Genomic DNA, 461,373 nt, shown 5'->3' with positions numbered 1-461,373 from the left:
TTGCTCATGGTATATCAGCTGAATCGGTTGAAAAAGCGTTAAAAACATATCCAGATGCAAAAGCTATGTTAGTGATTAATCCTACTTACTTTGGTTTTGCAGCTGATTTAAAACGAATTGTTGATATTGTCCATGCCCATAACATCCCTGTTATTGTGGATGAAGCGCATGGTGTGCATATTAAATTCCATGACGAATTACCGATATCTGCTATGCAGGCAGGGGCAGATATGGCTGCAACGAGCGTGCATAAATTAGGTGGTTCGATGACACAAAGTTCTGTATTGAACGTAAAAGAAGGATTAGTATCGGTAAACCGAGTACAATCCGTTCTTTCGATGTTAACAACTACTTCAACTTCATATCCAATACTCGCTTCGTTAGACTGTGCTAGACGTCAATTAGCAGTACATGGATATGATTTAATTGATGAAACAATTCGCCTTGCTAAAGATGCAAGAAAACGAATTAATAAAATTCCCCACTTAAAAGTGGCTGGTAGAGAAAAACTACATTCCTCTGCAACATTTGATATGGATATTACAAAGATTCTAATCAGTGTAAAAGATTTAGGAATTACAGGTCATCAAGCTGAAGAATGGTTACGTCTTAACGCCAATATAGAAGTTGAATTATCTGACCTTTATAATATCCTCTGCTTAGTAACATTAGGGGATACGAAAAAAGAAATTAATTTACTAGTGAATGCTCTACAAAGAATGTCATTAGCTTTTGAGTCAGATGCATCCGTAAAAGAAACGAACGTAAATATCCCTGATATTCCAGCTCTTGCGATGACACCTCGAGATGCCTTCTACTCTAGCACAGAAGTAATGCCGTTAGAAGAATCTGTTGGGTATATTTGTGCAGAATTCATCATGGTATATCCCCCTGGTATTCCTATTTTTATTCCTGGGGAAATAATTACTGAAGATAATATCCGATATATCCAAATGAATATCGAAGCTGGATTACCTGTTCAAGGGCCAGAGGATCTTTCGTTAAAAACGATTCGCGTTATTAAAGAACGAAAACCAATTTTTTAATTACAATTTCAACTAGTAAAAGAGGATGTCTTCTATTTAAGACATCCTCTTTTTTTACATCAAAAGAAGATAAATACAAAAATCGGACATAATATGGCACCAATTACTGCACTTAATCCCATCGATAATGAACCAATTGACAAATCTTCTTCCCCATATTCTTTTAACTTTGTAATTCCAACACCGTGACTGGCACTTCCCATGGAGATTCCTCTACTAATAGGAGAATGAACTTTCCCCACCTTATAAATTACCGAGCCAAATAAAGCTCCAGTAAATCCTGCAATCATGACGAAGACTGCAGTTAATGGTGGAATTCCACCAATCGTTTCACTCACTTGCATCGCAATAGGAGTCGTCAACGATTTTGGCAAGGCTGTTAAAATATATGAATCATCCAATTTAAATAATTTTAAAATGACATATACACTAATTAAACCACTAAACATAGCGATGAAAATACCCGATAGAATCGTATATTTGAATTTCATGATTAACTGTTTTTGATTATATAAAGGATACGCTAACCCAACGACTGCAGGTCCTAATAAATGTTGAATATACTTACCACCTTCCATATAGTCGGAAAAAGGGATATTCAATAATAACAGCGCTGCGATGATAACGATTGTTGTTGTTAAGATTGGCAATAAAAAAGGGTAAGGATATTTTTTATGTAATTGATTGAATAACAAAAATAAAACAACTGTACTAATGATGAAGATGATTGCTTTTAACAACCTCGTTGCCTCCTTCCCTTTTCTCCTTTAATTTTAATTCCTTTTGTTCGATTTTTTCACTTAATTTACTCGTAAATAATATAGTAAATACAGTACTAATAAATATCGTCGCCATTAATATAATTCCTTCTATTGACAACAACTCAGGATAATCAATAATTCCTACAATTGGCGGAATGAAAAATAGCGTCATAAAGGCAATGAGAAAGCCCGCTCCTTCTCGAATGTATTCAACCTTTACCCATTTCATTTGTAAACAAATAGCGAGCAATATTAAACCAACAATACTAGCTGGTAAAGGTAACTTAGTTATTTCTACAAAGAACACTCCTAAATAATAAAAAATATATAAGATAGCGATTTGAGCTATAATACGGATAATTCTCATCTTTTAGCAAAAGGGCTAACCTTTTGCCTCCCCCCTTTCTTAATACAGTTATTGTACGCCTATGAAAAATAGCTGTCTATAATGTTAGAAAATAAAAGAAAGACAAAGCAGAATTTCTACTTTGTCTCGAAAAATGATACCTTAATTCTATTCTTCTTCATTTACAATAACTTTTCTACCTGTAACTTTTAAAATTAAAGGCACAATGATCCACGCTGCAGCAATGATTAAAAATACAAGGGATAAAGGACTTGTGACAAAAATACTCCAATCCCCATTTGAAATTGTTAATGCTCGACGCATATTATTCTCAATCATCGGTCCAAGTACTAATGCTAAAACAATTGGTGCTACAGGATAATCATTTTTTGACAATAAATACCCTAATACACCACAAGCAAGCAATAAATATAAATCAAAGGTTGTATATTGGACTGCATAAACACCAAAGAAGGAGATGGCAATAATAATTGGTAGTAAATACTTTTTAGGCGTTTGAATAATCTTTGCAAACACTTTTACTAAAGGCATGTTTAATATTAATAAAACGAAGTTTCCAATAAACATACTTGCAATTAATCCCCAAGCAATTTCAGGGTGATCATCAAATAGTAAAGGACCTGGTTGCACATTATACATAATAAGTGCTCCCATTAAAATTGCTGTTGTTCCTGATCCTGGAATACCTAATGTTAATAGTGGAATCATTGCACCGCCTGAAGCTGCATTATTCGCTGATTCTGGTGCTGCAACGCCTGCAATATTTCCTTTCCCAAAGGAGTCGGGATTTTTACTTATCTTTTTTTCTGTCATATAAGAAAAGAAGGATGCTAACGTTGCACCAGCTCCTGGTAATACTCCAATGAAAAATCCAAGTAAAGAACCACGGGTAATTGGCTTCGCACTATCTTTCAAATCTTGTTTTGTTGGCAAAATGCGATTGATTTTTGCTATAGGCGCATCACCATTATCCCTTTCCAAAATCGTTTTAAATACTTCTCCTAATGCAAATAGCCCTACAGCAATCGTTAAAAATTCCAATCCTCCATAAAGTACTGGAAGATCATATGTAAAACGGGCAATCCCTGATACTGCATCAATTCCAATCGTACCAAGCATTAAACCAAATACGGTCATCATTAATGCTTTTGTCATCGATTTTCCAGCTAAACCACTCACAGCACATAACCCTAATAACATAAGGGAAAAATATTCTGCCGGTCCAAATTCTAATGCAAGATTCGATAATGGTTTCGCTAATAGCACTAGACCAAGAAGAGCTATAATACCCGCAACAAAGGAACCTATTGCTGCAATAGATAACGCAGCACCTGCTCGACCTTTTTGTGCCATTTGATAACCATCTAAAGCTGTCACAACCGATGAAGACTCACCAGGTGTATTTAATAAAATTGAAGTTGTAGAACCTCCATACATCGCACCATAATAAACTCCAGCTAATAAAATAATAGAGCTTGCGGCTGCAGCATCTGTAGGCATTCCTGATGTTAAAGTAGCAGTAACCGGAATGAGCAATGCGACTCCACTCATTGGACCTATCCCTGGTAGAACCCCAACAGCAGTTCCAATAACTACCCCAATAAAAGCAAATAATAAATTATGCCATTGAAGTGCTACAGCGAATCCATCAAATAAATATTGAATTGTACTCATTTCAACACCTCTTATTTAAAATAACGAAAATTTCGGTAATGCCCCACCGAGCAACTGAACATACATTGTATACACACCTATTGCGAAAATTGCTGAAATGATTATCGTTGATAGGATTTTTCCTTTCTCCATCACTTGGAATGCAACGACTAAAAAGATGAAAGTTGAGAACACATACCCGATGATTTCCAATAAAAAAATATAAAGAATAGCAGAAATAAAGATTATGCCAAATTTTTTAAACTCAAAGGTTGTTTTCCCTTTATTTTCTGATTTACTTTTAAATGTTTCATATAACAAACGTAAACTTAAAAGTCCTAATATAATTCCTAATATTAATGGATATGTCTTTGGTCCAATTGTGGAGCCATAAGCACTTCCGGAAATTTTCAAGCTTTCCGAAATAAATAAAATGCTTATTAATAAAAAAACTATTCCAGCGATTTTATCAAACGTCTTTGTCATCACTGCACCTCATTCATTAAAAAAATGGGCTGTCCTCTAAGAAATTCTTATCGGACAGCTATTACATTATTTATGCATATCTAATGCTTTTAATAAGTCACCAATTACTTTTTCCTGTTCCTCTAAAAATGCTGTAAACTCTTCGGCATTACGATATTCGCTTGCCCAACCGTTACGTTCTAATTCCGTTTTCCATTCTTCTGTTTCTACCATTTCTTCGAATTTTTTCGTCCAATAGTCAAATGCTTCATCCGACATATTTTTTGGTCCGAAAATTCCTCTCCAAATCGTGAACTCTGCATCGATACCTAGTTCTTGGAATGTTGGGACATCTTCTAAGACGCCTGTTAAACGTTCAGTTGAACTAACCGCTAACACTTTTACATCCCCCGATTTCACATATTCACCTATTGCAGATGCATCTGTAGCAATCATATCAGCATTTCCACCTAATAACGCTGCAACCGCTTCTCCACCACCGTCATAAGAAACATACTTTACGTTTTTCGGATCGATACCATACTTAAAGGCTGGTAATATACCAATTAGATGATCCATTGAGCCCGGTGCTGAACCACCAGCTAATGTAATAGAAGAAGGATCTTCTTTAATCGCATCTAATATTTCCGTTAAACTGTTATATGGTGAATCCGCTTTCACAACAATTGCTCCATAATCTCTCGTTAACTGAGCAAGTGGTTTTGTATCTTTATAACCGTAAGGACTATTTCCTTCTGCTTTTAAATTATTGACAATAATTGGTGGTGATTTTGCCATTAACATATAATCGTTATTAGCTTCTTTTGTAGCAAACTCTGCCATAAATACCGCTCCGCCACCACCGGCTCTATTTTCAACTGTAATTGCCTTTTCTACTAAACCTGTTTCAGACATAACCTTTGAAACAGCACGTGCTGTTAAATCCCAGCCACCACCAGCTCCAGATGGTGCAACCATTACGATATTACTTTCTGGATAACTAGAATTTGAATCTCCCTCACTTGAAGATTTTGAACTATTGCTACCACACGCTGCTAAAATAAAAGAAAGTGTAAGTACAATACTAAGCATTAATTGTTTTTTCATAATATCCCCCTTATGCATCCCCATTTTTTATAAATGTCTAACTGTACTTTAATGAAAGCGCATACTTATTACAATAAAAGTAAAATAAAATGATATTAATTCCATAAAGCCTATTTTGTTCATAATGTTCACGAGAATATGTAGAGATGAATAGAAAAATAAAAAAAGCACCAAAACTGGTGCAATTTAAATGGAATCGTTATTAAATTTAACTTCCCTTTTTATGGAATTTCTTATTATTCTTTTTTTAATATGTACCTTCTTTCCGGTCTACCAACTGTTCCATAAATTAAATCTGTATAGGCTTTATTGTCAGCTACTAAATGTTCTAAATAACGCCTTGCCGTCGAGCGACTAATTCCTAAATCTTTTCCTAATGTTTCAGCAGTTACCCCTTTTTCACATGTACCTAAATATTGATATACTTTCGATTTCGTAATCGCATCGATCCCTTTTGGTGTTAAATCATCCCATCTTTGTGCTTCTTTCGTAGAAGCCCAAATCTCTTTAATTTCATGTTCTTCCAGATGGGCATTTTTTTCAAGTAGCAATCTCTTAGAACGATATGATTCTAAACTTTCCTTAAATTTATCAAATGTAAGCGGTTTTAATAAATAGTCTACTACACCACCATGAAAGGCTTTTTTTAAGATTTCTGTTTCAGATGCTGCAGTTATAAAAATTGTGTCCGTCTCAGGACTATTTATTTTAATATATTCTAAAATGTCTGTCCCTAATTTATCAGGAAAATAGACATCTAATAAAACTAAATGTGGATGAAAGGAATCAATCCATTCAAAGGCCTCTTCCGCATTATAAGCAATTCCTACATTTTGAAACCCGTCAATTTTTTCAAGAAATTTTTGATGAATGCGTGCAATTCTTTTATCATCCTCAATGATTAAAACTTCTATTATGTCATGCATGATTAATCCCCCCTTTTTGAATCACGATGATAAATAGTGCTCCCCCTAAATCACCATTTTCAATATATATTTCACCTCCTAGTTCCGCAACATTTTCTTTTACTTTTATTAGACCAAACCCATGCTGATTTTCCTCATTTTTTGTTGTTATTCTTTTTTCAAATAAATGATCTTTTATGTCATCGTCAATTCCGTTGCCGCTATCTTCAATCTCAATTAAAATTTCCTTTCCATTATCTAGTATTAATATCCTTACTGAACGCTCCTTTTCTTCTAGATGTTCAACAGCTTCAAAGGCATTTGTTACTAGATTTCCTAAAATCGATACAAAAAGATGTTTTTGTATTGATTTAGGCAACTTTTCTAAAAGGCTATCTTCATCGATAATTAATTTTATTTTCAATTCTTTCGCTCGATTATAAAAACCGATTAAAATCCCACTAATTAATGGATCATTAAATCTTTGGGATATAAATTGAATTAAACTCCCTTGTTCCGCCCGTTCACTATGTATTAAATCCAGTGCCTCATGATAATTTTCTAGCTGGATTAAACCAGAAATCGTATATAAGAAATTATTATATTCATGGGTTTGGGCACGTAATGCTTCGGCATATTTTTTTACTTGGGAAAGTTCCAGTGCTAAACGATCAATTTCCGATTGTAAACGGAAGCTTGAAACAGCACCGACTACTTTACCACCATTTAAAATAGGGATTCGATTTACAACGGTTTTCTTTCCAGCTATAATCATCGGTCGATCCAACTGTCTTTCACCGGTAGATAGAACCTCAAATAAATGGGAGTTCGGAATTACTTCACGTATGTCTTTGCCGACTAATGGAACATCTTCGCTAATAGACAATGTTTTGTGAGCTGCCGAATTGACAACCGTAATCGTCCCTTTATGATCCACCATAATAATTCCTTCTCGTACGGATTCAATAAGGGCATTTTGTTGTTTTAACAGCTCGGCGATTTCGATTGGTTCGTAATCTAGTAGTTCCTTTTTTAAACGTTTTGATAGAAGGGACGAGAAAATAATTCCTATCATTATACCAAAAATTAAAATATAAACAATATTATCCAAGTATCTTAAAAACATTGTACTAAGGTCTGTTTTTAAATATCCAACTGATACAACTCCAATAATTTCGCCTTCATATCCAATGACCGGTGTTTTCCCCCTAATGGCTGGCCCAAGGGTTCCAGTTGCCTCTGAAATATAAGTTAGTCCCTTTTCTAGCGCATCTTCGTTATCATCTCCAACCATTTTTTGACCGATACGTTCCTCAACTGGATGGGCATAACGAATCCCTTCTTCATTCCCAATTACGACATATTCGGCATCGGTTTCCCGTCTTATTTCTTCAGCGATTGGTTGAAGTACTTCTGATGGATTATCGGCATAAAAACCTGCAATAATATCCGGACGATTAGCTGTTGTTTTAGCAATTTGTACTGCTTTTAAACCAATTTCATTTTTAATGACACTTGATAATGTAAAGTAAAATGAAATGCCAATGGCAACTATAATTAATAAAATAACGAAAATATTATATGTAAATATTTTCGACTGCAACGTATGAGATTTCATCGGTTCTCCCTAAAAATAAAATATAATGAACTATCATCATTATAATCAACTTAGCGAAAATTTTGTAGGTTTTGATTATTCAGCTAAAAAGCAGTATATGAAAATCGCACCCTATTTTTTATACCAAAGCAAACAAAAAAACGTATTCATCTACAAAATTGCAGAATGAATACGTTTTAAACATACTATTATTTTGAAATGATATGGATTGGGTTGCCAAGTAATACTTCAGCAGTTTCCATTGTAATTTCACCTAATGTTGGGTGTGGGTGAATTGTTAAAGATACATCTTCAGCAGTCATTCCACCTTCAATTGCTAAACATAATTCCGAAATCATATCAGAAGCGCCAGCACCAACAATTTGAGCACCTACAAGTAAACCGTCTTCTTTACGAGCTACTAATTTTACAAAACCTTCAGTTTGGTTTAAAGCAAGGGCACGACCATTCGCAGCGAATGGGAATTTAGCCACATTTACTTCTAAACCTTCAGCTTTTGCTTGTTCTTCACTGTAACCAACAGTTGCCATTTCTGGATCTGTGAAACATACAGCTGGAATAGCTAAGTAATCTACGATTGATTTTTCACCAGCGATTGCTTCTGCAGCTACTTTACCTTCGTAAGAAGCTTTATGAGCAAGTTGTGGTCCAGCAACGATATCACCAATTGCATAAATGTTAGGAATGTTTGTACGGCATTGTTTATCAACTTTTAATAAACCACGCTCTGCAAACTCAATACCAATTTGTTCTAAGCCAAGCTCATCCGTGTTTGGACGACGACCTACTGTTACTAATACATAGTCAGCTTCAACAGTTTTCTCTTCTCCACTAACTTCATAAGTAACAACTACGCCATTTTCGTTTTCAACAACACCTTTAGCAGATGCGTTTACTTCGATTGTTACACCTTTTTTCTTTAAGCCCTTTTTAACGATTTGAGTCATTTGTTTTTCGAAGCCAGCTAAAATATCTTTACCACCTTCGATAATTGTTACTTCAGTACCAAAGTTTGCAAATGCAGAACCTAATTCTGTACCGATATAACCGCCACCGATAACGACTAATTTTTGTGGTAATTCTTTTAAGTTAAGAGCGCCAGTTGAATTTAAAACGCGATCAGAAAATTTAAATGTTGGAATTTCAACAGGGCGAGAACCTGTAGCTAAAATTGCGTTTTTAAATGTATATGTTTGAGCAGAATCCCCGTCAATCACACGAACTGTGTTAGCATCAACGAAGTATGCTTCACCTTTAACGATATTTACTTTATTTCCTTTTAATAGGCCTTCTACACCGCCAGTTAATTTGTTAACAACGCTATTTTTGAAAGCTTGAACTTTTTCAAAATCAAGTTTCACTTCAGAAGCAATAACTCCCATATCTTCTGAATGTTTAGCATGTTCAAAACGGTGACCAACAGAAATTAAAGCTTTTGAAGGAATACATCCTACGTTTAAGCAAACGCCACCTAATACATCTTTTTCTACAATTGTTACTTTTTGTCCAGTTTGAGCTGCACGAATTGCGGCTACATAACCACCAGGGCCTGCTCCAACGACTAAAGTATCAATTTCAATTGCGAAATCTCCTACTACCATTTTTTACGCCTCCATTAATAAAAGTTCCGGGTCACTGAGCAAACGTTTTAAATGATTTAAAGCATTTTGCGCTGTGGCGCCGTCGATCATACGATGATCAAAGCTCAATGATAATGCTAACACAGGTGCCCCTACAATTTCACCATTTTTTATTACAGGTTTTTCTGAAATTCTTCCAATTCCTAAAATTGCTACTTCAGGATGGTTAATGACAGGAGTAAACCATTGACCTCCAGCAGAACCAATATTCGTGATCGAACATGTTCCACCTTTCATGTCATTTGGTGAAAGTTTTCCTTCACGAGCTTTTGTTGCAAGTTCATTAATTTCCGAAGAAATTTTGAAAATGGACTTCCGGTCAGCATGTTTTACAACTGGTACAAGTAATCCTTTTTCTGTATCGGCTGCAATACCAATATTATAATAGTGCTTTTGAATAATTTCATTTGTCGCGTCATCGAATGAACGATTTAAGTCTGGGAATTCACGTAAAGTGGAAACTAATGCTTTCACCACGTAAGGTAAGTAAGTTAGTTTAATTCCTTTTTCTAAAGCAATATTTTTAAATTTCTTACGATGGGCAACTAATTCAGTTACATCTACTTCGTCCATTAACGTAACGTGAGGCGCCGTTTGTTTAGAATGAACCATTGCTTTTGCAATCGCTTTTCGAATACCAGAAATTTTTTCACGTGTTTCAGGGAATTCTCCTTCAAAGCTAACGGGTGCTTCGACAGTAGTAGTTGTTGTTTCTGATTTCGTTTCTTCAACCGTTGAATCTGTTTCTGGTTTGCTTTTCGCACCACCATTTAAATAGTTATCGATATCAGATTTTAAAATGCGGCCATTTTTTCCTGTTCCGCTCACTAAATGAATATCTACATCGTTTGTTCGAGCATATTTACGTACGGATGGCATTGCGATTACACGCTCATTGTTTGCAGTTGCAGCAGCTGTAACTGGCGTTGTCGTTTGCTTTGATTCAGTTTCTTTCGAATCACCTTCGACTGGTGCTTTTTCTACAGGACCACCGTTTTCTGCTGTACCTTGAACTTGCGCACTCGTAGTAGCGGTAGATTGTTCTTCCTTGTGATGATCATCGCCTTTAAACTGAAGATTTTCATATCCAGGGGCATCGATACGGATAATAACATCTCCAACGACTGCTACTGAGCCTTCTTCCACGACGATTTCCTCAATTGTTCCTTCTACTGGTGAAGGCATTTCAACGACTGCTTTATCATTTTGAATCTCACATAGTACATCATCTTCTTGAATTTTGTCACCTGGTTTAACGAACCACTTTACAATTTCACCTTCATGAATACCTTCTCCAATGTCAGGCATGCGGAATTCAAACGCCATTTATTTCACCCTTTCTATCTACAAATCATTAGAATGTTAAAACTTTTTTCGCTGTTTCTAAAATATCTTTATAATTCGGTAACCAAATATTTTCAGCTTGTGGGAATGGATATACTGTATCAGGAGCTGCTACACGTAAAACCGGTGCTTCTAAACTTAAAATAGCACGCTCTGTAATTTCAGCTACGACATTCGCCGCAATACCAGCTTGTTTTTGAGCTTCTTGTACAACGATTGCACGGTTTGTTTTTTCAACAGACGCAATAATTGTATCAATATCAAGCGGTTGAATCGTGCGTAAGTCAATCACTTCTACTGAGTATCCTTCTTTTTCAAGCTCTTCAGCTGCTTTTAAACTTTCATGAACCATTAAGCCGTATGCGATAATCGTTAAATCTTTCCCTTCACGTTTCACATCAGCTTTACCAAGTGGTATTGTATAAGACTCTTCTGGTACCTCTTCACGTACTGAACGATATAGTTTTAAATGCTCTAAGAAAATAACTGGATCATTATCACGAATAGATGAAATAAGTAACCCTTTCGCATCGTAAGGAGTTGAAGGGATGACAACTTTTAATCCAGGTTGTTGAGCCATTAAACCTTCTAAACTATCAGAGTGCATTTCAGGTGTATGAACGCCACCACCGAAAGGCGAACGGATTGTCACTGGCATCGCATAAGTATTGCCTGTTCGATAACGGTAACGAGCTAACTGACCGTTAATTGAATCCATTACTTCATATACGAAACCGAAAAATTGAATTTCAGGAACTGGTCGAAAACCTGTTAATGATAACCCGACTGCTAACCCACCAATTCCAGATTCAGCTAGCGGTGTATCAAATACACGATCGGCGCCAAATTCATTTTGAAGGCCTTCCGTTGCACGGAATACCCCACCGTTTACACCTACGTCCTCACCGAACACTAAAACATTCTCATCGTCTTTTAGTTCGCAACGTAGTGCATCCGTAATTGCTTGAATCATTGTCATTTGTGCCATAGGTTATTTCGACTCCTTCGCTTTATAGATTTCATATTGCTCTTGTAAATTATAAGGTTTTTCTTCGAACATATTTTCAATTAAATCTGTTACTTTTTGTTTTGGTGTTTCATCAGCTTTTTTAATCGCTGCTTTTATTTCTTCTTTAGCACGTTCAATTACTTCTGTTTCTTTTTCTTCAGACCATAATCCTTTGCCTTCTAGGTAAATTCTGAAGCGAACGATTGGATCTTTAGCTGCCCATTCATTATCAATATCCGTTGTACGGTATCGAGTTGGGTCATCACCAGACATTGTATGTGGTCCATAACGGTAACACATTGTTTCAATTAAGGAAGGTCCATCACCATTGACTGCACGTTCACGAGCATAACGAGTCGCTACATAAACTGCTAATGGATCCATACCGTCAACTAAAATACTTGGAATTCCGGCTGCAATCCCTTTTTGAGCAATTGTTTTTGCGGCAGTTTGAACGTCACGTGGTGTTGAAATCGCATATTGGTTATTCTGTACGACGAAAATAGCTGGTGATTTAAAGGCTCCTGCAAAGTTAATTCCTTCATAGAAGTCACCTTGAGAAGAACCACCGTCACCTGTATAAGTAATCGCAACATTTTTTGTTCCACGTTTTTTAATACCTAACGCTACTCCAGCTGTTTGAACGTATTGTGCCCCGATAATAATTTGTGGAGGTACAACGTTAACCCCTTCTGGAATTTGGTTCCCTACAAAATGCCCACGGCTAAATAAAAACGCTTTCCATAACGGAAGGCCGTGCCATACGATTTGAGGAACATCACGATAACCAGGTAAAATCCAGTCTTCTTTTTCCAATGCAAAATGAGAAGCTAATTGAGATGCTTCTTGACCTGCAGTCGGTGCATAGAAACCTAATCTACCTTGACGATTTAAAGAAATCGAACGTTGATCTAAAATTCGTGTGTAAACCATACGAGTCATTAGTTCAACTAATTCTTCATCCGTTAAATCAGGAACAGCATCTTCATTAACGATTTTTCCCTCTTCATTTAAAATTTGGAACATCTCAAACTTACTTTCGATCTCTTGTAAAATAGCAGTTGGATCAAATTGTTTTGAAATTTTTTCTCCCATAAAGCACCTCTCCTTAGTTCTGTATTAAAATTTCTCTCAAAAAAAATAGTACAATATATTGTTAGATTGAGTATATAAAAATAATTTCATTCGGTCAATCATTGATTATTGTTTAATTTACACTTTTTTTCTCAAATTCTTATTTTCTCTCCAAAATCAATCTGTTATACCAAAAAAGAGAACTGTATTATAACAAAACGTTTTAACTTAACATTTCATTTGTTTTCATTACATAATTTTTCTAAAATTATCATTCCTTCATTTTTATATTTACATATACTGTTATAGTTAAACTTTTCTAAAGCAAAAAAGTAAAACATATGATATTTTTAAAATATAATCGTCAGTTTTGTATACTTTAATTACATAGTAGCTGTTGAAAGGAAGAATAAATTATGATTTTAATGAAAGATATTATTCGTGAAGGTCATCCATCATTACGAACAAGAGCAGAGGAAGTGACATTTCCTTTAACTGAAGATGATCGTAAACTTGCCTCTGACCTATTGGAATATTTAATCAATAGTCAAAATCCAGAGATTGCTGAAAAATATGGTCTTCGTCCTGGTATTGGTTTAGCTGCCAATCAGGTCAATCAACTAAAAAGAATGTTCGCCTTACATGTAGAAGATGATAAAGGGGAACTTTATAGTTTTGTTGCAATCAACCCAAAAATCGTCAGTCATTCTGTAGAAAAAACTTATATACCTTCAGGTGAAGGTTGTTTATCCGTCGATCGTGAAATACCTGGCTATGTTCCTCGTTATGCACGAATCACTGCTAAATTTTATACAGTTGATGGTGAAGAAAAGAAAATTCGTTTAAATGGTTTACCAGCCGTTGCATTCCAACATGAATTAGATCATTTAAATGGTGTGATGTTCTACGATCACATTAATGAAGAAAATCCTTTCGCTCAAGTACCGGATTCATTCCCACTTAACGGTGAATAATAGATAAAGGAGGTGTCTTATAAGACACCTCCTTCATTATTAACAAAATATTTTAATTATAGTCTAGGTAGGTATCAATGTCCTACATAAACTAATAATAAATAACAATGTTTCATTTGAATCTATATAATTCGAAGCTCTTTCATCGCTTTAGACAAACCATCATTATCAACATGATCCGCAATGTAAGTAGCTACCCTTTTTGTTTGCTCGTGGCCATTTCCCATCGCAACAGATGTCCCAACAGCTTGTAGCATTTCAATATCATTCAAACCATCTCCGAATGCGATGGAATTTTCAATCGGAATATTCATTTTCTCCAATAATTTTTTTATCCCTCTCGCCTTCGATCCGTCTTTCGGAATAATATCACAGGAATATCGATGCCATCTAATAAATTTCACTTCCGGAAAAGTCTCATGGTAAACTTTTTCGTCTTTTTCTTCAATAAAAATAAGCGTTTGGTATACCTCAGCATTTTCATAAAAGGAAGGGTTTGAGACAGGATAAGGGTATTGAAGTGTATTTATACTTTCTTCTATAAATGGGTTTCCTTCAACAGAAGCAATCATTTCTTTATCATCTAAGAAAACAACCGGATGATTTCTTTTGTGACCGAATTCAATAATTTTAGATAAATACTCTTTCGGAACGCTATCTGTATAGATGACCTTCCCTTTATAGACGACATATTGGCCATTAAACGTAACGTATGTATCAATATTTAACTCCTCTAAAATACTTTGAATCATAAAGGGCGCTCTACCTGTCGCAATAGCAATTTCATACCCATTTTGTCGGGCTCGCTCTATAGCTTCTTTGGCAGAATTCGGTATTTCCTTCCTCGTATTATAAAGTGTTCCATCAACGTCAAAAAATAGTATGTTTGTCATGTCAAAACCCTCTCAATGCATATTTATATGTAAATGAAAAATACTTTACATATAGAAAAATAACAGTATAATTAACTTAAGGAGTGATGTGCCATGTTAAAACGACTCAAAAAGAAAATTTTGAAACGATTAAATGGCATCCTCGGAAAAAAATCAATTGCTTAAGCCCTTCAAAATCGAAGGGCTTTTCTTTATTTTAAAGGAGACGCATGATAATATAAAGGAAATGCATCATTTAAAAGATTAGAGACATTTATCTTTCTTCAAAACAAGACTCTTCAACCAATTGATGGTAATATGGAGACAGGTGTTTTCAATGTTTAAATAGTCTATTTACTGAAGAAAGATAAAGCCTCTAGAAAATGTCGTAGATTTTAGTATATGATTGAGCCAATATTCTGCTATATTTTCTAAGGCACAATGGAATTTTTAAAATCTAGTCGATGCAAGAAAATGTACGTTAATTAAAGGAGAGAAAATATGATTTACAAAGTTTATTATCAAGAAAATGCTTTAGAGGTACCAGTTCGCGAAAATACAAAGAGTCTTTATTTAGAAGCATCTTCTGAAAGAGAAGTCCGCGAGTATTTAAAAGACCGTAACTACAACATTGAATATATTCAATTGCTAGAGGGCAACTATTTAGAGTATGAAAAAAATAGCCCGAACTTCCGCTTGGAGAACGCTTAATATTTATGAAATTTGTAAAAAATGATCAAGCGGCTGTTTTCGCTCTCGGCGGACTGGGCGAAATCGGTAAAAACACATATGCAGTACAATTCCAGGATGAAATTATTGTCATCGATGCTGGAATCAAATTTCCTGAAGACGATTTATTAGGAATCGACTATGTTATACCGGATTACACTTATTTAGTACGTAACGCTGATAAAATTAAAGGTCTATTTATTACCCATGGACACGAAGACCATATTGGCGGTATTCCTTATTTATTACGCCAAGTGAATATTCCTGTATACGGTGGGAAGCTTGCTTTAGGTTTATTGCGCAATAAACTGGATGAACACGGTTTACTTCGAACAACAAAATTAATCGAGATTAAAGAAGACGACGTCATTAAGTTTAGAAAAACATCTGTCAGCTTCTTCCGTACAACACATAGTATTCCAGATGCCTTTGGGATTGTCGTTAAAACACCTCCTGGAAACATCGTCCATACAGGAGACTTTAAGTTTGACTTTACTCCAGTAGGAGAACCTGCAAACTTAACGAAAATGGCGGAAATCGGCCGAGATGGTGTACTTTGTTTATTATCTGATAGTACGAATGCAGAAGTTCCAAACTTTACGATGTCTGAACGTAAAGTTGGCGAAAGTATTCATGATATTTTACGAAAAGTTGAAGGACGTATTATTTTTGCAACCTTTGCATCAAACATCCATCGTCTTCAACAAGTGACAGATGCGGCTGCCCAATATGGCCGTAAAATTGCTGTTTTCGGACGCTCGATGGATAATGCCATTTCCATCGGTCGCGAACTAGGTTATATAACTGCACCAAAGGAAACTTTTGTCGATGCACAAACGATCAACCGTTTACCAGCAAATGAAGTGATGATTTTATGTACAGGCTCTCAAGGGGAACCGATGGCAGCATTATCACGAATTGCAAATGGTACCCATCGACAAATCCAAATCCAACCTGGTGATACAGTAGTATTCTCTTCTTCACCAATACCAGGAAATACTATGAGTGTTAATAAAATTATTAATCTATTGTTCCGTGCAGGTGCTGAAGTAATCCATGGTTCATTAAACAATATCCATACTTCCGGCCACGGATCACAAGAAGAACAAAAATTAATGCTTCGACTAATTAAACCGAAGTTTTTCATGCCAATTCACGGTGAATATCGCATGTTAAAAATGCACACGAACCTTGCGGAAGATTGTGACGTACCTATTGAAAATACATTTGTTATGGAAAATGGGGACGTTTTAGCATTAAGTTCCAATGAAGCACACGTAGCTGGTCGAATTCCTTCTGGTGATGTATACATCGATGGTAGCGGTATTGGAGATATCGGCAATATTGTATTAAGAGATCGCCGTATTCTTTCAGAAGAAGGATTAGTCATCGTCGTTGTTAGTGTAGATATGAAGAAACAAAAAATTGTCGCTGGACCTGATATTATCTCCCGTGGTTTTGTTTACATGCGGGAATCTGGAACGCTTATTAGTGAAGCACAAAAAATGTTAAATAGTCATTTAAATGAAATGATTCAAGGAAAATCTACTCAGTGGACTGAATTGAAAAATGAAATTACCGACGTTTTAGGACCATATTTATTCGAAAAAACAAAACGTCGACCAATGATTTTACCTATTATTATGGAAGTATAAAAATAAGGGTTGTCCTATTTTGGACAACCCTTTCCTTTATTTTAAATGAGGAAATTTTTTTAGCTCATCGCCTTTTTTACAAAGCGATTAATATCTACATCGGCTCCTATCACTAACAAAATATCGCCTAATAATATTTTATCGTCAGCTGCTGGAGAAATCACAATCGTTTCCCCTCTTTTAATTCCAACAATATTAATTCCATATTTCGCACGGATATCTAGATCAATTAAAGAAAATCCAGCAATTCGATCGTTGGCTCGAATTTCCATTATTGAATGCTCATCGGACAACTCTAAGTAATCTAATACATTATTGGACATAATATTATTCGCAATACGAATCCCCATATCCCGTTCAGGATGAACGACATGATCTGCTCCAATTTTCTTTAATACTTTTGCATGGTAATCATTGTGGGCTTTTACCGTTATTTGTTCAACACCGAGCTCTTTTAAAATTAACGTCGTTAGTATACTCGCTTGAATGTTTTCTCCAATGGCTACTATAACATGCTCAAAGTTTCGAATACCCAAGGATTTAATAACTTCCTCATCCGTCGTATCTGCAATGACGCTCTGGGTAGCAATTTTCGCGTATTCATCTACTCTTTCAGCAGAATTATCAATTGCTAAAACATCCGCCCCTAATCGAACTAACTCCCGTACAATACTACCCCCAAAACGACCTAATCCTATTACTACAAATTCTTTTTTCATTATGCCCCTCCGTACAAAAACATCAATGATACTATTTTAACCTAGTATTATCGTTTTGTACAAACTACGATTGTAAAAAATCTAAACATAGTTACATTACTTTATATTCGTTGTAAAACGATATAAGGAAAATAAACCAAAGGGCTACTTCAATTTCTAATAAGAAGAAATTAAAGTAGCCCCTAAGAGAACTAGACAGTTTTTCGTATCATATTTATAATTGTTTCCTAAATTAGTGTTCGTTTCTCAAAAATTTAACGAGGTTTTTGAACTTTACTTGCTTGTTTATCGTAAACATACCAATAAAGCAATCCAACAAAAATCGCTCCACCTACTACATTACCAAGGAACGTTGGAATGATGTTTCCAATAAACTCAACCCAAGTCATCTGTCCTGCAAAAATTGCTGCAGGTATTACAAACATATTCGCAACAACGTGTTGGAAGCCAATTGCGACAAACGCCATAATTGGGAACCAAATGCCTGCAATTTTTCCAATAAAATCATCTGCTCCATAAGCTAACCAAATCGCTAAACATACAAGCCAGTTACAACCAATCGCCGAAACAAAAGTTTCTAAAAACGTATGATCTACTTTTGACTCTGCAATTGCCACCGTTTTATCCAAATATGGACCCATCTCAGTTAAACCAACTACATGTCCAAAGAAATAAGCTACAAAAAGTGCTCCCACTAGATTTGCTAACGTAACCCAAACCCAATTATGAACAAGACTACCTAAAGTAATTTTCTTTGCATAATATGCCATGGAGACCGACATCAGATTTCCCGTAATCAGTTCTGCCCCAGCTAGAACAATTAATATTAGACCAACAGGGAAAACTGCTCCCCCAATTAAATTAGATAGACTTCCCCATTCTTTAGGCAAATCACCAATGACACGAATATCTAGTAAATAGCCTAGTGAAATAAATGCTCCTCCTAAAAATCCAAGCAACAACAGATGTGAAAAAGGAAGCTTTGTCTTCGTCACTCCTGTTTCTATCGTAATTTCTGCAATTTTTTGCGGTTTATGAAATGCCATAAATATTCCTCCTATTTCTAATTAAAAAAGGCAGCACCTTAAAAACCTTTTTTTACAAAAAGGTTTTTGAGATGCTGCCTAACGCCTCTGCACTCGATACAAAGAAATCAAACCATCATAATTATACATATATAGAATTCATATAAAAGCAAATAAGCAGGTCTTACTTATTTACCATTCTATGTTTTCACTATATTTGTTTTGGAAACGTTTTTCATTTTAACGTATAATGGCATTTACTGCAACACTTTTTTATTTTCTTATAATAAATTGATTGTCACTATAAAGTAAGAGCCTATATTATTCCTTTCTATTTTCTGTAATATCCCTATCAAAAACGAAAACTGATATGGCAATATCTTCTTCTACCTTGATATCGTTGAAAAGATGAACCAACTTCGCTCCAATGAGTTCTTCCATTCCTTCGGGTGGACTTTTCGCATAAATTTCTTGAATCATTTTCGTCCTCGCTGCATGTACCATATCCTTTCCATCTTCCGAACCCGTGATAAACTTTTCCGTCGGTGTTAAATTTCCATATAACGTAGCGATGGCCATATTTTCAATAAAAACTGTATGAATTCGTTCAGGTCCCTTCCCAAATGACTCTTTCCGTAGTTTTCGTATCATGTCATTGAATTCATGAACTAATTTTGACAAGTTTTCCTCCCCCTCTATACGTAGAATTGGCTCTAAAAAAGGGAATCTCCAAAAGATCATCATGAACGCTAAAAGAAAGTCAATCCAAGAATTAAACAATATAATTACAGTGTGACTGTTACAGTTCTAAGTTATACATTATGTATTTATTCATAAACACCCTATTCAAATATTTTTTAACTCAATCAACAGTTCTACATCCAATATCTAAATTTCCCCATTCTAAGTTTTTGATTATAAAAATATGCATTCCAAATACTTTTATCCCTTTCACTAATTACTCCCCGACCAATTAATAATCGGATTAATAAAGTTAAATAAACTAAAAACATTATGAATTTTATTTATAAAGGGTAGTGATTTTTTAATAAACTGGAGCATCTTTGAATACTTTAAGATGAAGTGAAAAAAGGAGTGGGTATAACTTGTCCGATTATGTAAAGAGTGCCGTTTTTGAACATCGATTTTGGTTACAAGTTTTAGGGGATCACGCTCGATTTATCCATGATTCACTTTATCCATCAGAAAAAGATGATATTGCGAAAGCAACTTATTTTATTCAACAATTCGATCAACTTTTAGCCCAAGTAAAAATGTTGAATGAATCCAATATGCAACCGTTTACTATTAAAGTAGAAGAGGCTGCTAACCAACTAAGAGACTTTAAACTATCGATTATTAAACGCCATATCACAGGAAATATTAAAATCCACCTTACGCCTACTTTTATTAATCATATGGTTAATGAGTTAGAGGAATATTTACTAATATTAAGCTATTTAAAACAAGGGAAAGCCCCACCAATCTTCCATGAATTACATCATCATTTATTATGGTTAGTCGATGCTTCCGGACACGCGGGGGCTATTAACGATCGGCTGGACGGTGTAGAAAAAAGATTAAAAGAAAAAAGCCATACCTTTACAAAACATTTTGAACAATTTTATTTAAAAGCGATTGAGTTAACAGGCTACTTACGAACAAATATAAGTAAATTTCCCGCCCTATCAAAATTTAACCATGATGTTGAAGTAGAAATAGGATTATTCAAAACCTTTTTAAACGAATTGGAAGAAATGGAGTTAAATGCTGAAGTACTAGGTATTTTTTCAGTATCGATGGCAGATCATATGGCAAGAGAAGAACAATATTATTTAATGAAACTAGCACAATCAAAAGCAATTTAAATGAAAAAGTGTAGCAACTAAATGCTACACTTTTCTCTTTAATCTGCTTAATTTTCTGCTAGTATTTTATTTATTCTCTTTTCGAGCATTTTCATGCCGCTACCACCCGACTGAAAATGTCTAAGTAAACCAAACTTATCAAAAACATAATAGGCTGGAACATATTCGTTTTCGAAGGCATCACTTAACTTCAGGGCATTATCAATAAAAATAGGATGGGATATTTTATATTTTTTTGCCACCTTCTTAATTTTATCGACGTCGGTATCTTCATAGGATCGAGGCATATGCACTGCAATCATATTCAACTCATTTTTGTACCGCTCTTTTAATTGGATAACTTCAGGCATTATCTCTTTACATAAATGACAACTAACCGACCAAAAATGAATTAAAGTTGGTTTCTTTCCTACTAACTCTTGATTTGATACTGCACCGTTTAACCATTTCGTTTCTCCCATCAATTCAGGCATTGGTGAACGTAATTTCATAAACATCCTCCTTGAAAGAAATTGAGAAGAACTCCCCCCTTTCGAAATATCTACAAAGTTTCATCTCCAGGCCGCCAGTTTGCAGGACATAATCCACCTGTTTGAAGGGCTTGAAGTACCCTTAATACTTCGTCGACATCTCTACCAATATTATCATGATGAATTGATTGATATTGAAGCTGCCCTTCCGGACTTATAATAAATAACCCCCTCAATGCAACTCCTTCCTCCTCGACTAATACTCCATATTTTTTGGCAACTTGATGATTATGATCTGCTGCAAGGGGATATTTTAACTGGCCAAGTCCGTTTTTCGTTCGATCCGTATTAATCCAAGCTAAATGGGTATAAACCGTATCGGTTGAAACACCGATAACTTCAGTATCCAAATCTTCAAATAGCTCATATTGATCTGAAATAGCCGTAATTTCTGTTGGGCAGACAAAGGTAAAGTCCATAGGATAAAAAAATAAAACAGTCCATTTCTCCTGTTGTATATTTTCTTTTAACGACACTTTCCCAAAGCTTTTATCTGGCATTACCGCATCCATTTCAAACAGAGGAGCTTGTTTTCCTACTTGTAGTTCCGTCATTTCCTTCCCTCCACGTTTAAACCAATTTCAATAAGAAATTCTTCCATTCAACTAACAACATATTCATTTAGTTGGAGAAATTTCCACTTCCGAGAAATATTCTATTGATTTTTTACTCGAATTTTGTATAATTGTATCGTTAATAATAAACAAAAAGTTTTGTTATAGTAAACTTTTATATTTGAAGTTTATGTATACTAAACAATTCAAGGAGTTATAACATGCAAATTGGTGCGAAAATTAAAGCATTGCGACTAAAAAAAGGTCTTACACAAGAAGAGTTAGGTGAACGTACAGATTTAACAAAGGGATATATTTCACAGCTAGAACGGGATTTAAATTCCCCATCAATTGAGACATTATTTTCAATATTAGAAGTTTTAGGAACGACTCCAAAGGAATTCTTTGACGATTCGTTACAGGAGCAAAAGGTTGTTTATAACAAAGACGATCAAACTTCCTATATTGATGAAGAGAAAAACTATAAAATCCAATGGCTCATACCAACTTCGAATGAAAAAGAAATGGAACCTGTTATTTTAACTCTTCAAAAAGATGGTGAATACAAACAATTTGAACCTTCCTTAGCCGAAACCTTTATCTATGTACTAAAAGGTCGCATACGACTCGTAATAGGTGAAGAAGAATATATCGCTAGTGAAGGGAACGCTATTTATTATGAAGCATCATCTAATCATCAAATTTTCAACGCCAACAATGGCAAAACAGAATTGTTATTAGTAGCGACAGAATCTTATTTATAGGAGGTAAGAACATGAGTGATACAATTATCCGATTTGAAAATGTCTCAAAATCGTATGATGATGGCACCGTTGTATTAAAAAACATCGATTTTGAACTGGAAAGAGGCAAGTTTTATACACTGTTAGGTCCATCAGGTTGTGGTAAAACAACAATTTTGCGTATCATAGCCGGATTTACAGATCCTTCTGAAGGAAATATTTATTTTAACGATCAAAAAATTAATCATGTACCAGCGAACGAGCGGCAAGTGAATACGGTTTTTCAAGATTATGCCCTTTTTCCCCATTTAAATGTTTTTGAAAATGTTGCTTTCGGTTTACGTATTAAAAAATTAAAAGAAAAAGAAATTCAAGAACGAGTTCTGGAAGCTTTAAAGTTTGTTAATTTAAGTGGTTATGGGAATCGGGAAATTTCTGAAATGTCCGGTGGTCAACGGCAAAGGGTTGCGATTGCTAGAGCGATTGTTAACGACCCACAAGTCATTCTACTAGATGAACCATTATCTGCCCTCGATTTAAAATTGCGTTCAGAAATGCAATATGAATTGCGGGAATTACAGCAACGTTTAGGAAAAACCTTTGTCTTTGTAACCCATGATCAAGAAGAGGCATTGGCAATGTCCGATGAAATTTTTGTCCTTCATGATGGCGAGATTCAGCAATCTGGAACACCTGTTGACATATATGACGAACCAATTAATCGTTTTGTCGCAGACTTCATCGGTGAATCAAACATCGTTGACGGTGTAATGATTGAAGACTTTAAAGTCCAATTTACTGGCAAGACTTTCGATTGTGTTGACAAAGGAATGAAACCGAACGAAAAAGTAGATATTGTTATCCGCCCGGAAGATTTAGAAATGACGACAGTAGATAAAGGTAAGTTAGTTGTAACAGTCGATACCCAACTGTTCCGAGGTGTTCATTATGAGTTATCAACCTATGATCAAGATGGGAATGAATGGTTAGTACACTCTCTTAAAAAGGCCGAAGTAGGTGAACAAATAGGTCTGGACTTTTCTCCAGAGGCGATTCATGTTATGCGATTAAATGAAACAGAAGAAGAGTTTGATAAACGACTAGAGTCCTATGGAGAAGAAGAAAATGTTTGATAAAGCTTCGAAAGGGTCACTATTCCCTTATGCTTTTTGGATAGCTTTATTCGTCATCGCTCCTATCGCCTTAATCGTTTATTATTCCATGCTCGACTTAAATGGTCACTTTACTTTCGATAATTATAAAGCCTTTTTTACACCAGTTTATTTAAAAATGACGCTTACTAGCTTTTGGTATGCCTTTTTAATTACGTTCTTCACATTAATGATTGCATATCCGACTGCTTATTTGTTAACTAAAACAAAACATAAACATTTATGGTTAATGTTAATCATTATTCCTTCTTGGATTAACTTATTATTAAAAACTTATGCTTTTATTGGGATATTCGGACTTTACGGACCTATCAATGCTTTTATAAAAGTATTCGGTCTTGAACAACAACAAATTTTATTTACAGATTTTAGTTTTATCTTTGTGTCGGTTTATATTTTTATTCCATTTATGATTATTCCAATTTTTAACTCATTGAATAAATTAAACCCGACATTAGTTTATGCAGCTCGAGATTTAGGGGCTTCAAGTTTTACCACATTCCGTCGCGTCATTTTCCCATTAACAATTGATGGAGTGAAATCAGGTATACAAGTCACATTCATTCCAGCATTATCTTTATTTATGATTACTCGATTAATCGCTGGGAATCAAGTGATTACTTTAGGTACAGCAATTGAACAACAGTTCCTTGTATCTCAAAACTGGGGTATGGGCTCTACAATTGCCGTCTTCCTCATTATATTAATGGTCATTATTATGCTGTTTACAGGTCAAAAGAAGGGAGGCCGCGCATAGTGAAAAAACTATCTTCCGTTTCAAAAATTTACTTAATTGTAGTCTTTATCATTTTATACGCACCTATCTTTTACTTGATCTTTTATTCCTTTAATAGTGGTGGGACTATGAATCATTTTGAATCTTTCACCCTTGAGCATTATAAAGCTATTTTTGATGATTCAAGATTAATTGTCATTTTGATGAATACAGTCATTGTGGCTCTTTTATCAGGATTAATTGCTACGATAATCGGAACATTAGGAGCAATTGGAATTGTCTCCATTAAAGATCATAAAATGCGGAATACACTTCTCTCATTAAATAACGTCTTAATTGTAAGTCCGGACGTTGTCATTGGTGCAAGCTTTTTAATACTCTTTACAATCATCGGCATCAAATTAGGTTTTGCTTCTGTTTTAATATCCCATGTTGCCTTTAGTATACCTATTGTCGTTTTAATGGTTTTACCAAAGCTTTTAGAAATGAATACTTCTTTAATTGATGCGGCAAGGGATTTAGGTGCTACAAAACGGGATGTTTTAACTAGAATCATCCTTCCATATATTCAACCAGGAATATTTGCTGGATTCTTCTTAGCTTTAACCTATTCATTAGATGATTTTGCTGTTACATTTTTCGTTACTGGTAATGGATTTTCCACTTTATCCGTTGAAATTTATTCGATGGCAAGGGCAGGTATTTCCCTTACAATTAACGCAATATCCGGTCTTGTATTCTTCATAACAGTGTTAGTTGTGATTGGCTATTACTTTGTAACGAATAGAACTAAAAACAATACAACAGAGGGGGTACATCGATGAAATCATTAATACAAGCAACCGTTGCAATCATAGTCGTATGTGCCCTCCTTTTCTTTGCGATTCATAAAATAGAATCCACAAGTTCTTCTAAAACGACAGATACGATAACGGTCTACAATTGGGGAGAATATATTGATCCTGATTTAATTGATCAATTTACAGAAGAAACAGGTATCAATGTCATTTATGAGACATTTGATTCGAATGAAGCGATGATGACAAAGGTGCAACAAGGTGGCTCCGCTTATGATGTAGCAGTACCGTCGGAATATATGGTGGAAAAAATGATTGAAGAAGATTTACTTTTACCTATCGACCATTCTAAAATACCTAATCTGAAAAACATTGACCCATATTTTTTAGATTTAGCATTCGATCCGAAAAATCAATATTCCATCCCATACTTTTGGGGAACAGTCGGAATCGTATATAACCCCAATTTAGTAGCTGACCATTTAACGTTCACAACTTGGGAAGATTTATGGGACCCATCCTTAAAAGATAAAGTATTTTTAGTTGATGGTGCCCGGGAAGTAATTGGAATGGGTCTGAACTCTATCGGTGAGTCATTAAATGTGAAAGATGATGCCTTACTTCGTAAAGCGACAGACAAATTAATTACTTTATCACCAAATGTGAAGGCGATTATTGGGGATGAGATTACTCCTTTAATGATTAATAACGAAGCAGCAGTTGCTTTAACTTGGTCTGGCCAAGCTGCGGATATGATGTGGGAAAATGAAGAGCTTGATTTTGCCGTTCCTGAAGAAGGCTCTAATTTATGGTTCGATAATTTCGTTATACCTAAAACGGCGGCAAATATTGACGGTGCCCATGCATTTATCAACTTTATGTTAGATGCTGAAGTTTCTGCTCAAAATAATGATTATGTCGGTTATTCTACTCCTAATCAAGCCGCAATGGAATTAATGGATCCTGAAGTTATAGAGGATGAACGTTTCTATCCTAATGAAACATTAAGGAATAAATTAGAAGTTTACAAAAACTTAGGCTTGGAATGGTTAGGAAAATATAATGAGTATTTCCTAGAGTTTAAAATGAGTATACGGTAATAGATTCCTCACCACTTAATCAACGAACAATCCATGTTGAAAATTGTCGATAAATCTAATTTGTTTCAGCCTTTAGTCCACTACTTATTTGTAGTTAATAGATATACAATATGATAAGCTATGAAACATGAATTATATAAAGGGGATACAAGTAAGAAAGGGTGGACAGAAATGACACAGAAAAAGAAAAAAATTGTCTTACTCATTTTGATGGCTAATATGTTTATTACGATGGGAGGTATTGGGATATTAATTCCTGTATTGCCTTCCTACCTCGAAATTTTCGGCGTCGGCGGGCAAGTACTAGGATTTTTAATCGCTTCCTTTGCCTTCGCCCAATTTTTATTGTCTCCAGTAGCAGGTGATTTATCAGATCGCTACGGTAGAAAAATTTTCATTATCGGGGGACTGTTTGTTTACGGTGTTTCCCAAATATTATTTGGATTAGCTACTCATGTGTGGATACTATTTATCGCACGCTTTTTAAGTGGTGTTGGCGCTGCATTTATTATGCCACCAATTATGGCCTATGTCGCCGATATTACTACTGTTGAAGAAAGAGGAAAAGGGATGGGAATGATTGGTGCTGCCATTTCCCTTGGATTTATGATTGGACCAGGCTTAGGTGGATTTTTAGCAAATGTCGATTTACACTTTCCCTTCTTCTTAGCAGGTATTATTGCATTAATTGCTTCCATCTTCTCAATTATCGTATTACCGAATGTCCCACCACAAATGAAGGAAACAGAAGAAGTGAAACGGGAAAATATTATTAACCAATTAGTACGTTCGGTGAAAACACCTTATTTCATTTTACTAATTGTCGTATTTACCTTTAGCTTTGGTATTTCAAATTTCCAATCAACTTTATCGATGTTTTTAACACATAAATTTGATTATTCACCTACTGATATTGCCATAGTTATTACTGTTGGTGGATTTGCAGGTGTCATTCTTCAAATGTTTATCATTGATAATTTATTTAAACGTTTTGGCGAAATGAAAGTGATTTATGCAAACTTAATTGCTGCTGCTATTTCAATGGTCTTAATGATTTACATTAGTGGCTTCTTTGTCATTTTATTCGTTACGACGCTATTCCAAATTGCAACAGTATTTATACGACCAGCTGTTAATACGTTAATTTCTAAGTTTGCAGGTGCCGATCAAGGGTTTGCTGCTGGTATGAATAATGCTTATATGAGTTTAGGAAATATGGTTGGACCTGCCTTAGCAGGTGTATTACTTGAATGGAATATGGCTTCTCCATTTATATTAGGAACAGTAATATTACTAGGTTGTTTCGTATTAGCATATAGTTGGACGCTGAAAAAAGCGCCCCATTTATTGGGTAGCCCTACTCAATAATTTATAACGGGACAATCTCATAAAAAAAGAGTCATCCCTTTTCACGATGTAAATACATAGAAAAGAATGACTCTTTTTATTTTTATAACGATCTAATAAATTGTTCCACAAATTGGGCATTGAAGGATAATAATTGTTCATCTGGACTAATTTTTGCGTGATGCAATCCATATTCACAATTTGCACCTGCCCAAAACATAGCACCAGGAATGTCCTTTAAGAAATAACCGAAATCTTCACCAGTCATAGCCGCTGGGCAATGATAAGAAGTTGCCCCCTCAAATTGATCAGCAAAATCTAATAATCGTTTTGCGCTTTCAGGATGATTATTCACTTCATAATACATTGAACCATAGTCGATTGAAACTTCACAATCAAAGGAAGCTTCAATCCCTGCACAAATTGCCTCAATACGTCGCTTCACTTCTGCCATTGCCTGAGCGTTCAACGTTCGAATGGTGCCTTCTAACCTCGCATTTTCAGCGATAATATTTTGCACTGTTCCAGAAGTCATTTTACCAATCGTTACAACGGCACTATCCATCGGGTCCACATTACGACTAACAATCGTTTGCAATTGTACAATTAAATTGGCAGCAGCAACTGTCATATCTTTTGTTTTATGGGGATAAGCAGCATGTCCACCTTTCCCTTTTAAATCGATAAACAGTTCAGATGTATTTGCAAATAACAATCCTGGACGTGTTGCAACAGTTCCCACTGGATATTCAGGAGCAATATGTAATGCATAAATTTCATCGGGTAAAAGGTCTGGTCGTTCCGTCTTTAACCATTCGAGCATCGGTTTTGCACCACCAGGTCCTTCTTCAGCCGGTTGGAAATAAACGACTACATTTTGTTCCGGTTGATTGCTAGCAAGCGCTTGAACTAATCCAAGAGTAATTGTCATATGACAATCATGGCCGCACGCATGCATATTGCCTTCATGGATAGAGGAATAGGGTAAGCCCGTTTCTTCCACTATCGGAAGACCATCGATATCAGATCGCCAACCAATCGTTTTCGTTGGATTACTCCCTTCAATTTGCACTACAATTCCTGTCTTCCAAGTAGTAACTGATAAATAATTTTGGGGAAATTCGGATATCTTTTCGAGCAAATATTTTTGCGTTTTAAATTCTTTAAATCCGAGTTCTGGAATTTGATGCAATTCTCTACGGATTTGGACAAGTGTATCCATTATGACACCTTCTTAAATATTTCTTAGTGCATCAATAATTTCCGTTTTTGATTTTGTTTTTTCATCAAGTTGTTTTAATACACGTGCAGGTACTCCACCTACAACTGTATATGGCTCAACATCACTAATAACAATCGCACCTGCTGCTACAACAGCGCCTTTACCTACTCGTACACCTTCTAATACGACGGCGTTTGCACCGATTACAACATCGTCTTCAATAATAACTGGTGTCGCTGATGGTGGTTCGATAACACCTGCTAAAACTGTTCCTGCACCAATGTGGCAGTTTTTCCCTACAGTTGCACGTCCACCTAAAACCGCACCCATATCGATCATTGTTTTTTCACCGATTTCAGCTCCAATATTTATAATGGCACCCATCATAATAACGGCATTGTCACCAATAGTTACTTGATCACGGATAATTGCACCTGGCTCAATACGAGCATTTTGATATTTTAAATCTAGTAAAGGTACACCAGAATTGCGACGATCGTTTTCAACGACATAATCTGCAATTTTATCACTATGTTCTTTTAGTGCACTTTCAATCTCGCTCCATTCACCGAAAACTACAGCATTATTTTGTTCACCAAAAACTTTTGAATTTTCACCATATGATAAATTGGCAACACCTTCACCTTTAACATATACTTTTACCGGTGTTACTTTTTTAGAATCTGAAATAAATTGAATAATTTCTTGCGCGTTTAATTTTTTTGACATTCCTTTAAACTCCTATCTATGTAATTTCCAATAACATAAATTGATTGTACTAAATTTTCAATCAAATAGCACGTATAAAAATTCATTGTCCTTCATAAAGGAACGGGTATATACATTATTTCGTATAATCGTAAAGGCAGCTTGCATGTTCCTTTACAACATCTACAAATGCTTCTACCTGTCTTAATTTAAAGGAAGAGTCATAGCCTATTAACCACGTATCACGAGTTAATCCTGTATCTTTTTCATTATTCGTCAATGGAATTTTATTCACCTTTTCTTCACCATTTAACGTAATGGAAGGTAAAATCGCATATCCAATACCATTCATGGCCATTTGTTTACACGTTTCAATTTGATCCACAATAATTTGACGTTTCGGATTGGATGAAAAATGTCTTTGCCACCAAAGTTGGATTTCTTGGTAGTAATTGGAGTCACTTTTGAATTGGATAAATGGACGGTCCGTTGTTAAAATGTCTTCAATTTTTTCAATTTCCTTATCAACTAAGTACATCATATCTCGAAACAGATGGACCCTTTTCCCTTTCCATTCTGCTTGGCCACGCACAATACCGACATGGGCTTCCCCTTCATAAAGCGCCTTTACAATTTCTGAGCTCCAACCTGTAATAAGGGAAATTTTCGCATCAGGATATTGGGTTACAAAATCCTTTAATACTTTTGGAAGCCAATTTTGACCGACAATGGAAGCACAAGCAATTTTCAATGTACCATGGACTTTCGAATTAAGTCCTTGAATCGTATCGAATACTTCTTCCCTCCGATTAATCGATTCAATGGCATATTGGATAACTAATTCTCCCGCTGGTGTCGGAGTTAACCCTTTTTGTGATCGAATGAACAACTGGGCTCCCCAGTCTTTCTCAATAGATTGTAATCGTTGAGAGAGGGCAGGTTGCGTAAGAAAAAGTCTTTCTGCTGCTTTTCTCATATTTTTTTCTTCAGCTAATATTTTAATGATTTCTGCTTCAGTTGTTGTCAATGGAAACTCCCCCAATATTTGCGAATATAAAAAATGACAAAATCCATTTGAATGGATTTTGTCGATATCACTTGATTTCCTTTTACTTTATCAATCTACTTGATAAATATATTTTTTTAATTGCTTTAAAATGACACGACGAGTTAATATGCCTGCAAAGGTACCTTCCTCATCAACGACACATAAAAATGCATGATTAATGACTAAATCTAGCGCTTTTTGAAATGTATCTGTAATTTTTAAAAAAGTAACGTTTCTATCCATTACATCATCAACTTTAATATTTGTAAGCTTTTCATATTCGATTCGTTCTAATCCTAATATAGATTCTGTTATCATTTTCATGCTTAATAAACCTTGTAAACGATATTTAATATCTAATACAGGTACAGATGAATAACCTGTTTTCGTTAAGACGAGTAAAGCATGTTCAGCACTATTCCCAATTTGTACGTGTGCAACTTTCTCTGATGAAATAATAAAGTCGCTAATTGGTGTATCTAATAATGCTCTTGTGTTTGTTGAAATCATACCTTCTACTCCTTTTTCTGTAAGTCAACTTTCAGAACAGGGATACCACATTACTTATATAATATCACAATTTGTTCACAATTGACCATGATATGCAGCAAGTAATTTGGAGTAGAAGGATGTTATTCCTAAAACTTCACATACTAATAACCGTATATAGACCAGTAATAAAAGATCATAATTCCAGCAAACAAACCGAAAATAAGGTACATAATAATAATCGGGTTCATTGCTACTGGATGCTCTTTTACCATTTTATTAATTGGTGTATCTGTAGCTGATGCACGTTGTCTTGCCTTTTTCATTACGCCTGCCGTTAAGAAGTAGGATACAGCGATAATGAGTATAACTGTAATAATCATCGGAATAGTCCACATGCCCATACATTACACCTCCTAATGTTTAGTATTGAAAGTGTACTTAGTATGAGTCGACGGGGTGTTGTTTTATTCTTTTTGAAAAAGGAAGTTCTTTATTTCATTTTTTAACGTGCAGTCTTATTTACAACTTAAAAAGGATATTGATTTAACCATTGTCCACCGTCTAGAGTGACACATTCACCATTCATATAAGAAGCTTTATTCGACATAATAAATGTAGCCAGTTCAGCTATTTCTTCTGGCGTACCGAGTCTTTTTAATGGAACAGATTGAACCGTTCGTTTCGCTTGTTCTTCTGATTCCCAAAGCTTCCCTGCTCCTCCAGTTCTCTCAATAGGTCCTGGTGCTATCGCATTAACACGAATTCCATATTTATGTCCCCATTCTACAGCAAGGGACCTTGTTAACGATAATACCCCAGCTTTGGCAGCAGCAGAATGAATAACTCCTGCTCCTGCTCCCCAGGCATACGTAGCAACCATATTTAAAATTTTTCCTTTAACCCCATGTTCAATCCAATATTTTCCTACTTCTGATGAACAGTAAAACGTACCGTTTAGTACAATATCAATCACTGCTTTCCAACCATTCGGCGATAAACTTTCAGCAGCGACAATAAAATTTCCTGCTGCATTATTTACTAAACCGTCAATTTTTCCAAAGCGATTATTCGTAAATTGAACCATCCCTTTTACATGTTCTACTTCTCGAACATCCATTTGGAACGTTTCAACGGTTGAACCATAGGCTAAAATTTCTTTTTTTGCATTTTCCAAACGTTCTAAATCCCGTCCAGTAATGACAACATTAGCCCCTTCTTTTACAAATTGTTTTGCCATAGCTAGTCCCATCCCACTGGAACCACCTGTAATAATATAAGTCTCATTTTTTAACATACATACATCCCCCATTCCCAAAGTGAATAACCATTCACTTCCAATTTTACTATAAAGATAGAGGGATGTCATTCAATTATCAGAATATATAGAAAAACATTTTATTGAAAATAAAAAATCCAACAATTTGTTGGATTTCTAATATAGATTAATCTTCTACTACAACAGTACTCATTGCCTCTAATAAAAACTGTTCTTGGGAGTTAAGCTTTGTAGTCGTTTCACTAACTTCTTTATATCGATATTCACCATTGGAGTCTTGAATACGAGCCTTTTCCGTATCAGCCATTTGGGTTATAAAAATATCCATTACCCGTTGTTTAATCTCTTCGGAATAAATCGGAAATAAAATTTCTACACGTTTCACCATATTGCGTGTCATCATATCAGCCGATGATAAGAATACTTTATTCTCACCATTATGATAGAACCAAAAAATTCTAGAATGTTCTAAAAATCGTCCGACAATACTAGTTACACTTATATTTTCGCTAATACCTGGTATCCCTGGGCGTAAACAACATATTCCTCGAATAATAAGTTCAATTTTAACCCCTTGAATTGACGCTTCATACATTTTCATGATTAACTCTTTATCTGTTAATGAATTCATTTTTGCACGTATAAATCCATTTCCATGTTCTTGATGCATACGTATTTCTTCATCGATTAATCGAATAAACTCATCCCGTATATCAAAGGGTGCGACAACTAAATGATGATATTTTGGTTTTTCTGTATATCCACTTAAATAATTAAAAAAGTTTGTTGCATCTATACCGAATTCTTTGTCCGTCGTGATAATGCCCATATCTGTATATACTTTCGCTGTTGCATCATTATAATTGCCTGTTCCTAAGTGGACGAAGCGTTCTATTTTCCCATTTCTTCTTCTAACGACAAGGGTAATTTTAGAATGGGTTTTTAAATTATTCACTCCATAAATAACAAGACATCCTGCTTGCTCAAGTTCCTTAGCCCAATGAACATTGTTTTCCTCATCAAAACGAGCTTTTAACTCTACTAAAACAGTTACTTGCTTTCCGTTTTCCGCTGCTTGTTTTAAAGCCGTTATAATAGGGGAATTACCGCTTACACGATATAATGTTTGCTTTATTGCTAATACTGTCGGATCGACTGCCGCATCCGTTATAAACTCGACTATCGGTTCAAAGGATTCATACGGATGATGGAAAAAAATATCTTGAGTTAGAGCTTTTTCAAATATATTTTCATCGGAATTTAAATCTTTTGGTCTTTGCGGAATAAAGCTTTCATATTCTAAATGTTCTCGATAATTGGATATTTTTTTAACAAAACTAAATAAGCAAGTTAAATCTAAAGGTCCGTCAATTTTAAATACGTCGGACTCTTCAATTTCAAACTCTTCTAATAAGTAGTCGAGCACTTCATCGCTCATCTCGCCGTCCCTTACTTCTAGTCGGCTACCAACGCCCCATTTTCTTTTTTTCAACTCTTTTTCAATTTCGACGAGTAAGTCTTGTGCACCCTCTTCATGAATTGTTAAATCGGCATTTCTCGTTAGACGGAAAGCTTGCGTTGATTTTACATTATACCCATAAAACAATTGATTAATATGACTTGTTATGACGTCTTCCAATAAAACAAATACTTTCTCATTATTGTCGGTAGGTACTTCGATAAAGCGGTCTAAAACCGAGGGAACTTGAACAATTGCTACCTTTTCATTTTCTTCCCCTAAACCATTTTCTTCTAACAGAACAAGTAAATTTAATGTTTTTCCAAGTAAAGTAGGGAACGGTCTATAAGCGTCTACTGCAACGGGTGTTAATACTGGGAATATCGTTTCTTCAAATAACTCATGTACATACTCTTTCTGTTTTTCATTTAATAATTTGAAATCAGAAATATGTACTCCTTCTTGTGGTAATAAATCGTAAATTAAATGACGGAGTACTTCCATTTGCCGCTTTACAAGGGCTTGTGTCCTTTTAGCAATTTTAGTTAATTGTTCCTTCGGGGTAAGACCTGATTTATTTTCTGGTTTATGGAAACCAGCCCTAACTTGATCTTGTAAACCAGCTACACGAACCATAAAAAATTCATCTAAATTTGAGCTAAAAATAGCTAAAAATTTTAACCGTTCAAGCAATGGATTTTGTAAATCTTCCGCTTCTTCTAATACACGTTCATTAAACGCTAACCAGCTTAACTCACGGTTATTATAATAATGTGGTTTTGCAATTTCTTCTAACATCCGCTCATCAGAAATAGCCTTTTCCATTTCTTTTCCATGGGGAATTTCCAATTGGAAATCTTTCGTCATCACATTTCACCCTTTTTATAAAAATGAATTTTTACCGGTTTTTTGAACACACGTTCAATATGTTTTTTTTGTTTGTCAGATTGATATATTTCCGTCATCGGATAACGATTAGCTAATATCATTACATGAATCGTATCATCCATTTTTTTCAATTCAATTGATTGAACAATATTCCGTTTCGTTATATTTAATGAATAAATAAATTTTAAAATTGCTCCATAGTCTTTTAATATTTTCAATTCTTCTCTCGATAACCAAGAGGAAAATGGCGATGCAAATCTTCTAAAATAATCTTTGTTTTTATATGAAGCCATTAATGCAAGTTTTACTCGGTCTATATGATTTAAGCCTGCTATCGATTGATTAGCTAGTAAATAAAAGGTGTGCTGATTGGATGAATCTTGCTCAATATAATCGCCAATCGCATAAACTTGTGCAGCCTTTTTCAATAATTGTAAATGTTCATCATGATAAGTTAATAAACTTAATCGGCAACATTCTTTATAAAAAAGCTCCGTCATTCTTTGAAGAAATTGATACTCTTGTTCAGAACGTCCATACCTATGAATAAGCCTTTTCGCATTTTGTTCATACACTTGATGTTTATCATAGGCTGTCGGATCATTTTGAAGTACACGATTAATCATAATGCCTTCTCTTAAACCTTTTTTACTTATTTGAAAGGCAGGTGCATTCACTACGAACAATAAAACTTGGAAAACTTCTAATGCTATGCCAATAATGTCGGCCCGATCTGAGGATAGCCCGTCCAGTTGTTTCAATTGTTCAAAACTCATGTTTTCTATATAGCTACTAAGACTCGCTAATTCATCAAATTTCAATTCATATTGATGAACCCCTGATATCGGATAATTAATAAATTGCTGATGAATTTGAGCAACATTTCGGGCACTACCTCCAATTCCAATGACAGGTAATCCAATTTGTTGAATCCAGTTTAATTGTTCAAACTGCTCCTTGACAAATTGTCGCAATAATTTTCTTTCGTCTCCATTTATAATGTCTCCGGAAACAAACTTTTGTTTTAATGATACGGTTCCAAAGGGAAAACTAAAGGCTTTTTGTAATTTCTTATTTTTAAATAATGTAATTTCAGTGGAACCACCGCCAATATCGATTGTGACTGCTGAGGGGGTATCCATTGAATGGGCGACTGCTAAAAAGCCAAAATATGCCTCCTCCTCCTCTGTAATCAATTCGATTAAAAGGCCAGTCTCTTTTTCTATATGATGAATAATCATTCGATTGTTTTTTGCTTGGCGAATTGCTGCAGTGGCTGTTACTTTAATATCGACCACATTGAAATCATCAATGATTTTTTTAAACGATGTTAATGTATCAACTAATAATTGGATTCCTTGCTCAGACATATCACCGTTCGGTTGAATATATGTACGCAATCTAGCAACTGTTTTAAAATTTCCTAACTCCCGTAATCCTTCTAAATTATTGTATTCATAGACAACTAGACGTATCGTGTTGGATCCAATATCTATAATGGCAGTTTTTAATCTTTCCATAGGTATCACATCTCTTTCAACTTTAATCAAACTTACCTCTCTTTTCAGAATGGTTGAATTAGTCAGACTTTAAACGCTGTTAAACATCTTTAACCTATTTTTTTAAAGAATAAAATAATCCCCTATAAAAATGTTAGGTTAATAGATAATTTCATGATTTTTCACTAGTTTACCATATGTTAAATAGAGGCGATATAAAGTTAACGGTCGGAAACTATTTCAAGTATCCGACCGTAGAAAGGAAATATAAAATTTAATGATTAAGGATACCTATTCGAACTTTTATTATAAAATCAATTTATCCATTGTTAAGATAAGCTCTGCAATTTCCGGTTTACTAATTTGCTCGTCAGCTCCAACCGATTCACCTTTATGACGAAGATCATCTGTAATTAAACTTGAAAAGATAATAACAGGCAATTTGCCAAGCTCTGTATGGGATTTGATTTTCTTTGTAAAGTGGTGACCGTCCATTTGAGGCATTTCAATATCTGTAATAACTAATTGAACATGTTCTTCAATCGCACTATTTGTTTGCGTTAATGTCTCTAAATAATCATATGCATCTTGCCCATTTTCGAAAAACTCTAAATTCACATAGCCTGCTTCATGCATTGTATCATGTAGTAGTTTTCTTAATAACGGTGAATCTTCTGCAATAACAATTTTCTTCTCTGAACGATCACGTTCTCCAAGTTTTCTTACAGAATTCACATTAATGCCCGATTCTGGGTTAATATCGACCATAATCTTCTCAAAATCTAATAATAGAATCATCGAATCATTTTGTTTAATAACCCCAATGACTTGCGACGAACCGCCTTGATACATATCTGAAGGTTTTTCAATAGCATTCCAAGAAATACGGTGGATTTGCGTAACGTTATCGACATGGAAAACAACCTTTTGCTTATTAAATTCTGCAACAATATATTTTTGTTGAGCGCTGTAGGAACCATTGGAAATTCCTAAAACTTTTAACATATCTACAACAGGCAACACTTCGCCCCGTAGTTGTATAATTCCTTCTACATGTGGATGGGCATGTGGAATAAAAGTAACTGGTATAGGCTGAATAATTTCTTTTACTTTTATCACGTTTATACAAAATTTATTGTTTGCCACTTCAAATTCAACTATTTCTAGTTCATTAGTACCACTTTCTAATAAAATTCCTTTTTGTTCCAAAATGTTTTGCCCCTTTCCCTACTACGATATAACTATTTCATCGCAATGGTAAAAAACATAGATTTATAAATAGATTGTATCATAGGGAAGCCTTTTCTCCTACTCTTGATTTTCATTTTTAGGACTTACATACAAATGAATATAGAGACCAATAATTGTTAAGATTAGTAAAGAACCTAGGGCAACTCTACTAGCTAAAGTTCCATAATCCTTTAGAAGTAATGTCACTGTTCCATAAAGAGCTGGCCCAATGATTGAGGAAACCTTTCCTGAAAAGGCAAATAACCCGAAAAATTGCCCCCGTTTCTCTTCGGGTGACAACTCGATAATAAGCGTCCTTGAAGTAACCCACATAGAACCAAGGGAAACCCCAAACATACTTCCAGCAACCCAAAACATCCACTGTGCCGTTGCAAAGACTGCTAAAAGTAGTGCCAAGGACATAATAACGGCAACAATTGTAATCGCACGTTTTGCCCCAATTGATTTTGTTATATAACCAAAAACAAAGGAACCGATAATCGTTGAAACGGTACTTACTAAATAAAGAATAATAAATTGCCCGGAAGTAAACCCGACGATTGCCGTTGCATATATTGCCATCATCGCAATTGTTGTCGCAATAGCATCATTTAAGAAAAAGTATGTAATCATAAAGGTGAAAATTGCTTTATACTTTTTCATTTCTTTAAAGGTTTGATAAATTTCTTTATAACCTTCAATAAACTTAATTTTTTTTCTTTTCTCCTTTGGTATTGGTTGATCTTTTATAAAGATAAATAAAGGTAAAGAAAAAAGAAGATACATAATAGCCGTGGGGATAAAGGAACGGTGGAAGTCGCCATCGTTTACTATCAAATAAACTAACAACCCAAAAATCGTACCTAAATAGCCGACTGCTACACCAAAACCAGAAATAAGGGGCATCTCTTCTTTCGTTCCGAGATCTCCCATCATCGAATCATAAAATACTAAACTCGAATTAAAGAAAAACTTTGCTATAACGAAACTGACTACGACAAAAAATAAACTAAGTGGAATACCAGTAGAACTTACTCCAAAATCAATACTCGCCAATATTCCCATCATAAAAGTAAAGAAGATGGAAATGGAAGCAAACCATGCAATAAATCTTTTCTTATAACCCGTTTGATCAATCCACACACCAAAAAGGGGTGAAAACACTACTAAGAAAAAGCTAGCTACTGCATTGGCATAAGATATAAACGTGCTTGCCACCTGTTGTCTTACTTCGTCTGTCCCCAATACTTCATCCATGTAAAAAGGGAAAAAAATTGTATTAATATTCGATGAAAAGATTGTGTTAGCGAAATCATAAAAAGCCCAAGACAAAATAGGTAAAGATAAATATAAGGCAATCGGACTTCTTGGTTTAGCGTTGTTCTTACTATACGTTTTCCCCAAAGCACTCGCTCCTAAATGTAATTTGATATCCCCAAACTAACATTACGTTGTTAATCTTCCACATAATATTTGATTAATGCTTGAGTTCCCTTCTCACCATATCCTTTTTCTAGTAAAGTGTTATACAGCTGTTTTGAAAGTTTAACACCTGGCAAATCTAAATCCATACGCTCTGCTTCTTCAATAGCAATTTTCATATCTTTAATAAAGTGCTTTACATAAAATCCTGGTTCTAAATCGCCTTTAATCATCCGTGGTCCTAAGTTACTTAAAGACCAGGACCCCGCAGCACCGGTAGAAATCGATTGAAGAACCTTATCGATATCTAAACCAGCTTTTAAAGCATAGGCAATCGATTCGCAAACACCAATCATATTTGTAGCAATTAATAATTGGTTGCACATTTTCGTATGCTGCCCTGCCCCAGGTCCCCCTTGGTATACTATATTCGAACCAAATATTTGTAGAATCGGTAATAACTCATCAAAAATTTCTTTATCGCCGCCCACCATAATGGAAAGGGTTCCATTTTGTGCTCCAACGTCGCCGCCAGATACAGGGGCATCTATACTGAAAATCCCCTTTTCTTTCGCCTTCGCATATAAATTTTTGGCTAATGTCGGCTCAGATGTCGTCATATCTACAACAACAGCTCCTTTTTTAGCTGTTTGAAATATACCATCTTGACCGCTATATACTTCTTCCACATCAGAAGGGAAACCAACCATTGTAAAAATAATATCTTTTCCATCTGCCGCTTCTTTTGGTGTCGGTGCCCATTTTGCACCTAGTTCCACTAATTCGGCTGTTTTAGATTTCGTACGAGAGTATACCGTCACGTCAAAGTCCGCCTTTAATAAATGCTTTACAATACTCGCTCCCATTACGCCTGTTCCGATAAATGCAATTTTTTTACTATGTAACGTCATATCCATTACTCCTTTTTTAACTGAATTAAAGCAACAATATTTTCCACTTTAATGTAGTTTAGCAAATAATCAAACTTTTGTAGAGGTATCGGGAAAAGAATTAAGGGAATATTTACAAAGGGAAGGAAAATAAAAAAGAGAGCAGAAGACTTATCTTCTGCTCTTAAAGGGGGAAATGAGAATGTTGCTGTGTTCATTTATAATATCTCCACCTATTTCATTCTTTAAACAAATTTCTCCAAAAAAATTTTTGTTTTTTTATTATACGTAATAATAGTCATCATTACTTTTAAAATCTTCATCTTCATATTGATTCATTAATCGATCTAATTCTTTACTTAATTGAATCGTTTTTGGGTTCTGCAGACCATACTCAATCCCAGATTTAATCATCATTTGTCTCTTTTTTTCCAGTTCTTTTAAAAGGTCTTTTCCCAAGAAGACTCCTCCTAAAAAATAAAGATGATTATATTATAAAGTTTTACAATCAAATAAGGGAGGAAATCGGTTGACAAAGTTCGACACTTCCTTAACTTCTAGGCACTTCTAAAAAAGTGAAAATGACATTCCCACCTTGTAATGCTTCCCCACGAAAATGTTTAAACATTTCATCTTTCACTAATACTTCACGGAACTGTAAAAATTCCTCTTTGGAAATCTCAATACTATTTACTTCCCCAGCTTTTAATTGCTCAATCATTTGTTTATATTTTTCCATAAATACCCATACCACCTTTATAAAATTAAAATAAAATTGATTAATTATTCAAAAATGTATTTACTTTTTTTAGATTTTCATGCAAACTTTCTTAATATTAGTAATAAGGAGATGACTCTTATGAAAATAGCAGAAGTTGGAAATATCGTCGAGTTCAAAGAAGGATTACAAGGGGTAGTTGAGAAAGTAAACGAAAACTCAGTCATAGTCGACTTAACGATTATGGATAATTTCCATGACCTCGATATGGAAGAAAAGACAGTTGTTAATCACAAGCGATACAAAATATTAAACCATCCAGGTGGTAATTGATGCTAGATCAACATGTCCAATAATTTAATTTCCCTTTTCATTTATTAAAAGATGATAGGGAAATTTTTTTTTGTTAAAATAGGGAAAAGGAGGTCATTACCCAATGAACATATCAAAACAATTTGCTGGACTCCTTCTTTCCTTACTTTTCATTTATGTAATGCTATTTTTCACTTTTAAAGAATCAAATATTTTTTGGTATCTTTATACCTTTACTCTTCTAGTTGGAATGGCCATCGCTATTATTTATGGGAAATTTAAAGACGAGCTCCCAACGTGGAAATATTTATTATTTGGTATTGGATATAGTACTATTTTATACGGTATTATTCGCCTTGGCTATATTACGCTAACGACTTGGAATGGAAATATCGAACAAAATGTTCATACCTTTTTAGAAACTTATGGTCCAAATAATATCTGGCATTATTTATTACTAATTTTTGTTATTGTCGTAGGCGAAGAATTATTTTGGCGTGGGTATGTTCAACAACAAATAAAAAAATGGATCTCACCAAAAATAGCAGTAATTATTACGAGTTTTTTATTTGCGTTATCCTTTAGTTTTAGCGGATTTTCCCCTGGTATTTTAGTAGCTTTATTAAGTGGACTAGTATGGGGAACTCTTTATGAATGGAAAAAAAGTATGCCTCTTATTATTGTTTCCCATGAAGTATTTATTTTATTATTATTTATGATTTTACCTTTCTTCTAAAACCCCGATAGGAAATTTTATTATTTTAAAATAACTAAATGAATTATATATAACAAGTCAAAAGGAGTTGTCTCATACTTAAGATGAGACAACTCCTTTTAATATGACAAATCTTTAATTGATAGTCCTAATTTTTTCAACAGTTCAATTGCCGTATCCTTTTCCTCAGGTGTAAGCACACTTAACAACTCATGTAAATTTTGCTCATGTTCAGGGAAAAGTTGTTGCATAAATTCCGAACCCGCTTCAGTTATATCTGCAAAAGTGACACGACGATCGGAAGGACAAGAAACCCTTTGCAAGTAGCCTCTTTTCTCTAATTTATCAATTACATACGTAATGGAACCACTTGCTAACAAAATTTTATTACCAATTTGTTGAAGGGGTTGACGTCCTTTATGATAAAGTAGCTCTAGAACGGCAAATTCAGTCGGATTTAACCCGTGCTGTTGGAAAAATTGATTCGTCACTTCATTTATGGCTTTATTTGCTCGTGATAAAACTATATACAATTTAAGCGATTGCTTAATTTCATTAGTAGACATGACAAAACATCCTTTTTATCTAGATATAAATGAATTATAGCGATAAAAAGAAAGTTTTGCAAAGCAAGTAACGGGTATTGTTTCTTAAACAACCGGTAATCGATCTAATGATTCTTTCTTTATCCAAACATCGATTAGTTTTTCTTTTTCTGTACAAATGACCTTCTTATCGCAAATTGGTAAAGAAATTTTAAAGGTTGTCCCTACGCCAACGGAACTCTCAATATTAATGGAGCCATGATGCTCTTCAATGACCTTCTTAACTAAAGGTAGACCGAGACCAGTACCTGTTGGCTTTGTTGTATAAAATGGTGTAAACAATTGATCAATTTCTCTATCGGTTAAACCTGGACCTTCATCAATAACTAATACATCAATTTCATCATTATTCGTTTCAAGTTTAATAGTAATAGTACCGCCTTCTACCATTACTTCGATAGCATTTTTTACTAAGTTAATAAGCATCTGTTTTAGGCGTGTATGATTACCTTTGATATTCAAATGGTAATAATTATAGCTATCTATTTTTAGCATTATATTGTTTTGCAGTGCAAATGGAATCATTAATTCCACGACATCTTGGACAATTTGAAATACCGAAATTTCTTCGTAATGGACTTGTTTCGGTTTGGATAAATATAATATTTCATTTAAAATTTCATCCATTCTTTGTAATTCGGAATCCATTACATTTAAATAATTTAAATTATCACCGGAAGAGTTTATTTTAATTAATTCGAGAAATCCTTTTAATGAAGTTAGGGGATTACGAATTTCATGGGCAATACTAGCAGCCATTTGTCCAATACTGTCTAGAGTTTCCTGCTGTTCCACTTGTTGCTTCAGTAACATGATTTCTGTTTCATCTGTCATTGTCGTAACGATCATATTCATTTTGTAATTAAATTTACTATCAAGTTTTAAAAAAATTTCTTCTCCATGTTTATTCATTCCTGAAACATGGACGGATGCTCGTCCAGTATTAAGAAGATTAGCGAAGTATTGTAATTTACTATATTCATAGTCTTCTAATTTCTCAAAAATCATTTCATGCTGCTTATTAATAAGATGATTTTTTCCGCATTGGAAGTATTCAAGTGCCATATCATTTGCATCTAATATATATCCATTTTTATCAGATAAAATAATACCATGGGAAATATCATTAAACATTGAATAAATATCAAGGTTACTTTTTTGATTCAAAAGACTTCTTTTTTCTGTCATTAAAGCAATTCTGGCAAAGACAAGATTTTTTTCTTTATGAAAATATCCAATCAAGCGAATTTCTTTATAACGATTTTCGCCTATTTTTACATTTAAATTACAAAAGCCACCTAATTCGTTTTGAATTTTCGACACAAAATCATTCCAACGAGCCTTTGATAACTCGTCCAATTGTAATTCCTGTCTGCTTGCCGGATCTATATTTAACAGTTGCGCTGCAAAGTCATTAATTGATTCAATTTGACAAGAAGTATTTAAAATAAGCACAGGATCATTAACGGTTTTAAACAATTTCCTAAAGATAGGTCTAACAGTTTTCACCATTTTGCATACACCAATCCCTTCCATTTGGAAAAATACTCTCTAGCACGCAATTCATTCATATCTATTCTATTAATTGGAAGTTCTATTTATGACTTCCTTTTTTTAATTTTACAAAATATTCTTAATATATATTTATAACAAATTATTCCATACTTCATTTGGTAATAAAATGGGCAATAACTATCATTTTTATTTAATTGATATTTATAAAATATTAATTTTCATTTTTTATAAATAATTATTTGTTATTAATGTGTAAAAAGTTCTAAGCAAAAATTCCCTATCTTATCAAAATAAAATTAAGAATCCCCCGTTCTTTTTACCCAATTTAATACTGAGTTAAACATCCAAAAGTAAATTTTTTATTTAATAAATATGGAAGAATAATAAATTCACTATTTGTATAGTATTTCCCACAAAAATATTCCTTATTCTTCCTTATGAAAATCCCCTTCAATGTATACCAAAAAACAATAAAAAAAGTCTCATAAATCGTATATGAGACTCCCTTTCCAAAAACTTCATTTAGTTTTTCATCATTATGTTCCATAATTCTCCATTATTTTGATCATTTCTTTCGTATCGTTTATGAAATCCGTAAAGGCACCATCCACATTATATAATAAAATATCCATCATTAAATCTTGCTCGTTATCATGGAAAAACCATACATATACTTTTAATCCTTCCGAATGCATTCGTTCAACAAATTCTTTATTAATTTGATTTGCGTTAGGTGCGATAGCCATGGCGTATTGCTTAATACGACTAACGTCCAAATATGTTACATTATCATTTAATACCGTATACACAAGGGGAATATTTCGATTTAACTCTCTTATTTTTAAAAGGCTTTTTTCAGAAAAGGAACCAATCATCACTTGTTGTTGTAACCCATATTGATTTATTAAATGGATGAGTGGTTCTTCCATCTTCGGCTTGTAATTGACTAGTCTCGTCTCAATATAATAATTCGTACTATTTCCGAAGTTAGAGAAAATTTCTTCCAAAGTTAAAATTTTTTCCCCATTTTTTAAGCTTAATTTTTTTATCTCCTCTAATGTCTTTTCCGATACGTCTCCCGTCCCATTCGTCGTTCTATCAACAGAGTGATCATGTAATGCTATTAAATGGCCATCTTTTGTCATCCTTAAATCGATTTCAATATAATCAGCTTGCCTTTCTATAGCCACTTTATAAGCTGTTTCAGAATGTTCAGGAGCAACATCATTAGCCCCACGATGAGCAATTATCAAAATTTCATCTTGTGAGTTTGCCAACACAACTATTAAAGAACTGAATGTGATCATAAAAGTTAGGAAAACGATTAATTTCTTCATATGCTTATTTTATCTTAGTTCAATTTATTTCATGCTTACAGTTTGAAATAAGCTATAGAATTTCAAAACAAATTTTAATGGCATACAAATAAGGGGTGAAACAATGTTTCAACATTATTTCACCTCTTTTAAAATAATTTTATCCAATGATTACCCGTTCTTTTGGATAACGGTATGGAGCTTTTTCTGCTTTTCCACCTAACGTATATAAAAATGAAATTAAACCAACTCGACCAATAAACATTAAAATCATGATTACGAATTTCCCTTCCGTCGAAAGATGTTCCGTTATTCCGAGGGACATACCTGACGTACCGAAGGCGGAAGTAATTTCAAATATAATTTGGGTTGTTGATGCAGCTGGTTCTGTTATTAACAAAATCATCGTTGCAATCATCACCATAAAGAACGCTAAAATAATCACAGCATATGAACGGAATATATCTATTAAATAAATTTCACGTCCAAATAACTGTATCTCTGTACGTCCGTTTGCAAAATTAATTAAAAATAAAATCGCCAATGCAAAAGTTGTTGTTCGGATTCCTCCACCGACTGAACTAGGAGAAGATCCGATGAACATTAAAAAACTTAAGAAAATATCTGTCGCCTCACTAAACTGAGTAATATCAAATGTAGTTAATCCTCCAGATCTAGTTGAAATCGAATGAAACATAGCAGTAAATAATTTTTCATGCCATGGCATTCCTCTAAAGGATTGGAAAGATTCGATTATTAATATGATGATCGAGCCTGCAACAAATAAAATTCCATAAGTTAATGTTGTTATTTTTGTAAATAAACTAAATCGGAAAGTTGGATCTTTACGAAACAAAAAGTTTTTCAGTTCAATTAAAACTGGAAATCCAATGGCTCCAAGTACAATGAGAATCATCGTAATAAATTGAACAAAATAATCCGAATGGAACGGTCTTAAACTATCTCCCGTTATATCAAATCCACCGTTTGTTGTTGCAGAAATCGATGCAAACACTCCATGTTTAAACGCTTCACCCCACGTATCAAAATATTGGTGATAATGAATCGATAAAATAAGTGCACCAATAGCTTCAATGATGAAAAGAACTTTTACGATTTCTTTTAATAATTGAACAACACCCGATAAATTGTACTGATTGTAATCAATCATGATTAATTGTCTTTCGCGCATTCCAATTCTTTTACCTGTAATAATCCATAAAAAAGTACCTAGCGACATAATACCAATGGCCCCAAGTTGGAGAATGATTAATAATACGAACATTCCAAAATGAGTGAAAGTCGATGATATATCAAATACGGTTAAACCTGTTACACTTACTGCACTAACCGCTGTAAATAAAGTATCAACAAGGGATATTTCAACATTGTCTTGGTATACTGCAGGTATTCTTAATAATAAGAAAGAAGTTGCAATCGCAATAAAATAATAAGTTACAAGTAGTTGAAATGGTGTGATAATTCTAGTCTTTTTTGTATATCGGACCACCTGATTCGCCTCTTTATTCATTTAGTTCTAGTTACACCAGTATAATGAATATCTCCTTAAAAGGAAAGAGGGACAGTCATGACCGCCCCTCTCATTTCTTCTATTCACCTGTAGCATGTTTTTTCTTTTTCGCAACACTTGTAAACCAACCACCGAGAGCAATAGCGAGCAATACACCCCAGAATATAATTTCCCAAGTAGCTGAATGTGGGAAGTCATGTGGAAGAACACCAACTTTATCATGGGATAAAGTTAACACAACTAATTTCACACCTACCCAACCTACGATTAAAAAGGCTGCTGTTTCTAGATCTGGATAATCGTTTAAAATTTTAACGAACCATTGAGCTGCAAATCGCATTAAAATCATCCCGATAATACCACCGAAGAACATGACAGCGAACTGTCCAGCGTTGATTCCTCCAATATGGAAATCCCCAACCTCTGGTAATGTAACGGCAATGGCAACGGCAGCAAGCATTGAATCTACTGCAAAGGCGATGTCTGCAAATTCAACTTTAGCCACTGTAGCCCAAAAGCCTTTGCCTTTTTGAGATTTCTCTTCTGCTTCTTCCTCTTCTTCTTCCTTTTTAAATTTCTGCTCATATATATTTTTAATTGAAATGAATAATAAGTAAAGGGCACCTACTGCTTGAATTTGCCAATAATTTACCAATACTGTGATTAAGAATAAAGCAACGAAACGGAAAATAAATGCACCTAACAATCCATAAAATAATGCTTTCTTCTGTTGGTCTTTTGGTAAATGTTTAACCATTACAGCCATAACAACTGCATTATCTGCGGCTAATAAACCTTCTAATACAATTAAAACTACTAATACCCAAGCATACTCTAAAAATATTTCCACAAAACTTCCTCCTTATACCTTTTGTATACCCATAAAGTCGGTATTTTAAAAATAGAAAAACATAATACTCACTTTGTAGCTGAAAATCAATTACTGTTTATTTGATTTTACATTCCATTAGCAATTGTCATAATACTACTGATTTTCCGCACCTTTATTTGACAAAAGAAAAGACCTCTGCCTCATAAAGGCAAAGGTCTTGCTAAGCAATTTGAATGTCTTCAAAATAAATTATTTTGAAAACGAAAAAATCAATGCTATTACATCCGATGGTTATAAAACCATGTAATGACGAATGTAAAGTAAGTATTCGAAATACTTATAGCTACTCCCCTTTGACATAGTCAAATGGATATTCAGTTTTCTACTGAATTTATTATAGCACAGTACCTTTTAAATGCAATGAAATAATTGCCTCTTTTTCCTATTACAGTAAACTATACAGTTTAATATTTTCATTTTTATCGGAAAACCAACGCATCGCAAATTCATTTTCGAATAAAAAGACATAATTATCAAAGCGATCTTTTACAAGCATCGAACGGGACGATGACATTGATTCTTTGACATCTTCCTCATTTTCAATCCAACGAGCAATTTTTGAACCGATTGGTTGCATTTGTACTTCCACGTTATATTCATTTTTCATACGATGCTCGAATACTTCAAATTGTAGTTGACCTACTGCACCTAGAATAACTTCTTCCGTATGAAGAGTTTTATAATATTGTATTGCACCTTCTTGAACTAATTGTAAAATCCCTTTATGGAATTGTTTTGATTTCATCACATTTTTTGCAGTAACACGAACGAAAATTTCCGGTGTGAATTGAGGTAATTTTTCAAATTGGAAAGATTTCTTCCCACCTACTACCGTATCTCCTATTTGATACGTACCTGTATCATAAAGACCGATGATATCACCCGCAACCGCTTCATCAACCGTTTCTCGATCATCGGCTAAAAATTGCGTGGATTGGGATACTTTAAAAGTTTTATTTGTTCGAGATAAAGTAATATTCATTCCACGTTCAAATTTCCCTGACACTATCCGAACAAAGGCAATACGGTCACGGTGAGCTGGGTTCATATTCGCTTGAATTTTGAAAATGAAACCTGAGAATTCGTTATGTTCAACAGGATCAATAAATTGTTCATCTTCTGTTAGGCGAGGCTGTGGTGCAGGTGCAAATTTTAAATACGTTTCTAGGAACGTTTGAACACCAAAATTCGTTAAAGCAGAACCGAAAAATACAGGTGTTAATTCTCCTCGACGAATTTTTTCCTCTGAGAAGTCATTTCCTGCTTCGTTTAACAGTAAAATGTCATCCATTGCTTGCGTATAATAAGAAGTCACTTTCATTGGGTGATCGACTGCTAATTCACCATCTTCATTAATCGGTAAGAAACGATCGGATTCATCAGTACGAAATTGTTCGATACGCTGATTATAGCGATCGTAAATTCCTAGAAACTCTTTCCCCATACCAATTGGCCAATTCATTGGATAGGCATTGATTCCTAAAACTTCTTCTAATTCTTCAATTAGCTCAAGGGGTTCCTTCCCTTGACGATCCAATTTATTAATAAAAGTGAAAATAGGAATTCCGCGCATACGACAAACTTTAAAAAGTTTTAATGTTTGCGCTTCAATCCCTTTTGCAGCATCAATTACCATTACCGCACTGTCTACCGCCATTAATGTCCGATACGTATCCTCAGAGAAATCTTGGTGACCAGGAGTATCTAAAATATTGACACGAAAACCTTGATAATCGAATTGCATAACGGAAGATGTAACGGAAATTCCCCGTTGTTTTTCGATTTCCATCCAATCTGAAGTGGCAAATTTACCTGTTTTTTTCCCTTTTACAGTACCTGCATCTCGAATGGCACCACCGAATAATAACAATTTTTCTGTAATCGTCGTTTTACCAGCATCCGGGTGAGAGATAATGGCAAAGGTACGACGAGATAATATATCTTGTTCTATTTTTGAAGTCATTTTTTCCGTCTCCTTTTTTCATACCTCTCCTATAATAAAAGAATTTATGCTTGTTGCACAACATTTTTATTATTCCAATGTATGTACAAAATAAATTTATTTATAGTATGGCAATAAAATGGAATTGGCTGCCCTTTAGCATATTAGCCAATAGGACAGCCTCTTAAAAATCATATCATTAAAATAAATCGATTAAACAAATTTTAAGCGTCCTGCTTCAATGGCAATTTCTGCATCACTATGGGGATATTTCGTATTCCCTATTATTTGATAATCTTCATGCCCTTTACCGGCAAAAATAATGATATCTCCAGGTTCTGCAACTGATACTGCATGACGAACCGCTTCTGCCCGATCTCCGATACATGCATAATTTTCATGTTGCATACCTTTAGCTAAATCACTTGTAATGCTATCATACTCTTCATAGCGGGGATCATCTGTTGTCAAGACAACATAGTCAGCTATCGATGCCTTCTCCGCCATTGCGGGACGTTTCGATTTATCTCGATTCCCACCTGTTCCAACTAAAAAGATTAATTTATTTTCCGGTTTTTTATATGGTAATGCAGCTTTAATTGCCTTTTCAATTGCATCTGGAGTATGGGCATAATCGATAAAGATTTGTAATGGCAGATCCGTTTTGACTCTTTCCATTCTCCCTCTTACTGGAGCTAAATCTTCAATTTGTTCGATTATCGCTTCCATAGTGTAACCTCTTGCATAAAAAACAGCCGTAGCAGCTAATATATTATAAACATTAAATTCTCCGAGTAAGTGCATCGTAACCGGGAATTTACCTTCCGGCGTAATCATATCAAAGGTTGTAATTCCATCTTCGTAGTTACAGTTTTCTGCACGGAAAATCGCATCATTTTTCAAACCATACGTCCATACTGGATAGGATGTCATCTGTTCATATTTTTCAGACCATGGATCATCTGCATTTAAAACGACATGTTTGTTTTTAGTAAAATCTTGTCCTAATTGGGAGAATAATAACCCTTTCGCATGTCCATACTCTTCCATCGTTCCGTGGAAATCGAGATGGTCATGGGTCAAGTTTGTAAACACGGCTATATCATAATCAACACCTGCTAATCTTCCTAAAGCTAAACCATGGGATGAAACTTCCATGACCATTGCACGACAGCCTTCCATTTTTGCACGGAAAATCATTTGCTGTGTACTTAAAACGTCATTCGTTGTATTCGCCGTTTCATATAAAACACCATTTAGCTCAAATCCAATTGTTCCTGATAAGGCGGATTTTTCCCCCATTCCGACAAGCATATGATGGATAATGCCAGAAACACTCGTTTTCCCATTGGTCCCTGTAACACCAATCATTGTAATATCGTTAGAAGGATAATCAAAAAACTTAGCAGCAAGTAAACCAAGGGCACGATTTGTATTTTTTACGATGACTTGAGCCACTTCTCCTTCGATTGGTAATTCCCGTTCCGCTACAACAACGGTAGCGCCAGCATCCACCGCTTTTTGTGCAAAATGATGGCCATCTACTGTATCACCTTTTATACAAATAAACATACTTTTTGGTTGAACACTTCTTGAATCGATTGAAATATCTTTGATTCTGTTTGGTAACTGACCAATAATTTTCTTTAATGGAATCACATTTAATAGTTCTTCTGTATACATAATTAATCCTCCGAATCCATTGGTGAAGTTACATAGGTAAATAATAGTTCCGCTGTGGCTTTTAATGAATCCACATGAGTACGTTCATAAGCGTGGGAAGCTTCTATTCCTGGGCCAAACAGGGCGTGCTTCACATCGTAACCTGCTCGAATAGCAGCTGATGCATCTGAGCCATAATAAGGGTAAATATCTAGCTTATATGGAATTTCATTCGTTTTTGCTAAGTTCACTAGATAGTGAGTTAACTCATAATGATATGGTCCGCTCGAATCCTTTGCGCAAATGGATACCGTATATTCATCTGAACTTTGTCCATCTCCAATTGCCCCCATATCTACGGCAATATATTCAACCACTTGTTCTGGAACGTTCGAGTTCCCACCATAACCTATTTCTTCATTGTTGGAAATATAAAAATGAGTTGTATAAGGCAATACAATCTTCTCTTCTTTAATAAACTTCACTAATTGTAATAGCAGGGTTGTGCTTGCCTTGTCATCTAAATGACGGGATTTAATGAACCCTGACTCTGTTGTTTCAAAACGAGGATCAAAGGATACGAAATCTCCAACTTCAATCCCGATTTTCCGTACATCATCCGCATTAAAACATTTTTCATCAATGCGAACTTCAATATGGTTGTCATCCCGTTTTAAATCACCAGCTTCTTTATATACGTGGACCGTTGTTTCATGCATCAAAATCGTTCCCCGTATTTTTTTACCGTCTGCCGTATGAATTGTACAATATTCACCTTCTACAGCATTCCAACGAAAACCACCGATCATCGTCAGCTTTAAACGTCCATTAGCCTTTACTTCTTTTACCATCGCACCTAACGTGTCCGTATGGGCAGTTAAGAGTCTGTGGGAAGAATCATTTTGTCCTTTGATTGTAGCAATGATAGCTCCTTTATTTGTCTGTTTATATTCGATGCCTAGGTCATGTAAATAAGATCCTATAAATTGCATAATTGTTTTTGTATAGCCTGAAGGACTTGGAATATTTACTAATTGACCTAATAAATTAATTGTATTTTTTTCATTAAATACATTTTTCATCTAAAATCCCCCAATCTTTAGTCAGTATAATTTAATTGAATAAAGTTAATGATAACAAAATTCGTCAATAATCGACACCCAGTAATTTTATGTATTTTCATTCATAGCCTTTTGGAAAGGGAGTAATGAATCGTTGTATCCCTCATTATATCACTAGTACAGCAAAGCATTAATAGGAAATACATCGAGAAACCCATTCATTTTGAATTTCTCGATGATTTTTGTTATTTCAACATTGTTCGTACAAGTTTTACTTTTTGTTTATACGGTGGGAATAATAAATTATTGGAAAATCTTGAAGATCTCTTCATGATGGATTTTGGATGAGTAAAGTTTTCAAAACTAGCCTTTCCATGATAAGCATTCACACCCGATGGACCGACACCACCAAAAGGTAAATAAGGATTTCCTACATGGGTAACGGTATCATTAATACATCCTCCCCCAAAAGGTAATTCTTGTAGGAAATAACTAATCGCTTTTTCATGTTCTGAGAAGAAATAGGCTGCTAACGGTTTAGGTAATTTTTGTATTTCATAAATTGCCATTTTTAAACTATCATACTTCATAACGGGCAAGATAGGACCGAAAATTTCATCTTCCATAATTGGATTGGACCACGTAACATTTTCAAGTATCGTCGGTTCAATATAAAGATCGCTTTCATCGGTACTACCACCAAAAGTAATATATTCTTTTTCTGCTTCAATTAACCGTTTTAAACGCTTGAATTGGCGCTCGTTAATGACACGACCATAGTCCGGACTCAGTTGTGGATTTTTCCCATAAAATTGTTCAATTGTTTTTCTGATTGCTTTCATAAATTTTTCATAAACGGAGGAATGGACAAATAAATAATCAGGGGCTACACAAGTTTGTCCTGTATTATTAAATTTCCCCCAAACAATTCTTTTCGCTGCAACCTCAATATTTGCTGTTTGATCGACAATGGCTGGACTTTTCCCTCCGAGTTCCAATGTAATTGGAGTTAACTTTTCAGCCGCTGCTCGCATAACAACTTTCCCTACTGCCACACTACCGGTAAAGAAAATATAATCAAAGGAAGCATGAATCAATGCTGTTACTTCTTCCTTCTCGCCTTCCACTACTCGAACATAAGATGTATCGAAGGTTTCTTCAATTATTTTTTTAATTATTTTTGTCGTATGAACGGAAGATTCGGAAGGTTTTACAATCGCTGTATTACCACCAATAATAGCTCCAATCAACGGTTCCATAACAAGTTGGAATGGGTAATTAAATGGCCCGATAATTAATACAACTCCATAAGGTTCTCGCACTATAAAGCTTTTGGCAGGTTGAAAATGGACAGGCGTTTTTACTTGTACAGGTTTTGCCCATTCATCGATATTTTTCATTAAATAATTAATGCTATCAAGGACGATTCCAATTTCATTCGAATACGCTTCAAATTCACTTTTATGCAAATCCAAATTTAACGCTTTTAAAATTTCTTTTTCATATTGTTTTATTTTCTCTTTTAGTTTTAATAATTGTTTTTTTCGGAACTCAATATTTTTTGTATGCCCGGTTAAATAAAATTTTTTTTGCTCTTCAATCATGATTTCAACGTCTTTTTCAGTATATCGTGCCATTTGTAACCCTTCTTTCAATACATAATTTTCTTTATATCGTCAATAATAATTATGTACAATTTACTACAATTTGTCGTCTAAATCCTTCTAATAAGGGTAGAAAAGGATAAAACGATAAAACTGAAGGGGGCAATTTTATATGATTTCGACTGATACTTGGTGGGAGAAAATTTTTTCAGGACCATTATCTATTGGATTAAATGAAGAAAAAGTGCATCAGTTAGAGGACGAATCTTTTTTATTCTTGAAAGAAGAACAATTGCCACAAGAAAATGAACAACAGAATGATTTTTAGAAAAGGGAAAATGAAGTTTTCCTTTATCGAATCCGTTTTACGGATAAATTGAATATTGAATAGCTTATAAAAAGGGTGACTTTTCAATGAAAAGTCACCCTAAAAAATGTTTTTAACTTACTGTTCCACTACTTCTGGATGGAATCCATCTTGTTGTAAATAATTTTCTTCTTCCCAAATGTTGATTTTATTCGATTTAGCTATTTCTTCAATTTCTTTAAATTGTTCTTCCAACGTATTGTTAGGCTTATCGATATATCGAACAGCCGCATATCCTTCACGTAATAACAATTCTTGTAAAAGAACATCATCTATAAATACATAGGCTAACAATCGGCCATAATGATCTGTTTTATTTCCAACATCAGAAAGCACTTCAATTTCCGAAGCATTTTCTAGTAATTTTTGTGTATAATCCTTTGCACTCTCTGCAAAAGGCATCGGATTATTTTCTTCATAATTCATTTCCGGTGTATCGACCATTAATAAACGAACGCGCTTTTCTTTTCCATTTACCTTTAAACGGAAAGTATCGCCGTCATTCGTTGACACATATTCCGCTTTTACTAATTCATTACCCGTTGCTTTCTTTGCATATTGCGGAGTAATTAAATAGTCAGTATCTTTTTCAACTGTATTTTCTTTTGATGCTGTATTACTAAAAATGAAATAAAGGGCTACTGCAATAATAATTGTGCCACTTGTTATTAATGTTTTTACATCTACAATACTCATGTTGCTACCTCATCTATTTTTACATTTCTATTATTATACCAAAAAAACAACTCTGATTAGTAGGGGCATCTCGTGAGTTTGCATACATCATCCCAACTTTCTCTTTTTACTACAAAAAATTCCATTAAAAGATAATTTTTGATTATTAACCTCTATCATGGAACCTGTCTTATTAAAAAACCCCGTAAAAGTTAGTTTCTGTCTAACATTTACGGGGGTTCAGAGATATTTAGTAGCTTATTAAAAACTTATTTTTTTAAATATCTTTTTCTTTTAACAAAACCAAACAATGCTGCTCCAATCATGAGTAAGCCAATGAATGTTACAAGATAATTTGTTTGTTTTTCACCTGTTTGATTTTTTCAACTTTAATTTTTTACGTCAATTCATCGCCAACTTTTTCTCTCTGTCCTTCAATTGCATCGTCCTCGGCATTAAATACGGCTTTCGTACTCTTTAACTTTCCAGCACTTGAACATACTCTGTTTCAGTTAGATCCGTTTCAATTGGCTCTGTTGTTTAATCTGGGTCATAGCACGTTGCGGTATTTTAAAACGTTGAGTTTAACACGCTTTCAAGTACTTTCACTGTCACTGGTTCTTCGAATCTAAATTGATTATTAATAGAATAATTATTCTAATCCCTTTGAAACCTAATTTGAATATGATAATTATTCTCCTATGACTTCTTTAAGATTACTTCAAAATAGTATATATATTTCTTTATTAATAAAAATTCGACAAATAGTATTACTATATAACTATTTAAACTAATATTCCAATATATTCAATTACCTATAAATGGTATAAATAGGATGTAATTTACAATTATTGAAAGGAGATTTATAAATGAAATCAAGATTATCATTTTTTTTAGTAATGGTTGTTTTTATGTTAGCATTTTGGATAAAAACAGACATATCAAAAGCTTATGCTAGTGAAACTTCTAATTCTATTATCATCAAATCAGAAGATAGAACAGAAGAGTTGCTAACTAATAGGTTTGAAAATTTAATTACTCCAAACGCAGAATTATTAAAACACTGGGTAGTAAGAGTAAAATTTTTCGCACCCTACACTTCTCCTAATGGAGCTCCAAAGCTTGCATGGCATGAAGAAATTATCAATAGTACGCCAATGGCTGGATACTTGAGTTTAGTTGGTAAAACACCAGGTGGTCCAAATTATTATCAATACGAGGGATATTTATATAATAAAAAATACCCGATACCTCAACTAAGAATTGTAGAAGAAGATAAATAGAAATTAAAAGGAGGTTAATTATGAAAAAAATCATTTTGACAGTAGGAACCCTATTATTACTATCAAGTTCTTTTGGTATTAGTACTAATGCTTCTACGCTACTTACAGAAACAACTTTCACTCCAAAGTCAAAAGTTACAGCAGCAATTGAGCAGAAGTTTTACGAAATTGAAATTAGTAGAACCAACTATTTAGACTTCCCAAATGCTATATGGTATAGCTCCGGTGGATATTCAGGATATCTATATTTTAGATCTTATATGAAGCATAAAAATGGACTATGGTATGGAACTTACAATGGGTACTTATTAAAAGGCCCTTTTGAAAGTAATTCAATTAAACCAGAAGTGAAATAATTGTAATTTAATTTAAATTAATAAGAGTATTTTCTCAAAAGTCATATAACATAAACTGCGGGATAGCCCTCTTTCTATTAAATTATATGTATCAAAAAAATAGGTGTAGAGAGAGCATTTTTCTTCTCTCCACCTATTTTTATATTTCCTTTCAATTGTTTATTCGTTATTTATTAATTTATTAATTTATTCTTCTGGATATTTCCCAGTATAATATTCCATTCCTTCTTCATCAGTAACAGTTCGCTCCCCAGTTTTTTTGAAAGTTAATGATAACCCATCAGCAGTAATGAAATACATGTCCTGTTGAGTTTTAATTTCTACATTTTTATATCTTTTTTCATAAAATTCACCTGGGACAGCATCATCAGACTCTAATAATTTATCGATACTTGTTTTGTTTTTAGATTCCGGATTATTATATGCAGCGTAAATCACAAGCTCATCATCAATTACTACAATCCTTTGACTGTTCCTTTCAAACCCTTCCCCTTCAAAATCACTTGCTTTTGCCTCATACTTAACTTCATCACTTTCTGTACACGCTATTAGAGTCAAAATTAAACTAATACTTAAAAATAATAATCCCAAAGTTTTTCTCATCATCTCACCCTCCTTTATTTAAATATTTATACGATTCAAAATATTGGAAGTTTCATTTATAAAAACAAATAGAACTTTAGACCTTTATATAGTTGTATACCATTTTTAAAACCAGAAAATCTAATTAAATATCCCTATAAAACAGTCGCACAATTCGTAAATAATAAATTTAATTGCTTTCTTTCAAGATAATTTGTAATATTCAACGAAAATACAATCGATAATAAGCTAATCATTACCTGTCCCTTGTATTCTGATGTGGAAAATCCCTAAAAATGTATATCTTTATATTTTATAAATGAATTTACATTAATGTATTACTGTTCTATAAATAAACGCCCTACTAAGAATCAAATGTATAAATACGATTCTTAGTAGGGCGTTACTCTTTGTCTCATTTATCTAGTTCTTTCCAAACTAATTCAACGGAACAGCAGGGATTATTTTATCCGCCTTTGGAATTGGTGTAGGGTAAAAGCCACCGTTTTCAGCACGATCATAAGTGTTTACGATTATATGCGATTCTTTATATTGTTCCCTTAGTAGTATTTCAAATTGTTTCGGAGTCATATTTGAAATACGATAATAAAATTTTTCTTTATTTTTTTCTTGAATGTACATGTGTACCCATATTCTTTACTAAGCTTCGTCATGATTTTTTCATAAGGGATTAGAGATAAATCAATATTGCATCATTCGTGTTAACAGTTGAAGTAGCAGTTGAACAAAATATAGATACAAGCAAGAAAGTTACTGCTATATGCAATATTTTCTTCATCTTTTTTCTCCTTCTATTATTAAAATTTATTCACCAAATAAAAGACAAAAAAGATTGGCCTGAACTCTTTTATATCAAAAATTCTATACTTCTCCAGCGAGATTAAGGCTAATATTGCTAGTCCAAATTGGTATGACAATCATCTATTTAAACAGTAAATATAAAATGACCGCTATAATAATTACCCCACTCGAAATTAAAGTTTTTATATCAGATGGTTTCATACTATTCCTCACATTTTTGCTAATTTTCAAATGACCAAAAAAATCACTTGTTATAGTCATTATACATCTACATAAATATGTACAAAATAATGATGTATATATTTATGTAGTTTTTTATTTTTTGTCCAAATATCTCTTTACATCTCTGTATTGGATTTATCGGTTGAATCTAATATGACAGGAGGAACATCTGCAAAAGTTTCTCCCTCTTCCTCTAAATCCCGAGTACGGTGGGCGATTCTTGATGCGGCACATGCGGCAATACTAGCAACTAAATCATCTAAAAAGGTGTGTACACCTTCACCGCTTTTCGTATCAAGTTTTTTTATAATGCCAATTTTATTTTTATCTAGATGACCATAGGTTGTTAATGCAATACTACCATAGGTCATCACCGAACCTAATGCCAATGTTTCATCTACCCCAAATAGACCTTCATCAGAAGCGATAATGGATTGTAATGGCTCTGACAGCAATTTCTTTTCAGCTAATATATCTAATTCAATTCCTACTAAGACTGAATGTTGTACTTCTCGTTTACATAATACTCGCTCTACGGAATCGATACAATGTTCTATTAATAACCCTTCATTATAAGGAGACTGCATTTTAAAAACAATTTCAGCTATGTCTTCTACTTTTACGCCACGTTTTTCTAACGCTTCCTTCGTTGCTTTTGTTACTTCTTTTGAAGGTACTCGAATATTTTTATCATGCATGGTTTTCATCCTCATTCCCATTTTTGTTTTTGTAAATTATTCTACTAGAAACCCATTCGATGACTTACAAACATAGTACACGTTGTGATTGGTTTATGATACAATTTCGATACACTTACGATTGAAGAGGAGGGCCCCTTCGTGAACAAAGGAACTATTAAAGATATTCCATTTTTCAGTAACGCATTACAAGAAGAAATCGAATTACTAATTTATGTGCCTGCAAACTATACACCACTAAATAAATATAACATTTTAATCGCATCCGACGGGAAAGATTACTTCCAATTAGGAGGGATTACTCGTCTGGCAGATCAATTATTGGATGATTATGAAATCGAAAATATGATAATTGTCGGAATCCCTTATAAAAACGTCGAAGATAGGAAAAATAAATATATTCCAACAGGAAAATACCATGAGGCCTACTTACGATTTTTAGCCCATGAATTAGTTCCTTATTTGGATAAAGAATATTCCACTTATCAGTTAGGTTCTTCAAGAGGACTTATTGGAGATTCTATGGCTGCGACAGTTTCTTTAATGGCTGCAATAAAATATCCTAATATATTTAGTAAAGCGATATTACAATCACCATATGTGGATGAACACGTTTTAAACACTGTAGAACAATCGAAAAATAGTAACACCATTTCCATTTATCATATTATTGGTAAAGAAGAAGATAAGGTATTAACAACCGATAAACAAATAAAAGATTTTTTAACACCTAATCGAAAACTCCATCAATTATTATTATCAAAAGGGTTCAAAACTTTTTATGAAGAGTTCGAAGGCAACCATACATGGAAATATTGGAAGCCAGATTTAAAGCGGGCATTAATTGAAAATTTCAGTTAATAATTATGCCCAAAAAATGTCTAAATATTTGAAATCTGTTATAATTCTTTTATAAATTAGAATTTTAGGGGGCAATGAACTATGAAATACGGTATCGTCGCATTTCCGTCAAAAAGATTGCAAGATTTAGCTAATACGTATCGAAAACGATACGATTCCCATTATTCCAAAATCACACCGCACATTACGTTAAAAGAAGCTTTTGAAGCCGATGATCATGAAATTAACCGAATTTCTCAAACTGTTGCTTCAATTGCACAAAATTATGGACCTTTAGCGATCCATGCATCACGTATCAGTTCTTTCTTCCCAACGACAAATGTTATTTATTTCAAAATAGAACCAACAGAGCAATTAAAAAATTTACATGAAGATATCCAACAACAATTAAATATCGGCCAACCGAAACATGTTTTTATTCCACATATCACCATAGCACAAGATTTAACTGAAACAGAACATGGTGATATTTTTGGTCAATTACGAATGGTTGGTGTCGATGAACAAGAAACAATTGACCGAATTCACCTAGTTTACCAATTAGAAGATGGTTCTTGGACTACTTACGAAACATTCCGTCTAACAGGAGCGAAATAGTATTATGTTTGAAGTAAAAACAGTAGAAAATGAAAAAGAGTTGGAATTAGCATTCGCCGTTAGAAGAAAAGTTTTCGTTGAAGAACAAGGTGTTCCTGAACATTTAGAGCTAGATGAACATGATGCTACAGCTATCCACTTCATTGTCAATGATGAAGATAAAACGATTGCAGCAGCTCGACTTCGCGAAATTGAAAGTCAAGTTGGAAAGGTTGAACGTGTTTGTGTATTACAACCATATAGAGGAAAGAAGCTTGGCCTTCTTATTATGAAAAAGGTAGAGGATTATGCAATCGCTAAAGGGTGGAAAAAACTTAAGTTAAATGCCCAAAGCTACGCTATTCCATTCTACGAAAAATTAAATTATGAAGTTACTTCTCCAGAATTTTTAGATGCAGGAATTCCCCATCGTGCTATGGAGAAAATGATAAAATAAAAGCAGTCACCTTTTGTTTTGCCTCTCTTATTGTTAGTACTTCTAACAATTAGGGGGCGAAGTAGGTGACTGCTTTTACGTTAGCCTAACATTTTTTGAATTTTACTTAAATCTAAAGATTTACCTTCTTGCATAATCGATTTTACAATTCGATCTTCTAATTCTTTCGATACAGGTTTATTTGCTAACTTGCTTACTTTTTTAATGATTTTACGAACTTGCTTCTCATTGGAAAAGTCTGCATGTTGAATTGCATTCGCAAGTGCAAATATTTCTTCCATATCTACACCTGTTTTGCTTTCAATTTGTTTGAAAAAAGGGTTTTGCATTTAACTCCCCTCCTTACATATAACACTTACCTACGATAATTAATAAAATAAATAATACTACAATTAATACAAATGCAGATCCTTTATATCCTTTGCCATCCCCCATATCATATGCAGGACTTACTTGACTGGAACCACAATAATTAAAATCATAAGTTGGATTTACTTGCCCTCCACATTTATGACACATCAAAAAAAATCCCTCCTTTCTCCTTTGTATACTATGTCGGTATACAAAGAGAAGGAGGGTTATTTGTCTAATTTGCTTTACCTTTTGGTTTAAAAATTAACGCTGCAATAAAACCGAATACAATTGCAGCACTTATACCGGAACTTGTTACTTCAAACATTCCTGTTAATACACCAACCCAACCGTGCCGTTCTGCTTCAGCTAAAGCACCGTGGGTTAAGGAATTCCCGAAGGACGTAATCGGAATAGTTGCTCCTGCACCTGCAAAGTCGATTAACGGTTCATATAAACCGAGTCCATCTAAAACGGCACCTACTACAACTAATATTGATAATGTGTGGCCGGGTGTTAATTTGAAAACATCCATTAATAATTGGCCAATAACACAAATGAATCCACCAACAATAAATGCAATTAAAAAGTTAAAAAAAAGCATTTCTCTCGCCTCACTCCATCGTTATTTCGATTGCATGCGCAGTACAAGGTATTGTCTCCCCTTGTTGAAATGACATTGGAGAGAGTAGAGCGCCTGTCGCAACTAGTAATACTTTTTTATAACGTCCTATTTTAAGTTGCTGTTCAATATAGCTAAAAAATACGGATGCTGAACACCCAGCGCCACTAGCTCCAGCTTGAAACGTCTTATCATCACCGTAAAACTCTGCTCCAGCATCCCTTAATATATCTAAATCTTCCTGTTTGGCACCCGTTTGAGCAAACATCGCTTTTAAAATTTTTAATCCTATCTTCCCTAAATCTCCAGTCATGATCAGATCATAATCCGTTATTTTTTGATGACGTTTTTTCAAATGGGAAGTAATCGTGTCATAAGCTGCAGGCGCCATTGCTCCTCCCATATGAAACGGACTTACTTCACCATAGTCAACTACTTTCCCTACTGTCCCCGCTACAATCGAAGGATATTTAGGATTATGTTTTCCAACAAGGGCATAACCTGCTGCCGTTACTGTCCATTGAGAAGTGGCAGGTTTTTGAGCACCATAATCAATTGGATAACGAAATTGTCGTTCAATAGAATTATGTTGACTCGAAGCTCCTGCTATAGCCAGCTCCGAAGCTCCTAGCTCCGTAAGTAGACTGGCAATAATAACAGAAGAGATAGATGTAGCACATGCTGAAAACAATCCAATAAAGGAAATAGCCAGTTCTCGAGCTGCAAAATTGGTAGGTGTCATTTGATTGACTAAATCTCCACTTAAAAAGAAATCCACATCTAAATTGTTTATATTGGCTTTTTTCATTAGAATGTCACAAGCTTCTTGAATCATTTGAGAGTGACCTTGTTCATTCGTCTTTTGTCCCCATCTTTCATCTTCAATGACAGAGTCAAAAAATGAATAAAATACACTCTTTCTTTCAACTGGCCCTGCTACGGCTCCACAAGCAAGAATTGATGGTTTTGATGGGAATAAAATTACCATTCTAGCACGCCCACCGATACTAAAATAAGTTTAATAAGAGCTACAAAAAAAGCGGAAGCGACACCAAATAAAATAACAGAGCCAGCTAATTTAAACATATTGCTTCCTACACCAAGAACAAATCCTTCTGTTCGCCCTTCGATTGCAGCTGAAATAACCGCATTACCGAATCCTGTTACCGGTACTGCACTACCAGCCCCTGCAAATTGACCAAGTTTCCGATATAAACCTAATCCAGTTAATATCATAGCTATAAAAACCATCGTTGCTACTGTCGCATTACCAGCAGTTTGTTCTGTAAAATTAAAAAAGATTACATATAAATAAGTAATTGCTTGTCCAATCGTACAAATAATACCTCCAACAAAAAAGGCTTTTAGCACATTTTTAAAGTACGGAGTAGGAGGAGTCATTTGTTGCTCCAACTGTTGATATTCTTGCGGATCCATTTATGTTTCCTCCTTTGCTAAATCTTTCAACTTTTTAATTTCATCCGCCATTTTTTTCTCATTCTCTTCCTCTAAAAGCTTCTGGGATTCCCAATGCAATTTGTAATCTGAGGATACAAGAACTTTTAAATCGGGGTATTTTTCTTCAATTTCCTTTTGAAGTCTTTTTTCTACTTTTTGTTCTTTAAATCCGAGCCAAGGATTTACTTGAATGGAAACTAATAATTCATCTTTAACAAAAATAGCCGTTGCTGAATATATTTCTTCCTGATTACGTATCGATTCCTCAATTTCAACTCGTTTCTCCTCATCAGCAGCTAAATCTGTTACTTGAATAGTTTGTTCATTTGAACATCCGATTAAAAAAAATGGGACAAATAAAAGTGATGCCAATTTTTTCAAAATTCAACCCCCTTTTTAACCCATTATGCTCATGAAAAAGCGAATTTATTCAGTGCGTCCAATTAGGTAAAAGGGTAATTTTTTTCATAAAAATGGTGAGGAATTTTAAACGCCTATAAACTATCGCCCGGTTTTCCTTTTCAAAATGACATATTGTAGATTGAAGCTATGATAAAGTGAGGTGAAATGATAATGGGTTGTGGAAGAAATAATAATATCGGTGGCACATCACATCATCATGAAGGGTGTGTTTGTGAAGTTGTAAAAACAATATTAGATATACAAAATCAAGCAGTAAACGACGACTGTGACGGCTGTGGCACAAGCTGCTTCTTAGAACCACTAGGTGGTCTTGCTTTCCCATCAAGACAACAAGCAGATACTCGAGTATTCATGTTATTAAATACAAATGGCTTACCGTTCTTTGCATGGTATAAATCAAAATTAGGTGGAATGCATCCATCACCATTCTTCAGAGTGGAAGATGCCTTTGATTGCTGTGCTACATTACGTGTAGTTGCTCCAGTTGATATGTCTGAAGGTGACGAAGTAAGTTTATTAAATGAAGATGAAACAGGATTATCTTTATGTTTAATCCCAGACGTATGCGACTTCAAGAAAACAGAAACTTGTTTAACAGTAGATCTTTCAGCATTTGCAGGAGTTCAATGTATTAAAGATACAAACTTACACATTTGTGACTAACATGAAAAAAAGAAGTCGGCAAATCCAATAGGATTTGCCGACTTTTATTAATATTTTGTAGAAATCGATACAATATCTGTTCCATTAATGACTTCCACATTTTCATTAACTTTCATCTTCACTTGATAGCCATCAAATTCTTCAATCACACCAATTACTTTTTCGTTATTTCGTAAATTTAATACGAGAACACGTCCACTTTTCTTTCTAACTGGCTGACAAAAATAATAAAGCTGTTTTGCAATGACCGAATTTGTTTTCTCTGATCGAGAAATTTCATAGACAGAAGTACTCTCTTCAAAAAACTGTTGCGTTTCTTCCTTATCCAACTCGATATAATAAAACGGCGGAGTTGGAATAAACAATAAAGGTTCTTCCATTTTACACATCCTTTTTTACTTATAAATATGCAAAATGAAATTTTTCGTGAATCACGCCACCTCCATTGTTAAAGTTAACTCAACTGTCCTAAAAATGTTGTAGCTAATCCTAGGTAGATTAATATACTCGTTACGTCATTAAGGGTTGTGATAAAAGGACCTGAAGCGACAGCAGGGTCTACTCCAAGCTTATGAATTAATAATGGAATAAAGGAACCGGCAATCGTAGCAACTAATATTGAACAACTGATAGCCGCCCCTACTAATAACCCAACAACTAACGTATGTTTCCATACGAAAATAATCCCGACGACAATTAACCCACAAACAATTCCTGTTATTAATCCTGTTAGCACTTCCCGAAGCAACATCTTCATTTTACTTTTTTCATCAATTTCGCCTGTTGCTATACCGCGCACGGCTACAGCTAATGCTTGTGTCCCACTATTCCCTGAAGTACCGGAAATGAGCGGAATAAATAAAGCGAGTAAAGCAACTTTATCTAACGTTTCTTCAAACTGACCCATTAAAGTTGCCGTTATCATTCCTAAAAACAGTAGCATAATGAGCCAAGGCAATCGTTTTGTTGCCGCTTTAAAGGGACTTGCTTCAATATCGTCAATATCCGTTACACCAGCTAGCTTTGAATAATCGTCGGAAGCCTCTTCATCGATAACGTCGATAATATCATCGACTGTAATAATCCCTATTAATTTATTTGACTCATTTACAACCGGAATGGCAAGGAAGTTATAGTCTTTCATAATTTGCGCGATGTCTTCTTGGTCATCAGAAACTTTTACATAGACAACACGTTCGTTCATAATATCTTTAATTAACGTATCTTCGTCGGAAATAATTAAATCACGTAACGAAATAACGCCTGTTAAACAATGATTTTCATCCACAACAAATACATAATAAATCGTCTCCGCATTCGGTGCTTCATTACGAAGAACCGTCATGGCTGAACGTACAGTGGAATTTTCAAGTATCGAAACGTATTCCTTCGTCATAATGGCACCAGCAGTATATTCCTCATATGCTAGGAGCTCATTAATTTCTTCAACCGTTTCACTATCCATAATTTCTAAATAGCTTTCACGGTGTTCATCATCTAATTCATTTAAAACGTCCACCGCATCATCGGTATACATATAAGAAAGCATTTCTGCCCCATATACAGTGTCCATTTCTTTTAAAAATTGTTCATATTCTTCATCTTCTAATTCAATTGCTTCAAAGATTAAAGCCATTTCTTGAGGAGACAAGAATTGATAGATTGTTTTACGTATGTCAGGTCCAACCTTCTCATAAAATTGTGCCTGATCATATGGATGAAGTTCTAAAAAGCTTTCACGGAAACTTTCAATATTACCTTCCAGTAAATATTGACGTAACTCTTCTACATTATATAGTTCTTCATTTTTATTTTGTTGTTGCTCTACCATACATGTCCCCTCCTCTCAAGTTATTATAATAGGTGGATTTTGCTTCTACGTAAACCTATTTTTAAAACATCATAATATTTTTATAATTCCATCAGAAAAATAAAAGATGTTCGAGTACTCGAACATCTTCAACTTTCATGATTCAATAACCGTGCCATCGATTCAAGTATTTCACTGGAAAAATGTAAATTCTCTCCTGTTAATGGATGGTTCATTTCAAGTAAAACGCAATGAAGGGCTTGTCTATTATACAGCTCTCGACTTCCTCCATATAGCTCATCTCCAACTAAAGGATGACCAAGATAAGCCATATGGACACGTATTTGATGGGTTCTTCCGGTATGAAGCTTTAACCTTACATGGGTAATCGGCTCTCCATTTTTCATATACCCTCTTTTTAAGACTTTAACATCGGTTCGGGAATATTGACCATCATGTCGAACTTCCCTTTCTATAATACTTGTCTCTTTTCGTCCGATTGGGGCTTCAACAATTTGCTCATCTAATACGACATGACCGTGGACCATCGCTTCGTATTGTTTATTGATCATCTTATTCCTTTGTTGTAGCCCCATCAAATGATGAATATGGCGATGTTTTGCAATGCACAGTAACCCGGAAGTGTCTCGGTCAAGTCTTGTAACAATATGTACAGTAGAAGGAATACCTTGCCCTTCAAAGTAACCACTCACCATATTGGCAATACTACCTGTTGGTTGTTCCCGAGATGGGATTGTATTCATAAAGGGAGGCTTATTTAAAATAAGCAATGCCTCATCTTCATAGACAATATTCAATTTTCCGTATTCTACAATTAATCCACTACTTACTTTTTCTTCTGGAAAAATAATTGTAATTTGATCGCCCTTTTTTAAAACATAACGAACAGTTTGCTCCACACCGTTAACATGGATCGTACCACCATTAAATTTAATCGATGTTAAAGCTTTTCTAGAAATACCTTGGCGACTAATGGCATCCCGCAAAAGTTGGCCATCTACTTCCGCTTGGAATTGTAATTGAAATCTTTTTCCCATATGTTCTCCTCATTATTCATTCGACACGAATGAATCATGTACCCTCTCCCAAAATGGAAATGGACGGAATCGGGCAAATCGTACTTTTTCGTTTGCTACTTTGAAAGTAACGCATTTTAAATCATCCTGGATGAGATGGATATGATCAATTGTCATCGTAAATTGTTGGTCTTTTACCGGCTTTAACGTGCAACTATGATGGGCAGGTAACACAAGGGAAGATCCAACGGTACGGAAAACGCGATTATTAATCGAAGCCATTTCCGTTATTTGAAATGCTTGCAAAGTCGGGTGAATAATTGCTCCACCTAACGCTTTATTGTATGCCGTACTTCCTGAAGGAGTTGAAACACAAAGGCCATCTCCACGGAATCGCTCAAATTGATTCCCATTAAGTTCAATATCCATTACTAACGTAACATCCGGAGATTTGATTGTTGCCTCATTTAAAGCTAAATAATTTGCAGTTTCGGCGTGATGGGTATGGACTTGCACTTCCAACAAAGGATATTCCACAACATTGAACTCATTTTTCGCTATTGATAATACTAATTTCTCTAACTCTGACGGTTTCCAGTCAGCATAAAAACCAAGATGACCTGTATGAATCCCAACAAAGGCAACTTCATTTAGACGATGGGAATGGCGATGGAAGGCATGCAATAGCGTCCCATCTCCACCAATGGAAATAACAATTTCCGGCTCTTCATCATCTAAGACAAGTCCAAAATCTTGTAAATACGTTTTGGCAAGTTCCATTAATTCATTCGATTGAGAATCTCTGCGTGATTGAATAGAAAATTTCAATTTACTCACGCTCCTTTCCCTCATTAGTTGATCGTATTTTTGGATTGATTGCTTCTTTAATCTCACTGAAGTAAACTTGAGCTTCCTGAATTTCACTACGAATCGAAGACATTTCTTCATCTAATTTAAAAGCTGCTTCCGCCGCGTTTTGTAATCGATATTTAATTTCTTCTGGGAATATTCCCTTATATTTATAGTTTAATGAATGTTCAATGGAAGCCCAAAAATTCATAGCAAGGGTACGAATTTGAATTTCTGCTAATACTTCCACTTTGCCAGTTATCGTCTCTACCGGATACTCCACAATCATATGATAAGATCGATAGCCGCTCGGTTTACTATGTGTAATATAGTCTTTTTCTTCAATTACTTTCAAATCATCCCGTTGACGAATTAAATTTACTACCGTTGAAATATCATCAACAAACTGGCACATAATTCGTAGCCCTGCGATATCTTGTAATTCGGTAGCCAATTGTTGAGAAGGTTCAAAGGCTATTCCTTTTTCCAGGGTTTTATCGTATATACTAGCTAATGGCTTTACCCGACCTGTCACAAATTCAATTGGAGAAGTTGATCCCGTAATTCCAAATTGTGAACGCATCCCTTTTAATTTAATTTTCAATTCATCTACAGCCTGTTTGTACGGACTTAGAAATGTACCCCATGGTACCATAGAAGACTCCCCCCAACGCAAAGACAGCATTATTTCTGGCTTATGATTCATTTTTTAGGCTTTGCAAATGATTTTGTTTACCTACTATTCACCAATTAAAATTTCTTTAAAAATTTTTTCTACAGTACCAACAAACTCATTTCCGTAATTATCATTTCCTTCAATATTGAAAAGAAGGGAATGCAATTCTTCCGTAAAGTTGGTTAATTTAATTTTTTCATCTTTCACCATTAAATAAGGATCACGGTTTAGCTTCACTAATTGAACAAGTTCTGACCAAAATTTTTGAGGAATTTGTACGTAGCTATACCCATCCCCCTCTTCAACTAAATAAATAAAAGCGAGGTTATCCGAATCTGCAAGAACTTGTCCAGCAGGTTCAATTTGTATTCTATTTAGACTTTCGTTTAAACTAAAGTGTAAATCGTTATGTAAGTATTGACATTTCTCTATTTTATAAAGGTTTCGCATTATGTAACTTCCCTTCACCACTTATCTTTTCATATTTTAACATAGCCCCCTCCATTTCGAGAAAAAGAATGTGGAAAATTACATATTTAGAAAGGAAAAAATGATGAATCAACAATTTGAAATTGAATTTAAAAATGTACTAACAAAAGAACAATATGAAAACTTATTAAAAAAATTCCAAGTAGAAGAAAAAATGATTGTCCGTCAAACGAATCATTACTTTGATACTCCCCAATTTCATTTAAAAGCATTATCTTCTGGATTGCGGATTCGCCAAACAAAAAATAAAACTGTTGTCACATTAAAAGAAAAAACAGCAGAAAACATTCACCTAGAAACAACGGAAGAAATTACTGAGGAGCAAGCTCGTAATATGCTTCAAGGAAATGGATTTGTTGCCGACAAAGTAAAGGAACAATTAAATCGATTGAACATTCCCATTGAAGAATTAAAATTATTCGGTTCATTAACGACAGACCGTGTGGAAATTAATTACAAAGGTGGAACTCTTGTATTTGACCACTCTTTCTATTTGCAGTGTGATGATTATGAGGTAGAATATGAAACAGATAATGAAATCGAAGGAAAAGAAATTTTCCAGAACTTTTTAGAAGAAAATCAAATCGCTATTCAAGCGGCAGATAAAAAAATCGCCCGCTTTATGAAAGCTTTAAATGATAGGAAGGGTTGAAGCGGATTGGAAATATCATCAATGAAGAAGTTACTTGAACTTCAAGCAATTCAATCATTTGGTAACATATCAAACGTTCAATCGTTATCGGATGGCAATTCCATCTTTACACAATTATTGGAAGAAATGATGCTGACTTCATCCACTTCCATAAATAGCTCAGAAAATTTACTTGGCTATTATGCAAGCATACAAAATGAACCTACAACGAATTTAATAGATAATAATTACTTATCAAATTTTGCCTATAACAGTGATGCCCAATATTTATCTCCTTATTACAACGAATTAATTCAAGACGTTGATAACAATCTATTTACAAACCATATAAATAAAGATTATGTTAATTCGACAGGTTACAAAAATGTATTAGCTGGTGCTGAAGCATATGCTGATATTATTGCACAGGCATCTGAATTATATGGAGTGCCTGAAAAACTAATTGCATCAGTTATTAAGCAAGAATCAAACTTTAATGAAAAGGCGGTTAGTTCCGCTGGCGCTACAGGCTTAATGCAACTAATGCCAGGCACAGCTAGATACCTCGGTGTAGAAGATCCAACTGACCCTGTCCAAAATATTATGGGTGGAACAAAATATTTAAGTCAAATGTTAAATAAATTTGATCAGAACGTTGAACTTGCTTTAGCAGCATACAATGCGGGACCAGGGAATGTAACGAAATATGACGGCATTCCACCATTTAAAGAAACTATACATTATGTTAATAACGTATTAGGATATTACAAGGCGTAATAGGTTTACAGTCATTCTTTCAATCTATTTTCCCCTCATATATGCGATTTGTTTGTGAAAAAGGGATTACGTTGTTAGAATATAACTAACACCTTTTGATAAAGGTTACTAACGATAGCTATTTTGGCTTAATTACTTTTGTTGTCAATTGATTATACGGTATGCAATACGCAGATATTTCATTACGTATACTTATAAAAGAAGTAAAGGAGTACACCTATGAATCGAAAATATACGATTCCTTACGAGGAAATTGGTGCTGAAAAACTTTCTGACCTCCTTCACGCTTTTTATAAACGTGTTGCGAAGCATCCACAGTTAAAACCGATCTTCCCAGAAGATTTAACTGAAACTATTAGAAAACAAATTCAATTTCAGACCCAGTACTTAGGTGGGCCAAATCTATATACAGAAGAACACGGTCATCCGATGTTAAGAGCTCGTCATATACCTTTTAAAATTACACCAGATCGTGCACAAGCTTGGTTGGAATGTATGAAAGAGGCGATGGATGAAGTCGGATTGGAAGGCAAATTCCGTGAAGTCTATTATCAACGACTTGTCTTAACGGCTAATCATATGATTAATTCGCCAAATGAAGATGAGGAGGAGTTTGAATGAATAATGTCCAATTATTATCGAAACCTGCCGCACCTTCTATTACAAAACCAATAGAATTATATATTTTTCTCGATCCACTTTGTAAAAAGGCATTAACAATGCAAACGATGCTACGAAAGTTAACTGTAGAGTATGAACATTATTTTACTTGGCGTTATATTTTAAGTACAAAGCTAGCCTCTTTAAATACGCTAAGTCGTCGTACAAAGGGATGCATGACTGGTGCCGAATTGGACATTACCCATCCGGCACTCCCATCTATTGCGATTAAAGCAGCGGAACTTCAAGGTAAAAAAGCTGCGACTCGCTATTTATTAAAGCTACAAGAACATGCGTTATTAAAAACGAAAAATGTAACTTCCTATTCTGTGTTAATTGAAATTGCAAAAGAATCAAATATCGATTTTGATGAATTCATTTCCGATTTCGGTTCGAAGGAAGCAGCAAGAGCCTTTCAATGTGATTTGCATATAACCCATGAGATGGAAGTTGACGAAATTCCAACAATTGTTTTCTTTAATGAATGTATTGAAGATGAGGGATTAAAAGTTAGTGGAATGTATGCCTATGAAGTTTATGTTCAAATTTTACAAGAGATGATCAATGAAGAAATCACTTGTAATCCCCTTCCTACCTTTGATGAATTGTTTAATCGCTTCCATATACTAACGACTAGTGATGTGGCAGAAATTTATTCAATTTCTCATCAAGAAGCAGAACGAGAATTAAAAAAACGAATGCTTCAGCAAAAAATTGAACGCCTAGCAAACGATGATGTAACGTTATGGCGCAAAAAATGTATTCAATAGAGCACTTATTATTTCATCTATTATTCTATTAATAGACAGAGACTTTCATTGTCTTTGTCTTTTTTTATGGTTCTATGTCAAATGTTGGGGTGAAGTGATATTACACGGCACCCCGATTATCCTAAATGAATCCCAATTTTCTTAGATAAATTATTTAATAAAATTTTCGCTTTAAAGTGTTCATAGCTTCTAAAACCATAAGCATTACGCTTCAAAACTTTTGATTTATTATTAATTCCTTCTAAAAAACCATTTGAATATCCAAAACTTAAACTATTTAAAATTTCAACTTGCCAATTTTTTAGCGTTTGAATGGCCTTTAAAAATGCCGGAATATTTGCTTTTTCTACCTTTCGGTAAAAGGCTTCTAATCTTTTTTTTATTTCTATCAAATCATTTGAAGTTTTTGCCCAATCAAACCATTCGCAGTAAGCTTCTTTTAATTCATAGGCTTGCTTTAGTTCCTTCGACATTCCTATGTAACGATTTAAGTACCAACGATTCGTTTCTGTTAACTTATCAAATCGTTTATATAGTACATGACGCATTTTCTTACATTTCTTTCGATCATATGCATGCCATTCTTTTTGAACATTTCGACGTACTTCATCTAGTGCCCAGTAAATATAACGACAATAATGAAAGCGATCCGCAATAATAATCGGGCGATTTAACGCCTTCCTAACTGCTGCTTTAAAGCTTGGATTCATGTCCATAACCACAATTTCTACATCTGCACCGTATTTCATCAAGTAATCCTTAATGGTTTCTTTTCTACGATTTGGTAAAATATCAATTGGTTCATGTGTTTCCGCATTGGCAATAATTAATTGATAAGTTCCCGCATCGGTATCTGCTTTATATTCATCAATCGCGATACATTTTGGTAAATGAACCCCTTCATTTAATTGTTCCTTTACTACTTCTTTAAAGCGACGAATCACTGTTGAGCTTGATGTACCAAGTACTTCAGCTGCTTCTTTAAATGTTTTTGCCTTTATTGAACGGATTCGTACAACTTGATTCCATTCTTTCGAGAAACGTTGATATTTATCCACGAAAGGGGATTTTTCTGAAAAACGTTTCCCACATTGGCATACATAACGACGACGTTTATAAAAAAGGACGGTTAATCGTTCAAACCATTTTAAATGATTAATTTTTTGAATTCGATAATCATGGACTTTTGATGTTATATTCTTGCATGCTGGACATTGATGTTCTTTTTTTGGTATGGAAACGTGTAGAACAATACGTTCCCCCATCTCCTCCACCTTATGAACAGTTACACCTTTTAATCCTGGAATATTCATGTTAAAATTCATTTGCACGTATCACCTTTCATTGCTTGTTTCTCGACAATTCAAGTATATAGAAATCGGTGATTACGTGCTTTTTTATTTATGAAATTTTTTCAAACCCCAACAAATATTATAGAGCCTTTTTTATTGGAAATATATGAACAAAATAAAAGAGGCGTCATTATCCTTCTACAAGAATAATGACGCCTCTTTTCACAAAGGGGATGGGAGAAATGTTCACGTTCAAACAAAGGGGTGTATGTTTGTTATGTGATTTATTTCACGTATTTACTTTATCACGGAAAGATAAGGGATGCAACGAAACTACAGTTGTTTCACAAAATCGTCAAATAGTAAACGTTTTCAATGGTTTCCATCCTCTCCGAAGGCAGTTTTAAATGAAAAATATATTAATGGAAAAGGATATTTTCATAGATTTTTTACAAAAAAATGGTGCCACACTTTAATGTGTAGCACCAACAAGATTCGTTTTATTTACTTTTTTAATAAAAGGCTTTCTAATTCATTTAATTTTTCTTCAAATACTTTACATGCATCTTGAATAGGCTTTGGAGACTCCATATCCACACCTGCTGCTTTTAATACTTCTATTGGGAAGTTGGAACAACCAGCTTTTAAGAAATTGTTAATATAACGATCTACAGCAGGTTTCCCTTCTTCTAAAATTTGTTTGCTTAAGGCAGTGGCAGCACTTTGTCCAGTTGCATATTGGTAAACATAATAGTTCATGTAGAAATGAGGAATTCTTGCCCATTCCAATGCAATTTCTTCATCGACTGTCATGTCATCGCCGAAATATTGTTTATTTAAGTCATAATAAATTTCATTTAGTCGTTCAGCTGTAATGGCTTCCCCGTTACGATCCAATTCATGAACGATATGCTCAAATTCAGCAAACATCGTTTGACGGAAAACGGTACTGCGGAATCCATCTAACCAATGATTTAATAAATAAATTTTATGCTGCGGATCTTCTGTAGTTTTTAATAAATAATCAAATAATAATTCTTCATTACATGTTGATGCTACTTCCGCAACGAAAATAGAGTAAGAAGCATAAGGATATGGTTGATTTTGACGCGTATAGAAACTGTGCATACTATGACCAAATTCATGGGCTAACGTAAATAAATTATCTAAGTTATTTTGCCAATTCATTAAAATATATGGATTTGTTCCATAAGTACCAGAAGAGTATGCCCCGCTACGTTTCCCTTTATTTTCAAGTACATCTACCCAACGGCTTTCCAATCCTTTTTGAACATTCGATTGATATTCTTCACCTAGTGGTTCAAAGCTTTTCACCATAATGTCTTTTGCTTTTTCATAAGGCATTTCAATTTTCACTTCTTTTACAAGCGGTGTAAATAGATCATACATATGCAACTCTTCAACACCTAAAACTTGTTTACGTAATGACACGTAACGATGAAGAACAGGTAAAAATTCATGAATGGTCGAAATTAATTGATCGTACACTTTCTCAGGAATATAATTATTGCTCATTGCCGCATGTCTAGCAGAATTATATTGTCGTACTCTAGCACTAACGTTATGGGTTTTTACATTCCCAGCTAAAGTAGAAGCAAAAGTATTTTTAAACTTACCGTAAGTATCGTACATTGCTTTAAAAGCATTTTTTCGCACTTCTCGGTTATCACTTTCTAGAAACGTTATATAATTGCCGTGGGTTAATTGAATATCTTCCCCTTCATCATTTTTTACAGTAGGAAATTCTAAATCCGCATTATTTAATGCACTAAACGTATTTCTTGAGGAACCTGTCACCTCTCCAAGTTGGGCAAGGAGCTCTTCCTTATCTGCTGTAAGAATATGTGGACGTTGTAAATTGAGTTCCGTTAACATTTGATTATATAAAGTTAACGGCTCATACTCACGAATATATTGTTGAATCGTTTCTTCTTCCATCGATAATATTTCTGGTGTTACGAAGGACCATGCAGCAGATAGCTTCGCACCTAAAGAACGAACTCGACTATCCATCGCTTGATACTTTCCATTCGTCGTATCTTGGTCATGTTTTAAATGGCTATAAACATAAAGTCTTCCAAAGCGTTCGGATAATTTATCGCTAAATTGTAAAGTGTCATATAAATTTTTTGCACTTTCTGCTACTTTTCCTTTATATTGATCCGCCTCTGGTAGTATTTTTTCAATTTCCTTAAATTCCTGTTCCCATGCCTCGTCTGAAGGAAAAATCCCTTCTAAGTCCCATGTTAATTCAACAGGTACTTCTTCTCGTGTTAACACTTTTTTTGCCATGTAATGACCTCCCATACCATTTATTTCGTAAATCGAATTACAAATCCATTTTCTCAATATTTAGTTTTTATTGCAAGAAAATGACTGTATAACTGATAAAATAATTCTTCGTAATGAATTGATTGCCGATAATGCTCAATTGATAGAGACTCGAGTATTTTACAATAATCACGGACAACCGATATGGCAAAATTCGTTTCAGGTAACTTTGCCCATTTTATAAATTGTAGAATGACGGTTTGATTAATTTGGGCTAATGATTTTTTTGTGACGTGCAAAAAATAAAAAAGGGCTGCTTGCCATTCTAATGGAGATACTTTTAAATGTTCACTTCCATGAATCGGTATGCCGATGTAGTTAGGGAGAGTTTGTCCATTTAAACGAAGCTCATAAAGGCTTCTTAAAAGTAAATGATGTACCCCCTTTTTATTAACGAATAAAACTGATTGTAAATAATTATGCTTCACACGATTAAATAAAATGAAATATTGTTTAAACTCCTGTTCGGTTAATTGTTTAGGTATATAAAAGGGAAACTGCTGTTTCATTCGGGGAATCACTTGTACTTTGGAAATAAAACGATTGCCATATAGATGCATGAGATTAGTCATATAAAGAAATTGTCGCACTATTGGATTGTACTCCATAATATAAGAATGTCGGTCAACAGTCATCTTAAATAGTTGGAGTTGTTTATTTAAAGATATTATTTGTATTCCTTTTTGATAACTTTTATTAGGTGTTTTCGGAATCCAAAAAGGTACAATCCCGTTACTTTTATAGCCGAAATTTCGCTCCTTCAATCGTTGCAAAGTTATTGGACTGCATTGAAATTCAATGGCAAAGCGTCTATTTTCTTTTTCTATTAGTAAATCTGGTCGTTGTTTTAATTCGGATAGGTAAGGTTCTATTTCAACCTGTAATCCAAGATAATGGAATAATTGATATAACTGTTCTTTTCCTAACAAATGCTGTTCTGACTCTCTTTCAGAAAAGCGATGCTCACATTCTTTTTTGGAATAATGGGCAAAATGGGGAATTTTAAAAGTACCAATTTTCAATAGGAGGGGCTCTTTACATTGGGGACAATAAAATCTTTCCATTTGTCTGAGTTGCTTTAATGTTGTTTTCGGTATGCTTGAATTCAGTACAAATCGTTTATTTTGTTCAGTGTAAGCTACAAGCATTGTTTACCTCCCTTTTTTATTATTTTAAAAAAGGAGCAGAGATGTTTTCAACAATTCCACTAGTAAAGTCTTCAAAATAAAAATTTCCAATGCTACTTCTTTTGTAAGAAGCAAAAAAAGAGATGCCTTGAAAAAGACACCTCGTTTTATTTTATCCAAAATATTGAATTACAGTTTCAAAACAATCTTCTGGCATGATTGCTTCACCATATTCTTGTAATCGATAAATCGAAATTTTCGAGCTACCTAAATATTCATTAATAATGGAACGAATATTTTGGCGTTCAACTTTTTCAGTGATATTTGAAAAATCAATCGCTACATAATAGTATTTTTCAAATTTGAATAAAGAAGATTGTAATCCGAATGGAAGCAAACGATTTGCTACAGGAATAATTTCATCAATATCTTTAAATTTGTAAATAGAGATATGATTTGTTCCTTGATGATTTACTTCTTCTTCTTCAAAGGAATCAAAAATGGATTCATCTAAATTTTTGTTATGGGCAGCATCTCGATGTTCCTCAAAACTTGATAATAATGAATTGGATTCACCATCTGAATTTATATTAGCACGAGTTACAATCACTTCAAGACCATGTTCAGAAGCATTCACATGTATCCAAATTGGTCCATCAAGATCAAAGTAATCTTCTGTATTGATCTCTCCAATCATATCCCAGAAAAGTTCTTCCCCTTTTGCTCTGTTATACCAAATCTCCTCACGACTATAACCACGATCTTCAATATCACGATAAGTAATGAAGAGTTTAATTGTGTTTTCGTTTACGCGTTCGATGTCCATTAGACTCAACTCCCTTCACAGTCATTCGTTGAAAAACAAAGAAAGCGTTCTTAGTATGTTTTGTATTGTACAGTTTTAACCTGACAATTCAAAAACTTACGACCAGTAATACAATGCAATTTTTGCTACAGAACAAAACGGTTTTTATTTATATCTATGCTTTATTCTATAACTCTATTGTATGATTACCTATTTAAAATGAAAAGAAAAAAACACTGTTCAAATAAAATAATTTGAATATTGAAATTGTAGTTGACTATACAGATGAAATCAAGTATAACGATTTGAAAAATGAATTAAAATTTTCCTTTTTTTCTACTTTATAAAATAGAATTAGATATATAAATAAAAATCGATAAAATCCAAGATTAATGGATTTTATCGATTAACGAATCTAAATATTCCTAAAAATAATTAATTCACCATTTTTTGTGCTTCTAACAATTGAAAAGCACGAACTTTCCTTGGTAAAAATCGTCGGATTTCATCTTCATTATATCCAACTTGTAAACGTTTCTCATCTAAAATGATAGGTCGACGTAATAATCCAGGATATTCTTGAATTAATTCATATAATTGTTGTAATGGTAAACTTTCCACATCAACATTTAATTTTTGGAAAATTTTTGAACGTGTCGAAATAATTTCATCTGTTCCATCTTCAGTCATTCGTAAAATTTCTTTAATTTCACTGATTGTTAATGGCTCAGAAAATATGTTACGCTCTCTATATGGAATCTCATGTTCTTCTAACCATGCCTTTGCTTTTCGACAAGATGTACAACTTGGTGATGTAAATAATGTTACAATCATTATTACACTTCCTTCCTAAGTGGTATCGGTGTGTATATTCTCAAGCTTTTATTAGTTTAGAATTAATTTAATTTAAAAACATGTTTTCATTATACAACAATCTTTTTCATTTGGATATAGCTTACCATTAAAAAAGAATTAACATGTCACATTAATTATGTCATTTTTTTCTCTTTTAAAACGGAATTTCTTAATTTATTGTTAGTTACTCTATTTATTTCCCTTATAGATAAAAAATTAAACTATTTCCATTCATCAATTTCAATATTCTCAATTAGCCGACATTAATCGAGAAGATATCGCAACTTTCTGTTAAATAGTACGTTTTTTTCAAGAAAAGCGTAACTGGAAAACGATTTATTGCGTTCTTCGATACAATCCTACCCAAACTTTTTCATTTTCATTCCAACAATAGAAATAAATTAATATTTGCTTTTAGTTCTAATTTTTTATATAATTTTTAAACAAATTGAAAAAACGATGAAAAAGAGTAGTACTTTTGCCTACCGTGCATAGAGAATCTGTGGTTGGTGTAAACAGAAGACGGAGCAATAGGAATGGACTTTCGAGTTGGCTTTATGAACTTACACTTTTAGTAGTAAAGCCCGTTTACTTCTCGTTACGAAGTCAAAGTGGTCATTAATGACAAACTGGGTGGTACCGCGGATTCAACATCATTCGTCCCATTACGTGAAAACGTATGGACGTATGATGTTTTTTTATGCTTACTTTTAAAAAGATTAAATCTTTAAAGAACATTAGGAGGTTTTTACATGAAAACGATTTTTTCAGGTGTTCAACCAACAGGAGTTATTACATTAGGAAATTACATAGGAGCACTTATGCAGTTTCCAGCCCTTCAAGATGAAGGAAACGCCATTTATTGTATAGTAGACCAGCATGCAATTACCGTTCCACAAGATCCTAAAGAGTTACAATCAAACATTCGTACATTAGCTGCAACTTATTTAGCAGTTGGAATTGATCCAAACAAGGCAACATTATTTATCCAATCGGAAGTACCCGCCCATGCTCAAGCTGGCTGGATGTTACAATGTGTAGCAACGATTGGGGAACTTGAACGTATGACCCAATTTAAAGATAAATCCGATGGAAAAGAATCGGTGAATGCTGGTCTTTTAACTTACCCACCATTAATGGCTGGTGATATTCTTTTATACAATACAAACATCGTACCAGTTGGAGAAGACCAAAAACAACATATCGAGTTAACTCGCGATTTAGCAGAACGCTTTAATAAGCGATTCGGCGATGTCTTTGTCATTCCTGAAATTCAATTACCGAAGGCAGGGGCTCGTATTAAATCCCTTCAAGAACCAACGAAAAAAATGAGCAAATCTGACCCAAATACGAAGGCAACGATTCGTTTACTCGATACGCCAAAACAAATTGAAAAGAAAATTAAATCTGCCGTTACGGATTCAGATGGCTTTGTAGCATTTGATGAAACGAATAAGCCAGGTGTTTCAAATTTATTAACAATTGAATCAGCTGTTACAGGGCTAGATATTGCCACATTAGTGAAAAAATATGATGGCTTAGGCTACGGTGCTTTCAAAGAAGGGGTCGCAACAAGTTTAATTGAACATTTGACGCCTGTCCAAGAACGCTTTAACGAGTTAATTCATTCTGAAGAGTTAGATCGCATTTTAGATGAAGGGGCAGAGAAAGCCAATGCCATTGCATCTAAAACGATTAAGAAAATGGAAAACGCGATGGGATTAGGTCGAAAATCAAAATAAATAAAATAATCAGTGACACGATCGCTATGTATAATTCATGGGTTCCAACAATAAAAGACCAAACTGCTGACCATGAATAACCTAGTGTTCGATAATTTAAATAAAGTAGTAAGTTCCCTACTGACATGACACAAATTCCATAGCTAAATAAAAAGAGCATAAATCGAAACATGTCCACCATCCTTTAATAACTAAATATTCATTTTCATAAACAAAAATGCCTTTAGCTTTTCGCTAAAGGCATCTTTTATTTCGACATAATGTCAGAATTAAAATTAATCGACTTTTTTCAACAATAAACTTGCATTATGACCACCAAAGCCAAGGGAATTACTCATTGCATATTCTACAAATTCTCTACGGGCAGTGTTTGGTACATAATCTAAATCACATTCTGGATCAGGATTTTCTAAATTAATTGTAGGCGGTAAAACACCTTCTTTTAACGCTAAAGCAGTAAAGATTGTTTCTACCCCACCAGCAGCACCTAGTAAATGACCTGTCATCGATTTCGTTGAACTCATTGCCAATTTGTATGCATGATCGCCAAATACTGTTTTTACGGCTTTTGTTTCAAATAAATCGTTATATTGAGTACTTGTTCCGTGGGCATTAATATAACCTACTAATGATGGACTTACTTCACCATCATCTAATGCTTGTTGAATAGCACGGGCAGCTCCTTCACCTTCTGGAGCTGGAGCAGTAATATGATAAGCATCACCTGTTGCACCATATCCTACTATTTCTGCATAAATTTTTGCACCACGTTTTTTAGCAAGTTCATATTCTTCTAATACTAAAATACCAGCACCTTCTGCAATAACAAATCCATCACGATTCGCATCAAATGGACGGGAAGCAGTTTGGGCATCCGGATTTAATGACAATGCAGTACTTGAGCAAAATCCTGCTACTGCCATATTTACGATTGGCGCCTCAGCACCACCAGTAATCATCACATCTGCATCGCCACGTTGGATTACTTTAAAAGCATCCCCGATTGAGTTAGTCCCAGATGCACATGCCGTTACAGAACATGAATTGATACCTTTTGCTCCTAAGTGAATGGACACTTGACCAGAAGCCATGTTTGGAATCATCATCGGTACAAAGAATGGGCTTACCCGACGTACCCCACGTTGTTGGAACGTTTCGAATTGATTTTCAAAAGTTTCCATACCACCTATACCTGAACCGATCCAAACACCTACTCGTGGTGCTAATTCTTCCGTAATCTCAAGCTCAGCATCTTTTACTGCCATGATAGAAGAAGCTAACGCATAATGAGTAAAACGGTCCATTTTTCGTGCTTCTTTTCTATCTATATATTGTTCAATATCAAAATCCTTTACTTCAGCTGCTACTTTAACAGGAAACTTTTCAGCATCCACTCTCGTTAAAGGTCCAACACCTGATTTTCCAGCAATTAAATTTTCCCATGTCTCTTCAATTGTGTTACCAAGCGGTGTAACAGCTCCGACACCTGTAATCACGACTCTTCTTTTCATGGTTTCTCTTTATCCCCCTTAGGTTCTAAACTATTTATTAGGTTACTATAAAAACGCTATGATTTCTATTATTTTCCCCATTTGAGCACTACAGCGCCCCATGTAAGTCCTCCGCCAAATCCAACTAAAACGATAATATCATCATCTTTAATTTTTCCAGCTTCTAACTCATCTACTAACGCAAGTCCGATAGATGCTGAAGAAGTATTTCCATACTTATGAATACGTTTGGATAATTTTTCTTCTGGCAAATTCAATCGTTCTCTAGACGCTTCCATAATTCGAATATTTGCTTGGTGAGGGATTAAAAAGTCTACATCTTCTTTTGATAGACCTGCTTTTTCTAAAACTGAAATCGCTGATTCTCCCATCTGTCTCACAGCAAATTTAAATACTTCACGGCCATTCATAGCAATCGCTTTTTGATCATTTAAAAATAAATGTTTACCGCCAGTTCCATCTGCACCTAACTCGAAAGATAGAATACCTCTACCTTCACTCACTTGCCCAATCACTGCTGCACAAGCACCATCACCGAATAATACTGCCGTGTTTCTGTCTGTCCAATCCGTAATCTTGGATAATTTTTCAGCACCTACTACTAACACATATTGATAACTTCCGCTTTCAACAAATTGTTTTGCTGTAGAAAGTCCGTACATAAACCCTGCACATGCCGCGGAAACATCCATTGCTGCGGCATTGACAGCACCTAGTTTTTCCTGTAATTGACAAGCAACGCTCGGGAATCCACGGTCAGGTGTTACCGTTGCCACTAAAATTAAACCGATTTGATCCGCTGAAATTTCAGCATTTTTTATAGCAGATGCAGCTGCTGCATAGGCTAAATCTGATGTATCTTCGTTTTCACTCGCAATTCTTCTTTCTTGAATTCCAGTTCGAGTACGAATCCATTCATCATTTGTATCTAAAATTTTCTCTAAATCAAAATTTGTCACTACTTTTTCGGGAACATATTTGCCTACTCCAATTATCCCAGCATTCATTTTTTAACCCCCTGTTTTTACGACTAACAATTAGTACTTGGTCTTAATTATAGCTCATAAAGATTTTTTCCTCAACCTTTTAATTCACGAATTGTTCTAAAACTTTATTGTTCTTTTTTACAGACCTATGTTATGATAAATAAGATGAATATAGGTATACTAACTTAAAAAGTTTTTAGAGGTGAAATGAATGCGATATTTAATGACTTTAGTATGGTCTTTCCTTTTAGTTACGATGTTAAACTATGTTGTAAGTTCCATTTTAGCCGTAGAATTCAGCTTAACAACTAGTGCAATCCTTGCAGTTATTTTTACTGTTTTAATCTTTATTATTAGTGCAATCATTCCGAACGAGCCGACTCCTGAAGCGGATCATCACTAATAAAACAAGCACTTCCATATAGAAGTGCTTTTCTTATTTTATAGAGAATTTAATAGAGAACGGGTAACTCCAATGAAGAGTTACCCGCTTTTTTATGTCAGTTGAACTTTTCTATTCTTTCCACACAGTTAGTTGGTCATTTTCCATCGTTACATGTAATGTATCGCCTGGTAGTACTTCCCCTTTTAATAATTCTCTAGCCACAGCTGTTTCAACATGACGCTGGATAAAACGTTTTAGTGGTCTTGCCCCAAATTGGGGATCGCTTCCTTGCTCAACAATCCAATCCACTACGCGTTCATCCACTACTAGATTGATTTCTTGTTCTGCTATTCGTTTACATAATTGTTCAATATATTTCCAAGTAATATCACTAAAATGTTTTGAAGATAGTGCATGGAAAAGAATAATATCATCTATTCGGTTTAATAATTCTGGTTTAAAGTGTAACCGAAGTTCATTCATTACTAAATCTTCTACTGCTTCTTGTTGTTCTAGTTTTGATTCCAGTAAATAATGGGAACCTATATTAGATGTCATAATGACTACTGTATTTGTAAAGTTGACTAGTCGACCTTGACTATCTGTAATTCTACCATCGTCTAATATTTGTAATAATATATTTGCCACATCTGAATGGGCTTTTTCAATTTCATCCAATAGAACGACTGAATATGGGTTTCTACGGACCGCTTCTGTTAATTGGCCACCTTCTTCATATCCAACATATCCAGGAGGTGCTCCAACCAGTCGTGAAACACTATGTTTTTCCATATACTCACTCATATCGATTCGAATAAAATGCTCTTCTGAATCAAATAGTTGAGCTGCTAACGCTTTCGCAAGTTCCGTTTTCCCTACTCCGGTAGGGCCTAAGAAAATAAAGGAACCAATTGGTCTGTTCGGATCTTTAATTCCTGAACGGGCACGCCAAACGGCTTCTGTAACTAGATTAACAGCCGTATCTTGTCCAACTACTCGTTCATGTAACGTATCCTTTAAGCGTAATAACTTATCCCGTTCCCCCTCCACTAACTTTGTTACAGGAATTCCTGTCCATCTAGAAATGATGGATGCAATTTCTTCTGCCGTTACTTCTTCACGTAAAATTCTATTTTCAGAACCAACTTTCAATTGTTCTTCGAGACTCGCTAATTCTTTTTCCAAAGCTGGAATTTTACCATGGCGTAGTTCTGCTGCTTTATTTAAATCATATTTACTTTCCGCCTCTTCTAAATCGCGACGATATTGATCTAATTGTTCCCGTTTCTGTTGGATTTTTTGTAAACTTTCCTTTTCTTCTTCCCATTGTTTCCGCATCTTTTCAGATTTTTCTTTTAATGTGGCCAATTCGCTATTTAATGATTCGAGACGTTTTTTACTTCCTTCATCGTTTTCTTTCGTCAATGCTTGCTCCTCAATTTCCAATTGCATGACACGTCTTGTTACCGAATCTAGTTCTTGAGGCATCGAATCAATTTCCGTACGAATCATAGCACATGCTTCATCAATTAAATCAATTGCTTTATCCGGTAAAAAACGATCCGTAATATAGCGATTTGATAATTGGGCTGCCGCGATTATCGCTCTATCATGAATCCGTACCCCATGATGTAATTCGAAACGTTCTTTTAGTCCACGTAAAATGGAAACCGTATCTTCAATGGAAGGTTCCCGAACCATTACTTGTTGGAATCTACGTTCTAATGCCGGATCCTTTTCTATATACATCCGGTATTCATCTAATGTCGTTGCACCGATACAATGGAGTTCTCCACGGGCTAACATCGGCTTTAACATATTACCAGCATCCATTGCACCATCTGATTTGCCGGCTCCAACAATCGTATGAATTTCGTCGATAAATATAATAATTTTTCCGTCTGAATTTTTCACTTCCGTTAAAACGCCTTTTAATCGTTCCTCAAATTGTCCACGGTAACTTGCCCCCGCAATTAATGAACTCATATTAAGCTCGTATAAAATACAATCCTTTAAACCTTCTGGCACATCTTTTCTAACAATTCTTTGAGCTAATCCTTCTATTATCGCCGTTTTACCTACACCCGGCTCACCAATTAAGACAGGGTTATTTTTCGTTTTTCTTGATAGGATACGAATGACATTTCTAATCTCTTCATCTCGACCAATAACGGGATCCATTTTCCCACTTTTTACTTCTTCAATTAAATTGCGACCAAATTGTTCTAATGGACTGCGATTGTCTTGTTGTTGAAATTGCATTCAATTAACACCCTTTCAAAAGATGAAATTAATTTGACCTTTTTTGACTATTTCAATTATATGTTGTTTAAGGGAGCAATGCAAAAATTGACACTAAAAAGTTTTAGACATAACGTTTATTCCCATTCAAGTTTCAATAAAAAATAAAAAAGTGCAGTGTAAGTCAACGTGACTTATACTACACTTTTCTTTTTCACTCAGAACTTAACGAGCGATTTTATCGAATACCTAAAGCCATTTTTGCATAACGTGACATATTATCTTTTGACCATGCTGGTTGCCAAACGATGTTGACATCCACGTCTTTTACTTCAGGTAAATCACTTAATGCTGTTTTAATTTGGTCTACAATAACTGGACCTAATGGGCATCCCATAGATGTTAGGGTCATCGTAATTTTGGCTACCCCTTCTTCATTTAAATCAACTTCATATACTAAACCTAAGTTAACGATATCAATACCTAACTCAGGATCAATGACATTTTCTAAAGCACCTAAAATACTTTCTTTCATTTCTTCACTAATAGCCATTTTCCGTTTCTCCTTTCATTTCCTATTGACTTATATCATAGCAAACCAAATTCGTTATGCCAAATGATGTGAAAGAAACTCCGTTACAGCAAGTACACCAGATCGAGGAACTTTATGTCCATAATTAGGTGACTCTACAAATTTTAATCGTTCAGGTGTTTGTTCATAGTATGAACGCAATTGAGTATAAAAATGATATGTATTTTTAAATGGTACAGTCTCATCTTTATGACCATGCCAGAAAATAACTGGTCTTTGATTGAAACGAGTAGGATCCTTTGTTATATCATTTTCTGCTAAAAGCGCTTGTAACTGTTCCTTCTGATGATCATCCATTGGTAACTTAACACCTAATGATTCAAATTGGTCCAATTGATAATTAGAAAGTTCAACATATCCAGGAGCTCCCATACATATACCAGCCGCATAAACCCAGTCATAAGCATTTAGGCAACCGCAAGTGACAATTCCTCCCATAGATGTTCCAGCGATTCCTACTTTTCCGGAAGTTAAAAGTTCTCTTTTTTGTAGCTCATTATATAATATGTCCACTTCTTTAATGGACATTAATACAATCTCCCAAAAGTGAACATTCATTTTCATTTCAGAAAGATTTTCAGAACGATCACCATGTAAATGAGCATCCGGTAAGATGACACGAATACCCTTTTTTACGAATTGATAAGCATAGTGTAAGTTATGTTCTTTTGCGCTTCCAAAACCGTGTAAAAAGATTACGACCGGTGATTGTGGCGTCATCGAATTATTATAAACGTGTAATAAAGGAATCCCATTCCACATATCCTCTTGAACAAGCATCTCCTTGTCACTCCTTTAATATATTGAACAATACATCATTTCCTGAGTCGTTTTCTCTTATAGTTTTATTTGTAGTAGAAAAAACTACTCTAAGAACATCATATCACTGTTGGAAATTTTTTTCTGAATGAAAGGAATATAAAATACAAAATTTTGACTAAATATATCCATAAGGGATAAAATCAGTAAGATAGAGAAAGGAGAATTCCTTATGAAACAACATTTAATCGTATTAGATTTAGACGGAACGTTATTAACCGACAAACAACAAATTTCTGAAAAAACAAAAGCAACTTTAATGAAAGCAAAAGAAGCAGGTCATCAAGTGATGATTGCGACTGGACGTCCATTTAGAGCAAGCCAATTGTATTATAATGAGTTAATGTTAAATACACCGATTGTAAACTTTAATGGTGCTCTCATCCATCATCCGAAAAATAATGCATGGAAAACTGTTCACTCACCTATCGATCTGAATGTCGTATATGATGTCGTTGACTCCGTTGATAAGTATCAATATGAAAATTTAATAGCGGAAGTAATGGACGACGTGTTTATTCATGTAGAGGACAAAACGATGATGGATATTTTCAAAATGGGCGATCCTCGCGTCACAATTGGAAATTTAAGAGGAAACTTAAATGAAGACCCAACGAGTTTACTAATCCACGCAGAAGAAGTAAATGTACCAGGTATTCGAGATCATTTAGAAAGCGTCCATGCAGAACTTATTGAACATCGCCGATGGGGGGCACCTTTCCATATAGTTGAAATCGTCCGAAAAGGTTTAAATAAAGCGGTAGGCATATCCCTCGTCGCAAAGGATTTGAATATTCCCCGCGAAAGAATCATTGCCTTCGGTGACGAAGATAACGATCTAGAAATGATCGACTATGCAGGAATCGGTGTTGCAATGTCCAACGGAATAGATGATTTAAAAAATATCGCCAATGAAATTACATTAAGTAATAATGAAGATGGGATTGCCAAAGTCCTAATAGAAAGACTAAAATTGTAAGTATAGATATCGGTGGAAATCCTTTTTATTTCCTCTTTATCCTCAACATGAGAATGACTGAAAAATACCATTCATCATTCAAGGAGGTAGATTTATGAAAATTTTTGCAGATAGTGGCTGTGATTTACCAAAGCAATTTTTCACAGAGGAAGACGTCGAATTATTTGCATTACGAGTTGATTTAAATCATACAGAGTACAATGACATCATAGATATTGATCCTAAAACGGTATATGATGCGATGAGACAGGGAGTTACGCCAAAAACGTCTCAAGTGTCACCTGAAGTATTTTTAAATGAATTTGAAAAACTCGCGAAAAATGATGAAGAAGGGCTTTATATTGCCTTTTCATCCAACTTATCGGGTACATATAGCACCGCGGTCATGATTGCTGCACAGGTACGCGAAAATTATCCAAATTTCAAATTGAAAATTATCGATTCGAAATGTGCTTCTCTAGGCTGTGGCTTACTTGTAAAAGAAGCTGTTAAGTTGCGTAAGGAAGGTTTATCTTTAGATGAAATGACGTCTCGGATTGCCCATTTAGCTGAACATATGACCCACCTTTTCACAGTGGAAAATTTAGATTATTTAGCAGCTGGAGGAAGACTTTCCAAATCCAGCGCCTTTATCGGTGGCCTATTAAGTATAAAACCGATTTTACATGTAGAAGATGGGAAATTGATTCCCCTTGAGAAAATTCGGGGTCGTAAAAAGGCGATTAATCGTATGATCGATTTAATGGTTGAACGAGGTGGCGACTTCTCGAATAAAATCGTCGGAATAAGCCATGGCGATGATTTAGAGTTTGCTCAAGAAATACAAGCATTAATCGAAGAAAAGTTAAAACCAAAAGCATTTGAGATGACAATGGTTGGAGCTGTTATTGGCGCCCATTCTGGACCTGGCACAATTGCTATTTTCTTTACAGATAAAGACTATTCATAACGGAAAAGTTGTTCCTATGGGACAACTTTTTTCTATTTTCCAAATTAAAAGGATGAATCAAAGAGTGGAACTCTTCGATTCATCCTTTCATTTATCATTAGTTAGAAGCAACTGGTTCTTCAGCAGTTAATTCGATTTCATGTAAATGATCTTTGTATTCATTTCCATATTCGATACTGAAGTTTTTCACACGCTTATTAACTGGGAAAATTTCATATCGGAATTGCATTGGAATAGTTGTTGCTACTTCCTCGATATGTTGTTGGAATTTTTTAAATTCCTGTGCACGGTAGTTTGTATCGAACGCCTTTGGTGAGTCAATATTTTTAACTGCTGTTTCTAACTCTTCAGAAGTATAACGACTGTAGTTAAATTGGTCCGCTTTGCCGTATAATCCTGCTGGAGATGGGTTTGTACCTGTTCCCCAAGCACCCATGAACATATCAATTTCCGGATCATCTGCTTCAACTTTATCGTAGAATGAGTTGAACTCAATTAGACGACCAGTTGATAAAGTTACATTTAATCCAACATCTTTCCAGTTTTGAAGGTAGAATGCGATAATTTCTTCTTGTGTAGCATCCCCTGACATTGCAGCTAATTTAATTTCTAATTTTTCACCGTTTTTATCTTCACGGATTCCATCATTATCTACATCTTTATATCCAGCTTCATCTAATAGTGCTTTCGCTTTTTCTGGATCATAAGTGTATCCTTCTAAAGAATCGTCATAGAATGCTTTAAATACTGGTGGAATTAAAGAATTTGCACGTTCACGAAGGTTATTATAGAACACTTCCGAAACTTGTTCGATATCTAAAGCATAGCCCATTGCTTGGCGTAATTTGACATCACCCATTTTTGAACCTTCTAAATCTGTTACAACTGTATTGTTTTCAAAGTCGTATTTACCTACTTTAAATCCTAAATAAGAATAGTAAAGCTCTTGGCGACCTAACACTGTAATATTGTCGTAGTTTTCAATTTCTGGCATTTTTGTTGCGTTAAAGCTTTGAATAACATCATATTCTCCAGATTTGATTGCAACTGAAATAGAGCTGCTCGGAACTACTTCAACTACAACACCATCAAGTTTTGGTACACCTTTCCAGTAATGCTCGTTTCGAGAGTATTGCACCGATTCACCAGGTACAATTTTGTCAATTTTGAATGCACCTAACGTTACAGGATTTTTACGAACTGCATCAGACTCTACTAATTCTGCAACTGGAATATCTTTAATTTGGTGACTTGGTGCTGCATAGGACCATAAACCATCACCAGAATAATAAATGGCAGGCGATAATTGTTTAAAGCTAATTTCTAGAGTATGATCATCGATTTTCTTAAGACCTGAAATCGTATCAGCTTTTCCAGCATTATACTCTTCCGCACCAACAATATTTTGGAATTGAGTATCATAACGAACTCCAGTGTAATCTGGGTGTCCGATAATTAAATATGGTAAAATGACATCCTCAATCGTAAATGGTTCACCATCAGACCATTTCACACCTTCACGAATTTTCACTGTTACTTTATTATTATCTTGGTCTACATCTATTGTAGCAAGACCTGTATCTGTAATCATAAAGTTTTCATCTGTTTCAAAAATGACATTTGTAGCCCAGTCCATAAGATATGAATCATAAGCGTCTTCATAAAGTTCCCAGTTAAAAATCCCTTGGAAAGGCTCATCTTTCACCATGGCAACACGAAGCGTTCCACCTTCAATCGCTTCTTCCTCATTTTCTACTGCAAGTGTAAATAACTCATCAGGATTTTTTGCATCTTTCTCCGTACCTGTATCTTCCGTACCTTTTGTGTCTTCAGCTGGCTTATCATCTCCGCCATTACAAGCAGTTAAAACTAGTAAGACAGAAAATAATAGCGCCAATAACGACCACTTTGTTTTTTTCATTCCTTTTCCTCCCTTTTCTTTTTGTACCTGTTTAAAATTTATATATAGTCAAACATATTTACTTTTAAATTGTAAATATGGCGGTACCAAAATGATTTCTAAAAAGTTTTAATACAACTAATTTTCAGTTATTTTAAAACGCAATTTTTTTGCTTAACCTAAACGCTGACGAGCATCGGCTGATCTTCGAAGCGCCTGTCCGACGTAATTAATACCGAGCATCATGATTAAGATGAATAGTGATGCCGGTAACCAAACCCACCAATATTGTTGTAATACGAGCGGGTTGTTTGCATTACTAACGAGTGTTCCGAGGGATGGAGTTGACATTGGTAATCCGAATCCTAAATAAGATAAGCCAGTTTCAATTCCTACATTTCCTGCAAAGTTTAACGTAAGTTCTACGATAATAATCGAGCTTAAATTCGGTAACAACTCTCGTACAATGATGACAAAGTCATTTGTTCCAAGGGTTTTCGATGCTTGTATATAGTCCCGTTTACTTTCAGACAATGCTTTGGAGCGAATAAGCCGTGCCGTTCCTGTCCATAAAAATAAACTCATAATTAATACAAAAGCCATAACACTATACTTCGGAACAACTGTTACAAAAACGATAATTAACATTAAAGATGGAACAGTAATGAAGAAGTCAATAATACGCATGAACATATTATCAATCCATCCGCCAAAGTATCCACAAACTAATCCAACAACTACACCAAATATACCCGTAATAATCGTAATAGAAATTGCTATGAGAAGAGAATTTTTCGCACCGACAATAATTTGACCGATAATATCTTTACCGCCTTCATCGGCTCCTAATAAAAACTTATCGCCAGGTTCTGCAAATTTATCCCTTAAACTTACACGCATTAATTGCTCTTGGTCGATAAAGAAGAAAGCCCATATAAAGACTCCTACTATAACAACGATTAATCCAACTAATGAAAATAAAGCCAATTTATCTTTCATAAATTCTCTAAATACTACTTGAATGCCAGTAGGAGGAGAATTTACATAAGTTTTATTTTTTTTATATTTTTTCTTTGCCATTTTGGATCCTCCTTAACTTTTTAGTGTCACCTATTCAATCCTAATGCGAGGGTCAACAATACTCATAATAATATCGGATAAGAGACTACCTAAAAGGGCTAAGAAGCCAAATAACATAACGAGTGCTGTTATTACACTATAATCTCTAGATGAAATTGAACTTACAAACAATTGTCCCATTCCAGGATAACCAAAGATTGTTTCAATAAAAATTGAACCTCCAAGTAACCCTGTAATAGTAAATCCTAAAAATGCTGCAATAGGTAATAAAGAGTTACGGAAAATATGTTTAGAATACACTTTTCTCATCGGAATACCTTTACTCCGGGCAGTTCGAACGAAGTCCATTGCTTTTGCATCGATAATTTCTGAACGTAAATATTGAATAATCCCCGTCGTACCTAAAATCGCATAAGTAATTGATGGTAATATAATATGATAGAATTTGTCCCAATAATAACTTAACGTACCTGGCTCATGTTCAATATTTACACTGCCGTTCGTCGGGAACCAATGTAATTGGTAACCAAAAATAAATAGAAATACGAGAGATAAAACAAATGTCGGAATGGCATATGTAACAAAGCTATAAAATACAATTGATTTATCTAAAAACGAATTTTGATATCTACCCGCTAATATACCTAAAGGAATGGCAATTAAATAAAGTATAATCACACTTAATAATGACAGCCAAAACGTATTTAACGCACGCTCACCAATTAAAGCAGCAACGTCCCTTTTATACGTATAACTAAGTCCTAAATCGCCTTGGATTGCGTTGCCAACCCATCGAATATATTGTATATGCCAAGGATCGTTCAACCCTGCTTTTTCTTGTAGTTCCTCAATTCGGGCAGGATCTGTTTGTGGTGTAATCAGTCCTGTAAAAGGATCCCCAGGCATAAACTTCGCCAAAATAAATATAATAACACTCAGAACAAATAACTGTGGAATCATTATTAAAAATCGTCTGACAATCGTTTTCCACATAACTACATGTCCCCCTTCACCTGTGAAGTAGCTGCCACAAAGTGGGTGCTTGATACAGGTACTAAATCAAATACCCGTTCATTTTCATCAAAGTAATTTTTATGTTCTACTTGATAATGTTGTTCGACTTTTATTCTTTCTCGCTTCCGTTGTTCCCTTCCTACCGGAGTCACTTCTGGAATAGCAGAAAGTAATCGTTTTGTATATATATGTTGCGGGTTATTGTATATATCACTTTTTGTCCCCGATTCAACAAAGCGACCTTTATACATAATCGAAATATGATCACACATATGTTTTACAACGCCTAAATCGTGGGAAATAAATAAATAACTAATACCGAACTCATTTTGAATATCTTTCATGAAATTAAGCACTTGGGCTTGGACAGATAAGTCTAATGCAGATACAGGTTCATCTGCAATGATTAATTTTGGATTTGTTGCAATAGCCCGAGCAATTCCTAAACGTTGTTTTTGACCTCCAGAGAATTCATGGGGGTATTTAAACTTTGCATCTTCAGGCATCCCCACTATATCTAATAGTTCACTTATTTTTCTTTCCTCTTCTTGCGGAGATAGCTTTAAAAAATTGCGAATCGGTTCGGCAATAATGTCTTTTACCCGTTTTCGAGGGTTCAAACTAGAATGGGCATCTTGGAAAATCATTTGAACATCACGACTAAAGGCAGATTTTCGACTTCTGCGTTTATTTGTAACATTTTCACCTTCATAAATAATGGATCCGCCTGAAATTTTTTCTAGCCCAATAATTGCCTTACCTGTAGTCGATTTTCCACATCCTGATTCACCAACTAATCCATAGGCTTTTCCTCTTTCAAATTCCATCGTTATTCCATCAACTGCGTGAACTTGATCAATCACCCGGTTAAAAAATCCTCCGCGAATAGGATAGTGGACTTTTAAATCATTTATTTGCATGAAGCTCATATGTCCCGCCCCCTTTATCCGTTTTAAAGTGAAACTCTTTCCAACATGTACAACGTACAAAATGACCAGGTGAAATTTCATGAAGTGCTGGATTTTCCTCGTGAGCTTCTTCCGGAATCCAAGGAATTCGTTGAGAAAATCTACAACCAGTTCGAGGTAAGTTCATTAATGATGGAACAATACCTTCGATGACATTTAAACGTTCTGACTCAGAATTCATCTGAGGAATGGAATTAAATAGCGAACGAGTATAGGGATGTTTCGGATTTGTAAACAACTCATTTACTGGAGCCTCTTCAATAATTTCTCCCGCATACATGACGGCAACTCGATCTGCTACCTCTGCTACAACACCTAAGTCATGGGTAATTAGAATTATTCCCGCCTCAGTTTCAGCTTGTAAATCAATTAATAAATCTAAAATTTGAGCTTGAATTGTTACGTCCAACGCTGTTGTAGGTTCATCCGCAATAATAATTTGCGGTTTACACGAAATAGCAATGGCAATAATAACCCTTTGTCTCATCCCACCCGATAATTGGTGTGGGAATTGTCTAGCTACCCTTTCAGGATTTTTAATTCCAACTTGACTCAATAATTCTAGTACTCTCGCTTGTCTTTGTTCAGCTGTTAAATTAGTATGATAAATTAAGCCCTCTTCAATTTGTTCCCCAATGCGCATTAACGGATTTAATGCTGAAAGAGGATCTTGGAAAATCATACTAATTTGAAGACCTCTAATGTCATTCATCTCTTCCTCAGAAAGAGCAGCCAGATTTTTTTGTTCAAATAAAATTTCTCCTTGAACACGTGTTTTGTTTTGATCATAAAGTCCAATAATGGAAGTTGCAAGGGTACTTTTCCCACACCCTGATTCACCAACGATTGCAAGAATTTCGTTTTTCTTTAATGTAAGGGAAACTCCATCTACTGCATCATAAAATGTATCTTTAATTCGAAAACCGGTATGTAAGTCTTTAATTGTTAATAATTCATCTGTTTTCAAATTAACGCTCCTTTCTAGCAATCATGTTCGCTTTTATTAATTTGAAGATTACAAATATTCTTGTTACACAATCTTTTCCGAAAACTATTAATCTTTTAACAATTTATGTATTGTTGCAATAAATTATATATTTGTGTAATAAATGAAGTCAACAAATTTCGAATTTATTTTTCAGAAATAACTAAATATTTAAAATGTACCTTACATTTTATGAATAAAATACTTCTCTTAGACATCCCAATATTATGCTGTCCATAAGAAAAAGACGTCCCATCGGTACAAACTACCGTTGAGACGTCAATTTTTTTAATTTTGATTTGCTCTTCTACGTTTACCTCGTTTAATTAAAGCGATAATAAAGCCAATAAATAGTAGATAAACTAATCCTAACGCTATTAAGTAAGAAACGTTAATACCTTTTTCCTCTGTAACTTGATAAATTTCTACAATTTCACGATCTAATACGATAGGGAAATTTCCTTCGTCATTTACACGTATTGTATCACTATCTAACATAGCACGAAGTTCCTTATTCTCACCGATTTCATCAGCAGAAATATCAACCTTTGTTGTTTTTCCCGTGTTATTAATGACTATAATCCATCTTTCTTCATCAGAATAACGTTCAAATACTAAGAAACCATTTTCATTTTTAATTAGTTTAAATTCCCCATTACGTAACGTTTCAGACTGATTACGTAATGTTTGAACGTCTCCTATAAATTCCACCATATCCTCATCTGTCCGGAAATTATATAGCTGATGCGCATTCGGACCTGCCTCCCCGTTCATAATAATTTCTGTCCCATATTGCATTACTGGTACGCCTGGTAGTAAAAGCGTTGCAGCAATGGCAAGTCTTACTCTTGTTGGAGGATAGGCTTCGGCAGATAACGTAAAACGATCTGTTAATAAGGAATCAATCATCAATTGGGCAGGAGCTTGTTTTCCTTCAACAAATGGAGTTACATTAGTTAACAATGCCGCTGAATTCTGATCCACGTTTTTGTATGCATTGCGAAATGCGTCGTTTGTTTCTTCAAAGTATTTCGCATCAAAATTAGCGTCGCTATCTTCATTTGAAATGACATAAATATCGTTATTTACTGATTTAATGGCTTCAATCATTTCATTTAAAAATGGAGTGCTAGCCGTATCTAAATTCGTTAATCGTACGCCATCTACGTTATATGTAGTAATAAATTCAACTACTGAATTAATAAGCGCTTGCTGAACTTCTTCGTTATTTAAATCCCAACGAACTTTCCCGTTGGCAGTATCGACAATCCAATCTGCTTTTTCAGGATCTTGTGCCCATTCATGATTTTCACTAACATTCGATAAAGGGAAATCAATCATGATTTTTACATGATCATCATGAAAAGTGTCAATTAAGTTTGTCAGTTCTTCTGGCGTTCCAAACTGCGGCTCAATTTGACTATAGCTTGTGACCATTGAACCGTCATACGTTTCAGTTGTAAACACAGAACCGATTGAAGCGATTGTGAAACCCATTTTGGTGATCAAGGATCGTTTTTCAAGTAAACCTTTAAAGTCACCACCAGCAAATTGGGACGGATCTTCCGCATTGGCATTGTAATCGTTCTCTAATGTTCCATTTAATATTCGATCAACTAACAAATCATATATACTTTCATCTTCTATTGATTTTGTCTCTTCTGCTTTCGCTACAGAAGAAGTTGTCAATGAAGCAATTAATAAAAGTGACGCCGCTACGCCACTAATCCACTTTTTAAATTTCAACATAATCCCTCTCCTTCAAACCATACCAACGCCATTTTACCAAAAAAAAAAGATGAACTGCCATCTTTTAAAAGGAAAATAACAAATCCTACTATGAAATAAGACAAAACAGTGAACAACTGTAATTCTGAAAGATTTCTCTTTTAATCTGTCCAAAAGGAAATGATTTTATTGTTATTTTCTATTATATTATTCAGATTTAATTGGCGGATGAAATAAAAAAATCGTAAAGCACACATGCACTTTACGATTTTTCTATTATGCTAAGAAATTTTCACCCATTGGTAATTTGAAGCCCATAAATAATACTGCAAATAAGAAAATAGCGAATAAAACCCAAAATAGAGTAGTTGGTTTATTTTTAGCTTGACGTACTAATACCATTTCCATCATACCAATGACTAAAATACCTAAAAGGAATTTAATGCCATATTGCATTCCCATATTGTAATCCATTCCTTCGATAAATAAAGCTCCACCTGTAATAATGACTAAAATATAGAATAGACGTAATGCCATGTGAATTCCTTTAGACTTAGATGCTAAAGCTGCTACAAAAAATAATACTAATGCTATTACCCAAGTTGCAATGTGTAAATGCGTTGAGCTTGTTAAAAAGTCCATTTTATTCCCACCTTAATTTTCATTGTCAGCATTATCCTACCATAGTTAAGTTTGGAGATTCAAATATAATAGTTCTGTAGAGCTTTACAATACAAAAATAGTTTAGGTTTCATAGAGAATACTTTCAAACAAGTCATTGTTTACATCATTTGTTAAGCAAAACGATTGGAAAGAGTGCCTATTCCTTCAATCGAAATTTTCACTTCATCTCCTGCTTTTAAAAATGTTGGTGGGTTCATTCCCTTGCCGACACCTGCAGGAGTACCTGTTAAAATAATATCTCCAGGCTCCAATGTAATATGTTGAGATAAAATAGATACTAACTCCTCTACTGTAAACATCATATCTTTTGTTGAACCATTTTGGCGTACTTCACCATTTACTTTTGTTACGATTGTCAATTTTTGAGGATCTACAATTTCATCCTTCGATACAATATAAGGACCTAGTGGACAAGAAGCCTCTAAACTTTTCCCTAAAAAATATTGTTTATGTTTATCTTGTAAATCACGAGCTGTTATATCATTTGCAATCGTATAGCCAAAAATATAATCAAAGGCAAGATTTTTCGGAATATCCTTTCCTTTTTTGCCTATAACTACTGCTAACTCACCTTCGTAATCTAAGGAATTCGTTTTACCTTCATGAATCGGTAATACTTGTTCATCAGCTGCTATGGAAGTTGGTGATTTTGTAAATACGACTAAATCTTCCGGTGCTTGCTGTAAGCCCATTTCCTTTGCATGATCATTATAGTTTTTACCAATACAAATAATATTTTTTGGCGTTCTAGGTATTGGAGAAAGCCATTCTATTTCAGTAAATGGACGCTTAAATTGTTCCACTTGTTCAGATTTACTTGCAGCGTCAACTAATTTGCGAATTTGTTCAACAAAGTCAAAGCCTAATGCAATCCCATCAATAATTTCTGTTGGAAAAGAAGGGAGGATATTCAGCTCTTTTTGAATGGCTAGTACATCCCATACCGCTTCCTCTTTTTTTACTTTTGGACCGAATTTTACTTCTCCATTTAAATTAAACGATAAAATCTTCATAAATAAAGGCGCTCCTTCTTTTATCCTTTGTTGATATACATTCAACTTGAGTAATTCTCAAAATCTATTAATTGAATGTATATTTTATTCCATCATACATCAAATTTTTCGAAATTGCTCATTTTTCCGACAATGTTGTTTTATAAATTAATTTTTTTACGAGCCATTCTAATGGTCCTTGTTTAAATTTAATAAACCAAAGCTCAGCAAATATAACTTGAACAATAAAAATACCAATCGCAATTAATGTACCCGTCTGGACATCAATTTCACCATACAAACTAAAACCAAAATGATAGAACAATAATGTGCAAATAATAGATTGCATAATATATAAAGAAAGGGACATTCGCCCAGCCCTCGCTAATGGTGCGAGTATTTTAACGATAAACGGAATCATACATAAACAAATCATAATTCCAATATAACCAACGGAAAGGATAGGTCCCCCTACGTACACTTTTAAATAATCAAGTAAATAAGTGCGAGTAAAGGTATATGGAGCACTTTTTATCAATATACCGAGTACGAGAAATACGATGGCTAAAGTAATCCAAAGACCCTTTAGCTCTTTTGCCCTTTCAATTAAACGCCATTTGGCAGCTGCAGCTCCTATAAGCATATATGGCAGGATAGTCGTTAAAGCTGATATCCACATACTCACCCCCATCTGAAGGGATAAATCTTTTAAACGTTGGAAAAAGGCATCCAGCCAATTCCCCACTCCATAAGCGGTAATGGCATCGTTAATCATTACAATATCGACTGCCGGTGCTTCTACTTCCATATTGCTCATTCCTGTTAGCGCAAAAATAGCAATGAAAAATAAATGCATGAACCCATTAATAATTAACCCAAACGTTAATAACCATCCACCGCTAAAGCGTAAAAATAGCAATAGGAAAAATCCGCAAAAGGCATACATCGTTAATATGTCGCCCCACCAAATGAAAAAGGCGTGGAGTAATCCAATAATAAGTAATATAATTAGCCTCTTTGGTCCAAATTGATAAAAGTTACTTCCAATGGTTTCTGCTTTCATAAATTGCATCGCTAACCCATATCCGAAAAGCATAGAGAAAAGGGGATAAAAACTACTTTGCACATAAATATCCAAAGTTTGATGCCAAATAATATCGGGCGCCTCTGTAAACCAACTGCCTAAATCAATATGGGGCATAGGTAAATAAAAGGCAAACATATTTACCAGTAAAATACCAAGTAAACTAAATCCGCGTAAAATATCAATCGAATGAACTCTTTCATTCAAAGTAGTCGGTTGAAAATTCACAATAGGTTCTCCTTTTCTTGTAACGTCAAAACGTAAAGTTTATCTTTCATTTTACTATATTAAGAAAAAACCTTCGAAAAAACAGTCTATTAATTTGAATCAAATTAATAGACTGTTATCTTTAAAGCTAATTGAAATGAATCTCCTTTTGAGCATTATATAAATATAAGACTTTTTCATCCACTTTTACTTGTAAAATCGATTCAATCGCTTCACTATAAATTCGAAGCTGTACTTCATATCGTTTTTTCATTTCATTTGTTAAAAAAGGTTCCTCTTTAAAAGACGGCAATATTTTATCAGTTTTATAATCAAGGAGCACCCAACGGCCTTGTTCATCTTGAAATAAACAGTCTAAAATCCCTTGTACAATTTGTGAATCCCCTTCCTCGTCTTCAATGCTTAAAGTAAAAGGAATTTCTCTATACAATTGTACTGCTCGACTAAAACGTTGGCCGATATCGGAAGCAAAAAACTGTAAAACCTTTTCAAGTTCAACTACTGCCAATTCTTCCGAAGTTAAGAGCTTACGATCTACTAATGATTGTAGGTAAGCTTGCACTTCTTCCACACGGTCGAAACCTCTTTGTGGAATATGTTGCATAACCGTATGAATAACGGTACCTATCTCTGTCGCAGATAATCCTTTTTCTTGTAAAAACATCGGTCTTTTCATAGCAGAAGAGGATGTCGATTGAATAGGGTATGTCTCCTCTTCTTCTTCCCGTTGTAAATTTTCAATCCTTTTAATCTCTGAAACACTCGTCTTTGATTTTTTCAAAATGGCATTTTTAAACGAATAACCTGTTGTAAAACGGTTTCTTAACTCGTTATAAACCTTCTCATCTAGATGGGTATCTGCCTGTTCTCCTGCTTCTTCTTGCTGTTCTGAAGTAATGCTATTCATAAAGAAGGTGTTGGAAATTGGTGTAATTCTCCACTTTGATGGGTGATCAATTGGACGATACTCTTCATCGCTAAAAGGCTCAAAGGAAGCATGTCTAGCAACAACTGGTCCAATCCAATCTAAATAGCTTTTTGCTCTAGCACGTAAATATTCAGGTAACATCACATCGGTAGGTAGTTGTTGTACTTCACACCATTTTGAACGAACCTTTTCCCAATCCTTTACTGAACCAACTAAAATCAATCTTTCCTTTGCGCGGGTCATAGCTACATATAAAATTCGCATCTCTTCCGCTTTCATTTCGAGAATTTTTTTCTCTTTCATGGCTAAAAACGGCAGTGACGTATACATAATGCGGTCATCTGGATCAATAGCTTTCACCGCTAGTCCAAACTGTTGGTCAAATAAATAAGCATTACTAAAATCCATTTGGTTAAAACTCCGACCTAATCCTGCAACAAATACGACTGGGTATTCTAATCCCTTTGAAGAGTGAATCGTTACAAGTCTAACAACGTCGTCCTTTTCTCCGATTGATTTGGCGACACCTAAATCATCGCCCCTTGAACGCATTCGATCAATAAATCGTAAAAATCGGAACAGTCCTCTAAAGGATGTCTTTTCATACATCAATGCCCGATCATGGAGAGTTCTTAAATTCGCTTGACGTTGTTTGCCATTCGCCATAGCACCGACCATTTCATAATAATTTGTATCTAAATAAATGCGCCAAATTAAATCGGATAGGGAACCACGGCGAGCTAAATTTCTCCATGTGTCAAGCTGTTGTAAAAACCTTTGAAGCTTTTCGCTAGTCTCAGAATGAATACCAGATTGTTCTTCTTCTACAAATTGTTTTACTGCTTCATAGAAAGGTGCTTTTCGATTAGCAAGACGAATTTTAGCTAATTCATTTTCTGTACAGCCAATAAATGGAGCTCTTAGGACGGAAGCTAACGGGATATCTTGATATGGATTATCAACGACTTTCAATACGTTCAACATCACCATCACTTCCAGTGCTTCAAAATACCCTTTTGAAGATTCCGCAAATAACGGAATACCAGCTGCTTTAAATTCTTCAACTAAATCATTCGACCAAGTCATGGAACGCATTAAAATCACGATATCGCTATATTTCATTGGTCGAATACGTTTAGCAGGATCTTTCTGCTTCGTATCATAGACCGTTGTCCCACCGTCCATTAATTCACGAATTCGTTTAATAATAAAACGGGCCTCTTGTTGAGATTTTTTTATCTCTTCTTCGATGATGAAATCCATTTCAGCGTCTTCATCGATTTCTTCTCCATCATCTTCCTGCTCTTCATATATGATGGCAAGTTCAATTGGCATTTCAACAGAATCATAAGGGGCTCCAGGCTTTAGGCCAGCCTTTTCATCATATATGATTTCACCGACCGTCTCTCCCATAATTTGTTCAAAGACAAAATTCGTTCCATGTAATACTTCTTGCCTGCTTCGGAAGTTCGCATTTAAGTCGATTTTTAATCCATTGGAAACAGGTTCTTCTTCAAAGTGTAAATATTTATTTAAAAAGAGCATTGGTTCTGCTAAACGGAAACGGTAAATGGATTGTTTAACGTCTCCTACCATAAATAAATTCCCGTCCATTTCACTACCACTTTTAACGAGCTGCAAAATCGTTTCCTGTAACATATTCGTATCTTGATATTCATCTACTAATACTTCTTTAAATTTTTGTTTAAAATCTAATGCAACAGGTGATGGTTGCAGTTTACCATCTTCCTTTACCGTTAAAATATCTAGAGCGTAATGCTCTAAATCGGAAAAATCGACTAATCCTCGTTGTAGTTTAGCTTCTTTGAACTTATAACTATAAGCTTCTGTTAATTCCACCAATGTTTTAATGATTGGTGCCATTAAACGAATTTCTTGTAAAAGGCGTTCCGGCTTTCGTAGAAAGAAAGATTCCTTTATTTGAGATAGGATTTTTTTTGCTTGATCCCGCTTTTTCTTTGCCCTTTCCTGAAGAACTGGATCACAACTATCCTTTTTCATTCTTGCTAATGTCGACCATTTTAAACGATTGAAAAATTCATAGGCTACTTGCCAAGTACTGTGTTCCATAATACGAATAGCTTCTTCTATTAAAGCAAAATCTAGTTCTGCCGTTTCTCCATAGGCATAAGGTCCATCTGGCTTTAAGGCAAGTTGTCGAACTTCTTCAATATGCTCCCGCGCTTCTTCTAAACTAAATTTAATCGATTTTTTTAATGGCTCTATAAAATCAAGTTCATCGATTGTTACATGCTCAGGTAAATCATATTGTTTCGGTAAAGAGCGTAACCATTTTGTCGGTTCAGGATGTACACGGGATGTTTCATATAATTTATCGATTAACGTTTCGATTGCTTGATCATCACGGTCCGATGTAAAACTATCAACTAATCGATAGACTGCATTTACTTTTTCTTCGTCTTCACTATCGTAAGCCTCTTCCAACACTTCCGCTAAAACATCATCACGAAGTAAGGCTGACTCCCCTTCATTTGCTATACGAAAACCAGGGTCAATGTCTATTAAGTACGCATATTGGCGTACAATCGCTAAACAAAAGGAGTGAAGCGTAGAAATTTGTGCTTTATTCACTAAGCTTAATTGACGTCGTAAATGCTGATTACGAGGATCTTTCGCAATTTCCTTTTCAAGGGCTTCTGCCATTCGGTGGCGCATTTCAGCAGCGGAGGCATTAGTAAAAGTAACGACTAATAGTTCATCCACATCAATTGGATTTTCTTTCGAAATTACTTTTTCTATCATTCGATTAATTAGTACAGCTGTTTTACCTGAACCGGCAGCTGCTGAAACTAATGTATCTTGACCTGTGGCCCAAATTGCCTTCCATTGTTCATCTGTCCAAGTTACATCTGGTTGTTTTTCAGGAATCGATAGACCCATTATTGTTCAACTCCTCCCGTATTTTATTGACAACATTGTTCGGTTTATCTGCTTGAAGGGAATGATATAATTGCTCATGATCAGTTGGATCAAATTGACAGACCGATTTAAAACTACAAAAATCACAGGCTGTTTTTCCCTTTAATCGGTATGGATAAATGCCTGTTTCACCGCTCAATATTCCATCACCAGCAGCTTTATGTTTTTTTCTAACATATTGTTTAATTTGATTCATATCAGCAGGATGTACGACCCGTGATAATGATGGGGACGCTGTTCCATCCTTCTTTAAATAAACTGGTACAATTTTCGAACTACCACCAAGTTCCAAATCTTCATCCATCGCAATTAATGATTCCGCATTTTCAGTAAGAAGGCCTTTCATTTTGTATTTCTTCATTCTTTCCATTTCTAATGTAGAGTCATCTAGCTCTTCTTCTACTTTTAAAATTGGATTATGAACGTGAACATATAAAACTCCAGCTGCCTCTACATCATCATCTAACCAAATATTCGCATTTTCAACTGCAACGTCTAAATACGTTAATAACTGTAAAGAAATTCCATGATACACTTCATTCAAATCTAAGTCGCGACTTGAAGATTTATAGTCGATTACTCGTAAATAAGATTTGCCTCCAACTTTAGCACTGTCAATACGATCGATTCGACCGCGAATATGCATTTTGCGTCCACCCTTTAAATCAATTTCTAAAGGTGGAAGTTGTTCATTTGGTCCAAAGGCTGCTTCTATCGCAACGGGTTTAAAGAAAGATACCTTCGCATGTTGGGAAAGGGCCATCATCGTTCTTTCTACAATTCGTATTAATTTACGTTGTATATATCGATATCGGGCACTACTCAATAATATTTGATGAGAAAACACAGGAACGATTTGCTCCACAGCTTGTCGCGCTAATTGACTACATTGAGCCCGTGTTAATCGATTCCACTGCAGGTTTTGACGCTCTGTTTCTAATGTAATCCATTTTAATGCTTCATGGAACAGGTCACCCATTGCAAAATTTTCCAATCGATAAACGGCTCGCTCTTCTAAACGCAATCCATAAGTTGTAAAGTGGGAAAATGGACAGCGGTAATATTTTTCAATACGGGAAACACTTGATGTTAATTCTGTTCCGTATAGAGCTTCCGTTATTTCAGGTGTTAATCTTTCCGCTACATTTTTCTTTTCAATAGGACGCATTACTCCATGTAATACACCTTTCCAATATGGGTCTTGTTCATAAAACGTTTTTAATGCTTGCCATTCAGTTGCAAGTTGTGCAGTATGTTCTACTTGGCGTAATTGCATCATTAAAAAGGCAAGAGACGTTCTAGGATGACGTAAATATCGAAGAACATTACTGTTTTCCAATTCTTCGCTTGGATCAATGAATACGCGATGATGGGGTAAAGTTTTTACACCATTTACTTCAAACAATTTATGTAAACGATTCACATAAAGGGATGGGAGTAATGCTTTGCTTTCTTCATCGCTACTTGCGAACGTTACATAAAGTCGATCAGTAGGTGAAGAAAAAGCACGATATATTAAAAACGCTTCTTGTAGTAATCTGTGTTTTGATGTAGGTGAAAGTTCCGTATCTATTTCAGCAAACCATCCACGTTCCACATCCGTTATTAGTCCTTCGTAATCCATCCGCATCGGATATACACCATCATTAACCCCAATAACAAATACAACTTTTTTATTGTCAAAACGGGAGAATTCAACGGTCGCAACCGTTACCTCATCAACGGAAGGAGGAATTTTAGAAAATTGGAGAGTATCGTACCCTTCATCCAAAATTTGTGCTGCTTCTTCAATAGATAGTGGTTGATCGCCGAACATATTCACAAATTGGTCTAATACATTAATCCATCTATTCCATGCTTGGTCATGTTCACTTGCTCCATCAAGTTGATGTTCCTCTAATTCAGCATCTTTTAACGCTTGAAGTTTATCGTATATTTGCAGTTCATCAATGCAACGATAAAGGGCCATTGCAATTTCTCGCCCCGTCCTTGCCGTTTTCAAGTCATCTTGTAATTTTTTTAGGGGCGTCCGAATGATTTCCTTCATTTCATCAATCAAGGATTGCATTTCCAACTCTTCATCCGTTTGTCTTTTCGAGTAAAATTCTAGTCCACGGTACTTTTTATAAAACCAGCGGGAATCTTCAAACCAACGGTGACCGTAAATCCCTTGTGCAATAATAAAGTTTTCAAATAGATCTCCTTTTTCCCTCATTTCTTTTAAATTGCTTTTCAACGGGAAAAACAAATCCGTTTTCACACTTCTAAATATCGGTTCATATTGCCAGTTGGATACGATGACTTCAAGAATAGAACGACTAAATTCAATTAAAGGATGGTGAAGCATTGATTTCTTTTCATTTGTAAAAACAGGTATATCATATTGGGCAAATATCGTTTCAATTAATGGATCATATATATCTGCTTGCCGATACATAATCCCAATATCTTTATAACGCATGCCTTCTTCTTGGACAATTCGACATATTTCCCGGGCAATTCCGTGAACTTCCGCTCTGCGATTTGCCCCTTCTAAAATTTGAACATAACCGTCGGATTGGATTGGTTCCACTACTGGTTCGTGAAATTGTTCTTCTACGTGTTGTAAATCATGATTATGGAAACGATAGCAATTATCCAAATGAATTCTTGGTTCAATTTCCAATTGAATTTTATAAGCTTCTTGAAGTAATTTATCGTACATCACTGCTGGTCGATAAAAAACAGCTTGGTCATTATATTTATCCTTTTCATCTTCAAAAGGTAATACGATCGTGACTCTTTTAGCTAATGTGAGCAATTGTTTTACAATTTCAAACTCACGAACAGTAAAGGCTGTAAAACCATCAATGTATATATGGGCGTCTTTTATTTTTTCAGAGTTTTGCAGTTGTTCTAATAAAACGGGATAATAACTGTCACCGTCTACATAACTATCCCCTAATACTTCTTCCAATTTCGTTAAAATTAACTGTAAATCCTTTGATTTTGCTATTAATGTATTAGGAGCACCTGTATCCTCTAATTTTTCAATGACCCCTTTTAAAGCCAAACTGTCGATATTATATTGGTTAAACTCCTTAATTAACATTTCTACTTCCTGGGTAAAACCACGTTTATCTGCAGCTTGGCGGAATAATGAAAATTGATCTTTGTTTTCTGTAAGCAATCGACGGATTAACATTCGATAACCAATTTTATCGATTTGTTCTTTTGCAATCCCACCGGTTTCTTGTAAGATATACCATGCTAAACGTTTAAACGTTACAACTTGAGCTCGTATAATTCCTTTAATATCATATAAATTGGTAAGCATATGCTCCGCTTGATAGGACATTTGGTCTGGTACAATTAAATAAATAGGTGAACCGAGTGGTTTTTCTTTCAATTCTTGTACGATTTCTTCATGAATGAAAGTAGTCTTCCCTGTACCGGCTCGTCCACTAATAACTCTTAACGACATAATGCTCCCCCTCTTTGATTACTAACTTCTATTATATAAGAATATATGTTCGATTCTTTAAATTTTTTATATTTTAATACATATTAACTAGATAACTTTCATTGATATTTCTCTATTATAATATTTTTTTATCATGATAGAAAAAATATCGAATTAAAAAGAGCAGTTTATAACAACCGCTCTTTTTTTACAGACATTTTCACTTTTTTTTTCTTATCGGATTGTTCACTTAAATCTCGATCAACTTTTTTATTCAAATGTTTTTCTATTGCTTTCCCAATGAACCAAAGCAAGAAAATCGCAACCCCTGCGATAATTAATTTTATCGGATCTGTTAATAGTGCTTTTAAGTCATAGCCGAGAACACTCATACTTGCAATCATAATAAATTTCCCCGCCATAATGACAAATAAATAATATTTTTTCTTTATGTTTGAAAGCCCGGCAACAATATTAACTAATACAGATGGGGTAAACGGAAAACAAAGTAAAATTAAAAGTGGACTTATTCCCCTCATATCCACCCATCTTATAAGTTTTTGCACCTTTTCTTTCCCTATAAAAACTTGTAATCGAGGATGTTTTCCAAACTTTCGAACGATTAGAAATACAACATACGATCCAAGTACCGTTCCAACCCAAGATAATAAGAAGCCAATCCATAAGCCATAAGAACTTGCATTTGCAACTACGATTACAACTAGTGGGAGGAAAGGTAAAAAGGCTTCAATAAACGGAAGTAAAATTCCGATTAGCGGTCCAAGTGTCCGATAATGTCCTGCTAAATTTTCAATATTTTCTACTGTAAACCAATCGTTCACATGTTCCACCCCAATATAAATCAAATATAAAATAGAGATAAGATCTCCTTCTAATAACCTTAATAAATTTAACCTTTGTCTAAATTAGAAACTAAGCTGTCTATGTAGATGTAATTGTTACTGCCACCTAATTGTATGCATTTTTCATAATGATAGCATTTGCAACATCGACAATATTTAACCACTTATAAAAATAATTTTTTAAGGAATTTTCTAATTTTTTCTTGATATCATTATAGTAGAAATTATTATTCATTAGACATCTTTTGTATGACAAATCTATGAAATACTATTGCCCGATATCCATACTTTTTATAACCTTATACATAATTTCCTTTTAGTAATTAACGAAAAATAAGGTTATTTTGTTTCATATTATTTTTATAATTGAACATTGCTTTACTAGAATCTATCCATTAAAGTTATATATTACTAGAATTATAGCAATCAATACTTTTTGATGAAACGAAAGGATTGTAAAAAATTGAATACACAAATGAATGTAAATGAAGCACTTCCCCTTGATACATTTTCACAAGGTGTTAAAGACTGTATCCCGACTCTACTCGGGTATATTAGTATTGGAATAGCATTTGGTGTTATTGGGATTACATCCAATTTATCAGTTCTAGAAATATTTCTATTATCGGTGCTTGTATACGCCGGGTCTGCCCAGTTTATTTTCTGTGGATTGTATTTAGCTGGTGCTCCCTTTTCAGTCATAATTATTACTACATTTATTGTAAACCTCCGACATTTTTTAATGTCTTTAACCGTTGCCCCCCATCTAACCCAATACTCTGCATTGCGAAATATAGGGTTTGGGACATTATTAACAGATGAAACCTTTGGAGTAGCTGTTACAAAACTTGCGAAGGAGAAAACCATTGGTGGTAATTGGATGGACGGGCTAAATCTAACTGCTTATTTCACATGGATTGCCTCCTGTACCCTTGGTGGTGTAGTAGGCAAATGGCTTCCTAATGCTGAAAGTTGGGGATTAGATTTTGCCTTAGTAGCAATGTTTGCTGCTTTGCTTATTATCAACTTAGTCGATGTAGGAAAAACGAAGTTAATGCATTACTTAAAATTAATTGCCCTAATGGCCCTTATTATGTATGTTCTTTTATATTTTCTTCCTGGACATATTGCGGTGCTGATTACGACAATTATCGTTGCTACAATTGGGGTGGTGACGGAAAAATGACGACTTCCTTATCCATGATATTATTAATGATTGGTTGTGCCATTGTCACTTGGCTCCCAAGGGTAATCCCCTTTATGTTAGTACGTAATGTAAAATTACCAGATATTATTCTTAGATGGTTATCCTATATCCCTATCTGCATTTTAAGTGCCCTAGTGTTAGAGTCATTATTTAACTCCGAAGGAACTATTGTTACTTTAAATTGGTTAAATGTTATAGCATTTATACCTACATTAATTGTTGCTATTTTTACAAAAAGTCTATTTAAAACGGTAATTGTAGGAGTTTTAACGATGGCTATTTTAAAATTTTTCCTATAAAAAAGTGCGAAAGTCTTTTTGAGACTCTCGCACTTTTTTCAATTCATACTTTATAAAATATTATTTTACCGAATCGTTATATTGATTATTCGGCAATTAAAAGTCCAATACGATGGTGATCATCACTATATACAACGTGTTGCGTTAAGCGCACTTCCTTTTGATGATTCAACACTTCTAAGCGGCAATGGGCAGCATTAATTTGTAACGCTTCATATAATTGACGCTCTGTATGAACTTCAACCCCATTTACCTTTCGAATCACTTCACCTACATCTAACCCCATTTTGTCGGCCGGTGAATTGGGTAATACTCCCGCAATCATTACACCCGTTGATTGTGGAGATACCGCGTAAATATCCCTTTTTTCGCTGATTGTGTGAATAATTGAGAGGACGATTCGAGCGACTGTACCTGCTATTAAACAAATGATTCCAACGATTGGCTCAAAGTAAGCAACAAGCCCTCCCATTACAACTAGCACTCCTAGTAAAACAATTTTACGTCCCATTTTAGGATACAACTGTACCGGTAAGGAACGGCGGGCCATTTGCTGAAATCCTAAAACAATTGGAAATAAGACTAATGAAAATTGGGTCGCACCTAACGAGAATTGTGGCCACCAAGGCATATAGGCATCAATTGCATTGCCAGGAATAACAAAAAATATTGGTAGTATCCAAATTTTTTTACTTAAAAAGGCTACTGATTTCAATCCCCGTTTTGTATTTTCAACAATGGGCGATGCATAAGATGCACCATTTTTTCGTATTAACAGCCCTTCTGCAACAAGTAACAATCCGACAAGTAATGTTGTCGTAACGGCTGTACCTTCTGTTAAGTTCACACTATTAAACTTAAATCCTAATAATGAGAAGGTCCAGTCGAAATAATCCATGACCATTAATGCTACTAAACTTAAAGTAAAGATTAAGATAGGAGAAAGGAAATGGAAAACATAAAGGATAAGTGCTATCATACTAGCAATTGTCACAAAATATAAAAGCTCAGCTGATACAGTTAACCCAAAAGCGATTGAAAGTATGGAGATGCATAATGAAACTAGTAGACCTTCACTTAACAAGCCTTTTGTTTCAGACCATCCCCATAAAATACGGGTATGGAAAAACTTCCTTTCCCTTTTTACACGACGATAGCCTAAATAAACTGCCATTAAAATTGCTAAATAAAATAGTGGGTTGATAAACATACGTCCAATTGCTATAGCAATTTCTAATAATATTTCTGTAACCATTTTTCCACCGCCTAATTACTAACTATTGTCATTGTATCAAAGGAATTACCAAATGCGTAGATATAAACTAACTATTTCGCGGTGAAAAAATCGTGTATGAAGTCTATTATATAAGATTTAACTTCTTTTTTTTGATTAAATATCTCCTTTTAATCGATTCATCATAACACTAATCCCCATATTTAACTGTACATCATTTTCCATATTTTGTTTATATGATGTAACTTGCTCTCTAATACTAGCAAAAAATTCATCATCCATTTGACGACCGTTTTTTAATTTATTTTTCTTTCGATATTGTACGACTGACTCTGCTGTATCTTCATCGAAGAAACCATCCGTCCTAGTAATACTATAACCAAGACCACTTAATACTTTTTGAGTGTAGGCAATTTCTTCACTAAAGTCACCTTCACCAAACTCTCCACTTAAAGGAATTAGTTCTAATAAAAATAGTGGATGCTGCTCTACTTCTACATCGGCCTGAATACCTTTCCCATGAATCCACTCTCTTTCTGGTGTTAGCCATTTATTCGTGGAAAGTTTCAATTCGCCACCATTTTCGAGTCCCCAAGTTTCTTGCACGGTTCCTTTACCGAAACTTTTTGATCCTACAATAATTGCCCGTTCCCAACTTTGAACGGCTCCTGCCATTACTTCACTTGCAGAAGCACTTCCTTCATTTTGAAGAACGACAATTGGGAGTTTTTTCATTGTATTCAAATAAAATTCTTCCGCTTCAATGTTTGATGTTTTTAATGGTTCCATCTCACCGGCACCGTTTTGCATGTAGGCAAATGTTGTATTTGCCTTTTCAATACTACTTACGACAGCAGCTACGCTATGTAAATATCCACCTGGATTATCACGTAAATCAACTATCAATCCTTCCACATCTTCACTCACTAGTTTTTGAGTCGCATTCACCCACTCTTCGGCTGTTCGTTCACCAAACATTGAAATCGAGATGTATCCAATATTCGCTTCATCTAATTCTAGTACTTTTGATGTGACGGTTTCATTATTCATCTCTGCCCTTTCGACGCTCACTTTAATATGACGTTCCGTACTAGGACGATATAAAACGAGAGTAACTTTTTCCCCAGCTTTTCCTTGTATCATTTGCATTAGTTCGCCAATTGTTTTCCCTTCCAAACGTTGATCATCCACTTGGACGATTTCATCGAATGGTCGGATACCGGCTTTTTCAGCAGGAGAAGATTTTACAGGTGCTACAACAATAAATTTCCCATTTTTTTCTGTTATTTCAATTCCAATTCCTACCCTTTGTCCAGCCAATGATTGTTTGTGTAAAGCAGCCTCCTTTTCTGTATAGTACGTACTATAAGGGTCTTGTATGGCATTTGCCATCCCCCTTATTGCTCCTTCTATCAGCTCTTCTTCCTTTGTACCGTATACAGATTTTTGAGTAATAAGGGAGTAGGCTTGGTCAATAACAGATACATCGCTGACCTTCGATTTATCATTCCCACTATTTAAATTGTTCCAAGTTACACCCCCAGTGACAATGATACAAAGTAAAGCAAGTATTAAAAAAATTCGACTTTTCCGCATTATTTACCTCCTCTCGTTCAATCTATGAAAAAACAAAAGGAGATAACACATCGGAAAAGCCGAATTTTCTATTTTAATATTTATATCGTTGTTCCAACATCGTTTTAATTTAAATTTGTGACATATTCCTCTAATTTTTTTTGATCAAGGGGACCAACAATATGGTGCTGAATTCGCCCTTCTGTATCAATCATAAAGGTGGAAGGGATTGTTAAAATTTGATATAGGTCATCTACCCCCTTCTCTTCCATTAATAGAATGGGAAATGTTAGTTCATAACTGTTAACGAATTGTTGGACTCTTTTTACAGAATCCTTATTATACGTTATATTGATGCCGACGATTTCAACGTTTTCTTGTTTTGCATATTGGTCATAATACTCTTGTAAATGGGGCATTTCAATTTTACAAGGTGGACACCATGTCGCCCAAAAATTTAAGACAACCTTTTTCCCTTTTAAATCAGACAATTTAAACGTATCACCAGATAAAGTCTTTAATGTGAAATCAGGTGCCAATTGTCCCTTTTCTAACCCTTCTTCTTCTAAGTCTATTTCATAACCGATGGCATTTTCATCAATTGCTTTACTTTTATCAACTTGATTTTTTATATACGTACTAAGCATGATAACAACGAGTGCCATAATGATGATTAGACCAATTATTTTCTTCATAATCTACTCTCCAAAATATTATTAACGATATGTTTGTAAATGATGTAGAAGTTTACGATTCATTCTTCATTTATCCTTCATTAGAATAACACAGAACTGAAAAAGACCAAAAATTTGAAGTATCGACCGAAAAGAAAAGCAGACTTGTTGTGAACACACAACATCGTCTGCTTGTTTAACTTTTTATAAAGGAATGTAGTTTAATGGGTTTACACTGCCAACACTTTGTCTTACCCAAGTTCCAATATGAATTTCAAAGTGTAAGTGTGGACCTGTTGATGCCCCAGTACTACCCATGGCAGCGATATGTTGACCTTTTGATACTTGAGTACCAACACTTACATGAATTGAACTTAAATGTGCATAAAGAGAAGTGAAAATTTGTCCATCAATGGAATGCGTAATCATAACAACATTACCATAAGTGGATAAAGGTGCTGCATAACTTACAACACCATCTGCTGCTGCTACGATTGGAGTCCCTGTACTATTGGATAAATCGATTCCGTAATGCATTTTACGTTCCCCTGTAATTGGGTGAATTCGAACTCCATATGGGCTACTGTATCGACCATTTGCAGGTTTTGTCCAATTTCCGGATGATACAGCTGGTGCTGAACCACTGTTACTACTTCCACTGTTGCTACTTCCGCTATTACTGCTTCCGCTGTTGCTACTATTATTCTTTTTAGCATTTTCAGCTTCTTTTTTCTTTTGTAGCTCTTGTTGACGAGCAATCTCTAGTAGTCTTTTTTGTTCAGCAGCGATTTGAGCATTGATCTCATCACTAATTTCAACCGCTTCTTCATAATGCTCTTCTAATTGTTGCTTCTCACTGGAAATTTGCGTTTGTTCTTGCTCAAGTTCTTTTACTAGTCTATCTTTCTCAGCTTTTTGAGAATCAAGGGAAGACTTTAAACTTTCTAGCCTTGATTTATTTGATTCTAATTCATCTTTCGTTTTTTCAACGGTTACCTTTTGTTGATCTAGCTTTTCCTGATCTTCTTTTTGCTCTTTAATAATTTGACGGTCTGCATCCATTAACGTATTAACTGCTGAGAAACGGTCAATGAAATCTACGAAACTATTAGCACCTAATAAAACATCGATGTAACTAACAGAACCATTTGCTTGAAGTGCGCGTGCACGTTCTTCAAGTAGCTTGTCCCGTTGTTCGATTTTTTCTTCAAGGGCTTTTATTTCCTTTTTTAACGTTTCAATTTTCTCTGTTGCTTCTGTAATTTCAGTTTCAACAGCAGCAATTTCATTATCCGTTTTTGAGATTTCATTGTTTAAATTGGAAATTTGGGCAATCAATTGATTTTGCTTGTCCTCTAAAACATTAATTTCAGAAGATTTTTCATTAATTTGGCTTTTTAACTCATTTTTTTGGCTTTCAATTTCTGATTTTTCATTTTTTAACTCTGATAAACTTTCAGCATATGTAGCTGGCATTTGAATAGCAAATACTAATGCCACTGCTGAAGCAAATACTGGAAAAGTCTTTTTTCTCATTTTCACAAAAGATGACTCCTTTCAACTTAAATGCACATTATTCAACTTTTTTCGCCTATGTAATTGACCGTTAGATCTTTAAGAACTTTCTAACGGACATGAAACTTCCCCAAATTCCTATGAAAATACCAAGCACTAAAATTAATGCATTTACTTGATATAGTAACGGTGTTACATCTAACAGTTGTACTAACTCACCGTGCAATCTAGGTTGTAATACGTTAAATACGTTATAATAAACAATTGATACAACAGCGATTGGAAGTATTGAACCTAATACTCCAAGCCACATTCCTTCTAAAACAAATGGAATTCTTACAAATGAATTTGTCGCACCTACTAGTTTCATAATTTCAATTTCGTCCTTGCGGGCAATAATCGTAATACGAATTGTATTTGAAATTAAGAAAATAGCTGTAAATAGTAAGCCTACAATTAATACTAGGCCAACATTTCTACTTGTATTTAAGAAGCTAAATAGTTTCTCTACTTTGCCCTCACCATACACAACTTCATATGTATTTTCCAAATCATCAATTTTCTTTGCAACTTTGGCAGTTTGTTGTGGATCTGTAGCTTTTACATATAGAACGTTTCGTAATGGATTACTTTGTTCGAATAAGCTTAAATCATCACCGAAGTCCTCTATTAATAGATTCAATTCATTTTCTTTTGAGGAATACTGCACTTCTTTCACATCTGGTAAATTTTTTATTTCACTAATTAATTTATCTTCAGCTTGTTTTGCTTGATTTGGATCATCAATTATGTCAATTAATACTTTTATTTCTACATCGTTTTCAATATCATCCGCCACTTTGTTTAAGTTCATCATGATGATTGTAAAAACACCAACTAAAAGTAATGTTACGGTTACAGCACTAATGGAAGCAAATGTCATCCAACCATTACGACTAAGTGTTTTAAAACTTTCTCGGAAGTGCCGTTTAATCGTTCTACCCTTCATAACCGTAATCACCTCCGTCTACGTCACGGACGATTAAGCCGCCTTCTATTGCAATTACTCGTTTACGAATTGCATTTACAATTTCTCTGTTGTGAGTAGCCATCACAACTGTTGTTCCACGGGCATTAATTTCTTCAAAAATGTTCATAATTTCCCATGAAGTTTCAGGGTCTAAGTTTCCTGTAGGCTCGTCCGCAATAACAACTTTCGGCATGTTTACAATAGATCGTGCAATTGAGACACGTTGTTGTTCACCGCCGGAAAGTTCGTTTGGGAACATGCGAACTTTATGTTTTAGACCAACTAAATCTAATACATCCATTACTTGTTTACGAATGGTCTTTGGATGTTCTTCGATTACTTCAAGGGCAAACGCCACATTCTCATAAACATTTAATCTTGGTAACAATTTAAAGTCTTGGAATACAACACCAAGCTGCCGTCTTAAATATGGTACTTGTCGATTTTTTAAAGTTGTTAAATTTGTACCAGCGATAATTACTTCACCGGATGTTGGTTTTTCTTCACGATACATCAATTTAATGAAAGTAGATTTTCCCGCACCGCTTGGTCCAACCACATAGACAAATTCACCTTGTTTTATATCAACTGAAATTCCGTTAGCTGCGACAACACCATTCGGATATTTCTTCACGACGTTATTCATCTGTATCATTAATTAAACCACCTATATTCATATTAAATTCATTATCTATTCATTCACACATTATCTATTATAGCATTCCTTTTCTTTATTTTTATTACATTTTCGTTTCATATTTAGAGTCCATCTACCTATTTTAGTCAATATATTACATTTTTTTAGTATTTCCGAATTACTTTTTTCTATCTTTTACAATTTCTTCATATTATTTTCTAACCTATCATCTTAAAAATTGACAAAATTTTTATAGTTCTTTAGTAGAGTAAAAAAACCTAAAAATGTTAGATTATTGTCTAACACTTTTAGGTTGAAATGGAAATTTTTATTAATATAGATTTACTCAGCAATATATCGAACGATTATGCTTCCTGTACGAGATTCGCCAGATAGTTTTAAAATATTGGCATCTTCGATTAATTTCTCAAAATACAATGTTTTAAGTAAAAATTGATCTTCTTCTGATCGAATGACTACATCAGAAAGGCCAACATCTGCTTTTCCAAAGTTAGTTGTTACTTGCCCATCAACAGATATTGTTTTTGGTACATATAGCTCAACAGCTCCAGCTACTGTTTGTGCTTTTACTTTACGTGCATCTTTTGCATTTGTCGTTATAACTAGTGTACCGTTAACCGACTCTGCTTCAACTTCTTTAAGTTCTCCATCGATATAAATACGTCCGTTTACTGTTTCCGTTTCTAAATCTTCTCCTATGACATCACGGAGTTCAATGGATCCATTCCCTGTCTCAATTGACGCATGTTCAAAGGATGTATGATTTACTTTAATTGTCCCATTATACGTTTTTAACTTTATTAATTTTGCATCGAGGCTTTGAACTGTAACAAAACCATTTAATAAACGTACTAAAACTACGTCATATAGTTTCTCAGGTACAACTAAACGTAGAGAAACTTGAGACATTTTTGTCGAAACTGAGATCGTTAATTTCCCGTTTACTAGTTGAACTAATTGTTGTTCAAATTGTTCTTTTGTTTTTTCTTCATTATGATCATTCACAGATGTTTTTACTTGGGCTTCTACTAAAAATTGATTATCTTCCGATTTGATGATATCGACTTTCCCATTCGGTATGTCTATTTCAACACCTTTTATTTCATCGGATTCATAAGCATAGGTTTTCATGAATTGTACCTTTTCTCCAAAAGGAAATTCGAAATCAAAGTCTTTTATTTTCGAAAACGTAGAATTCATCAGCCCAACTACCCGATTACTAAATTGGGATAAATCTTGTTTTAAATCATTCATAAATTCATCCATTTTCTTATTTGTTTCTTTATTGTGAAATGCTTTGCCAAATATATCTTCAAATCCTGTTTTTTTCGATTCTTCTTCTGTATGTTGGGAAGTTTCCTTTTGCTCTGAATCATTTGTCTTTTCCGTATTTGTCGTTAGAGGTACATTCGTTACTTGTGTGGAATCCTTTTCTTTTGTTAACGCCTCAAGTAAAACAATCGCTTCTTCAGCGGAGATTGTTCCATTTTCAACTAATTTTAAAATGCGTTTACGTTCATTTTCCATAAAAAAAGCCTCCCTCTACTTTGTATACTTAATATACGAAGAGGGTGGCTAAAAAGTTTCATTTCTCTTTTATGATAGACAATTGTCGACGATTATTTGTTAGAAGCTTCGGCTAAAAGAGTTTCCATCCGTTTTCTGTCTCTCTCTAATATAGGTTTTAAATATTGACCAGTATAGGATTTTTCATGATTCGCTATTTCCTCTGGAGTGCCTGTAGCGATAATCGTACCGCCATTTTCTCCCCCTTCTGGTCCAAGGTCGATAATATAATCTGCTGTTTTAATAACATCTAAATTATGTTCAATGACAAGAACGGTATCACCATTATCTACAAGCCTTTGTAATACTTTTAAAAGACGGGCTATATCATGAGCATGTAAACCCGTTGTTGGTTCATCTAAAATATAAAACGATTTTCCAGTGGATCGTCGATGTAATTCTGATGCCAATTTAACCCGTTGTGCCTCCCCGCCTGATAATGTAGTGGCAGGTTGTCCGAGTTTCATATAACCTAATCCTACATCAACGATCGTTTGTAGTTTTCTTTGAATTTTAGGGACATTTTCGAAAAATACAACCGCATCTTCAATTGTCATATCTAGTAGTTCAGCAATATTTTTTTCTTTATAACGAACTTCTAAAGTTTCACGATTATATCGTTTCCCATGACAAACTTCACATGGAACATAGACGTCAGGTAAAAAATGCATTTCAATTTTAATAATGCCATCACCACGACATGCTTCACAGCGGCCACCTTTTACATTAAAACTAAAACGGCCCTTTTTATAACCACGAACTTTCGCTTCATTTGTTGAAGCAAATAAATCACGAATATCATCAAATACACCTGTATACGTTGCAGGATTTGAACGCGGTGTACGACCAATTGGTGATTGATCAATATCTATTACTTTGTCTAAATGTTCGATTCCTGATATGTCTTTATGGGCACCTGGTTTTGAGCGGGCACGATTCAATTTTTGAGCAAGGGCTTTATATAAAATTTCATTAATTAATGTAGATTTTCCAGAACCTGATACACCCGTAACGGCAATAAATTGTCCTAAAGGAATATCAACACTTACATTTTTTAAATTATTTTCTGTTGCCCCTTTAATCGTTAGTTTACGTCCATCCAATTTTCTTCGTTCAATCGGAAGTGGAATAAATTTGCTTCCGCTTAAATATTGTCCTGTAATCGATGAAGCGTTTTTCATCACTTCCAAAGGTGTTCCAGAAGCTACAATTTCTCCGCCGTGAACACCAGCACCAGGACCAACATCGATTAGGTAATCAGCGGCTAACATCGTATCCTCATCATGTTCAACGACAATTAATGTATTACCTAAATCCCTCATTTCTTTCATTGTTGCGATAAGTCGGTCATTATCTCGTTGATGGAGTCCGATTGAAGGTTCGTCCAAAATGTATAATACCCCTGTTAAACGGGAACCGATTTGTGTAGCAAGTCGAATTCGTTGCGCTTCTCCACCAGATAGTGTGCCAGCTGCCCTTGATAGCGTTAAATAATCTAGCCCAACATTTATAAGGAAGCTCAATCGCTCAGTAATTTCACGGATGATTAATCGGGCAATTTGCATTTCCTTTTCTGAAAGGTTTAATGTAGAGAAAAATTCATACATATCCCCAATCGAATGCTCGGTTGCTTCAGCAATGTGTAACCCTTCTACTTTTACAGCTAATGTTTCCGGCTTTAATCGATACCCTTTACACGTTGGACAAGGTTGTTGGGTCATATATTTTTCCATTTGTTCCTTTACGTAATCGGAAGTAGAATCACGGTAACGTCGTTCAATATTACGAATAACTCCTTCAAATTCTATTTCCTTATCATGGACACTGCCGTATTCACTTTCATAATGGAAATGGATTTTTTCCTTCCCAGAACCATATAAAATTTTATCCATTTGGCTTTTCGGTATTTGTGACACCGGTACATCCATTGGGATACCATAGTGATCACAAACGGCTTTTAAAAGTTGTGGGTAATATTGGGAACTTGTTGGCTCCCAAGCAGCAATCGCATGTTCTTCCAAAGTCTTTTCCCAATCAGGAATTAATAAATCAAGATCTACCTCTTGTTTTGTTCCTAATCCGTCACAAGATGGGCAAGCGCCAAAGGGACTGTTAAATGAAAACATACGAGGCTCTAGTTCATCGATGGAAAAACCACACAACGGACAAGCATGATGTTCACTAAATAATAACTCTTCATGTTCCATCACATCCACTATCACTTTTCCATCAGCTAGTTTACATGCTGTTTCTAAAGAGTCACTTAAACGGGACGAAATCCCTTCTTTAATAACGATTCGATCGACTACTACTTCAATATTATGTTTTTTATTTTTATCTAGTTCAATCGAGTCGTCTAAATCCCGCATTTCTCCATCTATTCGAACACGAACAAACCCTTGCTTTTTAAGATCATCGATTAGTTTAACATGAGTCCCTTTACGACCTGACACAATCGGCGCAAATAACTGCATTTTCGTACGTTCTGGATATTCCAATAAGCGATCTACCATTTGTTCGATTGTTTGGGAAGCAATTTCAGTTCCGTGATTTGGACAAATTGGTTTTCCAATTCGAGCAAATAGTAATCGTAAATAATCGTAAATTTCCGTAACCGTCCCTACTGTTGAACGTGGATTTCGACTAGTTGTCTTTTGGTCGATGGAAATAGCAGGTGATAACCCTTCAATTAAGTCAACGTCCGGCTTGTCCATTTGACCTAAAAATTGACGGGCATAGGCCGAAAGGGATTCTACGTACCGGCGTTGCCCTTCAGCATAAATCGTATCGAATGCAAGGGACGATTTACCAGAACCAGATAACCCAGTTATTACAACTAGCTTATCTCGTGGTATCGTTACATTAACATTTTTCAAATTATTTGAACGTGCACCTTGTACAACAATTTCAGTATTTTTCACTATTGATCACCCTTCCACCTTCAACTCAAATATCGTATCTCTCAATTCTGCTGCACGTTCAAAATCAAGGGCTTTCGCAGCTTCCTTCATTTCTAATTCTAAAGATGCAATCAGTTTTTCGATTTCAGATTTCGTCATTTTCTTACCTCTCGTTACTTTAGTAACGTAAGTTTCTTCCTCTTCTGCCGCTTGTGTAGCTCGAATTAATTCTGGTATTTTCTTCTGAATTGTTTTTGGTGTAATGCCATGCTCTTTGTTATATGCTTCTTGAATAGTTCGACGGCGTTTTGTTTCATCAATCGCTTTTTTCATCGAATCTGTTATATGATCTGCATACATAATGACATGACCGTTAGCATTTCGAGCTGCACGACCAATTGTTTGAATTAATGATCGTTCAGAACGTAAAAAACCTTCCTTATCTGCATCCAATATAGCTACAAGGGATACTTCAGGAATATCTAGTCCTTCCCGCAATAGGTTGATTCCAACTAATACGTCATATGTTCCTTTTCGAAGTTCTCTTATTATTTCGATTCGGTCTAGCGTTTTTACTTCTGAATGAAGATATTCTACTTTAATCCCCATTTCTTTAAAGTAATCTGTCAAATCTTCGGCCATTTTCTTTGTTAATGTCGTAACAAGTACTCGTTCTTGTCTTTTTGTTCGTTCGTTAATTTCATCGATTAAGTCATCGATTTGTCCTTCTATTGGACGTACATCGATTGTTGGATCTAATAATCCAGTTGGTCGTATAATTTGTTCTACCATTTCTGGTGTATGCTCTATCTCATATGGTCCAGGTGTGGCGGATACATAGATTGCTTGATGAATATGTTGTTCAAATTCTTCAAATTTTAACGGTCTATTATCCAATGCAGAAGGTAAACGGAATCCATGCTCTACTAATACGTTTTTACGAGCTTGGTCTCCATTATACATTCCTCGTATTTGTGGCAATGTAACATGACTTTCATCAACTACTAATAAAAAATCTTTTGGGAAGTAATCAAGCAACGTATATGGTGTTGCCCCTGCTTCTCTCAACGTTAAGTGACGGGAGTAATTTTCAACTCCCGAACAAAAACCCATTTCCCGCATCATTTCTAAATCGTAATTTGTTCGTTGTTCAAGACGTTGCGCTTCAAGCAATTTATCTTCTGCTCGGAATTTGGCTAACTGTTGTTCAAGTTCCTTTTCAATATTTTCAATCGCCTTCCGCATCTTTTCTTCCCGGGTAACGAAGTGGGAAGCTGGGAAAATCGCTACATGTTCCCGGTCGCCTATAATTTCTCCTGTTAAAGCATCCACTTCTCGGATTCGCTCAATCTCATCACCGAACAATTCAACTCGAATACATTTCTCATCCCGTGATGCTGGGAATATTTCGACCACGTCCCCACGAACACGGAACGTCCCACGGGTAAAGTTCACATCGTTTCTTTCATATTGAATATCTACTAATTTTCGTAGTAATTGATTACGTTCTATTTCCATTCCAGTTCGCAGTGAAACAACCATTTCACGATATTCCTCTGGATTCCCTAAACCATAAATACAGGAAACAGAAGCAATAATGATAACATCCTCTCTCTCAAATAATGAGGATGTTGCCGAGTGTCTTAATTTGTCAATTTCATCATTAATGCTTGAATCTTTTTCAATGTATGTATCGGTTTGTGGTACATACGCTTCTGGTTGATAATAATCGTAGTAACTAACAAAATATTCTACCGCATTATTTGGGAAAAATTGTTTAAATTCACTATAAAGCTGACCTGCCAATGTTTTATTATGGGCAATGACGAGGGTTGGCTTCTTCACTTCTTTAATAACGTTAGAAATTGTAAATGTTTTCCCTGTACCAGTAGCCCCGAGTAATGTCTGATGTCTTTTGCCCTCTTTTATTCCTTTAACAAGTTCTACAATAGCATTAGGCTGATCCCCACTCGGTTTATAGGCAGAATGCAATTCAAAAGTTTCGGTCATTTATCGTTCGTCCTTTCCACCCAAATGTTCTATGAATAAATTTTAGCATAACCAATCGAAAAATACGATTAATAAGCGAACGTACATTCTTAAAAAGATTATTGATCATATATCTAATACTAATTTTTACCATAGATTGGATTATTAAAACTTATAAAAGAAAAACGACGATCCATGTAAACATTTACTGCAAGGATCGACGCTATAATCTGCTTATAAATTTTTCTACTATTTCATCAACGAAGACTGCTTTTTATATAAAAATATATAGGAAAACAAATAAACCACCTTTAAGTTAATTGTCTACCCAAATGTTACATTCGGATTTAGACAACAACTCTTTAGGTGGCTTATAAAACTTGGCATTATGTTACATTAATGTCTCTTGCGATTCGTCCAACTCTTGAGATTCTTGTAACTCATTAAGCTCTTTTGTATAAGTATAAAACGCGTCTTCATTTCTTTCATCTAATGCACTATCGATGAGATCTTTCAACTGTTCAATTCTTTGCAATCTTTGCATGCGGTTTAAAAACAAGTCCAAATAAATGTCATTCAATAATTTTTCAGATTCGTTTGCATGTTGATAGTGTCCAACTGCCTTAAGAAAATCTGTGTATGAATAATATTTATCCATCGATAATCACCCCGATTCCCTTTTTTCTATTATAAAAAATCGGTTATCAATTTGCAATATATTCTGAAAAATATGTGATTTTTTCTTAAATTGGTGTTAGTAACAATTTATATGATTTCCTTACATATTAGCCAACAGAATTAATAGATTGAGGACTTTTGAATAAATTATTCCTTCCATTTATTATTTAAAATTTTATTTTTATTTAATTAAAAACGGGGAAATTTAAATTTAAGAATTTTTCAAAATTTCCCATTGAAATAGTTCTAATATCATATTATGATTTTCTTAAATCGGTTATATAGCATTAATTAGATATTGAAAAGGAGGATGTTTATGTTGGAAGATGTAAATGTTGTTAATTCTTATCATATCTCATTTAATACTTATTTAATCGAACCTATGGAACATGGAGAAAAACTATACTCTCGCGTTTACGATAAAAACGGAGAAATTATTGTCGAAAGAAAACCTCTTTACATAGTAAGAAAATCCTGTTATGCAATGGGCAGTAATTATAATGCAGCACGTATGGTTGCGAAACGTTTCTTTGGTAAAGAGAAACATAAATTGCCTATCATTATTTCTCATGATTATGGGATACCTTGTGTCTTCTTCCCGCTTCTATCTCCTGCGTCGCCTAGTAATGTTTGGATTGGACTTCATGCGATTATTAATATACGCCGTTTAAAAGACTTTACCGAAATTACTTTAAAAAATGGAAAAGAACTCGTTCTACAAATTAATTACTCATCCTTCTGTTCCCAATACGTATGCGCAACAATGCTGCAAAAATATGCTGCTAACCAGCGACTGATCATTCAAAATGAATTACCCTTTTGAGTAATTGTTGAAGCTTTATTTAAATATAATTTAAGCAAATCTTCAACTTGATTTCGAAGTCGTATATTTGAATATCTTCTAACTTCCATTATTTTCATATAATGGAATTGGTACTCAGTAAATAATTCATCGCGGTTTCCTTGAACAACTCTAAGCTGATGATTTTTCAAATAATCCTTTGTTTTTTTTAAATCATCTTCTGCGTATCTTCTTGCTTCATCAATTAAATAAATATAGGGACGCTTTAACTTAAACTGTCCATTTTCTATTTGTGCATGGTCTTTTTCTAAAACGATTAATAACATTGGTAAATAGATGGCCGCTTCTAGATATGGGACAGTTTCAATGGGAATATGTGCCATTAAAAAACCCTCCTAAACAGTAGAACACTTGTTCTTATTATTATATTACAACAAATTTTAAAAAATGCAATTACAGAATACAGGAAAATAATAGTATGTCTAAAGAGGATGATCTTTCGAGAGAAAAGCAATACTTTATAGTTAAAAATATGAATTAACTCTATTTGCTAATAACCGATGAATAAAATACATCTAAGAGTCATTCAGAAAATACGATCTATCTCTTATTATTAGACAAATAAATATAAAATAATAAAAACCTTTTCGATCAAGGAATTTCATCCTTATCGAAAAGGTTTTGAAGTAATTATTACTGTCCAATACGTGAACGTAAGAAGGCGTTGATGAAATCATCTAAATCTCCGTCCATTACCCCTTGAACATTACCTGTTTCAAAATTTGTACGGTGGTCTTTTACCATTGAATAAGGGTGGAATACATAAGAACGAATTTGAGAACCCCAACCAATTTCTTTCTGTTCTCCACGAATAGCAGCCAATTCAGCTTGTTGTTTCTCAATTTCAAGTTGGTATAACTTTGCTTTTAACATACTCATCGCTTTTTCACGGTTTTTAATTTGAGACCGCTCTGCTTGGCAAGAAACAACTACGCCTGTAGGAATGTGCGTAATACGAACAGCTGAGTCCGTCGTATTAATGTGCTGACCACCAGCACCAGTTGCACGATACGTATCAATTTTTAAATCTTCCGTTCGAACTTCGATTTCAATTTCATTATTAAACTCTGGCATTACATCACAGGAAACAAAGGAAGTATGACGACGTCCAGCTGAGTCAAAGGGTGAAATACGTACTAAACGATGTACGCCCTTTTCCGCCTTTAAATAGCCATATGCGTTATGTCCCTGAATTAATAAAGTAACAGATTTTATACCGGCTTCATCACCTGGCAAGTAATCCATTGTTTCTACTTTAAAGCCACGTTTTTCAGCCCAACGAGTGTACATACGTAATAACATCGAACCCCAATCTTGAGATTCGGTTCCACCAGCACCTGGGTGAAGTTCTAAAATTGCATTATTTTTATCGTATGGTTCACTTAAAAGCATTTGAAGCTCAAACTGATCCATTTTCCGTTGAAACTCTTCTAATTCATTACCTAGTTCGGATTGTAAATCTTCATCCGGCTCTTCTTTTAAAAGTTCTAACGTCATTTCTAAATTTTCATGGGTCATAATCAAGTCATTAAATTCATTAACGATTGCTTTTAAACCGTTTGCTTCATTGATGACTGTTTGTGCCGCGTTTTGGTCATTCCAAAAATCCGGCATCAGCATCATTTCATCCAATTCTTGAATACGCGCCTCTTTGTTTTCTAAGTCAAAGAGACCCCCTGAAGTCCGCCAATTTTGAGGCTGTAGTTTCCAACGTGTTTCTTACATCTGATAATTCAATCATTAAAAATCCTCCGTACTATATAATTAAATTGAGAGAACCGTACCATCATAAGATGACTACGGTTCAAGTTCATAAATAAAGGGTCTTCGATTTACTCTACACCATGGCAGTTTTTGTATTTTTTGCCGCTACCGCATGGGCATGGATCGTTACGGCCAATTGTATCGGATTTACGAATCGGTTGTTTTTTCTTCGGTGCAGCTTCTTCTTTCGGATTAACTGCCTGTCCTTTTGCAACCTCTTCCCGTTCTAAATTGTTGCGAATTTGGGCTTTCAGTGCATATTTCGTTACATCTTCACGAATAGAAGCAATCATATCTTCAAACATTGCAAATCCTTCTTGTTCATATTCGCGTAACGGATCATTTTGACCATAAGCACGTAAATGGATACCTTGACGTAATTGATCCATCGCATCAATATGATCAATCCATTTCGTATCAATTGAACGAAGTAAAATAACCTTTTCAAATTCACGCATACGTTCAGGAGATAACTGTTGTTCTTTTTCATCATAACGTTTTTGAACTTCTGCATAAATATATTGAATCATCTCTTCAGGTGATTTTCCTTCAAGATCGCTCGCTTTAATAGCTCCCTCTTCTAATAAATTTGCTTGAATGTAATCTTCGAGGGCTTTTAAATTCCAATCTTTTTGTTCGCCTTGTGTATGAACAGCGACGATATTTTCAATAGACTCTTGAATCATCGCCTCAACTAAAGAACGCATATTTTCCGTTTCAAGAACATCACGGCGCTCTTTGTAAATAACTTCCCGTTGTTGACGAAGTACATCATCATATTGTAATAAACGTTTACGAGCATCGAAGTTATTACCTTCAACTCGTTTTTGTGCAGATTCAACCGCTTTTGATACCATTCCTGATTGGATAGGTTGAGTATCATCCATACCAAGTCTCGTCATCATCGCTTTCATTTTATCTGAGCCGAAGCGACGCATTAAATCATCTTCTAAAGATAAGTAGAATTGGGTAACACCAGGATCCCCTTGACGTCCAGAACGACCGCGCAGCTGATTATCAATACGACGGGATTCGTGACGTTCCGTACCAATGACAGCCAAGCCTCCAAGCTCTAAAACGCCATCTCCTAATTTAATGTCAGTACCACGACCAGCCATGTTCGTTGCAATCGTTACAGCACCTTTATTCCCCGCATTAGCAATAATTTCAGCTTCCCGCTCATGATTTTTCGCGTTCAAAACATTGTGAGGAATTTTATGTTTATCTAGTAATTTCGAAATGATTTCAGACGTTTCAATCGCCACTGTCCCAACTAAAACTGGTTGCCCTTTTTTATGACGTTCCGCAATTTCAGCGGCAACCGCATTAAATTTCCCATTCATCGTAGCAAAAATTAAATCCGGTCTATCTTCACGGGCAATTGGTTTGTTTGTAGGAATGACAACTACTTGCATATTGTAAATATTACGGAACTCTTCTTCTTCCGTTTTTGCTGTTCCGGTCATACCAGCCAGTTTCTCATACATACGGAAGTAGTTTTGGAACGTGATCGTTGCCATCGTCATTGATTCATTTTGAATATCTACACCTTCTTTTGCTTCAATTGCTTGGTGTAGACCGTCAGAATAACGGCGTCCTTTCATTAAACGTCCTGTAAATCCATCGACAATGACAATTTCTCCATCTTGAACGACATAATCAACATCGCGATGCATAGAAACATGGGCTTTTAATGATTGGTTGATAGCATGGAGTAATCTTACATGGGATAAATCAAATAGGTTATCAATATTAAAAGCCTTTTCTGCTTTAGCAATACCAGTTTCCGTTAATGTAACCCCTTTTGTCGTTTCGTCGTAAGTATAATCTTCTTCTGCTTTTAACAAACGAACAAACATATTCGATTGAACATAAAGTTGAGCCGTTTTTCCTGCTTGACCTGAAATAATCAAAGGAGTACGTGCTTCATCAATTAAAATAGAGTCGACCTCGTCAATGACAGCATAATAAAGTGGACGTTGTACTCGCTCTTCTTTATAAAGCACCATGTTATCACGTAAATAGTCAAAACCAAGTTCATTGTTCGTACTATATGTAATATCAGCAGCATATGCTTCCCGTTTTTCTTCTTTCGACAAGCTATTTAAATTTAGCCCTACCGTTAAACCTAGGAAATTATATAATTGACCCATTTCAGTAGCGTCACGACTAGCAAGATATTCGTTGACTGTCACAACATGTACACCTTTACCAGTTATAGCGTTTAAGTAGACCGCCATCGTGGAAGTTAATGTTTTCCCTTCCCCCGTTTTCATTTCAGCAATATTACCTTCATTTAAAGTAGCTGCCCCCATAATTTGAACGCGGAATGGATACATTCCTAGTACACGGCGAGATGCTTCCCGACATACGGCGAAGGCTTCTGGAAGTAACTGCTCCAATGTCTCCCCATTTTGATAACGCTCTTTGAATTCAGTCGTTTTTTCTTTTAAGTCTTCGTCACTTAACTGTTCCATCTGAGAAGCTAGAGCTTCGACTTGATCAGCAATTTTGTTTAATTTTTTAATTTCTTTTTTGTTAAGATCAAATATTTTATTTAAAATGTTAGCCATGAAATTTTTCACTTCCCATATAGTCTTAATACATATTTTATCACTACCTATATAGTAGGTGCAAATACCCTTCCTATTTTCGACGAATGTAACTAACCTCCAGAAAGTTTTCTTTGAAAGAAGTATAAAAATTAAACATTTCGTGAAGAAGGATAAAAGATGAATCTTATAGAAATACAATTAGAACCATAATTATATTGTAAGGAGAGATGGAAGTGGCAATTCAATTATATTTCGTTTTCAATGGAAATTGTCGAGAAGCAGTAGAATTTTATGCAAAAGTTTTTAAAACAGAGGAACAGAACATTATGTCTTTCGGTGATGCTCCACCGGATCCAAATCATACGATTCCAGAGGAAGCGAAACATTTAGTCATGCATGCAAACTTGGAAATTGCTGGCAGCAAAGTGATGTTTTCAGATACATGGCCTGGCTCTCCTTTTACTGTAGGAAACAATATTACAATAGCCGTTGTAAGTGAAGATGAAGAGTTGATTCGTTCTGCCTTTGATGGTTTAAAAGAAGGTGGGAAAGTGAACATGGAACTACAAGAAACTTTCTGGAGCAAATGTTATGGCCAAGTAGTGGACAAATTTGGCATCGAATGGCAACTAAGTCTAGAAAGTAAAGAACAATAAATCAAAAAACGGCCTTTATTCCCGCATATCATTGGAATAAAGGCTTTTATTTTTCCTAACTACATATTCGTACGACTGTTTGCTCCCATTGTTTCTTCCATTCTACCCAATTCAAATTCTTAACATATATTAGAGAGAAGTTACTACCGAATGAACAAACTAGAAAGAGGGGTTAAGGGTGGGGAAGGAGAGTTCCAAGCTTACTTCGTATGTATTGTTAATTTTATTAATCGTTATTTGGGGAGTTAGTTGGCCAATTTATAAAAATGGGGTAAGTTTTATGCCACCCCTTCTTTTTGCAGGAATAAGAGCTTTTATTGGAGGCATTCTTTTATTTTTCATTGCATGGAAAAGTCGTTATATCCTCCAATTTCGGAAGAACTGGCATTACTATGCTATTTCTGCCACATTGAACATTGTCCTTTATTTAGGAATCCAAACAGTTGGGCTTATTTATTTACCGGGTGGATTGTTCTCCGTTCTTGTCTATTTTCAACCTGTACTGTTAGGCATCCTCGCATGGTTGTTTTTAGGAGAGGGGATGACGATTACGAAAATAATCGGCTTAATCATTGGATTTATTGGGATATTACTTGTGAGCATTGAAGGACTGACCATCCACCTTTCCATTATAGGAGTATCCCTAGCCCTTGCAACCGCTCTAGTATGGGCAAGTGGCGTTGTTTATGTAAAGAAAAATAAAGAGAAGGTAGATCCTTACTGGATGGTCGTTATGCAACTAGTTATCGGTGGGGCCTTTTTATTAACGGCTGGATTTATTGTAGAAGATGTGCAACTCATTAGTTGGAACGGTGAGCTTATTTCAAGCATTATTTGGGGATCAACAGCAGGAATGGCCATTGCCCAATTTCTTTATTACAAGTTGATTAATGAAGGAGAAGCTAGCAAAATAGGGGCTTTTACCTTCATTGTCCCAATTATATCGGTTATCATTAGCTCAATTTTTTTAGACGAAAATATTACCGTCAATTTGTTTTTCGGCATGCTCCTCGTAGGAACAAGTATTTATTTAGTCAATTATCAACGAAAACGAATCACCACTTAAAACATCAAAGTTCGTTAAATATAAAACAAAAAGAACCCTTTTAACAAAGGGTTCTAAGTCTAGACAATAAACTCTTGTCCTTTTATATTTATTTAATTTGTTTCGATTAATCCATATTTTCCATCACGGCGTTTATAAACGATGTTCGTATGGTTCGATTCTGCGTCTGTATATACGAAGAAATCATGACCAAGTAAATTCATTTGAAGAATAGCTTCTTCCTGATCCATCGGTTTTAAGTCAAATTGCTTTGTTCGAACTACTGTAAATTCCTCATCATCTGTCGTTGTTGCTGCGATGCCGTTCCCTACTTCATGGGCAAAGTAAACACCTGCCCCTTCACGTTCACGGAATTTACGGTTAACCTTTGTTTTATGTTTACGAATTTGGCGCTCAAGTTTGTCAACGATTAAATCGATTGCTGCATACATATCATCATGACGTTCTTCTGCACGAAGTGTGACATTTTTCATAGGAATTGTTACTTCGACCTTTGTTTGCTTGTCATTGTACACTTTTAAATTGACATTAGCGTTTGCATTAACACCTTCGCTGAAATAACGTTCGATTTTCTCGATTTTATTTTCAACGTAGTCGCGAATCGCTGGAGTTACCTCAATGTTTTCACCACGAATGTTAAAGTTAATCATGTAAACTCCTCCTTTGTTACACCTATGTAAATATATATTCGCCATCGGTTCAAAAAATCCTACCAGTTTAAAAGAATATTTTTCATCTTTCGACATTTTTATTCACAAAAAATTAACATACCGAGAAAATACTTATATAACATGTAAATGTAACGTTAAAATTTCGGTTCTATGTCAAATGTTGGGGTGAAGTGATATTACACGGCACCCCGATTATCCTAAATGAATCCCAATTTTCTTAGATAAATTATTTAATAAAATTTTCGCTTTAAAGTGTTCATAGCTTCTAAAACCATAAGCATTACGCTTCAAAACTTTTGATTTATTATTAATTCCTTCTAAAAAACCATTTGAATATCCAAAACTTAAACTATTTAAAATTTCAACTTGCCAATTTTTTAGCGTTTGAATGGCCTTTAAAAATGCCGGAATATTTGCTTTTTCTACCTTTCGGTAAAAGGCTTCTAATCTTTTTTTTATTTCTATCAAATCATTTGAAGTTTTTGCCCAATCAAACCATTCGCAGTAAGCTTCTTTTAATTCATAGGCTTGCTTTAGTTCCTTCGACATTCCTATGTAACGATTTAAGTACCAACGATTCGTTTCTGTTAACTTATCAAATCGTTTATATAGTACATGACGCATTTTCTTACATTTCTTTCGATCATATGCATGCCATTCTTTTTGAACATTTCGACGTACTTCATCTAGTGCCCAGTAAATATAACGACAATAATGAAAGCGATCCGCAATAATAATCGGGCGATTTAACGCCTTCCTAACTGCTGCTTTAAAGCTTGGATTCATGTCCATAACCACAATTTCTACATCTGCACCGTATTTCATCAAGTAATCCTTAATGGTTTCTTTTCTACGATTTGGTAAAATATCAATTGGTTCATGTGTTTCCGCATTGGCAATAATTAATTGATAAGTTCCCGCATCGGTATCTGCTTTATATTCATCAATCGCGATACATTTTGGTAAATGAACCCCTTCATTTAATTGTTCCTTTACTACTTCTTTAAAGCGACGAATCACTGTTGAGCTTGATGTACCAAGTACTTCAGCTGCTTCTTTAAATGTTTTTGCCTTTATTGAACGGATTCGTACAACTTGATTCCATTCTTTCGAGAAACGTTGATATTTATCCACGAAAGGGGATTTTTCTGAAAAACGTTTCCCACATTGGCATACATAACGACGACGTTTATAAAAAAGGACGGTTAATCGTTCAAACCATTTTAAATGATTAATTTTTTGAATTCGATAATCATGGACTTTTGATGTTATATTCTTGCATGCTGGACATTGATGTTCTTTTTTTGGTATGGAAACGTGTAGAACAATACGTTCCCCCATCTCCTCCACCTTATGAACAGTTACACCTTTTAATCCTGGAATATTCATGTTAAAATTCATTTGCACGTATCACCTTTCATTGCTTGTTTCTCGACAATTCAAGTATATAGAAATCGGTGATTACGTGCTTTTTTATTTATGAAATTTTTTTAAACCCCAACAAATATTATAGAGCCAAAATTTCTAAGTAACAAAACTAAAGTAAAAGAAAAAGCCTTACAAATGTAAGACTTGTTTCCTGCACAACGATTAAACTTGTTGTGTATTACTATATTGTTGTTGACGAGTAATTTGAATTACTTGTTTCCAAGTATCACGAAACTCAGTTGTTAACCCAATGACTTCATCGATAATCACAGTATCATTTTTCACATTTGCCTCCATTAGACGGCGATTCATATATTCATATAACGGAAGCATTTGTTTCGAAATGTCATAGTCCATATTTAAAGTGGACATCAACTCTTGAATAATAGCTTGAGCCTTTTGAAGGTTTGTATTTTTTTCTTGGATGTTTTGTTCTTCTATTGCTTTTTTTGCCTTCGTTAAAAACTTCAAACAGCCGTTATATAACATTAACGTCAGTTCTCCAGGCGAAGCAGTTGTCACACTGTTTTGTTTGTAAGCATTAAGTGCGGAATTTTGTACTGCCAATATGGGACACTCCTTTAGAGAGATACATTATAGTTTTCATACCAAGTAATTATCTACCTATTCATTTTTATTGAATTGGCTAACAAATACTTTATTTTTTCTTATCGTAATACATGCCGTCCATTACTTGAACGGATGCATACGGATTCATATATTGTTTTTCATGTTTCTTTGATTGTTGCAAATCTTTCATATCTTGCTTCACAAGTTTCATCGTATCGTCTAGGCGTGCTCGAATCCCACTATCCAACTCTACTAAAGTGGTATGAAGTTTATTTGTTGGATCCATTTGAAAGCCTTCTTGTCGAAGCTTTTCAACAATCGTACCGCGCTCATCCAACATGTCGTTGATTTCATCAATAAATTCGGAACGCTCTTCCCCTTTAGGAATGTTCGTTAAATGTTTCAATAGTTTCGCGGATATTTGTAAAAGTTGCTGTGTATTATCCATTGGTCTACTCCAATCAAAAGGAATTAATTTATGCTGTTTGGAAAAGACTTGCTTGGCTATTTGCTTTGTTAATGGCCGATTCCATTGCCGTGAACTGTCTCCAGTAACGCTCTTCAATGTTTTCTAACTTATCTAACCATCTCTTGATACTGCTATCTACTTCATTCAAACGTTTTCCTAAAGTAAACGTATCATTTGTTGAAGTTGATTTCCCTGCTTTTTTCTCAATGTCTGTTGTAAACTCTTTTAGTTCGTCACGTAATCGTTGGGCTATTCCGCGCGAGTCAACAGTTTTTCCATTTTCATCCTTTGTAACAGAACCTGTTTGTGTAAACATAGATGCCACTTGGTCTGGATTTTTTTCGATAGCACTACGCAATTTATCTTCATCAATAACTAGTTTACCACCATCCGAGTAAGTGGAAGATGTCGTAATTCCTATTTCTGCTAAAGAATCCATTGTAGCATCACCTAAACCTGCTACAGAATTCATAAATGAGCTACGCATACCATATAAACCGTTCGTTAAAATGGAATCATTTCTTAGCAAACCTGATTTAGCTTTTGCTTCCCATTTTTCAATTTCGTCTTCAGACATTTCTTCTTTTTGCTCGTCTGTTAACGGTGGATAATTACGATCATAGCTCTCTTTTAATTTGCTATTAATTGTCGTTACAAGCCCATTATAAGTTTCAACAAACTTTTTAATTTTGTCCACCATATCATCAACGTCTGTTGATGAAGTAAGTGTAACAGGGTTAATAGTTGTTGCATTACTTATTTCATTATTTAAGAACGAATTTAAATCAACTTCATTATTAGAAGAATCGTAAGCTTTATTCGTATTAAAATCGTATGTAATTCCATAGTTTTTCGTTAAAGCATCACTTAAAGTAGACTTTGCTGAATTCAAATTATTTGTAGCTGTTTCAGCATTAACGATACTTGTTTCTAATTGTTTGTTTGCATCGAAATAAGCTTTAACATCTGTAAAAGTTTGATCTGTTTCACCATTTAAATTATCTGCCAAACCTTTGAAAATCGAAGCTGATGAAGTGAATGAAATAGAAGCTTCTGCATCTCCTGTTGCTTCTGTCTCAGAAATGAACATCTTTTTTAACTGTTCCACTTCAGATTCAGTAAATAAATTTGTTTCACTATCGGCAGAATATAAGCCTTCCAGTTCTGTTTTTAACACAGCCGGATCCTCAAAATTCAAAGAAGAAAGTTTCTTTAATTTTTCTGCTCCGTTTTCTCCTAAATTCATTAAATAAGCATTTAATGCATCATCTGTTTCAACTGAGTCAATCGCTGAACGAATGTTCGAACTTAAAGCTGATTTTTTTGCCGATACATCATTTTGAGCAGCATCCAAATTATTCATTGCATCATTATACTCAGAAGAAGCAATAATGTAATTATTGTACATATTTTTTGTGTAATCTGCTGTTATAGACTGATTATTAAAAGTCGAGCTAAGGGTTACTGTATAACCATTTATAGTAAATGTATTGGAACTTCTTTCAGTCGCAATTCCATTTATAGAAAAGATCGCATTTTGACCACCAGAAGCTAAATCAAGAGAAGTACTACTATCAAAGTTGCCAGTTTGATCACCAAAACCAAGCTTATTAAATAAAGTAGCACCCGTTCCAGCCGATACAGTTACCTCGGCTCCATTTTCGATATCCCCCATATTTTTTGCAGTAATGGAAAGTTTGCCGTTCTCGAAAAGGGCAGTAACGCCAATATCGCTACTATTAATTTTTTTAACTAATGAATCAACTGTTTCATTTGCATCAATTGTAAATTCTTTTGAACTTAATGTACCACTACTATTAATCGCACTTAAAGTAAATTTGGAACCACTTGCTAAACCGGTTAAATCGGTAATTTTACTTGAACCTGTAGCTACAATCGTTGACCCTACTCCTTGTGCTGATTTCGCTAATTGACTTACACCATCAATCGAAATAGTACCTGTAGCAGAGGAACTAGCCGTTGCAGTTACATAGGATGAATTGGAAGATGTTACTGTTTTTTTATAAAAGTTACTTGATAGACGATAATTATCGAATAAAAAATCATCAAAAGAACTTAAAGCTGTATTAATTTCTCGATAGGCATCCCGTTGCCATTCGTATTTTTGTTGTTGTTGATAAAGCTTGTTTAAAGGCGCTTTTTCAGCAGACATTAACTTTTCAACAATCGAGTCAATGTCCATACCAGATGCTAACCCACCTACACGTGTTACCATTTATATACCCTCCAATGAATTATATTTTTTCGTCTACGATCATTCCGACTAGCTTTTGCATTTCATAAAATGCATCTAGCAGTTTTTTGGGTGGAATTTCTTTTACTACTTCTTCTGTATCTTTATTTACAACTTGAACGAAGTAACGTTCTAAACCTTCATGGTAAACAAACTTTGCCGAATTATGGTTAATTTCTAGAAATTCATTTAATGAATCAACCGCTTGTTTTAATTTTCCTTCCGTTACTTCACTATTTTCCAAAGTGGCATTTTGTTGATTTGTCATAGTTGTCGTATTTGAGCTTCCTTGCTTCTCTACTTGTTCTATCGATGCACTTTGAACCGTCTTCATTACCGTTGCACTTTCTACAGCATGTTGTGACGAAATACGCATACTATCATCCTCCTTGATTAATTGAGTGCACGTATATGGTTCAATCTATATTGTTTCGTATAGTTAATATCGGCTTTCAAAGTTATATTTCCATAAAAAATTCGAGAAAATTTGAAATTAAGAATACGTTTCTACTGTTTGTACTGTATGAAACAATAAGAAAAAGCTTGGAGAACAGTTTAAACTACAAAGTTCCCAAGCTTTCCTATTTATATTAAATTTTTAAGCGTATCGATAATATAAGCAATTTGATCATTTGTTAAAGATGGATGAATTGGTAATGTTAGAGCCCTCTCATACCATTCTTCAGCAACTGGACATATTCCTCTTTTATAACCTAAATTTTGATAATATGGGTGCCAATAAACAGGAATATAATGTACATGTACACCAATATTCGCATCACGCATCTTTTCAAACACTAGTTTACGGTTTGCATCCTTTAGTTGAATCATATATAAATGCCAACCCGACTCAGTATCTGGAAGCTGTTCAGGTATTATAATACCCGGTATTTTTTTTAATGCTTCTGTATAAATAGATGCAATTTCCCGACGTCTATCTAAAAGTGAATTTAATTTTTTTATTTGTGACAGTCCTAATGCTGCCTGTATATCCGTCATACGGTAATTATAACCTAAATCAGTCATCTCATAATACCAGCCGCCTTGTGAATCGCCATAAGTTGTACGCTCAATCCCATGACTTCTGAACTTTATCAATTTTTTATAATAGGTTTCATTGCTTGTAACAATGATGCCACCTTCACCTGTAGTAATAGGCTTTACTGGATGAAAGCTAAACATTGTCATATCTGCTCTCGCTCCAACTTTACTACCTTTATAGTTTGCCCCTAAAGAATGGGCACCATCTTCTATTACAATTAAATTATGTTTTTTAGCAATGTGATTGATAGCATCAATATCTGCAGGTTGCCCTGTAAAATCAACAGGGATAATTGCTTTTGTTTTTGCCGTAATTTTCTTTTCAATATCTATTGGATCGATGTTATATGTTTTTGAATCGATATCGGCAAATACAACGGTTCCTCCAACATAGCGAACACAATTTGCACTTGCCGCAAACGTAATGGGTGTTGTAATTACTTCATCTCCCTCTCCAATACCTGCTGCGTAACAAGCTCCATGTAATGCAGCAGTACCATTGCTAAAGGAAACCGCATATTTAACACCAACATATTCAGCTACAGCCCTTTCAAATTCTTCTATTTTAGGACCTTGTGTTAAAAATGATGAACGTAACGTGTCAATCACAGCATTAATATCGTCTTCATCTATGGATTGTCGGCCATATGAAATAAATTCGGATACTTTCATTGCCAAATTCCCCTCTAATTGAGTTAACATTTAATGAAAATTTAAGAAAACTTTAAATCTATTAATTCTTTTAATCAATTTTCAAAAATGTATATTGTTTATTTTTAGTCTTCTACAAAATAAATTTATAGCAATAAATCCCAACTTAATGGTGTACCTTTTTGTGCATCTTTTTTTATTGCTTTTCCAATAACTAAATCGTAATATTTCGTCGGTAATCCTAAACCTGGGCGAACATCTCGAACATTTTCTTTTGTTAAAATATCTCCCTCTTTTAAATCTTGAGCGATATATAACGAACGACGATGTTCTAAAGATGCTATTTCCGCTTCGGTCGGTCCATATTTTATCCTTCCGATACTTTGCCATGCTCGTTCTGTCTCTTCGACTAACATTTTTAACTCATGGGGTTCCATGGAAAACGCTGAGTCAACCCCACCTTCTTCACGGGATGTTGTAAAGTGCTTTTCAATTACTGTAGCACCTAATGTAACAGCTGCAACTGCTACGCCAACACCCATTGTATGATCTGATAATCCCATTTCGGTTCCGAATAACTCACGCATATGGGGTATTGTTGCTAAGTTTGAATTAGCAGGAGTCGCTGGGTAAGTACTTGTACATTTTAGTAAAATAATTTGCTCATTTCCTTCATCACGTGCAGCACGAACTGCTTCATCTAATTCTGCAGCTGTTGCCATCCCAGTTGAAATAATGAGTGGTTTACCAGTTCGAGCTACTTTTCGAATAAGTGGTATTGATACGTTTTCGAATGACGCAATTTTATAAGCAGGTACGTTCAACGTCTCTAAAAAATCAACCGCCGTTTCATCAAATGGTGAGCTAAATGCAAGGAGGCCGTGTTCCTTTGCACGATTAAAAATCGCTTCATGCCACTCCCACGGCGTATATGCTTCTTTATATAAGTTATAAAGAGATTGACCTTTCCAAAGGTTCGAGTCATGAGAAATAAAAAATTCTCCAGTATGTACATCCAGCGTTATCGTGTCAGGTGTATAAGTCTGGAGTTTTAATGCATCTACACCTGCCTCTGCAGCTAAATCAACTAGATGTAATGCTCGTTCTAAAGAATGATTATGATTACCAGACATTTCTGCAATGATAAACGGCTTTGTATGACGGCCAATTTCTTTGTTCCCTATTTTAATCATGCTAACAACTCCATTATTTCATTTATCCAAGGATTTGGAACTTCATTTTCTGTTAAAGATAAGCCCATTTTTCTTATTTTATCCAATGGTTGCTTTTCAATTTTTAAAGTATTTAGTAGATTGCTATACATCTCTACAGTTACTTCGTTATGCCATCCTAAATTTAATACCGCCCCTAATTCAGCAGCATATTTCGTTGCTTCCCTTTGATTCTCTGCAACAATTGTACTTGATGAAGGAAGCCCTACATAACAACGTTCCCAAGTTGTCGAGCCACCAGCACCAATTGAAAAATCCGCTTGTTGCATAAGACTCGCAATATATGGGATTTGACAGTGATAATAATAACCTCTTTCTTGGCAAATCTTTTTAATTTTATCTTTTTGGATATTACCGTTTCCAACGACAACATCTACATGGTGAAAAATAGGAGATGTTTCAGTTAATGCTTGTAACACTTTCATCGTTTCGTTGGTCGGATCTGTTCCTCCCATAAAGATGAGTAAACGTTCCACATTTCTTTTTTCACCATTGAAAAGTTGACGAGCTTTAATAAATTCATCTCTTAAGATTAAATATTTTGGTCCAAGTAAAGTTTTACAATTTTGAGGAATCAATGTTTTATAACGTTTTTCAAAGTTTGGTACAACATTTTGATCTAGTAATAGGTCACAATCGTGGCTGCGATTAGCTAAGTCATCGATGACCATTATTTTATTTGTATATTTCCTATGGATGTTTTCCCATTTCTCATCAATACCATAGTGGTCTACTATGTATAAGTCAGCATGTTCAGCTTCAAGAATATGCTCAAATCCTTGTTCTTTTACATAATCGATTAAATTTCCTTGTAGTGGTTCCATCCAAAAACTAACTAAGCAACCTTGCCTTTTTAAATTTTCTGCAATAGTAAGGCATCTCATGACATGACCACTGCCTATTTGTATGGAAGCATCGGTACGAATAATCACTTTTTTCAAATCAAATCACCGGCTTTTGCTCAATATGGGCATTTAATTTTGCCACTTCAGGATTTGCATTTAAATATTGGATGACATCTGCGCTCGATACTAATGGATGTTGAAAATGTTCAGCAACAGCTTTTATAAGTTCATAATCTTCCTCCGTATCAAGGGTAATGCGTAGTTCAGGTGCGGTACGATTAGAAGGAGCTTGATAACGAACTGCCTCAAATTGCTCTGGGAACTCATATGCGTAGTACGTCACATGTTCACGATGGCGTCCTTCATTTCCAACTTTGTGGATATGAAGTAATGCATCGTAAGAAATTAATTCGACAACTAATCCACGAGGTAGCTCGCCTTCAACAATCACGATGTCTTTTCGTTCTTTTTCCATTAGTGCAACAATATCACTTGCCATTTCATAGTCTACAAACGGACAATCGGATGTTACACGCATGATATAATCAGGTTCATATGCCCTTGCACATTGAACATAGCGATCCAACACATCGTCTTCAGAACCTCGGAAGTATGGAACACGATGCTCTTCACACCATTTAGCGATTGCATCATCTTGCTGTAAATGTGACGTAGCAATTATCACTTCATCAACACCTTGTATTGCTCGACATCGTTCAATATCATAAGTTAGAACATCTACATTTCCAAGAGGCTTTAACACCTTTCCTGGCAAACGTGACGATCCCATTCGAGCTTGAATTATTACGATTGTTTTCATAGTTTAAACCTCTACTTCTGGCCATATTTTTTTCAGAGCAATAGGGAGTTCTGTAATATTTTGAATTTGTAACTCTGCCTCATATTCAGAAGTCAATTGTTTATGTGCGTGTTGCCCTGTCATTATTCTTATCGTTCGAAATCCTAAATTTTTGATACCTACAAAGTCTTTAGACGGGTTATCACCAATATAAACAATATTTTCCGGTTCAACTTTCTCCCGTTTCGCAATTAATTGAAAACAATAAGGAGACGGCTTACTATGTTTCCTCCCATATCTGTATGTGATGTAACATTTCTCCATGTAATTTTCTAATTTAAGCGCTAAAACCTTATTATATTGAACTAATTTATGCCCATCGGTAACTAGATACAGAGGGAAACTTCTTAAATTTTCTAATGTATTTATAGTGTTTTGGGGTAATTGTATATTTGGTTTATGTAATCGATAAATAGATACACATTTTTGAGCTAGTTTTTTCTTATAAAAACCATATTCTTTAAGTACGTCGTCGAAAATAGCGCCACGCCCTTGTTGTTGCAGTCGGTTCCACATCCAATCATAAACCTCATTTTTTTTGACATGAAACTCTTCTTCTAAAAACTCACTAACTGCCCGAAATCCACTTTTCACAAAATCATACTCATCATACAATGTATCATCCATATCAAAAACAATTATTTTCTTCATATTATTAAATCCTTTTTATATCGAATTTGCTTCAATTTTTTAAGTTGAACTGACCAATCATCAATAGTTTCTCCGTTACATTCTGCAATCCACCAGTTAAATGTATCAAGACCTGCATAAATGCTTAATGTCGATGCACCACCGATTCTAGCATTACATTCGATAATCCATAGTTCACCATTTTTATCTTCAATTGCTTGGAACATCACATGTCCTTCTAAATTTAAAGCTATTGCAGCTCTACAGATTAATTTTTCTAGTTTAGGATGATCTATAATTTCTGTAATTTGTGACTCACCGTCTATTACTAATGTCCGCTTTCTAACAATAACTGCCTTCACTTTCTTCGTTTTCGTTATATATAAATCAATACTATACTCAGTACCATCAATCATCGGCTGGATTATAGGTGAATATAAATTTGGCAAAACACTTTGCAACTCATCTTTCGTTAAATTTAAGTATAAATTTTTTGACCCAGCACCGTATCTTTCTTTTATGACATATAAATCATTTGAGTTGATATCTTTTAAACAAAGGGTAGTAGGAATGGCATTTAGTTGTAATTTGTTTAAATATGTACTGAATAAATATTTATCTGTAACTATATTAATAGCATCTAAAGATGAAACGAGTACGTTAATTCCTACATTTTTTAATTCTTCCTGATACTTTGAAAAGTATTTTAAGTCTTCTTCCCTTGTTGGTAGGACATAAAAACATTCGATTTGTTGCATTTTTTTAATAAAATCTGAAATATGTAGTTCATTTAATCGAGGCATTTGCCAAAATTCATCGACGAAATATTTACTCATAACATTAGCATTGATATCCGCTCCAATGACAAATAAGCCTGACGTTTTTTTTATACATTCAATAAGAGGAATCTTATTACCAATACTTGTAACTAAAATCTTCAAACTGAAAACCCCCCTTCTTTAAATAAAGCGATAACCTTTAATTGGTTATCGCTTTTATTTAAAAATTTACGTTGTAAATTAGTGCCTATTATTTACAAAGTATAGCTTATTAGCTCTTTCCTCAATTCTCTTTTTGTAAATCTAAAATTATCTAATTTACTTTCTATAGCCTTCAAATTATATTGAGCATCTAAATAATTGGGCCTTAAATTTAATGCAGTTGAAAAAGATTTCTTCGCTTTCGTAACATCATACGTTGCATAACAAACTCCCATGTTATTAAAAGCTTCTGCCATTGTACTATTTTCTTCTATTGCTAATTGATAATAACTAATTGCATCCTTATATTTACATTCATAATACAATAGATTACCTAAATAAAAATTGATAATATCATCTTTACTTTTTAAATGAATTAATTTTCCAAAAGCTTCTTGATAATTCCCTATTTTTATCATAACTTTAGCAAATAATAAATTTTTATTAGCTTCATTTAGTGGAGTGTCCTCAACAATTTTCCAAATAAACTCTTTACCAATCTTTCTTACAATTTCAACTTCAGATTGCAATTGAGCCCCATGATTATTTGAAAGATTCATATTATGTCTACGGCAATAATAGATTCCCCCTGGCACATAAGCAAATTTGTATTTCATTGCTAATCTAATTGTTAAATCATAATCCTCCGCATGGATAATGTCTGGATTATATGGGGTATTAATAAAGCACTCTCTTTTCCCAACTAAAGTTGCTGGTCCAGGGATAAATTGTCTAAACAACATCGATGCTAGAAATAGATTACGGTTATCTGAAGGCATTTCTGCTTTTAATAGATTTTGAATTTCACCTTCACTATTAACTATTGTCAAATCGCCATAAACAATATCAATGCTAGGATTTTCAAGCAAATACTTCACATGTTCATAAATTTTATCACGGTGATAGTAATCATCTGAATCTAATAAAGCGATGTATTTACCTTTAGCATTTTTTATTCCAACATTTCTAGCAATCGAAGGTCCCTTATTTTCTTGATTAAAATACTTTATATCAAAATGTTTGTTATCTTCTATTATTTTATGAATCATAACCGATGTTGAATCTGTTGAACCATCGTCGACAATAATTAACTCTATATCCTTATATGATTGATTAAATACACTATTTATTGCTTGTTTAATATACTTTTCTCCGTTATAAACAGGCATGATTACGCTGACTTTTCCCAACAAATTACCTCCCCTGTTTTTAGGAAAGATAGCTTTATTTAATCATTAAGATTATTTGCTAGTTTCTCTAATTCTTCTACAGTTAACCATTCAGTATTTGAATCACTTGTATAAGCAAAACCGTCAGGTAATTCTTTTCCATTGTTTGTATTTGATTTTGACCACCACGGAAACTCTGGTTGGATAACGTAATAATCTTCAAATTCGATAGTATGACGCGCATCATCTTCCATTATCATCGCTTCATGTAGCTTTTCACCTGGACGTATACCGATAATTTTAATTTCGCATTCTGGCGCGATTGCTTTAGCTAAATCGACAACTTTCATACTCGGAATTTTTGGTACAAAAATCTCGCCACCATGCATACGTTCTAAATTATCGAGAACAAATTGAACCCCTTGATCTAAAGTAATCCAAAAACGGGTCATCCGTTCATCTGTTACTGGAAGTACACCTGTGTGGCGAATTTTTTTAAAGAAAGGTACAACACTTCCCCTACTACCAACAACATTTCCATAACGTACTACAGAAAAGCGTGTTTTTTTATCACCAACGTAAGCATTGGCAGCAACAAATAATTTATCTGATGCTAATTTAGTAGCACCATATAAATTAACTGGACTACACGCTTTATCCGTTGAAAGGGCAATCACCTTTTCGACACCACGATCGATTGCTGCTTCCACTATATTTTGTGCACCATGAATATTTGTTTTAATTGCTTCAAAAGGATTATACTCACAAGCATCCACATGTTTCATCGCAGCGGCATGGATTACAATATCGACTCCATCAAATGCACGATATAATCTTTCTTTATCGCGAACATCCCCTATGAAAAAACGTAGTCGGCTATCGTCAAATTCTTGTTTCATTTCATATTGCTTTAATTCGTCACGACTAAAAATAATAATTTTTTTCACATTTGAATCTAATGCTTTTCGGACAAACTTTTTACCGAAAGATCCTGTCCCACCAGTTACTAATACTGTTTTATCATCTAAAATATTCATCAAAACTACTCCAATCAATTTCACTTTGTCAAATTTTATCGAAAATTATATTATTATTATCGGATATTTTTACTAGAAATAAAGAAAAACCTATGAAATCATAGGTTTGAAAAATTTCTCAGATACTTACAATTTTTAACATCCATAATTTATGTTGCACTTCGCCAAATAAACTAGTTAGTATTTTAAAGGAAAAAGCTTTTATCAATTCTATTTATCGAAAATATGGATCAATATAGTCAATATCCTCTTTATAACCATTTTCATTTAATGTCATCGAAATTTGCTTGTAGTAATCTATCGGAGAAATCAACACTTTCAAATTATTCATCGTTAAAGCCTCCTCAATCGAGTAAACATTTAATCCATTAACTTTTTTTCCTACAAGTTTCGCATTGCTGTCAATAAAACCTGATACTTTTAATCCTGCTTTATGTAAATTGTATAAAATAACTTGTCCCGAAATCCCCGATCCCCATATAAAAATATTTTGATTGTCTTGGACAAATTCGATCACTTTACTAGCATTAAACATTTGATTTACCGGGGAAGATATTAAGTTTAACTGATATTCTAGACTTTTAAAGGTTTCGGTAAAGATGGAAAAATCATTTTTTTCAATCGCATCTTTTAAAACAGGGGTACACTCATTATTAATTTTTTCCCTTAAATTATATACCTCAGCCCTACTTGTTTCTTTTGGTTCTACTCTTTTTTTAGGGACCCATTGCCGATTTGAAATTTTATTATATAATCTTTGAGATAATCCTTCTCTCTTATGTCTTATTCCACCAGTTTGTGATTTGATTATTTCATTAGGAGACATCACTTTTAAATCTAAACTTTGATCGTTTATCCCTTTTTTTATCATGTTATTTATTAATTCATTGCGAACAATGACTATATTTGTACCTTTATCATCATTTATAAATTCAGGTAGCCATGCATCTCCAACTACAATATCAGCTGTTTCACCAAAGACATCATCGCAGAAGTCACATGCATTATATTTAAAAAAACCCGTTCCCCAGTTTGTACCGTATAATTCATTTACTGGAATGACAGACTCTATACTTTCGGAATTCGTTTTACCTTCTAATTTTACTGCATAATCATTAGCATTTTTATTTGGTAATTTATATCGAAAATTGATCTTTTCTAATTCTTCTATCGGAGTTTGCAGTTTAATCATTTCAGTATAATAAGTACTTTTTAAATGTCCACAAACTAACCCAATCATATATTTTAATCTTTTTTGTATATTCGTTTTCTTTAAGGATAAATTCCTTAAAGATTTAATGAAACAAGGTACTCCAACGATTGCATATCTACCTGGATTATTTTCAACAAAGGATAGAACTTTTGACATTTCTATTGGATAATATTTTGATTTTGCCCCACGCTTAATTTCATCAATGGTACTAGAAATATTATATTCAAACATTACATTTCCATTATCGTTACTTTCTTTTACATGTATAACTCTATCAATTTCATTTTCTTCAAGTAATTTTGAAATAATCCAAGAAACCATTCCACCCGAACTGCCATTTTTCCGAAAATCTCCTTTTAAAACACTACCTGCATAAAGATTTAAATAATAGCCAGTAAGTTCATTGTAATGATTGTTTTTAGAAAATAACAATTCCCCCATTTCTGTTTCGTTTTTAGAAGCATTTGAAAAAGGACAAACTGACAATATTTCATTTTCTACTTCTTTTTCAATGGGATTTGTTACATTTAATTTATATTTTCCATCGGAAGTTAATTTGATCTGTAAATTCTCATTAAACAGAGTACAAGAACCACAACCGATACAATAATCTCCATCTAAAATATTTTTAAGTTCTTTAAGCATATCTTAGTTAATCCCTTCAAAAATTTTCTTTATAAAATTAAAAGATCTATCTTTGTATTTTTGAATGTTGGAATTATAGTAACTGAAATCTTGTTCTAAAATTTCATCAATCTTTTTATTATTTATTAAAGTTGCATTTCTAGCTTGAACTTTAAACAACTTATCTAAAGTTTCTATTCTAGAATTCATACTTGGTAAATTACTCTTTCTTTCAAAAATGACATAAGGGGTGTTGAAAATATTAGAAAAAACGATTCCGTGGAATGAGTCCGTAATCACTAATTGAGCACTACTAATATAATCTAAAAATTCAAATGGATCTGCATCATAATATTTTTCTTCCTCATATGAATTGACTGTAACAACTTCTAATTTTGACTCCCTTTTAACAGTTTCAATGAAGTTTTTCATTTCCTCAGTAGTTTCACCTAAAATATATACAAAAATATAAGGGGCAGTTGGTTTTTCTCTATGAGGATATAAATAACTTTCCCATTCATGTCTAGCTAACAACATCGTAGGATCTAATACTAATTGTCCCTTTTCTACACCTATATTTGAGAGTATATCTAATCCTGCAAATTCTCTGACACTTATTTCTTTAAAGTCTTTTAGATGTAATTTTATTTCTGACAAATCCATTTCACTCTCTGGTGAGATTCCGAAACTAGCTGCATAAGACACTTTTACTGCTTTAGTTTCTACTGGAATTAAACAATTAATATTATGTTCGAGCCATTGAGGGTTCCATACTTGATCACTACCTACAACTAATAAATCAAATTGATTACAAATCTCCTCTGAGATATATTCATTACCTAGTATTCCATTATCAATTTCATTTAAATTTGTTTCACTAAATTTCTTGAATTTTATAAACCTTTTAATCCTTAAATTTTTATAATTTAGATCAGGGGTACTATCAACAATTTTGTTGATTAACTCTTCATCCGAATAATCTTCTTTATACAAATTATAATTATAGAAAAATGAATTTTTATTTAAAGGAGAATAGTTTGAACCACTTCTTTGAAAAAGTGTTTCAACTTGTCCATATTCTTTAAATAAATTTTCCATTGCGAAATTTTGTAGTCGGTTACCGTAATTATCATAGCCACTTAATGTTATAATTCCAATTTGCTTCATAATTTTCTCCAATACGTATCATTTTTTTGGCTTTTAATCTAGCATTTAATGAAGATAAACTTTTAATTTCATATATCGTCAACTTCTTTATGTAGAATTGTATCGAAATTTCTATTACTACTATCGGTTATTTTCGTTAAAAATAAAGAAAAAACCTATGTTTCCATAGGTTTAAATTATTCCCATCATTATACATTATTAGTTACTATTTTGAATGAACTAATTTATAAAACTGTTTTTCATTGATGACTTCTACATTATGAATTTCCGCTCCATCTAATGCCGTATTATAAACCCTCATACCGGTTGAATATTTCATTATCGAATTAAACCACATAAGATAAGAATGCAAATTGGGGGTTGTATATATTTCTTCCCCTTTGTTCGAAATAACTTTAATTAAGTTTTCCATTTTAGAAACCGTTCTTCCAGATGTCGAAAAAGTTGCGTGGGTTTTATTTTCTTTGAAGCCTAAATCTTGTCCGAAAAGAACAATTGTATCGAAGCCTAAAAATTTTAGAGTACTAAACCCAGTTGTTGCAACAGAACCACCTGTTTCCACTAAAGGAATATTATTTTGTTTTGCAATTTCTTCTGCTTTCTTAAAACCAGATTGAAATAATATATATCTCGTATATGAATAATTTGAAGTTGCTTCATAATTCGCTGTACTTAAGTAAAATAGTACCCCATCAAAATTAGTACCTTCTAACTGCTGTATAATATTTTTCTTAGGATCAGAGATGATTACAGCGTCTGGTTTAATACCTTCCTTCAACAAAACTTTTAATGCCGAACCTACACATAAAATATAGAGTTGTTCTCTTACATTTTTTATCCAGGTTTTTGTTTCATTGAGTGATGGACCACTCGAAACTAAACAAGCTATTTTATTATCCCGTTTCGTTTCAGATAGATAATGTTTTAAGTTTTTATCATTTAATCTTATATTATTCGAAAAATTTTCGTCCAAAAGTTTTTTTTGATTGCTGTAGCTTTCTTGTTTAATTTTTATATCCGCTAAAAAGTTGTATAGAGGATTCGATTTATTTAATACTTGTAACCATGCATTTGGAATAATCATTTGATAGTTATTATTCAGTTTAATATCTTTTGGATTGTAGACAATATGAACATTTGGAAGATTTAAAATCTGCCTAGAAATAGTAGAATTCGAAAATATTTTATGTTCTTGTTCATCTACACATAAAACAAAGATTTTTTTACATTTCACTTTATTTATAATCGCTTTTAAATGATACCCCAATCCTAGGCCTAATAAAAAATAGCCTTCAGCATTTAAATCCAGTTCTTTTTCTATAAATGCCTCTGCATGGTCTATTGGCTTATATTTGCTATAAATGTGAATACCGTCAACAGTAAGTGTTTGATGACCATCTCTAGCTAAACCAATTTCAAATATCATTGTTCAATCACAATTCTACTATATTGCTCGAAAAATTCGGCAATTTCATATTCAAATAAATCAGCAACTAAATGAAAATCTTGAATTTCTAATGCATTGTTTATTTCCGTCAAAAACTCATGGATTTTATCTATATTCGATGTAACATTTACTTCATTTTTCTTTAATAATTCAGCTGCTTCCGTCAGCCAAATTACCCCTTCTGAAAAATCCTTTACACTTGATAATGCTGATTGAATTTGGTCGTCTCGCAATTTATTTGCAATTGCTATACAACCGCTCGGTAATTTATTTAAATATTCATTATAACTTTCAATTACTTCTAGTACGACGTTTTGCAACTTTCCCACTCCTAATTTTCAATTTCAGTAATAACATCCCTTAAATTGACTTTTACCTTATCGAAAGCTTCTAATAAACGTTTGTATAAAGTATAAGTCTGATTCCATACTCGATCAAAAGCTTCCTTTTGCGTTTCATTCGGTTTCTCCAAATAACAATTCGAAACTTCAATTGTAATTGGACCAATAAGAAAATGAACTTGGATTTTTTTCGACTTTTGATTTATTTCCTTTTCAATTTTATCGAACAAATTAAGTGTATGTTGATCAAAGAATGTATTGTTTTTTACTTTATGTAAAACATGGATTCCTTTAATTAACAGATTTTCTAGATCCCCTATTAATTTCAACTCCTTTTTATAAATGTCTACAACTTCTTTGTCTGTTTTATAAATTGCATTATTGTTATCTAGATGATCTAAATTTTTCACTTTATTTGTATCAACATAAGTGTCAACAAAATCTTGGAATGGAAGTTGTTCATACCCTTTTAGTTTCACTCCACCCTCCGTACAATTAAATATAGGTACAAGTGGTTTATAAAAACGAATAATTTCTTCAAATACCATTTTCATAGATAAAAAATCACGAGATGTGATAACTTCTTCTCCATAGTATCCTTCAACTGGTATTAGTTCTTTATTTAATTTCGTAATATCTTCAACTTCTTTTGCAAATTTGTTTCCTTTTGCATGGGTTTGATTATTTGTATAGGCTAAATCTTGCCCGATCATTGCAATAGGACCGGAATTTAACAACCTTGCAACCGTTACACCATAATGGGCAACAGTTCCTCCGCCAGCTAAAACAGGTAAATTAATTCCTATATTATCTAATAAGTACTTACCTATTTCCTCTTGATTCACTTGTGTAAATACGTAGCCTCTTTTTCGGAAGGATTTTCGAACACCGGAATGATTATAAGGCGAATATATTAATCTCGCTTTATCAAATTGGAGATCTTTAAAATGTTTATAATTTGGTTCCCCTCCGTCAATTGAAAGGACAAAATCTGGTTCCAAGTCTGCCGCTAATAGGGAATTGACAGTAGAACCGGAAGCAATAATAATCACATGTTCTTGAATTTTTTTGAGCAAAGGGAGTTGTTTCGTTAAAGATGGTCCTCCCGCTGCTAACACTACCGGTAAATCAAACTGATTATGTAAAACAGATAAAGATTCATCTTTAGCAATCATCGGGACATTAATGGAAAAGTTCCGTTGCCATTGATTAGCAAAAAACACTTCCGTATTATAATTAATTTGTGTTTTATTTTGAAAATCCCGCAAGTAAACTAACAGATCCCGATAGTTTTTTACAAATAACTTATCATAATTTGGGGTTAAAATAACCTTTATCTTTAATGCTTTCCCCTCTGAAATAGTTGAAATCAAATAACCTAAAGTATTTACTGTACTTTCTCCCCAATAGAACACTTTTTCACTGTTTTTATGGCGTTCATCAATTTGAATTTTCCCCATTTCAATTAAAGGGTCAACAATGATGATTGACTCATTTTTCATTTTTCTAAGTAAACTATCAACGACATACCCTTTCCCATATCCAAAAATAATATGGGTACAGTTCATACTATATTCTTTTTCTGCAATTCGCTCGGATTCTATGATCGGATTATATTTACTATGTACATGATATTCATTTATTTTTAACGTTTCATCGCCTGATTTGGCAACCTCTATGTTTAAAATGTATTCAGTCAAAATCTCCACCTCATATTAAATATCGTCCGTTTCATATATAAATGAAGATAAAAAAAACAGAAGAGGAAAACCTCTTCTGTTTCTTATGGTTAAAAATTAACCTAATAATTGAAGTACACCTTGTGGTTGTTGGTTAGCTTGAGCTAACATAGATTGAGCAGCTTGCATTAAGATGTTGTTCTTAGTGAAGCTCATCATTTCTGCAGCCATGTCAGTATCACGGATACGTGATTCAGCAGCTGTTAAGTTTTCAGAAGTTGTACCTAAGTTGTTGATTGTGTGCTCTAAACGGTTTTGAACCGCACCTAAAGATGCACGAGTTTTAGATACTGTGTTAATAGCTTTGTCAACGATTGTAATTGTATTATCTGCAGCAGATTGAGTAGTGATGTTAATACCAGCAGTACCACCCTCAGATACACTTGCTGCAGCAGTTACAGATACACCTAAAGCACCTGCAGTCATTGTACCGATAGATAAGTTAATGCTTTGACCTGAGTTAGCACCGATATGGAATTGTTTACCACCAACAGCAGTAGCATTTCCACCAGAAACTGCATCTGTACGAGTACCTTTGAAAGTACCGTCTAATAATTTTTGAGTGTTGAACTCAGTGTTTTCTGCAATACGTGTAATCTCATCAGATAAAGATTGGATTTCTAATTGTAATGCTTCACGGTCAGCAGTTACGTTTGTGTCGTTTGCAGATTGAACTGCTAATTCACGCATACGTTGTAAAATTGAGTGAGTTTCGTTAAGAGCACCCTCAGCAGTTTGGATTAAAGAGATTGAGTCTTGAGCGTTTTTAGACGCCATGTCAAGACCACGGATTTGTCCGCGCATTTTTTCAGAGATAGCAAGACCAGCAGCGTCGTCGCCAGCACGGTTAATTTTGTAACCTGAAGATAATTTCTCAAGGTTTTTAGAAGCTTGAGTGTTGTTGAAAGCTAGGTTACGGTGAGTGTTTAAAGCTGAAATGTTGTGTTGAATTCTCATTTAGAATTCCTCCTTGAATTTTTATTAGATAATCCACATCCGTGTGGAATTGCTTGGCTTTGGAATAGTACCATCGCCTTACATTACTAATATCGTCCTATTTAAAATTAGTTTAATAGATTTTGAAAAAAATTTTTTTCAATTTTTTTGAGTTACATAAAAAACCCACCCAGCATGACCGAGTGGAGGTAAGTTATTTTTTTTTCAATTGTTCAAGTAAATTTACATTTGTATTTAATGCTTCTTTATTTTGATCTTGAATCGCTTGAAATACTTCAGAACGATGGACTTTTACATTTCTTGGTGCAACGATACCTAGTTTAACTTGATCACCATCAACCGATAAAATCTTCACTTCGATATGATCACCAATCATGATTGATTCGTTTTTTTTACGGGATAGGACAAGCATTATTTTGCACTTCCTTCCAATGTACTAATTGGAAATCTTAATGGGTACGCTGCACTATCTTGTAACACAATTTGTTTTCCAAGCTTTTTATTCACGTTAAAAACAATCGGTGCTAATAGATTTAATGTGGATTCTAGGAAAGTTTCTTTTAGAGTTACAATGGAATAAACAATCACATCTTCCTCCTTCTCAATTTTCAAATCTTCTTTATCTTCATCACTTATATCAAATTCATAGTCCTTTTTAAAAGCGAAAGGATAAGCAACGACAAACCCAATTTCTGCTTTTTCCGTTGATTGAAGTACCGCCAACGGAAGGTCACCATCTATAGGAAGAAGGACAAACTTTTTTAAATCAGGAAAACCTGGAAGTCCGTATTCAAACGTAATAATATCTCCATCGTTTATTTCTACTTCTCCTAAAAATTTTGTTTTTATATTCATATTAATTGCTCCTTTTATCCAATGAAATCAATATCTATTGATGGACGTTGTACTACTTCGTGGGTTACTTTTCCTTGTTTATAATCATATATAGGTCGATTAATTTGAACGTCTATTTCAGGTTTCTGCGGTGTATAATTTGTTTCTACCTTACCTGGCGTATAATCTATTTTAACAGAACCGACGGATGGAACGAATTTAATGTTCATTGGTACTCGATGGGGACCATGATTTTGCTTAGCAATATTAGCTATAATCGCTCTCCCCTGGCCCTTTCCACTATTCTCCAAAATTTGTCGCCCTTCTTGTACTGCCTTCGCTATCCCCTTTAATACTGCCTGTCTGCCATCAGCCACATATTTTTGGACCGATTCTTTCGGTGTTAACAGTCCTAAATCTTGCCAAGCTTGCGACTGATCAATTTCAAGCTTTCCTTTTGTTGTTTCAATATTTAATTTTCCATTAGGCTGCTTTATCGTTTGATTGGCCTTTGGTTGTCGAATGATTTGAACAGGATCTTGAATATGCATATTCAGTTTTATATCAGTTTTCGTTATATGAAGCTTAGGGAAATTCAACTTATTCACCTTCTTTTAATAAAAGCGTTTGAACAAGTATGTCCAAACGCCATGTGAAAATTATAAAAAATTGACTAAAGTTTGTTGAATGATTTTTGCTCCTACAGAAAGGGATGCTTGATGAATCGATTCATAGGTAATCATTTGTGTGATTGCTTCAGCATAATCAACATCTTCGTTTTGCGACATTTGTTTTGTCACATTAATTTCCTGTAAAGAGAGGCGATTCGTCATCATTTCCACTCGGTTTTGTCGAGCTCCAACATCTGCGCGAGCCTCTAACACTTTATTTTGAAGTTCAGATAAAGTATCGTCAGTACCATCTGCTAGACCGCCTAATAGATTTCCAATTTCCTCACCGTCAGATGCATCCAGTGCCGAAGAAATATTCGCCATTAAATCATCTACATTTTTAAATAGTTCTGTACCATTAGACGTATTTACCTGTATTTGAATTCCATCAAATACTTCCATATTTACTTCTCCTGATGTTGCAGAAATAAATTCACCTGTCGAGCTGTCATAGGTTTCTGGATTTAATTCACCATTGACGAACAATGGAGATTGGGTTTTCGTTCCATTAAAAATATATTTATCAGCAATTTTTGTATTGGCGACATCTTGAATTTGACTTCGAATTTGATCGATTTCAAGTTTAATTTTTTGACGATCATCTGCAGTATTCGTATCATTAGCAGCTTGGACAACCAATTCCTTTACTCGGTTTAAAGCGTCCCCTACTTGTCCTAATGCATCATCGGATGAATCTAACCAGGAATTAACTTCGTTCATATTTCGTTCAAATTGGCTAACTTTATTTAAATCTGTTCGATAACTCATACCTTTAATAGCAATGACCGGGTCATCGGAAGGGCGAGTAATTTTAGAGCCTGTATTAATTTGATTTTGTAACTCAGACATTTTCGAATAGCTAGTACTTAAATTTCTTAGCATGTTATTAGATAACATAGATTGGGTTACGCGCATAACAATCTCCTTTCTTTACATCTAAATTGGAATTCTATTTTATAATCCAACACGGCCCATGCCGTTAATAATTTTATCTAGTGTTTCATCAATGACTGTAATCATTCGCGCATTGGCATTATACGCTTGCTGGAATGTAATCATATTCGTCATTTCTTCATCTAATGAGACAGAACTCATGGAAGCACGGTTATTTGCAACAGTTAAACGAATCGTTTCTGAATTATATTGTAGACGGGCTGCTTCTTGTCCATCTACTCCCAATTGTCCGATTAAACTTTCATAGAAGGATTGGAAAGTAGCACCATCTAGATCCGTTGTCGGCGTGTAAGTAACATTTGCATCGTTAGGGTTCGTACGATCTAAATCAATTGTAAATCCATTAGCTCCTACTGCCTTACTTTGTAAGTTCGCTAATTCAGTTGCCCATTTCCCATTTCCTTCTTCACCTGGAGCGGAAGATGCAGCAATTTTTTTAGGATCATTTTTAATTTCAGCGCTTACTTTAATTGTACCTGCCGTTATAGTTCCAGCAGAAGTTGCTGTTGCACCTTCTCCTACGAAGAATAGTCCCCCGTCTGGAGCTGTCGAATCATTTGTAGAATTCAATGTATAACCTGCTTGATGTACTGTATTAAATGCTTCCACAAATACTTGGGCTAATTTATCTAAATTCGCTAACATTTCAGGATAGTACCCTTCAGTTGTCGGACTATCTGTATTTTTGAAACCGTACGAATTAATTAATGATAGCAGTTTACCTTTAGAATTCTCAAAATCTGCTTCTTCAAAACTCCCTTGAGTCGTTGTACTATCGGGTGGATTTCCAATATTAGAAACAACAATTTGGGCAAATGGATTATACCCTTTCGTTGCTGCGTCATCCACATTTCCATCTACTTTATTTCCTGCAGTATCTAATGCCTTCAGTTCTGCATAGTCTTTTCCATCAACTAAAGTCATCGTTGTACCATCAGCAGTTTTATAAGTAATTTTATAACTACCTTCTGCAATTTCTAAAGCGTTCCCACCAGATTTTACTCGTTCAACTGAAACTGGTATGTATTCGTTTAACTCATCAAGCAAAGTATCTCGTGCATCGTATAAATCATTCGGCATATAACCATTTGGCTCTACAGCTTGAATTTGTTTATTAATTTCAGCAATTTGTTTCAAAATTGAATTGATTTGAGTAGTGGATACATCAATTTCATTTCCGATATTTCCTTGAATTTGTTTTAATTGTGTATCAAGGTAGTTAAACGTATCAGCCAAATGTTCTGCCCTTTGAATGGCAACTTTCCGTGCAGCTGAATCTTCCGGGTTAGTACTAACATCTTGTAAGGAACTCCAGAATAAATTGAAGGCTTCGTTTAAACCATATTCCGACGGTTCAGACATAACATCTTCCATTTGTGAAATTGCATTTGCTTTCGATTCCCAATATCCTAATTTATTTGTTTCTTGACGATATTGGCGATCGATAAATTCATCTCGAATACGTTGGACCGATGTCGCTTCCACGCCTGTCCCAATATGTCCTGCTGTCATTGGAGAGTTCAAACCTGCGCCTGGATAACCTAATGTGGAAGCCATATTCACCCGTTGACGCGTGTAGCCTATTGTATTGGCATTGGAAATATTATGACCAGTCGTGTAGAGTGCACTTTGTTGTGTAAAAAGTCCTCTCTTACTTGCTTCTAATCCCATGAATGTGGAGCGCAAAACTAACTCCTCCTTTAAATTGTTTTATGTATATGGAGCACGGCTCTCGATACCGTGCATATTGATTTAATTATGCTTGTGAATCAAATAATGATTTTTTAGACAAAGGATTATTCGTGTTCGATGCCTTTCCCGAATAGTTCATTTGCTCTTGGTTAGGGCGCATCATATCTAAAGTCATATGGACGAATTGTAAAGATTGGAATACGAGTTTTTGATTTAAATCATTTTGCTTTCGTAAATCATCGATAACTGCCATTAACCGCTTCCGTACCGATTTTAATTGCTCTCGCTCTTGTTCTAAATCAGCCGCTTCGATCACATCGAGAACAGTTGGAGTGTCAGCATATACAATTCCTTTTGCGTCCAAGTAATCCATTACTAGTTGCTGACGCTGTTGCTCGAGCTGTTCAATAGCCGCTATATGGGATTGCTCATTTTTTAACATCGTATCTAGTTCGTCCATATCGCCTTTTTTCACAATTTCTGTCTTCTGAATTGCTAGCTCAAACAAACTTTTATGCATTTTTTCAAGTTTTTCTAAAACGGATATGATTGATTGAAGCGACATGGTGAAAAACTCCTTTTCAACTATTTACGATAATAATTCAATAAATCTTCAGCTACTTTATGAGCATCAACTTTATATTCACCCGATTGAATTTCTTCTTTTAGCTTTTGAACTTTTTGAGCACGATCTGTACTATAATTTAAAGAAGTTGACAATGCTTTTGCGGTAGTTGAAATTTCAATTTTATCAGTAACGTTCGTTTTTGCTTCTTTTGGTTTAACATTTACTGGTTGTTTGTTGTAAGGATTAATTCCATTTACACCCAATGATGTAATTTTCACAACTACCCCTCCTCTCATCATTCTTGTATATTTTATATTTCGGTTAAATTAACAAAATGTTAACGTTTCTCATAGAAAAAGCTTATACTTTAACACAACTAAAATCTAGAACGATTAACGTGCCAATTATTTACCTTTATTTACGAAGTATGTTCCCTTTTCATTGTTTGCCACATTTTCTCTAAATTCTTTAGCTGCTTCAAATGTACGTAAATCAGATTTCAGTTCATTTTGACACGACTCGCACAATTTCCCTTTTGTCGTCAGGTGACCACAATTATCACAAGGATAACCTAAATTGGGGAAAAGGGCAGGATGAAGACGATTTTTCCGAACCCATCTATATAATAATTCTTGCTCAACACCCGTTGCTTCCACAATTCGTTCTACTGTTGCTGCACGGTTTTCTCGTTTACGTAAAAAGCGGTAAACGATTTCGTACATCTCCTCTTCTTTTTGTGCACATTTATGACAAACATCTCGAATACCCGTATAGTTGAAAAATTCACCGCAATTAGGACAATTTTTAATTTCAGCCATCATCGTTTCCTCCGTTACTAATAATTTATATACTATTCCATATAAATCATCGTCTATATTTCATTTTTATTAAACTCAATTCGTATTTTTTTATATTTCATCCTCGAATTAATGTAAATGCCGTTACGCAATTTGCCCCGTTGTCTAATAAAACTTTTTTACCATGTTGAATCGTAGTTCCAGTTGTATAAATATCATCAACTAAAATAAAATCCTTCCCTTTAACATCCATACCGTTCTTTAATCGGAAAATAGGGGGTGCTTTCAATCTTTGTTGCCGAGATTTTCCCCCTTGGGTTTCCGTCGTAATTTTTTCAAGATAATGAGTAAAAGGGACATTCGCTTCCTTTAACAATTCATCGACATGGGAAAAGGTTCTTTCCTTTAGTTTCAGGGGATGCATTGGTATAGGAACGATGACGGCTTTTTGTTTTGATAAATACATGTGAATTTGTTCTCTAAAAATTTTAGCTAAAATCACATCATGCAAAAACTTATAACGATGGAGGTAGTCTTTCATTGGATTATTATATCGGAAGAGAGAGATAACTGTTTTATCTTTGTTTTCATAAGGCTCAAACTTTTTTTCACAATCAAAGCAAATTGTTTTCGGAAAATGATTTGTTAATAGTAACTTCCAAGTAACAGGTTCGTTTAGCGGTGTGTTACATAAAAGACAATTTCTCACTTCAAAACGTTTCATTTTGATTCCTCTCCGAACCCTTCTTTATTTAGACGTATAATTTCATTTCGCGCTTCATCCATTTCCGCCGTAATTCCGTGATGAAAAAATACAATATCTCCTTTTGGAAATTGAGCATTCCGTCCAACACGACCACTTATTTGAATGAGAGCGCTGGATGTAAAAATTTTGGACTCAGCACCAACTACGGCAACTTGAATATTTTTAATTGTAATTCCTCTCTCTAAAATAGTAGTTGTTAGCAAACCAGGTACCTCTTCCTGTCGAAGTTGTAACACTTTTGATTTTCTTTCTACATCTTCTGCATGGACACTTTCGATTCGATTATCTAAAAGTTGAAAGAGGGGGGTTGCCTTTTGCATTAATTGAATAGTAGGAAAGAAAATTAAAAAAGGTTCTTTATTTCGTAGCCTTGCTTTCGTCCATTCCTCCAGTTTTGATGGAATTTTCCCCTTTTGCATTTTTTTATCGTAAGACCATAATGACTCAAACCTAGGTACTGGTAACGGGTAGCCATGATATCTTCTTGGAATAAAAGATACTCCCCATTTTTCCCGCTTCGCTTGAGATACAATTTGGGCAGAAGGGGTTGCTGTAACTAACACTATCGGAGCATCTTTCCTTTTCACTTTTATCACCGCTTGTTGAAGAGCACGGTCATACGTATAAGGAAAGGCATCCGCTTCATCCACAATAACGACATCAAACGCATTTTCAAAACGATAAAGTTGATGGGTTGTAGCTATGACAAGTTGGGAAAAACCTTGTTGTATAGGTGCATTTCCGTACAATGCATGTAAGTTTGTTTTCGGAAAAACCTTTTGAAAACGGGGATACAATTCTAAAACGACATCCGTTCGAGGGGTTGCAATACAAACCCGTTTTCCTTGTTTCAGGGCAAATTGAACGGCAGGAAAAAGAATTTCTGTTTTTCCCGCTCCACAAACTGCAAAGATTAAATGATTCCTACCTGTTTTTATACTTTCTTTTAATTGTTGGGATGCTTCCAATTGTAGTTCTGTATACGTCCCTTCCCACTGAAGTTCATGAGATAGACGATGATGTGGTTCTGGTCCATTCCATGTCAGTAAATCCGTGCAACTGCTTACTCTCCCCATATTTATACAGTGCCGGCAGTATACACATACCTTTTCACATCTTGCACAATTATAGTGAACAAATTCATACTGATTTGTATTTTGACATCGATGACAAATATAATATGGTCGTTGGAATAAACCTTTGCGAATAAAAGAAATACCAGGTTTTATATTGAAAAATTCTTGTTCTATATATTTTTCGATTTTGTCTTGTGGAAAAGGGGTATAATTCCTTGTCCATATTCGTCCTATGAAAAAATCTCGGATCTTTGATTCAACTACGATTCCTCTATAAATGAATCTTTTATTTACTTTACACAATTGATATTTCAATAGAATCACTCCTTCGTTTCGTTAAAGGTTATTATGAAAATTATTTTTGTATTGTATTGAAAATATCTTTCGTAAAATTTCAAGTAAATAAATATCCGCCTGTAAAACAGGCGGTTTTAGTAACGCCCTATAAGGGCTCCTTACTAACTGCCCCTAAAGGGGCTTTTTTAATTGACCGTCAACCGTATTTGTTCTTTAATCTCGTTTAAATGGGTCTATATATTCTCTACTCGTCATTTGATCACGTAATCGATCTTCAGCTTCTTGTTCCCTAATGTATTTTGCTACCGCTTTTTCGTTAAGACCTACTGTAGTGACATAATATCCTTTTGCCCAAAACGTTCGATTTCCGTGTTTATATTTTAAATTTGCATGTCTATCGTGAATCATTAAAGAACTCTTTCCTTTTAAATAGCCTACGAATTGTGATACGGATAATTTTGGAGGAATTTTAACCAGCATATGTATATGATCTGGCATTGCATGTCCTTCTATGAGTTCTACGTCTTTCATTTCACATAGACGTCTTAAAATCGCTCCGATGTCTTTTCTTAATTCACCGTAGATTACTTTCCTTCTGTATTTTGGTATAAAAACTATGTGATACTTACAATTCCATCTTGTGTGTGATAAACTATTGTCGCTCGACATTGAGCAAAACTCCTCTCGATTTGAATTTGGTTTGACGGCCATTTTCATTATATCGAGAGGAGTTTTTAATTCCATCTCCATTACCACTCTAAAAGTATATTTTCACACGTGCAGAGCACGTGGTTTTAAAAGAATTAATAAAAACAGTCTCTACTATACTGTAGAGACTGTTTTCAACTATTATTTAATTTTTAACTTTATATCTTTTTCACCCATCCAAGTCCGAGGGAACCATCTCCTAGATGAGTTCCTATAACCGGGCCAAAATAGCTTAAACGAAACTCAACATTCGAATATTTTCCAGCTAAATCATTCATCCAATCGCGTCCTTCATTTTCACAATTAGCATGAATAATTGTTGCGATTAGTTTGTCGTTTTCTGCAGCATCTTTAGCGAGTAATTCTTCCACACGTCGCAACGCTTTTTTCTTCGTACGGATTTTTTCAAAAGGAACGATGACTTTATTTTCAAAATGAAGGACAGGTTTTACTTGTAATAGCCCACCTACTAAAGCTGCGGCAGCGGAAAGTCTTCCGCCTCGTTGTAAATGAGAAAGATCATCTACAACAAAATAAGCTCGCATCACAGTTCTCATTTCTTCCAACGTGCTTAAAATTTGATCTGCTGTTGCGCCTTGCTGTGCCATTTCAGCAGCCTTAAGAACAAAATATCCTTGAGGGGAACAGGAAATTTCACTATCAAATGCATGCACTGTTATGCCTTCTACCATCTGACCAGCTTGTACAGCTCCTTGATATGTACCACTTATACCACTAGATAAGTGAATGGAAATTACCTCATCATAATCTTTCGCTAACTCTTCAAACAACTCAACAAATTTCCCAATAGGAGGTTGTGTTGTTTTCGGAAATTCTTTAGCACCGCGTACTTTATCATAAAATTGTGAAGCTGTAATCTCAACTTCTTCTTCATAACTACCATCTTCTAAATTAACGCTAAGAGGAATCATTCGAATGTTGTAGCGTGCTCTTTCTTCAGGCGTTAAATATGCTGTACTATCTGTAACGACTGCAATACTCATGAATATCCCACTCTCCTAATAAAAATTATATTACCTTATTACAAAATAGATGTGAACTCCCTAACCTCAATATAGTTATGGAATACTAGAAAACTGTTTAAAATTTATCCTTATGTTCTAGTAAAAAGAAAGCGTTCCGTATACTTAAACAAGTGTACACGAAACGCTATGATATTAAAGATAATTCCTAAAAACTAACTATTCGATTCGTTACCAATATAGTAAACGCTTGTTACTTTCCATGCACCATCTTCTTTTACAAAAACAGTAACTTGACGTCCACTACTTGTAAGTTCCGTATTTGTTTTAATCTCTGTCATTTTAATATCTAGATTAGCATATACTTGTGCTTCTTCTTCACTGTATTTGACAATCGTTATATCTGAAGGTGTTCTTTTAATATTATATTGATTAAAGGCAGTTTTTGCCGCTTCAATATCTTCCTCATATTCAAAACCTTGTGGATTTTTAGAAAGGGTTTTTGTATAACGATTGATATCCTTTTCATTAAAGGCTGCAATATATTCATTAAAAGCCTCAATGATTTGTTTTTCTTCCTTTTCCGGTACATCGGCTGCCTTTTCAATTTTATCGCCAAGTACTTCAAAACCTACCGTATTTTCACTAGCAGATTCAGTAACATTTTCATTATTTACTTCTTCATTATTATTACAGGCGGTAAGCATAAATAATGCTAACACCAAAATAAACCATTTTTTCATAAACTTTAAACCTCCCGCGCGAATATTGTAGCATAGTTGTCAAACTATGGCTAATTTCGTAAAAAAACATCGAATTTGTAACCAAATTTTATCATTTGTTACTGATTACCCGTTAGTAAGACGTTTCCAACTACTTTTAGTTTCCGTCAGTTTAACGTTGAGAACCTAACGTCTATCCTTCAAAATCGTATCTATTTTCACTTGTCGTTTTAAAAACTGAAAAAAACTAACAGTCTACTCTTAGTGGGAAATGACATATTTTAAACCTATAACCAAGTCTCTGCTAAAATGAACAAAAAAATTCCAATCAACAATACTGTTGATTGGAACCATTCAATATCAATTGTTGCCTTTAAATTATCTTACTTCTACCCAACCATTCTTAATAGCCGTAACTACTGCTTGTGTACGGTCATTAACGTTCATTTTTTGTAAAATACTTGATACATGGTTTTTAACTGTTTTCTCAGAAATAAATAATGTTTCACCAATTGTACGATTGGATTGTCCATCTGTTAACAACTGAAGAACTTCACATTCTCTTTTCGTAAGTAAATGGAAAGGACGGCGAATTTCAGTTTGATGGAAGTTCCCTTTATTTTCATGTTCGCTCAAACGACGGAACTCAGCTACTAAATTTTTCGTTACTTTTGGATGTAAATAAGAACCACCATTCGCAACTACTTTTATCGCTTCAACGATTTCATCTGCATCCATTTCTTTTAACATATACCCGAGGGCTCCAGATTTTAACGCATGTGTTACATAACTTTCATCATCATGAATGGATAGCATAATTACTTTTGCTTCAGGAAATTCTGCAATTAACTCTGCTGTTGCTTCCACACCATTTTTTCCAGGCATATTGATATCCATTAGTACTACATCAGGGAAATGATTACGGTATATATTCACTACATCCGTACCATCATCACCTTCTGCAACTACTTCAAATGAATCTTCGAAATCTAAAATTCGTTTAACTCCTTCTCGGAATAATTGGTGATCATCAATAATTATAATTTTCGTCATAAAATCCTTCCCCCTACAATAAATAACATCTTCGATTATTTCTCATTATTTAGTTTATTTCTGGAAATGGTATTTTAAAAAAGATTGTAGTCCCTTTACCGATTCCACTTTGAATTTCCATATTACCTTTTAATAGATCAATTCTTTCTTTCATTCCGATAATACCAAAAGATTGGTCTTTTACACTAGTTTTATCGAAACCTTTTCCATTATCTTTCACTAATATATTAACATATTTTCGAAGCCACTCTATTTTCACCCAAATTTCTGAAGCGTTGCCATGCTTTATTGCATTATTTACGCCTTCTTGTACTAATCGGAAAATAGATACTTCATAATCTGAAGGTAGCCTTTTTTCATTACTATAAGATTGGAAGTGTATCTCAAGACCTTTGTTATAGTCCATAATAGTTGACAAGTACTTTTTCAATGTAGGTACAATGCCTAAATCATCCAATGCCATAGGACGTAAATCGTAAATGATTCGACGTACTTCCGATAGAGCATCTCTTACAGTCATTTTTAACGCTGCTATTTCCTGTATTGCCGCTTCAATGCCCTTTTCTCTATAAGTTCGTTCAATTATATCAGAACGCATTAAAACGTTAGCCATCATTTGAGCTGGCCCATCATGGATTTCCCGTGATAAACGTTTTCTTTCTTTTTCTTGGGCTGCTATAATTTTAATACCAAAATCTTGCTTTATCTTAGCTTGTTCTAGTGCAGCGCTAACATTTTTCAAATCAGATGTTAAATAGTTCAACACTACGTTCACTTGATTTACAATGTGATCAGCACGATCGATTGTCTCGTATAATGTTTTTAATCTTAGTTCCAAATCATCTCTTTTTTCACGTAAACTCTTCTCTTCAGAACGAGTTAAAGATAATCGAATTTGAAGGTCATTTGCAGCTTCATAGGCTTCTCTTACCTCTTCTTCGGAATACTGATTAAAAAACTTGCTTACTAATACAAGACGTTGTTTAGCCATTTGGGTTCTTTTTTCTAAATGATCACTTTCTTCTATGATTATTTTAATTTTCTCTTTAATAATCTCTAGTTCTGCCTTCATTTCTTCAAAGCTTCTGCGGCTTTGTTCACTAATAATGAATATATCATTTTTAGAACTCGTGATGGTTTCAATCATTCGATTAAATATAACGTCAAGTGAACCTATGTCAACTTTATCGTTTGAAAACATACCTTTTCCCCAATCTAATTGGTGTTATTATTAAAACAATAAAAGTTTTTTAAATTGAAAACCAGTAGATGTAATTGTTTATAGATATTATAACATTTAAATAATTTTTTTTAAGTAAATATCTTACTATAGTATATTGCATTTTTTGTTAAAAAAAGGAGAAATTATAATGCGAAAAGACTATAAAACCGTAAAAGGATTTGGAGAACGGGAAATTGTTCTCTCAAAATCTCGTTTTATCGCCTATGTAAATAGGGCTGAATCGGAGGAAGAAGCGATAGAATTTATTAATTCCATCAAAAAAAAGCATCCGAATGCAACCCATAACTGCTCTTGCTATATGATTGGCGAGCATGATCAAATTCAAAAAGCAAATGATGATGGGGAACCTAGCGGAACTGCTGGCGTCCCTATGCTTGAGGTTCTAAAAAAACAAGGATTAAAAGATACAGTTGTTGTTGTAACACGTTACTTTGGGGGAATAAAACTCGGTGGTGGAGGATTAATTCGCGCATATGGTAAAGCGACAACTGAAGGAATCGCCGCTGCCCAAGTTGTTGAAAGAAAGTTACATCATGTAATGAAAATTTCCATAGATTATACTTGGTTAGGTAAAGTGGAAAATGAAATTCGAAACTCTCACTATCATTTAAGTGACATTCAATATGCAGACGCTGTTCATTTATTCGTTGATGTATTGCAAAAGGATGAAGAGACATTTACTAATTGGATTATTGAATTAACAAACGGTCAATCTTCTATTCATTGTGTCGATAAAAAATTTGTAGAATTCACCATATAAACCTATTAATTTTTGTTTTACTGATATTCGACATCATAGTATAATTAGTCGTATTGAATTATTTTTAATTTGCAGATTATTAATTTTATATTTTGACTAAGCTGAAAGTTTTACCAACAATACCTGACAATACGGTTCGACATACTAAATATGAATCCAATCGTAATGAAAATTGTGATTCCAACGTTTAGAGGAGAGTTTAGATGAAAAAATCAAGATCAGATATATATATTCAAAAGAGGAAACCGAAGAAGAAATTTTCTCGTTTTCTCAAAGTATTTTTAATAATAGCTGCCTCGCTTATCCTATGTGTAGCATGTTACGGTGTGTATTTAGTAAAAAAGGCAGAAAATGCTGCGAATCAATCCTACGAAAAAATTAACAATCGGGAATATTCCGAAATGCGTGAAGCAAAAGTTGAACCCCTTGAGGACAATGTTTCCATCTTATTTATTGGTGTCGATGACAGTGAAGCAAGGGAACAAGGATCGGACAATTCTCGATCAGACGCCCTTATTTTAGCTACATTAAATAACGAATCAAAAACTGTTAAAATATTAAGCATCCCTCGAGATTCTTACGTTTATATCCCATATGTAGGTTATAGTGATAAAATTACCCATGCCCATGCATTCGGTGGTACCCTTGCAACTATCGAAACAGTTGAAGAACTATTCGATATTCCGGTTGATTATTACGTAAGAATGAACTTTAATGCTTTCATCGACGTTGTCGATAGTTTAGGAGGAATCGATGTCGACGTTGATATCCCCTATGCCTTTTATGAAAGAGATGAAAATGACAAAAAGACGATTTATTTAGAACCTGGTTACCAACATTTAAATGGTAGTGAAGCACTGGCTTTAGCAAGAACACGTAAACACGACAGTGACATTATGCGTGGTAAACGTCAACAAGATATTATAAAAGCAATCGCAAAAAAAGCAACTTCAGTAACATCCATTACAAAATATGATGATGTCATCGATGCCATAAGTAACAATATGAAAACAGATATGACATTTAGTGAAATGAAAACATTTATAAATTATTTCTCAGAAGGGGTACCAGAAATTGAATCTTTAAATTTAGAGGGCTCCGATGATACATCTTCAGGTACATATTATTACCAACTAGATGAAGAATCAATAAATGAAATTTCACAAATTTTAAAAGGAAGTCTTGGTTTAATTCCAGATACATCTAATCTCTCTGAAAATAGTTCTGAGACTAGCGTTACAGAGACAACTTCTAATTCAAATCCATAAACAAATGATTATAAACTCCCAATATATATATTCGATTGGGAGTTTTTCTCTCCTATCAACTCATTAATAACCTAATATCGATTAAATAATAAAGAAAACAAGCTACTAACATTGAACGCTTTCCGCTCTAAAGTAGTAGCTTGTTTTTTATGTTTTATAACTATAGTAAGAACTTACTTATGTAGCTAATTCTTGTCTGCCAGAGCAAACAATTCAAATCATTAACAACTCAAAATAAAAGCTACCACTTCGAATAGCTTAACGTTCTGAAGTAGTAGCTTATTTTCATATGTTTTGTAATTGTACTCATTTATTAAACAGCTTTGCTAGATTGATTAGTGGGCGATAATTCTTTCCTGCTAGCCCGATTACTTCTACAAACAATTCAATCAGCACTAAAATAACTGCAATAAGGAAAATGGCACCCCATAATTTTGCAACAGAGATCGTTATAGCCGCTAGTCCAAACAGTGTGGCAATTCCATAAATGAGTAAAACCGTTTGACGATGAGAAAAACCTAACCCAATTAAACAATGGTGTAAATGGGATTTATCAGGAGCAGTCCACTTTTGTTTATTGCGAAAACGGCGGACAATTGCAAAGAATGTATCAGAAATTGGTACACCTAGCATAATGACCGGAACAATAAATGAGAACATAGTTACTCCTTTAAATCCGAGTAAAGAAAGTACTGATATCATAAAACCTAAAAATAAGGCTCCGGTGTCACCCATAAAAATTTTAGCTGGATAGAAGTTATGGAATAAAAAGCCGATTGTGCTACAAGCTAAAATAGCTGCTGTGGCAACAACAAACATATCTCCCAAAATAAAAGCCATACATGATAAGGTCACAAGAGCAATTGTAGAAACACCTGCTGCAAGACCATCTAAACCATCAATTAAGTTAATTGCATTTGTAATCCCAACAATCCATATAATGGTGAATGGAATACTAAGTAGTCCAAACTCTAATTTACCACCAAAGGGCAAATTGATAAAATGAATTTGAATATCTCCAACAAATACAATAATAAAAGCAGCGATTAACTGGCCAATTAATTTTGACTTCGCTGAAATTTCAAACACATCATCCAACATACCTGTTAGAACAATAATTGTAGCACCTAAAATAATTGCAATTGGCATTACATATGAATTATCCCCATCCGGTAAGGGTCTTAAAATAGCTAGTCCCACTAAAAATGCAATAAATATTGCTAAACCACCAAGTCGAGGCATTATTCGCGAATGGACTTTTCGATAGTTTGGCGCATCTACTGCACCGATACGAAATGCTAAACGTTTCACAAGTGGAGTAATTAAAATGGCAACGATAAATGCCATGACTAAAGACACGTAAATCATGTCTCTCCTCCTCAAGAGTAATATATATGCAGTCTAAATCTAAATTATTATACCATGAATTAGTACTAATAATAACTACTATTCATTACAAAGAATAAACAAATAAATTAAATTATTTTAACAGGTTCGATCAGTATCCTTTCATATTATTTTCACCACTCTTAAAGATCTTCATACCATTTTACAATGAAGAAACCCATTCATTAATTTTTGTTTCTTTGAACCATATTAAGGAATTTTAATATTAAAAGAAACCTTTGAATTTTTAATTTTAAGTAAAAATAATGTGAATTTTTCCAACAAATCCAACCAAACTAATTATTTGACGTTTTTTAAAACCGAAAGTTACACTGTCGCAAAAAAATTTACAAAACCAATAGTAAGAAGGATTTTCCGTATTCTTACCTTTTCCAACCTATTATTTACAATCCTTTAACAAAATAAATAAAGTATTTAATTTATCGACAAAATGTGATAGAATTCATCATTGTGTATAAGAATATAATAAATTTTTTGAAAGTTTTTGCTTTTCAATTAAGAAAGGAATTTGTAGTACAATGAAGTTTTTAAAAGAAAACCTTGCAGTAGGATTTATGCTCTTCGCATTATTCCTAGGTGCTGGAAATATTATTTTCCCTCCAGAATTGGGACAAAATGCAGGTACAGAATTTTTACCATCCATTATTGGTTTCCTAATTACAGGAGTTGGGTTACCATTAATTGGAATTGTAGCAGTCGCTAAAAACGGCGGTGACTTACAACTCGTTGCAAATCGAGTACATCCGGTCTTTAGCCTTATTTTTACTTCTATTATTTATTTGTCCATTGGTCCGCTGTTCGCGATTCCACGTACTGGAGCCGTTACATATGAAATCGGTATCGCTCCGTTTTTATCGGACTCGGCCCAATCTAGTTGGATTCCATTGTTCATTACATCATTACTTTTCTTTGGAATCGTACTTTATTTATCATTAAACCCAACGAAATTAGTAGATCGTATTGGAAAAATATTAACACCTGCATTATTACTTATTATCGCTTTACTTGCAGTAAAATCATTTATTACACCGATGGGAGAATTCGGTTCACCCCATGGTGTTTATAAAACAAAGGCGTTCTCTGAGAGCTTTATTCAAGGTTATTTAACAATGGATGTTTTAGCTTCCCTTGTGTTTGGTATTGTTATTGTTCAATCGTTACAAGCAAAAGGCATTATGGAGCGTTCTAAACAAGTAACGATTACAATATTCTCTGGTATTGTTGCCGCAATTGGTTTAGCATTCGTCTATATTTCATTGGAATATATCGGTGCGACAAGTATTGATTCAATCGGTTATTTAGGTGATGGTGGAAGCATTATTGCAGAATCTGCGCGAGTTTTATTTGGTAACGCGGGAAATGTCATTTTATCTTTAGTCATTATTTTGGCTTGTATTACAACGGCTGTTGGACTTGTTTCTGCTAATGCTACATTTTTCAATAAACTATTCCCAAAAATACCTTATAAATTATTAGTCATTATTTTTACGTTCTTTAGTCTTTTCATTTCAAACTTCGGGCTAGAAAAATTAATAGCAATTACTTTACCAGTACTAATGTTTATTTACCCAATTGCCATCGTTTTAATGTTCTTAGTCATGTTTGACAAACTATTCAACCGCGCACCGATCGTATATATCCTAGCTTTAATTGCGACGGCATTCGTTAGTATTTATGACGGAATTAAAGCAGCTGGATTTGAAATTTCATGGTATGAACATATTTTAAAGTTATTACCTCTTTACGACCAAAGTATCGGCTGGTTAGTTCCTGCAATTATTGGAATGCTCATTGGATGGTTTATTCAATTATTAAGTAAATAATAAAAACCTCTCCTATTATGATATGCCCCGTAAAAGTTAGACACCAATCTAACTTTTACGGGGTGTTTTTTATGACTAAAATTACAAAAGATGAAAAAATACGAATATTATTACGTTATGTAAATGGACAAGAAAGTGTAAAACAAATTGCTAGAGAAGAAGGTGTAATCGTATCTGAATTAACTTCTTGGATTCGTTTATACGAACAACATGGTGTGGAAGCCTTTATGAAATCATATACAAGTTACTCTGCAGAGTTTAAAATGGATGTACTTAATTATATGAATGAAACGGGTACGTCCTCTATTGATGCAGCTGCTATTTTCAATATTTCATCTTCAAAATTAGTTCGAAAATGGCGTAATCAATTTGAAACAGGTGGATTTGATGCCCTCAATTCAAAGAAAAAGGGGCGTCCATCCATGAATAAATTAAACAAGAAGACATCGAAATCGGTTCCAGCTGATGGTTCTGTAGAGGCACTTGAAGCACGCATTAAACAGCTAGAAATGGAGAATGCGTATTTAAAAAAGTTGAATGCTTTAGTTCAGGGACAGGAAAAATTACAAATAAAATCAAAGCGCAAGTAATTTTTGAACTAAAGCACATTTATGATGTCGTAGAATTAGTTAAAGTCGCAAATATTCCTCGAAGCACTTATTATTATTGGGAAAAGCGAATGAATCGTGAAGATAAATATGCCGAAGTTAAGGAGGCAATTCAATCAATATATCACGAACACAAGGGGCGTTATGGTTATCGTCGTATTGCGAGTGAATTGAAAAAATACGGATTCCAACATGATCCAAAAACAATCAACCGTTTCATGAATGAATTGGGATTAAAATGTCTGGTAAGAATGAAGAAATATCGTTCTTATAAAGGACAAGTTGGTCGAATTGCACCAAATCTATTAGAACGAGATTTCAAAGCAGAGAAAATGAATGAAAAGTGGGTAACTGATGTAACAGAATTTCATTTATTTGGTGAAAAACGCTACCTATCTCCTGTGATGGATTTATGTAATGGTGAAATTATCGCTTATATACTGATGAAAAGACCTGTATATAAACTTGTATCAGATATGCTTGATCAGGCGTTAACACGTCTTCAAATAGGAGATGAAGTGATCCTACATTCAGATCAAGGATGGCATTATCAGATGAAACAATATCAGAAAACACTCCAAAAACACGGTATCAAGCAAAGTATGTCCCGCAAAGGGAATTGTCTTGATAACGCAGCAATGGAGAGTTTCTTTGGCATCTTAAAATCTGAACTATTATACTTGCAAGAGTTTAATAGTATCGAACATTTTGAAGAAGAATTAAGGTTATATATTGAGTACTATAATTACAAACGAATGAAGGCAAAATTAAAAGACCTAAGCCCGGTAGAATACCGAACAAAGGTCTTGGAAGCCGCCTAACAAAATATGTCTAACTTTTTTGGGTCAGTTCATTAATTAATATAATGGGAGAGGTTTTTTCATTTTATTACAGTCCATCTATGTTGCATAGGATAGTAATTCATCCTTTACAAAGTAAATCGATAAAAGTTCTTCCGTTAATTGATCCACGGTTTTTTTATTTGTCAGTAATAGCGTAAAGGTTAAACGCTCAATAGAACCTACTAAGCTTTGTGACACAATATGTATATCCATCTGTTCTAACTTACTAAAATACTGTTTTTGTTTCTCTAAAATATATTCAAACTTTTCAACTAATCTTTCTTTCACTAAATACGACCCTTCCGATTGATACAATCCTATTTTCGTCAATAATGGATTTTCAGAAAAATATTGTAAAAGGTTTCCGATTACTTGATGAAAATGGGCTTCATTTTGACCCGGCTGTTCTTCAAAAAGGCGAAATAAATCGACTTGGAATTGTTCATTTAAATCAATAAATAAAGAATCTTTACTATCAAAGTATAAATAAAATGTAGGTTGAGTCACATTGGCTGCTTTAACAATGTCACTAATTTTCGTTTGATAATAACCATTTGATGCGAAAAGTTCAATCGCCTTCTCACGTAGTAATTGTTTGCTTCTTTCACCGTTTGAATTCACTTTTCTTCCACGCGCCATTTTACCTAATCCACCTATCCTATTAAAATACTTACAGACAAATAATGATTCCAATCTTTAGCAATATTATATAATAGTTATAGAGGATAATAAAGACTTTAGACTTATATAAAATTACAAAAGTTCTATTTAAATATTTGATTTAATTATCGCTTCTAAAATGTATTAGTCCAATTAACCTAAAATAAACATAAAATAAAACGCCTTTTAAAAGGCGTTTTATTTTATGTTTATTTTATGACGTTTTAAAAACTTTCTTTTTAATAACAGCCAAGAAATCCTTCATTTCTTTTATTCCCAACAAGAAATAAGAGCCTACCGTAATGACAACAAATATGAATACTCCAACGATAAATGTTATCCATTTACTATCGAATGTGAAATACTTGCTTGATAAATAAAGAACAATACCTATCAAAATAAAGGAAGCAATTGATTTGAATAAATTAGAATTTTTATCCGAAATAAGTTTTAAACTATATTTAAAGTTCGCATATATCATTAACATGATTGTATTCGTAACAGAACTTATAAACGTTCCCCATGCTATCGCACTAACTCCAGATCCTTCAGCAAATAAATACATAACCGCAATATTGACTACAAATACATTGATAATACTAAAAATGACTGGAGCCATCGAGTCACCTTTTGCATAATAAAAACGAGTTATATATGTATTAGCCGCTAAAAAGAACATGGATAATACAAAAATTTGTAATACTGGTGTCGTAATAGCTGTACTTTTCTCAGTAAATTTTCCATATTCAAAAATGACTTGAATTAAATTTTCTCCATAGAAGAAAGAATAGATTGAAACAGGTATTAAAAGTAATAATAAATAATGTAACCCTCTACTATATAAACTTTTAATGGATGAATGATCATCTTCGGCTTCTTTTCTACTTAATATCGGATAAATAACTGTCGTTACAGCTGTTATTAAAATTGCTTGTGGAAATTGGGTTAATCGAGAAGCATAGTTCACAACGGAAATAGCATTTTCTCCTAGGCCAAGTAATCCAACGAAAAAACGTTGCAACATAGCATAAATTTGTATCGTTCCCCCGCCTATTGCAATCGGGACAACCATTAACCATAATTCCTTTGTTGTTTGATCCTGCTTAAAGGAAAGACCAACTTGGTAGGTATCCAATTTTCGGTATCCAATAATAAGGAAATAAATCATAACAATTGCACTTGCAAAAGCACTGATACCATAGGCAATAGGTCCAACGAATAATGATAATCCTACTGCTATAAGTAAAAAACTTATATTATAAATTAATATTGAAATACTAGATAAATGAAATTTATTATGAACATTTAATAATCCACTATACCAAGATGCTAAACATAACAGAATGGAAGAGGGCATCATCCAATAAAATAGATGCTTCGATAATTCGAAACCTTCTCGACTTATTTCAAACCCTGAATCACGGTAAAATAAATTAATAATTGGTTCTGTAAAAAATAGAACTATCAGTGTCATGACAGACACTGAAATAAGAACAATAGTAAAAGATTGTTTGACAAATAATGCTTGGTTCGTTGACTTTTTATTATAAAGGGATATAACGGCAGTCGTAAAAGCCCCACCAATTACTAAATATAAAAAATTAGGGAAATTATAAGCGGTAAAAATACTATCAGAGGCATAGGATACCCCATATTGATAACCAATTACCATTTCCCTCAGGAAGCCGAATAGTCGAGCAGCAATATTAATAATTGCAACGGCTCCAACAATTTTTAAAAATTTATTCATGAGTTGGAACCACCTTTAACCGTTGATTCGTAGAGATTAATCACTGTTTTTGTAATTTCTTTCACATCGTGAAGATGCAATATTTCCTTCGCTGCTTCTTCATTGTAATATTGTTCTTTTGGCGTATGTAAAGCCCGAATCATTTCATCCGTTAATGCCCCAGGATTTTTAGCTTCAACTAGATGGCCTGTCCCATTCTCTAATAAAGAAACGAGACCGCCAACACTGGAAGCAATAACAGGTGTACCAGATGCGATAGCTTCCAATGCTACTAATCCGAACCCTTCTATATGGGAAGGTAATACAAATACATTACTTGCTTGGAACCATTTCACTAATTCCTTTTGTTCTAACGGGTCAACTAATACAACGGTGTCATCAATATAAGGTTGAATTTGATGAATGAAGTTGCCATCCCTTCTTGAACCAATGAGTACTAATTTAACTGATTTTCCGGTTCTTTTCTTTACTTGTTGAAATGCTTGCAACAATTCTTCTATACCCTTTTGTTTAATGACATTTCCTACAAATAAATAAATAAAATCGTGTTGATCCAGTCCTAGTTGTCCTCTTACTAATGAAAGATTACCAGGCTGGAACACTTCCCGGTCAACTCCCATACTACAAACAGTAATTTTATCGCGTGGAATTTTATATTCTTCTTCTATTTGCTTTGCCAAAACGGGACCGACTGCAATAATAGCGCTACTTTCTTTTAATATGCTTTCAGTCCATTGACGTATTTTTGCATTTTTCTTTGCCATTCGTTCAATATCCCCACCGTGGGCTGTAACAATATAAGGAATATGAAATATTTTTTTTAAAAGTAAAGAAAACATTCCTGATGGAAAAACATAATGGGCATGGGTAAGGGATATTTGTTTCCGATATTTTATCGCTTTCTTAATAATATTTACTCCCCATTTACAGTACTTTACAATCGTTTTCTTTCTTCCTGTTTCAGGATCTTGGTTAACCGCTACGATTACATCTAAATCTTCATTTCGAAGGGCTTCTACCTGGTTTTTTACAAATATCCCAAAAGATAAATGTTTACTAGAAGGATACATGTTACTAATTACGAATATTTTTTTCATCAGTCCTTCACGCCTTTTCATCAATTCTTTACATACTTTTACACAATTATTGAAAACAACTTAATATTTTCCTTATAAAATAAACATGTCTCTGTTTTCTTTATGCTTTATTAATACATAATAAAAATCTTTGGGACAACTTTAAAATTTTTTCATTAAATTTCAAAAAACTGTAATATCAGTTTACTAGCCTTATTTTTTTCTGTCCAACGTGTGCTAAGGCATTACTTTTCCTAAATATGTATAATGTTTAGAGAATGTAATAATTACCCACAATATGATTAAGATTAAGAAAGGAATTTTCAAATGCAACTTACCAAGCAAAACTTATTTTCAAAAGATTTCCTTCAAATTTTCATTTTATTAATTTTTACATTTGCTGTACTTGCACTCCCATCTAAAGTAACGATTATATTAACAACTTTAGTTTTTATCATTTTCGCTTTTATAAAACCTTTTGAAAGTATTTTATATTTAGTTATTTATGTAGCGATTCGTCCATTTTTGATTGAAGTCAATTCCGGTATGAAATATATCGGTGACATCATTACGTTTATTTTATTAGTAAAATGCCTTATTTCAAGTAAATTTGATATGAAGAATTTATTAAAATTTAAATTATTTGAATGGGCATTCTTTATCTTTTTACTATTCGGTGCGTTAATCGGCTATTTAAATGGGGTTAGTGTTGGAGCAATTTTATTCCAAGTCCGTACATTTATCATTATGTACTTTATTTATTTCTTCCTCTCTAGAAGTCAATTACCAATCAACTTTATGGCAAAGTTAGCCTGGACAGGTGTAGGTTTAGGTTGGTTATTAGCATTGCATGGTATTATTGAAAAAATTTCTATACGCCAATGGTTACTACCTTACAACTGGAAACATATGGCGCTATCTCCGGAGAATATATCTAGAATTTATGGATTAGTAGGAAATCCAAATTCATTAGCACTTGTTTTAATGTTTTGTATTATTTCCGTTTTTGTATTAAAGCATTTGTTTAAAAACAATGAATATAAAATTTCCTTAAATATAAGTCTCGTGCTCTTTATGGGGATCTTTATTCTAACGTTCTCTAGAGGAACATTGATATCTGCCGTTGTATTAGGAGTCACTTACATTTTATTATCTAGACAGTTCTATTTAATTAAACAAATTGCAATTAGTTTAATAGCATCTGTTCTCCTCGTTTACTTCCCTATCATTGGAGGGGTGAATTTAGCTCAATCAATGGGTGTAGAAGCGCCGGAAGGAATTGCTGGTGGTATCGGGGAACGTTTTAATCAAACAATCGATGAAAAAAATATTGAGCTTATGGTTTCCAATGGGCGAGTTTTTTATATAACAAAAGGGTTCGAAATTTTTAGTGATCATCCAATCACAGGGACAGGATTCGGTACTTTTGGAGGTGCCGCTACCCTTTCCTACGGATCACCTATTTACGAGGACTATGGAATCGATTTATCGATTTATTATAATAATAAAATCTATTCCGATAACCAATATATTCAAATTATCGCTGAAACCGGATCAATTGGTGTCATTTTATTTGCGATTTTCTTAATTTCCATGGTAATACTGTTTTGGAAAAGAAAGAATACAAGTTTCGGGCAATTTATGATCGCATTATGGTTATCTACAGGATGTTCAGGAGCTTATTATAATATTTGGGAATTAAAAATTTACACTTTAATCTTCTTCATTATTTTAGGAATATTTGCTGTACAAAATAAACTATATAAACAATACTCATTGAATTAAACAGCTTTGGGATCATTTCCCAATTAAACGTAAAAAGACACTTATGAAGAAAAGGAACAGTTTAACTGTTTCTACTTCTTTCAATAAGTGTCTTTTTCGTCTTTTTGCCATTTAAGCGTTAGACAATCACAAAGTGTGACAAAGTATAAGTATATATTACAGTTAAATGATACATACTGCAATGTTTACGAATTTCCTCTATTAATCTCCTGATATTTTCCCTAATACTGTTCCATATGAAATTTTTAAAATCCCATTGTTGTTATATAACATATTATGATATTATCTTATTATGAAAATTGAGAATATTTAAAAAGGGATGGGGGTACTATAAATGGTTACATTTTTAGTATGTATCGCGATTTTAATCGTTGGCTATTTTACATATGGCAAATACGTTGAAAAAGTATTTGGTTCTAAATCAGAAAGACCTACTCCCGCATACGTGAATGCGGATGGTGTTGATTATGTTCCAATGTCAACTTCAAAAAATTCATTAATCCAGCTACTAAATATTGCGGGGACAGGCCCAGTGTTTGGACCTATTGCAGGGGCACTTTATGGTCCAGTCGCATTCATTTGGATTGTCGTAGGCTGTATATTTGCCGGCGCTGTACATGACTACTTAACAGGCATGATTTCTATCCGTAATAAAGGGGCACACGTACCAGAATTAGTATCGAAGTTTTTAGGGAAATTTATGAAGCACGTTGTAAACGTTTTCGCATTGTTACTTTTATTGTTAGTTGGTACTGTTTTCGTTACATCACCAGCAATGTTAATTAATAATTTACTAGATGGAAAGGTAGCCCTTGCAGTTATTTTAGGCGTTATTTTCTTCTACTACATTTTAGCAACGTTATTACCGGTGGATAAAATAATTGGTCGTCTTTATCCATATTTCGGTGCGCTATTAGTTCTTTCAGCACTAGGTGTAGGAATTGGATTAATCGTAACAGGTGCACCGATTCCAGAGTTAAGTTTTCAAAATATGCATCCTAATGACTTACCTATTTTCCCACTATTATTCTTTACAATTACTTGTGGGGCTTTATCTGGATTCCATGCTACTCAAACACCTATTATTTCTCGTACAACACAAAATGAAAAACAAGGTCGTAAAATTTTCTATGGCATGATGATAGCAGAAGGAATTATCGCTATGATTTGGGCCGCAGCAGCTATGAGTTTATTTGATGGCTATGGTGGTTTAAACGAAATGTTAGCTGCTGGAGGACCTGCAGCAGTAGTAAGTGAAGTTTCACTATTAATGATGGGTTCTATTGGCGGTACATTAGCTATTTTAGGAGTTGTTATTTTACCGATTACATCTGGGGATACAGCGTTCCGCGCAGCACGTATGATCATTGCAGATTATTTTAAATTTGGTCAATCAAAATTATTAAGCAGGCTATGGATTGCCATTCCTTTATTCGTCATTTCTTACGCATTAACGAAAATTGACTTTAATATTTTATGGCAATACTTCTCCTGGGCAAACCAAGTAACAGCCGTTATCGCCCTTTGGGTAGGAGCAATGTATTTATTCTTGGCGAAAAAAAATCATTGGATCGCTACAGTGCCAGCTTCCTTCATGACAGTAATGGTCATTGTCTATATTTTATATGAACCTACAATGGGATTCGGTATACCATTAAACGCTTCCTATATTGGAGGAATTGTGGCAACGATGGCCATTGTAGCTATTTTCTTCAATGCAGCCCATAAAAAACGTGGAACGTCCTTCCTATTGGACGAAGACGTCTCGCGATTTAATGTAAATGAAATGAAATAAAATAATAACACCTTCACCATGTATGAATAAAATACATCTTGGTGAAGGTGTTTTCATTTACTTTGATTAAATCATTCATAAGAATATGTCCCACATTTACAATAAATTTCTCCAACGAAATCAACTAAATAGTATCCTTTATACTTTATGTTGTTTTCGAACAGAATGTCTCACTACTTCAACTAAAAAGCGTGGTAAAGCTAGTTGTCGTTTAAATCGCTTCGGTTCTTTTAACAGCCGATATAACCATTCTAAACCTAGCTGTTGGAAAATGACCGGAGCTCTTTTTACTGTACCAGCCAATACATCAAAGGATCCCCCAACTCCCTGGAAAATCGTTGGATAAAGCTGATTACGATATTGGTTAATCCAATTTTCTTGTTTCGGGCTACCCATTGCAACAAATAATATGTCCGGTTTTGCTTTATTTATATTCGAAATGACTTTTTCCATATTATTTTCATAGCCATCCTGCGTTCCAACAACTTTAATAGTAGGGTATAACTCTTTTAATTTTTTTGCTGCCTGATCTGCTACGCCACATTTACCACCGTATAAAAAAATGGATTTGTCTTGTTTGGAAGCCTCTTCACATATACGCATCATCATTTCAACACCGGTTACACGTTCATGAATGTTTCCTTTTTGGATTTTCGATGCAATAATTACACCTATTCCATCAGGAATTTGAATTTCAGCATCATTAAGTAATTTTTTTAATGATTCATTGTCTTTTGCATTCATAATTTTTTCAGGGTTGATTGCAACAATTAATGTTTTTTCTTTCCTCTCGATTCGGCTGAAAATTTCTTTAATAAGTCTATCGTACTTTTCAGTATTAACTTGAATTCCAAGTACTTTTTCCTTCATATTTGCACAACCGTCCTTTTAGACAAAGGAGGCAGCTAAACGAAATTACTGCCCCAATGTGATGGTTTGGTAGTTTTTCATCTATTCTTCGCATCGCCTAATAAATAATATTGAAAACCTGCATTTTGCCAAACTTTCCGATTCAAACAATTTTTCGTATCAAATACAATTTTATGGTTTGTCGTAATGGTATGTGGATCAAAAGTTTTAAATTCATTATGATCTGTTAAAACTAAAAGAATATCCGCATCCCTTGTAGCTTCCTCTAAATGTTGGGTTTGTGTCACATGATTATTTTCTTTAATATGCGGATCAAAGGATACAACTTCCAATCCGAGTTGTTGTAAATAATCGATAACAGCAATCGAAGGGCTTTCACGTATATCATTTACGTTTCCTTTAAATGCTAAACCTAAAACCGCTACCTTTCCGCCTACAATGTTATTTTCATCTAAGATAGACAATGTTTTTTGCGCAGTATAGGCTGGCATACTATCATTTATATGTCGTGAATGATGAATAATCTGTGCATTATCCCCACCTATTTCCACAAGAAACCATGGATCTACGGCAATACAATGACCACCTACGCCTGGTCCAGGGAAGTGAATATTGACCCTTGGATGTAAGTTGGCAAACTGAATCGCTTCCCAAATATTGACCCCAATATTATCTGCAATTTTAGAAAGTTCGTTAGCAAAGGCAATATTCATGTCGCGATAAGTGTTTTCCATCACCTTCACAAGTTCTGCCGTAGTGACGTTAGTTAAATGAATTTCCCCTTGGACAAAGCATTCATATAATTCCTTTGTTAACTGGGCAGATTTTTCATTAATCCCACCAACAATACGATCATTATTTACTAATTCCTCAAAAATTTTCCCAGGTATAACTCTTTCAGGTGAATGGGCCACATAAATGTCCGTACCGATTTCGAATCCTGTTTTCATCAATTCAGGAATCATAATATTTTCAACAGTTTTCGGTGGAACTGTCGATTCTAAAATAACTAAATTTCCCTTCTTAACATAAGGAACAATCGATTTAGTTGCTTCTTTTACATAATCGAGATTTGCTGTTTTATTTGGATTAATTGGTGTCGGAACAGAAATGATAAATGCATCTGCTTCTTGTGGCGTAGTAGATGCAGTAAACATTCCTTCATCTATTGCTCGGTCCAGCATTTCTTGAAGACCTTGTTCTTCAATGTGTAATTTTTTTTCATTAATATTGCGAACAACTGATGGGTTTATATCTACACCATGTACTTTCATACCATAGTTTGAAAACATTACTGCTGACGTTAATCCAATATACCCTAACCCAACGACACAAACTGTTTTTGTCATCATAGCCCACTTTCCTTCCATATAGAGAATAGTGCCGATTTATCTCTAAATCACACTAAAAATAAAGATGAAGTTGGAATTATCCATTCCTTTGTCAAAAACTTGCATAATAGTATACAAATCAACTTTAATTTTTAGAAGACCAGGAAGGAAAAAGTGGTTTGAACTTTAAATCGTCCACTTTATTTATGCATCCTCTTCCTAGTTCTATCTTTATTATTTCAAAAATTTAAACCAACTTATTCAACCCCATTCTATCTTCTCTCTTTTCCTTTTGTATTAATCTTTTTACAGTAGGCTTGATTAACTTTATTTTCTCATTTCAACATAACAATCTCTACATTCTTAGAATTTCTTAATATAGTTTTTACAGTTTTAACATTTTCAATAATTGGAAATACTAGGGTAGAGGAGGGAGTTATAATGAAAGGATTAAAACAATTATCAATATCGAAGGAAGATTGGTTATATGGAATAGTCGGTTCAGGGATTGTATTAGCCATTATTCAATTATTTATATTGGTTTCATAATGTCCATGAATCCATTGATAAAAGAAAGCACCTTTGATTTTAATCAAGGGTGCTTGTTTTGTGTTGTACAGATGTACGTTTATTATGAGTATGAGTGTATAAAACAGTGATTATATTTACTACTTCGTTCCATTCCATTTCATTTTTTCATCTAATAATTCATAAAAACGTTTTTCATCACGTGCTTCTAATGCGTGATCAATTAATCGATTTAAATTTTGTTCTTCTAAAAGACGAATCATTTTTTGAACTTCCGACTCCTCTTTATCACTTGGAGGTATATTTAAAGTGTCTTCATTATTTGATGCCTTTTCCAAAATAGGACTTAAATGTTCGTGTACATTGGATATAAGAAGTAGCTGGTATAATGGTAAACGAATAAAACGATTTCCTCTTTGGAAAACGAAAATTTCCGAAAGGTTTTCTATTTGTTTCGTCTCTAAATCAATAATCATTTCCTTACCTTCAACAGGAACAAAATGATACAGCTCGTCATCCTTTACAATTGAGAAATATTGATAAGCAAACACTAAACGTAATGTCTTTCCACTGACTTTTGTATAAAAAGGCTTCATAAACTGCACTTGAATCATTCTATCCCCTCCCAATTAAAAATTTCCTTTACTCTCATTACCGGTGAAACAATATAAAAGAAGCTGAAAGCGATTGCATACTATATTGGAATAGAGAAGCCATACCCACTTAAAAGAATTACAAAGGAAGCTGTTTTTTCTGTTATTCTAATATACGAATTCATTCCCTTATTAATGCTATAGTCCCCATACTTTTCTTGTTTCAAACTTGCTTTTATTTACTAAATTTATCGATTTTTGTCGCCTCGTTATTGACAGATTATAAATGAGCCATTCTTAACGCTTCAGAAAAAAATTTATTTTATCCATCATTTAAAAATTTTATTGAGGAAATTTTATATATTTATCCTTTTACTTATCATTCCTATCTTTTCAAGTTATAATGAAGGGAAAGACTTTTTTAGCGGATATGTATTCACTTCCGCATAAGAAAAGACATCGATTTGTTTTCAAAATGGAAAATAAATTGTGTATTTCTAAGGGGCGATGATATGGTGTTATCGGTTTCAACACTGGCACGTGAACAAAAAAAATTTATTATAGATCAATTAGAACATATTGAACATTCTTTACATCCATCCGTAACGGAAGATGAAGAGCTAATACGTCGAGCATTATTTGCGGTTCGAAATAAATCCGTTACCTTTGAACGGTACGTACCAACTACTTCAACTTTATTTACAACTGTACAAGATGTCAGACCAACCCATGTTACCGTTCATTTCCAGGAGGGAAATATTCAATGTAACTGTCCTCAGGAAGATTGGTGCCGGCATAAAATAAGTGTTCTTTTATCTCTTTACCAATACATTGATTCCGTACAAGATTGGACTTCAAAATGGCGTTCCAAAAAAAGCGTGAATTTACATTTGTTAGCTTCCGAACGTACACCTGAAAGTTGGCTAGCGATGGTAAATGAAGTGATGTCCCATCAATTACAAGAGGGTCGTCAAATCGAAAAATATCTCATCTCGAACATTGCTGAAAATGCCCATTCAAAACTGAAGAAACATACGCCATTTGAACGAGAATGGCAACCTATTTACAACCTTTTTATTGAAATCGCTATTTTAAACAAACTATGGCAACATATTTTAGAATCCCAATCAAATATCAATAGTGATTATTTTGAATATTTCTTTGATAGAAGATTTGAAGTGATTCAAAATACGATTCATGAAATTTCAGGGAAATCTCGGCTTTTTGCTACGGATCCGTTTTTTGATGCCCTCCAAGTATTAGTTCGGGAATTACTCCTTGAGCGAAAGCATCACATTGGTAGAAGATTAAATATTTATTTATTGTTTTGGGATACCATTTTTATAGAAAAAAGAAGGGCTGAAGAAGAATTAAGCATCCTTCACCAATATGCTGAAGATGCTAAAAAAAATACAAATACGAAATTAAGTGATGACGTTCCCCTTCCAACAGTTTTAAATGTTTTCCACATAATATTAAAAGATTATGATTCATTAAAAAATAATTTAACAACCATTCAACCGAAAGAAATGAACATTTATTTTGGTCTAGCGAAATTTTCTTATTCAAGAAACGAAGAAAGAGCATATGAACTAATATTAAAAGCAATGCTCCCCCATTTAAATGAATATATAAATAATTACCTATTACCTTCCCAACGCCAAGTATATGTAAGAAGAGTCCATTCATTATTTGAACATATAAACTTAACGGAACAGGAAGAACTAATGTTATTTTCAGCCTTTGGAGTATATGGGGTACAACCATATTCCCAATATTTATTAAAGGTAAAAAGGTACGAGGAGTGGGCGGCACTTCATCAGTTGTATCCTTCTTCTATTTCCTATTTGGAAACTTGTGGATTAAAGGAAGTTTTAGAAGTTGCTCCTGAGGTAACATTGCCTTTGTATCATTACTATGCGCTAGAAGAAGTAAATCAAAAATCAAGAATGAATTATAAACAAGCTGTTCGTATTTGGAAAATGATGAAATCAGCAGCAAAAAAATGTGGTAAAACTTACTTTTGGACAGACTATATTCAATCTATACGTGAACAATATAAACGTTTACGAGCATTGCAAGAAGAATTAGAGAAAGGAAATTTACTGGCATGACGGAAATTCAACTAACACCTTTTACGAAAACAATTCGTGTCACTTTTGAAGAACTGCAACCAGGTTTCTTTTCTGTCATTGCGTTCCATGAAGATGGTTCACCTATACCGCCGTCCAACTGGTCTCACCAATTGTTTTATCGTTATGAGCCAAATTGTTTTGGTTTAAATGCAAATTTCGGTGAACATGGAATTCATGTATCTTTAGTAGAACTAGTTGAGTTAATCTCACCATCTTATAAACATCCTTTTATTCAATTAATGGGAACAAATGATAAAACTAAAAAACTACTCGCTTCCATAAATGCTGTTCAATTACTGTGGAACAATAGTGCTTTATGGGATTACGTAATTTTAACTGAAGATGATTCCAATAACATTACATTCTCCTTTCAATTGCCACAAAATTTTATGGAAGATGATTTTGTAAAAAATGCTTATGGTGAAATAGAGATTCAATTAGCTGAATGTGAATCCATTTTAACGACTGCTGTTCAACAAAAATTAGCCTATGCAGGGTTACTTGCTAATGATATCCCCACTTTATTACCATTTTTCAGTAATGGTGGTTGGCCATTAAACAAAGATCGATCCATAGGTGATGTTAAGGTAGCTTTACGATTACGGGAACCAGAAGAAAGTTCCTCACAATGGCTACTTGAAACTGTATTAAGTTCGAAAAAAACGTTAAAGGTATGGGCACCTGCTGTTCGTAAACGCCATTTACCAATTGAAAGAGCTCTACCTGATAAGTGGTTGCCTTATGCCCAAGAAATTAAAAACATGCAAAATCAAATGTTAGAGCTAATGGATTTAAGTAGTTATAACGTAGACTCCGAATCTTTTATACATATTATGTTAGAAGATAAGGATGTACGTAATTTACTACGGGGAGATTTTGCTAAGTTAGGTGCCCTTGGATTTGAAATCATCTTACCGACTTGGTTAAAGGAATTAAAGCAAACGAAAATGCGCGTTCGTGTAAGTGCAAGTAATCAATCACAAAAGTCCGTAGCAGGATTAGATGATATATTATCCTTCAACTGGCAGCTTTCCTTAAATGGAGAACAAATATCAGATGAAGAGTTTCGAAAAATTGTGGATGAAAGACGGGAGTTTGTACGTATCGGTAATGAATGGTTCCGTTTAGATGCCAATTGGATGCAGGAAATTCGAGAATTGATGGACAAGGCTGAAGACGAAAATTGGACAGTACGTGAATTGTTATTCCGTGAATTACCAGATGAATTTACAGCACTAGAAGGAGAAGAAGAGGATATAGAAAGAGATGACCCTTTATTTGCCTTTGAAATGCAACGTTCATTAAAGGAATATGTGGATCAACTTCAACATAAAAAAGGGTTACCATCCATTTCGCCACCGAAAGGTTTACATGCAGAATTGCGTCCTTATCAACAGGAAGGATTTGAATGGCTATCCTTTATGCGAAATCAGAATTTTGGTGCTGTATTAGCTGACGATATGGGTCTTGGTAAAACTGTACAGCTCATTAGTTATCTTTTATATACGTATGAAACTTTGGAGGAACAACTACCAACTATTATTATTTGCCCAACTTCCGTTTTAGGGAACTGGCAAAATGAATTAGTTCGCTTTGCTCCTTCATTAAAAGTCCATACCCATTATAGTTCATCACGAATAAAAAAAGATTCCTTCCATCAAATGATCATAAAAGAAAAACCAAATGTTATCCTTTCAACTTACGGTACTATTTCACAAGATATCGAGTTTCTACAAGAAATCCATTGGGCAACCGTTACATTAGATGAAGCCCAAAACATAAAAAATATGCAAACATTACAATCTCGTGCGATTCGTAAATTAAAAGGAAAACATCATATCGCTTTAACAGGAACGCCGATTGAAAACCGTCTTTCCGAATTATGGGCGATATTCGATTTCATTCATAAAGGATATTTAGGCAGTTTCGGTAAGTTCCAAGAGCAATTCATTGTTCCCATTGAACGAGAAGAATCAGAGCGCCATAAACAAATTTTACGGACTAAAATCCGTCCTTTCTTATTAAGACGAACTAAAAATGATCCGGATTTAATGTTGAATTTACCTGATAAACAAGAATCGAAGGAATTTTGTGCTTTAACGAGCGAGCAAGCCGCGCTATATGAAGGTTATATTGAAGACACGATGGCTCAACTGAATACAATGTCCCCTTTTGAAAAGAAAGGTCGGATTTTACAAATGTTGAGCAAATTAAAGCAATTATGTAATCATCCAGCTCTCTATTTAAAAGAGCCTTTTGACGAAGCAAAGGTAATGTTAAACCGTTCCGTTAAACTAAAAAGAATCGTTCAATTAGCTGCTGAAATCGTAGATAATGGCGAGCAATGCTTAATTTTCACCCAATATATCGGAATGGGCCATTTACTTCAACATTGTTTTTCTGAGCTATACGATATCGATGTGCCCTTCTTAACGGGAAGCATGCCTAAACAACAAAGGGATCAATTAGTGGAAGGATTCCAAGCAGGAGAGTTTCCTATCTTCTTATTATCGTTAAAAGCAGGGGGAACTGGATTAAACTTAACAGCTGCTAACCATGTATTACACGCAGATCGTTGGTGGAATCCCGCTGTAGAAAATCAGGCTACAGACCGGGCTTACCGAATTGGACAAACTCAATTTGTTCAAGTTCATAAATTTATTACAATTGGTACGATTGAAGAAAAAATCGATAAAATGATAGAGATAAAGTCTGCCTTATCTGAAGAATTAATTCAATCAAGCAATTGGTTATCCGAATTACAAGAGGATGAATTGATGGATTTACTTATGTTAGATACAAAAGAAAGCACCATTATTTAAGTAAGTGGAACTATTGAAAATGCATTTGAATAAAACAATTGGAAGAGTCGAGGATAAATTATCCTCGACTCTTTTTACAGTCTCTCGTTATCCTTTTCACTTTTCCAAATCCATATTTAATTGTTCATTTCTCTACGTGTTCCCTATTAAAAAGGATTACTATGTAGAGCTTAGAAGGAATGGGATCACTACTGTGCGGTCAAGCAGTAGTGTTTTCATTATCACCTCCCCTATCCATTTGTTCGATACAAAATTGCTTTTAGGAAGAATTTTTTCACAAAGATACTAACACTGTTCTTGGTACTAATTTCTATGTTTCGTTGAATAATAACTATAAGAGGGTCCGTATATAGAGTTCAACAATCAATTTCAAAAGATTTTTAGAGAGATTTCATCATTTTCTTCATTCATACCTTCAACAACAAATTGACTCCACAAGACTTCAAATACTTGGTTCTTAAATACTCCCCATTATTTAAGGTACAGAAGCAAGTTCGCCATTTTCCGGAAGTATAAATTCATTTTCCATTTCAAAACGCTGCTCCATTTCTCGATGGACAACATCATTTTGAGGCGATTTTAAAATAATGAATCGTACATCATCGACAACAACTTCTACGGTGTATACTTTCAAATTATCTCGATTCATATAGGATCTAGATTGTAATCGGCCGTTAATACCAACTAATGATCCTTTGCCACAATATTTTACGATTCGTTCTGCAAGCCTTCCCCATGCTACGCAAGGAACAAAATCAGCATCTACACTGCCTTGATTATTTCGAAAGTTTCGATTAATGGCTATAGAAAAACTTGTTTGGACTCGATTTTCCGAGATTTGTCTAAGTTCCGGATCTCGGGTCAATCGGCCGACTAGTCCGACTTGATTCATAATCTTCACCTCCTTTCGACCACGCTTTTATAATAACTAGAGCACTTAATTTTGGCAAAATCTGAAAATTGGGATTTGGCCAATTTTTAAAGTTGAAAAATACATTTTCAACGAAGCAAAAAATTATTAAATTTCTTTTTAGACTAGACGACTGTAAGATTGGCCAGCTTAAAATTGAAAGGGGCAAATAATAAATTTCGCATTTTTTCTATGTTATACTAAAATTAACTAAATTGTAGTTGGGGGAAAGTGAATGAAGACTTTTAAAATGCTTTCGTTTGATTTGGTAAATGAAGATGGAGGACTAAATATTCCCTTAATTGATGGCATCGTCATCAATCAAGAAAATAGTAGAAATTCGTGGATATTAGAGCTCTTTATATCGAAAGAGCATCAAACGATTTTTGAGACATATAAGGAGTCAGGGGATTTAATCGAAGTACATGTAATTATTTCATTTCCAGATAATGAACCCGCCCCATTTAAAGTAGTCGTTAGCGATATTCGAGAAATTGGAAATCGAATTTCAGTGTTACTGAAAGGTACTATCAAAACAAAACGTAATAAATATGCAGAACAGTTATTAAAAAATTTATTAAATGAAAATTTAACAAATGAGGAATTGCTTACACAGTTTAAAAAGGGTATGCGTGAAAGACCTCGCTTAAAGGAATTGTAAATACAAAAAAATCGCCTCTTAGAGACGATTCTTTTGTATTGTATCCTGTTAGTGCAATCATTATTTCATTACATTATTCATCTTGATTATCACGGTCATTGAGATCTTTTTCATCTTCAATGATATCTTCTTGGTTACCTTCTAAAATGCGTTCGTCGTTATTATTGACTTCACCGGAAACACCATTTTGTCCAGCACCGTTGCTATTTTGTACACCGTCTTGGTCCTCAGTATTGTCAGTGCCGTTTTCAGCATTAAAATCTTCACCTTCAGGACCACGGTTGGCATCATTATATGAATCTTCACCTACTGCATCATTTGTACCGTTATTTACATCATTTCCGTTATCGTAGGAGTCGTTTTCAAGGACGTCATTTGCACCTTCTTGGACTTCATCGACACCTTCATTTACACCTTCTTGGACTTCATTAACACCTTCATTGATGTCTTCTCCTACTTCATCAGCAGCATCTTCACCGTTATTATTACATCCGACTAATAATGCTGTCCCTAAAATAAATGCAAAAACCGGTTTTTTCCACATAAAAATTCCCTCCTTTCAACTTTTACACTCCATCACATAAGGAATGTGATTAGTCATAGAGTACCCGAGAAAGGAAGGAACTATCCGAAAAAAAGATGTAACTATTTTTGCTATTCTTTTTAAACTTTACATTGTTATTTTATGTAAATAAAAATCGTTTATTTTGGTTGAACTGGACCAATAGCAAATAAAATATCTGTTTCACAAACAAGCTCGCCTTCTACCGTTGCAATAGCATGTCCTTTCCCCATTGCACCGCGTAGTTTCACAAATTCAACCTCTAGCTTTAATTGGTCGCCAGGTACTACTTGACGTTTAAAACGGCAGTTATCAATTCCCGTTAAAAAAGCAAGACGGCCTTTATATTCTTCAGATTTTAATAATGCCACGCCGCCAACTTGAGCCAATGCCTCAACGATTAATACTCCCGGCATAATTGGATATCCTGGAAAATGGCCATTAAAAAATTCTTCGTTAATCGATACATTTTTTAATCCAACTGCTCGTTTTCCTTCTTCAACTTCAATAATACGATCCACTAATAAAAATGGATAACGGTGTGGTAAAATGGCTTGAATTTGTTCAGCTGTTAGCATTTCCCATTCCCCCTTAAAAATTTATGTATATTCGAATAAATTGAAATAATAAAATTGCAAAAGAACAGTTACCCCACTATTCTTTTCCTTCCATTAAATCAATGATGTGTTGCCATGTTCCCCATTTTAGCACATTCATTGCTTCTCCATCACCTATCACGCCAAAACCTATCATTAATCCTGAAACTGCAGCGATAATAAGTAAAATAAGCACGAGGAGAATTCTTAACCAAATAGGAAAAAGACGAAAACTATACCATCTCATTGGCTTTTCAGCAATCGTTTTGTCCCTTTTTTCTTTTTTTTCTTCTTGAGGAACACTCGGCTTTACTGATTCTTTTTTTAATACATTAAACATTGCCGTTCTCCCCTTAGAAAAATTTGTTAAAGTTTTGCCATCAGTTATTATCGAATCCCATTAATTAATCCTAACATTTGATCAGCAATTGAAATAGCCCGTGAATTAAATTGATAATTACGTTGGGCATTAATTAAATTTGTCATCTCTGTAGAAAGATCCACATTAGAAGACTCCAATGCACCGTTCATCATGCCGATATTTACTCGAGCGCCACCCTGTAAATTTGTTAATACGTCTTCTTCATTATAACCTAATTCATCAAAATTGGCAGGGAGTGCAATATATGTACCAGATACATGTTCTAACAATTGAGGAGTATGTAATTCCGTAACACCTAACTCAAAGTTTAAAGTTTCTCCATCAGATAAATTTACACGTAATGTACCATCATTAGTTAAATTGAAGTCCGTCACATTATCAGGGAAATAAATGGCATTACCGTTACTATCAGCAACTGGGTAACCATCACCGTTCACAAGCATAACTTGACCATTTTCTACAGGTGTTACATAAAAATCACCCTGGCGTGAATAAACTAAACGTTGACCATCTTCACCATTTGGCATCAAAATATTAAAATACTGCTTTTCCTTCGTAAATGCAAGGTCTAAATCGCGATTTGTTGTTTGTAAAGAGCCTTGGGAAAAGTTCGTTTGAATTTGACCGATGTATGCTCCTACACCATAACGAATCCCAACTGGTGAATTACGAACCGTTCTATCCATTTCTTCATTATTAAATTGTTGATAAAGAAGTTCAGAAAAGGTCGCTTCATTGGCTTTATAACCAGCTGTATTACTATTAGAAATATTGTTACTTATTGTGTCAATTTGACTTTGTAACTGTCCTAATGTGTTGGTCGCTGTTATCATTGTACGTAGCATGAATAATCCCCCTCGCTTTAAACTCTTCCGATTTCATTTACTGCTTTGTCCATACTTTTATCATATGCTTGAAGAACTTTTTGATTTGCTTCAAAGGCACGATAAGCAGTTAATAAATCTGTCATTGATTGGGCTGAATCAACATTAGACCCTTCAAGGAAACTTTGTTGCATCGAGAAGGTTACATTCTCTTGCCCATAAGCTGAAGGAAGTTCAGCACCGTCTACAGTACGAAATAATCCGTTATCTTGTTTTTCTAATACATCAGGATTTTCAGAAAAAGAAACACCAAGCGTTGCTACTACTTCGCCCTCAACATAAATGTTTCCGTCTTGTGAAAGGCTAAAATCATCACTAGGTAATTGAATACGTTCTCCAGTAGCTGATAAAACATATAGCCCTTGACTATTAACTAAGTATCCTTGACCATCTAGCGTAAAATTACCATTTCGTGTATAGGCTTCTCCACCATCTGGATGTTCCAAGCGGAAAAAGATTGTTCCAGTCTGACCTGACTGTTCATCAACAGGCATTGCACCGTTTATTAACGCTACATCAGTTTTTTGGCTTGTTTCATAAATAGAACCTTGTGTATAATTTCCTAACGTTTCTTGTAAGTATACACCTGTATTTAATGAACCAATTGGATTTGCTTCGGTAAACTTCAATCCATTTTCTGTAGGTATATTAGTATTCCCTACAGCTGATAAAAGCATGTCCGGAAAGGAACGAATAGTTGACTGATCCGCTTTAAATCCAGGGGTATTGGCGTTGGCCATATTGTTTGTAATAATTTCTGTCTTTCTTTGTTGGGATACCATTCCTGTTGCAACAGTATAAAAGCCTTTAAACATAAGTATCACCTCTATTAAAGTTTAATGACATGCAGTATTGAAACATAATTAAATTCGAGAGCCTGGTGAACGATCGATATTGTCTAACATTAAGCCTGTCCCTATCGCTACACAATCCATTGGGTTATCAGCAACAAAAACAGGTACTTTCAATTCTTTAGTTAATAATTGATCCATTCCATGTAAAAGGGCACCACCGCCTGTGATACAAACACCACGATCAATAATATCCGCAGATAATTCAGGAGGCGTTTTTTCCAATACATTTTTCGCTGATTGAACGATTAATGAAACAGATTCATGTAATGCTTTTTCAATTTCAGAAGAATGAATTGTAATAGTTCTTGGCAATCCAGTGACCATGTCACGACCACGAATTTCCATCGATTCTTCACGACTACCAGGGTAAACTGTACCAATATTAATCTTAATCGCTTCTGCTGTACGTTCCCCAATTAGAAGTTTGTATTCTTTTTTTATGTATTGCAAAATATCGTTATCAAATACGTCCCCAGCTACTTTAATGGACTCACTAGTTACGATATCTCCCATTGATAAAACCGCCACATCAGTAGTACCACCACCGATATCAACTACCATGTTACCGCTTGGTTGGAAAATATCCATTCCAGCTCCGATAGCAGCTACTTTTGGTTCTTCTTCCAAGTATACTTTTTTACCACCTGATTTTTCAGCAGCTTCACGGATAGCTTTTTGCTCCACACTTGTAATGTTCGTTGGACAGCAAATAAGGATACGTGGTTTTGAGAACATTCCTTTTAAATCTAACTTATTGATAAAGTATTTTAACATTGCTTCCGTCACATCAAAATCTGCAATAACTCCATCTTTTAAAGGACGAATAGCAACGATATTACCTGGTGTACGACCAACCATTTGACGGGCTTCTTCTCCAACAGCTAGTACCTTTTTACTATTTTTATCGATTGCCACAACAGACGGCTCATTTAAAATAATTCCTTTTCCTTTTACAAAAATGAGCACATTCGCAGTTCCTAAATCGATTCCAATATCTTTAGAAAACATGATAAATTCCCCTTCCTACCTTTTCCAACATAATTCGACTTCAGTTTTCTACATTAATCTAGAATATTTTATCATATTCGAATATTAATTACATCTTTATTTATATGTGATTAACTGTTTGTCAATCATATAAAATTAATTACTTATTTTCCAATTCATTTATACATTCATAGTAAAAAAGCACTTAGTTGACTTATAAAGCCAAACTAAATGCTCTTTCAATGGTTTTGTCGGGATTGCCACTTCTTACGTGTCGCCTCGCCTCCTCGTAAATGACGAATCGATTTGTGATATGCTAATATTTCTTTTACTTCGTTTGCTAACTGTTCATTGACTAAGAATAATCGTTCTGTTAGATCTTTATGAACTGTACTTTTAGAATAACCCGTCATTTTCGCAAGGACACGAACCGTCTCACCTGTTTCAATAAGTAGCTCTCCAAGCCTAACACAGCGATGTCGAATGTGCTCGTGCACGTTCTCTTCCTTTCTATCGGATATAAGAATGTGCCGTTTTGCTAACGAAAAGGTGTTTTTTTCAACGTGTTCATATTATGAGTGTTTCATTGACGTTTGCAACTAGCGATTTAACGTTTATTCACAATATGAGTTTTTTCACAATTTCAGAACCATATTTATTAAGAAAACTACAAAAACGCCCAATATCCTTAATTAGACGTTGAATGTTTTAAGAAGTTTCAACGTTTTGAAGGATATGGACGTTTTCGCTCATCATCAATACTTGTACAAAAATCTTATAAGTCTGTTAATTCATTAGAAAGCTAAGAAATTTCTTGGGTTTACATGCTCACCATCTTGTAACACTTCAAAGTGTAGATGGTTTCCAGCTGAAGGATTCCATTCGTTTTCAGTTGTAGTGCCTAATGGTTGACCTTGAACGACTGTATCGCCTTCTTTTACAAGAATGTCCGTTACAGAGCTATAACGTGTTTCCATTCCGTTTGGATGTGTAATGACAATCTGATTTCCAGTGAAAGCATCTAGTTTTACTTCCTTTACTTCACCGCTCATTGCAGCAAGTACTTCAAAAGGTTCGTTATTAACGGCCAATGATACACCAGAAGAAGTAGAGAATGTTTGATTAAACACTAATAGTGCATTTTCCCTTGTTGCTTCATCTGCTGTGACATCGTAAAAGTCTTGTAAAACTTGTACATTGTCAAGTTGAGCTTCATCGAAAGGATATTTCAATGTTTCCGTTTTAGCGTTTGTTTCAATGACTGTTGAATCTTTTGAGGCAGTTCCATCTTGTACAACCTCTTTTTCCTCTTCATCACCAATAAGTGCTGTATAACTGAAAATCAGACCAACTAATACTACTGCAATTCCTGCATAAATTGTCGGCCAAAACCATGGCTTTTTCTGCCAACTGTTTTTGTTAGGAGAAGGCTTAATTTGTTTTTCTTCTCTCATGTTCATCACCTCAAGAAGAAGTGTGAACAAAATTTTACATTTCTAATCACATTTTGGAAAAAAATCCTTAATTTTTACAATTTAATTTTTCAATACTTGTATTTTTATAGTAATATTCGATAATTTCGTGGGCAGACGATCCGTTATCAGCCATTGCATCAGCTCCATATTGACTCATTCCAACACCATGGCCATATCCTTCTGTTTTAACGACTATCTCACCATCGATAACATCAATTTGAAAATCAGTAGAACGTAAATTTAAAAGAGTTCTTATTTCTCGGCCTGTCCATTTATTTTTATCATTAGAGACTATTTCAACCCTCCCAGTATTGTTTCGTTGCAAACGTATTTTTTTCACATCATCGATTGTCCAATTAACCTTTAATAGTTTGTTCCATTCCTCAATGGAAAAAGTAGTGACCGTTTCATAATTATCCGCATATTGAAAATCGGTACTAGCTACAGATTGTAAATAAGGAATATCATTTCCACTATAGTTTTTTGAGCTTTCAGTCATACCATTACTCATCGAATGAAACATTGCTGTTATTAATTCTCCATTATAATAAATCACTTCACCTTCAGTGCTTTTAACAGCTTCTTGGACCTTTTTTTCAAATTCTTCATAGGATTTGTCCCAATTTTCTTTCCTAGTATCCTCGTCATAAAAAACTTGTTTTGCAACGGTAGGTTCAATTGGGATTTGTCCATAATTTGTATTTTTTAACACATAGGTTCTTGCAGCAATCGCTTGTGCCTTTAACGCTTCTATATGAAAACTTACAGGCATTTCAGCTGCGACAACACCAATAACGTATTCCTCTAAATCAATCGGAATATCACTCCCACTCACTTGAATCGTTATCTCACAAGCGTTATTAATAGAGGAACCTCCTAATTTAACGTCTTTTTTTTCATGACTTCTAAAAATGAAAGGAAAATAAAAAAGTGCAGCAATGAAACAAATGATTGATACGACTATTATCGGGTTTTTGAAATTATTAATTTTTTTCATACATATTATTTATGATAGAAAAGAAAAGATTATGATTGAACGAAAATATCATTTTCAAACTACCATTCTATTTCAACGAAAAACATTTTCTAATGGAAATCAAAAAACGACAAAACTCTATTTAGAATTTTGTCGTAAATTTGTAATATTTATATGTGCTAAAACATATGGTTAATTTAAAAAAGAAAATCAGCATTTACAAATAGCATGATTAAATTTCAACAACTTGTTCTTCTGAAATAGCAGCTTCTTCTTCAGATTGATCTTCAATTCTTTCGATAATCGCACCTAAAGAAGCAAGTTTTTTATGGAAATTAACATATCCACGATCTAAATGATGTAATTTCGTAATTCTAGTTACTCCTTCAGAAACGAGTCCAGCTAGAATTAATGCTGCTGCAGCACGTAAATCTGTGGCAGCAACTTCTGCACCTTGTAATTTAACAGGACCTTCAATAAATACTGAACGTCCTTCAATTTTTACTTGGGCATTCATACGTCTAAACTCTTCAACATGCATAAAACGGTTTTCAAATACTGTTTCTGTAATGATACTTGTTCCTTCAGCAGTAAGCATTAATGCCATCATTTGAGCCTGCATATCTGTTGGGAAACCAGGATGTGGCATCGTTTTAATATCTACAGCTTTTAGAGGCTGTGTCGCACGAATACGTAATCCTTCTTGATCCTCTATTACCTCAACACCCATTTCACGTAATTTAGCGATAAGGGCTGTCATATGCTCAGGAACAGCATTTTCAATAAATACGTCACCACCCGTAATCGCTGCTGCAACCATAAATGTTCCAGCTTCAATACGATCCGGAATAATGTGATGAGTTGTACCATGCAATTCTTTTACGCCTTCAACACGAATTGTATCCGTACCAGCTCCAATTACACGTCCACCCATACTATTAATGAAATTAGCTAAATCTACAATTTCCGGCTCTTTAGCAGCGTTTTCAATGATTGTAGTACCATTTGCTAAAGCTGCAGCCGTCATAATGTTCTCTGTAGCTCCTACACTTGGGAAATCTAAATAAATTTCAGCACCTTTTAAACCATTAACTGTTTTTGCTTCAACAAATCCATGACCAAAGGAAATTGTAGCACCCATTGCTTCAAAACCTTTTAAATGCAACTCAATTGGTCTTGAACCGATTGCACAGCCACCTGGTAATGCAACACGAGCATAACCATTTCGAGCTAGCAACGATCCCATCACAAGAATTGAAGCGCGCATTTTACTAACAAATTCAAATTGAGCTTCACTCGATAATCTTTTTTCTGCATTTATATGGATTTCATTTTTGTCTACGTTATATTCTACATTTGCATTTAGGCTTTTTAGTACTTCATTTATTGTATGAACATCCGCTAAATTCGGAACGTCTTTTATTATATTATGATTCTTTGAAGCTAACAATGATGCTGCTAGAATTGGTAATACGGCGTTTTTGGCTCCTTCTACTTTTACGATTCCTCGTAATTTTTGGCCTCCCGTAACAATGATTTTCTCCACAATTCGTCCCTCCGAATTCATTTGTCCAAAACTGTCAAAATCTGAAACATTCGTTTTTATATTTAAAACACACAAACTATCAATATAGTACTGCTAAAAGATGATATAAACAAGCATCTAAATCACTATTTTACATGAAAACACAATAATTTTCTACAATTTATAATACGCTAAGTAAAAGATAATGGTGAATTTCATGTCATAAATTACATAAAATTTCATTAAACATGACAAAGCACTACTACATATTACAACATTATTACCCAGGAAATACAAAAATTCTACAAGAAAATATCGATGATATGTTTACTTAAATTTAGATATATGTTATGTAACGACAAACGAAAGTTCATTTGTCCTTACAAGGCATATAATATGTACCTTAAATGGGAAGTAATTGTTAAATTTTATGAAAAAATGAATGGTAATTGTTGAGACCAATTTGTAATATCTAAAATAAAATTTGAAACAGTTGAGCCAATGGCAATACTTAATAAAATATAAATCAGTTGAATTTGAAAGGTATGACCTTTTTTAAAAAGTTGTTCTAGTCTAAAAGCTTGTAATGCATAAAAACTTATAACAATAAAAAGAATATGCGATATTAAACCAATACCAGCTTGTAACCCTAATGATTGATATACTTCCATATTCAACATACCTCCTTGTTAAACAGTTAAAAAGCGGACAGTTGCCCGTCCGCTTTTATCTTTGTAATGAAAATTACATATTACCCTCATGAACGCTGATACGATTAATCGCACGTTTTAAAGCTAGCTCAGCGCGTTGGAAATCAATGTCATCTTGTTTCATTTGAAGACGTTGTTCCGCACGTGCCATTGCTTCTTTAGCACGGGCAAGATCGATATTAGCTGCAAGTTCAGCAGATGGAGCTAATATCGAAATTTGATCAGGACGAACTTCAATGAATCCACCACTAACGGCTACAATTTCTTGTGAACCGTCTTCTTTTTTTAGTGTCACAGCACCAATTGCAAGTGGAGCAACCATAGGAATATGTCCTGCTAGAACACCAATTTCACCAGAAACTGTTTTAGCGATAACCATTGCGACTTCAGAATCGTACACTGGGCCGTCGGGAGTGACAATATTGACTTGAACTGTCTTCATATTTTTTCCTCCTCGTCCGAAAGTTATACCTCTACGCCCATGCTTTTAGCTTTTTCAATTACCTCTTCAATGCTACCTACTAAACGGAAAGCATCTTCTGGTAAGTGATCGTATTTACCTTCAAGAATTTCCTTGAATGAACGAACAGTGTCTTTTACGTGTACAAAAGAACCTGGTTGACCAGTAAATTGTTCCGCTACGTGGAAGTTTTGAGATAAGAAGAATTGAATACGACGAGCACGTTCAACTGTTTGCTTATCTTCATCAGATAATTCATCCATACCTAAGATGGCGATAATATCTTGTAATTCGTTGTAACGTTGTAAAGTCATTTGAACTCCACGAGCAACTTTGTAGTGTTCTTCGCCAACAATTTCAGGTGATAATGCACGAGAAGTTGAAGCTAGTGGATCCACCGCTGGGTAGATACCCATCTCAGATAATTTACGCTCAAGGTTAGTTGTTGCGTCTAAGTGAGCGAAAGTTGTAGCTGGGGCTGGGTCAGTATAGTCATCGGCTGGTACATAAATCGCTTGGATTGATGTTACCGAACCTTTATTTGTAGATGTAATACGTTCTTGTAAGTTACCCATTTCAGTAGCAAGTGTTGGTTGGTAACCTACCGCAGAAGGCATACGTCCTAATAGGGCGGAAACTTCCGAACCTGCTTGTGTGAAGCGGAAGATGTTATCGATGAATAAAAGTACGTCTTGACCTTGTTCATCACGGAAATATTCAGCCATTGTAAGACCAGTTAAAGCTACACGCATACGTGCACCTGGTGGCTCATTCATTTGACCGAATACCATTGATGTTTTACTAATAACACCAGAGTCACTCATTTCGTGGAATAAGTCGTTACCTTCACGAGTACGTTCACCTACACCAGCAAATACGGAGATACCACCGTGACCTTGAGCGATGTTGTTAATAAGTTCTTGAATTAATACAGTTTTACCTACACCGGCACCACCGAATAAACCTACTTTACCACCTTTAATGTATGGAGCTAATAAGTCTACTACTTTAATACCTGTTTCTAGGATTTGTACTTCTGTAGTTAATTCATCAAATTTAGGAGCTTCGCGGTGAATAGAATCACGACGAGCTTCTGCTGGGATTTCTTCTCCTAAGTCGATAACTTCACCAAGTACGTTAAATACACGTCCTAGAGTTACGTCACCAACTGGTACAGAGATTGGATTTCCTAAGTCTGTAACTTCTGCACCACGTTGTAAGCCGTCAGTAGATGACATAGCAATCGTGCGGACAGAATCGTCACCTAAGTGAAGAGCTACTTCTAATGTTAAAGTAACTGATTCTTGATTTGGACGGTCAATCTTAACAGTTAAAGCGTTATAGATTGCTGGTAATTGGCCGTTGCTGAACTTTACGTCAACAACCGGACCCATTACTTGAATAACGTGTCCTATGTTCATTTCTGTGTACCCTCCTATCGAGTTTGGTGTCCGAGCGGGTTATTGTTCGTCATGTTTGACAAATAATAGTGATCCGCTTTTCTTCCTTTTATAAACGACATTGGAGTGCTGAGCCTATTCTAAGGCTGCAGCTCCACCAACGATTTCTGTAATTTCTTGTGTAATCGCCGCTTGACGCGCACGGTTATATTCAAGAGATAATGCACTAATAAGTTCTTTCGCATTATCAGTTGCAGTTTTCATCGCTGTCATACGAGCAGCATGTTCACTTGCTTTACCATCTAATAAAGCACCATAAATTAAGCTTTCTGCATATTGTGGAAGTAAAACTTCTAGAATTGCATCGCCTGATGGCTCGAATTCATAAGATGCATGAACGCCTTCACTTGCTGGAGCTAAATCAGTAATTGGTAATACCTTTTTCTCAGTAACTTCTTGTGAAATAACACTGACAAAGTGGTTATAGTACATATAAAGTTCATCATATGTACCATCAGCGAACATACCAACAGCTTTACGAGCGATTTGTTTAACGTCAGAGAAAGAAGGTTGGTCAGGTAAACCAATAATACTTTCAATTACGTTATAACCACGTTTCACGAAATAATCACGTGCCACACGACCGATTGCCAAAATCACGTATTCGTCTTTTGACTTATGACGCTCGTTTAATGTACGAGTTAACTGACGTAAAATACTTGAGTTATATGCCCCTGCAAGACCACGGTCAGATCCAATAACTAAATAAGCTGTTTTCTTTACAGGACGAGATACTAACATTGGATGTGTTGCATCCGAAGTACCTGATGCAATTGCAGCAACTACATCTTGTACTTTTTCCATATAAGGAACGTAAGCTTTTGCATTTTGTTCTGCACGGTTTTTCTTAGAAGCAGAAACCATTTGCATGGCTTTTGTCATTGCGCTCGTTTTCTTCGTTGAACCAATACGATTTTTAATATCGCGTAAGTTTGCCACTGGTATTTCACCACCTTTTCGTTTTTAATCACAAATCACGGCTTAAGATCTTACTCTGATTTTGCAAAAGTCTTTTTGAATTCGTTAAGAGCAGCTGCCATTTCTTCATCAGAAGGAAGTTCTTTTGTCGTACGGATATGATCTAAAACGTTAGTGTGGTTTACATCTAACCAGCTGTATAATTCAGCTTCGAAACGTACGATATCTTGAACTGGGATATCGTCTAAGAAACCACGAGTTAATGCATAAAGAATTGTAACTTGCTTTTCAACTTTAATTGGTTTGTTAAGATCTTGTTTAAGAACTTCAACTGTACGTTTACCACGCTCAAGTTTTGCAAGTGTTGCTTTGTCTAAATCTGAACCGAATTGAGCAAATGATTCAAGTTCACGGTAAGCAGCTAAGTCAAGACGTAGTGTACCAGCAACTTTTTTCATCGCTTTAATTTGAGCTGATCCACCTACACGAGATACGGATAAACCAGCGTTGATTGCTGGACGTACACCTGAGTGGAATAAGTCAGATTGTAAGAAAATTTGTCCATCAGTAATTGAGATTACGTTTGTTGGGATGTATGCAGAGATATCCCCAGCTTGTGTCTCAACGAATGGAAGAGCTGTAATCGAACCATTTTTATATGTTTCGTTTAATTTCGCAGCACGTTCTAATAGACGGCTGTGTAAGTAGAATACATCACCAGGGTAAGCTTCACGACCTGGAGGACGACGTAATAATAATGAAAGTTCACGGTAAGCTGCCGCTTGTTTTGATAAATCATCGTATACGATTAATACGTGTTTACCTTGTAACATGAACTCTTCAGCCATAGATACACCAGCATAAGGAGCTAAGTATAATAATGGAGCTGGTTGAGATGCAGATGCAGTTACAACGATTGAGTAGTCTAAAGCACCGTGTTTACGAAGTGTTTCTACTACGCCACGAACTGTAGATTCTTTTTGACCGATAGCAACATAGATACAGATCATATCTTGGTCTGCTTGGTTAAGAATTGTATCGATTGCAATTGAAGTTTTACCAACTTGACGGTCACCGATGATTAACTCACGTTGACCACGACCGATTGGTACAAGAGCGTCAATCGCTTTAATACCTGTTTGTAATGGTTCGTGAACGGATTTACGAGCCATTACACCGAAAGCTGGGCTTTCGATAGGACGAGTTTTTGTAGTGTTGATTGGGCCTTGTCCATCCACTGGTTGACCTAGTGGGTTTACAACGCGACCAATTAGTTCTTCACCAACTGGTACTTCCATAATACGGCCAGTTCGACGTACTTCATCGCCTTCTTTAATGTCTAAGTATGGTCCTAAGATGATGATACCAACGTTACCTTCTTCTAAGTTTTGAGCCATACCCATAACACCGTTAGAGAACTCTAATAATTCTCCAGCCATGACATTGTCGAGGCCATGAGCACGAGCGATACCGTCACCAACTGTGATTACAGTACCAACTTCGCTTACTTCTAATTCAGATTGGTAGTTTTCAATCTGCTTTTTTATCAGCACGCTGATTTCTTCAGCTTTGATGCCCATGAATGTCACCTCTCACATTTCTTTTTTATTAACCAACTAACGTACGTTTTAATCCCTCTAGCTTATTCGCTACAGTGTTATCAAAAATGTAGTTACCGATTTGAACACGTACACCACCAAGAATTGATGGTTCAATTACGTTTGTAATAGTAAGTTTTTCTTTACCAACTAATTTACCGAAAGAAGAAGAAATTTCGTCTTTTTCTTGATCAGTAAGAGCACGAGTAGAGAAAACTGTTGCTTCAGCAGAGCCTTGAGATGCAGCTGCTAATTGCTTAAATTGTTGTGCTAAATTTGCTACTTCATTAACACGTTTCTTTTCAATAAGAAGTTCAAGCGTGCTAACGACGATTGGATTCGCACTAGCAAAAATTTCAGCTACAATTTGTTTTTTACGTTCAATAGAGAACTTTGGAGTAGCAAGTAGAGAAAGTAACTCTGGAGTAGTTTCTAAAACTTTTACTAACTCCTCTAAATCTACGTTAACTTCCGCAACGATTTGTTTTTCTTGCGCTAATTGAAACAAAGCATTCGCATAGCGGTTAGCTATAGTCGATTGACTCATTTCGCTTCGCCTGCCTTCGCAATCGTTTCTTTAATTAGTGCGCTATTGTCCTCTTCAGAAATTTCTTTTCCAAGAACTTTAGATGCCGCAAGAACCGATAGTGAAACGACTTCTTCACGAACTGCAGCGATTGCTTTTTCTTTCTCAGTTTCGATTTCACGAACAGCTGATTCTTTTAAGCGGTTAGCTTCAGCACGCGCCGCAGTAATGATTTCATCACGTTGTACTTCGCCTTGTTTTTTAGCACTTTCAATAATTGTTTGTGCTTCAGTACGTGCTTCTTTTAAAAGACTTTTTTGTTCTTCTAAAAGTTTAGCTGATTCTTTGCGAGCGTTTTCAGCTGCATCGATTTCGCTTGCAACTAATTCTTCACGTTGTTGCATAATGCCCATTAACGGACCCCACGCGAATTTCTTTAGAAGAGCCATTAAAACGATGAAGATAACTAATGTTGCAATTACGTCTCCACCATTAAAGTTGTGAGCTCCAGCACCAAGTACTAGGTAATCTAAATTCACGATTGTTTCACTCCCTTCAAGAGCTTTCAATATTGTCTCGTTTCAAAGTTGTTTGCATTAAAACGAACTTATGAAACATTCATAAAATCTATGATTTCATTTCTTTACTTTCAATTTCAAAAAAACATTTAAATCAAACTATTTTCATACAAAAGGAATGGCGAAGTTTCTTCTTGTGGAATCATCTTCGCCACATAAATTGAGCCGACAATTATCGGTTCATTACGATGAATGCTACTACTACTGCAATGATCGGTAGGGCTTCTACTAACGCTACCCCGATGAACATTGTAGTTTGAAGAACGCCACGAGCCTCTGGTTGACGAGCGATACCTTCTACTGTACGTGAAACGATAAGACCGTTACCAATACCTGCACCAAGTGCACCTAAACCGATTGCGATTGCTGCTGCTAATAAACCCATTGAAAATTTCCTCCTTGGAATTGTTTTATTATTTTTGTTAAGCAATTAATGTTTACACTAAAAGCTTTATATTAATGGTCTGCACTCACTTTGTGAGATAAGTAAACCATTGTTAACATTGTGAAAATAAAGGCTTGGATAAAGCCAATAAAGATTGAGAATCCTTGCCATGCCATCGTTGGAATGATAGCACCGATAAATCCTACTGCACCTGAACCTGCCATACCAGCAAGTAAGCCAAGTAAAATTTCACCAGCATAAATGTTACCGTAAAGACGAAGACCTAAGGTTAATGTATTAGCGAATTCCTCTACAATTTTAAGTGGGAACATAAATGACATTGGTTGAACAAAAGTTCTGAAATAATTTCCAGTACCACGCATTTTAATACCGTAGTATGTTGCTAGTACCATTACCATCGCTGCTAATGTTAATGTAACAGTAGGGTCAGCTGTTGGTGATTTCCACCATAAATCGCCACCTACGATGATTCCTGAAAATGGTAGACCTAACAAGTTTGCAACGGCGATAAACATAATTAATGTGATCCCTAAAATATGGAATCGACCGCCTGTTTTCCAGTCCATGTTGCTTTGGATAATTCCCTTTACGAAATCCATAACCCATTCCATAAAGTTTTGCATGCCTGTTGGTTTCAGCTTTAAGTTACGTGTAGCAATAAATGCAATTAAAAACACAATGATAGCTGTCACCAATAGCATTAGAACTGTAGATAAGTTGAAAGTTAAAAAGCCTATCGTTAGCTCTGGAGCTCCATGATCCATTCTTGCATTCACCTCACTTTCTTAGTTACCTTTGTTGTTTCTTACTGAATATACGATAACTCCTATAAAAAGGAACACGTACGGAATCATTAGCCCTATGACTGTGCTAATTAAATGAAAATATTGTGGCAACGTAATGGCGATAGCGACTGCTGCAATACCTGATCCAAAGCGCAAAGCTGAGCCGAGAGATACTGCTTTTCTTCCTTCACTTATGGAACGATCAAACTTGTCCATTCTTCGAACAAGAATCCAAAAGTTATATGTACCAAAGCAAGCACCCACCGCAATTCCAGCAAAAACTGTTGGATATGAGGTAAATCCCCATCCTAACGCACAAAGAGCAAGCAAAAAAAATAACGCTTTCTTCTGCATTGCAAAAATGTGATGCAAATCTAGCATTGGCAATTTATCTCCCAAATCTTTTTCGAGTAATGTTAAAATCGTTCACTACTAAAGGAATCAAGCGAGTAATCGTATTACAAGCGGTTTCAAAGATATAAAATCATTTGATTATATAATTAAATCCTTATATTAGATTAATAAGAATTTAACTTTGTTCCGCTGTAAACATTTAAAACTCAGACGCTTGAAAACGTTGCTAATTGACATTGAATGGTTCCAACTGTCAATCTAGTAGAAACTTGATATAACAAGTATTTCTTCGTCAACACTTGACTTGAAACCCCTGTCATTCTTACCCTTTGTAAGCATACAATAGTGATATTTTGATGTCAATTGGTTAAAGTGAAAAACTTCACAACTCATGAAATCTTGTCAAATTGTTGACAAATTTGTGTAATAACTTTCAAAAATTACTTTGTCTTTTAAATTATTTTAACAAAATAACCAATTCCCATTTCTTTTTCCAAAATATCCAAAATAGATAAAATTCCTTTTCCTACAATATTATTCACTTTTTTCTTTGAACCTAATCAATTCTTTAATATTGGGAGTTAAATAATTCTTCATCATCTTTTAACGGATTTATTACTAGGGTTTAGCGAATTGTAAAAGATTCAGAATTGTAGTGTTAAACGTGTTTAGTTTTCTCGAACTATTACTTTTAATGCATGTAAATGAAAAATAATGGCCCTTCTTAAATTAAAGGGTCATTATTTTCCCGTTTTCTATTTACTTAGAATTAGCTGTTTTACTTAGTACCAAATAAACGGTCACCAGCATCTCCTAATCCAGGTACGATGTATCCATGGTCATTTAATTTCTCGTCAAGAGCAGCAATGTAAATATCTACATCTGGGTGCGCTTCTTGAATAGCTTGTACACCTTCTGGAGCAGCAATTAAGCACATAAATTTAATACTTTTAGCTCCACGTGTTTTTAATGAATTAATCGCTTCAACAGCAGAACCACCTGTAGCTAACATTGGGTCAACTATGATAAAGTCACGTTCTTCCACATCCGCAGGAAGTTTTGCATAATACTCAACAGGTTTTAATGTTTCTGGATCACGATAAAGTCCAATATGTCCCACTTTTGCAGCTGGGATTAATTTTAGTATTCCATCAACCATACCAATACCAGCGCGTAGAATTGGGACAATGGCCATTTTTTTACCTGAAAGCACTTTTGTTTTAGCTTTCATTACAGGTGTATCGATTTCAATCTCTTCTAGTGGCATATCTCGAGTAATTTCAAAGGCCATTAAAGTTGCGACTTCATCAACAAGTTCACGGAATTCTTTTGTTCCAGTGTTTTTATCACGGATATACGTTAACTTATGTTGGATTAATGGGTGATCAAATACATAGACTTTACTCAATTGGACTCGCTCCTAACTATTCATATCATTCTTCCATATGATTTTTTCTGTTGTAAAGAAAAATATCACTTAATCTAAACTAGTATATCAAAAAAAGTCGTAACATAAAACTATATGTCGGTCTCATTTATAGTACATTGTTAGTTTTGAAGCTACTTTCCTCTATCTTTTAAAAAAGATACTATCAAAAATAGAAAAGAGCTAGTGGAAAAACTCACTAGCTCTTTCATACTAAATATTCGTTACTAAATCTTCGTAAATAGGATATTTATCCGTTAGAACTTTTACACGATCTGCTGCTTCTTGTTTTACAGCAGCATCTTCTGGGTTTTTAAGAAGTTTGGCGATGATTAATCCAACCTCTTTCATGTCTTCTTCTAAGAAGCCACGGCTTGTTACAGCAGGTGTACCGATACGAATACCAGAAGTAACAAATGGTTTTTCTTGATCGTAAGGAATTGTATTTTTATTTACAGTAATCCCCACTTCATCTAATACTTTTTCAGCCACTTTACCAGTTAAACCAACTGATTTCACATTCACTAATAATAAATGGTTATCAGTGCCGCCAGAAACAATTTCTAATCCTTCAGCAATTAATGTTTCAGCAAGTACTTTTGCATTCTTTTTAATTTGTTTTGCATACTCTTTAAATTCTGGCTGTAATGCTTCACCAAACGCTACTGCTTTAGCAGCGATTACATGCATTAATGGTCCACCTTGAATTCCAGGGAAAACAGATTTATCGATCTTTTTACCCCATTCTTCAGAAGTTAAAATTAAACCACCACGAGGTCCACGTAACGTTTTATGAGTTGTTGAAGTAACGAAATCTGCATAAGGTACTGGAGATGGGTGTTCACCAGCAGCTACAAGACCAGCGATATGTGCCATATCGACCATGAAATAAGCACCAACTTCATCTGCAATTTCACGGAATTTTTTAAAGTCAATTTCACGAGGGTAAGCAGAAGCACCAGCAACAATTAACTTTGGCTTATGTTCTAAAGCTTTAGCGCGAACATCTTCATAGTCTATTACATTTGTATCTTCTGTTACGCCATATTCTACAAATTTATATTGAATACCAGAGAAATTAACAGGAGAACCATGGGTTAAGTGACCACCATGGGAAAGATTCATACCTAGTACTGTATCCCCGGGTTCAAGAACTGTGAAGTATACTGCCATATTCGCTTGTGCACCGGAGTGGGGTTGAACGTTTGCATATTCAGCACCAAAAATTTGTTTTACACGGTCACGGGCAATGTCTTCCACCACGTCAACGTGTTCACAACCACCGTAGTAACGTTTGCCAGGATAACCTTCTGCATATTTGTTCGTTAAGACAGAACCTTGAGCTTCCATAACCGCTTCAGAAACAATGTTTTCGGATGCGATTAATTCAATGTTTGCTTGTTGACGTTTTTTCTCAGCTAAAATTCCTTCTAGTACTGCTTTATCTTGTGCCGCTACTTTTTCATAAGCCATCGTTATATATCCCCCTAAAGTTCTTTTATTTTTTGAATAAAAAATTATTATAAATGGAGTTTCCTATTATCAGTAATAGATACCAACTGTTAATCTTCCATAGAGTAATGAAAACTCGCTCTTAAACTTTACTTCTTTTCAAACATTAATGAACTATTAAATTTCATTCGGTAGGTCTTACATAGATAGCCCGTTCTCCACCTATTAACTTTGGACGCGTTTTCGCTATTGTTACTACCGCTTCCCCAATTTTCCGGATGGAAGTTCGAACGGGAATTGCTACTTCTTTTAAATGCATCCCTATAATCGTTTGACCAATATCGATCCCTGCGTGTGCTCGAACATGTTCTACGACAACTGGATTTTCCAATTGAGTATAAGCATAGGCAGACATCGAACCTCCTGCATGTTTTACAGGAATAACGGTTACCGGTTCTAGACCATATTTTAAAGCAGCATCATACTCCATCGTTAACGCGCGATTAATATGTTCACAGCCTTGAAAAACTAAATAAAGCTCGTTTCTTTTAGCAAAATATGCAAACTCCCGATATAGTACTTCTGCTACTTCCATAGCTCCCGATGTTCCAATTTTTGAACCAGCAATTTCAGAAGTTGAACAACCGATAACAAACAATTGATTCTGCTGGAACTGTACTTGTTGTTCTATTTCATCTAGCAATTGGGATAATTGGGACTGTATTTGCTGTAAATCACTCATTGATTAACTACCCTTCAAGCTCGGAAATTTTATCGATTCGTCGAGTATGACGACCACCTTCAAAATCCGTATTTAACCAGGCTTTTACGATTTCTCCCGCTAGCCCAGGACCAATCACTCTCTCACCCATCGCTAAAATATTTGAATCGTTATGGCATCGAGTTGCTTTAGCACTAAATACATCATGAACTAATGCACAACGAATCCCCTTTACTTTGTTTGCAGCAATCGACATTCCAATGCCGGTACCACAAATTAATATTCCTCGATCAAACTTTCCACTTGCAACGCCTTCTGCTACTGGGCGAGCATAATCAGGATAATCAACCGAATCATTAGATTTTGGACCAAAATCTTCATAACTAATTTGAAGTTCGTCTAATAGTGACATAATTTCTTTGCGTAAGTTATTTCCACCGTGGTCTGAAGAAATTGCAATTTTCACTATGTTCCCTCCTACGTGTTATTGTCATCAACAGTGTACCACTTATTCCGAAAGATTAACATGGATTTTGAAAACTTTCCTTTAATCCTTTTTATAAAATACGAATAATTCATCAACATATATAAATAACGTTCATATTTTGACGTGAAATAGACTACATTCTATTAAAATCATTCGTGTATCGGATATAAGATGTTTCATTATTCTGATTTCTATTACAAATGACTACTGGTGTGTTCCTTAAATATGAATAAATGCCACCATCCTAAAGCAATACAATTTCCTTAGAATGATGGCACACTTATGTAATTTTATATTGGTTCTTTGTTAACTAGATAACGATTCTACGCCATTTCATTTTCCGAAATCTTTATAATCAATTCATCAATAAGCTGATTTAATTCTAAATACGTTTGTCTATATGTTCCGATATCACCGCCAAAAGGATCTGATACATCTTTCGAACCATATGGTTTCACATACTCTTTTAAAGTAAAAGTTTTGTTTTGAGCATTTGGAAATGTATGAAGAATCATATTTTTATGGGCCCCAGTCATAGTTAAAATCAAATCAGCCCATTCAATATCCTGTGGTTTCACTTGGGATGTCATATGCTCAAAATCGATTTGATCATGTTGAAGGACAGCTTTTGCATTCTCGGAAATTCCCCCACCTTCAAGGGCGTAAATGCCAGCAGATTTAACTTGTACACCATCCACATTTTTACTTTTCAATATAGCCTCAGCCATAGGACTTCTACAAGTATTACCAGTACAAATGAAATAAATATTCATGATGTCCACTCTTTCTTTATTATAGATACTCAATGCTATTAAAAAACGTATAGATACTTATGACAATTAACGATAATCCCGCAATCCACTTTAATGAATCCCCTTTTATAGAAAAGCGGCTTCTTGCGATCTGCAGAGAAATGTAAGACAATACAAAAGTCCATATTCCCGCACTAAAAATAAATAAAAATTTTTGTAAGTTTAGCATACCAAAAGAAATGCTGACTGAAAAGGTATCTAAACTGGCCGTAATAGCTAATATCGATATTGGTATTGCCATGATTTGTCGATTTTTTGTTGAAAGGATTAATTGGAGTCCAATGGAAAATAATAAAATACTTGAAATTAAATTAGACCATTGTAATAGGATATGTACCATCCATCTACCAAGAGTAAAACCGATAATTGGGAAAATCATATGTAATATAGCCGTCCATAAAGAAAGAATAAAACGTTGTTTTACACTAGGAAGAAGTAAATAAAGTGCGACTACATCCAATGCCACAATAAGTCCCGTAAGTATTTCCTGCAAAATAGTCCTCTTTCCTTTATAATATTTCTACTATCTTATGCCTTATCATCATCCAATATCATCGTTTCTTGTCCACCTTTTATAAATTAAAAAGGGTTCACTTTTTTAAGCAAACCCTCTTTAAATACTATTCTCTATTTTTATACCATTTGTTTCCTGCAGCTTTTTCTAATCGGTTCATAATTGCTGCACCGACACCTTCAGTCGTAGTCGTTGTAGCCAAAATGATCGTTGCCTCTGTCTTATCACATGCTCTTAAATCGTCATATAATTTTGCGCTCATTTGTTCTTTATTCCCTTCATTACCATAAGGGAAAAAATAATCTGCCTTTATATCTTGATAAGATGAAGGGGCTAGAAGGGCTACTTGATGTCCCTCTTTTTTTAATTGTCTTATTGCTAATTCAATTTCTTTTTTATTATGTTCGATTAAATATACTGGGGCATTAGGTGCATAATGGGTATATTTCATTCCAGGTGCCTTTGGCGTCGAATCGAGTATTTGTTGATTTTTTGTTGGCAGAATGACTGTTCCAATCACTTGTTCTAACATTTCTTTCGTTACTCCGCCTGGTCGAAGGATGACTGGTGGAGTAACGGTTACATCAAGTACTGTCGATTCAATGCCTATTCCTGTAGCTCCACCATCTAAAATAAGAGGTATACGACCTTGTAAATCTTCTTCCACATGGACAGCTTTTGTAGGACTTGGCTTACCACTACGATTTGCACTTGGAGCCGCTACCGGTTTTTGTAACTTTCTCAATAACCGCAAAGCGACTTCATGGTTCGGCATCCGTAATCCAACCGTTGATAATCCAGCTGTAACACTAGGTGCTAGTAACCCTTTTTTCGCCTTCATAATAATTGTCAATGGACCGGGCCAAAAACAATCCATCAATTTCTTGGCGTTATCAGGAATTTCTTCTATATAGTTTGAAACTTCTTCAATTGTTCCAATATGTACAATTAAGGGGTTATCTGAAGGACGGCCTTTTGCTTCAAATATTTTTTTCACAGCCGAATCGTTTGTTGCCACAGCACCAAGACCATATACAGTCTCTGTCGGAAAGGCGACAACTTCCCCTTGATTTAATAAATCGATTGCTTGTGAATAACTTTGTTCATTTGCTTCATTATTATTCACAAGCATTTTGAGCGTTTCCATCATTGTCCCTCCTATCTTATTTCGAAATTTTCTAACAGTTTATACACACTTTGTGGATAATACTGTAAAAGGTGTGCATAAGTAAGCTAGCCATTAACTAACTGAACAATTTTTTGATCCATTCCCAAACAATAAATGTGACTTTAGTTTTTTCTTCATTATCTTCCTTCTCATCACTATCTTTTTGTTCCACTTTTTCTTTTTCATCTTCTTTGTCAGTCGGACGCTCACATATATTCGGGAAAATACTACACCACCAGTTATCCCCTCGACCTTCACCAATAGTTAATACAAGCGATTGGTAATATGATTGTGGATAAAACGTATTATGTTGTAGTTTTGGTGGCATTAAATTGTCACCAATGTTAATTTTCACATTTGCATCTGCATAGTTTTTTTCTAAATAAGTAGCTAATTCTGTATATATTTCATCACTATCTTTATTCGCTAGTTCATTATTTTGAATTTGTGTGAAAAACGGTGTTAAATTTTCCACCATTTCACGTTTAAATTGTTGATCTTCCTTTGTATTACTATTTGCCACAACGCGAATTTTTAAACTATCTTCAACCAAATTATTTCTAGCTTCATAGACTTTATCAAACATATCTGGTAGTAAAATGATTGAACACAAAATAGCAATTGAACACGCAAGTAATTTTAATAGACTTAAAACTTTATCAAATTTATTTTCTTTTTGAACTCTTGTAATCTCGTAATCGTTTAACATAATTAATTCCCTCCCTGACATCATAATTGTCAGGAAGAGAACTTTTTATACATTTATTTCACAAAAAACCATTCTATTTTTTTGATTAATATCTTTAACGATTTCTACTTTAGATTCAGGAAAGCTAGTTTTAAAGAATTTCGCGACCGCTTCACCTTGTAAATGGCCGATTTCTACACCAATTAAAGCAGGTTGATTTAAAAGGTTCGGTAATTGCTCTGAAAGTTTTCGATACAAGATTAACCCATCTTCTTCTGCAAAAAGTGCGTTATGAGGTTCATGATCCAATACGATTTCGGACATTTCTTTCGCTTCATCAAAAGCAATATAAGGAGGATTGGATAAAATAACATCCCATTTTTCCTGTGCAATCGGTTTTGTCAAATCCCCTAGACGGAACTCAACTTCGGTCTGTAAATGGTTGGCATTTTTCTTCGCCGTTTCAATTGCCTTTTCAGAAATATCCGTCGCAACTACTTGCGCTTCTGGCCATTCCTTTTTCATCGTTATAGCAATGGCACCACTTCCAGTTCCTATATCACAAATCTTTACAAAGGAATGTTCTCCAAACAATTTTTTCATACGCTCCAACGCCCCGACAATTAACTCCTCTGTTTCAGGACGAGGGATTAATACCGATTCATCAACTTTGAACTTTCTCCCGAAAAACTCTTCCGTTCCTATAATGTATTGAACTGGCCTACCTTTGGCATGTTCTTCTACATATTTTTGAAATTCCATTAATTTTTCATCACTGATCTTATCGTGCATTCGCATCATTAATCCGGAATAATTCGTTTCGTAAACATGTTGCATTAAAAGTCTTGCAGCATTTTCGTCACGACCATTTTCAACTAAAAAAGAAGAAGCCCCATGGAGGGCCTCAAAAATTGTTTTATGCTTCATCATTTAAATGGGCAAGTTTCGCTGCTTGCTCTTCCAGCATTAATGCATCAATAATTTCATCCAACTTGCCTTCCATAATTATATCCAGCTTTTGAAGAGTTAAGCCGATACGATGGTCAGTGACACGATTTTGTGGATAGTTGTATGTGCGAATACGCTCGGAGCGATCTCCTGTACCAACTGCAGATTTACGAGTTGCATCGATTTCCTTTTGTGCTTCTTGCATATACATATCGGCAACACGAGCTCGAAGGATTTTCATCGCTTTTTCACGGTTTTTAATTTGGGAACGTTCATCTTGCATCGATACGACAACACCCGTTGGTATATGGGTCATACGCACGGCTGACATTGTCGTATTAACAGATTGACCACCTGCACCTGAAGAGGCAAATGTATCAACGCGAATATCTTTTTCATGAATTTCGACATCCACTTCTTCTACTTCTGGCAAACATGCAACAGTCGCTGTAGAAGTATGGATACGACCTTGTGATTCTGTAGCAGGAACCCGTTGTACGCGGTGCGCCCCGTTTTCATATTTAAATTTCGAATAAGCACCTTGCCCGTTGATCATAAAGATAACCTCTTTATAACCGCCCATTGGGTTAGGTGTAGCTTCCATAATATCAATTTTCCATCCTTGTGTTTCTGCGTAACGGGAATACATGCGGAATAAATCTCCTGCGAAAATATTCGCTTCATCTCCACCCGCAGCTCCGCGAATTTCCATAATAACGTTTTTATCGTCGTTTGGATCCTTTGGAATTAGAAGAATTTTTAAGCGCTCTTCCAATACAGGAATTCGTGCATTTAATTCGTTAAATTCTTCTTTTACCATTTCATGCATTTCAGGATCTTTTTCATTGTCTAGCATTTCTTTCGTATCTGCCAATTGTTGTTTTACATCTTTATATTCTCGATATACTTCTACCATTTCTTGAATATCTGACTGTTCCTTAGAATATTCGCGAAGTTTTTTACTATCGCTTACAACATCAGGATCACTTAATAATTCATTTAATCTTTCATATCGGTCTTCAACCGCTTGTAATCGATCAAACATGATTTCACCTCTAATTTAATTTCATATATGGTTAAATTCCGTCATACCCCGATTATTTCAGGTGTATACCATTTATGAGTGTCTAATCTACATATATCGTTATATTTTATCCTTATTAAGTATAAAGAAATTGTGTCTTTATCGCTACATTTATGCGAGATCTAATTGAATTGTTCCTTATAGCGGAGGATTCACATGACATTTCCGGCAAACGGGATAATATGTATCATTACCACCAATATGAATTTGCTCTCCTGTATAAACCGGTTTATTATTTTCATCAACCCGCAAATTCATTGTTGCCTTTTTATGACAAAACCAACAAATAGTTTTCATTTCTTCAATTTTATCGGCGTAAATCAACATATATCGGCTACCTTCAAACAGCTCGTTTTGGAAGTCATTTTTCAATCCGAATCCCATGACTGGGATATTTAAAATGTCGACGATTTTTGTTAATTGTAAGACGTGTTCCTTTGTTAAAAATTGCACTTCATCTACTAATACGCAATAAAGTTTCTCCGAATAATTTTTTACATATTCAAATAAATTTGTATCCTCAAACACTGGAATTGCTTGGCGTCTCAATCCAATTCGGCTAGACACATACCCTACTTCATCCCTCGTATCAATTCCAGAAGTAAAAATTAATACTGGCTTATTTTGTTCTTCATAGTTATGTGCAACTTTTAGAATTTCAATAGATTTCCCACTATTCATCGCACCATGTTTAAAAAATAATTGCGCCATACCAATAAACCTCTTTCTAAGTTGTGTTCTGTTAACTTTTGAAGTGCTACTTAGTCGAATATTTTTACTTAAACAATGAAAAAGCCCTGAGATGAACTCCCAAGGCGTTCTATTTGATAGATCCTCTAACATCATCCATGAACTTGCTTTACCCTTCATAGTATATCTTATCTTATAGTTCTTCTACAATTATTCCATGAAAGTCAGACAATTTATTTTTATGTATCAGACAAGCTTTACTATAAAAAATGCCTGCAAGCTGAGCTTGGCAGGCATTTAAAAATTTCTTATTTAAGACCGTATTTTTTGTTGAAACGATCCACACGTCCGTCAGCAGACGCGAATTTTTGACGACCAGTATAGAATGGGTGACATTCGCTACAGAATTCTACAGTAATTTTTTCTTTTACTGAACCTGTTTCGAAAGTATTACCGCAAGAGCAAGTTACTGTTGCAGTTTTGTAATCTGGATGAATTCCTTGTTTCATATTCGTTTCTCCTCTCGCCCTGAACCATCTGGAACAGAGTTATTATTCGAACTGTGCCTTACATAACCCGAATATGCCAGTTAAGTATGCACACGTTACATACTTAAAAGATTATAGCAAGAAATAAATTCGTTCGCAAGAAAAAGATGAAAAAGTAATAAAACCAAAAAATGGAAATCCTTTATAGAAAAATATCCTATTTTATATTAATCCTTTTCCTTTTGTCGCTTTTTTCATATCGTTATTAAGTTTTTCAAAAAATTCTTCGTTAGTTTTAGACGTTCGAAGTTTTTTCAAGAAGCGTTCTGCGAAGTCGGGAGCATCTGAAAACGTTTTACGAATAGCCCATAGTTTTTCTAGTTGATTTTCTGGAATTAATAATTCTTCTTTACGTGTTCCAGAACGACGAATATCAAGGGCTGGGAATACACGGCGTTCAGCTAATTGACGATCAAGGTGCAGTTCTAAGTTCCCTGTTCCTTTAAACTCCTCGTAAATAACTTCATCCATACGTGACCCTGTATCGACTAATGCAGTCGCTAAAATAGTTAAACTTCCACCTTCTTCTATATTTCGGGCGGAACCGAAAAATCTTTTAGGTCGGTGGAACGCTGCCGGATCAATACCACCAGACAATGTTCGTCCACTTGGTGGAATAACTAAATTATATGCTCGAGCTAAACGGGTAATGGAATCCATTAAAATAATAACATCCCGTTTATGTTCTACTAAGCGGCGGGCACGTTCTAAAACAAGCTCCGCAACTTTCACGTGATTTTCAGGTACTTCGTCAAAGGTAGAGCTTACAACATCCGCTTTTACAGAACGTTCAATATCCGTTACTTCTTCAGGACGTTCATCAATTAAAAGAACGATTAATTCTGCTTCCGGATAATTTGTTGTAATCGCATTGGCGATTTCCTTTAAAAGAGATGTTTTCCCAGCTTTCGGAGGCGCCACAATTAAACCCCTTTGGCCAAAACCAACTGGTGCTACTAAATCCATAATCCGTGTAGATAATTTATTAGGTTCTGTTTCTAATTTAATTTGTCTATCTGGATAAAGAGGAGTTAGTGCCGGGAAGTGAACCCGTTCTTTAGCGATTTCAGGATCTTCTCCGTTTACCGCATCGACTTGTAACAGTCCGAAGTAACGTTCATTTTCCTTTGGAGGACGTACTTTTCCGGAAACCTTGTCCCCATTTCGTAGGTCAAAGCGTCGGATTTGAGAAGCTGAAATATAAATATCCTCTTTCGAAGGAGAATAATTAATTGGTCGTAAAAAACCAAATCCTTCCTGGTTAACTATTTCAAGTACACCTTCCATAAAGAAGTATCCTTCTTGTTCAGAACGAGACTTTAAAATAGCAAAGATTAATTCTTTTTTTGTTAATTTACTATAATATGAAATCTTGTAATCACGTGCAAGAGCATACAACTCTTTTAACGTCATATTTTCCAATTGAGCTATTGTATGAGCAGACATAGCATATCTCCAGTCTTTTAAAGTTTTATCTTTTTGGTTATTGGAAGTGTTATTGCCGTAGGATTCATTAGTATGAAAGAATAGTAGAAAAGATGCCTGATGTGGAGAACGTTTGCGGATAAAATTTAAAGTGGTTATCCATAAAATATCCGAAAGTATAAAGTTTTAATCAGGCATCTAAAGGATTGAAGTTTATTTTACATATCTAGGTTTTTTGTTAAGATGGTGTCGACCTTCAACAAAACGTACTGTTCCTGTTTTAGCACGCATTACTAAAGAGTTCGTTAAGCAATAAGAACCTTTATATTGAACGCCTTTTAAAAGCTCGCTATCTGTAACAGCAGTTGCTGCGAAAATAGCGTCGTCACCTTTCACCAAATCTTCTAAGTATAATACTTGATCTAAATCAATACCCATTTTTTCACATCGTTCACGTTGAGCATCATCTTCTGGAACTAATTTCGCTTGGAAATCTCCACCTAAACATTTTAGTGCAACAGCTGAAATAACACCTTCTGGAGCCCCACCAGTACCGAACATAATATCAATACCCGTTTCATCGAATGCTGTATTAATCGCTGCGCTTACGTCACCATCTTGTATGAATTTAATGCGTGCACCTGCTGCACGAATTTCGTCTACAATTTTTTGATGTCTTGGGCGATCAAGTAAAACAGCAACTATGTCGGAAATATCTTTGTTTTTCGCTTTTGCAACCGCTTGTAAATTTTCAGTTACCGATGCGTTTATGTTCACTTTACCAGCTGCTTCAGGGCCAACTGCCAACTTTTCCATGTACATATCAGGAGCATTCAATAAATTTCCGCGATCTGCAATGGCAAGCACAGTCATTGCTCCATTTGTACCCTTTGCAACAATATTTGTTCCTTCAAGAGGGTCAACAGCAATATCCACTTGTGGACCGCCATTGCGTAGGCCAAGTTCTTCACCAATATATAACATCGGTGCTTCATCCATTTCGCCTTCCCCAATTACAACGGTACCATGCATAGGGATTGTATCAAATAATGCACGCATAGCTGTAGTTGCTGCATCATCTGCTTCCTCTTTTAAACCAAGTCCCATCCATTTTGCAGATGCAATTGCTGCTGCTTCTGTTACGCGTACAACTTCCATCGTTAAACTACGTTCCATTCTTCATTTGCCTCCTGTATTCGGCAGGTTTTACCGAAACTAAATGTTTCATCTATTGTATCATATTTATTTTTTTCATTTTAGACTATTTATATCTATTATTTTGCTCTTTTAACACTACTTACTTCAATCGTTTCCCGTCGAATATCAGCACCAAGTGCACATAATTTTTCTATTAATGAACTATATCCACGCTCAATATGATAAATATCTTGAATTTCTGTTTCACCATCTGCTATTAATCCGGCTAAAACAAGGGCCGCTCCAGCTCGCAAATCAGTAGCAGTTACTTTAGAGCCATGAAGTTTCGTTGGGCCTTGAATAATGGCACTATTCCCTTCTACTCTTGCATTTGCATTCATTCGACGCAATTCATCTATATGCTTAAAACGGGCAGTATAAATCGTGTCTGTAACCTTTGATGCTCCTACTGCTTGTGTCATTAAAACAGATAACGGTTGTTGCACGTCCGTAGGGAAACCAGGATAAACAAGTGTTTTTACATCGACTGCTTGGAGTACATCTGTTCTTGGGATAAAAACACTTTCCTCTCCCTCTTCAATTTTAACACCCATCTCCCGTAGTTTTGCTGTAACAGCTTCTAAATGGAGAGGAATAATATTATCAATTGTTACACCATCACCAATTGCTGCCGCCATTATCATAAATGTTGAAGCTTCAATACGGTCAGGAATAATTGTATGTTTAGTACCATGAAGTTCTTCTACTCCATCAATACGAATGACACTCGTTCCTGCTCCTTTAATATTTGCTCCCATATTCGTTAAAAGTGTGGCAACATCAATAATTTCCGGCTCTTTTGCAGCATTCTCAATGATTGTACGACCTTTTGCGCGTACTGCCGCTAACATAATATTTATCGTAGCACCTACACTTGCAACGTCCAAGTATATTTTCGCACCAATTAACTCATCAGCGCGTAAGTATATAGCTCCATGTTCATTCGTCACTTTAGCACCAAGGGCTTCAAACCCTTTAATATGTTGATCGATAGGACGCGGACCTAAGAAACAACCGCCTGGTAAACCAATGACCGCTTTCTTAAAACGTCCTAACATAGCTCCCATTAAATAGTAGGAAGCACGAAGTTTCTTTACATTTCCGTTTGGTAAAGGAATTGCAAGCATATTCGTAGGATCGATAATCATCTGTCCATCTTTAAAAGAAACTTCGCCACCAATTTCCTCCAGCAATGCTTTTAACGTCCAAGCATCTGAAATCTCTGGAATGCCACCAATTGTTACCGAAGAATTAGCTAAGATGGAAGCGGGGATTAATGCAACTGCGCTATTTTTTGCACCACTTACTTTTAATGTTCCTTTAAGGCGATTTCCGCCATTGATTTTATAAACATCCATATCCGTTCTCCCTTATGATTGGAAAGTTTCACTTATTACTGTTCTTTAAGCTAGCCATATCGCTCACTTTCTATCAAATGTGTGCCTTGACTATTCCACATAAACTTCTCGAGTTAGCTCGAACAATTTCTTAATTAACAGTGTGTTTTCGCCAGTGGCTTTCACTTCATACAGGTGGATATTAAAACCTTTTTATTGAACAGTGCATTAGGTTTACCTTTTATCGATCGTTCTGTATGAAGTAAAAAAAGGTAATTAATTTATATTTTTGTTGTTACTGTTTATTATTTACCTTTTTCACAATTTAAAGCTTAAAATTTTATGAACAATAAAGATTTTTTTATATTCTCTATATAATATTTTATTTTTGAATAATGTTGAATGTTGAAATGGAAACTCGATTATTCTGAATTAAAGTAATAAATGGCTCTTATTTGTTTTTACGTTTTTCCCAGTCCGCTAAAAATCCTTCAATCCCTTTATCAGTTAATGGATGATGGAATAATTGTTTTAAAACTTTAAATGGTGTTGTAGCAATATCAGCTCCTGCTAAAGCTACATCTGTAATATGTTGAGGGTGACGGATAGAAGCTGCAATAATTTCCGTTTCAATGCCGTGAATTGCAAACATATCTGAAATTGTTGCAATTAACTCTGTACCACTTTGACCAATGTCATCTAAACGTCCAACAAAAGGAGATACATAAGTTGCACCGGCACGGGCAGCCATTAATGCTTGGTTCGCACTAAAAATTAACGTCACATTAGTTTTAATACCTTTTTCAGAGAAAAATTTACAAGCTTTTAGACCTTCTGGTGTCATCGGTAATTTAACAGTGATGTTTGGTGCAATCGCTGCTAATTCTAAACCTTCTTTAATCATCCCTTCAGCATCTAGAGAAATTACTTCACCACTTACAGAACCATCAACTAGTTCAGCAATTTCACGAAGACGATCGTGGAAAGAAACATTTTCTTCTTTTGCTACCAATGATGGGTTTGTTGTAACACCCGATAAAATCCCCCAAGAATGGGCTTCCTTAATTTCTTCAAAGTTTGCTGTATCGATAAAAAATTTCATTATCTATATCCTCCTGTTTTCCATTTGTAAAGTGTCAATCAAAAATTAAGAGAAGGTCGATTGATTCCAATCCGACACTTCTCCTGCAAATCACTATATCAATTACGCCTCGGCACAATTGCGTCCGGATTTAAATTGTGCTTGTACAGTTAACTTTATGAAAAATCCGGTGCACGTTCCGGAAGTTCGTATTTCATCCAATCAAGGGATTTCCCATTTCCAAAACGGTAGGAAAATTTTCAATTGAATGAAAGTAAAGATAAAAAAGCATATATTCTATTGTTTATCCTATAGTAAACATTTTTAGTAATAATTAAAACCATTGGGCTTTTATTTTAAAAATTATTTTCCCCTTAAATGATTATTGAAACATCTATTCTATAACAGTAAGTTAGAATTACTTATGCCTTTTGAGAACTACCGAATTCACGCATTTTTCCAATAACCGTTTCTTTAATTGCTTCACGTGCTGGTCCTAAATATTTACGTGGATCATACACTTTTTTATCGTTTTCAAAAATTTCACGGATAACTTTCGTTGCAGCAATTTGATTTTCAGTGTTCACGTTTATTTTAGCCGTTCCTAACGAAATTGAACGTTGAATATCTTTAGTTGGAATACCAGTTCCACCATGTAAAACAAGTGGTAATCCTGTTAAATTAGAAATCTCTTCCATTTCTTTAAATCCTAAATTTGGTTCACCTTGATATGGACCATGAACTGAACCAAGAGCAGGTGCTAAGCAATCGATGTTTGTTTGTTCAACAAGTTGTTTACATTCCTGAGGATCAGCATATATAATACCTGCACCAATAACATCATCTTCTTGTCCGCCAACAGTACCAAGTTCAGCTTCAACAGATACTCCTTTTGAATGTGCATATTCTACAACTTCTGTTGTAATTTTTACATTTTCTTCAAACGGATGATGGGAAGCATCAATCATTACAGATGTAAAACCAGCATCAACAGCTTCTTTACATTTAGCAAAACTTGAACCATGATCTAAATGGATAGCAACAGGAACAGAAATTTTATAACTTTCCATTAATCCTTTAACCATATTTACAACTGCAATAAATCCGCCCATATATTTTCCAGCGCCTTCAGAAACACCAAGGATGACTGGAGATTTTTCTTCTTCAGCAGCAAGTAAAATCGCTTGTGTGAATTCAAGGTTATTAATATTAAATTGCCCTACAGCATATCCTTCTTCTTTCGCCTTAATTAACATTTCTTTCATTGATACTAATGGCATTACGAAAATCCTCCTCGGACAGATATAAAATTTAATAAGTTAAATATTCCAGTCTAATCATAGCAAAAACGATGTAGTCTCTCAAGTGAGACTACATCGTTTTCTGCGCCGAAAGCTTGCGTCAGGCGCAAAACACTTAATTTGAACTAATTTATTGATAAGTACTTGCTGTTTCTCTTTTTCATCCATCTCTCAAGTGCTAGGAGATGCTACCCTTTTCTGCGGCGAAAGCTTGAGACAGCCGCAAAAACACTTTAATTGAATATTTCCCCTTGAAGATAATTTCTCTTTTACTAGCATGTCTCTCAATCCTAGAGACGGGTTTGTTTTCTGCGGCGAAAGCTTGCGACAGCCGCAAAAACACTTTAATTGAATATTTCCCCTTGAAGATAATTTCTCTTTTACTAGCATGTCTCTCAATCCTAGAGACGGGTTTGTTTTCTGCGGCGAAAGCTTGCGACAGCCGCAAATATACTTTATAAAAACATTTCCTTTTAAAAAACCTCTCTCTTGCTACCTGTCTCTCAAGACTAGAAACCGGCTTGTTTCTACAGCAGGAGTATCGAAAAAATGAATTATTTTAAGTTAAACTTACACATATGACTATTAATTGTTAATAATATACACGCCAAGTTTTATGTAGAAAAATAACCATCTTTATTTTTTCAACACTTCATTTACTTCATTTTTAATATCAAAAATATTAAATGGTTTTGTAAAGTATTTCATCACGCCTAATTCATTTGCTTCATCCATAATTTCATTATCATCAAATGCTGTCATCATAAATACAGGAACATTTAAGTTATTCTTTCTTATTTCTCGTAATATTTCGATCCCATTCATTCCGGGAATTTTCATATCTAATAAAACACAATCTATGTTGTTACTTGCCATTATTTTAAGCGCTTCCAATCCGTTGGCAGCTTGAAATATTTTATATCCTTCCCTGGAGAAAACTTCATTTAACAGAAGACGAATTCCTTTTTGATCATCAACGATTAATATTTTTTTCACTATAACTTTCCCCTTAACGTGATATTATTTTATTATTATTTCCATTACTTTAATTACATTCCCTATCATACTTCACCTAAACATAAATTTCGATTTACTTTTTAAAAAACCTTTTAAAAAGACGTGCTATATTCTTTAAGATTTTACAATTTCGCAACGAAATATTTATAATACATAAAGAGGTGAAACCTATGTCTAAAATACTTTCTACTCAAATGAGTGGATTATTTCAAAGAATTATTCAAAGTGAAGAAGAAGCAATAGAAGAAACAGCACGTTTACTTGCTCAAGCTAGTGTTGGTCAAGGCAATGTATATTTCGCATGCTTTGGTGAATTACAGCCCATTGAAATAAAAGCGTTGGAAAAAACAGAGCCATTTGCTAATCTATCAAAATGGACTCCAGATACACCACTTACGGATGCAGATCGTGTATGTATCTTCACAGCAAGTTGTGAAGATCAAGAGGCTTTAAACTTGGCAAAAGAGTTATACGAAGAATTTATACCATTCGCTGTCGTTGCCCCTGAGCAACAAAGCGATAATAATGAATTAAGTAACTTGGCATACACATATGTGTCAACGAAAGTACGTGGCGGAATATTACCCCATCCAGTCAAACTTGGTGAACGAATTGTAATCCCACACCTAATGGCAGCTTTATTTATTTATGAGGCTATTAAGTTAAACTATGATGAAATAATTTTTGATGATGAACTCTAAGTTTAAACATTCGCCATTGACGTTTTTATAGTACATTGATTACTATCATTTTTCTAGGTATTTTTATCTTACTATAGAAAATTAAAGATAGGTTAAATATTACACAAATTTATCTATCATTTATTATACTTATTGTTCAAAACTTAAACAAAAGGGATATCTTATATAAAAAAGGTGTAGAAATAAACTGCATCTTTTCCATCAAAGAGGATATACTCATTAATAGGTAAATAGATGAAATAAAATTTGTTATTAACTGAGAGATTAAAAATTAAATGGAAAATTAAAAAACTACCTTGTAGTTCAATGCGAACTGTACTAGGTAGTTTTAGTTTACCTTATAATACTAGCTATTTCGTTTATCTAACGAATTCTAATTTCTGTCTCTTTATTAAAGAAATGAGCTTTATTCATATCAAAAGCAATTTCAAGCTTGTCACCAGGCTTGACCTCTGTACGTGGGTCGATCGTCGCTACTAAATTTTGGCCTTCAATAGTAGAATAAATTGTCATATCCGCACCAGTAAGTTCTGCTAATTCGATATCAATTTTAACTGTTGCCCCTTTAGCATAGTCAATAAATACTGGTTCATCATGGAAATCTTCCGGTCTAATCCCTAGAATCACTTCTTTTCCAACGTATCCTTGCTCACGAAGAACCATCATTTTTCCTTCGGGAATCGTAATGTTTGTACTTCCCATAGAAAAAACACCGTCTAAAATCTTTCCATTAAAGAAATTCATTGAAGGGGATCCTATAAATCCGCCTACGAAAATATTCTCTGGATTTTCGTAAATATACTTAGGAGCTCCTACCTGTTGAATCACCCCATCTTTCATCACAACAATCCGACTTGCCATCGTCATTGCTTCTGTTTGATCATGCGTTACATAAATGGTTGTAGTTCCTAATCTTCGGTGAAGCTTAACGATTTCAGCTCGCATTTGAACACGAAGTTTTGCATCCAAATTTGATAACGGTTCGTCCATTAAGAACACTTTTGCATCACGAACGATGGCACGGCCTAACGCAACTCGCTGACGTTGTCCACCAGAAAGGGCTTTTGGTTTACGTTTTAAGTAATCTTCGAGACCTAAAATTTTAGCTGCTTCTTTTACACGTCGATCGATTTCATCCTTTGGTACTTTACGAAGTTTTAACCCAAAGGCAATATTATCGTAAACTGTCATATGAGGATATAGTGCATAGTTTTGGAAAACCATAGCAATATCACGATCTTTAGGGGCTACATCGTTTACTCGGCGTTCGTCAATGAAGAAATCTCCTTTAGAAATTTCCTCAAGCCCGGCAACCATTCGTAAAGTGGTTGATTTCCCACAACCAGATGGGCCAACAAACACAATGAATTCCTTATCTTGAATATGAAGGTTAAAATCACTTACTGCTGTTACTTTATTGTCGTATATTTTATAAATATTATTTAATTTTAGCTCTGCCATTTTTTCAGCCTCCTACAATCTAAACTTTTTATTCATCGTTTGCCAACACATACTGATTTTTACTCAATTCTTATTGTCATTTTATCGGAAAACGCTTTCAATTATAATTTAATATTTTTAGATAATTGTTAAATATTTTTATATTTTTACAACTCGAATAAAAAAAGACTTGTAAATTAAACAAGTCTTTTTTAAAAATATCAGTTTATTTTCCCTACGCCGGCTTTTGCCTTTACAATTGCAGGAATAGCCTGTGTTGGATGGATTTTTGTGTACAAGGATGGCTTCCATCCAACATTCTCATCTAGTTGTACATCGTTTCCTTCGTTATGTGCTTTAACAAGATCTACTTTGCTTCCTTTACCTTTCCCATTTACGAATGAACCGTCCTCATATATAGAAGTTCCTTTCCAATAACGAATAATATGAGAAGGATCTACATTGTAATCGAAGTTAAAATAGTTATTTTCAGCATAAATTTTCGATTCCGCCCCTACCCCAAATGCATAATCGAATAAGTATTCCGAGTCATTCGTAAACTCATAATAGTTATTGTAGATATGAACTTCACCATAACGCACTCTTGGTAAACGTTGTGTTAAATCCTTAAAATAATTGTGGTGAATGGTTACTTTTAATCTATCTCTATCAGTCGTTTTGCTGTCACTTGACCCAATCAGCATCACTTTATCATGGTCTTCAAATTTGTTATACGAAATCGTCACATAACTTGCACCGTTTGTTACGTCCAATAATCCATCATGCTGTTGGTAAGTACGGCCAAAGTATTTTCCAAAAGAGGAGTCTGTGTTTTCACCATCAGTAAATGTGCAATGGTCAATCCAAACATTTTCAGTATTATTTGTGATGGAAATATTATCGTATTCAGAATTCCACTCACCATAATCTCCGTCCGTCGGGTCCCATTGTGGGAAGAAATCACGCGGAGCTTCAAACTCAATGTTGCGGATAATGATATTCTCTACTCCGCTCATATTCAAACTACCCCCAATGATTTTAGCATCATTGCCAATTCCTATTATGGTCGTATTCGAACCAATATTGATTACAATTTGTTCTTTTTGCTTTTTCTGAGCCTTAGCGCGTGCATCTTCAAGCTCACCTTCTACTTCCTTTTCATAACCCCACGTTTCAGGATTGTATGCCTTTAAATATTCTTCAAAATCATACCCTGTACCCTCTGCATAGTATTCCGGTCCAATCGGATTATTATTTTCATCTACATTAAAATCAATTGTCCCTTCTACATAGATGATCTTCGGTTGATCATTCTTACCGTTTGATTTATTATCACCACCCAATGCTTCAATTAATTCGCTTTTATTTGTAACTGTGAAAATATGATTTTCGTCTGCTTTAGATCCACCTGTTGTTCCGTTTCCAAAAGAAGCCCATCCATCTTTTGGTTGTAAAACTTCTTTTCCTAGGTCATTGGATGAAGCCGAGACGGAAATAACCCCAAAACTGAATAACAATACTGCTAGAATGGTACTAATCATTTTTTTCATAAATTCACCTTTTCCTCTCATTTTATTTTTGTAAAAAATCTTCCCGCTGTGGGGTAAAAACATCTAAAATGGTGGAATCTTCTTCTAGCGCTTTAACTCCGTGGCGTGTACCCGACGGAATGTAAATACTATCTCCCTGTCTAACAATTTGAACTTCTCCGTCCAGGTTGAACTCAAAGCTTCCTCGTGAGATATAACTCACTTGTTCATGAGGATGAGAATGGATGCTTCCAACTGCGTCTTTCTCGAAAGTTACTTCCGTCATCATTAAACTGCCTCCGTAACCTAAAAGTTTTCGTTCCACCCCTTCTTCTGTTGAGACGGCTTTGATTTTATCACCAAAAATAAACATATCTCTCCCCCTCATTACGTTTGCTTTGGTAGTTCAATTAAATAAAGATTACAAGGACCTTCTCGGTCGGATGTAAACAAAATCTTATCATTATTCCAGCTAAAGGTTGGATGACAATGGGTTTGTTGAGTAATCCAGCTCGTTTTGTGAGAACATAACGTTTGAATCGTAGCCTTCTCTCCCGATATATCAATTAACACTAAATCCTCTACTTCATCTCCGACTAATACTGTATTGTTAAAATTGCTATGATAGTGATTGCAATAAAAAGGTAGATCAATTTGACGGATTAAGTTCCCCTCTTCATCGGCTAATCCTACAAATGGAATTTGCCCTGACGTATGTGATTTTTGAATAGTTGCTTGTGTTCTATGAACAGTTATTGTTCCGTCATGGCCTTTTCGACGGTTATCAAAAAAGATTTTCCCATCACTAGTCCAAAACTCGTGGCCAATACAATCGTCCTCTCCTTGCCTAAATAAAGGCTGCGGGGAACGCGAACGAATATCCAATAGCCAAATTCGTTGGTGAACAAGATTCCATGGTCCTTCATGGCAAAAGGTTGCCAAGCTGCTATTTATCGGTGAAAACTGAAAGTGCCCTAGCCAGTGGGTATCTTCGAAAACATCAAAAACCTCTTTTCCATCCATGCTGATTAACGTTATCCAACCCTTTTTCGTCGCATACATCGTTTCTTTAAATCCTCTATAATTGGCTCCTCTTTCGATTGGAACAAATTCATTCCGAGCCATACCGATATATTTTTTATCCGCAGAAATATGCGGGTGGCCTAAATCTATCCCCGGCTTTTCCTCATAGAGTACAGTAGTTTGGAATGTTGATATTTCTAATTTCTTTAATAACCTTCCCGTTACATAAACGACAATGTCACCGTCAGGAGTTTTCGTATGAAAGCTTGGAGTAATTCCCTTGGGCTCATCTGTTAGCTGTAAAATCCTACCGGTAGCTAAATTCATTTTAAAAAGATTATAAATTTCTGATCTTTTAGAAGAACGGTCCGATAAAAAATAAATATCTTGATCTCCTGTACAAAAAGAATTATCGGTAAAGTAAAAGTGGAAATTATTAGAACCATTAGATGTTAGCTGTTTGACAACATTACCCGTTTTCTCATCTATATACTCTTTGAATTCTGAAGGAAACTCCTTGCCAATCATATATCTTCCTCCTCCCAATTAAGGATAAAGTTGAATAGGCTTTTTTGAGAAATACACGTCATACACTAACATCTATTTATAAAGTAACTCCCGTCTTAAAAATCGCAATCTCCCTAAAATCATTTTTCTCATTATTCACAAGTTCTCCACTAGCAACTTGTATAATATAGTCGATAAAATCGTTCAACACGACATCGGATTCCTTCTCTAAAAGTACACCAGCATTAAAATCAATCCAGTGGGGCTTTGTTTCATACAATGGGGTATTTGTTGAAATTTTCATTGTTGGCACAAAGGATCCAAATGGGGTTCCCCGCCCTGTCGTGAATAGTACTAATTGACATCCAGCTGCAGCTAGAGCAGAAGATGCAACCAAGTCATTCCCAGGTGCACTCAACAAATTCAACCCTTTTTCTCTAAGAATTTCTCCATATTTTAGAACATCTGTTACCATTGATGTTCCTGCCTTCTGTGTACAACCTAAAGATTTATCCTCCAATGTTGAAATTCCACCATCCTTATTTCCTGGAGAAGGATTTTCATAGATTGGTTGTTTATTTTCTATAAAGTACTCTTTAAATTCATTAATTAGCTCAACCGTCTTTTCAAAAACTTCTGAATTCACAGCACGCTCCATTAGGATTGTTTCAGCTCCAAACATTTCTGGAACCTCTGTCAGTACTGTCGTACCTCCTTGAGCAACAAGGAAATCTGAAAATCTACCCAGCAATGGATTTGCCGTGATTCCTGAAAAACCATCAGATCCCCCACACTTCAACCCAACCTTTAATTCAGATAATGGTACGGGTTCACGTTTATCGTTTTTAGCAGCTGCATAAATTTCTTTTAGTAATTCCACACCTGCTTCAATTTCGTCGGTCACTTCTTGAGAAACTAAAAACTTTATACGCTCTTCATCAAATTCTCCAAGAGTTTGCTTAAATTCATATAAGTTGTTGTTTTCACAACCTAATCCTAAAACAAGGACACCACCGGCATTTGGATGGAGCACCGCATCTCTTAATATTTTTCTAGTATTTTCATGATCGTCTCCTAATTGAGAACATCCATAATTGTGTTTTAATACGAGAACGTTTTCAAACGGGTAAATATCACCTACTTCCTTTTCAAAAAGTTTCAACATTCGTTCCGCAATCCCATTTACACAACCAACAGTTGGCACTATCCAAAGTTCGTTTCGAATCCCTACATTTCCATTTTTTCTTTTGTAACCATTAAACGTAAGGTTTTTATTTTTATAAGGATTACGGTTTAACTTTTGATGGAATTGATATTCCTGAATTCCGTCCAAATTCGTTTTAATATTATGGGTATGAATATGTTCCCCCACCGAAATTGTTTTAATTGCGTGGCCAATTGGGTACCCGTACTTAATGACATGTTCATTAACAGAAAAATCTTTGATTGCTATTTTATGTCCTCTTTTAATCTCATCCTTTAGTACGATCGTTTGCTCATTCATTATCAATGATTGCCCTTTTGGTAAATCTTTAAGTGCTACAATCACATTATCGTGATCATGTAATTGGATGAAATCCAACATGAATATTCCCCCTAATTAATTGGCCGCCTTTTGCTCCAATAACGTTTCAACGGCCTGTTTCATTCCTTTTGTTTCAATTTCATATAAATTTTTCGTCACTTCGTCTGTTAATTCCGGTATAACGTTTAAATCCATATCCCAGATTTTTTTGCAACTTAACACACTTGTGACAATTCCTCTAATACTCTCTAGACTGCCATCAACTTCATTCCATTGTGTCTTAAACAATTCAAGTACTTCGTGGTCGTCGGACAGTTCAATCTTTTCATCACCGCTTTTTCCCTTATAAAAGGAAATCAACGCAGCTAGTGAGAATACTAGTTTCTTCGGTAATGAATTTTTACGATTTACATATTCCAGCAAGGTAGGTAAATCTCTAGTTTTAAATTTAGATGTTGAATTTAATGAAATACTTAATAAGAAATGCTGCATATACGGATTCTTAAATCTCTCAATCACTTCTTCTGCAAAAGATCGACTTTCATTTATAGGAAAATCCAATGTTGGAATGATTTCATCATAAATTATCTCTTTTACGAATTTACCAATGATTTCATGTTCAATTGCCTCACCTACTGTGTTGAGACCGTATAAATAAGAAACAGGAGCCATCGCTGTATGAGCACCGTTTAAGATTCGTACCTTCCTTGTTCTGTACGGAGTTATATCATCGACAAAGAAAGTGTTCAATCCTGCCAGATGAACCGGAAATTCTTCACGAATCCATTGTGGTCCTTCAATAACAAATAGGTGGAATTGCTCACCAACAACGACAAACTCGTCTATATAGCCAAGCTCTGCTGTGATTTCATCGATTGATTCCGTAGGGAACCCCGGAACAATTCGGTCAACAAGTGTATTACAGAATGTATTTGCTCCATCAATCCAATCCAAAAATCCCCGTCCTAATTTCCATAACTCTCCATATCGTAAAACCAATTCCTTTAATTTATCCCCATTACGCTCTATTAGTTCACAAGGTATAATAATCAAACCTCTATCCTCTTTGCCTTCAAATGCTTGATAACGTTCATACAAAAAAGAAGTTAGTTTAGCTGGAAAACTCGTTTGAGGTCGATCTGTTAATTGATCATTTTCGTTAAAGACAATCCCTGCTTCTGTTGTATTAGAAAAAATAAACCTAAGATTGGGATTATGGGCTAGTTGCATATACTCATCGTATTGTTTAAAAAGATTTAAACCTCGGCTAATACAACTTATCGTCGAATGTTCTTTGACAGGTTTTCCTTCTTTTATCCCTTGTAAATAAAGAGTAAATAATCCATCCTGTTCATTTAACTTTTCAACCGCTCCTTGTCCGCGCGGCTGAACGACTACCACACTGCCATTAAAGTCTGTATTCTCGTTAAGCACATCAATTTGCCAATCAATAAAGGCTCTTAAAAAATTACCTTGCCCGAATTGCAAAACTTTCTCCGGACGTTTTTGATAATTTTTTACAAATTGTTTGTTTAATTTTTCCATGAATATTCTCCTCATAAATCAACACTTTTTACAATGCATAGATGAACTTTAAGACAATGGGACACATTATTAAACAATTAATCTTGTCTTAGGGAAATTAGATTTTCTCCTACTAATCCGTGTCTACAATCCCTATTAGCTCATAGTCTCCGTTACTCTTTAATCAAATTGAAAATATTCTTTTGCATTATAATAAGAAATTCCTTGAACGATTTTCCCTAAGAATTCAGGATCATTTGGAACTTCTCCCTGCTCTACCCACTCACCAATTAGATAACAGATTAATCTTCTAAAATATTCGTGTCGTGTATAGGATAAGAAACTACGGGAGTCAGTTAACATACCGATAAAACGGCTAAAGAGACCCATGTTCGCTAAGGATTGCATTTGCTCAAGCATTCCTATCTTATTATCGTTAAACCACCAAGCTGTACCGAACTGGATTTTCCCAGGAATGCCTCCCCCTTGAAAGCTTCCAATTACAGCGGAAATCACGTTATTATCTTTCGGATTTAGAGAATAAATAATTGTTTTCGGCAGAGCATTTTCTTTCTCCATTGAATTTAACAGCTGTATCAATGGTTTTGCGATTTCTTCATCATTAATGGAATCATAGCCTGTGTCCGGACCTAAAACTGTAAACATTCTTTCGTTATTATTTCGTAAGGCATTAATGTGGAACTGCATTGCCCAGCCTAATTCAGCATATAACTTACCTAAAAATCTTAAAGTATAACTTTTATATTTCTTTTCATCTTCAGTGGAAACTTTTTTACCTTGTAAAGCCTCTTCGAAAATCCGTTGCACTTCCTCTAACGTTGTGTCTGCATACATCATCGTATCGATTGCATGATCTGAAACTCTACCACCTACTGAATGGAAAGATCGAACTCTTGACTCAAGGGCTTGGAGGAAGTCTCCATAACTTTTAATTTGGATTGCTGAAATTCCTTCCAGTGTTTTCACCCAATTTAGATACCCGTCACGGTTAATTTCAAGTCCTTTATCCGGGCGGAAACTAGGTAAGACTTTTACATCAAAGTCACTTTCTTCTTGCAAACGCAGATGATACTCTAAACTATCAACAGGATCATCTGTCGTACATACGACCCGCACATTTGATTTTTTAATAAAATCCCTGGCGCGGAAACCATCACTATTTAATAACCTATTTACCTTTTCCCAAATAGCGGGGGCAGTTTCTTCGTTTAAAAGCTCATTTATTCCAAAAAATCTTTGAAGTTCTAAGTGAGTCCAGTTAAATACTGGATTTCCAATTGTCATCGGAAGGGTTCTAGCCCATGCCAGAAACTTATCGTAATCACTAGCTTTGCCCGTAATATACTCTTCCTCAATGCCATTTGCTCGCATTAATCGCCATTTATAATGGTCACCATATAACCAGATTTCTGTAATATTTTTGAATTTTTTATTCTCATAAATTTCTTTAGGACTTAAATGGCAATGATAGTCAATAATAGGCATATTCTTTGCATAGTCGTTATATAAAGTAACGGAGGTTTCATTATTTAGTAAAAAATTTTCATCCATGAAATTTCGCATATAAACACCAGCCTTTTCGATTTATTAAAGGGAATATATTTGTTCTATTCATTTTATGTTGGAATATTTTTCCTTTAAATACTTCATACTGCCATCGATATAAGGTTCTCTTGTCCCTTCCATCAAAACATTTAGAAAGGGTTTTTTCTGTTTTATACTTTTAAAAATAACCTCATAATTTAACAAACCTTGCCCTACTGGTACGATTTTGACCCAATTATTTTCAATAATAAAATCCTTTGCATGAAGGGCGACAATCTTGTCTCCAAACAGCTCGATTGCTTCTTGAATAACCTCTTCTTGATGTTCGTAATTATCCATTGAAATAAAATTAGCAGGATCATAGATGACTTGTAGATGATTGGAAGGAATTTCTTCAAGTAACCGTTTCATTCGCTGTGGTGTATGAATCGGATGATTAATTCCCCCTTCTATTCCTACAATCACGCCAAATTTCTCTGCCTCTTCCACAAGTTCTTTAACACTTTCGACTACTTCATAAAATGGTTGTTCCTTAAAATTTTCCTCTGTATACACGATGTCTGGATTAACATTTCCCGTCTCCGTTCCTACAATGCTGCAGCCAAAATCTCTCGCAAATCGAATATGCTCCTTGAATCGTTCAAGTTCCTTTCTTCTTACATGACAGTCTGGGTGAATCATGTTAATATAACAGCCTAAAATGGCAATTTGAATCCCTTTTTGTTTAAAAACGCTTCCAATATGATGGGCAAAACCAGGACTCAAACTACCTAATGAAGTATTCATCTCCCTAAATGATTTCCCTAGTGCCAATTGAACAGCGGTTAATCCTTTACTAGCAATCACACTTACTAATTCTTCTAATGGAAGGTTGTCAATATCATGAGCTCTGATTCCAATATTTAGGCTCACCTTCTCTCTCCTCCTATTCTAAAAAAGAATCTGTCCCTTAACCTTGAACCAAACCCTTTTAAAATTGTTTATCTCACTAGTCGTAATTTATTATTAGAAAAGCTGTTTAGATTCAAGAAAGGTTTCCCTTGTTCAGTAATCTAGTTTTTATTTATCTTAAATCCTCCATTTTTACGTGATCCATGTCTGTATAGGTGATGTTTTCCCCACACATTGCCCAAAATGATTCAATCTCATCTGTGTTATATCTTTTCATTTCCTCTGGATGATTTGCCTAACGAGTTTCCATTTTGAATATCCCTCCATTCGAGAAGTGGTCCCCTTACTGCCTTCACAAAATCAGGATCCAAATCCGCCTGCTGGGAGTATAGTCATTTTTTCATCATGTCACCCCAAACGCGGCAATTAATTAAGAATTTTTAGAATATACAAACTTATACGTTGAGTATATAAATCCATGAAAGGGATTACAATTTGATTTAACAAACATCTTAAAATCTTAAACCATTATCTTAAGATTTTTATACATGTATGGAAAAACTTACAAAGGAATATGGGGAAAGATTTTTAAATTTTTGCGGAGATGCAATCGTAGAAAAGTTTCTAAAATAGAACGAGGACCATAAAAGGATATGAAGTGTTTTGCGACCCTTCGAATCATCCTTACAAACTACTAAAAAGAGAAAAAAGAACAGACCCCTTATAACTCAACAAATGTTAAGTTGGGGCATGCCCTTTAATTTATATCCGTTGATTTTATTTAAACTGCTTTTTGTACTCGGCAGGTGTATAACCAGTATATTTTTTAAAACAAATACTAAAATATTGGGGATTATTATAGCCAACTTTTTCACAAACTTCATAGGTTTTCTTATCACCATTACGCAATTCTTCCATCGCCTTCTTCATCCGTATCTCCAATAGGAAATCTCCAAAATTGATTCCTTTTTCCAGTTTAAATAGATTGCTTAAATACGGAGCACTAACATGGATAAATTCAGCTACTTTTTTTAATGTTAAGGTGCTATCTTGGAAGTGTTCTTTCATGTACATAATTGCCTGATCAACATGGCTAAAATGATTCTTGTCTTCTTTTTTATTCATTTCATCAGACCATTGTTGAATAAGTCGGTTTAAAATTCCCATCATTTCCGATAAGGTTTCCATTTTTATAATATTTTGATAAACATCCGATGAACTAAAACTTTTAATCTCCTCTTTTTTCCACTTTTCAACTTCAAAAAAGAGCATCGTACTAAACTTTAATGCGATAATTTTTAATTCAGTTAACGGCACGGATTTTTTTTCTATAATTGCTTCATTTAATTGATGAAGCGTTTCACTTACCTTTTCAGGTATTCCTAACTTAATATGATTTTCTAATTCAAATTCCAATTCTTTTAAACGACTTTCCGTTTCTTCCTTACTTGAAACGGTATCTTCAAAAGAAAATACTTTACCTATTCCCATAATATGTCTCAAATCCATTGCTAAACGTGATTCAAGCAATGATTTGCCCAGCTCAAATAAATTTGGATAGGTTCTACCAAGTGTAATTGTTATAGAATGTTTGACGGAATGACAACAATCAAATAATTGTTGTACAAGCTGTCCCTTCCTTACATCATTTTCGTCTTCCAAAGATAACAGAATGGCGAATTCATTAGGATCGATATGGATGGCAATAAAGTTTCTTTGCGAAAAAAAGGAAGAAGTTATCTCTGTCATCTTTCGTTTGCATTCATCATGAAATCCGATAGGAGAATGAAGCAGTACTGCTGCAAATTCGGGTCCTTCTAATTCAACCCCAAGCTCAGCTAATTCCTCTTCGATATCCATCCACTCCCCTTCTCCCTTCATCAACTCTTGAAAAAATTTCTGCTGAAGGTACGGCAAAGATTCCATAATTCTTTTTTCCTTTTTATTTTCCTGTTCCCAATCTTCTGCTGCCTCTTTTGCTTTATGTAGCAATTGCTCTGAGTCCACTGGCTTTAATAAATAATCGTATGCTTTTAGTTTCACTGCTTGTTGAGCATATTTAAAATCTTCGAAGCCTGTTAGAAAAATAATTCTCGTTTCCGGACTAATTTCTCTTATTTTTTTTGCCATTTCTAACCCGTCCATAAAGGGCATATTTATATCTGAGATGACGACTTGGGGTTGTTCTTTTTCAATTAGTCCGAGTGCCACCTCACCATCTCCCGCTTCCCCTGCAACAACAAATCCATGTTCATCCCAATTAATTGACTGACAAATCCCACGACGAATAATGCGATCATCTTCGACAACAATCACTTTATACATTTCCGTTAATCTCCCCCTTTGTTTTGGGAATCAGAATGCTCACCACTGTGCCTTGACCTAATTTACTTGATATATGCAAACCATATTCTTTTCCAAAGTGAATTTTAATTCGCTCATTTACACTTTTTAACCCAATCCCAATAAAACTCTTTTTCTCTTGAAAAGAAGCTTCCATTTCTTTTAAAATCTCTACTAATTTTTCTTCTTCAATGCCATTCCCATTATCAGCCACCTCTAGGTGAATCGTATCTCCTGTCTGATAGCCTTTTATCGTAATCCTCCCTTGACCTCTTCTCTGCTTTACTCCATGATAAATGGCGTTTTCAATTAATGGCTGTAATGAAAGTTTAATAATGTTATAGGATAAAATATCTTCTTCAATGTTAATTTCGTAGGAGAAGTCATCTCCATACCGCATTTCCTGGATGAATAAATAATGCTCAATATGTTCAATCTCATCTTTAATCGGAATAATCTCCTTTCCCTTGCTAATTCCTATACGAAAGAAGCTTGAGAGGGCACTGATCATTCGGCTTGCATCCTTATTTAATCCCATATCACATAATCCTTTTATCGAATAAAGTGTATTATAAAGAAAGTGAGGATTAATTTGCGCATGCATAATCGCAAATTCTAATTGCCTTTTCTCCTCCTGTTCTAACTGAATTTGTTCCATCAATGTTTGCGTTCGTAAAAGTAACTCTTTAAACCCGTTATGAAGTATTTTCATTTCTTCTGGACCAGACGATTCATCATATAAAGCAAGACTTTCCCTTTTAATCGTACGCATTTGCTTTGCCATTTTTTCAAATGGTTTTGAGATATATTTTCCAACTAAGGAAGTTAAAAAAATCGCACTAACAATCATTACTAATATGAAAAAAACAGTAGCATGTTTTATGTAATTTACTTTATTTAATATTTCACTTTCAGGAACAACAGCCGCCAATTTCCACTTATTTGCCTCGATAGTGTCATAGATTACAATCATATCTTCTCCGGCAACGCTTTCATATGAGAATTCTCCGCTTTCATCTTCAGTATGTTGAAGTGAATGAAGCGTTTTGTCATCTAACTGATATTCTGATTTAACGTTTTTCGATTCATATTTTCCATTGGGGCTAATAAGTGTTAAATAGCCATTTTCTCCAATTAACGATTTGTTCAACACTTGTTCAAAGTAATCATCTCGAAGATTAAATAGGATAATTCCTCTATCAGACGAGGGGCCCCTCTCGATTAATCTAAATAAAGAAATTACTTGATCATTTGTATTAAAAATTTCATCTTGATGCATATTTCTCCAATAAAATCCTTCTTTGCTTCCTTCATATAGATTAAAATAATCCTCATACGAAATGGATGGATTCGAATTATAATCACTGTGATAAAGGGAAAACTCCCCTTGGTTTAGATCAATGAGGACGGATTCAATGATGACGTTATATCGGGAATATACATGTTGCAAACTCTTATCAATTTCCACGTAATACTCTGGTTTAATTTCTGCTCTCTCAGTTCCAACTAAATTTAATATTCTCGGGTTACTCGAAACAGATACTAATTGTTGAAAAACATCTGAAAGCATATAGTCTAAATAATTTTTTGTTTGAAAAATTGTATCATTGACATTTTTATATGCATTTTCTTCAATTTGTGCTGTTGCAAGCATCGAAGACACCCATCCGGAAATGGATATAAAAATAATAATGATAGGTAAATAGAGAGTGTTAATCGTTGATTTAATGGAGTATAGGAAATATTTCTGAAATAAGTTCTTTATTTTTGTCATCAGTTCACCCCCTTCTCTTCTATCTAAACAATGATGTAAGCGGTTAATCTATTTCTTTATTCTAAATATACTAAATTTTCACTATACTTAACAACCCTATCTGCCAATCTAAGCGTTCTTCTTAGTATGCCTTCTGTTATTGGTATTGGCAGTTTTCCAACGGTACACAAAGGAAAGAAAAAAGCACTCGTTGTGATATCACATCGAATGCTTTGGCCAAATTCCATGTTATTGTAATTGGATCCTTGTAAGATCCCCCAATAAAATCAAAAATCATTTATATAAGTCTTCCTTTTAACAAATTGCGCTGTTATTGAATTAACAATCCAATCATTGCTCCAAGGGTTATCTATTTTCACAGAGAAATTATTATAACTAATTAGATTCCATTTGACGAATAGCATTTCCTCGAATAATATTATGGGTTTCCGTTAGTCTAAAACTACCTGACTAACCTGTCATCTCTTCAATTCAGTTATTCTTTTATAAGATCATAATACGCCATACTTCCTAAAATAAACGCACCCATACCATGTAAATCATTTTCAGATGTTGGGCGATCCACATAGTAGTCATATACTCCAGCTGAAGTACCGATACAAATTCCACTTAATATAAGTGTTGAATCTTTTTCTTCTACCATATGCTCTAACAATCCTTTATAAGCTTTATCCGCTACTCCACGATAGGAATCATCGACTAAACCATGCTCAATTGCCTTCGATATGAAATAAAGAAACAAGGCAGAACAAGAGGATTCTAGCCAATTATCTTCTAAACTACCTTTATCGACAATCTGATACCATAAACCCGTTTTGTCATCTTGGAAGTTAGCAATTGCTGGAATGAAGTTTTGAAGAGATGAAATTAATTGCTCTTGTCCTCGTTTTCGATCCCCTAAAAACTCTAACAAGTCAATCAATGCCGTACCATACCATCCGAGAGAACGCCCCCAAAATTCTGGTGAACATCCTGTTTCAGCATTCGCCCATGGCTGAACTTTCTTTTCATCCCACGCATGGTAGAGCAAACCCGTTTTGTCGTCTGTCATATGTTTTCTCATTAATTTTTCTTGTAAAAGAACGGTTTGAATTAATTCTTCCTCATGGAAATGCTGGCTATAAAGTACCATGAATGGTCCGCCCATGAAGAGTCCGTCTAACCACATTTGATATGGATATTTCTCTTTATGCCAGAAGCCATTTTCTGACGTTCTATTTAGCGTATCTAACGCACTCCTTAATCGCTTAGCGGCAATCATATACCTTGGATCTTTTGTTTCTTCATATAATGGAAACAACAAAATTCCCGCCATCGTTGAGTCAAGCTCATCTCTTGCGAAGCATAAATTTCCATACTCATCAATTAAACAATCAAAATAGCCTTTAATATAGTCGAAATATTCCCTTTTACCCGTTTCTTGATAAACTCTGTACATTCCATATAGAAAAACACCTTGATGATAGTGAAAGGATTTAGCGGGAGGCAGTTCTTCAGGATGAAATGTTTTCATTAAAGCTTGGCATGCCTTTTCCGCCATCACCAATGGCGTTTTTGTAGCGATTGTATTCGTTGTCTCTCCCATTGTTCATTCTCCTTTTCTTGAAAGTGATTTCACCTAAATTGATTTGAATTAGGCTGATTGTTACAGGCTTCTTCCATTATCAATAGTGAAAAACAAATGGATATAAATGTATTACTTAAATCTTTCAAAAAATTCATCCAGTAGAGATATTTTCTACTGAATGAACTTTACATCATATTTATTTATTAAACGTCTGGTCGTATTTCTCTTTTGACTCTTCAATTGCTTTAGCCCATTCATCTAAGAAATCTTTTGCCGACTTTTGTCCACTCATCACTTGCTGGATACCAGGGTCTACTAAATTATCAAGAATCGAGCGATAATCTGGTAAATAGAATGGTGGTTCATATAGCTTTGTTTCAGGGTTTTCATACACTTCAAATGCTACTTTAATATGTTGAGCATTTTGTACCCACTCGTCATCCAATACATCCGTGTTTGTTGGGATTTGCCCAGTGGATTCATTCCATAAACTTTGTGCTTCTGGAGAGTTAACAAACTCAGCAAATTTCCAAGCAGCATCACGATGTTTTGTACTATTGAATACTGCTATATTGACAGCGTTTCCACCTTCAGCAACATATTTGCCTTCCTCTGTCTTAGGAAGTGGAATCGTCTTAAATGTCCCTTCTTCTAATGATTTTTTATGCTCTCCGTAAGAACCAACATTATGGTGTACCATAGCAACAACACCAGTATCAAAACCTGCAATCATTTCTTTATAACCATTTGTAATATCACTCTTAGGAGTGAACTTTTCGTAGTAAGATAAATATTTTTCTACAAATTCAACATGTTTAGGGTCATTGATATTTACTTTTCCGTCTTCATCAAAATAATCTAAACCACTGTAAGCAAACATTAAACGCTGTAGCTGGAAGGATCCCCCTGCCCCACCGCGGATTGTGTAGCCATAACGACCATTTTCTTTATCCGTCATTTTTTCAATTGCAGTAAAGAATTCATCAAATGTTTCTGGTTCTTTTACTCCTGCTTCCTCAAACCAATCTGTACGAATCCAGATTGTATCTAAGTTTTGGGCATAAGGAATTCCATACAATTTACCATCTTGTGTAATCTTCTTATTAAATTCAATTGCACTTGCATTAATTTTATCCTTTAATTCAGATCCTTCAAAATACTCATCAAGAGGTAATAATGCTTCACGGATAGAGAATTCTGGAAGCCAAGTTGTTTGAACTGATCCAACGTCCGGCGTATCATTTGCAGCGATTGCCGCATCATATTTGGATTTAGCGGATTTATTTGGAATCCCTACATACTCAACGTCAATATTTGGGTTTGCATCTTCGAACTGTTTAATAATTTCTTCCCATAACGGTGTTCGCTCTGGACTTGCATTTTCATCCCAGAAAGTTATTGTTACAGGCTCATCTGAATTATTGTTTGAGTCATTTGATGCTGAAGGTGCTTCATCATCACCGTTGCACCCCGCAAGCAGTAAACCTGAAACAATTGATAACGCTAAAATAGAACTTTTGTATTTTCCCCTTTTCATAAACATGATGTTTTCCCCCTATTCCTTTTCATCATTTTATTTATTACAAAATTAACCTTTGACAGCTCCACCTATCCCATTGACAAGGTGCTTTTGTGCGTAGGCAAATAATATAACCGCAGGAATTAAAGCAATAACACTTCCAGCTGCCAATGCCCCATAGTTAACGTTAAACTCGCCCATCATCGAACTTAAACCAACAGGAAGCGTGAATTTGGATTGTTGATTCGTTAGCATCAAGGCTAATAAAAATTCATTCCAAGTATAAATAAATGTAAATACCCCTGTTGCTACAATCCCCGGCATTAGCAATGGAAAGACGACATGGCGTAATGCTTGCAGTTTAGAACATCCATCAATCATGGCCGCTTCTTCCAATTCCTTTGGAACATTTGAGATAAATCCTGACATAAGTATCGTTGTAAATGGAATCTCAACGGCTGTATACGTAATGATTAGAGAAAGCGGATGACTAATTAACCCTAAATTTTTAAAGATAATAAATAATGGAATAATCATCATTGCCCGCGGGATAAACTGAGTACATAATAGCATCAGCATGAAACCCTTTTTCCCTTTAAAATTATATCTAGCTAGAGCATAACCAGATAAAGTAGAACAAATCAGAACAACGATAACCGTACATATCCCGACGATTAAGCTATTTTTAAAAAAAGTGGCAAATCCAATGTTCGTCCAGGCATATACAAAATTTTCAACTGTCGGATTGGCTGGTAAGTATTCGAGTGGACGCTTAAGAATATCTCCCTCTGGTTTCAATGCTGTATTGATTGTCCAATAAATTGGAAATAAGGTAAAGCTAAGCATTAACGTTAGCGGAAGATATAAAGTTAAGATTTTATCTAGTTTTTTATTAGTTGAAAACATCCTTCAAATCACTCCTTTTCATAACGGGATAGCCTCAAGTAAAGGATGGCAAAGATTAATAGAATACCAAAGGAAACAACCGTTAATGCTGAACCATAACCGAAATTACTTCCGTGTACAGCTAAATCAGCAATATACATTGTTAGTGTTGTTGTAGAATGGGCAGGACCACCGCCTGTTAAATTGAATAGTAGATCGACGTTATTAAATTCCCAAACAACCCTTAATAATGTTGTTAAAATAATTGTATTTTTGAGTTGTGGCAAAGTGACATAAATAAACGTTTTCCATCTACTTGCACCATCCACTCTTGCAGCTTCATATAATTCGTTCGGAATACTTTGTAAGGAAGCTAATAGAGTAATCGCGAAGAAAGGAATTCCCCTCCATAACTCAGCGATTACAACAGATCCAAAAGCGGTTGATGTACTTGCTAAAAATGCCATCGGTTCGTCAATGAGTCCCAATTTCATAAGCAAATCATTGATAACCCCCATATGTTCATTGAACATCATTGACCACATAACGGAAGCAAGTACGCCTGAAATCGCCCATGGAATAAAGGCAACCGCCCGTGCTAGCCCTCTAAATTTGAAGGTTTGGTTCAGCAATAAAGCTAAAATCATACCAAAAATTAATTGAAGACCGACTTCTGAAACAACCCATTTCAAACTGTTAATTAAACTCGGAATAAACATTTCGTCTTGTGTAAAGATTTTTATAAAATTATCAAGTCCTGCAAAACTATTATAATAAGGTGCAGAAACATCATAGTTTTGAAGGCTATAGTAGAATACAGTTGCTATTGGGTAAAACAGAAAACCTAAAATAATGAGAAATGATGGCAAAATAAAAAGATAAGGTACCCATTTATCTTTTTTTATTTTCTTTTTATGTTCCACTTTTTTACTGTTTACAGCAGTTTCAGGAAATCCTTGTGAATAACTCATTTAGTTTCCTCCTTCCTAATGACAATTGTAAATGAAAACGGTTTCTTTAATAATTAAAGATTTTAAGATGATTGGTAAAAATTTTAAGATTTTTTAGAAAATTCTTTTCGCAACTAAAAGTTTGTTGCTACTATTCTAGTAATATAGGAGTGGAGAATTTTTTCTGTTTCTAGTTGCGAGATTTCCTTATCATTTAGTACAATGATTCGTCACTTTCTCTTGTTGGAATAATAATTCTTTTATTTTAATAGGCTTTCCTTCTTTGACAGACCTCCATACCCCTTCTCCAATGGCAATCGAATATGCCCCTGCTTCTGAGCCAGCTAAAATTGGATAGTTCCGGGATGGGTCAGGACCTAGGAAAAGATCTTCTAGCAAGATTGGATCACCACCTCCGTGGCCTCCTGGATTTTTGACGAGTTCAATTGTTTCTTTTGCTCCGAACAACGGAAAATAATCGATTGTTTGCTCAGGATAGTTAAAGTGGATTCTTGAGGGTTCATGGAATTCAGTTGTCTCAATTCGCCCTTTTGTTCCATTGATAGCAAGACGATATCCTTCATATGGAGCGGAAAAATTAATCGAATAGCTTAGTAAACTTCCTCCATCATATTTCACCACGGCCACATAAGTATCTTCAATACTAATCTCTTCATCGTAAATACAAGCATCAGGTCTGTAATTCGTATAAGGAATTTCCTCATAAACCCCCGCCAGAAGATGATCATCCCTCACAGAATTAGAACCACTACGTGGATTCCAACGTTTATGATAAGCACAGTTCCTTTGATCATCACAGTTTCCACAAAAGCGACTTGCTTTCTTCCGAGGGTTTAATTCCCCTTCCGGACCAAAATAATACAAGTCCCCATAGGCAAACACTTCTTCCGGTTTTTGATCTAACCACCAATTCACTAGATCAAAATGATGGGTTGATTTGTGAACGGACAATCCTCCTGAAAGCTTTCGATCTCGATTCCACCTTCTAAAATAACTAGAGCCATGGAAAGTATCAATATACCAATTTAAATCAACAGACGTAATTCTGCCAACCTTGCCTTCAAGAATCATTTCTTTGATTTTCCGATGGAATGGGCTATATCGATAGTTAAACGTGACAATGACACTTGCATTACTTTCTGCTTCAGCCTGCATAACTTTATAAGCATCTTTGGCGTTTGTCACCATTGGCTTTTCTGTAATCACATTAACTTGTATTCGTAACGCTTTTAAAATGTATTCAACATGGGTATCATCCCTGCCCGCAACTATGACATAATCTGGCTTTGTTTGTTCAATCATTGTTTCAAATTGATTCGCAGAAAACGTTGGAACATGTTTAAGAAGTGGATATTTTTGTTTACATATCGTAAAACGATAAAGGTCGGAGTCTAGGAGACCCACAATCTCACTTTCCTTTGAAAACTCGTTAATCATTGGACCGATAAACATTTGTAATGCCCGGTTACTAACACCGCAAATGACATACTTTTTTTTCATAACAACTATCCCCCTATATTCATGTTAGCGCTATCATTTCAATTACCTAAATATAACAAAAGTTAAAGATAGTGTAATTCAATCCTTCCCGACTCTCAATCAAAGTTTCTATTTACCTTAAAATTTTACTCATTCATCTTAAAATCTTTAATTATTTTCAAAGATGATTTCACCTAAAATTTAAAATGACCACAAAACAGAGGAAGGCAATTAAGGTTCCAAACATTAATCATTCAAACGGAGGAATAGCAATTTATACTTTGTGATTTTTTGGACCTTCCAAAATTAAAAATCATGTATAAAAGAGAGGTTATTATATGACTCATCTACTATGGCCAAATACAAATTTAGAAAACATTGAAGATGTTCCTACATTGATTCCCTATCTAGTTGAACACTCCGTTAGTCGTGGTGCTATCATCATTTGTCCCGGTGGAAGCTATCAGCGTCGTGCAAATCATGAAGGGGAACCCGTTGCAAAATGGTTAAACAAGCTAGGAATCTCTGCCTTTGTATTAAATTATCGAGTAGCTCCATATAAACACCCTGTTCCATTGGCAGATATCCAACGTGCGATTCGTTTTGTGCGATTTTATTCTAAGGAGTGGAACCTCGATAAACAAAAGATTGCCATTCTTGGTTTTTCTGCCGGAGGTCATTTAGTTGCTTCTGCTTCTACCCTATCCAGTTTTCATGCTTATCCTCCGATTGATAAAATAGATCAGGAGAGCAGCCGACCGAACTTTGCAATACTTTGTTATCCCGTTATTTCCTTTTTAAAGCATTTTCATGAAGGATCCCTCCATAACTTATTAGGAGAAAATCCCACTGATGAACTACGTGCTCAATTATCCCATGAGTTAAACGTCTCTCCCCACACGCCTCCAACGTTTTTATGGCATACGGCGGACGATGGCACAGTTCCTGTTGAAAATAGTCTTTTATATGCTGCAGCTTTATCGAAATGGAATATTCCTTACGAAATGCATATTTTCCCAAATGGCCGCCACGGACTTGGCCTTGCAGAAAAGGATGAAATCGTTGGACAATGGAAAAATTTATGTGAAAATTGGCTTTTTAGACAAGGGTTTTAAAAATTTCCCTGCCGTGCCATCTTATTAATTTTGATGACAAAAATAAGGGCTAACCTAAAGTGAAAAATCACTTTTTGGTTAGCCCCTTTATTGGATCAAGTAAATGACTATGCTCAAATGTTGAAGTTCCTTCATTTGTGCAGAGCACTTTCTAATTCATTTTTTAGCGATTATTAAATGCAGCGCCAACAAACTCACGGAACAATGGCTGTGGACGTTGCGGACGAGAAATAAATTCTGGGTGGAATTGACATGCTAAGAAGAATCTTTTCTCTGGTAATTCGATAATTTCAACTAATTTATTATCAGGACTTGTCCCTGAGAATACAAGACCTTCCGCCTCCATCGCTTCACGGAATTCATTATTAAATTCATAACGGTGACGGTGACGTTCATAAACAAGTTCATCATCATAAGCTGCCATAGCTCGAGAACCTTCTTTTAATTTACAAGGATATAATCCTAAACGTAATGTACCACCTAAATCAATGTCGTCACTTTGATCTGGTAGGAAGTCGATAATTGGATATGGTGTCTCCTTATTAAGCTCAGTGGAATGTGCACCTTCTAATCCAAGTACGTTACGAGCAAATTCGATTGTTGCCAATTGCATACCTAAACAAATTCCTAAGAATGGTACATCGTTTTCACGAGCATATTGAATGGCAGAAATTTTCCCTTCAATACCACGATCACCAAATCCACCTGGTACTAAAATGCCATCAGCATCTTTTAATAATTCATGAACATTATCAGCGTTCACATGTTCAGCGTTAATCCAATCTACTTCAATTTCAGAGTCATAAACATAACCTGCATGTTTTAATGCCTCTACAACGGAAATATATGCATCTTGCAGTTCTACATACTTCCCTACAAGGGCAATACGTGTTTTATTTGAAAGACTTTTCACTTTGTTTACAAGTTGTTTCCAATCATCCATATTAGCTTCAGGTGCTTCAATACCGAAATGTTCAAGAACGATATCATCAAAATCTTGAGCATGTAAATTCAATGGAATATCATATAAAGTTTCAGCGTCACGGGATTCAATAATATCACGAGATGTAACATCACAGAATAGAGCTAATTTATCTTTCATTTCATCTGATACCGGATGCTCTGTACGTACAACTAGAATATTTGGTTGAATACCTAAAGAACGTAATTCTTTTACGGAATGTTGGGTTGGTTTAGTTTTCAATTCACCAGCAGCCGCAATATATGGAATTAACGTACAATGAATATACATGACATTGTTATGACCAAGGTCTGATTTCATTTGGCGAATTGCTTCAAGGAAAGGAAGAGATTCGATATCCCCTACTGTTCCACCAACTTCAGTAATGACGATATCAGCACTTGTTTCTCTCCCTGCACGTTGGATGCGGTCTTTAATTTCATTCGTTACATGAGGAATAACTTGAACCGTTTTACCGTTATAATCACCACGGCGTTCTTTCGCAAGAACAGATTGGTACACACGACCAGAAGTTACTGTTGAATGTTTTCCTAAATTAATATCGATAAAGCGCTCATAGTGACCTAAGTCTAAATCAGCTTCTGCGCCATCATCTGTTACAAATACTTCACCGTGTTGATAAGGACTCATCGTACCAGGATCAATATTTAAATATGGGTCAAATTTTTGGATTGTTACTTGTAATCCACGGTTTTTTAATAATCGTCCTAACGATGATGCGACAATCCCTTTACCAAGGGAAGAGACAACCCCACCTGTTACAAAAATATACTTCGTCATTTGCAAAATCCTCCTCATTACTTCAATGCAGTTTATAAATAAGGCTTGAGAACTCGTATTCAGTGTATACATAATCATCCATTCCTAAATAAAAAATTTAAACCAAAATTATTTAGTCACCCTTTGATTTGCATACCTGTTTACTGAACCAAATTGGTAAAAGTTCATTAAGCCGATATTTGGAGAGTATCCCGTACTTCTAATGGAAAAAACAAAAAAACGCTCCACCTGCAATGGTTTGCAGGGGGAGCGTGTCATTTATCACGGTCAATCTCCATTTTTAATGGAGCCCAAGTAAAAGATTATATGGAACGATAAAATAAGTCAAGACCTTTAAACTAAAAGAGAAAAATTAGAAAATTTATTTTTCCTCTTCTTCGTCCTCGATGTCTTCTTCAACTTCATCGTCATCAATGATAAAACCATCTTCCTCATCAATGATTTCGTCATCGATATCTGCATCAACATCTACTTCGTCAATACCATCGATTTCTTCTTCAACGAAATCTAAATCTTCTTCCTCATCTTCGTCAACTTCATCATCTACGAATTCTTCGAAGTCTTCTTCAAATACTAAATCATCTTCATCAACGATTAAGTCTTCTTCTTCATCAATCGCAGCTTTTGATTTACGTTTACGAGCTTTAACAGTTGGTGCTGTTTCCTCTTCAATTGTTTCAATTTTATACCATTCACGTAAACCCCATGCATTTTCATGGTTTAAAAGGAAACGGCCATCGATATTCATATCTGTATAAAATTGTACAAGTCTATTTTGTATTTCTTCATCCGATAAACCATTTAAATTTTGGATTTCTTTAAGTAAATCTGCAAATACAATCGGTGTTTTACTCTCTTCTAAAATTGCATAAGCTAAGTCAATTAACGATTCTTCTGCTAATTGTTCTTTTGTCATTTCACGAATATCCAACCCGTGCACGTCCTTTCTTTTCATAATGCAATCAATTTTGCCTCATCTTCGTTGCCTTAAAATTTCCGATTTTTTATGGAAAGTACTTTTTATTTATTAAGTGCTTATAAAGCATAACTTCCAATGGGGAAATCTGCAACACAATTTGAGGCTTTATCTTTGTTCATTCTTTTCATTGTAAACATAAGTAAATATATCATATCCAAGAGTATTTTACTGAACAAAGATTTTACATATCTTAAGCATAATATCCATTATATACAAAGTGTTATACACTATGCTAGTTTCATTTACTGTTTTTTATTTTATAAATTTCTCGAATGCCTATATAAAACATTACACCTGATAAAATTAGTAGCGGAATAGACCCTAACTGCTTATTGTACAAAAAGAAAGTTGCAATGAGACATCCTAATATCAATATGTAATGTAAATATTGTTTTATCAATTGCAACCCTTCCTTTCTGTCCCATTCATTATAGCTAAATTTAAAAATTTTGTGCAGTTATTACTACCATTTTTTATGTAAAAATTCCTTATAGATACCATTTTAAGAAAATTCATGATAAAAGTAGTCTATTCTTACTGAAAATAAGCTTAAATAAGATAAAAAAATGGTTCTATGTCAAATGTTGGGGTGAAGTGATATTACACGGCACCCCGATTATCCTAAATGAATCCCAATTTTCTTAGATAAATTATTTAATAAAATTTTCGCTTTAAAGTGTTCATAGCTTCTAAAACCATAAGCATTACGCTTCAAAACTTTTGATTTATTATTAATTCCTTCTAAAAAACCATTTGAATATCCAAAACTTAAACTATTTAAAATTTCAACTTGCCAATTTTTTAGCGTTTGAATGGCCTTTAAAAATGCCGGAATATTTGCTTTTTCTACCTTTCGGTAAAAGGCTTCTAATCTTTTTTTTATTTCTATCAAATCATTTGAAGTTTTTGCCCAATCAAACCATTCGCAGTAAGCTTCTTTTAATTCATAGGCTTGCTTTAGTTCCTTCGACATTCCTATGTAACGATTTAAGTACCAACGATTCGTTTCTGTTAACTTATCAAATCGTTTATATAGTACATGACGCATTTTCTTACATTTCTTTCGATCATATGCATGCCATTCTTTTTGAACATTTCGACGTACTTCATCTAGTGCCCAGTAAATATAACGACAATAATGAAAGCGATCCGCAATAATAATCGGGCGATTTAACGCCTTCCTAACTGCTGCTTTAAAGCTTGGATTCATGTCCATAACCACAATTTCTACATCTGCACCGTATTTCATCAAGTAATCCTTAATGGTTTCTTTTCTACGATTTGGTAAAATATCAATTGGTTCATGTGTTTCCGCATTGGCAATAATTAATTGATAAGTTCCCGCATCGGTATCTGCTTTATATTCATCAATCGCGATACATTTTGGTAAATGAACCCCTTCATTTAATTGTTCCTTTACTACTTCTTTAAAGCGACGAATCACTGTTGAGCTTGATGTACCAAGTACTTCAGCTGCTTCTTTAAATGTTTTTGCCTTTATTGAACGGATTCGTACAACTTGATTCCATTCTTTCGAGAAACGTTGATATTTATCCACGAAAGGGGATTTTTCTGAAAAACGTTTCCCACATTGGCATACATAACGACGACGTTTATAAAAAAGGACGGTTAATCGTTCAAACCATTTTAAATGATTAATTTTTTGAATTCGATAATCATGGACTTTTGATGTTATATTCTTGCATGCTGGACATTGATGTTCTTTTTTTGGTATGGAAACGTGTAGAACAATACGTTCCCCCATCTCCTCCACCTTATGAACAGTTACACCTTTTAATCCTGGAATATTCATGTTAAAATTCATTTGCACGTATCACCTTTCATTGCTTGTTTCTCGACAATTCAAGTATATAGAAATCGGTGATTACGTGCTTTTTTATTTATGAAATTTTTTTAAACCCCAACAAATATTATAGAGCCAAAAAAATAATCCGACTTACCTAAAAAAAGCGCTTGCATTATAAACCTTTCCTCGCAAGCGCCCGATTCATTATTCCTACATATTTCTTCTATATTGCCCGCCAACCTCGTATAGAGCTTTCGTTATTTGCCCAAGGCTAGCTACTCGAACCGTTTCCATCAGCTGTTCAAAAATATTTCCTCCTGAAAGAGCTGTTTCTTTTAATTTATTAAGTGATGCTTCACACTCTTCTTTATGTCTTTCTTGGAAACTTTGTAAATTGGTGATTTGTAATTCTTTTTCTTCCTTCGAAGCTCGAGCAATGTCCATACTATCAATATCCTCAGCAGAAGGAGGATTAGGATTTAAGTAAGTATTTACACCGATAATTGGTAACTCACCAGAATGTTTAAGATGTTCATAATACATTGATTCCTCTTGTATTTTGCCCCGTTGGTATTGGGTCTCCATCGCACCGAGAACCCCACCCCGATCATTGATCCGTTCAAATTCTTCCAAAACGGCTTGCTCTACTAAATCCGTTAACTCTTCTATTATAAATGCCCCTTGTAGAGGATTTTCATTTTTAGATAGACCGTGTTCTTTTGTAATGATCATTTGTATGGCCATCGCTCTTCGTACGGATTCTTCGGTAGGTGTTGTAATCGCTTCGTCATAAGCATTTGTATGAAGAGAATTACAATTATCTTGAAGGGCCATTAATGCTTGTAATGTTGTTCGAATATCATTAAAATCGATTTCCTGAGCATGCAAAGACCGCCCAGACGTTTGAACATGATATTTCAATTTTTGAGATCGTTCATTTGCACCATATTTGTCTCGCATTACAATCGCCCAAATTCGGCGAGCTACTCGACCGATTACAGTATATTCAGGATCTAATCCATTGGAGAAGAAGAATGATAGATTAGGTGCAAAGTCGTCAATGTTCATTCCTCGACTTAAATAATATTCTACATACGTAAAGCCATTAGCTAACGTAAAAGCTAGCTGAGAAATCGGGTTGGCTCCTGCTTCAGCAATGTGATAACCGGATATTGAAACGGAATAATAATTACGCACTTTGTGATCGATAAAGTATTGTTGAATGTCTCCCATCATACGTAAAGCGAACTCCGTAGAAAAAATACATGTATTTTGTCCTTGATCCTCTTTTAATATGTCCGCCTGTACTGTTCCGCGTACTACTTGCAATGTTTTTTCTCTTACCTCTATAAATTCTTCTACCGTTAAAGGACGACCTAATTCCTTTTCTTTCTTTTGAACTTGTTGATCAATTGCAGTATTCATAAACATTGCTAAAATGATTGGTGCAGGACCGTTTATCGTCATAGAAACAGAAGTAGATGGCGCACATAAATCAAATCCATCATATAACTTTTTCATATCATCTAATGTACAAACACTTACACCCGATTCTCCCACTTTTCCGTAAATATCCGGACGGTAATCGGGATCTTCTCCGTATAACGTAACGGAGTCAAATGCTGTAGATAGCCGTTTTGCATCATCATCTTTAGATAAATAATGGAATCGTTTATTTGTACGTGCTGGTGTACCTTCACCAGCAAACTGACGTTTTGGATCTTCCCCTTGTCGTTTAAAAGGAAATACACCAGCCGTGTAAGGAAATTCTCCGGGTACATTTTCAGCATAAACCCAATGTAAAATTTCACCATAATCTTTGAATTTAGGTAATGCCACCTTTGGAATTTTTGTTCCAGATAAGGATGTCGTTTTAAGTAAAGTCCGAATTTCTTTATCACGTATTTTTGTAACTAATTCATCACCTGAATAGTCTTCTTTTAGTTTTTCCCAGTTTGAAAGAATTTGCTTCGACTCGGCAGACAATACATTTCTAACCCCTTCTGCTAATGATTGAAGGGATGAGACAAGGGCGTCTTCTGGTGAATTTTCTAACACTTGGGCAATTGCCCCTTCTAGTTGATATAGTTTTCTTCCTAATTCTACTTGGTGGGCAGCCTGTTTATGATAGTTACGTACTGTATCAACTATTTCCCTTAAGTAGTATCGTCGGTCGTTTGGAATAATCACATCTTGTTTTTGTGTTTTAATAAATTGTTCATAGGATGTTTTCCAATTGTATCCGCATTTTTCATTTATTTTCGATACAAGGGCGGCAAATAACGAATTTGTTCCTTTATCATTAAATTGACTTGCAATCGTTCCATATACCGGCATTTTATCTAACTCTAATGACCATAGTTCATGGGATCGTTGGTATTGTTTTTGCACTTGGCGTAATGCGTCTTCCGAACCTTTCCGCTCAAACTTATTAATAACAATTAAGTCTGCATAATCGATCATATCGATTTTCTCTAATTGGGATGGAGCACCAAATTCGCTTGTCATTACATACATGGATAGATCTGTATATTTTGTAATTTCAGCATCCCCTTGACCAATACCACTCGTTTCGACAATGATCAGGTCATATCCAGCTGCTTTTACTATATCTAAAACATCCCCAATAGCGTTTGAAAGCTCTGTTTTTGAACCACGAGTTGCCAAACTTCTCATATAAACACGATTATCGAAAATCGCATTCATTCGAATACGGTCACCAAGTAGTGCCCCACCAGTTTTTTGCTTCGTTGGGTCTACTGAGATAATGGCAACCTTTTTCTCTGGAAATTCACGTAAAAATCGACGTATTAATTCATCTGTCAAGGATGATTTCCCTGCCCCACCAGTTCCAGTAATCCCTAAAACAGGTGTCTTTTTCGATTTTTTCCGCGCTTCATTGATTAATTGAACAGTTTGCCCATCTCCTCCAATTTCAGCAGCTGTAATTAAATTTGCTAATATTTCTGGCGTATTCGTTGAAAGTTTTTGAAGTAATTCAATAGGGTTTTCTTTCAAAGTAGAAAAATCGGCACCTTCTAATTGTTTATTAATCATACCTTGTAAACCTAGCTGCATCCCATCTTCAGGTGAAAAGATACCCGCAATACCATATTCATGGAGTTCTTTAATTTCACGAGGTAAAATAACCCCTCCTCCACCTCCATAAATTTTAATATGCGGAGCACCCTTCTCCCTTAATAAATCATACATATATTTAAAGTATTCCATATGTCCGCCTTGATAAGATGAAACGGCTATCGCTTGAGCATCTTCCTGAATCGCTGCATTGACAACCTCTTCCACCGAGCGATTATGTCCGAGATGGATTACTTCAGCACCGCTTGCTTGTAATATTCTTCTCATTATATTTACCGATACATCGTGACCATCAAACAAACTAGAAGCTGTCACAAATCGAATAGGATGTTTCGGTCGATATACTCCCGGTTTTTCTGTTGGATGAATTTCTTCAACATTTACCATACGTTTTTCCCCTTTCAAAACGTGTATATATAGATCTGTTCCTTTGTGAAAAATGTTTCCCTTTGCTAACATAGCCGAATGAAAACAACACCGCTTATCGGCAACGTGTACACGTATGCAATTAGCGGTGTTTAATTAGCGTTTTCATCATGTAAAATTCCCGATAAACACATTTTCGTTTGGGCAATCGTATAGTCATTAATAGTAAAATGTTTCTGTAAAGCCCATTTACGAAAGGCCCATGCCTGCCCTTGAACTACAATATGATTTGCTGCTAAATAGATATCATTATCGGTTAATGCCATCTTTCCAGATTGCACACATTTTTTTAAAATTCTCTCAAACAGCGCCACCATTTCGAATTCTTTATTGAGTACGTAAACTTGTGCATTTTTCGGTAATGTCTTTGTCTCTTGATACATTATGGTAAATTCATCTACCATACTATCAATTAGTAAAAAATACTGTTTGATTGCCTCTTTCAGTTCTTCAATCGTTCCAGAGCTTGTAGAAATTTGTGATAGTCTTTTCGTCACTTGATTATAAATATCATCACATACTAAATAGAGAACGTCCTCTTTTGTACGTATATATTCGTACAATGTCCCTATGCTAAATCCGGCAGCTTTAGCAATTTCCCTTGTGGTCGCCCGATGAAAGCCTTTTTCTTTAAATAATTTGAGGGCAGCATTTACAATTTGCCTTCGACGCATTTCAATTAAACTTTCATCTTTAACTGATGACTTGACTAAAATTTTCTCACTCTTTTCTGTCATCGATTATTTCGTAAGCATACGAGAGATTACTAATCGTTGAATCTCTTGTGTCCCTTCATAAATTTGCGTAATTTTCGCATCGCGCATATATCGCTCTACCGGATATTCTTTTGTATAACCATAGCCTCCAAAAATTTGTACGGCATCAGTTGTGACAGACATCGCAGTATCGCCTGCCATTAATTTTGCCATTGCCGATGCTTTACCATAAGGAAGATTGTTCGATTCTAACCATGCCGCCTGGTACGTTAATAACCTTGATGCTTCTACTGCTGTTGCCATATCTGCTAATTTAAACGAGACGCCTTGATTGGCTGCAATTGGCTTTCCGAATTGGACACGTTCTTTCGCATATTCTGTCGCCGCATCTAATGCCCCTTGTGCAATTCCGACAGCTTGTGCTGCAATTCCATTCCGTCCACCATCTAACGTTTTCATTGCGATGATAAAGCCTTCTCCTTCTTGACCGAGCAAGTTTTCCTTTGGTACTCGACATTGATCAAAAACAATTTCCGTTGTAGGTGATGAACGAATTCCCAATTTCTTTTCTTTTTTCCCAACAGTAAATCCAGGGAAACTCGATTCTACAATAAATGCACTTGTTCCTTTATGCTTAGATTCAGGATCGGTTACCGCAAACACAACATAAGTATCAGCGATTCCACCATTTGTAATAAATATTTTGGAACCGTTTAATACGTACTCGTCGCCTTCTCGTTTTGCAGTTGTTTTCATACCACCTGCATCACTACCAGAGCCTGGTTCAGTTAAACAATAAGCTCCAATCTTTTTTCCTTCCGCCATTGGTCGAAGATATTTTTGTTTTTGTTCTTCATTACCGAATTTAAAAATAGGCCATCCAGCTAATGACGTATGGGCTGATAACGTGACACCCGTCGATGCACAAACTCTGGATAATTCCTCAACAGCAATACAATAAGCTAAATAATCGAAGCCGGCTCCACCGTATTGTTCTGGCCATGGAATACCCGTTAAACCGAGTTCAGCCATCTTATCCCAAATTTCCCGATCAAAACGTTCTTCCTCATCCCGTTCTGCAGCAGATGGTGCAACTTCGTTTATAGCAAATTCCCGTATCATTTGTCTCAATTGTTCATGTTCTTCTGATAATTGAAAGTTCATCTTGTCATATCCCCCATCAACTTTTCATTGGTTAAAAAAAAATCAATATATATCCCTTTGTATTTTATAACTGTTTACTAATGACGATTTTTTGTATTTCACTTGTACCTTCATAAATTTCAGTTACTTTCGCATCTCTAAAATATCTTTCAACTGGGTAATCTTTCGTAAAACCATAACCTCCAAATATTTGCACAGCTTCGGTTGCAACTTGAACAGCAGTTCTAGATGCAAACAATTTCGCCATAGAAGCTTCTTTACCACAAGGTAAACTTAACGAATGAAGGTTTGCTGCTTTGAAGATTAATAATTTCGCCGCTTCTACCGCAGTTGCCATATCCGCTAATTTAAAACTAACCCCTTGATTTGAAACAATTGGCTTCCCAAATTGTATGCGTTCTTTTGCATAATTTGTGGCAGCATCTAATGCGGCTTCTGCAATCCCTAAACTTTGAGCAGCAATACCGATCCTTCCTGCATTTAAATTTGCGATGGCAATTTTAAACCCTTCGTTTTCCATCCCTAATAGGTTTTCTACAGGTACTTTCATATTTTCAAAGGTTAATGGGACTGTTTTTGAACCATGAAGCCCCATCTTCTTCTCATTTTTTCCTACAATAAAACCAGGTGTATCCTTTTCAACAATAAAAGCTGAAATACCTCGAGAGCCTTTTTCTGGATTCGTCGATGCGAATACAATATAAACGTCCGCTTCTCCACCATTTGTAATAAAAACTTTGGATCCATTTAAAACATAATGATCACCCTGTTTTACAGCCTTTGTTTTTAAGGCACCTGCATCTGAACCAGCTTCCGGTTCGGTTAAACAAAAAGCACCTAAATATTCTCCCGTTGCTAATTTTGAAACATATTTATTCTTTTGCTCTTCCGTTCCAAAGTAGAGAATCGGGTTCGTTCCTACTGATGTGTGTACCGAAAGAATTACCCCTACAACAGCACTAATTTTCGAAATTTCGTTGATTGCTAGAATGTAGGAAGTAAAGTCCATCCCTGCACCACCATATTTATTTGGTACAGTTATCCCCATTAAACCTAACTCCCCCATTTTTTTTAGAATCTCCCTCGGAAATTCTCCCTGCTCCATTTGTTCTACGAATGGTGCAATTTCAGTTTCCGCAAATTGACGAACCATATCGCGCAACATAATTTGTTCTTCATTAAAGTTAAGATTCATGATGTCCTCCTTAATCTTCATAAACATAGAAGCCGCGGCCCGTCTTTCTCCCTAACCAACCTGCTGCTACATATTTACGAAGCAGTGGACAAGGGCGATATTTACTATCTCCCAATCCTTCGTGTAAAATTTCCATAATATATAGACATGTATCTAAGCCAATGAAATCCGCTAACGTGAGTGGACCCATTGGATGATTCATTCCTAGCTTCATCACATCATCGATTGCCTCTTTTGTGGCAACCCCTTCATAAAGGGCAAAAATCGCCTCATTTATCATCGGTAGCAATATACGGTTAGAAATGAAACCTGGGAAATCATTTACTTCTACCGGTGTTTTTCCAAGTTGATGAGTCATTTCCTCAACGGTTTTATATACTTCGTCTGCTGTTGCAAGACCACGGATTATTTCTACAAGTTTCATTACAGGAACAGGATTCATAAAATGCATGCCGATTACTTTTTCCGGTCTTTCAGTTACAGCAGCAATTTCTGTAATTGGTAAAGAAGATGTATTTGTCGCTAAAATAGCATGCTTAGGTGCTATTGCATCAAGTTCCTTAAAAATAGTTTGTTTAATATCCATATTTTCTGTTGCTGCTTCGATTATCAAATCAGCATCAAAGGCATCCTTTAAATCTAATGACATAGTAATTCGATTTAAAATTGCTTCCTTTTCTGCTTCTGTTTTTCTTCCCTTTTCAACATCCCTCGATAAATTTTTCGTAATAACATGAAGTCCCCGTTCAAAAAACTCTTGTTTCATATCATTAAGTTTCACTTCAAACCCTGCTTGAGCAATCACTTGGGCTATTCCTGATCCCATTTGTCCTGCTCCAACAACCATCACCTTTTGAATCGTCATATTTCAATCCCCCATTATGTTCGAACGTTTTTTACCTAGTTGAAACAATTTTGTTATTGTTTTGGTACTTCAATCATGATGGCATCTCCTTGACCACCACCTGAACAGATGGCTGCAATACCAATACCTCCACCCCGGCGTCTTAATTCATAAGCTAAAGTTAAAATAATTCTCGCGCCTGATGCTCCAATTGGATGTCCTAAAGCTACTGCTCCCCCATTCACATTAACTTTTTCTGGATCCAATCCTGCAATTTGATTGCTCACTAATGCTACAGCAGCAAACGCCTCGTTTATTTCAATTAAATCTATATCATCCACAGATTTTTGTGTTTTCTTTAATAATTCTTTAATGACAATACCCGGTGTTTGAGGGAAATCCTTTGGTTCCACTCCAACTTCCGCATGTCCTAATACATAAGCAAGTGGCTTACGTCCTTCACGCTCCGCCCGTTCTTCGCTCATTAACACAAGGGCGCATGCCCCATCATTTACCCCTGGTGCATTACCTGCTGTAATTGTTCCATCCTTGTCGAAGGCTGGTTTCAATTTTGATAACGCTTCCATTGTTGTGTCTTTTCGAGGTGCTTCATCTTCTTGAATTGTCGTAACATCACCTTTACGACCCTTTATTTCAATTGGAACAATCTCTTCAGCAAATTTTCCTTCTTCTATTGCTTTGATAGCTAATTGATGACTGCGAACTGCCCATTCGTCTTGCACATCCCGTGAAATATCAAAACTACTCGCTGTTTCATTTCCGTAAGTGCCCATATGAACATTATTTGGATGAAAGGCACAAGATAGTCCATCATATACCATTCCATCTACTAACTTCGCATCTCCCATCCGAAGACCCCAGCGTCCTTTTGGTAAATAGTAAGGTGCGTTGGACATAGACTCCATACCACCGGCAACAATCACCTCTTCCTCTCCCAACCGAATGAGTTGATCTGCTAGTGTGACACTCCGCATCCCAGAAGCACATACTTTATTGATCGTTTCTGTTTTAACTGTGTAAGGAATGCCAGCTTTTGTTGCTGCTTGCCTAGAAGGAATTTGCCCTTGGCCCCCTTGTAAAACTGTTCCTATAATCACTTCTTGTACTTCCTCTGGTTGAATATTTGCTTTTTGTAAGGCGGATTGAATGGCATTTCCTCCAAGATCACTCGCTGAAAGAGATGCAAGAGAACCTCCAAATTTACCAAATGGTGTTCTAGCCCCTTCTAAAATAACTGATTTACTCAAAATCCCCATCCCCTTTGTTTTTGAATAAAAATTGTTATGCTTCTGAGCTTCATTTTCCTTTAATCAATTTGATAGATTAAGATTATCCAATCGACTGAACGCTCGCTCAATTTATTTTTAATAAAAAAGGGAGTCATTTAGAACTCCCCTTTTCATCTTTAACTTCATTTTACAGAATACTGATAAATTATTCAATTTCAACTTTTCTAAATTTTATATTTTCGCTTAATTTCTGCATAAAAATGTTGAAAAAAACAATAATTTTGTTCCATCTTATCAAAAGAAGTCGATTCCCAATTAGTTTCTATCTATTTATTTCTTAGTCACTTGCAATTACTTGCTAACTGTCTCTAGTTCCTCCTGATTTTCTACGGAGATTTCAAAACTTTTATCACCAAATACAGAGCGTTCTAAAAGTTCGGCGATATCATAAGTACCGACTGTTTCTTCCACTTCCTTCGCCTTTGTACCATCCGACAGCATTGTTAAGCAATATGGACAGCCTGATGAAATAATGGAAGCACTTGTAGCTAATGCTTGTTCTGTTCGAGCAACATTAATTCGGTTACCAACATGTTCCTCCATCCACATTAAACCTCCACCTGCTCCACAACACATAGCCGTTTCACGATTTCGTTCCATTTCAACTAGGTTTACACCAGGAATCGCTTTTAAAATTTCCCGTGGTGCATCATATACGTCATTGTAACGACCTAAATAACATGAATCATGGAATACAATTGTTTCATCAACTCGATGGTTTAATGTTAATTTCCCTTGCTCTACTAGCTCATATAATAGTTCCGTATGGTGATAGACTTCCCCTTCCCATCCGAAATCTTTATATTCATTTTTGAAAATGTTATAGGCATGAGGATCAATCGTTACAATTTTCTTCACTTCATTTTTCTCAAACTCTTCAATATTAGCTGTTGCAAGCTCTTGGAATAAAAATTCATTTCCTAATCGGCGAGGTGTATCACCGGAGTTTTTCTCTTTATTCCCTAAAATAGCAAATTTCACGCCTGCTTCATTCATTAATCGAGCAAAGGACAGAGCGATTTTTTGTGAACGACTATCAAAGGATCCCATCGAGCCGACCCAGAATAAATAGTCAAAACCTTCTCCTGATTTTTTCGCTTCTTTTACAGTCGGAATATGAATAGATGAATCAAGGTCTCGCCAGTTCTCCTTTTCTTTACGGTTAAGACCCCAAGGATTTCCTTGACGTTCGATATTGTTCATAGCCCGTTGAGCATCGGAATTTACTTTTCCTTCTGTCATCGTTAAATAACGGCGAAGATCAATGATTTTATCTACATGTTCATTCATAACAGGACATTGGTCTTCACAGTTTCGGCATGTTGTACAAGCCCAAATTTCCTCTTCTGTAATAACGTCTCCGATTAATGATGGACTATAAATATCCTCAACGATTGCCCCTTCTGCCCCTGCAGCCATTGCAAGTTGATTGCCCTTTGAATTGTTAAAGGCAAAAGCAGGAACCCAAGGCTTTTGTTTCGTTGTAACAGCACCTGTAAAAGTTAAATGATCACGTAACTTAACGATTAAATCCATCGGGGACAGCATTTTACCTGTTCCCGTTGCAGGGCACATATTCGTACAACGGCCGCATTCTACACATGCGTATAAATCGATTAATTGTTTTTGAGTAAAGTCTGTAATTTTACCAACACCAAAGGAAGGCATTTCTTCTTCATCTTCCGCCTCTTCCATCGCATCGAAATTAATTGGGCGAAGCGTACCAGCACGGTCTAATCTGTGGAAGTAAACGTTTACAGGGCCAGAGATAAGATGGAAATGCTTTGATTGCGGAACATACACTAAGAATGTTAATAAAATCAGTAAGTGTACCCACCACATAATATAAAATCCTACTGCAGCAGCTTCAGCTGGTAAGAAACTAAATATAGCAGCAATTCCTGAGGCAATCGGCTCACTACCAGTTAAGCCATGATTATGCCAAATAATTCCCATGCCGTTTCCAACTAATGTGGAAACCATTAATCCACCGATAAAAATTAATACTAGTCCATTTTTCCAACCTCGTTTTAGACGAACGAGCTTTTCAATATACCGACGATAAAAAGCTCCAAAAACGGCAACTAAAATGACCGCAGCTACAATTTCCTCAAATAACGTAAATACTTGATATAATTGTCCTAATGGAAGGTGTGATCCTGGAGCTAATCCTTTCCAGATAAAATCTATAGCCCCTAATTGAACGAGAAGAAATCCATAGAAAAATAAAACATGGATAAATCCGCTTTTTTTATCTTTTAATAATTTAGATTGTCCAAAAACATTGACCCAAATTTTTTCGAGTCGCATCATAACATTGTCATTAAATTCTTCTTTCTTCCCAAGCTTTACAAACTCATATCGTGTTTTTAACAGATAAACAAACAATCCTACTGCGTATAGCACGACCGCAATAAACAACACCCAGTTTGCAATTAATAATGCATTCATTTCTTCTCCCCCTTATCTCTTTTTCCCCTTTGTTTCTGTTTCTATTGATTATTCCTATCAACCTATAATTATGATTAGCATTGATTAGAAATCTCTTATTATTCTGTTTTTATTGTAAAATATGAATGAGCATTCAGTCAATGTATTGTTCGGAAATTTCTAATTATATTAAAATTTTCTTTCTTTATTCGTCTTTTTTCTATTTATACCTTCTTTTCAAAATAAAAGAGGCTGGGACAAAACCCACCTCTGAAATGAAAAGCCGGTGAAATTTTACGATAAGTAAAATTTCACCGGCTTTGATTATTTTAAATAAAAAATAAGGACCACTTCTGATAAAATTAAGTCACCACAACAAAATTATACAGAAAGAAGGATCCTTATGTTTAAAGATTATAACATGAATCAACTCGTTTTGCCTTTAGATTTAGAAGTAAAATTACAAAATAATGATATTGCTTTCCATATCCATCATCTAGTTGAAAGTATCCCTCATGAAGCGTTCGAACCATTTCTACGAAATGAGGGGTGTCCTGCCTATCATCCACGTATGATGCTTAAAATTATCTTATGTGCCTATACACAATCTATCTTCTCAGGACGGAAAATTGAAGCCCTATTAAAAGACAGTATCCGAATGATGTGGCTAGCCCAAGGATATGAACCAAGCTACCGTACAATCAACCGATTCCGTATTCAACCAGAAGTGAAAGATTTAATTCGTCAATGTTTCGTTCAATTCCGTTGCCAATTGATTGAAGAAAAGCTTATTGATCAAGAAGCGATTTTTATCGATGGTACAAAAATTGAAGCAAATGCGAATAAATTTACGTTTGTTTGGAAGAAAACCATTGAAAAATATCACCAAAATTTAATTGAAAAGTCAAACCAGCTATACAATGAGCTACTAGAGAGTGAAATCATACCTGAAATTCAACGTGAAAGCGATAAACAGTTATCATTGGAAGAACTCGCTCAATTAGTTCAAAAAGTGGACGATGTCGTAACTGAATATGATAAACAAATTGAAACATCATCAGATGTTCTAGAACGAAAAGCCTTAAGAAATAAACGTAAATACCCGAAACAATTACGCAAGCAGTTGATTGATTTTGTCCTACGTAAACAAAAATACGAAAGAGACTTTGAAATCTTTGGTACACGCAATAGCTATTCTAAGACAGATTCAGATGCGACGTTTATGCGAATGAAAGATGATTATATGCAAAACGGACAATTAAAAGCTGGATATAATGTACAAATCGCAACGGAAGGTCAATATACGCTTGCCTATAGTATATATACAAATCCAACAGATACACGTACGTTAATTCCATTTCTAGATGAGATTGAGCAGCATTATTTTGAGTTACCAAAACACATTGTTGCAGATGCAGGTTACGGTAGTGAACAAAACTTTCATGATATCCTTTCGAATAGAAAACGAGAAGCACTTATTACGTATAGTATGTATTTGAAAGAACAAAAGAAAAAGTATAAACAAAACATATTTAATCCCGATAACTGGACGTATGATGAAGAAACCGATACATATACATGTCCTAATCAAAAACGTCTTGAATTTCAATATTATTCTGTCCGTAATGACCACACAGGCTTCCAACGGAAGCTCAAAATTTACGAGTGTGAAGACTGTTCGGGATGCCCATTCCGTTCATCGTGTACCAAAGCTAAAGAAGGCAACAATCGAAAATTAATGGTAAATGAAAAATGGGAACAGCAAAAAGAATATGTAAGAGCAAAGCTTTCAGAAGAGAAAACAAGTGCCATTTATCGAAGACGCAAAATCGATGTGGAACCAGTTTTTGGATTCTTGAAGGCTAATTTGCGTTTCACTCGATTTTCTGTACGAGGAAAATCGAAGGTAGAAAACGAAATGGGCCTCGCATTAATGGCTGTGAATTTAAGAAAATTCATGGCCATTAACTAAAGAAAAAAAGAATTTACATACAAAAATAGAGAAAGGTGAATTTGAGTTTCCTCAAATTCACCTTTCCCACTATTTGAAGCTAGTTATGTCCCAGCCTCTTAATTACATTATTTAAATACATCTCCGCCTCGAATATATTCCACATCACTTACTTGTAAACGGAAATTGACAACACGGGCCGCTGCAAAGAAATAATCCGATAATCGATTTAAATACTTTTGTACAACGGTAGGAACATCTTCTTTTTCGTTCATTAACGTCACTACTCTCCGCTCTGCACGACGTGTAACAGTACGAGCAATGTGAAGAGTTGCAGCTGCCGATGTTCCGCCTGGCAAAATAAATCTTTTTAATGGAGGTGCTTCATCAGATAAAGTATCAATACGTTTTTCTAGCACCTCAATGGATGATTCTTGTAGAGTATATTGTCGTTCCTTCATTACATTGGCCAAATCTCCGCCACAGTCAAATAATTCATGCTGAATCGTTTGTAAGTCTTCAATTAAATCTTGAAAAATCGTTGAGTCTAATTCCGTTATCGCTTTACCAATAAAAGAATTTAATTCATCAATAGTGCCATAAGCTTCTACACGTAAATCGTCCTTATTGACACGTCCGCCCATTAAGCTCGTTTTTCCTTTATCCCCTGTTTTCGTGTACAGTTTCATTGTAACGCCCCTCTTCGATAAATTTGAATTGCTTCCACTGTCGCTTCAAAAACGCCCCTCCCTATTACTTTACCAACTTCTGTAATAGGCCCACCATATTGCATATATTCTCCCTGCTGAGTCGCCGCAATAAGTAAGCTATCGGTCGGTGTACCTGTTGCCATCGTATTAGAAATGGTATCATACACCTTTTCATGATGTAATGCTTTCGTTTTCGCTTCTGTTGCAGTCATCATGCCTTGAACAAATGCTTCATCAGATAATTTTCCGTTAACAATTACCCACGTATTAATCGTTCCAACATGATTCTTATTATCCCTATCATATGAACGGGATACATCTATTGCGTTTCCAATTCCTGCTGTGACCATAACGATAACGCTTCCAAAAGGAGCTTCATATTGTTTTACAATAGCGTTTTTCGTATGAACTGCCGTCATCATGCCGACCGTATTCGTAGGGGAAAACCCTTCTTCTATTAAATATTGTAAAAACTCTTCTTTCACTTGATAAATATTATAATCTTGTTGAACAGTTCGATTAATAAAATTTGAATACCAACCTAATCCAGCATTATGAACTGCTGAAGATAAAACCCGTAAAGGAAAAGCAGATTTACATTCAACGTATTCATCTGTTATTTTTATATTCTCTACTGTAATTACCTTTTCCTTTGCAAGCTCGTTTAAATCAGGTAATATTGTCATTTGAGGTTTTGGTTGCTCCGGATGGGCTTGCATTGAAATTCTTGCTTTATATACATCCATTATTTGATCATCGATTAATACTTCATGGGGAACACCCTTTGCCCTTACTTTTCCATCCTCCATTAATAAAATTTCATCACAATATAGTGAAGCTAAATTAATATCATGAAAAACAGAAACAACCGTTAAGTCGTGATTCGTTACTTCCTTGCGAATCATATCTAATATTTGCTTTTGATGGGCAATATCTAAATGGTTTGTCGGTTCATCAAGTAAAAGTAAACTAGAACATTGGGCTAAAGCTTGAGCTATAAAAACCCGCTGTTGCTCTCCTCCCGATAAATATTCCAATTGAGCTTTTTCAAATTTCCTTACGCCTGTTTGTTCCATTGCATTAACAACTGCTTTTTCATCTTCTGTTTTCCAACTGGAAAAAAATGCAGACTGGTGAGGATAACGTCCTAGGGAAACGGTATCTCGAACCGTATTCGAAAAAGCTGTTGCATGTAGCTGTGGTAAAACCGTCATTTTTTTTGCTAATTGTTTCGGAGAGTAATCTTTAATTTCTTTACCATCAACATAAACAGTTCCCGTTGATGGTTTCATAATGCCGCTAATCACTTTTAATAAAGTGGATTTCCCACAACCATTTGGACCAAGAATACCTAACATTTTCCCTTTTTCCACTTCAAAGGAAATGTTCGAAAGTATTGGAGTTGAACCATAACCTCCAGAAATATTTTGGACCTTTAACATAACCTCACCCCCTACTTTTTCTTTGTTTATAAAATATAAATGAAAAAACAGGTGCCCCTATAAAGGCTGTAATTACACCTATCGGTAGTTCTGAAGGGGAAATAATCGTTCGGGAAACTAAATCACAAATAATTAATAGACTAGCTCCGTTAAAAAAGGACAAAACCAATAGATGACGGTGGTCTGCTCCCCATAGCATTCTTGTCATATGAGGCACAACTAAACCAACAAATCCGATTGTACCCGAAACAGCAACGGCTGCCCCTGTTAACATGGAACCTCCAGCTAGTATCGCATACTTACTTTTCTTTACATTTACCCCTAACGATTGGGCCCGTTCGTCTCCATACATCATGGCATTCAACTCTCTTCGGTTGAGCCATATAATAATTGTTCCAATAATAATAAAGGGTACAATCATTTGAACGTACGGCCATCCGCGCATGGAAACACTACCTAAAAGCCAACCCATAATTTCACGTAATTGTTCTCCTGTTAGGGCAATCATTAAAGAAATACAAGAACCTAAAAAGGAACTAAAAATGACCCCGGTTAAAATGAGCGTTTCCATTTTCATCGTTCGATCCACGAGTCGAGCAAAGGTTAAAACAAGAACCATTGTCAAAAAGGCACATATCATCCCTACAAAAGGTAACGAATATGAACCTATTATAGGAAGGGAAAGTCCAAAGAAAATTGTTGCTACCGCTCCAACAGATGCCCCCGAAGAAATACCTAATGTATAAGGGTCCGCCAGTGGATTTTTCAATAAGCCTTGAAACGCAGCTCCCGCAATCGCTAATGCGGCGCCTACTAAACCAGCTAAAACAACCCGGGGCATACGTATACTCCATAAAATGTTGTAGGCACTTTCATTCGTTTCTTTATCCCACAATGTTGAAAAGGGTACTTCTGCTGTTCCTATGGAGACACCTAACCAAATGCTAATTAATAATATTCCGATAGAGGAACTATAGGCGAAGAACATTTTTCTTTTCACACTGTTCCCTCATTCCTATTTTCTAGTAATCTATTTATCATAAATAATATTGTCATTGTTTCAATACCTCCCAAAAGGCAAAATAAAAAGTCTCTCAGTTTACGAGAGACTTTGAAAAATCGAAAAATAAACACTCCATCTTTACTGCCTCCCTTATCCTCGTAAGGTGCTATTCCTAACCATAAAGGCAGGTCTCCTGGCTCATGTTCATCGCAAACCTTCCCTTCCCATTACTTTTGTAACAGTGGACTGTAAGGCACGCTCCCATTTACAGTTGCGGGACAGCGTCGGAATTTCACCGACTTCCCTTTTACTCTTATAACAAAATCGCTATAAGAACCTTTATGTGTCATTATGAAGTTGTTCTTCCACATTATAACTTATAAAAAACAATTGTATAGAAAGATTTTAATAGAAAAAGGTAATTAAATAACTCTCCTATAAAGAATTATTTTTTGCCGTCTCTTGCAAAGCTGATTCGGCTAACTTTTTAATCGTTATATCATCCATAGGCGGATTATGTAGACCTGCACGAACATCTCGATAAAACCGTTGAAGAGGATTTGTCCGTTGCAAACTTTTTGCCCCAACTACTCGCATAGCCTTATCTACTACTTGGATTGCCCCATTCGTTACGACATGTTTTGCGACGTTTACAGCATTCATGATCGTTATTTTTTCCTCTTCCGTTACTCTTTTACCTTCTTTTTCTTTCCCTTTGAATTCTACATAACTTTGGGCAGCTCCATATAATGTAAAACGTGCCTTCGCTAATTCTAATTCGATTTCACCTAGTAAGGATTGAACGTTAGGTAAAGAAGCAATCGTTCCTTTTATACTGTTTGGAGAATGGGTATTGGCAAACTGAAGGGCATAATCCTGCGCCGCTTGAGCTATTCCTAAATAGGTTGCAGGAATAAGAAGTAACCAACCGTTCAACTTAAAACTAGCACTATTATTCGGTAACTCAACTAAGTCTGATTGATCAACATGGACATTTTCAAGGACTAAATCGTGACTAGCTGTACCTCGCATCGCCATCACATCCCACGTTTCTTCAATCGAAACACCGGAGTTATCTTTATGAATTAAAAAGAAGCCAATTTGTTCTTTTTCTTCAATCCATGCGGAAGTTAAGAAATAATCAAGGGCAAAGGATCCCGTTGTATAGCTTTTGCGCCCGTTAATTACCCAATGATTCCCTTCCCTTTTAGCCGATGTGCCCGGTCTTCCCCCTCGAATAGGACTACCTGTTGCAATTTCGCTTACTGCCCGATTAATAATAGCTCCTTTTTCTACTTCTTTTGCAAAAGCTGATAATTTTGATGGCTCCCAATATTGATTTTCATATAACTCTCCTACAGTTAATAGAGTCCAGCCTATAGCTAAAGCGGTACTACCATCATAACTCCCTAATGTTTCTTGGAGGAGAATCGAATCATAAACATTAAAACCTTCTCCCCCTAACTGTTTCGGTAAAGTTAATTTTGTATAGCCGATTTGACGTAATTGATGAATATGTTCAAGGGGAAATTGCGATTGTTCGTCGATTTGTTGAGCAGCCTTTTTAAATGGTTCCTCTAACGTTGCCAACTTTTCTATCCAAAAACGTTGCGGTTCTGTTTTTACAAACAATTGTTTCAAATGACCCATCTCCTAAAAAATTTATGTTATCCGTACCTTTCAATAAAATCATTTTACTTTTTAAGTTTTCCCTACGTCAATTCATAGTGCTCCGATATGAATTAAATCAATATTTCACCTTTTCGATTTATTTCTACCAATGCAAATAAAAAACCAGTCCCTTTTTGAACTGACCCAAAAAAGTTAGACATATTTTGTTAGGCGGCTTCCAAGACCTTTGTTCGGTATTCTACCGGGCTTAGGTCTTTTAATTTTGCCTTCATTCGTTTGTAATTATAGTACTCAATATATAACCTTAATTCTTCTTCAAAATGTTCGATACTATTAAACTCTTGCAAGTATAATAGTTCAGATTTTAAGATGCCAAAGAAACTCTCCATTGCTGCGTTATCAAGACAATTCCCTTTGCGGGACATACTTTGCTTGATACCGTGTTTTTGGAGTGTTTTCTGATATTGTTTCATCTGATAATGCCATCCTTGATCTGAATGTAGGATCACTTCATCTCCTATTTGAAGACGTGTTAACGCCTGATCAAGCATATCTGATACAAGTTTATATACAGGTCTTTTCATCAGTATATAAGCGATAATTTCACCATTACATAAATCCATCACAGGAGATAGGTAGCGTTTTTCACCAAATAAATGAAATTCTGTTACATCAGTTACCCACTTTTCATTCATTTTCTCTGCTTTGAAATCTCGTTCTAATAGATTTGGTGCAATTCGACCAACTTGTCCTTTATAAGAACGATATTTCTTCATTCTTACCAGACATTTTAATCCCAATTCATTCATGAAACGGTTGATTGTTTTTGGATCATGTTGGAATCCGTATTTTTTCAATTCACTCGCAATACGACGATAACCATAACGCCCCTTGTGTTCGTGATATATTGATTGAATTGCCTCCTTAACTTCGGCATATTTATCTTCACGATTCATTCGCTTTTCCCAATAATAATAAGTGCTTCGAGGAATATTTGCGACTTTAACTAATTCTACGACATCATAAATGTGCTTTAGTTCAAAAATTACTTGCGCTTTGATTTTATTTGTAATTTTTCCTGTCCCTGAACTAAAGCATTCAACTTTTTTAAATACGCATTCTCCATTTCTAGCTGTTTAATGCGTGCTTCAAGTGCCTCTACAGAACCATCAGCTGGAACCGATTTCGATGTCTTCTTGTTTAATTTATTCATGGATGGACGCCCCTTTTTCTTTGAATTGAGGGCATCAAATCCACCTGTTTCAAATTGATTACGCCATTTTCGAACTAATTTTGAAGATGAAATATTGAAAATAGCAGCTGCATCAATAGAGGACGTACCCGTTTCATTCATATAATTAAGTACATCCATTTTAAACTCTGCAGAGTAACTTGTATATGATTTCATAAAGGCTTCCACACCATGTTGTTCGTATAAACGAATCCAAGAAGTTAATTCAGATACGATTACACCTTCTTCTCTAGCAATTTGTTTTACACTTTCTTGTCCATTTACATAACGTAATAATATTCGTATTTTTTCATCTTTTGTAATTTTAGTCATAAAAAACACCCCGTAAAAGTTAGATTGGTGTCTAACTTTTACGGGGCATATCATTTGAGACTGGTTAATGATTTTACATTTTTTCAGGAGCGGCTACACCAATTAATTTTAATGCATTAGCCAATGTTACACGAACAGTGTTAATTAAAGAAAGACGTGCTTCTGTTAATTCTTTATTATCTGGATTTAGAACTTTTTCCGCATTATAGAAGCTGTGGAATGAAGCCGCTAAATCTTGTATAAAGTTTGCAATACGGTGAGGAGTACGATGTTTCGCAGCCTCTGCTACGATTTGTGGGAATGACCCAACTTTTTTCAATACCTCTTCTTCTTTTTCAGCAGTTAATAAGTTTAAGTAATCCAATGATGCAGCAAATCCTTGTTCTTGTGCAGAACGAAGAATCGAACAAATTCGAGCATGGGCATATTGAGCATAGTAAACTGGATTTTCATTTGATTGGGAAACAGCTAAATCTAAGTCAAAGTCCATATGGGAATCGCAGGCAGTTTTTACAAAGTAGTAACGTACTGCATCGATTCCTACTTCTTCAACTAATTCACGCATCGTTACTGCGTTACCTGTACGTTTACTCATTTTATATTTTTCGCCATTTTTATAAAGTTGAACCATTTGAATAACTTCAACTTCTAATTTCTCACGGTCATATCCAAGGGCTTGAATAGCTGCTTTCATACGTGGGATATAACCATGATGATCAGCACCCCAAATGTTTATTAATTTTTCGAAACCACGTTGAATTTTATCTTCATGATAAGCAATATCCGGCGTTAAATAAGTATAAGAACCATCTGATTTAATTAAAACACGGTCTTTATCATCTCCGAATGTTGTAGAACGGAACCAAGTAGCCCCTTCTTCTTCAAATACATGGCCGTTTTCTTTTAATTTATTTAATGCCACATCGATTTTGCCATTTTTGTATAAAGAAGTTTCAGAATACCAAACGTCAAAGTTTACACGGAAGTTTGCTAAATCATTTTTTAATTTATCTAATTCTAGTTTTAAGCCGTGCTCACGGAAAAATTCAAAACGATCTTCATCGGATTTATCTAAAATAGTACGACCGAATTCATTTACTAATTTACCTGCAATATCAATAATATCTTGGCCATGGTAACCATCTTCTGGCATTTGAGCATCCATACCTAACGCTTGTTTATAGCGAGCTTCTAAAGAATAGGCCAAGTTGTTAATTTGATTCCCTGCATCATTAATATAGTACTCACGGGAAACATCGTAGCCTGCAAAATCTAACACATTACATAATGAGTCACCAAATGCTGCTCCGCGGGCATGACCTAAATGAAGATCTCCTGTTGGGTTAGCAGATACAAACTCTACTTGAATTTTTTGTCCGTTTCCAGTGGTAGTGCGACCGTAATTTTCCCCTTGCTCTTTTACGGCTTTTACTACATCTGCAAGAAAATCTTTACGAACTGTAATGTTGATAAACCCTGGTCCAGCAATTTCCACCTTTTCAATGTCTGTACCTTCTGTTACAAGGTTTTCTAAAATCGCTTCAGCAATAGCGCGAGGTGGTTTTTTTGCTAATTTTGTTAATTGCATCGCTAAGTTAGTGGCAAAATCACCATTTGCCTTATCTTTAGGCGTCTCAAGATGAATAGCATATTGTGCCCCTTCTTCAACTAAGCCTGATTTTTCCACAGCTACTTTTAAAACTTCTTTAATTGACTGTTGCAATTGTTCTACTGCATTCATTTTTGTCCCTCCGAATATTGAATTTCCAACGTATATTTTCCAACGGATTGCCCGCTAATGATGAGATCATATTGAACATTAAATGTTCCACTAATTAAACTTTCTTCATGATATTCATGGGCCAATTGATGGGTTCTAGTAATGATAGGTAATGTCCCAAATTGGGTATCATAATGGCCTCTTTCATCTTGACTAGCATTAAAGGGTAGTCTCATTTTTACTCCACCACTACGTAAAATAAGAGCTTGCTTATCGCCAAGTTTAACCGTTGTACGAATCTTTTTTTCTTCCAATTCTTCCACATAACGTAAATAGGTCTTACCTGATTTTTTTATAAAAGTTCCACTTAACCACATTTCATATTTTTCAGACTCTCCATCTGTCGGTATAATAGTGGAATTTAGTTTAATTTTAACATCTGTTTCTACTACACTCATTTCTGAGGTCAGCTCCTCGGGCTTTCATTTACTTATATAGATAACCTTTTTATTATAGGATGAATTAATGATTTTTATCAAGATGAAACTCGTGAATATGGAAAAAAGCATGGAAAACGTAATCGTCCCCCATGCCCTCTTCATAATTAGCATTTCCTAATTATTCCTTACTTTATCCAACCTAAAATCATTTCCCGTAATAGCTTCGAAGCAGTGTTGGCAGTCATTTCTGATGAATCGTAAATTGGTGCCACTTCAACTAAATCACAACCAACTACATTAACTTCACTACCAGCAATTGCATGAATGGAAGCTAACAATTCTTTTGATGTTATACCACCACAATCCACCGTTCCAGTACCTGGTGCGTGGGCCGGATCTAAAACATCAATATCAATCGTTACATATACGTTGCGTCCAGCTAAAGTAGGTAACACTTCTTTTAATGGCTCTAACACTTCAAATTTAGAAATGTGCATACCATTTTCTTTTGCCCACTCAAACTCTTCTTTTAAACCTGAGCGAATTCCAAAGGAATAAACATTTTTCGGACCAATTTGTTCTGCGATTTTTCGAATAGGTGTCGCATGGGAATAAGGCTCCCCTTCATAATCAGTACGAAGATCCGTATGGGCATCAAAATGAATAATTGCTAAATCGTTATATTTTTCATAAACAGCTTCCATAACCGGTAGAGATACTAAATGTTCCCCTCCCATACCGATTGGAACTTTTCCATCAGCTAACACTTTTCTTACGAAATCTTTAATTTCTTTTAAAGATTTTTCAGCATTTCCGAATGGTAAAGGAATGTCCCCAGCATCGAAGAATTTTACTTCATCTAACTCTCGATCTAAATATAAACTATACTCCTCTAATCCAATAGATACTTCTCGAATACGAGCCGGACCAAAACGCGAACCTGGACGATAACTTACAGTCCAGTCCATTGGCATTCCATAAAGGACTGCTTTCGACTCTTCATAATTTGGATGACTTTTAATAAATACATTTCCTGAATATGTTTCATCAAATCTCATTTATAATCACCTTCATATAGTTATTTTCAATGACAAAATTGAATTTATCATATTTTGTTTACTAATGTTAACTCTAGCTTCCTATTAAATCATTTTTACTATAAATTACCTTCATTAAACGAAGTTTTGATTTTTAAAAACTACCAGAAAATTCCGATTAACGTACTGTTCGAAACTTTATTCGACTTTTTTCGTATAATTTTTACATACAGAAAAAAAGTATAGATGTTTTTCGATAACTTGCAACAGTTTTTTTATGTATAAATTCGATTAAAGGTAAATAATCACGTCCATACTAACTTTAGCTAAAAAGATTTGAGGTGAAATACGGATGAAAAGACAAAGCTATAGACGAAAGTTAAAACGTCAAAAATGGGTGAAGTATTCTGCTTTTTCTATTGTAGCGCTCATATGTGCGGTAGGTATATCTCTGCTTACATTACGAATTTATGCTCAAATCGCTGGTGCTCCCCCACTAACCGTTCCTAAAACATCCGTGTTTTTAGATAGTAATGGTAACAAAATTGGAGACTATTTAACTGCTGAAAGACGCTATTGGGTTGAATTAGATGAAATTTCACCCTATTTAATCGATGCGACCATAGCAGTTGAAGATAAAGATTTTTATGAACATAACGGGTTTGATTATTCTCGAATTGCTAGTGCGTTACTAAAAGATTTAAAGACCCAAAGTATGGCAGAAGGTGCTAGTACCCTTACAATGCAATTGGCCCGTAATTTATATTTAACCCTCGATAAGACATGGACAAGAAAACTACAAGAAGCTCTTTATGCATATAGATTAGAAATTTTCTATGACAAAGATGAAATTTTAGAGGGCTATTTAAATACCGTAAACTATGGCCACGGTATGTATGGCATAGAAGCAGCCAGCAAATATTATTTTGGAAAATCTGCAAGTGAATTAACTTTAGCTGAAGCTTCTTTATTAGCAGGTATTCCTAAAGGACCAAGCATTTACTCCCCAATTAATGATTATGAAAAAGCGATGGATCGCCAACAAATCATTTTAAAATTAATGGAAGATCAACAATACATTACAGCGGATGAAAGAAAACGGGCAAATTCAGAGGAAATTGTCTTAAAAAATGATCAATGGACTGCTTCTAATTCTGTCGCTCCTTACTTTTTGGATACGGTTTGGCAAGAAGCTAGTGAAATATTAGAAAAAGAAAATCTCAACATCGTTGAAGGCGGTTGGACTATTAAAACAACGTTGAATCAAGCCCACCAAAAGGCTGCTGAAGAAGCAATCGCCGACAACATGCCTGACAGTGATTTACAAGTTGGTTTTGTCAGCATGGATGTTGAGACAGGACACGTTACTGCTTTAGTAGGTGGAAGAAATTATGAAGAAAGTTCCTTTAATCGAGTTACTCAAGCAGTACGTCAGCCTGGTTCTTCCATTAAACCAATTTTATATGCAGCTGCATTAGAAAATGGATTTACTCCTTTAACCTTTTTAGATGTAGGAGAGACGGTTTTCACTTATGATAATGGTCGGGCAACTTATAAACCGCAAAATGTTAATGGTGAATTTGCAGATGGTGAAATGACGTTAGCCCAAGCTATTGCTATTTCTGATAATATTTACGCTGTTAAAACATTAGAGAAAATTGGCTATGAAAAGTACGAGGATATGTTAAAACGTTTCAATTTAAACTATTCCAATGCTAACAATCCATCCATTGCCCTTGGAACGATTGAAACATCTCTATATGATTTAACAAATGCCTATAACACGATTGCAAATCAAGGTAAACAAACGAAGCCTACAACGATCTTAGAAATTAAAAATTCAAAAGGTGAAACGGTTTATAAATATAAAAAACCAAAAGCGGAACAAGTCATTTCCGAAGAGGATGCTTATTTATTAACCGATATGATGACAGGGATTTTTGATCCTGTTTATAGTGACTACTCTCCAGCTACCGGTGTTTCTTTACGGCCGCGTATGACACATACTTACGCAGCAAAATCAGGTACAACTGTCAGCGATCAATGGTTAGTCGGTTATACACCAAGTTATACTGCAGGTGTATGGAATGGGTACGATCAAGGAAAAACCCTTTCTGTCCAACAAGATATGGCTGCTTCGAAGCAAGTTTGGATAGACTTTATGGAAACAATCAATAAAGATAAACAAAATGAAAATTTCGAAGCGCCAGAAGGTGTAGAAGGAGTTCTCATTGATATTGAGACTGGGAAATTAGCAACGGATGCTTGTCCAAAACAAAGAATGGTCTACTTAAAGAAAGAAGATGTGCCAACGGAAAAATGTTCATCGTCGGATTTCTTTGATGATGATTCTTGGAATAACTTTTTAGATCTATTCCCATTCGAAGCATTTAAAGATTTCTTTAACTAAAATATTATATTCAACAAAAAAGCTCTCTCTTATTCGGAATGATTTCCGACACTAAGAGAGAGCTTTTTTTTTGGCAAATCGAAAGCTTGAGATTCATGGGGCATTCGGCTTGGGATTGTACAAATGCCGCATAAGTCTCAAGCAAATCGGGTTGCCAAGTGTCCTAGCTTACTATTGCAAGCTTAGTTTCAGTGTACTTTTTTTCAAACTTACTTTCAATAACGGATTAAAACAGAAAACTATTTTTCACAAATTGTTCAAATTCTTTTATGGCGTATTTCAAAAAAGTATTGACATTTTAAATGATTCGTTTTAATTCTGAAATATTTTCTCAAAAAAATATACTATATAAAATTATTCTTAAACCGTTAAATCCTTTCGAAGTTGTTCTTCACTATTTTCCCACATTTCAATGTTATGGGACTTTAAAAATTCAGCAAGAACTTTTTTCGATTCATCATCCATATGATCCACAATAATTTTACGTTTCATCGATTTATCCATTTTATTTACGTGATCAGCTAATATTTTATAACCTCGTCTTTTTTCACGGTTTACAACCATTTCACAGGCAGTTACTCCTGCAAAATAAGGGCCAACTTCTCTAAAATCAATCGTTACCCAAACTAACCAATAAGGTTTACCGCCAGCAGAGTCCTCACGATTCGTTGTGAATTTAATACCACGCTCTACATCGCTCTTCGCATGCATCGCACCAATATCAATAAATGCTTGTTTTTCTTCTATATCAATAATCACTGGCGATACATTTTCTAAAGACAACGATCCGATACCAAACCCTTTATGACCGTCTGTTGGATCATTTTTAATAATTGTAAAGCCTAATTTTTGCTTTGGTGTTTCTCCATTTGCCATTGTAAATCCCTCCGTATAAGCCTATTATAATGAATATACACTACTTTTATCCACTTGGGAGGATGTAATATGCCAATTGTAACTGTAAAATTATTAGAAGGTCGTACTGACGAACAAAAAAAAGCTTTAGTAGAAAAAGTAACGGAAGCTATTGTTGAAACAGTAAACGCGAAACCAGAAGCTGTCACAATCGTGCTTGAAGAAATGTCTAAAAACCACTACGCTACTGGTGGCGTAAGAGCTATTGATAAATAAAATAAACGAACAAAAAGCATCTTAAAGTCATTAGGAACCTCAACTTTAAGATGCTTTTCATTTTTAACTAAATAACACTTTCTGCAACTCTTTTTTAAGCTCCGAATCAACCGATGGGTTCTGTAAAATTTCTTTTGGATAGTACACTTTATGATCCGTTTTAATACGACCAGCAATTGAATCCACGATTAAAGACTCTTGAGATAACTCACGAATCTCACCATTAGGCATCAATAAGAAAATTGGAAGTCTTGTAGTTTCTTTACCTGGACGATAGAAATCATAAGGTAAATCTGATGTACAGTCATGGTAAAAATAATACTCTGTATTAACTCCTGCCGCCTCTAGTAGCTCTTTCAAACGACGAAAACGTTCAGGTTCTTCCTCTGGATTTAAATTAACATATCCCAACAGTTTACGATTCATAAAACGAGTGCACAAATCGCTTAAAATCGAATCTTGTTCCTTTGTCCAATATTGGAAGTAGGTTAATAAAATATATTCATCTAATGCTAAATAATCGTCTAAGTTTATATTATTCTCGAAAAATGCTTTAAAATGAACTGGCTCTACTATAAAAGGATAGTTTTCCTCATTTAATTGCTTCACTCTTTTTAATATATTATTCAATAAAACTTCTGCACTTCTTGAAACTGGATGGAAATAGACTTGTAGATACATTTGATAACGGGACATAATATAATCTTCCACTGCATGCATCCCACTCGATTTAATTAAAACTTGTCCATTCCGTGGTCTCATCACCCTTAAAATACGTTCCATATCAAAATGACCATAACTTACACCTGTATAATAAGCATCCCGCTGTAAATAATCCATCCGGTCCGCATCGATTTGACTAGAAATTAGACTCACTACAAGTTCATTTGGATACTTTTTCTCGATTACTTGGGCGACCATTTCAGGGAATTGTTCTGAAACTCTTTTTAGTACGCCATTTACCTCTGTTTCTCCAAGTAAAATTTGTCTTGTGAAATATTCATGATCTGTCTGGAATACATTTTCAAAAGCATGAGAAAACGGCCCATGTCCTAAATCATGCAATAATGCCGCACAAAGAATGAGTAATCGTTCCCCTTCATCCCATTCAGGTCGTCCACGGAATATATCATCCGTAATACGCCGTACAATTTCGTAAACTCCAAGGGAATGATTAAAACGACTATGCTCAGCTCCATGGAACACTAAATAGGTCGTTCCTAATTGTCGTATTCTACGCAACCTTTGAAATTCCTTTGTACCGATTAAATCCCAAATAACCTGATCACGTACATGAACGTAACGGTGCACAGGATCTTTGAATACTTTTTCTTCTAGCAATTTAGCATTTGCATAATTTTCCATAGACCGCACCTCACTCCCAGTTTTGTTAATACTATTATATGTGAGTTTTGAAGGAAATACATCAAACTCCTGTTAAAATGACTCGTAAATAGTAAAAAAGCTATCTTCTATTCGTTAGAAGATAGCACCCTATTATGCTCATTTAAGTTTTGCTTTCACTTTTTCCATCAATTCTTCTTCAGTAAGTGCTGCAACCGGTCTACCATTTACAAAAGTAAAGGTTTTTTTTCGACCAGGGCCACAATATGAATGACAGCCAATTTCAATCGTTGCATCTGGATCAATATCTTTTAATTTAGGAATTAACGTTTTTAAATTAACGGCCTGACATTCATCGCAAACACGAAATTCGTTTGCCATCTTGTCTACAACCCTTTCTTTTTGTATGTTTTATATACTTACACTATTCGTTTTTCGAAAAAAATAATCTAACAGATATTTTAGCCTAACAAATCATACCTCTTCAAGTCAAAACTTTACATATCAGTCAAAGGTCTTAAAATACCATTGGCTATCAAAATCTTTTTTCCCCATTCTAACCAAACTCTACCTTCAAAATCCTATTGTTCGATAGGCCAATACATATTATTTCCTATAAATATAAAAATAATTGAATAAAATTGGAACATCTTGGACACGATAAGTTTTGAACTAACAAAACTATGAACTTTACAGGAGGTTAAAAAAATGGTGAAAGTTAGACAGGATGCTTGGCTAAAAGAAAATGATGAACTATTAGCTGAAGCAGTATTACGACATGTAAAAGAAGGTAGTACACAATTAAACGCCTTCGAGGAAGCAGGTGATGCATTAAATCGAACAGCAGCTGCATGTGGTTTCCGTTGGAATGCTGTCGTTCGTCGTCTATATGAAAAAGAACTTGCTGAAGCAAAAAAAGAAAGAAAAGAGAGAATGCGAGTATTAGGAATGAATGGTAGACGCCGTTCACAAGGTGTTTATTTACTACCAAGTTCTCAAAATAGCGAAGAAGTAAAATCAATTCCGTTATCCGCATTAAATCTCGATATTGTCATTGCCTATTTATTGCGTTTACAGCATCAAACTGGGAATGACAATGAAGCTACTAAATGGCGTCATATTGCCAATACAGCAACCGAAAAAATTAAAGAATTAGAAAATCAATTAAAACGACTAGAACAAGAGAATAAAGAAATTCGTGAAGATTACGAGCAATTCGTTCAAATCATGAATCGCGCTCGTAGATTAGTAACACTAGAAGAAGATGAACCACGTGTTGCTCCAGTATTTAAAATGGAGAAAAACGGAAATTTAGTTGCAAACTATTCAAATAGTAGTAGTGAAAAAGAAAATGTGGACGTGCCAAATTAACGGCGCATCCACGTTTTTTTATTTTTTATTTAACATTTTTTCATTCCGTTCAAAAACTCGTTTCAAATAAAAGGAATATAGTTCCATTTCTTCTTCATTTAAAGAGGATAAGTGAGTTTCATTGCTTAGTTGCTGCAACACATTTTGAATACGGAAAACCGTATCTTGAACTGTGATTCTTTTATTTAATAATTCACTTAAACTAGCCATTACTTCTGGTTGTATCGTTGGATAAGCAAATTTTGTTTTTTCCTTTTTTAAACTGATATCATAAAAATCTTTAATCAATTTTGCCCGATTACTGCCACTACCTTCGATACATAAATAAATTTGCACAGCAACTCCTTGTCTTAATCGACGTTGGGAAATACCTGCAAATTTCTTTCCATCTATACTTAAATCATAGGATCCTGGACAGTAAGAACCGATAATTTCATAAGCTTCTATTTTTTCAGCGGCTTCAGGAAATAGTAATTTGATGAAGTCTACCATCATGTCATATCCAGAATTAATATGGATTGTTCCAGCCTGTTCTGACATAATAATAGAAATGTTTAATACTCCACTATCTAATAAAACTGCAAGACCACCAGAGTTGCGGACAATTGCTCGATATCCATTATTATTTAATAATTGAATACCTTCTTGAATGAATGGTAATCGATGATCTTGAATACCAAGAACAACTGTCTGATCATGAACCCATGTACGAACTGTTGGACTTGATTGTAATTGTCCTACAAGTTGACAAAGGGTATCATCCATCGCAAAGGATTCGAGGGGTGTTCGATTTTTCATTATAAGAGACTGGTCTATAAACCGCCATGTTTGTTGTTGTAATAACGGATGCATATTCAATTACTCCTTAAGAAAAACAATTTACTGTAAATTAAGCATACATGAAAACATCTCTTAATCAATGTTTTCTTCTTGTTTTTATTTCATTAATAAGGAAGATGAATGATTTAAACGTCTTTTGAACGTGTCTGATTGTTTATACTAATGACGAATTCGTGACATCCAACAAAATCCCTTTCTTCTAACAAGGAATTATTTTAAATTTATGCTAAGATAATTGTGAATGATTATCAATTAAGGAGTGTTTACTAATGAACGAAGCAGCAATTACATTAGATGGCTGGTATTGCCTACATGATTTTCGTGCGATTGATTGGGCATCTTGGAAATTAGTTTCTGCAGAAGAACGTACAAAAGCAGTAGATGAATTTGTACAATATTTAGAAAAACTTAACGAAGCCCATGTAGCAAAAACTGGCTCCCATGCATTTTATTCAATTATCGGGCAAAAAGCAGATTTTATGTTAATGATTCTTCGCGAAACACCTGAAGAACTTCAAGAATTGGAAGCAGAATTTAATAAATTAGCAATCGCTGATTTTACGATTCCAACTTATTCTTATGTTTCTGTAGTGGAACTTTCTAACTATTTAGCTAAGGATTCTGACGAAGATCCTTATCAAAATCCACATGTTCGTGCCCGTTTATACCCTGAGCTTCCACGTACTAAGTATGTTTGCTTCTACCCAATGGACAAACGTCGTGAGGGTAATGATAACTGGTATATGCTAAACATGGAAGAACGTCGTGAATTAATGCGTTCCCACGGTTTAATTGGCCGTAGCTATGCAGGAAAAGTTAAACAATACATTACTGGTTCAGTTGGTTTAGATGACCACGAATGGGGTGTCACTTTATTCTCTGATGACATGCTTCAATTTAAAAAGATCGTTTACGAAATGCGTTTCGATGAAGTATCAGCACGTTATGGAGAATTTGGTGAATTCTTAGTCGGCAACTTGTTAGATAACGATAAATTAGTTCAATTTTTAACAGTTAACAAGTAATTAGTAAGCGTATACTTTCCATCATAAAAAACGAGACGTGGTCGAATTCCTTCGACATTACGTCTCGTTTTTTTCATCTTCCTTTGTTTTCAAAATAAGAATAATTGTATTAATTAAAAATCCGATAAATAAAATTAATACAAACAAATACCAATGCAATGGTTGTTCGTAAAAAAATGCGACTAGAAATGAAATAATCGCACTGATGACAATTCCAACCCAAATACCAATCTGCATAGGTTGAGCTCCTTTATCTTCACATAATTTCACTACGTCATCATTTATTATTCCCGGATTTATTCAAATTCAATCTTTTATCGAAACTCTTCCTTTGTACTATTTTATTAATCATTTAATCGTTTCATTCAATTTTTACGAACCAATTAGTACTCCAATCATAAATTAATGTCATAGGCATTTTTTTATCATTTATTTATTCTTAAATGGTAGTAAAAGCATACATTAATATAGGGAGCTTTGGAAAAACGGCGTAAAACTATCTACTGAAGCCCAATTCCCCTGCTTAGCCTATGAAACTCCTGTGGCAAAAAGGAGACAGAAATTTAGAAATGCTATTGTCGGAAGTATCGTGTGAATAGGGTCAGTGTAGACGGTCTGGTTTTTTGGAGAGAAACATATTGTAGGGATAGTTGCCCCTAGAGTTGAAAAGATTCATAACAAAATTTTGCCTGCCTAGTAGACACTATTATGGACTTTTTATCGTTCTCTTTCCTTCCTGCCCAGGCGAATATCTAAGTTAATGAATACTTAAATATTTTAAATGAAAGGATGTTTTTGGTTGGTTTATTATTGGAGTCCAAGTGGTCAAAGACAACAACAAGGTTTCCCTCAATCTCAATTCGGACAGCAACAATTTTATCCACAAACAGGTCAACAATATTTCCCTCAAACTCAAACACCTCCACCTGTTTCCGTTCCAAGTGGAACAACTTTGCCACAAACAGGTACAACAGGAGCTGGAATGAGAGGCGAAGAATCTTATATTGAAAACATTTTAAGATTAAACAGAGGAAAGCCTGCTACTTTCCATTTTACTGTTCCTACAGCTACAGGCGGTGGTAATGGAAATACTGTATCAGTTCGAGGTGTAGTTGAGGCAGCTGGGCGCGACCATGCGATTATTCGTGAATTGCAAACAAACCATCGTTATTTATTCCCAATGATTTATTTCGACTATGCAGAATTTGATGAAGAAGTTGCTTATTTCAACCAAACACCAGGTGTAACAGATCGATAAAACAAAAAAACATCCACCTCAGGGCCATTATTGGTTCGAAGTGGATGTTTTTTTCGTTTATTTACTAGTGTTTAAATAGTTTAATGTAGCCATCCCTAATGTTTTAGCTGCTACTAACATCGCCCTTTCATCAAAATTAAAGCGCGCATGATGATGAGGATAAGCAACTTCCCAATTCGGATTCTTTGCTCCTGTAATGAAAAACGTACCAGGAACCCTTTCTAAATAATAAGAAAAATCTTCACCAATCATAAAAGGAGGACATTCGATCACATTTTTTACTTCAGGAACGTTGCAAGCAATATCAGCAATAAATTGAGTTGCCTTTTTATGATTGACAACTGGCGGATACCCTCTCTTAAACGAATATTCATAAGTAGCATGGGATCCTTCACATACCGACTTAAGAAGAAGTTCAATCTCTTTTTCTATTAATCCTTGAACCTCTTTATCAAAAGTACGAACAGTACCCTTCAGTTCAACTTTATCCGCAATGACATTGAAAGGATTGATGGCTTCAAAATGACCTACAGAAATAACTGCAGATTTTAAAGGATCTAACCTACGGGATACAATGTTTTGCAGCTGTGTGACAAACTGGGACGCGATTACAATCGCATCAACTGAATGATGAGGTTCAGCTCCGTGACCACCTTTACCTTGAATCGTTATTTCAAATCGATCAGCAGCTGCCATAATCGCACCATTACGCACTAATATATCCCCTAATGGTGTCGGTGCCCATAAATGGGTACCAAAAATGATATCGACTCCTTCTAAGCATCCATCATCAATCATTGGCTTTGCCCCACCAGGCGCTACTTCTTCTGCAAATTGATGAATCAATACGACGTTACCTTGAAGTTGATCTCTCATTTCAGTTAACACTTTTGCAAGTACTAAAAGTGTAGCAGTATGTCCATCGTGACCACAAGCATGCATAACGCCATCTACCTTCGATTTATAAGGAAGATCATTTTCTTCTTGAATGGCAAGGGCATCAAAATCGGCCCGTAAAGCTACGGTTTTTCCAGGTCTTGAGCCACGGATTGTAGCTACTACACCCCTTCCACCAACCCTTTCTCGAACCTCTAAACCTAATTTTCTATGATAGTTTGCTATAAAAGCAGGTGTATGTACTTCATGAAATGATAATTCCGGATTTTCGTGTAAATAACGTCGAATCGATATCATCTCTTCATAATATTGATGTAATGACGAAAATAATTGCTTCATCATTTAAGCCCCTTTCACACATTATTTTAATATACATATGTTTTTTAAAGGTATGTTCATTCCCTTTTACATTAACATCATTTTAAAGGATAAAAGCATAAATTGTTAGTTTATTCTAAAAATTTGAAGATAAAAAGAAGGAGTAGCCCTAAAAAACTCGGACTACTCCTTCCAACAATTATACGTTTTTATATTTTGATACCGAAACGATGAGAAGAATCCAACCAGCTAAAAATAATACGCCACCTATTGGAGTTATCGCTCCTAAAATGCGAATTCCTGAAAGGGCTAGCACATATAAACTTCCAGCAAAGAAAATAATTCCTGCATTCATAAAAATAGCTGCCATTTTAAGCTGTTTAACCGACCCTAATAACTTGGAACTCATCAATATACCAATTACTAAAATGGCCGCTGCATGAAACATTTGATATTGAACCGCCGTATCCCAAATACCTGTACTATAGTCATCTAATATTCCTTCTAATGCATGGGCACCGAAAGCACCTAATGCTACTGCTAAAAAACCATGAATAGCCCCTGATATAATAGAACCTTTCATTTATAAACCTCTTCTCTTTAATACAGTCTTTTTTATGTAACCAATTTTAAAAACTAAAAATCAAAAATCGAATCTCCATTTGCATCTTTTTCTTGTAACTTATGTTCATTAATTGAAGAACGATGAATAACGTTTGATGAAGTGTCGCTAATTTGCTGATGAACTTGATAAAAACTAGTTGCTAACGTTTGATTGGGTAATGCTTGCTGATTATTACTTCTTGTTAAAGCAACGTTGCATAATGCACGAATAGCACTTAATTGTTCTCTTATTTGTTGTTCATCTTGGACACCTTTTGCATCTGCTACAAGTTGCTCGATTTCATCTAACAATTGATGATAAGAAATCATACGACTACCGTTCCTCCATTTTTAGTTTAGGCGTAAATTGCATACAATCTAAACCAGAAGATTGCTTCACAACAAGTGAGGGTAATTGTTTGGATTTAAATTGATATGCTGTACATCCCCTAGGGTTATGCTGATCCCACGTTACGCGGAAGTATCGGCATTTAAAGCAATCCACTTTCATTTACAGCAACTCACTTTCTATTTCAATTTATCATGATTCGATTCGAGAGAAAAGTTTTCCGATTTCTTCTGTTCACCTTCTTAGCCTAGAAAGGCAAAACAAATTCTATAAAATGCGAATCCGATTTTATTCATCTAAACGCCAATCAATTGGTTGTTTCCCCCACTCCTTAAGCTTTTCGTTTATTTTTGAAAATGGTTTACTACCGAAAAATCCTCTATAGGCACTTAACGGGCTTGGATGAGGAGCGTGGATGAGGAAATGATGATTCCCCTTCTTATCAATAATCGTTTTCTTCTTTTGTGCCGGTTTTCCCCATAACACGAAAATAATCGGATCTGGTCGCTCTGCTAATTTTTCAATAACCTTATCCGTAAATTGTTCCCACCCTTGTCCTTTATGGGAATTGGCTTCACCTTGTCGAACCGTTAACACTGTATTTAATAAAAAAACACCTTGGTGTGCCCATTTTATTAAATATCCATCTTTTGGTATAGGGTAGCCTAGATCACTTTGCAACTCCTGGAATATGTTTCGTAAGCTTGGAGGATGGGGTACTCCTTTTTTTACCGAAAAACACATTCCATGGGCTTGACCAGGACCATGATATGGATCCTGCCCTAAAATAACAACTTTTATATCTTTATAGGCAACTGTTTGAAAAGCACTCATGACTTCTTCCTTTGGTGGATACACTGTGGATAGACGATATTGTTCATCTAAAAAATTTTTTAAACTTATGTAATAAGGTTTATTCATTTCATCTGCGAGTACTTCTTGCCAATCATTTTGTATCGACATATTCATTTAATCAACACCTCTCTTTTTAAACTACTTGAACTATTCAGCAGTTGCAATGATTGATTAATATGTTCACTAAATTTATACAGAATCCATATGAGGGATTTAGCCATGATGAAAAAAACTGACATTATACTTTTTATAATATCTGACTATTTTTATAAAGTCAGAGTTGCTTTATACTTTAGAACCATATATATAATGACATAATTAAAGGAGTATGAGATAGATGGCATTGAAAAAAACATTAACAATTGCTGGCTCTGACGCTTCAGGTGGAGCTGGATTAGAAGCGGATTTAAAAGCCTTTGAAGAACATAATACTTACGGAATGGCTGCTGTAACGGTAATCGCTACAATGGATCCTGATAACAATTGGAGCCACGGCGTTCACACATTACCAATCAATGTATTACAAGCCCAATTAAAAACTGCCTTTTCTACTGGCATCGATGCATTAAAAACAGGCATGTTATCTACAGAAGAAGTTATTCAAACTACTGGTGAAGCAATTTCTGCTTCTGGAGTTGAAAAAGTAGTCATTGACCCAGTTATGGTATGTAAAGGAGAAGATGAAGTATTAAATCCTGGTACAGTTGATGCAATGATTCAATACTTATTACCAAATGCTCTTGTAACAACACCGAATCTTTTCGAAGCTGGTCAACTAGCTGGAACGGGAACTCCAAAAACAATTGAAGAAATGAAAGTAGCTGCTCAAAAAATTAACGCCCTCGGTGCAAAAAACATCGTTATTAAAGGCGGACGAGCATTAAATAGTGACAAAGCAGTAGACTTATTCTACGATGGACAAACTTTCTATTTATTAGAAACTCCTAAAGTAGATACTACTTACAATCATGGTGCCGGCTGTACTTTCGCCGCTAGTGTTACTGCAAACCTAGCAAACGGTTTATCTGTAAAAGAATCAGTTATTGAAGCAAAAGAATTCGTAGCAGCTGGTATATTACATGGATGGAAGTTAAATGAATTTGTTGGTCCAGTATACCACGGTGCAAAACCTCGCCTTGGTGCACCAGAAGTAACAGTAACGGAAATATAATTTTTTATTAAGTTGGCAGTGTGAACATCTTCACACTGCCTTTTTTCATCTAGAAACCTTTTTCTTTTCATAAAGTAACATTTTTTACTATACTTATTAATAAATAGATGTGAAAGGAGAATTAAGATGAAGGAAGTACAAATTGACGAGCTCCAAGAATTGCTTAATTCTTTTGCGAACAAAGACGTCTATATTCATCTAGAAACAACAAATGGAGCTTATGCTACACATTTTGATGAAAAAGTGTTCAATGCAGGGGCTTTCATTCGCAATGCTAAAATCCGATATGAACTAGCAAAAATCATTGAAGATACCCCACACCGAGTAGGACTAAAAATGGAGCATGGTTGGGTCTATGCCCAAGGTATTACTCATTATGAAATGGATGAAAAAGGTCGTTTATTAATGGCTGGATTAGACTTTACAGGAAAACTTGCTGTTGCACTAGAAATTAGTGAAACACCATTTTCTTATTAAGGAGTGGATTTAATATGACTTTACAACCACAACGTCAAATTTTAGTTGTCTTTCCCCATCCAGATGATGAAGCCTTTTCTTCTGCAGGAACAATAAGACTTTACCGTAATATGGGTGTCCCAGTTACATATGCATGTTTAACTCTTGGTGAAATGGGCCGAAATCTTGGAAACCCTCCATTCGCCACACGGGAATCATTACCAGAAATTCGCCGTGAAGAATTAAAGGCTGCTTGTAAACATATGGGAATCGAAGATCTTCGAATGATGGGATTACGTGATAAAACAGTCGAATTTGAAGATGATGAAAAAATGGTTAATCTTGTAAAAGATTTAATTGATGAATTAAACCCTTCATTAATCATCACTTTCTTACCTGGCTATGCGGTTCACCCAGACCATGAAGCAACAGGTCGCGCAGTAGTGGAAGCCGTTAGACGTATGCCGAAAGAAGAGCGACCTACCCTTTACACAGTAGGCTTTGCTAATAATACAGTGGCAGAAAAAGGCGAACCAAATATTGAAATTGATATAACTAGTGTTAAAGAAGATAAAGTAAAAACTTTACAAGCCCATGCATCTCAAACAGCATGGATGATTGAAGATTATAAAAAGCGAATAGATGAAGGCGATAATTGGTTAGATAAAGAACGTTTTTATCTATTTAATTTTGAAGATTAATTATGATAATATAAAGGGGCAGGTAATTATTTCCTGCCCCTTTTTCCATTCATTATAAGTTATTTTTATTCAATACTATAAAGTCATTTACTTAAATAATTAGTCATTTTACAATCCTTTTATTTCCTGTATATTCATTTTTCATACATTTATAAATTTCGCAATATTTTTATTTTTATAAAACGTATTTACAACTGTATATAAAGACTTTATAGTGTATAAATATTCATCATACTATTTAAAGAGGTAAACAAATGACAAAAAAATTTCCTTCATATACATGGTTTCTTTTTATCTTTTTGTCCTTAGTGGGTATTTTCTTATTTATTACACCCGTTAATACAGCCGATGGATTAAAGGTACCTGTTGCTCTATTAGCAAATGCCCTTTCTGCAAACGTTGTAAGCTTTATTCATTGGTTTGCTTGGATTGTCTTCATTATAGCTGCAATCGGCTCTGTCATTGCGCAATTCATTCCAGTAAAAGAACAACGTACTTTGTTCGATTCTTTATTCCGTGTTAACTGGTTCTGGACTATTATGCGCATATTAGCAGTGATTTTTGCAACAATGTATTTATTCCAAATAGGTCCTGAAATTTTTACTAGTGAAAATACGTCTGGTCTTTTACTGACTCCAGATGGCGGTCTAGTAACAATGATGTTCTCACTGTTCCTATTTGCCGGCTTATTACTTCCATTATTAACAGACTTTGGTTTACTTGAATTTTTTGGTTCCATGATGGTAAAAATCATGCGTCCTTTATTCAAAATCCCCGGTCGCTCAGCTATTGACTGTTTAGCTTCATGGGTTGGAGACGGAACAATCGGTGTACTTTTAACGAGTAAACAATATGAAGAAGGCAACTATACAGCGCGGGAAGCAGCTACTATTGCAACAACGTTCTCAGTTGTATCTATTACTTTCTGTTTTGTCGTATTAGAAACGGTTGATTTAAACCATTATTTCCTCCAATTTTATGGATCAGTTATTTTCGTGGGACTTATTTTAGCACTTATTATGCCACGTATTTTCCCATTAAGCCGTAAACCCGATACGAATATCGATGGCTCTATTCCTGATGATAAACGGGAAGATGTTCCAAAAGGGTTTAACGCTTTTTCATTAGGTTTACACAACGCGTTATCAAAGGCAGATAGCAATAAAAATCTAGGTAAAGTAATTGGAGCAGGTTTTAAAAACGTACTAGAAATGTGGTTTGCTATAACACCTGTTATTATGGCATTCGGTACAATTGCTTTAGTTCTTGCTGAATATACCAGTTTCTTTAAAATTTTAGGTATGCCTTTTGAGCCAATTCTAGCCGCATTACAAATTCCATTTGCCGATCAAGCAGCTCAAACAATGATCGTTGGTTTTGCAGATATGTTATTACCATCCGTTTTAGGCTCTGGTATTGAGTCAGATTTAACTCGATTCTTCATCGCTACAGTTTCTGTTACTCAATTAATTTACATGTCAGAAGTCGGAGGATTAATTTTAGGTACGAAACTTCCTTTGAAAATTTGGGATTTATTCCTTATCTTCTTAATCCGAACGATTATTTCTATTCCAATTATTGCAGTCATTGCACATATTTTGTTTTAAATTTTAAAGACTGGCATTCGCCAGTCTTTTTTTATTTTCATGGAAATTAGAACTCTATTGAAAAATGTTTTTTATTTTGTCAAAAGGAAAACGCTTTCGTCTATTAATTTTTTTGAATTTAAAAATAATTTTAAAAAATTCCCCTTTTTTATGTTAGAATAAGTAAATGTTTTAGTTAAACGGAGGTTACAAAACGATGGAAGTTGCTAAATCAAAAGGAATTACGGTGGAAAATATTTTAATTGCCCATCATCATTTAAAGGATGTTGTTTTACATACCCCACTACAAAAAAATGACTATTTATCTGAAAAATATAGTGCCAACATTTATATTAAGCGAGAAGACTTACAACATGTAAGATCATTTAAGCTTCGAGGTGCCTACTATAAAATAAAAAAAATTGAAGATAAAGCACGGAATAGCGGAGTTGTTTGTGCCAGTGCAGGAAACCATGCACAGGGTGTTGCCTTTGCTTGTGCACAACTGAATATTAAAGGCACAATTTTCATGCCTTTAACGACACCAAAACAAAAAATTGATCAAGTTCGAATGTTTGGTCGCAATAATATCGACATTATTTTAGAAGGTGACACTTTCGATGATTCTGCTTCCGCAGCAAAAGAATATTGTGAAGAACATGAGATGATTTTCATTCACCCCTTTGATGATGTCGATATTATGGCAGGACAGGGAACGGTAGCTGTTGAAGTGTTGAACGACATTGAAGAACCCCTTGATTTCATTTTCGGAGGAATTGGTGGCGGTGGTTTAATGGCTGGTATCGGTACGTACGTAAAAAATATTTCACCAAACAGTCGAGTAATTGGTGTTGAGCCGGCTGGAGCTGCTAGTATGAAAGCTGCCTTTGAAAACGGCGGACCGATCTCCCTTGATAAAATTGATAAATTTTGCGATGGAACGGCTGTACAATGTGTCGGATTCAATACGTATGAGATTTGTCATGAATATTTAGATGACATTGTACTCGTCCCAGAAGGAAAAGTAAGTACAACCATTTTAGACTTATATAATAAACACGCCATTGTAGCTGAACCATCCGGTGCCCTTCCAGTAGCTGCCCTTGATTTTTATGCGGATGAAATTAAAGGTAAATCGGTTGTTGTTGTCATTACTGGTGGCAACAACGACATTAGTCGTATGCAGGAAATTCGAGAGAAGTCTTTATTATACGAAGGCTTATTATATTACTTTATCGTCAATTTCCCACAACGGGCTGGGGCACTCCGTCAATTTTTAACGGTTGTTCTTGGACCTAATGATGATATTACCCACTTTGAATATACGAAGAAAAACAATAAAGAAAGCGGTCCAGCATTAGTCGGAATCGAAGTGAACAGTCCAGACGATTATCACGGCCTTATCAATCGCATGCGCATGAATGGCTTTGAATTTACCGAAGTTAATAAAGATAGCCAACTGTTCGGATTGTTAGTTTAATTTTTGAAGGAAACACTCAGTAAAAGCTGGGTGTTTCTTTTTGAATATAAAAAAGAAGAAACGACATTTTTCCGTCATTTCCCCTTCGTTTTCTTCCTATTTTTCAACCTAACAACGCTCTATCCGAATTCATTTTTTCACCGCGGATATTTTCAAATTCAGCCATTAAATCTGGAATTGATAATTGTTGCTTTTTCCTTTCATCGATCGATAATATAATTTGCCCTTTATCCATCATAATAAGGCGATTTCCTAAATCAATGGCTTGTTGCATATTGTGGGTAACCATTAAAGTTGTTAAGTTCCCTTCTTCTACTAGTTGCTTCGTTAATCGGGTAATTAACTCTGCTCTTGAAGGATCAAGGGCAGCCGTATGTTCATCCAATAATAAAATGGCAGGCTTCGTAAAGGTAGCCATTAATAATGATAACGCTTGTCGTTCTCCACCCGATAGTAAACCTACCTTCGCATTAAACCGATTCTCAAGGCCTAACCCTAACTTCTCTAAAGAAGAACGAAAGAACTCTCGACGTTTACTATTAACTCCTCTACGTAATCCCCTTTTTGCATTGCGTGAATAAGCAATGGCTAAGTTTTCTTCGATTGTCATCGATGGTGCGGTACCGGCCATTGGATCTTGAAACACACGACCAATAAATTGAGAACGTTTATATTCTGGCAGCTTCGTTACTTCTTTCCCATCAATCGTAACCACTCCAAAATCAGGGGTTAATGCTCCGGAAATCATATTCATCATCGTTGACTTCCCTGCCCCATTACTTCCGATGACCGTTACAAAGTCACCTGGAGATAAATGGAGGTTAATATTATCTAAAGCAATTTTTTCATCTGGTGTACCTTCATTAAAAATTTTATTTATTCCTTCTAATTTAAGCAAGGTGGTTCCCTCCTTGCGTAAGTTCTCGTTGTTGTTCGAGACGTTGTATTCGCCTTTTTTCTTTTCTTATTTTTTCACGTCGCTTTTCGACTAGATGCGGAATGACTAAAGCTAAAATGACAATGATAGCTGTAATGAGCTTCATATCCGACGTATCTAACCAGTCAATTTGTAAAGCTACTGCATAAATAATTCGATAAATAATAGCCCCTGCTACTACTGCTAATGTTGTACGGAAAATCGTCTTCGTTCCAAAGATTGCTTCTCCGATAATAACAGATGCTAAACCAATAACAATCATCCCAATCCCCATATTGGCATCGGCAAATTTCGAATATTGGGCAATTAAAGCTCCTGACAGGGCTACTAAAGCATTAGAAACCCCTAATCCGAGTACGATTAACCCATCCGTATTGGCTGAAAAACTTCGAATCATTCTTTTGTTATCACCCGTTGCACGAATCGCAAGGCCTACTTCCGTCTTCAAAAACCAATTTACTATACTTTTAATAATTAGTGTAAGAATGAGAACAATTAAAATTGTCCCCCAAGTAGATGGAGCCGTTTGAAATCCTAACGTATTTTTTAAGAAACTCGTTAATGCTTGATCAATACCGATATTTCCCCATAAGCTTTGAAACTGTGAAAATATCGAATCTGAACTCATCAATGGAATATTTGGCTTTACGACTGCATTTTCATCGGATAATCCCATAATGCGGAGATTAATCGAGTACAAAGCAATCATCATTAATATCCCCGAAAGAAGTGGATTTATTTTTCCTTTCGTGTGTAAAAGCCCCGTCATACATCCTGCAATAAATCCAGCAACAAGTGCCGCTAATGTAGCCAGTATTGGGTTGTAGCCTAGTACAATCATCATCGCTGCTGTAGCTGCCCCTGTTACAAAGCTGCCATCCACGGTTAAATCCGGAAAATCTAACACTCGGAATGTTAAATACACTCCGAGTGCCATAATTGCATAGATGATTCCTTGCTCAACTGAACCAAACATCGCTGTAAACATATTGAATCATCCCCTATCTTTCCTTTTAATCTATTCGTAAATTTCTGCGTTCCAAGAATCTTTAATTTCTAGATTTAAAGTTTCAGCAGTTGATTTATTGATTAATAATTTTAAATTTCCTGGATATGCAGCAGGAATTTCAGATGGTGTTGATTCCCCATTTAAGATTTTCACTGCCATTTCACCAGCTTCATAGCCGATATCATAATATTCAAAACCGTAAGCACCTAAACCACCGCGGGCAACCGAATCTAATTCTCCTACCATAGCTGGAAGTTGATTCGAATTCGCTACGTCAATAACTGACTCCAAAGCAGAGACAACGGTATTATCCGTAATGATATATAGAGAATCTACTTTCCCTACTAATGATTCCGTTGCTTGTTTTACTTCTGCTGAAGTGGAAACTGCTGCTTCGACCAACTCAAGACCAGCTTCTTCTAGTAACGTTTTCATTTGTTCAACTTGGGCAACGGAATTTTGTTCACCAGTGTTATAGACGGTACCTACTTTTTTAGCACCTAGTTCATCCTTAAGGAAAGCTACTGTATTCGCAATCGTATCTGGATGTAAGTCAACTGTACCCGTCACATTACCACCTGGACTTTCCATTGAGTCAATTAATTCTGCACCTACTGCATCTGTAACAGAGGTAAATATAATCGGGATATCAGATGTTGCTCCTTTTACAGCTTGAGCTGATGGGGTAGAGTTAGCAAAAATCAAATCAACCCCGTCATTCACTAAATTTTGCGCAATCGTTGTATTCATACTCGGATCGTTTTGGGCGTTTTCTTCGACAAATTCGACTTCTAATCCCGCCTCTTTTAAAGCTGCTTTAAACCCTTCTGTTGCCTCATCTAATGAAGGATGCTCTACGATTTGCGTAATCCCTACTTTGAAAGTTTTCTCCCCTTCTGATGTTCCAGCATTTGTACCATCTTTTGTATCAGTAGTTGTTTCCCCTCCGCCACAAGCGGCCAATAATAATACTAATCCTAACGATAACAATGAACGCTTTTTTGGACCCTTTTTCATTCTTTCTCCCCCTACTTCCCTTTCAAATTCATTCCACTCAACATCAATGAATTTTCTAATCTATTTAATTATTCTAAAAATTTTGAGTTTAACGATTATATTACATTGCTAACCTATGGGAGTCAACAGCATTAAATAGGCTCTTACTTGCAATTTTCATAATTACTACTACAAGAAAAATAATTTGTCGCTTTAAACCGTTAAAGTACATAGTTTTTATGAAGAATTCATTATTTTAAAAAAATATAAAAAATGTGACTAGTTTTCGACATTTTCCTATTTTGTGGACAACTAATCTACTTGTCCTCCAAATTTTATAGTTCATTTGACATATGGAACAAAATATAATAGTATATTTTCTTGTGATATTTTCACCGTGGTTCGAAAACTCCCACGAAAAAAAACTAAGGAGAATGAATATGAAAGTTAAATTTATTGCCACAACTGGGATTATTGCGGCTCTTTATATGGCTGTTACCCTTTTAGTTGCACCCTTTGGATTTACAGAAATCCAATTTAGAGTTTCAGAGATGTTTAATCACCTAGTTGCCTTTAACCCTCGTTATATGCTTGGGATTATTATTGGTGTATTTATTGCCAATTTATTTTCCCCCCTCGGCATTTACGATTTAATTTTTGGCGTCGGTCAATCGGTTATTACACTAGCCATTTTTATTTTCATTTGTAAGTTCGTAAAAAACATTTGGCTACGTTTAATGATTAATACATTTTTATTTACTTGTACAATGTTCATCATTGCCTTTGAATTAAACATCGCCCTTAAACTTCCATTTTTATGGACTTGGTTTACATGTGCCGTTGGTGAATTCGTTGTACTTGCTGTAGGTGCCCCTATTATGTACCTATTAAATAAACGATTAAATTTCAAAGATTTAATATAACGTCTAAACCGAGAATTATCTTTCTCGGTTTTTTTCATACAATTTTCCTCTTCGATTTTTCTGAAAATATTGACAAGGATTAAATTTAAGTCTACAATTCTACTTAATTAATTGTTCGGATACGGTAGTAGGTCGCGGGAGCGTGACCACCGTTTGAGCAAAGCAGAGTTTAGATGAGAATAGCTGAGAAAAAATTGATGAATAAGAATAGTAGCGATTTCAGGCGCTTTAGAGAGCTAGTGGTTGGTGTGAACTAGTGCGTACATTTCGTGAATGGGCCTTATGAGAGCAACTAGCGTTAGTTAGTTGACGTCTTTCCTACGTTACAAGGAAGTGTTGGAAGTGCTTTTTTACTTCTTAACACGCCAAGGTGGAAGTATTTTTATGCTTCAACAGAGGTGGCAACGCGGTATATATCGTCCTCTACAAAAGGAATTCCTTTTGTAGAGGACTTTTTTATTTCTCTAACCTGCTAATTTTAATTTTTAGGAGGATGAAAAATAATGGGGATTCAATCATTTACAAACCAAGTCAAGGAAATGAACAATTTATCCTTTGAAGAAATGCTTCAAGCTGCTGAATGCATATTTAATGAAGAAACTCCAAAAAAGGATATTGCAGATCTTTTAATCGCATTAAGTAACAAAGGTGAAACAACGGAGGAAGTAGCAGCCCTTGCGACTGTTATGAAATCGAATGCCCTTCCTTTACCATTGCCTGAAGGAAACTATCTTGATAACTGTGGTACAGGTGGGGATGGTTTAAAAAGCTTCAATATTAGTACTACGTCTGCCTTCGTATTAGCCGCAAATGGTGTATCTGTCGTGAAACATGGTAATCGTAAAATATCTAGTGCATCTGGAAGTTCTGATGTACTACAAGCTTTAGGAATTCATACAGAGTTTTCTATAGAAGATTCCATTGATTTATTACAACGAGAAGGAATTACTTTTCTCCATGCGCCAAACGTTCATCCAAAACTAAAACGAATAGGTGAGATTCGACGAACTATTGGAAAACCAACGATTTTTAATATGGTGGGCCCTTTAACAAATCCCGCAAATTTAACAACGCAGCTCGTCGGCATTAACCGTCCTGAATTTGTTAGCCAGTATGCAGAAGCCCTTCGTATTTTAGGTCGTCAACGGGCAATTGTCGTTTCTGGTTCACAAGGGATGGATGAAGCATCGTTAGATTCCAATAATACGTTCGCCTTATTAGAAAAGGGAGAAATTAAACCATTTTCAATCGACATACAATCCCTTGGCTTAACCCCCGTTTCCATCACGGCATTACGCGGTGGTACACCAGAAGAAAATGCCGTTATTTTAACAGAGTTATTGCAAGGGAAACAAAGTGTTTATTTTGATGTAGTCGTTTTTAATTCAGCCCTCGGTTTGTTTGCCCACGGTACCGTTGACTCGGTAAAAGATGGGGTCGAACTTGCACGGGATAGCATTTTATCTGGAAAAGCATTACGTAAACTTGAGGCTGTTGTGGAATATAGTCAAGGAATTGTAAAGGAGCGTGCGGTACAATGACGATTTTACAAACGATTTTAGATCATAAATCAACCATTCTTTCATCCCTTTTAGAAAATGAACCACAATTTGAAGTAAAGAGAAAAACACGCCCTTCTCTATATAATGATTTAAGAAAAGCAGAAACGCTTCAAATTATTTCCGAGATGAAGCGGGCTTCTCCATCTAAGGGTCTTATCGCTGAAGGGGCAAACCCAATCGAGCAAGCGAAAACATATGAACAGGCAGGAGCTGCTTGCATTTCTGTTTTAACAGAAGAAAAGTTTTTCAAAGGCTCCTTTCAAGATTTAGTTGATATCGCCAATCATGTGGATATTCCTATTTTAAATAAAGATTTTATTATTCATGAAGTACAAATAGATTATGCGAAAGCTGCCGGTGCTTCCGTCATTTTATTAATTGTTGCTGCCCTTTCCGATGAAAAGCTAAAAGCGTTTTACACTTACGCCAGCATGTTAGGTTTAGACGTTTTAGTGGAAGTACACAACGAAGAGGAACTTGATCGGGCATTAGCTATACATCCAAAAATTATTGGTGTAAACAATCGGGATTTAAAAACCTTCACCGTCGATCTTGCCCAGAGTGAAAAATTAGCCAATAAACTAAATGATTATGATGACATTGTCTTTATTAGTGAAAGTGGCATTTGGAATGCAGAAGATGCAACCCGGGTTGCTAAAGCTGGTGCTCACGGTGTTTTAGTCGGTGAATCATTAATGCGTAGTGGAGATGTGGGAGAAGCATTAACCTCCTTACAAGTTCCCCTCCCCTTTGTCGCAAAGGAAGTGAAGTAATGGCAAAAGTAAAAATTTGTGGACTTAAAGAAGAAGAACATGTGAAAGCCGCTGTTGAGGCTGGTGCCACATGGATTGGTTTTATGTTTGCCCAGAGCAAACGACAAATATCCTTTGAACAGGCCCGTAAGTTAGCTCAAAGTATTCCCGCACATGTGAAAAAAGTTGGTGTTTTTGTCAATCCAACCGCCCAACAAGTACGAGAAGCTGTTGAACTAGTTGATCTTGATTATGTTCAATACCATGGAAATGAAGAAGCCCAATTTATTAAACAGTTAGGCTATCCTTCCATCAAAGCATTTTCCATTAAAAATGCGGATGATGTAAAAAGGGCTAGTCAGTATGAAGTGGACTATTATTTATTTGACGCGCCTGGTACGAACTATGCTGGAGGGAGCGGTCACATTTTTGATTGGACTTTACTAGACCAACTTTCCATTCCTAAGAGCAAGGTCATTTTAGCTGGTGGACTCAATAGTGAAAATGTTCTTCATGCTATTGCCCAAGTGAATCCTTTTGGTGTAGATGTCTCAAGTGGAGTTGAAAAAAAAGGGATAAAGGACAGTCACTTGATTAAACAATTTATCGAAACAGCATCACAGAAATTAACTAGTGTAGCGAAATAAATAGGATGGATGAATGAATGAAAAAGGAGCGGATATAAATGACAACAGAATTAAAAGGTCGATTCGGTCGATTTGGTGGACAGTTCGTACCTGAAACATTAATGACAGCTTTACAAGAATTGGATGCTGCTTATGACAAAGTCAAAAGCGACGAATCTTTCCAAGACGAACTTCGCTACTACTTAAAAAATTACGTAGGGCGTCAAACCCCCCTCTATTTTGCTGAACGTTTAACCGAATATTGTGGTGGAGCAAAAATTTACTTGAAACGGGAAGATTTAAATCATACAGGAGCTCATAAAATTAATAATGCCCTTGGGCAAACACTTCTTGCGAAACGTATGGGGAAAAATAAAATTGTTGCTGAAACTGGTGCTGGTCAACATGGTGTTGCTACTGCCACTGCCTGTGCCCTTCTCAATTTAGACTGTATTGTTTACATGGGAGCAGAAGATGTTAAACGGCAAGCTTTAAACGTCTTCCGCATGGAGCTTCTTGGCACAAAAGTAGTCGCCGTTGATAAAGGTTCTGCCACATTAAAAGATGCGGTAAACGAAGCATTACGCCACTGGGTAACAAACATTGAAGATACCCACTATATTTTAGGTTCTGCTATGGGTCCCCATCCATTTCCTACAATTGTTCGTGATTTTCAACGGGTGATTGGTGATGAAACTCGGGAACAAATATTAGAATTGGAAGACCGTCTACCTAACGCTGTTGTGGCTTGTGTTGGTGGTGGTAGTAACTCTATCGGCATGTTCTATCCATTTGTTGAAGACGAAGATGTCGCTTTATATGGTGTAGAAGCTGCAGGGAAAGGAATTGAAACAGGGATGCATGCTGCTGCTATTCAAGGTGGTCAAACTGGTGTTTTACACGGAGCATTTATGTACTTATTACAAGATAACAACGGCTTTGTTCAAGAAGCCCATTCCATCTCTGCCGGTCTGGATTATCCTGGGGTCGGACCAGAACATTGTCACCTTCACGAAATCGGGCGAGCATCTTACGGTACCGTTACAGATGATGAGGCGTTGGAAGGAGTTAAGTTACTTTGTCGCACGGAAGGTATCCTTCCCGCCTTGGAAAGTGCCCATGCCATCTATTTTGCAGCCAATCTCGCAAAAACAATGGCACCCGATGAAATTCTTGTCATTTGCCTATCTGGTCGTGGTGACAAAGACGTTCATACAATTTCTGCTGCCCTTGGAGGTGACCTTTCATGAGTTTGTTAAAGAAAACGATTTTATCTATCACAGCTCAAGGCCATAAAGCATTTGTACCGTATATAATGGCTGGCGACGGTGGTTTAAATAAATTACAACCGACGATTTTAAAATTACAACAGCTGGGAGTTACAGCAATTGAAGTTGGGATTCCCTTTACAGATCCAGTTGCAGATGGACCTACGATTGAACGGGCTGGTGAACGGGCTTTAGCAAATGGGACCACTTTACACACTGTCCTTGAAACATTAACTTCCTTTGCGAGTGAATTGACGGTACCCCTTGTAGCTATGACCTATTTAAATCCTATACTAGCCTATGGAACGGAGAAATTTGCTAAAGATGCCCGGGCTGCCGGTATTCGTGGAGTCATTATTCCAGATATGCCCCTCGAGGAAAGTGAAATTGTTCAGCCTGCTTTAAAGAATGCATCGATTGATCTTGTCCAGCTTGTATCTTTAACGAGTACTCCAGAACGGATTGAACGTTTAACAAAAAGAAGTGAAGGGTTCATTTATGCTGTCACTGTAAATGGGATTACTGGTGCCCGGTCCTCCTTTGCAACCCAATTGGATGAACACTTTAAAAAAATTCAAACGTATACGGATACACCTGTTTTAGCAGGCTTTGGTATTTCAACACCTGATCACGTAAAAAGTTTCGGATCATTTTGTAGCGGGGTAATTGTTGGTAGTAAGATTGTTGACTGTCTAGTTCAAGATGATTGGACTACCATTGAAAACTTAGTGAAAGCTTCAAAAACAGTTGCTATGAAGTAATCCTTTAAGGCCATTGAATCTTTATATTCAATGGCTCTTTTTTATAAATATAAAAAAATAGTGCCGACTTTAATAGAAGCCAGCACGTTTTATATCGTAATAAATTTAACGGGATGCTTTTGGTGGTTGGCAAACATCACATTTACGTTGGTTATTATTTTTAAATTTCGTAAACGTTTTTTCAAAATGACTACCACAGGCACATTGGAATAATAATTTTTGAGAAAACCCATGGAATTCCGTTGTTAGTAACTTACTATCTGAATTATTTTCAACAAATTGTTTAATTTTATCAATCGTCCATCGTTTGTTCATTTTTTTACTCCTTATATCGTTTAAATATCTTTCGTTGTTTCTTTAATCGTCATCTAAAATAGAATCCTTTTATATCAATATTCATTTTATTCCTGATTAAACCACAGTGGTTCTTTGTCATCAACATCGCCATTATAATTAATTAAAATTTCTTCTCCAGCTTTTATATCTTTAAATGCATAAAAATCAAAAGTATGATTGTTAAAATTAATTTCGTAAATAGCATTCGGTTCATAGGAATGATTAAATAACATTCCATACCCTAAAAGGATTGCAGTATGATTAATTCCATACTCAAAAGCGTAATCAGCGAGGAGGGTTTGTTCAATATGTTGATGTTGGTCATTTGGATAGGAAATGACTGGTGCTTCGTGTAATAGCTCCCCTTTTTTAATATCACATGTTGCAAATACCCCTCTATTGAATTCTCCATCACTTAGCGGAGATGTTTTTACTTCAATCATGTTGTTCGCCTACTCACTTTTAAATTTTCTTTCTAACTGTAACATTAATTTGCATATTAGTAACGAATTTTTCATTTTAAAACTTCTTTATAAACTTTTTTGTTGCATTAAACTTCCCAACAGACGAATAGGCACATTCCCCTTTTTTATTGTTACACGCCTTCTTTTTAGAATATTCCTTTCAGTCAATATTATTTATTTTTCTAACAAAAAAGTGCAAATCCCTTTGATTTGCACTTCTGTCTTATTTATGAAATTGCTTTTAATTTTCTGTTTAATTTTTCTAGCATATCAATTGTCATTTTTTCTAAATTATACTGAGCTTTAAAGCCCCATTCTTCTACTGCCGCTGAAGAATCAATGGAGTTTGGCCAGCTATCTGCAATCGCTTGACGAGTAGGATCTACGTCATAGTCCATTTCAAATGTTGGAATATGCTTTTTAATCTCCGCTGCAATTTGCGAAGGCTCGAAGCTCATTGCAGTTATGTTAAAGGCGTTACGATGTTTTAATTTTGAGCCGTCTGCTTCCATTAAATCTACAATCGCTTGCAATGCATCTGGCATATACATCATGTCCATATAGGTACCCTCTGCAATGTATGAGGTGTAGCGACCATTCTCAACCGCTTTATAATAAATATCTACTGCATAATCCGTTGTACCGCCACCAGGAGGAGTTGCATATGAAATTAACCCTGGGAATCGAACACCACGCGTATCTACTCCATAACGAGTAAAGTAATAATCACATAATAGCTCCCCGGCTACTTTGTTTACGCCATACATCGTCGTAGGGCGTTGGAGCGTATCTTGCGGAGTATTATCCTTAGGTGTTGATGGACCAAACGCTCCAATGGAACTTGGTGTGAAAAATTGCAAATTTAACTCCCGTGCTACTTCAAGGGCGTTCATTAACCCACCCATATTTAAATTCCATGCAAACTGGGGATTTTTCTCTGCTGTTGCAGAAAGTAATGCAGCCATATGAATCATCGTATCCGCACCGAATTGTTTTGAAAGCTCATACATTCGGTTCTCATCAGTTACATCTAACACTTCAAAAGGACCATTAACGTCCTTTTCTTTACGGATATCCGTAGCTAAAACGTTGTCTTTTCCATATATATCTCGTAATTTTACAATAAGTTCTGATCCAATTTGACCCAATGCACCCGTGACAATAATTTTTTTCATATATATGCACCCTCCTCTGATGATAAACAAATGTACACTCCGAAAATACAATAAAACGTTGTTATATCAATGTTTTTGGCGATTTTTATTATAACCCGTTCACTTATAAAAGACAATACTTAATTGTTTGTCTTTTTTAAATATTTGTTCTCCATAGCATATGCAACTTCTTTAAGAGATGTAAAAAAGCTAACCAAATCCATACGAGTCCTACCTAACGAATGATTTCGGTAAGATTCTGAATCGGTTAGCTTTTATTTTATTTAATCAACAGAAGAATAGGTAATCGAAAAAATCGAATAAAAGGGAAATTTACGACCATCCTCAAAAGACAACGTCCCTTTCGTTACATTAAAAGCGGAAATAATGCCTGTTGCTTTAAAAATATGATTGTCTTCCCAAAGGCCTAATTCCACTTCCGCTTTATTATGATAGGCAATTTGCAGTTGCTCACTAAGTTCCTGCAATGCCCATTCGTCTAATTCGGGTTTTTTAACGTAATCATCCTTCTCATGCCATTCTCGTAATAATTCCACGTGTTCTGGCAGCATCATTGCGTTCCATTTAATATTTCCACGGTCTCGAATCATCATCTTCACCTCTTGTCATAAAATGTTCGTGACCTACTCTCTAACACCACTTTATTTTTTATGACCACCTACTAACTGGGCCCGTTTAACGGCTGTTCCTGCTTCTGTATAAGAAACGGCACGTAGAACTGCTGTAGAGCCATGCTTTGACCGTAAATAGTCCATTGTTGCACCTAGTTTTCGTTTTCTCCATTTCCTATCATCAAACAAACTTAGCTGCATGGAGTTTTCGGATTCTAACTTCGAAATGCTTAAAGAAATTTGCCTTACCGGGCGTTCTGCATAATGTTCATCGAGCAATTGCTCACATACTTTATAAATTTTCATCGTGTCGTTCGTTGGCTCGTCAATCGTCCGTGCTCGATGAAAACCACCTCCGAAAGCATCTTTACTATAACTAACCCCAAGGGAAATCGTTCTTCCAACTTGATACGCTTCCCTTGCTCTTCTTGCCACGTCCTCACACATTTCGAGAATGACAGCAAGAATTTCACTACGACTTCGATAATCCCGCATTAGCACTTGCCCTTTCCCAAAACTAATTTGCCCTTGTGCTAACGGTGCACCAAGCGGGGATAAATCAATTCCCCATGCATGATAGTAAAGCTGATTACCCATAATACCAAAACAATCTTCTAATGTTTTTAAATCGGTATTAGCTAAATCACCTACTGTAAAAATTCCCATATTATTTAACGTACGTTCTGTTCTGCGACCGATTCCCCACATTTCTGAAAGGGGGGATAAGGGCCAAAGTTTTGTAGGAACGTCTTCGTATGTCCATTTGGCAAAATCTTTCTTTTTCCCTTCTAAATCTAGTGCAAGTTTTGCCATTAACATATTAGGTCCCATTCCAACGGCGCTTGGTATTTGAAATTGTCGATAAATACTTTCTTGAATAAATTTAGCTGTTTCTTCTGGTGGTCCCCACAGTTTTTCAGTGCCACTAAGATCAACAAAGCTTTCATCGATGCTATAAACGTGAATTGCTTCCTTTGGAACAAATTGATTAATTAAATTCGTAATTTCCATCGACATTTGCACGAAAAATTCCATTTTCGGTTCAAATAATCGAATATCAGGATGTTTTGGAATTTCAAAAAGACGAGAGCCTGTTTTAATACCAAACCGTTTCTTCATCGGTGGTGATGCAGCAAGCACAATACTTCCCTTTTGCTGGAAGTTCCCTATAACCGCAATCGGTACTTTAAGGGGATCAAGATTTTCAAGCATCGCCATACAACTGGCATAAAAGCATCGCATATCGATACAAATAATCGGTCGATTCGGTGCATGTTCGTACTTTTCCAATGAATTTGTCTCATCCGCTTCTCTATCCTTCAACCCATGCATCACTACACCTCCAATTTATCTATTATTAATATATACGAACATTCGTTCTTATATTCATTTTAAAATGAGATAATTGAGACGACAAGAGGAAGTATATGGAAGATACTGAAAGGCGCTAGTGGAATATATTTCTTTCACCTTAAAGCGAGAGTGCTGAAACACGGTTTACTACAAAGATGCTAAGTTACTATTTTTATCCCACAAGTCACTCCCCTCTCCCCATCACTTATTGAAATGAAGATGATTGAAATGCAATGATTATATATAATAGAAATATATATAAGGGAGAAATGCATAATCAGCAAGTGAAAGAATAAAACTTAGAATAAAAGAGATACCTGAAAAAAATCGGATATTCTATTTGCAAACATTGAAAATACATAACGGTATCCACTTTAAGAAATGACCATTATCGCTAGTCAACTTCCTAATTAGTTACACGAGTTATAGAGGAATATACTAAGGGAAGGAATAGAATAAATATTTTTTGAAAATTAATTGTATCGACAATAACTGATAAAATCCCCTCTTTATTGGAAAAAAACGAATAAATTTGATAGGCTTAAAGAGTTGTCAACTTTTTTAATCATATTAAAAATCGTGAAAACTTTTTGAAGAAAGGAATTTAGGATGAAGAAAATTTCAAATGTTTTTTGGATTTCCGTTGCGATTGTTCTCGCAGCAGTTATATTCGGTGTTGCCGCCCCAAAGAGTTTTGAAGAAGCAACAGGAAATTTACAAGCATTTCTTACGTCGGCATTTGGATGGTATTATTTAATTTTGGTTACAATCATTGTAATTTTTTGTGTTTTTCTTATATTCAGCCCTGTTGGAGCGATAAAATTAGGAAAACCTGATGAGAAACCTGAATTTTCAAGACCCTCCTGGTTTGCCATGTTATTTAGTGCAGGTATGGGGATTGGCCTTGTCTTCTGGGGAGCAGCAGAACCGCTTTCCCATTTTATGGACCCCCCACTAGCTGAACCAGAAACAAATTCAGCATATAAAGAAGCGATGAGATACACATTTTTCCATTGGGGGATTCATGCATGGGGAATATATGCAATAGTGGCGTTAGCATTAGCTTACTTCAATTTCCGTAAGGGAGAACCCGGTCTCATTTCCGCTACATTAAAACCAGTCTTAGGAAAAAAAGCAATGGAAGGCACTTTTGGAACAGTAGTAGACGTTTTAGCTGTTGTCGCAACTGTTGTTGGTGTTGCAACAACTCTAGGATTTGGTGCAACACAAATTAATGGAGGGTTATCTTATTTATTAGGGATACCTAATAATTTTACCATTCAATTTATTATCATAGCTGTTGTTACCGTTCTATTCATCATCTCAGCATCAACTGGATTAGGTAAAGGAATCAAGATTTTAAGTAACACAAATATGTTTGTGGCAATTGCATTATTAGTTTTAATGTTTATCGCGGGACCTACAATCCTCATCTTAAACATGTTTACTGATTCACTCGGTGGCTATATACAAAACATAATTCAAATGAGCTTCCGTATCGCACCACTTAATGAAGAGCATCGTTCTTGGATTAATGACTGGACAATCTTCTATTGGGCATGGTGGATTTCATGGGCGCCATTTGTTGGTATTTTTATCGCCCGTGTATCAAGAGGTAGAACGATACGAGAATTTGTCGTAGGGGTTTTATTACTTCCAGCTCTCGTAAGCTTTATATGGTTCTCTGTGTTTGGAACATCAGCAATCGAGGTTCAAAAAGCTGTAAATATAGACATCTCTCAATTGGCTACTGAAGAAGTTTTATTTGCCATTTTTAATGAATCATCTTGGTCGTTCATTCTATCTGTCGTAGCAATTGTACTTGTTAGTACATTTTTCATTACATCTGCTGATTCCGCAACATTTGTGCTTGGTATGCAAACAACATACGGATCACTTATACCACCTACTAGTGTAAAATTAACGTGGGGTATTGCACAGTCGACTGTAGCTATAGTTCTTTTATATAGTGGAGGACTACAAGCACTACAAAATACATTGGTTATAGCAGCTTTTCCATTTTCCATAATTATTATTTTAATGATGGTTTCACTTTATCGATCTTTAGCAAAAGATAAAAAAGAACTCGGATTGTTTCACAAACCAAAACCACGGAAAAAACCGGAAAATCTAGAACAGTAAAATGGAAAAGGCTGTCCGAAAAGGGCTGTGCTAGAGAATGTAGTACCAGGTAATACTAAACAATTGCACGAACATACACTACTTCAGTAACAATGAAACACTTTGGTAAACTGAAGAGTAGATTAAACAATAAATTTAAAAAGGATGCCCCTAGTGCGTAAACTTAAGGGCATCCTTTTTGATTAAATAATTTCTGTAAAGAAACATGTTTTCATATGCTGAATAAATGTTTCACCTAAATCTGTAAATGTTGCAACACCTTGTTTATGAATGGCTGTTTTAAATCCTTCTGCATCGGCTCCTGCTACTGTTAAAAAATCACAAATATCTGTGCAAACGCCTACGACATGGACTTTTTCAACATTGAGAGCTTTTAGCTTTTCAGCTAAGCCCGTTTTAAAGAAAGCGTTGTAATTTGTTTTTGGTTGATAAATAACATTTGGATGGGATTCATGTTCTTTAAACCATGTCATTAAATCCCCATAAAGTTCCTGTCCTTTTGTTCCAATTACATTATGCGGAGACCATAGTTCAAAATTCGGATCATTTTCCTCATGGGCATCCATAGCTACTACCACAACTTGGTCATTATGTAAAAATTCCGTTGCCTTATTAATAATATAAGGTACTATTTCTTGAGCCGGTTTTCCAGCTGTTAAACTCCCGTCGTCCGAAACAAAGTCGTTGCTCATATCTACTATAATGAGTGCTTCTTTTGACATTTCTCTTCCCCCTAAACCATCCTTATTATTATAAATAATTATAATTTAAAGGTTCTAAGTCAAATGTTGGGGTGAGCATTTAGCTCACTCCTAATTTATGCGAACATCTATATTTTTATATTGATGGTGTAATAACACCTTTAATCTGAATCGATCAAATCGTTTAAACCCAAACGCATTTCTTTTAATAACCTTCGTTTGGTTATTAATGCCTTCGACATAACCATTATTCAAGTTATAGGCAAAGCTATTCATAATCTCCTTCTGCCAATTTTGAAAGGTTTCTATTGCCTTTTTAAATTCAACTAATCCGGAAGACTTTACTAAATCATAATAGCTATATAATCTTTCTTTTACTTCTTTTAAATTATTCGGTGCTAATTGTTTAGCTATTTCAAACCATAATCGATAAGCCTCTTTCAATTCATAAGCCTTTTTTAATTCAGGTGACTTTTCTAAAAAGTAATTTAAATACCATAATTGCTTTTCGGTTAAATCCTCATAGTGCTTATAAAAGACATGACGCATTCTTTTACATTTCTTACGTTGGTAATCGTCAAAGGCTTTCTGTTCCTTCCTTCTCACTTTTTCTAAAGCCCAGTATATATAACGACAAAAATGAAATCGGTCAGCTACGACAACAGGGCGTCCTAATGCTTGATCAACAGCTGCTTTGAAAGAATGACTCATATCCATAACGACAACGTTTACGTTATCTCCATGTTTTCTTAAATAAGCTACCAGCGTTTCTTTTTTACGATCTTTTAAAATATCTAATGGTCTCCTATTAATAGGGTCAGCAATGACCGTTTGATACTTTTCACCACCTGCATCCCCTTTATATTCATCTATTGCGATGACTTCTGGTAACTGTTTAGTCTCCGTTAACATAGAAGAACTAATTTTATCAAAATGGCGCATTACGGTTGTCGGTGAAGTGTCAAAACGATCAGCCACATCCTTAAAATTTTTACCATGGATGATTTCAATCGCCAACGCCTGTTTGTACTCTATGGACTGTCTTTGATACCACTCTACTAAGGAATTATCTTCGTAAAATCGTTTCCTACAATCTTTGACTTCACAAACATACCGACGTTTTCGATAGAATAGGAATGTTCTTCTACTAAAAATACTATTATGTTTGATCTTCTGAATTCGATAATCATGTACGCGTTCGGTTAATTGACCACAACACGGACAACGATGAGCTTTCCTCTCCAACTCCAAATGAAGTTCATAGTAACCGTCTTTTTCCAATGATTTCGTAATGATAAACTCTTCTAATCCTGGTAAAGTCATGTTAAAATTCAATTACACGCATCTCCCTTTTGTTTTGTTTATTGGTCTAAACAAAGTCTAACAAAATTAGGAGATTGCGTGTTTATTTTTTCTGAATTTTATCTGTACCCCAACAAATATTTTAGAGCCAATTTAAAAAGAAGAAAAAGGAAAAAGTTTCTATACCGATTCCCTGCCAAAATAAAAAAGAACCTAACAAAAGTTAGGCTCTTTCATTAAAAAATTATTGAACTTTTTCTAAAAATTGAATGACTGGTTTAATGAGTTCCGTTGCTGTTTTTTCTACTTCCCGATGATTTTCTACAATCGAAACCGTTAAGTAACTTGAATCATTCGCATCAAAGGCAAATATTAAGCTATTTTCTACTCCACGTTCTCCTTGCGAACCTTTTAACTCTGCTGTACCAGTTTTAGCAGCAAGATTACCTACACCTTTTAGACTATTTGCCGTCCCTTCAGAAGATGTAACGACTTTCATAAGCATTGGTTTAATTGTATCTACGGTTTCTTTTGCAAAAACTTCCTTCGTTTTACTTTCAGCATCTACTAATAGCTTCGGATAAGTTAATACGCCATCATTAGCAAAAACGGAATAGTTTGCTGCCATTTGAATAGGAGACATTAATAATTGACCTTGTCCATAAGCAGTATCCGCAAGTAAAATTTCGGAACCAAACGACTTTTCGTTGGAAATTTGAGCAGGTTCCATTGTTAACGGAAGGTCATAATTTTCACCAAAAGTAAGCTTATTTAACCCTTCACGGAACGTGTCTTCTCCCATTTCCAATACTTCTTGGGCAAAGTAAATATTATCTGATTTCACAAGTGCTGTTTCTAAATTGACTACATCTGTTTCCGTCACACGGGAAATTTTATAGTTCCCCCATGAGTCATCTTTTTGCCATTGCAAACCAGATATTTCGCGAGTTTTATCAACAGTAGTAACACCAGCCTCTAACCCAATAGAAGCAGTAATTGGTTTAAAGGTTGAACCAGGTGCATAACGTGTTGAAAAACGGCTAATAAACGGTTTATTTTCATCATTGTTGTACACATCGTATTGATCTTGCGTAATACCTACGACAAATAAATTCGGATCAAAAGAAGGTTTACTAACAAGGGCTAATAAGTTACCGGATTTCGGCTCCATTACAACTGTAGAACCGGCCGCGTTTTCCAACGAATCAAAAGCTACTTGTTGCACTTGTGCATCAACAGTTACTTGAATGTCTTGTCCATCCTTTTTTTCCACTTGTTGAATCGTTGCGCGTTTTTCACCATTTGCTGTTTCAATATAAATTTCTCCACCGTTTTCTCCACGGAGTTCATCGTTAAATGTTAGCTCGAGACCGCTTCTTCCGATAATATCACCCGATTGTAATGTCGGGTCCTTTTCAATATCTTCCGCAGTTACTTCACCAACATAGCCCGTTAATTGGGCTGCAGCATCCGCTAGTGGATATGCACGGGTTTGTACTTCTTGATATGATACGCCATCAATAACTGTCGCTTCCGTTCCATAGGCTAATGTTTTGAGTGGAACAAAATAGTCCGGCTGTACCCAACTTTGGGATAACTGTTCTTCGATAAATTCAGCCGATATGCCTAACTGTTTCGCAATATTAGCAATTTTAGAAGTCCTTGCTTGTCCTTCGCCTAAATTTTGAGGTACAACTCCAGCCTGATAAGTTGTTGTATTAAAGGCAAGAGGTTTTCCATTGCGGTCAATAATACTTCCTCGTTGGGCTTCATCCACTGTGTAGCGAATTTTATCGTCTGAAAGCATGCCAGGGAAAATTAATTCTGCAGTCCAGTCAATTTTATAAGTATCCCCATCTTCAACCAGCTTTGTTTTATAAGGAATCGATGAAATAGTACCTAGGACAGTATCAAAAGTAGCAGTATAACTTAATGTATGATCTTCTGATATTTCATAATCAATCTTCATATTGGAAACACCAATACCACCATAAATAGCATCATATTTCTCAACAACGGTTTCCTTTGTATAACCTGCAGCTTTAAGAGAATCGGATGTCACAAGACTCGGTATTTTATCAAAGGATTGTTTCTCAATGGCTGAAACCCAAGCCTTTGCCGCATCCTTTAATCGTTCTTCCTTTTTGGCCGATTGCCATTGGGAATAACCAAAGACGGAACCACCTGCTAGTAAAACAACAAGTACAATAGATAATATGACAATCCATTTTTTATTTTTCATATAATCCCCCCTACAATTACTTCTATAGTATATTTCTACATATTTTAAAAAGCTTTTGAACGAATCTATTACCACCTTACCATATTACCGAAATTTATAAAATTCAATATAAATTGGAAATCAAAAAATATGGTCAATAGAATGTATAAAACCCCCCAAAGCTCGAAAGCCCCGAGAGGTCTGCTATAGCTTATGTAAAATCTTAAAATTGTTGCATAAATGAAAGTTAAGAATTTGTAAATGTTAAATTTACTCCTCTACTACTCCACTATACAGACCAGGACGGCGATCGTCATAAACAGGAATGCGACTACGAACTTCATCTACTTTTGAAAAATCTACATCAATAATAGCAAGTTCTTCATCCTCTGCCCCTGTCCATAATACTTCTCCCCACGGTTCGATGATCATCGATTGTCCGTTATAATTTTCAACTTTATGGGAGATACGATTTACTGCAACGACAAAACATTGGTTTTCAATTGCTCTCGCCTGTAATAGTGTTTTCCAATGATCAATACGAGGGGTTGGCCATTGGGCAGAAACAAATAACACTTTTGCCCCCGCTAATGCATGGGCACGCAACCATTCAGGGAATCGAATATCATAGCAAATGACACCACCAGCTTCTAATTCTCCTAAACTAAAAAGATTCATTTCATTACCTGATTCTAAATATTTTTCTTCATTCATCAATCTAAATAAATGGGCTTTATTATATTCGCTCACAAGCTCGCCATTATGGTTATAAACATACATCGTATTATAAAACTTACCGTCACGCTCTGTTGCTACTGAACCACCAACAATATGCATGCCTAGTTCCGTTGATAAGCTTTGTAAAAACGCCTTTGTACGAATACCTTCGTGATCAGCTATTTCACCTAATTTTTCTAATGCATAACCTGTATTCCACATTTCAGGTAAAATAACAATTTCCGCACCTTTACTTGCTGCTTCGCGAATAAATTTTTCAGCACGTTCGAAATTTTCATCTACTTTTCCAAATCTAACATTTAGCTGAATACATCCGATTTTCATTGCGATAACCCCCTAGACATTTTTACTTAAAAGTACTATTATTCCTACATATCTAATAGTAATTATATTCTGAATTTGATACAAAGTATAGCGATTATACTATGTAGTTAGTTTAAGAAAAAGAATAAAATGGGAAGAAGAGGAATGAATAATGAAATTATCTAATAAACTGCAAAAACTCCCTACTCAATTTTTTGCATCCCTTGTACAAAAGGTTAATGCAGCGATTGCAGAAGGTCGAGATGTTATCAATTTAGGACAGGGAAATCCAGACCGCCCAACACCACCACATATTGTGAGTGCACTGCAATTGGCAGCAGAAGACCCTCAAACCCATAAGTACTCGCCTTTCCAAGGAATTCAACAATTAAAGGAAGCAGCTGCCAATTTTTATAAACGGGAATACGGTGTCGATATCGATCCAAACCGTGAAGTTGCCATACTAGGTGGTTCTAAAATTGGCTTAGTTGAGTTGCCGATCGCTGTTCTAAATCCTGGAGATTATATGCTTCTTCCTGATCCGGGTTATCCCGATTATTTATCAGGAGTTGTCCTTGGTGATGTCCATTACGATACGCTTCCGCTGACCGAGGATAACGACTTTTTACCAGATTATGAATCATTATCTGATGAAATAAAACAAAGAGCAAAATTAATGTATTTAAATTATCCAAATAATCCAACTGGCGCCACTGCCACTCTTGAGTTTTTCCAACAAACGGTTGACTTTGCAAAGCAAAATGATGTAGCCGTTGTTCACGATTTTGCTTACGGTGCCCTTGGATTTGATGGTGAACGTCCTCCGAGTTTCCTCCAAATAGAAGGAGCTAAAGAAGTTGGAGTTGAACTTTACACGCTATCTAAAACGTACAATATGGCCGGTTGGCGGGTTGGATTTGCAGTAGGTAACGCAGATATTATTGCCGCTTTAAACTTAATTCAAGATCATCTATTCTGTAGCATCTTCCCTGCTATTCAACATGCCGCAATTGCCGCTCTAAACGAAGATCAGCATTGTGTAGAAGAACAACTTGCCATTTACGAAAGAAGACGTAATGTTTTCATTGAAGAAGCCCATCGCATTGGTTGGGACGTAGTGGCGCCAAAAGGTTCATTTTTTGCATGGTTAAAAGTTCCTGAAGGCTATACGAGTGAACAATTTGCCGATCTTTTACTTGAAAAAGCAAACGTAGCAGTTGCGGCTGGTAACGGCTTCGGTGAGTATGGAGAAGGTTACATTCGAGTCGGCTTATTAGTAGATGAAAGTCGGTTAAAAGAAGCGATAAGTCGTATCGAAGCGTTAGGTTTATTTAAAGGCGAACCGATTTCAATAACGAAATCAAATTGAACTTAAAATAATAAAAAAGAAAAGGTTAAAGCGTTTATTCAAACGCCTTAACCTTTTTTATCTATTAGCGATTAACCATCCACTCTGGTTTACTAAAACCTTGGAAGTCTTTATCAATTACTTCTTCATATTCAACTGATTCAATAATTTCAACTAAATCTTTTGCTAACTGACTATCTTTATTTTCTGCTTTAATAGCAACAACATTACGATACTTTTCATTCATATCTTCTAAAAATACCGCATTCATTAAATCTAATCCTGCAGCTAGGGCAAAGTTACCAGGTACACCGGCTACGTCCGCATTTTCAATTTGACGCGGAAGGGAACCTGCCTCTACTGGTTGGAACACTAAGTTTTTATCATTTTTTACGATATCTTTTTCTGAAGCCGTTAACTCGTCAATATTGGGATCAATTTCAATAAGTCCCTGAGCCTGTAATGTTAAAAGGGTACGAGCAGCGTTAGATGGGTCGTTTGCAATCGCAACTGTTGCCCCGTCTTCAATTTCCTCCACAGATTTATACTTTTCGGAGAAGAAGCCCATTGGTGCTGTAGGTACTGAAATTAATGCTTCTAAATCCATATCATTTTGCTGTTCAAAAGTTTCTAAGTAAATGGAATGTTGGAAAAGATTCGCATCAATATCCCCATTGTTTAAAGCATTATTTGGTTGAACATAATCACTAAATTCAACTAGTTCCACTTTGTAACCTTTTTCCTCTAATTGGGGAATAATTGCTTTTGTTAACATGTCACTATAAGGACCTGCCGTAGCCCCCAATTTAATCTCTTTGCTTTCTCCACCTTCGTTCGATGAAGTCCCTTCATCGTTTCCACCACATGCCGCAAGTATTATCGCTAATGCAAGGGTTAAAAATGTTAATAAATACTTTTTCACATCTATCTCTCCTTATCGTTTATCGATTGATTTTGCAATCTGTTCGCCAATTAATTGAATGAGTTGTACGAAAATAATTAAAATGACCACAGTTGAAATCATAATTGTATCGTCATAACGGTAATAGCCGAACCGAATCGCTAAATCACCGATACCACCTCCACCAATTGTTCCTGCCATCGCAGAGTAAGCAACTAAACTAATAACGGTTAAAGTAATCCCGCGAATAATCGTTGATTTCGCCTCTGGAATAAGGACATCTGTTATAATCATCCACGGTGTAGCTCCCACTGCGATTGTTGCTTCAATTACCCCTTTATCGATATCTCTTAATGACGATTCAACTAAACGGGCAAAATAAGGAATCGCTGCTACCGAAAGGGATACACTTGCCGCAACAGGGCCAATTGTACTTCCTACTAGTAATTTCGTTAATGGAAATAACGCAACGAGTAAAATAATAAAAGGTATCGACCTAATAATATTCACTGCAAATCCGAAAATACTTTTGACAAATCGATTTTCCCAAAATAACCCTTTATCTGTAACAAACAACAATACACCAAGGGGTAATCCAATGATGAGGGAAATTGAAAGGGAGATTCCTATCATAATTAGCGTTTCAGTAAAGGCTTTCCAAATATCTGGCAACATACTAATAAAATACGGAAAATCAAACATGTTCAATCACCTCCACTAGCGCGCCTCGTTGTTCCATATAATGCTTGGCCTCATTAACAGCGGCTGTTTCACCTTGTAATTCCATGATAAAAATCCCAAGTGGACGTTCTTGAATATATTCAATCGTGCCATGTAAAAAGTTCCCTTTCACATCAAAACGTTGCATCGTATCTGAAATAACACCTTCTCCTGCGACATCACCTTTAAACAAAATTTTTATCACTTGTCCATTTACTTCTTTTAAGATTTCATTTGGAATCTCAAAAGATACGACACTATTAATAAATTCCTTCGTTAAAGGCTCCTTTGGTTCTGCGAAGATATCATACACTTCCCCTTCTTCAATAACCCGACCATCCTGCATAATCGCCATTCGATTACAAATTTCCTTAACAACATCCATTTCGTGAGTAATTAATACAATCGTAATGCCCAATCGTTGATTAATTTCTTTTAACAACTTTAATATGGAAAGGGTCGTTTTCGGATCCAGTGCAGAAGTTGCTTCATCGCAAAGTAAAATGGAGGGATTGTTGGCAAGGGCACGAGCAATTCCAACTCGTTGCTTCTGACCACCACTAAGTTGCCCAGGATATACATCTCGTTTGTCCGTTAACCCTACCATTTCTAGTAATTCCGTAACTTTTGTCGGGATTTTATTTTTAGGAGTCTTTGCTGCACGTAAAGCAAATGCAATGTTCTCTCCAACGGTCTTTTGACTAATTAAATAAAAATGTTGGAAAATCATCCCAATTTTCAATCGGGCAATCCGCAATTTACTACCGGGCAGTTTTGTTAAATCGATACCATCTACAAGTATCTTCCCACTAGTCGGTCTTTCTAAAAGATTGACACAGCGAAGCAATGAACTTTTCCCTGCACCTGAATAACCAACGATACCAAAAATATCGCCTTTATTAATCGTTAGAGAGACGTTATCTACACCGACTATTTGTTTCTTTTTAGATTCATATATTTTCGTAATATTTTGAAACTCTAGCATGCACTTCTCCTCACTGGTTAGCATTTAGTTAATACCAACTAAATTTCTATATTTTATCAAAATACATTGAAATCTCTGTATTGTCAATAAATACAGAGAAATTGTTTTATAAGGAACAAAATAGAAAGGGGGCTGGGCCGTCCAGCAACTTTTACTTTTGGACGTCCCCACTTTAAATGTTATTAACCCCCATATGATTTAAGTTGAAAACCATTTACTCTCTCATAAAAATAATCCCTTTGTCCGCTTATCAAACTCTTCTAAATCGATTGCTTGATCTATTATTTCCCGTACCTTTCTCTCTTCCTGAGCATATAAATTGGCATTAACTGTCGCATCAGAAATAGCCGATTTATATTTTGCAACAATCTTTTGTATATTGTTTTCCTCAACCTCTGTTGGATGGCAATGCTGAGCAATGTCTAAGATTTCATCGCCAGCTCGGCTTTCATCTGGGAAGTAAACATGTGGTTCAGTGCTGTCAAAAATACAAAACTTTAGCTCTGGTAAAATCACCATATCTACTGAATTTGAATCAAGACCACACCATACCATTTGCACATCATATCCTCTTGAAGCAGCTTCGTCGGCAAGTTTTTTCATCATCGATGACTTTCCAGTGCCTGGGTAACCTTTTATAAACAGCCTTCTTTCAAGATTTTGCGTTATGCTTTGAACCGTATCTCGTGCCCCTTCAGGTGTTAATGTTCCAAGGAGACGGTGAGTTGTTTTTGCCATTTTAGCTTGTTTTTCGTCCCCAAAAAGAACGTTTTTTAGTTCATCAAATTGTTTATCTAGCCCTTGCCAGTTCATATATCTTCTCGTTTCTACTTCCCAATCATCATGAATTTTAATCGCATTAGCTAAAGCAGAAAAGCATTTTTGATAATAATTTGTTTTTGTTTCATATAATTGCTCAAGTTGCTCACCATGTAAAATAAGCTTCTGCTCATCTAGACAATCATATAATGAAATGACTTTATCTCTTTTTCCTAATACTATAGGTTCAACAGATGGGTTGGTAGCTTGGAGGTAAAGAATGTTGTATGGTTTTTTTACAAATATTGCCTCGAGGGTATTTTCAAAAAGCAGATCAAGGAAGTATTCAACGTCTACTCCTTTGTTACTGTAATGATTTGCAAGTTTTTCAAGCAGATCAGATATTTTAAAACTGTGGGCTCCTTTTAGAAGATATACTGTGTTTGCTTCCGTACTCATTAATTCTTTATATAAATGTTTCATGCCTTGCCCAGTCATTGCTTGCCCGAAAAAGTATGTTATTGTCCCAGTCAAAACTTCATCCTTCCATCGATTTGTTAACCTTATTTTTATGTCGATAGCCTAAAAAAGGTACCTAGTTTTCGTTCACTAGGTACCTCAATCTTTAGATTACTCCCAATTCGCGGCCTACTTTTTCATAAATTGCAAGTGCGTTATCAAGCATTTCTTTCGTGTGAGCTGCTGTTGGCATATTGCGCACACGTCCTGTTCCTTTTGGTACTGTAGGGAAGACAATCGCCTTTGCGTAAACCCCTTCTTCTACAAGACGCTTTGAAAATTGTTGCGTTAATTTTTCATCTCCAATAATACATGGAGTGATCGGTGTTTCTGACGCACCGATGTTAAATCCTAGCTTTTTCAAGCCTGCTTTTAGGTAGTCGCCATTTTCCCAAAGTTTGTCGTGCAATTCGGTTGAATCCATAATCATTTGCAATGCACGCGTAATTGCTGCTACATCGCCAGGTGTTACAGCTGTTGAAAATAGGAATGGACGGGAACGAACTTTTAACCAATCAATTAATTTTTTCTTCCCTGCCACATAACCACCTACTACCCCAATCGCTTTCGAAAGAGTACCGATTTGGAAGTCGATTTCTTTTTCCAGTCCAAAATGTTTTACAGTTCCTTTTCCTTTACCTGTTACACCTGAACCATGAGCATCATCTACATAAGTAATTAAGTCGAACTCTTTTGCAATTTCAACGATTTCTGGAAGTTTAGCAATGTCGCCATCCATCGAAAATACACCATCTGTAATGACCATAATTTTATTATACAAACCGGATTCTTTCGCTTCTTTTGCCTTTGCACGAAGGTCATCCATGTCCGAATGATTATAAGCAATAATTTTTGCCTTTGAAAGCCTACAACCATCAATAATGGATGCATGGTTTAATTGATCAGAAAGAATCGCATCATTTTTATCCATTACCGCTGAAATAGCGGCCATATTACAGTTAAATCCGGATTGGTACGATATGGCACTTTCTGTTCCTTTAAATTCAGCAAGCTTTTCTTCTAAAAGTACATGAAGGTCCATCGTACCATTGATTGTACGAACAGCTCCTGCTCCTACACCATATTTATCAATAGCTTTCTTTGCTACTTGTTTTAATTCTTCATTTGTTGCTAAGCCTAAATAGTTGTTTGAAGATAAGTTAATTAATTGTTTCCCATTTACTTGAATCATTGGGCCATTAGCGCCTTCAACGGCATCAATTTCGTTATATAGCCCTTGGTCTCGTAAAGCTTCTAAATTTTCATTCAGAAATGCATCTAAAATTTTAGACATGAATTTCATCCCCTTTTACTTCAGTTAGTTAGATTTTAGCATATTCAAAGGATTTTTCTACATGAGGGATTGATTTTAGTCACCCTCCCTTTAGTGTAACTGTATCTGTTCAAAGATTCCATTCAATATCAAAAAAACTCGCAAAAGCTACGATTCTTTTGCGAGTTTATCTGTTTTCCGACTAGGGAAAACGTTGTCAGTAAGTGATTCATTTAATTTAGTATGGAGCATGTTTCGGAAAAAAGGGAGCGCCGACTGCACAATATACCCTGTAAAAAAAGCAATAATAATTGTACCTAATCCGATAGGGCCACCTAACAACCAGCCGATACAAGCAATTAATGCTTCCATCAATAATCGAGCACTTCCGATAGATAAAGAAAACTTTTCAGAAATAATGATCATCAATGTATCCCTTGGTCCAGCCCCAAGATTAGGAGAAATATAGAGTGCACAACCTATCCCTAAAACGATGACACCTAACAAGAAATATATATAATCAACTATTAATCCAGTTGAATTTGGTAAAATCCAATTAAAAAAGTCAATAAAAGTTCCACATAGTAACATATTGATAATAGTTGCTAGTTTAGGCCACTCTTTTAAATAAAGGGAAGTTAATCCAACAATTACAATTCCCGTTAAAATAGACCACGATCCAACAGTTAACCCGAAATGATGAAATAATGCTACATGTAATACATCCCATGAGCTTACCCCAACTGCTTTTCCTTTAATAATCATGGAGACACCAAGGGACATCACCATGAGCCCAATGAAGAAGAACAGCCATTTCCACTTTAATTCTCTTCCCAATTTTAAGCCTTCTTTCTATTAATAAACAACTATGATACTGTCAATTTCGCAACGCGTGCATTTGTTACGCTGATTAAATGTTGAGGATGTAATTTAATCTGCATACCAATTTTCCCCGCGCTGACTACGATATACTCAAGATGATTGACAGACTCATCTATAAATGTTGGAAATAACTTTTTCATGCCAATAGGTGAACATCCACCGCGAACATAACCAGTTGTTGTTAACAAATCCTTCACAAGAAGCATTTCCAATTTCTTTACACCAGCAACTTTCGCGCATCCTTTTAAATTAAGTTCTTCCGATACAGGAATGACAAATACAAAAAACTTCCCACTTCCCGCTGTCGTAACTAATGTTTTAAACACATGGGAAACTGGAAGTCCAACTTTCTTTGCCACACTCACACCATCGATATGATCGTCTACATCATATTCAATTAAGTTATAGGAGATTTTTTGTTGATCCAATAAACGAACAGCGTTAGTTTTGACTAGTTTTCCTTTCGCCATTTACATCACCGCTCCTATACATAGTTAAAAACCTACACCTACTATATCAAATTTGTCAATACTCGTTTATAACTTTTGTAAAGAAAATAAAAAATGCCCATAAAACCTACGGACATAAAAAAATCATTAGTTTACTTTTAGAAAGGGTATGGTCCTTCTTGTTGGTGAGTGGTAAATATACAGTTTCCCCCTTGCAAATCAACTAACGGGGACATACGGTTGAAGAAATTAAAGGTTTATTGGAATTCGATTCAGATTCACATCACGGCTTCGCTTACCGTCGGATTCAAAGCTACATTTCGTTAATTTTTATTTAGGGTTAGATTAGAATATCTACCCTCTTTTATTGCAATCACCCCTTCATAAAAAAAGCTTCCATACCTTTAATTTTGGTTATGGAAGCTATTTTAGTGGAACTATATAATATGATGATTGTCTTCAATAATTGTTTCAGCAATGTTCACCGCGTGATCACCGACACGCTCTAAATTACTCACAATATCGGCGTAAATAATGCCTGCTGAAGCGGAACATTCGCCTCGATTTAATCGATGGATATGGCGTTTACGTAACACCCGTTCTAATTCATCGATACGATCTTCTTTACTTATTACTTCTCTTGCAAATTCTTTACTTTGTTTATCTAAAGCTAATACCGATAAACTTACCGTATCTAATACGAGCTCAAACATTTCTTTTAACTCTTGATTTGCATCATCACTAAACTTCACACGATTCATTTCTCTAGTTTGAATAAGTTCCACAATGTTTTCAAAATGATCCCCTACTCGCTCAATATCCCGAATATTTTCAAGTAATGAATGGTGTACCTTCGAGTCATGTTCAGAAAGGGATTCTTTAGATAACTCTACGAGATAATCAGTCGTAATTCGATCTAAATTATTAATAGCATCTTCTAGTTGAACCGTCATTCCAACATGCTTCGTATCACTTGTAAACAAGAAATCCATTGATTCTTGAAGACCTTTTACAGCAAATTCACCCATTCGTACAACCTCTTCCTTTGCTTGTCCTAAAGCAATGGATGGAGATTGTTCAATTAATGATTTATCTAAATGTTTAGGTGCATACTCAACTGTCTTGTCCTCACCAGGAACAAGTTTTGTCACAATATAAGCAAGAGCACCTACAAACGGAAGTTGAATAATTGTATTGATTACGTTAAAAGTACCATGGGCAAAGGCAATTTGCATTTTATCTTCAAGGTTGAGAACTCCTGAAATCCATTCAACATAATTTATAAATAGCGGTAAAATTAATAGGAATATCACTGTACCAATTAAATTAAAAAGGACATGGGAAGCTGCAGCACGACGAGCAACGACTGAGGCGCCTAAAGCAGCTAATACCGCGGTAATCGTTGTCCCTATGTTATCCCCAAACAACACTGGAAGTGCACCTTGTAAAGGAATCAACCCTTCTGCATATAATCCTTGTAAAATACCTACTGTTGCCGATGAAGATTGAACAACGACTGTAAACAAAGTCCCAGCGAGTACACCTAAAATTGGATGATCACTAAAACTTACTGTTAAATCAATAAAGGCATCCCAATCACGCAATGGTTTCATACCATCGCCCATCATTTCTAAACCAATGAAAAGTCCTGCAAACCCAAATAAAATTTGTCCGATATTTTGAATCATGTTCTTTTTAAAGAAGAATAATAGTACAGCACCAAGTGCCATGATTGGGTAAGAATACGCCCCTACATCAAAACCAATTATAAAGGCTGTTACAGTCGTACCAATGTTGGCCCCCATTATAACCCCAATGGCTTGGCGTAGCGTCATAAATCCAGCACTAACTAGCCCAACGGTAATAACCGTTGTTCCTGAACTTGATTGAATTAATACTGTTACAACTATTCCGACTAAAACACCCATTAATGGATTTGTCGTAAATCTATCTAATATTTCACGAAGACGATCCCCCGCTGCCTTTTGGAGACCGTCCCCCATATACTTTATTGCAAATAAGAATAAACCTAGCCCACCTAAAAATTGGAAAATCATCGTCTGCCAATCCATCTTTTTGTTCCACCCTTTCAATCTTGTCGACACTATTATTCATTATTCTCACATGAGATGTAAACGTTATTACAAAACTGCAATATAAAATTTACATTAGCTTTACAATTCATTCGTTTTTTTGACACCTACACAATATTTAACTTTTATAATTAATAGTTTATTGAAATTTTCGAACAATTAATTTAACAATAGGTTGATGAACTTCCACATTTTCTTCCGTCCGCTTTATCAACTGAAAGTATATTAAACCTATGCTATATTTAAACTTATGGAATGTAGAAAGGATGTTTGTCATGGCAAAAAGCTTAGTGCTAGCTGAAAAACCATCTGTAGCGCGCGACATAGCTCGAGTTTTAAAATGTAATAAAAAAGGAAACGGTTATTTAGAAGGGGAAAAATATATTGTAACTTGGGCATTAGGTCATTTAGTCACTCTTGCTGACCCTGAAAGTTATGACCTGAAATATAAAACGTGGAATTTAGAAGATTTACCAATGTTACCAGAACGGTTAAAACTAACAGTTATTAAGCAATCTGGTAAACAATTTAACGCCGTCAAATCCCAATTGTTACGTGGTGACGTAACGGAAATTATTATTGCCACCGACGCAGGTCGTGAAGGTGAACTTGTTGCCCGATGGATTATTGACAAAGCAAAAGTTCGAAAACCTATTAAACGTTTATGGATTTCATCAGTAACAGATAAAGCAATTCAAGAAGGTTTTAGAAACTTAAAACCTGGGAAAGCCTACGAAAACTTATATGCTTCTGCCGTCGCTCGTTCCGAAGCAGATTGGTATATCGGGTTAAATGCAACAAGAGCTTTAACTACTCGTTTTAACGCCCAATTAAATTGTGGTCGAGTTCAAACACCGACCGTTGCGATTATTGCGAAAAGAGAAGAGGAAATTAAAAACTTCAAACCACAAACTTATTATGGAATTGAAGCACAGACAACAGAAAACTTAAAATTAACATGGCAAGATGCCCAAGGAAATACCCGAAGTTTTAATAAAGAAAAAATGGATGCTATTGTTAAGAAACTAGGTAAACAAAATGCTATCGTTACGAGCATTGATCGAAAAGCAAAAAAGACATTTGCACCTGGCCTTTATGACTTAACAGAACTTCAACGGGATGCCAATAAAATATTTGGTTATTCCGCAAAAGAAACATTAAATATTATGCAAAAATTGTATGAGCAGCATAAAGTTTTAACATATCCTCGTACAGACTCTCGTTATCTTTCCAGCGATATTGTAGCAACATTGCCCGAGAGACTGAAAGCTTGTGGTATTGGTGAATATCGTCAACTGACAAATAAAGTATTATCCAAACCAATTAAAGCGAACAAATCCTTTGTTGATGATAGTAAAGTAAGCGATCACCATGCCATCATTCCAACAGAAGGATATGTGAATTTCTCTAATTTTAATGATAAAGAACGTAAAATATACGATTTAGTTGTAAAACGTTTCTTAGCTGTCCTATTCCCTGCTTTTGAATATGAACAATTAACCTTAAGCGCTAAAATTGGGGATGAAACTTTCATTGCCCGGGGAAAAACAATTTTATCGAGCGGTTGGAAAGAAGTTTATGAAAACCGGTTCGATGATGAAGAAACAGCAGATGAAGTGAAAGAGCAAATTTTGCCACGAATAGAAAAAGGGCAAACTTTAACGACTCAATTAATTGCTCAAACTTCAGGTCAAACAAAACCGCCTGCTCGATTCACTGAAGCAACACTACTGTCCGCTATGGAAAACCCTGTGAAATATATGGACACTCAAAACAAACAATTAGCTGAAACGTTAAAATCTACAGGTGGATTAGGGACCGTTGCAACTCGAGCAGACATCATCGATAAATTATTTAATTCTTTCTTAATCGAAAAACGTGGCGGTAAAGAGATTTATATCACATCCAAAGGTCGCCAGCTTTTAGATTTAGTACCAGAAGATTTGAAGTCCCCTACTTTAACAGCTGAATGGGAACAAAAATTGGACAAAATCGCCCACGGTAAATTGAAAAAAGAAGTCTTCATTTCTGAAATGAAAAATTATACAAAAGAAATTGTTTCAGTAATTAAATCAAGCGATAAAAAATATAAACATGATAACATTTCCACAAAGTCTTGTCCTGATTGTGGAAAACCGATGTTAGAAGTAAACGGCAAAAAAGGAAAAATGCTCGTTTGCCAAGATCGGGAATGCGGCCATCGCAAAAACGTATCCCGTGTGACCAATGCTCGTTGTCCTCAATGTAAGAAAAAGTTAGAGTTACGCGGTGAAGGAGATGGCCAAATATTCGTATGTAAATGTGGCTATCGTGAAAAATTATCGACTTTTGAAGCAAGACGTAAAAAAGAAGGCGGAGGAAAAGTGGATAAACGAAGTGTACAAAAGTACTTGAAACAGCAAGAAAAAGAGGCAGAACCTTTAAATAATCCTTTTGCAGATTTATTAAAAGGAATAAAAATTGATTAAGTCTAATGATTTAAGCACCTTAATTATTGAATACTTTCAATAATTAAGGTGCTTTATTTAAATCAAATGAATTATTTTATCTTCACTAAAATTTCTTCAAATTCTTTTTGATCCATTTCTTTAAATAATCTTCCGACTTTACCACTCAGTGAAGAAATAAATTCATTCGTTGGAGGCATGTTACATGTAAAAATTGGGCTTTTAAGGAGTTAAATTGCTTACAAGATTGCTTAATAACCATTAATTTAAATGGTCAGGTAACAGGGTAAATCTTCTATATTCCACGTTTTTAGATCGTAACTTTCTGGATCTACCAGGATATCCTAGTGACCAACAATATATCGATTTCCATATAAATAGTCGTAACCTTTATTATTGTATTTTAGTACATCTAAATACCGTGAGCTACCGAAGGTTTCTCAGCTAATACCAGGCTTTTCGCCATAACTTTTAGAACATATGAATAGGAATTTTCATTTCTTTGTTGTAATAATAGAAATTCGTTTTAATTTAATTTCACGCTTTAATTGTTTATTTTGATATTTCTTTAAACTCTTAAAGAAGGTAACCTATCTTGCATAAAAAGTTAACCATTATTTTATTACTATATTTTTTATTAATATTAACTACAACACAATATCTCAACAGTGTTTCTAATACATATATAATTTATTAGAAGTTAAATAAAGAGGAGATTGCCTACAACTCATTAATTGTATATATTTGTATAAAGAGTATATATAAACCAATTATACTCTGTAAAATATAATATAAAAAGGAGTGTTATAATGTGCAACAATTATTAAAAAGAATGATTTGGTTTACACTAATACTTTTGATTTTAAATGCAGTTCTAGTACCACTTAGTACAGTTGCTCAAGCCTTAGATGCAGAATCAGATAAAATAATTTTAGAAAATGAAAAATCCGAAAATTCAAGCTCATTGTCATCAGATGACCTTAATATTTTCCCATCGACTATAATAAAAGAGACTGAAAATGAAAAAATATACAGACTTTCTATCGGTCATGAAGAATATGAATATCATGAAAAGTATTCTATAGAAAATAATATAAAACTAATAAAAACAACTAGCTACTTAGTAAATACTGAAGGCGAAAAAGAATTTATAGATTACTTCGAAAGACAAGAAGAATTAGAACTACACTCTCCTATTACTTTAGAAGATAACTTTGTACCCGATGAAGCAATTAGAAAAGATGAATACCAAATAATGTGTGGCCCACCTTGTGGATATATTGCAGTAATAGCAGTAAGAGCGTTGGTAAGTGGAACATACCGTTATTATTTGAAGAGAACTGCAACCTCAGCTACCCTGGCAACAGTTACTTCACAACCCGTTAGCAGAGTAGCACCTGTAATCGCAAATTACTCTCCTCGTGTCTTTTCTGCTGGTGGTAGGTCTTATAAAATTACCAAACAAGATATGCAGCACTTCCTTCAAAGACATCATATGAATTACTGGAATGCTGGAATAAGAGCTCCACAAAATGGACAAACGTTTTTTGTAAAAAATATGAGTACTAGGACACTTGATCACATTGCAAGTCAAGCAGTTCAAAGAAATGCAACTGCTATTAGCGCTGCAAGAAGTAAAGGTTGGAGTTTCACAAATCAAATAACTTACACTTATAATGGTATAACATATAGAGTAGGTGTAGATTTAGTTAATAATAGAGTTACTCAATTGTATCCATTAACTACCTATATTGCTCCTTAAATGAAGCGGAGGGTTAATTCTATGAAAGTAGAAACATTTATATTAGTCCCAAATATTGAAGTGAAAGTTCCATTAACACCTAAAGATTTTGAAAAGAAGTTTATAAACATTGAGGATAAAGATAGGTATCAGGAAATTGAACGCATTATTAAAAATAGCAAAGATGAGTATTATTACGGTTTTATTAGAATTCTTCATAATGATTTGATCATCTTTGGTGAGGAGTTTTTAGACTACCTTCCGATTTATTGGATGGTTTTTACAGACATAATCCATACTTATTTAATGGAGGAATTTGTCGAGACTATTCTACCAGGTTATGAAATAAAACTATCTTTCAAAAAAATGAATAATGATGTAATAAATATTAAATTAGGGGACGAGATGTTTAAATTGCCAAATAATGAGTTCCTAATCAACTTATTAAAGGGAGGGAAAATTTTCTTCTATAATCATATGAAAATAACTGGTAGTAACACATATAGCAATATTATAATGAAAATAAATTCTATGTTAAACTTATTACTGGGGAAATAAGAAAATTTAGGGTCTATAATACAACTTTTTATAAAGATTTTCTAACAATAAAAAATAGAAGAACATATAAATAACGCGTTGGCAGAAGCTTTAAAAGGACTAAAATTAGATTAACTATATATGAAAACCATACTTACATGGTACTGACCATCATTTTTGAGACAATAAGAAAACACCCTACTTTACAGTTAGTTGACGGTATTTAACCGGCGATTGGCTGTTTAGTTTCGTTTGAATACGGATATTGTTATAATATTTTATATAGTTTTCGACGATTTGGATCACATGCGCATTCGTTGTGCGATTGATTCCGTCGAGATAGAACGTTTCAGACTTTAGCGAGGAGTGAAACGTTTCAATTGGAGAATTATCAGCGGGCGTGCCTTTACGAGACATGCTCATGGTAATTCTTTTTTCTTTTACTGCCTTTTGATAGTCATAGGACGTATATACAGAACCTTGATCGCTATGCAGGATACAGCCTTCAGGTAATTCTGGTAGCTGATTTAATGTATCTAAAACAAACTCTGTATCTTGAGTAAATCCGATTGTACGCGCTACAATCTCGCCATTAAAGACATCTAGAATACTTGAAAGATACATCATTGATTGACCAAAAGGCAAGTAGGTAATATCTGTTACTAACTTTTCAAATGGTGCTTCCGCTGTAAATTCACGATTTAATAAATTCGGTGCGACGTATGCTGGTTGTCCAGTGCGTTTACGTTTCTTCACTTTTACTCGACACTGCCAACCATATTTTTGCATTACTTTTTGTACTGTATTTTCACTTATCGGTTCTCCATAAATGCTTGTGATTTTTCGGTATCCGTATCGATATTTATGAAGTTTACACAACTCACCAATTCTCTTATCCCGAATGTCTTTCTTTGTTTCAACGTTATTATTCTTTTTCCAACGATAATAAGATGATCTACCTACCCCCAAGTGGTCACAGATTTCGCCAATTGTCATGACTTCTTTTAGTTCTTCTACCAATTGCACAACTATTCTTGGTACCACTTCCTTTCCCATTCTGCGTACTTTTTTAAAACTTCAATTTGTTGCTTTAAATAACGGTTCTCAGCCTTTAATTTAGCTGTTTCATTTTCATATTCTGGTCCTTTACCATAGGTATATTGCTTTCCAACTGGCTGTTCAAGGCGATGAAGTTCTCCATTTCGATACCACTTCATCCACGTTTTTAGTTGTGTATAATTTCGAATATTCAATTCTTCTAAAACTTGATTAACAGGTATTCCTGCTAATCTCATTTCGATTGCTTTCATTTTAATTTCTACTGGATAACTAACTCTTGTTCCCATAGAAAAAACACCTCCACGTTGGATTTATAGGTTTAATACCCGTTTTTCAACGAAAGGTGTTTTTATTTGTCTCATTTTTTTAGGTCAGTGCGCATCTTTTTTACGCTGTAAGTATGGCTTTTTATCATTTAATAATATTCCATTACTCGAAAAATAATGGGACAATATTAAAATATTCTTATTTCTCTTCTTTACTCGAAATCTTTTTATTAATCCCCCGGAACATTTGAGTATACATCGTTCCTTGAACAACATGTTCTAAGAAAAAATCACCAATTAACTTTAAATACTCATCATCATCGTACATTTTACGATTTTGAATTTCCATTTCCCCTAACCCCTCGTATGTTGCAAGTAGTGCATACTTATAATCTTGACCAGTAATAGGAATGAACACTTCAACAGTATGATCATAATGTTCATTTCGGTATTTTTTAATGTTTTGTAAGTTTTCGATGGCCTCTTTAAATTTTCCTTGGTTAATTTCAAAGGTCTGATATACATAAACGGGCATTAGTTCTACTCCTTAAAAATATTTAGATTGTGAAGATTTAATAATCTGTCCTATTACGTTCAAAGAATGAATAGGATGGTAAAAACCATCTATCTGTTACTAAAGGAGTTATAAAATGAGTATATTTTTTGTATACGTTTTTCTAGGGATGTCACTTGCTGCCCCTATCGGTCCCGTAAACGCAGCACAATTAACGAAAGGTATATATGGTGGCTTTGGACATGCATGGCTAGTCGGATTAGGTGCAATGTTAGCTGATGCTATCTATATGCTTATTGTTTATTTAGGGGTGTTTCATTTTCTTGAAACACCATTTATGCAAACATTATTATGGTCATTTGGTTGTTTTGTTCTTATTTATACAGGCGTTGATAGTATTGTGAATGCTGGAAAAGAAGTAAAAATGAAAAACGTAAAGGGAAATTCATTAAAAAAATCATTTTTTACGGTTTTTTATTATCCATCACGAATCCATTATCTATGCTGTTCTGGCTAGGTATTTTTGGTTCTGTTCTTGCAAAAACCGTTTCAACTTACGATATAGACCATATTATTTTATATAGCTTAGCTATTTTTGTCGGATTATTCATCTGGGATATTACGATGGCTTTTATTGCTAGTAGCTTCAGAAAAATTTTAACAACAAAATTATTAGGTGCTATTTCAATCATATCAGGACTATCACTCATTGGATTTGGCGTGTATTTTGGTGTACAAGCCTTTAAATTACTATTTCTCTCATGACAAAGTTAAACCCCTCGAGGTAATTCGTTTTTTTTCTTCTTCCCTTTTCGCATAAATAGTATGACAATCAAGACCAATGCAACGAAGAGTATACTCACGAAAAAACCCATGCGATTCGTTTTATCAAAAATAGTGCCGCTTACTGCAAGTAATATTAGTAACATCGCTGAAATTCGCTTTATATGGTCAAAGGTTGTTGCTTTGATTAGTTTAGGGAATGATACAAGAATAAAAAACCAATTATAAATGAGCATTAATCCAGCTGCTGTTGTAATATACTCATATACTTTGTCTGGTACGAGTCTAGAAATAACAATCGAAATGACTAAAATGGAAATCGTTAATGCTAATGCGAAAGGTGGCACTTTAAGTTTCCCTTTTTTTGAAAAAAGTTTCGGTGCATCTCCTTCTTCAGCCATCGTAACAAGCATACTAGTGACCGCAAATAAAGAAGCAGCCATTGTAGAAAAACCTGCAATAATAATTCCTGCATTAAATACATGAGGGAAAAAATTTAAATTGTAATCCGCTAGAGCAATAACAAAGGGACTTTCTTCGGCATTAAACTGATCAAATGCAACTAAAGTTGAAGCCAAAACTATAGAAATTATATAAATGGACAATAACATGATTAACATGACTGTCGTCGATTTGATTACTTCTTTCTTTTGTTCGAGCCTTACTGATAAAATACCCATGATTTCAATACCACCAAAAGCATAAAAACCAAAAATTAAGGATGACCATAAACCAGTTAATCCATTGGCAAATAATTCATCTGGAGTGTTCGGAACATTAAAGTCACGAATACTACCACCGAAAAATCCAAAAAGCAAAAGGGTAGCAAGTATAATGAACATAAAAATAGCGGCGACTTTCATGACTGCAAATAAGTTTTCTGCTCTCTCAAAACCTTTTGTTCCGATTAATACGACGATAATTCCTAGGGCAGCATAAATCGAAGCCAAAATCCATAACGGAATGTTCGGAAACCAGAAGCGAGTTAAAATCGAAAGGGCTGTCAATTGACTACCGGAAATAAGCATTTCTGAAAACCAATATACCCATCCACTACTGAATCCAGCCCAACGTCCAAAAGCCTTTTTAGCATATGATCGAAACGAACCTTTTTGCGGATCCTGAACAAACATTTTTCCAAGTAACTCCGAAACAATCATTGCTGTTAGCCCAGCGAGTATAAATGAAATCACAATGGAAGGGCCAGTTTTTGATATACCAATACCTGATCCGAGAAAATAACCTGTTCCAATTGTACAACCAACGCCAATTAAGGAAAGTTGCCACCATTTCAGCTTACCTTCACTATTTTTTTCATTTTTTCCTCCTACACGTGCTGGTATTTCCACCAAAACTACCTCCCCTGAATTCCTATTTATTATTGGCGTCGGAATAAAGTTTATTCATAAAAATAAAATCACAAAATAGAAGATAGAAAACACTATTTTAAATAACGCAGTTTCCTTATTGAAAGTTGGAATTTTATTTTAAAAAACCCCGAATAAGGACACTGTACGTAAGTGTTCCCTATTCGGGGTTTATAAGTTCATCACTTAGGTTTTCCCTTAGCGATTTTCACGGTTGTTTTTATTTTGATCAAGATCACGGTTTAAGTTTAAATCCTCTGCAAACTCTTCACGATTGTTTGCATCTTGGTTGCGATTGAAATTTAAATCTTCAGCAAACTCTTCACGGTTATTTTCGTTTTGATTACGGCTAAAATTTAAATCTTCTGCGAATTCTTCACGGTTGTTTTGGTCTTGTCGACGGTTGTTATTTTTATCCACTATTTTTTCACCTCCATCCGTACTATTTTGAGTATTATCAATCTTTTTATACATAAAAAGAATATAGGACTCTCACCTTTCCGTCGTTCTCAAAAATAAAAAGCACCCTTAATTAAGAGTGCATGAAACAGTCGTTAACATTTCAATCTATCCAAGGTAGATACCCAAGATTAGGTTACAAATAAAAATTTAGTAACATGGCTTCCTACTAACTATGTTAAATTTTATTACTTCTTCTTTCTAAAAAGACAACGTCCCTCCAAACCCCATTTAACTTCCCGATTTTTTCACGTATTCCAACAACTCGAAAACCTGCTTTTTCGTGTAAATGAAGGCTGGCCTTATTTTCGGGGAAGATTGATGTTTGCAATGTCCAATAACCTAATTTTTCACTTTCTTCTATTAGTTTATTTAGCAACATTGTACCTATTCCTTTTCCTTTCGCAGTTGGTGCTATATAAATACTGTCCTCACCAATCCCGGCGTAGCAGGAACGATTTGATACTTGACTTAAACTAACCCAACCTAAGCATTCGTTACCTTCTACCGCAACAAATCGACATGTTGGGTGATGGGTGCTATCCCATTTTTCATAACTAGGTGCAGTTACCTCAAAGGTTGCATTTCCCGTTGCAATTCCTGCTAAATAAATGTTCTTTACATCTTCCCAATCCTCTTTCACCATCGTTCTAATTTCAACAGCCATTTTCATTCCTCCTTTTTTTTAAATAACTCAACTCTAAAGCATCTGAGTTGAGTTATCCTTAAAAAATCTATTTTTTGACTCACTTTATGTCATAGTTCTTTTTACTTCTGAAAATTCCTGAACTGCTTTTACAAAGTTAGAATAAGTGTAGGTTCCAAAAGAATAGATATTCCCTTTAAAAAATGGTCCAACATATAATCTTCCGCCTGATTTAATGAACAATTATGGGCATTCATCACAAGGTTTATATAAGCCAAGAAATACTCTTTTGGCAAGTTACCACCGTGATTAACAGTCATTTTTATTCCCCCTTAGTTACAGCAACAATTTGAAGTATCAGAAACTAAGTTAATACTACAAACTCCCGTTTCAGGCAATTCAAGCTCTACCCTTTTCGAAGCCTCTATGTCCCCCGAAAGATAAGAAACAATAGAACGGATTTGTTCATAACCTGTCGCCATTAAAAATGTAGGGGCACGTCCGTAACTTTTCATCCCAACTATATAAAAATTTTTTTCAGGTTGTCTTAATATTTCTTCACCATGCGGCCGTACTGTACCACAACTATGAAGGTTTGGATCTATTAATGGGGATAATGCCTCTACACTTTCAGTTGCTGCATCTACACTTAATCTAATTTCCCGTAGGAAGGAGAAGTCTGGACGGCTACCTGTGTTCGTAATAATTTCATCGATTCCGGATAACGTGAATTCATTCCCTTCATATTCTCCGATTAAATCAATACCATTTTCATTTGAATTTAATTGGCGGATTGTAAAAGGTGTTAACACTTTAACAAAACCCCCATCAACTAATTGGTGAATACGACTACCTAGTTCCCCTCTTCCTTTAAGTGCATCTTTTTCTTCTCCTCCGTATGCATCCTCTACTCTTTTCTTTCTCATAATCCAGGAAATTTCCACATTATCTCCAAGTAGAGAAAGCTCTAGAATTGTATTAATTGCGGAATGACCACCACCAACAACTGCCACCCTTTTTCCTTCGTATCTTTCTCTATGGCTTCCTTTAATATCAGGAATGCCATAATATATTTGTTCATTCAGTTTTCGCTCTTCCGATGTCCAAATATTATCTGCATTAACTGGGTTAGGTTGTGACCATGTTCCCGTTGCATCAATTACAGCCCTCGCTTCAATTCTTTTAGTAATCCCTTGCTGTTCGACATAGATCATAAAGGATGATTCTTCCCGTGCTAGATTTTTCATTTTATCTAGCCCCTTTTTGCTAATCGACACAACTTTTGAATGTAAGTGAAGATTTTTTTCAATTGCTGGAAGTTTTGCTAATGGTTCTAAATAATTTTCTACTAACTCCTTACCAATTGGAAGAACATCTTTAGGGGGCTCATTCCACCCACTATTCTTTAACAATTTTTTTGCAACTTTATCAATGTTATATTGCCAAGGGGAAAATAGGCGTACATGACCCCATTCCAATACATGATGACCAACTCCTGAACCCGCCTCTAGCAGTATAAAGTTTTGGCCACGATCCACTAAATGAGCAGCAGCTGCCAAACCAATCGGACCAGCACCGATAATAGCTATAGGTAATTGATCCATACGATCGTTTGAGTGTTTATCCGTTTCCGAATGAACGTATTGACTTGGTGAACTACAGCAATTCGTTATAATGCCTAAGTCTCTTTCATTTTTCATCATTAAACCTCCTAATTATTTTACTTGTATTTTGCAAGTATTAATTAAATATAAAAGCAAGATTTCTCTTGCTTAATATAATGGTTTACAGCAAACTGTGGATTTTGACATCGCTTCATTTAATAATTTTAGCGAACGTATAACAGTCTCTCTTTCAAATTCATTCATATGTGAAAATACTTCGTCTAAATAAGCATTCATTGATTGGTCAATACTTGTTGCAACGAATTTCCCTTGCACAGTTAAACTCAAAATGGATACTCGTTTATCTTGTGATGAAGGAGTTTTTTTAACTAGTTCCATATTTACTAATGTTTGGATTTGTCTACTAAATGTCGTAATATCCATTGCTAACGATTCGGCAATTTGCTGCATAGATGGTTCAACATGTTTGTCAATTTCATAAAGGATATGACTTTGAACGATTGATATATCAAAGTTGCCTACAGAACAGCAATTTTTATCCAATAAACCGAATCTTCTCGTTAGTAAATGGAAAATATCACGTTTGTTTTCCATCATCTCACCTCTTAATTTATTTATACACTAATTATTTGCAAAATACAACTATTTTTCTGAATTTTTTTATTCCATTTTAGTTTTATGTAAAACCATCTACGTATCTTGCTAATATTCGTCTAACCAATGAATAGCTTCCAAATTAAAAAAAGCTACCATAATGGTAGCTTCTTAAAACGGAAATAATCCTTCATTATTCACCTGTTTCTTTGAACTTTCTTATTCTTGCTCCAATATCATCTCGAACCCGCTCGAACACTTTCCACTTTTCCTCTTCCGTACCTTGTGCTTTCGCTGGATCATCAAAGCCCCAATGTTCACGTTTTACAGATGGTGGTGTAACAGGACATTTATCTGCTGCATCACCACATAAAGTAACTACTAAATCAGCATTATTTAATGTTTCCAAATCGATAATATCGGATGTTTGGTTTGAAATATCAATTCCAATTTCTTTCATTGCTTTAATTGCATTTGGATTTACTCCATGAGCTTCAATCCCAGCACTTTTTACTTCCCATTCATCTGATGATAAAATTTGTTTTGCCCATCCTTCAGCCATTTGACTTCGACATGAGTTTCCCGTACATAAGAAATAGAGTGTTTTTTTTGCCACAGTGATTCTCCTTTATAAAATAAGCAAAGTTAAAAATAAACCTAATAACGTAATAAATAATATTGGTATTGTAAGTATAATCCCTGTTTTTAAATAAGTTCCCCAAGAGATTTTAACTCCCTTTTGGGATAAAACGTGTAACCAAACTAACGTTGCGAGAGAACCAATTGGTGTAATTTTTGGACCTAAATCAGAACCAATTACATTCGCATAGATAAGAGCTTCTCTTATAATCCCACTAGTATTCGTTTCTGCAATGGCTAACGCATCAATCATAACAGTTGGCATATTGTTCATCACAGACGACAAAATTGCTGCGATGAAGCCCATAGCAATTGTAGCTACAAATAAACCTTGTTGTGCAAAGGTTTCAATAACACTAGCTAATGACCCTGTTAACCAAGCATTCCCTAAACCATATACAACAACATACATTCCTATGGAAAAAAAGACGATATTCCATGGTGCCCCTTTTACAACAGCAGTTGTATTCACGACTGAACTTCTTCTAGCCATTAATAAGAAAAATATTGCAATGACACCAGCAATGATTGAAACTGGCGTACCAATAAATTCACTTGTAAAGTAACCAATTAATAATAACGCAAGTACATACCATGACAAATGAAACATTTTATGGTCTTTAATTGCCTCATTTGGATTTCTTAATTTAGAAATGTCATAATTCCTTGGAATACTTTTTCTAAAGTAAATTAGTAATACTGAAATTGTTGCAACTAAAGAGAAGATGTTTGGAATAATCATTCTCGAAGCATATTCAACAAATCCGATACTAAAGAAATCGGCCGACACAATGTTAACTAAATTACTTACAATGAACGGTAGTGATGTTGTATCTGCAATAAATCCACTTGCCATAATGAATGGGAAAATCATTTTTTCTTGAAAATTTAAATTTCGAACCATCGCTAAAACAATAGGTGTTAAGATTAAAGCCGCTCCATCGTTTGCAAATAATGCTGCGACAATAGCGCCTAAAATACTAACATAAACGAACATTTTTATCCCATTACCTTTTGCAGCTCTAGCCATATGTAAAGCAGCCCATTCAAATAACCCAATTTCATCTAAAATCAATGAGATCAAAATAATCGCTACAAAAGATAAAGTGGCATTCCAAGTAATCCCTATAACTTCACTAACGTCTTCAAAATTAACTACACCTACTAATAATGCAAGTATTGCTCCGCCACAAGCGGTCCAACCGATATTTAAACTTTTCGGCTGCCAAATAACAAATATTAATGTTACTAAAAAAATAATTGTTGCCAAAACAGATGTTAACAATCCATGTTCCTCCTACACCATTGACGCTCATATATAATCGTATGATTATATAATAATTCACTTATATAACGAATACAATCCCATCAACTTTATTTACACTTATAAAAGGTAGAAAACGCCATAAACGTTTCTACCTTTTAGATTGTACCATTATACAGTTTGTTTTTCAGACGATAAAGAATATAGAATGTTCCCTAATCGTTTAATTCCCTCTTCGATTATTTCCGGAGAAGTGTTTGTATAATTTAAACGGAATGTGTTGACGTTCGATTTATTTGTATAAAATGGATCTCCTGGTACGAAGGCTACTTTTTCTTCCATCGCTTTATAAAATAAGTCCAAAGAAGATGTTCCTTCCGGAAGCGTCACCCAAATAAACATGCCCCCATCTGGTTTTGTATAGTTCACATAAGTAGGGAAATATTTTGCTATTGCATTTAACATCGTTTCGGCTTGAGTTTTGTACAGTTGAACGATTTTTTCTATATGGGATCGTAAATCATTGTTTACTAAATATTTGTGAATAATCATTTGGGAAAAAATGTTCGTGTGCAAATCCGTTGCTTGTTTAGCTGTATTCACATGATTCATAAGTTCTTTATTTTTCGTTGCCATATAGCCGATTCGCATCCCTGGTGTGACAATTTTAGAGAAGGAACCTAACAATACTGAATTCTCTAAACGTCCAGCACCAATGTAAGGTATTTTTTCACCACTCCAACGCAATTCACCATAAGGATCATCTTCAATTAAAACAACATCATATTTTTTTATCACTTCATAAATAGCTTCCCGATTATCTTTCGTATATGTAATACCTGTTGGGTTATGAAAATTTGGTACAAGATAAATAAATTTAATATGCTGATTATGCTTTAACGTATTCTCCAATTGTTCTACATTTAGCCCATCTTCTTTTAACTGAACAGAATAAAAACTTGGTTCAGCTAAAGTAAAGGCTTGAATAGCTCCTAAATAACCAGGCTCTTCCATAACAATTCCTTCTCCTTTATTTACAAGAACTTGCGAAATAAGTTGTAATGCTTGTTGAGAACCGGTTGTAATAAGAATATCTTCAGGATTGAAATTTAAGCCATAGTCCTTTTTATATTTATCAGCAATATATTGGCGTAATGGTAAATAACCTTCTGTAGTAGAATATTGGAATAATTTCGCTCCATTTTCTTCAATGGCACAATGAATCGATTTTTGTAAATCTTCAATCGGAAACGAGATAGGATTTGGTAATCCTCCTGCAAAGGAAATGACATCTGGTGCATCTGTCACCTTTAAAATATTTCGAATAAACGATGATGGCGTATTTAAAATTTTTTCGGAGTACTTCATTTTATTTCCCTCTTTTGTTTGATAGTCGCTGATTATGAATTAATCAGTGTTATCCGATTTTATCAGACTATTCTAAAAATTTCAAAGAGTAATTGTAAAAATTCATTTGAAACATGGAATTTGCACATTGCCATTAACATGAATTTGCTGGAATACTCTTATTTTATTCAATATTAAGTTAACATTATTCTAACTTTTGCTTTTATAAAACAAGTTTCAAGTTACCCTTCTTATGTTACTTTCGAAATAAAAAAAATACCCAATTAAAGAAGCACTTTAATTGGGCACCCGATTATTGCTCTGGGGCTAATTCACTTTCTTTTAACCAATAATGATCTGTTACAGTTTCTCCTAATGAGTTCGTATAATCAACCACATAAACAGTTGTCTCTTCAACAGTATCAATGACGCCTTGCGCACCTAACATACCCTCTAAATGGTCTGCGTTAATAATTACATCAGCCCCTTGATCTAACGTTCCTTCGTCAACCGGGTCCAATTCCCCTTCTACAAACCATTTATGATTTTCCTCATAAGGATCACCGTTCGTAGGTGTGTAAGAAACGGAATAAACCGTCGTATCATAGGCAGCCTTTATCGTTGCTACTGCCCCTTCCATTCCATCTGTATGACTTGCGTTTACAATGGCTGTACTACCAACTGGATACTTAGGATTTTCTGCTTCTTTTAACCCTTCTGGTACTTGCCCATTATGCTCAGTATGTTCACCATGTCCGCCATCTGCTTCTGGCTGTTTATCCATTCCTTCTTGATTATTCGTAACATTCGTACCCGTTTCCGTCGTATCTCCATTATTCGTATCATTTACTCCGCAAGCTGCCAATGAAAGGGCTGCAACAATTGTCATGATGCTAGTTAATAATTTATGACCCATTCTAATCCTCCTAATATTCTCTTTCTATATTAAGGATTGAACTTTGAACTCGTTTCTATTCATGAAAATAACTACATATTATAATGTTTAAAAAATGGAGACATTTCTTCTATGAAACGATTATTTACTTATTTCAACTTTTTGTAACCGTAGTGCATTAAAAACAACGGATACAGAACTAAAGGCCATTGCAGCTCCTGCTAACCATGGAGCAAGGAAACCCGCAGCTGCAATTGGAATACCTAGAGTATTATAACCAAAAGTCCAAAATAAGTTTTGTTTTATATTTCTCATCGTTTTATGACTCATAATGATCGCATCAGCAATACTATTCAAATCACCACGAATTAACGTAATATCTGCGGTTTCCATCGCAACATCCGTACCTGTACCAATGGCCATTCCAATATTAGCAACAGCTAACGCTGGTGCATCGTTAATACCATCTCCTACCATGGCAACCTTTTTTCCCATCCCTTGTAATTTCTTTATTTGTGCAGTTTTTTCTTCAGGGAGCACTTCTGCAATAATTCGAGTGATTCCCACTTGTCTTGCAATTGCCTGAGCTGTCCGCTCATTATCCCCTGTCATCATAATGACATCCATTTTCATTTTATGAAGTCGTTCAATAGCTTTTTTAGAACTCTCTTTTACTGTATCTGCAACAGCTACTAATCCTGCAAATTGTCCATCAATACTCGCTAATATAACGGTTTTCCCCTCTGATTCAAGTCGTTCCATTAAAGAAACAACAGCAAAACTATCAATATTGTATTGCTCTATTAGTTTACGTGTACCAACAACTACTTCTTTTTGATTTACGATTCCTTTTACTCCGTATCCTGGAATAGCTTCAAATTCACGAACATCTCTCATTTCAATTCTTCGTTTACTAATTCCTTGTACAATAGCTTGGGCAAGGGGATGCTCAGATTTCCTTTCGATCGAACCGAGAAAAGAAAGAAACAATCTTTCACTCATCCCCTCTACGACAAAAACATCTGTAAGTTCTGGCTTCCCGTTTGTAATTGTCCCTGTTTTATCTATAACTATTGTGTCTATTTGATAGGTTTGTTCAAGATGTTCTCCACCTTTAAATAAAATCCCTAACTCGGCTGCACGCCCAGAACCAGCCATTATTGAAGTTGGGGTTGCAAGTCCTAAAGCACATGGACATGCAATTACAAGTACAGCTATTAAAGCTTCTAATGCTGGAGCAAATTCTCCAGGCGTTATAAAGACAAGCCAAGTTAAATAAGTAACGATCGCAATCCCAATCACGATTGGAACAAAAATTCCCGAAATCTTATCAGCTAAACGCTGTATAGGTGCTTTAGATCCTTGGGCATCTTCTACTACTTTAATAATTTGGGATAAAGCTGTATCTCTTCCTACCTTTGTTGCTTTCATTTTAATAAAACCATTTTTATTTATAGTAGAACCATATACCGTTGAACCGATTGTTTTATCGATTGGAAGACTTTCCCCTGTTAACATCGATTCATCGACCGCCGTATTCCCTTCTAGAATTTCACCATCTACTGGGATTTTTTCTCCGGGTTTAACGAGCATAATGTCCCCAATGGCAACTTCCTCTAGCGGAATCTCTTTTTCCATATCCTTTCGTAGAACAAGGGCAGTTTTTGCTTGTAACTTCATCAACTTTTTAATCGCTTCAGAGGAGCGACCTTTTGCTTTCGCTTCAAGTAATTTCCCGAGCAAAATTAAAGTAATTAGTACCGCGCTTGTTTCAAAATAAAGTTGGGAATGATAACTAGTTCCTTTTGATATCGTTTGAAAAACGCTATATAAATACGCAGCGGATGTACCCATTGCAACAAGAACATCCATATTAGCACTTTGATTTTTTAAAGCTTTAAATGCACTAACATAAAACTGCCAGCCAATAATAAATTGTACCGGTGTTGCTATTACCATTTGAACCCATGGATCATTTAAAAAGTCCGGTATATAAAGAAAAGACGTAAATGTGAAGTGACCAACCATTGTCCATAAAAGCGGAATGGAAAGAACAGTCGAAACGATGAACTTTACTTTTAGCTTTTCAATCGCCTGTTGTCGAAAATCGACTCCCCCTCGTTCATTGTCTTTTACATGGGCACCATAACCTAACTGCTCCACACGACGAATAATATCCGTAACCGACACTTCAGATGGATTAAATTGTACCGTTGCATTTTCCAACGCTAAATTTACGTTGGCTAACGAGATTCCTTTAAATTTTTGAAGGCCCCTCTCAATTCTCGTTGCACAGGCTGCACAGGTCATGCCAGTAATGTGCAAACTTGTTTCCCTTTGTTCATTTGTCAATTTTCTTTCACCTACTTCCCAATACCTTTACAGGGTATATAATTGATATGAAAGAGAGTGCTTTAATAGAGCACTCTTGAAAAACTTCTATTCAACATCATAACCTTGATCATCAATCGTTTCTTTAATTTGAGTAAGGGTTACTTGTTGTTCATTATAAGCTACATCAACTTTTCCCTGTTCTAAATTAACTTTTCTTCATGAACACCATCTAAAGCACCAACACTTCCTTCAACGGCTTTCACGCAATGTCCACATGACATCCCTTTAACGTTTAAAGTTACGTTCTCCATTTGCATCACTCCTTATGTTTTAATAGCTCTCTTAATACTATATAGGGGTATATTATTTCCTCATTAACTTTTGAATCGTCACTAACAACTCGTCCAAAACTTCTTCATCCCCAACAGCTAAACGATCTACAACACATCCCTTTAAATGACCTTGTAATAGAACTTTCGCTACACTGTTTAACGCTGATTGTGTGGCAGCTAATTGCGTGATAATGTCGTCACAATAGACATCCCGATCAACCATCCCTTTTATTCCACGAATTTGCCCTTCAATTCGGTTAAGGCGGTTCGTTAAATCCTTTTTCACGCTTTCTGGATGATGACTTTTTCTGCAATGGGATGACTCGCTCATGTCTTCCTTCACGTTTTCCAGTTTGGTCAACTCCTCTTCTTCAATAGGTAAACTAAATCCTTTAATCGTTACAACACGCCCCATCCTCGTTTAAATGACCAGAGCGATTAATTTTCGTTTGTAAATAATTTTTATTATATTCAGAAACGTCACCCCATAATGGCCTTCTAGCATTAACGGATAAACCTGATTGTTTCAGAGCTTCTAATTTTTTCGGATTATTTGTAATAAGTGTGACAGGCTTGGAACGAAGCGCTTTTAACACTTGAATCGCATCGTCATAATTTCTTGAATCATTAACAAAGCCCAATGCATAGTTAGCATCTACTGTGTCATAGCCATTTTCTTGTAGAAGGTAAGCCATTGCTTTACTAAATAAACCAATGCCTCTTCCTTCATGATTGGCTAAATAAAATAATGCTCCTGTTCCATGATCTACAATAATTTTCATGGATTGTTTCAGTTGATAACCACAATCGCACCTTTTACTTCCAAAAATATCGCCTGTATGACAGATGGAATGCATTCTTATTATCGCATCATCCTCATCAGTAAAATTTCCATAAACGAGAACACTCGATTGCTGCATTTCAGCTAAATTAATCGAAGATAGTTTTTCAACAATTTTTTCAATATCTTGATATACTTCATCACAATTTAACCAACAATACCATTGGAAAGTAACCGTTTCATCATATAAGTTCACAGGTAATTTTATCGGACCAACTAAATATATCGCGCCCTTTTCCGTCTGAATAAGTTTAATTTTATCCTTTAAAATTGAAATAACTTGTTGATCTAAATTCATAGAACCGCCTCCTAAAGTTAGTTTGCAACTTACCAAGTTTTTTATGTTAGGAATACCATCGTAACGTTGCTCTTTTTATAACTTCTATTTTGGAGACGAAAAGAAAAAGGTTTCTTTATATCACTTTATTAACCAGCAACATAAAAAATACATCGATCATTCACTTTTCATCAAAAGCAAACTTCTATTGAAAAATCTTTTAAGTACAAAATATAAACTACTATTAGGAGTATTTTATAAAGATGATTCTCTTTTTCGAACAATGATGATGATAATCTTGGCATTCATCCATTGATTTCCTCATTTTATAAGCTTAAAATTTGCTATAAGAAGATTTTGGTAAGGGATACATAAGGGGGTGTTTCAATGATCGACTTTATCCTAACACTAAAACCAATTTATCAAGTAATACTCGCTACATTGTTTACTTGGGGAATGACAGCATTAGGTGCTGCACTCGTTTTTACAACAAAAAATTTCAATCAACGTTTTTTAGATAGTATGTTAGGCTTTGCCGGCGGTGTTATGATTGCTGCAAGCTTTTGGTCTTTACTATCCCCTGCGTTAGAAATGGCAGAGGGGGGACGTTTTCCTTCATGGCTCTCTGTAGCAATTGGTTTTTTACTTGGTGGTGCTTTTCTTTTTGCCATTGATAAACTGTTGCCCCACCTTCATCCGAATGCAGCAATTGAAACAGCTGAGGGTATACAACCAAAACGAAGAAAGCGAAGTACTTTGTTAGTCCTTGCCATCACATTGCATAACATACCGGAAGGATTAGCTATTGGTGTTTCTTTTGGAGCTGCTTCCCTTGGTTCCCCTTCCGCTTCAGTTGCTGGAGCCCTTGCTTTAGCAATCGGGATTGGTATCCAAAACATACCTGAAGGTGCTGCAGTTTCAATGCCCCTTCTACGGGACGGATTATCCAAAAAGAAAAGTTTTCTTTTTGGTCAATTTTCAGGGATGGTAGAACCTATTTCTGCCATTATTGGATTTCTGGCAGTTGCTTTTATTGAACCATTATTACCCTTCGCATTAGCCTTTGCAGCTGGTGCAATGATTTTTGTTGTCGTAGAGGAAGTTATTCCAAGCTCACAAGAAGAAGGAAACAAAGACTTAGCTGTCTTGTCATTAATGATTGGATTTACCATTATGATGATTTTAGATGTGGCATTAGGTTAAATTGAATATAGAAAAAGGAGATGCTCTTAGCTGAGCATCTCCTTTTCATTATTTAAAATCAATTTGTGTTAACACTGGATCATGGTCACTTGCACGACCTGATTCTTCAGTAAAGTCGGAATTAACGTGTAAAATATCAAGTACTGCTTTCTCAACTAGATTGCTAGATACGAAAATGTGATCTAGTGCTTGAGAATTTCCTTGGTACGTATACGTATAACGATCCGCTTCATCTAATGAATAAATCATATTCACCATTGATTCATTGTCCCCTTCTAATGTTTGAAGGGCAGGCGTCCATTGGAAATCATTAAAGTCTCCCAATGCTACAATATTTGCTTCTGGATTTTGTGATTGAATCGATTCTACAAAGTTTCGAATAATAGAAGCTATCTGAATCCGTTGTTGTTCACTGCCTAGTACAGGTGGTTGGATTGAACCAAATAAAGGTGAGTCACCTGACTTTGAATTCCAATGATTTGCAATGACAATAACTTGTTCATCATTAAATGTAAACTGTGCAGCTAAAGGTTTTCTACTATTAGAAAAGGCATCATTTGTAGGATCAATACGTCCTGGATTTAATGTTAACGCCCCATTAACATATTCCGTCCCCGTAGTTGCGTTACCAACGGCTTGTGCTTCAGTTAACGATACTCGTTCAGGATTATAAAGGAAACCGACACGAATGTTACCACCAGGTGCTCCACCATCTTGATTATACTCTGGATCAATATTGACATATTCATATTGAGGACCACCTTCAGCAGCGATGGCATTAATCAATGTTTGATAACTTTGATCCGCAGCTGAACTTCCTGAATCAGTTTGACCATCATTATCTTGCATCTCTGTAACTCCAACAATATCAGGTGAATTTAATTTGTCCGCAATGGCTACAGCAATTTTCTTCACTTTTTCTGAATCAGATTGGGCAGAGAAGTTTTCCAAATTATAAGATGCGATTGTTAACTTTTCGTCGGATGCTGTAATAGCAGTTGTATCTGGTGCCTTTCCACCATCGACTATTTTACTTTGAACATCTGTATTATCTACATAGACTTTATAGTTGGAATAACCATAGTTTACAATACCAGTGATAGGTCCATTAACTTGATCGCCTGTATTAATATCGCCACCATTTGTTACTTCCTTTTCACCGTTAAATAACTTCAGTTGAATTCGTTCAGGATTCGTATCCGTTTCACCTAATAATAGACCACCGTTCGTTGTAGTAGCTTCAATTGAGTCAAATACAGTTATAATTTCACCGTACTCTTCTGGAGAAACAACACGCAAGCTACTTTCTGTGCCTTCACCAATTTGAACGCGCATTCCTTCTAGGCTTTCCCAGAAATCAATCGCATCGCTCGTTGGGTCAAAGGATGTTAATTCATCATCATCAATCGATTCAGAAGGAATCATAGATGGTGTAATAACAACTGGATCTGGTAATTCTACATTACTTTTCACAACTGTAATCGAACCGTTTCTCGCATTAATTTCCGTTACAGTTAAATCTGTATCCGCATCATCATATCCGTCTAAACGGTATTCATCTACAGTACCAGTAACACTTACTAGATCTCCCACTTTGAATGAGTATGAAGATGAAGCATTACCTGCATAGACAACAATTCCTTCTGAAGTACTAGAATCATTATCTTCTGTCCCCTTTGCAGATTGCATATAGAAGTATTGGCTACCATCTAACTCAAACAAAGAAGTAATTACCCCTTGAACCCCGTCTACAACACTACCGTCAAAGGAAGATGTGTGATCAGCCCCTTGAATTTGGCTAATCGTTGGTGATTCATCATATACTTCATAGGATATACTAAAGATATCACTATCCGTTAAACCTTCTTTTATAGCAATCGCTTTAATAGTTGTTGGTTCATTGATGACAATTGGTTCTGAATATACAGCACTATCCTTTGTTGGTTCTGAACCGTCCAATGTGTAATGAATTGTTGCACCTTCTGTTATAGTTGAAAGCTCAATTGCAGTTCCTACAGGAATTAATGTGGAACTAATAGAAGGTTTAATTCCCTGTACTTTTGTTGCATCTTCAATCACATCCGCTAAACCACGCGGTATAATTTGATACGTGCTATTATATTGTTGAATAATCCCAGTAAGAGAATCATAGGTTTTCCCTACTTCTAATCCTAAGGAACCATTTTCATCACGTACAACAAAGTTATTCCCTTCAGAATCGTTTGCTGCATAATTTCCTGAACCATTATTAGCCGTAACCGTTACTTGTTGTACAGTTGCTAATTTGGACTCATTCTCTTCATTAATCCCCGCACCTGTTATGTCAATAGGAGAAAATTCATTTCCAGTAGAGACTCTTTCGACTAAAGAAGGACTTTGAAGTTGCAAAAGCCCTCTATAGTCCGCTAGTTCTCCAGATAATACGACTTCATCTCCAACTTCTACTGAATCTGCTAAACCATATACAGCAATAGCAGCAGTTTCATCTTGAATATGGATCGTATTTTTTAATTTTCCCGTTACAATTCCTTGTACTTGTACCTCTCCAGTCCCTTGTTCGCGAGCTTGGGCAATGGTAATTGTTTCCCCCTCTCCTGGCTCTTCAACAATGTAAGGATGTTGGCCAAGATTTTCAAAGGAGTCTTTCCCTAAATTCGTCCATTCCGTCTCAAATGTAAAAGCATCAGTCGGGATGGCATCTCCAGTCGTTACATCCGCATTTCGTACGAGAGTTACATCTTTTGCAAAATCACTACTTGATCCAATTTGTCCAATGGAATCGACTATTTCATCATTCTTTTTTAAAACTAAAGGATCATTTCCATTAAAATTAATCACCGTCGAATTTTCTATTTGACCGACTGATTTAATTTCATCCGTTGCTTGGCCATGATATAAAACAATCGCTTCTCCAGCTTCTAAAGTGCCATGTAATTCCATAGATTTAACGCTCTCAGGAGCACCATTTGTATAAATCTCTAATGTGTACTCGGAAAGATCGATGACGGAACTAGAAGCGTTATACAATTCAATCGCTTTATTATAACTACTTCCTTCAATATATTGGGAGATCATTAAATCTCCCCTAGAAACCTCCTTTGATACATCAACTATCCTTCCTTCAGTAGATGTTGGAATACTTTCTACACTTACTAAATAATCACGGAAGTTTTCCCAATCGGATAAACCTAAATCGGTCACACGTCCTTCAGCATATGCTGTTGCGAATACGTCGTAACCATCTCCACCTTTAGCAGTGAAAGCATTTGTTGCAACTGTATATGTTTCATCATCTTGAATTTCTACAAAATTACCTTCTGCATCCTTGTAATAGATGGCAACTACCCGTTCTCCAACTGGTTTTGTTGAATCAAATTCAACTTTCCCACCAGCTACATGTAAAAATCCACCGTTTTCAGCTGGGTATTCTTTAAAACTAATTTCAAAGGCAGCTTTTAACTCGGCACCTGTAACCGTCATCGTTGCCAATGTATTTCCAAAAGGTAAAACGGTAATCACTTCTCCAACGGTTACTGGTCCAGCATCAATAGCTGAACGGATACCGCCACCATTTTGAAAGGCTAATACAACATTTTCGTTATACTGTTTCGCTTTTTCAAGCATACCGTTCGTAATTAAATTACCAAGAATCGTTTCACTATTTCTGACGCTGACCCCTTCCGTATTTCCACTATCTGTGATGCGAGGATTTGTAAGGGGTTCATTTAATGTTACGCCAATTTCTTCATTCGTAATTTCAGCTATTCTATCCGAATAAGGAGCTAATAGCTCTTTTGCTTCTGGATCTTCTTCAAAAGAATTCACTTCTAGCAGTTGGCCACCATACTCTGTAATAACACCTTGTTTGTCAAAAGTAAGATTTAATTGGCCTAAAAATTCACTATACTGATAAGCTTGTACAATTACTGTTGGTTCCTTTTCTTCTCCATCTAAATCTTCAACAACTAAAGTAGGTTCATCTAATTGTGTATGACTATGACCACCTACAATAACATCAATTCCTTCAACTGCACTTGCTAAAACTAAATCATTATCGATTTCAGCATTATCGTCGTATCCAATATGAGTTAAGGCAACAATTTTGTCTACACCCATTTTTTCGAAAGCTTTTACTGCTTTTTCTGCTTCTTTAATATAGTTTTCAAAAGCGATACTGCCAGGACTTGAAATGGCAGCCGTTTCTTCCGTCGTTAAACCGAAAATCCCAACTTTTTCGCCTTTAATTTTCTTTACAATTCCTTGATAGATTTTCCCGTCCTTCGGTTTGCTTGAAACTAAATCAGAGAATAGTCCGTCAAACTTATTATCTTGTGAGAAGTCAACATTAGCACTTACAAATGGGAATTTTGCCCCTTCAATAAAATCAACTAGTGCTTGATGACCTTCCGGCGAAGAACCTAAATCAAATTCATGATTACCAAAAGTCATTGCATCATAACCCATTAAATTTAAAAACGTTAAATCGGCTTGCCCTTGAAACTCATTAAAAAATAGAGTGCCACTAAATACATCTCCAGCATTTAAAAGAAGTGTATTTTTGTTTTCTGCTCTCACTGTTTCAACAGCTGTAACTAACTTTGGAACATTGTCTAAATGGGCATGGGAATCATTCGTATGCATTATCGTTAATTCAAAATCTTTTTTCCCTTTTCCCTTATCTTTGTCTTTCCCTTTTCCGTTCCCTTTACCATTCTCTTTTTTATCCACACTTTGTTTCGCTGGGTGTTGATATTGAGCTACTTTTTCAGATTGATTACTTTTCCCTTCCGATTCCGCTGCCAACACAGTTGGTGTAACGGATCCAATTGTTGAAGCTACAAGCGTCGTTGCCAGTGTTGCTTTGAAGAAACGATCCCTACTTTTTTTAGAAAAATGCATTCATTTGCCCTCCATTATTTGTTTAATGTGCTATTGGTAAATCATGTAGTAAATTAGTAATTGTAAAATTTCATACGAATAAAGTAGACTTTATATTACCTACATTATTAGAAAAATAATTCGAAAGAAATAGATTATTTGTAAAATAATCGTAAATAATTATAAAAAAAATCGTTTCCACGTAAATTTAACGAATCATAAATATTATTTTTCAGACTTTTTTGATTTATTTAATAAATTTTTGCCCCGAATATAATTTAAACTGTTGAAACATCGCATATATAGGTATTATTAACTAAAAATAGTCTTAATAAGGATGTAAACACACTCCTATATCTTTAGTATGGTTCATGAAAAACCAACTATGTTTGTTAAGAAATTTTTCATTTCTTTCCTTAGATATCGTTCATTCTAAAAAAAATAGCAAAACGCCCCTAAATCTTAGGCGCGTTTTGCTTCTTTCCAATTTTTAAACTACTCTTCTTCTTCCATTATTTCATCAAAGGCAGATGATACTTTATCGAATTCCTCATCACTTTCAATGGCACTAAAATCTCCTTCTTCATCTACCTTTAAGAAGAAAACATCGATATCCTCTTCTGTTTCTTCTTGTAAATCTTCCACAAATCCTACCGCAACATATTCCGTTCCTTCAATATTAATCGCTGCAAGAACTTCAACTTCTAATTCCTCGTCATTTTCGTCGGTAATCGTGAAGATTTCCCCTACTTTCAATTCATCCATTCGTCCATTCTCCTTCTTAAAAAAGTCTGTTTAAACATATTATTTTATTGCCATTTCTGGTCAGATTCATACAACATTTTAGAAAAATCAAGTACCACAAAAAGTACGATACGGTAAATTCGAAGGTACAGGTAATTGGCTATATTCTTGATGTTCCGGCGAATCATCAAAAGGATTAGCAAGTACTTTTAGTAAACGTTCCATCACACTGTAATCACCATTATTTACTGCTGCATCCAACGCTTCTTCCACACGATGATTTCGAGGAATAACTGATGGATTTCGTTCTTTCATTAATTGGGTCGATTCTTCCATCGACTGTTGTTGTCTAGAACGTCGCTCTTGCCACTTTTTTTGCCATTGATCAAAATCTTCTTGATCGTGAAGAGAAGTCATTTCCAACTTGTTGACCGTTAACGCTCGGAACGTATTTGTATAATCCGCTTCATATTTCTTCATCATATCGAGTAATTCGTTTATTAATTCTTTATCTTGCTCTTCTTCATTAAATAATCCTAATTTTCCCCGCATTCCTCTAAGCCAGTTCTTCTCAAAAAGGAGCGGATATTTCGCTATTTCATTTTGGGCAATTTCGACCGCCTCATCCTCCTCATCATGTAATAATGGAATGAGTGTTTCAGCAAAACGGGCCAAATTCCAGCCACCTATTTTCGGTTGATTACCATATGCATAACGTCCTTTTGTATCAATCGAACTAAAAACTGTATCAGGATCATACGCGTCCATAAAAGCACATGGTCCATAGTCAATCGTTTCCCCACTAATGGTCATATTATCCGTATTCATAACACCGTGGATAAAACCAACCAATTGCCATTTACAGATTAACTCCGCTTGTTTTTTAATAACTTCCTGAAGTAAATAAAGGAATCGATGATCACTATTAGGGATATCTGGGTAATGGCGGACAATTGTATAATTCGCCAACACTTGTAGGTCTTCATAACTTCCCCAATTAGCGATAAATTGAAAAGTTCCGACACGGATATGACTCGATGCAACACGGGTTAGGATGGCACCGGGTAATTCCATTTCTCTAATAATTTTTTCTCCTGTTTCCACTACAGCTAAGCTTCTAGTTGTTGGTATACCTAGTCCGTGCATTGCTTCACTAATTATATATTCTCTTAGCATCGGACCAAGGGCAGCCCGTCCATCCCCTCCACGGGAAAAGGGAGTACGACCAGACCCTTTTAGTTGAATATCATATCGTTCTTCTTTTGGAGTAATTTGTTCCCCATAAAGGGTAGCTCGTCCATCTCCTAGCATCGTAAAATAACCAAATTGATGCCCTGCATAAGCTTGAGCCAAAGGGAAAGAACCTTCAGGGGCTACATTACCTGCAAGAATTTGCACCCCTTCTTCACTCTGAAGCTCCTCACTATTTAAGCCAAGTTCACTTGCTAGTTGTTTGTTCAGTATGACTAACTTCGGATTACTTACTGGATGCAGCTTTAAACTTGCATAGAAAGAATCGGAAAGTCTCGCATAACTATTATCAAAGTTCCATCCTATTCCCATATAATCCCCTTTTCTCTTTACCGAGTAGTTTACTTCATTTAAGATGAAGCCATTTCTTTAACAAAATATACTAAGTTAACCATCATTCATTAACATTGTAAGCCAAGTTCCATCATTATACACTACCTAAGAAAACAAGACATAAATTCGCATACTTTTAAACAAATAATTCCTTAAAACATCATTCTAACTGTAGGTTTGTTCATGTTTTTTTACAATTTTATTATTCTCCATAACCGTTGGATCTATGATAATTTCAAAAACTATATGGATTTTTAAAAAGTAATCTCTTTGTAAACGCTTTTTTGATTTTAATCCGGTTTATTCATAAATTTTTTACTCAACGAAAGAACTTTCTGTGGTAATATATCCTAATCAAATAAGTTAGAAAGAGGAGAAACATGAGCGAAACACTTCAAACACCTCCAAAAAAGTTAAATTTATTTCATTTAACTTGGCCGATTTTTTTAGAGGTATTTTTATTTATGTTAATGGGGCTTGCCGATACGTTTATGTTAAGTGCGGTATCAGATAATGCGGTTTCAGGGGTCGGCACAGCTAATCAATATATACACATCGCCATTTTAATTTTAGAAGTTGTCGGGAATGGGGCTGCCATCGTTGTTTCCCAATATCTCGGTTCTCGTCGGTATTTTGAAGCAGCAAAAATTTCCGCTTTAGCCGTTACATTAAATTTATGCCTCGGATTATTAATGTCGGTCCTATTTATTTTCTCTTCCAACCAATTAATGATCATGATGAACTTGCAAGGAGCAGTACTTGAACATGCACAAAGCTATTTAATCATCGTCGGAGGAGGGATATTCCTTCAAGCTGTTATTAATTCTTTAGCAGCGATTATTCGTGTACATGGTTGGACAAAGCAAACGATGTTTGTTTCATTAGGAATGAATATTATCCACGTAGTTGGAAACTATATTTTAATTTTCGGTAACTTTGGTGCTCCTGAACTAGGGGTACAAGGTGCTGCGATTTCATCGGTAGTTAGCCGATTAATTGCCGTTTTCATTTTCTTCTGGCTACTATATCGAGCATTAGAAGTCAAAATAAAGATGGCATACTATTTTTCCTTTTCTAAGGAATATGTACAGAAAATTTTATACATTGGTTTACCAAGTGCCTTTGAACAAATTATGTACCAAGTTTGTCAAATTGTATTCTTGTACTATGTAACATACCTTGGTGCAGAAGCTCTTGCCGCACGACAATATGCGAATAATATTTCGATGTTTACCTATCTATTCGCCATTGCGATAGGGATGGGTACTTCCATCATCGTTGGTCGTTTTGTTGGTTCAGGAGATAAGGACTCTGCTTATAAGCAAGTATGGTCTAGTGTAAAGGCAGCACTCGTTTTCACTGTAATTATCGCAGCGGTCGTAACTATATTCCGTGAACAATTAGTTAGCTTATTTACCGATAATCCAGAAGTAGTCAAATTTGGTGCTTCTGTATTAGCTTTAAGTTTATTGTTGGAAACTGGTAGAACGATTAACATCACAATCATTAACTCGTTACGGGCTTCTGGGGATGCTCGTTTCCCTGTCAAAATAGGATTCTTATCCATGATATGTATGAGCTTACCTTTAGGATACTTATTAGTATTTGTATTCGATTTAGGGTTAGTCGGCGTTTGGCTAGCCATTGCTGCTGATGAATGGACCCGTGCTATCATCGTATTATTTAGATGGAAAAGTCGTAAATGGGAACAGTACGCCTTAGTATCTCCAGATAGAGATGTTGAACCTACTGAAAATCCAGTTACTACTTAAAAACATATGAACCCGTCAAGAGTGCTTTCTGTAAGCACTCTTTTTTATATAAAAAATGACTTCCGCGTTGGAAGTCATTGAAAACTAATGTTTATCTACTGGTAGTTTCGGTAACGTTTCACTTAGCTTGCAATATTGAACGAAAACCCGAGCTAGTTCGCGAAGACGATCTTGAATCGTAGCATCTGTAATTTGATTATTTTCATCAAAATGAGATGAATGGGTATATACATAGTTAGGTGTTACTAAACAACGGAAGTAATCTAATATTGGTCTAAGCTGATTTTCAACTACTAAATGGTGCTGATATGTACCACCATTTGCTACCATTGAAACTGGTTTATACCGCATCGCTTTTGGGTCAATCATATCAAAAGCATTTTTTAATACGCCTGGAATCGATGCTTGATAAATTGGCGTTGCAATAATATAGCCATCAGCTTCTTCAAATTTTCGAATCATCATTTGCATATCTTCATTTAATGGGCTACCATCCAAAATTTGATGTTTTAAATCAGCGAAATATAATATTTCAAGCTCTAAGCTGCTATTATATTCTTTAATATATTGTTCAACTTGACGCAATATCGCACCTGTTTTATTACCGAATACAGTGCCATCCACGAGTAAAATTTTCATGTTGAGTATCCTCCACTTTTTATTTCCATTCGTTATTGTAACAGATGCGATAAAGCACGAGTAGGGAACAAGTTTGGATTCAATAAATTTCAGTCTTTTGGCGGAATTTCCGTTTGATTCGCCTTTTCCATTGCTTTTTCCATTCTTCGGGTTGGTGAAGTAAGACTAACGATCGTTGTTCCAACATCAAATGACCGCTTTATCCCCTTTGTAAAAAATATGAGGTGATGATCCTTATCCACTGCAAATAATGGGATTGTTTTATGTCCATCGCCATCAAGATAACGTTCAAATGTATATTGTTCCGTAAGCTGTGTTTTACGAATCATATATCCTTCATTAATAAGACGATTTAATGTGTAAATATCATAATCTTCATCAAATAATGTCTTTCCAACGATTGATTGACTGTAGTCACTTAAGTCCCCCGTAGGAATGGGTGTTTGAAAAATATGTTCCCGACCTAGTTCAGGAACGAAACGTTGGCATATAAGGGCATTATACGCATCCTCTTCTGTGGCGGCTACTAATATTTCGTAAGGAGTTAAGTCTACATGAAACTCCGTATATTCACTTAAGATGTCCCCTACTTCCGTTTTTATCCCTAATTGACGAGCTTCAGATAAGGCACTCCAAGATCGGTCGATAATAAGAACAGGTTTTTGAAAACTTTGTATCGCTTCACCTAAAACAGCTGTAAAAGGACTACCTCCGACAATCGTTACCCCCATTTCATCCGTACATTGCAAATTTAATTTCTTCGCAAGCCAGCTAATGGATAAACCATGGGCTAAAACGGTGGCAAATACTAATGCTAATGTTAAAGCTGTAATAATATCAGCATCTTCAAATCCAGATTCCGTTAAAACACTAGCAAAAAAGCCGGAAACGGTTAAGGCGATAATCCCTCTTGGTGCAATCCATCCAAGTAATAGACGTTCCCGCTTCGGTAATCCTACTCCAATAGTAGAAAGCCAAACCGATACCGGTCGGACAACAAACAACATCGCTAAAACAAATAAAAGCATACGCCAGTTTAAAATATCGAGTAACGTCTCGATTGATAAAGAAGAAGTTAACATGATAAATAGCGTAGAAATAAGAAGAACAGAAACATTTTCTTTAAAGTGCAGTAATTCTCTTAATGATGTTAAATGCATATTTGCCATGACAATTCCCATGGCAGTGACAGCGAGTATCCCTGTTTCGTGTATGATTTCTTCTGATAGTACAAATACCAAAAGTACACTGACTAAGACGACTGGAGACTTTAAAAATTCAGGAATAAAACCATGTTCCAGTAAACGGCCTAATAGAAACCCTACCCCTGCTCCAATAATGGCAGAAAAAATAGAAGCAACAAAAAATAATAAAAGGGACCCTTCCGAGATCATGCCATTCATATATAAAACCATTTCGAGTGCGAATAGGGCGACTAACGCACCGAATGGGTCCACAATAATGGCTTCCCATTTTAGGATTGTAGCCGGACGTTCTTTTAACTTAGCTTGGCGCAATAATGGCAAAATCATCGTAGGTCCAGTAACGATAAAAAGTCCACCCATCACAAAGGCAACATCTATTGATAGCCCAGCTATAAAATGAGCGGCTAAGGACCCAATAATCCATGCAATAAAGGCACCTAAAGTAGAAATACGAAAAATCGATTGGCGGAATCCTTTAATTTCTCGAAGGTCTAAGCCCAAACTCCCTTCAAATAAAACAACGGCAACAGCTAGCGCAATAGTCGGATTAAACACTTCTCCAAAACTTTTTTGCGGATTGAATAATCCTAACAAAGGACCGACTAGCAAACCGACTAGTGACATAATAACGATGGCAGGGAGTTTAAATCGCCAAGCTACCCATTGCGATAAAATTCCTAGTCCTACAATTGCAACGATTTGAATTAGTAGATTGTCGAGCATTGTAACATCCCTTTCAGCCAAATTAAAAATCAAAAAATCCTCCATTAGTATTTACGGAGGACGTTCTTTCATTCCATTTGAAAACGCTATTTATCAAGTTCATTTTTCGTTTTGATTTCCATTAATCTTTCTTGATTAAATACAACTTCTTCATCTATCGGTGTCGGTTCTTTCTCTTTAAATTTATCCCAATTAAATAACTGTTCCCTTGGAATAGCTTTTTCTACTTTAGCTTCAGGCATTTTCATTGTAGAAAGTTGCTGTGATTCATATATTGTTACCGGAGATTTTTTGCCAAAAAGAGCAATGACTTTCATTGCTAATGCAAGCTGAGTTGCTTCGATTGGACGATATTTTTTCAACGGTCCAATAAAAAACGGATTTAATCCTTTTAATAGCCATTCACCCGTTTTCTCACCTAAACGAAATTCCATTCTGTCTCCAACTAATAGAGAAGGTCGGACAATCGATAATTGGGGTAATTCTAAAGCCATTAATTCTCGCTCTAGCTTTCCCTTCACCTTATTATAATAAAAGGCAGATTTTTCACTGGCGCCGATAGCAGAAATGATAATAAAGTGCATAATGCCACATTTTTTTGCTAGAGATGCTATGTGTAATGGATACTCCACATCTATTTTTTCGAATTGCTCTTTAGTCTTCGCCTTTTTCATCGTTGTTCCTAAACAACAAAAAACTTCATGGGCAAAATCTATATCCTTTTCTTCTAATTGATCAAAGGAACGCACTTTAACGGTTAGTTTTGGATGCTCGAAATCCAGCTTTCTTCTAGATAGAACTGTCACCGATACATATTCTTCACTGTCACAAAGTAGTTTTACGAGGGCCGTTCCGACAAGCCCTGTCCCACCTACTACGATGGCTGAACGCATTTCCACTTTCACGCCACAACCTTTCATGTTTTTCGTCTAATCAGCATAAAATTGTTAATCTAAGTTTCTACTAATTTATAGTGTTAATTTTCACACATACTTTCTAATTTTTCACCATAATTTAATTAATAGTTGGGAAAGGATGGGATTTTATGAAAAATGAACTAAGTGTCACTTCGATAAAAAAGAAAATTGCTTTTGTAGTTGAGCATAGTTCAATCAAAGGGTATTATCCCCTTGAGCGTGCCGCTACGTTAGCAAAACTATTAAATGATGAAGAAAGCGTTTATGTATTTTTAAAACAAGATGGACATGAAGCAATTGAAATTTTTACAGATTTACAACTTTCTCCTATTTTATTCGACCATTACTCAGAATTAAAAACTCAGATTCGTAGTCTTGAACCTGATTTAATCGTTCAAGATGGCAAAGATACATTAGTTGAACAAATGGAACAGCTTAGACCTTTCTGCAAAACGATTGTTCATTTTGATGATTTTGGCGATGGTGCTGAATTAGCTGATTGCAATATTATTGCCCTTTTTGAGGAAGTAAGGGAAAATACAGCACAAAACATTTTATCGGGTAGCTTTGCTTTTGCTGTAAAAGATTCCCTTAAAGCAATTGCTAAGGAACGGGTTTCAAACGAATTATCAAATCCACCTCATATTGTCGTTGCTTATGAAGATGGTGATGAAAACAATTTAACCTATCGAACTTTACGCCATTTAACCCAGCTACAAATCCCACTAAAAATTACCGTTGCAATTGATCGAGAATATCGCCATTCTGTAGAAGATTTACAAATGATGGTGTTAAGTCGCCGTAACACGAAAATTTTTAAAGATGACCAAGCTTTAGAAAAACTCCTCCATGAAGCAGATATTGTGATTTGTAATGCGAATTATACTCCTTATAAAGTAGCAACAGTAGGTATTCCTTGCATTACAGCTGCTCAAAATGAACGGGAATTAAACAATGCCTTTCCAAGGGAACATAACGGATTTATTCATCTCGGTTTAGGACGTAAGATGAAACAATCTAACATCCAAAATGCCGTTATGGAATTATTATTGCATGAAGCACGACGAGAACGGGCAGTAAGAAAACAATTTGAATTGGAAATTTCGGATAACAATGAAGTCATTAAGTCCTTATTATTAGATTTTGCTTATGAACGTCATAATATGGTTTCTTTATAGACTAGCCATGACGTGATGGAATCTGCCGAATATTACGAGATACCCCTTCTTCGAATATTAATGAAAATAGCTCCCTTCTTATGGTACAATGTTTGTACGATTATTTTGTACGAAATTATTATGAAGGAGCTACTTTCATGTTAACTAAATCAGAACTTCAACAAAAAATTGCAGAATTAAAAATGGATTATATAAATCTTCAAGGTGATATCGAAAAGCTTGAAAGTACAGGCCATGAAGAGTCTGTTCGAAAAGCAGAAGAACGCCTTTCAAACATGGAAAAACAACTAGCAGAACTGAATAAACAGCTCGCGGCGTTGTCTTAACCCGCGAGTTTTTTTATATCCTAAAAACTTATAAAACGTTGAAATATATTATCGGAGGAACAGATTATGGCAATATTAACAGTGGAAAATTTAGGACATTCCTTTGGTGATCGCACCCTATTTAAAGATGTTTCATTCCGCCTTGTCGAAGGTGATCACATCGGATTAGTCGGAGCGAATGGTGTTGGAAAATCCACATTAATGGGGATTATTACAGGTCAAACGATTCATGACACAGGCCGCGTAGAATGGCTACCAGGTACACATTATGGCTATTTAGATCAGCATACGGTTTTAACAGCAGGCCGTACTATGCGGGATGTTTTACGAGATGCCTTCCTCCCTCTTTATAAAAAAGAAGAGGAATTAAATGAAATCGCCAATAAAATGGCAGATGCTACCCCTGAGGAATTGGAAGCATTATTAGAACAAATGGCTGAAGTACAAGATGCTCTTGATGCCGGAGATTTTTATACATTGGACATTAAAATCGAAGAAGTAGCGCGCGGTCTTGGTTTGGATGCAATTGGATTAGATCGAGACGTGGCAGCCCTTTCCGGTGGTCAACGTACGAAAGTATTACTTGCTAAACTATTACTTGAAAAACCGAAAGTATTGTTGCTAGATGAGCCGACGAACTATTTGGATGAAGAACATATTACATGGCTTTCAAATTATTTGAAAGAATATCCCCATGCGTTCCTATTAATCTCCCATGATACGGAGTTTATGAACGGTGTGGTAGACGTTATTTTCCATTTGGAATTTTCAAAGCTTACTCGTTATACAGCAACTTACGAGAAATTTTTAGAGTTAGCCGAAATCAATAAACGCCAACATATCGATGCCTACGAGAAACAGCAGGAATTTATTAAAAAACAAGAAGAGTTTATTGCGAAAAACAAGGCACGATACTCTACAACTGGCCGTGCTAAATCACGTGCTAAACAACTTGATCGGTTAGAACGAATTGATCGCCCGGAAACGGCTGTTAAACCTGAGTTTAGTTTTAAGGAATCACGGGCTTCTAGCCGGTTCATAGTAGAAGCAGAAGATTTATTAATCGGTTACGATAAACCGTTACTTCCTCCCCTTACGTTTACAATTGAAAGGGGCGAAAAGATTGCTTTAATCGGGATGAATGGTGTCGGGAAATCCACATTATTAAAAACAATGCTTGGTAAAATAAATGCTCTAGGTGGAAAAGTTACAAGGGGAGATTTCCTCTTCCCTTCTTATTTTGAACAAGAAGTAAAGCCAGATAAAATAACACCTATTGATGATGTATGGAATGCCTTCCCAAGTATGGATCAACACCAAATCCGTGCTGCCTTAGCTCGGGCCGGGTTGAAAAACGAACATATCTCCCGCCCATTAAATTCCTTATCAGGGGGCGAGCAAGCAAAGGTTCGTTTATGTAAACTAATGATGGAAGAATCGAACTGGTTAATTTTTGACGAACCGACAAACCACTTAGATGTAGATGCTAAAAATGAATTAAAACGTGCTATGAAGGAATATAAAGGAACAATCGTCTTAGTATCCCATGAACCTGAGTTTTATGAAGGACTAGCAACAAAAGTTTGGAATGTCCAAGATTGGTTCACAACAGGTAAAACAAATTTATAAATGTCAAAAACGGTTTGGATTCCTTAGGAGTTCAAACCGTTTTTTCATAATCTACTATTAAACATTATTAAATTTCTCCCCCTCTCTATTATTCTTATCAGCATAGTTTTAAACATATTTTTTGATTATTTATCAAATCAACTTGTAAAAAATTGAAACTTTTCTTTTCCTAAGACGTATATATTTATAGGAAAACGGTTATATATTTATATGTAAGATGCCCACTTATAAAATATGGAAAAGCTATTGACTTATAATTATCTTACTGATAAGATATAAATATATTTAAAAATATCTTATTTGTAAGCTATTACAAACAAAAGAAGGCGAGGAGATTTTATGGCAGTTACAATTTACACACAATCTAGCTGTTCCTCTTCACGAAAAGCCATTAAATGGTTAAAAGAAAATAATATTTCTTATAATGAAAAACGTATTACTTCACAACCTTTAACATTAGCAGAATTTAAAAATATTTTAAGAATGACTGAAGACGGTACAGATGAAATTATTGCTACAAACTCCAATGATTTCAAAAATTTAAATATTGATATCGACCAATTATCAATTCAAGACCTATATAACTTAATTCAACAACACCCACGTATGTTACGTAGCCCGATCTTACTTGATGAAAAACGCATTCAAGTTGGCTATAATGAAATGGACATTCGTCGTTTCATCCCACGTAAAGTACGTGCTTATGAGTTAAGTGCCATGCAAAGATTGGCAACACAAGGTTAGTCAATAGTCTAGCGATATACATTTCGTATTGAATTAGTTTTGAAACATGCGAAACAAGACTTAAGTGGAGCTGAACATAATGGATAACCAAAGATATGAATCACTTTCCTCTCTTTTTGAAGTAGTGTCTTCATTGGAGCGAAAATGGGCAAATGAATGGAACCATCAAAATATATTAGGATTTTCAAAATCTCATATTTTACTGTTAGATTTATTAGCTAAAGAGGGACCCAAACGCCCCTCTGCTATTGCTGAGCGCTTAAAAGTGACAACTGGTGGCGTAACCGTTTTAACAACAAAGTTGATTAAAGCGGGACTTATTGAAAAGACCCAAAGTAGTGCAGATCGTCGCGCTTCTCAAATCGTCATTACACCAGAAGGTAAAAAAATATTAGAAGAGTCACAGGCTCAGGTGACAGCAATGGTGAATTCAATGTTCGGCATGCTTACAAATGACGAAATTCAAACGCTACATAACATCTTCGAAAAGTGTCTTGTAAATAGCAATGGGCTTAATAAATTAAAAGATGAAGAATAATTTAAAGTTACTTATAAAAAAACGCAAGGTGCATTCATTAATGTACCTTGCGTTTTATATTATTTCAAAATAAAAGAGACTCCCCCTTCTTAATTGTGAGAGAGTCTTTTTCAAATTACTATTAAGCCATAACCACATCTTGTAAAGATGCATCTGCTAGTAAAATTTCCTTTAATCTAGCCTTTGCTCGGAATAAACGTGATTTTACTGTACCGATGGATACTTTCATTAATGTTGAAATTTCAGCCAATGAATATTGATCAACATAGAAATACCATAATGTTCTTTGATAAATTCCGTCCAATTGTTGCATTTTTTCTTGTACAATTTTTGTTACGACTTCTTTTTCCACTTGATCTTCCGTAGAAATTTCATTATTGGGAACCAAATCTAAAATCGGAACGTCTAATGTTTCAGGTTGACTCATCATATATTTACTTCTTCTTACATTTTTACGATAGCGGTCGCGAAATGTATTCATAGTAATAGTAGTAAGCCAAGCTTTTACGTGGTCAACCTTCTCTACTTGTTCTTCATTACGAACAACTTTGACCCAAACTTCTTGCATTAAATCTTCGGCTTCAGCTATATTGCGTGTTAATTTTAAACATAAATGATATATGTAACGATTATATTCTTCATAAATTCCTGTTAAACAGTTATTCATTTTTTCTTCCTCCAATTTCTAACTACCTTCTATATACATTTTCCCAAAAAATTGTATTACACTCTATCGGATTTGCTTTCAATTTCATTACATTCGTGTAAGATTAAAAGTCTTTCCTTGTAACTTTCGTAAATTCAGTTTCTCTCATATGTACTAGAAAAAGTATTAGAACTCCAAGAAATTTTCCCCTTTTTCCAAAGCCAACCAACAATACCTTCCCCTTCTATGTGGTATACTAATTCTACTATCCGAAAAATTTGAAATGAGGGATTAATAATGAATCATTTGCAAACTTTAGATGCTTATTTCTCTAAAAACCGTGAAAAACATTTAGAAGAACTATTTGAATTTCTTCGTATTCCAAGTATCAGTTCTCTATCAGAACATAAACAAGACATGCAAACTGCTGCCCAATGGTTAGCTGACAAACTTCAACAACTAAACATCGAAAATGTATCCATTGATCAAACAGCGGGACATCCAGTTGTATACGGAGAATGGCTTCATGCAGAAGGAAAACCAACGATTTTATTCTACGGTCATTACGATGTACAACCTGTCGATCCTCTTCATCTTTGGGAATCAGAACCTTTCAATCCAGTAATCCGTGATAATAAATTATTTGCTCGTGGTGCATCAGATGATAAGGGCCAAGTATTTATGCACTTAAAAATGATTGAAGCGTTATTTGCAACAGAAGGAACCCTCCCTGTAAACGTGAAATTCATCTATGAAGGGGAAGAAGAAATCGGTAGCCCTAATCTACCAGCTTATGTAGAAGCGAATAAAGAGAAGCTTTCCTCAGACTTAATTTTAATTTCTGATACTGGGCTGTACGCTCCTGGGAAACCTGCCGTTTGCTATGGTTTACGCGGACTGACTGGAGTTCAAATCGATGTACGTGGAGCTAAAGGCGACTTACATTCTGGCCTTTATGGTGGTGGCGTGCAAAATGCTATTCATGCATTGGCTGAAATTTTAGCTTCCTTCCGTGATGAACATGGTACAATCCAAGTGGAAGGTTTCTATGATAAAGTACTTCCTTTAACTGAAGAAGAACGTCAAGCATATCGAGAGCTAAACTTCGATGAAGAGGCGTTAAAAGAGGAAATCGGTGTAAAAGAATTATTCGGTGAAGAAGGTTTCTCATATTTAGAGCAAACTTGGGCTCGACCAACTTTAGAAATTAACGGAGTATTTGGTGGCTTCTCTGGTGAAGGAATTAAAACGGTTCTTCCTGCAGAAGCTGGTGCGAAAATTACTTGTCGTTTAGTTCCGGACCAAGATCCAAATGAAATTGTTGCTCTTTTAAAAGCACATATTGAAAAACATAAGCCAAAAGGTGTGGAAGTAACAGTTTCTGAATTCGATAAAGGAGCTCCTTATTTAACACCGTTTGATCACCCATTAATTCAAGCAGCAGGTCGTTCTTATGAGCGAGTTTATAACGTCCCAACTGCCTTTACTCGTGGTGGTGGCTCGATTCCAATCGTTGCTGCCTTTGATGAAATCCTTGCATTACCAGTTGTATTAATGGGATTCGGTTTAAATAGTGAAAACTTCCATGCACCAAACGAACATTTCCATTTAGAAAACTTCGATAAAGGGCTTCGTGTATTAGGCGACTATTTATATGAAGTATCTAACTTACAATCCTAGTAAAAGAAAATTTCCTATATTGACCTAAAGGTTCTTTATGAACTTTTAGGTCTTTTTTATTCCTTACAAATCAACATTTCATATTAAAGTATCTAAATAAATATTTCTTTTATGTAACAAAAAGGAATTTTCTAAATATTTGTAGAAATGAATTTATATGATATATAAACTAAAAACTTTCCAACTGGTAACTTTTAAAATAGGAGTGATTTAAATGGAAAATAAATGGAGTTTTGTTTTATTAATGCAACCTGTTGCAGGACTACTTCTCATTTTGATTGCCATTTATACCTTTACGGTAGGAAGTCCTCACCTACTTCCATGGGCATTCGTGTTAATGGGTCCACTATTTTTAGCAATGGGTATATATGAAATGAAAAGACAAAGTAAAAATCCGAGTATTTTCTATTTCTGCTTAGCAGCTCTATCATTACTATTTGCATTATTTTCATTTACCGCATTTTAATAAACAATCGATAACGGCCGATGAAGAGATTTCATCGGTTTTTTTAACGTCCTAATGAAAGGGCTCCGCCTATTTGTCTTTTTTTCATTTAAAAAGAAAAAAAGCATCGCGCTACTGGAAGCGCGATGCTTTTGGCTGACCTTTTAAAAAGCGTTATATATATAAACATAGGGGAGGTTATATATCTTGTCGAACAAGCTTTTACAAGGTTCAAATGAGCTTAACTTACCACTTTTACTAAAGAGCGATTTTTCATAAGAAGCAATTTACGTTTCTCTTCTTATGATGTTTTTATCATATCATCTATCAACTATGTGGTGGTATACCTCTTATCCACATGTCACATTTTTATCACAAACTTGTTCACAATTCCGAAATATTTTGTTATATAACAAATTTATTTTTAATGTCTTTCTGTTGAAATTATACTCAAAATTAAAATTTAAACCTTTATATAAAGCGCTTTCATAAAATTTAGTCTGTTTTTTATTATACAAGCTTGATATGTAACAGATTCTAATTTTGTAGTTTTAATGCTAATTTTATTAGCTTTACCCCTACAGCAAGCTTCAACTTAATTACTTTCCCTCTCTTTTCACTATCCACATATCCACGATTAGATAACAAAAAAAGGCGCCCCACTCTGGGACACCTTTAAGTCGTTATTGAAAAATCATGCCTACACTAGAATAAATAATGACCGTTAAAAATAGTAACATCATATAAATTAATGAGTAAGCGAACATTTTATTTGCCCACTTTTTCTCATCCATTTGACGATAGCCAACGATACTTATCCACAGCCATATTCCCCCTAAAATAAGAGAACATAATGTTAAGCCCCAACTTAGTGGAACAAATAAAAAACTCGTAAACATTAAAATGACTAAATAAATATTTGTTTGAAGATAAGTTCTTCTCATACTTGTCTTCACTGGTAACATCGGAATATTGGCAGCCGCATAATCATCCTTTTTTCGAATCGCAATGGCGTAAAAGTGTGGCATTTGCCAAATGACCATAATAATGAATAAAGCCCAAGCTGCCGGATACCAAATATCAGGTGCAACCGCTGCCCAACCGATTAACGGCGGCATCGCTCCTGAAATACTCCCAACTTCTGTATTCCAGATCGTTTTTCTTTTTGTCCACATCGTATACGGAACAACATAGAAAAACACACCTAGGAAGCCAAGAAATGCTGCTAGTGGTGTTGTTAAAGAAAGTATTGCTAATCCTACGATAAGTAAAACGATGCCAACGATTAATACTGTACGAGCACTTAGTTCACCTGTTACTGTAGGTCTTGACTTTGTTCTTTGCATTTTCGCATCAATATCGCGATCGTACAAATTATTAAATATACCTGATGCTCCGATTATGAAAGCAGAACCTACAAAGGCAAATAGTATATGTGGAATATGTTCAATAAAACTTAATTCGTACGTATATAAAGCGAGCATAAGGGCAGCAATCATGGGAATTAAATTTGATTTAATAATCCCTGTCTTGACTGTCTTAGCCCAGAGATCAATAGTATTTTTCATAGTCTTTCTTTCCCCTCATTGTTCGGCAACCTTCCGGAAGCACTATATACTATCATACCACTAATAATCTTCTTCCAACAATGAGCTTAGCTCTTTTTTATGAAAATTCATTGACGATTATTTTAAACTAGTAACTTCTTTCTGTATATTATTGTTCTTCATAGACTAAGGGAAACCCATTGGGAATAGTATGAAACGGGAGGTGAAATGGAATGAAACATTACACAATGCATACGTTTCGAATTTTACTTGGTGTGATTTTCTTAAGCGCTGGTGTGAATGGGTTTATTGTGTTTTTAGGATTTGAATCCCTTTTTCCAACGAGCAAAGAAGCAATGATTCTCTTTCAATTTGATTATTTATTAATTGGGGAAAAAGCGCTAGAAATCCTTTGTGGCACCCTTTTATTACTAAATCGATTTGTGCCATTAGCGGTCGCTGCTTTATTACCAATTATCGTGAATATCTTTTTATTACACGTTTTTGTTGAACCTTCGTTGCTTATTTTGTCTATTATTCTTATTATTTTTGAGCTTTATTTATTAATTTACTATAAAGGAAATTTCATTCTATTATTTGAGAAAAAACCTTCATCATAAACAAAGGTGTTCCAAATTATTTTGGAACACCTTTCTCATTGAGCTTCAATTTCATCCCATCATTTAATTGCCTTTTATCAATCATGGAACATGCTATTTTCAATAAAGGTAAAACTAATAAAAAGACAAATAACAAACGGAACATTTGGAACACCGTTACAGTTATAACATCCGCCCCAATTGCTGTCGCAAGAAGACTCATTTGATCCAGCCCCCCTGCTGCTGTACTGAGGAAGCTAGTCGGTAACGAATAATCAAGGAAATAAATTAATAAAAGTCCTTGTGCGAAAGTGGCTACCATTAATAATATGGCACTCCCCACCCCTAATAAGAGAACTTTTTTTCCTAGTTTAATCATATTAGGTTTTAGAAGTAATCCGATATATGCTCCCATTAACAGTTGGGCAATATGTAATAAGTATCCTGGTAACTCTGGGGTTTCCACGGAAAAAAATGATAAAACAATAATAAACAGAATCGGTGTTAAAAAAAACGGCACTGGAATTTTTAGTTTTTTGCCAAACCAAACGGTAGCTCCTGAAGCTAATAATAATAACAGAATAGGGATAATTTCATTAACGGAAAAACCCGCTCCCCCTTCTGCTTGGACAACATGACCAGAAAGAACGAAAGGAATCAACATGACAATACTAATAACACGAACAACATGAAAGTAAGTAACAACAGCTAAATCGATATCCTTTTCCTCTTCTGCAAACAAAACAATTTGTCCTAATCCACCAGGAACCGTACATGTTAAAGCGGTTTTTAACGGTACATTTCCTATTTTCTGTACACCAAAGGCCATCAAAACACTAATAATGACTAACACCACATTGAGAATCAACATAAAAAAAATTAACCATCCCATGCCAGCAAATACAGAAAACTGAAAGGTTTGACCGATAGAGACACCTACTATAATTAACCCAACATTCCTTAATTGAACTGGCCAATAAAGTTCATATTTAATAAAAAATTGACTAATTAGTACTGCAAATAAAGGACCAAGCATCCAAGGGACAGGGAAGTTTAGAAAATCAAATACAAATGCCCCTATAAGGCTTATGATTGTAACTAAACCAATGGATTTTAAATGCAAAGGGAAACCTTCTTTCAAAAGAATAGTAATATATGTATTAGAGTACCATAAATTAAAAGATGTGAAAGTCACTTTTCAAGATAACCGATATCGAGATTAAAGAAAAAAGCCGCATTCCAATCATTGCGGCTAGATTTTATACAATATTATTTTTTCTCCATAACAGCAAAATAATTATCCTCATGATCAGCAAAATTAAATACTTTCCCGGAAGGTAAATTGACCATTTCCCCTAAAGTCACTTCTTTATTTGCTAATTCACCATATAATTGCTCTACATCATTGGAATAAAACATTAGCGAAGGTGTTCCGAGATTTAATTCTGGCTCCATGTTCGCGATGAATTGTTTATCATGTAAAACGATACTCGTTTGAGCATCACTTTTTGGAGCTACCTCTATCCATCTCATTTCTTGTTCACTATCTTCTTCTACTATTACTGTAAACCCTAACTTCTCCGTCCAAAATTTCACCGCTTCATCTTGATTATTCACATATAGCATGACTTGACCTAATACATTAATCAAATGTTCCACCCACTTTTCTAAAATTTATAAACCCCTACCCCATATTAAAACCACTCAAAGAATGTAGATTAAAATTCTTTAGTATTACTTTCTAAATACAGATGAAAAACTCCTTCATCCAAAGGTAATTGTCTGAACATGTTTTAAATAGGCCTGGACCTTTTTGACTTCAGTAAACGAATAATTAAATTGAAGCTGATTTGCTACTTCCAATGTTAGCTCTTCAAACAAATTCGTCATCGTCAATAATGCATCCCAAATGTTATCGATATTTCCTTTCGGATACGTGTTAAGGAGTGTATTCCAAATATCTTTTTCCAAATACCTCTCCAAGTACTTACCGTTTTTGCCGATACTTACAGTAAAGTTCGTTTCAATTCCTACTTTCCATTCAAGCATTTTCAATAACATACTTCTTATAATTTGTAGATGATCCATTGCATAAAGAATTTCATTTCGCCATAACCCTTTTGCAACATATGTAGAAACCCACCAAAACTCATTCGTACAATCATTAAATACCTGTTGGGAAGGTTTCTTTACCCAATAGTCTTCATCAGTTGGTGAAGGTAACTTCGGAAAAATGTGATCTTTATCTAACAACACTTTGGCTAATTTGTCGTCTTGTATCCATTCGTTACTTTTTTCAACTGGCCAAAGGGTCAAGTCAATGCGGTTTCCGTCTGTAAAAAGCATTAAATAAGCATATTGATCGCGATTAGATGGATACAAAACAGAATGATCTGGCCTTTGCATAATAATAAGTTCACCGAACACTTTTATCCAATCTACACGATTTATAAATGAATCCATATCCGTGACAAAATAAACAATGTCATAATCTTGAAAGGGATCTTTAGGTACCTTTAAGTTTGTTCTAGACCCATTCATACCAACTGCCCTAATCCGCTCATCCTGCTCAGCAAACTTTTTTATTAAATCGATCATTACCTTTTCCGAGCGCATTTTTGTCCCCCTATCAAGTCCTAACCATCGTCGTAAACTGTGCTTTATCTGAACAAAACTCAGCTTTTTTCTTAAAACCCAACTTTTCGTATAAATGTACTGCTCTTTTATTAAAAGTAGCGACGGTTAAACGGATTAGAACCCCTTTATATTTCCTTTCAATCGATTGGAGAATAAAAGAACAAAAGAAAAATCCATTCCCTTGTCCAACATATTTAGGATTCATTCCTAACCCCATATCAATACAACTTTCTCGATAAGCATTCACTTGATGACCAATAGGAACTTGTGCCGATTCTCCAATACAAAAATAACCAAACAACTCTCCATCTTCATTTTCGATCGCGTAATAATATCCATCTAAAAGTTCTTTTCTATTATCTTCTGTATCAACACTATTATAAAAATCATATGGTATATGGTATTTCCAGCTTAATATTTCTTTCGCAAATAGTTCATTCATCGTATTTATTTGTAAATGCATGTTCGAACACCTCCTTTTTGCTGTTCAAAATAAAACTACCTATTTTAATAAAACGAGTAGTTTCTCCTAAACTAGAAGTTTTAATTTAAATAGTAACGATTTAATATTTAATTTCTTCGTCATAAAGACACTATTTGGATCTTCAACGTAGTTTGCAAAGGGCTCACAATATGTAAAACCAAAATTCGTATATAATCTTCGTGCTGGTTCAAAGGCATCCATTGAACCAGTTTCTAAGCTAAGACGTTGATACCCCCTCTTTATTGCTTCCTCCAAAATATGTTGTAGAATTTGTCTAGCCACCCCTTTTCTTAAATGGTCAGGGGAAGTTTTCATCGATTTAATCTCACCGTGGTCTTTAGAAAGCTCTTTTAAAGCCCCACATCCTAGTAATTCTTCCCCTTCCCATGCACTCCAAAAAGTAATATCCGGACTTTTTAATTGCTCCAAATTTAATGCATGAATGCTTTCCGGCGGAGATTTTTCCCCCATATTTTGAAGATGGTCACCTATTAATCGGGTAATTTTTGTTCCTGTTAAATCGTCTAATTTAATTTCCATAGATTACTCTCCTATCAATTTTAGCAATTACAAATCATGACTACATTGCCATCTAGGTCTTGAATGTTAAACCAAGCCATTTCTCCTACTCTTTCTATTTCTCTTACAACTTCATATCCTATTTCTTTAATATACTGGTAGGCTTCATCAATATTTGGTGTATAAAAATTGAAAATGGGACTTGGACTAACATAATGTTTAAAATGGGGATCAAAGGAGTGGTCATCTAATGTTAGAGATGTTGTACCGACAACCGGAACATTAAAAACAGGTGATATAACCTTTTCTACATCTAGTTCTATTCCTAAAAGGTCACAATACCATTTTGCCGACTGCTTTAAATTTGTAACGTGAACAAAAATTCCATTCATTTTATTTTTAATTGGTATTATTTTTATCATGTCAGAAATCGCTCCTTTCATTGATGGTTACTTCTTTTCATATAATCCAATGCCAATACCAACTGGATCAACTAAATAGGAAAGATAGAAATCGTCAAACTCCATCTTCTCCCGTACAACCTTCGCACCATTTTCTATTGCTTTCTTCACAGCTTCATCAATGGAATCGACTTCAATTTGGATCCGTGTACCATGCGGATAGTCACTAGGACCTTTGCTAATACCACCTATGATCCCCTCTCTTTGACAAGTTGAAATAGACCAGTATTCCCAATCCTGTTCTACAGTTTCCCAACCGAAAACACGACTATAAAATGTTGCAGCCTTTTCAGGTTCCTGACTACTCATTTCAAAACCGATAACTCGAGACATTTTAAATCACCTCCACAAAAGGGCTCCCCTATACTTTCTACAAAAAAGAAATGATTCCTTTATATTCTTTATTCTTTTATTGATTCATTTAAAATTAGAAATCCTTGTTTGAATATGTAAATTGTACGAGTACACCGATAGAATAAAACCTTTTTTACTGAGCAAATTAGACTCTAGGAGGTGAAATCTTTGGGGAACAAAAACAGTAAAGAAACGATGAATGTGAGAACTCATAATCCTTTTGAAACTTATAAACACCTGCATACAAATAAAACAAGCCATAATCATAATCCTGAAGATAACGTAGCAGAAATTGCTGAAGAATTTGATTCAAAAGTTAAAAATAAAAATAATGCAACGAACCATGATAAAAATCAACAATCCAATAAAAGATAAATATTTGGAGGAAAACATCGTGGCAAAGAAAAGAAAACCAAATTTTAAAGAAAAAGAAGATAAGAAAAACAATAATCAAAAAAGCAATCAAGAAATTGCTCAAGAGTTAGATGTCAATGAAGTAAAAAAGAAAGCGAATAAACAAAAAAACAAATAAAAAAATTAAATGCACCATAAGTAGTTTTACTCTTTGGTGCATTTCTATTTACATCAAATTATTTGCAGAAGCTAACGTTTTATACTTCTCGATCATCTTTTAATCCTCAAAAATATCCCTTAAAAAACGTTCGCGATTTTCTAAAAAATACTTTGTAATTTGGTAATGACTCGTTTCTTCATAATTTACTTCTTCAATAGTTCCGTCATCAAAACTATATATCGTTGCATTAGGGTATCCTAATAAAATCGGTGAATGGGTCGCAATAATAAACTGGCTTTCTCCAGATACTACTAAATCATGGATTATTCTTAAAAAAGCAAGTTGTCGTTGAGGGGATAGCGCTGCTTCCGGCTCGTCCAACAAATAAATCCCTTTTCCACTAAATCTGTTGGCGAATAAAGAAATAAAGGATTCCCCATGGGATTGCTCATGTAAAGAAGTACCACCATAGGAATCATAAATACTTTTATGACTTTCTCCAATTTCATCTATATGGGAAGCAAAATGGTAAAAAGATTCTGCTCGAAGAAAGAATCCATTTGATACTTTTGGCAACCAAGAAAGTCTTATGTATTCCCCTAATGCTGATTCCGAACGGTCAACTTTATAGGTATTATTCCGACTACCTCCCGCTGTATTAAATCCACATTTATCGGCAATGGCTTCTAAAAGCGTGGATTTACCTGATCCATTTTCACCTACTAAAAACGTAACATTATTTTTTATATCTAAACTTTTTAATGATTGGATAGAAGGTATTGAAAACGGATATTGTTGATAAGAATCAATCCGATCATGTAGTAATTCAATTCTTTTAAGGAACATGGAAACACCTCTTTTAAATATTGAATTGTGCCATGAGAATTTTCTGAATGAAAAGAAATACACCCCAAGAAACAATCCCTACAATAACGGCTAGAATGAAAGAAAAGGAATTTTTTAGCATGAAATAAATGGCTAAAAGCATCACAATAGTAGCTGGCAAACCTAAAATGACACCTAATGTAAAGGATTGGATTTGTTTACTTGTTTCTCCTTGAACGGTTAACCAGAAAATACTGAGTAAACTAATGAGCGGGAGAGCCGCAATTATTCCTCCGTAAAGGGGAAATTTCCTAGCCAACTCTGTTACAGCAGCAATAATAAAAGCCGACGTGAAAAGTTTTATCCAAACCATTATTTCGCCGCCTCACTTAACAAACGAAAGGCTCTCATGACGTTATCTTGCTCTTCTTCGGATAACTTTCCTAAAGCTGCTTTCAGTAAATTTTCATCTAACTCAGTATGTTGCTTTACAACTTGTAATCCAAGTTCTGTAAGTTTTAAATAAACTTTACGTTGATCTTTATCAGAACGCTCCTTCTTAATCCATCCATTGTTCTCCAACTTTTTCACATGCTCTGAAGCTGTATTATGAGAAATAGTCAAAGCTTCTGCCAAAGATCTAACTGTTACACTTTGTTCTTTCTGTAAAATTTGCAAAATACGTACACTTTGGTGAGAAATCGCATGTTCCAATTTTGGATGTAGATAATAATAAATATCCGTAAAATAATTATTTAATTCCATAAAGCACCTCGCATTTATATCGTTTATACAGATTATATCGTATAACACGATATAAACAAAGGTCCATCATCATTTCCCTATAAATAAGGTTTCCATTTTCCACCGCTAAAATGGCAAAACGGTCTGGATTGTTTAATGAAAGCTCCGTACATTCCTTAGGTGAACCTGTAAAACGAAGTTGGTCCTCTGTAATTTGATATTCATCAACCGCCTTTTGATATGTGTCATTATAAAAGTACAATTGCATCTTTTTTCTCCTCCAGAAAGAACATTTGTTCCCGTTTTACCGAATCTGTTATAACAATTCAATAGTTTTTTCAGAAATCTTCGTCAACTCTTCGATGAAATTGATAGCTGTACAAAATATGTTTTTGTTCAAATCCTGCCTTAAAGTAGACATGATTTGCTCGGTTATTTTGATTATTTACACTTAAACGAATTTCTGTAATATGGGAGTGGGAAAACATCTCCGTCAAAACTTCTTTTAATAACAAAGTGCCTAATCCTTGATTTTGAGCTTTTGGAGAAATGGCTAAATATTCTAAGGAGGCCTCCCCTATTTCAGAGTCGATTTCATAGTAGGCGTAACCAACAACGTCATTCATTTCAGATTTCAATACTTTTAAAATACAGTGCTCACTTAATCGATTAATAATTGTTTTCGCATCGTAATAGGTATTGGGAAACATTTCAAAATGTAGCTTTTCAAATGTTGGATAATCCCTTTCTTCGTAAGGTTTACTCCGTATTTCTCCCATCTCATGAAAGTTTTCTTTTTTATTTCTAAAATTAGATGTTCTCCTGTTTTTGCAGCACCTATTTCATTTAAAAATTGTTGTTGAGTTATGTTTTCTTTATTAACAAAAAAATAAAACTCGCTTATTGAAGAATTTCCCTTTACAACTTGCTCCCATAATTGATGCTGTAGAGGTAGAGAAACTATTTGCAGAAAAGGTCCCCACACTTCTGCACTAGTTCCAGTCTAACCCAATTGCCGTAATTATTACTCCATCTTGATTTTTAGCTATCCAAAAGGAAATTCCATCCTTTTCATGGACAAAATCTTCCTTTAACGTTTTATAAATTTCCTCTTCAACTTCTCCACAATATCCAATATGAAATTGCTTTTGGTTATTTAATTTCGCCAAAAACCGGGATAACTCAATTAAATTTTGTGCCTTCTCCATTGACCATTTTTCCCCCTTTGTCTTATAAAATATTTCGCCACCCAATTCGTAAAACCTTTCAATAGCATGAAAAAAGCGCCTCCTCATAAGGAAGCGCTTCTAGCATGATAAACTTAGTGAATATCTCTTTTTCTGAAATTACCGCCTTTTACTTCAGCAACGTCATAAACCGTTACAAAGGCATGGGGGTCAATTTCCTGAATGATTTCTTTTATTTTACTTTCTTCTAAACGGTTAATTACACATGTTATCTCTTTGAATAATTCATTCGAATAGCCACCGTATGCATCTTTATATGTAGCACTTCGACCTAAACGATCCCTGATTGTTTCCACCATTACTTCTGGATGTGAAGTAATAATTTTAAAGGTTTTTGAACCGCTTAACCCTTCCTCTACGATATGAATTACTTTAGATGCTATAAAATAGGCAATCCCTGAAAGAATGGCACCTTGTAATCCGAATACTGTAGAAACAATAATGAATACAAATAAGTTTAAAAATAAGATTAAATCACTTGTTCCAAAGGGTAACTTTTTAGAAAGTAATACTGCTAACATATCAATACCATCTAGGGCACCACCGTTACGCAAGGCAAGACCCATACCAAAGCCGAGAATGACACCACCGACAACTGTAACGAGCAATGTATCTCCTTTAATAATAGCTGGTACATGGTGCATAAGAACCGTTCCAATTGCTAATGACGCAATTCCAATTACCGAATAAATAGCGAAACTTTTCCCGATTTGTTTATAACCTAACCAAACAAAAGGAATGTTGATGATTGCAATTAAAACGCCTAATGGTATACCGAATAACTGTGAGCCAACAATACTCAGACCCGTTACCCCACCGTCAGAAACATTATTTGGGATGAGGACCGCTTCTAGTCCGTAGGCTGCGATTAGTCCACCAAGGATAATCAAAATCGATTTTGATAAAAATTTTACTATCTTAGGTTTACGTTTTTTCTCTTTATTCATTTCATTTCCCCTATCCAAATTAAAATTAAATATTGTATACAGTACTGTTTAATCTATGTAATAAGATTTTGATACTCCTACTTAATTATAGTAGTACAGAAACGATTATCAAAATCATAAGTCTTCTTATTTAAATGTAGTATGGCATTTAATACGAAAAAATACTTTATTTTATTACCAAGGATCCACACCTTTCAATCACCACCATTGATATTTGTAATATTTTAACAGTATAATAATTACAAGAAACGGTTGACTTCATGAGATTTTTACAGCTGCTTAAAATATCGTTTTGACGTTATGAATCAAATGAAGGGGAGCTAAATTATGGGGATGAAACTGAGTGAACAATTTCAACGTTTTGCAAAATACGAGTGTGAAAATTCTAGTAAATTATATGAAGTACTTTCCTATCAAATAGCTGAGGACGCTGAATTACTCGATATTGTTACCACCATTCCAACAGGTCAGCCTAAACCGAATTTACTTTTCGCCATCGTCCACTATTTATTATTTGAAAAGGATGAATCATTAAAAAATTACTATCCTACCTTTTCAGATCATCTACTTCCTGCTGAAGAAGCTTTTTTACCCTTTAAACAATTTGTATTAAAACATGAACAATCTCTAAATGAACTTTTTCAAACGAAGCTTGTACAGACGAATGAAGTTCGGAGATGTGCTTATTTATATCCAATGCTTGCAGAAATTTTGAAGAACATAAACAACCATTAGCATTAGTTGAAATTGGTACAAGCGCTGGTCTTCAGCTTGGCGTGGATCAATATAATTATTTATATAATGGGGAAATTTCCGTTACGAACTCCAAAACACCCGTTATAATCTCATCTGAAAATATCGGCACTCCATTACCAAATGCCATTTATACAACCCCGAAAGTGAAAACACGGATAGGAGTGGACTTGAACCCGATTGATTTAAAGGATGAAAACGAATTAAGATGGCTACAAGCCCTTATTTGGCCCGAACATCATGAACGGAGAGAATTATTAAAGGAAGCGGCTAATGTTGTAACACAGCTCCATCTTCAATTAGTTCGAGGAGATGGGATTGCTAAATTGGAGGATCTATGTGAGCTTATTCCTGAAGGTGAAATGATTGTCGTTTTTCATACTCACGTGGCAAATCAAATCCCAATGGAAGGACGACAACAGCTAGTTGAAAAGTTGAGTAAAATAAGTACAAAACGTCCGTTATATCATTGCTATAACAATATGTACGATCCGAATTTACATCAAGATTATATATATGATGGAGAAATCATTGAAAAAAGAATGATGGAAAATACAGATGGTCATGCAAGATGGTTTAATTGGGCAAAGTAGAATAAAGCATCCCCCATAATTTGGGGGATGTTGTCATTCCTTTTCAAATGAATAGTTTTTTTCCACTTTACAAATTTTTAAAGAATATCCTTTATACCATTCGGATTTCCCTTTTTCCTTAGCAACTTTATGGGCAGTATGCTCTCTCCACTGTTGAATTGCTTCTAAAGAATCCCAATAGGATACCATAATTCCTAATTCATCATCTCGAACACTTTCTATCCCTAAAAAGCCCTCTTGGCTAGATGCTAAAGCTGTCATTTTCTCTGCCATCGTGCCGTATCCTTTGTCTACACCCGTTCCCTTTGACGTGAAGATCACTGCATAATAAGGTGGTTCATGAATTGTCGTAGCTTCGTTCATCTCAGGTGCCCTCCTTCACTACTTTCTATAGGATATTCCTTCTTTTTCTCTAGTTATACCTAAATAACAAATAAAAAATGCGTCTTCTCATATGAAAACGCAGAAAACTAAAACTATTAAACCATTAGATTAATGATTGATTTCCTTTGTCAGCAAGACCCCGTCCGATAACATTAGCGGATATTGGCTTTTTCCCTAGCTCTCTTGACCAAATGGATAATTGGCCAATGTGGTGAATTTCATGGGCAATGATATGGCGTACAATTTCACCCCAAGTGTCTGTTACTACTCTTCCATCTGGTAAAGTTTCGGTAAATAAACGACTTTCCATACTCGCATCCCAGTTATTCACAAAGCCCTCTACTTCTTCTTTAAACCGAGCATCTAGTTGTCGCACCTTTTCTAAACTACTAAACTTTTCAAAATCCTCTTGAAAATCAGGTTTACCTTGTATTTGGCGGATCCAACTCCACTCTACGTCTACGATATGGAAAAGAGTTTTTAATATACTCTCCATCCCTCCCGTACGTTGCCGTAATAACTCCTCTTCTGGCAACTCCTCACACCATTTATACCATTCTTCTCTTACCATCCAATTATATCGAAAGAACATTTTCATCTTTTTTTCGCTCCTTTATGTCTTTACTAGAAAACAAGCAACTTATTATATATATTCATTGGAATACAATTTATGTTTATTTAATTTCTCCTAATCTTTCTGCTAATACAATGGATAAGAGAATACTTAGTCCTCCGAATATGCAAAACGCAACGATTAATGTATCTGGCTGTACATTGATAAAGGATGAAAAATTAGGCGCCTGAATTGCAATAATTGAACAAACAATCGTTGGAAATACAGCTCTTTTCCATATACCGAACAAAAATAACGGAATAAATGTAATAATCGTTGCTTTGAAAGCAGTCGTTATCATCGTAGTTATAAACGTAATGATGTCATCAATTGTTGGCTGCCCATTGATAATCGGGATAAATTGATCAACGGTGAAAATGACGATACCTGATAGAAAAAAGGAAAGGATTGTTGTAATAAAAACGGCAAAAGCTATAAACAAAATTTTCGCTATAAACAACTTTCTTCTACTAATCGGATAACCGAAAGATAAGGACATCGTTTTTGATTTATACTCTTCAATAAATACATGATTAATTAAAGATGCCCCAAATAATACCATGCCTAATTGGATAAAGGAATTCAGTTCAATGGCAAGGGCGTAACTTTCGTTAAAAAATGGAATAATAGAGTCAATAAAGAATGGAGGAAGGATCATGAGAATCCCTAAGTAAATCGCCAACTCTCCGATAACTAAAGGTCGTTTTAATTTTTTCCATTCAAGTATCATTAATTTAGCCAACTTTGCCACCTCCGTTAATTTGTGCATAATAATAATCTTCTAAAGAACTTGTATGCTTCTGAATTTCTTCAATGTCCACACCATGAACAATTAACATTTTTGTAATGTCTGATTGGGAATGATTCAGATCGTAAATTCGAATTCGATTGTTCTGGATGATTTTCATATTGGATATTTGAAGTTCACTTTCTATCAAATAAACTGCTTTCTCTACATTTGGTGTTTGAAGTTCAATGTAATCCGTTCGCTGTTTTCGAATTTCTTCAATAGAAATTTCATTTATTAACTTACCTTTATCGATTACTCCTATACGGTTAACGATTTGTTCCATCTCTCCTAAGATGTGACTCGATAATAGAAAGGTAATCCCGTAATCTTGATTGAGCATTAATATTAAATCCCGAATATCTTTAATACCAATTGGATCTAAACCATTCGTTGGTTCATCTAAAATAATCAATTCCGGTTTCGTAATGATTGCCCGCGCAATTCCTAATCGTTGTTTCATCCCAAGGGAAAAATCCTTTACTCGCCCGTTTTCGTTTCCCTTTAAATGAACCATATTTAAAGCTTGCTTAATAGCAACTTCGTCATAATAGCCTAAATAGTCACAATGGATTTTTAAGTTTTCCATCGCTGTTAAATGTTCGAAAAAGGTAGGATATTCAATAATGCTTCCGACTCTCTTTAGAGCAGCCTTTGAACGATTAGTAAGCTTATGCCCAAAAAGTTCAATTTCACCGCTTGTTGAAGAAGTGATCCCTGTGAGCATTTTCATAATCGTCGTTTTCCCAGCCCCGTTTTGACCAAGGAAACCATATATTTCTCCCTTTTTAATGTGTAAATTAATATTTGAAACTAGTTCTTTCCCTTTTACTTTTTTCGTCAGACCTGTTGTTTTTACGATATATTCCAAATCGCCTCTCCCCTTTCTGTTACCCTTATCATAAGCAACAGACTTTTTTTTTCTTTCTAAAACCTTACAAATTTCTTAAGTTTTCTATGTATAAAAAAGAAAAGATTATAAAAGTTGATTTGACGACTTTTAAAGTCCCACTACTAGTAGGTTATCCGGTTAAAGACACACGTAAATACCGTTTTTTCGTAAGGTTTACTTTTTAAGAAGATAGAGCCTTTCATCCCTTCCACTAACCGTTTTGTAATACTTAAACCGAGTCCACTTCCTTGAAATTCGGGATTCCGCGCATCATTCAACGTATACAGCCGTTCAAATACAAGCTCTTGCTCCTTTTCTGCAATGCCCTTTCCTTGATCCCAAACATCTATAGCAATATTATCCGCTTCTTCTCGTACCGTTAAGCCAATGATACCTCCCTCACTACCATAACGAAGGGCGTTAGAAATTAAATTACTCAATACACGATTTAACGCTTCTTCATTTCCAAGAATAAAATAATCTTGTTCAGGAATGTCCAGTTCCACTTGCAATTTTTTTGACTGAAGTAAATGGTAAAATTCCAGCACATTTTTCCTGCAAATCTCGCTTACAGACACCTTTGTTAACGGAATAGAATAATCCCCAGATTCCAATTTCACTAAATCAAAAAATCGATGAATTAATTCGATTACTTGCTCTGTTTTTTTATAAAGTTGGTGCGTAACTATTGTACGTTCTTCTTTTTGCATCATTTTATCCATCATTAATTTCTCTACATATCCTAAAATGACCGTCAATGGTGTTTTCAAATCGTGGGACATGTTTGAGATCATTTTTCTTAAACTTTCTTTTGTTTTCGAATAATCCGCAATTATTTTTTGATTGAAATCGAGTAGGCGATTTATTTGAATGAGAGCAGTTTGAACCGTTTCCTCATTTGTTATGAACAACACCTTTTCAGCAGACTGTTCATGAAGGATAGAATCTAGTTGTTGACTTAATTCTCTTAAGTTTTTCTTGATTTTGAACTTGGAATAGGATTGCCAACCAATCAGGAGTAATAATAGGACGATGATTACAATCAATAGTAAAATCATGTTCACTCTCCTAATTTGTAACCAATTCCCCAAACGGTTTGAATATATTGGGGGTTGGATGGATCTTCTTCGATTTTTTCTCTTAGTCTTCGAATATGTACGTTAATTACATTTTCATTTCCAAAATAATCATCTTCCCAAATCATTTCGTAAATTTGTTCCTTTGTAAATACACGACTTTTATTCGTCATCATTAGCTTTAACATATGAAATTCCTTTGATGTAAGCTTCACTATCTTATCTTTAACTTGGGCTGTAAATGAATTTAAATCTAATGTCAGTTCTTTGTAGTGTAATGTATTCGCTATCGATTGTTTCTCTACAGTGGAATATTGCGTTGCCCTTCGTATTGCCGCATTTACTCGAGCAGTTAGTTCAATCATAGAAAACGGCTTGCTAATATAGTCGTCGGCTCCAAATCCTAACCCTAATGCTTTATCAATATCGCTACCTTTTGCTGAGATAATTAGTACCGGAACTAAACTAGTTTCCCTAAACTTTTTCAATAACTCCATGCCACTTAATTTCGGAATCATTAAGTCTAGTAAAATTAAATCAAACTTATCTTGTTGAAAATGACTAAGAGCTTCTTCACCATCAAAAGCAGTAATAATCGTAAAGTTTTCGCTCTCTAAGTGACTTTTAATAAGATGACTTATTTCTTTATCATCTTCAACAAGTAAAATAACTTTTTGCATTTTTCCACATCCAATTAGTTTTCATTGTTTAATAAGACCTCTTGTAGTTGATCAACGGAAGGAACGATTAAAGTTGGTTCACACTCTTTTAATTCTTGTAGCGAACCATATCCATAAGTAACGGCAATGAAATCAATTCCCACTTTGTTCGCTCCAATACCATCATATTTCCGATCTCCAATCATTACAAAGTCACATAATGAATGTCCATGATACTGATTCAATATATATTGAATCATTTCAGCTTTTGAAGAACGGGTTCCATCAAAATGACTACCAACGACAAGTTCAAAAAATGGATCCAGTTGAAAGTACTGTAAAATTTGATTAGCGAATTCAGTAACCTTAGAGGTAGCAACTACTAACTTATATTCCTGTTTTTTCAGTTTCATTAAGAGAGAGGGAATACCGGAATATAATTCATTTTCAAACATTCCCTTTTCTTTAAAACGCTCCCGATAAAATTCAACAGCTTTCTTCGTTTGGCTGTCATCAAAGTTATAAAACTCAGCAAAGGAATGATGTAACGGTGGCCCTATAAACTGTTCTAGATAATCTAAATTAACCTCATCAATGTTCATTTTCTTTAATGCATATTGAACAGAGTTTGTAATACCTTCTTTAGGGTCTGTCAATGTTCCATCTAGGTCAAATAAAATGATTTTATATTTGTTCATAATCGTCTCCTTTATTTCTAATCATCCAACTCATCAATGGAATAAACTTTTAATTGTGGCCAAATGACGTTCCAATTTTTATTGATCCTTCGCACTTCATATAACCTTTTCCCTTCCTTTGTTTCGACTATAAAAGGCGTTGGCTTTACTATTAAATTCACAACATCATGAAAGCCATAGGGTGCCGTTAATTGAAGTTGGTCATTATCATCTATTTTGACACCGATAGCTGTAGCAGTTTCTGGAAATTTAGAAATGGCATCGGTTGAGGATAGATAAGGTTTTACTCCGTTTCTAATATGCATCCGCGCTTCGTTTTTTACTGACCAAGGGATGTCAGGAAAAAGTATTCTTAACTGCTCCTCCAAATCCTTTTCTACTGATTCTCTTAAATTAGTTGGGTCAAAATAAATCACATCAATATCAGGAAGAGGAGTTCTATTTTTATATAAATGGAGCGAATCCCAAATTTTCGAACGAATAAAACCCGCACAAATCCACCAATCTGGTAAATTTAACGTATTTACTACATGTAATATATCCATCATCCATTGATCACTTCGTATTAGTGAAAGTATAGTTTGTTCATTCATTCGTTTAATTTTACTCCTTATAGGTTGTTATTTCCGTTTCTATCAAAAAAGTTTTAAAGCGCCTCCATCTCGGAAACGCTTCAAACTTAAAGATTATCGATAGTTGTTGTGGGTCGGGGTAAATAAATCTTCTTCTGCATTACGAACCATTGAAAAATGATCCACATTATAATGACCATGAAGAATTCGATTATGATGAAGAATAATTTGTTCTGCCGTTAACATCTTTGAATCATAAGTAGAGTGACCATCTCCAACTAGCGTTACATCAAAACCGCTGACAGTTGCCGTTCTTACTGCGGTATCGATACACGCTTCCGTTTGACAGCCCATGATGACAAGATGTTTAATTTGTTGTTCCTCCAAATAAGCCTTTAAACCAGTCCCATAAAAGGCGTTCGTTGCTGCCTTGTTAAAAATAACTGAGTTATTTGGAACATGAATATCACCATGTACTTCAAAACCCGGGCCTTCCCCGTTGGACACGTCTATGTCTCTTACAAAAATAATCGGAATATTTTCGTCTAACGCCTTTTGAATAACATGATTAATATTAGCTATTAATCGCTCTTTCTTATATACACCTGTCTTTACTTGTTCTCCATCAATTAACGCTTGCTGGGCGTCAATTATTAATAGGGCTTGTTTCAATCTATGACCTCCTCAAGTCATTTTCATAAATAACACTTACTATATGAGTGTCTATTTTTTACTATTCCATTTTAACGAGCCCAAATCCTTGTTCTACTTGTTAAAATTTTACTTTCTATTTCCTTTTTTCGCTTTAATAACAAGAAAGGAAGGTTTCCGTTGTTCATTGATTAATTTCGGCATTTTCTCCAAACCAATTGGAATCGACGTTGGTTCTACTATTTCCTCTAAAACTAGCCCTTTTTTTATTATTGTATTGAGCAAAGTCGAAATCGTGCGATGGTATTTAATAACCCCATCTATATACCAATACTCTTTTCGCATCCCTTCCTCTTGATAATGATCCACAGCCCAATGCAGTTTATTTCCTTCCTCATCCCTTACCCAATTGTTCATGTTTTTTCTTGCCGTTACCATCGGATGTTCAGTAGAGAAAATGAATTCTCCACCATCCGTTAATAAATGGGTAACCTTTGAAATCAATCCTTCGTAATCTTCTATATAGTGAATAGCCAATGAGCTAATAATCAGGTCAAAGGTTTGATTATGTAATTCGAAATCTTCAAAAGGACTACAAAGATATTCTATTTTTTCATGATAATTTTCTTTCATTGCTCTATCGATCATATTTTTTGAAATATCTATTGCCAAAACTTTTGCTGCCCCATTCTCAATACAATAGCTGGCGAAATCGCCTGTTCCACAACCTAAATCTAAAACGGTTTTGTCCTTTAATGTTGGAATAAGCGACTTAATTGCTGGTTGTTCAACAAAATCATTGTACGTGATTCCGCTCTCCCTTAAAGAAATATATTGATTAAAAAACTTCGGGTGGTCATAAATATTTTGTTTCAAAGATTCCCCTCCCATATATTTCATTCAATTGTAAGCACCTACGAATTAAGTTCGCTAAAGACTACACAAGTTCCTTTCAACCTTCAGAGTTAATCAAATTTCTACTTACTGGCCGAATATTTTATTTGAATAAATCTTTACATTAAGGGATAGCCTTTTGAAAGAAAAATAAGGAGGTGCTCTTTATGTTTGAAAAAAAATTAGCACTTCACGAAACGTTAGAATTTCATGAAGTGATTAACTTTATGACGACAAGTTTATTGAAATCAAAACTAAGTCAAGGGATTGTCTTTGACCAAGATTTACGCGAATTATTGGATAAAAACGTTAAATTATCGACACCTGCTTTAGCTGCTATGTTAAAACTCTACTCAAATTCTGAGCTAGAATAATCGGAGGTAAATAACATGAAAGACTATTTAGATCCCATTAACTCTGTCGGCATGCCAGAACTAACGGATTCTGGTATTGCATTGGAGTTTTTATTATCTGTTAAAACGGGTGTACGAACCCTCTCCATCGCTTTAACTGAAACGGCTTCCCCAACGCTTCAAAAAATTTTCAAAACCCAACTGGAAGTAATGATTGAATTATATTTCGAGATTTCCGAATTGATGATGAAAAAAGATTGGCTAAAGCCATATGACTTAGATAAGCAAAAGGAACTCGATATTCGGTCGGCTGAAAATGCCATTAGTATTGCGAAACTTGATTTGTTCCCAGAAAATATGAACCGTAAAGGGCTGTTCCCAACTCCACCAAAGAAGGAAAAATGAATAAAAGGGAGTTTTTAAAATGAAAGCTGTAACCTACCAAGGCATTAAAAATGTTGAAGTAAAAGATGTAAAGGAACCAAAAATTAAAAAAGATGATGATATTATCGTGCGATTAACGACTACTGCTATCTGTGGTTCAGACTTACATTTACTTCACGGCATGATTCCTAACCTAGGAGAAGATTACGTGATTGGTCATGAACCGATGGGTATTGTTGAAGAAATCGGAAAAAATGTGACGAAAGTAAAAAAAGGTGATCGGGTCATCATCCCCTTTAATGTCGCTTGTGGACAATGTTGGTATTGCCATCACGATTTAGAGAGTCAATGTGACAATGCGAACCAAAATGGTGAAATGGGTGCCTATTTTGGTTACTCCGACACTGCCGGAGGATTTCCAGGTGGTCAAGCCGAATTCATGCGTGTCCCTTATGCAAACTTTACACCTTTTAAAATACCTGAAAACAGTGAAGTACCCGATGAAAGTTTAGTTTTGCTAGCAGATGCTGCTACTACCGCCTTTTGGAGTGTCGATAATGCCGGTGTAAAACAAGGCGATACAGTCGTGATTCTTGGATGCGGTCCAATCGGATTATTAGCACAAAAATTTGCCTGGCTAAAAGGTGCCGAACGCATTATTGCAGTCGATTATGTCGGCTATCGATTAAAACATGCAAAGCGGACAAATAAAGTGGAAATTGTTAATTTTGAAGATCATGAAAACTGTGGTGAATATTTAAAGGAAATAACAAAGGGCGGTGCTGACGTAGTCATCGATTGTGTCGGTATGAGTGGTAAAATGACTCCCCTCGAATTTCTTGCCAGCGGTTTAAAACTGCAAAGTGGTGCGTTGGGAGCATTGGTCACTGCCAGTCAAGCTGTACGAAAAGGTGGAACAATTCAAATTACCGGCGTTTATGGTGGTCGTTATAACGCCTTTCCTTTAGGTGACATTTTCCAACGGAACGTAAACATTCGTACAGGACAAGCACCCGTCATCCATTATATGCCCCATATATATAATCTCATTGCGGAAGGAAAAGTCGATCCAAAGGATATCATTACCCATGTCCTCCCCCTTGAAAAGGCAAAACATGGCTATGAAATTTTCGATACAAAACAAGACGATTGTATTAAAGTCGTATTAAAACCATAATCCTATTCAACAAAAAATCATCTTACCTTTAATCTAAGATAAAGATAAGATGATTTTTCATTTTAAAAGGGGGTTTTCTCATGTACCCTTTTCTTCTTTTATTGCCAAATAGCCTCTACCCACTCTGGATGATCAATAAATGGGTTACGGTTATGTTGATAGTCGTTAAAAATGATTTCGTTTCGTTCTCGTTCAAATTGATCGACTGGATCTTGTTGATGCCATTGAAGCAAGACGGATAATTTTCCGTGGTATGGAGCGGAACCGTTATTAACTAAATTATTTAATTCTAAATCTGGTTCTCCACTATCACCTTCATTTCGTACTGCCATATAAAAGAGCATTCGCGCTACGTCTCCCTTTACGCTATCCCGCGGTTCCCAAGAATCAGAATCATAATAATTACCAAGAGCTTCAGAGTGCTCTCTCCCCCCGTTATCAAAGTCTAAATTGTTTCTTGTACTGTTCACTGACGCATCGGTTGGGCGAAGATGATGTAAATCTGTACCGGGCCCCATTGTTGTTCCAAAGTCTCCATGGGATTTCGCCCAAACATGCTCCCGATTCCAATCATTCACCCCTGATCCATTCGTATATTTCCCTTGGGAACGTCCTGTATATAATAAGATTACATTATTCGGATTGTTCGGATCTTCATCCGTTTCTCGAAGGGCATCCCAAACTTCGGAATAGGATAGTTCCGTGTGATCATCAATAATATTATGCAATGCAGTTTTTAATGCTTCTCCCGTTTTTCCAATAGCTGCATCATAGTAACCGTTTGGTATTGGTATTGGATCTGGCTCGGGTTCTGGTTCAGAAGGAGGTATCCCCTCTCCCATTCTTTCGAAAGCTGTTCCATCTTTTAATCCAGCATGGGAAAAATAAGCTGTAAGTGTACCCGTTACTTTAATGCTTTCTCCCATTAAAAAAGGATTCGTTTTTAATCCATAGGAAGAGCGGAACGATGAAGGAACTTGAACATAAAGCATTTTAGAAATATTTGTTTCCGAAGGATTATCGGCTAAAGCAAGGGCATAATCATTCGGAAAACCACTTGTAATAACTGTACTTGTCGATATCGGTTGCCCAACGACGTACCCTTGGACTGTTTTGACTGTGCTAGTTTGACTGTTTACAGCTTGCGAAACAGAAAAAGGTGATGACCATGAACCATCCCCTGCTGCTGCAGTCAATGAAGATGGAATCGTCTGAAGGAAAATGAAAGCAATCAGAAAGATTGTTACTAAACTTTTAATGAAGCTTTTCCCCATGTTACTCCTCCTAAAATAGTTATTTGTTTAATTCCCCTAACGTACTCAATAGTATTATATCATTTTTTTTAAATTTTCAGACTTTTTATAAACTTATAGAAAACCAACTATAAAGGATACGAGAAAAAGGAGTAGCAATTAGAACTACCCCTCTTTCAAACTTTTTATAGTGTTTTATTTTCTTGGATCTACGTAATCTGGATAATCTGTAATGATTGCGTCAACTCCCATTTCAAATAGGAAGTCTGCTGCTTCTTGACTACGAACTGTCCATGATCCAATTTGCATACCAAGAGAGTGAACTTGGTTAACTAGTTCCTTTGTGACAATTCCGTAACTTGGGTTAAACCAATCTGCATAAGTTGAAAATTCCTGTAAAGCTTCCGGAGTTGTATGGGCACGGTTAGAAGTTAATACACCAATCGGAACTTTCGGAAGAAGTTTATCCATTTTCTTCATTGAATCAAAATTAAAAGATTGGATAATAATTTTTTCGTTTTGAGGTTTATCAAGATTGCGTTCCTTTAATTCCTCCGCCACTTGTTCTTCAATACCTGGATACAGTTCTGGAGATTTCATTTCGACTAAAATTCCAACCTTTCCATGATAACGATCAAGAATTTCATCAAATGTTGGGATTTTCTCTCCTTCAAACTGCTCCCCAAACCAACTACCTGCATCAAGACTTCTAAGTTGTTCAAAAGTTAAATCTCCAACTTTTCCTGTTCCATCCGTTGTACGATCCACTGTTGTATCATGGATTAATACTAATTCGCCATCTTTACTTCTTTGAACATCGATTTCAATATAATCTGCCTTCATCTCAACAGCTAAATCAAAAGCAGCAATCGTATTTTCTGGTGCATAACCTGTTGCACCACGGTGGGCGACATTATCCACTTGTTTTCTTTCTCCTACTGTTGGTTGTTCTGCAAACACCTGACTGAATGGACTAACTAACAATGAAAAAGCTAACCCTGCACCTACTAAAAACTTTTTGTTCACTCTCTCCATCTCCTATCTATCCTGATTTCAATTCCAGTTTAGTAAAGGGATATTGAGGAAGTTTATGGAAATAATTAAAGTAGATGAAGAATGTGTTAATAAAATTCTATCTTTATACTTATATATTTTTACAAATCTATTACTCTAATTTACCTAAAACGCCTTATTCTAGCCCTTTTATGTAACCTTTTTTTAATAGATTAGTTCTTCTTAAAATTGAAATGAAGAAGTTACTTTCGCAATTATTAATAGAAAATGTAAAACTTCATCTAACTTTCAATTATTTAAAATTGAATTTCAAATTTTTTCCGTTGATAGAGTATAAAATCTATCGACCATATCTATTTTTGTTGTTTATAATACAATAAAGTCAAACATTGTAGGTGAAGATATTGGACGATATCGTAATTACAGGTTATGGGATTAAAGGACCTGGTATTTCAGACAAAAATAGTTTTTTACATGTATTAGAAAATGGGATTTGTACCCAAAGCATTTACAACATTGATAATCAGCCCGATTCTAGCATTGTTGCTGGTTTGATAGATGATCACTTTCAAGAAATAAACGGAGAAGATTACAAACGATACCCTCGTTCTGTAAGGATGGCTATTGCGACTGCAGTAGATGCTTCTGCAATGGCAAAGTTAAATTATTTTCAGCCCCAACGAATTGCCGTCATTATGGGGACATCCGCTGGAGCAATATTGGAAATTGAGCAATATTCTATGAATTTTTTCGATTTAAGAAAAACTCCGATTCAAGGTGTTTCGTATGCAGATACGCACACGCTTTCCGGTTCTGTTGCCGAGGCAATTGGTTCTTGTGGGCCTGCCTACACATTAACGACTGGCTGTACCGCAAGTTTAGATGCAGTATCAATTGGGAAACTATTACTAGAGAACGGCAGTGTGGATGCATGTATTGTTGGAGGAACAGACGCTCCCTTAGGTCAATGGACAATTAACGGCTTTAAAAAATTAAGAATCCTCTCTAAAGAAACCTCTATCGAACAAGCTGGAGTTCCATTTTCAACGGAACATCGAGGCTTTGTTTTATCAGAAGGTGCAGGTGTAATCGTTTTAGAGAGAAAACAAACAGCAATCGACCGAAACCAACAAATATATGGAAAAATTGAACGCGTTGTTTCAAGGAACGAAGCACAAAAATTATTAAGATCTGATGTAACGGGCAAACATATGCTTAGCGTTTTCCAAGAAACCCTTGGAAATACAGTACCAACCTACATAAATAGTCAGGCGCTTGGTATCGAAACAAACGATCAAATTGAACGATTCATCCATAACGAAACATTCGGTTTAGAGGTACCGATTACTTCCATAAAGGGAATGATTGGACATTCCTTTGGTGCCATGGGCGCAATGCAAATTATTTCGTCCTTACTGTCAATGGAATACGGATTTATCCCTCCTACAATTAAAACGAAAGGGATTGGTTTCGAAGAACTTCCAATCGTTTACGAAACTAGATATCAAACTGTTGAGTCCGTCTGCATAACTAATCATGGTAGTAGTGGGAATAACGCTTGCCTATTGATGACACATATATAGGAGGATTGTTTCATGTTTTTTATATTTCTAATATTATTATCTTTTATTCCTATATGTGTTGGTATTACACTATTAGTTTTATTTAAAAAAAATAACTTATCAAAAATTATATTTTTATTTCTATTAATGATTTCCATTTGGCAATTAGATGTAGCTTTTTTGTATTCTTATAATCTATTTAGCTACGAAACGATTAAGTTTTTTTTCAATTTATTCCGGTTTGGATCTATCATGATAACCCCATTGATTTTCCATATAGGATATACAATTGTGAATGAGGAATTGTCCAATGATAAAAAAATAAAATGGCAATTCCTCGTAAATCGTACATCAGTCTTATTATTTTATGGAGTAGCTTTTTTTGTCTATATAATAGGATGGAGTGATAAGGGAGTACAAAACATTGAACTTAAACAGATAGATTCAAGTATATTCTACTACCCTGTTTATGGAGAGCTATCGTGGATTTTTTATTCCAACGTTTTCCTTTTCATAGCTAGCATGACTTTCTGTTCTCTGATTAGTTTAAATGTACAAAATAAGAGCATTCGCTCATTTTTAGTTTATTTTAATATCTTTTCGTCTATCGGTTATGCAATTGGCACCTTAAATATGCTCCCATCAGCAAGATTATATCCGAGTTCTATTGCATTACTAGTTTATGCCCTTTCAATTTTAATTCTTTCAAGCCGAATGCATCTTAATATAGTAAACAATATGAATAAAAAGCTATATGATCAATGGAAGTTTTTATATCAAGTCATTGATTTGAACCCGAATTATATTTATGCTCAAGATGAAAATGGACGTTACCTTCTTATGAATCAATCGTATGCCCAATTAATGGGCAAGGATATTCGCGATATGATTGGAAAAACCGATGATGATATAAATAAAGATTCAATAAAAGAGACACCATTTGCCCATCAAGAAATTGATAGTCATAAGTTGGGGAAGTTTTCCATAATTGAAGAATCCATTACGGCTGCAACTGGCGAAGAGAGATGGGTACAAACGGTAAAAGTACCGATTCATATAAATGAAAGTTCCGCATTACTTGCAGTATCAACAGATATTACGGAACGAAAGCAATATGAAGATGAAATTAAATTTCAAGCGAATCATGATGCACTAACAGGTTTGCCGAATCGTAGAATGTTTAATGAAGATTTAACGAACCTTTTGGAAAAAGCAAAAATAAATGGAAGTGAAATTGCCATCGTGTTTCTTGATTTGGATCGTTTCAAATATATTAACGATACACTTGGCCATAATTTCGGAGATTGCTTATTAATAGAAGTATCAAGACGTATCGAAAGGTTATTAAAGCAAAGTTATCAATCCGCACAAGTTTATCGACTAGGTGGAGATGAATTCACTATTTTGCTCCCCCGCTCCACATCAAAAGATTGTGAAGGATTAGCGAAAAGATTATTGAAGCTATTTGTTGAAGGGTTTTTAATAGACAATAATGAGTATTTTATTACTCCAAGTATTGGCATAAGTATTTATCCAAAGGATGGCGATGATGCGAATACATTAATCAAAAATGCAGATACCGCTATGTACTATGTAAAAGAAAGAGAAAAAAATAACTACCAATTATTCACATCTGAAATGCAGCATCACTTCTATCGGAAAATGATGATTGAAAAACATTTAAGAACTGCTTTAGAAAATGATGAGTTTGAACTTTACTATCAGCCAATCCTAGATTTGAAAACAAATAAACTAATAGGGATGGAATCTCTAATTAGATGGAATAACCACATATTAGGACAAGTTAGACCTGATGAGTTTATTTCAATAGCCGAAGAAACGGGAATGATTATCCCAATAGGCCAATGGATATTGAAAACCGCTGTTAAACAAAGCGTTAGTTGGCAAAAGGAAGGAACGGAACCTTTCCGAATAAGCATTAATGTATCTGTGAAACAATTACTTGATCCAATGTTTGTAGAACATGTGAAAACAATAATCGAAAACGCTAACATTGATCCTTCTAATATTATTTTAGAAATAACCGAAAGTATTGCAATGTATGCTGAATCGATGATTGAAAAGTTAAATCGATTAAAGGCGCTCGGTATAAGCCTTTCAATGGATGACTTTGGAACAGGTTATTCATCCCTTAGTTATTTGAATAAATATCCACTAGATTCATTAAAAATCGATAAATCCTTTGTAATGGGCATGCACCGGGACGACGAAAACAAAGCCATTGTCAAAACAATTATAGCTATTGCTAAACAGCTTGATTTGAAAGTGATAGCAGAAGGTGTTGAAGGATTTGAAGAATGGCACTTTTTAAAGGAAATTGATTGTGATTATGCCCAAGGCTATTACTTCAGTCGCCCACTCCCTGCCGATGATTTCAAGGAAAACTGGCTTAAAGAATTAAACTAATCCAACAGTCTAATTATATTTAATCTACACCTCTGTACAGTCTCGTACAGAGGTTTTTCATGAAGCGCCATCCCTCTTTCTAAACAACTAAAATTAATTTTCTGAAAAATCAATATATTGTGTTAATATAAAACTATCTTAATAGATTGGAGAGTTGTTATGGTGAAGTTTGATAAACCGGATGTGGAACAATTTTTTCAAACATTAACAGTTGCGGATTTTACCGTGAGTCCCGACGAAAAACAGCTAGTCATCAGTACGAACTTAAACGGTCATTTTAATCTTTGGGGAATGGATTTACCTAATCAGTTTCCTTACCCACTTACATTTAATAACCAAAGTGTCGATGGCCTTACTTATGCTAAAACAGGTGAATTTATCGTCGTAGGTTTTGACCATGATGGAGATGAAAATACACAAATTTATGCCCTTCCTCCCCAAGGAGGTAAACTTGTACCATTACGTATTCATAAAGGGGAACGCCACTTAGTCTCCCGTATATCGGATGATGGTAAACGGCTATATTACGCAACTACTTATGGAAATTCTACTTATCTTAATAACTATGTCTATGATTTGGAAAGTGGTGAGGAGAAACTATTAGTCGAAGGACAAGAAGCTCCTACCTATTTAATAGCTGTTAGTCCAGAAGAAAAATCCTTTGTTTCCTTTAAACAGTTTGGGAATACTCACTCTTTAGCCTACGTTCATCTAAATAATGAAAAATTTTTAATGACGCCTGAGACTAAAGATCAACATACAGTGAATGAAGTAGTTTACACTTCGGAATCGGATATTTATTTTTTAACAAACTATGATTCCGACTTAACTTACCTTGCGAAATTTGATTTAGAAGCGAAAACATTTGAGAAAATATTACAATTAGAAAAAGAAGATTTTACTAACTTAGTATTTTCTAAGAAAGATCAAATACTTTATATAATTGGCTCTTATGGTGTAGAAGATCGATTATATGCATATGATTTAAAAAGTAAAAAGCTAGAGACTATTAACTCTCCAACAAGTATTATTGAAAAATTAATTGTTATGCCAAGTGGTAATCTATATATCAAAGGTAGAACTTCTACAAGACCAAACAATATTTTTGTTTCTAAGGATCGAAGCACCACTTGGGAAGAGTTAACTCGTTACCGTATACCTGGTGTTCGTGATGAAGAATTAGTTGAACCTGCAGTTTTAACTTATCCTTCCTTCGATGGATTGGAAATTGAAGCATTATTCTTTAAAGCGAAAGAGGAAAACTCGAATGGGTACGTCATTTTATGGCCCCATGGTGGTCCCCAATCGTTAGAAAGAAAATGGTTCCGTGCAATGTTCCAAGTTTTGTTAAACCGAGGCTATTCCATCTTCGCACCAAACTTCCGTGGTTCTTCGAATTACGGCTTAAAGTTCGAAAAAATGGTAGAAGGCGACTGGGGCCATGGACCACGCCTTGATAATTTAGAAGGGATAGAATGGATGATTCAAAACGGCTATGCCGATAGAGAGAAAATTCTTTTATTAGGTGGTAGTTATGGCGGCTACATGGCACTTTTACTTCATGGACGTCATGCAGATTACTTCAAAGCGGTTGTTGATCTTTTCGGCCCAAGTAATCTTTTCTCCTTTATCGAATCTGTACCTGATTTTTGGAAACCATTTATGGATCAATGGGTAGGACATCCAGAAAAAGATAAAGAAAGACTGACGAAGGATTCCCCTATCTCCTATTTAGATGGCATGACAAAACCGATGTTAGTTATCCAAGGAGCAAATGATCCTCGTGTAGTACAAAAGGAATCTGACCAAATTGTAGCTGCATTAAAGGAAAAGGGACGTGAAGTGGAATACATCGTTTTAGAAGATGAAGGACACGGCTTTTCCAAAAAACAAAATGAAATAATGGTTTATCGCAAAATGCTCGAATTCTTTGAACGTTATGCGGATTAATCGCAAGAAGCGCCTCATTTTTATAATAATGAGGCGTTTCTTTAATTTAGCCTTAACATCGAATGATTTTTTGACAGGTTGTGAATAATAGTGAGGAGATTTTTATTACAAAATTCCAACTAGGAGGTTATTACTTATGAACGCTCAAAGGGCACAAGAAATTTCAGAATCACCAGTTATTGCAAATGTATTATATAACGGTATGAAAGTGTATATACAACACGTTAATGAAGATAACGAAACTGCTCGAATTTATCCGTTAGACGATCCTCAAAAGGAACAGGAAGTGCCTTTAAACCAATTAATCGAACAATAATATAAAAAGAGAGAATCAGTAAAATTAAGGATTCTCTCTTTTTACATAGCTTTTTATTCTAAAGTCCATTTTTCAATACAATATACTTTCTTTTCCGTTGCATTTAGTCTCACCTTTTTACCAATGGCGATTGGGTGCATCGGGTGGGTATGACAAATATCAAAGTCTGCTAACACTGGAATTTGATGACCATCCAATTGTTCTAATAAAAGATCATAAGGTTTCTTCCCTGTCCCTAAATCTTCATATTGTTCATGTTTGCCTAGAATAATGCCCCCTACTCGATCAAAAACTCCATGAAGTTTTAACATGGCAAAGTTTTTCTCCACAATGGATGCATTTTTCATACAATCTTCAATAAGCAAAATATCCCCATGTTTTATTTCCGGAAAATACGGCGTGCCAATAAATCCATACATTGCATTAACATTTCCACCAATTAATCTTCCTTCAACGTTGCCTGGAATAACGGTTTTCCATTCATTTGGATACAATGTTTTTTCCGTCGTTTTTTCTAACCAGTTGACCGGTTCATCGGACCAAAATGTTGGTAGTGGAATTTCATAAGGAGGATTATTTTCAGCCATAAAATATTGTTCAAAATAATGATATGTATCATTTACTAACGGTTCAAATTCCCCAAAGGATGGAATTAATGCCGGTCCATAATAAGTTGGGATACCTGTTTTTGAATATAAAGCTAATAATATAGCCGTTGCATCGGAATACCCTAGGATATATTTAGGGTGGCTCCTGAATGCTTCGTAATCGATATACGGAAGCATACTATTAGAATTGGTCCCCCCTATCGTCGACATGACCATTTTTATTTCTGGATTACGTAACAATTCATTTAACTCGTCTGCCCGTTCCTTAGGCGTTCCTGAACGGTAATAGTCGATTTGGCCCGTTAACTTCCCTTCCACTAGTTCAAAACCCTTTGATTGTAAAAAGGCTTTTGCCCGTTCAAATCGTTCCCGAGCTGTTACCGTTGCTGGAGATGAAGGGGTAAAAATGCCGATCTTGTCACCTTTTTTTAAAACCATTTATACCGACCCCTTATTTCTTATGAATTATTTGATAGATGACAGAAACATTGTAACGTGTGGTCATTTACCATCCCTACCGCTTGCATATAGGAATAACAAATTGTACTGCCAACAAATTTAAAGCCGTCCTTTTTCAATTTTTTACTCATGGCATCACTAATTTCCGTTGTAACAGGGACTTCCTTTACGGAGGCCCAATGATTAATGATTGGTTGGTGATTGACAAAGCTCCATATGTATTTTGCAAAGGATCCGTATTGTTCTTGAATTTTTAAGAAGGCTTTTGCATTCGTTACAACACTTTGTATTTTCAATTTGTTTCGTACAATACCGGGATTTTCTTTTAACTCCTGCAATTTTTCTTCTGTATAGCGGACAATTTTTTCTGCATCGAAATTGTCAAAGGCTACTCGGTAGTTTTCCCGTTTTTGTAAAATAGTCCACCAACTAAGACCGGCTTGAGCTCCTTCTAGACATAGCATTTCAAACAGTTTTTGATCATCATAAACAGGGACTCCCCATTCGTTATCGTGGTATTGTATATATAAAGGTTCTTTTGTAACCCAATGGCATCGATTTGTCATAATAACTCCTTCTTTATTTAACTTTTGGTTTAGGTACTCTTACTAATAAAATTATTGCGATTATTGTCATCACAATAACAAATATACCATTCCCAACATTTGCTTCTCCAAAAATCATGTATAACAACCGGTCAAATGTTGGTATCCCTAACCATTGGAAAATAATTGGTATAATAATTATTCCGACTAAAATCCCCGAAACAAAGTACCAAATATGCTTTTTCTCCACTAATATCTCCCCATTCCACAATGTGTTAATTATTCTAAATAATCTTCAATTAAATTGGAATTTAAATATCTTGCCATGCTTGGTTCCATTTTCTTAAAGCCTAGTTTCCTATAAAAACCTTCGTTCCTTTTTGTAGAAATAAGGTGAACACATGAAACCTGTTTTAATTGATTTAGTAAACTTTCTATTATGCGCTTCGCAATCCCATTTCTTTGAAATTTAGGATGTACGACCACATCATAAATAGCAGCGTTGAAGACATGGTCTGTTATAGCTCGGCTAAAACCTACTACTTCCCCCTTCACAGTAGCAAAAACATAAACATTACTTGCTTCAAATACTTGTTCAATAATTGCTTCTGTATGTTTCTCCCACCCAACAGCCTTATAAATTACCTCCAATTGATTAAGGGAAACTTTACTAAAATCATGATGAATCTCGATCAAATTCAATTTCACCTCACAAATTTAAAGAGAAGAGAACCACTTACTCGTTGTTAATCATTCGTTCTAGTAATGAAATAATTTGTTTGTTTTGTTCGACTTGAATATCGCTGTTTACTTTTATGATACGAATCCATCGAATAAGAAACGCAACAATAATAATAGGTAATACTGTAATGACCGCAGCAATAAATTCTCCCATTCCCATCACCTCAAACCTTTCTTATAAATTCGTTTATCGTTGTAAGGGCATAAAGGCAGAAGGATTTAATTCAACACTTTCAATGACTATGGCCGTTAACCCATGCACTGTTTTTGTTTCATGCCATTCATCCTGTTCCCAAAACACGGCATCACCAGCTTGAACTTTTATATATCCTTCTTTGTCATTGCGTACATATCCTTCACCATTTACGACTAATAGAAGTTGAGGAACGATAGCTTGATGGTAACCAATTACCCCATTTCCCTCTAAGTACATACAACCGATGTGGGTTTCCATATCCGTCTGAAGTACACGGGACATAATAAATTGGGATTGAAATTGGGTAATGCTTTTCCCGCAATGTTTACTAAAATCATAAAACTGCAAACGATTACCTCCCAAAAACTAGACTATACATCACATATTCCAAATCTTTACCCGATAATCCTCTTTATTGAAAAAAATTTATTGAACGAATTACCGAAATTTCAGTCTTTTGTCTAACGTAAACTTTTTTAATTTGTATTAGTATTCATAACAAATACCGCTTAGGAGACTATTTTATGAAAATAAATAAAACGATATTATACATTCATAACCTTGAACAAATGATAAATTTCTATGGGGAAAAGTTAGGTTTTCCTATATTAGAAAAATCACCAAAAGGGTTTCAAATAGCTGTAGGTAACAGTATTCTTGCCTTTGAATTGATTTCACCAACGATATACAAACAATATCATTTTGCCTTTAATATTCCGAGCAATCTTTTTGACCTTGCGAAGGGTTGGATTCAAAAATACACACCGTTATTAACCAATCAAGGGGAGGATGAAGTTTTCTTTCAAAACATTAATGCTCACTCCCTTTACTTTTATGATCCTGAAGAAAATGTGGTGGAATTCATTGCCCGTCACGATATCAATCCTAAAGTGGAAGTTGACACATTTTCTGTACACACAATCATTGATATTGGCGAAATGAACCTAACAACTGATGATTTAATGTATGTCGGTAAACAGTTAATAACAATCGGCATTCCCGTTCGAAACAATGAAAAACTCGATGAAACATCCCTTAATTTTATGGGAGAAGCAGATGATGGTGTCCATCTTTTACTAGGACCTAGTAAGAGGAACTGGTTTTTCTCCACCAAAGATGCAATTGTTAGCCCAATCGTTATAGAGATAAATGACAACATTAAATTAGGCATTGATATTAACGGTCATTTTAAATGGGAGAAAATATAGTAAATAAAGAAAGAAAGAGCATTTCCCCTTTGGCGAAATGCTCTTCTTACATATATGAACTATTAATTTTGTATCGTTTCTTCAACTCTCTTCATGACTTCTTCGACGGATAATTCTAGACTAATTGCTAATTCTTCGTAAAAAATCGGTGAAACTTGTTTCAAAATTTGCGTATCGTGATTTGTTAGTTTTTTATTATCTTGTTCTAACTCGTTTTTCTTTCTCAAAATGGTATTCATCATTTGGGCAATCTGTACATGATCCTTTGACTCTAGTATATTTTGATAATGTTGAGACCGATCGACCATACGCTCTTGCCAAACATCAGGAGGATTTTTAAATATTTCTAAAATACCCTCTGCTTCCTTTTTAGAAGTAATGGGTGCTAATTTTGAATCTTCCGTTTCAACTGGATGATATAATTTTATGGATGCATCATGATAAGAATGTAAGACGTAGTAATGCTTTTGTTGCCCAGAAAAGGATAATTCCTGAATATCTTGAATCACACAAACACCATGAGCACCATAAAAGACTTTATCACCGATTGTAAACATTACATTACCTCCCATTAAATACCTTTTGAATTAAAATAAACATCCTACTAGCAAAGGATCCTCGTATCATTTAGTTGATACATATCAATATATGCTTTCACTAAGCTGTACTTGCCTTTTTTACAAATAAAGAACAAAAATTCACCATTACAAAACCGCGCATAACCTACACTGTTGGGCTATTCGTGAAATAAAAAAGGAACTAGAGAATCATTTCTTCTCTAGTTCTGCGTAGTTCGTTCATTTTTCTTTTTCACCGTTATTAATGGGGCGATTACTTTCCAAATCCATTTATTAGATAAGACACAAACGATTATAAACGCTATACCAAATAATAGGATATAGTTCCCCGTTTCCTTAATCCATTCATAAGCCACTGTTGATTCAAAGGCTCTTATAATAAATAAATGTAATAAATATACACATAGTGTTTTTGCACCTACATTTGTGTACCAACGCTTATTTTCAGGTACTAAAGATAAGAAAATATAAGTCGCCACAAACATGAATACATATACGAGTAAGCGGCTTAACGCACCTATTTCTAGAATTGAAAATTCGATTTCCTCATAAGGAATTCGTCCAAATAGCCATTCTTGCCAACGAACATCTCCGTAAAGATGGATGACGATAACAAGCACTAGCCCTAAAATACTCGCAATGGATACATTCCATTTATTTTTCATCTTCACGAAATTTTCACGACTCATGTAATACCCCATTAAAAAGAACGGGAAGAAGAAAAATATTCTTGCCAATGACAGCCATTCATTTACTTCACTAATATAGCCGACAGATAATGATAAAACTACTGACATTACTACCATAATCCAATGACGGCCAAATATCGTTAACATCAATTTCCACATGACCATACTCAATAAAAACCATAAAGCATAACGCGGTTCAAAAAAATCATAGGTAACATCGTCACCAAAGATGTTTTTATAATAAAATGTATAGGCTATTTGAAAAATGATGTAGGGTAGCACTAACGTTTTCCCTATTTTTTTCAAATCATTTTTACTTTTGATCGTTCGAGAAAAGTGCCCTGATATTAATATAAATGCCGGCATATGGAATAAGTAAATGACCAAATATAAAGTATCGAGATACTCGTTCTCTTGTAGATAACCAGACATTAAATGTCCTAATACCACTAAATAAATAAGTAAGGCTTTTGCGTTATCAAAATATGCACTTCTGTTCATTTTTATCCCTTCTTTTCCTTTCAGATTACTATTCTAACATAGAATCATAGTCTTCCAGATTTCCAATTTCTTCACCGGGATGAAAAATAGCCCGTTTAAAAATTAATTGATTTCTTATATAAACGTTTAATTATTCTATATGAATGCGCTTTATTCATAAAAAATGAAATTTACCCCATTTTCAAAATTTCTGAAGGGTGTCTTTTATCTTACCGAGTGCTATTTTTTTACAATAATTCATTTCATTTTAATCCCACTTCCAAAATTCCCCTCCGCAAAAAAGGGGCAATTATCAAATAGGATAATTGCCCCTTCATTCGTTACTACCACGTTTCATTTAGTTTATTGGCATAAAACCGAATTGCTTTTTCATAGTTTAATAGATCTTCATCCGTCGTTGTGTTAACTAAACAAAGAAGCAATACTTCCATAGCTTGCTGATATTCTTCTAGATTATATAAAGTCATTGAGTAGAAGACTTTTATTGCGTGATTGTTTGGGAATAATTTTAATCCTTTTTGAAAGGTTTCTTTTGATTTTTCATATTCTCCAATTGTTCGATATGTACTGCCTAACCCTATAAGGGCACCTTCCAATTCTTTTTTTGGTAAGCCTAATTTAATTGCTTTTTCATAATAGGGAACGGCTCTTGTTTCCTCTCCTAATACATCGAAACTCCACGCACATTGATAGTTAAGAGAAGCATGGTTAGGAAAGTTTTGTACAAGATCAATCAATATGTTTTTCGATTCTTTAAGCTTTCCTTTTCCCCTTAAATCTAATGCTTTTTCTAATATTTGTTCCATTTTTCATCACCACCTTTTTCTCCACATTTCCCCAGTATTGTTTCATTCATTTAACAGAATTGCATCTAAACTTTCCCATCGATAAATTAACAATTCAAGTTCTTTCCCACCAATTTTGATCGTTTCTGATTTGAAAAGTTCAGCACCAAACGCTTCGTAAAAGTAGCGGGTTTTATTGTCTTCTAAAACTTCCACAAACACTGTGTCATAACCTAACTCTTGAAATTGCAAGAACAGTTGCTTCATTAACTTCTTCCCAATCCCTTGACCTTGGTATTCTTCTAAAAGATAGATAGACGTTAAATCCCCTGAATTTGGAATTAGGTTTTCTTTTCTTTTACTACAATCAGCAAACCCTACAATTTCTCCCGTTGGACTTTCAGCAACGAACACGTAATTTCCCGTTTGCGCAATATTTCGTTTCCACAATTCCGTTCTTTGCTCGTATGACAGTTTTGCTAAGAAACTATCCGGTATAATATTTTTATAAGTCGTTCTCCAAGAATCGACGTGTACTCTTGCAATTCCTTCTGCATCAGATATTGTTGCCCTTCGAATGTTCATTCTATCCTCCCCTTCATCTTCCTATATTTGTTAATGAATAGTATTCAATAAAAAAAGCATTTATCCTTCAACGGACGAACGCTTCATTTATTTCCTTATAAAGTTTTAATAATAGTGAATGTTTAATCATCTAAATCATTACTGAAAAAGGATTTTTGTTCTTCTTTCATTCCATGCTTTTTTTCTAAATACCGGCCAATAACGGAACTATCAATTCCTTTTCGAACAGCCGTTTCAATGATGATATAAAATATAATTAAACTAACGATGTATAAAATAATCGAGATAAAAATATTCACAAAGTTTCTTCCTTCCACAGACGTTTTAATTTCATTTTATATCGTTCAAGATTTTAATTTATAAAGTTTATTAAAACTTTCTCTATTTCATGAGAAAATTCTTCTTTTTTCCATAGCATAACCGCCTTATGCTCTCCAAACTTTTCGATTAAAAATTGAAGAATAGAGTAACCAATAAAATAAGCTAGACGAGTATAGCCGAAACGACTACCACCATTTATGGAAAACCATTCCATATATACCTCTTTTGATGATAAATGTTTTACATCCAATTGAAAAGCTTTAATAATTTCCTTTTTGTTGTTATTCGCAAATTGTAGCCACCCTTCCCTATCCTCTTCATATAGAAAATAAATTTCTTCATTTACATCTACAATTTGCTTAGAAAAGTAAGTTGCACAACCTTCTTGTAATAGCCATGTATAAGGATGTTCCCATTGCATATTAGCCCAATTTACCCCTGCTTGTTCTGAAAGAATATTGTGTAGAACGTGACCAAATTCGTGGGCAATGATTACCTTTAAATGGTGCTCTTTCGATGACAATTTTTCTAAACAGAAAGTGATGTCGGGGATGATTTGACGATGGGTAAAGGCATTCGATCCATGCAACCCTATAATTATATGGATATTTATATTAAATTCCACATCGTATTTCCTTTTGTATAAAGTGACAATTTGAGAGATTATTTGTTCAACTACCTCGTTGGACTTTCGAATATCATCCATATTAGCAGGATACTTTAGAAGCGACAGCTCGATTCTTTTTTCAAAGTTATTTTTAATATGAGATTGAAAGTATTCGGTAAAATGGAAAGAACAATCTCTTAAAAAACAAGAGATTGTTCTTGAAAGCGATCCGAAGAATTTATTCTTTACACTAATGTCGATTCGGCTACTTTTGATGCAAATGGCGGTTTCACTTCCTCTGGGATTCCTGGAACGTATTTTTTCCCTCCCGTTTCCACAAAGAATTCTTGTCTCGCTTGGTCAATCAGTTCTTGATTTGTAAGCAAATCATATAGCGAAAGGGCCATTGTTTTAGCTGCTAAATGCATTCCTTTATAACCTATAGAAGAACCGTAGACAGCAGTTGCCTGCCAAGAATGGGCTTGTACGCCAACCGGTGCACAGGTCGTCATAACCTGTCCAACTGGCGTAATCCAGCTAACATCCCCAACATCGGTTGAACCTCCGATTGAAACACCCTTTAAATTTTTATAGTAGTCAAAGCTAGTTGGTAAAATGTCTTCAATATAAGTACCAAATTGTTTCTTTGACGTTTCAACGATTTTTTCATCCACTGTATTGACCAACTCTTTAGCAAATTCCAATTCACTTTCAGTAAAGAGAGGAGCTCCCACTAGTTTCATATTTTGAAGCATTAATTCATTTAACACATCATTCGGAAGCGTTTCGTAAGCAAAGGCTAGTATTTCAGAACGGACTTCCGTTTCGGTCATCATAGCCGCCCCTTTAGCAATCTTCTCTATTCGTTCAAGCATTTCATCTACTTGTTCCTTTGTTGCTGCCCGCAAATAGTACCATACACTCGCTTGATCTGGAACAACATTTGGAGCCATCCCTCCATTTGTAATGACATAATGAATTCGTGAACCATCAAGCATATGCTCTCGCATATAGTTCGCTCCAACGTTCATTAATTCCACTGCATCTAACGCACTTCTACCAGCATGGGGTGCTCCGGCTGCATGGGCAGTAATGCCTTTAAAATGAAATTTCACTGAAACCATCGCCGTCATACTCATATTTACTACAAAGTTAGATGTACCCGGATGCCATGTTAATGCGCAATCTAAATCATCAAACACCCCTTCTCGTGCCATAAACGTTTTCCCTGATAGCACTTCTTCTGCTGGACATCCATAATAACGAATCGTCCCCACTAATCCTTTGGCTTCCATAACTTCTTTCACTGCCATTACGGCCTCTACTCCCGCTGTTCCTAGTAAATTATGTCCACAGCCATGTCCGGGTCCATTTGCTACCACTTCCGTATGAACAGTACTTACCGTTTGTGATAACCCTGGTAATGCATCATATTCTCCTAAAATACCAATGATAGGATTACCAGAGCCATATTCTGCTACAAAAGCAGTGGAGGCACCGCCAATTTCCCTTGTAATCTTAAAACCTGCCTGTTCTAAAGTTAGCATTTGCAACTCACTTGCGTATTTTTCTTCATAGGCAATTTGGGGATTGTCCCAAATGTTTTGAGCCATTTCTGTAAAAACACTTTGATTATTTTTAATCCATTCTAAAATATTTTCTTTTGTCATTTTCAACAGCTCCTCTTTCTTTTTTATTTAATGAATATTGGAAATACGAAAACTATTAAAACAAACATAGAGATAAATTAAGCGACAGATTTTTTACGAGCTTTTACTTTTTCTAAATAAAGACAAATAGTAATGGTAATTGCAATACAGATAATTCCTCTGAAGAAAGGTATAATCGGGGTTAAATTTATAACGATGCCTGTTATGACAGCGATTAATCCATATAACGGGTTTTTAATAGCGAATTGAGCTAAAATACCTCCAAATATGGCCGGTACGACAAATTGAAAGGTAGCTTGTACAGATGAGGGTATAATCGAAATCAGGTAAGAGCCACTAGCAATAATTATGGCTATCACAACAATATTTACTAACGAAGCGGCTGCAATGGCTAATGCGGCTGTAATCTCTCCTTTTTTCGTTCCCGGCTCAGCTCCAATCGTATTTTGAGCGGCTGCAGCAGCGGGAAGACACATATTTGAAATATTGCCAGTTAAAAAGGCTAAGTAGGTACCTGAAACACCTAATGTTGGATAATAAGAAATTGGTTCAATTACCCATGCATATCCAACCATGGCTGCATAGGCTATAAATGCTGCAACAATCGGGCCCCATCCAGGGTGATAGCCGACAACAAATGAAAGGTAGAGCGGCAACAGAACACTTAAAATAATAACTGCCCACATTGTTAAGCGGCCCCAAAAATGAGATTTTTGATGGAATTGTTCCATCTCTAGACTTTCGACCTTTGGATTTGCGGCAATTTCCTCTGCTACTAAAGCTTTATTACTCATTTCCATCCACTTTCCCCCTACTTATATAATGAAGAATCCGACTGACAATGCTGCCAAAATTGAAAATCCTAATGACCATTCTTTTAACCAATTCAACTTAAACTTATTCGCAATAATCAGTAAAATGAACATGAACAAAGCTGCGGTAATAATAACAACAGCATTGGTAACTCCCTTCAATAACTCAGCACTTCCAAAGTTTCCAAAGACCCCCAGCATAGCAGCACTTGAAATAATTGCCATTAAGCTTCCTCGTTTACTTCCTTGTTGACTGGAGATTTTCTCCTGCATTTTACCTAAGGATTTCGTAAAGAAAACTGTTACTAATAACCATCCTAATCCACCTAAACACAATGTCCAAACGATTGTAGTATAGGCTTGTTCATTAAAACCATCAGAGCCAAGTTCTGTACCAAAGGCAGTAGCAGCTAAATTAGCACCCGCTGATTCAGTAGCTGAAGATCCAATGACAACAGACCTCATGAAAGTCACTGGGTTTCCGAGAAATGTCATTAAAGAAATGGCAATAATTAAGCTGGCCATCGCTGGACCGATTGCATTAATCGCCCCTACTTTAAGTGCGCTCTGGACTTCCTGCTTAGTCATTCCAACATTTTGACTTGTCCTAGTAGCAAGTCTTATAAATACAATCGCTTGAAAAATAACAATCCCTATAACAATTGCGGCAAATATCCAGACCGGATAGCTATTCGCTAATTGTAAAGCCTTTTCCACGTGACCCCTCCTTCATACTTAAACTTTTATAACCTTCTTCCTTTTGATCACATGTAATATCTCCTTTCATTATTTTGTATTTTAAGTTAACAGAATATTTTAAACATTGTAAAAATCGGAAATCCATGTTATATTTTCTAACAATACTAAAAGGTAATATAAAAATAATAGTAAAATTTTTATTTGGGGTGATTCTATGAAGTTAGTAAACAAGTTTAACCCTCTTCAACCTGAATGGAAAAAAAACATACAATCTTTGCAAATGTCGAAAACTTCTCCTCCATTTCAAAATTCCATAGTCTTTGTTTATCAGTTCAAAACGAAAGGAAATATTAACGAGAACATTCTTTTCCCGAGCATACCAAATGGTTGTATCGATCTCCTTTTTCATCTAGACGGCATACAGTCGCAATGTTTACTCGTTCCAAGTCCTAAAAAACGGACATTCCTTCCTTTCAGTGCATACTCTACATACTTTGGAATCCGTCTATTTCCTCTACAAAAATTATTTCCTTTCCAACTATCTTTAAAAGAGATTAATAGTGAAAAGGCTTTCTCGTTATTTGAAGTTGCCCCCTATCTACGCCCTCTTTATGAGTTACTTCTACAAAAGCATACTTTTATCGAACAAATGCAACTTCTTGAGTGTTACTTAAAACATCCTCGTAATTCACAACTTTATTCCACCATCGTTGCAAGTTGTATAAACAAAATCATCTTTCACCATGGTCATTTGCATGTGAAAGATTTAGAACAATTTACTGGCTACTCCGAACGATATTTACGTCTGTTGTTTCAAAAAGAGCTAGGCATTCCACCAAAAACATTCCTTCAACTTGTGAATTTTCAATATATAATCAACGACATTGTAAAAGGTGATTTTCATATAGAAAAACACCTAAATGAAAATCTCTATTATGATTCATCCCATTTCTATAAAACTTTTAAAAAGTTCACGAATATGACGCCAGGGGAGTATCGGAAAATATTAGTTGATGAGGTTTAAACTAAATGTGGAAATGTTAGTTGTTTACCTAAAAGTGAAAATCAAAAAAGCTCCATAAAAAAATCAGACCTCTACTTATTGTAGAGATCTGATTAATCGTTCGTTTATGCAATTGGGAACCAACCTGGAACATTTAAAATTCGATGCCATAATGGATCAGGTACGACAAGTTGTTCTTGATTGTTTTTATCAATTTTCGTTACAATTTCATCTTCTCTTCCTTCGGCAACTTTTTGCACCCAATCTGGGTCAATAATCAGTTCTCTGCCTATAGCGATAAGAGGAACGCCTGTTTCAAAGGCTTTTCGTGCATCTTCTGCAGTATGAATCGAACCTACACCAATTAAAGGAACTCGATTATCGATTTTTTCAAGTAAATAATCGATACGCGTTTTCGTTAAATCTTCTACCCCTCTTCTTGGCGTTGAGAAGAATTCCGATAAAGAAACATGTAAATAATCAAGACCTTTATTAGCTAAAGCATCTACCAACGCTAATGTATCGGCCATTGTAATGCCTGGTGTTTCCGGTTCTTCTGGTGAAAAACGATAACCAACGATAAACGGTGACGTTGCATGTTTTTCCACTACACTTTTCACCTTATCCACAATCGCTAATGGAAATGTCATACGTTTTTCTAAACTGCCTCCAAAGCGGTCTTCTCGACGATTACTATGGGGTGAGAAGAATTGTTGAATTAAATAGCCGTTTGCTCCGTGAATTTCTACACCATCAAATCCAGCTTCAATCGCTCGACGTGTTGTTTCACCAAAGGCTTCAATAATTTCTTCGATTTCCGTTTCTGTTAAAGCTCTTGGTGAAATGGCTCCTGGCTGTTCAGCTGGCACATCGCTAGCACTAACAATCTCTCCATTCGGTACTAATTCTGGAGGGCATAATCGACCACCATGGAAAATTTGTAATACCGCCTTTGCTCCTTCTGCTTTAATCGCTGAAGCAAGTTGTTTGAAACTCAGAATCATTTCATCTCGATCGCCAGCAAATTCACCGTCAAATCCTTTTCCATTCGGTGTGACATATGTACAAGCAGTAATAACCATACCAACACCATTTGAACGACGAACATAGTAGTTAACCTCTGCTTCGGATACAGTTCCATCCGGATTTGCTGAGTAATTCGTCATTGGTGCCATGACGATACGATTTTTTAATTCCACACCATTAGGTAAAGTATAAGACGTAAATAAATCTTGGTACTTACTATTCATAGTAATGTTCCTCCCATAAACTATATTTTATAAAAGCTATCTAAGCTTCATAAGCATGATAAAAAATTATATATTATCGACTTTTAACAAACAAATTAACTGCCTCTTGAACGGAGTCTTGCAATTTTTCTTCGTCACCATTAGCTTGCTGGATACAATCCATTAAGTTATAGCTTACGATTAAACCAATTGTGCGATCCACCCCAGAACGTACTGCTGAAAGTTGTGTAATGATTTCCTTACAATCTTTCCCCTCTTCCATCATTTTCAAAACGCCCCGAAGTTGCCCTTCAATCCGCTTTACCCGATTTTTCAATTTATCTTCGTAGGAATTCAACTGTATCCCTCCCTCTAATGATAACTTTTAGCCACATGGTATACCCCGATAGGTACTTTGTCAAATAAATCCACTTATTCATATATGAATACTTCTATTCCTTTTTTGTCCCAACGAAATCTATTCTTAACACGAATAAAAAGCGTTAATCCTTTTTTCAAAGATTAACGCTTAAGTCATCATGATTATTTTTTGCTAACAACCGCCATCGTACAACGAGACACACAAATTAGTTTCTCATCTTCATCGACAATTTTAATGTCCCAAACCATCGTTGTCCGTCCTTTATGTAAAGGAGTTGCAATCGCCTTGACAACGCCGTCTTTTTTACTGCGGATATGGTTGGCATTGATCTCCATTCCAACAGGATTGTACTTTGTTAAATCAACATTTATAGCCGTAGCAATACTTGCAGCCGTTTCTGCTAAAGCAACGGATGCGCCTCCATGCAAAATCCCTGCAGGTTGTCTCGTTTTTGGCCCGACTGGCATTGTCATAACGACCCGATCTAATGATAATTCTTCATATTGAATATCAAGAGCTTCGATAAGCGTATTCAATGCTTGAGATTGAATTCGCTCCATATACGCATGTTCATCTTTCACACCATACAAATCCAACACTTCTTGAGAAACAATCATGTTCCAACCTCCTAAATTAATTTTACAAGGATTCTTCCTCTTGCTTGAGCTTTTAACAATGTTGGCAAGACTTCTGGAAGTTGGGCAAGAGATACTTCTTGTTGAATAAATTCTTCTAAACACTCAGATTGGTAAACATTCGCTAAACGCTCCCACACTTTTAGACGTGTTTCCATATCACAATATACGGAATCAATCCCTAATAAATTCACACCTCGAAGAATGAATGGATAAACCGTAGTTGGAACATTTCCTCCTGCCGTTAAGCCACTAACTGCGACTGACCCACCGTATTGAATTTGGCTAAGTAACGCAGCTAATGGTTCTCCACCAACAGGGTCAACTGCGGCAGCCCATTTTTGTTTACCTAGCGCTCGAATTTTACCGTCATATACTTCTTCCCGTGGAACAATAGAAGTAGCGCCGAGACTAGTTAAATAGTCTTGTTCAGATGCTTTCCCTGTACTTGCTTCTACTTCAAAGCCAAGTTTAGAAAGAATCGAAATGGCAAAACTACCAACACCACCAGTTGCTCCCGTCACTAACACTTTTCCTTTTTCAGGAGAAACACCGTTATCTTGTAGTCGCTGTACGGACAAGGCTGCCGTAAATCCTGCTGTACCGATAATCATTGCTTTTTTTAAAGTTAACCCATCTGGAAGAGGCACAACCCATTTAGCTGGAATACGGGCATATTCGCTATAACCTCCAAAATGGGATACCCCGATTTCATAGCTTGTCGCTATAACCTCGTCCCCTTCTTTAAAACGGGGATCTTCTGAAGAAACGACAACTCCTGCTAAATCAATTCCTGGTACAAACGGATAGTTTTTAACAATGTTCCCATTTGGGATTGAGGCTAGACTATCTTTATAGTTCACTCCAGAATAGTGAACTTGAATTAACACTTCCCCTTCTGGTAAATTGTTTATTGTTAGTTTTTGAACATCTACAGAAAATTGTTCTTCTTGTTTATTTACGACAAGCGCATCAAATGTTTGCATATGTAAATACCCCTTTCAATACAACTTTATTAGGCAAAGACTAAATAACCATTTCACCTTTTACAAATTCCACATTCAGTGGCAAGACTCCTTCTTAACGAACAGTTAAGCTAAGTTATGCTTCTATGGGAGATGAAATATCAAGCCTATTATTATATTATACTTTAAATTAACAAGGACTACCGTTAATCATGTTCTATTACTTTTATAGCCAGTTCAATTGGAAGTAGCACCTTTCTCAGAATAGGTATATTGATTTGGACTCTTTCTGCCGTTTTAAATTGCTCCATTATGTGCCTTTTTACGGCTGATACATATCGCTCAGGTAAAATCGGCTTGCCTGGAAGTATACTTGCATTTGGTGGTGCTCCGTATTTGGCAATTTCTTGTTGGGTTTGCATAGCAATCTCTGCAGCACTTATTTGTTTTGTCCAAGAGAGGGTATCTGTTACCTGGAACGTTTGATCTTCTTGTGATGTTACTCTCTCAATATCATTTGTAATTAGGTAATGCTTATATTCATATACCCATGTCGTTGTTCGATCTTGATAATACGTTTGCAGATAGTATCGTTCAAATTGCGTAGTATCTGCAAGTGTTGTTTCACCATAACTTACAGTTGGTGCTTCATATTTTGGAAACCATCCATCATATGTGTTGTCGCTTACTTGTACTACATTCGATTCATAATTCCGTACCCATTCCGGAATAAGCCTTCTGGATATAAGTTTTCCGCCACATGTCCTGTTGGATCCCAGTAGTTTACCGGATTGTTCATGACATAAGAATAACGGTTCAATGATTGGGTTTGCATCATATTACCAGGATACGTATCTTCCGACATGAAGCGACCTATGGATGGGTCGTACCAACGGGCATTCATGTTCACTAATCCGGTTTTCCCATCGTAAGACATTCCCGTAAAGCTATTGAAGTTATACGGTGTTGTCGTACCTGTATAAATTCCACCAAAGGCATCATATCGATACTCTTCAATCATATCTCCGTAACGATCTGTTACAGCGGAAACGTTACGTATACCATCATACTGATAGTATAACAAACCACCCGTTGTTTTTAGGTCCGGATTATGGGATGGATTAGATAACCCGTGCATCCCAAACATTTTTCGGGAAACCGTTTGATTGTCTGGTCCTTGATAGTACTCAGCATAAGGAGAACCACTTTCACTGTATTCTTTATGAAGAACGTTTGATAATCCTTCATATAAATAGGTCGTTTCCTTATGATAAATGTGGTCCATACTGTTTTGACCATTTTCTTCTAACCATTTTTTATATAACCCAAGTTTTTTTCCTTGCCCCGGGTTATTAAATGGACCATTTCCATTACCTGGATTACCTAGATTGCAATTGTTACTATTTTTATTGTTGTTTTTGTTCGCATTTTCGTTTCGTTTTTCTTCGCCTTTTCCGTTATTACCTTTGTTGTTATTGCTAGCTACTTTGTTCCCATCATAATCTTTCCATGACATTTCCTCACGGTATATTTGACGACCTAGTCCATCATAGGAATAGCTAGTATAACTTTCATCTTCAAATTCGGCTAAAGTTAGTTGATTTGCACCATTGTACGTATATTGAACAGTTTTTCCTTCCGATGTTTTGGATATTACATTGCCGTTATCATCATATTGATAATCGGTATTACCATCAGAAAGAAGTTGATTCATCACGTTGTACGTATAATAGATCGTTCCTTGGTCATTTTTCATACTTAATCGATTGCCTGCTGCATCGTACGTATATTGAACGTTGTTTTGAGCAGGTATTACTTGTAAGGGTATCTCCGTTTTCAGTTGTTTCATAATGCCCTTTATCAAGCTCGTAGTTTGTCATTTTATCGTTATCATATTCTGTGATATAAGCTTCTGGGTCATCTTTAATAAATTCATAGCTTTGCGTACTTCCATCTAAACGTGACTCTCCGATCGAAAACTCCGTGTACATTTGTAATCGAGAGTCTAATTGGATGTTCCAACCTTTTCCAAAATAGCCTAATTCACTATCGTTGCTTGAATAGTTCCTTGTAAGATTTAAGGAAAGGGTTACTTGAGGGACATTTATATCTACTTCTTCCAGTTCTAGATACCCATTTTCAACATTTACTGGTGGTTCTTCCTTTGTTTCCGCAGAAATAGGTTCTTCGGATATAGCTCTTGGTTGTGACGGGTTGAGATTTGAATTTTCAGTTAAATTTCCCGACACTAAGTTTGGAAGCCCTTGCGTAACACTATTCGCTTCACTATTATTTCCTATTGTTTGATTGGACGTGGCGCTTGTCAATGTATTGGCCATAGTATCATTAGTCGTATTTTGTTCAGAGACTAAATCTAGCAAACTATTCGGATTTGTGAATAACTCATTGCTATTACGGCTATCATTTTTTTCCTTTGTCGGGAACACAAAATATGCTCCAACACTACTGAATGCGAGTAAAAAAGATAGTAAAACTAAAAAAGCCTTTTTTTTTCAAAAAAATAAACCCCTTCCATTACTAAGCGAAAAAAGACAGTACAAAACAAGCTACCAGTAAGAGGAGTTTATCGATATTACGGTAACTCAGCCACCTTGATAGGATTTTTTACCCACTTTAGGTCTGTAGCTTTGCGTCCCCACCTTTCGATAGGTTTGCCCCTTGCGCCTTAAAATTAAGTATTTTTTACTACAATGCTAAATTGACCAAAAGTAATAAACCTTTTTTCACAAAATTAGTAATATTTACTCATGTCTAATATAACTGATTTTCAACATTTTTTTACATATTTTGCGATGTAAAATTTTGAATTAGGAGTTTAATAGCAATAAAAAAAGCAATCACCATTACTGATTGCTTCTAATCCAAAAAATATTATTTTATTCCCATCTCATGGGATAAGGATCAGTTGTAAATGAGGATGATTGACCACTGTTTCATGAAATTTTTCATCTATTCCATATAACGTTTTGAAGGAATGTTAGCATTGACTACACTGCACAAGTATTCGCTTGGTCAAATAAAAAACGATAATCTAATTAAGATTATCGCCTTACTTATCCTATTTCTCATTTATTGCAACGGCTGCCTGAATAAAGGAAGTAAAAAGATCCGGTTGAATGTCTTCCATTTTTTTAATTTGTATATGCCTCATAGTTTTACCTGAACCTTGTAGTAAGTGATGGACATCCATTTCTTCAAGCTCAATTCCTTGATGGAAACCGAGGTTCACATGTTTTTTCGCCGTTTGTAAATAACATACTAATCCATTGTTTGAATAGTTCGGCATGGACCATTTGTACTCTTCCTTCAGTTTCGGTGACGCATCTAAAATTAGTTTTCTTAAAACGAGGGTCATTTCTTGAATGTTTTCGGGTAGCCCCTCTAACCATTCGTCCACTTCCTTCATTGTTCTTTCTCTATAAGTCATTGTGAATCTCCTTTTTATATGGAAAGGTATCCTTAGGATAAGGAATATAAATAAACATCTTGCCCTTTTAAAACAATTTCCTTTTCTAATGTCATTCCAATCTTTTCTGCAACCTTTTTGGATGCCGTATTAGCAGGTTGAATAAGGGCAATAAACCTTTCTAGTTTTAATTGCGCTTTACCATAATCCAATAACGTTTTAGCTGCTTCAGTTGCGTAGCCTTTTCCCCAATATCGTTTGGCAATCCAATAGCCGATTTCGATCTCTTCTTTGCCGTCTATCGTTTGGGGTACTAATCCAGCATGCCCAATTAAGCTGTTATCCTCTTTATTGACTAACACCATTAAGCCATAATATTCACCGAATTCATATGTTCGATAAATCCAATTTAAGAACTCTTGCCCACCTTCTTTATCTCTTACGTTCCCATTTCCAATGTAGCGAACAACATCCGGGTCAGATAATAATGACATGAGAAAATCAAAATCCTCGTTCGTATACCTGCGGAATCGTAATCTATCGGAAGTAATCAATGTTATCCCCCTTAACTAAAACTAAATTGTGATAAAACCTTTTCTCCCTTTACAACCGAAAATCCTTCATCTTAAAAGAAAAAGGAATTCATGCTTTAAATTCCTTTTTGTTGAATCAATTGATTTACGATACTTTTTTACCTAATATAATTAAATCTCTTTTGATACCGTCTAAAGTAGCAACCTCTGGTAATAACGCCCACTTTTCAAAACCAAAACTAGTAAATAGGCGGAGGCTTGGTTCATTGTGACCGAAAATAAATCCTAGTATCGTCTCCACTCCATAATTTGGAGCGGATTCAATTACTTTCGTTAACACTTTTTTCCCGAGACCATGCCCTCTAAAATTTTCATCTAAATAAATACTTACTTCTACCGTTGCACTATAGGCGGGTCTTCCATAAAAATCTTGAAGGCTAACCCATCCACAAATTTGACCATCTAGCTCTACTACCCATAACGGTCTTTTTGATGGTGAATGTTCGTGGAACCACTTTAATCGATCTTCGACTGTTACAGGTTCTGTATCTGCCGTTACCATTCTACCAGGAATGGTAGAGTTATATATTTCAACAATTCTCGGTAAATCTTCTAGTGTTGCGTCTCGAAAAGCTATTTCTTGTGACATCCAACCACTCCTTTTTAGCCAAGTTTTATTTTCATGTTAATGCTCATTATCTCCAAATACAATAGAAAGTTTTTGCTCACCATCTCTATAAAAAAAACGCCTCTACAAATGGTAGAAACGCCTCTTAAAATTTTGGTCGTTCTCTTTTAAAAATTCCATAATACAGTAAAATAAATCCGATGACCATAAGGAAGACAAATCCATAGACCATCACCGTCATTCCGACGAAGCCGTCCCCTTTATTCATACCGAATAATATCCCTAATATCCATGATAATAACGGTGCGACAAAGACGATGGTTGTAATACCCCAAACAGTAAATTTTCGTTTTGCCGATTTATTCCGACTGAAATATACAGCCAAAATAATTGCTAATACTAAAATACAAATGGCAATAAGCAACTAAAAACGCGCTCCTTTAACATGTCTTGATGACTAAGTTTTTATAACCATTCCAATTGTATCGCTTTTTTATAAGCTAAATCTAGTATTTGAATTCGTTTCTCAAAGTTCGTTTCAAGCTTTGTAATCATTTGTTTTGCCGTGTTAAAGTTCAATAGAACATATCCTGTTTTTTCATTTTCAAATGTATAAGGCAAAAATTGTTGTACTTTTACCAAATACCAAATCGTATATGTGTCAGTCGATTCCCAGTACCATGAGGCAAAAGGAATTTTTTCATTTGATATCGTCATCCCTACTTCTTCCAACGCTTCTCGCTCCAACGCTTCTTCAAAGCTTTCGTTCCCTTCTATTCTTCCACCGATTGTTGTGAGAATCTGTTCTTCCTTGTCCCAAGCCATTACAACTAACCCATCATCTGTTATCGGAACACAATGTACGCCCGCAATCGGTTTATCGTTAGGCAACTCTTCAATGGCCATCAACATTGGCAGAGACCTCCTCCTGATTCCACGAAATGATTTCTACATTCGTCACATCTATTTCCCCTAAACTTAATACATGGGGAATGAAGTGAAAAATTCCAAAAGGTTTTCCATTCTTTTTTCCAGCATTATAATATTCCACTGTTTCAGAAGGAATTTTTCTCATTTCTTTATATTCGGCAATATCGAGCAGCAGGAAGTCCTGTTCATCAAATTCTTCTGCTGGCCCTTTAAAATTTTCCTTAGAGTAGAGATAGAGAGCATTTTGATTCGGTTGGAGTCGTTCCACTGGAATTTTGAAGAAAAGCAAATTTTCCTTTTTCTTGATTTCTAACTTAGTGAGTGCATCATACACATGAAAAGGATGCATAGGTAGGAAATGAAGCACATCATTCCATAAGCAATGTAATTTAGGAACTTGTCTTTTGAGTAGATTTGGTCGGTCAGGATGGTCAAAATATTTTTTTGTATATTGCTCATACAAGTGGGGATAAGTTGTTCCTAACACATTTAATGGAATCAGTCGATCTCCTTGCATATCTTTTGGAACCATATGGTAAACATATTGGGACATACTAGCACCTCCAAAAATGGTAACGCCTTTATTTGATACAATTAAAATGCCGAGCCTTCTAGCTTATTACACCCATGTTTTCTTTTTGATAAACCACATTAATATAGTTAAAATAAGTAATATAATTGGCGTAATCCCTACAAATTTCCAAACATTATTCGAACCCGAAAAATAGTAAGCAATTGGTAAGAAAGTGATTGTGCTAATTAATAGAAGTATCCAAGACTTTTTTTCGATTCCTAATATTAAAGTAACCATTGAAATAAATAGTGAAAGTTGCCATAAAAGTACCAATTTACCCCCTCCATCTATCCAAAATTCCCCTTAACTTTACTTTAATATTCTACAAACATTTCCAAAAAGCCTTGTTTCCCCATGAAATTGATAGAAGAACATAAAGAAGGCTCTCCCCTAAAGTAAGAGAACCTTCATATTTTCGAAATGAAATAAGGTCCGCATAGTTCTTCATGGGTCATCATGAATGTCCAATTTCGTTCCCAATCCATTACGTAAATATCGCCGTAGTCCATATGGTATTGGTCATACGGTAAATCTTGAATAAGTAGACCTTTCCCGTTTTCTACTAAATAAGATTCATCTACAAATTGATAAAAGATTGTACATTTCCTTTTAGCTTCTTTATTAAAAAGTTTAATAGCCTCTTCTTTCATTGCACAATCAACAGCTTCCCAGCTACATAAATGCCATAAGAAACTATTTAAATGAATCTCTTCCTTTTCTTCCTTTGATAAATGGTTGGCAAATTCATTTTCCCATGTCTTGCGCAAATATGGACCCCATTTTGGAAGTTCTAAAACTTTTAATTCTTGTTTAAAATGCATATTTTTTAATTCTCCTAAAATCTAATTCACACTACGATTTTACACTGAGTTGTTCAATGGTGTTGAAAAAATTCATTAGAAAAAGCTCGGCATTCGACTTGCCAAGCTTTTTTCAAAACAGTAAAAAATCCCACTTATGAAAGATGCTTTTCAATCTCCCTTTTTGCATTGAAAAGGAAGTCTCTATACATTTCTGTATCCTCATTGTTAAATCGAACATCCGGAACAATAATGGCAATAGATGCGATTGGTCTACTATGAGAAATAATAGGGACACTTACAGAACAAGCCCCTATAATTCGTTCACTTTCAGTTTGGACATAGCCTAGCTTACGAATTGTTACTAAGTCCTCTAAAAGTTTATCGCGATTCGTTATTGTATTATCGGTAATCGGAACCCTTTTTACCCGATTCAAATAATCATCGATTTCATGTTGGGGTAGATAGGCAAGAATGGCCTTTGCTGAAGCCCCAGCATATAAAGGGGATGTATCTCCAACATGGTTTCTCGCTGTTAATTGATGAATACTCTCGTAATTCAAAATGCATCTTCGCTGATCCCCGTCTAGAATGCTCATAGAAACACTTTCGCCTATTTTTTCACTTAATGATTTTAAAATAGGTTCTGCTATAGCGAGAATAGTAGATTCCTGCTCGACTAATTTTCCTAAATAAAATAGAGATAAGCCAAGCTGATATTGTTTGGTTTTTTCATCTTTTATGAGAAACCCTTCATGTACGAGTGTCGCTACAAATCGTTGTAAGCTTGAGAGGCCAATACCTGTTTTTTTATGAAGATCCGTTAATGATAGCTTTGGTTCTTCCCTTGTAAAGGCTCTTAAAATAAGGACCGTTTTTTGAACTGTATTCATTAAATAATTTCTTTCAAAAGTCGTTTGATCCATAAAAGCTCCCCCTTGCACAACCATCATAACAAAACCTATTCCCCATTGTTAAGTGAATTCAAACATTACACTTTCAAAGAATTTAAATATTCCGACGTATGTTCTCCTAATAGTGGAGGAGCTTGATCATAGGAAATGTTTAAACTTGAATGTTGTAATGGATTTTTAACGAATTTCACCTTTCCGTATACCGGATGTTCCAATTCTCCGATTAAGTTCCTTGCTTTTACTTGAGGCTGTTCCAAAGCTTCTTCTATTGTATTAACTCGACCACCAGGAATTTTATGTTGTTGCAATAAGCTTAACCATTCATCCCTCGACTTTGAAACAGTAATTTCTTGTAGAAGTTCCGTCAACTCTTGTTCATTTTGTTTTCTTAATGTATTTGTTTTAAAACGTGGATCTTCTGCCCATTCTTTACGACCGATCATATGACAAAACTTTTTAAATTGGGCATCTGTACCGATACAAAACATTAACGGTCCATCCGCGCAAGGGAATACTTGATATGGTGCAACATTGTTATGTTTATTGCCTAATCGTTTTGAAACAAAATGGGCATTTAAATAAGCACTGGATACATTGGCAAGGCTACTTAATTGAACATCAAGGAGAGCCAAATCAATAAACTGGCCTACATTTGTTTGATCCCGTAAGCGTAACGCTGCTAAAATCCCTATCGCTACATAATTAGAAGTTAAAATATCTGATATAGGTACACCGACTTTTGTCGCTTCCCCTTCCGCATCCCCGGTTACATCCATTAAACCACTCATTGCTTGAATTACTGGATCGAAGCCCGGCTCATTCGCAAGGGGGCCAGTTTGACCAAAACCCGTTACAGCACAATAAATAATTCGAGGGTTCACTTTCTTTAATACTTCGTAACTTAACCCCATTCGTGCCATATCGCCCGTTTTAAAATTTTCTAATACGACATCCGCATCTGCAACGAAAGATAAAAATTTCTCTTTATCTTCTTGTTTTTTTAAATTTAATACAATTGATTTTTTATTTCGATTGGCACAAAGATAGTACGTACTTTGGTCATTCACAAATGGCCCCCAATCCCGCATGCTATCTGAACCATCGGGATGTTCAATTCGGATGACCTCTGCCCCTAAATCTGCCAATAACATAGACCCGGCAGGTGCCGCATAAACCCTTGATAAATCTAACACACGAATTCCGTCTAATGGGCGCATACTTCACCCTCCTTACTCTTCAATTAATGTCGTAACAGGGTTCGCCTTTTCCTTCATTAGAAGTTGGGTAGCTACGATACAGCCTACAGCGACTAAAGCAATGATATTGACGAGTAATGTTGTATCCATCAAACTAATCCCTGCTACGATAAGTAACACTCTTTCGATTAAAAATGTTTTTCTAAACATAAAGCCTTTAAGTCCCGCCGCTAGCACGACTCCACCAACTATTGCTGTAATAGCTGCAAATAAATATTCGGTTACTGTACCACCCGTTAATAATAATGTTGGATTGAATATAAAGAAGAACGGAACGATAAATCCGATTAACCCTAACCGAACAGATTCAACGGACACTTTATTCGCCGATTCCCCTGCAATTCCCGCTGCTGCATAGGATGCTAATGCAACTGGAGGCGTAATACTTGATAGGGCTGCGAAATAGAAGGCAAACATATGGGCAGCAATTGGCGCTACACCTAGTTTCGTTAAAATAGGAACAGAAATCGTCGCAACGATAATATAGGCCGCTGTTGCTGGTACCCCCATACCTAAGACGATACTAATAAATGCTGTCAGTAACGCAGCTAGAAGCACGCTTTCACCTGCAAACCCTAGAATATTATTACCTATTATTAAGCCGGCACTTGTTAACGTAATCGTCGCAATAACAACCCCTACAATGGCGCAGGCAATCCCAACATTAATAACACCTTTTACCCCTTCAACAATCGAATCTAGTACGAGTTGGAAACTCATACGTGTACTTTTTCGAATGGCTGCAGCTGGAACGACAGAAAGTAACGAGAAGATTGCCGCGTACAAAGGAGAAAATCCTGCAAATAACATCACTAGGAGAATGAGTAAAGGGATAAAAAGATGACCGCCTTCTTTTAACACCTTTTTTGCTTCAGGTAAATTTTCTTTGGAAATCCCTGATAAGCCCATCTTCTTCGCTTCAAAATGGACGATCATAAACAACGTTAAATAATAGAGGATAGCTGGGATGATGGCCGCCAGTAAAACAACGGAATACGGTACCCCGAGATATTCCGCCATAATAAAGGCCGCTGCCCCCATAACAGGTGGCGCAATTAACCCGCCCGTAGATGCAACGGCTTCCACTGCACCGGCAAATTTCTTTGAATAGCCCGCTTTTTTCATCATAGGGATCGTAACCGTACCTGTCGTTACGACATTACTTACCGCGCTACCACTAACGGTTGCCATTAAAGCGCTTGCAAAAACGGCTACCTTTGCAGGGCCACCTGCTGTTCTACCTGCAACTGTCAAAGCTAAATCGTTAATGAAATCGGAAAAACCACTGTTTTTTAGAAAAGCACCGAACAATACAAAAACAAAAATGTATGTCGCCGAAACGCCTAGTGCTGTTCCAAATACCCCTTGACCTCCCCAATACATAATATTGATGACACGCTCTAAACTAAATCCATAGTGCCCTAATATGCCAGGTATATAAGCACCAAAAAAATTGTATGCCAAGAAGAATAGGGCGATTATCGTCAATCCCTTTCCAACAACACGACGGCTTGCTTCAAATAATAGAAGTAATGCGATCCCGCCGATAAAAATATCCAATGTGGAATTTTCCCCACCACTTCGTACAAAAGCATCGTAAGTAAACAGGAAATAGAAAATTACTAATATAGATAATCCAATACATAGAAGATCAAAGATCGTCGGTAGCTTCCGTGATCCTACACTCTTTTTAGTAGCCGGATAAAAGACAAAACTAAATAATAGAAGAAAACCTAAATGCCAAGCTCGGAACTTGACTGCATCCATGACACCGAAACTACTCATATATAATTGGAATAGAGTCCAAATGATTGCGACTATTACGATACCCTTTCCAAAAATACCGATATACTTTCGTGAGTTTAAATTTTTCTTCTCCAAATCCATTAACTCTTGCATATCATGATTTGTTAGATCCTTCGTAGTCATTTGAATCCCCCCTATTCCAATATGCCAATTTCTTTATAGTATTTTTCAGCCCCTGGATGAAGCGGTACACCCGCAGTACCTTCAATTGCTTTTTGAGGATCAAACTGATTTGCAATACTATAGGATTTCTTTAGTTCATCAACATTTTCCCATAGTAGCTTTGTCAGTCGATAGGCAGCATCTTCTGAAACACTTTCGTCAATTACAATCGTGCTATATTGACCAACCGTCGTAATCGGTTCTGGCTGTTTATCGTACGTATTTGCTTCAATGACATACTCAAAGTTCCACGGGTAATCTTTTACCAATTGATCGATGGCATCAGGTGAAAAACTGAGCACCTTCGAATCAATTGTTGAAATTAATTCGGTCGTTGCCGCTGCAGGTACCCCAGAATAAATATTTACCCCATCGACTTGACCGTTTCTGATTAAATCCGTCGCTTCCGTAAACCCGACATAATTGGCATTCACATCATCAATGCTTACACCATGGGCTTCAAGAACAAGCTTCGATTCTAATTCAGTAGAGCTACCGGCAGCACCAAAAACAAAACTTTTCCCCTTCAAATCTTCAATGGATTGAATATCTTCATCATCAACTACTACAATATGACTGACGTTCGGGTAAAGATTGGCTAAAATTCGAACTCCATCGTATTGTTTTCCTTTAAAGGAACCTTCCCCGTTATATGCATCATAGGCAATATTCACTGTAGTGAATGCTAAATTGGCTTCCCCTTTGCTCATTAAATTTAAATTTTCCACACTGCCATTCGATGCTTGGGAAGCAACAAGCTGTTCCATCTCTTTTGTCCATAATGTTGAAAGACCTGCCCCTAAGGAATAAAATACCCCTGTTGTTGTACCTGTTGTGAAAATAAGCGGCTCCCCATACCGTTCCACATTACTTTGACACCCCATTAAAAGACCTAGACATAACAGTACCGTTACGAAAAGGTTACGTTTCATCCCCATTTCCCCTTTAACTGCTTATTTAAAGACAGCTTTGCGTTTTTCCAACACTGCATTAACCCCTTCTTTATGATCTGGCAATTCCGTTACGATTCCCATTTTAGAAGAAATATAGTCTAATGAAGATCGTAGACTCATCGTCTGGCTTTGATAAATCGCCCGTTTAATAATTCGAATCGCTTCCTGTGGACCTTTACTTAACTTTTCCACATAAGATTGCACAAATGTGTCCAGTTCCCCATCTGGTACAACAAAAGTGACCAATCCTTTTTCTTTTGCTTCCTCCGCCGTTAGGATTCGCGCCGTCCATAACATATCCAACGCCTGATCGATTCCGACTAGTTTCGGTAAAAAGTAAGCGCCTCCATCTCCTGGCACAATCCCTACATTAATATAACTTTCTGCAAACTTAGCAGATTCTGCAGCAATTCGAATATCGCACATTAAGGCCATATCGAGACCAGCCCCCATAGCATATCCATGCATTTGGCAAATGACCGGCTTATCAATCTCCTCTAAAAGCAACGGGATTCGTTGTATTTTTTTCCAAAGGGAGTTCTTTCGAGCAAGGGCTGTAGAAGTCGTATCCTCTTTACTTTCATAGAACCCTTTACCGGCAACCATCGCTTTAACATCCCCGCCAGCACAAAAGGATTTGCCATTCCCCTTTAGCAGGACAACTCGAATTTCATCCCGATCCCTTATTTCTTCTAATGCCGCTATCCAGTTTACAATCATTTCTTCACTGAAGGCATTGTAGCTTTCAGGCCGGTTTAACGTAATCGTGGCAATAGAGTCCTTTACTTCAAATAATAAATCCGGCATATGCATCCCCCTTAAATATGTTCCATTTGTTTCTTCGTTGTTAACTGTTCCCATAAAGTTGCTGACGATTGTAACCATTTATTCGCCAGTTCTTTTTTCCAAAAACGGCCTGTGTAATCTTCGTCACGCCATGCCCATAATCGGCGTGTATAGTGATGTAATCGGTGTTCATGGGTAACACCTAACGCGGCATGTACTTGGTGGGCTGAAGTAGCAACGATTCGACTGGAGTCTTCTATTTTTAATCTGGCAAAGGCTACTTCATCATGGACTTCCCCTTGTTGTAATAGAGCGATGACGTTTTCCATCGCCGCTGCCGTTAACGCCTGTTCTCCAGCTAAAGTAGCTAAATGTTGCTGAACTAATTGAAAACGATGAATCGGACGACCAAACTGTTCCCGCTCTTTACTAAATTGGACTGATAATTCAAATGCCCGATCTATCGCACCAGTCATTTTACAAATGGTAGCAATCGTCTGTAATTTTTGAAGGAACGTAAATTGTTCTTGTGTAATAGATTGGCATGTTACAACAGCTGCATCGGTAAAGGTAACATGGTCCCGTGGTTCTGCTGCAACGTTCATTTCATGTTTTATTTGAGCATCCTTTAAATCTAGCAATACGATAAACTCTGTTCCTTGCTCTGAAGCTAAAGTTACAAGTTTCTTCGCATATCTCGCCCACGGAACATAGTGTAGGGCTCCTGAAACTTTTCCGTTTACGATGGCTAAAGGGTTTGCGTGTAAATGGACTGTCGTTAATTCATTCATTGGGTGAATATTGGCATTTTCCAGTACGACATTGGCAAAAGTATGCTCAACAAAAGGAATAGGAGCTGCATATTTCCCCATTAATCGGTATAAATGAAATAGATCTTCATAATCTCCTCCAGCTCCGCCATGCTCTTCTCGAACAGCTACTTGTTGCAGCTCATTCTCCAACATAATGTCCCATATATGTTGGGGCCACGTATTTTCTTCTAAAAGATCGACCATTTCCTTTTCAACCTTATCATTGAGTATTTTTTCAACAACATCGACAATCATGTCTTTCATTTCGCTCATCCTGCAATCACTCCTTTCGCGATAATGCCGTATAGTACTTCTGATGTTCCACCACGGATTGTAAAGCCTGGTGCATGAAGAATAGACTCTGCTAGGAATCTATTCATTTTCTGTTCCGCTTGTAGTTGTGGATAAACATCCATTAAAAGACGAACGACTTCAGGAACTTTTTGTTCAAATTTCGTTCCAATACTTTTAACAAGGGCTGCAGGTACCATTACTTCCCCGCCTTCTTCGAGCACTTTGGCTACTCCGATGGATAAATTACGCAAGCTCCATAATTCAGCTACTAGTTTAGAAGCTTCCGCTAAACCTTCTAGATTGTGCTGTCGTTTTAATTCTTCAATTGCTTCATTTAATAATGGGAAGGTACTTAATATCCTTTCTGGGCCACTTCGTTCATATGCTAGTTCAGCTAAACCTTGTGCCCAACCATTTCCTAACGTTCCGACAACCATTTCATCCGGCACAAACACGTTATCAAAAAATACATCATTAAAATGATGTTCCCCAGTCAAATAACGAATAGGTGAAATTGTTACTCCTTCAGAATTTAAATCGATAATTAATTGGCTAAGACCGGAATGCTTCTTCTCGGAAACAGGTTCTGTACGAACGAGGGTCACCATATAGTGGGCATGTTGGGCATTACTGCTCCACGTCTTGGCACCATTCACAACCCAGCCACCTTCTACTTTTTCAGCTCTCGTTTTCACGGACGCTAAATCAGAACCACTATTCGGTTCACTAAGCCCAATCGCAAAGAAGCATTCCCCTTTTACAATTTTAGGCAAGAAGAAATTTCTTTGTTCTTCTGTACCGAATCGTAATAAAAGAGGACCCGTTTGGCGATCTGCAAACCAATGGGCCGCAACGGGAGCTCCAAAGGCTAAAAATTCTTCCGTTAAAATATAGCGATCAATCGAACTACGCTCCCCACCCCCATATTTTTTAGGCCACGTCATGCCGATCCATCCTTTTTCTGCCACTAGCTTCGAAAAATTGGCATCACAGCCACTTAACCAGGAATCGCATTTCGTTTGAAATGTCCCCTTACTCAACTCGTCTTGTAGGAAAGCACGAACCTCTTCCCGAAACCTCTCCTGTTCTTTTGTAAATTGAACCGTTGGTAATTTCAAAACAACACACCCCTTTACGCATTTGCGGTAACTGTTACTATATATTAATATTTTATATTTTCTGAATATTATAGTCAAACCGTTTTCAACAAATAAATTGATTAAAACAGAATTTTTATTGTAAAATAGAGAATTTTTATGTCTGATGTACAAGCTATTTAATATTTAGAAATAACTGTTCGATTCATTATGTTCAAAACGATTTTGGATATCGGAGAGATAATTCAATCTAAAAGTTAAAATTTCCTTATATTAAAAAAATGAAAAAATTTTTTATTAACGAAAGAGCAAAATAAAAAATGATGCCTGCATCAGACACCATTTCCTGATTGTGAAAATAGTTATATTCCTAGTGAGTCTTTTAAAAAGCCCTCTAAATAATCTACATTCGTCATTTTTTTATTACATTCACTACCATCGGCACAAATATAGTTGCCAATTGATCGATAATAATCTGGATTTTTTGTTTTCTTCGTTTTCGTTACCGTAGAAATTTGGGAAACTTCACCAAAACAATTACAGAAGGAACAAAGATTTTTTTTAGTAGTCGATGAAAATTCGCATTCAATACCAACCATTTTCCCTTCTAATTCATAGATGATTATTTTTCTATTGGATCTTAAGTCGTTCCAGCTTAAATAGGTTAGCTGACGATGATCGATATTCGATAAATCCGGCAACTTTAATTTTTTTTGTTTTGGGAACATTTTTTTTAATTGCTGCTCCGTCATTATTGGGAATGGAAGCAAATATTCCGAAAGATGCTGAATGTATTGTTCATAGTCCGATTCTGTTTTCAGTTTGGAAACGTCGAGCATTTCACTTTGTTCATCTGATAAATGGGGAAATAAATCCATGATTTTAGCATTCGCTAGGTCGATTACAGTTGCTAATACATTTTTTGGAACATTCTTGTTCTTGCTGTCCTTAATAAATGTAATTTGCTTTTTTATAAAGTTTAACTGTTCATTTTTAATAAATTTTTCAGTCATTTGTATTTCTCCAATCACTTATACTATCTTTCCATTTATTTTAAACAGAACCGTAAAGTAGTTATATGGAAAAAATCATTTAGAAACGTTTTTTACATAAAACGGCACTGATGAATTACTTTTCACCAGTGCCGTTCATTTACTTTTTATGTGAATACACAATTTTTTTAATCGTTTCAATGGAAAGATAATATTCCTCTGCCAATTGTTGAATACTGCTGCCGCTAATAAAAGCATTTCGAATAGCAGCATTACGGCGATCAAGTAACCGCCTTCCTCCACTTCGAGCTCCCCATTTCTCATACTCCGTTTCTTGCTTTGGAATATAAATGGTTTCTCCTTGGACATATTTTTGAATTTCGTTAATGAGCTTTTCAGGTAAAATTTTGTTTGCGTTCGTATACTTCAATATTGCTCGCCCCTTATTTCAATTTTGGAAAAAATAAGGTGCAAAGCCAGCATATTAGAAAAGCTTATAAAGCGATAAATTAAATGTTTCGCCCCATGCAAAGTATCGCCTTTCCAATAATAGGCTTTGCATGAGTGGAAGAAGTACTAGAAAATCGTTTATGATTCCCCATCAGTAAGCACCCCCTTTAATTCATCATTATATCCGAAGCTACCCTATTATTGAATTGTTTTCCTTACATGCAAGTGAATAGAGGCAATTACTTTAAAACTACTTGCTATAGCGTAGTATCTAATATTAACTTACTATGAGTCGCAAGTAAGGCGTTACAACAAAAATAAATAAAGTATAAATACTTGTATGAGTAGATTTCTTTTAAAATTTTATATTTCCCTAAAAAACCCCCCTGTTTCATTGTTTAACTGAAACAGAGGGTTTTATTATTGCATACGTTCTAATTCTTGATATTCCTTCATATATGGGCCATTATCAGCGACCATTGAGTGAAATAGCGTTTTTATTGCTAAGTTTTTCTCTAGGCCCATTTCTACTTTTATTTTCTTTAACTCATTATGCAGTTCCCGGTGTTGGTTAATCAATTTCGTCATTGCCTTTTTATTATATTTCACATTTTCACATCCTTAGTTCATTACTTTTATAATGACAACTTTTAAATAATTAAATTCAGGAAAGTTATGTGGTACCGTAAAATCCTCTGGCAACTGATACTCTTCTATAATTTTGTAGCGAGTATTTTTTTCCTTGAACGCTTTATCAATAAATGTTTTAAACTTTTTCATATTAAAGCTTGCGTTATTCGTTGATGCAATAATCGTACCGCCTTCATTTGTAATGTCCAACGCATCTTTTAATAGCTTAGGATAATCCTTTGCCGTACTGAACGTCATTTTTTTCGTACGGGCAAAGCTTGGCGGATCCAATACGACAATATCAAATTTCAACTGATGACGTGCTGCATAACTAAAGTAATCAAAGACATTCATGACTTTAATGTCCTGGGATTCATGATTGATATCATTCACCTGGAATTGCTCAATCGTTTTTGGTAAGCTACGTTTCGCCAAGTCTACACTTGTTGTTCCTAACGAACCACCAAGTGCTGCCGCTACAGAAAAGGCACCCGTATAAGAAAAAGTATTCAGCACGGTTTTCCCATTAGAGTGATCATGCAAAGCTTTTCGAACATTCCGCTGATCTAAGAAAATTCCTGTCATGGCACCATCATTTAAATCTACCGCATACTTCATCTTATTTTCCAAAATAATTAATGGAAATTCACCTTTTTCCCCTGACACGTAATCATCTTGTCCCACATATTGGCCATTTGTATGAAACCGTAATTTTTCATAAACTCCACGCGTATTGACTACTTCATCAAGGGCTTGATAGATGTCCTCTTTAAACGAATAAATTCCTTCACTATACCAGCTCACCATATAAAAACCGTTGAAGAAATCGATTGTTAAACCACCAATTCCATCCCCTTCACCATTAAAAACACGGAAGGCAGTTGTATCTTCTGATGTATAAAGGTTTGCCCGTTTAGCTACCGCTTCACTTATCTTTTTGGCAAAAAACTTTTTATCAATTTGTTCCTTTTCCTTTCGGGTTAAGACCCAGCCAATGCCTTTATTTTGCATACCGTAATACCCTGTTGCAATATAACCACCATTTTTATCAACTAAGTGTAATAAACTTCCCTCGTCCATCTCACTTGTGGAAGGTTCAATCGCATCTTTTAAAATTAAAGGATAACCATTTGTAATATCTTTAATTGCTTTAGATTGTAATCGTACTTCTCTTAACTGTCTCATTTAGTCATCCTTTTTATGTTTAATCTATACATTATGCCACTTTTCATCCTAATAAGCGAAAAAAGAGTGGTGACCATTCAAAATAAGTTACTACTTCACTTTTTTAATTGTATTGCCCATCCTATTTCAAACATAGTTCAATTCGTTTTCATCTTCTTATAGGCTAGCGGTGTTATTTTCATAGATTTTTTAAATTGTTCAATGAAGTAGCTTGTACTATTGAAGCCTACTAGATAGGCTACGTCTGTAACATTAAGGTGCGATTGTTGAAGTAGAATGAAGCTTTTCTGAATCCGATAATCGGTTACGTAACTCAAAGGCGTTTTCTTTAAATAACGTTTGAAGTAGCGACAACATTCAGAGCGACTTAAATGACCAGCTTGCGCAATATCTTCCAATAAAATTTTTTCTGCATAATGTTGATGAATCCAATTGAGCATTTCCTTCATCCGCTCATTTTTTAACGCTTCCTTCTGTTCGTACTCTAACGGTACACCGTTTTTAATTAAATTTTTCCATATGGATGTTAACTGCATGCTAATATCTATTTCATAATAGGTGGCCTTTTCTTTAATAATCCCCGAAATTTCCTTGATTGATTGTAAAATTTGATATGCCCATAACTCCTTTGGAGACAGCCGTAAATAAGGAATATTTGTTGCATGAATATATGGGTCTACAAAATGGGCATAAAGTTCATGGGACAATACGAAACTTGGTGAAACGTTTAAACAAATATAAACACAACCCGTACCCTTTTGATCTTTTGCCATGTGTAAACAACCAGTATTGATAAAAATCCCTTCCCCTTCCCGAACAATGATTTTATCTTCATTTATTTGAAACATAGCTTCCCCTTTTATAACGACAACGAACTGAAATTCTTCATGCCAATGAAGCGGTATAAATCCATTAATATTATCGTTAATCGTCGTTTCATAACATGCCATCGGTAACACGACGGTACGATGTTCGGTTAACTCTTTTAAACTTTCGTCCACGGTAAAATTTTTAATTTGCATTTTACCACCTCAATATCCTTATATTTTTAAGTTCAATCTATATATTATTTCGTATATTTTTTCATTATTATAGAAAATGTTATCACACTATTTTTATATTTGAAGGTGGCAATATCGATGAATCGACAAAAAGGAATCGTTCTTGTACTAATTGGAGCGGTATTTTGGGGAATTGGCGGGACGGTTTCCAAAAAGCTTTTTCAACAATATGCTATTGATGTAGATTGGCTTGTAACAACCCGATTACTAATAGCAGGTGTATTACTGTTAGGAGTACAGTATTTTACAAAGGATCGCTCCCAAATATTTCGTGTTTGGAAAAATCGTAGAGTAGCAATTCCATTAGTGATTTTCGGGTTAATTGGAATGCTCGGCGTTCAATATACATATATGGCATCGATTGAACATGGCAATGCTGCTGTTGCAACTTTATTGCAATATTTAGCGCCCGTTATGATTATTATTTATTTACTACTCCGTAAACAAAGCATATTGACGCGGGGAGATATGTTAACCGTTTCCTTAGCACTTCTCGGTTGTTTTTTCTTATTAACTAATGGTTCCCTTTCCCAATTATCCGTCCCTCCTCTAGCAATTATTTGGGGATTTTTATCTGGTGTTGCTTTAGCCTTTTATACGTTATACGCGATTCCTTTACTAAAGCAATTTGATTCCCTCGTTATCGTCGGGTGGGCAATGATCATCGGAGGGATTGCTTTAAGTCTTATCCACCCGCCTTGGCAAATTAACTTGAGCAACTTTACGTTGGACACTTATTTATATTTAGTTTTCGTTATTATTTTCGGGACAATGATTGCCTTTTGGTTTTATATTGAAAGCTTACAAAGCCTAGCCCCTAAAGAATCTAGTCTTTTAGGTAGTGTAGAGCCATTAGCTGCTGTTTTAACAACGGTCTTTTGGTTAAAGGAACCCTTTGGCATTTATCAATGGCTCGGTACTCTGTTTATTATGATCATGATCGTTATACTTGCAATGAATAAAGGAAAATCTTCAGACAATCGCGAGGCCACATAAGGGGATTTAAGGGATAGTACCGATAAACACGGTATTATCCCTTTACTTTTAAACAGTTCAAGAAATTTTGTTGAATTTACAACAAAATTCATTCAATATAGATTGTATGATGACTTGTTTATGAAGAAAGGGTTGAAAAAGAAATGGAATCAAAAAGAATATTAACTGAAGAGGATTTATCAATTGCCTTTGACATTAGAAAAGAAGTATTTGTAAAGGAGCAAGGTGTTCCTCTATCAGAAGAGTTTGACGAATTTGATACTTTAGATGCCCCATGCAAACACATATTAGTTTATTATAATGAGCAACCTGTTGGAACAGGACGAGTTCGTTTCGTTGATAGTTATGGGAAGTTAGAGCGAATCTGCATTTTAGAACCTTACCGTAAATACGGTTTAGGGAAAGTGATTGTGAAAGTGTTAGAAGAAATAGCAAAGGAAAACGGTGTCGATAAAGTAAAATTACATGGCCAAACCCATGCAGAAGGGTTTTATCATAAGCTAGGTTATGAAACAGCTTCTGATGTCTTTATGGAGGATGGCATTCCTCATGTCCTAATGACAAAAAAATTCTAATAAAAAAGACACCTAAATTTTTCTTTAGGTGTCTTTCGTCTTTAGCTGTCTTATATTGAGTGCTTTATAAAGGAAAATACATTTTTTTAAGAAGGGATTAATTGAATAGATATTTTGAGATGGCAGTCAAACTACCTATTTTGTCATTCCTATGGAAATATTAGCAATCATCATGTTTCTTTTTAGCAAAGTGAGCACCTACAATGATTAATAGGATAAACAGTACAACGATTAAGACAAATTCCTTTCTATTGCCTTTACCTTCGTAAGCTCCTCCTACATTACCGTAATCGTTACAGTAATCATAAGCTCCTCCTACATTGCCATAATCGTTACAGTAATCATAAGCTCCTCCTACGTTATTACCACAACCCATACCATTCACCTCCTTTACCACCATATTTTATGGTTCGTTTTGAAGGTGATAGTGTACAAAAGTGGAGTTCCAAAATTTTTTATAAAATTTTTTGCTGAAAATGAATTCTTCTTCTTTTAACCATAAACGCTACTATAACCATTTCGTAAAACTTTAATTACCATAACTAGTAAAATCGTTTGCCCGTTTACTTTTGAAATTGCCATATGTATAAGTTCATCTACTCCAGCAAAAACTTTTATAAAGGAGTGATACAACTTGGAAAAAAAGGATAATTACCCTACAACGGCACCAAAAAAGAAGGAATTTACGATTGAAACGAATTCTAACTTAGAAAATGCCATTGAGAACTCTGTAAATAAGCATAAAGAGTATGAGGCTGTGAATATTTCAATCGGTGCGGACGAAATTAAACAACAAAACGAAAATTTATAATATGGTTATTCTGTCTCTATGACTTTAGAAAGAAAAATCTGCCTACTCTCACGAGTTTAGTGTAAACACTTTTTCGTAAGAGTGGCGCAGATTTTTTAATTAACCTTTATTTAATGAAACGAATAAATCGTTTTTTCCCAATTTGTAATACTTCTTCATTCATTAATACTCGATCTAAGTCATCTTCATTAATTTTTTCTTTATTCAGTTGAACACCCTTTTGTTTCATTAGACGTAAAAATTCACTTTTACTTTTTATGAAACCTTTTTCAATTAGTTGAGGAATGATGTCTTTAATGGTCTCTGCACCTATTTCGATTAGTAGCTCTGGTATATTTTCAGGTATATCTTTCTTGCTAAAAGCTGCTTCAAAATAGGCTATCGCTCTTTTCGTCTCTTCTTCGCCCCAGTATAAGCTCGTAATAATTTTGGCTAATTTTAATTTTACATCCTTTGGATTGGCGCCATTTTCTAGAAGGTTTTTTATTTTTTCAATTTCATCTGGATGTTCATCTGTGGCTAACTCAAAGTATTTTAGAATCAGTTTATCCGGTACTTCCATTACCTTTTTAAACATTACTTCAGCCGGTTCGCTGACACCAATGTAATTCCCCAGACTTTTACTCATCTTTTCTACTCCGTCTAGCCCTTCAAGGAGTGGCATAAAAAGGGCAACTTGCTTTTCGAGTCCCCAATGTTTTTGCAGGGTGCGACCCATTAAAACGTTAAAGGTTTGATCGGTACCTCCTAATTCAATATCCACTTGAATTTCAACGGAATCATAAGCTTGCATTAAAGGGTAAAAAAATTCGTGAATGCCAATTGGCACTTGTCTGTTATAACGTTTTTGAAAATCATCCCGTTCTAAAATTCTCGCAACCGAAGTTGTTGCTGCTAATTGAAGAACTTCTTCAAAGGTTAACTTTGAAAGCCATTCACTATTAAAACGGACCGTTGTTTTGTTTGAATCTAGCACTTTAAAGATTTGCTCACAGTATGTTTGGGCATTAATTTGAACCTGCTCATCACTTAGAGCTACGCGTCCTTTTGCTTTGCCTGTCGGGTCACCAATTCGACCTGTAAAATCACCAATAATAATGACCACTTGGTGTCCTAAATCTTGCATTTGTTTTATTTTTCTTAAGACAACGGCATGGCCTAAATGAATATCCGGTGCAGAAGGATCCAATCCTAATTTAATCGTAAGCGGAGTCTTCGTTTGATAGGACTTTTCTAGTTTTCCTAATAACTCCTCTTTATTGACTACTTCATGAACACCTTTCATAATGATCTTCATTTGTTCTTCAGGTTTTACTAACATACGAACATCTCCTTGGAATATTATTTCTAATATTGCAAGTTCTATAAGAAACAAAGGATAAAAAAACGCCCTTTTGGATTAACCAAAAGGACGATTCATCTCGTGTTACCACCTTTAATTCATAAGCAACTCACATTGCTTATCTTCATAAGTACAGTCTTTTGACGATACTTTCGCACATGATGACGGGTGCTAAGCCGGCGTAGCCTACTAAGGAAATCCTATTCGGTACACAGCTCCAAGATGTATTCACAATCGTTCAACGTGCTCCTCTCATCAACCGGTCGCTTTCTGTCTGTTTACATGATTGCTACTAATTCTTTTCATAGCCTTTGTTCTTATACTCCGAAATGTTGAAAACAAATCTTCGTTATGCACATATTAATTGTTCTTTATTTTATCCATTCATTTCAATTTGTCAACATGAAAAATTTCTTCTTATATAAAGAAGCGTATTAATTAATCCTTTTTATCATATTTATCCCTGCGATTTCAAAAACGCATCCATTTATATAATCGTCTATCAGAACCTATTATTCCTATCCAAAAAGATGATTAAACTGGATTTATTAATCTAGATAACTTTTTGTTTTCATCATAATTGGATTTGTTATTCTTTCAATTTTGGATAGTAAGCAAAGTTCAATGACCCATTCAAATATTGGTGGATAGTCGTAATCGCTATATTTGGGGAGTAGCAAGTTTTTGTTTATTAGGTAATCGTTTAGTGGCTGATAGATTTATCACTTATATGGAAGATATTTATAAAGAATAGATAATAAATCAGTATGTTCCTTCCCGTATTGCAGAGATTTTTATGTTCCGTCATTCCAAAAACGATTATGAAATATTACAAAAGTAAATTCCGATTGGAACGGTACAAACTGGCTTTTTTCTCTTAATGTGGCTATGCCCCCTATATTATTCATTAATAGTATTGCAATATAAATGCCATAGACGTAAACGAATTAACACCTCCCTGTGCTTTTTGTCAGAAAAATCTATGTTAGGATTATTAAAAATTAGCAACAAGAACATGGAGGATAAATAAATGCTTAAAAAAATGATGTCAATTGTACCTGTTGCAGCACTTTCTTTAACTGTAGGTGCTACTGCACAAGCTGCAACGGTGACAGTGCAAAAGGGAGACACCCTTTGGGATTTAGCCCAAGAAAACAATACAACAGTAGAAAATATTCAATCAGTAAATCATCTTACAACTGACCTGATTCATCCTGGAGATTTCTTAACGATTCCAAGACAAAATGAATATGGTGTAAGATCTGGTGATACATTATGGGACATTGCTCGTCATCATGGAGTAACTGTTTCTCAAATTAAAGAATGGAATCAACTACATAGTGATTTAATTCACCCTGGGGATATCTTGACGATTGCCCAAGAATACTTCGTTGAAAACGGCGACACATTATGGGATATTGCTCGAAATCATGGGGTAACCGTTTCACAACTTAAAGAATGGAACGCTTTAAATTCGGATATTATTCATCCCGGCTTAAATTTAGTCATCTTTAAAGGTGGAGAAAGCCATCATTCTTCTTCACAAGTTCCACAAGAAAATCCAGTTGAAGAAAAAGCTCCCGTAACAGAGGAGAAAGTAGCGACAGAAAGTGCGTCTGAGCCAGCTGCACCATCTACTAATGAAGAAGTTGTTACAGAAAGTACAGAAGAGACGGCTCCTGTAACTAACGAAGAAGTTCCTGCAGAAAATACAACTGAAGAAACGACTCCTGCAACAACTGAGGAAACTTCAACGAAAAGTAAAGAAGAAGCAGCTCCTGCTACTAACGAGGAGGCTCCTGCGGAAAATACTACCGAAGAAACAGCTCCTGTAGCTGATGAAACTACAACATCAGAGGAAGCTCCAAAAGAATTTATTATGGAAGCAACGGCTTATACAGCGACATGTGAAGGATGTTCAGGTATTACAGCTACTGGAATTAACCTTTTAGAAAATCCAGATTTAAAAGTGATTTCCGTTGACCCAGAACTAATTCCACTTGGTAGTAAAGTGTATGTAGAAGGCTATGGAGAAGCAATCGCCGGAGACACTGGCGGCGCTATTAAAGGCAATCGAATTGATGTCTTTATCCCTGATAAACAAGATGCAATCGACTATGGTGTACAAACTGTAAAAGTGACAATTTTAGACTAGTAATATACAGACTATAATAGGATTTTAATAGCAAAAAGGGATCCAAAATTGGCCCTTTTTGCTTTTTTATGTTCATAATAGAACGTAAATTATTTAGCCTTCGTTAAATGGTAGCTCTCATTTATCATTTTATAAATTTCTTCTTCCGGAATGGTTCCATTAAGAATAATCGAGTTCCAATGATCTTTATTGAGATGGAATGCTGGAACTACAGAATCATAAACTTGTCGCCATAATTCAAGCATTCCAGGTTCACACTTTACATTGACCCATATATGGTGATCCTTTTCAAAAATCCATGCGAACACTTTTTTATTTTCTTTATGGCGCATTAATGTCCAATTTTTATCACGAAACGGATAATCTTCATATGTATTGCCTAACTTTAAGCAATAATCTATCACATCTTTTCTAGTTTTCATGGTTACCTCCCCTACAATCCATTTTTATCTTCCTTTGTCTTTTCAAATTCCAACTTTTCACAATAAATCCTTCTTTTAAGTATTACTTGATGATAGAATTGTTGAGCAGCGTTATACTTTTGGCTTGAATTATTTTAATAGATTTTACATAATTTAAAGGATTTTTCACATAATCAAATAAATACGAGAAGATTAGGATGAGTAGTATGTGGAGTATTTTTAAAAAGGATATTAAAAGTATTATTACTAACTGGGTTGCTGCCATACTTATCGGAGGTTTAATGCTATTACCTTCCTTATACGCATGGTTTAATATTAAAGCATCTTGGGATCCTTATAGTCAAACGGATCAGTTACCAGTAGCCGTAGTGAACGAAGATACGGGAGCTACAGTCCGTGATCAAGAATTGCACATTGGGGATGAAGTTGTTAAAGAACTGAAAGACAATAATGATATGGATTGGCATTTTGTTGACCGTAAAGAAGCAATGGATAAAGTGGAATATGGTGACTATTTTGCCGCTATTATCATTCCAGAAAATTTCTCTCAAAAGTTAGGAACGGTTATTGAGGATCACCCTGAAAAGGCAAAGGTCGAGTATTATGTGAATGAAAAAATAAACGCGATAGCGCCTAAAATTACCGCATCCGGTGCAGGCGGAATCGTCGATAACATTACAAGTAACTTTATTTCAACCGTGAACGGGACGATTTTTGAAAAGTTCAATGAATTAGGACTGGAAATTGAAAAGGATCTTCCAGACATTAAAAAATTTGAAGAGTATGTTTTCCAAATGGAAGAAAAACTACCTGAAATTCATACTTTATTAAATGAATCTTTAGCAGATGCAGAAAATGCGCAAGGCATGATTGATAAAGCTCAAGCGCTCGTTCCCGATGCAAAACGTGTGACGGGAGAAGGATTACAGACGATCGATGATACGACAGCGTTTTTGGAGAAAGCTGAAAATCGATTAAATGAAATTGCCCCTCAAGTTCAAGAAAATTTAGCGAAGGTACAGAGGATGGCGACGGAAGTAAACAATTTTATTAGTACTGTGCAATCTTCCGATATTAACTTGAACCAAGGAAAAGACATTAGTGATCAAATTAACAACCAAATCGCTACTTCCATTGAGAATATCGAAGCAATCGAGAGTGCCCTAACCCAACTTCAAGAACAAAATAATAATGAACAAGGTACAAACCAAGAACAAATTAATCAGGCACTTGAACAATTAGCTACTTTGAAAGGTCAACTGCAGACAATTCAAGAAAGCGGACAAAAGATAACAACATTCCTTTCTGATAAGCAGCAAGAACTGGACGAGTTAATCGGACAACTTCAAGAAATGGCTGCTACGACGGCAAGTGAGATTGATGCCTTTGTGAAACTATATAATGAAGAAATCGAGCCAACTGTGAAACAAGAAGTAGCCAATGCAAAGAAAACTTTAAGTGATGCTCGAGGAATATTAAGTGAAATTCAAAGGACCATTCCAGAAGTAGAGAAAATTCTTGCTAATACTGAAGGTAACTTAGGCAAAGGCGAAGATACGCTTAAAACAATATTAGGCGAATTCCCTTATGTGAACGATAAAATTAATCAATTAGCTGATCGCATTCGAGAAATCCAAGGTGAAACAAATATTAATGAAATCATTGAGCTACTGCGAAATGATCCAGAAGCTGAGAAAGGTTTCTTTGAAGAACCTGTCCTACTTAACAAAAACAGCTTATTCCCAATTGCAAACTATGGTACAGGTATGACACCTTTTTATACGGTACTTGCTATATGGGTAGGCGCCTTGTTATTAATTTCCTTGTTAGCTACAGGTGTCCATAATTCTATTGATTACACAGAAAAGCAAATCTATTTTGGTAAACTTTTAACCTTTATTACCATTGGCTTTGTCCAAGCTTTAATCGTGACATCCGGAGATATATTCATTTTAGGTGTGGATATTGCTGAACCTGTATGGTTTATCTTATTTGGACTGGTCATCAGTTTAGTATTTATATCCATTGTTTATACATTAGTTTCAGTATTTGGGGATGTCGGAAAGGCAATGGCTATTGTCTTTCTCGTATTGCAAATTGCTGGTTCTGGGGGAACTTACCCAGTCGCATTACTCCCTGAATTTTTCCAAACGATTCATCCGTTCTTACCATTCTCTTATGCAGTTGATCTAATGAGAGAAGCTGTAGGCGGTATTGTTTGGGAAAGAGTATACCGTGATCTGATGTTCTTAGTTTTATTCGGTATTATTGCATTATTAATTGGAACTTTCCTTAAAGGGCCATTAAGTAAAAAGACAAATGCATTAATGAAAAAATCGAAAGAATCCGGGTTATTTCACTAGTCATTAATCCATGTACTAACCTCCAAAAGTTAGAGTCAAACCTGACTTTTGGAGGTTTTTTCGTTAACCGATAAAATCCTTTATTAGCTCATTAAATTTCTCCCTCTCTTCCCAGAAAGGACCATGGCCGCTAAAATGAAACGGAACTAAATAGGAATTTCTCATTTGTTCATTCAATTCTAAAGCTTGACTAAAGGGAATTACTTTGTCATGAATACCGTGCACGATTAAAGTTGGAGCAACAATTTTAGGCAAATCCTCATAAAGCTTGCTATCCCTTAAAGTCATAATGATGGCTGCCGTAGACCACCCTGCTGCTTGTAAGCCTAAATTAATAAACCAATCAGAAAATGGCGTTGTAATATATTGAAAGAAAAAGGTGTCTGTTACTTCCTGCATCATCTTTGGACGGTCATTTAACGCTTGTGTCAGTAAACGATCGGCTGTTTCTGCAGTGAAACCGACAGGAACTGCAGCGTCTACAAGAACAAGTTTCGATACCCCAAACCCTTTATATCTGGACATATAACGCGTTGCAATTGCACCACCTGTAGAGTGACCGATAAGGGTAAAGTTGTCTAATTGAAGTTTTTCTACTACAGCAAAAAGATCATCTGCCAATCGGTTAAAATGGTAGCCTTCCATTGGTTTATCCGATTTTCCGAACCCTCTCCAGTCAATTCCAATACAGCGGTAACCCATTGCAGGAAGAACATCAAATTGATACTCGAACTGTTGATGACTTAACGGCCAGCCATGCAAAAATACAATTGTCTTACTACCTTTTGGATTTAAATCTTCCACATACAAATTTACGCCTTGTTCAACACCAACGTAGTATCCCATACAGATCCCCCTCTTTAAAAAGCACATTAAACATAAAATATTCACGCTAGCACTTATAGGTGAACACCTACTTGTAGATGGAATCAGCATCTCATAAAAAGAATATAACAGCGTATTTACCCTAGGGGATTAACACTTCCCTTTGTAAAAGGACTGTATTTTTTAAGTAAAAATAAGTCTTCCCCTATCTCAACAACGCATCCCTGCGCTTGTTTCGCCTTACTTTCCAATCATTTATGAATCATAGAATAAACGAGCTTTTCATAAAACTTAATAGGTGTTTGAAGAAAATTATGCAATTTTACTAATTTAAGGAGGCAATTTAATAATGAATGAAACCCAAGGAAGTCGCATTCGTTTATTGGATATCTTTAGAGGAATCGCGATATTGGGAACGTTAGGCGTAAATATTTGGATTTTTGCTCATTTAGGGGATATTAACTATATTTTCACCTTCCAAAACAATGAATGGTGGAATTCCTTTGATACATTTTTACGTACATTCTCCTTAGCGTTGTTTAACGGGAAGTTTCTCGGTCTATTAGCGATACTGTTTGGAGTTGGATTACAGTTAAAATATGAGCAATCTCTGCGTAAAGGTAAGCCGTGGCCAGGAGTTTATTTATGGGTTTGTTTCATTTTACTGATTGAAGGATTTTTGAACTTTACCTTCGTTATGGAATATGACATTTTAATGAGTTATGCAGTGACAGCCATAATCGTCGCTTTCATCGTAAAATTAGGGGATAAAGCTATTAAATGGGCAACAATTAGTTTTGGAAGTTTAAATTTCCTTCTCTATTTAACCGTCACTATACTCATTTTCACGCTGAATCGTCAGGGTGGTGATGTTTCATTAGATTTAAATGTAACACAACTCTATCAATATAGTAGTTGGTGGGAACAGGTTACTTATCGGTTAACGAATTTTTGGGCGTTGCGAATTGAGATGATTTTAAGCTTTTGCTCTAATATCTTCCTCTTTTTAGTAGGGGTATTGTTAATGCGTAAAGGGGCATTTTCCCCAAATGAAGAAGGGAATAAAATACGTAAGAAAATGCTCAAATATGGATTGTTAATGGGGATTCCATTAAACTTTTTAATTTTTGTACCAGGGGGAATTTTTGACTTAATCATTCGTTACGCATTTTCTCCAATACTTTCTATTGGCTATATAGGATTGTTCGCGTGGCTTGTAGAAAAGCGCGAAAAAATTCGCTTATGGAAATGGATCGAAAATACAGGGAAAGTATCCCTTAGCTGCTATTTGTTCCAAAATATATTATGTACCGCCCTATTCTATGGATGGGGAGCTAACTTAGGTGGGAAAATGAATTCTTTAGGTGTACTTTGCACTTTACTATTAATTAGTATCGTCCAAATCCTCCTTGCATCAATCTGGCTACGTTATGCAAAGCTAGGACCTATGGAGTCTGCACGCAAAGCGGTTTTAAAGCTAATTACAAACGAAAGATGATTTGAAAAGAGAAAAAGCCAAATTGCTCAACTAGAGAATTTGGCTTTTTTACTTGTTTTTGAGTTTAAAAGAAAATTAAAAGTAATGTCCCAACGATGAAACAGTAATATGAAAAGTAAACTAATTTTCCATTTTTCATTATTCCCATAAACCACTTCATAGCAAAATAGGACATTAAAACGGTTGCAATGAACGCTGATAAATATGGGATTGCTAAATCTGCTTTATTCGGTTCAGCTAAAAAGTCAGAGAAACCTAGAATGACACCACCTAGACTTACAGGTATATATAACATAAAGGCAAATCTCAGCGCTGTATCTTGTTTCATCCCTACAGCAATAACTGAGATAATCGTTGCACCTGACCGGCTAATTCCTGGTGTCAACGCGACAGCTTGACCTAGCCCAACAATGAATGCATCCTTAATCGTTATATCTCGCTCACCTTTCGTTCCTTTCACATTCCGAATAAACCACAAAGCAATTCCCGTTACAAAAAGCATAGCTGCAATCGTTGTCATACTAACATTTTCTGCAATATAGTCATTCAATAATATGCCAAGAACACCTGCGGGAATTGTTCCGATAATGATAAAACAAACAAAGCGGAAGTCACTTTTATAGCGATGATTTTTAGTTTTCAAATAACTAATAGAATTGCTAATCAGTCTAACAATATCTTGTCGGTAAATAAATAAAATTGCCAAAAGTGATGCCGTGTTGGTAAGAATAGCAAACGTAAATCCTTGTTCGCCAAGGCCTAACAATTCACTAGCAATCATTACATGTCCACTGGATGATACTGGTATAGGTTCCGTAAAACCTTGTACCAATCCAATAATGATCATTTTAATAGTATAGATAATTTCAGATTCGCCCATGTTATCCCCCTTTTATACCTCATCTATTTTTATAAAAACGAAATAATTATGGGGATTGTTGCCCTAATATAAACTCTCTTAAATTAATATTATGGCCTTTGCATAAAAAAGCTTTGTCCCTAATTCGAACAAAGCCCTTAAAATTTTATTTGATATTAATGAATCAATCTTCTATTCCTGTAGCAATCCTTTATAGATTAATATCCCAAATAGTGAAAGAAAAAAATATAATATACTAAAAGTAATATTAAACAAATGACTAATCGAATCATATCGAAAATTAAACTAATAATAATAAAGCGATTCCTATATCACTTAATACGAAGTTATCAAAAATAGTAATCCCTAGAATAAAAAGTAATAGACTTACAACACCACATAAACTAAACATAATCTTTATAGGTTGTTTCTTTTGTTCATCGGTTAATTTTTTCAAAGCTTTTACTATACCAATGAGCGTTACTATAATAAAAAAACTAGAGAAAACTATTTGCATGACTAACTCAAAAATCAATCTCCACCATATAAATAGTATGCGTATCTCTCAAAGTCCATTTTATGATTCATCAACTGCTGGAAAAAATCTATATTGTCAGGTTTTATCGTAAAGGAGCCAATCACCGGATGTTCTTCTGATAGATGGAGAGCTTTTTGAAGTTCAGATAATGGAACATTTTGCAATCTTTCTTCCCCTACAATCACTTCTTCTCCTTTAGCTGCCCATTCCACATACCGAATAACCTTTTCTTCAACAAGATAATATGGAGATGGGTACTCTTCTACAAAAAGTTTATTGTTCTGAGCAAATTGTATTGCATTGTTACATGGTTGGTTCGAACCAATATACATATAATAATCCCAACCGAAATGCACAAAAAATTGCCCCATTGAAACGAAGTGACAATGAATATAATCCCGCAAAATCATTTTACAAATAGTAGGGATGTCTTTTTCGTGTATGACGGAATCTTCAACAATTGGTAAATTAAATGTATCTTCGTAAAGAGGTGACGTTTTATCAAGGAAAAGTTCATGATGTATTTGTAATTGAACCACCCTTAAAGATGTTAATTGGCTTTCTCTTAAATATTCCATCACAGAAGCAACATAAGCATTTTCTACTTCCAAGTATTCATTTAGAGTAAATTCCTTGCCACTAAATGCATTTCCTATGTCAGAAGCACTTGTCCACTCATCAGCCATATAACTCCCATCTCGATTTCGAAATACAGGATTATATTTTGTAATGCGCCATTGGTATTTCATTTTGTTCGTCACTTTTAGTCCACCTTTTTAATGCGATTCTTAATTAGTTTCTAGTAAGACACCCATTGTATCTAATGAAAGCCGATTACTTCATTTCAACATTGAAACACCGTACCAAATGAAAATATGTACATTAAACTTTCTACAAGCTCAACGCTAGATTAAAAGTTAGGTGACCGTCAATTTCTCTAAAATCATAACGTTGCTACTTCGATAATGAAAAAATGTTATACATACTAACAATTATAAAAAAACGGGATCATGAGTACCCAATAAATTCAGGAACCAAAAACCTTCAACTAACTTTATGATTGATTCATTTTTATCACATATGACGTTATTCCTTTTATTGTTTTCTTCCCTGCACTAACGAAGTTGTACATGTTGCAAAAGGAGTAAGTAACTTTATTATCCGTTTTGATGATGCCGTTTGCCGCCCCTTTATTCCCGTGTGAAATAATAGATAGTAGTTCCATTTCAACGATATTTGAAGTCATCTTATTTTCTAGATAACTAATAACTTTTTCTTTCCCTTGGATATTTATATCATTGACTATATGCCAATGGACGTCTTCCGAAAAATGCTCAGCTATAAAGGCTATATCTTTTTTAGCAAAGGCGACGTTTAGCTCTTTAAGAAACTGCATTTTAGGTGAATTTCCACAATCCATAGGACTTACAATCTTAACTTCTTCGTAATGATCCATAAACTATCCTCCTTATCATAACTACTAGTTTATTAGTTCAACAAAAAAGAGCATTAATCCTATAGGATCAATGCATCCATTACCAATCGGGTCCGTCATTTCGATCAGCTACTTTAAGACTGAACGAATCCGCATCAAAATTATTTTTTTCAATCAACTCATAAAAAATAGATTTAATTGTTTCTTCATCTGATTCGGTTACTTCCTTATTGGAAACGATATATTTCACTTGAATATCATCACTTGAAAATACTGCCAGCATCATGCTAAATTCATAGCCTTTTTCTTCTAATCGATTGCTTACTTGTTCTAACAAACCATCCTCTTCTTGAAGCAAACTTTGAATCTCTTCTGCTTCCTTTTGTTTCTTGTCGTTTTCAGCTAGTAATTTAGGGCTTGTCTCAGAAACTTCCGACGTTTCTCCTTTTGACAAAGAATTATTCGTAAAGAGAAAGGTAATAAACGATAACAAAACAAAGGTTCCAAGGAAAACGATTTTCCCCTTTTTCATCACCACACACTCCTTTTACTCAAGTATATGACGGTAAAAAAGAGTTAAATACTGTCATTTTTCGTTCTCACTTTTTTTCAAAATAGGTTAAGGATAATCGGTCATTTACTATAACTTCCTTCATCATTTCAAAGCCATTCTTTTTATAAAAGCGAATAGCTGGTGTATTTTTAGAACCTGTCGCGACTATCATCCTATTTCCTTTTAAATGACTTTCTAAATAATTAAAGAGGGTTTGGGCGATTCCCTTTCGGAAATGGTTAGGATGAACGATTAACCGATGAATATCCACTTCCCCCTCCTCAACCTTTAAGGAGATAGCGCCACATAGTTCCTCATTTAAATAATAACCATAGAAAGTTTCCCCACACTGTTGTAACGTTTCCACCGTATCTTTTAACGGTGGAATGTCGTCATAACCGATTATGTCAGCCTCAACTTGATAGGAAGGTAATTGAATATTTAAAACGTCTTCTGCTATTTTTCTAGAAGTAATATCGATTTTCTTAATCAAGGAGATCCCTCATTCAATGTTTTATTTAATCATGAATCGGTAAATAAATTTCTACTTCTTCCCCTTCATTTGTTGTTGGATGATAGGTTTCAATAATATCGGATGTTAAATCCCTTTGATAACCTTGTTCCTTTGTCCATTCCAGTAGATGTTGGTGAAGGATATCAAGCTTTTGAATGTCTCCCCTTGTCGATACATAGTCTTGTTCCCTTTCAATATATTCCATTCCAACGGGAACTTCCTTTATCAATTCATTCACAAGTAGCCCCACATAATAATATCCTTCCAGATGGTCCGCATCTCTCTTCGGTTCAAATATCCCTATTTCAATATCGGAAGCGTTCTTTATTTCATTTTTACGTGCTAATAATTGTTGGGCGAGTTTTGGAACCTCTTTTCCATAGTCACCGAAAGAGCCATAACCTTTTAAACCTACAGCTCTAAACACCTTCTTCCCCTTACTACAACCCACTCCAATCCCCCCTAAAATACTTTTTATACTAATTCTCTTCCACTTATCTAAACCCCTTCAACTTTTTCCCATGATATGTTGAAGGCGACTTTCCAAAGTAATGCTAAACCAACTATAGCTATCACTAAATAAAAATAGATGCCAAAATGAATCAATGTGCTTACATAATGCAATCCTGTAAACATCGCCACAACGAGCATTAATCCAAGTATAGTAGCTGTGTTGCTATTTTGATTGGACTGATCAAAGGATTCCGAAAAAGGAATCGTTTTTGGTAACACTTTGAAACAAAGGACGGCAAAAATACTAGCATTAATAAAGACCACAACAAGATCAGGTAGAATTCTTACCCCGAAAATGAAAATGAATATTACACTTAAAAATGCATAAACAGGTAAATATAATTTAACAAGGAATGCCTTTATCACCGCGCTAAACATCGGTTTTAATTGTTGAATAGGAGCCGCTTTATAAATCCATGCCCCCTTGTATTTCCCTGAGAACTTTAACAATAAGATAATCGTTGGGATAATAATTAAACTAAAGTAAATGGAAAAATAGGAATTACCTTTTGATAACTGCTCAAAATCATTATTTATCCCACTTATAAAGAAAAGAAATGGAATAACAATTGAAAAACCTAAAGACGGATAAACTTTCAATTTAAAATCCCGCTCATTTTTCATCATTAAACTAGCAAAGCGGAAAAAACTTCTCTCCTCTTTTGTTGGGCAAATGATTTTCATAATGAATTGACTAATAATACTTCGTTTTCTTACCTTTGCTTTCCCATGGTAAGTAAGCTTTTGCAGATTTTGTTCAAAAGCATGATTCAGTTTTATATAAATCCAGATTGAAATAAGTGGCATCAGAACACTTAAAATCGCAAGTACAATAAATAGCCGTTGGATGTTGCCATTCATTACTAGTTCTGTATTTGCACCGTACCACATAGGAAAGATGAATATTTGCCACCATTTCGGTTCAAAGGAAACGGTGAAATTGAAAAAATCGAAGGAGCGAACTAATAATTGATAGCCAACCATAATACCAAGGGATAACCCTATTTGGACATAGTTAATAATATCTTTTAGTTTTTCACCATCAAAAAACCGTAAAATAAACATATAAATAAAGGCAGTCAAAATAACAATCAACAAATCAATAAATATGATATTGACCAATGAAAGGATAAAAAATATAATCCCGTGACGAATCAATCCAACCATTAAAGGAATACCTACAAGTGCCACTGTTAAGAAGGATAAATAAATAAAAACATGGATCATTTTCGCAGTACTAATTGTCCTTCGATCTACTGGTTTCGGGTACAAAATGTTACGATCACGGATATCTAGTAGTACGGAAGAAAAATCAGAGATTAATGATGTCATAATAAATATCGTAAAAATCCCATAAAAGATACTCATTTGAAAAAGATAATGATCGCCTAAAAGGATAAATGGAATTAGAAATAAGCTAAATAATACGTAAATCCATAACGATTTAATATATTGATTGGTCGTTTCCTTTACTTGTTTCCCCGGATTTTGAGAGAAAATCGTCGGTACACGTCTACCGTCCATCGTTAATTTGACTTGTAAAATTTTTCTCATCACTTTGTAATCGACACCAAGATTACTAAATACCTTTTCAAAGCGATCTAAGATTTTCAGTGTACGATAGTCCTGCATCTTCACATCTCCCCTACAACTGAAACGAATCTAGAGCCTAATTCCTTATGTTCATTGAACCCTGTTAATTCATTAAAAATTTGCTCAAGGGAGCCTTCCGTATTTTGCTCCTTCAATTCGTCAAACGAACCGTCTGCGACAACTTTGCCGTCCATCAGGAGAATGATCCGACTACTTATTTTTTCGACCACGTCCATAATATGGGAAGAATAAAAAATTGTTTTTCCTTGTGCAGCAAGTTGGGTCATAATTTCTTTAAAAATCATTACACTATTTGCATCCAAGCCGTTGATCGGTTCATCAAAAAATATAAGTTCAGGATTATGTAATAAGCTGGAAATGATTAAAAGTTTTTGGCGCATTCCTTTTGAATAGGATGCGATACGAGAATGATAAACTTCCCCAATACCGAACAGCTCCATTAAACTTTTTGCTTTATAGTCGGCCAAATCAAAATCAAGACCATACAATTCCCCTATAAAGGTTAAATATTCATGCCCTGTTAAATTGTCGTATACTTCCGCAATTTCGGGCACGTATCCAATTTTCCTTTTATACGATATATCCCCGTTGGAAATATCTTGACCGAAGATTTTCACTTCACCAGTATAGTTAGTTTCGATCCCTAGCATAATTTTAATCGTCGTACTTTTCCCAGCTCCATTTGCACCAATATAACCGATAATTTCTCCCCTTTTCACTTGAAGAGAAACACCTTTTAAAACGGCTTTCGGACCATAATTTTTTTGCAAATCGTGAATTGATAATATAACGCCTTCCATAAGACTCACCTATCTTCCTAATTATTTCCTTTTATATTGTACCACTTTTGAATATGACCAGGAAAAATATGTTAATCGTTTAAGGTGTTACATTTCAAAAAACTTGTGCCTTTCCACTTTACAAACTCTAAGAGAAAAATTTTTATACCATTCTGCTTTTCCTCTTTCTTGTGCTACTTGATGGGCTGCATGTTCTTTCCAATTTTTGATGGACTGTAAAGAATCCCAATAGGAAATTGTAATTCCTAACCCTTCATCCCGCGCACTCTCGATACCTAAAAATCCTTGTTGTTGGGCAGCTAACTCCACCATCTTGTCAGCCATCTTTCCATAGCCTTTGTCACCATCTGTTCGCTGTGAGGCAAAAATCACTGCATAATACGGTGGCTCGGGTGTTTTGGCAATTCTACTCATCTTTTTCTCCCCCTTAACATTATGTTTCTGTCGTTCTTTACTTTATGTAATGTATTTGCTCCTCTATAACTTTCTACAAAAAAGGCATTAACCCCTTTGGATCAACGCTCTATTTCCTTTACTTTACTCTATCTATTAATTCTTCTATTGGAATACCATTTACAAGTTCGTATTCATAGCCGTTAACATTGATCATGTCATCTTCATTCACTAAAATATGAATAGATTTCATCGGATTTTCTTCACTTTTAAAGTTAATACCATAAGTTTGACTGTTAAGATCCAAATCTTTAAAAACCGTTCTCTTCACTTCCCACTCACTAAAAACATTTTGTATTTCTTGAAATTTTTCATCACCTTGATTGGCAATAATCTCGCTCACCGTGGACGTGTTATTCTCTTCCCAAATGACAATGCTATCCACCATATCCGTAAACTCATCTGGGTTTGAAATAAATGTATTAACAAAATGTTTCGTTCGATATTCTGAAAAACCTAAAATTAAAAGGACGTAAACTAACTCCTATTAGCGTAAATATAACCTTTTTCATTTCCTCTCCCCCTTTGGTAAAATCGGAAAATCAATGTTAATTTATATACGAATAAATACACAAAATGTTTCGAATTATCTATTAATATTCAACTAAAAAAATCCCTACTTTATTGAAAAAGTAGAGATTCTTCTGTTAAAACGAAACTACTATATTTACCCCATATAAACACTATCACACGTTCCAGCTGCTGGTTCATAATAGCAATGATTTTTGAATTGGCCAGCAAAAGGTTGATCGTACCATGTTGGAGGACATGGCGCGTATGGATTAAAATACCAAAGGGCGTACTTTCCTGGATGATCTCTCCAATAATCCAAAACCTGTCTTGCTAATCTTTGTTCATTTGGTCTTGCTCTTTCATAAAACAAATTCCCTTTCTGAACCGCTTCAAAAGAATAGTTTCCTCCTTGTACATGGAAAATGACATCTTCAATGGATCGTAAATCTCGAAAGTCTAAGCAATTCGCAACAAGACGATTTACGATAACATTTCCAACATACAACATTCCTTGGTTTCCTTCACCCTCGGCTTCTGCCCTCATCATCCTTGCGACTAAATCGACATCCGCATCTCGATACTTTACTCTTGGCATTTTTTCACCCCAAATATATGGTATGAAGAAAATTGTCCAATCATGTCATAATTTATAAAGTTATCATGTTTTTCTGCTCATATAGGAGATCCATTCTTTAACAACTCAAATTTTAAAGTTTTTCGGTCACGATTCTATTTGTTCTAGAAGGATAAATAATCGAGGAGTAGAATTATACTTTTATAAATGAAAGGAGTGTAATTTAATGAATAGTATTTTTGAACGGATACATATGGAAGAAATATTAGAACGAATCGAAAAGTTAAGTGTAAATGCTCAACCTAAATGGGGGAAAATGGATGTAGCCCAAATGCTCGCCCATTGCTCTTCTTTTCAAGATATCCCAATGGGAAATTCCTTTCCCCCTAGAGGTTGGTTAGGAATTTTTGTCGGGAAATTTGCGAGACCCGTTTTTTATAATGACAAGCCATTGCCAAAAAATATGTCTACTATCCCAACTATTTTAATAACAGATAAAAGAGATTTTGAGTGGGAAAAAGAAAATTTAAAACAAAAGGTTATGTCATTCCAACAGGCAGGAACTGAAAATTGTTCTAGCCATCCCCATCCTTTTTTCGGAAAACTTACTCCCGAACAATGGGGCAAAGGAATTTATAAACACCTTGACCACCATTTAAAACAGTTTGACGTTTAATTGAACAGATTGCTAGATTTATTCTTCATTTTTTTCTGATTTGAAATGATGATATACTTCACCAATGAACCCTTCCAATTGATGAACGCCTAAATCGGTATTCGTCATAATCACTAGCCCAGAGCCTAAGTAAGGATAAGCAACCATCATACATTGAAAACCTACTCCCCAACCGAAGGAGGAAATCTCCACTTCCTTATTTGAACCTTCTAAAAACACACCTAAACCAGCCCACGCCTTTCCTTTTTGAGGCGTAATCATTTCTTTCGCCATGTTTGCAGAAATACCAATTGTACTTTCCCCTTTTAAAGCATTCATTAGTTCAACAACTAATTTAGCTAGATCTAATGAAGTTGTCCATAAACCAGAGGCTGCCGGATAAGGATAGATTGGATATTTTCCTTCCACCACTTCCCCGTTTTTATGGCCACATGAACAATTTCCTTCGTCGGTACGAAGAAATGTAGAGAAAGTACTATTTTCCATGTTTAATGGCTTCCATATGAACTCTTCCATTATTTGTTGAAAAGATTTTCCCGTTACATCTTCTATTAATTGTTGGACTACACAATAACCTGCATCAGAATAGTGGAATTCACTCTCTGGTTCATACGTCACTTCAATTGGTTTTGGACAATAAGAGGTTTTTCCTTCTAATAGTTCAACCATTGATGGGATTCCGACATTTGCATTTAGCTCAGGAAAACTATTTTCCGGGTCCATTATACCGGATTGATGGCTTAATAAGTTTCGTAAAGTTACCTTTTTACCCTTTGTAAATTCATTAGTAGGCACTTTCCAAGACACAAGTTTTTCGTTCACATCCTCATCTAAATGAAAAACGCCTTCCTCTGTTAACTTCAACACTAACATGGCAGTTAAAAACTTACTGATTGAACAAGCACTAAAAATTGAATCATTGTTTACGTAATGATTGGTCCCGGCTTCTAGCAAACCGTAGCTTTCCACGTTACGAATTTGACCATTATAAATTAAAGCATAACTAATACCCGATACATGATAATGTTCCATCCGTTCTTTCACGTTTAGTTGCATCATCCAATCCCCCTTTGCACTTTAACATCATTTTATCACAAAACAGAACATACGTTCTATATAATTGTAAAAAAACATGTAATTTCCCGAACCGACTACTAATCAATCATGTTTTCTTACTTTTATTGACACCTTCATAAAGAAAGCGTATTCAATTAATCATTTAAAAAATTGTTAGATTGAAGGTTTGACTCTCCCCTTAAGGGAGAGATTAAAATAACATCTTGTAGTGTAAAATCAATAAAGGAGAGGATACACGTGTTAAAACAAAATATGACTCTATCGGTATTACTACTTAATTTATTCATCGCCTTTTTAGGTATAGGACTCGTTATTCCTGTTACTCCTACAATTATGAATGAGTTAAACTTATCCGGTTCGATTGTTGGCTATATGGTTTCTGCATTTGCAGTAGCACAATTAATCGTTTCACCAATTGCCGGCATTTGGGTCGACAAATTTGGTCGAAAAAAAATCGTTATCATCGGATTATTTATCTTTGGTATTTCAGAACTATTATTCGGTATCGGAAATAATTTAGCAGTTCTTTTCCTTTCCCGTATACTCGGTGGTATTAGTGCAGCATTTATTATGCCTGCCGTTACCGCATTTATCGCAGATACAACTTCAGTTGAGTCACGCCCAAAAGCCCTTGGTTACATGTCAGCGGCGATTTCAACTGGATTTATAATCGGTCCTGGGATCGGCGGATTTTTAGCAGAAATCGGTACTCGCATTCCCTTTTTCTTTGCGGCTGCGTTAGGAATTATAGCAGCGATATTATCAATTATTACGTTGAAAGAACCAGACCGAAACAGTGAATATGCAGAGGTTCCAAAGGAGAAGGTTGGATGGAAACGCATCTTTTTACCAGCCTATTTGATTTCCTTTATCATCATTTTAATTTCGGCACTTGGCTTATCTTCCTTTGAATCTTTATTTGCCCTATTTGTCGATCATAAATTTAGCTTTACTCCTAAGGATATCGCAATTGCCATTACAGGCGGCGCTATTGTAGGTGCCATTGCTCAAATTGCCTTATTTGATCGATTGACAAAATGGCTTGGTGAAATTCGATTAATTCGTTATAGTTTAATCTTTTCAGCAGCAATCGTTTTACTATTAACGTTCGTTCATAATTACTTTGTTATTTTATTGACGACAATTCTTGTTTTCATAGGTTTTGATTTAATGCGTCCTGCCGTTACTACGTATCTTTCAAAGATTGCTGGAGATGAGCAAGGGTTTGTCGGTGGAATGAATTCCATGTTTACGAGTATTGGCAATGTAATTGGCCCTGTTATCGGTGGTATACTATTTGATGTGGATTTAAATTATCCATTTTACTTCGCAACAATTACGTTAGCTATTGGTATCGGTTTAACACTTGCTTGGAAACAGTATTCCATACCTAAAGCGGTTGCTACGAAATAATTTGACATTGGGGTAGATTTCATATGGAAGAAGAGAAAGAAAAGCTTTATTCCATTGGCGAAGTTTCAAAATTAATGAACATATCCATTAAAGCACTTCGCTACTATGATAAGATTGGGTTATTTAAGCCTGCTTATGTAGATCCAAATTCCAATTATCGCTACTATAATGATTTTCAATTATATCGTTTAGATTTAATCAAATCTTTAAGCTATATTGGGACACCATTAAATCAAATAAAGGAAGTAGAAGAGTTAAACAATGATGATTATGTTTCTTTCCTCATCCATCAAGAGCAAGTTGTAAAAGAAAAAATCGACTATTTATATGAAATTCAACAAATCATCTCCTCTGTAAGAAGAGATATACAAAGGCAAGAAGCTCCCTTTAATGAAGTGGTCGTATTAGAAAAGGAAGAAATAAAAATAATTCAAAAGAAAGTACATGGCTTAGGTCCAAAAAATACGTTTAATTCATCTTTTAGCAGCTTCCGAAAGTATGGCCCTTCAACGGAAGGTTTTCGAAAAAAGGGATATGGCTCCACCTTCCCTATTCAACCATACGAAAGCATTGACGATATTCACTATCAATATTTATTTACACCTTTACTTTCGAAAAAAAATATTATGCCCCTTGAAAGGGATACGGAACTAGCTGTTTTACCAAAGGGAAAATATTTAAGCATCATTTCCCATTCAACTACTTTTGATGATTACTTTCAATCGTTACAGAAGCTCATTCACTATATACAAACAAGCGAAGTAAACGTAAAAAGCGATATATACGAATTCTTTTCTATTAATTATCAAAGTGATGAACACAAATATATTAATGAATTCAGAGTGCTAATTGAAGAATAAACATAATAGTTAAAACTACCATTATAATGAATGATAATGGTAGTTTTTATTTTGCCTTCAATTAAATTATCCAACTATACTTCACGTGAGAAACCCCATACACTTCTAAAGTATTCCGACAGTACCCCTTCCCCTTGGAATCTGTCTTCAAGAATAGCGTGAACGTGTTGAAGTTCTTCTTTTAGTTTGTCATTACGATTTGGAAAGGATCCAAAATAAGTATAGCGATATACCGGTTCTTCCGGACAAAGCTCATACACTGTCTTTAACATAACTTTGCCTTTTTGTTCCCAATCATCGTCGTCACCGAAATAATGTGGGAAAAGGGATATCATATAGCCAAAAGACCATAGAAAATCTTCATTCGTATAAAAATGATTGAAACCATAATTCGTGACTTCCCGTAATACGGTCTCTATTTCATCAAAGTCTACTCCTTTAATATCCAGAGGACCCTCTTCAACTAGAACATACCAGGAAAGAAACCCAAGTCGAATAACGGTTTTCACATCATTCGGATTTTCATTCCAATGTTGAAGCAACAGTTCTTTTGCTTTATTCCACTCTCCTTGATTTTCAAGGATATCTACTTCCGGCCATTGCCAATCAATCATTGCGATTTCACCACCTATCATGAACGTTCATTATCCTACTCACATATTTTTATTCTACTATACAGCTACTAAAAAAGAGAGATTATAACAGGAATACGCCCTTTTTTTCTTGAATATTTATAGATAAAACATATAAATGGGGAGATTAGATGAGTTTTGTGGCGATATATACGATTGGTAGATTGAAACATTCAATCGAACATCCTAGTACGAGTGAATTTTTTGAAGCCGGTTATAAAGTAATACGCCAAGCAGATGTTTCTGGAAATCTTGTAAAGGAGTTTTCTCCTCTAGGAGTACCCTTCCCAGAAGAGTTAATAAAAGGCGATGGAACACCTATCCTCACATTAACAGTGTGGAAAAGTCTTGAATCTTTATATCGCTTCACCTATTCAGGTCAACATCAAAGGGCGTTACGCAATAGACACAAATGGTTTGATATGCACCAAGGAAAACTACCATCATACGTTGTATGGTGGACAGAGGAAGTAGCAGATGTATCTTGGGAGGAAGCTTACAAAAGATATACTTATTATCTACAACACGGACCCACTCCCTATGCGTTTGACTATAAACAAGCCTTTGACCAAGAAGGCGAAAGGTTTTTATTTAAATAAGAAATATGTTAATAGGAGTGTTTTATGAACAAAAGACACAGCTTATATCCAATTCAGTATGATTGCAGATGAATGGCCAATGGATAAGTTTACAGAAGAAATAGAGGTTGAACCGACAGAAACATATAGATGTTTACATTGATAATAAAATAATGTTAGAAGAAGGATGGTTTTTAGTTACGCCCTACGATTCATACATTAAATAACCAATTAAATACAAAAATGAATAGAAACATTGGTATCCCGACAATAAGCATTCCAGCCATAATATAACTTAAACTGGTTAGTAAAAATTTAAATAAATCATAGATTGAGCCGGCTAAATCTTCAACAAACCTTAACCCCCTTATTCCTCCAATCTTATAGATGTAGTCCCTACTCCCTTTCAAAGGCGCTAAATTTGATTTAACGCCTTTTGTTATGTATTTCATTAGTATGGTCTCTACCTTATTTCGTTAGCCACTTTTACGACTTCTCACCTTTTAAACTAAATAAAACATCGATGATAAATAAAATGACCGATACCCCTATAGAAATCGATAAGTTGGTGTATTGATCCAATTTCATTAGTATTCCGATTATGTAAAACGCAGCGACCCTTGTGATTGCTAGAGATAAAGCTGTATAAACGGTTTCACCCATAAAATATTCAAATACCTTTTCAAAAATACTATCAATTGAAAGCCAATAAATAAGAAAAGAAATTCCGATGACGATCAGTTGATTGGTCGTGATGTCTAATGAAAATAACGTATCAATTACCGTCGTGGACCCAATTAAAATGAATAAAAAGAATGCTATAACAATGGTAATAATAAAGGCAAATAAAACGGAACTAAAAACAACTATTGGTATACTGTCTTTGCTTTCTTCCTTTTTGTTTTCTTTATTTAAAAATAAAAACAATATAATAAATGAAAGGACAAATATAAATAATAGAAAAATAGTTATTTTCAAACTATCTCCCCCTTACTACTTCTATTTCTCTAAGTTCAAAAATATCCATTCTATTACAATTGTATAATTTCATCCTATCTTTTTTCCATTTATAGACACCAGACTTTTTATTTTGACTAGCAAAATAAAAAGTTACAAAGGGCACTCCCACTATTTTATTAATATTCCAAAAAATTTTTTCTGAACTAATTTGGCGTTCATTCAGAGGAAAAATTTTAAAAAAATGATCATTGCATATGTATGCTTGTAATGAAGTAAACTATTTTATAAAATAAATTTTTCCTTTATACGATTGACTTTTCGATAGGAAGTTGGATAATTACAGAATATAAGGTAAGAAATATAAAGAAAGAAGGAGAGATACGATGTTTGATCATGTTGCGTATTTTATTTTAGAAGCGATGGTAGTTTTAACAATTTTGGTTGTTGTGATTGGAATTCCTCTTGGGGATGTAATGTTTAAAAAATAATTAAAGCAATCAAACTGGTTTGATACTGCGACTTAGTCCTTCTTGGATTAACGATTTCTCAAACCATTAAAGATTCTACAAAAAAGAATAAAGTGAAAAGGTACAGAAGCCAATTCCCTACCTTTTCACCTTATTCCACTTAAATTCCCCCCTATTTTTTATACAAAAAATTGAACACCTTTTTTGTAAAATCTTCATAGGAAGAGAAATATTTATTTCGTTGGTTATACCATTTCCGAACGGTTTCCACTAACCAAAAGGGGACAGGATTTCCATCGATTAAATGATAATATTGCTCATATCCCTTTTTTAAATGCTCCCATCGGAAATCATTACCTGGCCATATATATTCAGACACATCGAGAATTTTAGCTCGACCCTTTTGTAATAAAATATTCTTCAAATGGATATCCCGAGGATTTAGTCCTTTTGAGCGCACATATTCCCGCGCATCCTCCACATCATCTACGACTTGTTCAGGAATATGAATACCTTGTAAAACACAGTCAAAAAGGGTAATCCCTTCCTCATAACTTATAACTAAAAAGTCTTCATATGCAGCATAACATTTCGGAAAGAAAGGTGAATCTCCTAACTTTTCATAAACATCTGCTTCTACTTTTACTTTTTCTTTTTTATCCTTAGCATATAATTTTAATGCAAAAGCTGGGGCATTAACGGATTGAAAAACGGCCGCATCCGTACCCATTCCAATACATTTCAAATCATCCGCTTCACCAATAATCGTTACAGGTTCATTATTTGGATTTGATAAAACTGTAATTTTGGAAAGAGAGTCTATCGCCTTTTCCCAACCATTTTGCATATAACCTCTCCCTTCATGAACATTGAAGTTACATCCATTATACCTTTTCTTGTTCCATGAACCTGCATCATACGTTTCATACTTCCATGAAAAATGTCTAAATCTTGAATCCAAAACCTTTCCATATGTTATTCTTTTTTATGACTGTTTATTAATAAACTCTAGATGATTTAATGGCCAAAACTTAATATCTGCCGTTCCTAACACTTTGTCCATTGGCACAAAACCAATGTGTGGGTCTCTACTATCAATGCTTTTTCTTCTGTTGTCTCCTAAAACAAATAAGTAACCTTCAGGAACGATTTTTTCTCCTAAATAGTTTTCTACTGTAAAGTCTTCAGTAAGGGTTCCGTGGTCTTTCAATCCTTTCTTATATTGTTCTAAATATGGCTCATCATATTTTCGTCCGTTTATATACAGCACATCGTCTTCATAAGTGATTTGATCACCTGGAAGACCGATAATTCGTTTAATATAATTCTTTTCTTCTGTTGCCTTAAATACAATGACATCAAATCGTTCATACTCTGTTAATCTTGGTCCAATTTTATTTACGATTACTCGATCGCCGTCTTCAAATGTAGGCATCATCGAAGCACCCTCTACTTTTGTAGGGGCAAAAAGAAAATAGCGAATTCCCCATACACATAGAAAAGCAACTAGGACTGTTTTAATCCATTCTAATGATTCGTTTTTTTCAGTTCTTTTCCCCATCTTTCATACCCCCTTGTTCTTTTTTCAAACTAACCGTTTCCAATGAACGTCTTTCTCATCTTGTTCATTTGGCTTTCTAACAAATTCAATACATCTTTCCTCACAAGCGCCAAATTCAATAAAGTTTTTCTGCGCTTGCCTTAAAGATGGAATATTTGCGCCTCCTTCATAATCCGGATCATCATATTGAATCCCATCATCTTCCCAATAGCAAATACGACAAATATCATATGTACCAGGAGGTTGTTCATCTAATGTTTTATATCCACAACATGGGCATGTATATTTCACCTAATCACCTCTAGTATTCTCTATGCATTTTAAGAACTTCAACAAAAGAGGCGTTCATCCCTTTTAGATAAACACCTTTGTTTGAACAAAATATGAAATTAATGGACAGGTAATTTCGAAAAATTTATGCTCATCTTTATTTTCATCCCTAACTTGTTTAACGAACTTTTTGTATCTTCCGTTGCCTTATATTGTAAAAGTCTGTAAAACAGACACATTCATTACCAAATATAGGGAGAAAGATGATGAGCTCGACATACATTCTCTACAATATCGTTCCTTTCGGATTTTTAGCTTTGCTTGTTTTCATTTTTTTAGATATATGTCTTGATTTCTTTAGAAAAACAAAAAGTAGTCATGTAAAACGAATTCTCTTATATAGTTTTCTATTTTATTGCATTAGTATGATTCAAGTTAAATTCGGAGGTATTACCCTTCCGCCTCAACACCCAAATGACATACACAGTACGTTTATTTCAACGAATGCCTAGTTCGGTATTTATGACACTTTGCATAGTAATAGATCCATTTGGAGTTCTATCCTACTGTTCATTCCACTTGGCATTTATTTAACTGTTCTTTTCCATTTGAACAAATTAGGAAAAACCATTTTGATCATCATTATTTGTTGCGTAGGAGCAGATATTTCTCGCCTAATATTAGAGTAGTTTGGTCTCGTAATGAGTCAATTTAATATGATGGAAATTATTTATCTTCTATGTAACATAGTTGGAGCAATAATCGGATTCATCTTAGTAAATTTTGTGCGAAAAGCTATCCATTCCAATTATGTGAATGAGGCTAAAGTATAAATAAGATCGGTGCTCAAAATAGGGATCCCTTATTTAATAATGGATACTATGAATAAAACGAATAAAAGAACAAGGATGAGAATTCCTGTACCTTTCCACCCTAAATCAGCAAAACTTCCTGTTCCAGCTTTATGAAAGGCATCATTCATATTACCCGTAGGATTACTATTTTTTTCTTCTTGTCTAAGTCTTTCCCTAATCTGTTCCGGCGTCTCTTTACTCATTTTCATTTCCTCCCATTATCAGCATGTATAAAAAAGGCCTTAATCCTATTCAGATCAAAGCACACTAGTGGAATATGAATCGTCCAATCTTTAAATCAAACTTCCTCTATAATCGAATTTCCTTTACTGTCTTCCGCATCGAACCATTCCCATTTTTCATGTAATCGTATTCTGCCATCTTCTAAAATTTCAGGGGTGGAAACGCATTTTCCTCCTCTTATTTCTTTTTTCGTATTGACGTGGTTGTACTTAAACTTTAAAGAACCATCTTCATTTACAATGCCTATTAGGAAACCTTTTATAATTTCTCCGCCGCCATATGTTGCTGAAATAATATTCCCCTCTTGTTTGTAATGAAAGGTCGTTTTTGAAGAGACTTCCCCATTTGCCGTATTTTCAGTTGAAATAAACGTTCGATCATTATAATGAATCATGCTTTACCCCCTATTGAAAACCTTTTCGTACTTTATTACATATTCAATAAAATATACTTATCTCCTTCTGTAATAGCTTAAAAAAGCATTTATCCATTTAGATAAATGCTTGTAAATAATTTGTTAGGCTACACTGTCCATGTAATAAGCAGTCCTGCATGGGCTAAGCCGCCGCCAAAACCATATAATAATAGTTTTTGTCCATTTTTAATTTTCCCTTCACGTACTGCCATATCTAAAGATAATGGAATGGTAGCTGATGAAGTATTACCATAATCCACTAAGCTATATAATGTTTGTTCGATTGGGAAACTACTTTTCTCACAAATGGATTCGATCATTCTTAAATTGGCACTATGGGGAACAAACCAATCGACCTCTTCCAACTCCATATTCACATTTCCCATAACAGATTGCATTCCTTTTGGAACAGTTTTTACCGCCCATTTATAAACTTCTCTACCATTTTGAACAATGCAACCATTGCCTATTATGTCTTCTCCATTCATGCTATTCGATAGATTTGTACTATATAAATGTTTTCCTCCTTCGCCCTCCGACCCGAGATGAGTGGAGATGAAGCTAGGATTTTGTTCATCGTACTCTACTAGAACTGCACCGGCTCCGTCTCCAAAAAGAATACAAGTTGTTCTATCTGTATAATCCGTTATTTTCGAAAGTGTTTCAGCCCCAACAACTAAAACCTTTTTGTTTAAACCTGATGTAATTAAACCGTTTGCCACATATAACCCGTAAGTAAATCCGGCACAAGCAACGTTTAAATCCATTGCCCCCGTATTTTTAATACCAAGTTTTGCTTGTAGCATCGAACTAACACTTGGGGTTTTGTAATCAGGCGTTAATGTACAGACGATTATCAAATCCACATCATCTACCGTTTTGTCATAACGTTCCATTAAATTTCGAACAGCTTTATAACTAATATCGCTTGTAAATTCATCTTTCCTCGTAATTCTCCGTTCCTTTATACCTGTCCGTTGAACGATCCATTCGTCATTTGTTTCGACCATTTTTTCTAAATCATAATTTGTCAGCCTTTTTTCAGGGACATAAGAACCTATCGCTGTAATGCGTGCTTTACTTTTCGTCATCATATTCACCTCATTTAGTTTTTACAATCATTTTACTAGTTACTATTATGACCTAGTACTAAATTTAGTGCAAAAAATTCCTCTTCCCTTTTTCATTTGTTTTATAAAAAAAGCGTATTTGATAAAAATATCAAATACACTTCTTCACCCTTTTACAGAGAAAATACGCTTTATTGGAGAATCGTTAGAAAAATAAATGCTCCACCACCAAATACGAAAAGTAACGCTATACTTAGTATCCACCCTAAATAACTATTAAAATTTAATAAACCAATAAACGTAGTTACATAAACTATTAAGCTCTTAAAACTAGATGTTTCTACTTTGACCATTTTCAATTCTTCTTTCAACTCTGAATAACCTAATGGAATCAAACATAGACCTAAAAAAAGAAGTATAATACCTATCATTAATGGTGACATATTTGTACACTTCCTAAAGCAACTTGTTGTCTTCATTATAGATGATTATTCTACTAATCATCTATTATTTCTCCTAAAAAATCGTTAACTATAAGCATTTTCTCAGCATACACAGATGTACTATAAAAAAAGAAACTGTAGGCAATTACGATTTCCATCGTTATTACCTACAGTCTTTTACGTTTATATTATTTAAGTTTCATTGCATCCTTCATAATTTGTGGTAAGTCTGTGTTATCGTGGAACCCTACAAATTCATCGGATTTTGGACCGAATGCAAAGACAGGAACTTGGGCTGCAGTATGACCATATCTTGTCCAACCAATACCTGCACGTTCACTGATAACTTTATTGATCGCTGATTTCGCATCTTCTGCTTGTTGAACAGTAGCAACTTCTGCATCTGTTAATTCAATACCAGTATATTGTAATACCACTTCTTTTACATTTGAACGGTCTGCGTTTAATTGACTCGCCATAAATTCACCCGTAGCTGTTACATTTTTAAGAACGTCAGCTGTTGTATTTGATGATGAAGAAGAGCCTACTGAAATACCACCTGTTTCATGGTCTCCAGCCACTACGACTAAAGTATTGCCATCTTCTTTTGCAAATTCAATTGCCTCTTGAACTGCTTCTTCAAAAGCTTTTGTTTCATGCATAGCATAAGCTGCATCATTGGATTCGCCAGCCCAGTCAATTTGACTTCCTTCTACCATTAAGAAGAAACCATCTTTATCTTGGTTTAAAGTATCAATTGCCTTTTCTGTCATTTCAGCTAAGCTTGGTTCTTCCGTATCAACACGGTCAAATTCAGGCGCAAGGGCTTCACCTGCGAATAAACCAAGTAATTTTTCTCCCTTTTCTACATTTACCTTTTTAACTTGTTGTAACTGTTCACGGGTTTCAACAAATTCAAACCCTTTTTCTTGTGCTTCATCGATTAAGTTTAGTTCAGTTTGTTTACCACCTTTTGATGTTGGTAAGAAGTTATTTTTACCTCCACCTAAGATGACATCCACACCGCTTTCTTGAATGTATTGGCGAGCGATTTCAGTTTCGTTGCTACGGTGTTCTACATGGGATGCAAAACTAGCAGGAGTTGCATGGGTAATCGTAGAAGTGGCAACTAAACCTGAAGATTTACCTGCTTCTTCCGCTGCTTCAAGAATTGTTTTTACTTTATTTCCTTCTGGATCAAAACCAATGACACCATTGTTTGTTTTAATACCTGCAGCCATCGCTGTACCTGCAGCGGCAGAGTCTGTAATATCAGCATTCGCCGAAAAAGTCGTGTACATCCCTTTAATATGAGCATCCCAAACTGCTTCTTCCCCTTTGAAAATACGGTAATTAGCCGCATGATTTGCACCAAATCCGTCTGGAATCATATAGATTACATTTTCTACTTTTTTATTTTTATTTTGTTTCGCTTCATCCTTTTTTGCTGCATCTACAGTACTTAAACCTACCCCCGACAGAACAAGTCCTGTACTTAACGCAATTAAACCCATTTTTTTAAACATGAAAACCTCTCCTTAAATATATGATTTATCATTACGTTTAGTAGTTTATTTGTTCTGTATTAATTGAGGATGAATAGGTTGTAAAGGTTCAATGACAAAATTTTAGACAAATTACCTATGGGAAATTTTTAAAATTATCTAAATTTAATTCTATCATCCTATATCGATACTATTTTCGATTAATATAGTTCAACTATCCAAAAAAATACAGAAGATTACCTTTACAAAATTTACATAAATCCTTTTGGATAAATAATGTTTTGAAAAATTACTATACGAATACATTATTTCAAATATTTAGAAAAGTAAGGATAAGCTTAGAGAAATAGTATAATTGGAATCGGACTATTTTAATAGTTTATATTACAGACCCAGGGAGGGCTTAAAGTGAAAAGGATTTCATACATTCTATTTTTATTAATGATTGCTTTACTAACTGCTTGTTCGGACGATAAGCAAGATACGAAAGTTAGTGAAGAGACGAAAGAAGAAGGCCTTAATGTAGACAAAGGTCTATTAAACGTTGAAGTAACGTTACCTGCTTCTATGTTTGAGGGAGAAGAAGATATTGATACGGTGATTGCAGATGCTGAAGCTGATGGTATCGATAAGGTGACAAAAAATGATGACGGTTCCGTTACTCTTAAAATGTCAAAATCGAAACATAAAGAATTGATGAACGAAATAGAAACATCGATTAAAGAGTCTATCGAAGAAATGAAAACAAGTGGAGACTATGCATCGATTAAAGATATTGCCCATAACGATAAGTTCACGGACTTTACTGTAGTAGTTGATAAAGCAGCTTATGAAAATAGTATGGATGGATTTGTAGCGCTTGGTTTAGGTATCTCTGGTGCGATGTACCAACTTTATGATGGAGCAAATCCAGATGATTATAAAGTAACCGTTTCGGTAAAAGATGAAGCCACTGATGAAGTGCTTGATGAAATGGTATATCCAGATGACTTAGAAGATATAGAAACGGAATAAGCAATTAGCATTCACACTTTAAACAGCGGAATAACTATTTCCGCTGTTTTTTATCATTCGCACACAAATATTTCTTAATGTTCAAAATAATGGTAAAATCATTTGTAATCATTTATATAAGAAGAGATTCTTTTTGACAACTACTACAAATGGTAAGTCAATTATGAAAGAGATAACAATTAATGTCCCTCTGAACTTCGTTTGGTATGCTTGGACAATCTCCGAAAGAGTTTCCGAATGGTTTGCACCAGAGAGCATAGTAGAGCCGGAAGAAGGCGGTGCGTACGAACTTTATTTCATACCAGGAAATAGAACGGGTATGAATACGAAAGGTTGTAAAATTATTAAACTCATTAATGAACAAGAGCTTCAATGCACTTGGAAAGGTCCCGATCAATTCGACACATTAATGAACAACGAAAACGACTTAACAACTGTTAAAGTAAATTTTACACCTATCAATGAAAATTCAACAAAGGTCGTTATTTTGCATACTGGATTTAAAGATCGTGATGGCTGGATTGAGGCTATTAATTGGCATGAAATGGCTTGGTCAGGTGTGTTAGAAAGCTTAAAATCAGCTCTTGAAAAAGGCGAAGGTCAATTATGTTGCCAACCTTTAAAATAAAACAACGCTGAAAACTATTAAAATAGGATGCAGCGTTGTTTGATTAAATAAGAAAAGAGTGATGGATTGACACTCTCAAATTTAGATTGTCTTGCGTGTATTTTTTCATGGCAAATCGTGGGATTGGTTGAGCCTATACCCGTTCGAGTTTTTTATATGGCTTCGAAGGATATTCAACTCGGATGGCATCTCCCGGTTTTACTTCACCGCTTTCCAAAACAATACCCATGATTCCTGCTTTTCGTATGAGATTTCCATTAGCATCTTTTTCTACGACTGCTTTTAACAATCCCGGTTTAAAGTCATCGATTTGACCACATGGATTACGTAATCCTGTCACTTGTACAATGGCCTTCTCCCCTATGTATAGCTTTGTGTCAGTAGGTAGTTCAAGGAGATTGATGCCAACGGTCGTAATATTTTCACCCATTTGCCCTGGTTCAACCGTAAAATCGTCTTTTAACTCTTCAAACAACTCGTTTTGAATTAAATGGACTTGTCTTAAATTTGGTTGGTTAGGATTTTGGGCAACTCTCGAGCGATGTTTTACCGTAGAACCGAAGTGGGCATCCCCCTCCACACCTAAGCCTTTTACCAACTGGATACGCTCTTGATTATCTTTACTAAAGGTATGCTTACTACTTAAACTGACCGCTATAACAGTTCCTAACATTAAATTTTCTTCCTGCACCATTGCCTCTCTCCTTCCCTCTGTTTATTATTCAAAAAATCTCTCATTATTCCTTCTTCAATCGGACTTTAACTTCATCTATTTTATAGAAGAAATGAATTCTATTTTAAAATTTTCGTAATATAAATAAATAAGAGAACAAAAAAGGAGGATTAAAATGAATGCATTGCTAACAGTTATTCCCCTTTTCCTTATACGGTATGGTTTACTAAGTCTAATAAATAAGCAGGGGCTTAGACGTGCAGCTTTTTATGCCCCGCTATTAGGAAAAGAACAAATTGCTTACTATATATATCAAGTGACGACCGTTCTTATACTATTAAGTTTATTTTTTCTCAACATTAAACCCGATTCTCTTTTATTTAATATCGGACTAGTTGTCTATATTTTAGGGATTGTTTTATATGCGGTATCTACAATCAATTTTGCCAACCCTAAAATGAATGGAATAAATGTAAACGGGCTATATAGAATCTCCCGTAACCCGATGTATGTTGCCTATTTTATTTATTTTTTAGGCTGTGTTTTACTTACCCAATCATGGATTTTATTTGGGTTATTAATCATTTTCCAATCCTCATCTCACTGGATTATTCTTTCAGAAGAAAGATGGTGTATAAAGAAATTTGGTGCCGACTATATAAAATATATGAATAAAGTGAGACGCTATATTTAAAAGTGTAAAGTAGTAATTACTAAAAGCGTTCATCTTTTATTAAATTAGTGACTTTAAAATTCAATATAAAAAGGTTGTAGTTCATCATTTAAGCAGTACTCAATTCTTTGTTTGAAGTTTTTCCAAGTGACCATTTTCAATGCTTGGTGGATTGGAAAATAACCTACTTCTAAACTTTCAGAACTTGTAGTTGGCACTCCTCCGATAGGTTTACCTAAAAATAATGTATTGCATATACACCCTTGGACATTTTGAAAGACGCCACAAAACTTCGTAATTTCAATATCAATACCGGATTCTTCTTTCGTTTCTCGAATGGCCGCGTCCTTTAAAGATTCCCCTTCTTCTACTTGACCACCTGGCATTTCCCAGCCTCTTTTAGGTCCTTTAATTAATAAAATTTCATGATCATCATTTAAGACAATCGTTGCAGCTGAAATAATATGTTTTGGTGTAGCCATCTAAAGTGAACCTCCCCATAAAAATCCTCTTCTTCATTATTCAATAAAAGGTTCATGATCCCCTCTCTAAAAATTATTTGTTACTTCTTCATCTTATAGCCAATATAGAGAATGAAGAACCAAACAGGGGCTACGAATAATGCAACGCGCATATCCGGAATGAAGGCCATTAAAACGATAACAAGGGCTAAGAATATTAGGGCTAAATAAGTTGAAATCGGGTAGAACGGTACTTTAAATTTAATTTTTTCCCCTTCCAATTTCGTTTTTGATTTTCTAAAACTTAACTGGGCTAAGAGAATAATTGTCCAGCTCGTAATGACCGCAACGGTTGCCACTGCGGAAATATATAAAAATACTTTTTCAGGAACAATATAATTCAACACAACAGCCACTAGTAAAAAGAATGAAGAAAATAAGATGCCCCGTCTTGGACTACCATTCTTGCTAAGGGTTTTAAAAAATTTTGGTCCGTTATTTTGCAAAGATAAATTGTAAAGCATTCTTCCTGAACCAAATAAACCACTATTAAAGGCCGATAACGCCGCTGTTATGACAACGAAGTTTATAATATGGGCTGCGCCTGGAATACCAACATTATCAAAAATTAATACAAAGGGACTTCCGTTAGATCCGACTTCATCCCACGGATATAAAATCATCATGATGCCTAATGCACCGATGTAGAAGATTAATATTCTCCAGACAACATTATTAATAGCAGAAGGAATCGATTTTTGAGGATTCTTTGCCTCTCCTGCTGTAATACCGACTAACTCGACGCCACCAAAGGAGAACATCACAAGTACAAGGGACATTAAGATTCCTTCAAATCCATTTGGTACAAAACCTCCATGGGACCATAAATTATCAAAACCAATTGGCTCACCATTGTTACCAATACCAAATAAAATAATGCCTAATCCGAGGATAATCATCCCAATAATAGCGACTACTTTAATCATCGCAAACCAAAATTCAAACTCCCCAAACGCCTTTACATTCGCAAGGTTTACAATTGTAATGAGGATGAGAACGACAAGGGCTGACACCCATTGGGGAATATCCGGGAACCAATAATTCACATAAACACCGACTACCGTTATTTCGGCCATTCCAACGACAATCCACATAAACCAATAAGTCCAACCCGATAAATACCCTGCAAAGGGGCCTAAATAACGATTTGCATATGTACTAAATGAACCCGATACAGGTTCCTCTACAGCCATTTCTCCTAGTGCCCTCATAATGGTAAAAATAACGAATCCACCTATTAAATAGGAAAGTAAAATCGCTGGTCCAGCCATTTGAATGGTTGCACTAGAGCCATAAAACAAGCCAACCCCAATAGAACCACCTAGGGCAATTAACTGGATATGTCGGTTGCTTAAACCTCTTTGAAGCTTTTTATTTTCACTCAAAATGTATTCCTCCTTAAATGTTCGAGATTTTCTCCATTGCAAGTTCGATAAAAACAAAGGAATAAAAAAACGCCCTTTTGGATTAACCAAAAGGACGATTCAATTCGTGTTACCACCTTTTTTCATAAGCAACTCACATTGCTTATCTTCGTAAGTACGGTCATTTCCGACGATACTTTAGCACATAGTGACGGATGCCAAACCGGTGTAGCCTACTAAGGAAACCCTTTTCAGTACACAGCTCCAAGATGAATTCACAATTGTTCAACATGCACCTCTCATCAACCGGTTACTTTCTGTCTGTTAACATGATTGCTACTAATTCTTTTCATAGCCTTTGTTCTCATATTTCGTTTTGCAAATATTTTTCGAATTGTTTATTATTTTATAGATTAATTTCAATTTGTCAATATAGTCTCATTTTCAAAAATAAAAAATAAGATTATTTATCTATTGTTGTGAACAATCTTATCGATTCGATTATAGAAGGTTCAATATAATTTGCCTTGAAACTCCCCTCT

The 461,373-nt window shown here is 35.1% G+C and carries 453 protein-coding genes, 4 pseudogenes, 3 riboswitches and 4 other annotated features (1 of these 464 running past the window's edge); of the genes and pseudogenes, 102 read left to right on the top strand and 355 right to left on the bottom strand.

Going from position 1 to position 461,373, the window contains the following annotated elements:
• A protein-coding gene (locus MHH69_RS04955; protein WP_122972370.1) for an aminotransferase class I/II-fold pyridoxal phosphate-dependent enzyme crosses the window boundary here: on the top strand, positions 1–1,046 show its 3' portion. Its footprint begins 424 nt before the window's first position; only the last 1,046 of its 1,470 coding nucleotides appear in the window; its start codon lies beyond the left edge, outside the window; it ends in the stop codon at positions 1,044–1,046.
• A gap of 59 nt (positions 1,047–1,105) precedes the next feature.
• Here MHH69_RS04955 and MHH69_RS04950 read toward each other — a convergent pair whose 3' ends face one another.
• The 11 genes from MHH69_RS04950 to pdhA all read right to left on the bottom strand — a co-directional run bounded on the left by MHH69_RS04950 (position 1,106) and on the right by pdhA (position 13,010).
• The gene (locus MHH69_RS04950) at positions 1,106–1,786 is read right to left on the bottom strand and encodes an LrgB family protein (protein ID WP_341361844.1); all 681 of its coding nucleotides are present in this window, start codon (positions 1,784–1,786) and stop codon (positions 1,106–1,108) included.
• Positions 1,758–2,174, bottom strand: coding sequence for a CidA/LrgA family protein (locus MHH69_RS04945; RefSeq protein WP_341361843.1), 417 nt, complete (start codon positions 2,172–2,174; stop codon positions 1,758–1,760). Before MHH69_RS04945 ends, MHH69_RS04950 begins: the two co-directional genes overlap by 29 nt.
• Before the next feature lie 147 nt (positions 2,175–2,321).
• Positions 2,322–3,848: a tripartite tricarboxylate transporter permease gene (locus MHH69_RS04940; RefSeq protein ID WP_122972373.1), complete on the bottom strand. Its 1,527-nt coding sequence runs from the start codon at positions 3,846–3,848 to the stop codon at positions 2,322–2,324.
• 15 nt (positions 3,849–3,863) lie between these two features.
• A complete protein-coding gene (locus tag MHH69_RS04935) occupies positions 3,864–4,313 on the bottom strand; it encodes a tripartite tricarboxylate transporter TctB family protein (RefSeq protein ID WP_122972374.1) in 450 nt (149 codons plus the stop codon).
• A 66-nt stretch (positions 4,314–4,379) separates the two neighbouring features.
• Positions 4,380–5,399, bottom strand: a complete 1,020-nt coding sequence (locus tag MHH69_RS04930) for a tripartite tricarboxylate transporter substrate binding protein (protein ID WP_122972375.1) — start codon at positions 5,397–5,399, stop codon at positions 4,380–4,382.
• Positions 5,400–5,635: 236 nt separating this feature from the next.
• Complete coding sequence (locus MHH69_RS04925) at positions 5,636–6,325, bottom strand: response regulator (RefSeq protein ID WP_122972376.1); 690 nt, start codon at positions 6,323–6,325, stop codon at positions 5,636–5,638.
• On the bottom strand, positions 6,318–7,922 hold the full coding sequence (locus tag MHH69_RS04920; RefSeq protein ID WP_341361842.1) for a sensor histidine kinase: 1,605 nt from the start codon (positions 7,920–7,922) through the stop codon (positions 6,318–6,320). Before MHH69_RS04920 ends, MHH69_RS04925 begins: the two co-directional genes overlap by 8 nt.
• 188 nt (positions 7,923–8,110) lie before the next feature.
• Positions 8,111–9,523 (bottom strand): dihydrolipoyl dehydrogenase, encoded by a 1,413-nt coding sequence (gene lpdA, locus MHH69_RS04915; protein ID WP_341361841.1) that lies wholly within the window; start codon positions 9,521–9,523, stop codon positions 8,111–8,113.
• Positions 9,524–9,526: 3 nt separating this feature from the next.
• Positions 9,527–10,888: a dihydrolipoamide acetyltransferase family protein gene (locus tag MHH69_RS04910; RefSeq protein ID WP_341361840.1), complete on the bottom strand. Its 1,362-nt coding sequence runs from the start codon at positions 10,886–10,888 to the stop codon at positions 9,527–9,529.
• A 28-nt stretch (positions 10,889–10,916) separates the two neighbouring features.
• Entirely contained in the window at positions 10,917–11,894 is a 978-nt protein-coding gene (locus MHH69_RS04905) for an alpha-ketoacid dehydrogenase subunit beta (RefSeq protein WP_122972380.1), read from the bottom strand.
• 3 nt (positions 11,895–11,897) lie between these two features.
• Positions 11,898–13,010 (bottom strand): pyruvate dehydrogenase (acetyl-transferring) E1 component subunit alpha, encoded by a 1,113-nt coding sequence (gene pdhA, locus MHH69_RS04900; protein WP_122972381.1) that lies wholly within the window; start codon positions 13,008–13,010, stop codon positions 11,898–11,900.
• A gap of 395 nt (positions 13,011–13,405) precedes the next feature.
• Here pdhA and def point away from each other — a divergent pair, with 395 nt between their 5' ends.
• Entirely contained in the window at positions 13,406–13,963 is a 558-nt protein-coding gene (def, locus tag MHH69_RS04895) for a peptide deformylase (RefSeq protein WP_122972382.1), read from the top strand.
• Between the two features lie 122 nt (positions 13,964–14,085).
• Here def and MHH69_RS04890 read toward each other — a convergent pair whose 3' ends face one another.
• Entirely contained in the window at positions 14,086–14,856 is a 771-nt protein-coding gene (locus MHH69_RS04890; RefSeq protein WP_122972383.1) for a Cof-type HAD-IIB family hydrolase, read from the bottom strand.
• Positions 14,857–15,336: 480 nt separating this feature from the next.
• On the opposite strand from MHH69_RS04890, the gene MHH69_RS04885 reads away from it, so the two are divergent.
• Positions 15,337–15,546: a DNA-dependent RNA polymerase subunit epsilon gene (locus tag MHH69_RS04885; RefSeq protein ID WP_122972384.1), complete on the top strand. Its 210-nt coding sequence runs from the start codon at positions 15,337–15,339 to the stop codon at positions 15,544–15,546.
• Between the two features lie 5 nt (positions 15,547–15,551).
• Positions 15,552–17,219, top strand: a complete 1,668-nt coding sequence (gene rnjA / locus MHH69_RS04880; protein ID WP_122972385.1) for a ribonuclease J1 — start codon at positions 15,552–15,554, stop codon at positions 17,217–17,219.
• A gap of 59 nt (positions 17,220–17,278) precedes the next feature.
• Here the strand turns inward: rnjA and MHH69_RS04875 are convergent, their stop codons facing one another.
• From MHH69_RS04875 to MHH69_RS04865, 3 genes are all read right to left on the bottom strand, one after another.
• The gene (locus MHH69_RS04875) at positions 17,279–17,938 is read right to left on the bottom strand and encodes a potassium channel family protein (protein ID WP_122972386.1); all 660 of its coding nucleotides are present in this window, start codon (positions 17,936–17,938) and stop codon (positions 17,279–17,281) included.
• 254 nt (positions 17,939–18,192) lie between these two features.
• Positions 18,193–18,984 carry a formate/nitrite transporter family protein gene (locus MHH69_RS04870; protein ID WP_341361839.1) on the bottom strand — a complete coding sequence of 264 codons (792 nt, stop codon included), beginning with the start codon at positions 18,982–18,984 and terminating at the stop codon, positions 18,193–18,195.
• Positions 18,985–19,284: 300 nt separating this feature from the next.
• Positions 19,285–19,644, bottom strand: coding sequence for a DUF2294 domain-containing protein (locus MHH69_RS04865; protein ID WP_122972388.1), 360 nt, complete (start codon positions 19,642–19,644; stop codon positions 19,285–19,287).
• Between the two features lie 425 nt (positions 19,645–20,069).
• Between MHH69_RS04865 and MHH69_RS04860 the strand changes: the two genes are divergently transcribed.
• On the top strand, positions 20,070–20,831 hold the full coding sequence (locus tag MHH69_RS04860; protein WP_341361838.1) for a DUF2935 domain-containing protein: 762 nt from the start codon (positions 20,070–20,072) through the stop codon (positions 20,829–20,831).
• A 47-nt stretch (positions 20,832–20,878) separates the two neighbouring features.
• On the opposite strand, the gene MHH69_RS04855 is transcribed toward MHH69_RS04860, so the two are convergent.
• Positions 20,879–21,322: a TlpA family protein disulfide reductase gene (locus tag MHH69_RS04855; protein WP_122972390.1), complete on the bottom strand. Its 444-nt coding sequence runs from the start codon at positions 21,320–21,322 to the stop codon at positions 20,879–20,881.
• Between the two features lie 50 nt (positions 21,323–21,372).
• Complete coding sequence (locus tag MHH69_RS04850) at positions 21,373–21,915, bottom strand: peroxiredoxin (protein WP_341361837.1); 543 nt, start codon at positions 21,913–21,915, stop codon at positions 21,373–21,375.
• Between the two features lie 221 nt (positions 21,916–22,136).
• Between MHH69_RS04850 and MHH69_RS04845 the strand changes: the two genes are divergently transcribed.
• The 6 genes from MHH69_RS04845 to MHH69_RS04820 all read left to right on the top strand — a co-directional run bounded on the left by MHH69_RS04845 (position 22,137) and on the right by MHH69_RS04820 (position 27,831).
• On the top strand, positions 22,137–22,679 hold the full coding sequence (locus MHH69_RS04845) for a helix-turn-helix domain-containing protein (protein ID WP_122972392.1): 543 nt from the start codon (positions 22,137–22,139) through the stop codon (positions 22,677–22,679).
• A gap of 11 nt (positions 22,680–22,690) precedes the next feature.
• Positions 22,691–23,791 (top strand): ABC transporter ATP-binding protein, encoded by a 1,101-nt coding sequence (locus MHH69_RS04840; protein WP_122972393.1) that lies wholly within the window; start codon positions 22,691–22,693, stop codon positions 23,789–23,791.
• The gene (locus tag MHH69_RS04835; protein ID WP_122972394.1) at positions 23,784–24,587 is read left to right on the top strand and encodes an ABC transporter permease; all 804 of its coding nucleotides are present in this window, start codon (positions 23,784–23,786) and stop codon (positions 24,585–24,587) included. The genes MHH69_RS04840 and MHH69_RS04835 overlap by 8 nt, the downstream gene beginning before the upstream one ends.
• On the top strand, positions 24,587–25,390 hold the full coding sequence (locus MHH69_RS04830; RefSeq protein WP_122972395.1) for an ABC transporter permease: 804 nt from the start codon (positions 24,587–24,589) through the stop codon (positions 25,388–25,390). Before MHH69_RS04835 ends, MHH69_RS04830 begins: the two co-directional genes overlap by 1 nt.
• Positions 25,387–26,463 (top strand): ABC transporter substrate-binding protein, encoded by a 1,077-nt coding sequence (locus tag MHH69_RS04825; RefSeq protein ID WP_122972396.1) that lies wholly within the window; start codon positions 25,387–25,389, stop codon positions 26,461–26,463. Before MHH69_RS04830 ends, MHH69_RS04825 begins: the two co-directional genes overlap by 4 nt.
• Before the next feature lie 171 nt (positions 26,464–26,634).
• On the top strand, positions 26,635–27,831 hold the full coding sequence (locus MHH69_RS04820) for an MFS transporter (protein WP_341361836.1): 1,197 nt from the start codon (positions 26,635–26,637) through the stop codon (positions 27,829–27,831).
• 82 nt (positions 27,832–27,913) lie between these two features.
• Here the strand turns inward: MHH69_RS04820 and MHH69_RS04815 are convergent, their stop codons facing one another.
• The 13 genes from MHH69_RS04815 to MHH69_RS04755 form a co-directional block, all read right to left on the bottom strand.
• Positions 27,914–29,032, bottom strand: coding sequence for an N-acetyldiaminopimelate deacetylase (locus tag MHH69_RS04815; protein ID WP_122972398.1), 1,119 nt, complete (start codon positions 29,030–29,032; stop codon positions 27,914–27,916).
• A gap of 12 nt (positions 29,033–29,044) precedes the next feature.
• Complete coding sequence (gene dapD, locus MHH69_RS04810) at positions 29,045–29,761, bottom strand: 2,3,4,5-tetrahydropyridine-2,6-dicarboxylate N-acetyltransferase (RefSeq protein WP_122972399.1); 717 nt, start codon at positions 29,759–29,761, stop codon at positions 29,045–29,047.
• Between the two features lie 115 nt (positions 29,762–29,876).
• A complete protein-coding gene (locus MHH69_RS04805) occupies positions 29,877–30,767 on the bottom strand; it encodes a LysR family transcriptional regulator (RefSeq protein ID WP_122972400.1) in 891 nt (296 codons plus the stop codon).
• A gap of 90 nt (positions 30,768–30,857) precedes the next feature.
• Positions 30,858–31,298, bottom strand: coding sequence for a cyclic-di-AMP-binding protein CbpB (gene cbpB, locus MHH69_RS04800; protein ID WP_122972401.1), 441 nt, complete (start codon positions 31,296–31,298; stop codon positions 30,858–30,860).
• A 143-nt stretch (positions 31,299–31,441) separates the two neighbouring features.
• On the bottom strand, positions 31,442–31,681 hold the full coding sequence (locus MHH69_RS04795) for a short-chain dehydrogenase (protein ID WP_122972402.1): 240 nt from the start codon (positions 31,679–31,681) through the stop codon (positions 31,442–31,444).
• A gap of 125 nt (positions 31,682–31,806) precedes the next feature.
• On the bottom strand, positions 31,807–32,574 hold the full coding sequence (gene fadH, locus MHH69_RS04790) for a 2,4-dienoyl-CoA reductase (RefSeq protein ID WP_341361835.1): 768 nt from the start codon (positions 32,572–32,574) through the stop codon (positions 31,807–31,809).
• Positions 32,575–32,722: 148 nt separating this feature from the next.
• On the bottom strand, positions 32,723–34,840 hold the full coding sequence (locus MHH69_RS04785; protein ID WP_174232686.1) for an RNA degradosome polyphosphate kinase: 2,118 nt from the start codon (positions 34,838–34,840) through the stop codon (positions 32,723–32,725).
• A 41-nt stretch (positions 34,841–34,881) separates the two neighbouring features.
• A complete protein-coding gene (locus tag MHH69_RS04780) occupies positions 34,882–36,423 on the bottom strand; it encodes a Ppx/GppA family phosphatase (protein WP_122972417.1) in 1,542 nt (513 codons plus the stop codon).
• Between the two features lie 285 nt (positions 36,424–36,708).
• Positions 36,709–37,611, bottom strand: coding sequence for a chemotaxis protein (locus MHH69_RS04775; RefSeq protein ID WP_341361834.1), 903 nt, complete (start codon positions 37,609–37,611; stop codon positions 36,709–36,711).
• Positions 37,612–37,710: 99 nt separating this feature from the next.
• Positions 37,711–39,036 (bottom strand): MFS transporter, encoded by a 1,326-nt coding sequence (locus MHH69_RS04770; RefSeq protein ID WP_122972406.1) that lies wholly within the window; start codon positions 39,034–39,036, stop codon positions 37,711–37,713.
• 50 nt (positions 39,037–39,086) lie between these two features.
• The gene (locus tag MHH69_RS04765) at positions 39,087–39,971 is read right to left on the bottom strand and encodes an NAD(P)-dependent oxidoreductase (protein ID WP_341361833.1); all 885 of its coding nucleotides are present in this window, start codon (positions 39,969–39,971) and stop codon (positions 39,087–39,089) included.
• Positions 39,972–40,226: 255 nt separating this feature from the next.
• Positions 40,227–40,403 (bottom strand): aspartyl-phosphate phosphatase Spo0E family protein, encoded by a 177-nt coding sequence (locus MHH69_RS04760; RefSeq protein WP_122972409.1) that lies wholly within the window; start codon positions 40,401–40,403, stop codon positions 40,227–40,229.
• 91 nt (positions 40,404–40,494) lie between these two features.
• Entirely contained in the window at positions 40,495–40,683 is a 189-nt protein-coding gene (locus MHH69_RS04755; protein ID WP_341361832.1) for a hypothetical protein, read from the bottom strand.
• Between the two features lie 120 nt (positions 40,684–40,803).
• Here MHH69_RS04755 and MHH69_RS04750 point away from each other — a divergent pair, with 120 nt between their 5' ends.
• Both MHH69_RS04750 and MHH69_RS04745 read left to right on the top strand, forming a co-directional pair.
• Positions 40,804–40,995 (top strand): YkvS family protein, encoded by a 192-nt coding sequence (locus MHH69_RS04750; protein ID WP_122972411.1) that lies wholly within the window; start codon positions 40,804–40,806, stop codon positions 40,993–40,995.
• Between the two features lie 103 nt (positions 40,996–41,098).
• Positions 41,099–41,710 (top strand): CPBP family intramembrane glutamic endopeptidase, encoded by a 612-nt coding sequence (locus tag MHH69_RS04745; RefSeq protein WP_122972412.1) that lies wholly within the window; start codon positions 41,099–41,101, stop codon positions 41,708–41,710.
• Positions 41,711–41,808: 98 nt separating this feature from the next.
• Here the strand turns inward: MHH69_RS04745 and MHH69_RS04740 are convergent, their stop codons facing one another.
• From MHH69_RS04740 to MHH69_RS04700, 9 genes are all read right to left on the bottom strand, one after another.
• Positions 41,809–42,255, bottom strand: a complete 447-nt coding sequence (locus MHH69_RS04740) for a MarR family winged helix-turn-helix transcriptional regulator (RefSeq protein WP_122972413.1) — start codon at positions 42,253–42,255, stop codon at positions 41,809–41,811.
• Between the two features lie 84 nt (positions 42,256–42,339).
• Positions 42,340–43,806, bottom strand: a complete 1,467-nt coding sequence (locus tag MHH69_RS04735) for an ATP-binding protein (protein ID WP_158599705.1) — start codon at positions 43,804–43,806, stop codon at positions 42,340–42,342.
• Positions 43,807–44,345: 539 nt separating this feature from the next.
• Positions 44,346–45,146, bottom strand: a complete 801-nt coding sequence (locus MHH69_RS04730; protein WP_341361831.1) for a glycerophosphodiester phosphodiesterase family protein — start codon at positions 45,144–45,146, stop codon at positions 44,346–44,348.
• A gap of 139 nt (positions 45,147–45,285) precedes the next feature.
• Positions 45,286–46,656 (bottom strand): TrkH family potassium uptake protein, encoded by a 1,371-nt coding sequence (locus MHH69_RS04725; RefSeq protein ID WP_122973358.1) that lies wholly within the window; start codon positions 46,654–46,656, stop codon positions 45,286–45,288.
• Between the two features lie 79 nt (positions 46,657–46,735).
• On the bottom strand, positions 46,736–47,506 hold the full coding sequence (locus tag MHH69_RS04720) for a TerC family protein (protein WP_341361830.1): 771 nt from the start codon (positions 47,504–47,506) through the stop codon (positions 46,736–46,738).
• A gap of 427 nt (positions 47,507–47,933) precedes the next feature.
• Positions 47,934–49,511, bottom strand: coding sequence for a peptide chain release factor 3 (locus MHH69_RS04715; protein WP_122973360.1), 1,578 nt, complete (start codon positions 49,509–49,511; stop codon positions 47,934–47,936).
• Positions 49,512–49,703: 192 nt separating this feature from the next.
• Positions 49,704–51,173: a UDP-N-acetylmuramoyl-L-alanyl-D-glutamate--2,6-diaminopimelate ligase gene (locus MHH69_RS04710; protein ID WP_341361829.1), complete on the bottom strand. Its 1,470-nt coding sequence runs from the start codon at positions 51,171–51,173 to the stop codon at positions 49,704–49,706.
• Positions 51,174–51,175: 2 nt separating this feature from the next.
• Entirely contained in the window at positions 51,176–52,234 is a 1,059-nt protein-coding gene (locus MHH69_RS04705; protein ID WP_341361828.1) for a M42 family metallopeptidase, read from the bottom strand.
• A gap of 224 nt (positions 52,235–52,458) precedes the next feature.
• A complete protein-coding gene (locus tag MHH69_RS04700) occupies positions 52,459–53,850 on the bottom strand; it encodes an aldehyde dehydrogenase (protein ID WP_122973363.1) in 1,392 nt (463 codons plus the stop codon).
• A gap of 139 nt (positions 53,851–53,989) precedes the next feature.
• Here MHH69_RS04700 and MHH69_RS04695 point away from each other — a divergent pair, with 139 nt between their 5' ends.
• The gene (locus tag MHH69_RS04695) at positions 53,990–54,145 is read left to right on the top strand and encodes a hypothetical protein (RefSeq protein WP_174232709.1); all 156 of its coding nucleotides are present in this window, start codon (positions 53,990–53,992) and stop codon (positions 54,143–54,145) included.
• Positions 54,146–54,262: 117 nt separating this feature from the next.
• Here MHH69_RS04695 and MHH69_RS04690 read toward each other — a convergent pair whose 3' ends face one another.
• Positions 54,263–54,880 carry a thermonuclease family protein gene (locus tag MHH69_RS04690; RefSeq protein ID WP_122973364.1) on the bottom strand — a complete coding sequence of 206 codons (618 nt, stop codon included), beginning with the start codon at positions 54,878–54,880 and terminating at the stop codon, positions 54,263–54,265.
• A gap of 248 nt (positions 54,881–55,128) precedes the next feature.
• Positions 55,129–55,224, bottom strand: a pseudogene (locus tag MHH69_RS19310) (LPXTG cell wall anchor domain-containing protein); the annotation flags it as partial.
• Positions 55,225–55,728: 504 nt separating this feature from the next.
• Here MHH69_RS19310 and MHH69_RS04685 point away from each other — a divergent pair.
• Positions 55,729–56,142, top strand: a complete 414-nt coding sequence (locus tag MHH69_RS04685; protein ID WP_122973365.1) for a hypothetical protein — start codon at positions 55,729–55,731, stop codon at positions 56,140–56,142.
• 20 nt (positions 56,143–56,162) lie between these two features.
• A complete protein-coding gene (locus MHH69_RS04680) occupies positions 56,163–56,498 on the top strand; it encodes a hypothetical protein (RefSeq protein ID WP_122973366.1) in 336 nt (111 codons plus the stop codon).
• A gap of 186 nt (positions 56,499–56,684) precedes the next feature.
• Here the strand turns inward: MHH69_RS04680 and MHH69_RS04675 are convergent, their stop codons facing one another.
• The 3 genes from MHH69_RS04675 to MHH69_RS04665 form a co-directional block, all read right to left on the bottom strand.
• Positions 56,685–57,101, bottom strand: coding sequence for a hypothetical protein (locus tag MHH69_RS04675; RefSeq protein ID WP_122973367.1), 417 nt, complete (start codon positions 57,099–57,101; stop codon positions 56,685–56,687).
• A 417-nt stretch (positions 57,102–57,518) separates the two neighbouring features.
• On the bottom strand, positions 57,519–57,722 hold the full coding sequence (locus MHH69_RS04670) for a hypothetical protein (RefSeq protein WP_122973368.1): 204 nt from the start codon (positions 57,720–57,722) through the stop codon (positions 57,519–57,521).
• Between the two features lie 518 nt (positions 57,723–58,240).
• The gene (locus tag MHH69_RS04665; protein ID WP_122973369.1) at positions 58,241–58,822 is read right to left on the bottom strand and encodes a phosphatidylglycerophosphatase A family protein; all 582 of its coding nucleotides are present in this window, start codon (positions 58,820–58,822) and stop codon (positions 58,241–58,243) included.
• A gap of 141 nt (positions 58,823–58,963) precedes the next feature.
• Between MHH69_RS04665 and MHH69_RS04660 the strand changes: the two genes are divergently transcribed.
• From MHH69_RS04660 to MHH69_RS04650, 3 genes are all read left to right on the top strand, one after another.
• Complete coding sequence (locus MHH69_RS04660) at positions 58,964–59,683, top strand: alpha/beta hydrolase (RefSeq protein WP_122973370.1); 720 nt, start codon at positions 58,964–58,966, stop codon at positions 59,681–59,683.
• 81 nt (positions 59,684–59,764) lie between these two features.
• Positions 59,765–60,280, top strand: a complete 516-nt coding sequence (locus MHH69_RS04655; RefSeq protein WP_122973371.1) for a YjcG family protein — start codon at positions 59,765–59,767, stop codon at positions 60,278–60,280.
• 4 nt (positions 60,281–60,284) lie between these two features.
• Positions 60,285–60,716, top strand: a complete 432-nt coding sequence (locus MHH69_RS04650; RefSeq protein ID WP_341361827.1) for a GNAT family N-acetyltransferase — start codon at positions 60,285–60,287, stop codon at positions 60,714–60,716.
• Between the two features lie 80 nt (positions 60,717–60,796).
• On the opposite strand, the gene MHH69_RS04645 is transcribed toward MHH69_RS04650, so the two are convergent.
• The 6 genes from MHH69_RS04645 to MHH69_RS04620 all read right to left on the bottom strand — a co-directional run bounded on the left by MHH69_RS04645 (position 60,797) and on the right by MHH69_RS04620 (position 63,528).
• Positions 60,797–61,045, bottom strand: a complete 249-nt coding sequence (locus tag MHH69_RS04645; RefSeq protein WP_122973373.1) for a stage VI sporulation protein F — start codon at positions 61,043–61,045, stop codon at positions 60,797–60,799.
• 13 nt (positions 61,046–61,058) lie between these two features.
• Positions 61,059–61,235, bottom strand: a complete 177-nt coding sequence (locus MHH69_RS04640; protein ID WP_174232710.1) for a YjcZ family sporulation protein — start codon at positions 61,233–61,235, stop codon at positions 61,059–61,061.
• Positions 61,236–61,302: 67 nt separating this feature from the next.
• A complete protein-coding gene (gene spoVAE / locus MHH69_RS04635) occupies positions 61,303–61,671 on the bottom strand; it encodes a stage V sporulation protein AE (protein ID WP_122973374.1) in 369 nt (122 codons plus the stop codon).
• 10 nt (positions 61,672–61,681) lie between these two features.
• On the bottom strand, positions 61,682–62,677 hold the full coding sequence (locus MHH69_RS04630; protein ID WP_122973375.1) for a stage V sporulation protein AD: 996 nt from the start codon (positions 62,675–62,677) through the stop codon (positions 61,682–61,684).
• The gene (gene spoVAC / locus MHH69_RS04625) at positions 62,671–63,126 is read right to left on the bottom strand and encodes a stage V sporulation protein AC (protein WP_341361826.1); all 456 of its coding nucleotides are present in this window, start codon (positions 63,124–63,126) and stop codon (positions 62,671–62,673) included. The genes MHH69_RS04630 and spoVAC overlap by 7 nt, the downstream gene beginning before the upstream one ends.
• Entirely contained in the window at positions 63,127–63,528 is a 402-nt protein-coding gene (locus MHH69_RS04620) for a hypothetical protein (protein ID WP_122973377.1), read from the bottom strand.
• Between the two features lie 192 nt (positions 63,529–63,720).
• Between MHH69_RS04620 and MHH69_RS04615 the strand changes: the two genes are divergently transcribed.
• Entirely contained in the window at positions 63,721–64,233 is a 513-nt protein-coding gene (locus MHH69_RS04615; protein ID WP_122973378.1) for a CotY/CotZ family spore coat protein, read from the top strand.
• Between the two features lie 47 nt (positions 64,234–64,280).
• Here MHH69_RS04615 and MHH69_RS04610 read toward each other — a convergent pair whose 3' ends face one another.
• From MHH69_RS04610 to MHH69_RS04585, 6 genes are all read right to left on the bottom strand, one after another.
• Entirely contained in the window at positions 64,281–64,613 is a 333-nt protein-coding gene (locus MHH69_RS04610; RefSeq protein WP_122970996.1) for a 4-diphosphocytidyl-2C-methyl-D-erythritol kinase, read from the bottom strand.
• 74 nt (positions 64,614–64,687) lie between these two features.
• On the bottom strand, positions 64,688–66,064 hold the full coding sequence (gene mgtE, locus MHH69_RS04605; RefSeq protein WP_122970997.1) for a magnesium transporter: 1,377 nt from the start codon (positions 66,062–66,064) through the stop codon (positions 64,688–64,690).
• A gap of 128 nt (positions 66,065–66,192) precedes the next feature.
• Positions 66,193–67,101, bottom strand: a complete 909-nt coding sequence (locus MHH69_RS04600; RefSeq protein ID WP_122970998.1) for an RluA family pseudouridine synthase — start codon at positions 67,099–67,101, stop codon at positions 66,193–66,195.
• Positions 67,102–67,113: 12 nt separating this feature from the next.
• The gene (locus MHH69_RS04595) at positions 67,114–67,908 is read right to left on the bottom strand and encodes an NAD kinase (RefSeq protein ID WP_241559269.1); all 795 of its coding nucleotides are present in this window, start codon (positions 67,906–67,908) and stop codon (positions 67,114–67,116) included.
• A gap of 1 nt (position 67,909) precedes the next feature.
• Complete coding sequence (locus MHH69_RS04590; RefSeq protein ID WP_122971000.1) at positions 67,910–68,584, bottom strand: GTP pyrophosphokinase; 675 nt, start codon at positions 68,582–68,584, stop codon at positions 67,910–67,912.
• Positions 68,585–68,668: 84 nt separating this feature from the next.
• Positions 68,669–69,055, bottom strand: coding sequence for a UPF0738 family protein (locus MHH69_RS04585; RefSeq protein WP_122971001.1), 387 nt, complete (start codon positions 69,053–69,055; stop codon positions 68,669–68,671).
• A 100-nt stretch (positions 69,056–69,155) separates the two neighbouring features.
• On the opposite strand from MHH69_RS04585, the gene MHH69_RS04580 reads away from it, so the two are divergent.
• From MHH69_RS04580 to MHH69_RS04565, 4 genes are all read left to right on the top strand, one after another.
• Positions 69,156–69,746, top strand: coding sequence for a CYTH domain-containing protein (locus MHH69_RS04580; RefSeq protein WP_338322884.1), 591 nt, complete (start codon positions 69,156–69,158; stop codon positions 69,744–69,746).
• 6 nt (positions 69,747–69,752) lie between these two features.
• Positions 69,753–70,502 carry a lytic transglycosylase domain-containing protein gene (locus tag MHH69_RS04575; protein ID WP_277749708.1) on the top strand — a complete coding sequence of 250 codons (750 nt, stop codon included), beginning with the start codon at positions 69,753–69,755 and terminating at the stop codon, positions 70,500–70,502.
• Between the two features lie 219 nt (positions 70,503–70,721).
• Positions 70,722–71,123: a globin domain-containing protein gene (locus tag MHH69_RS04570; protein WP_122971004.1), complete on the top strand. Its 402-nt coding sequence runs from the start codon at positions 70,722–70,724 to the stop codon at positions 71,121–71,123.
• On the top strand, positions 71,120–71,932 hold the full coding sequence (locus MHH69_RS04565; RefSeq protein ID WP_341361825.1) for a DsbA family protein: 813 nt from the start codon (positions 71,120–71,122) through the stop codon (positions 71,930–71,932). The genes MHH69_RS04570 and MHH69_RS04565 overlap by 4 nt, the downstream gene beginning before the upstream one ends.
• Positions 71,933–72,048: 116 nt before the next feature.
• Here the strand turns inward: MHH69_RS04565 and MHH69_RS04560 are convergent, their stop codons facing one another.
• The 5 genes from MHH69_RS04560 to spxA form a co-directional block, all read right to left on the bottom strand.
• Complete coding sequence (locus MHH69_RS04560; protein WP_136292374.1) at positions 72,049–73,263, bottom strand: ISL3 family transposase; 1,215 nt, start codon at positions 73,261–73,263, stop codon at positions 72,049–72,051.
• A gap of 465 nt (positions 73,264–73,728) precedes the next feature.
• On the bottom strand, positions 73,729–75,537 hold the full coding sequence (pepF, locus tag MHH69_RS04555) for an oligoendopeptidase F (RefSeq protein ID WP_341361824.1): 1,809 nt from the start codon (positions 75,535–75,537) through the stop codon (positions 73,729–73,731).
• A gap of 53 nt (positions 75,538–75,590) precedes the next feature.
• Entirely contained in the window at positions 75,591–76,724 is a 1,134-nt protein-coding gene (locus MHH69_RS04550) for a competence protein CoiA (protein WP_122971007.1), read from the bottom strand.
• Between the two features lie 151 nt (positions 76,725–76,875).
• Positions 76,876–77,529 (bottom strand): adaptor protein MecA, encoded by a 654-nt coding sequence (gene mecA / locus MHH69_RS04545; RefSeq protein WP_122971008.1) that lies wholly within the window; start codon positions 77,527–77,529, stop codon positions 76,876–76,878.
• A gap of 414 nt (positions 77,530–77,943) precedes the next feature.
• Entirely contained in the window at positions 77,944–78,339 is a 396-nt protein-coding gene (spxA, locus tag MHH69_RS04540) for a transcriptional regulator SpxA (RefSeq protein WP_174232646.1), read from the bottom strand.
• Positions 78,340–78,813: 474 nt separating this feature from the next.
• Positions 78,814–79,031 (top strand) — a binding site (T-box leader).
• An 84-nt stretch (positions 79,032–79,115) separates the two neighbouring features.
• Between spxA and trpS the strand changes: the two genes are divergently transcribed.
• The gene (trpS, locus tag MHH69_RS04535) at positions 79,116–80,105 is read left to right on the top strand and encodes a tryptophan--tRNA ligase (protein ID WP_122971010.1); all 990 of its coding nucleotides are present in this window, start codon (positions 79,116–79,118) and stop codon (positions 80,103–80,105) included.
• A 275-nt stretch (positions 80,106–80,380) separates the two neighbouring features.
• On the opposite strand, the gene fabF is transcribed toward trpS, so the two are convergent.
• Together fabF and MHH69_RS04525 are read right to left on the bottom strand one after the other, a co-directional pair.
• Positions 80,381–81,616, bottom strand: a complete 1,236-nt coding sequence (fabF, locus tag MHH69_RS04530) for a beta-ketoacyl-ACP synthase II (protein WP_122971012.1) — start codon at positions 81,614–81,616, stop codon at positions 80,381–80,383.
• A gap of 68 nt (positions 81,617–81,684) precedes the next feature.
• Positions 81,685–82,623 (bottom strand): beta-ketoacyl-ACP synthase III, encoded by a 939-nt coding sequence (locus MHH69_RS04525; protein ID WP_122971013.1) that lies wholly within the window; start codon positions 82,621–82,623, stop codon positions 81,685–81,687.
• A 190-nt stretch (positions 82,624–82,813) separates the two neighbouring features.
• On the opposite strand from MHH69_RS04525, the gene MHH69_RS04520 reads away from it, so the two are divergent.
• Complete coding sequence (locus tag MHH69_RS04520; RefSeq protein ID WP_122971014.1) at positions 82,814–83,005, top strand: YjzD family protein; 192 nt, start codon at positions 82,814–82,816, stop codon at positions 83,003–83,005.
• 111 nt (positions 83,006–83,116) lie between these two features.
• Here MHH69_RS04520 and MHH69_RS04515 read toward each other — a convergent pair whose 3' ends face one another.
• From MHH69_RS04515 to MHH69_RS04505, 3 genes are all read right to left on the bottom strand, one after another.
• Positions 83,117–85,249, bottom strand: coding sequence for an ATP-dependent Clp protease ATP-binding subunit (locus MHH69_RS04515; RefSeq protein ID WP_341361823.1), 2,133 nt, complete (start codon positions 85,247–85,249; stop codon positions 83,117–83,119).
• 217 nt (positions 85,250–85,466) lie between these two features.
• Positions 85,467–85,781: a metal-sulfur cluster assembly factor gene (locus MHH69_RS04510; protein ID WP_122971016.1), complete on the bottom strand. Its 315-nt coding sequence runs from the start codon at positions 85,779–85,781 to the stop codon at positions 85,467–85,469.
• A gap of 54 nt (positions 85,782–85,835) precedes the next feature.
• Positions 85,836–86,600: a prolyl oligopeptidase family serine peptidase gene (locus MHH69_RS04505; RefSeq protein WP_341361822.1), complete on the bottom strand. Its 765-nt coding sequence runs from the start codon at positions 86,598–86,600 to the stop codon at positions 85,836–85,838.
• Positions 86,601–86,811: 211 nt separating this feature from the next.
• Between MHH69_RS04505 and MHH69_RS04500 the strand changes: the two genes are divergently transcribed.
• Both MHH69_RS04500 and MHH69_RS04495 read left to right on the top strand, forming a co-directional pair.
• Positions 86,812–87,618, top strand: coding sequence for a Cof-type HAD-IIB family hydrolase (locus MHH69_RS04500; protein WP_122971018.1), 807 nt, complete (start codon positions 86,812–86,814; stop codon positions 87,616–87,618).
• Positions 87,619–87,712: 94 nt separating this feature from the next.
• Complete coding sequence (locus MHH69_RS04495) at positions 87,713–88,567, top strand: DegV family protein (RefSeq protein ID WP_122971019.1); 855 nt, start codon at positions 87,713–87,715, stop codon at positions 88,565–88,567.
• A 97-nt stretch (positions 88,568–88,664) separates the two neighbouring features.
• On the opposite strand, the gene MHH69_RS04490 is transcribed toward MHH69_RS04495, so the two are convergent.
• From MHH69_RS04490 to MHH69_RS04435, 12 genes are all read right to left on the bottom strand, one after another.
• A complete protein-coding gene (locus tag MHH69_RS04490) occupies positions 88,665–90,488 on the bottom strand; it encodes an oligopeptide ABC transporter substrate-binding protein (RefSeq protein WP_122971020.1) in 1,824 nt (607 codons plus the stop codon).
• Between the two features lie 153 nt (positions 90,489–90,641).
• Positions 90,642–91,547 (bottom strand): ABC transporter permease, encoded by a 906-nt coding sequence (locus MHH69_RS04485; RefSeq protein WP_122971021.1) that lies wholly within the window; start codon positions 91,545–91,547, stop codon positions 90,642–90,644.
• Positions 91,548–91,577: 30 nt separating this feature from the next.
• Positions 91,578–92,540, bottom strand: a complete 963-nt coding sequence (gene opp4B, locus MHH69_RS04480) for an oligopeptide ABC transporter permease (RefSeq protein WP_122971022.1) — start codon at positions 92,538–92,540, stop codon at positions 91,578–91,580.
• Between the two features lie 2 nt (positions 92,541–92,542).
• Entirely contained in the window at positions 92,543–93,490 is a 948-nt protein-coding gene (locus MHH69_RS04475; protein WP_122971023.1) for an ATP-binding cassette domain-containing protein, read from the bottom strand.
• Positions 93,468–94,496 (bottom strand): ABC transporter ATP-binding protein, encoded by a 1,029-nt coding sequence (locus MHH69_RS04470; protein WP_122971024.1) that lies wholly within the window; start codon positions 94,494–94,496, stop codon positions 93,468–93,470. The genes MHH69_RS04475 and MHH69_RS04470 overlap by 23 nt, the downstream gene beginning before the upstream one ends.
• A 306-nt stretch (positions 94,497–94,802) precedes the next feature.
• Entirely contained in the window at positions 94,803–96,263 is a 1,461-nt protein-coding gene (locus tag MHH69_RS04465; RefSeq protein ID WP_122971025.1) for an alpha-amylase family glycosyl hydrolase, read from the bottom strand.
• A gap of 255 nt (positions 96,264–96,518) precedes the next feature.
• Positions 96,519–96,884 (bottom strand): YisL family protein, encoded by a 366-nt coding sequence (locus tag MHH69_RS04460; RefSeq protein ID WP_122971026.1) that lies wholly within the window; start codon positions 96,882–96,884, stop codon positions 96,519–96,521.
• 152 nt (positions 96,885–97,036) lie between these two features.
• Entirely contained in the window at positions 97,037–97,939 is a 903-nt protein-coding gene (locus MHH69_RS04455) for a fumarylacetoacetate hydrolase family protein (RefSeq protein ID WP_122971027.1), read from the bottom strand.
• A 118-nt stretch (positions 97,940–98,057) separates the two neighbouring features.
• Positions 98,058–99,230: a DUF418 domain-containing protein gene (locus MHH69_RS04450; RefSeq protein ID WP_122971028.1), complete on the bottom strand. Its 1,173-nt coding sequence runs from the start codon at positions 99,228–99,230 to the stop codon at positions 98,058–98,060.
• Between the two features lie 127 nt (positions 99,231–99,357).
• A complete protein-coding gene (addA, locus tag MHH69_RS04445; protein ID WP_341361821.1) occupies positions 99,358–103,080 on the bottom strand; it encodes a helicase-exonuclease AddAB subunit AddA in 3,723 nt (1,240 codons plus the stop codon).
• Entirely contained in the window at positions 103,061–106,582 is a 3,522-nt protein-coding gene (addB, locus tag MHH69_RS04440; protein WP_122971030.1) for a helicase-exonuclease AddAB subunit AddB, read from the bottom strand. The genes addA and addB overlap by 20 nt, the downstream gene beginning before the upstream one ends.
• 167 nt (positions 106,583–106,749) lie before the next feature.
• A complete protein-coding gene (locus MHH69_RS04435; RefSeq protein WP_122971073.1) occupies positions 106,750–107,403 on the bottom strand; it encodes a TVP38/TMEM64 family protein in 654 nt (217 codons plus the stop codon).
• A gap of 496 nt (positions 107,404–107,899) precedes the next feature.
• Between MHH69_RS04435 and MHH69_RS04430 the strand changes: the two genes are divergently transcribed.
• Both MHH69_RS04430 and MHH69_RS04425 read left to right on the top strand, forming a co-directional pair.
• Entirely contained in the window at positions 107,900–108,610 is a 711-nt protein-coding gene (locus MHH69_RS04430) for an AzlC family ABC transporter permease (RefSeq protein ID WP_122971074.1), read from the top strand.
• Complete coding sequence (locus MHH69_RS04425) at positions 108,607–108,930, top strand: AzlD domain-containing protein (protein ID WP_341361820.1); 324 nt, start codon at positions 108,607–108,609, stop codon at positions 108,928–108,930. Before MHH69_RS04430 ends, MHH69_RS04425 begins: the two co-directional genes overlap by 4 nt.
• A gap of 85 nt (positions 108,931–109,015) precedes the next feature.
• Here MHH69_RS04425 and MHH69_RS04420 read toward each other — a convergent pair whose 3' ends face one another.
• The 10 genes from MHH69_RS04420 to MHH69_RS04375 form a co-directional block, all read right to left on the bottom strand.
• A complete protein-coding gene (locus MHH69_RS04420; RefSeq protein ID WP_341361819.1) occupies positions 109,016–110,185 on the bottom strand; it encodes a PDZ domain-containing protein in 1,170 nt (389 codons plus the stop codon).
• 135 nt (positions 110,186–110,320) lie between these two features.
• Positions 110,321–111,760 carry a S41 family peptidase gene (locus tag MHH69_RS04415; RefSeq protein WP_341361818.1) on the bottom strand — a complete coding sequence of 480 codons (1,440 nt, stop codon included), beginning with the start codon at positions 111,758–111,760 and terminating at the stop codon, positions 110,321–110,323.
• 104 nt (positions 111,761–111,864) lie between these two features.
• Positions 111,865–112,434: a peroxiredoxin family protein gene (locus tag MHH69_RS04410; protein ID WP_341361817.1), complete on the bottom strand. Its 570-nt coding sequence runs from the start codon at positions 112,432–112,434 to the stop codon at positions 111,865–111,867.
• Between the two features lie 183 nt (positions 112,435–112,617).
• Positions 112,618–113,949: a murein hydrolase activator EnvC family protein gene (locus MHH69_RS04405; protein WP_341362950.1), complete on the bottom strand. Its 1,332-nt coding sequence runs from the start codon at positions 113,947–113,949 to the stop codon at positions 112,618–112,620.
• Positions 113,950–114,019: 70 nt separating this feature from the next.
• A complete protein-coding gene (ftsX, locus tag MHH69_RS04400) occupies positions 114,020–114,916 on the bottom strand; it encodes a permease-like cell division protein FtsX (protein WP_122971035.1) in 897 nt (298 codons plus the stop codon).
• Positions 114,906–115,592 (bottom strand): cell division ATP-binding protein FtsE, encoded by a 687-nt coding sequence (gene ftsE, locus MHH69_RS04395; protein WP_122971036.1) that lies wholly within the window; start codon positions 115,590–115,592, stop codon positions 114,906–114,908. Before ftsE ends, ftsX begins: the two co-directional genes overlap by 11 nt.
• A 324-nt stretch (positions 115,593–115,916) precedes the next feature.
• Complete coding sequence (locus MHH69_RS04390; protein ID WP_341361816.1) at positions 115,917–117,122, bottom strand: SHOCT-like domain-containing protein; 1,206 nt, start codon at positions 117,120–117,122, stop codon at positions 115,917–115,919.
• Between the two features lie 92 nt (positions 117,123–117,214).
• The gene (gene uvrA, locus MHH69_RS04385) at positions 117,215–120,082 is read right to left on the bottom strand and encodes an excinuclease ABC subunit UvrA (protein WP_341361815.1); all 2,868 of its coding nucleotides are present in this window, start codon (positions 120,080–120,082) and stop codon (positions 117,215–117,217) included.
• Positions 120,083–120,088: 6 nt separating this feature from the next.
• Entirely contained in the window at positions 120,089–122,071 is a 1,983-nt protein-coding gene (gene uvrB / locus MHH69_RS04380; protein ID WP_341361814.1) for an excinuclease ABC subunit UvrB, read from the bottom strand.
• Between the two features lie 370 nt (positions 122,072–122,441).
• Positions 122,442–122,708 carry an IDEAL domain-containing protein gene (locus MHH69_RS04375; protein WP_122971040.1) on the bottom strand — a complete coding sequence of 89 codons (267 nt, stop codon included), beginning with the start codon at positions 122,706–122,708 and terminating at the stop codon, positions 122,442–122,444.
• Positions 122,709–123,044: 336 nt separating this feature from the next.
• Here MHH69_RS04375 and MHH69_RS04370 point away from each other — a divergent pair, with 336 nt between their 5' ends.
• Positions 123,045–123,551 (top strand): competence protein ComK, encoded by a 507-nt coding sequence (locus MHH69_RS04370; RefSeq protein ID WP_122971041.1) that lies wholly within the window; start codon positions 123,045–123,047, stop codon positions 123,549–123,551.
• Here MHH69_RS04370 and MHH69_RS04365 read toward each other — a convergent pair.
• The 3 genes from MHH69_RS04365 to secA form a co-directional block, all read right to left on the bottom strand.
• A complete protein-coding gene (locus MHH69_RS04365) occupies positions 123,530–123,913 on the bottom strand; it encodes a hypothetical protein (RefSeq protein WP_341361813.1) in 384 nt (127 codons plus the stop codon). The genes MHH69_RS04370 and MHH69_RS04365 overlap by 22 nt on opposite strands.
• 310 nt (positions 123,914–124,223) lie before the next feature.
• Positions 124,224–125,328 (bottom strand): peptide chain release factor 2 gene (gene prfB, locus MHH69_RS04360; protein WP_122971076.1). Its coding sequence is split into 2 segments (ribosomal slippage): positions 124,224–125,255 and positions 125,257–125,328, totalling 1,104 coding nucleotides; the frame shifts between segments, so codons are not numbered across the junction.
• A 94-nt stretch (positions 125,329–125,422) separates the two neighbouring features.
• Positions 125,423–127,927: a preprotein translocase subunit SecA gene (gene secA, locus MHH69_RS04355; RefSeq protein WP_341361812.1), complete on the bottom strand. Its 2,505-nt coding sequence runs from the start codon at positions 127,925–127,927 to the stop codon at positions 125,423–125,425.
• A gap of 209 nt (positions 127,928–128,136) precedes the next feature.
• Here secA and MHH69_RS04350 point away from each other — a divergent pair, with 209 nt between their 5' ends.
• Both MHH69_RS04350 and MHH69_RS04345 read left to right on the top strand, forming a co-directional pair.
• Positions 128,137–128,565 (top strand): VOC family protein, encoded by a 429-nt coding sequence (locus MHH69_RS04350; RefSeq protein WP_406927685.1) that lies wholly within the window; start codon positions 128,137–128,139, stop codon positions 128,563–128,565.
• Between the two features lie 178 nt (positions 128,566–128,743).
• Positions 128,744–129,631, top strand: coding sequence for a DMT family transporter (locus MHH69_RS04345; RefSeq protein WP_341361810.1), 888 nt, complete (start codon positions 128,744–128,746; stop codon positions 129,629–129,631).
• A gap of 92 nt (positions 129,632–129,723) precedes the next feature.
• Here the strand turns inward: MHH69_RS04345 and hpf are convergent, their stop codons facing one another.
• The 35 genes from hpf to MHH69_RS04170 all read right to left on the bottom strand — a co-directional run bounded on the left by hpf (position 129,724) and on the right by MHH69_RS04170 (position 163,277).
• Positions 129,724–130,281, bottom strand: coding sequence for a ribosome hibernation-promoting factor, HPF/YfiA family (gene hpf / locus MHH69_RS04340; RefSeq protein WP_122971046.1), 558 nt, complete (start codon positions 130,279–130,281; stop codon positions 129,724–129,726).
• A gap of 213 nt (positions 130,282–130,494) precedes the next feature.
• The gene (locus tag MHH69_RS04335) at positions 130,495–131,709 is read right to left on the bottom strand and encodes an ISL3 family transposase (RefSeq protein ID WP_136292374.1); all 1,215 of its coding nucleotides are present in this window, start codon (positions 131,707–131,709) and stop codon (positions 130,495–130,497) included.
• Between the two features lie 183 nt (positions 131,710–131,892).
• A complete protein-coding gene (gene fliS, locus MHH69_RS04330) occupies positions 131,893–132,297 on the bottom strand; it encodes a flagellar export chaperone FliS (protein ID WP_122971047.1) in 405 nt (134 codons plus the stop codon).
• Positions 132,298–132,388: 91 nt separating this feature from the next.
• The gene (locus tag MHH69_RS04325; protein WP_122971048.1) at positions 132,389–132,748 is read right to left on the bottom strand and encodes a flagellar protein FliT; all 360 of its coding nucleotides are present in this window, start codon (positions 132,746–132,748) and stop codon (positions 132,389–132,391) included.
• Positions 132,749–132,776: 28 nt separating this feature from the next.
• Positions 132,777–135,005 carry a flagellar filament capping protein FliD gene (gene fliD / locus MHH69_RS04320; RefSeq protein ID WP_122971049.1) on the bottom strand — a complete coding sequence of 743 codons (2,229 nt, stop codon included), beginning with the start codon at positions 135,003–135,005 and terminating at the stop codon, positions 132,777–132,779.
• A gap of 19 nt (positions 135,006–135,024) precedes the next feature.
• Positions 135,025–135,399, bottom strand: coding sequence for a flagellar protein FlaG (locus MHH69_RS04315; protein ID WP_122971050.1), 375 nt, complete (start codon positions 135,397–135,399; stop codon positions 135,025–135,027).
• 209 nt (positions 135,400–135,608) lie between these two features.
• Entirely contained in the window at positions 135,609–136,736 is a 1,128-nt protein-coding gene (pseC, locus tag MHH69_RS04310; protein ID WP_122971051.1) for a UDP-4-amino-4,6-dideoxy-N-acetyl-beta-L-altrosamine transaminase, read from the bottom strand.
• A gap of 125 nt (positions 136,737–136,861) precedes the next feature.
• The gene (gene pseI, locus MHH69_RS04305; protein ID WP_122971052.1) at positions 136,862–137,908 is read right to left on the bottom strand and encodes a pseudaminic acid synthase; all 1,047 of its coding nucleotides are present in this window, start codon (positions 137,906–137,908) and stop codon (positions 136,862–136,864) included.
• On the bottom strand, positions 137,905–138,879 hold the full coding sequence (pseG, locus tag MHH69_RS04300) for a UDP-2,4-diacetamido-2,4,6-trideoxy-beta-L-altropyranose hydrolase (protein ID WP_241559271.1): 975 nt from the start codon (positions 138,877–138,879) through the stop codon (positions 137,905–137,907). Before pseG ends, pseI begins: the two co-directional genes overlap by 4 nt.
• 10 nt (positions 138,880–138,889) lie before the next feature.
• Positions 138,890–139,612, bottom strand: coding sequence for a cytidylyltransferase domain-containing protein (locus MHH69_RS04295; protein WP_122971054.1), 723 nt, complete (start codon positions 139,610–139,612; stop codon positions 138,890–138,892).
• 3 nt (positions 139,613–139,615) lie between these two features.
• The gene (locus tag MHH69_RS04290) at positions 139,616–140,302 is read right to left on the bottom strand and encodes an HAD family hydrolase (RefSeq protein WP_122971055.1); all 687 of its coding nucleotides are present in this window, start codon (positions 140,300–140,302) and stop codon (positions 139,616–139,618) included.
• Positions 140,299–141,222: an ATP-grasp domain-containing protein gene (locus MHH69_RS04285; RefSeq protein ID WP_122971056.1), complete on the bottom strand. Its 924-nt coding sequence runs from the start codon at positions 141,220–141,222 to the stop codon at positions 140,299–140,301. Before MHH69_RS04285 ends, MHH69_RS04290 begins: the two co-directional genes overlap by 4 nt.
• A gap of 92 nt (positions 141,223–141,314) precedes the next feature.
• Positions 141,315–142,451: a glycosyltransferase family 2 protein gene (locus tag MHH69_RS04280; protein ID WP_341361809.1), complete on the bottom strand. Its 1,137-nt coding sequence runs from the start codon at positions 142,449–142,451 to the stop codon at positions 141,315–141,317.
• Between the two features lie 38 nt (positions 142,452–142,489).
• Positions 142,490–143,467: a UDP-N-acetylglucosamine 4,6-dehydratase (inverting) gene (gene pseB / locus MHH69_RS04275; RefSeq protein ID WP_341361808.1), complete on the bottom strand. Its 978-nt coding sequence runs from the start codon at positions 143,465–143,467 to the stop codon at positions 142,490–142,492.
• 214 nt (positions 143,468–143,681) lie between these two features.
• Positions 143,682–145,325, bottom strand: a complete 1,644-nt coding sequence (locus MHH69_RS04270; protein WP_341361807.1) for a Coenzyme F420 hydrogenase/dehydrogenase, beta subunit C-terminal domain — start codon at positions 145,323–145,325, stop codon at positions 143,682–143,684.
• A 3-nt stretch (positions 145,326–145,328) separates the two neighbouring features.
• Positions 145,329–146,471 carry a polysaccharide pyruvyl transferase family protein gene (locus tag MHH69_RS04265; protein WP_122971059.1) on the bottom strand — a complete coding sequence of 381 codons (1,143 nt, stop codon included), beginning with the start codon at positions 146,469–146,471 and terminating at the stop codon, positions 145,329–145,331.
• Between the two features lie 205 nt (positions 146,472–146,676).
• Positions 146,677–147,897, bottom strand: a complete 1,221-nt coding sequence (locus MHH69_RS04260) for a motility associated factor glycosyltransferase family protein (RefSeq protein ID WP_341361806.1) — start codon at positions 147,895–147,897, stop codon at positions 146,677–146,679.
• Positions 147,894–148,238, bottom strand: a complete 345-nt coding sequence (locus MHH69_RS04255) for a hypothetical protein (protein WP_122971061.1) — start codon at positions 148,236–148,238, stop codon at positions 147,894–147,896. The genes MHH69_RS04260 and MHH69_RS04255 overlap by 4 nt, the downstream gene beginning before the upstream one ends.
• Before the next feature lie 11 nt (positions 148,239–148,249).
• A complete protein-coding gene (locus tag MHH69_RS04250) occupies positions 148,250–149,959 on the bottom strand; it encodes a motility associated factor glycosyltransferase family protein (protein WP_341361805.1) in 1,710 nt (569 codons plus the stop codon).
• 96 nt (positions 149,960–150,055) lie between these two features.
• Complete coding sequence (gene hag, locus MHH69_RS04245; protein WP_341361804.1) at positions 150,056–150,955, bottom strand: flagellin Hag; 900 nt, start codon at positions 150,953–150,955, stop codon at positions 150,056–150,058.
• Positions 150,956–151,148: 193 nt separating this feature from the next.
• Positions 151,149–151,367, bottom strand: coding sequence for a carbon storage regulator CsrA (gene csrA / locus MHH69_RS04240; RefSeq protein WP_191705974.1), 219 nt, complete (start codon positions 151,365–151,367; stop codon positions 151,149–151,151).
• Entirely contained in the window at positions 151,367–151,810 is a 444-nt protein-coding gene (gene fliW, locus MHH69_RS04235; RefSeq protein WP_341361803.1) for a flagellar assembly protein FliW, read from the bottom strand. The genes csrA and fliW overlap by 1 nt, the downstream gene beginning before the upstream one ends.
• Positions 151,811–151,824: 14 nt before the next feature.
• Entirely contained in the window at positions 151,825–152,397 is a 573-nt protein-coding gene (locus MHH69_RS04230; protein WP_341361802.1) for a DUF6470 family protein, read from the bottom strand.
• A 51-nt stretch (positions 152,398–152,448) separates the two neighbouring features.
• A complete protein-coding gene (flgL, locus tag MHH69_RS04225; protein ID WP_341361801.1) occupies positions 152,449–153,375 on the bottom strand; it encodes a flagellar hook-associated protein FlgL in 927 nt (308 codons plus the stop codon).
• A 39-nt stretch (positions 153,376–153,414) separates the two neighbouring features.
• Positions 153,415–155,100: a flagellar hook-associated protein FlgK gene (gene flgK, locus MHH69_RS04220; protein ID WP_122971068.1), complete on the bottom strand. Its 1,686-nt coding sequence runs from the start codon at positions 155,098–155,100 to the stop codon at positions 153,415–153,417.
• A 70-nt stretch (positions 155,101–155,170) separates the two neighbouring features.
• Positions 155,171–155,671 (bottom strand): flagellar protein FlgN, encoded by a 501-nt coding sequence (locus MHH69_RS04215; protein WP_341361800.1) that lies wholly within the window; start codon positions 155,669–155,671, stop codon positions 155,171–155,173.
• A gap of 20 nt (positions 155,672–155,691) precedes the next feature.
• The gene (gene flgM / locus MHH69_RS04210) at positions 155,692–155,952 is read right to left on the bottom strand and encodes a flagellar biosynthesis anti-sigma factor FlgM (RefSeq protein ID WP_341361799.1); all 261 of its coding nucleotides are present in this window, start codon (positions 155,950–155,952) and stop codon (positions 155,692–155,694) included.
• Positions 155,953–156,078: 126 nt separating this feature from the next.
• Positions 156,079–156,492, bottom strand: a complete 414-nt coding sequence (locus MHH69_RS04205) for a TIGR03826 family flagellar region protein (protein ID WP_122971071.1) — start codon at positions 156,490–156,492, stop codon at positions 156,079–156,081.
• Positions 156,493–156,589: 97 nt separating this feature from the next.
• Positions 156,590–157,195 (bottom strand): ComF family protein, encoded by a 606-nt coding sequence (locus tag MHH69_RS04200; protein WP_122971072.1) that lies wholly within the window; start codon positions 157,193–157,195, stop codon positions 156,590–156,592.
• Entirely contained in the window at positions 157,192–158,628 is a 1,437-nt protein-coding gene (locus MHH69_RS04195) for a DEAD/DEAH box helicase (RefSeq protein WP_341361798.1), read from the bottom strand. Before MHH69_RS04195 ends, MHH69_RS04200 begins: the two co-directional genes overlap by 4 nt.
• A 195-nt stretch (positions 158,629–158,823) precedes the next feature.
• Positions 158,824–159,279 carry an IS200/IS605 family transposase gene (gene tnpA, locus MHH69_RS04190; RefSeq protein ID WP_341362949.1) on the bottom strand — a complete coding sequence of 152 codons (456 nt, stop codon included), beginning with the start codon at positions 159,277–159,279 and terminating at the stop codon, positions 158,824–158,826.
• Between the two features lie 197 nt (positions 159,280–159,476).
• Complete coding sequence (locus tag MHH69_RS04185; protein WP_341361797.1) at positions 159,477–160,322, bottom strand: DegV family protein; 846 nt, start codon at positions 160,320–160,322, stop codon at positions 159,477–159,479.
• A gap of 194 nt (positions 160,323–160,516) precedes the next feature.
• Positions 160,517–161,044, bottom strand: a complete 528-nt coding sequence (locus MHH69_RS04180) for a nuclear transport factor 2 family protein (RefSeq protein ID WP_122973618.1) — start codon at positions 161,042–161,044, stop codon at positions 160,517–160,519.
• Positions 161,045–161,401: 357 nt separating this feature from the next.
• Positions 161,402–162,076: a response regulator transcription factor gene (locus MHH69_RS04175; protein WP_122973619.1), complete on the bottom strand. Its 675-nt coding sequence runs from the start codon at positions 162,074–162,076 to the stop codon at positions 161,402–161,404.
• Positions 162,077–162,125: 49 nt separating this feature from the next.
• Positions 162,126–163,277 carry a sensor histidine kinase gene (locus MHH69_RS04170; RefSeq protein WP_341361796.1) on the bottom strand — a complete coding sequence of 384 codons (1,152 nt, stop codon included), beginning with the start codon at positions 163,275–163,277 and terminating at the stop codon, positions 162,126–162,128.
• Between the two features lie 169 nt (positions 163,278–163,446).
• On the opposite strand from MHH69_RS04170, the gene MHH69_RS04165 reads away from it, so the two are divergent.
• Together MHH69_RS04165 and MHH69_RS04160 are read left to right on the top strand one after the other, a co-directional pair.
• Positions 163,447–164,079: a YigZ family protein gene (locus MHH69_RS04165; protein WP_122973621.1), complete on the top strand. Its 633-nt coding sequence runs from the start codon at positions 163,447–163,449 to the stop codon at positions 164,077–164,079.
• 203 nt (positions 164,080–164,282) lie between these two features.
• Complete coding sequence (locus MHH69_RS04160) at positions 164,283–165,347, top strand: LCP family protein (protein ID WP_341361795.1); 1,065 nt, start codon at positions 164,283–164,285, stop codon at positions 165,345–165,347.
• Between the two features lie 306 nt (positions 165,348–165,653).
• Here MHH69_RS04160 and MHH69_RS04155 read toward each other — a convergent pair whose 3' ends face one another.
• Entirely contained in the window at positions 165,654–166,715 is a 1,062-nt protein-coding gene (locus MHH69_RS04155; RefSeq protein WP_341361794.1) for a glycosyltransferase family 4 protein, read from the bottom strand.
• A 557-nt stretch (positions 166,716–167,272) separates the two neighbouring features.
• On the opposite strand from MHH69_RS04155, the gene brnQ reads away from it, so the two are divergent.
• A complete protein-coding gene (gene brnQ, locus MHH69_RS04150) occupies positions 167,273–168,577 on the top strand; it encodes a branched-chain amino acid transport system II carrier protein (RefSeq protein WP_122973624.1) in 1,305 nt (434 codons plus the stop codon).
• 71 nt (positions 168,578–168,648) lie between these two features.
• Positions 168,649–170,006 (top strand): IS3 family transposase gene (locus tag MHH69_RS04145; RefSeq protein ID WP_341361539.1). Its coding sequence is split into 2 segments (ribosomal slippage): positions 168,649–169,102 and positions 169,102–170,006, totalling 1,359 coding nucleotides; the frame shifts between segments, so codons are not numbered across the junction.
• Positions 170,007–170,084: 78 nt separating this feature from the next.
• On the opposite strand, the gene MHH69_RS04140 is transcribed toward MHH69_RS04145, so the two are convergent.
• The 3 genes from MHH69_RS04140 to MHH69_RS04130 all read right to left on the bottom strand — a co-directional run bounded on the left by MHH69_RS04140 (position 170,085) and on the right by MHH69_RS04130 (position 173,534).
• The gene (locus MHH69_RS04140; RefSeq protein WP_122973421.1) at positions 170,085–170,666 is read right to left on the bottom strand and encodes a TetR/AcrR family transcriptional regulator; all 582 of its coding nucleotides are present in this window, start codon (positions 170,664–170,666) and stop codon (positions 170,085–170,087) included.
• Between the two features lie 235 nt (positions 170,667–170,901).
• Positions 170,902–172,437, bottom strand: coding sequence for a murein biosynthesis integral membrane protein MurJ (gene murJ / locus MHH69_RS04135; protein ID WP_341361793.1), 1,536 nt, complete (start codon positions 172,435–172,437; stop codon positions 170,902–170,904).
• Positions 172,434–173,534, bottom strand: a complete 1,101-nt coding sequence (locus tag MHH69_RS04130; protein ID WP_158599735.1) for a glycosyltransferase — start codon at positions 173,532–173,534, stop codon at positions 172,434–172,436. Before MHH69_RS04130 ends, murJ begins: the two co-directional genes overlap by 4 nt.
• 306 nt (positions 173,535–173,840) lie before the next feature.
• Between MHH69_RS04130 and MHH69_RS04125 the strand changes: the two genes are divergently transcribed.
• Positions 173,841–175,298, top strand: coding sequence for an O-antigen ligase family protein (locus MHH69_RS04125; RefSeq protein ID WP_122973424.1), 1,458 nt, complete (start codon positions 173,841–173,843; stop codon positions 175,296–175,298).
• Positions 175,299–175,632: 334 nt separating this feature from the next.
• Entirely contained in the window at positions 175,633–177,093 is a 1,461-nt protein-coding gene (locus MHH69_RS04120) for a carbon starvation CstA family protein (protein ID WP_122973425.1), read from the top strand.
• Between the two features lie 138 nt (positions 177,094–177,231).
• Here the strand turns inward: MHH69_RS04120 and MHH69_RS04115 are convergent, their stop codons facing one another.
• The 3 genes from MHH69_RS04115 to MHH69_RS04105 form a co-directional block, all read right to left on the bottom strand.
• On the bottom strand, positions 177,232–177,963 hold the full coding sequence (locus MHH69_RS04115) for a WecB/TagA/CpsF family glycosyltransferase (protein WP_122973426.1): 732 nt from the start codon (positions 177,961–177,963) through the stop codon (positions 177,232–177,234).
• Between the two features lie 77 nt (positions 177,964–178,040).
• Positions 178,041–179,312 (bottom strand): nucleotide sugar dehydrogenase, encoded by a 1,272-nt coding sequence (locus MHH69_RS04110; protein WP_122973427.1) that lies wholly within the window; start codon positions 179,310–179,312, stop codon positions 178,041–178,043.
• Positions 179,313–179,962: 650 nt separating this feature from the next.
• Positions 179,963–180,436: an IDEAL domain-containing protein gene (locus MHH69_RS04105; RefSeq protein ID WP_122973428.1), complete on the bottom strand. Its 474-nt coding sequence runs from the start codon at positions 180,434–180,436 to the stop codon at positions 179,963–179,965.
• Between the two features lie 491 nt (positions 180,437–180,927).
• On the opposite strand from MHH69_RS04105, the gene MHH69_RS04100 reads away from it, so the two are divergent.
• On the top strand, positions 180,928–182,529 hold the full coding sequence (locus MHH69_RS04100; protein WP_341361792.1) for a hypothetical protein: 1,602 nt from the start codon (positions 180,928–180,930) through the stop codon (positions 182,527–182,529).
• Entirely contained in the window at positions 182,526–185,372 is a 2,847-nt protein-coding gene (locus tag MHH69_RS04095) for a DEAD/DEAH box helicase (RefSeq protein WP_341361791.1), read from the top strand. The genes MHH69_RS04100 and MHH69_RS04095 overlap by 4 nt, the downstream gene beginning before the upstream one ends.
• A gap of 475 nt (positions 185,373–185,847) precedes the next feature.
• On the opposite strand, the gene MHH69_RS04090 is transcribed toward MHH69_RS04095, so the two are convergent.
• A complete protein-coding gene (locus tag MHH69_RS04090; RefSeq protein WP_122971484.1) occupies positions 185,848–186,264 on the bottom strand; it encodes a single-stranded DNA-binding protein in 417 nt (138 codons plus the stop codon).
• Positions 186,265–186,517: 253 nt separating this feature from the next.
• Between MHH69_RS04090 and MHH69_RS04085 the strand changes: the two genes are divergently transcribed.
• Positions 186,518–186,943 carry a YwpF family protein gene (locus tag MHH69_RS04085; protein WP_341361790.1) on the top strand — a complete coding sequence of 142 codons (426 nt, stop codon included), beginning with the start codon at positions 186,518–186,520 and terminating at the stop codon, positions 186,941–186,943.
• 73 nt (positions 186,944–187,016) lie between these two features.
• On the opposite strand, the gene MHH69_RS04080 is transcribed toward MHH69_RS04085, so the two are convergent.
• From MHH69_RS04080 to MHH69_RS03895, 38 genes are all read right to left on the bottom strand, one after another.
• Positions 187,017–187,487, bottom strand: a complete 471-nt coding sequence (locus MHH69_RS04080; protein WP_122971482.1) for a hypothetical protein — start codon at positions 187,485–187,487, stop codon at positions 187,017–187,019.
• Positions 187,488–187,645: 158 nt separating this feature from the next.
• Positions 187,646–188,083, bottom strand: a complete 438-nt coding sequence (gene fabZ / locus MHH69_RS04075; RefSeq protein ID WP_122971481.1) for a 3-hydroxyacyl-ACP dehydratase FabZ — start codon at positions 188,081–188,083, stop codon at positions 187,646–187,648.
• A gap of 76 nt (positions 188,084–188,159) precedes the next feature.
• Complete coding sequence (locus MHH69_RS04070) at positions 188,160–188,441, bottom strand: DNA-directed RNA polymerase subunit beta (RefSeq protein WP_174232660.1); 282 nt, start codon at positions 188,439–188,441, stop codon at positions 188,160–188,162.
• A 47-nt stretch (positions 188,442–188,488) separates the two neighbouring features.
• On the bottom strand, positions 188,489–189,328 hold the full coding sequence (locus tag MHH69_RS04065; protein WP_122971480.1) for a flagellar hook-basal body protein: 840 nt from the start codon (positions 189,326–189,328) through the stop codon (positions 188,489–188,491).
• A 17-nt stretch (positions 189,329–189,345) separates the two neighbouring features.
• Positions 189,346–190,182 carry a flagellar hook-basal body protein gene (locus MHH69_RS04060; RefSeq protein ID WP_122971479.1) on the bottom strand — a complete coding sequence of 279 codons (837 nt, stop codon included), beginning with the start codon at positions 190,180–190,182 and terminating at the stop codon, positions 189,346–189,348.
• Between the two features lie 48 nt (positions 190,183–190,230).
• On the bottom strand, positions 190,231–191,229 hold the full coding sequence (locus MHH69_RS04055) for a rod shape-determining protein (RefSeq protein ID WP_122971478.1): 999 nt from the start codon (positions 191,227–191,229) through the stop codon (positions 190,231–190,233).
• A 218-nt stretch (positions 191,230–191,447) separates the two neighbouring features.
• Positions 191,448–191,705: a sporulation transcriptional regulator SpoIIID gene (locus MHH69_RS04050; protein ID WP_122971477.1), complete on the bottom strand. Its 258-nt coding sequence runs from the start codon at positions 191,703–191,705 to the stop codon at positions 191,448–191,450.
• 297 nt (positions 191,706–192,002) lie between these two features.
• Positions 192,003–192,662 (bottom strand): M23 family metallopeptidase, encoded by a 660-nt coding sequence (locus tag MHH69_RS04045; RefSeq protein ID WP_122971476.1) that lies wholly within the window; start codon positions 192,660–192,662, stop codon positions 192,003–192,005.
• A gap of 67 nt (positions 192,663–192,729) precedes the next feature.
• A complete protein-coding gene (gene spoIID / locus MHH69_RS04040; RefSeq protein ID WP_241559286.1) occupies positions 192,730–193,518 on the bottom strand; it encodes a stage II sporulation protein D in 789 nt (262 codons plus the stop codon).
• A 373-nt stretch (positions 193,519–193,891) separates the two neighbouring features.
• The gene (gene murA / locus MHH69_RS04035) at positions 193,892–195,205 is read right to left on the bottom strand and encodes a UDP-N-acetylglucosamine 1-carboxyvinyltransferase (protein WP_122971474.1); all 1,314 of its coding nucleotides are present in this window, start codon (positions 195,203–195,205) and stop codon (positions 193,892–193,894) included.
• Positions 195,206–195,612: 407 nt separating this feature from the next.
• Positions 195,613–195,855 (bottom strand): DUF1146 family protein, encoded by a 243-nt coding sequence (locus MHH69_RS04030; RefSeq protein WP_122971473.1) that lies wholly within the window; start codon positions 195,853–195,855, stop codon positions 195,613–195,615.
• 73 nt (positions 195,856–195,928) lie between these two features.
• The gene (locus MHH69_RS04025) at positions 195,929–196,336 is read right to left on the bottom strand and encodes a F0F1 ATP synthase subunit epsilon (protein ID WP_122971472.1); all 408 of its coding nucleotides are present in this window, start codon (positions 196,334–196,336) and stop codon (positions 195,929–195,931) included.
• 23 nt (positions 196,337–196,359) lie between these two features.
• A complete protein-coding gene (gene atpD, locus MHH69_RS04020; protein WP_122971471.1) occupies positions 196,360–197,775 on the bottom strand; it encodes a F0F1 ATP synthase subunit beta in 1,416 nt (471 codons plus the stop codon).
• Positions 197,776–197,889: 114 nt separating this feature from the next.
• On the bottom strand, positions 197,890–198,753 hold the full coding sequence (atpG, locus tag MHH69_RS04015) for an ATP synthase F1 subunit gamma (RefSeq protein WP_122971470.1): 864 nt from the start codon (positions 198,751–198,753) through the stop codon (positions 197,890–197,892).
• Between the two features lie 50 nt (positions 198,754–198,803).
• Positions 198,804–200,312, bottom strand: coding sequence for a F0F1 ATP synthase subunit alpha (gene atpA, locus MHH69_RS04010; RefSeq protein WP_122971469.1), 1,509 nt, complete (start codon positions 200,310–200,312; stop codon positions 198,804–198,806).
• Between the two features lie 28 nt (positions 200,313–200,340).
• On the bottom strand, positions 200,341–200,877 hold the full coding sequence (locus MHH69_RS04005) for a F0F1 ATP synthase subunit delta (protein ID WP_341361789.1): 537 nt from the start codon (positions 200,875–200,877) through the stop codon (positions 200,341–200,343).
• Positions 200,874–201,395: a F0F1 ATP synthase subunit B gene (gene atpF / locus MHH69_RS04000; protein WP_122971490.1), complete on the bottom strand. Its 522-nt coding sequence runs from the start codon at positions 201,393–201,395 to the stop codon at positions 200,874–200,876. Before atpF ends, MHH69_RS04005 begins: the two co-directional genes overlap by 4 nt.
• A gap of 211 nt (positions 201,396–201,606) precedes the next feature.
• Complete coding sequence (gene atpE, locus MHH69_RS03995; protein WP_036200106.1) at positions 201,607–201,819, bottom strand: F0F1 ATP synthase subunit C; 213 nt, start codon at positions 201,817–201,819, stop codon at positions 201,607–201,609.
• Between the two features lie 71 nt (positions 201,820–201,890).
• Positions 201,891–202,604, bottom strand: a complete 714-nt coding sequence (atpB, locus tag MHH69_RS03990) for a F0F1 ATP synthase subunit A (protein WP_122971467.1) — start codon at positions 202,602–202,604, stop codon at positions 201,891–201,893.
• Between the two features lie 21 nt (positions 202,605–202,625).
• Entirely contained in the window at positions 202,626–203,006 is a 381-nt protein-coding gene (locus tag MHH69_RS03985) for an ATP synthase subunit I (RefSeq protein ID WP_122971466.1), read from the bottom strand.
• A gap of 751 nt (positions 203,007–203,757) precedes the next feature.
• The gene (upp, locus tag MHH69_RS03980) at positions 203,758–204,387 is read right to left on the bottom strand and encodes a uracil phosphoribosyltransferase (protein ID WP_122971465.1); all 630 of its coding nucleotides are present in this window, start codon (positions 204,385–204,387) and stop codon (positions 203,758–203,760) included.
• 231 nt (positions 204,388–204,618) lie between these two features.
• Positions 204,619–205,878, bottom strand: a complete 1,260-nt coding sequence (gene glyA, locus MHH69_RS03975) for a serine hydroxymethyltransferase (RefSeq protein ID WP_341361788.1) — start codon at positions 205,876–205,878, stop codon at positions 204,619–204,621.
• 163 nt (positions 205,879–206,041) lie between these two features.
• On the bottom strand, positions 206,042–206,599 hold the full coding sequence (locus MHH69_RS03970; protein WP_122971463.1) for a TIGR01440 family protein: 558 nt from the start codon (positions 206,597–206,599) through the stop codon (positions 206,042–206,044).
• Positions 206,600–206,606: 7 nt separating this feature from the next.
• Positions 206,607–207,044 (bottom strand): ribose 5-phosphate isomerase B, encoded by a 438-nt coding sequence (gene rpiB / locus MHH69_RS03965; protein ID WP_122971462.1) that lies wholly within the window; start codon positions 207,042–207,044, stop codon positions 206,607–206,609.
• A 344-nt stretch (positions 207,045–207,388) separates the two neighbouring features.
• Positions 207,389–207,838 carry a low molecular weight protein arginine phosphatase gene (locus MHH69_RS03960; RefSeq protein ID WP_122971461.1) on the bottom strand — a complete coding sequence of 150 codons (450 nt, stop codon included), beginning with the start codon at positions 207,836–207,838 and terminating at the stop codon, positions 207,389–207,391.
• Positions 207,839–207,857: 19 nt separating this feature from the next.
• A complete protein-coding gene (locus MHH69_RS03955; RefSeq protein WP_122971460.1) occupies positions 207,858–208,370 on the bottom strand; it encodes a manganese efflux pump MntP in 513 nt (170 codons plus the stop codon).
• 127 nt (positions 208,371–208,497) lie between these two features.
• Entirely contained in the window at positions 208,498–209,538 is a 1,041-nt protein-coding gene (locus MHH69_RS03950; protein ID WP_341361787.1) for an L-threonylcarbamoyladenylate synthase, read from the bottom strand.
• Between the two features lie 97 nt (positions 209,539–209,635).
• On the bottom strand, positions 209,636–210,268 hold the full coding sequence (locus MHH69_RS03945) for a stage II sporulation protein R (RefSeq protein WP_341361786.1): 633 nt from the start codon (positions 210,266–210,268) through the stop codon (positions 209,636–209,638).
• 45 nt (positions 210,269–210,313) lie between these two features.
• Positions 210,314–211,177, bottom strand: a complete 864-nt coding sequence (gene prmC / locus MHH69_RS03940) for a peptide chain release factor N(5)-glutamine methyltransferase (protein WP_341361785.1) — start codon at positions 211,175–211,177, stop codon at positions 210,314–210,316.
• The gene (gene prfA / locus MHH69_RS03935; RefSeq protein WP_122971456.1) at positions 211,164–212,240 is read right to left on the bottom strand and encodes a peptide chain release factor 1; all 1,077 of its coding nucleotides are present in this window, start codon (positions 212,238–212,240) and stop codon (positions 211,164–211,166) included. The genes prmC and prfA overlap by 14 nt, the downstream gene beginning before the upstream one ends.
• A 177-nt stretch (positions 212,241–212,417) precedes the next feature.
• The gene (locus MHH69_RS03930; RefSeq protein WP_122971455.1) at positions 212,418–212,990 is read right to left on the bottom strand and encodes a thymidine kinase; all 573 of its coding nucleotides are present in this window, start codon (positions 212,988–212,990) and stop codon (positions 212,418–212,420) included.
• 287 nt (positions 212,991–213,277) lie between these two features.
• On the bottom strand, positions 213,278–213,478 hold the full coding sequence (gene rpmE / locus MHH69_RS03925) for a 50S ribosomal protein L31 (RefSeq protein ID WP_122971454.1): 201 nt from the start codon (positions 213,476–213,478) through the stop codon (positions 213,278–213,280).
• A gap of 201 nt (positions 213,479–213,679) precedes the next feature.
• The gene (gene rho / locus MHH69_RS03920; RefSeq protein WP_122971453.1) at positions 213,680–214,963 is read right to left on the bottom strand and encodes a transcription termination factor Rho; all 1,284 of its coding nucleotides are present in this window, start codon (positions 214,961–214,963) and stop codon (positions 213,680–213,682) included.
• A 192-nt stretch (positions 214,964–215,155) separates the two neighbouring features.
• Complete coding sequence (gene glpX, locus MHH69_RS03915; protein WP_341361784.1) at positions 215,156–216,118, bottom strand: class II fructose-bisphosphatase; 963 nt, start codon at positions 216,116–216,118, stop codon at positions 215,156–215,158.
• A gap of 98 nt (positions 216,119–216,216) precedes the next feature.
• Complete coding sequence (locus tag MHH69_RS03910; protein ID WP_122971451.1) at positions 216,217–217,497, bottom strand: UDP-N-acetylglucosamine 1-carboxyvinyltransferase; 1,281 nt, start codon at positions 217,495–217,497, stop codon at positions 216,217–216,219.
• Positions 217,498–217,927: 430 nt separating this feature from the next.
• Positions 217,928–218,578 carry a fructose-6-phosphate aldolase gene (fsa, locus tag MHH69_RS03905; RefSeq protein WP_122971450.1) on the bottom strand — a complete coding sequence of 217 codons (651 nt, stop codon included), beginning with the start codon at positions 218,576–218,578 and terminating at the stop codon, positions 217,928–217,930.
• A 401-nt stretch (positions 218,579–218,979) separates the two neighbouring features.
• Entirely contained in the window at positions 218,980–219,837 is an 858-nt protein-coding gene (locus MHH69_RS03900) for a class II fructose-bisphosphate aldolase (protein WP_122971449.1), read from the bottom strand.
• 657 nt (positions 219,838–220,494) lie between these two features.
• Complete coding sequence (locus MHH69_RS03895) at positions 220,495–220,854, bottom strand: response regulator (protein ID WP_122971448.1); 360 nt, start codon at positions 220,852–220,854, stop codon at positions 220,495–220,497.
• 191 nt (positions 220,855–221,045) lie between these two features.
• Between MHH69_RS03895 and MHH69_RS03890 the strand changes: the two genes are divergently transcribed.
• A complete protein-coding gene (locus MHH69_RS03890; RefSeq protein WP_341361783.1) occupies positions 221,046–221,576 on the top strand; it encodes a DUF2529 family protein in 531 nt (176 codons plus the stop codon).
• A 363-nt stretch (positions 221,577–221,939) separates the two neighbouring features.
• Here MHH69_RS03890 and MHH69_RS03885 read toward each other — a convergent pair whose 3' ends face one another.
• The 15 genes from MHH69_RS03885 to MHH69_RS03815 form a co-directional block, all read right to left on the bottom strand.
• Positions 221,940–223,037 (bottom strand): ABC transporter ATP-binding protein, encoded by a 1,098-nt coding sequence (locus tag MHH69_RS03885; RefSeq protein ID WP_122971446.1) that lies wholly within the window; start codon positions 223,035–223,037, stop codon positions 221,940–221,942.
• Between the two features lie 200 nt (positions 223,038–223,237).
• Complete coding sequence (locus MHH69_RS03880) at positions 223,238–224,566, bottom strand: pectate lyase family protein (RefSeq protein ID WP_341361782.1); 1,329 nt, start codon at positions 224,564–224,566, stop codon at positions 223,238–223,240.
• Between the two features lie 22 nt (positions 224,567–224,588).
• Complete coding sequence (locus MHH69_RS03875; RefSeq protein ID WP_122971445.1) at positions 224,589–224,918, bottom strand: cupin domain-containing protein; 330 nt, start codon at positions 224,916–224,918, stop codon at positions 224,589–224,591.
• A 14-nt stretch (positions 224,919–224,932) separates the two neighbouring features.
• Entirely contained in the window at positions 224,933–226,096 is a 1,164-nt protein-coding gene (locus tag MHH69_RS03870; protein WP_341361781.1) for an oligogalacturonate lyase family protein, read from the bottom strand.
• Between the two features lie 76 nt (positions 226,097–226,172).
• Positions 226,173–227,660 carry a UxaA family hydrolase gene (locus MHH69_RS03865; RefSeq protein WP_341361780.1) on the bottom strand — a complete coding sequence of 496 codons (1,488 nt, stop codon included), beginning with the start codon at positions 227,658–227,660 and terminating at the stop codon, positions 226,173–226,175.
• Between the two features lie 15 nt (positions 227,661–227,675).
• Positions 227,676–229,145, bottom strand: a complete 1,470-nt coding sequence (locus MHH69_RS03860; protein WP_341361779.1) for a tagaturonate reductase — start codon at positions 229,143–229,145, stop codon at positions 227,676–227,678.
• A 159-nt stretch (positions 229,146–229,304) separates the two neighbouring features.
• Complete coding sequence (uxaC, locus tag MHH69_RS03855) at positions 229,305–230,708, bottom strand: glucuronate isomerase (RefSeq protein WP_341361778.1); 1,404 nt, start codon at positions 230,706–230,708, stop codon at positions 229,305–229,307.
• Between the two features lie 48 nt (positions 230,709–230,756).
• Positions 230,757–231,602 carry a sugar phosphate isomerase/epimerase family protein gene (locus MHH69_RS03850; RefSeq protein WP_122971440.1) on the bottom strand — a complete coding sequence of 282 codons (846 nt, stop codon included), beginning with the start codon at positions 231,600–231,602 and terminating at the stop codon, positions 230,757–230,759.
• A 756-nt stretch (positions 231,603–232,358) separates the two neighbouring features.
• Positions 232,359–233,906, bottom strand: coding sequence for a response regulator (locus tag MHH69_RS03845; protein ID WP_341361777.1), 1,548 nt, complete (start codon positions 233,904–233,906; stop codon positions 232,359–232,361).
• Complete coding sequence (locus MHH69_RS03840) at positions 233,899–235,698, bottom strand: sensor histidine kinase (protein WP_341361776.1); 1,800 nt, start codon at positions 235,696–235,698, stop codon at positions 233,899–233,901. The genes MHH69_RS03845 and MHH69_RS03840 overlap by 8 nt, the downstream gene beginning before the upstream one ends.
• A gap of 475 nt (positions 235,699–236,173) precedes the next feature.
• Positions 236,174–237,283, bottom strand: coding sequence for a glycoside hydrolase family 88/105 protein (locus MHH69_RS03835; protein ID WP_122971435.1), 1,110 nt, complete (start codon positions 237,281–237,283; stop codon positions 236,174–236,176).
• Between the two features lie 178 nt (positions 237,284–237,461).
• Entirely contained in the window at positions 237,462–238,808 is a 1,347-nt protein-coding gene (locus tag MHH69_RS03830; RefSeq protein ID WP_341361775.1) for an ABC transporter substrate-binding protein, read from the bottom strand.
• 45 nt (positions 238,809–238,853) lie between these two features.
• Entirely contained in the window at positions 238,854–239,690 is an 837-nt protein-coding gene (locus MHH69_RS03825) for a carbohydrate ABC transporter permease (RefSeq protein WP_341361774.1), read from the bottom strand.
• Between the two features lie 8 nt (positions 239,691–239,698).
• Entirely contained in the window at positions 239,699–240,640 is a 942-nt protein-coding gene (locus MHH69_RS03820) for a carbohydrate ABC transporter permease (RefSeq protein ID WP_122971433.1), read from the bottom strand.
• 189 nt (positions 240,641–240,829) lie between these two features.
• Complete coding sequence (locus MHH69_RS03815) at positions 240,830–242,140, bottom strand: Gfo/Idh/MocA family protein (protein ID WP_341361773.1); 1,311 nt, start codon at positions 242,138–242,140, stop codon at positions 240,830–240,832.
• A 317-nt stretch (positions 242,141–242,457) separates the two neighbouring features.
• On the opposite strand from MHH69_RS03815, the gene MHH69_RS03810 reads away from it, so the two are divergent.
• Positions 242,458–243,234: an alpha/beta hydrolase gene (locus MHH69_RS03810; protein ID WP_122971431.1), complete on the top strand. Its 777-nt coding sequence runs from the start codon at positions 242,458–242,460 to the stop codon at positions 243,232–243,234.
• 163 nt (positions 243,235–243,397) lie between these two features.
• Here the strand turns inward: MHH69_RS03810 and MHH69_RS03805 are convergent, their stop codons facing one another.
• The 10 genes from MHH69_RS03805 to MHH69_RS03760 form a co-directional block, all read right to left on the bottom strand.
• Positions 243,398–244,996, bottom strand: a complete 1,599-nt coding sequence (locus MHH69_RS03805; RefSeq protein WP_122971430.1) for a CTP synthase — start codon at positions 244,994–244,996, stop codon at positions 243,398–243,400.
• Positions 244,997–245,357: 361 nt separating this feature from the next.
• On the bottom strand, positions 245,358–245,927 hold the full coding sequence (gene rpoE / locus MHH69_RS03800) for a DNA-directed RNA polymerase subunit delta (RefSeq protein ID WP_174232659.1): 570 nt from the start codon (positions 245,925–245,927) through the stop codon (positions 245,358–245,360).
• A 664-nt stretch (positions 245,928–246,591) separates the two neighbouring features.
• Positions 246,592–247,806, bottom strand: coding sequence for an ISL3 family transposase (locus MHH69_RS03795; RefSeq protein WP_136292374.1), 1,215 nt, complete (start codon positions 247,804–247,806; stop codon positions 246,592–246,594).
• Positions 247,807–247,992: 186 nt separating this feature from the next.
• Positions 247,993–251,268, bottom strand: a complete 3,276-nt coding sequence (icmF, locus tag MHH69_RS03790; RefSeq protein ID WP_341361772.1) for a fused isobutyryl-CoA mutase/GTPase IcmF — start codon at positions 251,266–251,268, stop codon at positions 247,993–247,995.
• Between the two features lie 131 nt (positions 251,269–251,399).
• The gene (locus MHH69_RS03785) at positions 251,400–252,044 is read right to left on the bottom strand and encodes a TetR/AcrR family transcriptional regulator (protein WP_122971428.1); all 645 of its coding nucleotides are present in this window, start codon (positions 252,042–252,044) and stop codon (positions 251,400–251,402) included.
• Between the two features lie 3 nt (positions 252,045–252,047).
• Entirely contained in the window at positions 252,048–253,187 is a 1,140-nt protein-coding gene (locus MHH69_RS03780; protein WP_122971427.1) for an acyl-CoA dehydrogenase, read from the bottom strand.
• A gap of 64 nt (positions 253,188–253,251) precedes the next feature.
• The gene (locus MHH69_RS03775; protein WP_122971426.1) at positions 253,252–254,382 is read right to left on the bottom strand and encodes an acyl-CoA dehydrogenase; all 1,131 of its coding nucleotides are present in this window, start codon (positions 254,380–254,382) and stop codon (positions 253,252–253,254) included.
• A 10-nt stretch (positions 254,383–254,392) separates the two neighbouring features.
• Positions 254,393–255,247, bottom strand: coding sequence for a 3-hydroxybutyryl-CoA dehydrogenase (locus MHH69_RS03770; protein ID WP_122971425.1), 855 nt, complete (start codon positions 255,245–255,247; stop codon positions 254,393–254,395).
• A 53-nt stretch (positions 255,248–255,300) separates the two neighbouring features.
• Entirely contained in the window at positions 255,301–256,494 is a 1,194-nt protein-coding gene (locus tag MHH69_RS03765) for an acetyl-CoA C-acetyltransferase (protein ID WP_341361771.1), read from the bottom strand.
• Positions 256,495–256,827: 333 nt separating this feature from the next.
• Entirely contained in the window at positions 256,828–258,987 is a 2,160-nt protein-coding gene (locus MHH69_RS03760) for a (Fe-S)-binding protein (RefSeq protein WP_341361770.1), read from the bottom strand.
• Between the two features lie 382 nt (positions 258,988–259,369).
• Between MHH69_RS03760 and MHH69_RS03755 the strand changes: the two genes are divergently transcribed.
• On the top strand, positions 259,370–260,938 hold the full coding sequence (locus tag MHH69_RS03755) for an IS1182 family transposase (protein ID WP_341361769.1): 1,569 nt from the start codon (positions 259,370–259,372) through the stop codon (positions 260,936–260,938).
• Positions 260,939–261,045: 107 nt separating this feature from the next.
• On the opposite strand, the gene MHH69_RS03750 is transcribed toward MHH69_RS03755, so the two are convergent.
• From MHH69_RS03750 to speB, 8 genes are all read right to left on the bottom strand, one after another.
• Positions 261,046–261,606, bottom strand: a complete 561-nt coding sequence (locus MHH69_RS03750) for a cob(I)yrinic acid a,c-diamide adenosyltransferase (protein WP_122971422.1) — start codon at positions 261,604–261,606, stop codon at positions 261,046–261,048.
• Positions 261,603–263,069 (bottom strand): adenosylcobinamide amidohydrolase, encoded by a 1,467-nt coding sequence (locus tag MHH69_RS03745; protein WP_341361768.1) that lies wholly within the window; start codon positions 263,067–263,069, stop codon positions 261,603–261,605. The genes MHH69_RS03750 and MHH69_RS03745 overlap by 4 nt, the downstream gene beginning before the upstream one ends.
• Before the next feature lie 4 nt (positions 263,070–263,073).
• Positions 263,074–264,057, bottom strand: a complete 984-nt coding sequence (locus MHH69_RS03740; protein ID WP_122971486.1) for a FecCD family ABC transporter permease — start codon at positions 264,055–264,057, stop codon at positions 263,074–263,076.
• Between the two features lie 181 nt (positions 264,058–264,238).
• A riboswitch (cobalamin riboswitch) is annotated at positions 264,239–264,428 on the bottom strand.
• A gap of 79 nt (positions 264,429–264,507) precedes the next feature.
• Entirely contained in the window at positions 264,508–265,713 is a 1,206-nt protein-coding gene (locus MHH69_RS03735) for an acyl-CoA dehydrogenase family protein (RefSeq protein WP_341361767.1), read from the bottom strand.
• A gap of 197 nt (positions 265,714–265,910) precedes the next feature.
• A protein-coding gene (locus MHH69_RS03730) for an IS3 family transposase (RefSeq protein WP_341361539.1) occupies positions 265,911–267,268 on the bottom strand; the annotation gives its coding sequence in 2 pieces (ribosomal slippage) (positions 265,911–266,815 and positions 266,815–267,268; 1,359 coding nt in all).
• Positions 267,269–267,341: 73 nt separating this feature from the next.
• Positions 267,342–269,009 carry an arginine--tRNA ligase gene (gene argS / locus MHH69_RS03725; RefSeq protein ID WP_341361766.1) on the bottom strand — a complete coding sequence of 556 codons (1,668 nt, stop codon included), beginning with the start codon at positions 269,007–269,009 and terminating at the stop codon, positions 267,342–267,344.
• Positions 269,006–269,446, bottom strand: a complete 441-nt coding sequence (locus tag MHH69_RS03720) for a DUF1934 domain-containing protein (protein ID WP_122972419.1) — start codon at positions 269,444–269,446, stop codon at positions 269,006–269,008. The genes argS and MHH69_RS03720 overlap by 4 nt, the downstream gene beginning before the upstream one ends.
• Positions 269,447–269,613: 167 nt before the next feature.
• Positions 269,614–270,486 (bottom strand): agmatinase, encoded by an 873-nt coding sequence (speB, locus tag MHH69_RS03715; RefSeq protein ID WP_122972420.1) that lies wholly within the window; start codon positions 270,484–270,486, stop codon positions 269,614–269,616.
• Positions 270,487–270,817: 331 nt separating this feature from the next.
• Between speB and MHH69_RS03710 the strand changes: the two genes are divergently transcribed.
• Positions 270,818–272,875, top strand: a complete 2,058-nt coding sequence (locus MHH69_RS03710; protein ID WP_122972421.1) for a transglycosylase domain-containing protein — start codon at positions 270,818–270,820, stop codon at positions 272,873–272,875.
• 360 nt (positions 272,876–273,235) lie between these two features.
• On the opposite strand, the gene MHH69_RS03705 is transcribed toward MHH69_RS03710, so the two are convergent.
• Positions 273,236–273,751, bottom strand: coding sequence for a YwhD family protein (locus tag MHH69_RS03705; protein ID WP_122972422.1), 516 nt, complete (start codon positions 273,749–273,751; stop codon positions 273,236–273,238).
• A 69-nt stretch (positions 273,752–273,820) separates the two neighbouring features.
• Here MHH69_RS03705 and MHH69_RS03700 point away from each other — a divergent pair, with 69 nt between their 5' ends.
• Entirely contained in the window at positions 273,821–274,006 is a 186-nt protein-coding gene (locus tag MHH69_RS03700) for a 2-hydroxymuconate tautomerase (RefSeq protein WP_122972423.1), read from the top strand.
• A gap of 63 nt (positions 274,007–274,069) precedes the next feature.
• On the opposite strand, the gene MHH69_RS03695 is transcribed toward MHH69_RS03700, so the two are convergent.
• Entirely contained in the window at positions 274,070–275,371 is a 1,302-nt protein-coding gene (locus tag MHH69_RS03695; RefSeq protein ID WP_122972424.1) for an HD domain-containing protein, read from the bottom strand.
• A gap of 138 nt (positions 275,372–275,509) precedes the next feature.
• Entirely contained in the window at positions 275,510–275,731 is a 222-nt protein-coding gene (locus tag MHH69_RS03690) for a DUF1450 domain-containing protein (RefSeq protein ID WP_122972425.1), read from the bottom strand.
• 327 nt (positions 275,732–276,058) lie between these two features.
• Between MHH69_RS03690 and MHH69_RS03685 the strand changes: the two genes are divergently transcribed.
• Positions 276,059–276,721 carry an RsfA family transcriptional regulator gene (locus tag MHH69_RS03685; protein WP_341361765.1) on the top strand — a complete coding sequence of 221 codons (663 nt, stop codon included), beginning with the start codon at positions 276,059–276,061 and terminating at the stop codon, positions 276,719–276,721.
• 18 nt (positions 276,722–276,739) lie between these two features.
• Here the strand turns inward: MHH69_RS03685 and MHH69_RS03680 are convergent, their stop codons facing one another.
• Positions 276,740–277,573, bottom strand: coding sequence for a lipoate--protein ligase family protein (locus tag MHH69_RS03680; RefSeq protein ID WP_341361764.1), 834 nt, complete (start codon positions 277,571–277,573; stop codon positions 276,740–276,742).
• Positions 277,574–277,830: 257 nt separating this feature from the next.
• Between MHH69_RS03680 and hemQ the strand changes: the two genes are divergently transcribed.
• Positions 277,831–278,586: a hydrogen peroxide-dependent heme synthase gene (gene hemQ, locus MHH69_RS03675; protein WP_122972428.1), complete on the top strand. Its 756-nt coding sequence runs from the start codon at positions 277,831–277,833 to the stop codon at positions 278,584–278,586.
• A gap of 57 nt (positions 278,587–278,643) precedes the next feature.
• On the opposite strand, the gene MHH69_RS03670 is transcribed toward hemQ, so the two are convergent.
• Positions 278,644–278,823 carry a hypothetical protein gene (locus MHH69_RS03670; RefSeq protein ID WP_122972429.1) on the bottom strand — a complete coding sequence of 60 codons (180 nt, stop codon included), beginning with the start codon at positions 278,821–278,823 and terminating at the stop codon, positions 278,644–278,646.
• Positions 278,824–279,385: 562 nt separating this feature from the next.
• Here MHH69_RS03670 and MHH69_RS03665 point away from each other — a divergent pair.
• Complete coding sequence (locus tag MHH69_RS03665; RefSeq protein ID WP_241559325.1) at positions 279,386–279,844, top strand: spore coat protein GerQ; 459 nt, start codon at positions 279,386–279,388, stop codon at positions 279,842–279,844.
• 57 nt (positions 279,845–279,901) lie between these two features.
• Here MHH69_RS03665 and MHH69_RS03660 read toward each other — a convergent pair whose 3' ends face one another.
• The 4 genes from MHH69_RS03660 to MHH69_RS03640 form a co-directional block, all read right to left on the bottom strand.
• Positions 279,902–281,080, bottom strand: coding sequence for a M20 family metallopeptidase (locus MHH69_RS03660; protein ID WP_122972430.1), 1,179 nt, complete (start codon positions 281,078–281,080; stop codon positions 279,902–279,904).
• Positions 281,081–281,258: 178 nt separating this feature from the next.
• On the bottom strand, positions 281,259–281,642 hold the full coding sequence (locus tag MHH69_RS03655; RefSeq protein WP_122972431.1) for a DUF423 domain-containing protein: 384 nt from the start codon (positions 281,640–281,642) through the stop codon (positions 281,259–281,261).
• A gap of 53 nt (positions 281,643–281,695) precedes the next feature.
• Complete coding sequence (locus MHH69_RS03650) at positions 281,696–281,992, bottom strand: DUF5327 family protein (RefSeq protein ID WP_122972432.1); 297 nt, start codon at positions 281,990–281,992, stop codon at positions 281,696–281,698.
• A gap of 307 nt (positions 281,993–282,299) precedes the next feature.
• Positions 282,300–282,980 carry a uracil-DNA glycosylase gene (locus MHH69_RS03640; RefSeq protein ID WP_445954560.1) on the bottom strand — a complete coding sequence of 227 codons (681 nt, stop codon included), beginning with the start codon at positions 282,978–282,980 and terminating at the stop codon, positions 282,300–282,302.
• Positions 282,981–283,203: 223 nt separating this feature from the next.
• On the opposite strand from MHH69_RS03640, the gene thiD reads away from it, so the two are divergent.
• The 5 genes from thiD (at position 283,204) to ilvA (ending at position 288,260) form a co-directional block, all read left to right on the top strand.
• Positions 283,204–284,037, top strand: a complete 834-nt coding sequence (gene thiD / locus MHH69_RS03635; protein ID WP_122972434.1) for a bifunctional hydroxymethylpyrimidine kinase/phosphomethylpyrimidine kinase — start codon at positions 283,204–283,206, stop codon at positions 284,035–284,037.
• A 126-nt stretch (positions 284,038–284,163) separates the two neighbouring features.
• A complete protein-coding gene (locus MHH69_RS03630; protein WP_122972435.1) occupies positions 284,164–284,514 on the top strand; it encodes a YojF family protein in 351 nt (116 codons plus the stop codon).
• Positions 284,515–284,528: 14 nt separating this feature from the next.
• On the top strand, positions 284,529–285,194 hold the full coding sequence (gene bshB2 / locus MHH69_RS03625; protein WP_122972436.1) for a bacillithiol biosynthesis deacetylase BshB2: 666 nt from the start codon (positions 284,529–284,531) through the stop codon (positions 285,192–285,194).
• Positions 285,195–285,448: 254 nt separating this feature from the next.
• Positions 285,449–286,801 carry a YjiH family protein gene (locus tag MHH69_RS03620; protein ID WP_341361763.1) on the top strand — a complete coding sequence of 451 codons (1,353 nt, stop codon included), beginning with the start codon at positions 285,449–285,451 and terminating at the stop codon, positions 286,799–286,801.
• A gap of 196 nt (positions 286,802–286,997) precedes the next feature.
• On the top strand, positions 286,998–288,260 hold the full coding sequence (gene ilvA, locus MHH69_RS03615; protein WP_341361762.1) for a threonine ammonia-lyase IlvA: 1,263 nt from the start codon (positions 286,998–287,000) through the stop codon (positions 288,258–288,260).
• A gap of 103 nt (positions 288,261–288,363) precedes the next feature.
• Here the strand turns inward: ilvA and MHH69_RS03610 are convergent, their stop codons facing one another.
• The 3 genes from MHH69_RS03610 to MHH69_RS03600 are packed head-to-tail and all read right to left on the bottom strand — an operon-like array spanning position 288,364 to position 291,223.
• On the bottom strand, positions 288,364–289,158 hold the full coding sequence (locus MHH69_RS03610) for an ABC transporter ATP-binding protein (protein ID WP_122972439.1): 795 nt from the start codon (positions 289,156–289,158) through the stop codon (positions 288,364–288,366).
• Entirely contained in the window at positions 289,151–290,185 is a 1,035-nt protein-coding gene (locus MHH69_RS03605; protein WP_341361761.1) for an ABC transporter permease, read from the bottom strand. The genes MHH69_RS03610 and MHH69_RS03605 overlap by 8 nt, the downstream gene beginning before the upstream one ends.
• A 30-nt stretch (positions 290,186–290,215) precedes the next feature.
• Entirely contained in the window at positions 290,216–291,223 is a 1,008-nt protein-coding gene (locus tag MHH69_RS03600; RefSeq protein WP_341361760.1) for an ABC transporter substrate-binding protein, read from the bottom strand.
• Positions 291,224–291,593: 370 nt separating this feature from the next.
• Positions 291,594–291,637, top strand: a riboswitch (PreQ1 riboswitch).
• A 5-nt stretch (positions 291,638–291,642) separates the two neighbouring features.
• On the opposite strand from MHH69_RS03600, the gene MHH69_RS03595 reads away from it, so the two are divergent.
• The 6 genes from MHH69_RS03595 to trpA all read left to right on the top strand — a co-directional run bounded on the left by MHH69_RS03595 (position 291,643) and on the right by trpA (position 297,094).
• Positions 291,643–292,125 carry a QueT transporter family protein gene (locus MHH69_RS03595; RefSeq protein ID WP_122972442.1) on the top strand — a complete coding sequence of 161 codons (483 nt, stop codon included), beginning with the start codon at positions 291,643–291,645 and terminating at the stop codon, positions 292,123–292,125.
• 188 nt (positions 292,126–292,313) lie between these two features.
• Positions 292,314–292,552: a binding site (T-box leader), on the top strand.
• 76 nt (positions 292,553–292,628) lie between these two features.
• The gene (trpD, locus tag MHH69_RS03590) at positions 292,629–293,666 is read left to right on the top strand and encodes an anthranilate phosphoribosyltransferase (RefSeq protein ID WP_341361759.1); all 1,038 of its coding nucleotides are present in this window, start codon (positions 292,629–292,631) and stop codon (positions 293,664–293,666) included.
• The gene (gene trpC / locus MHH69_RS03585; RefSeq protein WP_122972444.1) at positions 293,663–294,460 is read left to right on the top strand and encodes an indole-3-glycerol phosphate synthase TrpC; all 798 of its coding nucleotides are present in this window, start codon (positions 293,663–293,665) and stop codon (positions 294,458–294,460) included. Before trpD ends, trpC begins: the two co-directional genes overlap by 4 nt.
• Positions 294,460–295,086 (top strand): phosphoribosylanthranilate isomerase, encoded by a 627-nt coding sequence (locus MHH69_RS03580; RefSeq protein ID WP_122972445.1) that lies wholly within the window; start codon positions 294,460–294,462, stop codon positions 295,084–295,086. Before trpC ends, MHH69_RS03580 begins: the two co-directional genes overlap by 1 nt.
• Positions 295,087–295,124: 38 nt before the next feature.
• The gene (gene trpB, locus MHH69_RS03575) at positions 295,125–296,315 is read left to right on the top strand and encodes a tryptophan synthase subunit beta (RefSeq protein WP_122972446.1); all 1,191 of its coding nucleotides are present in this window, start codon (positions 295,125–295,127) and stop codon (positions 296,313–296,315) included.
• Positions 296,312–297,094, top strand: a complete 783-nt coding sequence (gene trpA, locus MHH69_RS03570; protein ID WP_122972447.1) for a tryptophan synthase subunit alpha — start codon at positions 296,312–296,314, stop codon at positions 297,092–297,094. Before trpB ends, trpA begins: the two co-directional genes overlap by 4 nt.
• Positions 297,095–297,199: 105 nt before the next feature.
• Here the strand turns inward: trpA and MHH69_RS03565 are convergent, their stop codons facing one another.
• The 5 genes from MHH69_RS03565 to MHH69_RS03545 all read right to left on the bottom strand — a co-directional run bounded on the left by MHH69_RS03565 (position 297,200) and on the right by MHH69_RS03545 (position 301,012).
• Positions 297,200–297,409 carry a hypothetical protein gene (locus MHH69_RS03565; RefSeq protein WP_122972448.1) on the bottom strand — a complete coding sequence of 70 codons (210 nt, stop codon included), beginning with the start codon at positions 297,407–297,409 and terminating at the stop codon, positions 297,200–297,202.
• An 86-nt stretch (positions 297,410–297,495) separates the two neighbouring features.
• On the bottom strand, positions 297,496–297,873 hold the full coding sequence (locus MHH69_RS03560; RefSeq protein ID WP_122972449.1) for an SET domain-containing protein: 378 nt from the start codon (positions 297,871–297,873) through the stop codon (positions 297,496–297,498).
• A 248-nt stretch (positions 297,874–298,121) separates the two neighbouring features.
• Positions 298,122–299,069 (bottom strand): L-threonine 3-dehydrogenase, encoded by a 948-nt coding sequence (locus MHH69_RS03555; protein ID WP_122972450.1) that lies wholly within the window; start codon positions 299,067–299,069, stop codon positions 298,122–298,124.
• Positions 299,070–299,332: 263 nt separating this feature from the next.
• Positions 299,333–299,659 carry a YolD-like family protein gene (locus MHH69_RS03550; RefSeq protein WP_122972451.1) on the bottom strand — a complete coding sequence of 109 codons (327 nt, stop codon included), beginning with the start codon at positions 299,657–299,659 and terminating at the stop codon, positions 299,333–299,335.
• Between the two features lie 51 nt (positions 299,660–299,710).
• Positions 299,711–301,012, bottom strand: a complete 1,302-nt coding sequence (locus MHH69_RS03545; protein ID WP_122972452.1) for a Y-family DNA polymerase — start codon at positions 301,010–301,012, stop codon at positions 299,711–299,713.
• Between the two features lie 630 nt (positions 301,013–301,642).
• Between MHH69_RS03545 and MHH69_RS03540 the strand changes: the two genes are divergently transcribed.
• Positions 301,643–303,175 (top strand): glycine betaine uptake BCCT transporter, encoded by a 1,533-nt coding sequence (locus MHH69_RS03540; RefSeq protein WP_341361758.1) that lies wholly within the window; start codon positions 301,643–301,645, stop codon positions 303,173–303,175.
• A gap of 182 nt (positions 303,176–303,357) precedes the next feature.
• On the opposite strand, the gene MHH69_RS03535 is transcribed toward MHH69_RS03540, so the two are convergent.
• The 4 genes from MHH69_RS03535 to MHH69_RS03520 form a co-directional block, all read right to left on the bottom strand.
• The gene (locus tag MHH69_RS03535; protein WP_341361757.1) at positions 303,358–303,897 is read right to left on the bottom strand and encodes a cysteine hydrolase family protein; all 540 of its coding nucleotides are present in this window, start codon (positions 303,895–303,897) and stop codon (positions 303,358–303,360) included.
• Positions 303,898–303,987: 90 nt separating this feature from the next.
• Complete coding sequence (locus MHH69_RS03530) at positions 303,988–305,199, bottom strand: ISL3 family transposase (protein ID WP_341362940.1); 1,212 nt, start codon at positions 305,197–305,199, stop codon at positions 303,988–303,990.
• 223 nt (positions 305,200–305,422) lie between these two features.
• The gene (gene pbp4, locus MHH69_RS03525; protein ID WP_122972455.1) at positions 305,423–307,420 is read right to left on the bottom strand and encodes a penicillin-binding protein PBP4(5); all 1,998 of its coding nucleotides are present in this window, start codon (positions 307,418–307,420) and stop codon (positions 305,423–305,425) included.
• Positions 307,421–307,669: 249 nt separating this feature from the next.
• Positions 307,670–308,461: a carbon-nitrogen family hydrolase gene (locus tag MHH69_RS03520; protein ID WP_122972456.1), complete on the bottom strand. Its 792-nt coding sequence runs from the start codon at positions 308,459–308,461 to the stop codon at positions 307,670–307,672.
• 151 nt (positions 308,462–308,612) lie between these two features.
• Here MHH69_RS03520 and MHH69_RS03515 point away from each other — a divergent pair, with 151 nt between their 5' ends.
• The gene (locus tag MHH69_RS03515) at positions 308,613–309,809 is read left to right on the top strand and encodes a pyridoxal phosphate-dependent aminotransferase (protein WP_158599706.1); all 1,197 of its coding nucleotides are present in this window, start codon (positions 308,613–308,615) and stop codon (positions 309,807–309,809) included.
• Positions 309,810–309,873: 64 nt separating this feature from the next.
• Here the strand turns inward: MHH69_RS03515 and MHH69_RS03510 are convergent, their stop codons facing one another.
• The 8 genes from MHH69_RS03510 to MHH69_RS03475 form a co-directional block, all read right to left on the bottom strand.
• Positions 309,874–310,710 carry a MetQ/NlpA family ABC transporter substrate-binding protein gene (locus MHH69_RS03510; protein ID WP_341361756.1) on the bottom strand — a complete coding sequence of 279 codons (837 nt, stop codon included), beginning with the start codon at positions 310,708–310,710 and terminating at the stop codon, positions 309,874–309,876.
• A gap of 12 nt (positions 310,711–310,722) precedes the next feature.
• Positions 310,723–311,391, bottom strand: coding sequence for a methionine ABC transporter permease (locus MHH69_RS03505; protein WP_191706119.1), 669 nt, complete (start codon positions 311,389–311,391; stop codon positions 310,723–310,725).
• Positions 311,384–312,394, bottom strand: a complete 1,011-nt coding sequence (locus MHH69_RS03500; protein ID WP_341361755.1) for a methionine ABC transporter ATP-binding protein — start codon at positions 312,392–312,394, stop codon at positions 311,384–311,386. Before MHH69_RS03500 ends, MHH69_RS03505 begins: the two co-directional genes overlap by 8 nt.
• A gap of 222 nt (positions 312,395–312,616) precedes the next feature.
• On the bottom strand, positions 312,617–313,687 hold the full coding sequence (locus MHH69_RS03495) for a nucleotide kinase (RefSeq protein WP_341361754.1): 1,071 nt from the start codon (positions 313,685–313,687) through the stop codon (positions 312,617–312,619).
• A 91-nt stretch (positions 313,688–313,778) separates the two neighbouring features.
• Entirely contained in the window at positions 313,779–314,966 is a 1,188-nt protein-coding gene (locus tag MHH69_RS03490) for a glycine C-acetyltransferase (RefSeq protein ID WP_341361753.1), read from the bottom strand.
• A 147-nt stretch (positions 314,967–315,113) separates the two neighbouring features.
• Positions 315,114–315,782: a YczE/YyaS/YitT family protein gene (locus MHH69_RS03485; protein ID WP_341361752.1), complete on the bottom strand. Its 669-nt coding sequence runs from the start codon at positions 315,780–315,782 to the stop codon at positions 315,114–315,116.
• 29 nt (positions 315,783–315,811) lie between these two features.
• A complete protein-coding gene (ybaK, locus tag MHH69_RS03480) occupies positions 315,812–316,297 on the bottom strand; it encodes a Cys-tRNA(Pro) deacylase (RefSeq protein ID WP_341361751.1) in 486 nt (161 codons plus the stop codon).
• 416 nt (positions 316,298–316,713) lie between these two features.
• The gene (locus MHH69_RS03475) at positions 316,714–318,348 is read right to left on the bottom strand and encodes a Na/Pi cotransporter family protein (protein WP_445954559.1); all 1,635 of its coding nucleotides are present in this window, start codon (positions 318,346–318,348) and stop codon (positions 316,714–316,716) included.
• Between the two features lie 296 nt (positions 318,349–318,644).
• On the opposite strand from MHH69_RS03475, the gene MHH69_RS03470 reads away from it, so the two are divergent.
• The 3 genes from MHH69_RS03470 (at position 318,645) to MHH69_RS03460 (ending at position 323,115) form a co-directional block, all read left to right on the top strand.
• On the top strand, positions 318,645–320,837 hold the full coding sequence (locus tag MHH69_RS03470; protein ID WP_122970656.1) for a DNA topoisomerase III: 2,193 nt from the start codon (positions 318,645–318,647) through the stop codon (positions 320,835–320,837).
• Positions 320,838–321,627: 790 nt separating this feature from the next.
• A complete protein-coding gene (locus MHH69_RS03465; protein WP_341361750.1) occupies positions 321,628–322,578 on the top strand; it encodes a hypothetical protein in 951 nt (316 codons plus the stop codon).
• A gap of 21 nt (positions 322,579–322,599) precedes the next feature.
• Entirely contained in the window at positions 322,600–323,115 is a 516-nt protein-coding gene (locus MHH69_RS03460; protein WP_122970658.1) for a hypothetical protein, read from the top strand.
• 177 nt (positions 323,116–323,292) lie between these two features.
• Here MHH69_RS03460 and MHH69_RS03455 read toward each other — a convergent pair.
• Positions 323,293–324,440 (bottom strand): IS3 family transposase gene (locus tag MHH69_RS03455; RefSeq protein WP_341361749.1). Its coding sequence is split into 2 segments (ribosomal slippage): positions 323,293–324,167 and positions 324,167–324,440, totalling 1,149 coding nucleotides; the frame shifts between segments, so codons are not numbered across the junction.
• Positions 324,441–324,618: 178 nt separating this feature from the next.
• Positions 324,619–324,954 carry a hypothetical protein gene (locus tag MHH69_RS03450; RefSeq protein ID WP_122970659.1) on the bottom strand — a complete coding sequence of 112 codons (336 nt, stop codon included), beginning with the start codon at positions 324,952–324,954 and terminating at the stop codon, positions 324,619–324,621.
• A gap of 115 nt (positions 324,955–325,069) precedes the next feature.
• Between MHH69_RS03450 and MHH69_RS03445 the strand changes: the two are divergent.
• Positions 325,070–325,698 (top strand): annotated as a pseudogene (locus tag MHH69_RS03445) (LysE family transporter).
• A 5-nt stretch (positions 325,699–325,703) separates the two neighbouring features.
• Here the strand turns inward: MHH69_RS03445 and MHH69_RS03440 are convergent.
• The 14 genes and pseudogenes from MHH69_RS03440 to MHH69_RS03375 all read right to left on the bottom strand — a co-directional run bounded on the left by MHH69_RS03440 (position 325,704) and on the right by MHH69_RS03375 (position 338,357).
• Positions 325,704–327,065, bottom strand: a complete 1,362-nt coding sequence (locus MHH69_RS03440; RefSeq protein WP_445954558.1) for an amino acid permease — start codon at positions 327,063–327,065, stop codon at positions 325,704–325,706.
• A gap of 216 nt (positions 327,066–327,281) precedes the next feature.
• Positions 327,282–327,503, bottom strand: coding sequence for a hypothetical protein (locus tag MHH69_RS03435; RefSeq protein ID WP_241559255.1), 222 nt, complete (start codon positions 327,501–327,503; stop codon positions 327,282–327,284).
• Between the two features lie 217 nt (positions 327,504–327,720).
• Positions 327,721–328,209, bottom strand: a complete 489-nt coding sequence (locus tag MHH69_RS03430) for a GNAT family N-acetyltransferase (RefSeq protein WP_122970660.1) — start codon at positions 328,207–328,209, stop codon at positions 327,721–327,723.
• Between the two features lie 128 nt (positions 328,210–328,337).
• Complete coding sequence (locus MHH69_RS03425) at positions 328,338–328,508, bottom strand: hypothetical protein (RefSeq protein WP_341361748.1); 171 nt, start codon at positions 328,506–328,508, stop codon at positions 328,338–328,340.
• Between the two features lie 12 nt (positions 328,509–328,520).
• Positions 328,521–329,888, bottom strand: a complete 1,368-nt coding sequence (locus tag MHH69_RS03420; protein WP_122970662.1) for an NAD(P)-binding domain-containing protein — start codon at positions 329,886–329,888, stop codon at positions 328,521–328,523.
• A gap of 72 nt (positions 329,889–329,960) precedes the next feature.
• A complete protein-coding gene (locus MHH69_RS03415) occupies positions 329,961–330,407 on the bottom strand; it encodes a MarR family winged helix-turn-helix transcriptional regulator (protein ID WP_122970663.1) in 447 nt (148 codons plus the stop codon).
• Positions 330,408–330,600: 193 nt separating this feature from the next.
• The gene (arsC, locus tag MHH69_RS03410; RefSeq protein ID WP_122970664.1) at positions 330,601–331,023 is read right to left on the bottom strand and encodes an arsenate reductase (thioredoxin); all 423 of its coding nucleotides are present in this window, start codon (positions 331,021–331,023) and stop codon (positions 330,601–330,603) included.
• Between the two features lie 12 nt (positions 331,024–331,035).
• Positions 331,036–332,331 (bottom strand): arsenic transporter, encoded by a 1,296-nt coding sequence (locus MHH69_RS03405; RefSeq protein WP_122970665.1) that lies wholly within the window; start codon positions 332,329–332,331, stop codon positions 331,036–331,038.
• A gap of 150 nt (positions 332,332–332,481) precedes the next feature.
• Positions 332,482–333,678, bottom strand: a complete 1,197-nt coding sequence (locus MHH69_RS03400; protein WP_122970666.1) for an aminotransferase-like domain-containing protein — start codon at positions 333,676–333,678, stop codon at positions 332,482–332,484.
• Between the two features lie 292 nt (positions 333,679–333,970).
• Entirely contained in the window at positions 333,971–334,573 is a 603-nt protein-coding gene (locus MHH69_RS03395; protein WP_122970667.1) for a YdhK family protein, read from the bottom strand.
• 120 nt (positions 334,574–334,693) lie between these two features.
• Positions 334,694–336,904, bottom strand: coding sequence for a heavy metal translocating P-type ATPase (locus MHH69_RS03390; protein ID WP_341361747.1), 2,211 nt, complete (start codon positions 336,902–336,904; stop codon positions 334,694–334,696).
• Positions 336,905–336,991: 87 nt separating this feature from the next.
• Positions 336,992–337,197 (bottom strand): annotated as a pseudogene (copZ, locus tag MHH69_RS03385) (copper chaperone CopZ).
• Between the two features lie 52 nt (positions 337,198–337,249).
• On the bottom strand, positions 337,250–337,549 hold the full coding sequence (locus tag MHH69_RS03380; protein WP_122970787.1) for a metal-sensing transcriptional repressor: 300 nt from the start codon (positions 337,547–337,549) through the stop codon (positions 337,250–337,252).
• Positions 337,550–337,610: 61 nt separating this feature from the next.
• Complete coding sequence (locus MHH69_RS03375; protein ID WP_122970668.1) at positions 337,611–338,357, bottom strand: GTP cyclohydrolase II; 747 nt, start codon at positions 338,355–338,357, stop codon at positions 337,611–337,613.
• Positions 338,358–338,723: 366 nt separating this feature from the next.
• On the opposite strand from MHH69_RS03375, the gene MHH69_RS03370 reads away from it, so the two are divergent.
• Complete coding sequence (locus MHH69_RS03370) at positions 338,724–339,539, top strand: ZIP family metal transporter (protein ID WP_122970669.1); 816 nt, start codon at positions 338,724–338,726, stop codon at positions 339,537–339,539.
• Between the two features lie 48 nt (positions 339,540–339,587).
• Here MHH69_RS03370 and MHH69_RS03365 read toward each other — a convergent pair whose 3' ends face one another.
• The 3 genes from MHH69_RS03365 to MHH69_RS03355 all read right to left on the bottom strand — a co-directional run bounded on the left by MHH69_RS03365 (position 339,588) and on the right by MHH69_RS03355 (position 346,724).
• Positions 339,588–344,438 carry a 5'-nucleotidase C-terminal domain-containing protein gene (locus MHH69_RS03365; RefSeq protein ID WP_122970670.1) on the bottom strand — a complete coding sequence of 1,617 codons (4,851 nt, stop codon included), beginning with the start codon at positions 344,436–344,438 and terminating at the stop codon, positions 339,588–339,590.
• Positions 344,439–344,912: 474 nt separating this feature from the next.
• Positions 344,913–345,182 carry a DUF1292 domain-containing protein gene (locus tag MHH69_RS03360; protein ID WP_122970671.1) on the bottom strand — a complete coding sequence of 90 codons (270 nt, stop codon included), beginning with the start codon at positions 345,180–345,182 and terminating at the stop codon, positions 344,913–344,915.
• An 87-nt stretch (positions 345,183–345,269) separates the two neighbouring features.
• Complete coding sequence (locus tag MHH69_RS03355; protein WP_122970672.1) at positions 345,270–346,724, bottom strand: protein adenylyltransferase SelO; 1,455 nt, start codon at positions 346,722–346,724, stop codon at positions 345,270–345,272.
• 401 nt (positions 346,725–347,125) lie between these two features.
• Here MHH69_RS03355 and MHH69_RS03350 point away from each other — a divergent pair, with 401 nt between their 5' ends.
• Positions 347,126–348,517 (top strand): MATE family efflux transporter, encoded by a 1,392-nt coding sequence (locus tag MHH69_RS03350; RefSeq protein ID WP_122970673.1) that lies wholly within the window; start codon positions 347,126–347,128, stop codon positions 348,515–348,517.
• Between the two features lie 84 nt (positions 348,518–348,601).
• Here the strand turns inward: MHH69_RS03350 and MHH69_RS03345 are convergent, their stop codons facing one another.
• The 3 genes from MHH69_RS03345 to MHH69_RS03335 all read right to left on the bottom strand — a co-directional run bounded on the left by MHH69_RS03345 (position 348,602) and on the right by MHH69_RS03335 (position 351,989).
• On the bottom strand, positions 348,602–349,156 hold the full coding sequence (locus tag MHH69_RS03345; RefSeq protein ID WP_122970674.1) for an NADPH-dependent FMN reductase: 555 nt from the start codon (positions 349,154–349,156) through the stop codon (positions 348,602–348,604).
• An 89-nt stretch (positions 349,157–349,245) separates the two neighbouring features.
• Entirely contained in the window at positions 349,246–351,117 is a 1,872-nt protein-coding gene (locus MHH69_RS03340) for a cation:proton antiporter (protein WP_341361746.1), read from the bottom strand.
• Between the two features lie 53 nt (positions 351,118–351,170).
• Positions 351,171–351,989 (bottom strand): NAD-dependent epimerase/dehydratase family protein, encoded by an 819-nt coding sequence (locus MHH69_RS03335; RefSeq protein WP_341361745.1) that lies wholly within the window; start codon positions 351,987–351,989, stop codon positions 351,171–351,173.
• 140 nt (positions 351,990–352,129) lie between these two features.
• On the opposite strand from MHH69_RS03335, the gene MHH69_RS03330 reads away from it, so the two are divergent.
• The 5 genes from MHH69_RS03330 to MHH69_RS03310 all read left to right on the top strand — a co-directional run bounded on the left by MHH69_RS03330 (position 352,130) and on the right by MHH69_RS03310 (position 356,416).
• A complete protein-coding gene (locus MHH69_RS03330; RefSeq protein WP_341361744.1) occupies positions 352,130–353,179 on the top strand; it encodes a PseG/SpsG family protein in 1,050 nt (349 codons plus the stop codon).
• A gap of 80 nt (positions 353,180–353,259) precedes the next feature.
• On the top strand, positions 353,260–353,505 hold the full coding sequence (locus MHH69_RS03325; protein ID WP_122970676.1) for an SE1832 family protein: 246 nt from the start codon (positions 353,260–353,262) through the stop codon (positions 353,503–353,505).
• A gap of 66 nt (positions 353,506–353,571) precedes the next feature.
• Entirely contained in the window at positions 353,572–355,134 is a 1,563-nt protein-coding gene (locus tag MHH69_RS03320) for an ABC-F family ATP-binding cassette domain-containing protein (RefSeq protein WP_341361743.1), read from the top strand.
• A gap of 339 nt (positions 355,135–355,473) precedes the next feature.
• Positions 355,474–355,878, top strand: a complete 405-nt coding sequence (gene spx, locus MHH69_RS03315) for a transcriptional regulator Spx (protein ID WP_122970678.1) — start codon at positions 355,474–355,476, stop codon at positions 355,876–355,878.
• 79 nt (positions 355,879–355,957) lie between these two features.
• Positions 355,958–356,416, top strand: a complete 459-nt coding sequence (locus tag MHH69_RS03310; protein ID WP_122970679.1) for a MarR family winged helix-turn-helix transcriptional regulator — start codon at positions 355,958–355,960, stop codon at positions 356,414–356,416.
• 121 nt (positions 356,417–356,537) lie between these two features.
• On the opposite strand, the gene MHH69_RS03305 is transcribed toward MHH69_RS03310, so the two are convergent.
• The gene (locus tag MHH69_RS03305) at positions 356,538–357,083 is read right to left on the bottom strand and encodes an RNA polymerase sigma factor (protein ID WP_122970680.1); all 546 of its coding nucleotides are present in this window, start codon (positions 357,081–357,083) and stop codon (positions 356,538–356,540) included.
• Positions 357,084–357,359: 276 nt separating this feature from the next.
• On the opposite strand from MHH69_RS03305, the gene MHH69_RS03300 reads away from it, so the two are divergent.
• Both MHH69_RS03300 and MHH69_RS03295 read left to right on the top strand, forming a co-directional pair.
• Positions 357,360–358,742: a dipeptidase gene (locus MHH69_RS03300; RefSeq protein WP_122970681.1), complete on the top strand. Its 1,383-nt coding sequence runs from the start codon at positions 357,360–357,362 to the stop codon at positions 358,740–358,742.
• Positions 358,743–358,956: 214 nt separating this feature from the next.
• Positions 358,957–359,208, top strand: a complete 252-nt coding sequence (locus tag MHH69_RS03295) for a DUF3953 domain-containing protein (protein ID WP_122970682.1) — start codon at positions 358,957–358,959, stop codon at positions 359,206–359,208.
• Between the two features lie 662 nt (positions 359,209–359,870).
• Here MHH69_RS03295 and cyoE read toward each other — a convergent pair.
• A complete protein-coding gene (gene cyoE, locus MHH69_RS03290; RefSeq protein ID WP_122970683.1) occupies positions 359,871–360,755 on the bottom strand; it encodes a heme o synthase in 885 nt (294 codons plus the stop codon).
• Between the two features lie 212 nt (positions 360,756–360,967).
• Here cyoE and MHH69_RS03285 point away from each other — a divergent pair, with 212 nt between their 5' ends.
• Positions 360,968–361,354 carry a hypothetical protein gene (locus tag MHH69_RS03285; protein ID WP_341361742.1) on the top strand — a complete coding sequence of 129 codons (387 nt, stop codon included), beginning with the start codon at positions 360,968–360,970 and terminating at the stop codon, positions 361,352–361,354.
• Between the two features lie 16 nt (positions 361,355–361,370).
• On the opposite strand, the gene MHH69_RS03280 is transcribed toward MHH69_RS03285, so the two are convergent.
• From MHH69_RS03280 to MHH69_RS03250, 7 genes are all read right to left on the bottom strand, one after another.
• Positions 361,371–362,456, bottom strand: coding sequence for an AbrB family transcriptional regulator (locus tag MHH69_RS03280; RefSeq protein ID WP_241559258.1), 1,086 nt, complete (start codon positions 362,454–362,456; stop codon positions 361,371–361,373).
• A gap of 146 nt (positions 362,457–362,602) precedes the next feature.
• Positions 362,603–362,983: a VOC family protein gene (locus MHH69_RS03275; RefSeq protein WP_122970685.1), complete on the bottom strand. Its 381-nt coding sequence runs from the start codon at positions 362,981–362,983 to the stop codon at positions 362,603–362,605.
• 114 nt (positions 362,984–363,097) lie between these two features.
• Positions 363,098–363,949 (bottom strand): aminoglycoside 6-adenylyltransferase, encoded by an 852-nt coding sequence (locus MHH69_RS03270; protein ID WP_122970686.1) that lies wholly within the window; start codon positions 363,947–363,949, stop codon positions 363,098–363,100.
• A 13-nt stretch (positions 363,950–363,962) separates the two neighbouring features.
• Positions 363,963–364,433 carry a GNAT family N-acetyltransferase gene (locus tag MHH69_RS03265; protein WP_341361741.1) on the bottom strand — a complete coding sequence of 157 codons (471 nt, stop codon included), beginning with the start codon at positions 364,431–364,433 and terminating at the stop codon, positions 363,963–363,965.
• 66 nt (positions 364,434–364,499) lie between these two features.
• The gene (locus tag MHH69_RS03260; RefSeq protein ID WP_122970688.1) at positions 364,500–364,994 is read right to left on the bottom strand and encodes a GNAT family N-acetyltransferase; all 495 of its coding nucleotides are present in this window, start codon (positions 364,992–364,994) and stop codon (positions 364,500–364,502) included.
• Between the two features lie 20 nt (positions 364,995–365,014).
• Complete coding sequence (locus tag MHH69_RS03255; RefSeq protein ID WP_174232633.1) at positions 365,015–365,395, bottom strand: VOC family protein; 381 nt, start codon at positions 365,393–365,395, stop codon at positions 365,015–365,017.
• Positions 365,396–365,422: 27 nt separating this feature from the next.
• The gene (locus MHH69_RS03250; protein ID WP_122970689.1) at positions 365,423–365,767 is read right to left on the bottom strand and encodes a VOC family protein; all 345 of its coding nucleotides are present in this window, start codon (positions 365,765–365,767) and stop codon (positions 365,423–365,425) included.
• 180 nt (positions 365,768–365,947) lie between these two features.
• Here MHH69_RS03250 and MHH69_RS03245 point away from each other — a divergent pair, with 180 nt between their 5' ends.
• The gene (locus MHH69_RS03245) at positions 365,948–366,163 is read left to right on the top strand and encodes a hypothetical protein (RefSeq protein WP_241559259.1); all 216 of its coding nucleotides are present in this window, start codon (positions 365,948–365,950) and stop codon (positions 366,161–366,163) included.
• A gap of 19 nt (positions 366,164–366,182) precedes the next feature.
• Positions 366,183–366,320 carry a hypothetical protein gene (locus MHH69_RS03240; RefSeq protein WP_158599658.1) on the top strand — a complete coding sequence of 46 codons (138 nt, stop codon included), beginning with the start codon at positions 366,183–366,185 and terminating at the stop codon, positions 366,318–366,320.
• Positions 366,321–366,419: 99 nt separating this feature from the next.
• Here MHH69_RS03240 and MHH69_RS03235 read toward each other — a convergent pair whose 3' ends face one another.
• From MHH69_RS03235 to MHH69_RS03205, 7 genes are all read right to left on the bottom strand, one after another.
• A complete protein-coding gene (locus MHH69_RS03235) occupies positions 366,420–367,148 on the bottom strand; it encodes an AAA family ATPase (protein WP_122970690.1) in 729 nt (242 codons plus the stop codon).
• A gap of 13 nt (positions 367,149–367,161) precedes the next feature.
• Positions 367,162–367,503, bottom strand: coding sequence for a DUF3147 family protein (locus MHH69_RS03230; protein WP_174232637.1), 342 nt, complete (start codon positions 367,501–367,503; stop codon positions 367,162–367,164).
• Positions 367,500–367,892, bottom strand: a complete 393-nt coding sequence (locus tag MHH69_RS03225) for a MarR family winged helix-turn-helix transcriptional regulator (RefSeq protein ID WP_122970692.1) — start codon at positions 367,890–367,892, stop codon at positions 367,500–367,502. Before MHH69_RS03225 ends, MHH69_RS03230 begins: the two co-directional genes overlap by 4 nt.
• Complete coding sequence (locus MHH69_RS03220; RefSeq protein ID WP_122970693.1) at positions 367,879–368,139, bottom strand: hypothetical protein; 261 nt, start codon at positions 368,137–368,139, stop codon at positions 367,879–367,881. Before MHH69_RS03220 ends, MHH69_RS03225 begins: the two co-directional genes overlap by 14 nt.
• A gap of 70 nt (positions 368,140–368,209) precedes the next feature.
• Complete coding sequence (locus MHH69_RS03215; RefSeq protein WP_341361739.1) at positions 368,210–368,650, bottom strand: GNAT family N-acetyltransferase; 441 nt, start codon at positions 368,648–368,650, stop codon at positions 368,210–368,212.
• A gap of 213 nt (positions 368,651–368,863) precedes the next feature.
• Entirely contained in the window at positions 368,864–369,079 is a 216-nt protein-coding gene (locus tag MHH69_RS03210; protein WP_122970695.1) for a hypothetical protein, read from the bottom strand.
• A 113-nt stretch (positions 369,080–369,192) separates the two neighbouring features.
• Positions 369,193–370,065 (bottom strand): YitT family protein, encoded by an 873-nt coding sequence (locus MHH69_RS03205; RefSeq protein ID WP_122970696.1) that lies wholly within the window; start codon positions 370,063–370,065, stop codon positions 369,193–369,195.
• Positions 370,066–370,392: 327 nt separating this feature from the next.
• Here MHH69_RS03205 and MHH69_RS03195 point away from each other — a divergent pair.
• Positions 370,393–371,411: pseudogene (locus tag MHH69_RS03195) on the top strand (DUF2332 domain-containing protein).
• 33 nt (positions 371,412–371,444) lie between these two features.
• Here MHH69_RS03195 and MHH69_RS03190 read toward each other — a convergent pair.
• The 10 genes from MHH69_RS03190 to MHH69_RS03145 all read right to left on the bottom strand — a co-directional run bounded on the left by MHH69_RS03190 (position 371,445) and on the right by MHH69_RS03145 (position 378,619).
• Entirely contained in the window at positions 371,445–371,774 is a 330-nt protein-coding gene (locus MHH69_RS03190) for an antibiotic biosynthesis monooxygenase family protein (RefSeq protein ID WP_122970697.1), read from the bottom strand.
• Between the two features lie 124 nt (positions 371,775–371,898).
• Positions 371,899–372,393, bottom strand: a complete 495-nt coding sequence (locus tag MHH69_RS03185; RefSeq protein WP_122970698.1) for a DinB family protein — start codon at positions 372,391–372,393, stop codon at positions 371,899–371,901.
• 76 nt (positions 372,394–372,469) lie between these two features.
• Complete coding sequence (locus tag MHH69_RS03180) at positions 372,470–373,150, bottom strand: ABC transporter permease (RefSeq protein ID WP_122970699.1); 681 nt, start codon at positions 373,148–373,150, stop codon at positions 372,470–372,472.
• Positions 373,143–374,066, bottom strand: a complete 924-nt coding sequence (locus MHH69_RS03175) for an ABC transporter ATP-binding protein (RefSeq protein ID WP_122970700.1) — start codon at positions 374,064–374,066, stop codon at positions 373,143–373,145. The genes MHH69_RS03180 and MHH69_RS03175 overlap by 8 nt, the downstream gene beginning before the upstream one ends.
• A 143-nt stretch (positions 374,067–374,209) precedes the next feature.
• The gene (locus MHH69_RS03170) at positions 374,210–375,145 is read right to left on the bottom strand and encodes a sensor histidine kinase (RefSeq protein ID WP_122970701.1); all 936 of its coding nucleotides are present in this window, start codon (positions 375,143–375,145) and stop codon (positions 374,210–374,212) included.
• 2 nt (positions 375,146–375,147) lie between these two features.
• On the bottom strand, positions 375,148–375,843 hold the full coding sequence (locus tag MHH69_RS03165; RefSeq protein ID WP_122970702.1) for a response regulator transcription factor: 696 nt from the start codon (positions 375,841–375,843) through the stop codon (positions 375,148–375,150).
• A 14-nt stretch (positions 375,844–375,857) separates the two neighbouring features.
• A complete protein-coding gene (locus MHH69_RS03160; RefSeq protein ID WP_341361736.1) occupies positions 375,858–376,520 on the bottom strand; it encodes an HAD family hydrolase in 663 nt (220 codons plus the stop codon).
• Positions 376,521–376,537: 17 nt separating this feature from the next.
• Positions 376,538–377,113 (bottom strand): nucleotidyltransferase family protein, encoded by a 576-nt coding sequence (locus tag MHH69_RS03155; protein ID WP_341361735.1) that lies wholly within the window; start codon positions 377,111–377,113, stop codon positions 376,538–376,540.
• 93 nt (positions 377,114–377,206) lie between these two features.
• A complete protein-coding gene (locus tag MHH69_RS03150) occupies positions 377,207–377,764 on the bottom strand; it encodes a cysteine hydrolase family protein (RefSeq protein ID WP_341361734.1) in 558 nt (185 codons plus the stop codon).
• Between the two features lie 108 nt (positions 377,765–377,872).
• The gene (locus MHH69_RS03145) at positions 377,873–378,619 is read right to left on the bottom strand and encodes a class I SAM-dependent methyltransferase (protein WP_122970705.1); all 747 of its coding nucleotides are present in this window, start codon (positions 378,617–378,619) and stop codon (positions 377,873–377,875) included.
• A gap of 185 nt (positions 378,620–378,804) precedes the next feature.
• On the opposite strand from MHH69_RS03145, the gene MHH69_RS03140 reads away from it, so the two are divergent.
• The 3 genes from MHH69_RS03140 to MHH69_RS03130 are packed head-to-tail and all read left to right on the top strand — an operon-like array spanning position 378,805 to position 380,551.
• On the top strand, positions 378,805–379,011 hold the full coding sequence (locus tag MHH69_RS03140) for a spore coat protein (protein ID WP_122970706.1): 207 nt from the start codon (positions 378,805–378,807) through the stop codon (positions 379,009–379,011).
• Positions 379,012–379,026: 15 nt separating this feature from the next.
• Positions 379,027–379,395, top strand: a complete 369-nt coding sequence (locus MHH69_RS03135) for a spore coat protein (protein WP_122970707.1) — start codon at positions 379,027–379,029, stop codon at positions 379,393–379,395.
• Positions 379,396–379,414: 19 nt separating this feature from the next.
• The gene (locus MHH69_RS03130) at positions 379,415–380,551 is read left to right on the top strand and encodes a zinc-dependent alcohol dehydrogenase (protein WP_122970708.1); all 1,137 of its coding nucleotides are present in this window, start codon (positions 379,415–379,417) and stop codon (positions 380,549–380,551) included.
• A 98-nt stretch (positions 380,552–380,649) separates the two neighbouring features.
• Here MHH69_RS03130 and MHH69_RS03125 read toward each other — a convergent pair whose 3' ends face one another.
• The gene (locus MHH69_RS03125; protein ID WP_122970709.1) at positions 380,650–381,825 is read right to left on the bottom strand and encodes an endonuclease; all 1,176 of its coding nucleotides are present in this window, start codon (positions 381,823–381,825) and stop codon (positions 380,650–380,652) included.
• A gap of 174 nt (positions 381,826–381,999) precedes the next feature.
• Positions 382,000–382,830, bottom strand: a complete 831-nt coding sequence (locus tag MHH69_RS03120; RefSeq protein WP_122970710.1) for a glycerophosphodiester phosphodiesterase — start codon at positions 382,828–382,830, stop codon at positions 382,000–382,002.
• Between the two features lie 392 nt (positions 382,831–383,222).
• Here MHH69_RS03120 and MHH69_RS03115 point away from each other — a divergent pair, with 392 nt between their 5' ends.
• The 4 genes from MHH69_RS03115 (at position 383,223) to MHH69_RS03100 (ending at position 389,073) form a co-directional block, all read left to right on the top strand.
• Positions 383,223–384,401, top strand: a complete 1,179-nt coding sequence (locus MHH69_RS03115; RefSeq protein ID WP_158599659.1) for a beta-ketoacyl synthase N-terminal-like domain-containing protein — start codon at positions 383,223–383,225, stop codon at positions 384,399–384,401.
• 12 nt (positions 384,402–384,413) lie between these two features.
• Positions 384,414–386,807 (top strand): GGDEF and EAL domain-containing protein, encoded by a 2,394-nt coding sequence (locus MHH69_RS03110; protein ID WP_122970712.1) that lies wholly within the window; start codon positions 384,414–384,416, stop codon positions 386,805–386,807.
• Between the two features lie 159 nt (positions 386,808–386,966).
• Positions 386,967–388,757 (top strand): S9 family peptidase, encoded by a 1,791-nt coding sequence (locus MHH69_RS03105; RefSeq protein WP_191706181.1) that lies wholly within the window; start codon positions 386,967–386,969, stop codon positions 388,755–388,757.
• Positions 388,758–388,893: 136 nt separating this feature from the next.
• A complete protein-coding gene (locus MHH69_RS03100) occupies positions 388,894–389,073 on the top strand; it encodes a small acid-soluble spore protein H (RefSeq protein ID WP_122970713.1) in 180 nt (59 codons plus the stop codon).
• Positions 389,074–389,126: 53 nt separating this feature from the next.
• Here MHH69_RS03100 and MHH69_RS03095 read toward each other — a convergent pair whose 3' ends face one another.
• Genes MHH69_RS03095 through MHH69_RS03070 form a run of 6 tightly spaced genes read right to left on the bottom strand, consistent with a single transcriptional unit; the run spans position 389,127 to position 391,970 of the window.
• Complete coding sequence (locus tag MHH69_RS03095; RefSeq protein ID WP_122970714.1) at positions 389,127–390,119, bottom strand: S66 family peptidase; 993 nt, start codon at positions 390,117–390,119, stop codon at positions 389,127–389,129.
• A gap of 20 nt (positions 390,120–390,139) precedes the next feature.
• Positions 390,140–390,706: a DNA-3-methyladenine glycosylase I gene (locus tag MHH69_RS03090; RefSeq protein WP_122970715.1), complete on the bottom strand. Its 567-nt coding sequence runs from the start codon at positions 390,704–390,706 to the stop codon at positions 390,140–390,142.
• Positions 390,707–390,719: 13 nt separating this feature from the next.
• Complete coding sequence (locus MHH69_RS03085; RefSeq protein WP_122970716.1) at positions 390,720–390,935, bottom strand: hypothetical protein; 216 nt, start codon at positions 390,933–390,935, stop codon at positions 390,720–390,722.
• Positions 390,936–390,964: 29 nt separating this feature from the next.
• On the bottom strand, positions 390,965–391,381 hold the full coding sequence (locus MHH69_RS03080) for a GNAT family N-acetyltransferase (protein WP_341361733.1): 417 nt from the start codon (positions 391,379–391,381) through the stop codon (positions 390,965–390,967).
• A 40-nt stretch (positions 391,382–391,421) separates the two neighbouring features.
• The gene (locus MHH69_RS03075) at positions 391,422–391,580 is read right to left on the bottom strand and encodes a hypothetical protein (RefSeq protein ID WP_174232634.1); all 159 of its coding nucleotides are present in this window, start codon (positions 391,578–391,580) and stop codon (positions 391,422–391,424) included.
• Positions 391,581–391,613: 33 nt separating this feature from the next.
• A complete protein-coding gene (locus tag MHH69_RS03070) occupies positions 391,614–391,970 on the bottom strand; it encodes a cupin (RefSeq protein WP_122970718.1) in 357 nt (118 codons plus the stop codon).
• 176 nt (positions 391,971–392,146) lie between these two features.
• Here MHH69_RS03070 and MHH69_RS03065 point away from each other — a divergent pair, with 176 nt between their 5' ends.
• Positions 392,147–392,830 (top strand): hypothetical protein, encoded by a 684-nt coding sequence (locus tag MHH69_RS03065; protein WP_122970719.1) that lies wholly within the window; start codon positions 392,147–392,149, stop codon positions 392,828–392,830.
• Between the two features lie 62 nt (positions 392,831–392,892).
• On the opposite strand, the gene MHH69_RS03060 is transcribed toward MHH69_RS03065, so the two are convergent.
• From MHH69_RS03060 to MHH69_RS03020, 9 genes are all read right to left on the bottom strand, one after another.
• Positions 392,893–393,387, bottom strand: coding sequence for a CarD family transcriptional regulator (locus MHH69_RS03060; RefSeq protein ID WP_158599661.1), 495 nt, complete (start codon positions 393,385–393,387; stop codon positions 392,893–392,895).
• A gap of 221 nt (positions 393,388–393,608) precedes the next feature.
• Positions 393,609–394,598 (bottom strand): acyltransferase family protein, encoded by a 990-nt coding sequence (locus MHH69_RS03055; protein ID WP_122970721.1) that lies wholly within the window; start codon positions 394,596–394,598, stop codon positions 393,609–393,611.
• Positions 394,599–394,921: 323 nt separating this feature from the next.
• Entirely contained in the window at positions 394,922–395,404 is a 483-nt protein-coding gene (locus MHH69_RS03050) for a tetratricopeptide repeat protein (RefSeq protein WP_341361732.1), read from the bottom strand.
• Positions 395,405–395,446: 42 nt separating this feature from the next.
• A complete protein-coding gene (locus MHH69_RS03045) occupies positions 395,447–395,968 on the bottom strand; it encodes a GNAT family N-acetyltransferase (RefSeq protein ID WP_191707874.1) in 522 nt (173 codons plus the stop codon).
• 122 nt (positions 395,969–396,090) lie between these two features.
• A complete protein-coding gene (locus MHH69_RS03040; protein WP_174232635.1) occupies positions 396,091–396,267 on the bottom strand; it encodes a hypothetical protein in 177 nt (58 codons plus the stop codon).
• Positions 396,268–396,320: 53 nt separating this feature from the next.
• Complete coding sequence (locus MHH69_RS03035) at positions 396,321–396,995, bottom strand: DUF5700 domain-containing putative Zn-dependent protease (protein ID WP_148037791.1); 675 nt, start codon at positions 396,993–396,995, stop codon at positions 396,321–396,323.
• 146 nt (positions 396,996–397,141) lie between these two features.
• Positions 397,142–398,566, bottom strand: coding sequence for an amidohydrolase (locus MHH69_RS03030; RefSeq protein WP_122970725.1), 1,425 nt, complete (start codon positions 398,564–398,566; stop codon positions 397,142–397,144).
• A 77-nt stretch (positions 398,567–398,643) separates the two neighbouring features.
• A complete protein-coding gene (locus tag MHH69_RS03025) occupies positions 398,644–399,366 on the bottom strand; it encodes a small-conductance mechanosensitive channel (protein ID WP_122970726.1) in 723 nt (240 codons plus the stop codon).
• A 15-nt stretch (positions 399,367–399,381) separates the two neighbouring features.
• On the bottom strand, positions 399,382–400,095 hold the full coding sequence (locus tag MHH69_RS03020; protein ID WP_122970727.1) for a DUF5058 family protein: 714 nt from the start codon (positions 400,093–400,095) through the stop codon (positions 399,382–399,384).
• A gap of 196 nt (positions 400,096–400,291) precedes the next feature.
• On the opposite strand from MHH69_RS03020, the gene MHH69_RS03015 reads away from it, so the two are divergent.
• Complete coding sequence (locus MHH69_RS03015; RefSeq protein ID WP_341361731.1) at positions 400,292–401,101, top strand: helix-turn-helix transcriptional regulator; 810 nt, start codon at positions 400,292–400,294, stop codon at positions 401,099–401,101.
• Between the two features lie 104 nt (positions 401,102–401,205).
• Here MHH69_RS03015 and MHH69_RS03010 read toward each other — a convergent pair whose 3' ends face one another.
• The 27 genes from MHH69_RS03010 to MHH69_RS02880 form a co-directional block, all read right to left on the bottom strand.
• Positions 401,206–402,330 (bottom strand): NADH-dependent flavin oxidoreductase, encoded by a 1,125-nt coding sequence (locus MHH69_RS03010; protein WP_341361730.1) that lies wholly within the window; start codon positions 402,328–402,330, stop codon positions 401,206–401,208.
• A gap of 73 nt (positions 402,331–402,403) precedes the next feature.
• Positions 402,404–402,667 carry a metal-sensitive transcriptional regulator gene (locus tag MHH69_RS03005; protein ID WP_122970730.1) on the bottom strand — a complete coding sequence of 88 codons (264 nt, stop codon included), beginning with the start codon at positions 402,665–402,667 and terminating at the stop codon, positions 402,404–402,406.
• Positions 402,668–402,852: 185 nt separating this feature from the next.
• Positions 402,853–403,251 carry a hotdog fold thioesterase gene (locus tag MHH69_RS03000; RefSeq protein WP_122970793.1) on the bottom strand — a complete coding sequence of 133 codons (399 nt, stop codon included), beginning with the start codon at positions 403,249–403,251 and terminating at the stop codon, positions 402,853–402,855.
• 68 nt (positions 403,252–403,319) lie between these two features.
• The gene (locus tag MHH69_RS02995) at positions 403,320–404,312 is read right to left on the bottom strand and encodes an NADPH:quinone oxidoreductase family protein (RefSeq protein ID WP_122970731.1); all 993 of its coding nucleotides are present in this window, start codon (positions 404,310–404,312) and stop codon (positions 403,320–403,322) included.
• A 185-nt stretch (positions 404,313–404,497) separates the two neighbouring features.
• Positions 404,498–404,713: a hypothetical protein gene (locus MHH69_RS02990; protein WP_122970732.1), complete on the bottom strand. Its 216-nt coding sequence runs from the start codon at positions 404,711–404,713 to the stop codon at positions 404,498–404,500.
• Positions 404,714–404,985: 272 nt separating this feature from the next.
• A complete protein-coding gene (locus tag MHH69_RS02985; RefSeq protein ID WP_191707877.1) occupies positions 404,986–406,140 on the bottom strand; it encodes an RHS repeat-associated core domain-containing protein in 1,155 nt (384 codons plus the stop codon).
• Positions 406,037–406,738: a DUF6531 domain-containing protein gene (locus tag MHH69_RS02980; RefSeq protein WP_341361729.1), complete on the bottom strand. Its 702-nt coding sequence runs from the start codon at positions 406,736–406,738 to the stop codon at positions 406,037–406,039. The genes MHH69_RS02985 and MHH69_RS02980 overlap by 104 nt, the downstream gene beginning before the upstream one ends.
• 147 nt (positions 406,739–406,885) lie before the next feature.
• Positions 406,886–406,978, bottom strand: a riboswitch (cyclic di-GMP riboswitch).
• Positions 406,979–407,370: 392 nt separating this feature from the next.
• A complete protein-coding gene (locus MHH69_RS02975) occupies positions 407,371–407,739 on the bottom strand; it encodes a DUF1801 domain-containing protein (RefSeq protein WP_122970735.1) in 369 nt (122 codons plus the stop codon).
• Positions 407,740–407,771: 32 nt separating this feature from the next.
• Positions 407,772–408,272 carry a GNAT family N-acetyltransferase gene (locus tag MHH69_RS02970; protein ID WP_122970736.1) on the bottom strand — a complete coding sequence of 167 codons (501 nt, stop codon included), beginning with the start codon at positions 408,270–408,272 and terminating at the stop codon, positions 407,772–407,774.
• A 124-nt stretch (positions 408,273–408,396) separates the two neighbouring features.
• On the bottom strand, positions 408,397–408,900 hold the full coding sequence (locus MHH69_RS02965; RefSeq protein ID WP_122970737.1) for a GNAT family N-acetyltransferase: 504 nt from the start codon (positions 408,898–408,900) through the stop codon (positions 408,397–408,399).
• A gap of 124 nt (positions 408,901–409,024) precedes the next feature.
• On the bottom strand, positions 409,025–409,303 hold the full coding sequence (locus MHH69_RS02960; protein ID WP_122970738.1) for a hypothetical protein: 279 nt from the start codon (positions 409,301–409,303) through the stop codon (positions 409,025–409,027).
• Between the two features lie 41 nt (positions 409,304–409,344).
• Positions 409,345–409,791: an NUDIX domain-containing protein gene (locus MHH69_RS02955; protein ID WP_341361728.1), complete on the bottom strand. Its 447-nt coding sequence runs from the start codon at positions 409,789–409,791 to the stop codon at positions 409,345–409,347.
• Complete coding sequence (locus tag MHH69_RS02950) at positions 409,775–410,362, bottom strand: group-specific protein (RefSeq protein ID WP_341361727.1); 588 nt, start codon at positions 410,360–410,362, stop codon at positions 409,775–409,777. The genes MHH69_RS02955 and MHH69_RS02950 overlap by 17 nt, the downstream gene beginning before the upstream one ends.
• 66 nt (positions 410,363–410,428) lie before the next feature.
• The gene (locus tag MHH69_RS02945) at positions 410,429–410,656 is read right to left on the bottom strand and encodes a hypothetical protein (RefSeq protein WP_341361726.1); all 228 of its coding nucleotides are present in this window, start codon (positions 410,654–410,656) and stop codon (positions 410,429–410,431) included.
• Between the two features lie 134 nt (positions 410,657–410,790).
• Positions 410,791–411,204, bottom strand: a complete 414-nt coding sequence (locus MHH69_RS02940; protein ID WP_341361725.1) for a DUF4275 family protein — start codon at positions 411,202–411,204, stop codon at positions 410,791–410,793.
• 134 nt (positions 411,205–411,338) lie between these two features.
• Positions 411,339–412,109 carry an IclR family transcriptional regulator gene (locus MHH69_RS02935; protein WP_122970741.1) on the bottom strand — a complete coding sequence of 257 codons (771 nt, stop codon included), beginning with the start codon at positions 412,107–412,109 and terminating at the stop codon, positions 411,339–411,341.
• 65 nt (positions 412,110–412,174) lie between these two features.
• Complete coding sequence (locus tag MHH69_RS02930) at positions 412,175–413,314, bottom strand: CaiB/BaiF CoA transferase family protein (protein ID WP_122970742.1); 1,140 nt, start codon at positions 413,312–413,314, stop codon at positions 412,175–412,177.
• Positions 413,315–413,326: 12 nt separating this feature from the next.
• Positions 413,327–415,282 (bottom strand): TRAP transporter permease, encoded by a 1,956-nt coding sequence (locus MHH69_RS02925; RefSeq protein WP_122970743.1) that lies wholly within the window; start codon positions 415,280–415,282, stop codon positions 413,327–413,329.
• Between the two features lie 11 nt (positions 415,283–415,293).
• A complete protein-coding gene (locus tag MHH69_RS02920) occupies positions 415,294–416,253 on the bottom strand; it encodes a TAXI family TRAP transporter solute-binding subunit (protein ID WP_158599662.1) in 960 nt (319 codons plus the stop codon).
• Between the two features lie 21 nt (positions 416,254–416,274).
• Entirely contained in the window at positions 416,275–417,081 is an 807-nt protein-coding gene (locus MHH69_RS02915) for an enoyl-CoA hydratase/isomerase family protein (RefSeq protein WP_122970745.1), read from the bottom strand.
• 11 nt (positions 417,082–417,092) lie between these two features.
• Positions 417,093–418,145: an acyl-CoA dehydrogenase family protein gene (locus tag MHH69_RS02910; protein ID WP_341361724.1), complete on the bottom strand. Its 1,053-nt coding sequence runs from the start codon at positions 418,143–418,145 to the stop codon at positions 417,093–417,095.
• Positions 418,142–419,284, bottom strand: coding sequence for an acyl-CoA dehydrogenase family protein (locus MHH69_RS02905; RefSeq protein WP_122970747.1), 1,143 nt, complete (start codon positions 419,282–419,284; stop codon positions 418,142–418,144). Before MHH69_RS02905 ends, MHH69_RS02910 begins: the two co-directional genes overlap by 4 nt.
• A gap of 341 nt (positions 419,285–419,625) precedes the next feature.
• Complete coding sequence (locus MHH69_RS02900; protein WP_341361723.1) at positions 419,626–420,276, bottom strand: FusB/FusC family EF-G-binding protein; 651 nt, start codon at positions 420,274–420,276, stop codon at positions 419,626–419,628.
• 139 nt (positions 420,277–420,415) lie between these two features.
• A complete protein-coding gene (locus MHH69_RS02895; RefSeq protein WP_122970749.1) occupies positions 420,416–420,685 on the bottom strand; it encodes a CD3324 family protein in 270 nt (89 codons plus the stop codon).
• Positions 420,686–421,125: 440 nt separating this feature from the next.
• Complete coding sequence (locus tag MHH69_RS02890; RefSeq protein ID WP_122970750.1) at positions 421,126–421,314, bottom strand: hypothetical protein; 189 nt, start codon at positions 421,312–421,314, stop codon at positions 421,126–421,128.
• A 12-nt stretch (positions 421,315–421,326) separates the two neighbouring features.
• The gene (locus MHH69_RS02885) at positions 421,327–422,520 is read right to left on the bottom strand and encodes a class I SAM-dependent rRNA methyltransferase (RefSeq protein ID WP_122970751.1); all 1,194 of its coding nucleotides are present in this window, start codon (positions 422,518–422,520) and stop codon (positions 421,327–421,329) included.
• A 137-nt stretch (positions 422,521–422,657) separates the two neighbouring features.
• Positions 422,658–423,542 carry an AraC family transcriptional regulator gene (locus tag MHH69_RS02880; protein ID WP_122970752.1) on the bottom strand — a complete coding sequence of 295 codons (885 nt, stop codon included), beginning with the start codon at positions 423,540–423,542 and terminating at the stop codon, positions 422,658–422,660.
• A 117-nt stretch (positions 423,543–423,659) separates the two neighbouring features.
• On the opposite strand from MHH69_RS02880, the gene MHH69_RS02875 reads away from it, so the two are divergent.
• Together MHH69_RS02875 and MHH69_RS02870 are read left to right on the top strand one after the other, a co-directional pair.
• Positions 423,660–424,577 carry an EamA family transporter gene (locus MHH69_RS02875; protein WP_122970753.1) on the top strand — a complete coding sequence of 306 codons (918 nt, stop codon included), beginning with the start codon at positions 423,660–423,662 and terminating at the stop codon, positions 424,575–424,577.
• A 143-nt stretch (positions 424,578–424,720) separates the two neighbouring features.
• On the top strand, positions 424,721–425,152 hold the full coding sequence (locus MHH69_RS02870; protein WP_122970754.1) for a GNAT family N-acetyltransferase: 432 nt from the start codon (positions 424,721–424,723) through the stop codon (positions 425,150–425,152).
• A gap of 160 nt (positions 425,153–425,312) precedes the next feature.
• On the opposite strand, the gene MHH69_RS02865 is transcribed toward MHH69_RS02870, so the two are convergent.
• Complete coding sequence (locus MHH69_RS02865) at positions 425,313–425,528, bottom strand: YjcZ family sporulation protein (protein WP_341361722.1); 216 nt, start codon at positions 425,526–425,528, stop codon at positions 425,313–425,315.
• A gap of 258 nt (positions 425,529–425,786) precedes the next feature.
• Between MHH69_RS02865 and MHH69_RS02860 the strand changes: the two genes are divergently transcribed.
• Positions 425,787–425,963: a hypothetical protein gene (locus MHH69_RS02860; protein ID WP_341361721.1), complete on the top strand. Its 177-nt coding sequence runs from the start codon at positions 425,787–425,789 to the stop codon at positions 425,961–425,963.
• 106 nt (positions 425,964–426,069) lie between these two features.
• Here MHH69_RS02860 and tyrS read toward each other — a convergent pair whose 3' ends face one another.
• Positions 426,070–427,284 carry a tyrosine--tRNA ligase gene (tyrS, locus tag MHH69_RS02855; RefSeq protein WP_341361720.1) on the bottom strand — a complete coding sequence of 405 codons (1,215 nt, stop codon included), beginning with the start codon at positions 427,282–427,284 and terminating at the stop codon, positions 426,070–426,072.
• An 83-nt stretch (positions 427,285–427,367) separates the two neighbouring features.
• Positions 427,368–427,620: a binding site (T-box leader), on the bottom strand.
• Positions 427,621–428,335: 715 nt separating this feature from the next.
• Between tyrS and MHH69_RS02850 the strand changes: the two genes are divergently transcribed.
• Complete coding sequence (locus MHH69_RS02850; protein ID WP_341361719.1) at positions 428,336–429,460, top strand: LysM peptidoglycan-binding and 3D domain-containing protein; 1,125 nt, start codon at positions 428,336–428,338, stop codon at positions 429,458–429,460.
• Between the two features lie 89 nt (positions 429,461–429,549).
• Here the strand turns inward: MHH69_RS02850 and MHH69_RS02845 are convergent, their stop codons facing one another.
• Positions 429,550–429,882, bottom strand: a complete 333-nt coding sequence (locus tag MHH69_RS02845; RefSeq protein WP_341361718.1) for an MmcQ/YjbR family DNA-binding protein — start codon at positions 429,880–429,882, stop codon at positions 429,550–429,552.
• A 206-nt stretch (positions 429,883–430,088) separates the two neighbouring features.
• Between MHH69_RS02845 and MHH69_RS02840 the strand changes: the two genes are divergently transcribed.
• Complete coding sequence (locus MHH69_RS02840) at positions 430,089–432,245, top strand: YhgE/Pip domain-containing protein (RefSeq protein WP_341361717.1); 2,157 nt, start codon at positions 430,089–430,091, stop codon at positions 432,243–432,245.
• 63 nt (positions 432,246–432,308) lie between these two features.
• Here MHH69_RS02840 and MHH69_RS02835 read toward each other — a convergent pair whose 3' ends face one another.
• Positions 432,309–433,091, bottom strand: coding sequence for an alpha/beta fold hydrolase (locus MHH69_RS02835; protein WP_341361716.1), 783 nt, complete (start codon positions 433,089–433,091; stop codon positions 432,309–432,311).
• 328 nt (positions 433,092–433,419) lie between these two features.
• On the opposite strand from MHH69_RS02835, the gene MHH69_RS02830 reads away from it, so the two are divergent.
• The gene (locus MHH69_RS02830; protein WP_341361715.1) at positions 433,420–434,568 is read left to right on the top strand and encodes a DUF418 domain-containing protein; all 1,149 of its coding nucleotides are present in this window, start codon (positions 433,420–433,422) and stop codon (positions 434,566–434,568) included.
• Positions 434,569–434,632: 64 nt separating this feature from the next.
• On the opposite strand, the gene MHH69_RS02825 is transcribed toward MHH69_RS02830, so the two are convergent.
• The 11 genes from MHH69_RS02825 to MHH69_RS02775 form a co-directional block, all read right to left on the bottom strand.
• A complete protein-coding gene (locus tag MHH69_RS02825) occupies positions 434,633–435,448 on the bottom strand; it encodes an undecaprenyl-diphosphate phosphatase (RefSeq protein ID WP_341361714.1) in 816 nt (271 codons plus the stop codon).
• A 510-nt stretch (positions 435,449–435,958) separates the two neighbouring features.
• Positions 435,959–436,726, bottom strand: coding sequence for a DUF7683 domain-containing protein (locus MHH69_RS02820; protein WP_341361713.1), 768 nt, complete (start codon positions 436,724–436,726; stop codon positions 435,959–435,961).
• A gap of 293 nt (positions 436,727–437,019) precedes the next feature.
• Complete coding sequence (locus MHH69_RS02815) at positions 437,020–437,421, bottom strand: nuclear transport factor 2 family protein (protein WP_341361712.1); 402 nt, start codon at positions 437,419–437,421, stop codon at positions 437,020–437,022.
• 79 nt (positions 437,422–437,500) lie between these two features.
• A complete protein-coding gene (locus tag MHH69_RS02810) occupies positions 437,501–437,932 on the bottom strand; it encodes a hypothetical protein (RefSeq protein ID WP_341361711.1) in 432 nt (143 codons plus the stop codon).
• 67 nt (positions 437,933–437,999) lie between these two features.
• Positions 438,000–438,446, bottom strand: coding sequence for a GNAT family N-acetyltransferase (locus tag MHH69_RS02805; protein ID WP_341361710.1), 447 nt, complete (start codon positions 438,444–438,446; stop codon positions 438,000–438,002).
• Between the two features lie 25 nt (positions 438,447–438,471).
• Positions 438,472–438,918 (bottom strand): GyrI-like domain-containing protein, encoded by a 447-nt coding sequence (locus tag MHH69_RS02800; RefSeq protein WP_341361709.1) that lies wholly within the window; start codon positions 438,916–438,918, stop codon positions 438,472–438,474.
• Between the two features lie 47 nt (positions 438,919–438,965).
• Positions 438,966–440,612, bottom strand: a complete 1,647-nt coding sequence (locus MHH69_RS02795) for a hypothetical protein (protein ID WP_341361708.1) — start codon at positions 440,610–440,612, stop codon at positions 438,966–438,968.
• A 2-nt stretch (positions 440,613–440,614) separates the two neighbouring features.
• Entirely contained in the window at positions 440,615–441,394 is a 780-nt protein-coding gene (locus tag MHH69_RS02790; RefSeq protein ID WP_341361707.1) for an ABC transporter ATP-binding protein, read from the bottom strand.
• Positions 441,395–441,481: 87 nt separating this feature from the next.
• A complete protein-coding gene (locus tag MHH69_RS02785) occupies positions 441,482–441,808 on the bottom strand; it encodes an antibiotic biosynthesis monooxygenase family protein (RefSeq protein ID WP_341361706.1) in 327 nt (108 codons plus the stop codon).
• A 118-nt stretch (positions 441,809–441,926) separates the two neighbouring features.
• A complete protein-coding gene (locus MHH69_RS02780) occupies positions 441,927–442,235 on the bottom strand; it encodes a hypothetical protein (protein ID WP_341361705.1) in 309 nt (102 codons plus the stop codon).
• Positions 442,236–442,514: 279 nt separating this feature from the next.
• Positions 442,515–442,955: a cell wall hydrolase gene (locus MHH69_RS02775; protein ID WP_341361704.1), complete on the bottom strand. Its 441-nt coding sequence runs from the start codon at positions 442,953–442,955 to the stop codon at positions 442,515–442,517.
• Between the two features lie 205 nt (positions 442,956–443,160).
• Between MHH69_RS02775 and MHH69_RS02770 the strand changes: the two genes are divergently transcribed.
• Positions 443,161–443,610 carry a DUF1569 domain-containing protein gene (locus MHH69_RS02770; RefSeq protein WP_341361703.1) on the top strand — a complete coding sequence of 150 codons (450 nt, stop codon included), beginning with the start codon at positions 443,161–443,163 and terminating at the stop codon, positions 443,608–443,610.
• 18 nt (positions 443,611–443,628) lie between these two features.
• Here MHH69_RS02770 and MHH69_RS02765 read toward each other — a convergent pair whose 3' ends face one another.
• Complete coding sequence (locus MHH69_RS02765; RefSeq protein WP_445954557.1) at positions 443,629–444,669, bottom strand: serine hydrolase domain-containing protein; 1,041 nt, start codon at positions 444,667–444,669, stop codon at positions 443,629–443,631.
• Between the two features lie 249 nt (positions 444,670–444,918).
• Between MHH69_RS02765 and norA the strand changes: the two genes are divergently transcribed.
• On the top strand, positions 444,919–446,100 hold the full coding sequence (norA, locus tag MHH69_RS02760; protein WP_341362945.1) for a multidrug efflux MFS transporter NorA: 1,182 nt from the start codon (positions 444,919–444,921) through the stop codon (positions 446,098–446,100).
• A 23-nt stretch (positions 446,101–446,123) separates the two neighbouring features.
• A complete protein-coding gene (locus MHH69_RS02755) occupies positions 446,124–446,960 on the top strand; it encodes a MerR family transcriptional regulator (protein WP_341361701.1) in 837 nt (278 codons plus the stop codon).
• Positions 446,961–447,034: 74 nt separating this feature from the next.
• Here MHH69_RS02755 and MHH69_RS02750 read toward each other — a convergent pair whose 3' ends face one another.
• A complete protein-coding gene (locus tag MHH69_RS02750; RefSeq protein WP_341361700.1) occupies positions 447,035–447,574 on the bottom strand; it encodes a hypothetical protein in 540 nt (179 codons plus the stop codon).
• A 149-nt stretch (positions 447,575–447,723) separates the two neighbouring features.
• Between MHH69_RS02750 and MHH69_RS02745 the strand changes: the two genes are divergently transcribed.
• The gene (locus tag MHH69_RS02745; RefSeq protein ID WP_341361699.1) at positions 447,724–448,191 is read left to right on the top strand and encodes a DUF3291 domain-containing protein; all 468 of its coding nucleotides are present in this window, start codon (positions 447,724–447,726) and stop codon (positions 448,189–448,191) included.
• Positions 448,192–448,656: 465 nt separating this feature from the next.
• Here the strand turns inward: MHH69_RS02745 and MHH69_RS02740 are convergent, their stop codons facing one another.
• From MHH69_RS02740 to MHH69_RS02700, 9 genes are all read right to left on the bottom strand, one after another.
• Positions 448,657–449,148 (bottom strand): hypothetical protein, encoded by a 492-nt coding sequence (locus tag MHH69_RS02740; protein WP_341361698.1) that lies wholly within the window; start codon positions 449,146–449,148, stop codon positions 448,657–448,659.
• 621 nt (positions 449,149–449,769) lie between these two features.
• Positions 449,770–450,444 (bottom strand): serine/threonine protein kinase, encoded by a 675-nt coding sequence (locus tag MHH69_RS02735; RefSeq protein WP_341361697.1) that lies wholly within the window; start codon positions 450,442–450,444, stop codon positions 449,770–449,772.
• 138 nt (positions 450,445–450,582) lie between these two features.
• Positions 450,583–451,158 (bottom strand): signal peptidase I, encoded by a 576-nt coding sequence (gene lepB, locus MHH69_RS02730; protein ID WP_341361696.1) that lies wholly within the window; start codon positions 451,156–451,158, stop codon positions 450,583–450,585.
• A gap of 24 nt (positions 451,159–451,182) precedes the next feature.
• On the bottom strand, positions 451,183–451,449 hold the full coding sequence (locus tag MHH69_RS02725) for a CPCC family cysteine-rich protein (protein ID WP_341361695.1): 267 nt from the start codon (positions 451,447–451,449) through the stop codon (positions 451,183–451,185).
• 841 nt (positions 451,450–452,290) lie between these two features.
• Positions 452,291–452,491: a DUF6366 family protein gene (locus MHH69_RS02720; RefSeq protein WP_341361694.1), complete on the bottom strand. Its 201-nt coding sequence runs from the start codon at positions 452,489–452,491 to the stop codon at positions 452,291–452,293.
• An 89-nt stretch (positions 452,492–452,580) separates the two neighbouring features.
• On the bottom strand, positions 452,581–452,919 hold the full coding sequence (locus MHH69_RS02715) for a n-acetylglutamate synthase (RefSeq protein WP_174232705.1): 339 nt from the start codon (positions 452,917–452,919) through the stop codon (positions 452,581–452,583).
• 128 nt (positions 452,920–453,047) lie between these two features.
• Entirely contained in the window at positions 453,048–454,031 is a 984-nt protein-coding gene (locus MHH69_RS02710) for a ketoacyl-ACP synthase III (RefSeq protein ID WP_341361693.1), read from the bottom strand.
• A 170-nt stretch (positions 454,032–454,201) separates the two neighbouring features.
• A complete protein-coding gene (locus MHH69_RS02705; protein WP_341361692.1) occupies positions 454,202–454,453 on the bottom strand; it encodes a hypothetical protein in 252 nt (83 codons plus the stop codon).
• Between the two features lie 188 nt (positions 454,454–454,641).
• A complete protein-coding gene (locus tag MHH69_RS02700; RefSeq protein WP_341361691.1) occupies positions 454,642–455,979 on the bottom strand; it encodes an alkaline phosphatase in 1,338 nt (445 codons plus the stop codon).
• Positions 455,980–456,366: 387 nt separating this feature from the next.
• Between MHH69_RS02700 and MHH69_RS02695 the strand changes: the two genes are divergently transcribed.
• Together MHH69_RS02695 and MHH69_RS02690 are read left to right on the top strand one after the other, a co-directional pair.
• Positions 456,367–456,972 carry a hypothetical protein gene (locus MHH69_RS02695; protein WP_341361690.1) on the top strand — a complete coding sequence of 202 codons (606 nt, stop codon included), beginning with the start codon at positions 456,367–456,369 and terminating at the stop codon, positions 456,970–456,972.
• 133 nt (positions 456,973–457,105) lie between these two features.
• A complete protein-coding gene (locus tag MHH69_RS02690) occupies positions 457,106–457,600 on the top strand; it encodes an SRPBCC family protein (RefSeq protein ID WP_241559368.1) in 495 nt (164 codons plus the stop codon).
• 133 nt (positions 457,601–457,733) lie between these two features.
• Here MHH69_RS02690 and MHH69_RS02685 read toward each other — a convergent pair whose 3' ends face one another.
• A complete protein-coding gene (locus MHH69_RS02685) occupies positions 457,734–458,294 on the bottom strand; it encodes an MOSC domain-containing protein (protein WP_241559367.1) in 561 nt (186 codons plus the stop codon).
• A gap of 154 nt (positions 458,295–458,448) precedes the next feature.
• On the opposite strand from MHH69_RS02685, the gene MHH69_RS02680 reads away from it, so the two are divergent.
• Positions 458,449–458,967, top strand: a complete 519-nt coding sequence (locus MHH69_RS02680) for a methyltransferase family protein (protein WP_122973189.1) — start codon at positions 458,449–458,451, stop codon at positions 458,965–458,967.
• Positions 458,968–459,020: 53 nt separating this feature from the next.
• Here MHH69_RS02680 and MHH69_RS02675 read toward each other — a convergent pair whose 3' ends face one another.
• Positions 459,021–459,428 carry an NUDIX hydrolase gene (locus MHH69_RS02675; protein ID WP_122973188.1) on the bottom strand — a complete coding sequence of 136 codons (408 nt, stop codon included), beginning with the start codon at positions 459,426–459,428 and terminating at the stop codon, positions 459,021–459,023.
• Positions 459,429–459,508: 80 nt separating this feature from the next.
• A complete protein-coding gene (locus MHH69_RS02670) occupies positions 459,509–460,852 on the bottom strand; it encodes an amino acid permease (protein ID WP_122973186.1) in 1,344 nt (447 codons plus the stop codon).
• An 87-nt stretch (positions 460,853–460,939) separates the two neighbouring features.
• Positions 460,940–461,193 (bottom strand) — a binding site (T-box leader).
• Positions 461,194–461,373 lie beyond the last annotated feature (180 nt).

It is taken from the genome of Ureibacillus sp. FSL E2-3493, assembly GCF_038077515.1.
GTDB classification, from domain to species: Bacteria; Bacillota; Bacilli; order Bacillales_A; family Planococcaceae; genus Ureibacillus; species Ureibacillus halotolerans.
Note: the sequence above shows the minus strand (reverse complement) of the source record. Positions and strands in the feature narration are given on the sequence as shown.

Bases quoted from the DNA above. Each gene is read 5' to 3' on its own strand.
- atpE (WP_036200106.1), bottom strand. From the start codon at position 201,819: ATGGGTTTATTAGCAGCAGCAATCGCAATCGGTTTAGGTGCACTTGGT.
- MHH69_RS03930 (WP_122971455.1), bottom strand. From the start codon at position 212,990: ATGGCGCAATTATTTTTTAAACATGGTGCGATGAATAGTGGGAAATCT.
- MHH69_RS04710 (WP_341361829.1), bottom strand. From the start codon at position 51,173: ATGTATACAGAAGAACTATTAAATGTGATTCCATTAAAGAAAATTATT.
- MHH69_RS04740 (WP_122972413.1), bottom strand. From the start codon at position 42,255: ATGTCTACTAATGAAATTAAGCAATCGCTTAAATTGTATATAGTTTTA.
- MHH69_RS03225 (WP_122970692.1), bottom strand. From the start codon at position 367,892: ATGGAATTAAATAATTATTTTACGGATATTTATTATTATCTACATCCA.
- rnjA (WP_122972385.1), top strand. From the start codon at position 15,552: ATGAAATTTGTAAAAAATGATCAAGCGGCTGTTTTCGCTCTCGGCGGA.
- MHH69_RS03605 (WP_341361761.1), bottom strand. From the start codon at position 290,185: ATGTTTACAGCGATGTTTGGTTCAGTTGAGCAAGGAATCATCTATGCA.
- MHH69_RS04585 (WP_122971001.1), bottom strand. From the start codon at position 69,055: ATGCGAAACCTTTATAAAATAGAGAAATGTCAATACTTACATAACGAT.
- rpmE (WP_122971454.1), bottom strand. From the start codon at position 213,478: ATGAAACAAGGAATTCATCCAGATTACAAAACTGCAACAGTAACTTGC.
- MHH69_RS04045 (WP_122971476.1), bottom strand. From the start codon at position 192,662: ATGAGAGAAGAAAAACAAATTAAGCCTTCTCCTAACAAAAACAGTTGG.
- MHH69_RS03000 (WP_122970793.1), bottom strand. From the start codon at position 403,251: ATGGAGCGAATTCAATCTCAAGCATTGAATACGCTTATCGAAGCTCTT.
- MHH69_RS03685 (WP_341361765.1), top strand. From the start codon at position 276,059: ATGGTGAAAGTTAGACAGGATGCTTGGCTAAAAGAAAATGATGAACTA.
- MHH69_RS02940 (WP_341361725.1), bottom strand. From the start codon at position 411,204: ATGCATTTTAAACAAGAATTAAAAGTTTTAGAACTTCCAAAATGGGGT.
- MHH69_RS03235 (WP_122970690.1), bottom strand. From the start codon at position 367,148: ATGTTCCTTAAAAGAATTGAATTACTACATGATCGGATTGATTCTTAT.
- MHH69_RS02935 (WP_122970741.1), bottom strand. From the start codon at position 412,109: ATGGATCAAACGACTTTTGAAAGAAATTATTTAATGAATACAGTTCAA.
- MHH69_RS03950 (WP_341361787.1), bottom strand. From the start codon at position 209,538: ATGGAAACGCTCAAAATGCTTGTGAATAATAATGAAGCAAATGAACAA.
- MHH69_RS02685 (WP_241559367.1), bottom strand. From the start codon at position 458,294: ATGGTGCAGGAAGAAAATTTAATGTTAGGAACTGTTATAGCGGTCAGT.
- MHH69_RS03065 (WP_122970719.1), top strand. From the start codon at position 392,147: ATGAAAATAAATAAAACGATATTATACATTCATAACCTTGAACAAATG.
- MHH69_RS03945 (WP_341361786.1), bottom strand. From the start codon at position 210,268: ATGTTAAACGATTACGAGATTACAAGAGTTCAAAAAGAAAATAAATTT.
- MHH69_RS04875 (WP_122972386.1), bottom strand. From the start codon at position 17,938: ATGAAAAAAGAATTTGTAGTAATAGGATTAGGTCGTTTTGGGGGTAGT.
- hpf (WP_122971046.1), bottom strand. From the start codon at position 130,281: ATGATTAACTTTAACATTCGTGGTGAAAACATTGAGGTAACTCCAGCG.
- MHH69_RS02975 (WP_122970735.1), bottom strand. From the start codon at position 407,739: ATGACTTATAGAGAAAGAACAATGAAGGAAGTGGACGAATGGTTAGAG.
- MHH69_RS03170 (WP_122970701.1), bottom strand. From the start codon at position 375,145: ATGATTTTACTATTGATTGTAATCATCGTCCTATTATTACTCCTGATT.
- MHH69_RS03350 (WP_122970673.1), top strand. From the start codon at position 347,126: ATGAGCGAAACACTTCAAACACCTCCAAAAAAGTTAAATTTATTTCAT.
- MHH69_RS04825 (WP_122972396.1), top strand. From the start codon at position 25,387: ATGAAATCATTAATACAAGCAACCGTTGCAATCATAGTCGTATGTGCC.
- MHH69_RS04630 (WP_122973375.1), bottom strand. From the start codon at position 62,677: ATGGTAATTTTATTCCCATCAAAACCATCAATTCTTGCTTGTGGAGCC.
- hag (WP_341361804.1), bottom strand. From the start codon at position 150,955: ATGAGAATTCAACACAACATTTCAGCTTTAAACACTCACCGTAACCTA.
- MHH69_RS04570 (WP_122971004.1), top strand. From the start codon at position 70,722: ATGAATCGAAAATATACGATTCCTTACGAGGAAATTGGTGCTGAAAAA.
- MHH69_RS04490 (WP_122971020.1), bottom strand. From the start codon at position 90,488: ATGAAAAAAACAAAGTGGTCGTTATTGGCGCTATTATTTTCTGTCTTA.
- MHH69_RS04265 (WP_122971059.1), bottom strand. From the start codon at position 146,471: ATGAAGCAAATTGGAATTATAACATTAAGTGGCTATGATAATTACGGT.
- MHH69_RS02850 (WP_341361719.1), top strand. From the start codon at position 428,336: ATGCTTAAAAAAATGATGTCAATTGTACCTGTTGCAGCACTTTCTTTA.
- MHH69_RS03865 (WP_341361780.1), bottom strand. From the start codon at position 227,660: ATGTTGGATTTCATCCAATTACATGATCACGATAATGTGATTGTAGCA.
- MHH69_RS03380 (WP_122970787.1), bottom strand. From the start codon at position 337,549: ATGAGCGAGTCATCCCATTGCAGAAAAAGTCATCATCCAGAAAGCGTG.
- MHH69_RS04175 (WP_122973619.1), bottom strand. From the start codon at position 162,076: ATGACGAAAATTATAATTATTGATGATCACCAATTATTCCGAGAAGGA.
- MHH69_RS03620 (WP_341361763.1), top strand. From the start codon at position 285,449: ATGACAAAAAAATTTCCTTCATATACATGGTTTCTTTTTATCTTTTTG.
- MHH69_RS03090 (WP_122970715.1), bottom strand. From the start codon at position 390,706: ATGACAAATCGATGCCATTGGGTTACAAAAGAACCTTTATATATACAA.
- MHH69_RS03775 (WP_122971426.1), bottom strand. From the start codon at position 254,382: ATGAATCTTAACTTTAATGAAGAACAAATTATGTTGCGCGATATGGTT.
- MHH69_RS04365 (WP_341361813.1), bottom strand. From the start codon at position 123,913: ATGGCACATATTCCCATTGAAACTGTCCCATATCTAGAAGCGGCCATC.
- MHH69_RS03560 (WP_122972449.1), bottom strand. From the start codon at position 297,873: ATGATTGAAGTAAAAACATCTCCGCTAAGTGATGGAGAATTCAATAGA.
- MHH69_RS03825 (WP_341361774.1), bottom strand. From the start codon at position 239,690: ATGTTTTCAACTAATAAAAAACTAGATAAAATCTTAACTTTATATCTT.
- MHH69_RS03880 (WP_341361782.1), bottom strand. From the start codon at position 224,566: ATGAAAAAAATGATTAGTACCATTCTAGCAGTATTGTTATTCAGTTTT.
- atpA (WP_122971469.1), bottom strand. From the start codon at position 200,312: ATGGGCATCAAAGCTGAAGAAATCAGCGTGCTGATAAAAAAGCAGATT.
- MHH69_RS04110 (WP_122973427.1), bottom strand. From the start codon at position 179,312: ATGACAAAAACAGTTTGTGTCGTTGGGTTAGGGTATATTGGATTAACG.
- MHH69_RS03705 (WP_122972422.1), bottom strand. From the start codon at position 273,751: ATGGCAAATGGAGAAACACCAAAGCAAAAATTAGGCTTTACAATTATT.
- MHH69_RS04130 (WP_158599735.1), bottom strand. From the start codon at position 173,534: ATGAAAAAAATATTCGTAATTAGTAACATGTATCCTTCTAGTAAACAT.
- MHH69_RS03650 (WP_122972432.1), bottom strand. From the start codon at position 281,992: ATGATTTCTTATCATCAATTGTTAGATGAAATCGAGCAACTTGTAGCA.
- murJ (WP_341361793.1), bottom strand. From the start codon at position 172,437: ATGAATAAATTTTTAAAAATTGTTGGAGCCGTTGCAATTATTAATATT.
- MHH69_RS03305 (WP_122970680.1), bottom strand. From the start codon at position 357,083: ATGAATAACTGTTTAACAGGAATTTATGAAGAATATAATCGTTACATA.
- MHH69_RS03135 (WP_122970707.1), top strand. From the start codon at position 379,027: ATGAAAGACTATTTAGATCCCATTAACTCTGTCGGCATGCCAGAACTA.
- MHH69_RS02790 (WP_341361707.1), bottom strand. From the start codon at position 441,394: ATGGAAGGCGTTATATTATCAATTCACGATTTGCAAAAAAATTATGGT.
- MHH69_RS04325 (WP_122971048.1), bottom strand. From the start codon at position 132,748: ATGGATAATACACAGCAACTTTTACAAATATCCGCGAAACTATTGAAA.
- MHH69_RS02715 (WP_174232705.1), bottom strand. From the start codon at position 452,919: ATGATTCATTATAATGATCGAACGTTTATTTCAACTGAAAATACGGCA.
- MHH69_RS03360 (WP_122970671.1), bottom strand. From the start codon at position 345,182: ATGGATGAATTGAAAGTAGGGGAAATCTTCACGATTACCGACGAAAAT.
- MHH69_RS04590 (WP_122971000.1), bottom strand. From the start codon at position 68,584: ATGGTACCATGGGGTACATTTCTAAGTCCGTACAAACAGGCTGTAGAT.
- MHH69_RS04785 (WP_174232686.1), bottom strand. From the start codon at position 34,840: ATGGAAAAGGCTATTTCTGATGAGCGGATGTTAGAAGAAATTGCAAAA.
- MHH69_RS02755 (WP_341361701.1), top strand. From the start codon at position 446,124: ATGGAAGAAGAGAAAGAAAAGCTTTATTCCATTGGCGAAGTTTCAAAA.
- MHH69_RS03155 (WP_341361735.1), bottom strand. From the start codon at position 377,113: ATGAATGAACAAACTATACTTTCACTAATACGAAGTGATCAATGGATG.
- uvrB (WP_341361814.1), bottom strand. From the start codon at position 122,071: ATGACCGAAACTTTTGAATTGCATTCTGCCTATAAACCGAGTGGGGAT.
- MHH69_RS04945 (WP_341361843.1), bottom strand. From the start codon at position 2,174: ATGAGAATTATCCGTATTATAGCTCAAATCGCTATCTTATATATTTTT.
- MHH69_RS02825 (WP_341361714.1), bottom strand. From the start codon at position 435,448: ATGGGCGAATCTGAAATTATCTATACTATTAAAATGATCATTATTGGA.
- MHH69_RS04090 (WP_122971484.1), bottom strand. From the start codon at position 186,264: ATGAATCAAGTCGGACTAGTCGGCCGATTGACCCGAGATCCGGAACTT.
- MHH69_RS04460 (WP_122971026.1), bottom strand. From the start codon at position 96,884: ATGGACTTTTTAACAAGCTCAACGCATTTACACATTGCAACTTGGGTA.
- MHH69_RS04080 (WP_122971482.1), bottom strand. From the start codon at position 187,487: ATGTGGAAAAAACCGGTTTTTGCATTTATTTTAGGGACAGCATTATTA.
- fliW (WP_341361803.1), bottom strand. From the start codon at position 151,810: ATGAATATAAAAACAAAATTTTTAGGAGAAGTAGAAATAAACGATGGA.
- MHH69_RS03500 (WP_341361755.1), bottom strand. From the start codon at position 312,394: ATGCTAGAGTTTCAAAATATTACGAAAATATATGAATCTAAAAAGAAA.
- MHH69_RS04910 (WP_341361840.1), bottom strand. From the start codon at position 10,888: ATGGCGTTTGAATTCCGCATGCCTGACATTGGAGAAGGTATTCATGAA.
- MHH69_RS03130 (WP_122970708.1), top strand. From the start codon at position 379,415: ATGAAAGCTGTAACCTACCAAGGCATTAAAAATGTTGAAGTAAAAGAT.
- MHH69_RS03270 (WP_122970686.1), bottom strand. From the start codon at position 363,949: ATGCGCTCGGAAAAGGTAATGATCGATTTAATAAAAAAGTTTGCTGAG.
- MHH69_RS03215 (WP_341361739.1), bottom strand. From the start codon at position 368,650: ATGGGAGAAATACGGAGTAAACCTTACGAAGAAAGGGATTATCCAACA.
- MHH69_RS04920 (WP_341361842.1), bottom strand. From the start codon at position 7,922: ATGAAATCTCATACGTTGCAGTCGAAAATATTTACATATAATATTTTC.
- MHH69_RS03045 (WP_191707874.1), bottom strand. From the start codon at position 395,968: ATGAACATTCGAAGGGCAACAATATCTGATGCAGAAGGAATTGCAAGA.
- MHH69_RS02930 (WP_122970742.1), bottom strand. From the start codon at position 413,314: ATGCGCCCATTAGACGGAATTCGTGTGTTAGATTTATCAAGGGTTTAT.
- MHH69_RS04940 (WP_122972373.1), bottom strand. From the start codon at position 3,848: ATGAGTACAATTCAATATTTATTTGATGGATTCGCTGTAGCACTTCAA.
- MHH69_RS04140 (WP_122973421.1), bottom strand. From the start codon at position 170,666: ATGGCGCGTGGAAGAAAAGTGAATTCAAACGGTGAAAGAAGCAAACAA.
- ybaK (WP_341361751.1), bottom strand. From the start codon at position 316,297: ATGGCGAAAGGAAAACTAGTCAAAACTAACGCTGTTCGTTTATTGGAT.
- MHH69_RS03055 (WP_122970721.1), bottom strand. From the start codon at position 394,598: ATGAACAGAAGTGCATATTTTGATAACGCAAAAGCCTTACTTATTTAT.
- MHH69_RS03205 (WP_122970696.1), bottom strand. From the start codon at position 370,065: ATGAATAAAGAGAAAAAACGTAAACCTAAGATAGTAAAATTTTTATCA.
- atpD (WP_122971471.1), bottom strand. From the start codon at position 197,775: ATGAACATAGGACACGTTATTCAAGTAATGGGTCCGGTTGTTGACGTA.
- MHH69_RS04060 (WP_122971479.1), bottom strand. From the start codon at position 190,182: ATGTTTAAAGGCTTTTATACTGTTGCAACAGGAATGGTATCCCAACAA.
- MHH69_RS04485 (WP_122971021.1), bottom strand. From the start codon at position 91,547: ATGGCAAAGAAAAAATATAAAAAAAATAAAACTTATGTAAATTCTCCT.
- fsa (WP_122971450.1), bottom strand. From the start codon at position 218,578: ATGAAATTTTTTATCGATACAGCAAACTTTGAAGAAATTAAGGAAGCC.
- MHH69_RS04695 (WP_174232709.1), top strand. From the start codon at position 53,990: ATGATTTCGACTGATACTTGGTGGGAGAAAATTTTTTCAGGACCATTA.
- icmF (WP_341361772.1), bottom strand. From the start codon at position 251,268: ATGGTAAATGTTGAAGAAATTCATCCAACAGAAAAACCGGGAGTATAT.
- MHH69_RS03810 (WP_122971431.1), top strand. From the start codon at position 242,458: ATGACTCATCTACTATGGCCAAATACAAATTTAGAAAACATTGAAGAT.
- MHH69_RS04510 (WP_122971016.1), bottom strand. From the start codon at position 85,781: ATGGCTATTAGTGAAGAAATGAAAGAAAGTATTTTAGGTGCTTTAGAA.
- MHH69_RS02765 (WP_445954557.1), bottom strand. From the start codon at position 444,669: ATGATGCAACTAAACGTGAAAGAACGGATGGAACATTATCATGTATCG.
- MHH69_RS03630 (WP_122972435.1), top strand. From the start codon at position 284,164: ATGAAGGAAGTACAAATTGACGAGCTCCAAGAATTGCTTAATTCTTTT.
- MHH69_RS03815 (WP_341361773.1), bottom strand. From the start codon at position 242,140: ATGAAAAAAAAGTATGTCATTTGCGGTGTTAGTAACCGGGCATTACAA.
- MHH69_RS03890 (WP_341361783.1), top strand. From the start codon at position 221,046: ATGTCTAAAATACTTTCTACTCAAATGAGTGGATTATTTCAAAGAATT.
- MHH69_RS04580 (WP_338322884.1), top strand. From the start codon at position 69,156: ATGATGAATCAACAATTTGAAATTGAATTTAAAAATGTACTAACAAAA.
- MHH69_RS04705 (WP_341361828.1), bottom strand. From the start codon at position 52,234: ATGAAAAATGTATTTAATGAAAAAAATACAATTAATTTATTAGGTCAA.
- thiD (WP_122972434.1), top strand. From the start codon at position 283,204: ATGGCATTGAAAAAAACATTAACAATTGCTGGCTCTGACGCTTCAGGT.
- MHH69_RS03125 (WP_122970709.1), bottom strand. From the start codon at position 381,825: ATGGGGAAAAGCTTCATTAAAAGTTTAGTAACAATCTTTCTGATTGCT.
- MHH69_RS03660 (WP_122972430.1), bottom strand. From the start codon at position 281,080: ATGAAGCAATTATTTTCGTCATTACATCAATATTATGAAGAGATGATA.
- MHH69_RS04205 (WP_122971071.1), bottom strand. From the start codon at position 156,492: ATGGCTGAAATTAAAAATTGTCCTAATTGCGGTGAATTTTTCAACTAT.
- MHH69_RS04655 (WP_122973371.1), top strand. From the start codon at position 59,765: ATGAAATACGGTATCGTCGCATTTCCGTCAAAAAGATTGCAAGATTTA.
- lepB (WP_341361696.1), bottom strand. From the start codon at position 451,158: ATGGGGAAAAGAACTGAAAAAAACGAATCATTAGAATGGATTAAAACA.
- MHH69_RS03030 (WP_122970725.1), bottom strand. From the start codon at position 398,566: ATGACAAAAGAAAATATTTTAGAATGGATTAAAAATAATCAAAGTGTT.
- MHH69_RS04700 (WP_122973363.1), bottom strand. From the start codon at position 53,850: ATGGCACGATATACTGAAAAAGACGTTGAAATCATGATTGAAGAGCAA.
- pseB (WP_341361808.1), bottom strand. From the start codon at position 143,467: ATGAATATTTTAGATGATAAAACAGTATTAGTAACTGGTGGGACAGGA.
- trpS (WP_122971010.1), top strand. From the start codon at position 79,116: ATGAAAACGATTTTTTCAGGTGTTCAACCAACAGGAGTTATTACATTA.
- MHH69_RS04550 (WP_122971007.1), bottom strand. From the start codon at position 76,724: ATGCTTGTAGCTTACACTGAACAAAATAAACGATTTGTACTGAATTCA.
- MHH69_RS03210 (WP_122970695.1), bottom strand. From the start codon at position 369,079: ATGGAGAAGGCACAAAATTTAATTGAGTTATCCCGGTTTTTGGCGAAA.
- MHH69_RS02775 (WP_341361704.1), bottom strand. From the start codon at position 442,955: ATGCCAAGAGTAAAGTATCGAGATGCGGATGTCGATTTAGTCGCAAGG.
- MHH69_RS03755 (WP_341361769.1), top strand. From the start codon at position 259,370: ATGTTTAAAGATTATAACATGAATCAACTCGTTTTGCCTTTAGATTTA.
- MHH69_RS04675 (WP_122973367.1), bottom strand. From the start codon at position 57,101: ATGAGAAAAACTTTGGGATTATTATTTTTAAGTATTAGTTTAATTTTG.
- bshB2 (WP_122972436.1), top strand. From the start codon at position 284,529: ATGACTTTACAACCACAACGTCAAATTTTAGTTGTCTTTCCCCATCCA.
- MHH69_RS04670 (WP_122973368.1), bottom strand. From the start codon at position 57,722: ATGTACATTCAAGAAAAAAATAAAGAAAAATTTTATTATCGTATTTCA.
- MHH69_RS03430 (WP_122970660.1), bottom strand. From the start codon at position 328,209: ATGGCTGTTGAAATTAGAACGATGGTGAAAGAGGATTGGGAAGATGTA.
- pbp4 (WP_122972455.1), bottom strand. From the start codon at position 307,420: ATGAAAAATAAAAAATGGATTGTCATATTATCTATTGTACTTGTTGTT.
- MHH69_RS03900 (WP_122971449.1), bottom strand. From the start codon at position 219,837: ATGCCATTAGTATCAATGAAAGAAATGTTAATTAAGGCGAAAGAAGAA.
- MHH69_RS03700 (WP_122972423.1), top strand. From the start codon at position 273,821: ATGCCAATTGTAACTGTAAAATTATTAGAAGGTCGTACTGACGAACAA.
- uxaC (WP_341361778.1), bottom strand. From the start codon at position 230,708: ATGCGAAATTTCATGGATGAAAATTTTTTACTAAATAATGAAACCTCC.
- MHH69_RS04455 (WP_122971027.1), bottom strand. From the start codon at position 97,939: ATGAAGATTTTATCGTTTAATTTAAATGGAGAAGTAAAATTCGGTCCA.
- trpC (WP_122972444.1), top strand. From the start codon at position 293,663: ATGACGATTTTACAAACGATTTTAGATCATAAATCAACCATTCTTTCA.
- MHH69_RS04815 (WP_122972398.1), bottom strand. From the start codon at position 29,032: ATGGATACACTTGTCCAAATCCGTAGAGAATTGCATCAAATTCCAGAA.
- prmC (WP_341361785.1), bottom strand. From the start codon at position 211,177: ATGATGAAGCATAAAACAATTTTTGAGGCCCTCCATGGGGCTTCTTCT.
- MHH69_RS04715 (WP_122973360.1), bottom strand. From the start codon at position 49,511: ATGACTTCAAAAATAGAACAAGATATATTATCTCGTCGTACCTTTGCC.
- MHH69_RS03550 (WP_122972451.1), bottom strand. From the start codon at position 299,659: ATGATTCGAGACCGTGGAAATATTAAATGGAACGCAATGATGCTGCCA.
- MHH69_RS02875 (WP_122970753.1), top strand. From the start codon at position 423,660: ATGAATCGACAAAAAGGAATCGTTCTTGTACTAATTGGAGCGGTATTT.
- MHH69_RS03600 (WP_341361760.1), bottom strand. From the start codon at position 291,223: ATGAAAAAGGGTCCAAAAAAGCGTTCATTGTTATCGTTAGGATTAGTA.
- MHH69_RS04505 (WP_341361822.1), bottom strand. From the start codon at position 86,600: ATGCTTGTTCAAGAGGATATGTGGAATGGGATTCCTTTATTACACGTT.
- MHH69_RS04375 (WP_122971040.1), bottom strand. From the start codon at position 122,708: ATGGATAAATATTATTCATACACAGATTTTCTTAAGGCAGTTGGACAC.
- fabF (WP_122971012.1), bottom strand. From the start codon at position 81,616: ATGAAAAGAAGAGTCGTGATTACAGGTGTCGGAGCTGTTACACCGCTT.
- MHH69_RS04610 (WP_122970996.1), bottom strand. From the start codon at position 64,613: ATGGAAGAACCTTTATTGTTTATTCCAACTCCGCCGTTTTATTATATC.
- MHH69_RS03420 (WP_122970662.1), bottom strand. From the start codon at position 329,888: ATGAAAAATGAAAGAGACTTAGGCATTATAACGAATTGCTGTAGTTCA.
- MHH69_RS02795 (WP_341361708.1), bottom strand. From the start codon at position 440,612: ATGCAGGACTATCGTACACTGAAAATCTTAGATCGCTTTGAAAAGGTA.
- MHH69_RS02785 (WP_341361706.1), bottom strand. From the start codon at position 441,808: ATGAGTAGAATTGCCAAAACACCCGAGCCACCGTATTATGCAGTGATT.
- MHH69_RS03375 (WP_122970668.1), bottom strand. From the start codon at position 338,357: ATGAATTTAGATCAACAAGTTATTTCAATTTTAAAGGATAAAATTAAA.
- MHH69_RS04615 (WP_122973378.1), top strand. From the start codon at position 63,721: ATGGGTTGTGGAAGAAATAATAATATCGGTGGCACATCACATCATCAT.
- MHH69_RS04260 (WP_341361806.1), bottom strand. From the start codon at position 147,897: ATGATATTTGAAATTGGTTTAGCTAGAGATGGTCATCAAACACTTACT.
- MHH69_RS03320 (WP_341361743.1), top strand. From the start codon at position 353,572: ATGGCAATATTAACAGTGGAAAATTTAGGACATTCCTTTGGTGATCGC.
- MHH69_RS04370 (WP_122971041.1), top strand. From the start codon at position 123,045: ATGTTGGAAGATGTAAATGTTGTTAATTCTTATCATATCTCATTTAAT.
- MHH69_RS02780 (WP_341361705.1), bottom strand. From the start codon at position 442,235: ATGGTGGATAGCATTGTCATTTGGGAAGAGAATAACACGTCCACGGTG.
- cbpB (WP_122972401.1), bottom strand. From the start codon at position 31,298: ATGATTTCAACAAACACAAGAGCATTATTAGATACACCAATTAGCGAC.
- MHH69_RS03845 (WP_341361777.1), bottom strand. From the start codon at position 233,906: ATGTATAAAGTGATTGTTGTCGAAGATGATCGCATTATTCGTCGTGGG.
- MHH69_RS03100 (WP_122970713.1), top strand. From the start codon at position 388,894: ATGAACGCTCAAAGGGCACAAGAAATTTCAGAATCACCAGTTATTGCA.
- MHH69_RS02735 (WP_341361697.1), bottom strand. From the start codon at position 450,444: ATGCAAAATGGTTGGGAAAAGGCGATAGACTCTCTTTCCAAAATTACA.
- mgtE (WP_122970997.1), bottom strand. From the start codon at position 66,064: ATGGTAGAGCAACAACAAAATAAAAATGAAGAACTATATAATGTAGAA.
- MHH69_RS04885 (WP_122972384.1), top strand. From the start codon at position 15,337: ATGATTTACAAAGTTTATTATCAAGAAAATGCTTTAGAGGTACCAGTT.
- MHH69_RS03140 (WP_122970706.1), top strand. From the start codon at position 378,805: ATGTTTGAAAAAAAATTAGCACTTCACGAAACGTTAGAATTTCATGAA.
- MHH69_RS02675 (WP_122973188.1), bottom strand. From the start codon at position 459,428: ATGGCTACACCAAAACATATTATTTCAGCTGCAACGATTGTCTTAAAT.
- ilvA (WP_341361762.1), top strand. From the start codon at position 286,998: ATGGAAGTTGCTAAATCAAAAGGAATTACGGTGGAAAATATTTTAATT.
- MHH69_RS03740 (WP_122971486.1), bottom strand. From the start codon at position 264,057: ATGTTCTTCGCCTATAGTTCCTCTATCGGAATATTATTAATTAGCATT.
- MHH69_RS03300 (WP_122970681.1), top strand. From the start codon at position 357,360: ATGAATCATTTGCAAACTTTAGATGCTTATTTCTCTAAAAACCGTGAA.
- MHH69_RS03830 (WP_341361775.1), bottom strand. From the start codon at position 238,808: ATGTTTATGAAAAGGGGAAAATACAAAAGTTCTATTTTAGCGTTATCA.
- trpB (WP_122972446.1), top strand. From the start codon at position 295,125: ATGACAACAGAATTAAAAGGTCGATTCGGTCGATTTGGTGGACAGTTC.
- pepF (WP_341361824.1), bottom strand. From the start codon at position 75,537: ATGGCAAAAAAAGTGTTAACACGAGAAGAAGTACCTGTTGAATTAACA.
- MHH69_RS02830 (WP_341361715.1), top strand. From the start codon at position 433,420: ATGAATGAAACCCAAGGAAGTCGCATTCGTTTATTGGATATCTTTAGA.
- MHH69_RS04890 (WP_122972383.1), bottom strand. From the start codon at position 14,856: ATGACAAACATACTATTTTTTGACGTTGATGGAACACTTTATAATACG.
- MHH69_RS03745 (WP_341361768.1), bottom strand. From the start codon at position 263,069: ATGTTAAAGGTCCAAAATATTTCTGGAGGTTATGGTTCAACTCCAATA.
- MHH69_RS02750 (WP_341361700.1), bottom strand. From the start codon at position 447,574: ATGATTGATTGGCAATGGCCGGAAGTAGATATCCTTGAAAATCAAGGA.
- pseC (WP_122971051.1), bottom strand. From the start codon at position 136,736: ATGAAAGTATCCGAATTTATTTCATATGGCCGACAATCCATAGATGAA.
- MHH69_RS04170 (WP_341361796.1), bottom strand. From the start codon at position 163,277: ATGTTTTCAAACGATAAAGTTGACATAGGTTCACTTGACGTTATATTT.
- MHH69_RS03690 (WP_122972425.1), bottom strand. From the start codon at position 275,731: ATGGCAAACGAATTTCGTGTTTGCGATGAATGTCAGGCCGTTAATTTA.
- MHH69_RS04680 (WP_122973366.1), top strand. From the start codon at position 56,163: ATGAAAAAAATCATTTTGACAGTAGGAACCCTATTATTACTATCAAGT.
- MHH69_RS03960 (WP_122971461.1), bottom strand. From the start codon at position 207,838: ATGAATATTTATTTCATTTGTACTGGTAATACTTGTAGAAGTCCTATG.
- MHH69_RS04645 (WP_122973373.1), bottom strand. From the start codon at position 61,045: ATGCAAAACCCTTTTTTCAAACAAATTGAAAGCAAAACAGGTGTAGAT.
- opp4B (WP_122971022.1), bottom strand. From the start codon at position 92,540: ATGTGGAAAACGATTGTCAGACGATTTTTAATAATGATTCCACAGTTA.
- MHH69_RS03515 (WP_158599706.1), top strand. From the start codon at position 308,613: ATGAAATTATCTAATAAACTGCAAAAACTCCCTACTCAATTTTTTGCA.
- MHH69_RS04600 (WP_122970998.1), bottom strand. From the start codon at position 67,101: ATGGGAAAAAGATTTCAATTACAATTCCAAGCGGAAGTAGATGGCCAA.
- MHH69_RS03910 (WP_122971451.1), bottom strand. From the start codon at position 217,497: ATGGATGTTTATAAAATCAATGGCGGAAATCGCCTTAAAGGAACATTA.
- MHH69_RS04730 (WP_341361831.1), bottom strand. From the start codon at position 45,146: ATGAAGAAATTAATCGTTTTCCTAACTTTTATGATCACATTCAGTTCT.
- MHH69_RS03015 (WP_341361731.1), top strand. From the start codon at position 400,292: ATGAAGTTAGTAAACAAGTTTAACCCTCTTCAACCTGAATGGAAAAAA.
- MHH69_RS02925 (WP_122970743.1), bottom strand. From the start codon at position 415,282: ATGACTACGAAGGATCTAACAAATCATGATATGCAAGAGTTAATGGAT.
- MHH69_RS04850 (WP_341361837.1), bottom strand. From the start codon at position 21,915: ATGACGGAACTACAAGTAGGAAAACAAGCTCCTCTGTTTGAAATGGAT.
- MHH69_RS03295 (WP_122970682.1), top strand. From the start codon at position 358,957: ATGGAAAATAAATGGAGTTTTGTTTTATTAATGCAACCTGTTGCAGGA.
- MHH69_RS04430 (WP_122971074.1), top strand. From the start codon at position 107,900: ATGAATGTAAATGAAGCACTTCCCCTTGATACATTTTCACAAGGTGTT.
- MHH69_RS04845 (WP_122972392.1), top strand. From the start codon at position 22,137: ATGCAAATTGGTGCGAAAATTAAAGCATTGCGACTAAAAAAAGGTCTT.
- prfA (WP_122971456.1), bottom strand. From the start codon at position 212,240: ATGTTTGATCGATTACAAGCGGTTGAAGACCGATATGAAAGATTAAAT.
- MHH69_RS03285 (WP_341361742.1), top strand. From the start codon at position 360,968: ATGAAACATTACACAATGCATACGTTTCGAATTTTACTTGGTGTGATT.
- hemQ (WP_122972428.1), top strand. From the start codon at position 277,831: ATGAACGAAGCAGCAATTACATTAGATGGCTGGTATTGCCTACATGAT.
- dapD (WP_122972399.1), bottom strand. From the start codon at position 29,761: ATGTCAAAAAAATTAAACGCGCAAGAAATTATTCAATTTATTTCAGAT.
- MHH69_RS03695 (WP_122972424.1), bottom strand. From the start codon at position 275,371: ATGGAAAATTATGCAAATGCTAAATTGCTAGAAGAAAAAGTATTCAAA.
- MHH69_RS03640 (WP_445954560.1), bottom strand. From the start codon at position 282,980: ATGAATATGTCGATACAAAATGATTGGCAAGAAGTACTCGCAGATGAA.
- MHH69_RS03555 (WP_122972450.1), bottom strand. From the start codon at position 299,069: ATGAAAAAAATTATTGTCACGGGTGCATTGGGTCAAATTGGATCAGAA.
- MHH69_RS04415 (WP_341361818.1), bottom strand. From the start codon at position 111,760: ATGCGGAAAAGTCGAATTTTTTTAATACTTGCTTTACTTTGTATCATT.
- MHH69_RS03110 (WP_122970712.1), top strand. From the start codon at position 384,414: ATGTTTTTTATATTTCTAATATTATTATCTTTTATTCCTATATGTGTT.
- MHH69_RS02870 (WP_122970754.1), top strand. From the start codon at position 424,721: ATGGAATCAAAAAGAATATTAACTGAAGAGGATTTATCAATTGCCTTT.
- MHH69_RS04350 (WP_406927685.1), top strand. From the start codon at position 128,137: ATGGAAGTGGCAATTCAATTATATTTCGTTTTCAATGGAAATTGTCGA.
- MHH69_RS04640 (WP_174232710.1), bottom strand. From the start codon at position 61,235: ATGTGTCATAAATGTGGAGGGCAAGTAAATCCAACTTATGATTTTAAT.
- MHH69_RS04295 (WP_122971054.1), bottom strand. From the start codon at position 139,612: ATGAAAACAATCGTAATAATTCAAGCTCGAATGGGATCGTCACGTTTG.
- MHH69_RS03095 (WP_122970714.1), bottom strand. From the start codon at position 390,119: ATGGTTTTAAAAAAAGGTGACAAGATCGGCATTTTTACCCCTTCATCT.
- flgL (WP_341361801.1), bottom strand. From the start codon at position 153,375: ATGCGCGTAACCCAATCTATGTTATCTAATAACATGCTAAGAAATTTA.
- MHH69_RS02810 (WP_341361711.1), bottom strand. From the start codon at position 437,932: ATGAAAAAGGGGAAAATCGTTTTCCTTGGAACCTTTGTTTTGTTATCG.
- fabZ (WP_122971481.1), bottom strand. From the start codon at position 188,083: ATGCTAACAGCTGAACAAATTCAAGCCATTTTACCACACCGTTATCCA.
- csrA (WP_191705974.1), bottom strand. From the start codon at position 151,367: ATGCTTGTCCTATCCCGTAAAAAAAACGAATCAATCATGATTGGTGAT.
- MHH69_RS03655 (WP_122972431.1), bottom strand. From the start codon at position 281,642: ATGAAAGGTTCTATTATATCAGGGGCTATTCATGGTTTTTTAGCAGTA.
- MHH69_RS03355 (WP_122970672.1), bottom strand. From the start codon at position 346,724: ATGGGAATAGGATGGAACTTTGATAATAGTTATGCGAGACTTTCCGAT.
- MHH69_RS03545 (WP_122972452.1), bottom strand. From the start codon at position 301,012: ATGCATGGGTTGAAGGATAGAGAAGCGGATGAGACAAATTCATTGGAA.
- MHH69_RS03680 (WP_341361764.1), bottom strand. From the start codon at position 277,573: ATGCATCCGTTATTACAACAACAAACATGGCGGTTTATAGACCAGTCT.
- spx (WP_122970678.1), top strand. From the start codon at position 355,474: ATGGCAGTTACAATTTACACACAATCTAGCTGTTCCTCTTCACGAAAA.
- MHH69_RS03710 (WP_122972421.1), top strand. From the start codon at position 270,818: ATGAAAAGACAAAGCTATAGACGAAAGTTAAAACGTCAAAAATGGGTG.
- MHH69_RS03820 (WP_122971433.1), bottom strand. From the start codon at position 240,640: ATGAGTTATTCACAAGGATTTCCTGAAACTGCTGTAAACAGTAAAAAA.
- spoVAC (WP_341361826.1), bottom strand. From the start codon at position 63,126: ATGGATCCGCAAGAATATCAACAGTTGGAGCAACAAATGACTCCTCCT.
- MHH69_RS04925 (WP_122972376.1), bottom strand. From the start codon at position 6,325: ATGCATGACATAATAGAAGTTTTAATCATTGAGGATGATAAAAGAATT.
- MHH69_RS04870 (WP_341361839.1), bottom strand. From the start codon at position 18,984: ATGGCATTTCATAAACCGCAAAAAATTGCAGAAATTACGATAGAAACA.
- MHH69_RS04820 (WP_341361836.1), top strand. From the start codon at position 26,635: ATGACACAGAAAAAGAAAAAAATTGTCTTACTCATTTTGATGGCTAAT.
- MHH69_RS03035 (WP_148037791.1), bottom strand. From the start codon at position 396,995: ATGGATGATATTCGAAAGTCCAACGAGGTAGTTGAACAAATAATCTCT.
- MHH69_RS03160 (WP_341361736.1), bottom strand. From the start codon at position 376,520: ATGAACAAATATAAAATCATTTTATTTGACCTAGATGGAACATTGACA.
- MHH69_RS03835 (WP_122971435.1), bottom strand. From the start codon at position 237,283: ATGGGAGAGACAACGAATACAATCGCTACAAAAACGCCATTGGTGATG.
- lpdA (WP_341361841.1), bottom strand. From the start codon at position 9,523: ATGGTAGTAGGAGATTTCGCAATTGAAATTGATACTTTAGTCGTTGGA.
- MHH69_RS04085 (WP_341361790.1), top strand. From the start codon at position 186,518: ATGAAGACTTTTAAAATGCTTTCGTTTGATTTGGTAAATGAAGATGGA.
- ftsX (WP_122971035.1), bottom strand. From the start codon at position 114,916: ATGAAGGGTAGAACGATTAAACGGCACTTCCGAGAAAGTTTTAAAACA.
- MHH69_RS04055 (WP_122971478.1), bottom strand. From the start codon at position 191,229: ATGTTTTCTAAAGATATTGGAATCGATTTAGGAACTGCGAATGTGCTC.
- MHH69_RS03255 (WP_174232633.1), bottom strand. From the start codon at position 365,395: ATGATAAAAATAATACCAATTAAAAATAAAATGAATGGAATTTTTGTT.
- MHH69_RS04030 (WP_122971473.1), bottom strand. From the start codon at position 195,855: ATGGAAGTATATCAATCATTAGGGTTACAAGCTGGTATTGGTTTAATA.
- MHH69_RS03805 (WP_122971430.1), bottom strand. From the start codon at position 244,996: ATGACGAAGTATATTTTTGTAACAGGTGGGGTTGTCTCTTCCCTTGGT.
- MHH69_RS04780 (WP_122972417.1), bottom strand. From the start codon at position 36,423: ATGGAAAGATTAAAAACTGCCATTATAGATATTGGATCCAACACGATA.
- MHH69_RS02900 (WP_341361723.1), bottom strand. From the start codon at position 420,276: ATGACTGAAAAATTTATTAAAAATGAACAGTTAAACTTTATAAAAAAG.
- MHH69_RS02915 (WP_122970745.1), bottom strand. From the start codon at position 417,081: ATGCCGGATTTATTATTTGAAGTAAAGGACTCTATTGCCACGATTACG.
- atpB (WP_122971467.1), bottom strand. From the start codon at position 202,604: ATGGATCATGGAGCTCCAGAGCTAACGATAGGCTTTTTAACTTTCAAC.
- MHH69_RS04410 (WP_341361817.1), bottom strand. From the start codon at position 112,434: ATGAAGAAAATAATTGGTCTAATCATCATTATGGCACTCGTTGTTATC.
- MHH69_RS04735 (WP_158599705.1), bottom strand. From the start codon at position 43,806: ATGGTGAAAACTGTTAGACCTATCTTTAGGAAATTGTTTAAAACCGTT.
- secA (WP_341361812.1), bottom strand. From the start codon at position 127,927: ATGGCTAACATTTTAAATAAAATATTTGATCTTAACAAAAAAGAAATT.
- MHH69_RS04930 (WP_122972375.1), bottom strand. From the start codon at position 5,399: ATGAAAAAACAATTAATGCTTAGTATTGTACTTACACTTTCTTTTATT.
- MHH69_RS04100 (WP_341361792.1), top strand. From the start codon at position 180,928: ATGGTGTTATCGGTTTCAACACTGGCACGTGAACAAAAAAAATTTATT.
- MHH69_RS03330 (WP_341361744.1), top strand. From the start codon at position 352,130: ATGAAAAATGAACTAAGTGTCACTTCGATAAAAAAGAAAATTGCTTTT.
- rho (WP_122971453.1), bottom strand. From the start codon at position 214,963: ATGTCTGCTCATACAATAGCTCAATTGGAAAATATGACGTTAAAAGAG.
- addB (WP_122971030.1), bottom strand. From the start codon at position 106,582: ATGTCGTTAAGAGTTATTAGTGGACGAGCCGGTACAGGGAAGACTACT.
- MHH69_RS03220 (WP_122970693.1), bottom strand. From the start codon at position 368,139: ATGCAATTGTACTTTTATAATGACACATATCAAAAGGCGGTTGATGAA.
- MHH69_RS02710 (WP_341361693.1), bottom strand. From the start codon at position 454,031: ATGACGAAAAGTAAAGCACGCATTACAGCGATAGGTTCTTATGTCCCT.
- MHH69_RS03580 (WP_122972445.1), top strand. From the start codon at position 294,460: ATGGCAAAAGTAAAAATTTGTGGACTTAAAGAAGAAGAACATGTGAAA.
- MHH69_RS03010 (WP_341361730.1), bottom strand. From the start codon at position 402,330: ATGAATAGTAAGTACCAAGATTTATTTACGTCTTATACTTTACCTAAT.
- MHH69_RS04005 (WP_341361789.1), bottom strand. From the start codon at position 200,877: ATGAGTCAATCGACTATAGCTAACCGCTATGCGAATGCTTTGTTTCAA.
- MHH69_RS03165 (WP_122970702.1), bottom strand. From the start codon at position 375,843: ATGCAAAAAGTTATTTTACTTGTTGAAGATGATAAAGAAATAAGTCAT.
- MHH69_RS04185 (WP_341361797.1), bottom strand. From the start codon at position 160,322: ATGAGTATTGCAGTCGTTACAGATAGTACAGCATATTTAACGCCTGAA.
- MHH69_RS03395 (WP_122970667.1), bottom strand. From the start codon at position 334,573: ATGGGTCATAAATTATTAACTAGCATCATGACAATTGTTGCAGCCCTT.
- pdhA (WP_122972381.1), bottom strand. From the start codon at position 13,010: ATGGGAGAAAAAATTTCAAAACAATTTGATCCAACTGCTATTTTACAA.
- ftsE (WP_122971036.1), bottom strand. From the start codon at position 115,592: ATGATACAGATGAATAACGTCGTGAAGAAATATCCGAATGGTGTTGTC.
- spoVAE (WP_122973374.1), bottom strand. From the start codon at position 61,671: ATGCTTTTTTTTAACTTTTTAATTGCATTTATTGTTGGTGGATTCATT.
- MHH69_RS03885 (WP_122971446.1), bottom strand. From the start codon at position 223,037: ATGGCAGAGCTAAAATTAAATAATATTTATAAAATATACGACAATAAA.
- MHH69_RS04200 (WP_122971072.1), bottom strand. From the start codon at position 157,195: ATGAAACGTTTTGAAGTGAGAAATTGTCTTTTATGTAACACACCGCTA.
- MHH69_RS04270 (WP_341361807.1), bottom strand. From the start codon at position 145,325: ATGCTTAAAGAACTTAAAAATATTTTAGATGGAGATTATTGTATCGGT.
- MHH69_RS04840 (WP_122972393.1), top strand. From the start codon at position 22,691: ATGAGTGATACAATTATCCGATTTGAAAATGTCTCAAAATCGTATGAT.
- MHH69_RS03760 (WP_341361770.1), bottom strand. From the start codon at position 258,987: ATGAATGCATTATTAATTGCAAACTGGGTGTTGTTTATTGCGGTCGTG.
- MHH69_RS02815 (WP_341361712.1), bottom strand. From the start codon at position 437,421: ATGGATCATTACGAAGAAGTTAAGATTGTAAGTCCTATGGATTGTGGA.
- MHH69_RS04315 (WP_122971050.1), bottom strand. From the start codon at position 135,399: ATGCGTATTTCGTCACAACATGCTGTAGAAAGTGCAACGGTAATGAAG.
- MHH69_RS03425 (WP_341361748.1), bottom strand. From the start codon at position 328,508: ATGACTGTTAATCACGGTGGTAACTTGCCAAAAGAGTATTTCTTGGCT.
- MHH69_RS03530 (WP_341362940.1), bottom strand. From the start codon at position 305,199: ATGACTTTACCAGGATTAGAAGAGTTTATCATTACGAAATCATTGGAA.
- MHH69_RS03870 (WP_341361781.1), bottom strand. From the start codon at position 226,096: ATGATTGGCAAGGAGTTTCCTTCAGAATTCAAAGAGTATATAGATGAG.
- MHH69_RS04420 (WP_341361819.1), bottom strand. From the start codon at position 110,185: ATGGTTACAGAAATATTATTAGAAATTGCTATAGCAATTGGACGTATG.
- MHH69_RS04095 (WP_341361791.1), top strand. From the start codon at position 182,526: ATGACGGAAATTCAACTAACACCTTTTACGAAAACAATTCGTGTCACT.
- MHH69_RS02955 (WP_341361728.1), bottom strand. From the start codon at position 409,791: ATGTTGATGGCCATTGAAGAGTTGCCTAACGATAAACCGATTGCGGGC.
- MHH69_RS03490 (WP_341361753.1), bottom strand. From the start codon at position 314,966: ATGTCTAAAATTTTAGATGCATTTCTGAATGAAAATTTAGAAGCTTTA.
- MHH69_RS02840 (WP_341361717.1), top strand. From the start codon at position 430,089: ATGTGGAGTATTTTTAAAAAGGATATTAAAAGTATTATTACTAACTGG.
- trpD (WP_341361759.1), top strand. From the start codon at position 292,629: ATGGGGATTCAATCATTTACAAACCAAGTCAAGGAAATGAACAATTTA.
- MHH69_RS04650 (WP_341361827.1), top strand. From the start codon at position 60,285: ATGTTTGAAGTAAAAACAGTAGAAAATGAAAAAGAGTTGGAATTAGCA.
- MHH69_RS04565 (WP_341361825.1), top strand. From the start codon at position 71,120: ATGAATAATGTCCAATTATTATCGAAACCTGCCGCACCTTCTATTACA.
- mecA (WP_122971008.1), bottom strand. From the start codon at position 77,529: ATGGACATCGAACGCGTAAACGAAAACACAATTAAACTCTTCATTACT.
- MHH69_RS03265 (WP_341361741.1), bottom strand. From the start codon at position 364,433: ATGCATTTACAAATAAATACGATGAATGAACTATTTGCGAAAGAAATA.
- MHH69_RS04725 (WP_122973358.1), bottom strand. From the start codon at position 46,656: ATGAATAAAGAGGCGAATCAGGTGGTCCGATATACAAAAAAGACTAGA.
- MHH69_RS04755 (WP_341361832.1), bottom strand. From the start codon at position 40,683: ATGGAAAAATATAAACAAATGATTGAGCAATTAAAAGCTGGGGAAGTA.
- MHH69_RS04065 (WP_122971480.1), bottom strand. From the start codon at position 189,328: ATGCTACGTACAATGATAACAGCGACCAACACATTAGGACAGTTACAA.
- MHH69_RS03460 (WP_122970658.1), top strand. From the start codon at position 322,600: ATGAAAGTAGAAACATTTATATTAGTCCCAAATATTGAAGTGAAAGTT.
- MHH69_RS03520 (WP_122972456.1), bottom strand. From the start codon at position 308,461: ATGAAAATCGGATGTATTCAGCTAAATGTTAGATTTGGAAAAGTAGAT.
- MHH69_RS04905 (WP_122972380.1), bottom strand. From the start codon at position 11,894: ATGGCACAAATGACAATGATTCAAGCAATTACGGATGCACTACGTTGC.
- trpA (WP_122972447.1), top strand. From the start codon at position 296,312: ATGAGTTTGTTAAAGAAAACGATTTTATCTATCACAGCTCAAGGCCAT.
- tyrS (WP_341361720.1), bottom strand. From the start codon at position 427,284: ATGTTAGTAAAACCTGAAGAACAAATGAAGATCATTATGAAAGGTGTT.
- MHH69_RS02745 (WP_341361699.1), top strand. From the start codon at position 447,724: ATGAGTTTTGTGGCGATATATACGATTGGTAGATTGAAACATTCAATC.
- glpX (WP_341361784.1), bottom strand. From the start codon at position 216,118: ATGGAACGTAGTTTAACGATGGAAGTTGTACGCGTAACAGAAGCAGCA.
- MHH69_RS04795 (WP_122972402.1), bottom strand. From the start codon at position 31,681: ATGGGCATGTGGACTATTCCGATGATTATTACAGTTATACTCATTATC.
- MHH69_RS02910 (WP_341361724.1), bottom strand. From the start codon at position 418,145: ATGAGCGAAATGAAAGACATGATTGTCGATGTTGTTGAAAAAATACTC.
- argS (WP_341361766.1), bottom strand. From the start codon at position 269,009: ATGAATGCAGTAGAACAATTGCAACAGTCAATTAAAGAAGTTTTAAAA.
- MHH69_RS03260 (WP_122970688.1), bottom strand. From the start codon at position 364,994: ATGGAAATTAAATTAGACGATTTAACAGGAACAAAAATTACCCGATTA.
- MHH69_RS02985 (WP_191707877.1), bottom strand. From the start codon at position 406,140: ATGAAACAACTGAAAACGGAGATACCCTTACAAGTAATACCTGCTCAA.
- MHH69_RS04745 (WP_122972412.1), top strand. From the start codon at position 41,099: ATGAACATATCAAAACAATTTGCTGGACTCCTTCTTTCCTTACTTTTC.
- def (WP_122972382.1), top strand. From the start codon at position 13,406: ATGATTTTAATGAAAGATATTATTCGTGAAGGTCATCCATCATTACGA.
- fliD (WP_122971049.1), bottom strand. From the start codon at position 135,005: ATGGTAACACGTGTAGGTGGGTTAGCATCTGGTATGGACATTGACTCG.
- addA (WP_341361821.1), bottom strand. From the start codon at position 103,080: ATGGGTCTATCGATTCCTGAAAAACAACCAGATGTAACTTGGACAGAT.
- MHH69_RS02770 (WP_341361703.1), top strand. From the start codon at position 443,161: ATGAATAGTATTTTTGAACGGATACATATGGAAGAAATATTAGAACGA.
- MHH69_RS03190 (WP_122970697.1), bottom strand. From the start codon at position 371,774: ATGAACGAAGCTACGACAATTCATGAACCACCTTATTATGCAGTGATC.
- MHH69_RS03415 (WP_122970663.1), bottom strand. From the start codon at position 330,407: ATGGAAAACAAACGTGATATTTTCCATTTACTAACGAGAAGATTCGGT.
- MHH69_RS03185 (WP_122970698.1), bottom strand. From the start codon at position 372,393: ATGAAAATGTTCTTTCGATATAATTGGATGGTAAGAGAAGAATGGTAT.
- MHH69_RS04215 (WP_341361800.1), bottom strand. From the start codon at position 155,671: ATGTCGCTTCAATCAATCATATCCGTTTTAGAAAAACTTGAAAAAATG.
- MHH69_RS03450 (WP_122970659.1), bottom strand. From the start codon at position 324,954: ATGCCCGTTTATGTATATCAGACCTTTGAAATTAACCAAGGAAAATTT.
- MHH69_RS03720 (WP_122972419.1), bottom strand. From the start codon at position 269,446: ATGAGTGTAGTAGAAACAGATGTTAAAATTAAACTAAATTCCACTATT.
- MHH69_RS04665 (WP_122973369.1), bottom strand. From the start codon at position 58,822: ATGCATGATAAAAATATTCGAGTACCTTCAAAAGAAGTAACAAAAGCA.
- MHH69_RS03540 (WP_341361758.1), top strand. From the start codon at position 301,643: ATGAAGAAAATTTCAAATGTTTTTTGGATTTCCGTTGCGATTGTTCTC.
- MHH69_RS04120 (WP_122973425.1), top strand. From the start codon at position 175,633: ATGGTTACATTTTTAGTATGTATCGCGATTTTAATCGTTGGCTATTTT.
- MHH69_RS03875 (WP_122971445.1), bottom strand. From the start codon at position 224,918: ATGTTTATTTTTGGTGATAAAATCAAAGCCGTCTCAACAGAAGAAGGG.
- MHH69_RS04070 (WP_174232660.1), bottom strand. From the start codon at position 188,441: ATGTTTAATGTATTAAAAAAAGAATCAGTAAAGCCGAGTGTTCCTCAA.
- MHH69_RS03505 (WP_191706119.1), bottom strand. From the start codon at position 311,391: ATGTTTGATTTTCCGTATTTTATTAGTATGTTGCCAGATATTTGGAAA.
- MHH69_RS04765 (WP_341361833.1), bottom strand. From the start codon at position 39,971: ATGGATATGACGTTACATAGTAAAAAAATTGCATTTATCGGAACAGGC.
- MHH69_RS02845 (WP_341361718.1), bottom strand. From the start codon at position 429,882: ATGAAAACTAGAAAAGATGTGATAGATTATTGCTTAAAGTTAGGCAAT.
- speB (WP_122972420.1), bottom strand. From the start codon at position 270,486: ATGAGATTTGATGAAACATATTCAGGAAATGTATTTATTAAAAGTCAT.
- MHH69_RS02835 (WP_341361716.1), bottom strand. From the start codon at position 433,091: ATGGGATACTACGTTGGTGTTGAACAAGGCGTAAATTTGTATGTGGAA.
- MHH69_RS04690 (WP_122973364.1), bottom strand. From the start codon at position 54,880: ATGAGTATTGTAGATGTAAAAACATTAATAACAAGTGGCACAATTATT.
- MHH69_RS03325 (WP_122970676.1), top strand. From the start codon at position 353,260: ATGGTACAATGTTTGTACGATTATTTTGTACGAAATTATTATGAAGGA.
- MHH69_RS03075 (WP_174232634.1), bottom strand. From the start codon at position 391,580: ATGGGAGAATTTATTGCTGCGGTCATTACAGTATTACCTATTATTATT.
- MHH69_RS04500 (WP_122971018.1), top strand. From the start codon at position 86,812: ATGAAACAACATTTAATCGTATTAGATTTAGACGGAACGTTATTAACC.
- cyoE (WP_122970683.1), bottom strand. From the start codon at position 360,755: ATGAAAAATACTATTGATCTCTGGGCTAAGACAGTCAAGACAGGGATT.
- MHH69_RS04290 (WP_122971055.1), bottom strand. From the start codon at position 140,302: ATGAAGAAAATAATTGTTTTTGATATGGATGATACATTGTATGATGAG.
- MHH69_RS03780 (WP_122971427.1), bottom strand. From the start codon at position 253,187: ATGAACTTTCAATTATCAGAAGAACATGAACAATTGAGACAAATGATA.
- MHH69_RS03250 (WP_122970689.1), bottom strand. From the start codon at position 365,767: ATGTCTCGAGTTATCGGTTTTGAAATGAGTAGTCAGGAACCTGAAAAG.
- MHH69_RS04515 (WP_341361823.1), bottom strand. From the start codon at position 85,249: ATGCAATTTCAACAACAAGACAATCGCAGTCCATTAGAACAATTTGGT.
- MHH69_RS04180 (WP_122973618.1), bottom strand. From the start codon at position 161,044: ATGAAAAAATGGTTTATTTTGGTGTTAGCATTATTTATGCTTACCGCC.
- MHH69_RS02965 (WP_122970737.1), bottom strand. From the start codon at position 408,900: ATGTCACAAGAAATAGCTTTTCGAGACGCAACACTAGAAGATTTACCG.
- MHH69_RS04475 (WP_122971023.1), bottom strand. From the start codon at position 93,490: ATGAGCTTCATGCAAATAAATGATTTAAAAGTCCACTATCCTATTCGC.
- MHH69_RS04685 (WP_122973365.1), top strand. From the start codon at position 55,729: ATGAAATCAAGATTATCATTTTTTTTAGTAATGGTTGTTTTTATGTTA.
- brnQ (WP_122973624.1), top strand. From the start codon at position 167,273: ATGAAGTTTTTAAAAGAAAACCTTGCAGTAGGATTTATGCTCTTCGCA.
- MHH69_RS04025 (WP_122971472.1), bottom strand. From the start codon at position 196,336: ATGAAGACAGTTCAAGTCAATATTGTCACTCCCGACGGCCCAGTGTAC.
- MHH69_RS02995 (WP_122970731.1), bottom strand. From the start codon at position 404,312: ATGCAAACATTTGATGCGCTTGTCGTAAATAAACAAGAAGAACAATTT.
- MHH69_RS04405 (WP_341362950.1), bottom strand. From the start codon at position 113,949: ATGAGAAAAAAGACTTTTCCAGTATTTGCTTCAGCAGTGGCATTAGTA.
- MHH69_RS02705 (WP_341361692.1), bottom strand. From the start codon at position 454,453: ATGTCACCATTAATGATAGGTATTATACTTCTTTTTTTAGGTCTATGT.
- MHH69_RS03310 (WP_122970679.1), top strand. From the start codon at position 355,958: ATGGATAACCAAAGATATGAATCACTTTCCTCTCTTTTTGAAGTAGTG.
- MHH69_RS03750 (WP_122971422.1), bottom strand. From the start codon at position 261,606: ATGAAACTGTACACGAAAACAGGGGATAAAGGAAAAACGAGCTTAATG.
- MHH69_RS03050 (WP_341361732.1), bottom strand. From the start codon at position 395,404: ATGGAACAAATATTAGAAAAAGCATTAGATTTAAGGGGAAAAGGAAAG.
- pseI (WP_122971052.1), bottom strand. From the start codon at position 137,908: ATGATTAAAATAGGGAACAAAGAAATTGGCCGTCATACAAAGCCGTTT.
- MHH69_RS03770 (WP_122971425.1), bottom strand. From the start codon at position 255,247: ATGACGATTCAAAAGGTGATGGTTGTTGGAGCAGGACAAATGGGATCA.
- MHH69_RS03535 (WP_341361757.1), bottom strand. From the start codon at position 303,897: ATGTCAAAAGAAGCACTCATTATAGTAGATATGAGCAACGACTTTGTT.
- MHH69_RS03400 (WP_122970666.1), bottom strand. From the start codon at position 333,678: ATGAAGTACTCCGAAAAAATTTTAAATACGCCATCATCGTTTATTCGA.
- MHH69_RS04525 (WP_122971013.1), bottom strand. From the start codon at position 82,623: ATGAATGCTGGGATAATTGGAGTAGGCAAATATGTTCCCGAAAAAGTA.
- MHH69_RS03985 (WP_122971466.1), bottom strand. From the start codon at position 203,006: ATGCTAGATTTGCATCACATTTTTGCAATGCAGAAGAAAGCGTTATTT.
- MHH69_RS03365 (WP_122970670.1), bottom strand. From the start codon at position 344,438: ATGCATTTTTCTAAAAAAAGTAGGGATCGTTTCTTCAAAGCAACACTG.
- MHH69_RS02880 (WP_122970752.1), bottom strand. From the start codon at position 423,542: ATGCAAATTAAAAATTTTACCGTGGACGAAAGTTTAAAAGAGTTAACC.
- MHH69_RS03470 (WP_122970656.1), top strand. From the start codon at position 318,645: ATGGCAAAAAGCTTAGTGCTAGCTGAAAAACCATCTGTAGCGCGCGAC.
- MHH69_RS02950 (WP_341361727.1), bottom strand. From the start codon at position 410,362: ATGTCCCAATATGTTTACCATATGGTTCCAAAAGATATGCAAGGAGAT.
- MHH69_RS04390 (WP_341361816.1), bottom strand. From the start codon at position 117,122: ATGGAAAATGAACGTAAACGCATTTTAAAATTAGTTGAAAATGGAACA.
- MHH69_RS02720 (WP_341361694.1), bottom strand. From the start codon at position 452,491: ATGAAAATGAGTAAAGAGACGCCGGAACAGATTAGGGAAAGACTTAGA.
- MHH69_RS04935 (WP_122972374.1), bottom strand. From the start codon at position 4,313: ATGACAAAGACGTTTGATAAAATCGCTGGAATAGTTTTTTTATTAATA.
- MHH69_RS03840 (WP_341361776.1), bottom strand. From the start codon at position 235,698: ATGACAAAAATAAAGAACTTATTTCAGAAATATTTCCTATACTCCATT.
- MHH69_RS03060 (WP_158599661.1), bottom strand. From the start codon at position 393,387: ATGTTTACAATCGGTGATAAAGTCTTTTATGGTGCTCATGGTGTTTGT.
- MHH69_RS03595 (WP_122972442.1), top strand. From the start codon at position 291,643: ATGAAAGTTAAATTTATTGCCACAACTGGGATTATTGCGGCTCTTTAT.
- fadH (WP_341361835.1), bottom strand. From the start codon at position 32,574: ATGTTAAAAAATGAGACTTATATTATTACAGGTGGTTCCAGTGGGATG.
- MHH69_RS03785 (WP_122971428.1), bottom strand. From the start codon at position 252,044: ATGACAGAAAAGAGTGAGAAAATTTTAGTCAAGTCATCAGTTAAAGAT.
- MHH69_RS02885 (WP_122970751.1), bottom strand. From the start codon at position 422,520: ATGAGACAGTTAAGAGAAGTACGATTACAATCTAAAGCAATTAAAGAT.
- MHH69_RS04125 (WP_122973424.1), top strand. From the start codon at position 173,841: ATGCAACTTACCAAGCAAAACTTATTTTCAAAAGATTTCCTTCAAATT.
- MHH69_RS03345 (WP_122970674.1), bottom strand. From the start codon at position 349,156: ATGAAAATTTTACTCGTGGATGGCACTGTATTCGGTAATAAAACAGGT.
- MHH69_RS04520 (WP_122971014.1), top strand. From the start codon at position 82,814: ATGCGATATTTAATGACTTTAGTATGGTCTTTCCTTTTAGTTACGATG.
- tnpA (WP_341362949.1), bottom strand. From the start codon at position 159,279: ATGTCGAGCGACAATAGTTTATCACACACAAGATGGAATTGTAAGTAT.
- MHH69_RS02700 (WP_341361691.1), bottom strand. From the start codon at position 455,979: ATGTTTAAAAAAATGGGTTTAATTGCGTTAAGTACAGGACTTGTTCTG.
- MHH69_RS04165 (WP_122973621.1), top strand. From the start codon at position 163,447: ATGCGAAAAGACTATAAAACCGTAAAAGGATTTGGAGAACGGGAAATT.
- MHH69_RS04115 (WP_122973426.1), bottom strand. From the start codon at position 177,963: ATGAAGGAAAAAGTACTTGGAATTCAAGTTAATACTGAAAAGTACGAT.
- MHH69_RS04855 (WP_122972390.1), bottom strand. From the start codon at position 21,322: ATGAAATTACGTTCACCAATGCCTGAATTGATGGGAGAAACGAAATGG.
- MHH69_RS03970 (WP_122971463.1), bottom strand. From the start codon at position 206,599: ATGAGTGATTTACAGCAAATACAGTCCCAATTATCCCAATTGCTAGAT.
- MHH69_RS04105 (WP_122973428.1), bottom strand. From the start codon at position 180,436: ATGATTCAAGTGCAGTTTATGAAGCCTTTTTATACAAAAGTCAGTGGA.
- MHH69_RS04465 (WP_122971025.1), bottom strand. From the start codon at position 96,263: ATGTTGAAATTTAAAAAGTGGATTAGTGGCGTAGCGGCGTCACTTTTA.
- MHH69_RS04425 (WP_341361820.1), top strand. From the start codon at position 108,607: ATGACGACTTCCTTATCCATGATATTATTAATGATTGGTTGTGCCATT.
- MHH69_RS02865 (WP_341361722.1), bottom strand. From the start codon at position 425,528: ATGGGTTGTGGTAATAACGTAGGAGGAGCTTATGATTACTGTAACGAT.
- MHH69_RS04750 (WP_122972411.1), top strand. From the start codon at position 40,804: ATGAAAATAGCAGAAGTTGGAAATATCGTCGAGTTCAAAGAAGGATTA.
- MHH69_RS04835 (WP_122972394.1), top strand. From the start codon at position 23,784: ATGTTTGATAAAGCTTCGAAAGGGTCACTATTCCCTTATGCTTTTTGG.
- MHH69_RS03370 (WP_122970669.1), top strand. From the start codon at position 338,724: ATGATCGACTTTATCCTAACACTAAAACCAATTTATCAAGTAATACTC.
- MHH69_RS03475 (WP_445954559.1), bottom strand. From the start codon at position 318,348: ATGGATTGGCAGACGATGATTTTCCAATTTTTAGGTGGGCTAGGTTTA.
- MHH69_RS03670 (WP_122972429.1), bottom strand. From the start codon at position 278,823: ATGCAGATTGGTATTTGGGTTGGAATTGTCATCAGTGCGATTATTTCA.
- MHH69_RS03105 (WP_191706181.1), top strand. From the start codon at position 386,967: ATGGTGAAGTTTGATAAACCGGATGTGGAACAATTTTTTCAAACATTA.
- glyA (WP_341361788.1), bottom strand. From the start codon at position 205,878: ATGGCTTATGAAAAAGTAGCGGCACAAGATAAAGCAGTACTAGAAGGA.
- MHH69_RS03565 (WP_122972448.1), bottom strand. From the start codon at position 297,409: ATGAACAAACGATGGACGATTGATAAAATTAAACAATTTGTTGAAAAT.
- MHH69_RS04155 (WP_341361794.1), bottom strand. From the start codon at position 166,715: ATGATTTACGTGTCTTTAGTCATGGCATTTATCGTTGCCATTTTAATT.
- MHH69_RS04160 (WP_341361795.1), top strand. From the start codon at position 164,283: ATGAAAAAATCAAGATCAGATATATATATTCAAAAGAGGAAACCGAAG.
- MHH69_RS03860 (WP_341361779.1), bottom strand. From the start codon at position 229,145: ATGGAAAAATTAAACAAACAATTTGTAAAAAATTATCAAAAACGTCCG.
- MHH69_RS04495 (WP_122971019.1), top strand. From the start codon at position 87,713: ATGAAAATTTTTGCAGATAGTGGCTGTGATTTACCAAAGCAATTTTTC.
- MHH69_RS02680 (WP_122973189.1), top strand. From the start codon at position 458,449: ATGAATGCATTGCTAACAGTTATTCCCCTTTTCCTTATACGGTATGGT.
- MHH69_RS02920 (WP_158599662.1), bottom strand. From the start codon at position 416,253: ATGAAACGTAACCTTTTCGTAACGGTACTGTTATGTCTAGGTCTTTTA.
- MHH69_RS03025 (WP_122970726.1), bottom strand. From the start codon at position 399,366: ATGGAAATGAGTAATAAAGCTTTAGTAGCAGAGGAAATTGCCGCAAAT.
- MHH69_RS02990 (WP_122970732.1), bottom strand. From the start codon at position 404,713: ATGCAAACCCAACAAGAAATTGCCAAATACGGAGCACCACCAAATGCA.